This is a genomic window from Geobacter sp. SVR, assembly GCF_016865365.1.
Lineage (GTDB): Bacteria > Desulfobacterota > Desulfuromonadia > Geobacterales > Pseudopelobacteraceae > Pelotalea.
On the sequence record NZ_AP024469.1, the window covers coordinates 3389125 to 3850497 of the forward strand.

401 protein-coding genes, 1 tRNA gene, 1 other RNA gene, 10 pseudogenes and 5 riboswitches (1 of these 418 only partly in view) are annotated in these 461373 nt (G+C 58.1%); of the genes and pseudogenes, 225 read left to right on the forward strand and 188 right to left on the reverse strand.

Features of this window, described 5'->3' with window-relative positions; genetic code table 11:
* Nucleotides 1-691 precede the first annotated feature (691 nt).
* From GSVR_RS15930 to GSVR_RS15945, 4 genes are all read left to right on the forward strand, one after another.
* Nucleotides 692-1549 (forward strand): tetratricopeptide repeat protein, encoded by an 858-nt coding sequence (locus GSVR_RS15930; RefSeq protein WP_173202151.1) that lies wholly within the window; start codon nucleotides 692-694, stop codon nucleotides 1547-1549.
* 730 nt (nucleotides 1550-2279) lie between these two features.
* On the forward strand, nucleotides 2280-9650 hold the full coding sequence (locus tag GSVR_RS15935) for an MBG domain-containing protein (RefSeq protein ID WP_173202152.1): 7371 nt from the start codon (nucleotides 2280-2282) through the stop codon (nucleotides 9648-9650).
* A gap of 368 nt (nucleotides 9651-10018) precedes the next feature.
* Nucleotides 10019-10465 (forward strand): DoxX family protein, encoded by a 447-nt coding sequence (locus GSVR_RS15940; RefSeq protein WP_173202153.1) that lies wholly within the window; start codon nucleotides 10019-10021, stop codon nucleotides 10463-10465.
* A 134-nt stretch (nucleotides 10466-10599) separates the two neighbouring features.
* Nucleotides 10600-12183, forward strand: a complete 1584-nt coding sequence (locus GSVR_RS15945) for a peptide chain release factor 3 (protein ID WP_173202154.1) — start codon at nucleotides 10600-10602, stop codon at nucleotides 12181-12183.
* A 312-nt stretch (nucleotides 12184-12495) separates the two neighbouring features.
* On the opposite strand, the gene GSVR_RS15950 is transcribed toward GSVR_RS15945, so the two are convergent.
* From GSVR_RS15950 to tnpA (GSVR_RS15975), 6 genes are all read right to left on the reverse strand, one after another.
* On the reverse strand, nucleotides 12496-13566 hold the full coding sequence (locus tag GSVR_RS15950; protein WP_173202155.1) for a chemotaxis response regulator protein-glutamate methylesterase: 1071 nt from the start codon (nucleotides 13564-13566) through the stop codon (nucleotides 12496-12498).
* Nucleotides 13567-13570: 4 nt separating this feature from the next.
* Nucleotides 13571-14467, reverse strand: coding sequence for an HDOD domain-containing protein (locus tag GSVR_RS15955; protein WP_173202156.1), 897 nt, complete (start codon nucleotides 14465-14467; stop codon nucleotides 13571-13573).
* A gap of 18 nt (nucleotides 14468-14485) precedes the next feature.
* Nucleotides 14486-15313, reverse strand: a complete 828-nt coding sequence (locus GSVR_RS15960) for a protein-glutamate O-methyltransferase CheR (RefSeq protein WP_173202157.1) — start codon at nucleotides 15311-15313, stop codon at nucleotides 14486-14488.
* 40 nt (nucleotides 15314-15353) lie between these two features.
* Nucleotides 15354-17201, reverse strand: coding sequence for a chemotaxis protein CheA (locus GSVR_RS15965; protein ID WP_173202158.1), 1848 nt, complete (start codon nucleotides 17199-17201; stop codon nucleotides 15354-15356).
* Between the two features lie 39 nt (nucleotides 17202-17240).
* Complete coding sequence (locus GSVR_RS15970) at nucleotides 17241-17735, reverse strand: chemotaxis protein CheW (RefSeq protein WP_173202159.1); 495 nt, start codon at nucleotides 17733-17735, stop codon at nucleotides 17241-17243.
* A gap of 529 nt (nucleotides 17736-18264) precedes the next feature.
* A complete protein-coding gene (tnpA, locus tag GSVR_RS15975; RefSeq protein WP_173196373.1) occupies nucleotides 18265-18702 on the reverse strand; it encodes an IS200/IS605 family transposase in 438 nt (145 codons plus the stop codon).
* 384 nt (nucleotides 18703-19086) lie between these two features.
* Between tnpA (GSVR_RS15975) and GSVR_RS15980 the strand changes: the two genes are divergently transcribed.
* The 5 genes from GSVR_RS15980 (at nucleotide 19087) to cobD (ending at nucleotide 25500) form a co-directional block, all read left to right on the forward strand.
* Nucleotides 19087-20139: a sigma-54-dependent Fis family transcriptional regulator gene (locus GSVR_RS15980; protein ID WP_308936469.1), complete on the forward strand. Its 1053-nt coding sequence runs from the start codon at nucleotides 19087-19089 to the stop codon at nucleotides 20137-20139.
* Between the two features lie 5 nt (nucleotides 20140-20144).
* On the forward strand, nucleotides 20145-20957 hold the full coding sequence (locus GSVR_RS15985) for a lytic transglycosylase domain-containing protein (protein WP_173200231.1): 813 nt from the start codon (nucleotides 20145-20147) through the stop codon (nucleotides 20955-20957).
* Between the two features lie 176 nt (nucleotides 20958-21133).
* A complete protein-coding gene (locus GSVR_RS15990) occupies nucleotides 21134-23482 on the forward strand; it encodes a cobyric acid synthase (protein ID WP_173200233.1) in 2349 nt (782 codons plus the stop codon).
* Complete coding sequence (gene cbiB, locus GSVR_RS15995) at nucleotides 23469-24440, forward strand: adenosylcobinamide-phosphate synthase CbiB (protein WP_255569605.1); 972 nt, start codon at nucleotides 23469-23471, stop codon at nucleotides 24438-24440. Before GSVR_RS15990 ends, cbiB begins: the two co-directional genes overlap by 14 nt.
* On the forward strand, nucleotides 24424-25500 hold the full coding sequence (gene cobD / locus GSVR_RS16000) for a threonine-phosphate decarboxylase CobD (protein WP_173200237.1): 1077 nt from the start codon (nucleotides 24424-24426) through the stop codon (nucleotides 25498-25500). Before cbiB ends, cobD begins: the two co-directional genes overlap by 17 nt.
* A 112-nt stretch (nucleotides 25501-25612) precedes the next feature.
* Here the strand turns inward: cobD and hgcB are convergent, their stop codons facing one another.
* From hgcB to GSVR_RS16015, 3 genes are read right to left on the reverse strand one after another with little or no spacing between them, the layout of a single operon-like run.
* On the reverse strand, nucleotides 25613-25900 hold the full coding sequence (gene hgcB / locus GSVR_RS16005) for a mercury methylation ferredoxin HgcB (RefSeq protein WP_173200239.1): 288 nt from the start codon (nucleotides 25898-25900) through the stop codon (nucleotides 25613-25615).
* A gap of 30 nt (nucleotides 25901-25930) precedes the next feature.
* The gene (gene hgcA / locus GSVR_RS16010; protein ID WP_370552085.1) at nucleotides 25931-27073 is read right to left on the reverse strand and encodes a mercury methylation corrinoid protein HgcA; all 1143 of its coding nucleotides are present in this window, start codon (nucleotides 27071-27073) and stop codon (nucleotides 25931-25933) included.
* 50 nt (nucleotides 27074-27123) lie between these two features.
* A complete protein-coding gene (locus GSVR_RS16015) occupies nucleotides 27124-27564 on the reverse strand; it encodes a MarR family winged helix-turn-helix transcriptional regulator (RefSeq protein ID WP_173200241.1) in 441 nt (146 codons plus the stop codon).
* 65 nt (nucleotides 27565-27629) lie between these two features.
* On the opposite strand from GSVR_RS16015, the gene GSVR_RS16020 reads away from it, so the two are divergent.
* The 17 genes from GSVR_RS16020 to GSVR_RS16100 all read left to right on the forward strand — a co-directional run bounded on the left by GSVR_RS16020 (nucleotide 27630) and on the right by GSVR_RS16100 (nucleotide 48477).
* Nucleotides 27630-28280 (forward strand): cation transporter, encoded by a 651-nt coding sequence (locus GSVR_RS16020; protein WP_370552044.1) that lies wholly within the window; start codon nucleotides 27630-27632, stop codon nucleotides 28278-28280.
* 457 nt (nucleotides 28281-28737) lie between these two features.
* Complete coding sequence (locus tag GSVR_RS16025; RefSeq protein ID WP_173200245.1) at nucleotides 28738-30399, forward strand: methyl-accepting chemotaxis protein; 1662 nt, start codon at nucleotides 28738-28740, stop codon at nucleotides 30397-30399.
* A 157-nt stretch (nucleotides 30400-30556) separates the two neighbouring features.
* Nucleotides 30557-30907: a hypothetical protein gene (locus GSVR_RS16030; RefSeq protein ID WP_173200247.1), complete on the forward strand. Its 351-nt coding sequence runs from the start codon at nucleotides 30557-30559 to the stop codon at nucleotides 30905-30907.
* 110 nt (nucleotides 30908-31017) lie between these two features.
* Nucleotides 31018-32397, forward strand: a complete 1380-nt coding sequence (locus GSVR_RS16035; RefSeq protein ID WP_173200249.1) for a cytochrome c biogenesis protein ResB — start codon at nucleotides 31018-31020, stop codon at nucleotides 32395-32397.
* A 1-nt stretch (nucleotide 32398) separates the two neighbouring features.
* Nucleotides 32399-33250: a c-type cytochrome biogenesis protein CcsB gene (ccsB, locus tag GSVR_RS16040; RefSeq protein ID WP_173200251.1), complete on the forward strand. Its 852-nt coding sequence runs from the start codon at nucleotides 32399-32401 to the stop codon at nucleotides 33248-33250.
* 228 nt (nucleotides 33251-33478) lie between these two features.
* Nucleotides 33479-34336 carry a zinc metalloprotease HtpX gene (htpX, locus tag GSVR_RS16045; RefSeq protein WP_173200351.1) on the forward strand — a complete coding sequence of 286 codons (858 nt, stop codon included), beginning with the start codon at nucleotides 33479-33481 and terminating at the stop codon, nucleotides 34334-34336.
* Nucleotides 34337-34587: 251 nt separating this feature from the next.
* On the forward strand, nucleotides 34588-35346 hold the full coding sequence (locus tag GSVR_RS16050) for a TerC family protein (RefSeq protein WP_173200253.1): 759 nt from the start codon (nucleotides 34588-34590) through the stop codon (nucleotides 35344-35346).
* Nucleotides 35347-35426: 80 nt separating this feature from the next.
* A complete protein-coding gene (locus GSVR_RS16055) occupies nucleotides 35427-35891 on the forward strand; it encodes a hypothetical protein (protein ID WP_308936470.1) in 465 nt (154 codons plus the stop codon).
* Nucleotides 35892-36101: 210 nt separating this feature from the next.
* A complete protein-coding gene (locus GSVR_RS16060; RefSeq protein ID WP_173200353.1) occupies nucleotides 36102-38774 on the forward strand; it encodes a UPF0182 family protein in 2673 nt (890 codons plus the stop codon).
* Between the two features lie 73 nt (nucleotides 38775-38847).
* Nucleotides 38848-39774: a TerC family protein gene (locus GSVR_RS16065; RefSeq protein ID WP_173200255.1), complete on the forward strand. Its 927-nt coding sequence runs from the start codon at nucleotides 38848-38850 to the stop codon at nucleotides 39772-39774.
* A 148-nt stretch (nucleotides 39775-39922) separates the two neighbouring features.
* Nucleotides 39923-40276 carry a hypothetical protein gene (locus tag GSVR_RS16070; protein WP_173200257.1) on the forward strand — a complete coding sequence of 118 codons (354 nt, stop codon included), beginning with the start codon at nucleotides 39923-39925 and terminating at the stop codon, nucleotides 40274-40276.
* A gap of 166 nt (nucleotides 40277-40442) precedes the next feature.
* Nucleotides 40443-40934, forward strand: coding sequence for a DUF3124 domain-containing protein (locus tag GSVR_RS16075; RefSeq protein ID WP_173200259.1), 492 nt, complete (start codon nucleotides 40443-40445; stop codon nucleotides 40932-40934).
* A 156-nt stretch (nucleotides 40935-41090) separates the two neighbouring features.
* On the forward strand, nucleotides 41091-42836 hold the full coding sequence (locus tag GSVR_RS16080) for a cation:proton antiporter (RefSeq protein ID WP_173200261.1): 1746 nt from the start codon (nucleotides 41091-41093) through the stop codon (nucleotides 42834-42836).
* A gap of 18 nt (nucleotides 42837-42854) precedes the next feature.
* Entirely contained in the window at nucleotides 42855-44831 is a 1977-nt protein-coding gene (locus GSVR_RS16085) for a cation:proton antiporter (RefSeq protein WP_173200263.1), read from the forward strand.
* 67 nt (nucleotides 44832-44898) lie between these two features.
* A complete protein-coding gene (locus GSVR_RS16090) occupies nucleotides 44899-45822 on the forward strand; it encodes a DMT family transporter (protein WP_173200265.1) in 924 nt (307 codons plus the stop codon).
* A gap of 150 nt (nucleotides 45823-45972) precedes the next feature.
* Nucleotides 45973-46938, forward strand: coding sequence for a transposase (locus GSVR_RS16095; RefSeq protein ID WP_173200266.1), 966 nt, complete (start codon nucleotides 45973-45975; stop codon nucleotides 46936-46938).
* Nucleotides 46939-47307: 369 nt separating this feature from the next.
* A complete protein-coding gene (locus tag GSVR_RS16100; protein ID WP_255569606.1) occupies nucleotides 47308-48477 on the forward strand; it encodes a sensor histidine kinase in 1170 nt (389 codons plus the stop codon).
* 129 nt (nucleotides 48478-48606) lie between these two features.
* Here GSVR_RS16100 and GSVR_RS16105 read toward each other — a convergent pair whose 3' ends face one another.
* Nucleotides 48607-48771, reverse strand: a complete 165-nt coding sequence (locus GSVR_RS16105) for a hypothetical protein (protein ID WP_173200270.1) — start codon at nucleotides 48769-48771, stop codon at nucleotides 48607-48609.
* Between the two features lie 291 nt (nucleotides 48772-49062).
* Here GSVR_RS16105 and GSVR_RS16110 point away from each other — a divergent pair, with 291 nt between their 5' ends.
* From GSVR_RS16110 to prsR, 11 genes are all read left to right on the forward strand, one after another.
* Nucleotides 49063-49716 (forward strand): DUF5752 family protein, encoded by a 654-nt coding sequence (locus GSVR_RS16110; protein WP_173200272.1) that lies wholly within the window; start codon nucleotides 49063-49065, stop codon nucleotides 49714-49716.
* On the forward strand, nucleotides 49713-50951 hold the full coding sequence (locus GSVR_RS16115) for a glycosyltransferase (protein ID WP_173200274.1): 1239 nt from the start codon (nucleotides 49713-49715) through the stop codon (nucleotides 50949-50951). Before GSVR_RS16110 ends, GSVR_RS16115 begins: the two co-directional genes overlap by 4 nt.
* Before the next feature lie 147 nt (nucleotides 50952-51098).
* On the forward strand, nucleotides 51099-52889 hold the full coding sequence (locus tag GSVR_RS16120; protein WP_173200276.1) for a glycoside hydrolase family 15 protein: 1791 nt from the start codon (nucleotides 51099-51101) through the stop codon (nucleotides 52887-52889).
* A gap of 139 nt (nucleotides 52890-53028) precedes the next feature.
* A complete protein-coding gene (locus tag GSVR_RS16125) occupies nucleotides 53029-53961 on the forward strand; it encodes a cation diffusion facilitator family transporter (RefSeq protein ID WP_173200278.1) in 933 nt (310 codons plus the stop codon).
* Nucleotides 53962-54333: 372 nt separating this feature from the next.
* Entirely contained in the window at nucleotides 54334-55344 is a 1011-nt protein-coding gene (gene amrS / locus GSVR_RS16130; RefSeq protein WP_173200280.1) for an AmmeMemoRadiSam system radical SAM enzyme, read from the forward strand.
* A 468-nt stretch (nucleotides 55345-55812) separates the two neighbouring features.
* Entirely contained in the window at nucleotides 55813-57108 is a 1296-nt protein-coding gene (locus tag GSVR_RS16135; RefSeq protein ID WP_173200282.1) for an OFA family MFS transporter, read from the forward strand.
* 121 nt (nucleotides 57109-57229) lie between these two features.
* Nucleotides 57230-58441, forward strand: coding sequence for a Tad domain-containing protein (locus GSVR_RS16140; protein WP_239077353.1), 1212 nt, complete (start codon nucleotides 57230-57232; stop codon nucleotides 58439-58441).
* A gap of 642 nt (nucleotides 58442-59083) precedes the next feature.
* The gene (locus tag GSVR_RS16145; protein ID WP_173200284.1) at nucleotides 59084-59464 is read left to right on the forward strand and encodes a fibronectin type III domain-containing protein; all 381 of its coding nucleotides are present in this window, start codon (nucleotides 59084-59086) and stop codon (nucleotides 59462-59464) included.
* 85 nt (nucleotides 59465-59549) lie between these two features.
* The gene (locus tag GSVR_RS16150) at nucleotides 59550-60209 is read left to right on the forward strand and encodes a protein-L-isoaspartate(D-aspartate) O-methyltransferase (RefSeq protein WP_173200286.1); all 660 of its coding nucleotides are present in this window, start codon (nucleotides 59550-59552) and stop codon (nucleotides 60207-60209) included.
* Between the two features lie 485 nt (nucleotides 60210-60694).
* Nucleotides 60695-62818, forward strand: coding sequence for an XrtA/PEP-CTERM system histidine kinase PrsK (prsK, locus tag GSVR_RS16155; protein WP_173200288.1), 2124 nt, complete (start codon nucleotides 60695-60697; stop codon nucleotides 62816-62818).
* Between the two features lie 35 nt (nucleotides 62819-62853).
* On the forward strand, nucleotides 62854-64230 hold the full coding sequence (prsR, locus tag GSVR_RS16160; protein ID WP_173200290.1) for a PEP-CTERM-box response regulator transcription factor: 1377 nt from the start codon (nucleotides 62854-62856) through the stop codon (nucleotides 64228-64230).
* A gap of 115 nt (nucleotides 64231-64345) precedes the next feature.
* Here prsR and GSVR_RS16165 read toward each other — a convergent pair whose 3' ends face one another.
* Both GSVR_RS16165 and GSVR_RS22250 read right to left on the reverse strand, forming a co-directional pair.
* Nucleotides 64346-65344 (reverse strand): nucleotidyltransferase family protein, encoded by a 999-nt coding sequence (locus GSVR_RS16165; protein WP_173200292.1) that lies wholly within the window; start codon nucleotides 65342-65344, stop codon nucleotides 64346-64348.
* Between the two features lie 358 nt (nucleotides 65345-65702).
* Nucleotides 65703-67946: a DUF4082 domain-containing protein gene (locus GSVR_RS22250; protein ID WP_173200294.1), complete on the reverse strand. Its 2244-nt coding sequence runs from the start codon at nucleotides 67944-67946 to the stop codon at nucleotides 65703-65705.
* A gap of 117 nt (nucleotides 67947-68063) precedes the next feature.
* A riboswitch (cyclic di-GMP riboswitch) is annotated at nucleotides 68064-68153 on the reverse strand.
* Between the two features lie 432 nt (nucleotides 68154-68585).
* Between GSVR_RS22250 and GSVR_RS16175 the strand changes: the two genes are divergently transcribed.
* The 4 genes from GSVR_RS16175 (at nucleotide 68586) to GSVR_RS16190 (ending at nucleotide 73062) form a co-directional block, all read left to right on the forward strand.
* The gene (locus GSVR_RS16175; RefSeq protein ID WP_239077354.1) at nucleotides 68586-69638 is read left to right on the forward strand and encodes a glycosyltransferase family 4 protein; all 1053 of its coding nucleotides are present in this window, start codon (nucleotides 68586-68588) and stop codon (nucleotides 69636-69638) included.
* A gap of 109 nt (nucleotides 69639-69747) precedes the next feature.
* Nucleotides 69748-70878 (forward strand): glycosyltransferase family 2 protein, encoded by a 1131-nt coding sequence (locus GSVR_RS16180; protein ID WP_173200298.1) that lies wholly within the window; start codon nucleotides 69748-69750, stop codon nucleotides 70876-70878.
* A 127-nt stretch (nucleotides 70879-71005) separates the two neighbouring features.
* Nucleotides 71006-71081, forward strand: a riboswitch (cyclic di-GMP riboswitch).
* A gap of 156 nt (nucleotides 71082-71237) precedes the next feature.
* The gene (locus GSVR_RS16185; RefSeq protein WP_173200300.1) at nucleotides 71238-72182 is read left to right on the forward strand and encodes a heparin lyase I family protein; all 945 of its coding nucleotides are present in this window, start codon (nucleotides 71238-71240) and stop codon (nucleotides 72180-72182) included.
* A gap of 55 nt (nucleotides 72183-72237) precedes the next feature.
* Entirely contained in the window at nucleotides 72238-73062 is an 825-nt protein-coding gene (locus GSVR_RS16190; protein ID WP_173200302.1) for a heparin lyase I family protein, read from the forward strand.
* A 104-nt stretch (nucleotides 73063-73166) separates the two neighbouring features.
* Here GSVR_RS16190 and GSVR_RS16195 read toward each other — a convergent pair whose 3' ends face one another.
* The 37 genes and pseudogenes from GSVR_RS16195 to prsT all read right to left on the reverse strand — a co-directional run bounded on the left by GSVR_RS16195 (nucleotide 73167) and on the right by prsT (nucleotide 124840).
* A complete protein-coding gene (locus GSVR_RS16195) occupies nucleotides 73167-74132 on the reverse strand; it encodes a glycosyltransferase family 2 protein (protein WP_173200304.1) in 966 nt (321 codons plus the stop codon).
* Nucleotides 74133-74184: 52 nt separating this feature from the next.
* A complete protein-coding gene (locus GSVR_RS16200) occupies nucleotides 74185-75294 on the reverse strand; it encodes a glycosyltransferase family 4 protein (protein ID WP_173200306.1) in 1110 nt (369 codons plus the stop codon).
* A gap of 25 nt (nucleotides 75295-75319) precedes the next feature.
* Complete coding sequence (locus tag GSVR_RS16205) at nucleotides 75320-76531, reverse strand: ATP-grasp domain-containing protein (protein ID WP_173200308.1); 1212 nt, start codon at nucleotides 76529-76531, stop codon at nucleotides 75320-75322.
* An 11-nt stretch (nucleotides 76532-76542) separates the two neighbouring features.
* Complete coding sequence (locus GSVR_RS16210; protein WP_173200310.1) at nucleotides 76543-77559, reverse strand: polysaccharide deacetylase family protein; 1017 nt, start codon at nucleotides 77557-77559, stop codon at nucleotides 76543-76545.
* Nucleotides 77556-78608 (reverse strand): nucleotide-diphospho-sugar transferase, encoded by a 1053-nt coding sequence (locus GSVR_RS16215; protein WP_173200312.1) that lies wholly within the window; start codon nucleotides 78606-78608, stop codon nucleotides 77556-77558. Before GSVR_RS16215 ends, GSVR_RS16210 begins: the two co-directional genes overlap by 4 nt.
* Nucleotides 78609-78664: 56 nt before the next feature.
* Nucleotides 78665-79195: a hypothetical protein gene (locus GSVR_RS16220; protein WP_173200314.1), complete on the reverse strand. Its 531-nt coding sequence runs from the start codon at nucleotides 79193-79195 to the stop codon at nucleotides 78665-78667.
* 17 nt (nucleotides 79196-79212) lie between these two features.
* Entirely contained in the window at nucleotides 79213-80514 is a 1302-nt protein-coding gene (locus GSVR_RS16225; protein ID WP_173200316.1) for an O-antigen ligase, read from the reverse strand.
* A gap of 16 nt (nucleotides 80515-80530) precedes the next feature.
* Entirely contained in the window at nucleotides 80531-81652 is a 1122-nt protein-coding gene (locus tag GSVR_RS16230; RefSeq protein ID WP_173200318.1) for a glycosyltransferase family 4 protein, read from the reverse strand.
* 23 nt (nucleotides 81653-81675) lie between these two features.
* Nucleotides 81676-82605: a glycosyltransferase family A protein gene (locus GSVR_RS16235; RefSeq protein WP_173200320.1), complete on the reverse strand. Its 930-nt coding sequence runs from the start codon at nucleotides 82603-82605 to the stop codon at nucleotides 81676-81678.
* A 43-nt stretch (nucleotides 82606-82648) separates the two neighbouring features.
* A complete protein-coding gene (locus tag GSVR_RS16240; protein WP_173200322.1) occupies nucleotides 82649-83296 on the reverse strand; it encodes an exosortase C-terminal domain/associated protein EpsI in 648 nt (215 codons plus the stop codon).
* Nucleotides 83286-84119 carry an exosortase/archaeosortase family protein gene (locus GSVR_RS16245; RefSeq protein WP_173200324.1) on the reverse strand — a complete coding sequence of 278 codons (834 nt, stop codon included), beginning with the start codon at nucleotides 84117-84119 and terminating at the stop codon, nucleotides 83286-83288. The genes GSVR_RS16240 and GSVR_RS16245 overlap by 11 nt, the downstream gene beginning before the upstream one ends.
* Nucleotides 84120-84121: 2 nt before the next feature.
* Nucleotides 84122-85324 carry a DegT/DnrJ/EryC1/StrS aminotransferase family protein gene (locus tag GSVR_RS16250; RefSeq protein ID WP_173200326.1) on the reverse strand — a complete coding sequence of 401 codons (1203 nt, stop codon included), beginning with the start codon at nucleotides 85322-85324 and terminating at the stop codon, nucleotides 84122-84124.
* Between the two features lie 386 nt (nucleotides 85325-85710).
* Complete coding sequence (locus tag GSVR_RS16255; RefSeq protein WP_173200327.1) at nucleotides 85711-86766, reverse strand: FemAB family XrtA/PEP-CTERM system-associated protein; 1056 nt, start codon at nucleotides 86764-86766, stop codon at nucleotides 85711-85713.
* A complete protein-coding gene (locus tag GSVR_RS16260; protein ID WP_173200328.1) occupies nucleotides 86759-87814 on the reverse strand; it encodes a glycosyltransferase family A protein in 1056 nt (351 codons plus the stop codon). Before GSVR_RS16260 ends, GSVR_RS16255 begins: the two co-directional genes overlap by 8 nt.
* 98 nt (nucleotides 87815-87912) lie before the next feature.
* The gene (locus tag GSVR_RS16265) at nucleotides 87913-89190 is read right to left on the reverse strand and encodes a glycosyltransferase (RefSeq protein ID WP_173200329.1); all 1278 of its coding nucleotides are present in this window, start codon (nucleotides 89188-89190) and stop codon (nucleotides 87913-87915) included.
* Between the two features lie 38 nt (nucleotides 89191-89228).
* Nucleotides 89229-90164 carry a glycosyltransferase family 2 protein gene (locus tag GSVR_RS16270; protein WP_173200330.1) on the reverse strand — a complete coding sequence of 312 codons (936 nt, stop codon included), beginning with the start codon at nucleotides 90162-90164 and terminating at the stop codon, nucleotides 89229-89231.
* A 37-nt stretch (nucleotides 90165-90201) separates the two neighbouring features.
* Nucleotides 90202-91323 carry a glycosyltransferase gene (locus GSVR_RS16275; RefSeq protein ID WP_173200331.1) on the reverse strand — a complete coding sequence of 374 codons (1122 nt, stop codon included), beginning with the start codon at nucleotides 91321-91323 and terminating at the stop codon, nucleotides 90202-90204.
* Between the two features lie 346 nt (nucleotides 91324-91669).
* Entirely contained in the window at nucleotides 91670-95605 is a 3936-nt protein-coding gene (locus GSVR_RS16280; RefSeq protein ID WP_173200332.1) for a DUF4082 domain-containing protein, read from the reverse strand.
* Between the two features lie 125 nt (nucleotides 95606-95730).
* Nucleotides 95731-100293, reverse strand: a complete 4563-nt coding sequence (locus GSVR_RS16285; RefSeq protein ID WP_239077356.1) for a DUF4082 domain-containing protein — start codon at nucleotides 100291-100293, stop codon at nucleotides 95731-95733.
* A 480-nt stretch (nucleotides 100294-100773) separates the two neighbouring features.
* On the reverse strand, nucleotides 100774-104163 hold the full coding sequence (locus tag GSVR_RS16290; RefSeq protein ID WP_203978698.1) for a DUF4082 domain-containing protein: 3390 nt from the start codon (nucleotides 104161-104163) through the stop codon (nucleotides 100774-100776).
* A 197-nt stretch (nucleotides 104164-104360) separates the two neighbouring features.
* The gene (locus GSVR_RS16295) at nucleotides 104361-105077 is read right to left on the reverse strand and encodes an acetyltransferase (protein WP_173198528.1); all 717 of its coding nucleotides are present in this window, start codon (nucleotides 105075-105077) and stop codon (nucleotides 104361-104363) included.
* Between the two features lie 321 nt (nucleotides 105078-105398).
* Complete coding sequence (locus GSVR_RS16300) at nucleotides 105399-106517, reverse strand: DegT/DnrJ/EryC1/StrS aminotransferase family protein (RefSeq protein ID WP_173198530.1); 1119 nt, start codon at nucleotides 106515-106517, stop codon at nucleotides 105399-105401.
* A 124-nt stretch (nucleotides 106518-106641) separates the two neighbouring features.
* Nucleotides 106642-107253 carry a dTDP-4-dehydrorhamnose 3,5-epimerase gene (rfbC, locus tag GSVR_RS16305; RefSeq protein WP_173198889.1) on the reverse strand — a complete coding sequence of 204 codons (612 nt, stop codon included), beginning with the start codon at nucleotides 107251-107253 and terminating at the stop codon, nucleotides 106642-106644.
* Between the two features lie 311 nt (nucleotides 107254-107564).
* Nucleotides 107565-108542, reverse strand: a complete 978-nt coding sequence (locus tag GSVR_RS16310; protein ID WP_173198532.1) for an NAD-dependent epimerase/dehydratase family protein — start codon at nucleotides 108540-108542, stop codon at nucleotides 107565-107567.
* A gap of 110 nt (nucleotides 108543-108652) precedes the next feature.
* Nucleotides 108653-109864 (reverse strand): DegT/DnrJ/EryC1/StrS family aminotransferase, encoded by a 1212-nt coding sequence (locus GSVR_RS16315; protein ID WP_173198891.1) that lies wholly within the window; start codon nucleotides 109862-109864, stop codon nucleotides 108653-108655.
* 93 nt (nucleotides 109865-109957) lie between these two features.
* Nucleotides 109958-110305, reverse strand: a pseudogene (locus GSVR_RS22430) (acyltransferase); the annotation flags it as partial.
* A gap of 53 nt (nucleotides 110306-110358) precedes the next feature.
* Nucleotides 110359-111363, reverse strand: coding sequence for a Gfo/Idh/MocA family protein (locus tag GSVR_RS16325; protein ID WP_173198534.1), 1005 nt, complete (start codon nucleotides 111361-111363; stop codon nucleotides 110359-110361).
* A complete protein-coding gene (locus GSVR_RS16330; RefSeq protein WP_173198536.1) occupies nucleotides 111356-112636 on the reverse strand; it encodes an ABC transporter ATP-binding protein in 1281 nt (426 codons plus the stop codon). The genes GSVR_RS16325 and GSVR_RS16330 overlap by 8 nt, the downstream gene beginning before the upstream one ends.
* A 95-nt stretch (nucleotides 112637-112731) precedes the next feature.
* Nucleotides 112732-113580, reverse strand: a complete 849-nt coding sequence (locus GSVR_RS16335) for an ABC transporter permease (protein ID WP_173198538.1) — start codon at nucleotides 113578-113580, stop codon at nucleotides 112732-112734.
* A gap of 159 nt (nucleotides 113581-113739) precedes the next feature.
* A complete protein-coding gene (locus GSVR_RS16340; RefSeq protein WP_173198540.1) occupies nucleotides 113740-114615 on the reverse strand; it encodes an XrtA system polysaccharide deacetylase in 876 nt (291 codons plus the stop codon).
* A gap of 7 nt (nucleotides 114616-114622) precedes the next feature.
* On the reverse strand, nucleotides 114623-115843 hold the full coding sequence (locus GSVR_RS16345) for a TIGR03016 family PEP-CTERM system-associated outer membrane protein (protein ID WP_173198542.1): 1221 nt from the start codon (nucleotides 115841-115843) through the stop codon (nucleotides 114623-114625).
* Between the two features lie 70 nt (nucleotides 115844-115913).
* The gene (locus GSVR_RS16350; protein ID WP_173198544.1) at nucleotides 115914-117008 is read right to left on the reverse strand and encodes an XrtA/PEP-CTERM system-associated ATPase; all 1095 of its coding nucleotides are present in this window, start codon (nucleotides 117006-117008) and stop codon (nucleotides 115914-115916) included.
* A gap of 86 nt (nucleotides 117009-117094) precedes the next feature.
* Nucleotides 117095-117904: an XrtA-associated tyrosine autokinase gene (locus GSVR_RS16355; protein WP_173198546.1), complete on the reverse strand. Its 810-nt coding sequence runs from the start codon at nucleotides 117902-117904 to the stop codon at nucleotides 117095-117097.
* 119 nt (nucleotides 117905-118023) lie between these two features.
* Entirely contained in the window at nucleotides 118024-119526 is a 1503-nt protein-coding gene (locus GSVR_RS16360; protein WP_173198548.1) for an XrtA system polysaccharide chain length determinant, read from the reverse strand.
* A 181-nt stretch (nucleotides 119527-119707) separates the two neighbouring features.
* Nucleotides 119708-120505, reverse strand: a complete 798-nt coding sequence (locus GSVR_RS16365) for a polysaccharide biosynthesis/export family protein (RefSeq protein WP_370552086.1) — start codon at nucleotides 120503-120505, stop codon at nucleotides 119708-119710.
* Between the two features lie 63 nt (nucleotides 120506-120568).
* Complete coding sequence (locus tag GSVR_RS16370; RefSeq protein ID WP_173198550.1) at nucleotides 120569-121936, reverse strand: TIGR03013 family XrtA/PEP-CTERM system glycosyltransferase; 1368 nt, start codon at nucleotides 121934-121936, stop codon at nucleotides 120569-120571.
* A 261-nt stretch (nucleotides 121937-122197) separates the two neighbouring features.
* Nucleotides 122198-124840 carry an XrtA/PEP-CTERM system TPR-repeat protein PrsT gene (gene prsT / locus GSVR_RS16375; RefSeq protein ID WP_173198552.1) on the reverse strand — a complete coding sequence of 881 codons (2643 nt, stop codon included), beginning with the start codon at nucleotides 124838-124840 and terminating at the stop codon, nucleotides 122198-122200.
* A 581-nt stretch (nucleotides 124841-125421) separates the two neighbouring features.
* On the opposite strand from prsT, the gene GSVR_RS16380 reads away from it, so the two are divergent.
* The 3 genes from GSVR_RS16380 to GSVR_RS16390 all read left to right on the forward strand — a co-directional run bounded on the left by GSVR_RS16380 (nucleotide 125422) and on the right by GSVR_RS16390 (nucleotide 128457).
* Nucleotides 125422-125967 carry a PEP-CTERM sorting domain-containing protein gene (locus GSVR_RS16380; protein ID WP_173198554.1) on the forward strand — a complete coding sequence of 182 codons (546 nt, stop codon included), beginning with the start codon at nucleotides 125422-125424 and terminating at the stop codon, nucleotides 125965-125967.
* 219 nt (nucleotides 125968-126186) lie between these two features.
* Nucleotides 126187-127695, forward strand: coding sequence for a diguanylate cyclase domain-containing protein (locus GSVR_RS16385; RefSeq protein WP_173198564.1), 1509 nt, complete (start codon nucleotides 126187-126189; stop codon nucleotides 127693-127695).
* Between the two features lie 69 nt (nucleotides 127696-127764).
* Nucleotides 127765-128457 carry a Crp/Fnr family transcriptional regulator gene (locus GSVR_RS16390; RefSeq protein ID WP_173198566.1) on the forward strand — a complete coding sequence of 231 codons (693 nt, stop codon included), beginning with the start codon at nucleotides 127765-127767 and terminating at the stop codon, nucleotides 128455-128457.
* Nucleotides 128458-128573: 116 nt separating this feature from the next.
* Here GSVR_RS16390 and GSVR_RS16395 read toward each other — a convergent pair whose 3' ends face one another.
* Genes GSVR_RS16395 through GSVR_RS16405 form a run of 3 tightly spaced genes read right to left on the reverse strand, consistent with a single transcriptional unit; the run spans nucleotide 128574 to nucleotide 133728 of the window.
* Nucleotides 128574-131972, reverse strand: a complete 3399-nt coding sequence (locus GSVR_RS16395; protein ID WP_173198568.1) for a response regulator — start codon at nucleotides 131970-131972, stop codon at nucleotides 128574-128576.
* On the reverse strand, nucleotides 131973-132188 hold the full coding sequence (locus tag GSVR_RS16400; RefSeq protein WP_173198570.1) for a hypothetical protein: 216 nt from the start codon (nucleotides 132186-132188) through the stop codon (nucleotides 131973-131975).
* A 31-nt stretch (nucleotides 132189-132219) separates the two neighbouring features.
* Entirely contained in the window at nucleotides 132220-133728 is a 1509-nt protein-coding gene (locus GSVR_RS16405) for a sigma-54 dependent transcriptional regulator (protein WP_239077358.1), read from the reverse strand.
* Nucleotides 133729-134061: 333 nt separating this feature from the next.
* Between GSVR_RS16405 and GSVR_RS16410 the strand changes: the two genes are divergently transcribed.
* From GSVR_RS16410 to GSVR_RS16475, 14 genes and pseudogenes are all read left to right on the forward strand, one after another.
* Entirely contained in the window at nucleotides 134062-136782 is a 2721-nt protein-coding gene (locus tag GSVR_RS16410) for an SLBB domain-containing protein (RefSeq protein WP_239077359.1), read from the forward strand.
* A 92-nt stretch (nucleotides 136783-136874) separates the two neighbouring features.
* The gene (locus tag GSVR_RS16415) at nucleotides 136875-137897 is read left to right on the forward strand and encodes an NAD-dependent epimerase (protein ID WP_173198572.1); all 1023 of its coding nucleotides are present in this window, start codon (nucleotides 136875-136877) and stop codon (nucleotides 137895-137897) included.
* Nucleotides 137898-138066: 169 nt separating this feature from the next.
* On the forward strand, nucleotides 138067-139398 hold the full coding sequence (locus GSVR_RS16420) for a Wzz/FepE/Etk N-terminal domain-containing protein (RefSeq protein ID WP_173198574.1): 1332 nt from the start codon (nucleotides 138067-138069) through the stop codon (nucleotides 139396-139398).
* Between the two features lie 23 nt (nucleotides 139399-139421).
* Nucleotides 139422-139830 (forward strand): annotated as a pseudogene (gene tnpA / locus GSVR_RS16425) (IS200/IS605 family transposase).
* A gap of 259 nt (nucleotides 139831-140089) precedes the next feature.
* Nucleotides 140090-141775 (forward strand): HAD-IIIC family phosphatase, encoded by a 1686-nt coding sequence (locus GSVR_RS16430; RefSeq protein ID WP_173198576.1) that lies wholly within the window; start codon nucleotides 140090-140092, stop codon nucleotides 141773-141775.
* An 8-nt stretch (nucleotides 141776-141783) separates the two neighbouring features.
* Nucleotides 141784-142026: an acyl carrier protein gene (locus GSVR_RS16435; RefSeq protein WP_173198578.1), complete on the forward strand. Its 243-nt coding sequence runs from the start codon at nucleotides 141784-141786 to the stop codon at nucleotides 142024-142026.
* Nucleotides 142016-142600, forward strand: a complete 585-nt coding sequence (locus tag GSVR_RS16440) for a GNAT family N-acetyltransferase (protein WP_173198580.1) — start codon at nucleotides 142016-142018, stop codon at nucleotides 142598-142600. Before GSVR_RS16435 ends, GSVR_RS16440 begins: the two co-directional genes overlap by 11 nt.
* The gene (locus GSVR_RS16445; RefSeq protein WP_239077360.1) at nucleotides 142593-143027 is read left to right on the forward strand and encodes a VOC family protein; all 435 of its coding nucleotides are present in this window, start codon (nucleotides 142593-142595) and stop codon (nucleotides 143025-143027) included. The genes GSVR_RS16440 and GSVR_RS16445 overlap by 8 nt, the downstream gene beginning before the upstream one ends.
* Nucleotides 143024-143755: a bifunctional 2-polyprenyl-6-hydroxyphenol methylase/3-demethylubiquinol 3-O-methyltransferase UbiG gene (locus GSVR_RS16450; protein WP_173198584.1), complete on the forward strand. Its 732-nt coding sequence runs from the start codon at nucleotides 143024-143026 to the stop codon at nucleotides 143753-143755. The genes GSVR_RS16445 and GSVR_RS16450 overlap by 4 nt, the downstream gene beginning before the upstream one ends.
* 2 nt (nucleotides 143756-143757) lie before the next feature.
* Nucleotides 143758-144168, forward strand: coding sequence for an FdtA/QdtA family cupin domain-containing protein (locus tag GSVR_RS16455; RefSeq protein WP_173198586.1), 411 nt, complete (start codon nucleotides 143758-143760; stop codon nucleotides 144166-144168).
* Nucleotides 144165-145271 carry a DegT/DnrJ/EryC1/StrS aminotransferase family protein gene (locus tag GSVR_RS16460; RefSeq protein WP_173198588.1) on the forward strand — a complete coding sequence of 369 codons (1107 nt, stop codon included), beginning with the start codon at nucleotides 144165-144167 and terminating at the stop codon, nucleotides 145269-145271. Before GSVR_RS16455 ends, GSVR_RS16460 begins: the two co-directional genes overlap by 4 nt.
* On the forward strand, nucleotides 145268-146521 hold the full coding sequence (locus GSVR_RS16465; protein ID WP_173198590.1) for an O-antigen translocase: 1254 nt from the start codon (nucleotides 145268-145270) through the stop codon (nucleotides 146519-146521). The genes GSVR_RS16460 and GSVR_RS16465 overlap by 4 nt, the downstream gene beginning before the upstream one ends.
* Before the next feature lie 8 nt (nucleotides 146522-146529).
* Entirely contained in the window at nucleotides 146530-147129 is a 600-nt protein-coding gene (locus GSVR_RS16470) for a DapH/DapD/GlmU-related protein (protein WP_173198592.1), read from the forward strand.
* 31 nt (nucleotides 147130-147160) lie between these two features.
* Nucleotides 147161-148027, forward strand: coding sequence for a glycosyltransferase (locus tag GSVR_RS16475; protein WP_203978699.1), 867 nt, complete (start codon nucleotides 147161-147163; stop codon nucleotides 148025-148027).
* On the opposite strand, the gene tnpA (GSVR_RS16480) is transcribed toward GSVR_RS16475, so the two are convergent.
* Entirely contained in the window at nucleotides 148000-148437 is a 438-nt protein-coding gene (gene tnpA, locus GSVR_RS16480) for an IS200/IS605 family transposase (RefSeq protein ID WP_173196373.1), read from the reverse strand. The two genes, GSVR_RS16475 and tnpA (GSVR_RS16480), sit on opposite strands and share 28 nt — an antisense overlap.
* Before the next feature lie 600 nt (nucleotides 148438-149037).
* Here tnpA (GSVR_RS16480) and GSVR_RS22435 point away from each other — a divergent pair.
* Both GSVR_RS22435 and GSVR_RS16490 read left to right on the forward strand, forming a co-directional pair.
* Nucleotides 149038-149349 carry an acyltransferase gene (locus tag GSVR_RS22435; RefSeq protein WP_370552087.1) on the forward strand — a complete coding sequence of 104 codons (312 nt, stop codon included), beginning with the start codon at nucleotides 149038-149040 and terminating at the stop codon, nucleotides 149347-149349.
* Complete coding sequence (locus tag GSVR_RS16490) at nucleotides 149346-150575, forward strand: glycosyltransferase family 4 protein (RefSeq protein ID WP_173198598.1); 1230 nt, start codon at nucleotides 149346-149348, stop codon at nucleotides 150573-150575. Before GSVR_RS22435 ends, GSVR_RS16490 begins: the two co-directional genes overlap by 4 nt.
* A gap of 282 nt (nucleotides 150576-150857) precedes the next feature.
* Here GSVR_RS16490 and tnpA (GSVR_RS16495) read toward each other — a convergent pair whose 3' ends face one another.
* Nucleotides 150858-151295, reverse strand: a complete 438-nt coding sequence (gene tnpA, locus GSVR_RS16495; RefSeq protein WP_173196373.1) for an IS200/IS605 family transposase — start codon at nucleotides 151293-151295, stop codon at nucleotides 150858-150860.
* A gap of 134 nt (nucleotides 151296-151429) precedes the next feature.
* Between tnpA (GSVR_RS16495) and GSVR_RS16500 the strand changes: the two genes are divergently transcribed.
* The 12 genes and pseudogenes from GSVR_RS16500 (at nucleotide 151430) to GSVR_RS16555 (ending at nucleotide 167379) form a co-directional block, all read left to right on the forward strand.
* Entirely contained in the window at nucleotides 151430-152656 is a 1227-nt protein-coding gene (locus GSVR_RS16500) for a hypothetical protein (RefSeq protein WP_173198600.1), read from the forward strand.
* Between the two features lie 36 nt (nucleotides 152657-152692).
* Nucleotides 152693-153685, forward strand: a complete 993-nt coding sequence (locus GSVR_RS16505) for a glycosyltransferase family 1 protein (protein WP_173198602.1) — start codon at nucleotides 152693-152695, stop codon at nucleotides 153683-153685.
* A gap of 57 nt (nucleotides 153686-153742) precedes the next feature.
* Complete coding sequence (locus tag GSVR_RS16510) at nucleotides 153743-154720, forward strand: NAD(P)-dependent oxidoreductase (protein WP_173198604.1); 978 nt, start codon at nucleotides 153743-153745, stop codon at nucleotides 154718-154720.
* 130 nt (nucleotides 154721-154850) lie between these two features.
* Nucleotides 154851-156095, forward strand: a complete 1245-nt coding sequence (locus tag GSVR_RS16515; RefSeq protein ID WP_173198606.1) for a glycosyltransferase WbuB — start codon at nucleotides 154851-154853, stop codon at nucleotides 156093-156095.
* Between the two features lie 102 nt (nucleotides 156096-156197).
* On the forward strand, nucleotides 156198-157163 hold the full coding sequence (locus GSVR_RS16520) for a GDP-L-fucose synthase (protein ID WP_173198608.1): 966 nt from the start codon (nucleotides 156198-156200) through the stop codon (nucleotides 157161-157163).
* Nucleotides 157164-157208: 45 nt separating this feature from the next.
* On the forward strand, nucleotides 157209-158327 hold the full coding sequence (gmd, locus tag GSVR_RS16525) for a GDP-mannose 4,6-dehydratase (protein ID WP_173198610.1): 1119 nt from the start codon (nucleotides 157209-157211) through the stop codon (nucleotides 158325-158327).
* Nucleotides 158328-158383: 56 nt separating this feature from the next.
* A pseudogene (locus GSVR_RS16530) lies at nucleotides 158384-159353 on the forward strand (GDP-mannose 4,6-dehydratase).
* A 19-nt stretch (nucleotides 159354-159372) separates the two neighbouring features.
* The gene (locus GSVR_RS16535) at nucleotides 159373-160797 is read left to right on the forward strand and encodes a mannose-1-phosphate guanylyltransferase/mannose-6-phosphate isomerase (protein ID WP_173198612.1); all 1425 of its coding nucleotides are present in this window, start codon (nucleotides 159373-159375) and stop codon (nucleotides 160795-160797) included.
* Nucleotides 160798-160843: 46 nt separating this feature from the next.
* Entirely contained in the window at nucleotides 160844-162247 is a 1404-nt protein-coding gene (locus GSVR_RS16540; RefSeq protein ID WP_173198614.1) for a phosphomannomutase, read from the forward strand.
* 102 nt (nucleotides 162248-162349) lie between these two features.
* Nucleotides 162350-163756, forward strand: coding sequence for a sugar transferase (locus GSVR_RS16545; protein WP_173198616.1), 1407 nt, complete (start codon nucleotides 162350-162352; stop codon nucleotides 163754-163756).
* Nucleotides 163757-164150: 394 nt separating this feature from the next.
* The gene (locus tag GSVR_RS16550; protein WP_203978700.1) at nucleotides 164151-166460 is read left to right on the forward strand and encodes a YjbH domain-containing protein; all 2310 of its coding nucleotides are present in this window, start codon (nucleotides 164151-164153) and stop codon (nucleotides 166458-166460) included.
* 196 nt (nucleotides 166461-166656) lie between these two features.
* Nucleotides 166657-167379, forward strand: a complete 723-nt coding sequence (locus tag GSVR_RS16555) for a hypothetical protein (protein ID WP_173198621.1) — start codon at nucleotides 166657-166659, stop codon at nucleotides 167377-167379.
* Nucleotides 167380-167446: 67 nt separating this feature from the next.
* On the opposite strand, the pseudogene GSVR_RS16560 reads toward GSVR_RS16555, so the two are convergent.
* From GSVR_RS16560 to GSVR_RS16580, 5 genes and pseudogenes are all read right to left on the reverse strand, one after another.
* Nucleotides 167447-168446: pseudogene (locus tag GSVR_RS16560) on the reverse strand (IS1595 family transposase).
* A 355-nt stretch (nucleotides 168447-168801) separates the two neighbouring features.
* Nucleotides 168802-170883 carry a bacteriohemerythrin gene (locus GSVR_RS16565; RefSeq protein ID WP_173198623.1) on the reverse strand — a complete coding sequence of 694 codons (2082 nt, stop codon included), beginning with the start codon at nucleotides 170881-170883 and terminating at the stop codon, nucleotides 168802-168804.
* Nucleotides 170884-170902: 19 nt separating this feature from the next.
* Nucleotides 170903-171985: an HD-GYP domain-containing protein gene (locus tag GSVR_RS16570; protein WP_203978701.1), complete on the reverse strand. Its 1083-nt coding sequence runs from the start codon at nucleotides 171983-171985 to the stop codon at nucleotides 170903-170905.
* On the reverse strand, nucleotides 171982-174840 hold the full coding sequence (locus tag GSVR_RS16575; protein WP_173198625.1) for a PAS domain S-box protein: 2859 nt from the start codon (nucleotides 174838-174840) through the stop codon (nucleotides 171982-171984). Before GSVR_RS16575 ends, GSVR_RS16570 begins: the two co-directional genes overlap by 4 nt.
* A gap of 204 nt (nucleotides 174841-175044) precedes the next feature.
* Nucleotides 175045-178296 (reverse strand): BTAD domain-containing putative transcriptional regulator, encoded by a 3252-nt coding sequence (locus GSVR_RS16580; protein ID WP_173198627.1) that lies wholly within the window; start codon nucleotides 178294-178296, stop codon nucleotides 175045-175047.
* A 264-nt stretch (nucleotides 178297-178560) separates the two neighbouring features.
* Here GSVR_RS16580 and GSVR_RS16585 point away from each other — a divergent pair, with 264 nt between their 5' ends.
* The 5 genes from GSVR_RS16585 to GSVR_RS16605 all read left to right on the forward strand — a co-directional run bounded on the left by GSVR_RS16585 (nucleotide 178561) and on the right by GSVR_RS16605 (nucleotide 182270).
* Nucleotides 178561-179352, forward strand: a complete 792-nt coding sequence (locus tag GSVR_RS16585; protein ID WP_173198629.1) for an ATP-binding cassette domain-containing protein — start codon at nucleotides 178561-178563, stop codon at nucleotides 179350-179352.
* Nucleotides 179342-180124 carry an iron export ABC transporter permease subunit FetB gene (fetB, locus tag GSVR_RS16590; RefSeq protein WP_173198631.1) on the forward strand — a complete coding sequence of 261 codons (783 nt, stop codon included), beginning with the start codon at nucleotides 179342-179344 and terminating at the stop codon, nucleotides 180122-180124. Before GSVR_RS16585 ends, fetB begins: the two co-directional genes overlap by 11 nt.
* Before the next feature lie 258 nt (nucleotides 180125-180382).
* Nucleotides 180383-181129 (forward strand): GntR family transcriptional regulator, encoded by a 747-nt coding sequence (locus tag GSVR_RS16595; protein ID WP_173198633.1) that lies wholly within the window; start codon nucleotides 180383-180385, stop codon nucleotides 181127-181129.
* The gene (locus GSVR_RS16600; protein WP_173198635.1) at nucleotides 181126-181959 is read left to right on the forward strand and encodes a sulfite exporter TauE/SafE family protein; all 834 of its coding nucleotides are present in this window, start codon (nucleotides 181126-181128) and stop codon (nucleotides 181957-181959) included. The genes GSVR_RS16595 and GSVR_RS16600 overlap by 4 nt, the downstream gene beginning before the upstream one ends.
* Complete coding sequence (locus GSVR_RS16605; protein WP_173198637.1) at nucleotides 181959-182270, forward strand: DUF1634 domain-containing protein; 312 nt, start codon at nucleotides 181959-181961, stop codon at nucleotides 182268-182270. The genes GSVR_RS16600 and GSVR_RS16605 overlap by 1 nt, the downstream gene beginning before the upstream one ends.
* 140 nt (nucleotides 182271-182410) lie before the next feature.
* Here the strand turns inward: GSVR_RS16605 and GSVR_RS16610 are convergent, their stop codons facing one another.
* The 13 genes and pseudogenes from GSVR_RS16610 to GSVR_RS16670 form a co-directional block, all read right to left on the reverse strand.
* Nucleotides 182411-183415: a glycosyltransferase gene (locus GSVR_RS16610; RefSeq protein WP_173198639.1), complete on the reverse strand. Its 1005-nt coding sequence runs from the start codon at nucleotides 183413-183415 to the stop codon at nucleotides 182411-182413.
* A gap of 158 nt (nucleotides 183416-183573) precedes the next feature.
* Nucleotides 183574-184959 (reverse strand): mercuric reductase, encoded by a 1386-nt coding sequence (locus GSVR_RS16615; protein WP_173198641.1) that lies wholly within the window; start codon nucleotides 184957-184959, stop codon nucleotides 183574-183576.
* Nucleotides 184960-184982: 23 nt separating this feature from the next.
* Nucleotides 184983-185219: pseudogene (locus GSVR_RS22440) on the reverse strand (hypothetical protein); the annotation flags it as partial.
* Nucleotides 185202-185591 (reverse strand): annotated as a pseudogene (locus GSVR_RS22445) (nuclear transport factor 2 family protein); the annotation flags it as partial. The pseudogenes GSVR_RS22445 and GSVR_RS22440, both read right to left, overlap by 18 nt.
* Nucleotides 185592-185804: 213 nt before the next feature.
* A complete protein-coding gene (locus tag GSVR_RS16625; RefSeq protein WP_173198643.1) occupies nucleotides 185805-186554 on the reverse strand; it encodes an SDR family NAD(P)-dependent oxidoreductase in 750 nt (249 codons plus the stop codon).
* A 180-nt stretch (nucleotides 186555-186734) separates the two neighbouring features.
* Complete coding sequence (locus tag GSVR_RS22255; protein ID WP_173198645.1) at nucleotides 186735-188414, reverse strand: FAD-dependent oxidoreductase; 1680 nt, start codon at nucleotides 188412-188414, stop codon at nucleotides 186735-186737.
* A 3-nt stretch (nucleotides 188415-188417) separates the two neighbouring features.
* Entirely contained in the window at nucleotides 188418-189155 is a 738-nt protein-coding gene (pgl, locus tag GSVR_RS16635; RefSeq protein WP_173198647.1) for a 6-phosphogluconolactonase, read from the reverse strand.
* A complete protein-coding gene (gene zwf / locus GSVR_RS16640) occupies nucleotides 189152-190684 on the reverse strand; it encodes a glucose-6-phosphate dehydrogenase (protein WP_173198650.1) in 1533 nt (510 codons plus the stop codon). The genes pgl and zwf overlap by 4 nt, the downstream gene beginning before the upstream one ends.
* Before the next feature lie 48 nt (nucleotides 190685-190732).
* A complete protein-coding gene (gnd, locus tag GSVR_RS16645; RefSeq protein WP_173198652.1) occupies nucleotides 190733-191749 on the reverse strand; it encodes a phosphogluconate dehydrogenase (NAD(+)-dependent, decarboxylating) in 1017 nt (338 codons plus the stop codon).
* Entirely contained in the window at nucleotides 191749-193326 is a 1578-nt protein-coding gene (gene tal, locus GSVR_RS16650) for a transaldolase (RefSeq protein WP_239077362.1), read from the reverse strand. Before tal ends, gnd begins: the two co-directional genes overlap by 1 nt.
* Nucleotides 193326-195416 (reverse strand): transketolase, encoded by a 2091-nt coding sequence (gene tkt / locus GSVR_RS16660; RefSeq protein WP_173198654.1) that lies wholly within the window; start codon nucleotides 195414-195416, stop codon nucleotides 193326-193328. The genes tal and tkt (GSVR_RS16660) overlap by 1 nt, the downstream gene beginning before the upstream one ends.
* Nucleotides 195417-195578: 162 nt before the next feature.
* Nucleotides 195579-196109, reverse strand: a complete 531-nt coding sequence (locus GSVR_RS16665; protein ID WP_173198656.1) for a cytochrome P460 family protein — start codon at nucleotides 196107-196109, stop codon at nucleotides 195579-195581.
* 47 nt (nucleotides 196110-196156) lie between these two features.
* On the reverse strand, nucleotides 196157-196885 hold the full coding sequence (locus GSVR_RS16670; RefSeq protein ID WP_203978705.1) for an SDR family NAD(P)-dependent oxidoreductase: 729 nt from the start codon (nucleotides 196883-196885) through the stop codon (nucleotides 196157-196159).
* A 676-nt stretch (nucleotides 196886-197561) separates the two neighbouring features.
* Here GSVR_RS16670 and GSVR_RS16675 point away from each other — a divergent pair.
* Nucleotides 197562-198005, forward strand: a complete 444-nt coding sequence (locus GSVR_RS16675) for a hypothetical protein (protein ID WP_173198658.1) — start codon at nucleotides 197562-197564, stop codon at nucleotides 198003-198005.
* 41 nt (nucleotides 198006-198046) lie between these two features.
* On the opposite strand, the gene GSVR_RS16680 is transcribed toward GSVR_RS16675, so the two are convergent.
* The gene (locus GSVR_RS16680) at nucleotides 198047-198292 is read right to left on the reverse strand and encodes a hypothetical protein (protein WP_173198660.1); all 246 of its coding nucleotides are present in this window, start codon (nucleotides 198290-198292) and stop codon (nucleotides 198047-198049) included.
* Between the two features lie 46 nt (nucleotides 198293-198338).
* On the reverse strand, nucleotides 198339-198965 hold the full coding sequence (gene lexA / locus GSVR_RS16685; RefSeq protein ID WP_173198662.1) for a transcriptional repressor LexA: 627 nt from the start codon (nucleotides 198963-198965) through the stop codon (nucleotides 198339-198341).
* Nucleotides 198966-199944: 979 nt separating this feature from the next.
* Between lexA and GSVR_RS16690 the strand changes: the two genes are divergently transcribed.
* The 7 genes from GSVR_RS16690 (at nucleotide 199945) to GSVR_RS16720 (ending at nucleotide 209246) form a co-directional block, all read left to right on the forward strand.
* A complete protein-coding gene (locus tag GSVR_RS16690; RefSeq protein WP_173198664.1) occupies nucleotides 199945-200325 on the forward strand; it encodes a NifB/NifX family molybdenum-iron cluster-binding protein in 381 nt (126 codons plus the stop codon).
* A gap of 124 nt (nucleotides 200326-200449) precedes the next feature.
* Nucleotides 200450-202435, forward strand: a complete 1986-nt coding sequence (locus GSVR_RS16695; protein ID WP_173198666.1) for a TonB-dependent siderophore receptor — start codon at nucleotides 200450-200452, stop codon at nucleotides 202433-202435.
* Nucleotides 202436-202536: 101 nt separating this feature from the next.
* The gene (locus tag GSVR_RS16700) at nucleotides 202537-203910 is read left to right on the forward strand and encodes a cytochrome-c peroxidase (RefSeq protein WP_173198668.1); all 1374 of its coding nucleotides are present in this window, start codon (nucleotides 202537-202539) and stop codon (nucleotides 203908-203910) included.
* Nucleotides 203911-204009: 99 nt separating this feature from the next.
* Nucleotides 204010-206340, forward strand: coding sequence for a hypothetical protein (locus tag GSVR_RS16705; protein WP_173198670.1), 2331 nt, complete (start codon nucleotides 204010-204012; stop codon nucleotides 206338-206340).
* 94 nt (nucleotides 206341-206434) lie between these two features.
* On the forward strand, nucleotides 206435-207460 hold the full coding sequence (locus tag GSVR_RS16710; protein ID WP_173198672.1) for an ABC transporter substrate-binding protein: 1026 nt from the start codon (nucleotides 206435-206437) through the stop codon (nucleotides 207458-207460).
* Nucleotides 207457-208467: an iron ABC transporter permease gene (locus GSVR_RS16715; RefSeq protein ID WP_239077363.1), complete on the forward strand. Its 1011-nt coding sequence runs from the start codon at nucleotides 207457-207459 to the stop codon at nucleotides 208465-208467. The genes GSVR_RS16710 and GSVR_RS16715 overlap by 4 nt, the downstream gene beginning before the upstream one ends.
* The gene (locus GSVR_RS16720) at nucleotides 208467-209246 is read left to right on the forward strand and encodes an ABC transporter ATP-binding protein (RefSeq protein WP_173198674.1); all 780 of its coding nucleotides are present in this window, start codon (nucleotides 208467-208469) and stop codon (nucleotides 209244-209246) included. The genes GSVR_RS16715 and GSVR_RS16720 overlap by 1 nt, the downstream gene beginning before the upstream one ends.
* Before the next feature lie 42 nt (nucleotides 209247-209288).
* On the opposite strand, the gene cowN is transcribed toward GSVR_RS16720, so the two are convergent.
* Entirely contained in the window at nucleotides 209289-209591 is a 303-nt protein-coding gene (gene cowN / locus GSVR_RS16725; RefSeq protein ID WP_173198676.1) for a N(2)-fixation sustaining protein CowN, read from the reverse strand.
* Nucleotides 209588-210028 (reverse strand): peptidylprolyl isomerase, encoded by a 441-nt coding sequence (locus tag GSVR_RS16730; protein WP_173198678.1) that lies wholly within the window; start codon nucleotides 210026-210028, stop codon nucleotides 209588-209590. Before GSVR_RS16730 ends, cowN begins: the two co-directional genes overlap by 4 nt.
* A gap of 216 nt (nucleotides 210029-210244) precedes the next feature.
* On the opposite strand from GSVR_RS16730, the gene GSVR_RS16735 reads away from it, so the two are divergent.
* From GSVR_RS16735 to GSVR_RS16755, 5 genes are all read left to right on the forward strand, one after another.
* Nucleotides 210245-211900, forward strand: coding sequence for a sigma-54-dependent Fis family transcriptional regulator (locus tag GSVR_RS16735; RefSeq protein WP_173198680.1), 1656 nt, complete (start codon nucleotides 210245-210247; stop codon nucleotides 211898-211900).
* Between the two features lie 66 nt (nucleotides 211901-211966).
* Complete coding sequence (locus GSVR_RS16740; RefSeq protein ID WP_173198906.1) at nucleotides 211967-212755, forward strand: NAD(+)--dinitrogen-reductase ADP-D-ribosyltransferase; 789 nt, start codon at nucleotides 211967-211969, stop codon at nucleotides 212753-212755.
* A 297-nt stretch (nucleotides 212756-213052) separates the two neighbouring features.
* Nucleotides 213053-213703: a hypothetical protein gene (locus GSVR_RS16745; RefSeq protein ID WP_173198683.1), complete on the forward strand. Its 651-nt coding sequence runs from the start codon at nucleotides 213053-213055 to the stop codon at nucleotides 213701-213703.
* Nucleotides 213704-213802: 99 nt separating this feature from the next.
* Nucleotides 213803-214984: a cell wall metabolism sensor histidine kinase WalK gene (locus GSVR_RS16750; RefSeq protein ID WP_173198685.1), complete on the forward strand. Its 1182-nt coding sequence runs from the start codon at nucleotides 213803-213805 to the stop codon at nucleotides 214982-214984.
* A complete protein-coding gene (locus tag GSVR_RS16755) occupies nucleotides 214956-215642 on the forward strand; it encodes a response regulator transcription factor (protein ID WP_173198687.1) in 687 nt (228 codons plus the stop codon). Before GSVR_RS16750 ends, GSVR_RS16755 begins: the two co-directional genes overlap by 29 nt.
* Before the next feature lie 68 nt (nucleotides 215643-215710).
* Here GSVR_RS16755 and GSVR_RS16760 read toward each other — a convergent pair whose 3' ends face one another.
* The 14 genes from GSVR_RS16760 to GSVR_RS16825 form a co-directional block, all read right to left on the reverse strand.
* Nucleotides 215711-216112 (reverse strand): HD domain-containing protein, encoded by a 402-nt coding sequence (locus GSVR_RS16760; protein WP_173198689.1) that lies wholly within the window; start codon nucleotides 216110-216112, stop codon nucleotides 215711-215713.
* Nucleotides 216113-216205: 93 nt separating this feature from the next.
* Entirely contained in the window at nucleotides 216206-216694 is a 489-nt protein-coding gene (locus GSVR_RS16765; RefSeq protein WP_173198691.1) for a rubrerythrin family protein, read from the reverse strand.
* A 28-nt stretch (nucleotides 216695-216722) separates the two neighbouring features.
* A complete protein-coding gene (locus tag GSVR_RS16770; RefSeq protein ID WP_173198693.1) occupies nucleotides 216723-217217 on the reverse strand; it encodes a pyridoxamine 5'-phosphate oxidase family protein in 495 nt (164 codons plus the stop codon).
* A gap of 175 nt (nucleotides 217218-217392) precedes the next feature.
* Nucleotides 217393-217995 (reverse strand): gamma-glutamylcyclotransferase family protein, encoded by a 603-nt coding sequence (locus GSVR_RS16775; RefSeq protein ID WP_173198695.1) that lies wholly within the window; start codon nucleotides 217993-217995, stop codon nucleotides 217393-217395.
* 116 nt (nucleotides 217996-218111) lie between these two features.
* Complete coding sequence (gene anfO / locus GSVR_RS16780) at nucleotides 218112-218873, reverse strand: Fe-only nitrogenase accessory protein AnfO (RefSeq protein WP_173198697.1); 762 nt, start codon at nucleotides 218871-218873, stop codon at nucleotides 218112-218114.
* A 34-nt stretch (nucleotides 218874-218907) separates the two neighbouring features.
* Nucleotides 218908-220296, reverse strand: coding sequence for a Fe-only nitrogenase subunit beta (anfK, locus tag GSVR_RS16785; protein ID WP_173198699.1), 1389 nt, complete (start codon nucleotides 220294-220296; stop codon nucleotides 218908-218910).
* Between the two features lie 163 nt (nucleotides 220297-220459).
* Complete coding sequence (gene anfG, locus GSVR_RS16790; RefSeq protein WP_203978707.1) at nucleotides 220460-220888, reverse strand: Fe-only nitrogenase subunit delta; 429 nt, start codon at nucleotides 220886-220888, stop codon at nucleotides 220460-220462.
* A gap of 15 nt (nucleotides 220889-220903) precedes the next feature.
* Nucleotides 220904-222487, reverse strand: coding sequence for a nitrogenase iron-iron protein, alpha chain (anfD, locus tag GSVR_RS16795; RefSeq protein ID WP_173198701.1), 1584 nt, complete (start codon nucleotides 222485-222487; stop codon nucleotides 220904-220906).
* A gap of 224 nt (nucleotides 222488-222711) precedes the next feature.
* Nucleotides 222712-223539: a nitrogenase iron protein gene (gene nifH / locus GSVR_RS16800; protein WP_173198703.1), complete on the reverse strand. Its 828-nt coding sequence runs from the start codon at nucleotides 223537-223539 to the stop codon at nucleotides 222712-222714.
* A gap of 528 nt (nucleotides 223540-224067) precedes the next feature.
* Nucleotides 224068-227208, reverse strand: a complete 3141-nt coding sequence (locus tag GSVR_RS16805) for an efflux RND transporter permease subunit (protein WP_173198705.1) — start codon at nucleotides 227206-227208, stop codon at nucleotides 224068-224070.
* The gene (locus GSVR_RS16810; protein WP_173198707.1) at nucleotides 227205-228368 is read right to left on the reverse strand and encodes an efflux RND transporter periplasmic adaptor subunit; all 1164 of its coding nucleotides are present in this window, start codon (nucleotides 228366-228368) and stop codon (nucleotides 227205-227207) included. The genes GSVR_RS16805 and GSVR_RS16810 overlap by 4 nt, the downstream gene beginning before the upstream one ends.
* 51 nt (nucleotides 228369-228419) lie before the next feature.
* Nucleotides 228420-230006, reverse strand: coding sequence for an efflux transporter outer membrane subunit (locus GSVR_RS16815; RefSeq protein WP_173198709.1), 1587 nt, complete (start codon nucleotides 230004-230006; stop codon nucleotides 228420-228422).
* A 335-nt stretch (nucleotides 230007-230341) separates the two neighbouring features.
* Nucleotides 230342-230845, reverse strand: coding sequence for a putative zinc-binding protein (locus GSVR_RS16820; RefSeq protein WP_173198711.1), 504 nt, complete (start codon nucleotides 230843-230845; stop codon nucleotides 230342-230344).
* Between the two features lie 77 nt (nucleotides 230846-230922).
* Nucleotides 230923-231480, reverse strand: a complete 558-nt coding sequence (locus tag GSVR_RS16825; RefSeq protein ID WP_173198712.1) for a sigma-70 family RNA polymerase sigma factor — start codon at nucleotides 231478-231480, stop codon at nucleotides 230923-230925.
* A 196-nt stretch (nucleotides 231481-231676) separates the two neighbouring features.
* On the opposite strand from GSVR_RS16825, the gene GSVR_RS16830 reads away from it, so the two are divergent.
* The 3 genes from GSVR_RS16830 (at nucleotide 231677) to arsB (ending at nucleotide 233553) form a co-directional block, all read left to right on the forward strand.
* Entirely contained in the window at nucleotides 231677-232024 is a 348-nt protein-coding gene (locus tag GSVR_RS16830; protein WP_173198714.1) for a metalloregulator ArsR/SmtB family transcription factor, read from the forward strand.
* Nucleotides 232025-232087: 63 nt separating this feature from the next.
* Nucleotides 232088-232507 (forward strand): arsenate reductase ArsC, encoded by a 420-nt coding sequence (locus GSVR_RS16835; protein ID WP_173198716.1) that lies wholly within the window; start codon nucleotides 232088-232090, stop codon nucleotides 232505-232507.
* Nucleotides 232504-233553 (forward strand): ACR3 family arsenite efflux transporter, encoded by a 1050-nt coding sequence (gene arsB / locus GSVR_RS16840; RefSeq protein WP_173198719.1) that lies wholly within the window; start codon nucleotides 232504-232506, stop codon nucleotides 233551-233553. The genes GSVR_RS16835 and arsB overlap by 4 nt, the downstream gene beginning before the upstream one ends.
* Nucleotides 233554-233693: 140 nt before the next feature.
* Here the strand turns inward: arsB and GSVR_RS22215 are convergent, their stop codons facing one another.
* The 17 genes from GSVR_RS22215 to alr form a co-directional block, all read right to left on the reverse strand.
* Nucleotides 233694-233861 (reverse strand): DUF6290 family protein, encoded by a 168-nt coding sequence (locus GSVR_RS22215; protein ID WP_173198721.1) that lies wholly within the window; start codon nucleotides 233859-233861, stop codon nucleotides 233694-233696.
* A gap of 737 nt (nucleotides 233862-234598) precedes the next feature.
* Nucleotides 234599-235948 (reverse strand): sigma-54 dependent transcriptional regulator, encoded by a 1350-nt coding sequence (locus tag GSVR_RS16850; protein ID WP_173198723.1) that lies wholly within the window; start codon nucleotides 235946-235948, stop codon nucleotides 234599-234601.
* On the reverse strand, nucleotides 235941-237890 hold the full coding sequence (locus tag GSVR_RS16855; RefSeq protein WP_173198725.1) for an ATP-binding protein: 1950 nt from the start codon (nucleotides 237888-237890) through the stop codon (nucleotides 235941-235943). Before GSVR_RS16855 ends, GSVR_RS16850 begins: the two co-directional genes overlap by 8 nt.
* 307 nt (nucleotides 237891-238197) lie before the next feature.
* Nucleotides 238198-238272, reverse strand: a tRNA-Gly gene (locus GSVR_RS16860).
* 118 nt (nucleotides 238273-238390) lie between these two features.
* A complete protein-coding gene (locus tag GSVR_RS16865) occupies nucleotides 238391-239611 on the reverse strand; it encodes a glycosyltransferase family 4 protein (protein WP_173198727.1) in 1221 nt (406 codons plus the stop codon).
* Complete coding sequence (locus GSVR_RS16870) at nucleotides 239604-239969, reverse strand: four helix bundle protein (RefSeq protein ID WP_173198729.1); 366 nt, start codon at nucleotides 239967-239969, stop codon at nucleotides 239604-239606. Before GSVR_RS16870 ends, GSVR_RS16865 begins: the two co-directional genes overlap by 8 nt.
* Nucleotides 239970-239984: 15 nt before the next feature.
* On the reverse strand, nucleotides 239985-240938 hold the full coding sequence (locus GSVR_RS16875; RefSeq protein WP_173198731.1) for a glycosyltransferase family 2 protein: 954 nt from the start codon (nucleotides 240936-240938) through the stop codon (nucleotides 239985-239987).
* A gap of 88 nt (nucleotides 240939-241026) precedes the next feature.
* Entirely contained in the window at nucleotides 241027-242037 is a 1011-nt protein-coding gene (locus GSVR_RS16880) for a glycosyltransferase family 2 protein (RefSeq protein ID WP_239077365.1), read from the reverse strand.
* Between the two features lie 80 nt (nucleotides 242038-242117).
* Complete coding sequence (ccsB, locus tag GSVR_RS16885; protein ID WP_173198733.1) at nucleotides 242118-242975, reverse strand: c-type cytochrome biogenesis protein CcsB; 858 nt, start codon at nucleotides 242973-242975, stop codon at nucleotides 242118-242120.
* Nucleotides 242976-242991: 16 nt separating this feature from the next.
* Nucleotides 242992-244356, reverse strand: coding sequence for a cytochrome c biogenesis protein ResB (locus GSVR_RS16890; protein WP_173198735.1), 1365 nt, complete (start codon nucleotides 244354-244356; stop codon nucleotides 242992-242994).
* A 186-nt stretch (nucleotides 244357-244542) separates the two neighbouring features.
* The gene (locus GSVR_RS16895) at nucleotides 244543-244803 is read right to left on the reverse strand and encodes a cytochrome c7 (RefSeq protein WP_173198736.1); all 261 of its coding nucleotides are present in this window, start codon (nucleotides 244801-244803) and stop codon (nucleotides 244543-244545) included.
* An 84-nt stretch (nucleotides 244804-244887) separates the two neighbouring features.
* Complete coding sequence (gene purE, locus GSVR_RS16900; RefSeq protein WP_173198738.1) at nucleotides 244888-245397, reverse strand: 5-(carboxyamino)imidazole ribonucleotide mutase; 510 nt, start codon at nucleotides 245395-245397, stop codon at nucleotides 244888-244890.
* Between the two features lie 90 nt (nucleotides 245398-245487).
* Nucleotides 245488-246762 (reverse strand): phosphoribosylamine--glycine ligase, encoded by a 1275-nt coding sequence (gene purD / locus GSVR_RS16905; protein ID WP_173198740.1) that lies wholly within the window; start codon nucleotides 246760-246762, stop codon nucleotides 245488-245490.
* Between the two features lie 375 nt (nucleotides 246763-247137).
* On the reverse strand, nucleotides 247138-248691 hold the full coding sequence (gene purH / locus GSVR_RS16910) for a bifunctional phosphoribosylaminoimidazolecarboxamide formyltransferase/IMP cyclohydrolase (protein ID WP_173198742.1): 1554 nt from the start codon (nucleotides 248689-248691) through the stop codon (nucleotides 247138-247140).
* 81 nt (nucleotides 248692-248772) lie between these two features.
* Entirely contained in the window at nucleotides 248773-250053 is a 1281-nt protein-coding gene (locus GSVR_RS16915; protein WP_173198744.1) for an ASKHA domain-containing protein, read from the reverse strand.
* A 102-nt stretch (nucleotides 250054-250155) separates the two neighbouring features.
* Nucleotides 250156-251208: a selenide, water dikinase SelD gene (gene selD, locus GSVR_RS16920; RefSeq protein ID WP_239077366.1), complete on the reverse strand. Its 1053-nt coding sequence runs from the start codon at nucleotides 251206-251208 to the stop codon at nucleotides 250156-250158.
* 165 nt (nucleotides 251209-251373) lie between these two features.
* Nucleotides 251374-252507, reverse strand: a complete 1134-nt coding sequence (gene alr / locus GSVR_RS16925; protein ID WP_173198748.1) for an alanine racemase — start codon at nucleotides 252505-252507, stop codon at nucleotides 251374-251376.
* Nucleotides 252508-252834: 327 nt separating this feature from the next.
* On the opposite strand from alr, the gene GSVR_RS16930 reads away from it, so the two are divergent.
* The 6 genes from GSVR_RS16930 to thiC (GSVR_RS16955) all read left to right on the forward strand — a co-directional run bounded on the left by GSVR_RS16930 (nucleotide 252835) and on the right by thiC (GSVR_RS16955) (nucleotide 272642).
* Entirely contained in the window at nucleotides 252835-253575 is a 741-nt protein-coding gene (locus GSVR_RS16930; RefSeq protein ID WP_173198750.1) for a LuxR family transcriptional regulator, read from the forward strand.
* A 122-nt stretch (nucleotides 253576-253697) separates the two neighbouring features.
* The gene (locus tag GSVR_RS22260; protein WP_173198752.1) at nucleotides 253698-268394 is read left to right on the forward strand and encodes a DUF4347 domain-containing protein; all 14697 of its coding nucleotides are present in this window, start codon (nucleotides 253698-253700) and stop codon (nucleotides 268392-268394) included.
* A 189-nt stretch (nucleotides 268395-268583) separates the two neighbouring features.
* Entirely contained in the window at nucleotides 268584-269138 is a 555-nt protein-coding gene (locus tag GSVR_RS16940; RefSeq protein WP_173198754.1) for a hypothetical protein, read from the forward strand.
* 203 nt (nucleotides 269139-269341) lie between these two features.
* Nucleotides 269342-269674: a hypothetical protein gene (locus tag GSVR_RS16945; RefSeq protein WP_173198756.1), complete on the forward strand. Its 333-nt coding sequence runs from the start codon at nucleotides 269342-269344 to the stop codon at nucleotides 269672-269674.
* Nucleotides 269639-269744: riboswitch (TPP riboswitch) on the forward strand. It overlaps the preceding gene by 36 nt.
* Nucleotides 269745-269810: 66 nt before the next feature.
* Nucleotides 269811-271277, forward strand: coding sequence for a bifunctional hydroxymethylpyrimidine kinase/phosphomethylpyrimidine kinase (gene thiD, locus GSVR_RS16950; protein ID WP_173198758.1), 1467 nt, complete (start codon nucleotides 269811-269813; stop codon nucleotides 271275-271277).
* 36 nt (nucleotides 271278-271313) lie between these two features.
* Nucleotides 271314-272642, forward strand: a complete 1329-nt coding sequence (thiC, locus tag GSVR_RS16955) for a phosphomethylpyrimidine synthase ThiC (protein WP_173198760.1) — start codon at nucleotides 271314-271316, stop codon at nucleotides 272640-272642.
* Between the two features lie 71 nt (nucleotides 272643-272713).
* On the opposite strand, the gene ssrS is transcribed toward thiC (GSVR_RS16955), so the two are convergent.
* The 7 genes from ssrS to GSVR_RS16990 all read right to left on the reverse strand — a co-directional run bounded on the left by ssrS (nucleotide 272714) and on the right by GSVR_RS16990 (nucleotide 280782).
* A non-coding RNA gene (ssrS, locus tag GSVR_RS16960) (6S RNA) lies at nucleotides 272714-272892 on the reverse strand.
* Nucleotides 272893-272956: 64 nt separating this feature from the next.
* Nucleotides 272957-273967, reverse strand: a complete 1011-nt coding sequence (gene aroF / locus GSVR_RS16965; RefSeq protein ID WP_173198762.1) for a 3-deoxy-7-phosphoheptulonate synthase — start codon at nucleotides 273965-273967, stop codon at nucleotides 272957-272959.
* A gap of 24 nt (nucleotides 273968-273991) precedes the next feature.
* Nucleotides 273992-274681: a Crp/Fnr family transcriptional regulator gene (locus GSVR_RS16970; protein ID WP_173198764.1), complete on the reverse strand. Its 690-nt coding sequence runs from the start codon at nucleotides 274679-274681 to the stop codon at nucleotides 273992-273994.
* 150 nt (nucleotides 274682-274831) lie between these two features.
* A complete protein-coding gene (gene tkt / locus GSVR_RS16975) occupies nucleotides 274832-276841 on the reverse strand; it encodes a transketolase (RefSeq protein WP_173198765.1) in 2010 nt (669 codons plus the stop codon).
* Between the two features lie 28 nt (nucleotides 276842-276869).
* On the reverse strand, nucleotides 276870-277907 hold the full coding sequence (thiL, locus tag GSVR_RS16980; protein ID WP_173198766.1) for a thiamine-phosphate kinase: 1038 nt from the start codon (nucleotides 277905-277907) through the stop codon (nucleotides 276870-276872).
* Nucleotides 277904-280351 (reverse strand): endopeptidase La, encoded by a 2448-nt coding sequence (gene lon, locus GSVR_RS16985; protein WP_239077367.1) that lies wholly within the window; start codon nucleotides 280349-280351, stop codon nucleotides 277904-277906. Before lon ends, thiL begins: the two co-directional genes overlap by 4 nt.
* Entirely contained in the window at nucleotides 280348-280782 is a 435-nt protein-coding gene (locus GSVR_RS16990) for an Hsp20/alpha crystallin family protein (RefSeq protein ID WP_173198767.1), read from the reverse strand. The genes lon and GSVR_RS16990 overlap by 4 nt, the downstream gene beginning before the upstream one ends.
* Nucleotides 280783-281075: 293 nt before the next feature.
* On the opposite strand from GSVR_RS16990, the gene speA reads away from it, so the two are divergent.
* The 3 genes from speA to nspC all read left to right on the forward strand — a co-directional run bounded on the left by speA (nucleotide 281076) and on the right by nspC (nucleotide 285694).
* Nucleotides 281076-282983, forward strand: a complete 1908-nt coding sequence (speA, locus tag GSVR_RS16995; protein WP_173198768.1) for an arginine decarboxylase — start codon at nucleotides 281076-281078, stop codon at nucleotides 282981-282983.
* Nucleotides 282984-283153: 170 nt separating this feature from the next.
* Nucleotides 283154-284350 carry a saccharopine dehydrogenase family protein gene (locus tag GSVR_RS17000; RefSeq protein ID WP_173198769.1) on the forward strand — a complete coding sequence of 399 codons (1197 nt, stop codon included), beginning with the start codon at nucleotides 283154-283156 and terminating at the stop codon, nucleotides 284348-284350.
* Nucleotides 284351-284515: 165 nt separating this feature from the next.
* The gene (gene nspC, locus GSVR_RS17005; RefSeq protein ID WP_173198770.1) at nucleotides 284516-285694 is read left to right on the forward strand and encodes a carboxynorspermidine decarboxylase; all 1179 of its coding nucleotides are present in this window, start codon (nucleotides 284516-284518) and stop codon (nucleotides 285692-285694) included.
* A gap of 44 nt (nucleotides 285695-285738) precedes the next feature.
* Here nspC and GSVR_RS17010 read toward each other — a convergent pair whose 3' ends face one another.
* Nucleotides 285739-286350: a thermonuclease family protein gene (locus GSVR_RS17010; RefSeq protein ID WP_173198771.1), complete on the reverse strand. Its 612-nt coding sequence runs from the start codon at nucleotides 286348-286350 to the stop codon at nucleotides 285739-285741.
* A 142-nt stretch (nucleotides 286351-286492) separates the two neighbouring features.
* On the opposite strand from GSVR_RS17010, the gene GSVR_RS17015 reads away from it, so the two are divergent.
* From GSVR_RS17015 to GSVR_RS17050, 8 genes are all read left to right on the forward strand, one after another.
* Nucleotides 286493-286885 carry a helix-turn-helix domain-containing protein gene (locus GSVR_RS17015; RefSeq protein ID WP_173198772.1) on the forward strand — a complete coding sequence of 131 codons (393 nt, stop codon included), beginning with the start codon at nucleotides 286493-286495 and terminating at the stop codon, nucleotides 286883-286885.
* 192 nt (nucleotides 286886-287077) lie between these two features.
* Nucleotides 287078-287287, forward strand: a complete 210-nt coding sequence (locus tag GSVR_RS17020; RefSeq protein ID WP_173198774.1) for a hypothetical protein — start codon at nucleotides 287078-287080, stop codon at nucleotides 287285-287287.
* A gap of 23 nt (nucleotides 287288-287310) precedes the next feature.
* Nucleotides 287311-289551 carry a primosomal protein N' gene (priA, locus tag GSVR_RS17025; RefSeq protein WP_173198776.1) on the forward strand — a complete coding sequence of 747 codons (2241 nt, stop codon included), beginning with the start codon at nucleotides 287311-287313 and terminating at the stop codon, nucleotides 289549-289551.
* Nucleotides 289552-289796: 245 nt separating this feature from the next.
* Nucleotides 289797-290531 carry an amino acid ABC transporter ATP-binding protein gene (locus tag GSVR_RS17030; RefSeq protein WP_173198778.1) on the forward strand — a complete coding sequence of 245 codons (735 nt, stop codon included), beginning with the start codon at nucleotides 289797-289799 and terminating at the stop codon, nucleotides 290529-290531.
* Between the two features lie 152 nt (nucleotides 290532-290683).
* Nucleotides 290684-291505 carry an ABC transporter substrate-binding protein gene (locus GSVR_RS17035; protein ID WP_173198780.1) on the forward strand — a complete coding sequence of 274 codons (822 nt, stop codon included), beginning with the start codon at nucleotides 290684-290686 and terminating at the stop codon, nucleotides 291503-291505.
* Nucleotides 291506-291585: 80 nt separating this feature from the next.
* Nucleotides 291586-292293: an amino acid ABC transporter permease gene (locus tag GSVR_RS17040; RefSeq protein ID WP_173198782.1), complete on the forward strand. Its 708-nt coding sequence runs from the start codon at nucleotides 291586-291588 to the stop codon at nucleotides 292291-292293.
* Between the two features lies 1 nt (nucleotide 292294).
* Nucleotides 292295-292996: an amino acid ABC transporter permease gene (locus GSVR_RS17045; protein WP_173198784.1), complete on the forward strand. Its 702-nt coding sequence runs from the start codon at nucleotides 292295-292297 to the stop codon at nucleotides 292994-292996.
* A gap of 92 nt (nucleotides 292997-293088) precedes the next feature.
* Nucleotides 293089-294591: a response regulator gene (locus GSVR_RS17050; protein ID WP_173198786.1), complete on the forward strand. Its 1503-nt coding sequence runs from the start codon at nucleotides 293089-293091 to the stop codon at nucleotides 294589-294591.
* A gap of 3 nt (nucleotides 294592-294594) precedes the next feature.
* Here GSVR_RS17050 and GSVR_RS17055 read toward each other — a convergent pair whose 3' ends face one another.
* Both GSVR_RS17055 and GSVR_RS17060 read right to left on the reverse strand, forming a co-directional pair.
* A complete protein-coding gene (locus GSVR_RS17055; protein WP_173198788.1) occupies nucleotides 294595-296004 on the reverse strand; it encodes a nitrogen regulation protein NR(II) in 1410 nt (469 codons plus the stop codon).
* 27 nt (nucleotides 296005-296031) lie between these two features.
* Nucleotides 296032-297039 carry an NAD(P)-dependent alcohol dehydrogenase gene (locus GSVR_RS17060; protein WP_173198789.1) on the reverse strand — a complete coding sequence of 336 codons (1008 nt, stop codon included), beginning with the start codon at nucleotides 297037-297039 and terminating at the stop codon, nucleotides 296032-296034.
* Between the two features lie 213 nt (nucleotides 297040-297252).
* Here GSVR_RS17060 and GSVR_RS17065 point away from each other — a divergent pair, with 213 nt between their 5' ends.
* From GSVR_RS17065 to GSVR_RS17100, 8 genes are all read left to right on the forward strand, one after another.
* On the forward strand, nucleotides 297253-299130 hold the full coding sequence (locus tag GSVR_RS17065; protein ID WP_173198791.1) for an ABC transporter ATP-binding protein: 1878 nt from the start codon (nucleotides 297253-297255) through the stop codon (nucleotides 299128-299130).
* Nucleotides 299131-299245: 115 nt separating this feature from the next.
* A complete protein-coding gene (hypB, locus tag GSVR_RS17070; protein ID WP_173198793.1) occupies nucleotides 299246-300019 on the forward strand; it encodes a hydrogenase nickel incorporation protein HypB in 774 nt (257 codons plus the stop codon).
* A complete protein-coding gene (gene hypF, locus GSVR_RS17075; protein ID WP_173198795.1) occupies nucleotides 299989-302328 on the forward strand; it encodes a carbamoyltransferase HypF in 2340 nt (779 codons plus the stop codon). The genes hypB and hypF overlap by 31 nt, the downstream gene beginning before the upstream one ends.
* Nucleotide 302329: 1 nt before the next feature.
* Entirely contained in the window at nucleotides 302330-302560 is a 231-nt protein-coding gene (locus tag GSVR_RS17080) for a HypC/HybG/HupF family hydrogenase formation chaperone (protein ID WP_173198797.1), read from the forward strand.
* Nucleotides 302557-303648 carry a hydrogenase formation protein HypD gene (gene hypD / locus GSVR_RS17085; protein WP_173198799.1) on the forward strand — a complete coding sequence of 364 codons (1092 nt, stop codon included), beginning with the start codon at nucleotides 302557-302559 and terminating at the stop codon, nucleotides 303646-303648. Before GSVR_RS17080 ends, hypD begins: the two co-directional genes overlap by 4 nt.
* A 147-nt stretch (nucleotides 303649-303795) precedes the next feature.
* Nucleotides 303796-304695: a protoglobin domain-containing protein gene (locus tag GSVR_RS17090; protein WP_173198801.1), complete on the forward strand. Its 900-nt coding sequence runs from the start codon at nucleotides 303796-303798 to the stop codon at nucleotides 304693-304695.
* A gap of 28 nt (nucleotides 304696-304723) precedes the next feature.
* Entirely contained in the window at nucleotides 304724-305311 is a 588-nt protein-coding gene (locus GSVR_RS17095) for a YqeG family HAD IIIA-type phosphatase (protein WP_173198803.1), read from the forward strand.
* Nucleotides 305312-305455: 144 nt separating this feature from the next.
* Nucleotides 305456-305875: a hypothetical protein gene (locus GSVR_RS17100; protein WP_173198805.1), complete on the forward strand. Its 420-nt coding sequence runs from the start codon at nucleotides 305456-305458 to the stop codon at nucleotides 305873-305875.
* 96 nt (nucleotides 305876-305971) lie between these two features.
* On the opposite strand, the gene GSVR_RS17105 is transcribed toward GSVR_RS17100, so the two are convergent.
* The 3 genes from GSVR_RS17105 to cdaA form a co-directional block, all read right to left on the reverse strand.
* Nucleotides 305972-307519 carry a B12-binding domain-containing radical SAM protein gene (locus GSVR_RS17105; protein ID WP_173198807.1) on the reverse strand — a complete coding sequence of 516 codons (1548 nt, stop codon included), beginning with the start codon at nucleotides 307517-307519 and terminating at the stop codon, nucleotides 305972-305974.
* Between the two features lie 68 nt (nucleotides 307520-307587).
* Nucleotides 307588-308637 carry a C40 family peptidase gene (locus GSVR_RS17110; protein ID WP_173198809.1) on the reverse strand — a complete coding sequence of 350 codons (1050 nt, stop codon included), beginning with the start codon at nucleotides 308635-308637 and terminating at the stop codon, nucleotides 307588-307590.
* Between the two features lie 119 nt (nucleotides 308638-308756).
* A complete protein-coding gene (gene cdaA / locus GSVR_RS17115) occupies nucleotides 308757-310181 on the reverse strand; it encodes a diadenylate cyclase CdaA (RefSeq protein ID WP_173198811.1) in 1425 nt (474 codons plus the stop codon).
* A gap of 143 nt (nucleotides 310182-310324) precedes the next feature.
* Here cdaA and ubiE point away from each other — a divergent pair, with 143 nt between their 5' ends.
* On the forward strand, nucleotides 310325-311035 hold the full coding sequence (gene ubiE, locus GSVR_RS17120) for a bifunctional demethylmenaquinone methyltransferase/2-methoxy-6-polyprenyl-1,4-benzoquinol methylase UbiE (protein ID WP_173198812.1): 711 nt from the start codon (nucleotides 310325-310327) through the stop codon (nucleotides 311033-311035).
* Between the two features lie 100 nt (nucleotides 311036-311135).
* Here ubiE and plsY read toward each other — a convergent pair whose 3' ends face one another.
* Genes plsY through GSVR_RS17135 form a run of 3 tightly spaced genes read right to left on the reverse strand, consistent with a single transcriptional unit; the run spans nucleotide 311136 to nucleotide 313897 of the window.
* On the reverse strand, nucleotides 311136-311732 hold the full coding sequence (gene plsY, locus GSVR_RS17125; RefSeq protein ID WP_173198814.1) for a glycerol-3-phosphate 1-O-acyltransferase PlsY: 597 nt from the start codon (nucleotides 311730-311732) through the stop codon (nucleotides 311136-311138).
* 57 nt (nucleotides 311733-311789) lie between these two features.
* Nucleotides 311790-312536, reverse strand: a complete 747-nt coding sequence (locus GSVR_RS17130; RefSeq protein WP_173198816.1) for an outer membrane protein assembly factor BamD — start codon at nucleotides 312534-312536, stop codon at nucleotides 311790-311792.
* 32 nt (nucleotides 312537-312568) lie between these two features.
* Nucleotides 312569-313897, reverse strand: a complete 1329-nt coding sequence (locus tag GSVR_RS17135) for a hypothetical protein (protein WP_173198818.1) — start codon at nucleotides 313895-313897, stop codon at nucleotides 312569-312571.
* Between the two features lie 141 nt (nucleotides 313898-314038).
* On the opposite strand from GSVR_RS17135, the gene hypE reads away from it, so the two are divergent.
* From hypE to GSVR_RS17150, 3 genes are read left to right on the forward strand one after another with little or no spacing between them, the layout of a single operon-like run.
* The gene (hypE, locus tag GSVR_RS17140; RefSeq protein WP_173198820.1) at nucleotides 314039-315052 is read left to right on the forward strand and encodes a hydrogenase expression/formation protein HypE; all 1014 of its coding nucleotides are present in this window, start codon (nucleotides 314039-314041) and stop codon (nucleotides 315050-315052) included.
* A 10-nt stretch (nucleotides 315053-315062) separates the two neighbouring features.
* Complete coding sequence (ybaK, locus tag GSVR_RS17145; RefSeq protein ID WP_173198822.1) at nucleotides 315063-315545, forward strand: Cys-tRNA(Pro) deacylase; 483 nt, start codon at nucleotides 315063-315065, stop codon at nucleotides 315543-315545.
* 20 nt (nucleotides 315546-315565) lie between these two features.
* The gene (locus tag GSVR_RS17150; RefSeq protein ID WP_173198824.1) at nucleotides 315566-316015 is read left to right on the forward strand and encodes an N-acetyltransferase; all 450 of its coding nucleotides are present in this window, start codon (nucleotides 315566-315568) and stop codon (nucleotides 316013-316015) included.
* 36 nt (nucleotides 316016-316051) lie between these two features.
* On the opposite strand, the gene GSVR_RS17155 is transcribed toward GSVR_RS17150, so the two are convergent.
* The 9 genes from GSVR_RS17155 to GSVR_RS17195 form a co-directional block, all read right to left on the reverse strand.
* Nucleotides 316052-316513, reverse strand: a complete 462-nt coding sequence (locus tag GSVR_RS17155) for an Rrf2 family transcriptional regulator (RefSeq protein WP_173198826.1) — start codon at nucleotides 316511-316513, stop codon at nucleotides 316052-316054.
* Between the two features lie 122 nt (nucleotides 316514-316635).
* On the reverse strand, nucleotides 316636-317361 hold the full coding sequence (locus GSVR_RS17160; RefSeq protein WP_173198828.1) for a ComF family protein: 726 nt from the start codon (nucleotides 317359-317361) through the stop codon (nucleotides 316636-316638).
* A 75-nt stretch (nucleotides 317362-317436) separates the two neighbouring features.
* Entirely contained in the window at nucleotides 317437-318090 is a 654-nt protein-coding gene (locus tag GSVR_RS17165; RefSeq protein WP_173198830.1) for a lactate utilization protein, read from the reverse strand.
* Between the two features lie 58 nt (nucleotides 318091-318148).
* On the reverse strand, nucleotides 318149-318736 hold the full coding sequence (locus tag GSVR_RS17170) for a peptidylprolyl isomerase (protein WP_173198832.1): 588 nt from the start codon (nucleotides 318734-318736) through the stop codon (nucleotides 318149-318151).
* Between the two features lie 67 nt (nucleotides 318737-318803).
* Nucleotides 318804-319751 carry a ferrochelatase gene (gene hemH, locus GSVR_RS17175; RefSeq protein WP_173198834.1) on the reverse strand — a complete coding sequence of 316 codons (948 nt, stop codon included), beginning with the start codon at nucleotides 319749-319751 and terminating at the stop codon, nucleotides 318804-318806.
* Between the two features lie 150 nt (nucleotides 319752-319901).
* Nucleotides 319902-321041, reverse strand: a complete 1140-nt coding sequence (locus GSVR_RS17180; protein ID WP_239077368.1) for a PLP-dependent aminotransferase family protein — start codon at nucleotides 321039-321041, stop codon at nucleotides 319902-319904.
* A 486-nt stretch (nucleotides 321042-321527) separates the two neighbouring features.
* The gene (locus GSVR_RS17185; RefSeq protein ID WP_173198836.1) at nucleotides 321528-321902 is read right to left on the reverse strand and encodes a hypothetical protein; all 375 of its coding nucleotides are present in this window, start codon (nucleotides 321900-321902) and stop codon (nucleotides 321528-321530) included.
* A complete protein-coding gene (locus GSVR_RS17190) occupies nucleotides 321899-322411 on the reverse strand; it encodes a hypothetical protein (RefSeq protein WP_173198838.1) in 513 nt (170 codons plus the stop codon). Before GSVR_RS17190 ends, GSVR_RS17185 begins: the two co-directional genes overlap by 4 nt.
* A gap of 11 nt (nucleotides 322412-322422) precedes the next feature.
* Nucleotides 322423-322848, reverse strand: coding sequence for a helix-turn-helix domain-containing protein (locus GSVR_RS17195; RefSeq protein WP_173198840.1), 426 nt, complete (start codon nucleotides 322846-322848; stop codon nucleotides 322423-322425).
* Nucleotides 322849-322923: 75 nt separating this feature from the next.
* Between GSVR_RS17195 and GSVR_RS17200 the strand changes: the two genes are divergently transcribed.
* A complete protein-coding gene (locus GSVR_RS17200) occupies nucleotides 322924-323169 on the forward strand; it encodes a helix-turn-helix transcriptional regulator (protein ID WP_173198842.1) in 246 nt (81 codons plus the stop codon).
* Nucleotides 323170-323373: 204 nt separating this feature from the next.
* Here GSVR_RS17200 and GSVR_RS17205 read toward each other — a convergent pair whose 3' ends face one another.
* Entirely contained in the window at nucleotides 323374-323658 is a 285-nt protein-coding gene (locus GSVR_RS17205) for a hypothetical protein (RefSeq protein ID WP_173198844.1), read from the reverse strand.
* 68 nt (nucleotides 323659-323726) lie between these two features.
* Between GSVR_RS17205 and GSVR_RS17210 the strand changes: the two genes are divergently transcribed.
* From GSVR_RS17210 to GSVR_RS17445, 49 genes are all read left to right on the forward strand, one after another.
* Nucleotides 323727-324164, forward strand: a complete 438-nt coding sequence (locus GSVR_RS17210) for a hypothetical protein (RefSeq protein ID WP_173198847.1) — start codon at nucleotides 323727-323729, stop codon at nucleotides 324162-324164.
* Nucleotides 324165-324167: 3 nt separating this feature from the next.
* Nucleotides 324168-324464, forward strand: a complete 297-nt coding sequence (locus GSVR_RS17215; protein ID WP_173198849.1) for a helix-turn-helix domain-containing protein — start codon at nucleotides 324168-324170, stop codon at nucleotides 324462-324464.
* A 66-nt stretch (nucleotides 324465-324530) separates the two neighbouring features.
* Nucleotides 324531-325715 carry a hypothetical protein gene (locus GSVR_RS17220; RefSeq protein WP_173198851.1) on the forward strand — a complete coding sequence of 395 codons (1185 nt, stop codon included), beginning with the start codon at nucleotides 324531-324533 and terminating at the stop codon, nucleotides 325713-325715.
* A gap of 3 nt (nucleotides 325716-325718) precedes the next feature.
* On the forward strand, nucleotides 325719-327395 hold the full coding sequence (locus GSVR_RS17225; protein ID WP_173198852.1) for a hypothetical protein: 1677 nt from the start codon (nucleotides 325719-325721) through the stop codon (nucleotides 327393-327395).
* 72 nt (nucleotides 327396-327467) lie between these two features.
* Nucleotides 327468-328397, forward strand: a complete 930-nt coding sequence (locus GSVR_RS17230) for an AAA family ATPase (RefSeq protein WP_173198854.1) — start codon at nucleotides 327468-327470, stop codon at nucleotides 328395-328397.
* A complete protein-coding gene (locus GSVR_RS17235) occupies nucleotides 328391-328849 on the forward strand; it encodes a hypothetical protein (protein WP_173198856.1) in 459 nt (152 codons plus the stop codon). Before GSVR_RS17230 ends, GSVR_RS17235 begins: the two co-directional genes overlap by 7 nt.
* Nucleotides 328850-328851: 2 nt before the next feature.
* Nucleotides 328852-328995, forward strand: a complete 144-nt coding sequence (locus GSVR_RS17240; RefSeq protein ID WP_173198858.1) for a hypothetical protein — start codon at nucleotides 328852-328854, stop codon at nucleotides 328993-328995.
* A gap of 195 nt (nucleotides 328996-329190) precedes the next feature.
* Entirely contained in the window at nucleotides 329191-329727 is a 537-nt protein-coding gene (locus GSVR_RS17245) for a hypothetical protein (RefSeq protein WP_173198860.1), read from the forward strand.
* Nucleotides 329727-329897, forward strand: a complete 171-nt coding sequence (locus tag GSVR_RS17250; RefSeq protein ID WP_173198862.1) for a hypothetical protein — start codon at nucleotides 329727-329729, stop codon at nucleotides 329895-329897. Before GSVR_RS17245 ends, GSVR_RS17250 begins: the two co-directional genes overlap by 1 nt.
* A 109-nt stretch (nucleotides 329898-330006) precedes the next feature.
* Nucleotides 330007-330129, forward strand: coding sequence for a hypothetical protein (locus GSVR_RS22220; protein WP_255569613.1), 123 nt, complete (start codon nucleotides 330007-330009; stop codon nucleotides 330127-330129).
* 55 nt (nucleotides 330130-330184) lie between these two features.
* The gene (locus tag GSVR_RS17255) at nucleotides 330185-330895 is read left to right on the forward strand and encodes a DUF2786 domain-containing protein (protein ID WP_173198864.1); all 711 of its coding nucleotides are present in this window, start codon (nucleotides 330185-330187) and stop codon (nucleotides 330893-330895) included.
* A gap of 2 nt (nucleotides 330896-330897) precedes the next feature.
* A complete protein-coding gene (locus GSVR_RS17260) occupies nucleotides 330898-331131 on the forward strand; it encodes a hypothetical protein (protein ID WP_173198866.1) in 234 nt (77 codons plus the stop codon).
* Nucleotides 331128-331487 carry a hypothetical protein gene (locus GSVR_RS17265; protein ID WP_173198868.1) on the forward strand — a complete coding sequence of 120 codons (360 nt, stop codon included), beginning with the start codon at nucleotides 331128-331130 and terminating at the stop codon, nucleotides 331485-331487. Before GSVR_RS17260 ends, GSVR_RS17265 begins: the two co-directional genes overlap by 4 nt.
* Nucleotides 331488-331892: 405 nt before the next feature.
* Entirely contained in the window at nucleotides 331893-332099 is a 207-nt protein-coding gene (locus GSVR_RS17270) for a ribbon-helix-helix protein, CopG family (RefSeq protein WP_173198870.1), read from the forward strand.
* Complete coding sequence (locus GSVR_RS17275; protein ID WP_173198872.1) at nucleotides 332089-332301, forward strand: hypothetical protein; 213 nt, start codon at nucleotides 332089-332091, stop codon at nucleotides 332299-332301. Before GSVR_RS17270 ends, GSVR_RS17275 begins: the two co-directional genes overlap by 11 nt.
* A 220-nt stretch (nucleotides 332302-332521) precedes the next feature.
* On the forward strand, nucleotides 332522-333082 hold the full coding sequence (locus GSVR_RS17280) for a phage protein GemA/Gp16 family protein (RefSeq protein WP_173198874.1): 561 nt from the start codon (nucleotides 332522-332524) through the stop codon (nucleotides 333080-333082).
* A gap of 11 nt (nucleotides 333083-333093) precedes the next feature.
* The gene (locus GSVR_RS17285; RefSeq protein WP_173198876.1) at nucleotides 333094-333264 is read left to right on the forward strand and encodes a hypothetical protein; all 171 of its coding nucleotides are present in this window, start codon (nucleotides 333094-333096) and stop codon (nucleotides 333262-333264) included.
* A 3-nt stretch (nucleotides 333265-333267) separates the two neighbouring features.
* Nucleotides 333268-333597 carry a hypothetical protein gene (locus GSVR_RS17290; protein WP_173198877.1) on the forward strand — a complete coding sequence of 110 codons (330 nt, stop codon included), beginning with the start codon at nucleotides 333268-333270 and terminating at the stop codon, nucleotides 333595-333597.
* Nucleotides 333598-333607: 10 nt separating this feature from the next.
* The gene (locus GSVR_RS17295) at nucleotides 333608-333799 is read left to right on the forward strand and encodes a hypothetical protein (protein ID WP_173198878.1); all 192 of its coding nucleotides are present in this window, start codon (nucleotides 333608-333610) and stop codon (nucleotides 333797-333799) included.
* Nucleotides 333800-334016: 217 nt separating this feature from the next.
* Nucleotides 334017-334661, forward strand: coding sequence for a glycoside hydrolase family 19 protein (locus GSVR_RS17300; RefSeq protein ID WP_173198879.1), 645 nt, complete (start codon nucleotides 334017-334019; stop codon nucleotides 334659-334661).
* A 10-nt stretch (nucleotides 334662-334671) separates the two neighbouring features.
* On the forward strand, nucleotides 334672-335286 hold the full coding sequence (locus GSVR_RS17305) for a hypothetical protein (RefSeq protein WP_173198880.1): 615 nt from the start codon (nucleotides 334672-334674) through the stop codon (nucleotides 335284-335286).
* Entirely contained in the window at nucleotides 335283-335474 is a 192-nt protein-coding gene (locus GSVR_RS17310) for a hypothetical protein (RefSeq protein ID WP_173198881.1), read from the forward strand. The genes GSVR_RS17305 and GSVR_RS17310 overlap by 4 nt, the downstream gene beginning before the upstream one ends.
* Entirely contained in the window at nucleotides 335474-335683 is a 210-nt protein-coding gene (locus GSVR_RS17315) for a TraR/DksA C4-type zinc finger protein (RefSeq protein WP_173198882.1), read from the forward strand. The genes GSVR_RS17310 and GSVR_RS17315 overlap by 1 nt, the downstream gene beginning before the upstream one ends.
* On the forward strand, nucleotides 335683-336024 hold the full coding sequence (locus GSVR_RS17320; protein WP_173198883.1) for a hypothetical protein: 342 nt from the start codon (nucleotides 335683-335685) through the stop codon (nucleotides 336022-336024). Before GSVR_RS17315 ends, GSVR_RS17320 begins: the two co-directional genes overlap by 1 nt.
* Entirely contained in the window at nucleotides 336021-336329 is a 309-nt protein-coding gene (locus tag GSVR_RS17325; protein ID WP_173198884.1) for a winged-helix domain-containing protein, read from the forward strand. The genes GSVR_RS17320 and GSVR_RS17325 overlap by 4 nt, the downstream gene beginning before the upstream one ends.
* On the forward strand, nucleotides 336326-336856 hold the full coding sequence (locus GSVR_RS17330; protein ID WP_173198885.1) for a hypothetical protein: 531 nt from the start codon (nucleotides 336326-336328) through the stop codon (nucleotides 336854-336856). Before GSVR_RS17325 ends, GSVR_RS17330 begins: the two co-directional genes overlap by 4 nt.
* On the forward strand, nucleotides 336843-338366 hold the full coding sequence (locus tag GSVR_RS17335) for a hypothetical protein (RefSeq protein WP_173198886.1): 1524 nt from the start codon (nucleotides 336843-336845) through the stop codon (nucleotides 338364-338366). Before GSVR_RS17330 ends, GSVR_RS17335 begins: the two co-directional genes overlap by 14 nt.
* Nucleotides 338363-340072, forward strand: coding sequence for a hypothetical protein (locus GSVR_RS17340; protein ID WP_203978709.1), 1710 nt, complete (start codon nucleotides 338363-338365; stop codon nucleotides 340070-340072). Before GSVR_RS17335 ends, GSVR_RS17340 begins: the two co-directional genes overlap by 4 nt.
* Nucleotides 340042-340614, forward strand: a complete 573-nt coding sequence (locus GSVR_RS17345) for a hypothetical protein (protein WP_203978710.1) — start codon at nucleotides 340042-340044, stop codon at nucleotides 340612-340614. Before GSVR_RS17340 ends, GSVR_RS17345 begins: the two co-directional genes overlap by 31 nt.
* Before the next feature lie 77 nt (nucleotides 340615-340691).
* Entirely contained in the window at nucleotides 340692-341786 is a 1095-nt protein-coding gene (locus tag GSVR_RS17350) for a hypothetical protein (protein ID WP_203978711.1), read from the forward strand.
* A gap of 30 nt (nucleotides 341787-341816) precedes the next feature.
* Nucleotides 341817-342542: a hypothetical protein gene (locus GSVR_RS17355; RefSeq protein ID WP_203978712.1), complete on the forward strand. Its 726-nt coding sequence runs from the start codon at nucleotides 341817-341819 to the stop codon at nucleotides 342540-342542.
* 30 nt (nucleotides 342543-342572) lie between these two features.
* Nucleotides 342573-343583 (forward strand): hypothetical protein, encoded by a 1011-nt coding sequence (locus tag GSVR_RS17360; protein ID WP_173200041.1) that lies wholly within the window; start codon nucleotides 342573-342575, stop codon nucleotides 343581-343583.
* 3 nt (nucleotides 343584-343586) lie between these two features.
* On the forward strand, nucleotides 343587-343958 hold the full coding sequence (locus GSVR_RS17365) for a hypothetical protein (protein ID WP_173200043.1): 372 nt from the start codon (nucleotides 343587-343589) through the stop codon (nucleotides 343956-343958).
* Nucleotides 343955-344362 (forward strand): hypothetical protein, encoded by a 408-nt coding sequence (locus GSVR_RS17370; RefSeq protein WP_173200045.1) that lies wholly within the window; start codon nucleotides 343955-343957, stop codon nucleotides 344360-344362. The genes GSVR_RS17365 and GSVR_RS17370 overlap by 4 nt, the downstream gene beginning before the upstream one ends.
* Nucleotides 344362-344847, forward strand: coding sequence for a hypothetical protein (locus tag GSVR_RS17375; protein ID WP_173200047.1), 486 nt, complete (start codon nucleotides 344362-344364; stop codon nucleotides 344845-344847). The genes GSVR_RS17370 and GSVR_RS17375 overlap by 1 nt, the downstream gene beginning before the upstream one ends.
* A complete protein-coding gene (locus GSVR_RS17380) occupies nucleotides 344844-345416 on the forward strand; it encodes a hypothetical protein (RefSeq protein WP_173200049.1) in 573 nt (190 codons plus the stop codon). The genes GSVR_RS17375 and GSVR_RS17380 overlap by 4 nt, the downstream gene beginning before the upstream one ends.
* An 18-nt stretch (nucleotides 345417-345434) precedes the next feature.
* On the forward strand, nucleotides 345435-345671 hold the full coding sequence (locus tag GSVR_RS17385; protein ID WP_173200050.1) for a hypothetical protein: 237 nt from the start codon (nucleotides 345435-345437) through the stop codon (nucleotides 345669-345671).
* A 17-nt stretch (nucleotides 345672-345688) separates the two neighbouring features.
* On the forward strand, nucleotides 345689-347371 hold the full coding sequence (locus GSVR_RS17390) for a DUF2586 domain-containing protein (protein ID WP_173200052.1): 1683 nt from the start codon (nucleotides 345689-345691) through the stop codon (nucleotides 347369-347371).
* A gap of 13 nt (nucleotides 347372-347384) precedes the next feature.
* Nucleotides 347385-347840, forward strand: a complete 456-nt coding sequence (locus GSVR_RS17395; RefSeq protein WP_173200054.1) for a hypothetical protein — start codon at nucleotides 347385-347387, stop codon at nucleotides 347838-347840.
* 57 nt (nucleotides 347841-347897) lie between these two features.
* Complete coding sequence (locus GSVR_RS17400) at nucleotides 347898-348260, forward strand: hypothetical protein (protein ID WP_173200056.1); 363 nt, start codon at nucleotides 347898-347900, stop codon at nucleotides 348258-348260.
* Between the two features lie 450 nt (nucleotides 348261-348710).
* Complete coding sequence (locus GSVR_RS17405) at nucleotides 348711-350927, forward strand: phage tail tape measure protein (protein ID WP_173200058.1); 2217 nt, start codon at nucleotides 348711-348713, stop codon at nucleotides 350925-350927.
* Nucleotides 350914-351477, forward strand: a complete 564-nt coding sequence (locus GSVR_RS17410) for a hypothetical protein (protein WP_173200059.1) — start codon at nucleotides 350914-350916, stop codon at nucleotides 351475-351477. The genes GSVR_RS17405 and GSVR_RS17410 overlap by 14 nt, the downstream gene beginning before the upstream one ends.
* The gene (locus GSVR_RS17415) at nucleotides 351477-352274 is read left to right on the forward strand and encodes a hypothetical protein (RefSeq protein ID WP_173200061.1); all 798 of its coding nucleotides are present in this window, start codon (nucleotides 351477-351479) and stop codon (nucleotides 352272-352274) included. The genes GSVR_RS17410 and GSVR_RS17415 overlap by 1 nt, the downstream gene beginning before the upstream one ends.
* Complete coding sequence (locus GSVR_RS17420; RefSeq protein ID WP_173200063.1) at nucleotides 352267-352953, forward strand: baseplate assembly protein; 687 nt, start codon at nucleotides 352267-352269, stop codon at nucleotides 352951-352953. Before GSVR_RS17415 ends, GSVR_RS17420 begins: the two co-directional genes overlap by 8 nt.
* Nucleotides 352954-353391: a baseplate assembly protein gene (locus tag GSVR_RS17425; RefSeq protein ID WP_173200065.1), complete on the forward strand. Its 438-nt coding sequence runs from the start codon at nucleotides 352954-352956 to the stop codon at nucleotides 353389-353391.
* Complete coding sequence (locus GSVR_RS17430) at nucleotides 353366-354538, forward strand: baseplate J/gp47 family protein (RefSeq protein ID WP_173200067.1); 1173 nt, start codon at nucleotides 353366-353368, stop codon at nucleotides 354536-354538. The genes GSVR_RS17425 and GSVR_RS17430 overlap by 26 nt, the downstream gene beginning before the upstream one ends.
* 1 nt (nucleotide 354539) lies before the next feature.
* Nucleotides 354540-355202: a phage tail protein gene (locus GSVR_RS17435; protein WP_173200069.1), complete on the forward strand. Its 663-nt coding sequence runs from the start codon at nucleotides 354540-354542 to the stop codon at nucleotides 355200-355202.
* 12 nt (nucleotides 355203-355214) lie between these two features.
* Nucleotides 355215-356408 carry a phage tail protein gene (locus tag GSVR_RS17440; protein ID WP_173200071.1) on the forward strand — a complete coding sequence of 398 codons (1194 nt, stop codon included), beginning with the start codon at nucleotides 355215-355217 and terminating at the stop codon, nucleotides 356406-356408.
* 19 nt (nucleotides 356409-356427) lie between these two features.
* On the forward strand, nucleotides 356428-358881 hold the full coding sequence (locus GSVR_RS17445) for a hypothetical protein (protein WP_173200073.1): 2454 nt from the start codon (nucleotides 356428-356430) through the stop codon (nucleotides 358879-358881).
* A 119-nt stretch (nucleotides 358882-359000) separates the two neighbouring features.
* Here the strand turns inward: GSVR_RS17445 and GSVR_RS17450 are convergent, their stop codons facing one another.
* The gene (locus GSVR_RS17450) at nucleotides 359001-359207 is read right to left on the reverse strand and encodes a GntR family transcriptional regulator (RefSeq protein WP_239077369.1); all 207 of its coding nucleotides are present in this window, start codon (nucleotides 359205-359207) and stop codon (nucleotides 359001-359003) included.
* A 259-nt stretch (nucleotides 359208-359466) separates the two neighbouring features.
* On the opposite strand from GSVR_RS17450, the gene GSVR_RS17455 reads away from it, so the two are divergent.
* The 4 genes from GSVR_RS17455 (at nucleotide 359467) to GSVR_RS17470 (ending at nucleotide 361551) form a co-directional block, all read left to right on the forward strand.
* Complete coding sequence (locus GSVR_RS17455) at nucleotides 359467-359616, forward strand: hypothetical protein (RefSeq protein ID WP_173200074.1); 150 nt, start codon at nucleotides 359467-359469, stop codon at nucleotides 359614-359616.
* Between the two features lie 4 nt (nucleotides 359617-359620).
* Nucleotides 359621-360322 (forward strand): FadR/GntR family transcriptional regulator, encoded by a 702-nt coding sequence (locus GSVR_RS17460; protein WP_173200076.1) that lies wholly within the window; start codon nucleotides 359621-359623, stop codon nucleotides 360320-360322.
* A 67-nt stretch (nucleotides 360323-360389) separates the two neighbouring features.
* Nucleotides 360390-360767 carry an OsmC family protein gene (locus GSVR_RS17465; RefSeq protein WP_173200078.1) on the forward strand — a complete coding sequence of 126 codons (378 nt, stop codon included), beginning with the start codon at nucleotides 360390-360392 and terminating at the stop codon, nucleotides 360765-360767.
* Nucleotides 360768-360801: 34 nt separating this feature from the next.
* Nucleotides 360802-361551, forward strand: coding sequence for a hypothetical protein (locus tag GSVR_RS17470; protein ID WP_173200080.1), 750 nt, complete (start codon nucleotides 360802-360804; stop codon nucleotides 361549-361551).
* Nucleotides 361552-361559: 8 nt separating this feature from the next.
* Here GSVR_RS17470 and GSVR_RS17475 read toward each other — a convergent pair whose 3' ends face one another.
* The 6 genes and pseudogenes from GSVR_RS17475 to groES all read right to left on the reverse strand — a co-directional run bounded on the left by GSVR_RS17475 (nucleotide 361560) and on the right by groES (nucleotide 366450).
* Nucleotides 361560-361877, reverse strand: coding sequence for a cupin domain-containing protein (locus GSVR_RS17475; RefSeq protein ID WP_173200082.1), 318 nt, complete (start codon nucleotides 361875-361877; stop codon nucleotides 361560-361562).
* 238 nt (nucleotides 361878-362115) lie between these two features.
* Nucleotides 362116-363060 (reverse strand): annotated as a pseudogene (locus GSVR_RS17480) (sodium-dependent transporter); the annotation flags it as partial.
* Nucleotides 363061-363142: 82 nt separating this feature from the next.
* Nucleotides 363143-363580 (reverse strand): IS200/IS605 family transposase, encoded by a 438-nt coding sequence (gene tnpA / locus GSVR_RS17485; protein WP_173196373.1) that lies wholly within the window; start codon nucleotides 363578-363580, stop codon nucleotides 363143-363145.
* 110 nt (nucleotides 363581-363690) lie between these two features.
* Nucleotides 363691-364110: pseudogene (locus GSVR_RS17490) on the reverse strand (sodium-dependent transporter); the annotation flags it as partial.
* Nucleotides 364111-364349: 239 nt separating this feature from the next.
* The gene (gene groL / locus GSVR_RS17495; protein ID WP_173200086.1) at nucleotides 364350-365996 is read right to left on the reverse strand and encodes a chaperonin GroEL; all 1647 of its coding nucleotides are present in this window, start codon (nucleotides 365994-365996) and stop codon (nucleotides 364350-364352) included.
* Nucleotides 365997-366153: 157 nt separating this feature from the next.
* On the reverse strand, nucleotides 366154-366450 hold the full coding sequence (gene groES / locus GSVR_RS17500; protein ID WP_255569614.1) for a co-chaperone GroES: 297 nt from the start codon (nucleotides 366448-366450) through the stop codon (nucleotides 366154-366156).
* A gap of 211 nt (nucleotides 366451-366661) precedes the next feature.
* A riboswitch (cobalamin riboswitch) is annotated at nucleotides 366662-366854 on the forward strand.
* A 126-nt stretch (nucleotides 366855-366980) separates the two neighbouring features.
* Here groES and cobU point away from each other — a divergent pair.
* The 14 genes from cobU (at nucleotide 366981) to GSVR_RS17570 (ending at nucleotide 378953) form a co-directional block, all read left to right on the forward strand.
* On the forward strand, nucleotides 366981-367514 hold the full coding sequence (gene cobU, locus GSVR_RS17505) for a bifunctional adenosylcobinamide kinase/adenosylcobinamide-phosphate guanylyltransferase (protein WP_173200090.1): 534 nt from the start codon (nucleotides 366981-366983) through the stop codon (nucleotides 367512-367514).
* 113 nt (nucleotides 367515-367627) lie between these two features.
* Nucleotides 367628-368677 carry a nicotinate-nucleotide--dimethylbenzimidazole phosphoribosyltransferase gene (gene cobT, locus GSVR_RS17510; RefSeq protein ID WP_173200092.1) on the forward strand — a complete coding sequence of 350 codons (1050 nt, stop codon included), beginning with the start codon at nucleotides 367628-367630 and terminating at the stop codon, nucleotides 368675-368677.
* 78 nt (nucleotides 368678-368755) lie between these two features.
* The gene (gene cobS / locus GSVR_RS17515) at nucleotides 368756-369496 is read left to right on the forward strand and encodes an adenosylcobinamide-GDP ribazoletransferase (protein ID WP_173200333.1); all 741 of its coding nucleotides are present in this window, start codon (nucleotides 368756-368758) and stop codon (nucleotides 369494-369496) included.
* 110 nt (nucleotides 369497-369606) lie between these two features.
* Nucleotides 369607-371376, forward strand: a complete 1770-nt coding sequence (pabB, locus tag GSVR_RS17520) for an aminodeoxychorismate synthase component I (RefSeq protein WP_173200094.1) — start codon at nucleotides 369607-369609, stop codon at nucleotides 371374-371376.
* Between the two features lie 167 nt (nucleotides 371377-371543).
* On the forward strand, nucleotides 371544-372854 hold the full coding sequence (gene thiC, locus GSVR_RS17525; RefSeq protein ID WP_173200096.1) for a phosphomethylpyrimidine synthase ThiC: 1311 nt from the start codon (nucleotides 371544-371546) through the stop codon (nucleotides 372852-372854).
* Between the two features lie 22 nt (nucleotides 372855-372876).
* Nucleotides 372877-373488 (forward strand): alpha-ribazole phosphatase, encoded by a 612-nt coding sequence (gene cobC, locus GSVR_RS17530; RefSeq protein ID WP_173200098.1) that lies wholly within the window; start codon nucleotides 372877-372879, stop codon nucleotides 373486-373488.
* A gap of 2 nt (nucleotides 373489-373490) precedes the next feature.
* The gene (locus GSVR_RS17535; RefSeq protein ID WP_173200100.1) at nucleotides 373491-373802 is read left to right on the forward strand and encodes a YajD family HNH nuclease; all 312 of its coding nucleotides are present in this window, start codon (nucleotides 373491-373493) and stop codon (nucleotides 373800-373802) included.
* A gap of 375 nt (nucleotides 373803-374177) precedes the next feature.
* Complete coding sequence (locus GSVR_RS17540) at nucleotides 374178-374360, forward strand: hypothetical protein (protein ID WP_173200102.1); 183 nt, start codon at nucleotides 374178-374180, stop codon at nucleotides 374358-374360.
* 105 nt (nucleotides 374361-374465) lie between these two features.
* Nucleotides 374466-374882, forward strand: a complete 417-nt coding sequence (locus GSVR_RS17545) for a ubiquinol-cytochrome c reductase iron-sulfur subunit (RefSeq protein WP_173200104.1) — start codon at nucleotides 374466-374468, stop codon at nucleotides 374880-374882.
* Between the two features lie 37 nt (nucleotides 374883-374919).
* Entirely contained in the window at nucleotides 374920-376023 is a 1104-nt protein-coding gene (locus GSVR_RS17550; protein WP_173200106.1) for a cytochrome bc complex cytochrome b subunit, read from the forward strand.
* On the forward strand, nucleotides 376020-376814 hold the full coding sequence (locus tag GSVR_RS17555) for a cytochrome c3 family protein (protein WP_173200108.1): 795 nt from the start codon (nucleotides 376020-376022) through the stop codon (nucleotides 376812-376814). The genes GSVR_RS17550 and GSVR_RS17555 overlap by 4 nt, the downstream gene beginning before the upstream one ends.
* A gap of 154 nt (nucleotides 376815-376968) precedes the next feature.
* Complete coding sequence (locus tag GSVR_RS17560) at nucleotides 376969-377148, forward strand: DUF1059 domain-containing protein (protein WP_173200110.1); 180 nt, start codon at nucleotides 376969-376971, stop codon at nucleotides 377146-377148.
* Between the two features lie 394 nt (nucleotides 377149-377542).
* Nucleotides 377543-378460: an FAD-binding oxidoreductase gene (locus tag GSVR_RS17565; RefSeq protein WP_203978713.1), complete on the forward strand. Its 918-nt coding sequence runs from the start codon at nucleotides 377543-377545 to the stop codon at nucleotides 378458-378460.
* Between the two features lie 4 nt (nucleotides 378461-378464).
* On the forward strand, nucleotides 378465-378953 hold the full coding sequence (locus GSVR_RS17570; protein ID WP_203978714.1) for a BBE domain-containing protein: 489 nt from the start codon (nucleotides 378465-378467) through the stop codon (nucleotides 378951-378953).
* A gap of 25 nt (nucleotides 378954-378978) precedes the next feature.
* On the opposite strand, the gene GSVR_RS17575 is transcribed toward GSVR_RS17570, so the two are convergent.
* The gene (locus tag GSVR_RS17575) at nucleotides 378979-379350 is read right to left on the reverse strand and encodes a pyridoxamine 5'-phosphate oxidase family protein (protein WP_173200112.1); all 372 of its coding nucleotides are present in this window, start codon (nucleotides 379348-379350) and stop codon (nucleotides 378979-378981) included.
* 166 nt (nucleotides 379351-379516) lie between these two features.
* Here GSVR_RS17575 and GSVR_RS17580 point away from each other — a divergent pair, with 166 nt between their 5' ends.
* Both GSVR_RS17580 and GSVR_RS17585 read left to right on the forward strand, forming a co-directional pair.
* Entirely contained in the window at nucleotides 379517-380914 is a 1398-nt protein-coding gene (locus GSVR_RS17580) for a PLP-dependent aminotransferase family protein (RefSeq protein WP_173200113.1), read from the forward strand.
* A 250-nt stretch (nucleotides 380915-381164) separates the two neighbouring features.
* Nucleotides 381165-381866, forward strand: a complete 702-nt coding sequence (locus tag GSVR_RS17585) for a DUF72 domain-containing protein (protein ID WP_173200115.1) — start codon at nucleotides 381165-381167, stop codon at nucleotides 381864-381866.
* Nucleotides 381867-382001: 135 nt separating this feature from the next.
* Here the strand turns inward: GSVR_RS17585 and GSVR_RS17590 are convergent, their stop codons facing one another.
* The 4 genes from GSVR_RS17590 to GSVR_RS17605 form a co-directional block, all read right to left on the reverse strand.
* Nucleotides 382002-383699, reverse strand: a complete 1698-nt coding sequence (locus GSVR_RS17590; RefSeq protein ID WP_173200117.1) for an HAD-IIB family hydrolase — start codon at nucleotides 383697-383699, stop codon at nucleotides 382002-382004.
* A gap of 18 nt (nucleotides 383700-383717) precedes the next feature.
* Nucleotides 383718-384179 carry an intradiol ring-cleavage dioxygenase gene (locus GSVR_RS17595; protein WP_173200334.1) on the reverse strand — a complete coding sequence of 154 codons (462 nt, stop codon included), beginning with the start codon at nucleotides 384177-384179 and terminating at the stop codon, nucleotides 383718-383720.
* A gap of 233 nt (nucleotides 384180-384412) precedes the next feature.
* Nucleotides 384413-385180, reverse strand: coding sequence for a DUF3108 domain-containing protein (locus tag GSVR_RS17600; protein WP_173200119.1), 768 nt, complete (start codon nucleotides 385178-385180; stop codon nucleotides 384413-384415).
* A gap of 10 nt (nucleotides 385181-385190) precedes the next feature.
* Nucleotides 385191-385565: a hypothetical protein gene (locus tag GSVR_RS17605; RefSeq protein WP_173200121.1), complete on the reverse strand. Its 375-nt coding sequence runs from the start codon at nucleotides 385563-385565 to the stop codon at nucleotides 385191-385193.
* A 228-nt stretch (nucleotides 385566-385793) separates the two neighbouring features.
* Here GSVR_RS17605 and GSVR_RS17610 point away from each other — a divergent pair, with 228 nt between their 5' ends.
* The 6 genes from GSVR_RS17610 to proC all read left to right on the forward strand — a co-directional run bounded on the left by GSVR_RS17610 (nucleotide 385794) and on the right by proC (nucleotide 390923).
* Nucleotides 385794-386675 (forward strand): alpha/beta fold hydrolase, encoded by an 882-nt coding sequence (locus tag GSVR_RS17610; protein WP_173200123.1) that lies wholly within the window; start codon nucleotides 385794-385796, stop codon nucleotides 386673-386675.
* Nucleotides 386676-386724: 49 nt separating this feature from the next.
* Nucleotides 386725-387102: a helix-hairpin-helix domain-containing protein gene (locus GSVR_RS17615; protein WP_173200125.1), complete on the forward strand. Its 378-nt coding sequence runs from the start codon at nucleotides 386725-386727 to the stop codon at nucleotides 387100-387102.
* A 146-nt stretch (nucleotides 387103-387248) separates the two neighbouring features.
* Complete coding sequence (hpnJ, locus tag GSVR_RS17620; protein ID WP_173200127.1) at nucleotides 387249-388679, forward strand: hopanoid biosynthesis associated radical SAM protein HpnJ; 1431 nt, start codon at nucleotides 387249-387251, stop codon at nucleotides 388677-388679.
* A gap of 134 nt (nucleotides 388680-388813) precedes the next feature.
* Complete coding sequence (hpnK, locus tag GSVR_RS17625; protein ID WP_173200129.1) at nucleotides 388814-389680, forward strand: hopanoid biosynthesis-associated protein HpnK; 867 nt, start codon at nucleotides 388814-388816, stop codon at nucleotides 389678-389680.
* The gene (locus GSVR_RS17630) at nucleotides 389673-390053 is read left to right on the forward strand and encodes an EamA family transporter (RefSeq protein WP_173200131.1); all 381 of its coding nucleotides are present in this window, start codon (nucleotides 389673-389675) and stop codon (nucleotides 390051-390053) included. Before hpnK ends, GSVR_RS17630 begins: the two co-directional genes overlap by 8 nt.
* 57 nt (nucleotides 390054-390110) lie before the next feature.
* The gene (proC, locus tag GSVR_RS17635; RefSeq protein ID WP_173200133.1) at nucleotides 390111-390923 is read left to right on the forward strand and encodes a pyrroline-5-carboxylate reductase; all 813 of its coding nucleotides are present in this window, start codon (nucleotides 390111-390113) and stop codon (nucleotides 390921-390923) included.
* A gap of 66 nt (nucleotides 390924-390989) precedes the next feature.
* On the opposite strand, the gene GSVR_RS17640 is transcribed toward proC, so the two are convergent.
* From GSVR_RS17640 to GSVR_RS17655, 4 genes are all read right to left on the reverse strand, one after another.
* Complete coding sequence (locus GSVR_RS17640) at nucleotides 390990-392453, reverse strand: tetrathionate reductase family octaheme c-type cytochrome (RefSeq protein WP_239077372.1); 1464 nt, start codon at nucleotides 392451-392453, stop codon at nucleotides 390990-390992.
* Nucleotides 392454-392584: 131 nt separating this feature from the next.
* Nucleotides 392585-392908: a hypothetical protein gene (locus tag GSVR_RS17645; RefSeq protein WP_173200135.1), complete on the reverse strand. Its 324-nt coding sequence runs from the start codon at nucleotides 392906-392908 to the stop codon at nucleotides 392585-392587.
* A gap of 32 nt (nucleotides 392909-392940) precedes the next feature.
* Nucleotides 392941-394638, reverse strand: a complete 1698-nt coding sequence (locus GSVR_RS17650; RefSeq protein ID WP_239077373.1) for a DUF3373 domain-containing protein — start codon at nucleotides 394636-394638, stop codon at nucleotides 392941-392943.
* 586 nt (nucleotides 394639-395224) lie between these two features.
* On the reverse strand, nucleotides 395225-395677 hold the full coding sequence (locus GSVR_RS17655) for a universal stress protein (protein ID WP_173200137.1): 453 nt from the start codon (nucleotides 395675-395677) through the stop codon (nucleotides 395225-395227).
* A 232-nt stretch (nucleotides 395678-395909) separates the two neighbouring features.
* On the opposite strand from GSVR_RS17655, the gene GSVR_RS17660 reads away from it, so the two are divergent.
* The 6 genes from GSVR_RS17660 (at nucleotide 395910) to GSVR_RS17685 (ending at nucleotide 402048) form a co-directional block, all read left to right on the forward strand.
* Nucleotides 395910-396692, forward strand: a complete 783-nt coding sequence (locus GSVR_RS17660; protein ID WP_173200139.1) for an IclR family transcriptional regulator — start codon at nucleotides 395910-395912, stop codon at nucleotides 396690-396692.
* Nucleotides 396693-396803: 111 nt separating this feature from the next.
* Nucleotides 396804-397010: a DUF4177 domain-containing protein gene (locus GSVR_RS17665; RefSeq protein WP_173200141.1), complete on the forward strand. Its 207-nt coding sequence runs from the start codon at nucleotides 396804-396806 to the stop codon at nucleotides 397008-397010.
* A 100-nt stretch (nucleotides 397011-397110) separates the two neighbouring features.
* Nucleotides 397111-399909 (forward strand): DNA polymerase I, encoded by a 2799-nt coding sequence (gene polA / locus GSVR_RS17670; protein WP_173200143.1) that lies wholly within the window; start codon nucleotides 397111-397113, stop codon nucleotides 399907-399909.
* A 2-nt stretch (nucleotides 399910-399911) separates the two neighbouring features.
* A complete protein-coding gene (gene recO / locus GSVR_RS17675; RefSeq protein WP_173200145.1) occupies nucleotides 399912-400637 on the forward strand; it encodes a DNA repair protein RecO in 726 nt (241 codons plus the stop codon).
* A 90-nt stretch (nucleotides 400638-400727) separates the two neighbouring features.
* On the forward strand, nucleotides 400728-401648 hold the full coding sequence (locus GSVR_RS17680; protein ID WP_173200147.1) for a LysM peptidoglycan-binding domain-containing protein: 921 nt from the start codon (nucleotides 400728-400730) through the stop codon (nucleotides 401646-401648).
* 55 nt (nucleotides 401649-401703) lie between these two features.
* The gene (locus GSVR_RS17685) at nucleotides 401704-402048 is read left to right on the forward strand and encodes an RNA-binding protein (RefSeq protein ID WP_173200149.1); all 345 of its coding nucleotides are present in this window, start codon (nucleotides 401704-401706) and stop codon (nucleotides 402046-402048) included.
* Between the two features lie 25 nt (nucleotides 402049-402073).
* Here GSVR_RS17685 and GSVR_RS17690 read toward each other — a convergent pair whose 3' ends face one another.
* The 9 genes from GSVR_RS17690 to GSVR_RS17730 form a co-directional block, all read right to left on the reverse strand.
* On the reverse strand, nucleotides 402074-402343 hold the full coding sequence (locus GSVR_RS17690) for a cobalt transporter (protein ID WP_173200151.1): 270 nt from the start codon (nucleotides 402341-402343) through the stop codon (nucleotides 402074-402076).
* A complete protein-coding gene (locus GSVR_RS17695; RefSeq protein WP_173200153.1) occupies nucleotides 402340-403086 on the reverse strand; it encodes an energy-coupling factor ABC transporter permease in 747 nt (248 codons plus the stop codon). The genes GSVR_RS17690 and GSVR_RS17695 overlap by 4 nt, the downstream gene beginning before the upstream one ends.
* Nucleotides 403087-403108: 22 nt before the next feature.
* A riboswitch (cobalamin riboswitch) is annotated at nucleotides 403109-403282 on the reverse strand.
* A gap of 120 nt (nucleotides 403283-403402) precedes the next feature.
* On the reverse strand, nucleotides 403403-404830 hold the full coding sequence (locus GSVR_RS17700) for a cobyrinate a,c-diamide synthase (protein WP_173200155.1): 1428 nt from the start codon (nucleotides 404828-404830) through the stop codon (nucleotides 403403-403405).
* Between the two features lie 5 nt (nucleotides 404831-404835).
* On the reverse strand, nucleotides 404836-405714 hold the full coding sequence (locus tag GSVR_RS17705) for a TonB C-terminal domain-containing protein (RefSeq protein ID WP_173200157.1): 879 nt from the start codon (nucleotides 405712-405714) through the stop codon (nucleotides 404836-404838).
* Between the two features lies 1 nt (nucleotide 405715).
* The gene (locus tag GSVR_RS17710; protein WP_173200159.1) at nucleotides 405716-406555 is read right to left on the reverse strand and encodes a sugar phosphate isomerase/epimerase; all 840 of its coding nucleotides are present in this window, start codon (nucleotides 406553-406555) and stop codon (nucleotides 405716-405718) included.
* On the reverse strand, nucleotides 406555-407784 hold the full coding sequence (locus GSVR_RS17715; RefSeq protein WP_173200161.1) for a putative nucleotidyltransferase substrate binding domain-containing protein: 1230 nt from the start codon (nucleotides 407782-407784) through the stop codon (nucleotides 406555-406557). Before GSVR_RS17715 ends, GSVR_RS17710 begins: the two co-directional genes overlap by 1 nt.
* The gene (locus tag GSVR_RS17720) at nucleotides 407784-409307 is read right to left on the reverse strand and encodes a cation acetate symporter (RefSeq protein WP_173200163.1); all 1524 of its coding nucleotides are present in this window, start codon (nucleotides 409305-409307) and stop codon (nucleotides 407784-407786) included. Before GSVR_RS17720 ends, GSVR_RS17715 begins: the two co-directional genes overlap by 1 nt.
* Nucleotide 409308: 1 nt before the next feature.
* Entirely contained in the window at nucleotides 409309-409653 is a 345-nt protein-coding gene (locus tag GSVR_RS17725; protein ID WP_173200165.1) for a DUF4212 domain-containing protein, read from the reverse strand.
* Nucleotides 409654-409760: 107 nt separating this feature from the next.
* Complete coding sequence (locus GSVR_RS17730; protein ID WP_173200338.1) at nucleotides 409761-410318, reverse strand: tRNA (guanosine(46)-N(7))-methyltransferase TrmB; 558 nt, start codon at nucleotides 410316-410318, stop codon at nucleotides 409761-409763.
* A gap of 398 nt (nucleotides 410319-410716) precedes the next feature.
* Here GSVR_RS17730 and GSVR_RS17735 point away from each other — a divergent pair, with 398 nt between their 5' ends.
* From GSVR_RS17735 to GSVR_RS17750, 4 genes are all read left to right on the forward strand, one after another.
* Entirely contained in the window at nucleotides 410717-410980 is a 264-nt protein-coding gene (locus GSVR_RS17735; RefSeq protein WP_203978715.1) for a hypothetical protein, read from the forward strand.
* 71 nt (nucleotides 410981-411051) lie between these two features.
* The gene (locus tag GSVR_RS17740) at nucleotides 411052-411822 is read left to right on the forward strand and encodes an enoyl-ACP reductase (RefSeq protein ID WP_173200167.1); all 771 of its coding nucleotides are present in this window, start codon (nucleotides 411052-411054) and stop codon (nucleotides 411820-411822) included.
* Between the two features lie 130 nt (nucleotides 411823-411952).
* Nucleotides 411953-413599 (forward strand): GTPase HflX, encoded by a 1647-nt coding sequence (gene hflX / locus GSVR_RS17745; protein WP_173200169.1) that lies wholly within the window; start codon nucleotides 411953-411955, stop codon nucleotides 413597-413599.
* A gap of 54 nt (nucleotides 413600-413653) precedes the next feature.
* A complete protein-coding gene (locus GSVR_RS17750; protein ID WP_173200171.1) occupies nucleotides 413654-415006 on the forward strand; it encodes a penicillin-binding transpeptidase domain-containing protein in 1353 nt (450 codons plus the stop codon).
* A 2-nt stretch (nucleotides 415007-415008) separates the two neighbouring features.
* On the opposite strand, the gene GSVR_RS17755 is transcribed toward GSVR_RS17750, so the two are convergent.
* Nucleotides 415009-415737, reverse strand: a complete 729-nt coding sequence (locus tag GSVR_RS17755) for a UDP-2,3-diacylglucosamine diphosphatase (RefSeq protein ID WP_173200173.1) — start codon at nucleotides 415735-415737, stop codon at nucleotides 415009-415011.
* Nucleotides 415738-415791: 54 nt separating this feature from the next.
* On the opposite strand from GSVR_RS17755, the gene GSVR_RS17760 reads away from it, so the two are divergent.
* The 7 genes from GSVR_RS17760 to GSVR_RS17790 all read left to right on the forward strand — a co-directional run bounded on the left by GSVR_RS17760 (nucleotide 415792) and on the right by GSVR_RS17790 (nucleotide 426681).
* The gene (locus GSVR_RS17760; protein WP_173200175.1) at nucleotides 415792-416244 is read left to right on the forward strand and encodes a UPF0158 family protein; all 453 of its coding nucleotides are present in this window, start codon (nucleotides 415792-415794) and stop codon (nucleotides 416242-416244) included.
* Between the two features lie 10 nt (nucleotides 416245-416254).
* Nucleotides 416255-417307 carry an AI-2E family transporter gene (locus GSVR_RS17765; protein ID WP_173200177.1) on the forward strand — a complete coding sequence of 351 codons (1053 nt, stop codon included), beginning with the start codon at nucleotides 416255-416257 and terminating at the stop codon, nucleotides 417305-417307.
* A 90-nt stretch (nucleotides 417308-417397) separates the two neighbouring features.
* A complete protein-coding gene (locus GSVR_RS17770; protein ID WP_173200179.1) occupies nucleotides 417398-419788 on the forward strand; it encodes a heavy metal translocating P-type ATPase in 2391 nt (796 codons plus the stop codon).
* Nucleotides 419789-420070: 282 nt separating this feature from the next.
* Nucleotides 420071-420676: a TetR/AcrR family transcriptional regulator gene (locus GSVR_RS17775; protein WP_173200181.1), complete on the forward strand. Its 606-nt coding sequence runs from the start codon at nucleotides 420071-420073 to the stop codon at nucleotides 420674-420676.
* Between the two features lie 170 nt (nucleotides 420677-420846).
* On the forward strand, nucleotides 420847-422094 hold the full coding sequence (locus GSVR_RS17780; RefSeq protein WP_173200183.1) for an efflux RND transporter periplasmic adaptor subunit: 1248 nt from the start codon (nucleotides 420847-420849) through the stop codon (nucleotides 422092-422094).
* The gene (locus GSVR_RS17785; RefSeq protein WP_173200185.1) at nucleotides 422091-425276 is read left to right on the forward strand and encodes an efflux RND transporter permease subunit; all 3186 of its coding nucleotides are present in this window, start codon (nucleotides 422091-422093) and stop codon (nucleotides 425274-425276) included. Before GSVR_RS17780 ends, GSVR_RS17785 begins: the two co-directional genes overlap by 4 nt.
* Nucleotides 425269-426681 carry an efflux transporter outer membrane subunit gene (locus tag GSVR_RS17790; protein ID WP_173200187.1) on the forward strand — a complete coding sequence of 471 codons (1413 nt, stop codon included), beginning with the start codon at nucleotides 425269-425271 and terminating at the stop codon, nucleotides 426679-426681. Before GSVR_RS17785 ends, GSVR_RS17790 begins: the two co-directional genes overlap by 8 nt.
* 127 nt (nucleotides 426682-426808) lie before the next feature.
* On the opposite strand, the gene tpx is transcribed toward GSVR_RS17790, so the two are convergent.
* The 6 genes from tpx to GSVR_RS17820 form a co-directional block, all read right to left on the reverse strand.
* Nucleotides 426809-427324 carry a thiol peroxidase gene (tpx, locus tag GSVR_RS17795; RefSeq protein ID WP_173200189.1) on the reverse strand — a complete coding sequence of 172 codons (516 nt, stop codon included), beginning with the start codon at nucleotides 427322-427324 and terminating at the stop codon, nucleotides 426809-426811.
* 91 nt (nucleotides 427325-427415) lie between these two features.
* A complete protein-coding gene (gene modC / locus GSVR_RS17800; RefSeq protein ID WP_173200191.1) occupies nucleotides 427416-428465 on the reverse strand; it encodes a molybdenum ABC transporter ATP-binding protein in 1050 nt (349 codons plus the stop codon).
* 1 nt (nucleotide 428466) lies between these two features.
* Nucleotides 428467-429153: a molybdate ABC transporter permease subunit gene (modB, locus tag GSVR_RS17805; protein WP_173200340.1), complete on the reverse strand. Its 687-nt coding sequence runs from the start codon at nucleotides 429151-429153 to the stop codon at nucleotides 428467-428469.
* Nucleotides 429154-429162: 9 nt separating this feature from the next.
* The gene (gene modA / locus GSVR_RS17810) at nucleotides 429163-429915 is read right to left on the reverse strand and encodes a molybdate ABC transporter substrate-binding protein (RefSeq protein WP_173200193.1); all 753 of its coding nucleotides are present in this window, start codon (nucleotides 429913-429915) and stop codon (nucleotides 429163-429165) included.
* Between the two features lie 17 nt (nucleotides 429916-429932).
* Entirely contained in the window at nucleotides 429933-430790 is an 858-nt protein-coding gene (modD, locus tag GSVR_RS17815) for a ModD protein (RefSeq protein WP_173200195.1), read from the reverse strand.
* A gap of 98 nt (nucleotides 430791-430888) precedes the next feature.
* Nucleotides 430889-431698 carry a TOBE domain-containing protein gene (locus GSVR_RS17820; RefSeq protein ID WP_239077375.1) on the reverse strand — a complete coding sequence of 270 codons (810 nt, stop codon included), beginning with the start codon at nucleotides 431696-431698 and terminating at the stop codon, nucleotides 430889-430891.
* A gap of 197 nt (nucleotides 431699-431895) precedes the next feature.
* On the opposite strand from GSVR_RS17820, the gene GSVR_RS17825 reads away from it, so the two are divergent.
* Nucleotides 431896-432471 carry a flavodoxin family protein gene (locus GSVR_RS17825; protein ID WP_173200197.1) on the forward strand — a complete coding sequence of 192 codons (576 nt, stop codon included), beginning with the start codon at nucleotides 431896-431898 and terminating at the stop codon, nucleotides 432469-432471.
* Between the two features lie 46 nt (nucleotides 432472-432517).
* On the opposite strand, the gene GSVR_RS17830 is transcribed toward GSVR_RS17825, so the two are convergent.
* Genes GSVR_RS17830 through GSVR_RS17840 form a run of 3 tightly spaced genes read right to left on the reverse strand, consistent with a single transcriptional unit; the run spans nucleotide 432518 to nucleotide 435130 of the window.
* Nucleotides 432518-433852, reverse strand: coding sequence for a PAS domain-containing protein (locus tag GSVR_RS17830; protein WP_173200198.1), 1335 nt, complete (start codon nucleotides 433850-433852; stop codon nucleotides 432518-432520).
* A 39-nt stretch (nucleotides 433853-433891) separates the two neighbouring features.
* Nucleotides 433892-434437: a CoA pyrophosphatase gene (locus GSVR_RS17835; RefSeq protein ID WP_239077376.1), complete on the reverse strand. Its 546-nt coding sequence runs from the start codon at nucleotides 434435-434437 to the stop codon at nucleotides 433892-433894.
* A gap of 33 nt (nucleotides 434438-434470) precedes the next feature.
* Nucleotides 434471-435130 (reverse strand): YceH family protein, encoded by a 660-nt coding sequence (locus GSVR_RS17840; RefSeq protein ID WP_173200202.1) that lies wholly within the window; start codon nucleotides 435128-435130, stop codon nucleotides 434471-434473.
* Between the two features lie 334 nt (nucleotides 435131-435464).
* On the opposite strand from GSVR_RS17840, the gene GSVR_RS17845 reads away from it, so the two are divergent.
* The 6 genes and pseudogenes from GSVR_RS17845 to GSVR_RS17870 all read left to right on the forward strand — a co-directional run bounded on the left by GSVR_RS17845 (nucleotide 435465) and on the right by GSVR_RS17870 (nucleotide 440906).
* A complete protein-coding gene (locus GSVR_RS17845) occupies nucleotides 435465-436511 on the forward strand; it encodes an efflux RND transporter periplasmic adaptor subunit (RefSeq protein ID WP_173200203.1) in 1047 nt (348 codons plus the stop codon).
* A gap of 149 nt (nucleotides 436512-436660) precedes the next feature.
* On the forward strand, nucleotides 436661-438241 hold the full coding sequence (locus tag GSVR_RS17850) for an ATP-binding cassette domain-containing protein (RefSeq protein ID WP_173200205.1): 1581 nt from the start codon (nucleotides 436661-436663) through the stop codon (nucleotides 438239-438241).
* A gap of 93 nt (nucleotides 438242-438334) precedes the next feature.
* Complete coding sequence (locus tag GSVR_RS17855) at nucleotides 438335-439513, forward strand: ABC transporter permease (protein WP_173200207.1); 1179 nt, start codon at nucleotides 438335-438337, stop codon at nucleotides 439511-439513.
* A 54-nt stretch (nucleotides 439514-439567) separates the two neighbouring features.
* Nucleotides 439568-439669: pseudogene (locus GSVR_RS22450) on the forward strand (GxxExxY protein); the annotation flags it as partial.
* On the forward strand, nucleotides 439654-439791 hold the full coding sequence (locus GSVR_RS22455) for a hypothetical protein (protein ID WP_203978717.1): 138 nt from the start codon (nucleotides 439654-439656) through the stop codon (nucleotides 439789-439791). The pseudogene GSVR_RS22450 and the gene GSVR_RS22455, both read left to right, overlap by 16 nt.
* Entirely contained in the window at nucleotides 439776-440906 is a 1131-nt protein-coding gene (locus GSVR_RS17870; RefSeq protein ID WP_173200209.1) for an ABC transporter permease, read from the forward strand. The genes GSVR_RS22455 and GSVR_RS17870 overlap by 16 nt, the downstream gene beginning before the upstream one ends.
* Nucleotides 440907-440987: 81 nt before the next feature.
* On the opposite strand, the gene GSVR_RS17875 is transcribed toward GSVR_RS17870, so the two are convergent.
* The 5 genes from GSVR_RS17875 to GSVR_RS17895 all read right to left on the reverse strand — a co-directional run bounded on the left by GSVR_RS17875 (nucleotide 440988) and on the right by GSVR_RS17895 (nucleotide 447157).
* Entirely contained in the window at nucleotides 440988-442307 is a 1320-nt protein-coding gene (locus tag GSVR_RS17875) for a dicarboxylate/amino acid:cation symporter (RefSeq protein WP_173200211.1), read from the reverse strand.
* 348 nt (nucleotides 442308-442655) lie between these two features.
* A complete protein-coding gene (locus GSVR_RS17880; RefSeq protein WP_173200213.1) occupies nucleotides 442656-444065 on the reverse strand; it encodes a sigma-54 dependent transcriptional regulator in 1410 nt (469 codons plus the stop codon).
* A gap of 111 nt (nucleotides 444066-444176) precedes the next feature.
* Nucleotides 444177-445988 carry a transporter substrate-binding domain-containing protein gene (locus GSVR_RS17885; protein ID WP_173200215.1) on the reverse strand — a complete coding sequence of 604 codons (1812 nt, stop codon included), beginning with the start codon at nucleotides 445986-445988 and terminating at the stop codon, nucleotides 444177-444179.
* Between the two features lie 105 nt (nucleotides 445989-446093).
* Entirely contained in the window at nucleotides 446094-446828 is a 735-nt protein-coding gene (locus GSVR_RS17890) for a DUF72 domain-containing protein (protein WP_173200217.1), read from the reverse strand.
* A gap of 113 nt (nucleotides 446829-446941) precedes the next feature.
* Nucleotides 446942-447157, reverse strand: coding sequence for a SlyX family protein (locus GSVR_RS17895; RefSeq protein ID WP_203978719.1), 216 nt, complete (start codon nucleotides 447155-447157; stop codon nucleotides 446942-446944).
* 267 nt (nucleotides 447158-447424) lie between these two features.
* On the opposite strand from GSVR_RS17895, the gene GSVR_RS17900 reads away from it, so the two are divergent.
* The gene (locus GSVR_RS17900) at nucleotides 447425-447571 is read left to right on the forward strand and encodes a hypothetical protein (RefSeq protein WP_173200219.1); all 147 of its coding nucleotides are present in this window, start codon (nucleotides 447425-447427) and stop codon (nucleotides 447569-447571) included.
* Between the two features lie 15 nt (nucleotides 447572-447586).
* Here GSVR_RS17900 and GSVR_RS17905 read toward each other — a convergent pair whose 3' ends face one another.
* The 12 genes and pseudogenes from GSVR_RS17905 to GSVR_RS17960 all read right to left on the reverse strand — a co-directional run bounded on the left by GSVR_RS17905 (nucleotide 447587) and on the right by GSVR_RS17960 (nucleotide 457266).
* Complete coding sequence (locus tag GSVR_RS17905) at nucleotides 447587-448741, reverse strand: MalY/PatB family protein (protein WP_173200221.1); 1155 nt, start codon at nucleotides 448739-448741, stop codon at nucleotides 447587-447589.
* A gap of 111 nt (nucleotides 448742-448852) precedes the next feature.
* On the reverse strand, nucleotides 448853-449098 hold the full coding sequence (locus tag GSVR_RS17910) for a DUF2442 domain-containing protein (RefSeq protein ID WP_173200223.1): 246 nt from the start codon (nucleotides 449096-449098) through the stop codon (nucleotides 448853-448855).
* An 11-nt stretch (nucleotides 449099-449109) separates the two neighbouring features.
* A pseudogene (locus tag GSVR_RS22460) lies at nucleotides 449110-449223 on the reverse strand (DUF4160 domain-containing protein); the annotation flags it as partial.
* Nucleotides 449224-449307: 84 nt separating this feature from the next.
* Nucleotides 449308-450696: a polynucleotide adenylyltransferase PcnB gene (pcnB, locus tag GSVR_RS17920; protein WP_173200225.1), complete on the reverse strand. Its 1389-nt coding sequence runs from the start codon at nucleotides 450694-450696 to the stop codon at nucleotides 449308-449310.
* 230 nt (nucleotides 450697-450926) lie between these two features.
* Nucleotides 450927-451733: a hypothetical protein gene (locus GSVR_RS17925; RefSeq protein WP_203978721.1), complete on the reverse strand. Its 807-nt coding sequence runs from the start codon at nucleotides 451731-451733 to the stop codon at nucleotides 450927-450929.
* Nucleotides 451734-451808: 75 nt separating this feature from the next.
* Complete coding sequence (locus GSVR_RS17930; RefSeq protein WP_173200227.1) at nucleotides 451809-452141, reverse strand: hypothetical protein; 333 nt, start codon at nucleotides 452139-452141, stop codon at nucleotides 451809-451811.
* Between the two features lie 241 nt (nucleotides 452142-452382).
* Nucleotides 452383-452853: a hypothetical protein gene (locus tag GSVR_RS17935; protein WP_173200229.1), complete on the reverse strand. Its 471-nt coding sequence runs from the start codon at nucleotides 452851-452853 to the stop codon at nucleotides 452383-452385.
* A gap of 189 nt (nucleotides 452854-453042) precedes the next feature.
* Entirely contained in the window at nucleotides 453043-453480 is a 438-nt protein-coding gene (gene tnpA, locus GSVR_RS17940; RefSeq protein WP_173196373.1) for an IS200/IS605 family transposase, read from the reverse strand.
* Between the two features lie 67 nt (nucleotides 453481-453547).
* Nucleotides 453548-453811 (reverse strand): hypothetical protein, encoded by a 264-nt coding sequence (locus GSVR_RS17945; protein ID WP_173201968.1) that lies wholly within the window; start codon nucleotides 453809-453811, stop codon nucleotides 453548-453550.
* A gap of 189 nt (nucleotides 453812-454000) precedes the next feature.
* On the reverse strand, nucleotides 454001-454528 hold the full coding sequence (locus GSVR_RS17950) for a DUF4118 domain-containing protein (protein WP_173201969.1): 528 nt from the start codon (nucleotides 454526-454528) through the stop codon (nucleotides 454001-454003).
* Entirely contained in the window at nucleotides 454525-456633 is a 2109-nt protein-coding gene (gene ovoA / locus GSVR_RS17955; protein ID WP_173201970.1) for a 5-histidylcysteine sulfoxide synthase, read from the reverse strand. Before ovoA ends, GSVR_RS17950 begins: the two co-directional genes overlap by 4 nt.
* 24 nt (nucleotides 456634-456657) lie before the next feature.
* The gene (locus tag GSVR_RS17960) at nucleotides 456658-457266 is read right to left on the reverse strand and encodes a carbonic anhydrase (RefSeq protein WP_173201971.1); all 609 of its coding nucleotides are present in this window, start codon (nucleotides 457264-457266) and stop codon (nucleotides 456658-456660) included.
* A 319-nt stretch (nucleotides 457267-457585) separates the two neighbouring features.
* On the opposite strand from GSVR_RS17960, the gene GSVR_RS17965 reads away from it, so the two are divergent.
* Entirely contained in the window at nucleotides 457586-458077 is a 492-nt protein-coding gene (locus GSVR_RS17965; RefSeq protein ID WP_173201972.1) for a peptidylprolyl isomerase, read from the forward strand.
* A gap of 130 nt (nucleotides 458078-458207) precedes the next feature.
* The gene (locus GSVR_RS17970) at nucleotides 458208-458447 is read left to right on the forward strand and encodes a DUF3820 family protein (RefSeq protein WP_173201973.1); all 240 of its coding nucleotides are present in this window, start codon (nucleotides 458208-458210) and stop codon (nucleotides 458445-458447) included.
* Between the two features lie 305 nt (nucleotides 458448-458752).
* Here GSVR_RS17970 and GSVR_RS17975 read toward each other — a convergent pair whose 3' ends face one another.
* From GSVR_RS17975 to GSVR_RS17985, 3 genes are all read right to left on the reverse strand, one after another.
* Entirely contained in the window at nucleotides 458753-459583 is an 831-nt protein-coding gene (locus GSVR_RS17975) for an alpha/beta hydrolase (RefSeq protein WP_239077377.1), read from the reverse strand.
* A 37-nt stretch (nucleotides 459584-459620) separates the two neighbouring features.
* Nucleotides 459621-461123 (reverse strand): radical SAM protein, encoded by a 1503-nt coding sequence (locus GSVR_RS17980; RefSeq protein ID WP_173201974.1) that lies wholly within the window; start codon nucleotides 461121-461123, stop codon nucleotides 459621-459623.
* A 108-nt stretch (nucleotides 461124-461231) separates the two neighbouring features.
* A protein-coding gene (locus GSVR_RS17985) for a hypothetical protein (protein WP_173201975.1) crosses the window boundary here: on the reverse strand, nucleotides 461232-461373 show its final stretch. It continues 1115 nt past the right edge of the window; 142 of the gene's 1257 nt are visible here — the last part of the coding sequence; the start codon falls outside the window, past its right edge — the gene reads right to left on this strand; the stop codon is at nucleotides 461232-461234.

Consider the following 461373-nt stretch of genomic DNA (forward strand, 5'->3'; position numbering starts at 1 on the left):
AGTAAGGATTAGGCCTGATTTCCACTTTTTAGTCACACCCACAGACCTGTAAGCCCTCAAATGATCAGGCTCCCACCCCATATCGGAGTCATCCTTTTTATCCCTGCCGGCACACATTATCAGACACAATGGGTTAGCAAAGCAGACCACTGCGCCACATCCGAAGGATGACCACCACCCCCAAAAGAAGGGCTTATCAGGCCTATTACTTAGCTGGCCTACCGGCAGCTTGCTGATCAATCCATTCAGCAATTTCATCTACAAGCAACCGGTCTTTCTCGCCCCAATTTTACACGTGAGGGGAAGACCCCATCGCCTCCCAGCGGTTGATTATTCGATTAGAGGCCTTACCCATCTGGTTACACCCTGTATTACAGCCTCTGTGCCTTCAGGTAGTTAGCCTGAAACGTGCACAATAATTATTCATTTATCCACATATTTAAACACAATAATTACTACTAAACTTTGTTTTGTCAGTCACGACAGGAGCTATATTACATAAATAATATTTTATAATTGTGTTTTTTCAGATCATTGTCTCAAAAGTAGTACATATTTCAAATCTAAAATCCACTAAGTGCATGTAACACTTGTAATCTGTCCAGGCCTTGCGACGTCGAAGCAAATATAGTATATTGCCAATTAATTTAATTTATGTAAAAATAGCTAAATTTATTATTTGGGAGGAAACATGAAGAGATTTTTCATCGCTGTAGTAATGCTGTCTGTGTATCTTTGCAGTGGCTGTGCTTCCATTGTTTCAAGCAGCAACAAAGTTCTGCCTATTATGACTCAGCCTGACGAAGCGAGCTGCGAGATTCTAAATCTAAGCACCGGAAATTTGGAGGTAAAAACGAAAACTCCTTTCACTGCGACATTAGATGCATCTTCCGGCTTCTTCCAGAATGCTAGATATAAAATCAAGCTCACCAAAGAAGGTTACCTTCCCTACGAAACCCACATTGACGGAAAAATCAACGGCTGGTACTTCGGTAATGTTGTTTTCGGCGGCCTGATTGGAATCCTGCTTGTTGATCCGGCAAGCGGAGCTATGTGGAAAATTTATGACGACAATATCAACGTGAAGCTTTACAGGGACACGCCAGAGGGCCGCGTCAGCATGGCCACAGAAAAATATAATGGAGAAGAGGCACTCAAACGGCAGGATTACGATGGCGCAATAGACGATACAACATATGGTATTTCGGTCTATCCAGAGTTTTACGATGGCTTTTGCGTTCGCAGCGCGTCTTACGCTGCCAAAGGTGATATGGACAAGGCAATGGAGGACATAAACAAGGCCATATCATTGAAACCTGAGATGCACAAAGCATATAGAAACCGTGGCGAATTATTTGTCAAAACCGGAAAACCCGACAAAGCTATTGAGGATTTCAACAAGGCTCTCGCATTGAAACCAGATTATGCGGAAGCTCTTTTCAGTCGCGGCTACCTCTACAACAGCCAGAATAATATAGAACTTGCTAAAGCGGATATAACACTGGCTTGCAAAAAGGGATTCCGAAGGGCGTGCAACTTCCAATTTTAAAGCAATTGGAAGCAACCCGGCTTATTTACTGACAATGAAAACGCCTTACAAGAAGAAGGGGAGCCTTTGGCTCCCTTTTATTATGCCCCTGTAGCCGCCCTGATAAGCCGTAGGCCTACTATACCGCTGTAGTCCGCATCGGGCCGGGTTGCACGAGTGCCGTAATTTGGGAGTGCCTCACCTCAGTGGTCAGACGTCGGTACTCGTAGCCATGCAGAGACGACAACCCCTCGAACAACTCCGAACTCTCCGGGCATAAGCAGTTATCTGTGACGACCACATGGGAATCAGGAACCCCCACCCACACTCGCCGTTTTGAGCGCTAGCAGATTGTCGTAAATACGAGCGGGTGTAGGGCCATGGGGTCTTGCCTTGCTCCCTCCCCTCCACCTGACGTATCTTTCCATTTCCGCCCCTCGTTTCCGAGCCATCGCGTACCATTGTCCCTGCTTTTCCCTTTCCCGCCAAACCCTCTTTTTCCACATTAAAAATCGTTGCACATCCGACACATAACCAGATATAATCCGTGCCAATACCATGGACGCCTCCTTCGTCCGGCCGTGTCAGACCACTCCCCCCGCAACGACCTCCAGCCTAAGCCGGCACGGCTCAACCGACACTCCTGACCTATCCGGACCTACGCCAGTACATCGCTGCTGTTTCGAAAATATGGTGATTGCGGGGATGATTCCCCGTTGATGCGCATCATTCCTGTAAAGAGGATAATGCCATGTCCGTGATATGCACCTTTTCCGCACGATGCCTCGCGCTCCTGTCGGTGCTGCTGCTCCTGGCTCCGCCTCTGAGCGCGCACCAGTTCCCCCTCTCCCTGACCTCAGCCCCTGCCGTCAAATCCGAAGGGTCGTATATCGTGTACGTACAACAGGGGGATGCATGGCTGAAGGCCGGCAGCCTTTCCTGCGACAGGTTTTTCCGCGAGCAGCGGATCAGCCTCGGCAAGCTGACGACCGGCACTGATCCGGTGAGGATCCGGCTGGAACAGCAAGGAGGAGGTCCCGCCCACATCGATTCTGTCTTCCTCGGCCAGCAGGGGCCCGTCACAGTGAAGGGGACGGACGACCCTCTGGCCCTTCAAAAGCTTTCCAAAACCGACTTTGACGTTATCGATGCCCACGACAGAACCATTGACCTGGTTTTTACCGCTGCCGCCCCCGACCCCACCCTGTGTCTCACCGCGCGGATCGAGGGGGACCGAATAACGGACATCCCCTTCCACTATCCGATCCGCAATCTTTACCGGACGATGAATGCCGATTCCGCCTTCTACACCTACCGGCTCGACGATACAAAGCTCGCCGCTTCATCGGCCGATGGCAGACTAAATGCCAACGGCACTCCCTTTTTCAAGGAATGGTCCGAAACCGGCACAGGTCATCCTTCGGGATACACCTACGGCTGGGTGGCCAACGACGACCGTAATCTCTATGTCAAGCTCGACTTCACCCCCGACGACACCATGGATGGCACCAGCGACTACGCCACGGTCTACGTAAAGACAGGAGACCAGCTCAGGGAATTCAGACTCACGACAGCCGAAACCCGCTGGGGGATTGCCGACTTCACTTACACCGACAAGGTGCCCTACCAGCACAAGGTCTATGATTTCACGATCCCGCTGCGGGAGCTGGGGATTGCCGAGGCAACCAGGACACATGCTGTCGAACTGGCCTTTGCGGCCTATGGCACCGCAGCGCCGGGGCTCTCGGAGAGCGTGACGGTCAACCCCGTTACGAACAAAATATATGTGGCCAACGGCACCAGCAGCATTGTGACCGTGATCAACGGCGCCACCGGTGCTGCAACGCAGGTGGTAACCGGCGGCAGCGTCCCCATTGCCCTTGCGGTCAATCCCGCCACGAATCGGGTCTATGTGGCCAATCAGGACAGCGGCACCGTAACCGTAATCGACGGCACAACCGACACGGTCGCCGACACGGTCACGGTGGGGAGCGGTCCGACCGCCATCGCGATCAATCCCGCAACGAACCGGATCTACGTGGCCAACACCTACGACAGTACCGTCACCATGATTGACGGCTCCACCAACAGTACCACACCGGTCTCAGTGGGCAGTGGCCCGTTCGCCATTGCCGTCAATCCTGCAACAGACATGGCCTATGTCGCCAACAGCGCTGACGGCACCGTCAGCGTGATCGACGGCGCCGGCAATGCAGTCGCAACTGTCACGGCTGGTTCATATCCGCGGGCCATTGCAGTCAATCCCGCGACCAACAAGATTTATGTCGCCAATAACTACGGCAGTTCCGTGACAGTGATCGACGGTACCGCCAACACCACCACCTCCGTAACGGTGGGAAACGGTCCGTCCTCCATCGCGGTCAACCCGGCGACGAACAGCATTTATGTCGCCAATTACTACGACAACAGCGTCACCGTGATCGACGGCGTGAGCGACGCTGTCACTGCCACGGTTGCCGCGGCCGCGAACCCTATCGCGGTCGCGGTGGATTTCACGGCTGACAGGATCTATGTCGCAGGCATCAACGGCACGGTGACCGTGATCGACGCGGGCAGCAACAGTGTCTCCTCGACCATCGCCTGCGGTACGAACCTGCGGTCCATTGCGGTGAACCCTGTTACCAACAGGGCCTACGTGGCGAGTTACAACAGTAACAGCATAATTGTCATCGACAGGACTGCCAACGCCGCCGGCGCGGTGAACGTCGGCATGTATCCCGTTGCAGTGGCGATCAATCCGGTCACTAACATGACCTATGTCGCAAACAGCGACAGCGGCACCGTCTCGGTAATTGGCGGAACCACCAATGCCGCCGCTACCGTTGCCACGGGAAGCCAGCCCCTGGCTGTGGCAGTGAATCAGGTCACCAACAAAGTCTATGTGGCCAACGAAGGGGACGATACTGTCACGGTGATCGACGGAACCCATAATGACACCGCACACACGACAACCACGGCCACAGGGGTCAGCCCCCAGGCCATTGCAGTCAACCCGGTCACCAACAAGATCTATGTGGCCAACTACGGCAGCAATACCGTTACCGTAATCAACGGAGCCACCGACACGCCTCTTCCCTCCCCCATAACCGTGGGGACAAAACCGTGCGCCATTGCAATAAATTCCGTCACCAACAAGGTCTATGTCGTCAACTATGTCGGCGCCTCGAGTACCGGTAGCGTCACGGTCATCGACGGAACCACCGACACCGTCCTGACAACCGTCACGGTCGGGAAAGCCCCGCGCGCCATAGCGGTGAACTCCCTCACCGACACGATCTACGTGGCCAATTCCGGCAGCGGGACATCGGTAACCGTGATCGACGGCGCCAGCAACACCACCGGCAATGTGACAGCCGGATCAGCACCATGGGCCGTGGCGGTCAATCAGGTGACCAATCGGATCTACGTTGCCAACAAGAGCGGCAACTCCGTCACCATTATCGACGGTGCCTACAATAACGACGATCACAGGACGACCCTCAGCCTTTCCGGCACCGGTACGACTCCGTATGCCTTGGCCGTCAACCCGGCCAGCAACAGGATCTACGTGGCGAACAGCGGAAGCGACAATGTCGTGGTGATCGACGGCGTCACCAACACGTTCGGCAGTGTCCCGGCGGGAACCCAGCCGCAGAGTCTGGCCGTAAACCAGCTTACCGGCAGGGTCTACGTCGCAAATGTCGGAGAAGTCGGCTATGCCAGCACCGTGACGGTGATCGGCGAGCAGGCGGAATTGCCCATACCACTCACCGTGGCCATTTCGCCGCTTACCGGCAACGTTTCCGCCTCCCCCACCCCTGACTTCTCCTTCCTGGCTGCCAGCGCATTCGCACCCACCGCGCCACCGGTGAGAAAGGTCTACTATCAGTTCGATACACGACAGGGGGCCTGGAAGGAGGCAACCGCCTTCACCGGCAGCACCGGCACGGTGACTGATGCCACACCGCTTCCAAAGGGAAATCACGTGCTCTACCTGTTTGCCACCGACGGCCAGGACGCCACCTCCACCAACACCGGGACTCAGAGCAGCCCGCTGGTGGGCTCCATCGCGGCCTATGCCCTCACCGTAAAGCCTGATTCCCCCTCGGTCGCAACCGCTGCGGCAGACGCACTTTCCCAGACCGGCGCCACCCTGAACGGTACCGTGAACGGCAATGGTGCCGATACCATCGTCACCTTCGAGTACGGCACAACGGCGTCCTACGGCAGCAGCGCCCCGGGCGGCACCGTTTCAGGTGGCTCGGGGATTGTATCGATCTCGGCCGTCGTCAGCGGCCTTGCCTGCGGCACCACCTACCATTTCCGGGCAAGCGCCCAGAACAGTGCCGGTGCCGGAAACGGAGATGACCAGATGTTCGCTACTGCTGCCTGCAGCCATACCATCAGTACGGCTGTCACGGGCGGCAACGGCACCATTACCTGTACGACACCCATTACCCAAGGCAACAGCAGTACCTGCACCATCACGCCCGATCCGGGGTTCCGACTGGCGACACTTGCCGACAACGGCGCCGATGTACTCGCCTCCGTGTCGGGCACAACCTATACGATCGTCAACGTAATTGCCCCCCATACCGTTACCGCCGGCTTTGTCCCGCTGCTGTCCCAGAGCATAGCCGCCTTCGCACCACCGGCGACCATCGTCTATGGCGACCTTCCCGTTACCCTCTCCGCCACGGCCACCTCAGGCCTGACGGTAAACTTCAGCGTGACAGGCGGACCGGGCAGCATCAGCGGTACGACCCTGACCATCACCGGCGCCGGAACCATCAGCCTCAGGGCATCCCAGCCCGGCAACACCAGCTACGCTCCAGCCGCCGACGTCACTGCCTCCGTCACCGCCGTCGCCCGGCCGCTTACCGTCACCGCCGACAGCCTGAGCAAAGTCTACGGAACGGCCGATCCCCCCCTGACCTACCAGATCACCAGCGGCACACTGGCAGCGGGTGATGCCCTGCATGGGGCTCTGACCCGCACGGCCGGTGAAAACGCAGGCAGTTATGCCATAGCACAAGGCACACTGACAGCCGGCCCAAACTACAACCTGTCCTACGTAACAGCCAGCCTGAGCGTAACTCGCCGGCCGCTCACCATTATCGCCGGCAGCGCCAGCCGCCCGTACGGAGCTCCCAACCCGGTTCTGGACAACTTCACGGTATCCGGCCTGGCCGGTGGCGACACGATTACCGGCGTCGCCACAACCTTCCCGGCAACCGCGACCCCGACAGCCGACGTCGGCACCAGCCACGCCATCACCCCCAGCGCCGCCGTATTCGGCGTTGGCAGCGCAGACAACTACAGCATCAACTATATGCCCGGCACGCTGACCATTGACGGCCAGGCTTCCCAGTCGATTACCGGCTTTGTACCGCCGTCAACAGCTGTCTATGGTGGCGCCCCCCTTACCATCTCCGCTGCCGCCACCTCCGGCCTGCCGGTAAGCTTCAGCGTGGTGAGCGGCCCCGGCAGCATCAACGGCAACCAACTCTCCGTAACCGGTGCAGGCATCATCGTTGTCAGGGCCTCCCAGTCCGGAGACCTCAATCACCTGCCCGCAGCCGACGTCACTGCGAGCATCACCGTTACCAAGGCAACCGCAACCATCGCACTGTCGAATCTTGCACAGATCTTCAACGGAGCCGCCAAATCCGTGGTGGCGGCCACCACCCCGCCAGGACTCGCCACCCTTGTCACCTATGACGGCAGCATGGCCGCACCTGTGGCAGCCGGCAGCTACAGCATCGTCGCCGTTGTCAGCGGCGCCAATTACCAGGGCAGCGCTACCGGCACCCTGGTAATCGCCAAGGCCCTGCCGGTCATCACTTGGCCACCCCCGGCAACCGTGTATGTCGATTCGGTACTTTCATCGACGCACCTGAATGCCACGGCCAGCGTACCCGGAACCTTCAGTTATGTTCCGCCGGCCGGCACGGTCATGAACAGCGTGGGGAGCCAGTCCCTGGCCGTCACCTTTACTCCTGCCGATACCGCCAATTACAGCACTGCCACTGCCACGGTCACCCTCACGGTCAGCGACAGGCAGATCCCGGCCATAACCTGGACAGCTCCGGCCGCCCTCAGCTACGGTACGTTACTGTCAACAGCACAGCTGAATGCTTCGGCCAGCGTACCAGGCACATTCAGCTACGATCCGCCGGCAGGCACGCTGCTCAACGCCGGCACCCGAATCCTGACAGTTACCTTCACCCCCGCCGACACCGCCACCTACGCCGCCACAACCGCCTCCGTCACCCTGACGGTGAACAAGGCGCCAGCCCTGGTTACCCTGACCGGCCTGAACCAAACCTACGACGGTACTGCCAAAGCGGTAACCGCAAACACGACGCCAGTTGGACGGACGGTCGTCATCACCTACAGCGGCAGTACGGCACCACCCGCGACAGCAGGCAATTATCCAGTCATCGCCACCATCACCGATGCCAACTACCAGGGGAGCGCCACCTCCACTCTTCTGATCGCTCCGGCCCAACCGGTCATCACCTGGCCGGCCCCGGCCATGGTGTACGTCGGCACGTCCCTCTCACCGGTGCAGTTGAACGCCGCAGCCAGCATACCCGGCACCTTCACCTATACCCCGGCAGCCGGCACGGTCATGAACAGCGTGGGGAGCCAGCCCCTTGCGGTCACCTTCACCCCTGCGGACGGCGCCAATTACACCGCTGCAACGGCCACGGTCAGCCTGCTGGTCATCAGCAAGCAGGTCCCCGCCATTACCTGGCATACTCCCGCTGCCGTCGGCTATGGCACCCAACTCTCGGCCAGCCAGTTGAATGCCACGGCCGGCATACCCGGCACGTTCAGCTATGATCCGCCGCTTGGCACGGTGCTGAACGCCGGTTCCCGGACCCTGTCGGTCTCCTTCACCCCCGACGACACTGCCACCTATACAGCAGCAACCGCCTCCATCACACTGACGGTGAACAAGGCGCAGGGCACCGTCACTCTGACCAACCTCAGCCAGATCTATGACGGAATGCCGAAGACCATCACGGCCACGACCATTCCGGCGGGCTTGGCCGTTGCCATCACCTACAACGGCAGTGATGCAGTCCCGGTCAATGCCGGAAGTTACACCGTCGCCGTCACGCTCAACGACGCCAACTACTCGGGAACCGCCAGCGGATCACTGACCATCGCCAAGGCAGTTCCGGCCGTTTCCTGGCCCTCTCCTGCACCGATTGTCTACGGCACCCCTCTCTCCGCTCTGCAATTGAATGCCAGCGCCAGTATACCCGGCACCTTTGCCTATGCTCCGGCAGCCGGCACCCTGCTCCCCGCCGGAAACCGCACCCTTACCGCCACGTTTGCGCCGGGCGACAGCGCCAATTATGACAGTGTCACAGCCACCGTCCCCCTTACGATCAACACCCTGCCTCCGGTAATCATCACCGGGTCCATGGCCCAGGTTGCCACCGCAAGCGACGGCAGCGTTCCATACCCCCTGGAAATCACCTCCACAAAATCGAAGGTGACTATCCTGTCCGGCACGAGAATGTTCGACGCCGACGAAAATGTCGTCATCGGCCTGCTCAGCACATCCGCACTGCCGATCGATTCGACTGCAGCGCTGCCCCCCCTGGCGGTCGCCGCACCGAGTTCCGACGGAAGAAAATTGATCAGCCTGGGGGCGGCCATCGAGATCGTGATTTCCAATGGCACGTTCCCCGTGAAAACCATCATGCCCCCCTTGGCGGTCAGCCTTGCTATTGATCCCGCCTTTGCCGCGCCTGGAACGACTGTTGAATACTTCAGCTTCGACGGCTCGCGTTGGACCCCGGAAGGAACCGCCATCGTGAATAGCGATGGCAGGGTGGACCTGCCGGTCGGACACCTGTCCATCTGGGCTGTGGCAAAATTCGAGGTGCCCAGCGGCGATCTCAATGGCGACGGCACGGTCACTATCGTGGATGCGCTCCTGGCCCTGCAGGTTGCCGTTGGAATAAGGTCGGCCACTCCGGCACAGTCCGCTGCCGGTGATGTTGCACCATTGGTCGACGGCAGGCCCGCGCCCAACGGGGCTATCAATGTGGGGGATGCGCTGGTGATACTGCAAAAGGCGGTGGGAGTCTATGGTTGGTAGTGCTACCTTCACCGTGCCGCTTTCCGCCCATCATACAGTGCGCTGCCGGTTGCTCGTCCCTGTTGACACTCCTGACAAGAATATGGCAGAATTATTCGTTTTCGTAACCGATTGACAAAAAAAACGAAAACAGTGTTGGCGAGGCTGAGCGCGCCGTGAGGCCGCGGCTCCTGCGCCGCCATGTTTATCACCCCGGGGACATGCGTCCCCTTTTTACATGGGTGCCACCACGCCGTTTTTTTCGCCCGGCCATGACCGAACTTCCATCGGCACGGTCGGATCGTCCCCTGGTTCACCTGTCGCACCCCAGCCGTTTTTCTGGATGGTGGACGGGGTTGCACATTCACTCGGCTGTCGCGGAGGCATATATGGCAAAAGGGAGTTTTGACGCATCGAGTTTGATCGCGCCTCTGATGGTAAGGATCCCGCTGGGGCTGATCTTCATGGCTCATGGTTCGCAGAAGCTGCTGGGGCTGTTCGGCGGACAGGGCCTGACCGGCACATTCAGGATCTTTGAACAAAAACTGGGTATTCCCCCCATCTTCACCCTCCTGGCCATCATTGCCGAATTCGGGGGGGGATTCGGCGTGCTGACCGGTTTTCTGACCCGGCTCTCCGCTGCCGGTATCGCCTCGGTAATGGCAGTGGCGATCTACAAGCTTCACTGGGCGAACGGTTTTTTCCTCAACATCAATTGCGTGCCGGGGCGGGGACATGGCATTGAATATGATCTGGCGCTGCTGGGCATGGCGCTGTACCTGGTGTTTGCCGGCGGCGGCAGGTGGTGCTTGGACCGGTTGATCTTCCGAGGATAAGAACCGGAGGTGCGGAAAACAGGGCGGCATCTCGAATGGCGCACGTTTCCGACTCTTCCGATGTTCCCGGCAGCGGGTCTTTCAGAGTATCAGGAGTTCAAATCGCTCGTTCGTTTTCATAAAGGAGTCAGTACGTGGAATCATTGAATCAGCAGGAAGTCGGCAAACGCCGCACTTTCGCCATCATCAGCCATCCGGATGCCGGCAAGACCACCATTACCGAAAAGCTTTTGCTGTTCGGCGGGGCTATCCAGCAGGCAGGCGAAGTCAGGGCCCGCAAATCCGCCCGCCATGCCACCTCGGACTGGATGGAGCTGGAAAAGCAGCGCGGGATTTCGGTCACCTCGTCGGTGATGAAATTCACCTATAACGGATGCGAGATCAACCTGCTCGATACCCCCGGCCATAATGACTTCTCGGAAGACACCTATCGTGTGTTGACTGCGGTAGACTCGGTCCTGATGGTGATAGACTCGGTCAAAGGGGTCGAATCGCAGACCAGGAAGCTGCTGGAAGTCTGCCGCCTGCGCCACACACCGATCATGACCTTCATGAACAAGCTGGACCGCGAGGGACAGGAGCCGCTCGACCTGCTGGACGACATCGAAAAGAACCTCAAGATGCAGACGACTCCGGTTACCTGGCCGGTCGGCATGGGCAAACGCTTCCGTGGCACCTACCACCTCTACACCAAAGAGCTGGTCTTTTTCGATGCCGAAGCGGCCAACGGCACCGGCCGTGTCCTGTCGGTATCTGGCCTGGACGACCCGCTGCTGGACGAATTGCTGGGCAGCCAGGTGGACGAATTGCGCCACGACGTCGAACTCCTGGAAGGGGCGGCCCACCCCTTCGACCAGGAGGCCTATCTGGCCGGGCGGCAGACGCCGGTGTTCTTCGGTAGCGCCATCAACACCTTCGGCGTCCAGCAATTATTGGATGCCTTCATAGAATATGCGCCGGCACCACTGCCGCGCCCGACCGCCTCCAGGATGGTGTCACCCCTGGAAGAAGCCTTCAGCGGCTTCACCTTTAAAATCCAGGCCAACATGGATCCGGCCCACCGAGACCGGATCGCCTTTTTCCGGATCTGCTCCGGCAAGTTCACCCGTGGCATGAAGGTTCGCCACGTACGCCTCGGCCGCGACGTGCAGATCGCCAATGCCACCATCTTCATGGCCCAGGACCGCACCAATGTCGAGGAGGCCTGGCCGGGCGACATCATCGGCATTCACAATCACGGTACCATCAAGATCGGCGACACCTTTACCCTGGGAGAAGACCTGAAATTCACCGGCATCCCCAGCTTTGCTCCCGAACATTTCCGCAAGGTGCGCCTGCTCAACCCGATGAAATCCAAGGCATTGGAAAAAGGGCTGGTCCAGTTGGCCGAGGAAGGCGCCACCCAGGTCTTCAAACCGCTGATGGGCGCTGACTGGGTGATCGGCGCAGTCGGCCTGTTGCAGTTCGAGGTCGTCATGCACCGGCTGGAGCACGAGTACAGCGTCAAGGTAGCTTTCGAGCCGGTCAGCTACGTCACGGCCCGCTGGGTAACCGGTGAGAAGAAAAAGATCGAGGAATTCGAGAAAAAAGAGGCCATGCACGTCTACATCGACGGCGAGGGCAAGCTGACCTACATGGCGGGCAGCCAGTGGCGCCTCGACAACACCATCGAAAACTGGAAGGACCTGGAATTCCACGAAACCAGCGAGCATTCATGAGCCCGAAACCGGCACGGAACCGAGCGGAACGGAAATATTCCCTGAAAGCTACCTGGCAGGCTATCCGCTGTCTGCCTACCGGCCACTTTCCGCTCATTCTTCCCGACGTTCACCCGGTTGCCGCGTTTTTTGTCCTCCGCAGGCTCAAGCGTCTCGGTTTTTCCAACTGCAGGGTAACCACATCTCCGACAGGATTGGTTATTCACGCGCAGCGATAGCCGCGGACAAGATCCGAACCAGACCAATCCTCCCAGAAACGAAAAAAGGGCAGCTCACCGGCTGCCCTTCATTCATACATTTCTCAGGTGACTGCTACCCCGCAAACTTGGCGATTTCATAGCCGATCTGCCCCAAAGGCAGGACCTCGTCGGCCACCCCTCCGTCCACACAGGCCTTGGGCATGCCATAAATGGTCGAGGTGGCCTCATCCTGCGCAATGGTCACCCCGCCCTTGCTCTTCAGAAGCTGCATCCCCTTGAATCCATCGTTACCCATGCCGGTCAGGATGACACCCAGCATGGAACCGTTGGTGACCTCGGCCATGGTCGACAAGATCAAATCGACAGAGGGGATGTAGACATATTGGGGGTAAGCGCTGGTGGGAACGACTTTGACGACCAGGTTGGTGCCCTGCCGCACCAGGGTGGTGTGCATGCCACCCGGAGCGATCAGCACCAGGCCCGGTTTTACGACATCCCCATCCACAGCTTCGCGAATCGATAGCGAGCACTTGGCGTTCAGGCGCTCGGCATAGGGACCGGTAAAGGCCTTGGGCATATGGATGCCCACAACGATGCCGTAGGGAAAATTGACCGGGATACGGGAAAGCACCTCCTGGAGCGCCACAGGACCTCCGGTGGAGGCGCCGATGCCGACATAATTGATTTTCTTGTTACGCAGGGGGGTCGAAACCCGGCGAACAGGCGCTGCCATAGCCGGACGAGCAATCGGAGCCGCACCGCCGAAGCGCGAGCGTACCGAATCCTTGACCTTGCGCAGCAGTTCATCGCGGAAGATGGTTTGCGCCTGGGCGGAATCGGTGACGTTCTTGGGAATATAATCTATAGCGCCTGCATCCAGTGCTTCGAAAGTGGCCTTTGCCCCTTCGTTGGTCAAGGTCGAAACCATGATGACCTTGGTGGGAGCTTTGGCCATGATCTGCCGAAGTGCAGCGATGCCGTCCATGCGGGGCATCTCCACGTCCATGGTAATCAGGTCGGGTTTCAGCGCCAGGGCCTTTTCCACCCCTTCCACGCCATCAACGGCGGTTCCGACCACTTCGATGGAGGGGTCTTTGGAGAGGACACCGCGTATGGCCATGCGCATGAAAGATGAGTCGTCAACGATCAGTACGCGAATTTTACCGCTTGGTGAGGATAACATGCGTCTATTCCTTGGAATTGAAAATTGAGTTGACCAGTTCCTTTACATCGGGAATGGCGTCGTCAAGCTCGTAGCAAAAACGGGCCTCGTCCAGGTCCGCCAGACCAAGGGATTCCTTCTTGAGAATCTGCCAGGCCGGCTCCTCCGCCAGATTGAAACTGACCCATTCACTGTTGCTGTAATTGAGGCCCCGCACCGTGCAGAACAGGTCGGAGAGGTTGACGACGGAACACAATACCGGGTCGGTGGTTGCCTCGTCGGGATGATGATGATTCGCGATCACCTCACAGTAAGCCTCGGGGAAGTTCCACTTCCTGGCCATGCAGTACCCGATCTCGCTGTGACTCGTGCCCAGCCTTTCGATCTCGGCATCCACGAGCTTTACCGGCCTGGTCTTCATGCTTTCCAGCACCGCCTGAAATTCTCCCGGCATGAAATTGCTGAGGAATACCACCCCGAGGTCATGGATGATTCCGCTGATGTATGCCCTTTCAAGATCCTGGTACCCGATCTTGGACGCTATGATCTTGGACACCATGCCGACCCCGAAGGAGTGTTCCCAGAACGACTTGATGCCGAAAACCCGGGAGTCATCCGCAAAAGCGCTGATCAGCGAGGTTGTCAGGGCAACTTCCCTGATGTGGTGCGCGCCGAGATACACCAGGGCACGTCTGAGCGAGGTGATCTGATTGCTCGGCTTATACACCGGTGAGTTGAGCATTTTCAGCACGCGGGCTGTCATGACCTGATCGGTGAGCATCAGATCGGCCACTTCCTCGATCCTGACATCCTCCTGGTCGAGCAGTTGCAGCACCTGGGTCGCAACAACCGGTATGGTAGGGAGGTCATCTATCTTTTCGACCAGTTGTTCAGCTTTGTCCATCAACGCTTTCTTATCCATATGTGCAGGCCTCTGTAGTTATTTTTTGTAGGTGAAACCACCGGGAAAATGCACGGTTTTGAACTTGTCGTTCACGCCGTGCAGGGACTCAGACTGACCCACAAAGAAGTAACCGTAGGGTTGGAGATTGTTGTAGAAATGCTGAACTACCTTTGATTTGGAAGCGGTATCGAAATAGATCAGCACATTGGCGCAGAAGATGAAATCAAAGCTTTTCATGAATATCATCTTCGAATCGTCGTAAAGGTTGAGTTTGCTGAAGGTGACGAATTTTTTGACTTCCGGGGAGAGAATGAACCTGCCGTTATCCTCACGGAGGTATTTACGTTTGTACTGATCGGGGATATTGCGCACGGAATAGGCGTTATAGACACCTTCCTTGGCCTGGGCTATCACCGTCTCATTGATATCGGTGCCGACGATCTCGATGATCCAGTCCTTGAGCAGCGTGGCGCGTTTTTCCAGGAGAATCATCGCCATGGTGTAGGCTTCCTCGCCCGAAGAGGATGCGGCGCTCCAGATACGGAGCTTTCTGAACCCCATCTTGCTTTTTATATCGACTATTTCCGGAAGCAGCTTGTTCTCCAGGGCGTTGAGCTGGGGCACGTTCCTGAAGAAATAGGTTTCATTGGTAGTGATTTCATCCATCAGGTACTTCAGTTCGTCGGTACCTCGCGGAGATTTGAGCAACTGGTAGTAGTCGAAATGCGTCTTGACGCCGGTGGCTTCCATTCTGCGCCCGAGACGGCTCTCCAGAAAATATTTCTTCGTGGAGTGGAAGTACATCCCGCAGATGTTGTATATGAAATCCCGCAATACTTCGAAATCTTTGTCTGATATTGCCACGACCAATCCCTTCGTTGCTTTTTATGGAGCCAGAGCCGAATCAGCGTCCCGATCCGGCTTCGTTACCCTCGATCAGCCCGACCGGATCGACAATCAAGGCCACACAGCCATCGCCCAATATTGTCGAACCCGCAATTCCGGGGATGTTGGCCAGATAGTTGCCGAGCGACTTGATGGCCACCTCCTGCTGACCGACAAGCCGTGTCACAACCAGCCCCATGCGTTTGTCCGCAGCCCCGACCACGACTACATAACAGAAATCGTCCCGTTCATAGCGCCGGTTGACGTTGAAGACTTTTTCAAGTCGCACCAGAGGTAATACGATATCGCGCAGCTTGAGCACTTCCTGTCCGCCGATGATGTGGAACTGGCGCTGATCGACCCGCAGCGTTTCGAGAACCGATGAAAGCGGAATGGAGTACACCTCCCCCTCCACTTCCACCAGCAGCGACTGGATGATGGCCAGAGTCAGCGGGAGACGCAGTATGAATTCGGAACCCAGTCCCCGCTCGCTCTTGATCTCGATCAAGCCGTTGAGCTTTTTGATGTTGGTCTTGACGACATCCATGCCAACGCCGCGCCCGGACAGGTCGGAGGCCACGTCTTTGGTGGAGAAGCCGGGCAGAAAGATCAGGTCGAACATCTCGCGCTGGCTCATGGCAGCCAACTGTTCTTCGGTGACCAGCCCCTTTTCGAGGGCCTTGCGGCCGACCCGGTCGGTATCGATGCCGCGCCCGTCGTCCTTGATGCTGATGATGATCTGGTTGCCTTCGTGGACTGCCGAGAGGATCAGGCTGCCGACACGCGGCTTGCCCGCCTGCACGCGCTCGTCCGGTGTTTCCAGGCCATGATCCATGGCATTGCGGATCAGGTGAATCAACGGATCGCCGATTTCATCGACAACCGAACGGTCGAGCTCGGTTTCCTCTCCGAAGACCTGAAGATCGACCTCCTTGCCGAGATCACGGGCCATGCTGCGCACGATGCGCGGGAACTTCTTGAAGACCTTCTCTACAGGAAGCATGCGCATCTTGAGCACCTGCATCTGCAGTTCCGACGTGACAAAGTTCATCCGCTTGGTCAGCTTGGCGAACTCTTCATTGAAATCGGCCTTGTTGGCTTCGCCCTGCTGCAGATTCTGGTTGATCTGAATCATGCGGTTGCGTTCCAGCACCAGTTCGCCGACCTGGTTCATCAGATCATCGAGGCGCTTGACATCCACACGCACAGTCGAGTTGTCAGAGAGATCGTCTCCTTTGCCTTCGGCTGGCCGGGGCGGGGGGGCAGGTTTCTTTGGCGCCACCTCCTGCTTCACCGTCGGCACCGTCATATTTTGTTTCGGCGATTCGGCGGCCGGTTCGGCAGCAGACTCAACGGCAGGCGCCGATGGTGCGACCACAGGCTCGGCTGCCGGTGTGAGTCTCGGTTCAGCAACGTCCGCTAGGGGGGCAGATGCTGCCGGCGTTTCCTCAGTGGCAGCCTGAGCTGCGGCCACCTCCGTGAGCAGCGGCAACAACTTTGATATCGTGCCTCCAATCTCGCGTTCCTGTATATCGCCGGCCTTGATGTCGCTTACCAGCAGCTTTACCAGGTCCGTCGCTTCGAGCACCACGTCCATGATTTCAGGTGTCACCAACAGTTCACCCTTGCGAAGGCGGTTGAGAACATCCTCGGTCTTGTGGGTAACTTTTACCAGCAGGTCGAATCCGAGAAAGCTGGAGGCACCTTTGACAGTATGAATCGACCTGAAGATCCTGTTCAGCAGATCCGCATCGTCCGAGTTCTTTTCAAGCGCTACGAGGTCGTCATCGAGTTTTTCAAGCAATTCGGTCGTCTCGGTGAGAAACCCCTCCAGCAACTCCTGATCTTCGCAGTCAATCGGCGGCATTGCAAACTCCTTGAGGGAATCTGAGATTTCGGTTCATTGTCAGAGTGAGCCAAAGAACCGTTTTTCATCACTGGAGAACATCTTTTCCAGATCGAGCAGCACCAGCAGTCTTTCAGCCTGGTTGATCACGCCCGCGATACATTCCTGATCGATACCGGTGGCCACTACGGCGGGCGACGGCTGAATTTCGCTGCCCGAAATGCGGATGACCTCGGAAACGGCGTCCACGATGAAGCCCATCAGCTCACCGTCCACATCCATGACCATGATGCGGGTCTGCTTGTCGTTTTCGACCTCGAACAGCCCGAATTTCTTGCGCATGGAGATGATCGGGATCACCTTGCCGCGCAGATTTATCACACCCTCGACATAGGAGGGGGTATTGGGAACACGGGTCACGGTGGGCATGCGGATGATCTCACGGACCTTCAGCACATCCACGCCGTACTCCTCTTGATCCAGATTGAAACTCACCAGTTGAATCAGTTCGCCGCGGGATTCATCCGTTTTTGCGACCACCAGTGCATTGCTCATGGTTTACTCCTCCTCGTATGGATGACAACCGGAATTTTGTGAGTGTCCTGCGGGCCCTTCGACAACAAATGCCAAAACATACCACGCAAGTCCTTCATTAATCAAGTTATCCGTGAGATCTGCCTACCCCTGCCTGTGCAACAGGATTCCGCCCGGATCTTTCTTCATATGAACTGCTTCCATGACCCCATGACAAAAATCTGTCGCATCCCGGCGAGCGAACGCCACAAGCCCCATTTTTCTGACACCATCCATACAACCGTGCATACAGCTTTACAAAACAAAGTCATTTTCTTGACATTTACAACGATAATACGTAAGGTGTCCTGGCATACAGGGAATCAAAACACCTGATCACGGGAAATCATGGCCGAAACAGCTATACTCATCATCGACAATGATCGCAAATCCCGCGATCTTGTGTCAGCCTTTCTGAGTAAGCATCCCCCGGCAAAGCCGGGGGCTTTCAAAGTCGTGAACCGCTCGAAGCGGTTTTTTCAAAAGATTATCTGACCACCACGAGTGGTGGTCATTCTTCGGGCAAAAATGTCAATTGATCCAGACGTTTGTCTTCGTCTTCCTGGTTCCTGATGTAGTTGGCAATTGTTTCCTCGTCAGCACCGACAGTGGATACAAAGTAGCCACGTGCCCAAAAGCTCATACCAGCAAAGTTCTTCTTCTGACCAAGGTACATTCGCGCAATATGGATTGCACTTTTGCCCTTGATGAAACCGATCACCTGTGCAACGGAGTATTTTGGTGGGATCGATATCAATATGTGAATATGATCAGGTTGAAGGTGCCCTTCCACTATCTTGCACTCTTTCTGCCTGGCTAGACTATGAAACAAGTCGGCAAGATATTTCCGGATTCGACCAAACAGCACCTTGCGGCGACATTTTGGAATCCATACAACGTGATACTTGCAATCCCATTTCGTGTGGCATAAACTTTGTGTGTCGTCCATTGAAGCCTCCTTTTCGTGTACTTTGAGCGGTTCACGTTAGGGAGGCTTCTACATATTTCAGGAACTGTCAAACTATTGGGGTCCCCCGGCAGAGCCGGGGGTTTACCCTAAGGAAATTATCAAGGCTACACTATCATTCAGTGTCAAAACAATACATCAATTTTTGACACCCTCCGCAAACACAAGATCGGCATCGTTATCGCCGCTCTCCCCCATCTGCAGGACATTGCCGCCGATTTCAACGAACGCGCCAGAAAAATCAACCCACTGCTGGTACTGATCAGCTACGGCGCCGAAGGCGAGATCCCCACTCACCAGTCCGGCGACGAGAGCAGCTTTTTCCTGTCAAAACCGCTCAACCTCGACGAGCTCGAGAGCCTCGTCATGCGTGCCCAGGAATATCAATCGCTGAAACTGAACGAAGCGCTGGCCGATGCCGGCCAACAGCCGCACGAACTGTGCTCCGCCATCATCGGCAAAAGCGAACCGATGCGGCATCTTTTCGAGATGATCGGCAAAGTGGCGGCTTCCAGCGCCACGGTCCTCATCCAGGGAGAATCCGGGACCGGCAAGGAACTTGCAGCACGTGCGATACACGAAATCAGCAGCCGGAACGGGAAAAATTTCGTTCCCGTCAACTGCGCCGCCATACCAGACGAGCTCCTGGAAAGCGAGCTGTTCGGACATGTCAAAGGCTCCTTTACCGGTGCCTACGCCAATCGGGCCGGCCGGTTCGAGATGGCCGACAAGGGGACCCTCTTTCTGGACGAAATCGGCGACATGAAAGCCAATCTGCAGGTAAAATTGCTGCGGGTCCTGCAGAACAGGGAGTTCGAGCCGGTCGGCAGCACCAAATCGCAGAAGGTCGATGTCCGGATCATTGCCGCCACCAACAGGAACCTTGAGGAATTGGTAACGACAAAGGATTTTCGCGAGGACCTGTATTACCGTCTCTCCGTCATTCCGATCACCATCCCCCCCCTGCGCGAGCGCAGGGAAGACATTCCTCTGCTAATACACAGTTTCCTGTCACTCTTCAACGACGACAGAAAACACAATGTGAAAGGATTTTCGCGGGATGCGCTGGAAGTTCTCTGCAGCTACGACTGGCCCGGAAATGTAAGGGAACTGGAGAACCTGGTCGAGCGCATGGTAATCTTGAAAAACAGCGGCTTTATCTGTCCCGAGGACCTGCCCGAAAAATACCTGGGCGGCAGGATTCAGGTGAAGGTGCCTGCGCTGCCGGCAGGGAACAGCCTCCCCGAGGGGGGCATCTGCCTGAACTCGGCCGTGGACCAGTTCGAAAACAATCTGATCCTTCAGGCCCTGACCCGGACAAAAGGCAACAAGAAAGAGGCTGCCACCCTGCTCAACCTCAAACGCACCACGCTGATAGAAAAGCTCAAGAAGAAGAATCTGGAATACAGCGAGGATTGACTGCCATGACGATCGGCATCAGTGAAAAACCGTCACTGCTCGCCCCCCTGCTGGCGCAAGAGCTCAAAGAACAGTCGCCCCCCCTCTCCCCCGGGCAGTCCTCCGACATGTTCGCCGGCACGCTTGACACCATTCTTGCCGCGGCGCACGGCGAAAAACCGGTTACGCCGGATGCCGCCATGGCCCTGGCCGAAAGCCTCAACCTGCGGATGCTGCGCACTACCCTGTCCCTGGCGGGAGACGCTCCGGCCGAGTCTCCGCTGCAGCCTGCCATCGGCGGCCCCACCGCCTCCATGCTGGCGCTGGCCAGGACCTACGGAGCCAATCAGCAGGAGCCGCTGTCCTCCCCTGCGTCACCCGCTGTCCCCCGGCAACCGCTTCCGGATGCCGACACATCCCCGTCCCCGTCAGCTGCGTCCGTATCCACCGGCGGCCCGGGCTGGCTCGACGACGTCATCACCAAGGCATCCAGCCAGTATGGCGTCGATGCGGGCCTGATCAAAGCGGTCATCAAGGCCGAAAGCAATTTCAACCCCACTGCGGTTTCACATGCCGGAGCACGGGGTCTGATGCAGCTCATGCCGGCCACTGCCCGTTCCCTGGGGGTCAGCGACTCGTTCGATCCCGAACAGAACGTCATGGCCGGAACGCGATTCCTGCGCGACCTGCTCAAACGCTACAACGGCAATCTTGACTCCTCCCTGGCAGCCTACAACTGGGGACCGGGCAATGTGGACAAACGGCCGGACCGCCTCCCCCGGGAAACCCAGGAATACCTCGCGCGCGTGAAACAGCTCTATACCTCGTACAGCGCCTGATACGGCCCGCTGGCACATGCATTCCCGCTTGCATCCAAACCGGCGGACGTGCCATAATCCCCACCATTTTCTCCCCCCATGCCAAGGCGCCATCACAGGTGCGCCCTGACGGAGAAGCCGCACCGTACACCGACGGTCTCCACACTATCTGAGACAATCCGACACACGAGGATTACATGGCATCACTCTACATCATCGGCAGCGGCCCCGGTGCGCTCGAACACCTGACCGAGGCTGCACGGCAGGCCATTGCAGACTCAAGCACCATTATCGGATATGACAGCTACATCGAGCTGATCAGGCCGCTCTTGGAGGGAAAACAGATCGTCTCCACCGGCATGATGCGTGAAGTGGAGCGCTGTCGTGAGGCGATCCGCAGGGCATGCGCAGGAGAGACGGTCGCGCTGGTGTCGGGGGGCGATTCCGGCATCTACGGTATGGCGGGCCTGGTGTTCGAACTGCTTGAAAACGCCGCAGAGGGGAACCGGGCCGCTCCTCGCCCCGATGTCCGGGTAATACCCGGCATCTCTGCCATCCAGGCTGCGGCGTCGCTTTTGGGCGCCCCTTTGATGCATGATTTCGCCGTGATCTCCCTCTCGGACCTGCTGACCCCCTGGGAGCTGATCAGGAGCAGACTGGAAGCGGCTGCCAGGGCAGACATGGTGATCGTGATCTTCAATCCCCGCAGCAAGAGCCGGGTCACCCAGATCGAGGAGGCGCGCCGCATCGCGCTTGCCGCGCGCCCTGCCGAAACTCCCGTCGGCATCGTGCGCAACGCCAGCCGTCCCGACCAGTCGGTCACTGTCACCACCCTTGGTCAGATGCTGTCTCACGACATCGACATGTCCACCATCGTGATCATCGGCAACGCCAGCAGCTTTATCGATTGCCAGGGCCGGATGGTCACCCCGCGCGGCTATGCCCGCAAGCCGGAGTTCGGGGACCGGGGACCAGTGACCGGGGATCGGCACAAGGAGCCGGGACATGCAAAACCACGCCCTGATGCAGGCGCTCTCATGTTCTGCGGCACCGCCTCGGATGTCGGCAAATCGATCCTCACCGCCGGGTTCTGCCGTTTCCTGGTCAAGCGCGGCATTACGGTTGCCCCCTTCAAATCCCAGAACATGTCGCTCAATTCCTTCGTGACCCCCGAGGGGGGCGAGATCGGCCGGGCCCAGGCCGTTCAGGCCCAGGCCTGCTGCATCGATCCCCACACCGATATGAATCCGGTGCTGCTCAAGCCCAACTCCGACACCGGCAGCCAGGTGATCGTGCAGGGGCGTCCCGTGGGCTCCATGAGCGTCAGGGAGTATGACACCTACAAGCCGGAGGCATTCGCCCGGGTCGCGGAAAGCTTCGAACGCCTGCGCCAAGACCACCAGTTCGTTGTGATCGAAGGGGCCGGCAGCATCGCCGAGATCAACCTCAGGCACAACGACATCGCCAACATGAAGGTGGCCCTGATGGCTGGTTGCCCGGTCATCCTGATCGCCGACATCGACCGGGGGGGGGTCTTCGCCCAGATCATCGGCACCATCGAACTGCTGGAGCCCGAAGAGAGGGCGCTCATCGCCGGTGTGATCATCAACAAGTTCCGCGGCGATGCCTCCATTCTCGACGCGGGCATCGAGTTCATCCGGAACAGGACCGGTGTGCCGGTGCTGGGCGTGCTGCCCTGGCTGCCCCGCCTGGACCTGCCGGCAGAGGACAGCCTTGCGCTCGGCCGCAGTTTCGGTCCGACAGAGGGGGCCCGTGAAAAGCATATCCGCATCGGCATTCTGAAGCTGCCGCGCATCTCCAACTTCACCGATTTCGATCCCTTCCGGCACGACGACGATGTGTCGGTCGGCTACGCGGAAAGACCGGAACAGATGGAGGGGCTGGATCTATTGATCATACCCGGCACCAAATCGACCATTCCCGATCTGAACTACCTGCGCGAAAAAGGCTTCCAGAGTGCCATCACCGCGTTTAACGGCCGCATCGTCGGTATTTGCGGAGGCTACCAGATGCTGGGCCTGCGGGTGCTCGACCCCGAACGGATCGAATCCGCCGTGACGGAGGCAGCCGGCCTGGGACTGTTGCCGGTGGAGACCGAGATGCTGCCCGACAAGGAGACCCACCAGGCCCTGGCCCGCCTGGAGCCGGCCGGCCGGTCGGCAACGGGGGATCCCGGCGGGATCATCAGCGGATACGAGATCCACATGGGGCGGACAACCTGCCTGGAGGCGGCGCGCCCCTTTGCCCGCATCTTTCAGCGCGGAAAAAACGGCATCGATGTGCTGGACGGGTGTATTTCCGAGGATGGCAGGATTGTTGGCACCTACCTCCACGGACTGTTCGACAACACCCCCTTCCGTACTTCGTACCTGAACCTCATCCGGCAGGAAAAAGGGCTGCCGGTCCGTCAGCAGGAGCAACCGGATGCGGCCGATCCCTTTGATCGGCTCTGCGCTCATATGGAACAGCATCTCGACATGCAGCGGATTCTCTCCATCTGCGGGCTGGACAGTGGTCGCGCCTGATCCGGCCGTCATCGTCCCGGCACTGCTGCTGGACCTGATGCTGGGAGATCCCCGCTGGCTGCCGCATCCGGTGGTCTTGATCGGCCGAACGATCACCTTTCTGGAAGACCGACTGAGGGCCCTCATCAGTAACGAGCGGCTGGCCGGCGTACTGCTCCTGCTGCTGACCGTGACCGGCACCGTCGCGGTCACCTGGCTGGCGCTTGTGGGGGCTGCCTCGCTTTCTCCGCTGGCAGGAACAGCGGCAGCCGTGGCAATTTCCTACACCTGCCTGGCCGCACGCTCCCTGCACCGCGAATCGGCTGTGGTGGCCCGGGCCCTCTTGGCCGGGGATATCCAGGCGGCACGTCGCAATCTGTCCTACATTGTTGGCCGTGACACCGCCGACCTCGACGAGCCCGAAATCTGGCGCGCCCTGGTGGAGACGGTGGCGGAAAACACCTGCGACGGCGTCATTGCGCCGCTGTTCTGGCTATGCCTGGGAGGCCCTTTAGCCGGCATGGCCTTCAAGGCGGTCAGCACCCTCGACTCGATGGTCGGCTACCGCAACGAGCGCTATCTGCACTTCGGCTGGGCTTCGGCCCGCATGGACGATCTGGCGAACTTCATCCCGGCCCGGCTGACCGCCCTGCTGATGATCGTCGTTGCCCCGCTGACAGGCCTTTCCCTGCGCAATGCGCTGAGGGTGACGCTGCGTGACCGTTTGAAACATCCCTCCCCCAACAGCGCCCATCCCGAAGCGGCGGCAGCCGGCGCACTCGGCGTGCGGCTGGGTGGCCCCTCCCGCTACGGCGGCAAGCCATCCTGGAAGGAGTACATCGGCGACCCGCACAAGCCGTTGAACCGGGATGCCTATGCGGCCATGATCAGACTGATGTACGCCACAACGATCTTCATGACGGCCATTTTCCTGATTCCGGCCCTGTTGTTGAGAGGTTTCGATGTCACTCTCCCATGAACATGGCGGCACCATCCTTTCGCTTGCCCGGCAGCTCGGTGTCGCGCCCGGGGATATCACCGATTTCTCGGCCAGCATCAATCCCCTGGGGCTGTCCGGCATGGTCAGGGATGCCATCGGCAATGCACTGGACAGCCTGGTGCACTACCCCGACACCAGCTGTTCGGAACTGAAAGAGGCCCTGGCAGCCGCGCATGGCCTGAACAAGGCGCACATCGCCGTGGCCAACGGCTCCACGGAACTCATCTACCGACTCCCCGCCATGCTGCCCGGTCGACGCGCCCTGATCGTTTCCCCCTCCTTCAGCGAGTACAGCCATGCCCTGGAACAGCACCGCTGGGAGGTGCGCCACCTGATCCTCTCAGCACGCAACCATTTCAGCCTCGATCTGGAGCTGCTCGAAGCCTCCCTGGCCCACAGCTGCGATGCCCTGTACCTCTGCAACCCCGGCAACCCCAGCGGCATCCTGTATCCGCCGGAGACCATCGAACGTATCTACCGGCTCTGCCGGACCTCCGGCACATTCCTGGTCCTGGATGAAGCCTTCATGGACTTCTGCGAGGAGGCATCCGCAAAGGCCATCATCACGGCCGAACGACACGGCCTGATCCTGCGGTCGATGACAAAATTTTTCGGCTTCCCGGGACTGCGCCTGGGATATGCGATGGCCCATCCCGCCCTGACCGAACAACTGGGACAGCATGGCGGGCCATGGAGTGTCAATACATTGGCACAGGCAGCCGGCACAGCTGCCTTACGCGATAAGGAATACCGCAGGAGGACGCTGGAATACGTCAAGCAGGAACGCAGCCTTCTGTGCGACCGGCTCTCCCGCTTCCCGCTGTTGACGGCGTATCCCTCTGCCGCGAACTTCCTGCTGGTGGAACTTTCCGGCGGGCTGAAGGCAGACGGGCTGAAGGAGCGTCTGCTGTCGCAGCGCATACTGATCCGCAACTGCGCCACCTTCACCGGGCTGGACAACCGTTTTTTCCGGATTGCCGTGCGAACTGCCGAGGAGAACCAGAGGCTGCTGGCCGGGCTGGAGGAAATTTTTTCCTGAACGAGGCCTGGAGAAGACCTTGGAACAGAGCTGAAAAATGAAAAAGGCCGAAGAGACATCTCCGGCCTTTTTCGTATACATGGTCATGGAGGAAGCCCTCCTCTCCTCAGAATCAGCAGCCTCCGCCCCCCGTTTTTACCAGTTTTCGTTCCCGTAGCCACTCGTTAATCATGCCCGAGGCGCAGCCGACCCCTGAATCCACGCTGATGGCCTTGACCGGACAGTTGAAGGCGCAGGCCCCGCACTCCATGCAGGCGTCACGGTCGGACAGCGTGACCTTTTTCCCATCAGGAGAAAAGACCTGATGGGGACAGACCTGTAGACACCGGCCGCAACCGATGCAGAGCGAGGGATCGAAATCGAGCGTCACGACGTTTTCAAGATAGCGGAAGCCCTGCATGTCTCACCTCTTTTTTCATAAACGGCACTCTCACATCAGCCTTCCGATCAACAGCAGCCCAATGCTGATCGCAACAGCACACCCCATGGCAGGCAGGGCCATGCTCATCTCTTTTCTGACGCCGGAACGGGAGGTATAGGGGGAGCAGCCGGTGAAGTTCAGGGTATAAAAAGCACTGACTGCCGGCAGTGCCAGGAACAGGGCGGCAGTGACCGCAGCACTCCAGGCTGCTCCGCCGGCCAGGATGTAGAACAGGCAGGTCCAGAGCAGGCCGATGACGGCACCTTTGACGGCAAAGCCGGGCCCCGGCAGCCAGGGGAGCAGCAGCGGCCCCAGCACGATGCCGCTCAGCACCGCCCCCAGGTAAGCGAGAAACGCCGCCATGGCGGCAGCCGGACCACCCGCCACAAGTCCCGCCAGCAGCGTCACCCCGCCGATGGCGGCAATCGGGCGGAGAGCAAGCACCATCTCCACCGGAATCAGCACCAGCCGTTCACGGAGCGTGAAGCTCAACCGCCGCATGGCCGCGGTGGTGATCCTGCCGTTATCCAGGTACTCCGGCAGGTCCGAGGCCTTGATCGCGGCATATTCTACCGAGAATCCGCAGCGCTGCAGCACCTGGTGAGCCGCCACGCCGGGCGCCCCAAGAATCGGCAGGATCAGGCGGCGGTGGCTGACGACCCGGGCCAGCCCCGTGGCATCGATCCGACGCACCAGTTCTCCGGTGCCGAAGGTGCCTTTGCCGGCCGCGCACCAGACATTGATGCCATAGGTCTCCAGCACCAGCAGCCAGACATGCCGCCCCGCCAGAGCCCGGCGAACGATGTCGTAGCTCATCTTGTAATCTGCGGTCACCAGCACCGGCGCGTCGCTGTCCGGTTGGCCGATGGCATACAGGCCCGGCGGCACCATGAAATTCATCCGGCCGATGCCCCAACGGGCCTTGCAGGCTCCGATGCGGTCAGCCGGGTCCAGTGTCGTGGAGATTCGCGCTACCGGTCCGGCTGCAGTCGCGAGCCATTCTTGGAAGCCGGGTACCTTTTCGGTGATCACTCCGCCGCCGGCGGAGACAGGCGGGCCTCAGCAGGGCGGCTTGTCCGAGCCGCCGGGAGCCGGCGGGCATGGACCATTCAGCCCCTTCTCACTCGCTGTACGGATACCCATGATTTTCAGAGGGCCGTTTTGTCCGTTCTTTACTTGCAACATGCAACCATCCTTCCCGATCATGGACCGCTTGCGGCGCTGCTGGTGAGCGCTTCATTCAGCAATCCCAGCGACCTGGTCACCGTCTCGCGCTCAAACGGCGTCAAGGCAGCGAACAGTGCTTCGATCTTTTTTTCCAGGTAAGAGTCGATCCTGACCAATACGTCTTCACCCGCTTGCGTGAGACTGAGCAGGCTTACCCGCCGGTCACCGGACGAAACCCGGCGCACGATCAGGCCTTTTTGTTCCAGCCCCTTCACCTGGCGGCTGAAGGTCGTGATATCCAGACCCAGCTCATCCGCCACCCGCTGCATCGCAGGGCTCCCCACCCTGCGCACTTCGGACAGGATGTGGCTTTGGGCCATTGAAAGCTGCTGGCCGCAGCATTCGTCGCAGCAGGTGGCGTTCAGCAGGCCGAAACGGCGGACAAAAATCTGCAGTTGCTCTTGCATTGATTCCATTCTATCCTTTTTCTCTGAACCTACCACATTAGTTGCAATTTGCAAGTAAAAAGCATATCCTCCGAATGAATATGAGCGACCATCAACGCCATAAACTTCATGCCACAGCGCGCCTGCTGGCACTCTTCACCATCGGCTACAACCTCGTGGAGGGGCTGGTCTCCATCTGGCTGGGGCTGTCTGACGAAACCCTCTCCCTGTTCGGATTCGGCGTCGACTCCTTTATCGAAGTCGTTTCGGCCATCGGCGTCTGGCACATGCTGACCAGGATCGCCCGGAATTCCGGCGAAACCCGGGACGAATTCGAGCGGCGCGCCCTCAGGATAACCGGCGGTTCCTTCTATCTGCTGACAGTTGGCCTGATACTGACCGCGCTGACCAACATCTTTCAGCAGCATAGGCCGGAGACGACCCGGTGGGGCATCGTCATTTCGCTGGCATCGATGTCGTTCATGTGGTTGCTTATCCGCCTCAAGACCCGGGTTGGCCGGGCCCTGGGTTCCCCTGCCATTCTGGCTGATGCGGCCTGTTCTCGGGCCTGCCTGCTGTTGTCGTTGGTCCTGCTGGCTGCCAGCATCGGCTACGAGCTGACCGGCATCGGCAATCTCGATGCCTTCGGGGCGATCCTGATCGCCTGGCTGACCTGGAAAGAAGGCAGGGAAGCCTTTGCCAAGGCACAGGGGCTCTCCTGCTCGTGCACCTGCGGGCATGGATGAAACCTTCCGGCACCTGCCTGCTGTATTTTTAGGTGGTTGTTGAAAAACGGTCATCTCGCCGCCGCCCTCGAAAGCTCCTTTGTGCGGCGTAGCGCGGCTACGCCTCCGCGGAGCCTCCTGCGGGTGCGACGATCTGCCCATTTTTGAACAACCTTGGGCTTTCAACAGTCTGTTAATCTGGATTTTCCTCCGAATCGATCAATCCGTCTCTGCCTCACGACCGACACTTTCTCCCCCGTTCCTGCCCTCTTCTCATCACTGTTACAGCCCGTCCCGCGTTTTTTTTCAGCCTTCAAAATGTGTAAAGAAAATCGACGCCGGCCGCTTGACGCCCCGCTGTATCACGGTAGAATTTCCATTCGTAAGATTAATACAAAAATATTACCTGTCGCCAATGCGAGAACATGGCGGAGCGGCTACCTTTACGACACCGGTACTGCCGAAAGGAAGGTCATTCATGCGGATAAAACGATTCCGAAACTGGGGCATTTTGCCGAAAATCGCCACTTCGTCAGCCATAAGTTCACTGCTCATGGCAGCAGTGATCTTCGCCTATTTTCTACCCCGCATCGAAACCGACGCAATGAATCAAAAGAAAGTGGCAACGCAAAACGTGGTGGAAGTTGCCCATCAGATCATCGCATCCTACGGAGAACAGGAAAAAAAGGGAGCCCTGTCCAGAGATGACGCCCAGCGGAAAGCGGCCCAGGATATCCGGGCACTACGCTATATGGGCAAGGAATACTTCTGGATCAACGATCTGGCGCCCCGAATGATCATGCATCCGAGCAAACCGGAATTGGAAGGCAGTGATCTGGGGGAGACCACTGATCCGAACGGCAAGCGTCTGTTCGTGGAATTCGCCAGAATCTGCAGGGAGAAGAGAGCCGGCTTCGTCGATTACATGTGGCCCAAGCCGGGAGAGAAGGACCCCGAACCGAAAATATCATATGTAAAGCTCTACGAGCCGTGGGGCTGGGTGGTGGGCAGCGGTATCTACGTGGACGACGTAAGAAACGACATGCGGAGGCTTTTTGCCGCTATCGGCGTGGCAACATTGATTACGATCGTCATGAGCACCGTCCTTAACATACTGGTCGGAGCGGGAATCACCAGGCCGCTCCAGAAAGTGATCGCCAGTCTCAAGGATATCGCCCGCGGCAATGCCGACCTTACGATGCGGCTGCCGGTCGAACGGCAGGATGAGGCCGGAGAGCTTGCCCAGGCGTTCAACGACTTCATGGACAAACTGCACTACATCATCTCCCATGTAGGAACCACCACGGCACAACTCTCTGTCGCAGTCCGCGAACTCCACAAAGGCTCTGCCCGCGTGTCCGACGATCTTGGCCATATGACCCGCCAAACTGACGGTGTGGCCACGGCAGGCGAGGAGATGGCGGCAACCAGCATCGACATAGCCGGCAACTGCCTGGCAGCCGCCAACAGTTCGGTGCAGGCCAACACCTCGGTTGCCTACGGCACGGAGGTGGTTCAAAAGGCGGTGGAGGTGATGCACGGCATTGCTCAGCGGGTCAAAGCATCGGCAACAACAGTCGACGCCCTGGGCAAACGCTCGGACCAGATCGGCGACATCATCGGCACCATCGAGGACATCGCCGATCAGACCAATCTGCTGGCGCTGAACGCGGCCATCGAGGCGGCCCGCGCCGGTGAACAGGGACGCGGTTTCGCCGTGGTTGCCGATGAGGTGCGGGCCCTGGCCGAACGGACCACCCAGGCCACCAAGGAGATCGGCACCATGATCGCGGCGATTCAGAAGGAAACCCGAAGCGCGGTCGGCTCCATGGAGGAGGGGGTCAACGAAGTTGAAAGGGGCATTGCCGAAGCGGCCAAATCGAAGCAGGCATTGCGGGACATCCTCGAACAGGTCAATGTGGTCACCGTGCAGGTGAACCAGATAGCGACCGCCGCGGAGGAGCAGACAGCCACCACCGCCGATATCAGCCAGAGCATCCAGAACGTGAACGAGACGCTGCAGGGGATCGTCGAAGCGATCGGCGAGTCGATCACCATGGCCAGCAGCGTGGCCGAGTTGTCCAGGAAACTGGAGGATGAGGTATGCTGCTTCAAACTTGCAGGGACCTTTTCGGCATGAGCCGTTGTCCGGAACGTACGTGCAGGCCTGACAACCGCACGGACGTGAAAAAGATACAGAAAGGATCGCGAATGAGGGTACACGCGCTGCGGCACGTAACCCTGTTGACATTTTTATGAGTATTACCTAGATTATCACCACCTTTTTCGGGAGCTGCATGAACCGCGCGCCAACCCACAACCGTCTCATCGCCATCACCCTGCTGCTCCTGTACCTGCTCCTGCCGGCAGAAACGCCCCTCCATGCCGCGGTCCAAAAAGCAACTCAAGATGCGCCCATCTGCAGTCTGGCCGCTGCTTCCCCCTGCGATACCTGTCCCTGCTCCGGCAATGCGGATGCAGGCTGCTGCTATGTAGACTTTTGTCCCTGCTCGTGCCCTGCCACCCTCTTTCGGGGTGTCCGCGCCGACTATTCACCTTTGGTAGTCTTTTCGCGCCTCCTCGAACCGCCCTGGTCGTTGCCCCAGGTCTACCGCCCCATCTTTGTTCCACCTCAAAACAGTGCATGATTGCGTCGTCGGAGATGTCGCAGCCAGCCATCGACGCCTAAGCCGGCTGCATCGTCGCTCCAGCGCAGCACGCTGTGATGCGCGGCAACCACATTTCAAGGAGACAGTACGTGACAACCCCCAATCGCACTTTCATGCAGTCACTATGGGATTTTTTCTGTTCACTCAAGCTGACCATGTTCCTGCTGATCTCACTGGCGATCACCTCGATCATCGGCACCATCATACCCCAGGGCACCCCGGCTCCGGAATACCTCGCCACCATCAGCGTCACCAAGGTCAAGCTCTACAAGGCTCTGGGCTTTTTCGACATGTACCATTCGTGGTGGTACATCCTGCTTCTGTACCTGCTGACCGTCAATCTGATAGCCTGCTCCATAAAGCGGCTGCCGCATATCTGGAAGATCATCAGCCAGCCGACAACCACGCTGGATGGCACCCTGGAACGGTCGCTGACCAGCAAAGCCAGCATAACCAGCAAGGAACAGCCGGAGATGCTGAAGGAGAAGATCGCCGCCTTTCTCCGGAGCGAGTTCGCCGAACCGGTCGTAACCGAGTCCGAAGGGGGCTGGCATCTCTTTGCGGAGAAAAATTCCTGGTGCCGGCTCTCCGTCTATATCGTCCACCTCAGCATCATCATCATCTTCATAGGGGCTATCATCGGCTCCCTCTTTGGCTATAAGGGCTTCGTCAATATCGTTGAGGGACAAAGCGTCTCCAATGTCATGTCCCGCTCCGGCAAACCGGTGGATCTCGGCTTTTCCGTTCGCTGCGAGAAATTCAGCAAGACCACCTATCCCAACGGCGCACCCAAGGAGTTCAAGAGCATCCTGACCGTACTGGAAAACGGCAAGCCGGTGCCGGATTTCACCAATGTACGCGTCATCGTGAACGATCCCCTGAGCTACAAGGGCATCACCTTCTACCAATCCAGCTACGGCAACGCCGGCGACTATTTTTTTACGGTCAGCGATCCGTCAGGCTCCCGGGATATACCGGTGACGGTGAGCGGCAATGCATCGGTTACCCTGCCTGATGGCAGCAGCATGCATGTTCTGGAGGCTACCGAGGATGTCTCCCCCTTCGTTCCCGGACTTGCAGGGCCCGCCGCACAGGTGGAGCTGCATGGTGCCGCAGGAGGGGGGCAGTCATTCGTGGTGTACGCCAACTACCCCGACCTGAACGTCCAATATGCCAAGGCGAGACAGGGCACCCCCATTATCCACTACAAAGGGGCGCAGCAGAAAATGTACACCGGTCTGCAGGTGGCAAAGGATCCCGGTGTATGGGTGGTCTGGCTGGGCTGCGCGCTGATGGTGCTCGGCGTCTACGCAGCGTTCTTCATATCTCATCGCCGCATCTGGGTACGGATCCAGCACGGCACCATCACCGTCGGAGGCAATGCCAGCAAGAATCAGGGTGCTTTCCAGGGGACATTCGAAAATCTGGTCGAGCTCCTCAAGACACGTCTTACCAAGGAGAAGCCATAAAATGTCAAGCTCAGTTCTGTTCAACATCACCACCTTTGCCTATCTCATTTCCATGCTGGTGTTTTTCGTTTTTCTGGCCACCCGCAACAAGTCGATCGGAACCGCAGCCATTTCCGTCGCGTATGGCGGCCTGCTGGCCCAAACCCTTGCCATTGCGCTGCGCTGGAAGGAGTCCTACGACATCGGGGTCGGCCATGCCCCGCTCTCCAATCTGTACGAATCGGTCGTGTTCTTCTCCTGGACGATCGTGCTGATTTACGCACTCCTGGACATCAAGTACAAGTACCGGATCATCGGCGCCTTTGTCATGCCGTTCGCCATGCTGGGCATGGCCTGGGCCCAGCTCGGCATGAACAGCTCGATCGAGCCGCTCGTGCCGGCACTGCAGAGCAACTGGCTGCTCTACCACGTCGTCACCTGCTTCCTCGGCTATGCCGCCTTTGCGGTTGCCTGCGGCATTTCCATCATGTACCTGATCAAAGCCAATCATGACGAAAACACGCAGAAATCGGGAGAAGCCAGCGTCATCAGCATGTTCCCCGCAACCAGGGTCCTGGACGACCTCAACTACCGGGCCATCATGGTCGGCTTCCCCCTGCTGACGCTGGGCATCATCACCGGGGCGGCCTGGGCCAACTATGCCTGGGGCACCTACTGGAGCTGGGACCCCAAGGAGACCTGGTCGCTGATCGTCTGGTTCGTGTATGCGGCCTTTCTGCATGCCCGCATCACCAAAGGCTGGGTCGGCAGACGCGCCGCCTGGCTCTCGATCATCGGCTTCGGCGCCACCATCTTCTGCTATCTCGGGGTCAATCTGTTTCTGTCCGGTCTGCACAGCTACGGCGGGAGATGAAATGACCGCTTGACAAGTTCAGGAGAGTTCTTTATTGTCATTTAACAATAAAGGGGAGTAGCTATCAGCCGGAGACATGGCTGACCCCATGCTCGTCAACACAGTCGCAAGACTCGGGCAGGGAACGATAACCATCGCAAGCAAGACCTTTATCCATAGCGTATTTCGCCGTGGGTAAAGGTCTTTTTTATTTACCCCGCGAGAACAATTTACTCGGAGGTAATGGCAATGGTTAACACGTTCAAGACAACCCTGCTTCTCACCCTGCTCACCCTGCTGATGGTCGCCATGGGCAACCTCATCGGCGGCACCACCGGCATGGCCGTGGCCTTCCTGATGGCCGTGGCCATGAACTTCTTCTCCTATTGGTATTCCGACAGGATCGTCCTGGGCATGTATGGTGCCCGGGAAGTCACCTTCAACGACAACCCCGCCTTCCATGGGATGATCAGACGCCTGGCCGATCGGGCCGGACTGCCGATGCCCCGGGTCTACATCCTCCCTTCCGACAGCCCGAATGCCTTTGCCACGGGGCGCAATCCCGAACATGCGGCGGTTGCCGCCACGGAAGGGATTCTGCGCATTCTGTCGCCCGAGGAACTGGAAGGTGTCATGGCCCACGAACTCGCCCACGTAAAGAACCGGGATATACTCGTGTCAACCATTGCCGCCACCTTTGCCGGCGCAGTATCGATGCTGGGCAACATGCTGCAGTGGGGCGCCATGTTCGGTGCCGGGCGAAGCAGCGACGAAGACAATGGGGGACACAGCCTGATCGGTTCGCTGGCCATGGCGATCATCGCACCGCTGGCCGCCATGCTGATCCAGATGGCCATTTCCCGCTCGCGTGAGTATCTGGCCGACGAAACCGGCGCCGACATCTGCGGCAGGCCTTTGTCGCTGGCTCGCGCCCTTGCGAAACTTCAACAGGCCTCGCAGGTCGTTCCCATGCGCGAAGCCAGCCCCGCGTCGGCCCACATGTTCATCGTCAACCCGCTGACCGGCGGCGGCCTGATGACGCTCTTCTCGACCCATCCCCCCATGGAGGAGCGCATCCGACGACTCGAAGCCGCCGCTCGACGTTAAGCTTGGCGCACGATTTGTCCCGGTCCCGTGCTGCCGGACTGTCTGCGTGCCTGAAAGAAGCCGGGGCCCGAACGTCGCCGGAGTGCAGCGATAGCTTTATCTGCCTGCCCTCCGCAGAAACGCTTCACCACGTGACGCTGCAGGGGCAGAGGCCTTTCAGGCGTGCAGACAGGGAGGCAGTGCGGGACCGGGACGGTTGCCATGAATCATCACTATATCTATTACCGAAGTTTTGAGAAGGAGGATGACCAATGGATTGGGTGACTGACCCGCAGGTCTGGATGGCGCTGGTGACGCTGAGTGCGCTGGAGATCGTGCTCGGGATCGACAATATTATCTTCATCTCGATTCAGGCCGGCAAGCTGCCTGTCCATCAGCAGGAGAAAGCCAGACTGCTGGGACTCGGGCTGGCCATGTTCATCCGCGTGGCGCTCCTGTTCTCGCTGACCTGGCTGATGGGACTCACGGAGCCGCTGTTTACCGTGCTGGGCAATGATATTTCCGGTCGTGACCTGATTCTGCTGTCAGGGGGGCTGTTTCTGATCTGGAAGAGCACAATGGAGATCCACGAGAAATTGGAAGGGGTGGAAGGACATACCGTTACCCGGGCAGGAGCAACCTTTGGCGCCGTGATCGTACAGATCCTGCTGCTGGATATCGTATTCTCCCTGGACTCGATCATCACGGCACTGGGTATGGCCAACCAGTTGATGGTCATGGTCGCCGCTGTGGTCATCGCGGTTGCCTTCATGATGCTCTTCTCGGGCAGGATCAGCGCCTTTGTGGAAAAGCATCCCACCCTCAAGATGCTGGCACTCAGCTTCCTGCTGCTGATCGGGGTGGCGCTGATCGGCGACGGCCTCGACATGCACATACCCAAGGGGTACATCTACTTTGCCATGGCCTTTTCGGTGCTGGTGGAAATGCTCAATCTGCGCATGCGGCGGGGAGTTCCGGTCAAACTTCACAGCCAGTATGACGACACCAAAAGAGAAGAGGCAGTCCCGTAGCGGAAACCCACGTTGGATAACGAACATACACCACGAGACCGATCCGGCCGTGCCCGAGATCGATGAACAAGGAGAACACCATGAAGAAAAAACTGCTGAAAGTATTCACCGCCATGGCAGCTGTACTGCTGCTGAGTGTCACCGTGCTGGAACTGAATGCCGAGGCCAGGGCCGGAGGGAGCCGTTCCATGGGTGCCCGCGGTTCGCGCAGCTATTCCCGGCCGGCAACTCCCTCGTATCAGGCAGGCCCTTCCTATCAGACAAGCCAGCCGCGGCAGCCGTACGCACCGGCGCCGAATTCCTATCAACAGCCTGCCGGAGGCGGATTCATGCGGAGCATGGCCGGCGGCCTGATGGGGGGCATGCTGGGCAGCATGCTGTTCAGCGGCATGGCCGGAGCGGGGGGCATGGGAGATATGGGCACGGGTGGCGGTATCGGCCTGTTTGAGATCATCCTGCTGGCCGGCGGCGGGTACCTGATTTACCGCTTCATCAAAAGGAAACCGGCCGAAAGCCCTGTCCCCCGCGACAGAAGGCCGTTCTGAAGGGACCAGGGTCTCTGAATGTGCAATTGTTCTTAACTCCCCCTGTCCCCTTTAGGCCCTATGGGTCCTCTTATCCTAAGAGGGGGAACGCATAATCGGTACATTTCCGGAAATTCCCCGGTAGACTGCCGAAGCGTCCCTCCCCTTAACCCTAAGGGGAGGACAGGAGGGGTTATAATAGAAATTGCTGTAATGACGAAGGGGGGCATGATGTTCAGGAACAGGTTCATTCTCATTTTGATACTGATAGCGGTGGTTTTCCCGTTTATTTCGTATCTGCTGAATTTTTATACCGACTGGCTGTTCTTCATCGAAACCGGCTTCTCATCGGTATTCACGACCACCCTGTATGCCAAGGCAGGGGCCGGTCTGTTCTTCGGAGGCCTGTCATTCCTGTTCTTGCAGGCAAACCTGCACTTCGTCGATCGGGCACGCTTCCCCCTGTCCGGACCGTATGTGGTGGGGGGTAATTTTCGGGTAAACAGTGATGAGGCTGCCCGTCTCGTCAAACCCCTCGGCATGCTGATCAGTGTTATCCTGGCGCTCTTCGCGGCCAACTGGGGCGCCATGCAGTGGGAAGACCTGCTGCTGTTCATAAACAGACTGAGCGTAGGCACCGTTGACCCGGTCATCGGGAAAGACATCGGCTTCTTCCTGTTCAACCTGCCCTTCATGGAAACGCTCAAGGCCCTGGCCGGCTTCGTGGTCCTGTCAACGACGGTGGTGGCCGGTGCGGCCTACTATCTGCGGGGGGGCATCGTGCTGACGGACCGGGGAGCCGCGGTCGATGCGAAGGTCCGGCACCATCTGGCAGTGCTGGTCGCAGTTTTCTCCTGCGTTGTCGCCGCCGGATTTTACCTGGAAGGCTTCAAGCTGCTGCTCTCCGGAAACGCTACCTTCCACGGCGCCAGTTATACCGATGTACATGCCCGTCTATTGACCTTCCGCCTGCTCGCCTGTCTGGCCCCTCTGGCAGGGGCCGGGCTGGCCGTCGGCATCTGGAAGGGGAGTCTGCGCCTGACGCTGCTACCGCCGGTTGCAGTGGTTGTTCTGTATGTGGCCGGTATCCGGGTCTATCCGGCCCTGCTGCAGAAATTCAAGGTAGCGCCCAATGAACTGGCCCTGGAAACTCCGTATATCGAGAACAACATCAAATTCACCCGCTTCGGCTACGGCCTGGACAGGATCGAAACCATTCCCTTTGACGTGGATCAGGAACTGACCGCAGCCGACATAGCCCGGAACAACGCTACCATCAAGAACATCCGCCTCTGGGATCACGCCCCGCTGCTCAAGACTTACAGTCAGCTGCAGCAGATCCGGACCTATTACCGCTTTTTCGACGTGGACAACGACCGCTACCTGGTGGACGGCCACTACACCCAGGTCATGCTTTCCCCGCGCGAACTCTCCTATGCCGACCTGCCCAGCAAGAACTGGATCAACGAGCGGCTGATCTTCACCCACGGCAACGGCATCACCTTCGGACCGGTCAGCCGGATCAGCAGGGAAGGTTTGCCGGAATTCTTCGTCAAGGATATTCCGGCGGTCAGCCTGGCCGACATCAAGGTGACCAGACCGGAAATCTATTACGGCGAACTGTCCAACGACTATGTGATCGTCAAAACCAAGGTGCCGGAATTCAGCTATCCGACCGCCACCGGCAACATCAGCACCAGCTATGCCGGCAAAGGGGGAGTGCCGGTCGACTCGCTGCTCAAAAAGGCGCTCTTTGCCGCCAGGTTCAGGACGGAGAAGATCCTGCTCTCCTCGGATATCACCGACGAAAGCCGCATTCTCTATAACCGCACTATCAGCGAACGGGTCAAGGCAGTAGCCCCTTTCCTGCGCTTCGACAGTGATCCCTACCTGGTAGTGGACAAGGGGGGCAGGCTCAAATGGATCATCGACGCCTATACGTCTTCCAACCGGCTCCCCTACTCCAAGCCTCTCAAGGGGGGCATCAACTACATGAGGAATTCGGTCAAGGCGGTTGTGGATGCCTACGACGGTTCCCTCGACTTCTATATCAGCGATCCCGGGGATGTCATGGTCAAGGCCTATGCCCGGATCTTCCCGGAACTTTTCCGGCCGATGACCGCCATGCCGGAGGATCTGCGCAAGCATATCCGTTACCCGCACCAATTCCTGCAAATGCAGGCAGCCATGTTCTCGGCCTACCATATGACCGATCCCAAGGTATTCTATAACAAGGAGAACCTGTGGCAGGTCCCGGCCCTGGGGGACAAGCCGATGGAGCCCAGCTACACCGTCATGAAGCTGCCGGGAGAAAAGGCGGAGGAATACATTCTGCTGCTGCCGTTCACCCCCTCCAAGCGGGATAATCTGGCGGCCTGGCTCACGGCGCGCTGCGACGAGCCCAATTACGGCAAGATCCGGGCCTACACCTTCCCGCGTGACCGGCTGGTCTATGGGCCGAAACAGATCGATGCCCGCATCAACCAGGATTCCTTCATCTCCCAGCAATTGACGCTCTGGAGCCAACGCGGTTCCGAGGCGATCCGCGGCAGCATGCTGGTGATCCCGGTCGAGAAATCGCTGCTGTACGTGCAGCCGCTGTTCCTGGCCGCCAACAAGGCCGGCTTGCCCGAACTGAAGCGCGTGATCGTCGCTTTCGGTGACCAGGTCGTGATGGAGGAAAATCTGGAACTGGCCCTGCAGCAGCTGTTCGGCGGCAAAAAAGGCACAACAATTGCCGCTGCGGCAGTTCCGGCAGACGCGAAGGCTTTGCCTTCCGCGCTGGCCAAGGAGGCCATGGGCATCTATGAACGGGCCGTCAACCTGCAACGCCAGGGAGACTGGGCCGGCTATGGCGAGGAGTTGCGCAGACTGGAACAGGTCCTGAAGCGCATGGTACAATAATTCCCGAAACCGCGATCCTCCGGCACTCCGCTGTCAGGGGGATCGCGAACTCGGAACCGTTACGGAGCGAGGCATGTCCAACCAAACACTCATGTGGCTGGCCTTCAACATTTTGGTGGTGATCATGCTGGCCATCGATCTGGGCCTCAACCGGAAAAGCCACGAAGTTTCCTTCCGCGAGTCGCTCGTCTGGAGCGGGATCTGGATTTCGTTGGCCCTGCTCTTCAACGCCGGCATATACCACTACCTGGGACATACCAAAGGGTTGGAATTCCTGGCCGGTTACCTGATCGAAAAGTCGCTCTCGGTGGACAACCTGTTCGTCTTCATCATGATCTTCTCCTACTTCAATGTCGCTCGGCTGCACCAGCCGAAGATACTGAAATGGGGCATCATCGGCGCGCTGGTAATGCGGGCGATCTTCATCTTCGCCGGAATCGAACTGCTGGAAACCTTTCACTGGATGATCTACGTCTTTGGCGGGATACTGGTCTTTACCGGCATCAGAATGGCCTTTTCCGGCGACGGAGAGCAGGTCGATCCGGAAAAGAACCCGCTGGTGAAACTGGTCAGAAGGTTCGTATCGGTCACGAAAAAGGGGCACGGCGACCGTTTCTTCATCAAAAAATGCGGCGTGCGGGCAGTCACGCCGCTGTTCCTGACCCTGGTGATGGTGGAATCGAGCGACGTGATCTTCGCCCTGGATTCGATTCCTGCCGTTTTCGCCGTCACCAGGGACCCTTTCATCGTCTATACCTCCAACGTCTTCGCCATCATGGGGCTCAGGGCGCTCTACTTTCTCCTCTCCAACATGATCGGTATGTTCGCTCACCTGAAGCTGGGCATCTCTTTTATTCTGGCTTTTGTGGGGGTCAAGATGCTGCTGGCGGACACACGTTTCGAGATTCCGATCCACTTCTCGCTGGGGGTGATATTCGGCGTACTCACCGTTTCCATCATCTCCTCGATCATTGCCGCTCGCCTGCGCAAACAACCCTGATCCCCCTGCCCGTACCCGGCAAAAACCCGCACGTTTCTCTTCCCCCCTGCCCGTGCCCTCCCCTGCCTTGCCATACGCCTCAAAAATTTAGCCGGGTTTTAATTACTATCCTCTTGCATCCCGGGAGCGCCTGGTATAGGTTTTGCCAATGTTCCCGCCTCGTCTCAGTCTTTCGAAAACAGATCGGCGCCTCTCGCTCTGCATGTCGAGCCTGATCGTTCTCCTGCTCTGCGGAATCGTAGCGCAGGGCGTTCCGGTGCGCGGCGGCTTGAAACAGGCGGACTGCGCCGTATCCAAAACCCTGAAGGCCCCTGTTCTTACGACTGCCACCCACTATGCCCCCTTTGTCGTTCCCAGCCATCCGGCATACGAGTTCGAGCCTCCCACTCCATCTTTTGCAGCCTTCCACTATGAAACCCGTACGCCAATCTCCCCTTCCCGTTCGAAATATCCCGGCAGAGCGCCGCCGGCCCTGTTCCGGCACGATGTCATTTCTGCATAATATCGGCATGCAGGGAGAATATGCCCGAAGAGAGGCCATCCGGCACGCAAGGCTGCCATCAGGCATATAAGGGGTATAATGACTTCACCGGCAAAACACACGACCGAGCCGGCAATGCCGCCGTTCTCTCCATAATTCATTCAACAAGCGCGGAAAGGGGTTGAGCATGGGATGTCGAGGCCTTTTTAAGCCGATCGTATTTTTATCATTTCTCCTGATGGTGCTGTGGGGTACTCCTCTGCCCGGGTGGACGGCAACCGCTCCGCTCAGGCTGCCCAAGGGGCAGACCGTCTATGTGCCGGTCTACTCCAATGTCTTCACCGGTCCCAGAAAGCTCCCCTTTCAACTGGCAGCGACCCTGAGCATCCGCAATACCGACCCCTCGGCCTCCTTCCGGGTCACCACGATCGATTACTACGACACCAGCGGCAAGCTGGTCCGCAGCAATCTCGAAAAGCCGGTTACCCTGGGCCCGTTGGCATCCACCTTTGTGCACATCGAGGAAAAGGACAACAGCGGAGGATTCGGGGCCAACTTCATCGTCAGGTGGAGTGCCGACAGGGCGATCAACGCCCCGATCATCGAGTGCGTTATGATCGGAGCCACCTCAGGCCAGGGAATTTCCTTTGTCACTTCGGGCCAGGAGATAAAGGAGTAACCTGCATCAACGCAGCACGAAAACCGGCAACTGTAGAATGGCCTTGTCCCTCACTTTCCGGGCCTTTCGCAGGACTTCGACCCTATACAGAAACCAAACCGCCATCGACACGGCAGTGGACTGTGAACCGTTCGCGGCGGCTACAAGGAACCCGGTATGCACGAACTTGAACTCATCATGACAATAACGGGCGGTTTTACGGCAGCGCTGCTCTTCGGCTACCTGACCCATCGCCTCGGCATGTCCTCCATAGTCGGCTACCTGCTGGCCGGCATTGCTGTCGGAGCACATACCCCCGGTTTTGTGGCCAATCGCGCCATGGCCGAACAGTTCGCCGAAATCGGCGTCATCCTGCTCATGTTCGGCGTCGGCCTGCAGTTCCACGCCAAGGAACTGTTGGATGTGCGACGGGTGGCTGTCCCGGGGGCCGTGTGCCAGAGCGCCGTAGCCACTCTGCTGAGCTGCCTGATGGCGCACTGGCTAGGATGGAGCTGGTCAGCCGGCATCGTCTTCGGCTTTGCGGTATCGGTCGCCAGCACGGTGGTGCTGCTGCGCGTGCTGGTGGACAACAACGTGCTTCATACTCCCACCGGCCACATCGCCATTGGCTGGCTGGTGGTCGAGGACATCTTCACGGTCTTCCTGCTGGTGATCCTTCCGGTACTCTTCGGCGCGGGTGCAGCCGGCGCCGGCAACCTTCCCGCCGCCGTGGCCATCTCACTGGTCAAGATCGCCCTGCTGGTCGCGCTGACGTTCTTTGCCGGCGGCCGCCTGATCCCCTGGCTTCTGGAAAAGGTGGCCGCCACCCATTCCAAGGAACTTTTCACCCTGACGGTCCTGGTTCTGGCCCTGGGGATTGCGGTGGGGTCCGCGAAGGTATTCGGCGTGTCCATGGCTTTAGGGGCCTTTCTGGCCGGCATGGTGGTGCGGCAATCGGATTTCAGCTTCCGGGCCGCGACCGAGGCCCTGCCGATGCGGGACGCCTTTGCGGTGCTGTTCTTCGTTTCGGTGGGGATGCTGTTCAATCCGGCTCACCTGGTGAACGAACCGGTCCTCGTATCTGCCACCGTGGTAATCATCCTGGTGGGGAAACCGCTGGCAGCGCTGGCAATTGTCCTGGCACTCGGCTATGCGCCGCACGTCGCCCTCTCCATTGCGGTGGCCCTGGCCCAGATCGGAGAGTTTTCGTTCATTCTGGCCACTGTGGGAAGGGAACTGGGAGTCCTGGGTGAGACCGCAGCCAATACGCTGGTGGCTGCATCGATCATCTCCATCGGCCTCAATCCGCTGCTGTACCGCCTGATCGCCCCCCTGGAGAATCGGCTCAAACATACCGGTTTCTGGCAGATGCTGGAGAGGCGGTCTAAACAGGGAGCCTCGCCGGATCAGATCAAGGTGGGTAACATGCCGGTGTCCCAAAATCGTGCGGTGGTGGTGGGATACGGGCCCACCGGCAGGATGCTGGTGCGCCTGCTGGGCGAAAACGGGATCGAGCCGGTGGTGGTCGAATTGAATCTGGCTACCTTTCGCCAGCTCCAGGCCGAAGGAATGGCGTCCATCTACGGCGACGCCACACTTCAGGAGACTCTGCAAGCTGCCGGGGTCGGGAGTGCCGCTTTTCTGATTCTCACCTCAGCCGGGATGCAGGGGGGCGATGAGGTGATCCGCGTATCGCGGAGTCTCAACCCCAGGCTGCGCATCATCGCACGCTCGGCCTACCTGAGGGATATTCCGGCCCTGTGCCAGGCCGGAGCCGACGCGGTTTTCTCCGGCGAGGGCGAAATTGCTCTCAACATGACCGAGCACATGCTGCGCAGGCTCGGTGCCACCGACGAACAGATCGACCGGGAACGGGGGCGGGTCAGGGCAGAGCTGTCGGGGATGTCCGCAACAGGTACATAAACTCTACGAGGGATATACATGCCATACGCAGCACTGCAGGATGTCGAAATTCTTTTCGGATTGGCCCTGATAACGGTAGTCCTGTTCCGGTACCTGAAATTTCCCACCATCATCGGCTTCCTGGCCACCGGTATACTGGCCGGACCGCACTCGATGGCCTTCATCAAAGACACCCATCAGGTCGAGCAGATGGCGGAGATCGGGGTCGTCCTGCTGCTGTTCACCATCGGCATCGAACTTTCCCTGAAGGAACTGATGCGCATCAAGCACCTGGTACTGTGGGGGGGCGGGCTGCAGGTGCTGATCACGATCCTGGCGGTGGCGGCCATCGGTACGGCGTTCGGTTTTTCCGGCCCTCAGTCTACCTTTTTCGGCTTCCTGGTGGCGCTCTCCAGCACCGCCATCCTGATGAAACTGCTGATCGATGCCGGCCAGTCCGATACTCCGCACGGCAAAATGTCCATGGGGATCCTGATCTTCCAGGACCTGTGCATCGTGCCGCTGATGCTGCTGACCCCTTCGCTGGCAGGCAACGGCCAGGGGCTGCAGGGCATCCTGATCATCAGCGCCAAGGCAGGGGCTGTTGTTCTCACGGCCCACTACAGCGCCCGTTTCCTGGTGCCGTGGATCTTCAAGCAGGTCGTCAGGACCAGAAGCCGTGAACTCTTTATCCTGACCATCATCGTCATTGGTCTGGGCACGGCCTGGCTGACGGCCCTGGCAGGCCTTTCGCTGGCAATGGGCGCGTTTATCGCCGGCCTGGCGATCTCCGAATCCGAGTACAGCCATCAGGCCTTGAGCGACATAATCCCCTTCCGGGAGGCCTTTATCAGCCTCTTTTTCATCACGGTTGGGATGCTGCTGGACCCGGCCATTGTTGTCAGATATCCGCTGCTGATCCTCTCCCTGGTGGTGACCATCCTGCTGGTCAAAACGCTCATCACCACCGGGGCCGCCATGGCACTGGGTGTGCCGATGCGGATCGCCGTCATCGCAGCACTCTCCCTGGCTCAGATCGGTGAATTTTCGTTCGTATTGTCCCAGGCCGGCGTCAAGTTCGGCCTGCTGACACCGGAGCTGTACCAGATCTTCCTGGCCGCCTCCATCGCCACCATGGGACTGACGCCGGTCTGCCTCAAAATCGCCCCCCACCTGGCCAACGGATTAGTCGCCCTGCTGCCGCACCGTCTGACGCGCGGCAGAGGAGTGCTGTCCAATCACGTCAAGCCATCGATCCTGAGCGATCATGTCATCATTGTCGGTTACGGCGTAAACGGCAAAAATCTGGCGCGGGTACTGAAAAATCTCGACATCCGGCACATCATCGTCGAAACGAATCCCTTCACGGTCAAGAAAGAGGGCAGAAAAGGAAAGATGATCATCTTCGGGGATGCCTCCAAGCAGGAGGTGCTGGAACATGCCCGCATCGAAACGGCACGCGCGATGGTGATAGCGATTTCCGACGCCGCTGCCAGCAGAAGGGTCGCGGCCCTGGCGCGGCAACAGAATCCCACGCTCCACATCATCGTCAGGACCCGCTACATCCTGGAGGTGGAACCGCTGTACAAGCTGGGGGTCAACGAAGTCATCCCCGAGGAATTCGAGACGTCGATCGAGATCCTCTCCCGGGTGCTGCGGAATTATCTCGTGCCCCACGACGAGATCGAACGCTGCGTCAGCGACGTGCGCAGCGATGGGTACGAGATGCTGCGCTCCATCAGCCGGCGGCACAGCCATGCCGTGGGCATCAGCGGTTTTCTGTCGGGCGCCGAGATCGCCTCCTTCCGGTTGAAGCATGGTTCCATCCTGGAAGGTAAGCCCCTGCGGGAAGGCACCATCAGAAGCCTGTCCGGGGCAACCGTACTGGTGATCAAGCGGGATTCCGAGGTCGTGCCAAACCCCGATCCGGTCTGGGAACTGCGCAAAGACGACCTGCTCCTGCTGCTGGGAACGCCCCAGCAGCTCGCGGTGGCCAGGGGGCTGTTCGAGGCCTGAAGCCAGCTGGCGTTGCATCGGACTGTTATGTTTAAATCTAATGTAATACTATCCTTGAGGGGGTTACATGAAGTCATATCAGGCAGGAACAGTATTTGCTCTGTTAGCTGCATTGTGGAATGCTTCGGTGGGAATCCTCAGCAAGGATATTTTTCAATACGACATCCCCCCGGTCTCGGTGGCCTTCTATAAATGCTTGCTTGCCTTGCTTGTCCTCTCGGTGCTGATTGTATGTGACAGGAACAAGCTGAATCAGGTTGCCCAGCTCGCCAAAAGCTTACCCCAAATTATTGCCTGTTCTTTTTGCGGAATATTCGTCCTCTACTTCTTTGAGACAAAAGCATACGAATTCACCACTGTATCGATGGTGGTATTCGTATTGCTCGGCACCTCGGCGGTGACTTCATTCGCATTCAGTTCCTATCTCCTCAAAGAAGGCAAAAACCTGCATCAGATTGCCGGTCTCTGCATCGCACTGATGGGCCTGGGAATAATGTATTGGTCCAACCTTCAGCAGGGACATCCGCAGGGGATCGTGCTCGCAGGTATCGCAGGCGGTGGATACGGACTATTTCTCGTTCTGGTGAAAAAATTCAACTTTGATGCAACAATAGCTCTGCTCTGGTGGTTATTGGCATTCGGCTGCCTGTTCCTGCTTGGACCGTTCCTGGCGTCTGGCCCTACGCTTCCCGCGTTACGCATGTATCCGAGCCTTCTGGTTCTCGCATTGCTGCCGACCATAGGAGGGTTTTACTGCACTACAAAAGCCCTTACACTTTTGGATGCCAGTAAGGTCCAAGTGATCGAACTGTCCGAACCCCTGTTCGCCTCGTTACTTGCGTTCATTTTTCTTCGCGAGGTTTTGCAGGTGAATGAAGCAACAGGGGGAATACTGATCCTGTTCGCGATTTATATCTCTAACAGATCATTCGAGTATGTCATCGCTAGGGAGAATGGGATAGCCCCTCTCAGGGATGACTCCAACGGATGAGCTTTACTCTTCGTTCAAATCACGACTATGGCTGTGTTAGCGGTTTATTGCCAGTTCGGTGTTTGCCCCCTCCCGCCTCCTCTTACTTTAAGCGTTGCACATATCAATGGTCGGGTTTGCAGAATGTGATTTACTCGGTACCTTCTCACCATGGCTAGAAAACCCAGAATTCATTATCCCGGAGCCTGTTACCACGTGATTCTGCGTGGCAACGCCCGACAGGACATCTTCTTCGAGGACGGGGATCGCTTCCGCTTCTACCTCCTCATGCAGGAAGGAGTGGAACGTTATCAGTATCGAGTGCATGCCTTCTGTCTCATGTCCAACCACATCCATCTTCTGGTTCAAGTGTCAGATGTCCCTCTGTCACGTATCATGCAAAACCTCTCTTTCCGCTATACCCGCTGGGCCAACTGGCGACAGGGGAAATCAGGCCATCTCTTCCAGGGGCGATTCAAAGCAGTTCTGGTGGATGCGGATGCGTACCTGGCCGAGCTGGTGCGCTACCTGCACCTGAATCCCGTGCGAGTCGGGATTGCCGTCGATCCGCTTGCGTATCCCTGGAGCAGCCATCACGCTTACTGCGGAAAGGAGACGATACCGTGGCTCTGTACCGACTTCGTGCTGCACGGTTTCGACAAGCATTCCGACACGGCCCGGAAAAGATTCGGTGGATTCGTTCTCGATGGCCTGGCCGGGGGGCACCGTCCCGAGTTCCATGGTCACGGGAGTGCCGACAGCCGTCTGTTGGGTGACGAGTCATTTGCGGAACGGGTGCTGAATGACAATGATGGGATTCCACCGGGCAGGATGGGTATCAGGGAACTGGTGTCGTCGGCCTGCCGGCACTATGGCGTCGATGAGGATGCGTTGGGGGAGAGAACTCACCGTGCCTCGCGCCTGCGGGCGATGATTGCATGGCTGGCACTGGACACGGAGGGATGTACGTTGACGGAAGTTGCCAGCCTGACAGGACGTGACCTTTCCACATTGAGCAGCGCAGTGCGAAAACTCAGGGCAAAGGCGATTACGGATTCAAGTCTACTCGAAAAGCGCAGGGCGATTATGGAAACAAGGACGCACGTCTTACCCCGAAGTCCGACCTTCGAAGTGTGACTCCCGCCGTTCAAATGTTCCCCTGCCTCAATGAAAGAAATCAAGGAGCTCAGGAAACCAACCGAGGCAACCATCACTCAATCAAAATCAACGGGGTCAGGCTTGCATTATTTGATTTATCTGGTAGCTTTCACTACCATATCCACGCATCTTGGAGGATTAGCGAGTCGCCTGCATCGTCCGCTCCAGCGAAACACTTGGTACGTTGCTTCAGAAGTCAGTTTTATCACTAAAATCCTCGGGCTTCTTGTAATCCTCGTGCGTCAATCGGTTCGTCGATGGTGGCAATCGGCCCCTCCCATTCAGGTTTCAACCGTTTTGGCTATTTGAACAAGTCGATCTCAAAACTTCATATGAATTAATGGAAATATGACCACTCATCCGTTCTCCGATCTACCGTCCCATTTCCAATACATCCTCAAACATCGGCCATTCCGTTATGCCATAGCGGCGCTCCTCGTAGGGGCGGCCTATATGACAAGACTAAACTACTTTTACTGGTTCGGCCATCGTGCCCCCTTTGTCACATTCTATCCCGCCGTCTTGCTGGCCGCCTGGTACGGCGGTCTCCTCCCCGGAATTCTTGCGACAGTTCTGTCGGCCGCCATTGCCATTTATTATGTCATACCTCCCGTTCACAGCCTGTGGCTCCATGATCAGGTTGACATTGTCCTTCTGACAGTTTTCATCGTATTCTGCGGACTGGTCTCTGGATCAATGGAACTGATGAAGCGATACCGGCAGAGGGTTGACGAGCGAACGGCTGAGCTCGCCCGCGCGGTGGATTCGCTGCGGGAAGAATCAGCCGAGCGGGCTCTCGCGCTGGAGGAATTGCGGGAGAAGGACCGACTGATCATACAACAGAGCCGCCTGGCGGCGATGGGGGAGATGATCAGCTACATCGCCCATCAGTGGCGGCAGCCATTGAACAACCTTGGACTGCTGGTCCAGCAATTGAAGGTCTACAACGACATGAGCAACCTGCATGAGCTGGACATCGGTGAAAATGTGGCAAAAGCGATGCAGGTCATCCAACACATGTCAAGAACGATCCGTGACTTCAGCGACTTCTTCAAGCCCGAAAAATCCAGGACAGATTTCAATGTGAGCGAGGCGATCCGGAAAACGGTAGGTCTGTTGGAGGCCGGGCTGGCAAGCCAGAATGTAACCATCCACATACGGGAAAATGGGCAGATGCCCTACTGTAATGGATATGAAAACGAATATGCCCAGGTGATACTGGTTATTCTGCAGAATGCCAAGGACATATGCGCAGAGCGCAGGATAAAGGATCCGACCATCACAATCTCCATCGCAGCGGTGAACGGGCGCTCAGCAGTAACCATTTCGGATAATGCCGGCGGCATTCCTGCAGCTATCATTGACCATGTCTTTGAGCCTTACTTCACGACAAAGGGGCCGGCCCATGGCACAGGACTGGGCTTGTTCATGGCAAAGACGATAATCGAAAAAAACATGGGCGGGTCCCTCACAGTACATAATGTCGAGGGGGGCGCGGAATTCAGGATTGAAGTGTAGCCGCACATTCACCTTGGAGCAGGGTGTCGCCTGATTCCGGTAAAAACTTCGGGCAGGGGCGATTACGGATTCACAGGCATTGTACGGCGTAATTGGATACAAGCCGCCGTACCGCTTGCTCAGCGGACCTCAGTGCCCGATCTTCTTGGTCTTCAGGCCGCACAGAGGGCAGCGCTTCTCCGCCACAGGGCGCCGGCACGTCTCGCACCAGTATCCGCAGGACTGATCGGTTTCGCAGCACGGGCACGGCTCACCGCTTTTGTCCCTGCCGCCGGCACACGGTTTATCCGTCATAGGAAATTCCCCTTCCATCCTGTCTGCCCGGTCAGTTTCGAGCAACAGGCCTTTCTTTAAGTGTATCAAAGGGCCGGGGAGTCCGGCAATGCCCTGCGGAGCGACTGCCGCAGACTCATGCCGGATACCTCGTGCCTGCCCTTCCTCCCTTCTGTTCACAAGTTTCCATTCCTTGCTATAATCTATAACGCGTAGAGATCAGCTTCGATCTTTCCTCGTAATCCTGTTCATTCCTGTGTTTATGCTCCAGCGGCGGCGCGCCTGCTGCTTCAGGTTGAAAGGATCCTCCCCATGAAACCCTTCGAGATACGCGACTGTGCGCTGCTGACCCGTATGAGCGGCCTTTCGGCGGCTGTGAACCTGAGAGAACTGCGTGACCGGCTCGCCATCTGTAACCCGAATGTCATCTACCATCACTTTTGTGAAACGCCCATGACCCCCACCTTCGACAACCCCGATTACCGCAACGACTTTGCCGTGTGGGTGAAACTGCACCTGGGGGATCGGGTGCTGGCCGAACGCCTCGGCATCCTGGATCCCTATCGCTTTCCCGATCTGGAGGACCTGCGGGCGGTAACAATCGACCTGATCGACGAGCGCCTGAGCGAGCTGTGGTACGTGCCTACCGCCCCCAATGGAGCGGAATTCCACTTTACCGAAGCCACCACCGTGGTGTTCGACACCGGGCGCAGGATCGAGCATCCGCGCGAGCTGGCAACGGCCATCAGGGGCATGACCAACAGCAGCATCTTCTTCCACTATCTCGAGGCACAGCGCCGGGAACCGCCGGGGATGGACGACTTTTCCTCATGGCTGCTCGAGTTCGGCGCAGAGTACGAGAAAGACATCATGGCGCTCTGTTCCATCGACTTCACCTTCTTCACCCTCTCCGAACTGAAAAGCGAGCTGGTCGGCCTGCTGTCGGCACGAGGAGAAACCCCATGACCCGCTATCTCGAAGCATACGAAGGCATCGTCGGAGCGCCGGTGATCAATCGTCTCAGGCAGCTGGGCAAGGGGCTGGCCGGGAAGCGGGTGGTACATGTCAACTCCACGCGCGAGGGGGGTGGGGTAGCCGAGATTCTGGACTGGATGGTCCCGCTGATGTGCGACATGGGAATCGATGCCCGCTGGGAAGTGATTCAGGGCACGGGCGCCTTTTTCAACGTCACCAAATCGATTCACAACGGCCTCCAGGGCTATCCGGCCGCCATAACACCGGCGGGATGGGAAACCTTTCTGGGGGTCAACAGGCAGAATCATGCACTGCTGGGAGAACTCCTCGAAGAGGCCGACATCGTGGTGATCCACGATCCGCAGCCCGCCCCCCTGCTGAAACTGTGCGAAAAGCGCAAGGGAAAATGGATCTGGCGCGGCCACATCGACATCAGCCATCCCTATCGTCCGGTCTGGAAGGAATTGAAGCCTTTCCTGGAAAGCTACGATGCCAGCATCTTTTCGATGAACGATTTCGCTCATCCGCTACCCCATCCCCAGTTCATCGTCCCCCCCAGCATTGATCCGCTTAGCGACAAGAATTGCGACCTGCCGTTCAGCGAACTGGAAGAGGTCCGGGCCCGTTTCGGACTTGACCCCAACCGCCCGCTGGTCACGCAGATCTCGCGTTTCGACCGTTTCAAAGATCCCGTCGGTGTAATCGAGGCCTACAACCTGGTGCGCAAGATCATCCCCCTGCAACTGGTGCTGGCCGGCGGAGGCGCTACGGACGATCCGGAGGGAAAGGCCGTGCTGGACGAAGTAACCGAGGCAGCGGCCAACGATCCAGACATCCACATCCTGCTACTCCCTCCCGATGCCCATCGCACCATTAACGCCCTGCAGCGCCTGGCGGACATTGTCATCCAGAAATCGACCAAGGAGGGCTTCGGTCTGACTGTCACCGAAGGGCTCTGGAAGGGCAAACCGGTGATCGGGGGCGATGTGGGGGGCATCCGCCGCCAGGTGGTCAACTACCACACCGGTTTTCTGGTCAACACGCCGGAAGGGGCGGCCCATCGCATCAGGTTCCTGTTGCATCATGCCGAACTCAGAAAAGAGATCGGCGTAAAGGCCAAGGAGTTCATCCGGGAAAACTTTCTGCTGACCAGACAGTTGCAGGAGTATCTGACCCTTTTCCACGAAGCGCTGCGCGGCAGCGACGAACGCCGGTTCTACGTGTGAAAAAACCCAGGTTGAGGTTGAGAAACGTCCTTAACCTCAGCTTCGACCTTTTCCCCAAGATTCCAGAGAGTGCCAGATTGGGAAGGCTGAGGTTCTAATTTCCTTAACCTCAACCGTAACCTCAACCTGGTTCCTGAAAGGAACCATATGACCAATACATTGGATCTGGCGCTGATCGGCAACGGACAGATCGGCGCGCTGGTGGATCAGGAGGGTGAAATCGTCTGGTGCTGCCTGCCCCGCTTCGACGGCGACCCGGCCTTTTGTTCGCTTTTGCGGGATCACGCCAAAGGCGAAGGCTTCGGCTACTGTTCGATCGAGCTGGTTGATCAGGTACAGGCGGACCAGCAGTACCTGCCCAATTCAGCGGTGCTGCAGACTCGCCTGTCCGATTCTCAGGGAGGGGTGATCGAACTGACCGACTTCGCCCCCCGGTACCGGCATCACAATCGCATGTACATGCCGACAATGCTGATCAGGCAGATCCGGCGCCTGAGCGGCAATCCCCGCATCATCCTGCGCATCCGGCCTGCCCATGGCTATGGACGGGAGCGCTGCGAAACGACCTTCGGCAGCAACCATATCCGCTACGTAGCCCCGGGCCGGACCGTTCGCCTGACCACGGATGCCTCGATAACCGCGATCCTGCAGGAAATCCCTTTCTTCATCGAGGATCGCTTGAGCCTGATCTTCGGGCCGGACGAAACCACCACAGAGTCGATCACAGAAATGACCCGCCGCTCGCTGGACGAGACGCTCTCCTACTGGCACAAATGGGTGCGCGATCTCGGCATCCCCTTTGAATGGCAGGAGGCGGTCATACGCGCTGCGATCACCCTCAAACTGAACACGTACGATGACACCGGCGCCATCATCGCCGCCATGACCACGTCGATTCCCGAAGCACCGGACACGCCGCGCACCTGGGACTATCGGTACTGCTGGCTGCGGGATGCCTACTTCGTCGTGAATGCCCTGAACCGGCTCGGAACGACCCATACCATGGAGCGCTATCTCAGCTACATGGTCAATGTTGTGGCAGGGGCGCCGGAAGGCTTTATCCAGCCGGTTTACGGCATCGATGGCCGCGCCCGGCTGGAGGAGTACCTGATCGACTCGTTACCCGGATATCGCGGGATGGGCCCGGTCAGGGTCGGAAACCAGGCCTACGAGCAGATCCAGCACGATGTCTATGGCTCAGCCATCCTGGCAGTAACGCATGTGTTCTTCGACCAGCGCCTGACCCAGCGGGGGGATGTGAACCTGTTCCACCGCCTCGAGGCGCTGGGAGCGCGGGCAGTCCAGGTGCACGACCAGCCGGATGCCGGCCTGTGGGAACTGCGCGGCACGCTGCGGGTGCATACCTTCTCCAGCCTGATGTGCTGGGCGGCCTGCGACCGTCTGGCAAAAATCGCCACCCGTCTCGGCCTGCTGGAGCGTGCCGGCTATTGGAGCGCCCATGCCAAGCGGATTCATTCGGTCATCTCCGAACGGGGCTGGAATGCGGAAAGGGGCGCCTTTACCGCATCATTCGGCGGTACGACCCTGGATGCCAGCCTGCTGCTGATGAACGAATTCGGCTTTCTGGCTGCCGACGATCCCCGCTTCGCCTCCACGGTCGCTGCCATCGAAGGGGAACTCAAACACGGGGAATACATCTACCGCTATATAGAAGAGGATGATTTCGGTTTCCCGGAGAATGCCTTTGTCATCTGCACCTTCTGGTATATTTATGCCTTGGTGGCCTTGGGGCGCCATGACGAGGCACGTTCCCTGTTCGAGAACCTGCTCGCTCAACGCAACCGGCACGGGCTCCTGTCCGAAGATCTGGATGTACGGACCGGCGAACACTGGGGGAATTTCGTCCAGACCTACAGCATGGTGGGACTGATCAACGCCGCCATCCGCCTCAGCAAGCGCTGGGACGTCGCATTCTGAAAACCGGGCACCAGGGACCAGGGACCGGTAAAACCTTTAAAACGGGGAATCTGAAAACTTTGATGTTACTGGTCCCTGGTCCCCGATCACTGATTTCCGGTTCTGGAAAAGTCGGCAAGGGTTGTGGTAGAATAAGCGCATGGAAAATCACCATCACAATCCCGACAAGAGCATCTCAGGGAGACTGATCTGGGCCATTGTGCTTACTGCCGTCACCCTGATCGCCGAGATCGCCGGCGGCATCTGGACCAACTCACTGGCCCTGCTGTCCGATGCCGCGCACGTGTTTCTCGACCTGTTCGCCCTGCTGCTGTCGCTGGGGGCCATCAAGCTCTCCTCGCTCCCGGCCAGCGAAACCCGCACCTTCGGGTTTCATCGTGCCGAGGTATTCGCCTCTTTTATCAACGGCGTCACCATTTTCCTGATCGCCTGGGGCATCTTTTACGAGGCAGCCGGGCGGCTGATCCGGCCTGAACAGGTCAACAGCCTGCCGATGCTCATAATCGCCGCCCTCGGCCTGGCCATGAACCTGCTGGCGGCTTCGGCACTGCACCAGCACTCCCATCACGATCTCAACGTTCGCAGCGCCTTTCTGCACGTCATGGGTGACGCCGCAGCATCGCTGGGAGTGATCATCGGCGGTGTCATCATGTACTACACGAAATGGTACCTGGTGGACGCACTGATCTCCATCGGCATCGGCGGCGTGGTGTTCTTCGGCGCCTGGCGGGTATTGCGCGAATCGACCCACATACTGCTGGAGGGGGTCCCGCGCGGCATGACCATTGCCGCTGTCGCCGACAGTATCCGCTCCATGGAAGGGGTGCGCGATGTTCATCACCTGAATATCTGGACCATCTGCTCCCACATTGTGGCCCTGTCGGCCCATATTGACGTCGAACCGAGCTTCAAACCACGCCAGGCCAGGCTGCTGCACGAGATAGAGCATATGTTGCAGGAGCGGTTTCACATCTCCCACACTACGCTGCAGGTCGAGTGCACTGCCTGCGTATCAGGCCCGGTCATCAAGAAGCTGAGTCACGGCGCCCGGCACTTCCACTGTGCCCATTGAGGCGGAACTGATACCGCAAAAATAGCGAAGCGAAGAACCAGGACCAAAGGCAAGGGAACGCGGACCCACAAACCGGGCCTAAAAAAAGGCCGGATGTGAAAAAAATCTACGCAGATTTAAACAAAAAATAAAAATCCGCGTGGATCCGCAGCATCCACGCAAATCCGCGTTCATTGCCTTAGAATTGATCCTCGAAGAGGATAGAATTAAGAGGTTGTTGAGATGTCAGGTTGTTCAAAAATGGGGAGATCGTCGCAACCGCAGGAAGCCCCGCGGAGGCGTAGCAGCGCTACGCCGCACAAGAGGGCTGACGAGGACGGCGGCGAGATGCCCGTTTTTCAACAACCTTTTTGAGGGCAGCAGGGAGACGCGATGAAGGAAGCCATGTTCTATGAGCGCGAAAGCGATGGTCGGGTACGCTGCGGCCTCTGCCGCTTCCGCTGCCTGATCGCCGACGGCCACCGGGGAATCTGCGCTGTCAGGGAAAACAGGGGTGGCACGCTCTTCAGCCTGGTCTACGGCAAAGTCTGCGCCGAGCATGTCGATCCGATCGAGAAGAAGCCGCTGTTCCACGTCATGCCGGGCAGCCTGTCCTATTCCATTGCCACGCTCGGCTGCAACTTCCGCTGCCGCCACTGCCAGAACTACTCCATAGCGCAGGTGGATCCGGAATCTCCGGTCTACGGGGCGGAGGTGACGCCGCAGGAGATCGTCCGCCGTGCCGCAAGCCGCGACTGCCGCTCGATCTCCTATACCTACACCGAACCGACCATCTTCTTCGAGTTCGCCTACGACACCGCCCGGCTGGCCCGTGAGGCGGGGCTGGCCAATGTCTTTGTCACCAATGGCTACATCACCGCCGAGGCGCTGGCAACCATCGCCCCCTTTCTGGATGCCGCCAATATCGACCTGAAGGCGTTTTCCGATAATTTTTACCGGGACATAGTGAAGGCGCGCCTGAACGAGGTACTGGACTCCATCGTCGAGTACCGCAAACAGGGGATCTGGATCGAGCTGACCACCCTGATCATTCCCGGGCTGAACGACAGCGACAGCGAGCTGCAGGCGCTTGCCTCGTTCATCGCCAATAATCTGGGGGCAGATACCCCCTGGCATGTATCCCAGTTCTACCCTACCCACCACCTGACCGATCGGCCCCGCACTCCGGTCGAGACACTGCGCAGGGCGCGCGACATATGCATTGCCGCGGGCCTCCGCTACGTCTACGAGGGAAATGTCCCCGGCCGGGGGGGAGAACACACCTGTTGCCCCTCCTGCGGCGAAATGCTGGTCAAACGCCATGGGTACACGATCGGATCGAACATGATCCGCCACGGCACCTGTCCGCACTGCAATACCACCATTGCCGGCATCGGCATGTAACACTTCAGCCAACTCCCCTATAAACGGCCCCGCGGATCACGACAGGCCCCGTCTCTTCTGGCGGGGCTTGCTGTTTTTACCAAGAGAGACAGGAGCTCCTGGGGTGCTGTTCATGCAGGGGCCGCACGAGTGACGGCCTCCCATACTCCTCAGGCGGCGGATGCGGCTGTCGGTTTTTGCGAATCACTTTTGCATTTCTGCGAAAGGCAGTTTCGCACAATGCAAATCTTCTAAAGCTGCCGTTTTTGCGTCTGTTTTCTCTAAAAAACAAATCAGCTGCCAAAACCCATTTTTGCATAACGACGAAAACGCGCTTTCCCCGCCCCGGCCACGCCTCTGACAAACAAACTCCCAACCAACTGAATTCAATCACTATTATTTTGTCTTACCAGATTCTAGAACATTGGTATACATGTTGCTCATATAATTTGCACATACCAAACATTACCAAAACGGAGGTGGGACGAGATGTCGAATACATCTACAAACAAAGGATGGCAGGTGACGATGGCCGGTCTCGGCATCAACTTGGCGCTCGGCGTGCTGTATGCATGGAGCATCTTCAAAGGAGCCATCAAGGCCTCCATCGAAAAAGGGGGCCCTGACGCCTTCCACTGGAGCCTCTCCTCCATCAACGACCCGTACGCCTTGAGCTGCCTCGTTTTCGCATTCGCAATGATCGTGGCAGGGAAATGCCAGGACAAGATCGGTCCTGCCCGTACCGCCCTCATCGGCGGGCTGCTGGTCGGCGGCGGCTTTACCCTGATGTCCTACTCCAACAGCTACGTCGCATGGCTGGTCGGCTTCGGACTCCTGGCAGGCTCCGGTTTCGGTTTCGGTTATGCCGCAGCCACCCCTCCTGCCCTGAAATGGTTCTCCTCGTCCAAGACCGGCGTGATTGCAGGCACTGTCGTTGCCGGCTTCGGCCTCGCACCGGTCTACATCGCCCCGCTTTCCAGCTACCTGCTGGAAGCCTACGGCATTCAGAAGTCGATGCTCTTCCTCGGCTGCGGCTTCACGGTCCTGGTCTGCGGACTCTCCTTCCTGCTGGTCAATCCGCCGCAAGGTTTCGTCCCGGCCGAGCCGGCAACCAAAGGTGACGCCAAGCCGGCTGCCAAGAAAGAGGTCCACAACGCCAATGTCGGCGAAATGCTCCGTTCGCCCAAGTTCTACCTCCTCTGGGCCAACTTCTTCATCGGCGCGGGCGCCGGGCTCATGGTCATCGGCAGCGTTGCCATCCTGGCCAAAAAGAGCATGGGCCACATGGCCTTCGTAGCCGTTGCCATCATGGCTGTCGGCAACGCCGCCGGCCGCATCGTGGCCGGCATCCTTTCCGACAAGATCGGCCGCAGGGCAACCCTCAGAATCATGCTCGCCTTCCAGGCGCTCCTGATGTTCGCAGCCATCCCGGTCATCGGCTCCGGCAGCGCGGCACTGCTGGTCCTCGTGGCAACCTTCATCGGTTTCAACTACGGCTCCAACCTGGCCCTCTTCCCCTCCTTCTCCAAGGACTACTGGGGCTTCAAGAACTACGGCCTCAACTACGGCGTCCTCTTCACCGCCTGGGGGGTCGGCGGCTTCGTCATGGGGCGCATCTCCGAAATGCTCAGCGCACAGCCAGGCGGGCTGAACAAGTCCTTCATTCTGGCAGGGTCGCTCCTGGCCATGGGCACTGTTCTCACCATCTTCCTGGGTGAGAAAAAGGCTGCAGAAGTCACGGTCACCATCGGCGAGCCGGTTCCGGCCCTGGAAAAAAGCCACTGACAGACTGTTGTTGGGGTTTGACCACAATCAATCGGGGCCCATGCTCGGCATGTGCCCCGATTTTGTTTTGTGATGGAACGATTGCGGTTATAATCGGCGCATACCACGACAGGGGGGAACGATGGAGGAGGAGGAAAAGGAAGAACAGGGGATGGACACCGCCTATATAGGCATCCTGGTGGTGGTCTTTCTCGCCCTCGCGGCCCTGGCGATCGACGTAGGGTATATGTACGTCACCGATGACGATCTGAGGAGCGCTGCGGAGACATCATCGCTGGAAGGAGCCAAGGCGATCAAGCAGCGGATGCTGGCACAGATCAGGACCGACCCGCAGAAGGCGAATGATGTCGCTTCCGACCTGCTGCAGCCCGCCGCCCGGACCGCCGCCATCGAGGCCGCTTCAGGCACGCACCATGCGACCGCTCTGATAGAAGTCGCCAACAGGGGACTCAATCGCCTGGCCGAGGGGAACGACATAACCGTCGGCTTCTGGGACACTGTCTCCCGCACCTACACCCCCGGTGTCGCTCCGGCCAATGCCATGCAGATCAGAACACGCCGCACCGCCGAGAATGAAGCGGTCGGCCTGGGGACCCTCGGCAGCATTTTTTCCAAACTCACCGGCTCGGAAACCGCCAACTTCACTCCTGACGCCGTCGCCGCCCTGCCGCCGATGGCAACGGCCAACATCGCCCTCTATGTCGGCGACTGCGACCCCGCCTGCCGCTATCCCAACGTCTGTACGATCCCGGAACGGAAAATGAGCCGCGATCCCCTGGATGCCGGGCAGCAGGGCGACAATCGCTACATCTACACTTCGCTTCTCCATTCCCTGAACGACAGGAGCCTTTCCGACGTCGTCTGCATGGATCTTCCCCCGCAGGAGGTATGCAGAAAAGAGATTTTTACGACCAGTGATGCCGACAACCGCGGGCTGCGCGACATAGAATCGATGATGTACAACCCGAATACCGACGCATCCAATAAGGAGTTCGACGAAGGGGGCGCAATCAGCGGGTGGTGGGTCATCGTTCCGGTCATCGACTCCCCTCCCCAGCCGAAACGTGAAGCGGTTGAAAAGCGCACAGTCACCCGCTATGCCCTGGTCAGAATACGCAGGATCTGTGTCGGCGGCACTGCCGGCTGCCAGCAGAACGGCACGGCCTTCAAGGCCCCGCCCTCTGCCTGCCGCGGCGAAGAAGGGCTGTACATCGACCGCATCTCCTACGTCGAATGCGGCAGCAAGGACCTGCGAAACTTTCCAGGGCTCCGGCCGGTGCTGGTGGAAGAAGAAAACCGACTGCTGCCAGGGAGCGGCGCACCTCCGCAATGACCACTTGCCGCGCGTTGGCACCGCTGCACGTGATCACCTATGGCCCTGCCACAACAACAGCCCCTGAAACGATGGTTTCAGGGGCTGTTGTGTTCTCGCGGCCGGCGCTCTGATGGGATGGCTTCAACACACCCACCCGGTTTTTCTCGTGTATGCCTGAATCCGCGAACCGGAAATGCCCGAGCGCCAGAGAAAATGGTCTGCGCAGCGGACTCAGGTATGATTAGATTGCTCCGGAATTCCGTAAGGCGTTACGTCACCTGCCCTCGATGTTACCTTTTCCCTGGAAAACGCTTCAGGCTTCCTTCTCTGTGTCCTGATAAACAGGATAAGCTCGTTATCGAAGCTGTCACCAGCTTCCAACTCACCACGAGGGCTTGCTCACCACGTTTGTACCTGGAACTTTTGGCGAAATAGTATCGGCAGATTCCACAACAGCAGATTACGTAAATTCCAGAGCAATTTTCAAAGATCACTTCCGTTGTCTGTTCATAGTGTAAGCCCAACGTTCCGATAGTCAAGCCACAAAATGAATAATTATTTATATTATCAAAAAGGGATCCTCTGTTCCCTCCCGGTTCTGAGGTCATCGTCCTTGAAGGACCGGTCAAATCTGATACCCTTGATGTCAGGAGCACACCCATGACCACACGACGGTACATGCCACTGATTGCACTGTTGATCGCCTTCTGCGCCGGCCAGCCGGACAGAGGGTTGACCGACGATTCCGCACCGCCGAAACCGGTCGAAGGAGAAAAAACCCGCACGCCGGGCAAGACGGCTGTCCTGATATGGAATCCGGTGGTGGATGCCGCGGGAAAACGGCCAAAAACCCTGGCGGGTTACAAGGTCTACTACGGGAAGGCATCCAGATCATACACCACGGTGATCGATGCCGGAGCAGCCACTAAATACACCATCCACGGGCTGGCGCCCGGTACCTACTATTTTGCCGTGACCGCCTATGATCTGGAGGGAAAGGAAAGCAACTATTCCGTGGAGGTAAAAAAGCTCCTCCGGTAAACGAATATCTACGAGCCACGAATGCTCAGCCACTGTGGTGAATGTTCATCCTGCGGCAGCATCGTGACAGGCACAGGGGACTGCGATGAAGCTCCCTTTTTCAAAAACCCTGGATGGCCGGCGTGAAATCATGATCCGGGAGCATCTGGCCGGGAGAGGCATCAGCGATCCGGCCGTTCTCTCGGCCATGCGGACAGTGCCCCGCGAGGCCTTTGTGGACAGCAACCTGCAGGACCTTGCCTATGACGACAACCCTCTGCCCATCGGAGACGGACAGACCATCTCTCAGCCCTATATCGTTGCCTACATGATCGAGGCGCTGGAAGTCACCCCTGCAGACACGGTGCTGGAGATCGGCACCGGTTCCGGGTACGCGGCCGCGGTGCTGAGCAGGATGGCAGGCCACGTCCACACCGTCGAACGCCTGGAGAGTCTTGCCAGGAGTGCCGATCGCCGCCTCAGGATGCTCGGGTACGACAATGTGACGGTTCACCTGGGGGACGGCACGCTCGGGTGGCCCGAGCAGGCCCCCTATGATGCCGTCGTAGTCACTGCCGGTGCCCCCCATGTGCCGAAGCAGTTGCTCGGACAACTCACCATAGGCGGCCGGATGGTAATACCGGTCGGGTCATCCTCGCACATGCAGGTGCTGTTCCGGGTTCGGCGCACGGATGAGCACGAGTTCCGCCAGGAGGAATTGTGCGGGGTCCGCTTCGTACCGCTGATCGGCGCCGATGCTTGGTAATTCTCCTCCTCGCCATCGGATGCACCGTTCGCGGACAGAATCCCCCAGCTCCAATCTTAACAGCCAAAAATTTCTTTGCACCGCTCAGAAACTGGCTTTACAGCCCTCCTCCGCAGCAAGCATCCGTAGTCTCGGCACAGCCATGCAAAAGAGCTGAAAACCCGCTTCACCCCCATACAACGCAAACACTTGATATCACTCGGCTTATAGCATGGCATGATTTGTGATACCGGAACAGGTATTGTCCGATGCCGATCCGGCTCCAACCGAACGCACGGCTCCGGACCGCCGCTCTGACAATCACGGCCTGCTCCGGCCAAAACAAGCCGTTGAGATCAGCCGGGTCAGGGTAGACAATCGCCACTGATCCAGACAACAAGGGCGCCCTGCGGTCGACCGGACTGCAAGGCCTCCGGGTTCGGAACTCGAGAGTCCAGCCCAGGAAGCGTGAACCATATCCCACACTGCCTGAAAGTGGATTCAAGATGACAAGTGCCATCTCCATCACAGCCATCGTGACTGCGATGATATTCTCGGTATATTCGGTCGTGCGAAGGGACAGGCTCAACTCTCTCCCAACGCTGCCGTGCGCCCTGTGTCTGGCTGCCGCCCTCGAACTGTTCGATCTGCTGGCACTGTCGGACCCCGAGCAGGTTTACTTCTGGAAACGATTTTCCCTGGTAACGGAGGCTCTCCTGCCGCCGGTGCTGCTCTGGTTCTCCCTCAGCTACATACGGCAGACCGAATTCCGCTCGATCTCGCTGCCTCTCAGGCTGCTGCTGACCTTTTCCCCGTTTTTTGCGGGGCTGATGCTTCTGATCCCGATCGACTCGCTGTTCTACTCTCCCGACTTTGCCAGTGAGCGCACGCTCTTTCTCGGCAGTGCGGGAATGCTCTTTTATACCCTGATCATGCTCTACCTGGTCATCCCGCTGATCAATCTCGAAATGACTCTGGTGCACACCAATGTGAGCAACCGGTGGAAGATAAAACTCGAATTACTGGCAGCCGGGGCCTACATCTCCGTTCTGATCATTTACTACAGCCAGGCCCTGCTCTTTCGCACCATCAATATGGATCTGACCACGGCCCGGGCACTGGTACTGATCGTAGCCGTGGCCCTGATGGCATATTCGCGGCTCCGACGCGGAACCGGCGCCAGAGTGTACGTTGCCCGCCAGATGGTATACAAGTCGGTCGTGCTCCTGGCTGTGGGCCTGTACCTGATCGCTCTCGGACTGGCGGGAGAAGGGGTGAAACATTTCGGCGATGCTGTCCAGCGTGCCCTGGCCATTGCGGCAGGGCTCCTGGGGGGACTGGCCCTGCTTATCGTTCTGTTTTCCGAAACCGTCAAGCGCCGGATCAAAATCTTCATCAACAAGAATTTCTACACGCACAAGTACGACTACCGCAATCAGTGGCTCCAGTTCACCGACCGTCTCTCTTCCTCGCAATCCGGCGACGACCTGCTGCGTTCCATGGTGATGGGGTTCTGTGAAACCTTCGGCATGGGAAGCGGCGGGCTGTTCATAGCCAGCCAGGAAGGGGACAGCTATCACCTGGCAGTCGGAATATCGATGGAAGCACCCCAGGTTGCCTTCAGCGGCAGCAATCCCGGCATAGAGGCCATGTTCGGCAGCAGTTGGATTGTCGACCTGAGAGGCGGAGGGACTACGGGATTCGAGCGGCACAGAGACTTTCTGGCGCGGCAGGATGCCTGCTTCATCATTCCCTTTTTCATGCGCGAGGGGCTGGATGGCTTCATCATACTGGGCCGGCCCTTGAACAGTAACGAGATCTATAATTACGAAGACTTCGACCTGATGAGGGCCCTCGCCGGACAGGCCTCGCTGGCCCTGTTGAATCTCCGCCTCTCGGACCAGTTGGCACGTTCCCGGGAAATGGCCGCCATTGGCAAGGTTTCCGCCTTTGTGATGCACGATCTGAAGAACCTGGTTTCCGCCACCTCGATGATGCTCGACAATGCGCAGGACCACATCGCCGTACCAGCATTCCAGCGCGACCTGCTGGCATCGCTCGGATCCACGGTGGCCAAAATGAAGGCGATGATCACCCGCCTGAAGCATCTGCCGGAAAAGAGGGCACTGCAACGGGCACCGGTCGATCTGCTGCAATTGGCGCGGGAGACAGCCGGCCTGGTCAAGGGTAGGCGGCTGCACGTGACCGGCATGCCGGTCATAGCGGAAGTCGATCGCGAGGAGTTGCAGAAAGTGGCGCTCAACCTGATGCTGAATGCTGTCGAAGCCACCGACGGCCAGGCCCCGGTAACGGTTGAAGTGGGTGAAAGCGATGCCATATTTTTCACGGTAAAGGACAGGGGATGCGGCATACCGGTCGAATTCATCCGGCATGCCATGTTCGTTCCCTTCATGAGCACCAAAAAAAAAGGGCTGGGGATAGGCCTGTACCAAAGCAAGCAGATCGTGGAAGCACATGGCGGTAGGATCGAAGTATCGAGCACGCTGAACAAGGGCTCCGAATTCACCATCTGGCTGCCCAAACCTCCTGCTGCGCTTCCGGAGACACACGTACGGCCGCTGCCCGCCGTCGGCAGATGTCCGGCCGGAGCCATCAGGGTAGAGGGGTAGCATTACCTGTCCGGAAGTTCCCAAGGAAGGCTCTCATGGAAAAACTCCTGATCGTTGAAGACAACGAAGATATTCGCCGACAGTTGCGCTGGGGACTCGACAAGGAATACGAGACCTTTGATGCCGGAGACAGAACAGAAGCTCTGGCACTCTTCAGGAGGCACTCTCCCCGGGTGGTGACCCTGGACCTGGGGCTGCCACCTGACGAAAGCGGCATCGAGGAGGGCTTTCGCTGCCTGGAGCAGATCCTTCATCTGGCACCCGCCACCAAGGTCATCATGATCACCGGCAACGATGACCGCGAAAATGCACTGAGGGCGGTCCAGAGCGGGGCCTACGACTATTATTGCAAGCCGGTGGACATTGCCGAGCTGAAGGTCATTCTCAAGCGCGCCTTTCACCTGGCCGCCATTGAAAAAGAAAACTCCCGCCTGCACCACAGTCTCGATCATCAGGGATTCAGCCCGGCGGGCATCATCGGGCAATCGCCCCGCATGCTGGAAGTCTTTTCGTCCATCCGCAAGGTGGCTTCATCGGATGTGGCGGTGCTCATCACCGGCGAGAGCGGCACCGGCAAGGAGCTGGTCGCCAAGGCGATCCACGGGCTGAGCCAGAGGAAGTCGGGCGCGTTCATGGCGATCAACTGCGGTGCAATCCCTGAAAATCTGCTGGAATCGGAGCTGTTCGGCTATGAGAAGGGGGCTTTCAGCGGTGCACATACCCGTGTGCAGGGCAAGGTCGAGTATGCCCACAAGGGGAGTCTGTTTCTGGACGAAATCGGCGAACTGCCCCTCAACCTGCAGGTCAAGCTGCTGCGCTTTCTGCAGGAGAAAACCATTCAACGGGTCGGTGGACGGGAGGACATCCCGGTCGACGCCAGGATCATTGCCGCCACAAACCGTGATATCGCCAAAGAAACCGAATCAGGGAACTTCCGCGAGGACCTCTATTACCGCGTCTCCGTCATCCATATCAGTCTGCCCCCCCTGCGCGACCGGGGGGAGGACATCATGCTCCTGGCCAACCTCTTTCTCCGCAGGGCCAGCGAGGAGTTCAGGAAGAAGGTGCGCCGCTTCAGTTCCGAGGCGGTGAAGCTGCTGGAAAGCTATGACTGGCCGGGAAATGTGCGCGAATTGGAAAACAAGGTGCAGCGTGCGGTGATCATGTCCGATTCGACCATCCTCGAACCCGAGGTGCTGGCCTTTTCGCAGAAGTCGCTGAAGGAGCGGATGTTCAAATCGCAGCGCCTGACGCTCAAGGACGCCCGCGAGATGATCGAGCGGGAAATGGTGATCTCGGCCATCGAGAACCAGAGAAACAACATGGCCAAGGCGGCCGAGGTATTGGGGATCAGCAGACCGACACTGTACGACCTGGTGAAGAAGCACAGTATTTTTAAGGCGGCAGACTAGGAATCAGGGACCGGGGATCAGGGATCGGTAAAACCTTTAAAACTGGGATCCAAAGAGACTTTGACGTTCCCGGTCCCTGGTTCCCGGTCCCTGATCACTGCCTTTAGTCCCTGCCTTACTTCCCCTGCATCTCGATCAGGGAATGATCCCCGATGTTCATGCGGCGGGCGGAGCTGATCAGATGTACCGCTTCTCCCAGGATCGAATCCTGGATAATCATGTTTTTAACGCGGCTCTCGCTGTTGATGATCGAGTTGCGCACGATGCTGGCCTCTATTACGCTCCCGGCCGCCACTGAAACATTCGGCCCCAGTATGCAGCCGATCACCTGGGCCCCCTTCTCGATATGCACCGGCTCTATCAGCACCGAATCCGTGGCAGAGCCATGGACATGGTGGCGCCCCAGAAGCAGGTAGCTGTTGGTCTCCAGCAGGGTCTCCGGCTTGCCGCAGTCCAGCCAGGCATCGATTTCCGGTGCCCTGAACCTGCACCCTCCCTTGATCATCCGCATGAAGACCGCCGGCAGGTAGAACTCCCCCTTGACCATTTCCATGGCCCGGATTGTTTCGCCAAGATAGCGCATGAAGCCAGCGCCGTCCTTCAGGTAGTACAGTCCGACCTGGGCCAGTTTCGACACCGGCTTGTCCGGTTTTTCCACCATGTCGGCAATGAAACCGTCCCTGATCACATTGACGCCGAAGCGGCGGTAATCGTCGACCTCCTTGGAATAGATCAGTCCGTCGCAGTCGGCGCAGAGTTGCTCCATCCGACTCAGATCCGCCTCGAAAATGGTGTCGTTGAAGACGATCAGCAGCCCCTCGCCCGGCTCGATGTGCTCTTCAGCCAGGGACACCGCATGGGCGGGCCCCTGCTGTTCCTTCTGAATAATATACCGGCAGGGGAGATCCGGAAATTTTCTTTCCATGAATTCGCTGATCTGAGTGCCATTTTCGTCGGTGATAAAGATGAATTCCGTGGCATTCAGGCTGGTCAGCCGGCTGATGATATGCTCCAGGACCGTTTTTCCGGCCACATGTACCAGCGATTTGGCCTTGGTATGGGTATGGGGGCGCAGTCGTGTTCCTTTTCCGGCAACCGGCAGCATGATTTTCATCCGCAACGCTCCTTCGGGAAGATTGGGCGCGGCACCGAACTCAGGGTGCCATCGAAGAACCCGTATTCAGCTTTCGGGCCAACCACAAACTACCGATTTAACAACCACTTATCGTGACGAGACAGGCAAAACTATTGACACCGCCCAGGCGACGGGATGGTAAGAAGAATGATGAAGTATCCAACTGTCGGCAGATACGGGGGAAGGCAAAGAAATGGGAGGTTTGTTAGATTTTTGGCAGGCTGTCTTCCCCGCACATGCGGCCGCAGGTGTCAAAGACCGCTCCATCCCCAAAAAAAGGCCGCCCCGAAAGAGGCGGCCTTTTTTGATGGCCCTGCGGCCGTTGTTACCGAGAATCCTACTGCTTGAAGACCACATCCACCCAGTAGTTGGTGTCCACGTAGCTGTATTTGGGGAAATTGCTGCCGGAACCGTACGCGTACACGCCGTTGGAACCGGAGACGCCGCTTGCCAGGGCGTGCAGCGGAGGGCTGTCAACTCCCTTTCCGGTGAAATAGTTCTTGTCGTAACTGTAGTGGCCGGTATTGGAGTGGTAGGAGGCCACGTACACGGTGTTGGCGGCAATTGCCACCGGGGTGGCGAAATTCACCTGCTGCCAGCCGGAAGCGGTTTCCCCTTTGAAAGTTGCCGAAGCAAGCAGCTTACCGCTGGCATTCCACAGGTTGGCGACATGGGTACCGGTGTTGGTAGCAGCCTTGTAGAAACGAATGCCGGTGATGTATCCCTTCACATCGGAGCGGAATTTGACCCCCAGTTCAACCGGGCTGTCCGCGCCTGCATCCACGAGGCTCGGCATCGCTCCGTTCCAGATGGAGGTATTGGAAGAGGAGGTGGACTGGCTAACAACCGTGGAAGCGCTTCTGCTGGCCGACACGTTACCGGCCGCGTCCTTGGCCCAGGCGTAGAGGGTCTTACTCCCTGTGGTGCCGAAGGTATAGGAGCCCGGAGCCGCGGCCGACCAACCGCTGGCGGTGGCTGCGGGACGTGTGGATGATTCGGTGAGCAGGTAACCGGTCACCCCGGTGTTATCGCTGGCGGTAAAGCTGCTGACCGCCACTGTCAGGGAGGAAGAGCTGGCCGGAATGCTGAAGGCAGTTACGGTCGGAGCGGTGGTGTCGGCAACAACCGTGCTGACGGTCACCGTTGCGCTTTTGCCGGCGGAAACGTTGCCGGCGGCGTCCTTGGCCCAGGCGTAGAGGGTCTTGCTCCCCGTGGTGCCGAAGGTGTAGGAGGTCGGGGCTGCGGTCGTCCAGCCGCTGGCGGAGGCTGCGGGGCGGGTGGATGATTCGGTGAGCAGATAACCGGTCACCCCGGTGTTGTCGCTGGCAGTAAAGCTGCTGACCGCCACCGTCAGGGAGGAAGAGCTGGCCGGAATGCTGAAGGCCGTTACGGTCGGAGCAGTGGTGTCGGCAGCACCGATATTCACCGTGGCGCTCTTGCTGGCGGAGACATTGCCGGCGGCATCCCGGACCCAGCCATAGGCTGTCTTGGTACCGGAACCGCTGAAGGAGAACGAGGTATTGGGGGTGGTCAGCCAGTCGCAGTAGGTGGTGGAGTTGGTAGAGGTAATGCAGTATCCGGTCACGCCGACGTTATCGCTTCCCGTGAAGGCCGTGATCGGTACGTTGGTGGTTGTCGAGGTTGCAGGCATTGAAAAGGCGGTAACGCTTGGCGCCGTGGTATCCTTGGCCGTATTGCTGACTGTCACGGAAACCGCTGTGGACTGGGTCGAATTGCCGGCGGCGTCATATGCCTTGGCTGTCAGATTGTACACGCCGTTGGCAACCGAAGTGGTATTCCAACTGAAGGCATAGGGGGCCGAACCGTAGGTGGCGTACAGGGTACCATTCAGGTAAAGCTCCACCTTGGCAACGCCGATGTTGTCGGCTGCCGCGGCCTGTACCGACGCGGTCCCGGAGAGTACCGCATTGGCAGCGGGTGATGTGATCGAGACGGTTGGGGGGGTGGTATCGGTGGCGACCGTCACCGTCACCGACGACGACTGACCGACATTTCCGGCTGCGTCATAGGCTTTGGCGAGGAGGGTGTGCTGCCCCACTGCCATCTGCAGCGTATTCAGGCTGAAGAGATAGGGCGTTGCGGTATCCGTGCCGTTCAGGACTCCGTCCACATACAGCTCGACCTTGCTTACGCCGACATTGTCGCTGGCATTCAGGGTAACGCTGGTTGTGCCGGCAATGACCGCACTGTTTGCCGGTGCGGTAATGCTCACGCTAGGCGCCGTCGCTTCCGCTACGCTTACTATGTTGGAATAGGCGCTCTCGGTTCCTGAGGCATCATAGGCGGTAACGGCAAAATAATAGGTCCGGGCCGGGTCGAGGCCGCTCAAGGTTGCACTGGTCTGCTTCTGCACGTTCACCGGCGAGGCCCCCTGGCTGCTTCCGGTCCCGTTAAGGGGGGCAGCGGACGAATCGGCCTTGTAATAGACCTTATAGCCGGTGACGGTGGTTTCCGTATTGGCATTCCACTGCAAGGTTACGTCACGGGCATGGCTGGCGGTCACGGTTGTCATGCCGATCAGACACGAGAAGAAAAAAATCCTCAGCTTGGATACTTCCATACATTCTCCCTTTTTGCATGCGGCTCTCCCCTTTTTTCCGTCACGGAAACTTCCCTGAACGAAAAAAAGGAACAGATCGCCGCAGTCAACAATAGTGACTACCGATGAACCTGTTCCTTCGTCGACCCGGCTATCCTGAAGCGTCTAGAATCTTCAGGATCCGCAGTTTTGTGTCCCCGGGTTACCCTGGGTTTACCTCTTCGGAAACAGCACGTTGTGAATGCACTATCCAGAAATCCGCATTTTTTTTATGTGACCGGCATCACAAAAAAGCACCCTCTGCCCCTGGCCATTCCCCGGCAGCCCCGGACAAGATGCCGCAGCTTCCGCCCTTACAGCCCAAAAGACGACACTGGTAAATTTTTCGTTTTTCCTCTGCTCCCGCACAATAAACGGCCTTCCGGCCGGATCCTGCCATTCTGTAGCGAGAGATTTGACGCAGCCCCCTCTCTATCCGAAACTAACGTACTGAAATTACACAACCGACAAAATGGCACCGAATATGAAAATGGTTGTCGGATTACCTCGATTGCCCTGGCCCGCGCCGGCAAAGAAAGGATTCCCATGGCTCCGGATCGGCGGAGAGCATTCAACATACTGCATCTTGTGTCGGGGGATCTCTGGGCAGGGGCGGAAGCAATGACCTTCAGCCTGCTGAAAGAGCTGAAAAACTATCAGGACCTGTCCCTCTCGGTCGTGCTCCTCAACGAGGGGACGCTGGCCAACAAACTGAGGGAGCAGGGGTTGAAAGTGCATGTCATCGACGAAAAACATCATCGTTTCTGGGATATCGCGCGGAAGGCACGCAGGATACTGGGGGCATCCCCCCCTGACATCATCCACTCGCATCGCTACAAGGAAAACATGCTGGCGGCCCTGACAAGCCTTTCACAAGGGGGAGCGGAGCTGCTGGCGACACAGCACGGGCTGCCGGAATGCCTGCAGGAAGCCTCCCTTGCCACGCGCCTGATCACGAGCGCCAATTTTCACCTGCTGTCGCACCGATTTGCGAAAACGGTGGCGGTATCCCACGACATCCGCAAGGTCCTGATACAACGACAGTCATTCAGTGCGGACAAGGTGGAGGTGATCCACAACGGCATAGACATACCGGCCCCGCGGATGCCGGCGAGCGGCTCGGGCCCCATGGTGATCGGATCTTCAGGGCGCCTGGCACCGGTCAAGGATTACCCCCTGATGATCGAGATTGCCGGAGCACTCACCTCCATCAACCGAAACGGGTTCCGCTTCGAACTGGCCGGCGAAGGACCGGAGCGGCCGGTACTCGAAGCCCTGATAGAGCGGCACGGGCTGCAGGAAAGATTTTTTCTGAAAGGGCATCTGGACGATATGGAAGGTTTCCATCATGGGATAGACCTGTACATCGTGACCTCCCTCCACGAGGGGATACCGATGTCGGTCCTGGAAGCCATGGCGCAGGGGCTGCCGGTGGTGGCCCCCGCTGTCGGGGGACTTCTCGAAATCATCGACGACGGCAGGGAAGGTTTTCTGATCGAAGGGCGCAATCCTGCCGATTACGCGCAGAAATGCCTGCTACTGCGCGACAACCACGAACTGCGGCGCAGAATGTCGCAAGCCGCCAGAGAAAAAGCCGAGCGGGCATTTTCCGCCCGCATCATGGCTGAACGGTACTACCGGCTCTACCGCCGGATCGCATCGTGTCCGATATAATGGAGCCGATCCGGTGCAATCGTTCCGAAAGCCTGTCCCACCGGTTGCACCTATTCTCGATCCCCAGGGCCGTCTCGCAGACAGCCCTTCCGAAAACAAGGAGCCTTCCATGGAGCTGGTTTTTGCCGTATCCCTGCTGCTGATCGTCCACGCTTACTTCGGCTATCCTCTCAGCCTGAAAGTGCTGGGGCGCGTACGTCCCAAACCGGTAATCAGGCGCTACTGCCAGCCTCCGGTTACCCTGATCATCGCCGCCTGCAACGAAGAGCGCAGGATCGGAGAAAAGCTTGAAAACACGCTTGCGCTGGACTATCCCCGCGAAAAGCTGCAGGTGATCGTCACCTCCGACGGTTCGAGCGACGGCACCAATGCCATCGTGCGGGGATATGCCGCACAAGGCATTGGGCTGCATGTCTGTCCGGAACGCAAGGGGAAGGAAAACGCACAGAAGGAGGCGCTCGAAAAGGCGACAGGGGAGATCGTCGTCTTCTCTGATGTTTCTACGATGCTGGATCCGCAGGGCATCAGCGAAATCGTGGCCAATTTCGCCGACCCCAGCGTGGGATGCGTGAGCAGTGTCGACCGGGTGATCGGCCGCGATGGCAAGCCCTGCGGAGAAGGCTTTTACGTCAGATACGAAATGTGGCTGCGGAAGCTCGAATCCCGGGCAAATTCCCTGGTCGGATTGAGCGGCTCGTTCTTTGCCGCGCGCAGGGAGGTCTGCCGCGGGTTTTCCGGCGATATGCAGAGCGATTTCAGGATGGTGCTGGCCAGCAACCGGATGGGACTGAGGGGGGTCAGCGATCCCGCAGCCGTGGGCTATTACCGCGACATTTCCGACGGGCGGCGCGAATTCGACCGCAAGGTGCGCACCGTGTTGAGGGGCTTGACCGTCATGTTCCACAACCTGGAATTCCTGAACCTGTTCCGCTACGGCCTGTTCTCCTACCAGTATTTCTGCCATAAGCTGCTGCGCTGGCTGGTGCCGCTGTTTCTTGCGACGGCACTGACAGCCAATGCCGCCCTGAGCCTGAAATCGACCGGGTATGCGGCGCTTCTGGCGGTTCACTGCGGATTTTACGGCATAGCCGCTGTCGGATGGTGGGCGAACTCACTGCCCCGGGGAGTCGTACTGAAGGTCCCGCTGTATTTCGTTACGGTCAACGCCGCCATTGCCGTGGCATGGTGGCGCTTCATCTCCGGGAAGCGGATGGTGATGTGGTCCCCCTCGCAGCGGTAGGCATCGCCGCGTCGAGATATTTTCTGCCGCTTCGGTCGTGAGCCGGGAGAAGCGTCAAAGTGTGACGGCAGTCACAGGGTTGGGTCATGTCGCGTGGTATAAAGGGTTCCACATTGACATGAGCAGGTAACGATACTACTAAACCATCCGCAAGGATGGGGCGGAAAGCCTAAGGGTCTCCCTGAGACAGCCGGGTTGCCGAACTACCAGAGACACACGGGTTCGGTCCCGGCTTTTTGATTTTTTGAGATATGGATCACATAACTGAAAACATCGGCATGCTAGGATCGGAACAATTGAATCCATGAATTCAGGATGCGGCCGGACGCGGCTGGAGCGGAAGACGAAAGGAGCAGGCAATGAAGGTCAGAACCAAGTTGTTATTTTCGATTTCAACGCTGATGCTGGGGTGGGCAAGCATCGGTAATGCGGGCACACTGTTTCAGGAGAATTTCGAGGATGGCAGCTTCAGTGCCAGGGGCTGGTACGACAATACAGCTCCGAAGCTCTCCAGCGTCGAACATGCCGCCAACAGCACCAAGTCCCTGGAATTCCATTTTGCAAAGGGCGCAGTGACCCCTGATAACGCCGCAGCGACCATGCGGAAAAAGTTTACTGAAAGCGATTCGGTGTATGTCAGCTATTACATCAAGCACAGTGCAGGCTGGGTCGGTTCCGGGGTTGCCTACCACCCCCATCAGTTTTACCTGCTGACAAATCTCGAAGGGGACTGGTCGGGTCTTATTCCTTCACACATGACCGCTTACATTGAGGAGAACGGCGGGAATTCAGTGCTGGCGATTCAAGATAGTGTCAACGTCAACCTCTCGAATGTAGGTAAAGATCTGACCGCAACCACAGAAAATCGGGCCGTGGCCGGATGCAATGGGGACAGCGACGGGTACGGAAACGGCGATTGCTACGCCAGCGGTAGCGGTTACGCCAACGGCAAACAGTGGAAGTCAGGAACAGCACTTTTTTCCAACACCACCGGCACGTATTACAAAGGCGACTGGCATCTGGTGGAAACCTACTTCAAGCTGAACAGCATCGTCAACGGCAAAGGTGTCAAGGATGGTATTCTGCAGCAATGGTATGATGGACGGCTGGTTATGAATTATACCGATGTCGTTTTCCGTACCGCACAGAATCCTAACATGAAGTTCAACCAGTTTCTGATCGGACCCTATATCGGCGTTGGATCTCCAGTTGATCAGACCTTCTGGATAGACAACCTCGTGGTGGCGACAGCCCCTCCGGTCAAGATTTCTGCTCCGCAGAATTTGAGAGTCATCAGTCAGTAGTGTCTGACGCACCGCTTCTGGCAACAATTCAAACAACAAGCTGTAAGGAGAACGTATGAAAGCTGTAAGCAAAAAGTTGATAATTACCTTTCAAATTGCATCGATGCTCGGCATTTGTGCCGCAAACCAGGCCTTTGCTTGGACCAAGACGGTAAATTTCGATAACGGAACAGTGGGGGCTGTCGCCAATGGCAGTGGCAACTTTGACTACGCCGGTACCAAGACCACCATTTCCACCGACCAGGCGGCCAACGGCACAAAATCCGCCAAGCTGAGCTGGAATAAAGGAGATTCGGGCTGGAACACGGCGCATGGCGAGATTCAGTTTCCGTCACCGGTAAAAAACGGTGGAGAGGTGTGGATCAGAGGCTATTACTACTTCGCCCAGCCCTGGAGCTTCGTTTCCAACGTCGGCGATTACAGCTGTGTGAAGATCATGCGACTGGCCACTGATGTTGGGGGATGGCATTCCATTTTTTCAGTGTACAGCCCTAATATCTCAGCTTCCAACGAAATGGAACAGGTTCAGGTCGATACTGGCGTGCCCTTTATCATCGGCGCATGGCAGAGCCTGGAGATATATCTGAAGTTGTCTCCCACCAATGGGATCTTTAGAATCTGGCAAAACGGAAAACTGGTTTTCGAGGACCTCAACCACAAGACTATCACCAGCACAAACGGCTACGTATCAATGGCATCGGTCATGTCCGTATGGAACAATAACGTGGGACAATCGCAAACCCAGTATGTGGACGATTTCGTCATCACGACCGACCGTCCGTCCCAAGTGGACAGCAAAGGTAACCCGATGATCGGCCCGAACACCGCCACCAAGGCACCGCTGCAGGCCCCTACCGGCCTGCGCGTTATCGCGCAGTAAGCGGGACTGAAGATCTTCTGACTATTGTGCCCGAACCGGATGGTACGAATACGACTTTCAAAGTTCAATCGTACGCTCGGTTCGGGCACTGTCGTTCAGAGCTTTCAATTGATGGAGGCCACGTACTTCTGTCGCAGTGACTGCAATGCAATATCCGCCAACGAGACGGAACGGGCGGTAAAATAAACCATGTACAGAAAAATGGTGGCCACGAATCCCGAAGTGCCGGGCGCGCGAAGTCGATGCACCGAGGCTGCCAGTGAAACCCCCGCCAGAAACACCACATATGCCGATGGAAAAATGAACCACGGCAACAGCCGAGTGATCGGACCAACCAAACAAGCCACGACCATGCATAAATTGGCGAGACTCACCAGCGCCGGTTTTGAAGAGGCGAGCCTGGCAAATGATCGACAATCCCCACGCCCATGCCATCGTTCCCGTGCAAAAAATCCCCGAAGAGTTTTGGGATAGCCGGCGTGCACAACCTGCAGTTCCGGATCGTTCAGTATCCGCGCCCCCTGGCGCCGTAACCGGGCACAAAACTCGCAGTCTTCTCCCGTCTCCCAGGCCGTGTCGAATCCCCCGCTTTGCAGGAACAGTTGTCGGTGGAGAATGAGGTGGCCTCCGTTTATGTAACCTACCTCAGTGCGGGTAGTACGGGGCGCGAACCAGATCCGCTCGATCCAATTATTCTCTTCACTAATCCCGTACAACGAGCCGGTGACGATCTCCGGGGCGTTCTGGAGTCGCGCCAGCACCTCCACGATTCGCTCCCCCCACCCCTTGCCCAGATATACGTCCGCATCCAGGAATACCAGAATATCCGCTTCAGCCCGAGCCGCCCCCAGATTCCTCAAAGCCGAAATGGTGCATCCCGGCGCAGCCAGGCACAACGCTCCCTTGCTGCGGGCGATTGGCATGGTCTGGTCGCAGGAACCGTTGTCTACCACGACGACCTCATACCGTAAGCGTTGCCCGACCTGTGTACGTATGGCATCAAGAACCCCGCCAATATGCACCTCTTCATTGAGCGTAGGGATGATGAAGCTGAGTTCAGGCCGGCCCATGGCGCCCCCTCTGGCGTTATTAGATATACCAACAGCGTGCAGTGACCAGGCATCAGCCGAACATTACCGCATCAATCGCCCCAACCACCCGAGGCCAGGTAAATCGGTCCAGCACGCGCTCTCTGGCGCGCCTTCCCATTTCCATCCTCGTCTCGGGTCGACGATAGAAGTCGAGAATCGCTTCTGCTATTCCCTCATGGTCTCCCGGCTCGACCAGGTAGCCGGCTTCTCCATCGCCGATGATCTCGGGCATGGCATTAAGCCTGGTGCCGATACAGGCCAATCCCTGCGTCATCGCCTCCAGGAATACGAAACCGAAGGAGTCGCAACGTGATGGCAGGAGGAAAAGGTCGGCACTCCGGTACTGCTCCAGCAAAGCCTTACGGTCTGTCACCGCCCCCATATAGCGGACCCCCTCCATTTCCATCTCAGGGGTATGGTTGGGCCCCACGATAATCAGTTCGAGTTCCGGCATCTGTTTCCGGGCGATTGCAAAGCCCTTCAGCGCATCCGGTCCCCCCTTCAGTTCAAAGGTGTACCCGACAAACAGACATCTTTTAGTGGGTGCAGCGGGAAGTTGCTGTCGCATGTTGTTGATGAAGAAGTCGTCCAGCCCCATTCCCACCACGGTGATGCGCCCGGCTGGAATGCCGTAGTCGGCAATCAGATGTCGGCGCACGAAGTCCGCTGAGACGAAGATATGGGCTGCCTCGGCATAAAGTCGTTGCTCGAGTTCCACGAACCCCTTACGCTGCCCATGTTCCGGAACCCAGCGGGAGTAACCGTCCTGAAAGGCGAGTTTCATTGTATAGGTGAAGAAAAGATAGTACTCCATCCGTTCAGCCCGGGGATGCGGTGCATAGAGCCCCCCGATCTGAAGGATCTTGTCTTCAGACGTGCAGACACGATCGAGAAGACGACCATTCAGCCGGGTGGTGCGGTGCCAGCCGGCGACCGAGTATGTTCCCAACATGGAGCGCCGGTGTGACCAAGTTTTACGATCGGGATGAAACGATTCGAGTAGAAGACGCACTTTCGGCCAGATTTTTTTCTTGGCATCAATAATCTCCATGCGGTAACCACGATCCGCCAGAGCATCGCGCAGATAGATCGGCAGGCCGGATGAGGAATCCTCCTGGCACACCAGGTGTATTGTAGCCATACTCGACTCCGTTCTTCCCAAGATGTTACCTGTGTGCCAACCCCAGCAACGCTGCGACGTACGCCCGGGCTTCTGCGGCAAATGGACGTGGGTCCTGCGGGTCGTAGACGTCGAGCGATGTGTCGGATGTCCCTGCCCTGAACAGTTCCCGTGCCACCTCAATAATGCCGGGGGATCCGGGGGGCAATAAAGCCTTCAGACGGCGGCCTGATTTCAGGCGTATGAGCAGGTGATCCAGCAGCCCGAAGGTCCATTTCAAGCGGTGTCCGATCCGGTATCCATGGCAGGGGGCGGGGGGCATGATACCCCGGTAATAATCAAGACAGAGAGCGGGGAAATCGATGCCTGAGGAAACCGCCAACTGCAAGGACCCCCAGAATCTGCCGTTGATTTCCATAAGTTTTGCCGTCCCATCTCTGACATCACGTTTGAACTCAACCATGGCCACTCCCGGCCAGGCGACCTCCGCAAGAAGCCTGCGAGCCGCCTCAATCATCTCACCATCCAGCGGTATGCTTTCCGAGAGGACGCTGACCCCACCTGTGGGAGGTTTTTCCAACAGACGGCGATGGGAAAAGAGGGCAAGATGACGATCAACGTCGAAAAGCGTAAACAGCCCGGTACCTTCACCGGTGATCACTTCCTGAATCAGGGAAGGATACCTGAGAATGGGTCTGCTCTCGTACAGCCGCGCCAGCTGTTGCTGATCAGCGGCATACATTACCCCGGAGGAGATGATGTTCTCCCCTTCCACCACTTTTGAATAGGCCGGCTTCACCACAACTGGAAAATCGGCGATCCGTCGCCTCTGGCGGTGGAAATCCTCACGCCCTTCCACATAAAGAGTGGTCGGCATGGCAACTCCCAGGCGCTCTGCCGTCTGAAACAGGGTGTACTTGTTCGATACCGCCGCCATCTTTTCGGGTGGAGCACAGGCAAGTTTCGCGGTATTTCCAAGAGCGCTCCTCGTCCGGTTGAGTATATATACCGATTGTTCTGTCACCGGAAATACCAGTTCGATCCGCTCCCTTCGTACAATATCGGCAATCGCTGCAGCATAGGCGGCACCATTTTCCATCGGGTCAGGGACCCGATAGGCTGCCCGACAGAATCTCGAACAGGCGGAGATACAGGTCCCCTCCTGTCCTGACACGAAGATTGTGTGTCCCTTTCTGCCGAGGGAGCGGGTTACGGCGAGAGCGGATCTGGCTTCGCCATCGGTAACAAGAACATTCATGGATTCCCTTTTCAGAACGCCTGAAGTAAAACTCGCGATCTCAGCATCGGGATAGTGGCACAGGTATCCTCGTGCAAGCCGATCCTCGGCGCATCCAGAGGGGAAATACCTGATTCCAGATACCCTCTTCGTGTAGTCACCGCTGCATCGAACCCATATTCCTTCACAATTTGCCGGACCGATTCGCTGCAATTGCCATTGGGATAGGCGAAGGTAGTAACCTTCTGCCTCAGACGGTTCTCGATCTCCATGCGGGAAAACTGCACTTCTTCGCGCACCCTCTGCAGTGGCAGCTGATCCAGAAGCTCGTGGTGAACCGTGTGTGCGCCGAACCGGACCAGACCGCTCTCAGCCATCTCTCCAGCCTCCTCCCAGTTCAGCATCAGCCGTTCTGTGGTCGCGACCGACAGATCACCCAGCAGATGAGCCAGTATTTCCTCCCGGTCGTGCGGAGACTTCTTTTTCAGCAACTCGATCAGTTCTTCGCGAAAAAGCTCGGCTTTTTTCTGCAAGCCCTCAAGTTCACCAGAAAACCGTCTGACGGAGTCCGGAGCCTGAACCTCGGCCATGGCGCCGATATTGAGGCGATCGATACAGGAACTGACCTCGTCCGTCCAGAAGGTCTTCCGGGTCCCCACATATCCGGTAGCTAAAAAGATGGTTGCCGGTACGGCGTACTTTTTCAAAATCGGAAAAGCCTCGCTGTAGTTGTCCCGCCATCCGTCATCGAACGTCAAGGCACAACACCGTCCTATTGATTCTCCTTTCCGGACTTTTGCCATCAGTTCGTCCAGAAAGACTATTTTGAACCTGCCACGAAGGAAGGACACGTGCTTCTCAAAGGTTGTGGCACTCACGACCATTCCCGGTTGCACGTGCGGCGGCAGGCGCTCCGACATCGGGACGATGCGGTGGTACATCAGTATGAACGCCTTGTCCGAAAGATACAGCCGTTCCAGCAAGGCATGGATGCCGGTGGAAGACAGCAGGGCGGACAGAACCCGTCGGATGAATATCTTCGGCGTCATGAGGACTGTTGCCTCCACAGGCTATAGGCATACAACGGACTTCGCAGAAATCCTTTCAGCGTTCTTTTCAGAAAGCTGGCTATTTCGACACACGCTGCCAATGGCAATCCTACAAGCGGTATCCACCCCAGGCCGACAACGCGCAATATCCGGCCAAGGAGCAGCCGCGGCTTGATCCAGGAACAGTCCTCATCCATTTCCGACCTGAACTTGCGAGCTTCGAGGGTATAAGGCGACAAATCCAGGTACAGGCGGTTGAAGTACTGGCGTATCCCTTTCTCCTCGTCAGGCAGACTCTTCAGCCACGGTTTGTAAACTTGGGAGTGCAGGAAGGGAGGAATGCCGCTGGCCATGTGCAACATGCGTTCTTTGACGGTATATCCGCTGAGTCCGAAGTACTGGACGATATCCCGCCCTCGCCTCAGGAAAACACATGGCACACCCGCGAATTCCCGGCTACTCAACAGGGCAGTCAGAACGTCCTGATCTCCGTACATATGTGCCGGCCTCGCCGACCACGTCAGTTTCTGGGCCTCCTGGTATGCGGAGCTTTCCAGCAGATGTCGCCAATGTTCCAGCAGGGTTCGGTGAGACTGGGTAACGCGAACAACACAGGAGTTGATCGCATGATCAAAGACCCGCCCGACGTGAAATCCCCAAGCGCGAGCCCGCATGCCCTCAGTGTCCTCATAGGCGCCGTTCAGTGCCTCCTCGGCCGCCATCAGAGTATCCGTCGGCAGATTCGAGAAACAGTGGCGGAAATCCCGGGCTACGATGATGTCTGAATCCACCCAGATCACTTCATCGCAGCCCGCCTCCAAAAGAGACAGCAATGCCAAGGGTTTCACATTGTATCCGCTGACACCGGCAAAGGGGCGCACATTCAGGCCGACCTGCGGATAACGTTGCAGCCAGGCGTAAAAGGAAGCGTCGGCAGGGGGATAAAAAAGCTCGATCCGCACCTGGGGACAATGACGCACCAAGCTCAATACCAACAATTTTACCGAGGTTTCACATGATTTCCTGTCCTCTGAGATACAAATAACCATTGTGCCTCCTATAATCATTCGAGGTGAACTTCATCCGGAATCCGAATGGGTTCTCATCATATCAGAGCCATTATCGTGGCAAGCGCACGTCGTATCTGGGCGAAACACTTTTCGAAGTGCTTCGCAGGCAGACCAAAGGGATCATTAATGTTGCACAACAGGTTCTCCGGAAACGGTGAGAATTCCCTGAGAAGCCTGATCTGGTGTCGCTTATGCGGCAGCCGCCTGATCAGCTTCAGGTACTGCCCGAACTCCATTGCCAGGATAAGATCTGCGGTTTCCATGTCACAATATTCGATGCTTCTGGAAATATGATCCGTAAGGTCCAGGCCGATTCTCCCCGCCGCATCGACGGCTGCATGGGGAGGTGGCGATGGCACCTCAACGACTAGGCCGCATGACTCTATGATTGGAACCTCTGTGCGGATTCCAGCCTTTACATACTTTTCCGCAAAAGCGCTTCTGCATATATTCCCTGTGCAGACGAAAATCACTTTACCCACTGCTCCGATCGGACCGCGGTGTCTCATGAAATGATAGCGTACCGATTCGGAAGCGTTTCTTCCCAATAAGAAAATCTGCAGCACTATTCGTTTGCATTTCCTCAACACGTTCCTACCCGGTCGTTAAATTCTTCAGGCGCTGGCGGAACCTGTTGTCTGAACACACGGGAAGAGATCATGAAAAGAGTGACGGCCAGCGCTGAGAGATTCCAGAACGGCGGATAATAAAGCACGGACAGGAATATCCCGGTGATCAGAAAGGCGAGCACGCTAACCATCAGGGCATTGTTCATATTGAGGATCGTTTCGGAATCCTCGCCGATTTTGGTGCAGAACCAGTTGATACGCTTTTTCCTGGCGTACAGGTCCTTGAGCATGGCCACGAAAATGGCCACCCCGATCAGCCCCAGTTCGGGCAACAGCGTAAAATAGACAGAATGGGTCATCCTGCCCCACATGTCCTGTTTCCAGAAACTTTCTCCCCGTTCGTCGAAGCGGTACTTGTTCATCGCCACGGGTATGTTTCCCTGCCCGATGCCGGTCACCGGGTTATGAATGAACATTTTCCAGCCGACCTTCCACAATTCGACCCGGTCCTTGCCGGTATCCTTCTGGGCGCTATCCAGGCCGACGGCCATGATTCTTTCCTTGCCATAGGGGGAAACGAAACTCCAGGCCAGGATCGCCAATATCGCGATCACCGGGATGGTTCTCATCCTGTGTTTCACATAAAGCCAGCAGATGAATCCCACTGCCACCATTCCGACAAATCCACCGCGGGAAGAAGTGACCATATTCCCTAATATCAGGGCGACCCCCGCCAGCCAGAGCAGCCACCGTTTCCAACCCTTTTTAATCCGCCCCAGAAAGAAACTGAACGGTAAAGCTATGTTCATGGCTAACGCAAAATCGTTTTCGTCGGCAAAAACCTTCCCTCCCGTAATCCCCAGCATGTTTATCCCGGAAACGCGGCTGACCGCACTGGTGGCAAGTACCAGCACGAGGGTCACCAGAACTAGGTTCAGCTTGGCGAGGTTGTCGAGAAAAATACAGCAGGCAAGCCCGATGACCAGGTAGGAAACCATCGCCTTCAGGCATATCAGGGCGTAAAAATAATTGGCAGCCACAAATACCTGAAAGGACATAAAAACCAGCAGCAGCAGGTACAACCGGAAATACTTTTCCTTCAACACCTGCCGCACTTTTGTCGAATTCGAAAACAGACAGAGGACCAGCAGCCCCTGAACCAGCAGGCCGGGCCTGAGAGGAGCAAGAAAACCGGGCCGCCCGTATTCTACGATGATGTAAAAAAGCAGCAGCAACACCGGGAATGTCAAACTCTTCCTTTTTCCATGCTCAACAGTCAACACAGCGCCGGCAAACGGCATCGTCTCAGATCTCATCGGTCCCCCTCATGCCCTAGCTCCTGCGACAGCGATGCTGTCGCCCTGCCAAGGCCTTCTCATACACCTCGATGTATCTGCGAGTCATTTTCTCGATTGAAAACTGTTCACGTACATGACATTGGGCTGCATGAGCCCTTTCCCGGTAAGGCTCGGGTTCCCGCATGAATCCCAGCATGCGCGCATGGAGCTCCTCACTGGAAGCAGGCGGGACCAGTGCGCCATAACGCCCGTAATCGAGAAGCTCGGGAAGCCCTCCCACTGCGGACGTTATTACCGGGATGCCGATCGACATCGCCTCCAGCACGGCCAGGGGATGCCCCTCGGAAAGACTGGGCTGGACATACAGATCCAGGCTGTTGACGATATCCTCCACATCGTTTCGAAAACCGGTGAACAGTATCTTCCCCTCTATGTTCAACTCCCGGGCCAGGTGCCGGAGATTGGGCTCTTCGGCACCACGTCCGACCAGCACCAGGCGCGCGTCGGGGTGCGAGGCAAGCAATTGGGCGAATGCCTCGATCAGAAATTTCTGTCCCTTGATCGGATACAGGTTACCGACATTGCCGATCAAAACTGCCGTGGAGGGGATGCCGCAGTGTTCCCGGAAGCAGGAAGAAGCCGGCCTGAAAAAATTGATGCCATTGGGAATGGTAGCAAGCTTGCCGGCTCTGACGATACCGGCGGCCTTGTTCCTGACCGCTTCAGAGACGCAGATTACCCGGCTGCTGCAGAATGAAATGGCGGAATACTTGATGCCGGCGGTGGCCGAACGAATGAAAAGAAGATCGCCATGCTCGGTACTGACATGGGGGATGCCCATTCGTCTGCTGACCAACGAAGCATAAAAATTTGAATCCAGCAGGTGGGAATGCACCACATCCGGCCGGACCCGACCGACAACCGAGGCGATGTTTTGCAAGAGCCGCACGGGAGTGCCGCGTTTATCGAACGTCAGGTAAGGCACCCCCGCCTCATCCAAGGCAGAGGCAATCCAACTGGTGCGACGCGTAGCATCGGGTTCCGGGATAGCGGCCAGCACATCCACCCCTTCGCGGCACAATCCCCATGCCAGCCATCGGAAGGCATTCTCCGCGCCGCCGTGTCCCTGAGTATGTATGATCTTCAATACCTTCATTCCTGCTCCTGACAAGAAACCGTTCAGGCCAGATGCCTGGCAGCGCTCCTTCTGATGCATCTGAAAAATTGTATCGCCTGCTGGGGTAAATAGGTGGAAAGTAGATACAGAAGCGATCTGACCTGCAGCGGATAGGTTCTGCAACTATCGAAAAAACTCGCGCGCGATGATTTATAATCGCACTGATTGAAGTTCCGGTAGCCCACATTGAAATAGATCTCGGAGTACTTCTTCCGGATTGCGAGCGGCCCCAGCTCGGTATACAAAGCCTGGTAGCGTGTTTTCATCAACTCTATCTGCCGCTCCACTCCGCTTATGACGGCGGTGAAATCGCTGCTCAGGCTGCCGACGGTCATGCGGTACATGACCAGCTTTTCGTCCACGAGAGCGATGCCGTAGTTCATTCCGATCCGCATCCACATGTTGTCGTCCTCAGCCACCGAGAGACCCTCTTCGAACAACCCGACCCGCTCGAAGACGCTCTTTCGTACCATCACCGTCGAGGTAACGACATAGCTGTTCAGAAATATGTTCCTGACAACATTTCCCCGCATCAACCGGTTCTTTTTGTTGACCGTGAAAGGGGATATTCCTCTTTCGTCGAAAAAGAAATTGTCGGTGAAAACCAGGCCCAGTGACGGGTCCTTCTTGAAAAGAGCCTCCTGTTTTTCCAGCTTCTCAGGGAGCCAGTGGTCATCGGCATCAAGAAAAGCTATCAAGGATCCGCGTGCCTGAGCGATCCCGTAGTTTCTGGCATGCGAAACCCCTTTATTGACGGTTCGGAAACAGGACACCGCAGGATAGCGGGACTGCACGAGCAGATGGGTGTTGTCGCTGGACCCGTCGTCGATGACGATGATTTCGAAGTCGGTCCAGGTCTGTGCCAGCACGCTGTCAATCGCTTTACAAATGTATCGGGCCGCATTGTACGCGGGAATGATTACGCTGATCACTGTCCGGTTTGCCTTTCAGAAAAAATGTATGTAACGGCTTCCCTTATCTCTCAACGGGCCAATGCTCCGGCAGGTGCCGCAAAACGAGTACGGCAAAATTCCGGGCCCTTTCCGTTGCCTGAGCTATCCGGTCATCTTCCGCCTGAAGGGTGACCTGAACAAAGGCCCCATCGTTTCTGTTTCTCAGCAGTTTGCTGATGAAACGCTCCATATTCTGATACACGCCGTTCGACATCACCGTGCCCCCTGCTGTCTGATACCAGTGCAGCATGATGGTATTGACTCCGTCTCGGCGGGCCCGGACATAGTTGACCATTTCCGGTGTTCCGGAGACAGTGCCGACCGGCACTCGCCGGGCCTCTACGATCGCCCATCCTGCGCCCGGCAGACAGCCATAGGGGTTATGGCCGGTGCGCCCTCCCTTGGCGGTACCGTAGTAACCTATGTACAGGTCCACATTTCTGCCGTCTCCCGACCGATAATGGCGGTAGAGACTGGCATCGGCGTTCAGTTCGCGGTTTACCGCTTCAGGAAAGCTGTCATCCGTCCCCCGATAGCCCCCCATTGCGTACGGCAGTTCCTGAAGACTGCTGCTGACAACTTTAGGCTCAGGCCGCAGGGAAAGGCAGCCCATCAGCGCAATGGTGGCCAGCAGCCCTGCCGCGGACAACAGAAAGGTCCTAGCTTCCATGGCGTACCCTTTCGCTGTTCACCATGAAAAACAGCGCGCACAACAGGGCCAGGCCAAAGCCGAACACGACCATTCCCGAGAATTGATGCAGAAACCCCCGCGCAACGGTATCGCCGAAAAAATGCGCCAGTATTCCGGTTCCTGTCACCCGCACGATGTTTGCGACAATGGCGATCGGTATTGCGGCCGCGATCAGCGACGCCTTTCTCAACCATCCCCGGCGGGAGAAGCTGCAGAGAACCAGGGCGATCATCGTCAGGGAGACGATGGAGCGGATGCCGCTGCAGGCTTCGGCCACTTCCAGCTGGGTCTGGACGAAATACAGCATGTTGCCTTCCTGATATACCGGAATCGAACACCTGCTGATCAGGGCCGCCGAGATGTGGGTGGCCATCAGCTGCAGGCGCACCGAAACGAGACTGATCAGGGAGTACGGCACCGGGATCATGAAGAACAGGAAGCTGAGCGGAAAAACGAGCTGGCGCAGGTATCCGCTCCCCAGACAGAACCAGAGCATGCCGAACAGGCATGCCACCATGGCCACCCGGGCAGGAAATGCCAGCCCCCCCGCCCAACTGACCACATAGATCAGCAGACCGGCGGCGAACAGGATTCCACCCCAGGCGGAACTGGCGATGGGGACTGTCTGCAGGATCTCTTTCTTCTGCCGGATGAAGAACAGGGCGATGAACGGCACGAGAAAGGCATGGGAGTTATCGGAATTTTCCAGCCACTCCTGCACCAGCTCCGGATACAACGGTGCGAAGGCTCCTCCCCACAATGCCAGCAGTACCCCCAGTTTTACCGCATCCCTTTTCTGCATCGTCAGTGCCGGCCTCCCTGGTCCTTGATCAACTGCGCGACGGCGTCGATGTCCTGCTGCCTGACAAAGGGATGCACCGGCAGCGATACGATCCGGCCGGCAATGTCCTGCGCTGCGGGGAAGTCGCCAGCCAGCGGGGGTCCCCCCATGTCGGCTATGCCCACCACCGTGTCCGGGTACCCGGCCGATATGCCAAGTCCCCTGCGCTCGCTGTATTCGAGGAGCCGCTCCTTGCTCCCCCTGTCGGGCATCAACAGGGGAAAGCGGATCAGGTCTGGCAGCGCTTCGAGGCCGCCTGGCAGGGCAAATCCGCGGCTGACGATCGCACTGGCGTTTTCGCGCCGAAGCCGCCGGAACAGCTCGATCCTCCCCGGCCAGCGGCATGCCAGCCCGGCCTGAAAAGGAGAGAGGCGCCTGATCGGAAAGGACGGGTCGTAGTCGGTGGTTCCCAGTTTCAAAAAGGGGAGTGATTTCGGTAACCAGTACAGCCAGGGATGAACGAGCAGGGACAATGCAATGGCATGGGCGATCAATTTGAGACAGTCGCCGGTGTCATATCCGGTAATACTGACCATGATATTCGAAAGGGCGGTGCCGATCCGCTCATTATCGGTGAGGATGACTCCCCCCTCCACGGTCGAAAAAGCCTTGCCCCTGCCCATGCTGAACAGCCCCACATCACCCACTGTGCCCAGTTTTCTGCCGTTCCACTGTGCGCCCATGGCCTGGGCCGCATCCTCGACAACCGGAACCTGCCGCCTGGCCGCCACGTTTCTGATGCGCTCCACGTCGGCCGGAACACCGAACAGATGGGTCGCAATCACGCACAAGGGGGGCTGGCCCGCCAGATGCTCAGCCAGCCTGTCGAAGTCGTAATCCAGCGAGCCGCGGGCCAGGTCGCACGGCACAGCCTGCAAACCGGCCCGGGCAATGGCGGCCGGCACGGAATAGCAGGTATAGGCCGGTATCAGCACCTGATCCCGCCCGGGAAACAGTTCCTTCAACGCCCTCAGTATCAGGACCAGGGCGGCTTTTCCTGATGAAACGGCAAAGCAGTACCGTGTCCGGTATGCCGTTCTGAGCTGCTCCTCGAAACGGGATACCGCCTGCCCCCCCTCGAACAGCCCCCTGATTCCCCCGACAATGTCGGTCAACCCCAGAGGAGCCGCAGCCGGAGGCTGGGTTTTGCCGATGCGGATCTGCATGCCCGCTGCTAGCAGTATTGGTGCCATCGCGTCAAGCCGGCGTATTTGCGCGACTTTCCTCGAAACAAAGCAGGACTGGTGGAACAAATTTTCCCCTTGCCCGGAGCCGAACCACCCTCAGATGACGGTGCGTCGCGACCCAGCCGAATGTGTAAAGAAAATTGACAGGTGTTACTTTTGTTTACCCACGACGAGCCTTTCAGGCAAATAGACATGCGAACAGTAAGAATTTCCACAGCCTGCTCAGCAGGCTGCGGAAATTCTCAGGTTGTTCAAAAATGGGCAGATCGTCGCCCCCACAGGAGGCCCCCGGAGGCGTAGCAGCGCTACGCCGCACAAGGTGGCTGACGAGGACGGCGGCGAGATGACCGTTTTTCAACAACCTGTCAGGGAATGTTCCTGACGATGGCGGGTCCCAGCATGCGAGTGACTGCCAGCGGCAGTTGCTGCCAGACCCTGATGGCGAGCCGGAATTTCGGATTCGCCGGATTCAGCTCAGGCAACGGCACCCCCTCCTCCAGCAGATATTGCCAATGGAGCTCGACCGGTCGTGCCCCCCATTGCTTTTTGAAGCGGAAGGTGCCCTCCCCCGGCGTTGAACGGCCGAAATCGAAGGTGGTCGCCCCGGTACCGATGGCGAACCTGATCGCCTCCCAGTACATCAGATTGTTGGGGCACATCTCCCGATAATCGCTGATCGAGGAGGCCCAGGGCACCTCGAGGTTACCCTTGAACCAGGTCAGCAGGGCCGAGGCCACGGTCGTTTCCCCTTTCATGACCGACAGAATCCGGGTCGAACGGGGAAAGGCCTCGAGGATGTTGTGGAAGAAGTTTTTGCCGTACACCGGCGTGCCGAGATCCCGCATGTTCCTGCTGAACACCTCGTAAAAGCCGTCCAGGAGATCGAGATGTCCCTGGCGCGTCGTCAGGCCGCATTTCTCCGACTTGCGCACCTGGTTGCGCACCTTGGGGTCGAATGCCCGCCACTGCTCCTCCTCGTTGTTCCTGAGATCGAGCAGCATGGTCACCTTGTGCTGGCGGGTTTCCAGCCCTTCCAGGCCGGTACCGAGATGTCGCAGCTCCGCATGCCGTGCGCATAGATCCCTGCGGATCGCGGCCGATTTTTCCAGCAGCAGGGCTGCCGTTTCCTGATCGTTGCAGAGAACGCCGCCATAATTGAAAAAGGGGAGCGACACCAGGAACCGCCCGAACAGGCGGCTCTGCATGTATGCCAGCGGCAGCAGCCCCCGGATGGCACCGTTGCGGTCACGGACGGCCAGGTAAAAGGTCCGGTGGCCAAAGCTCCGCTCGATAACCTGCCGCCATCCGTAGCGGTGATAGTTGCTGCCCTTTGGATGGGAGGCAACAAAGGCATCCCATACGGCTCCGTTAGTTCCCTCGAACAGTTGAACATCCACGCTTCCCGTCTCCCCTTCAGGCATTGTCCGCGCTCCTACCGCCGACACCGCTCAAAAGAGCGGCCAGCCTGCGTTTTGCGTTCCTGAGCAGTTGAAAGGCCGCTCCCGGCATGAAAAACACCATCAGATACAGAACATCCTTGAAATAGTAGGGGCGGCGCAGGGCAAACGCCACGGCCGGGTTCCTTTGGGCGGCCCGGTCTTTCGGATCGGTGTAGTAGGCGGACCGGTTAAATGCCGCCAGCATCAACTTCCGGGCCATATCCCTGTTTTCGTAGCTGAAATAGTACCAATAGGCGAACCGCCGGAAGGTGTGATACAGGTTGCAGTCAAAGGCGGGATAGAACTCGCGGTCCGAAACCTTGGGATGGCGCCGGTGCCGGGAGATCAGCTTGTCGAGCGTGTACAGGTCGCCTTTCAGGGCATTGTCGGTATTGTGCGATATGCCCGAGGTCCGGACGCGGTACGACACCAGAATGCCGGGGCAGAATCTGATCTCGTAGTGCCTCGCGATGCGCAGCCAGAGATCGTAATCCTCACCACAGAAATACTCCCTGTTCTCGTCGAAGTAGCCCGCCTTTTCAAAAACCTCCCTGCGTATAAGGGTAACGGAGGGTGTCGAGATCCTGTTTCTCTTCACGAAATCGAGGTACACCGATCCGCTGGGGTGCTCGGAGGGGAGCTGGTACGGTGAGGTCTTCCTGCCAGTTTCATCGATCAGTTCGGGTAATGAATAGACCAGGGCGCAGTCCGGATACGCCTCCAGCACCTTCACCTGCTCGGCCGTCTTGGTCGGATGCCATACGTCGTCATCGTCCAGAAAGGCTATCACCTCCCCTTGGGCGAGAGAAACGCCGCGATTGCGCGCCGCAGCGGGCCCGGCATTCTGCTGGCGGACGTACCTGACCTTCGGGTAGAAAGGGGATACAATCTTCTCGATATCTTCCTGGGAGCCGTCATCGACCACGATGATTTCCAGCAGCTCGTACGTTTGTGCCAGCGCCGATCGCAGCGCTTCGGTAAGATAGGCGATTCCGTTGTAGGTCGGTATCACGGCGGATATGCTGATCATGTCCCTCCTTACTGCCTGACCGGCTGTCGAAAAATCACCGCAGGCCCTGCTGTGCCGGGATCTTGCGGCGAATGGTCGTCGTTGCTGCGTGCAAGCCCTCAACTGTTGATGATCGGATTCGCCGCAACAGGGATCATGCCGAGCAGACAGGTATCCAGGATCTCGTGTTTGATCCTTCTGATGGTGTTGCACTTGCCGTACAACGCGGAGCATTTCTCACGCGCGGCACGGCCGATTTGGTTGCAATGGGAGCTGTCGGCAACCAGATCGATGCATGCCCGGGCAAAACCGTCAGGGTCGTCCCTGATCAACAACTCGCGGCCATCCAGAAAATCCAGACCCTCGGCGCCGATGGAGGTGGAAACCACCGCTTTACCGTAGGCGGCAGCCTCGATGATCTTGATCCTGGTCCCGCTCCCTGCCCGGATCGGGCAGCACACCACCCTGACCTCGCGGTACAGTGCATCCAGGTCATCCACGAACCCGCGGAACTCCACCCCGGCATGCCGGCCATGGAAGGATCTGATCTTCTCCGGGTGCGCCCCGGCAATGATCAGCTTCGCTGCCGGGATCCTGTCCCGGATGAGGGGCCAGATATCGCATACAAGATGATCGGCGGCCTGCGCATTGGGCTGGTACAGATACGTGCCGATGAAGAGAAAGGTCGCTGCCGGCTGGAGCTCCACTCCCACCGGAATTTCGATGGCATTGGGGATGGCGATCACCCCGGAGGCCCGCAGCCGTGTCGTCAGGTATTTCCGGTCGGTTTCAGAGCAGACGAATGTTCTTTGCGACCGGGCCGCCGCACGACGCTCCAGCCACATTAGGGAAAGGGCCTTCAAGTACTGCAAAGGCTTGGAGCGCCGGGAGGGGGCCTGCATCAGGCCGCGTGCGAAAGACTTGTGCTCGATATCGTCCAAGTCGAAAAAGACGGGCTGTTCGACCTTCCGGTTCGCCAGTACCGGATAGAACGAATTAAGCCGATGGACGAATATGGCGTCCGGTTTGCGCTCCAGGCATCTGTCGAAGGCCAGCAGCTGTTCCGGACCTGAGAGCCAGTAGAAAAACGGGTGCAGAAACCACCATTCCCTAATGTAATCGCCGAAAGGAAAACGGGAGGGGAGATCGACCGTATAGTGCGGTGAGCGGTGCGCCAGATTGACGCTGGCCGTGCATCCCCAATGCTCGGCCAGGGCCCGCTCCATGCGGCCGGCCGCCTCGGGTGAAATATCCGTCGACTGGCTGGCATAGAAAAGGATCTCCAGGTCAGCAAACATGGAAAGCGCCTCCAGGAACATCCGCATGCGCTGGAAAATGCCATGGGTGCACACCTGGATATTTTCGGGACAGGTCGAGGTGACAAAGAGGATTTTCATGATGCGCCAACCCTTCTCACGGAAGATGTGTCGCCATTTCATCGGGAACCGCGGGGATGTGCAGCGAACGGCACGGCCCCAACCGGCATGCTGATCACAAAAAAGAGGGCGCCCACAAACAGCCCCCACAGGTGGGCCGTTGCTCGCCGCCCCGCCTCACCGCCCCCCAGGTTCCTGCCGGCCGTCTTTATCATGGCCAGCACTTCCCAATAGGTGATTTTCAGGATGTCCCTGTCGCGGCAGAGGACATGTTTGCAGTAAAACGCTCCCCGGCCGATGAGATACCCTTTGAGCAGACGGTCGATCTCCGCGTCCAGTCGCCGGCCGTGATTGTGGTAGACGCACACTTCCGGGCAGTAGACCAGCTTCATTCCCCCCCTGTGAACGCGGTAGATGAAGTCCGAATCTTCGGCGGACGCTATCCGGGTGCCGGCCCCGAATCTGCCGTCAAACATGCCGATCTTTCGAAAAACCGCACGGCGGAAGGCCATGTTGCAGCCATGGATAAAGGAGAAGATCTGCCCGGCGTGTAAAAACACGCGCCGCTCCCGGGAGGTCATGATGGTGATCGGCTTGTCGCGGGGGTTGTACAGTTCCACACGCCCCCCTATCCCATGAAGGTCAGGGTCCGCAGCAAACTCGTTCACGATGCCGTGCAGCCATTCCGGGTCCACGAAGCAGTCGTCGTCGGTGAAGGCCACGATCTCGCCGACCGAGAACTCGATGCCGGCGTTTCTGGCATATCCGAGCCCCTTTTTGCGCTGATACACATAACGGACCGGAAAGGGGGACGATCTGCCGAAATCTTCGACAACCTCCTCGGAGTCGTCGGTCGAACCGTTATCCACGACAATCACTTCCAGAAAAACGTCAGGGGCAATGTCCATTTTCCGGAGTTCGGCCAGACCGGCCCTGAGACTGCCGGCCCTGTTCCGCGTACAGATCACTACCGATACCGAATGTATGTGTCCCATGTTTGAATGCACCGTCCGGAAAACCGCCGGAGCACTCTCACTTTATCGCAGCCACCTTTGTATGCCGGACATTGCTGCGAATACCGGACATGAGTGCTCTCATCTTCCTGCCGATACTGCCGAGGCACAGAAAGGCGAACTTCAGCCAGACCTCGGGCAATAACCATTTTTTCCTGAGGGCGTTCAGGTAGAACCCGCGCGCTTCGCGGGTATAGAAGGCCGTGTAGCAATGATCGGCCAACTCCACATAGATCCTGATGCCCAGCCTTTCCCTGTCATAAGGGTTCAGTTCCTCATGGTTCAGCACCTCTTCTATTTCCGAGCATTTCACCTCATGGAACTTTCCTTCCTTGCCCCAGAAGCGGTGCATGCACTTCGCCAGCAGAACCTGGCCGCACTGTGCGACGATATCGTTGTTCCCCATCTGCCGCGCCATCGAGCTGATGCGGGAAAGCACGGCAAGGTCGTTGTAAAACAGCAAATCCAGATCCCGTTCCTTGAATATGTTGGTCAACGACAGGCTGTGATGCCGGTAGTTCACCATCGGTTCCGCGAAATAGCCCACATCGTAATGCAGGGCAAAGGCGCACCACATGAACCAGTCCCCCGCGTACGGCAGATCCGACGGAAACAGGCTGACCCCGGTATAGCACTCCTTGCGCGCCATGGCCGCCGGCGCCGCAATGGGATTCCAGTGCAGGAGCCTCTTCAGGAGCTGCTTCCCTTCGAACACGATATCGTGCGACGCCAGCACGGAATACTGCAGCAGCTCTTTTTCCACTCCATCCTCGAGTTTTATCACCGGGCAGCAGACAAAGCCGACTTCGGGATGCCCTTCCAGCAGCTCTACATACCGTTCAAGCACAAAGGGGCTGCGAATGCGGTCATCAGCCGAGATGAGCCAGATGTATTTTCCGCGGGCCAGATGAATGCCTTTGTTGAAATTGGCGATGTTCCCGAGATTGGTCTGGTTGCGGATATGCCTGACCCGCGGATCGCTGAAGCCGGCCGCCACCTTTGGCGTGGCATCGGGCGAACAGTCGTCCATTATCAGCACCTCAAAGGAGGGGTACGTCTGCAACAGGATGGAATCGACGCACTCCGCCAACAGATGTGCCAGGTTGTAACAGGGGACGATGAAGGTGACCGTTGGTTCCATTTTTGAAGCCCCGCTTCCGGTAAAAGATAGGTTGAATCGTGAAGCATTCCGGCTTTCACGCGCTCCGCGCGCATGACGCTCATGTTTCGCGGTCCACGACAGTGTTAAAACATATTTAATTCACCTTTCATGCCAAACCAAAACCACTTAGAAAACAACGGCTTTTCAAGAAGAGCACAAAAAGAATATTGTAACGGTTTCAACGGCAAAACGACCTCAAGGCAAGGCTGCTGCCTCTTTGGCAGCAATGCCCGCGGATGGGCAAAAAACTACGCCACGTTAATTTATTTGCGCCGGGCTGCCCAAGCGGCCCGGCGCTGAAAACGAGATTATCCGGAAAAGTCCGCTACTGCGCCACGAACACCACATCCCTGAAGTAGTTGGTGTTTTGCCAGACCGAGGTCGGCATTGCTCCCGAAACCGTCGAATAGACCCCGCCACCGACCGGGACCTGCAAATGACCGGTGGTCACCGCGGCGTTCAGGGCGTTCGGCGCCTCGGCATAGTACCGGTCGCTGCTGTTGGATACCGCCACGATGTAATCGCTATTGGCGGTTATGTTCAGCGGTGTCGGAAGCGTGAATGCTTTCCATCCCAGCGTTCCGGAAGCGATGCTCCAGCTATAGGGGCCTGCCACCACCGCGGCGTCGCTCACCCGCCAGATGCGCACCGTGTGGCTGCCCCCCTCCGCTTGGTTGGTATAGACACGGACCTGGGTAATCTGGCCGTTTACGTCGGACCGGAACCGGGTGCCAAGTTCGTAGGCGGCATCGTTTTCATAGAGGGTCGGGGTCTGGCTGGTAAAGATGCTTCCGCTGGAAGGTAGCGGACCTGCTTCAACAGCTATCTGCTGATAGAGTGTCCGGGCTGCCTGGTAGCGGGCCTGCGCCTTGGAGAGATCACTGGAGAAATAGGAGTTCCAGGCACCCCCTGGAGAGGTTTTTGCCAGCAGGTTATCCATCCACTGCACATAAAAGTCGGCATCCGAGGCACTGGCGCGCACCGGCAGATTATCCACCGTCACGAAGATCGCGCCGGTATGAACCTGGTGTCCGTCGCTCCCCATCCTGCGTGCTGCCAGCCAGCCGCTGCCGGTGAAATTTATGGTTGCGGTGAGGCTGGCGCCCGTGCCGGACGAGACAGAGGCCTGCTTGCTGGCCACGACCACGCCATTTTGCACCAGTTCGATCGTGCCGGACAGGTTCTGGCCTGCGCTCCACTGAATCGTAACCTGCACGCTGCCGCCGCCGGTCAGTTTGATCTCGTCACCGGGAGCGGCGGTTGAATTGACCTTGAGATCGAGGAACTCGTTGTGTCCGTTGCGGGAAACGACGGTACGCCCCTTGGCAATGCCTTCGATCCAGGAACGGTAGGTCATGGGGCTATCCCCTACCTGCACGTAGGTCAATAACGACCCCAGGGGAGATCCGCTGTTGCAGGGATAATCGGTTCCGGCAGCCAGCCCCGGCCTGAAACCGCAGTTCAGCAGGCGGTAATAGGCCTGGATGGCACAGTCGGGGCACATGTTGTCGTAGCTGACACCCGACTGGGCAACATCCAGCGATATGAAGTCGCTGCTTCCCAGGGCCACCTCCACTGGGTATTCAAGCGGCGTACAGCAGTTCAGGTTTTGGGGAATATTGTTATCCAAGTACTGCATGTGGGCGAACCCGGCGATGCCGTTTTGCTGGCGGGCCCACTCGAAGATCGGCAAGGTGTATTCCTCCTGCATCTGATGCGCTTCCTGCAGCCCGAGGGCCACCACATGTCCCCCCAGGGCCTGGAACGGGTATTGGAAATAGGTGGGATCCCAGTGCCACTCCGCATCCCAATGCACAATGCGGCCGGCAGTCGAGACGGGATCGTCCTGGCCGTTCACGCGCGGCAGATCCTGGGCCTGATCCTGCACTTCGCCGTTGCCGCTGTCGGCCAGAAGCGATATCACCGACAGATTGTTCGCAGCCATTTTCAGAGGGAAGCTCGACAGCGGGTCAGGAGTGCCGCCGCAGCTGCGATGCACATGCATGTCTCCGGCATACCAGCCTGCAGGTTCAGGGCCGGATGAGGACAGCGTGATGGTGACGGCCGCGCTTTTGGCGGCAGAGACGTTGCCGGCGGCATCCCTGGCCCAGGCGTAGAGCGTCTTGGATCCGGCGCTCGCACAGGTATAGCTGGAGGGGGCCGTGGCAGACCAGCCGGTCGAGGTCGGCGATGGAGCGGTCGAGGTTTCCGTGACCAGATAACCGGTCACCGCAATGTTATCCGTGGCGGTGAAGCTGGTGATGCTTACGATCAGGGTGGAGGAACTGGACGGAACGCTGAAGGCCGTTACCGTGGGGGCAGTGGCATCACTGAGCGTAACCGTGACAGCTGCACTTTTGGCTGCGGAGACGTTGCCCGCGGCGTCCTTGGCCCAGGCATAGAGCGTCTTGGACCCGGCTGATGCGACGGTATAGGAGGCAGGAGGAGTGGACGACCAGCCTGAGGCGGAAGCCGAGGGGGTGCCGGACGACTCCGTCACAAGGAAGCCGGTCACCCCCACATTGTCCGTGGCAACGAAAGCCGTGATCGGCACCGTCAGACTGGAGGTGCCGGACGGGACCGTGAAGGCGGTCACCACCGGCGGCGTCGTGTCGCCCGATGCCGCCGGGCTGAAGACCACATCCACCCAGTAATTGTTACCACTGTAAGTCTGGTTCGGGAAGCCGCTGGTACCGTACTTGTAGACCCCGTTGCCGCCGTCCACGCCGTTGGCAAGGGCATGCAGCGGCGCGTTGTCCACGCCACCGGAGAGGAAATAGGAGAGATCGACCGCAAAGTAGCCGGTGGGGGAATAGTAGGAGGCCACGTAGGTGGTGTTGGCCGTAATGGCAGCCGGGGTAGTGAACGTTACTTCCTGCCAACCGGAAGCGCTCTCGCCGCTGAAGGTGGCCGTGGTAAGCCGGGTGCCGGCGCTCGTCCACAGGTTGGCAACGTGGGTGCCAGTGTTCGCGGTGCCTTTGTAAAAGCGCAGCCCGGTGATGGTGCCGTTGACATCGGAACGGAACTTCACTCCGACCTCCAGCGGTTGCCCGTCGTAGTCTGCCACGACTTTGGGAACCGCCGTGGCAGGCCAGATCGTGGAGCGGGCTGAAGCAATGGTGATGGTGACGGCCGCGCTTTTGGCTGCAGAGACATTGCCGGCCGCATCCTTGGCCCAGGCGTAGAGCGTCTTTGACCCGGCACTCGCACAGGTATAGCTCGCGGGTGCCGCAGCGGACCAGCCGGTCGCCGTTGGCGACGGAACGGTAGACGTTTCCGTGACCAGGAAACCGCTCACGGCAATGTTGTCCGTGGCGGTGAAGCTGGTAATTGCTACCGTCAGGCTGGAGGCGCTGGACGGAATCGTGAAGGCGGTTACCACCGGCGGCGTCGTATCTGCCAGCGTGATGGTGACGGCCGCGCTTTTGGCGGCAGAGACATTACCGGCGGCATCCTTGGCCCAGGCATACAGCGTCTTTGACCCGGCACTCGCAAAGGTGTAGCTGGAGGGTGCCGCGGCGGTCCAGCCCGAAGCGGTCGGCGACGGAGCCGTCGATGTTTCCGTGACCAGATAACCGGTGACAGCGGTGTTGTCCGTGGCAGTGAAGCTGGTAATCGCTACCGTCAGGCTGGAAGCGCTGGATGGAACCGTGAAGGCGGTCACCACCGACGGCGTCGTGTCGCCCGATGCCGCCGGGTTGAAGACCACATCCACCCAGTAATTGTTCCCACTGTAGGTCTGGTTTGGGAAGCCGCTGGAGCCATACCGGTAGACCCCGTTGCCGCCGTCCACGCCGTTGGCAAGGGCGTGCAGCGGCGCATTGTCCATGCCACCGGAGAGGAAATAGGAGAAATCGACCGCAAAGTAGCCGGTGGAAGAATAGTAGGAGGCCACATAGGTCGTGTTGGCCGTAATGGCGACCGGGGTGGCGAACGTTACCTCCTGCCAGCCGGAGGCGCTTTCGCTGCTGAAGGTGGCCGTGGCCAGCCGCGTGCCGGCGCTCGTCCACAGGCTGGCCACGTGGGTGCCGGTGTTGGCGGCGCCTTTGTAAAAGCGCAGGCCGGTGATGGTACCGTTGACATCGGAACGGAACTTCACCCCGACCTCCAGCGGCTGCCCGTCGTAGTCTGCCACGACCTTGGGAACCGCGGTGACGGGCCAGATCGTGGCACCGAAGGCAATGCCGGAGCAGAAGAGCGACAGGATCAGGATCGATGCCTGGAACAGGCCGTGCAGCGTGCTGGATCGAAGAAGGTGCATGCTGTTCTCCTCGTCTTTCTGGTGCCTGCTGCACCGCGGCTCGTCACGTATGTTTCGGCGGTTGGAACCGCAGCCGGCCGGCCTGCGCCTTCGCAGTTCGTTACACGACGTTTTCCGATGTGTTCCTAAAAGAAGATCTGGTAGGTACCTCCTGAAACGGGGAAACGGACGTAACGCACTCCCTTGATGGTCACCGTCTCAAAGGTGAGCGAGCTGCCGTTACCGGTTACCCGCGTCACGGCCTGTCCACTGCTCAGCGGCACCATGGCCACCAGGCCATTGGCCCCTTGACCGGCGCTGACCGAAAAAGCGAGGGTGCTGCCGTTCCACGAAAAACCGCTGAAGCTCGATCCATTGCGGCCATCCAGCCATCTCAGCATCTGACGTGCGGAAACCACCGGAATGCTGTGTGCCATGGCTGAGTTTACAATCGCATCGGCGCCCTGCGAATATCCGTCATCGTCGTGCATGTTGGCCACAAAGGCGCCGTAATAGCCCTCATCGCCCAGGGCGCGGTCAAGCAGTGCGTCGATTGTAGCGGGATAGCTCTGCCCCGATTCGTCGGTCATCTGGGTGGTTGCCTGATAGACGTCGATCAGGGTGCCGTCGGCCTGGGCAAAGCGCATCGGCATACCGGAACCGGTGAACAGGCCGGGACGATTCGCTGCCCAATCGGGGGGCCAGTAATAATAGGAGGTGTCCAGGCGGATGCTGTGGTTCAGCTCCACCGAAGCGGCAGAGGTATAATCGCTCCAGGTGACACAGTGGTTGCGGTTGCTTACCGGGGCAACCAGGCTGGGAAACTTCTGCTGAAAAGCGACCAACTGGGTGGCAACCGTAGTTTCGAACGATGAGGGGGTAAAGTTGTCGCAACTGACATTGGGATCCCACGACAGATAATTGCCGGAATTGACATGCAGCGCCACCTCGAAACCGGCGGCGTTATAGGCGACCGCCTGGGCATCGCTCAGTTGGACGGCATCGACCGGAAAGACGTACGATGTTCCGCGGATGCATTCCCAGTTGTCGACCGAACAGCCGGAAGGGCTGATCGTGTTGAAACGGTCGAAACGCCCGGCCGTACCGGCTGTGCCCCAGCCGTGGTCGTCACCGGTCATCACCACCACTGCCTTCAGGTTGCGCGGGAAGTACCAGAAGCGCGGCAGCGGCTTTTTGTCCTGGTTCATCTGGATGATCAGGTTGGCCAGCAGGCGCTGCTGCTCGTCAGCCTGAGGAATTGCCACCTTGTTCAGATCGATCCAGTCGGGCTGCGGATCGAAGCTGGCATTGCCGTAGAACAGGTCATTGGTGCGGATCGGGAAGGAGCCGTCCCGCTCCTGGCCGGACCAGGCAGGATTACCCTGGCGGGTGTAAGCTACCGAACGTGCCAGGTCGTAGGCAAAGGCGGCGGCCTTGCCCCCATTCGCGCCCACGCTGCGCAGGGTGACGGCCGGGTTGGTGGTGGCGGTGCCGGCGTCGGAGTAGAGGGTTGCCAGGCTGGTAGCGCCGTTCAGGCCGTAGAGATTGGCGTTGCCGTGGTACTGGATGGTCTGCCCCACGATTCCCGTTCCGGGTCCGGAGGAGGTGTTGACCAGCAGGTAGCGGTCGGCCAGTGTCGATCCGAGATCGGTGAGCCCCAGCAGCCCCGCCAGTTTGCTGTCGGGCCGCATGGCTACCAGGCGCCCGCCGGCATTGACCCAGTCGCTCAACATGGTGGCCTGGGAGGCGCTCAGCGGAAACTCGCCGAGCAGCACGATGTCATAGTTCGCCAGCAGTCCGGAGGAGACCGCACCGATGTCCCTGCGGTCAAAGGCATTGAGCCCTTCCGTGCGCAGGACCTCTTCATAGTATCTGCTGAAGGGGTTGGACGCGGAGGAAACGAGCAGGATCGGACTGTTGGCAGCAAGGGTAATCGTAACTGCGGCACTTTTGGCGGCGGAAACGTTGCCGGCGGCATCTCTGGCCCAGGCGTAGAGCGTTTTTGAGCCGGCGCTTGCACAGGTATAGCTCGCGGGCGCCGCGGCGGACCAGCCCGAGGCCGTCGGCGACGGCGCGGCAGAGGTTTCCGTGACCAGGTAACCGGTCACCGCAATGTTGTCCGTGGCAGTGAAGCTGGTGATCGGCACCGTCAGGCTGGAGGCGCTGGACGGGACCGTGAAGACGGTCACCACCGGTGCCGTCGTATCAGCCAGTGTGATGGTGACGGACGCGCTCCTGGCAGCGGAGACGTTGCCGGCCGCATCCTTGGCCCAGGCGTAGAGCGTCTTGGACCCGGCACTCGCAAAGGTGTAGCTGGAGGGTGCCGCGGCGGTCCAGCCTGAAGCGGTCGGCGACGGCGCCGACGATGTTTCCGTGACCAGGTAACCGGTCACGGCGATGTTGTCTGTGGCGGTGAAGCTGGTGATATTTACCGTCAGACTGGAGGCGCTGGACGGAACCGTGAAGGCGGTCACCACCGGTGGCGTCGTGTCGCCCGATGCCGCCGGGCTGAAGACCACATCCACCCAATAATTGTTCCCGCTGTAGGTCTGGGTCGGGAAGCCGCTGGTACCGTACTTGTAGACCCCGTTGCCGCCGTCCACGCCGTTGGCAAGGGCGTGCAGCGGCGCGTTGTCCACGCCACCGGAGAGGAAATAGGAAAGATCGACCGCAAAGTAGCCGGTGGGGGAATAGTAGGAGGCCACATAGGTGGTGTTGGCCGAAATGGCCACCGGAGTAGTGAACGTTACCTCCTGCCAGCCGGAAGCGCTCTCGCCGCTAAAGGTGGCCGTGGTAAGCCGGGTGCCGGCGCTCGTCCATAGGTTGGCAACGTGGGTGCCGGTATTGGCGGCACCTTTGTAGAAGCGCAGGCCGGTGACGATGCCGTTGACATCGGAGCGGAACTTCACCCCGATTTCCAGCGGTTGTCCGTCGGAGTCGGCCGCGACCTTAGGGACCACTGTAGCCGGCCAGATCGTGGAGCGAGCTGAAGCAATGGTGATGGTGACTGTCGCGCTTTTTGCAGCGGAGACGTTGCCGGCGGCATCCTTGGCCCAGGCGTAGAGGGTTTTGGACCCGGCACTCGCAACGGTGTAGCTGGCGGGGGCTGTGGCAGACCAGCCGGTCGCCGTTGGCGATGGCGCGGTAGACGTTTCCGTGACCAGGAAACCGGTCACGGCGATGTTGTCCGTGGCGGTGAAGCTGGTAATCGCTACCGTCAGGCTTGAGGCGCTGGACGGAATCGTAAAGGCGGTTACCACCGGTAGGGTCGTGTCGGCCAGCGTGATGGTGACGGCCGCGCTCCTGGCAGCGGAGACATTACCGGCGGCATCTCTGGCCCAGGCGTAGAGCGTTTTTGAGCCGGCGCTTGCACAGGTATAGCTGGCAGGGGCTGTAGCAGACCAGCCTGATGCTGTTGGCGACGGCGCGGCAGAGGTTTCCGTGACCAGGTAACCGGTCACGGCGGTGTTGTCCGTGGCAGTGAAGCTGGTAATCGCTACCGTCAGACTGGAGGCGCTGGACGGAACCGTGAAGGCGGTTACCACCGGTGGCGTCGTGTCGGACAGCGTGATGGTGACGGCCGCGCTCCTGGCAGCGGAAACGTTACCCGCCGCATCCTTGGCCCAGGCGTAGAGCGTTTTGGACCCGGCGCTCGCAAAGGTGTAGCTGGAGGGTGCCGCGGCGGTCCAGCCTGAAGCGGTCGGCGACGGCGCCGACGATGTTTCCGTGACCAGGTAACCGGTCACGGCGATGTTGTCTGTGGCGGTGAAGCTGGTGATATTTACCGTCAGACTGGAGGCGCTGGACGGAACCGTGAAGGCGGTTACCACCGGTGGCGTCGTGTCGGCCAGCGTGATGGTGACGGCCGCGCTCCTGGCAGCGGAAACGTTACCCGCCGCATCCTTGGCCCAGGCATAAAGGGTCTTGGACCCGGCGCTTGTAACGGTGTAGCTGGAGGGGGCTGTGGCAGACCAGCCCGATGCCGTCGGTGACGGCGCGGCAGACGTCTCCGTGACCAGGTAACCGGTCACAGCGGTGTTGTCGGTTGCAGTAAAGCTCGTGATCGGTACCGTCAGGCTGGAGGCGCTGGACGGAACCGTGAAGGCGGTCACCACCGGCGGCGTCGTGTCGCCCGATCCCGCCGGGTTGAAGACCACATCCACCCAGTAATTGTTACCGCTGTAGGTCTGATTCGGAAAGCCGCTGGCCCCGTACCGGTACACCCCGTTGCCTCCGTCCACGCCGTTGGCAAGGGCGTGCAGCGGCGCGTTGTCCATGCCACCGGAGAGGAAATAGGAGAAATCGACCGCAAAGTAGCCGGTGGGAGAATAGTAGGATGCCACATAGGTGGTGTTGGCCGAAATGGCAACCGGGGTGGTGAAGGATACCTGCTGCCAGCCGGAGGCGCTCTCACCACTGAAGGTGGCCGTGGCCAGACGGGTGCCGGTGCTCGTCCACAGGTTGGCAACGTGGGTGCCGGTGTTCGCGGCGCCTTTGTAAAAGCGCAGCCCGGTGATGGTGCCGTTGACATCGGAACGGAACTTCACTCCGACCTCCAGCGGTTGCCCGTCGTAGTCTGCCACGACCTTGGGAACCGCCGTGGCGGGCCAGATCGTGGCACCGAAGGCAATGCCGGAGCAGAAGAGCGACAGGACCATGATCAACGAAAGGATGAGGCACAGCGGTTCAGTGCGGGTTTGTCGTTGCATGCGGGTATCCTCGAAGGTAAGTGTGTCCCTCTTTTTTGCAGACTTGTGAGCGGCAAACCTGAGTTGCCACCTCCCAGGCCTGGGACGATTGGAGAGAACAAAAGGGGTGGACATTGAAGTCACTGAAGCATTGGCGCATGCAGGTGATGGCATGCCGGACCATTGAGAAACGACTCCGTGGGAGACGTCGAAAGGCGGGAATGAGCCGGGGGACGTCTGCCACAGAGCCACGGGCATCGAGATAAAGATCGAAAAAAGTACCAGCCCTGATCTGCACAGGAGGCTTTACTCTTCAGATGCTAACAACCTGGATTCATGGCACCGCCCGGAAAGCTCCGAAGAGGCGGGCTATCATGCCGCCGCTGGGACAGCTTCCTGTAAGCGGACGCTCGAAGGCTTCACGAATTCAAGGATTTGTCTGACATTGCGACTTTTTCTCGGTACCTCGTGGCTCTGTGGCCAGACTGCCTGGTGTGTGTCCTACTGGAATACGACCTGATAATTTCCGCTGGAGACCGGAAAGCGCGCATAGCGCATTCCCTTGATGGTCACCGTCTCAAAAGAGAGCGAGCTGCTGTTGCCGGTCACCCCCGTCACGGTTTGTCCGCTGCCCAGCGGCACCATGGCCACCAGACCGTTGGTCCCCTGGCCGGCGCTGACCGAAAAAGCGAGAGTGCTGCCGTTCCACGAGAAACCGCTGAAGCTCGATCCATTGCGGCCATCCAGCCATTTCAGCATCTGACGTGCCGAAACCACTGCAACGCCGCGTGATTTGGCAGATTTTACGATTTCATCCGATTCGCTCCATACCGGCACATCGGTATGCATATTCGCTACAAAGGCGCCGTAGTAGCCCTCGGAGCCGATGGCACGGTCGAGCAGGGCATTGACCGTGGCAGGATACGCCTGCCCCGATTCGTCGGTCATCTGGGTGGGGGCCTGATAGACGTCCATCAGGGTACCATCGGCCTGGGTGAAGCGCATCGGCATGCCGGAACCGGTAAAGAAACCCGAATCGCCGATCCAGCCGGGGGGCCAGTAATAATAGGAGGTATCCAGGCGAATGCCGTGGTTCAGTTCCACCGTAGGAACAGTGGAGTAATCGCTCCAGGTGACGCAGTGGTTGCGGTTGGTCACCGGGGCCGCCAGGTCGGGATACTTCTGCCGGAAGACACTCAACTGGGAAGCGACCGTGGCTTCGAAGGAGAGCGGGGTAAAGTTGTCGCAGCTGACACTGGCATCCCAGGACAGATAATTGCCGGAATTGACATGCAGCGCCACCTCGAAACCGGCGGCGTTATAGGCGACCGCCTGGGCGTTACTCAGCTGCACCGCATCGACCGGAAAGACGTACGACGTTCCGCGGATGCACTCCCAGTTGTCGACCGAACAGCCGGGGGGGCTGTAGGCGCTGAACCCATCGAAACGTCCGGCCGTGCCGGCCGTGCCCCAGCCGTGGTCGTCACCGGTCATCACCACCACTGCCTTCAGGTTGCGCGGGAAGTACCAGAAGCGCGGCAGCGGCTTTTTGTCCTGGTTCATCTGGATGATCAGGTTGGCCAGCAGGCGCTGCTGCTCGTCAGCCTGGGGAATTGCCACTTTATTCAGGTCAATCCAGTCGGGCTGCGGATCGAAGCTGGCATTGCCGTAGAACAGGTCGTCGGTGCGGATCGGGAAGTAACCGTCCCGCTCCTGGCCGGACCAGGCCGGATTACCCTGGCGGGTATAGACCACTGAACGGGCCAGGTCGTAGGCAAAGGCGGCGGCTTTGCCCCCGTTGGTGCCCACGTTGCGCAGGGTGACGGCTGGGTTCGTGGTGGCGGTGCCGGCGTCGGAGTAGAGGGTTGCCAGGCTGGCCGCACCGTTCAGGCCGTAGAGATTGGCGCTGCCGTGGTACTGGATGGTCTGCCCCACGATTCCTGTTCCGGGTCCGGAGGAGGTGTTGACCAGCAAGTAGCGGTCGGCCAGTGTCGATCCCAGATCGGTGAGCCCCAGCAGCCCCGCCAGTTTGCTGTCGGGCCGCATGGCCACCAGGCGTCCCCCGGCATTGACCCAGTCGCTCAGCATGGTGGCCTGGGAGGCGCTCAGCGGAAACTCGCCGAGCAGTACGATGTCATAGTTCGACAGCAAACTGGAGGTAACGTCGCCGATGTCCTTGCGGTCAAAGGCATTGAGCCCTTCCGTACGCAGGACCTCTTCGTAGTACTTGCTGAAGGGGTTGGACGTGGATGAAACGAGCAGGATCGGGCCCGCCGATGCGACAGGGGGCTTGTCAACCGGCTTTTGAGTACTGTAGACCACATCCACCCAATAATTGCTGCTCATCCAGCTCAGAGTGGGGAACTGGCTCGCCTCGCCGTAGGCAAAGACGCCATTGCCTCCCATGACGCCGTCGGCCAGTGCGTGCAGGGGGTTCCTGTCCACCCCCTTGCCGGCGAAATAGTTGTAGTCGTAACTGTAGTGTCCGCTGCCGGTGTGATAGGAAGCGACATAGATTGTATTGGCGCTGATGGCAACCGGGGTGGCGAACGCGACCTGCTGCCAGCCGGAGGCGGTTTCGCTGGTGAAAATGGCGCTGGCGAGCAGCGTTCCGCTCTCGCTCCACAGATTGCCGACATGGGTGCCGGTGTTGGCGGCCGATTTGTAGAAGCGAATGCCGGTGATAAATCCGGCGCTGTCGGATTTGAAGCGCACCCCCAGCTCAACCGCCCGGTCCGGGCCTGAGTCATCGGTGCCGGGCAGCGCGGCAGCATCCCACAAGGTCGGGGAGGGAGTAGGGCTGGTCGTCGGGATGTCGCTGCTGTAGACCACGTCCACCCAGTAGTTGCTGCTCTTCCAGGTCTGGGTGGGGAACTGGCTCGCCGCGCCGTAGGCATAGATGCCGTTGCTGCCGGAAACGCCGTCGGCCGGGGCATGCAGGGGGTTGCTATCCACCCCTTTGCCGGCAAAGTAGTTGTAGTCGTAGCTGTAATGTCCGCTGCCGGCGTGATAAGAGGCGACATAGACCGTATTGGCGCTGATGGCGACCGGAGTGGCGAAATTGGCCTGTTGCCAGCCTGAAGCGGTTTCGTTGGTGAAGACGACGCTGGCCAGCAGCGCTCCGCTCTCGCTCCACAGGTTGCCGATATGGGTGCCGGTGTTGGCGGTCGACTTGTAGAAGCGGATACCGGTAATGGAGCCGGCCTTGTCCGACGTGAAGCGCACCCCCAGTTCGACCGGTCCGTCTTCACCGGCATCGGTGACGCCGGGCAGTGCGGTGGCGTCCCACAGGGTCGGGGAGGCGGAGGGAGTGACCACGGTATCGCTGCTGAAAACCACGTCTACCCAATAGTTGTTGGCATTGTAGCTCTGGCCGGGGAAGCCGCTGTCGCCGTAGCGGTAGACCCCGTTGCCGCCATCGGCGCCGTTGGCAAGGGCATGCAGCGGGGGTGCGTCAACCCCGGCGACAAAGTCGGCGTGACTTACCGCAAACACTCCGGAGGGTGAATAACAGGAGGCAATATAGGTTGTGTTGGCGGCGATTGCCACGGGGGTTGCAAAGGAGACTTCCTGCCAGCCGGAAGGGGTTTCGGCGGTGAAAGGGATGCTGGCCAACAGGACGCCGTCGCCGCTCCAGAGATTGGCGACGTGACTGCCGGTGTTGGCAGCCCCTTTGTAAAAACGCAGGCCGGTGATGGTGCCGCTCACATCGGAACGGAATTTGACCCCAACCTCGATCGGCTGCCCGTCGGAAACAGCATCCAGGGCGGGTACCGAACTGGCAGGCCAGATGGTGTAGCGACTTGCGGCACCGGCGCCGGCCGGGCAGAGTCCCGATATCACCGTGAAGAGGACGAGGAAGCGCACAAAGAGAGTTCTTAGTCCGACCACGATATACCTCCACTGGTTTGTCCTATCGCAAATCCGACATAGCGGGATAGGCAAGATGAGTACCAAGTTATAAGCGCTTTATTTACCAGTAAAATTTTCCGGCGGTTGTCAGCCGGATGTCAAAAAGACCGACAAAGGGATTCGCAGCTTTACAGGTGAAGGTGATCGAGAGTTGAAGGGATGTGGTGCGACAGGGGTCAGCCTGCCGCAAAAGGGGTCTGCGCTGGCTGTCCGGAAACCTCTTCAGCCATATGGCTCAGGGAATGTCTGAGGAAACGGGCCGGATTTCCCACCACGATTGAATTGTCGGCTACGGAACCGAGAACTACGCTGCCCATGCCCACCATCGAATAATCGCCGATAGTGATACCGCCGATAATCGAGCAGTTGGTGCCGAGGTAGCAAAGTTTTCCGACATGGGTTCCGCCCGATATGCAGACTCCCCCGGTGATGCAGGTATAGTCGCCGATGACCACATCGTGGCTGATGACCGAATTGGGCAGGATGATCACATGCATGCCGATAGTGACATTGGAGGTCACGGCCACGTTCTCGAAGATCACGGTGCCGGGCCCGATCTGCGCGGTGCGGGAAATCCTTGCGGAGGGATGGATCAGGGTGATGAAGCGTTGCAGCGGGATGGCGGCCTTGGCGATGATGGCATCTTTCCTGGTGAAGGTGGCGGTACTGCCGATGCCGTTGACAAACCAGCAGTCCTGCAGTTCCGGGGCCAGGGACAAGGGCCCCAGCACCGGGACGCCGTGCCGCGTCGTACCGTGGGTGGCAGTATTGTCATCAAGAAAGCCGACACATTCATGGAGTGTCTCTTGTGCCTCGTCATTGATGCAGGCAATGGTGTCCAGCATGTCGATGCAATTGCCCGAGGTTCCCAATATCACGATTTTCTTTGTCATGTTCCCCTCCTTGGGACTGGATATCAGTAAAAAGTGACGATTCAGGCTCTAAACAGCTGTTGCAACTCCCGGGGTGTTCAAAAACGGGCAGAGCCTCGCACCCGCAGGAAGCCCGGCGGAGGCTGGCCCTCTCCCTATCTCCCCCCGCAGGGGGAGAGTATTCATTGCCCTCTCCCTTTGGGAGAGGGATAGAGTGAGGGCTACTACACCGCATAATTCACTGGCGAAATTGGACCGCGGTGGACCGCGGAGGCGTCCGAAGGGTGAGGCCACAGGCCGGAATCACAAGGTGGCTGGCTTAACAACCTTCTAAACTCGCCGTTAATCGAGGGCGCGCTTCAATGCCAGCACCACTTCATCCTGCTCCGCATCGCTCAGCCCGACAAACATCGGCAGCAGCAGCGTCTCTTTGGTGGCGCGCTCCGTTTCGGGCAGCGGCCGTCCCGTTGTCCGCTCGCGGTACAGCGGCTCCTGATGTATGGCAATGATGCGGCGCGCTGCGATATCCTGACGGGCCAGCCGTTCCATCACCTCCACCTGGGTCCTGTCGCCGAGCAGGCGTATGCAGTAGGACTGGTACACGTGGAAGTAGCCGGGGGGCTCGTAGGGGAGCTGTATCCGCTGCTCGTCCGCCAGGAGCGAGGCAAAGCGGTCCGCCAGCCGGCGGCGTTCCGCGATGATCTGTTCGATTCTGCCCATCTGGACGACCCCGATTGCCCCCTGGATATCGGTCAGCTTGTAGTTGTAGCCGATCTCGGGATAGCTCTCCAGAATGGCACTGGTGGAAGTGTGGCGGGCAATGGCGGATACCGAGGCGGAATGGGCCCGCATGGAGCGCAGGCGCTCTGCTGCCTCGTCGTCGTTGGTGGTGATCACCCCCCCCTCTCCGGTGGTGAGGATCTTGCGCGGGTCGAAACTGAAACAGGTGAAATCGCTGAGACTGCCGAGGCAGACCGTGCCGACGCGGGCGCCCAGTGAGGGTGCCGCATCCTCCACCACTTTCAGCCCATGCTGGCGGGCGATGGCCATGATGGCCGGTATGTCGGCGGCCAGTCCGATCTGGCTGACCGGCATGATGGCGGTGGTGCGGGGGGTGATGGCCGCCTCGATCAGCCCGGGGTCGATGTTGTAGGTGCGGGGATCGATGTCCACGAAGACCGGGACGGCACCGGCGTACAGAATTGCATTGGCCGTGGCGATGAAACTGAACGAAGGACAGATGACCTCGTCGCCCGGCTTGACTCCGGCTGCGATCAGCGCCAGTTGCAGCGCCGTGGTGCAGCTGTTGGTGGCCACGGCGTGCCTGGCGCCGACATAGTCAGCCACCATGGTTTCGAACTCCTGCACGCGCTTGCCGCTGGACAGCCAGCCCGAGCGCACCGCTTCGGCGGCTGCAGTCGCCTCGGCATCGCCGACGCTTAAACGGGTAATGGGAATCATTGCTCGTCTCCTTTGATCTTTGATTGATTGGACTTTAAAGCCGCTGCCGCCGGCAACGGCTCTCACGTTTGAAAGAGGCCACGAATTGCAGAAAGGCCTGGCAGTTTTCCCGCAGGTCTCCCCCCTATGCCTGCGCAAAGGTGCCGAACCGGGCTTCCGTCCGTTTCCGGCTTGGGGGAGTGTATGTGAAGGCGGGATTCTTCAGGTATTCCTTGAGACTCGTACCGGTATTTCGGTCGCGATCCGACAGGATGGGGTTGCTGATCGGCCACGGAATCCGCACGTCGGGATCGTCCCAGGCAAGGGAGGCTTCGGCCGACGGCTCATGGTGGCCGGTGCATTTGTACTGGACCTCGGCGAACTCGGACAGCACCACGAACCCGTGGGCGAATTCCGGCGGCAGCAGTACCTGGCGCTTGTTCTCCGCCGAGAGTTCCACGCCGAACCATTTCCCGAAGGTGGGGGAACCCACCCGCAGATCCACGGCCACGTCCCAGATCTCCCCCAGCGTGCAGCGAATCAGCCGGAACTGGGGGGCTGCCGCGTTCTGGTAATGGAGGCCCCGCAGGACGCCCCCCGGCGAGCGGGAGTGGTTGTCCTGGACAAAGGCATGCTCCAGGCCATGTTCGGCAAAGCGCCTTTTGCTGTAGCTTTCGAAGAAGAAACCGCGATGATCCTGGAAATACTCGGGTTCGATGATCAGGATCCCCTCGAATTCGGTCAGTACGACGCGCATATCCATCGGCATGGAGCCTTCCTCCTTTTCTGAAATAAACCTGAAAAGTCTGTCAGCCATAGAGGTCACAGAGAACACAGAGGGATACCACTAAAAATCCGTTCCCCTGAAGAGAACCGAAAACGCTACCAGTCTGATTTTTCCCTTGACCAAAGACAATGGAACGCGGAAAAGGCGGAAAAAGCGGGAAAGACAGATTGGTTTTCAACCCGGATTCGTTTTTAAGATCTGAATTTATCAGCCTTTTCCGCAGATTCCGCGTTCCATTGCCGTTCGATTTCCTCCGTGCCTCTGTGGCACATGTTTTTGCTTCAGGCGGCCAGCCTGTTCTGGGCCTGTACCTGCCTGCGCCATTCGATCAGGCGCCGCAGTCCCTCTTCCGGATTTACCTGGGCCTTGAATCCCAGCATGCGTTCTGCCTTGCGGGTGTCGGCCAGACGCCGCGGGACCGGATTGACGGAACGCTCCGGCAGGAACTCCGGCTCCAGGTCCGAGCCGGTCACTTTCAAGAGGGCCTGCAAAAGGCCAAGCAGGCTTGTTTCGGTGCCGCTGGCAACGTTGAAGACCTCATCGGTCACATCGGACTCCATTGCCCGAATATTGGCGTCGGTGACGTCGTCGATGAAGACCATGTCCATGGTCTGGCGGCCATCCCCGAAGATGGCGGGCCGCTCCCCCGCCTCCAACCGGTCGAGCCAGCGGACCAGTACCTCGGTGTATTTGCCGTCGATGTCCATGCGGGGGCCGTAGACGTTGAAATAACGCAGGGCCACATAGTTCAGCCCGTACATTTCGGCAAAGGAGCGGACCATTCCCTCCCCAGCCACCTTGGCGGCGCCGTAATAGGTCCTGTTGTTGAAGGGATGGTGGCTTTCATCGGTGGGAAAGGTGTCGGCCAGGCCGTATACCGATGCCGACGAGGCGTACATCACCTTGCCCACGCTCTTTTCCACGGCTGCCTGGAGCACGTTGTGGGTTCCGTTCAGCATCACCTCCATGGCGTCCCGCGGCTTATCGGCGCAGGCGGTGATCCTGATGGCTGCCATGTGAAAAATGCCGTCCATGTCCGTGGCCAGCTCCCTGAGCAGATCCAGGTCGCGGATGTCCCCTTTCACGAGCCTGACCCGCGGGTCCTGCAGGGCAAACTCGATATTGTGCATGCTGCCGCGCACGAAATTGTCCAGAAGAACGATCTTCGACGCCCCTCCCGCCAGCAGCCGGTCGGCGATATGCGAACCCATCAGCCCGGCGCCGCCGGTGATCAGGAATTTGTTTCCGGATAGTTGCATGAATGCCTCCTTTAAAGTCGGGCGCCCGGAGACCAGGGATCGGGGACCGTTAGAGTCAAAAGCTCTTACTCATCCCTGCTCTCTGGTAACCGGCCCATGGTTGTGCCACATCAGGGAACGGTAAAATCGAAATCTTTTACCGGTTCCTGGTCCCCGGACCCTGATACCTGTTTCACCGGTTCCTGGTCCCCGGTCCCTGGTCCCTGCTTCACCAGCCCCTGCACTTCCGCCACCTCACGCACTGCGCTGACCACGAGATCCTGCTGGGCAGGGGTCAGTTCGGCGAACATCGGCAAAGAGAGCACTTCGGCGGCAGCCGCTTCGGCATGGGGGAAGTCTCCGGCCTTGTAGCCGAGATCGGCGTGAGCAGGCTGAAGATGAACCGGAATCGGGTAATGGATGCCGGTCTGGATGCCCTGTGCCGTCATCGCCTTCTGGAATGCATCCCGCTGGGGGACGCGTACGGCGTAGATATGGTACACATGACGGTTGAACGGCATCTGGCGGGGAATGGCCACACCGGAACCCTCCAGAAGCTCGTCGTAGCGCCTGGCGATGGTGCGCCGCGCGTTCGTCCAGTTTTCCAGGTGGCGCAGCTTCACGCGCAGGATGGCTCCCTGCAGCCCCTCCATGCGATAGTTGTACCCCCTGAGGGTGTGGAGGTACTTGTTCTCGGCCCCCCAGTCCCGCAGCATGCGAATGGTGGCGGCATGTTTCCGGTCATTGGTGATCACCATGCCCCCTTCGCCGTAGGCGCCGAGGTTCTTGCCGGGATAGAAGCTGAAACATCCCAGGCTGCCGATACTCCCGACCCTGCGCCCCTTGTATTCGGCACCATGGGCCTGGCAGGCGTCCTCGATCACCGTCAGCTCGTAAAAGCGGGCCACCTCCATGATGGCATCCATGTCCGCGGCCTGGCCGTGGATGTGAACCGGCACGATGGCCTTGGTGTTCGGGGTGATGGCAGCCTCTATCCTGGAGGGATCGATGGTCAGCGTGACCGGGTCGATGTCGACGAAAACCGGGCGCGCACCGGTGTAGACGATAGCCGCTACGGTGGCCACAAAGGTGAAGGGGGTGGTGATGACCTCGTCGCCGGGGCCGATGCCGGCCGACAGCAGCGCCAGGTGCAGGGCGCTGGTCCCGGTGTTGACGGCGATGCCGTGATCCGCCTGCTGATACGCCGCAAACTCCCGCTCAAAGGCGGCCACCTCCTCCCCCAGCACGAACGAGCAGCTCTCCAGCACTTTGGTGACCACCGGCTGGATCTCCGATTTGATCGACCGGTACTGGGCCTTCAAATCGAGAAAGGGGACCGGCAAGGGACCGGTGGCGGCAGGCTGCGGCTCCACGGAACGTATGAAGCGGGCCGGCACGCCGGCCACGACCGCATTGTCCGGAACATCCCTGGTCACCACGCTGCCTGCCCCGACAATGGCGTTGGCGCCGATTGTCACGCCGCACAGGACGGTGGAGCTGGTGCCGATGGAGGCCCCCTTCTTCACCAGGGTCGGTATGCATTCCCAGTCCGCTTCGGTCTGCAGGGCGCCATTGGCCGTTGCCCGGGGATACTTGTCGTTGATGAACGAGACGTTGTGGCCGACGAAAACGTCGTCCTCGATGGTCACCCCTTCGCAGATGAAGGTATGGCTCGATACTTTCACGTTTTTCCCGATTTTGGCGTTCTTCTGAACTTCCACGAATGCGCCGATGCGGGAATTGTCGCCTACTTCGCACTCGTACAGGTTGACGAAATCGGCCATCCTGGTGTTTTCCCCCAGTTTCACGTTCCTGAGGCTCTGCTTGGTGTAGTCGCTCACAGCCTGATCTCCTTTCCGCGGTGTTTGATGGACATCTCTGAAGCCTCCAGTATCCTCACGACATTCAGGCCGCTGATCCCATCGGTGATGGAGCGCCTTCCCGTCCGTATGCAATCGGCGAATTCCGCGGCCATCAGGCGCAGCGCCTCGGTCGGATCCAGCCTGGGGGCCCACATGTCCCCCAGCCTGTAGGAAACCCGCGCCTCGTGAACCCCTTCGCTGCTCACGATATCTACCCCGCGATCGTAGATCTTGATCTTCTCGCTGACCTCCATGTCGTCGTAATGAATCGTCTTTTTGCTGCCCCCCACCAGCATGGTGCGGACCTTGACCGGTGAAAGCCAGTTGTTGTGAAAGTGGGCGATCAGGCCGCTGTCGTAATAGACCGTCAGGTAGGCCACGTTTTCATGGCCATTGCCCACGTGGCAGGCGCCGGTGGCGCATACACTGACCGGCTTTTCCTTGACGAGATGTTCGAGGATGGCGATGTCGTGGGGAGCCAGGTCCCAGAGCACGTTGACATCGCGCTGGAACAGCCCCAGGTTGATGCGGACCGAATCGAGGTAGTACAGCTCCCCCAGATCCCCCTGCTCCACCACCTCCTTCATCTTGCGCACGGCGCCGGTATAGATGAAGGTGTGGTCCACCATGAAGGTCAGCTTGTGCTTTTCGGCCAGGTCCACCAGCTTTTCCGCCTCGGCAGTGGAGGAGGTGGCAGGTTTTTCCAGCAGCACATGCTTGCCGTTTTCCAGCGCCTTGCGGGCAAACTGGTAGTGGGTCGCCACCGGTGTCGCGATGGCGATGGCATCAATGGCGGGATTCTTGAGCAGATCCTCGTAACGGGTGGTAGTGGTGACCGAGGGATATTTGGCGGAAACCTGTTTGAGACGGTCCTGGCTCGCATCGCAGCACGCCACGACGCAGGCTTCGCCCGTGTCCTGGATATTGCGGACAAGATTGGGACCCCAGTAACCGTAACCGGCAACAGCGACGTTAATCATGGCAGCAGACCTCCTGAACTGGTGATTGTTTGAAATTGAGCAGCCGTTTCGGCACGGACCATTGCCCCTCTTCGTGGAAGACCCCGAAATGGGTATCGAGCAGGTCATGCCGGATGTGAAAGGTTTTGCCGATCTGGGCGCAATACAGCTCCTCGAAATTTGCGTCCCTGACCAGCACGTTGATCTTGTACGATTCCGACACCAGTTTCAGGGGGGGCGTCAACAGCTCGATGGTGCCGTCGCCGCAGCTCGCGGGTACGCAGAACCCGTCCATGGAGGTGTTGTAATTGCAGCAGGCCACATCGTCGGAACGGATGAATGAAACAAGAAAATTGGGATTCAGGACCGGCCGGCGGAACTCGTAATGGAGCCGCACCCGCATGCGTTCGCCGTAGTTGAACAGGTTGCGCGGCTGTCCGCTCTCGTCACGGGTTTCCATGTCGGAGATGTACACCGCCCACTGGGACGAATCGCTGCCGATGGCGCCGCGGGCCCAGGCCAGTTCGCTGACCTTGTGCTCCTCTTCGTAGAGCTGGATGGCCTCTTCCGGGGCTCCGTCATAGCGGACCTGCCCCTTGACCAGAAAAATGACCCGGTTGCACATGGCCTTTACCGAGAACATGTTGTGGGATACGAACAGAATGGTCGCGTTGCTCTTGCGCAACTCCTCCGCATATGCCATGCATTTGCGCTGGAACTGCAGGTCCCCGACCGAAAGCACTTCGTCGATCATCAGTATTTCGGGCCGCAAATGAGCGGAAACGGCAAAGGCCAGGCGCACGTACATACCGCTGGAATAGCGTTTCACCGGCATGTCGATGAATTTTTCAACTTCGGCGAACTCCACGATGGCATCAAAATGACGGCGGATTTCCGTTTTTTTCATGCCGATGATGGCACCGTTCAGATAGATATTTTCTCGTCCGGTCAGTTCCGGGTGAAAACCGGTGCCCACCTCCAGCAGCGAACCGACCCTGCCGTAGATCTCGGCCCGTCCCCGGGTGGGCTCGGTGATCTGTGAAAGGAGCTTCAGCAGGGTGCTTTTCCCTGCTCCGTTCTGACCGATGATGCCGACGATCTGCCCCTTGCCGATCTCGAAGGACACATCCTGCAGCGCCCAGAAGGTGTTGGGGCCTGCCCGTGAGCCTTCCTTGCGGCGCATGATCGACCGGAAGCTGTCCGCCAGCTGGTCGCGTAGCGTGTCGTGGCGCTTGCCCGAGGAGATCTGGTACTGCTTGGATATGTTTTCAACCCTGATGGCGCAATTACTCATGAATGAACTCCTCACAACGGTTCGTTGGAAAAACGGAAAAGCGGGGCCGGCCTCCGCGCAATCGGGAGAAGGAAAAACCGCGGCTGACGGCCCGGCTAGATGATGTCGGCGAAGGTCTGCTCCATGCGCTTGAAGTACACCAGACCGCTCACCAGCAGGACGCTCACCATCAGCAGACTGACCGTCATTACCCCCCAGTCCGGCCGGACCGTACCCAGGATCGACCACCTGAATCCCTCGATCACTCCGACCATTGGGTTCAGGCTGTAGAGCAGGCGCCACTTGGCCGGAACGATGCTGACCGGATAGGCGACCGGAGAGGCATACATCCAGACCTGAATCAGAAAGGGAATAATGTGTCCCACGTCGCGATACTTGACGTTGAGCGTGGTCAGCCAGAGCCCCACGGCCAGGGCCGACAGCAGCGAAAGGGTTACGAAAAGGGGCAGCGTCAGCAGCGCCCAGGTGGGGGTGATGCCATACCACAGCATCAGGACAAGCAGCAGGATGAAGGAAAAGAACAGGTCCACCACCGGTGCCACCGAAGCGGCCAAGGGAATCAGCAGGCGGGGGAAGTAGATCTTCGTAATCAGGTTTGAACTCCCGACCAGGCTGCCCCCGCTGCGCTGGAGCGCCTGCGAGAAGTAGTTCCAGGGCAGCAGTGCGGCAAAGGCGAAGACCGGATAGGGTTTGCCGTCCGAGGGAACCTTGGCCATATTGCTGAAAATAGCGGTAAAGAGGGCCATGGTGATCAGCGGCTGCAGGATGGCCCAGGCAGCTCCGATGACCGTCTGTTTGTAACGGACCAGGACATCTCTCCACACGAGGAAATACAACAGTTCGCGGTACTTCCAGACCGCCCTGAGATCGAGCTGGAAGAGCCCTCGGCGGGGCTGGATCAGAACCGTCGGAATATTCAGGTCGTTCTCTGCGGCAAATGCCATGGTGTCAGCCCCTTGTTTGTGTCTGATTTAGAAGGTTGTTGAAAAACGGGTATCTCACCGCCGTCCTCGTCAGTCCTCTTGTGCGGCGTAGCGGGCCTACGCCTCCGCGGGGCTTCCTGCGGGTGCGACGATCTACCCATTTTTGAACAACCAGGGAATTCAACAGCCTGTTTTTAGTGTGGTGCGGCCCTCGGAACTCACCTGCAGCACCTCGCGGGCAGGTGCGAAACGGAAGCGCTTCAACAGGTGCCGGATCTTGAATTCCATGCGCCCGAGGTTGAGATAATGCCTGAAACTGGACCGCCATCCGGCCCGGATGCGCGGCTGCTGCGGATCGATCTCCCAGGGATGGAAATAGACGATCACCGGCTGCCGCTCCCGGCTGTTGATGGCGCCGATCGCCCTGCTCACCAGGGAGACCGGAAACAGCCTCAGATACCCCCCTCCTGCCACCGGCAGCTGCGTCCGCCATCCCCCGATCCCCAGGGGATAGGTGGACAAGGGGAACTCGCGCAGGGTTCCGGAACCGGCCGCAATGTCGTAGGGGAACCGCTCCCCCCCCGGGATGCCGTAGACGTCGTGGCGGATCGGAAAGATGCTCGAATCGTAGCTGAATCCTTCCTCCGCCAGGACATCCAGCGCCCAGAGCGATTGGTTGGTGATGGAGTAGCTCGGAGCGCGATAGCCCAGCACCCGCTCGCCGCAGATATCCTCCAGGATGCCTTTTGCAGCGGCGATGTCGGCCCGGAACTGCTCCGCGGTGAGCCGGTACACCAGCTGATGCCGGTATCCGTGACAGGCGATCTCGTGTCCCCGGCGGTGGATCTCCCGCACCAGGAGCGGACAACGCTCTGCGATCCATCCCAGAATGAAGAAGGTCGCCTTCTGCGCGCATTCGTCGAACATGTCCAGGATGCGCCGGGTGTTGTTCTCCACCCTGAGTGGAAACAGATCCCACTCTTCGTACCTGATCCGCCCGGCAAACGCGTTCACCTGGAAGTAGTCCTCGACGTCGACGGACAGGGCATTCAGCATGAGCACCTCAAAAGACTTTCCTGAGCATGAGCGACACGCGGTTGATCTGCTTGTTGTCCAGATCGGGGTTGGGCGAGTAGTAATCGACGTAGATGTATGTCAGCGTCGCGGTCAATTCGTCCGCCAGCTTGTAGCCCAGCCCCGTCTCCAGGATGAGGCGCCTGGTGTTGCCGGCACTCTCCTCGAACCTTTCGCCCGTAAAGGCCAGGGTAGCGCTCAGGGAGGAGGTCAGATCGCGCGAGCCTTTTATCAGCAGCCCGTATTTCCTGGTATCCAGCGTATCGGTCACGACATCGACATATTTCGAGAAAGAGAGGGTCAGCTTGAGCGCTCCCCGGTCGAAACGCTTTTCCACGCTGCCGCTGACATAGGTCTCCTCGGTGATGTTGCGCAGCGGGTCCTCGTCGTACTTCACTCCGGTGGCAGCCTCAACGGTCAGAATATCGAAAACGTGAATGGCGCCTGCCTTCCAGTTGACGTTGTCGAAAGTCTGGCCGCTGTCGTACCCGATCCAGCTGTAGCCCACCTGTGCAAACAGGAAGGATTTGTCCGCGTATTCGTAGCGGAAGCCCCCCAGGACCTGGTGCTGGTTGAAGTTGTCCACATCGGCCAGCTCCCGGATGAAGATGTAGTCCCCCGTGAGGCTGAGTTTGGGGGTCAGCTCGTAGGTGGCGCTCAGAAAACCGGAATGATCGTTTTTGCTGATGCCGTCGGAACTGAAATAATGGGTGTTGATGTAACTGTAGCCGCTTTTCAGGGTCGTCCTCGGAGTGGGATGAAACACCGCGAAGGGAGAGACGGTTACGACATTGCGGTCGGTCTGGTCGAAAAACAGGCTCTCCTGCCTGACATCCTTGGTTACATCCAGCGGAACCCGCTGATAATCGCTGGTTGCATCCACAAACAGGAAATTGTCGATTGCCGTGAGATGGCCGACAGCCTGCAGCAGGTGGGTATAATCGTTCGTACGGCTGTTCCGGGCGTAATAGTGGTAATCGAACTGGTAATTCAGATCGCCGCTGAATACCGGCCCCTTGGCGCCGATGGCCAGGCCGGGCATTATGCGGGTGATGTAGTCGCCGATCTTGTTATCCCGCGTCTCGAAGACGTTGTCAGTGTACTCCTCGCCAACGGCAATGGAAGGATGCACGGTCAGGTCCTCCGCCCGGGCGGCACCTGCCAGTGCAAGTGCGCATAAGATTGCCGAAATGCGAGAAACGCTCGACATGAAAATCCCTCCATCGACGACAAGTCCTCAACCAATTTCAAGAGATCCGTACGCCCCGCCCGGCTGCGGATTACCAGCCCCCCAGCATCGGAATATACTTGCGCAGCTTCTGCATGATCGTACCGGTCTTTTCCTGCTGGGATTTCAGCGATTGCTCCAGATCCGAAATTTTTGCCGTCATCTCCAGGTACATCTTCTGGTTGAACATTTCCGGCTCCGCTTCCGGGCTGTCCCCGCCGATCAGCTTCCAGAGCCCGGAAACGTCCGATTTCTCGGGAATGCTGGACAGGTGCGGAGCAGCATATTCCGGCACCAGGGCCTCCCCTGCCCCTTCCGGCCGCGCCTCGCCCCAGAAGTGGTGGTTGAAATCGAGATCCCCGATCACATCCTTGACCAGAGCGACGTCGATGGTGCTGGTTTCCTCGGCGAACGCCGCCAGCAGAATGAAGTCGCAGATGATATTGATCAAACGCGGGATGCCCCTGCTGTAGCCGAAGATGATGTTGATCGTCTCCTCGGAAAAAGTAGCGGAATTCCGCCCCCCCGCCTTTTCCATGCGATGCAGGATGTACTCCTCCGTCTCGGACAGGGTCAGAGGATGGATGTGGCAGTTGATGCTGATACGCTGACGCAGCTGTATCAGGGAGGGAGACGCCAGTGTATCCCTCAGTTCCGGCTGACCCACCAGGATGATCTGCAGCAGCTTGGCATTGTCCGTTTCAAGATTGGACAGCATCCTGATCTCTTCCAGAAGATCCGTACAAAGGTTCTGGGCCTCGTCGATGATCAGCACCGGCCGGTTTCCCTTGATGAACTGCTCGATCAGGAAGGTGTTCAGGTCGCGCAGCAGCGTGATCTTGTCCTTGTGCTGCACTGCCAGGCCGAAGTCGTCGTTGATCATCGCGATCAACTGCTCCGAATCCACCTTGGTATTGAAAATCTTCGAGAGCACGACATTGTCGAGATGTTTCTTGATCAGGTTGCGAATAATGGTGGTCTTACCGGACCCCACTTCGCCGGTCAGCAGGATGAAACCTGCCCGCTCCCTGATGCCGTAGTCGAGGTAGGACAGCGCCCGCTTGTGGGATCTGCTCATGTACAGAAAGTCAGGGTCCGGCAGCAGATCAAAGGGCTTGCGGGTCAGATTGAAGAAGATTTCATACATGAATCCACCCTTTCAGAGAGATCACCTGTGCTCAGTCCCCGCCCCGCCCGGCGCGCATGCCGGAAACGGTCGAGGAGCGGTCCGCGTCAGGCCGCATCCTGCCGGTAGTATTGCTGAAGGTCGGCATGCGGCGCCTTGGCAGCCTCGTTGTAGACCACCCCCAGCAGATTGCTTCCCTTGAGGCACTCGATGGTCTCGTTGATATTGTCCAGCGTCACCCTGCCCTCCTTGACCACCAGCACCACACCATCGACAATGGCGCTCAAGGAGCGGGTTTCGGCAAACGGCAGCACCGGGGGCGTATCGATGATCACATAGCGGTCGCGGTAGCGGTTCTTCATCTCCAGTAAAAACTCCCTGAAGCGACGAGAGGAGAATACTTCGGCCGGATTGCTCACCTGGCGGCCGGCCGGCAGCACCGAAAGCCTTCCGATGCCGGTCCGGACAAGCGCCTTTTTGGGGTCGAGCCCGTCCAGAACGCATTCGGCCAGCCCGACCCGGTTCTCGATGCCGAGATAGTTGTGGATGGAGGACCTCCTGATATCCGCGTCCACCAGCAGTACGGTATGGTCGAATTCCTGCGCCAGACTCATGGCAAGATTGAGCGAGGTGATGCTCTTCCCCTCGCTGGCGATCGAGCTGGTCACCATCAGCATGTTGCGGAACTCCTCCCCTTTGGTGAGCTTCACGATGATCGATTTCAATTTGCGGTATTCTTCCGCCGCCGGGGCAAGGGCATCGGTGACGGAGACCATCAGCATGTTGTCCACCTGCAGGCTTTCCGTAGCGGGAGGAGGCAGATGGGTACGCTGGTCGGCCTTCTCCGGCACGGCAACCAGGGTCACTCCGTTTCGTAGTTTAGCCGCTTTTTCAAGGGCTTCTTCGATTCTGCTCATGATTGAGTCCTTTCTAGAGGCAGAGATCAGGGACCGGGGATCAGGAACCGGTAACGTCAGAATCTTTTAGAGTCCCCGCTTTCAAAGGTTTTACCGGTCCCCGGTTCCTGGTCCCCGCTTCACCGAAACGTCATATCCCTGAGGTTCGCCAGATTCTGCCTGATACCGGCACCGCTCAGGATGTCGTAGGAGTTTTCCCGCATGTACTCGATCGGGATCGTCGCCAGAATCAGCAGGAAATAGATGCCGGCCAGGCTGAAAAACCACCAGTCGCGCCTTCGTACCGCCAGCGCTTCGCTTGGATTTTCGATCTTCGGTACGACCGCCAGTACCTGGACCCCCAGCGACCTGAGGGAATCGATGTGGCGCACCGAAACGTCCAGGTGGTCCAGGAGCAGCAGGATGGCGAAGCTGCCGGCCAGCCCCCCCAGGATACCGAGCAGGATCATTCTGACCCGTTGCGGTCCCGTCGGTTTGGCCGGTACCACCGCCGGATCGACCACCCTGAAGGTGGTGGTCTTGTCCTGCACCTCCATCTGCTTGGAAACCTCGGACTGCCCGTAGCGCGCCACAAGCTGCTCATACAGGGTCTTCTGGCTGGCCCGCTCCCGCTCCAGCTCCTCCAGACCGGCCTTGGCAGCCGGAATGCTCTTCAGCAGAGCCAGTTTGGACGCTATCAGCCGCCGCTGGTTCTGTTCGCTTTCGCGCAGGGATTTCAGTTCCAGAGTGATCCTATCCTGTTCCGGCGAAGAAACGGCAGCCCCGTGGCTTACGCCCTGTCCGGATTTTATCTGTTCCTGGAGGGAAGCTATTTCGTTGCCTATGGCTATGATTTCGGGATGGTTATCGGTGTAGACCAGGCTCAGTTCCTGCTGCCGCTTCTTCAGCTCCGCCAGCCTTATCTGCTGCGGGCCGTTCTTCACGGCCAGCCCCAGCAGGCTTTCGAGCTGACGCCGGCGCAGGGCGTACTCTTCGATCCTCTGCTGGGCATTGCCAATCTCGGTCGATATCATCTCCTCGCTCTGCGCCAGCAGACTTCCCTTTTCCTGTCTGTAGCTGCTCGTGGCTGCATCCGATCGTGCCAGCTTTTCCTTCATCGCCGCGATCTGCTCTCCCAGGAATCTGGTGGCCCCGTAGGAATCTTCCCGCGTGGAAGAGCTGTTCTCCTCGATGTAGCGGCGAATCAGCGCATTGACGTAGTCACGGGCCAGGCGCGGGTTTTCGTGTGAAAAAGCGATGGTGAAGAGTCCTTCCTTGTCTTTCAGCCTGATATCGGTCTTGGCCTGGAAGGCCTTGACCATCTCTTCCAGCTGAGAATCGTTCTGCTTGTTCACGTTGAGGTCGAGGTCGTCGAAGACCTTGAGCAGGAGGCTCCTGCTTTTAATGGCATATTCCAGCACCCGGATCTTGTCCTCGAAAGAAGCGGTGACCGCAATGCCCTTCACCAGATCGCCGATAACGCTCCTCTCGATGAATACGGTGCTTTTGGCCTCGTACACGGCCGGCTTCATGTAGCTGGCGATAACGGTGCCGGTCATGATCAGGAGGGCCAGAACGACAAACAGGTACCTCCTCTTGACGATCAGCTGCAGATATTTTTTGTAATCGAAATCCGATTCCATAGGTCACTCCATTCTCCAATGTCCGCGCTGTTGCAATAGCGCGCTCAAGACCTGAATCCGTGGCGCCGGGATGCCGTCACCGTTTGTATCGGCCGGCCTCCGTCGAACCATTCCGAACCGCCGAAAAGCAGAGGCAGAGGCACTTCAAGGCACCGAGGCAGTGAAGCGCCGCAGATTCAGGTCAGAACATGCCTTCCTTGACGATGATGTAGTCACTCGGCTTGAGCCTCGGGTTCTGGGACAGGTCCCGCTCGTTCCAGAGATCCTTGGCCTTGACCGGAATTGTCACTTCCTTGCCCCCTTCCCTGCGCAGGATGGTCGTGTCGTTCTGTTTGGCGAACTTGCTGAACCCGCCGGCCTCCAGCACCGCATCCATCACGGTCATGCCTTCCCGGTATTCGATCAGCCGCGGCGTGTTGACGGCCCCCAGCACATAGATGTTCTTGTCCGCAAGCACCGGGAAATAGATCGCATCGTTGGATTCGATCACGATGTCTTCTTTGGTGTCTCCGCCGATGAAGAGCTTCTCGAAATCGGTCTTGATGGTTTTGCCGTTCCGCTGCACGTACGATCGTTTGAGATCAGCCCCTTTGACATCGCCGATTGTGCATAAAAGCTGCAGCAGGGTGGTACGGCGGCTCAGGTCGAACACCCCCGACTTCACACCGGCGCCGAAGATATACACCCTGCTGTTGGTGATCTCCTTGACGCTCACGGTGACGATCGGGGTCTTGACAAGCTGCTTGAGCTTTTCGGACAGGGATTTCTGCAGCTCCTGCGGTGTGAACCCGTTGGCCGTGACATCCCCCAGGCCGGGAATGGTGATCTTGCCGTCGGGCCTCACCCTGACGGTGACGTTCAGCTCCTTTACCCCCCACACGGCGACATCGAGAACATCCCCGTCACCGATGACGTAATCCCCTGCGAAAACCGGGAGGGGAAACAGCATCAGAAAGAACAACATCGCTGCCAGCCTTATTGCCATGTGCATCTCCTTTGTGATCCGGTTGGTTGTGTTGACTGTGACCGCCATGCCATGCCTCTATCTCGCCCCCCGCCGGAAAAGGACCACCTGTACGGTTTCAAGAATGATCATCAGATCGAATGTCAGAGAGATGTGCTTGATGTAGTAGAGATCGTAACGGAGTTTCTCCAGGGCATCCTCGACCGACGCCCCGTAGGGGTAACGCACCTGCGCCCAGCCCGTAACGCCGGGCTTTACGAAGTGCCGTTCCGAATAATACGGAATGACCTCCTTCAGCTTGCCGACGAACTCGGGTCTTTCGGGGCGCGGTCCCACCATGCTCATGTCCCCCCTGAGCACGTTGATGAACTGGGGCAGCTCGTCGATGCGGCTTTTACGCAGGATCGATCCCACCCGCGTGATGCGGGAATCGTTTTCCTGCGCCCAGACGGCGCCTGTTTCGCTTTCGGCGTCTGCCCGCATGGTCCTGAACTTGTACAGAACGAAATTCTTTTCCTTTTCGCCGACCCGTTCCTGGCCGTAGAAGAAGGGTCCCGGAGAGTCGAGCCGTATGGCCAGCAGGATGAACGGGAGCAGCGGGAGCGTTGCGAGAATGCCGATCAGGGCGCAGAGGATGTCGGTGATCCTTTTGGCGATCCGATGCCAGGTCCTGACCTTGAAACCGTCCGAAAAGATTATCCAGCTGGGGTTGATTCCCTCCAGCAGCAGCTTGCCGGTCACTTGCTCGTAAAACGACGGGGCATCGATCACCTCCACCCCGTTCAGCTTGCACGCCATGACCTCCCGGAACGGGAAAGTGCCCCTGCGTTCCGACAGCGACACAACGATCTTGTCCGCCCTCTCCCGCCTGACAGTCTCGTACAGCCCCCCTTCATTGCGAAGGATCGAGTTCTGCGGTACCTGGCAGCATTCGTTGGAGCAGTTGACATAGCCGGAAAGCACATAGTTGTCGTCCGTCATCGGAATGATTTTGCCCATATGCCCTGCAATCGGCCCCACACCGAGGATCAGCACCCTCCTTGCAAAACCGGGGAAGTTGACCCAGACCCGGTACAGGACATGGCAGAGAAACTGCAGCAGCCCGAAAATGAGGATGGCATACGGCAGTATCCCGTTTCCCTGGCCGTAGGCCGGAGAGGTAAAAGAGACCATGGAAAGGAAGATCGATGACATCCCCAGGGAAACACCGGTTTTGACTGCGATCTCCCGTGCGAAAAGCTCTCGATGGTTTCCATAAAATTGGGCCAGAAACGACAGGAAGACCAGGATCAGGACGAACCCGACGATCATTACGTTGCCGAGGCCATGCACCTCTCCCAGGGTGGGTATTCGTCCGTTCTTGACGAACAGTGCCGCCGGCAGCGACAGCAGTGCTGCAAGCGCATCGCCCAGTACCAGAAGGATGATTCTATATCTAGATTCCATAGCGCACTTTCCTGTAATTACAACTGCCAGGCAGTCTTTTTTTAGATACTTTTCATCTTCCAACAGTCCCGCTACCGCCGGCTATACCTTTCTTCACCTCCTGGCAGCAGGCAGGTGGACGCTCGTTTTTCTTCCCCCGAGGTTCGACCGTACTTCCCGTGCATGGACCTCGGTCAGGTACCGGGGCCGCATGCTTGTCAACGGAATCCTGCCGGTTGAGGTGCTGTGTCCCCCCTTCCGGAGATGCCGCTGCACATGACCTTACGGATTCAGCCTGGCCAGGAGGCTCCTGGCCTGCTGCGCCTCGGCGAAATCCTGCTTCACCAGCGCCTTCCGCAACCTGACCACTGCCTGCCGGTTCTCGCCCGAAGCCTGATGAGCCAGCGCCAGATGGTAATTGATGGTAGAGTTCCCCGGCAGTAAGGCCTCGGCCTTCTCCAGAATGCGGATTGCTTCGTTGTTGCGGTTGTTTCTGAAAAGCGCGTACCCCAGCGTGTCCATGACAGCAGCATTGGCCGGTTCCAGCGCCATGGCACTCTCCGCCAGACGCAGGGCATCCTCCCGGCTGCCGTATCCGTCGGCACACAGCATGGCCAGGTTGTTGAGCGCCGGGGTAAAGGTGTCCTGGATTGCCAGTGCGGCGCGATATTTGGCAACCGCCTCGTTCTTTCTACCCCGGGCCTCCAGGAAAATGCCCTGGGCGTGGTAGGCGGGTGCAAAGCCGGGCAGCTTGCGCACGATGTCGCTGCAGGTTTCCATGGCCCGATCAAAGCTCCCCTTCCCGGCATACAGGTTGGCCAGCATCAGGGCTGCCATGGGGTTGTTGTCCAGCGCCACCCCTTTTTTGAGGGCCGCGATGGCTTCCTCGAGGTTGTTCTGCTCCCGGTGGACCGAAGCCAGCAGCATGTATCCCTGGGATGATCCCGGTTTCCGGTCTATGGCTCGCTGGGCATGCTTGAGCGCCTCCGGCAGTTTCTGCATTGCCACATAGGTGCCCACCCGCAGGGAGATGCCGCGTTCCGGTGCGAAGGCCTCGATATCCTCAATGACTGCCAGGGCCTGTTTGTACTGTTTGTCCCTGAGATACAGGAGAGCCTTCTGCTCCATGATCGGGGCCGAGCGCGGCACGGCCCGGGCAGCCTCTTCCAGGGTGGCAAGCGCCCTGGAGTTGTCTCCCTTCCGTTCGTAATGGCTTGCCAGGGCCTGATACGCCGTCGGATTGCGGGTCTCCGCCGCCTTGAGGTAATGATTGAGCGCTTCCCCGTCATTGCCGGAAAGCTCCAAAAGGGCGGCCATGCGCACGTTGGCCCCCACGTTGGCCGGGTCTTTCCGTAGGATCTCGGAGTATTCCCCCAGCGCGGCGGAGGCATCGCCACGGGCTGAGTAATAGGCGGCCAGGGAAAAGGAGGCATCGAAGGAGCCGGGGTTGATCTCCTTTGCCTTGCGCAGGTAGCGGACAGCTTCAGCCGTCTTGTTGTCCGTCAGCATGATTTTGGCCATGCCGGTATAGAGCACGGCATCTTCCGGCTTGCCGGAGAGCCCCTCCTTGAGGACTGACAACGCTTTGGCGTGGTTTTTCCGATGCATGTAGAACGAGCACAGGATCAGCCGGGTGTTGAGCAGCTCCGGGGCCACCCGCACCGCTGTCAGCAGATCCGCCTCCACTTCGGCCGTCCGTCCCTGGCTCAGATGAAACAGCCCCTTCTTGAGGTGGCTTTCCACAAGCTTGGGGTCAAGCTGCGTTGCCGCATCGAGCTCCCTCATGCCATCGGAATACATCCCCTTTGCCATGTAGGCGCTGCCCAGCAGGTTGCGGGCAAAGGCATTTTTGCCGTCCGCCTCCACAACCCGCGACAGTTCCGTAACGGCGTCGTCGAGGCGCTTCTGCTTCAGCAGAATCATGCCGGTCATAAGCCGTGCCTGGATGAAGGTGGGTACTCTGTCGAGAATCAGCCGGAATTGGCTGAGGGCGTTTTCCAGTTCTCCCTGGTGGTAGTGGCTGAGCCCCAGGAAGTAATATCCGCTGACGCTCGGGCGCAGCTTATTGGCGGTCTGCAGGGCCGCAATCGCATCCGGGAAGTTATTGCGGCGATAGAGAACCATGCCTTTCAGGCGGTTCCCTTCGGGACTTTTGGGGAATCGCTTGAGCAGGTCCGCGGCTGCCGCCTCCGCAGCTGCGACATTTCCCATCTCGAGCTTCAGAAGGCCCGCCTTGTAGTATGGCAGTGGATCGGCGGTATTGATCTCCGCCAGTTTGGCATAGAGCGCCAGGGCCTGCTCATTGCGGCCGGCGGAGCGTTCCAGGTCGGCCAGCAGGTGATAGGCTCTGACGTTGCGCGGTTCGGCCCTGACGACCTCTTCCAGAAGCTTCCTGGCCCTGGCTGCCTCCCCCCGTGTGGCGTAGTGCGCCGCAAGCTCCAGCGTGGTGCTGGTTTTTCCCGGCTCTTTCCGCAGCGCACGCAGGAAGGACTCCTCCGCCTCACGAGGCATGGATCTGATGTCATAGGCGACTCCCATGATCTCCAGGGCCGCGGCTGATTCGGGCTCGATGGACAGGTATTCCCTGGCCTGGGCGATCGCCAATTCCGGCTTGCGGAGAGCATTGTAGAGCCGCCCCATATCCAGCGGTATTTCACGCTGACTGGGGTTCAACCGCTTTACCTTCTGGAACTCCTTCTCGGCGAGTTCGTACTTCCCGGCCAGCACATAGGCCCTGGCCAACTGCAGCCGGGCATTCAGAAAGTTCTGATCCTTTTCCAGCGCATTCCTGAAGAGCACGATGGCACCACTGGCATTGCCGTCATGCAGTTTCCTGACCCCTTCGGCATACAGCTCGTCACTGGTTTCACCGCTGCATCCGGCAATGCCGACGATGATGGCCAGCGCCAGTATTTTTTTATGCACAGACTCAACCTCCTCCGTCATGTACCGTTTTTATCCATCCAGATAACACAGGCGATACCACGAACCATGCCATGCCGGTCGCAGGCGTAATTCAACGAAAAAACAGCGCGTTGCAGTCAGGCTATAAAAAGGGGCACTCAACGAAATTTGCCGGTGAAGGGCTGGCGCTGCTCCGGAACGCCGAAAAAACGCAGGTATGGCTCGGGTAAAAAATGTGACCGATGTTAATGGAGTTGCACACTGAAGGGCCAATTGCGGATGCGCTGCAGCAAAATGTAAGAAATTGTGTGTGTTTTGTCGGTTTTCTTTACGGTTTTGCTCCCCTCTTTCGATTGCCCCTCAAAATACCCCTTCTAAATCGGTCGGATGCGGATTGGCATATCAGTTGCTGGATCTATCTGAAAAGCGGAGGGAGCAGTTTTTCCTGGGACCGCGGTTGCGAAAAACCAATGAAAACCCAAAACTGCTGCCGCTTCGGCGGCCATTACACGGTGAAAGGTGGTGATGCAGGGAGAGCTGGCGATCCGGTCGGATCGCACGAACAAATTTCTTGTGAAGGATGACAAGAAAGGAGGCGCATCATGAGGAAAATTCTGCCACTGCTGGCCTGCCTGGGGTTGTTGGCCCTGGGGTCAGCGGGTAGCGCCGTCGCTTTCAGCGACCACATAGTGCTGAATCAGCAATTGAACGGAAACAGCACCTTCAGCTGGCAACACAATCTGCCCGGCGATTTCAACCCCTCCGTTGACACCATCACCTCCGCAACCTTGAGCATCAACGCCCTGGCCAATGGTGTGGACGTACTGCTGGCGGAAAACTCGGTGCTGATAGGGACCCTGCTGGGGCCTCCGACGCAGCGCTGGGATTATTCATCCATGGATTTCACCAAGGATGGGTTCAACATCAAGAACATCTTTGCCAGCACCAACGTGGGGGACAAGCTGGACATATCGGTCCTGGCCTTCGGACAATCGCTGGCACTGACCGATTCGACCTTCACCATGGAGTTTACTCAGGGGGGTCAGGGGGGCGGTGGTGCACCGGTTCCGGAACCAGCAACGCTCCTGTTGCTTGGCTCCGGTCTGAGCGGTTTGGCCCTCTGGGGCAAGAGGCGCAAAACAGCCTGATGTCAGGCAGCTGAATCCCAAAACGGCGGGACGCGAGCCCCGCCGTTTTTTTTCGAAAAGGTGCGCTGCATGCACGCAGCCCCTGTCGGTTTTTCTTACGTTTTTGGAAAGCGGGAATCCACCCACGTAAAAGCGGGCCATACGGCAGATCAACAGGCTTCTCCCCCTTTCCCTGATTCAACCTTTCAATTCGGGATGCCATCGCCACGAGGAGGCCCCATGTCGACCACCGCAAAGATCCTGGTAGCCGAGGACGATGTAAACGGAGCCCATTATCTGAGCCAGTCGCTCAACAGGCTGGGATACAGCGTTACCGATGTGGTCCACGCCGGAGAGGATGTCATCGGCAACGTGGCCAGGGAACAGCCCGACCTGATCCTGATGGATGTGACTCTCAACGGCGAGATCGACGGAATCAGGGCAGCGGAGATTCTGCACGTTGATTACGATATCCCCATCATCTACCTCACCGCCCACACGGACAACGAGGTGTTCCAGCGCGCCCAGATAACGGTTCCTCACGGTTATCTCGTCAAGCCCTTTGACATAACCCACCTCCAGCATGCCATCGAGATCGCGCTGAGCAAACATGGCTACGAGAAGTGGCTGAAAGAGAGCGAAAGCAGGTACCGCACCATCTTCGAGGTGAGCGGCAGCGCCATGATGATCATCAACGAGCTGGGCGCGACGACCATGGTCAATGGCGAGTTCCAGCGACTGACGGGCTATTCCCGGGAGGATGCGGAAAGCGGAAAGAACTGGAGCGAGTTTTTCCAGGATGAGGACCGCGCGGCAATCGCCGACCTCCAGCAGCAGGCGTGCCAGCAGGGCGGCACGGGAGACCATCGCCCGGAGCTCAGGCTCAGGGTCAGGGATGGCGGTACCAGGATCGTCACCATCGATATACGGCCGGTTCCGGCCAGTTCGACCATGATCGTCTCCATGAACGACATCACCGGACTCAAGCGGGCCGAAAAGGAAATCGGTCAGCTCAACGACGAACTCTCGAAGATCAATGCAGATTTAATGCAGGAAATCGCCGAACGCAAAAAGGTCGAAAAACAGCTCAAACACCAGGCCGACCACGATCCATTGACCGGCCTTCCCAACCGGGTGCTTCTCTTCGATCGCCTGAAGCAGGCTTTTGCCTTCGATGACCGGCACAATTCGCTGCTGGCACTGATGATGCTCGATCTGGACAATTTCAAATCGATCAACGACACCATGGGACATCTCTCCGGCGACATCCTGCTGAAAAAGGTAGCCAAACGGCTGCAGCAATGCATGCGCCAGTACGACACCGTTGGCCGGATCGGCGGAGACGAGTTCGTGATCGTGGCCAACGATATCCAGAACATCCACGACATCATCAAGTTTGCCGAAAAGGTCAAGGGCCTGTTCGAACAGCCTTTCGAGATCATCGGCCAGCAGGTCTACGCCACCACCAGCATCGGCGTGGCGGTCTATCCGATCCATGGAACCAGCGTCAAGATGCTGATGTCAAAGGCCGATGCCGCCATGTATACCGCCAAGAATTCGGGTAAAAACGCCTATTGCTTCTACTCGAGCGCAATGGACATGAAAGAGCCGGAACACAGCCAGATGAGGGCACGCCGCCGCACGGTGAACCAGGGACCGGAGACCGGGGATCAGGGACCGGGAAAACCTTTAGAATCAGGGGCCGGAGACCAGGGACCAGGGACCGGGAAAACCTATGGGGATCTTTGACCAGAGGGTATTTGAAAGATTTTGATGTTACCGGTCCCTGGTCCCTGATCACAGCCTTTCGAGGTATCCATGAAAAACTCCACTGCCCTTGACCATCGACACACGCTGGAAAAAATTCCGCTGTTTTCCTGTCTGTTGGCCGACAAGCGGGCCAAACTGCAACAGATCATCTCGGAGAAACACTATAAGAAGAATTCGATCATCCTGATGGAGGATGACTCCAAGAACTACATGTACGTGATTTTTTCGGGAAAGATCAAAGTCGTGCGGGTCAACCCGGACGGCAAGGAGCAGATCCTGGTCATCCGCAAACGGGGGGATTTTTTCGGAGAAATGACGCTGCTGGACGGGAAGGCGCAGCCGGCGACGATTGTGGCCATGGAAGACGCCACCGTGGGCCTGATCTCCAAAAGTGACTTCGAGCAGTTTTTCATGAAAGATGAAAACGTGCTGAAGCAGATCATCGCGCTCCTCTGCGAACGGCTGAGGGAGTCATGGATGCTGCTGAGGGTCCTGAGCCTCAGTGATGCCGAAACCAGGGTCCGGGCCGTGCTGGCGCACATCAGTTCGGTCTATGGCGTCAAAGACCTGCGGGGCATCATCATTCCTTTCAAGCTGACCCACAAGGAAATCGCGGATCATGCGGCCCTCACCAGGGAAACAGTCAGCAGGCTGCTCTCCCGCCTGAGCCAGTCGGGGGAGATCGAAATCATCGACAACAAGAACATCGTGCTGAAGTCGAATTTCGAGAAACCGTATTAGAGGCAGGGACCGGTAATCGGGGACTGGGGACTGGGGACTGGGGACTGGTAACGTCAAAACCTCTTTCAGTCTCACAGTCAAAGGTTTTGCCAGTCCCCAATCCCCAGTCCCCGTCTTCAGATCAATCCCTGCTCCCTCATCTGGTAGACCTGCCTTCTTACCAGCGGCACCTCCTTTTCCAGTGAATGGACCAGGCGCCTGACTGACTCGTGGTTATGCAGGCCGGAACTGTTCTGAATGCCGGCGCAGATGGCGGTCACCCTGCGCAGGCCGAGATTCCTGCTGCCCCCCTGAAGCTGGTGGGCAGTGGCATACACCCCTGAAAAATTGCCCTCCGACACTGCCAGATGCAAGAGAGGCATGTTTTTTTCGATATTCTCCAGAAACGGCTCCACAACCGTGGACACCAGGTCCTTGCCGCTCTTCTTGAATATCACCAACAGCTTCTGCAACCGTTCCGCATCGAATATCCCCCCTGCCCCGACGTCGGTTTCAGGTTCGCATTCCGCGAATGCAGCCTCTTTCAGCAAACCGGGAGATACCCACCGCGTCAGCGTTTCCAGCAGCTCCTGCGACCGGACCGGTTTGCTGAGATAGTCGTCCATGCCCGCCAGGAGGCACTTTTCCCGGTAGCCCCTGATGGCGTTGGCAGTAAGAGCTATGATAACGGTGTGCCTGGATGTGCCCTCGCGGCTCCGGATCTCCGCCGTAGCCTCGAATCCGTCCATATGCGGCATGTTGCAGTCCATGAAGACGATATCGTAGGGATGCCGGCAGGCCATTTCAACCGCCTCGCTGCCGCTGGTGGCCACGTCGGCGGTGCAGCCGAGAAACTGGAGCATGGCGGCCGCCACCTCTTCGCTGGCAGGATTGTCCTCCACCAGGAGCACACGCAGGCTTGCGAAGGGAGCCGCCGGCCGCGCGGTAACCGGGGCGTCCTTCCCGGCTCCGTCGTCATGCTGCGGAAACGGGGATACGGCCTGCAGGGCTTTCACGAGGCCGTGCATGCGGATCGGCTTGTCAAGGAACGCCGCAAACATATCGTGGGTAGAGTCGACCGTCTTCCGGCAGCGGTGGATGTCCGCCGACAGCAGGATCAGCCTTGTGGAGGCGAGATCCCTGTGCTCCTTGATGATCCTTCCGAGGGTGGCACCATCCATGTCGGGCATGTTCTGGTCGATCAGAACGATCCGGAAGGGGTCGTTGCCGGCCAGTGCGCCATTCAGCAATTCCAGCGCAGCTTCGCCCGACAGAGAGGAACTGCAGCGCATCCCCCGAAACGCCAGGTGCTTGGCGAGCATCTGGCAGTTCTGGTATTCGTCGTCCACGACCAGTACCCGTGTGCCGGACAAACCGGAGAGGGAATCACTGACAACGGGGTACGAGGTGTCCAGCGCCAGTGCCAGCTCGAACCAGAAAAGCGAACCGCTGCCCGCAGTGCTGTGCGCACCGATCGTGCCCCCCATCCGCTCCACCAGGCTCTTGCTGATGGCCAGCCCCAACCCGGTACCGGCGAACTTGCGATGGGTAACCGACTCCACCCGATAGAACTTCTGAAACAGCAGCGGGATCTTGTCATCCGGGATTCCGACACCGGTATCCCTGACCCGGATCATGAAGAGCGGGTCAGCTCCCTCCCCTGCCGAACATTCGACCTCGATGGTCACATGACCCTTTTCGGTGAATTTGACTGCATTGCCCGCCAGGTTCACCAGCACCTGCCTGATGCGCCCAGCATCGCCGATCAGATGGGTCGGGATCTCAGGCGGACAGTTGACGATGATTTCAACCTGCTTGCCGGCAGTTTTCGGAGAGAGCAGATCAGCCACCTCTTCACAGAGCGAACGCAAATCGAAGGGCGCCGGCTTGATTTCCACTTTTCCCGATTCGACCTTCGAAAAATCGAGGATATCGTTGATAATCTCGAGCAGCGTATCGGCTGAATTGAGTATGCCGCCGGCGAGTATGCGCTGCTGCTCGGTGAGTTCGGTCTTCATGAGCAGGTCGGCCATGCCGATCACGCTGGTCATGGGTGTGCGGATCTCATGGCTCATGGTGGCGAGAAAATCGCTTTTGGCGCGGTTGGCGGTTTCAGCCATCCTGTGCGCCACCATCAGCTCATGGGACTGCTGCACGATCCGGTCTCGCGATTTCTCCAGTTCATGCATGTAGCTGGTGATCTTCTCATCGGCCTGCCTGTGCGACAGGGCCAGGGCCAGGTGATCCCCGATCCGTTCGAGCATGGCAATCAGCCGCGGCGTGAAGCGTTCCCTGGCCTGATCCGCGAAATGCATCACCCCGAGTATCTTGCCCCCTGTGCGAAGCGGGATGACGGCTATCGATTCATAGCCGCAGCAGTCGCGCTGCCCCCGGATCCGGTGGATCCCGCCAAAATCGCATTTTTGCAGCACGTCGGAGGATGAATTGGTCCAGAATGAACCGTTGTCGGTAAAGAAGGGGCGGGAGGGATCGGTACAGCCGGTCAGCACTGCGCCGCATAGGCTTTCGAGAAAAGGGGGATCGCAGGTGGCCGTTTCGTCGGGGCACACGGCCAGCAAATCGAGGGTTCCGGTCTCAAACTCGTGGAGGCGTCCTGCCGCGGCCTCATGCAGGGGGTCGTCATTGGCCGTACACATCCTGATGCCTGTCCTGACCCCCCCCAGCAAGCCGGCCAGGAAGGTCGTCGCCCGCTGCCGGAGATCATCGATACCGGTGCTGCTGTTGATGTGGTGCAGCAGCTCTATGGTTGCATCGTGTTCCCTTTCAACATGCCTCCAGTCGCTGGTGTCGATGATCGAGACCATGCTGCCGGGAGCTCCGGGCACCCTTTTGATGCTGAAAATGATCTCCCGGGCATTCCCCCGCCGATCGTAGAAGGATGCCTCGCAATGTATGGGAGCAAGGGCAGGCACCATTCTCATTAGATTGACGTAGCCGCTGACCGCTTCGAGGTCCTGGCCGAGGAAGAAATCGGTCAGACGCTTTCTGTGCTCCAGCTCGCTGCGGGAGTAGCCCGACAGCCGCTCGAACTCCTCGTTCACCTGAGCGATTACGGTATGCTCCTCAACGATCAATATTGCGCTTCCGGCCGTATCGAAGAAGGTGTGATAACGGGCTTCATCCTTCCTGAGGGAGCGTTCCAGATTGCACTTGTGCAGCGCCAGCTCGATACAGTGGCGCAGAGGCCCTGGCCGGAACGGCTTGACCAGATAGGCGAAGCCATTGGCTGCTTTGGCACGGGAAAAGGTGTCGTCATCGCCACGGGGGGTAAGATACACGACCGGAGTATCCTGCTCCGCGTGGATGCGGCCGGCGGCGGAGATGCCGTCGAGCCCTTTCGGGGCTACATCCATCAGGATCAGGTCCGGCCGCAGAACGATCGCCGTATCGACCGCTTCTTCGCCGCTGTCAACGATTGCAACCACGTCATATCCGAGGCTGGTCAGAGACTTGCCCAGCCGTTTGGCAGCCGCGGCATCATCCTCGACCACCAGGATTCTGGCGCGATATTTCACTCAGGTCTCCTTTTTCCACGCCTCATGGTTCGAACAGTACCGTTTGAAGACGCTGCACTCTCCTCCGGTTTTGGCGCATCTCCAGACCTGCATCGACGTGCAGTAGTAGCACGGGGGAAGCTGGTCGCCGCTCAGCCCGCTGACCATGCGCTGCAATTGGCGATATTCGCCGGTAAATGTCTTTTCGTGATTCTTGTGCACCGCCGTTATCTTCAAAGATTGCCTCCTGGAAAGCAGGGACCGGGGATCAGGGACCGGGAAAATCTTTAAAAGAAGGGTAAAAGACTTTGATGTTACTGGTCCCCGGTCCCTGGTCCCTGGTCCCTGATTCTCGGTCCCCGGGCCCTGAAAGGCGCTTGCTGAGGGTTTGCCGGGCAATTCCCAGCAGCGTCGAGGCCGAGCGTTGGTTGCCGCCGGTCAGGTTCATGGCCGATGAGATCAGGTAGTCCTCAACCTCCCTGATGGTGGGAAAGCGCCCGAAGAAACTGTACAGGGCCTCGTCCACCTCCTTGTTGGCCGGCAGCAGCTTCACGAGCTCATTGGTGCAACAATCGCCGCGCGATAATCCGGCAAAACAGTCCAGGGTCAGCAGCCCGGCGCTGTACCGGGCAACCGCGTCGAACACCATCGCGTGCAGTTCCCGGACATTGCCCTGGAAGTGGTAGGTCGACAGCAGGGCCGCCACCTCGCGCGAGGGCTGCGGTTTCGGCTTGTTGAGCGCCTTGCAGGCCTTGTCGAGGAAATGGTCCAGCAGCACCGGGATATCCTCCCTGCGCTCGCTCAGCGGCGGCAGGTGGATATGATGGGCGCAGAGCCGGTAATAGAGATCCTTGCGAAAGGTGCCGGCAGTGATCAGCTGGGTCAAGTCCTTGTTAGTGGCCACTATCAGCCGGGCATCGGTTTTCTTCAGCAGGTCGGAGCCGACGGGATAAAATTCCTGTTCCTGGATCAACCGCAACAGTTTCACCTGGGACGTTTCGTTCAGATCCCCGATTTCGTCGAGAAACAGGGTCCCCTTTTCGGCTGCACTGACCAGTCCGTCCCGGGACTGGTCGGCACCGGTAAAGGCCCCTTTCTTGTGGCCGAAAAGGGTATCGGAAAACATGTTGTCGTCCAGGCCGGCGGCATTGACCGTAACGAATGCACCGCTTCTCTGGCTCAATGTTGCGATAACTCTGGCGATCAACTCCTTGCCGACACCGGTTTCGCCGGTGATCAGCACCGGCTGGTCCGATTTTGCGATCACCTCGATGTACTGGAAAATGGCGCGCATCTTCTTGCTGACCGTGACGATGCTCCCGAAGGCCTCCGGATGCTGCAGGCAGTCATTGAGCAGATACGTGCGCAGATTGCGGTTCTCGGTGGACAGCTCACTGACCTGCAGGGCCTTCTCTACGCTCAGCAGCAGACGTTCGATATCCATCGGCTTGGTGAGATAATCGGTTGCTCCGGCTTTGATGCAGCTGACAGCGGTGTCGATGTCGTCTGACGAGGTCATGACGATGACAGGAATGTGGGGATAATCGCGGATAAGTACCGGCAAGATCTCCATGCCCGAGACGTGCGGCATCAAAAGGTCGAGGACGATCATGGACACCGGGTTGTTTTCCAGGAATTTGATGATGTTTCTGCTGTCGGAGAGCGTCAGGACGTTGGTGACGCCCTCGCTTTCCAGGGCTGTCACGCTGACTTCGAGTACAATGGGATCATCGTCGATTAACAGAATCGGCAATTGCGCATTTATCTTCGCGTTCACAGGTACTCTCTCCAGGGGGGATTGAATCGCTAGATGGCTTGATCCGTCAGGTATGATTTCTTGAGTATAGATCCCTTTTGGAACATTTCAATCACGGCAGCCAATATTCCTGCCGCTAGAAAAACTCCGATGACGCCCCTGTACGAGCCAGCCGCATGCAGATGCAGGAGTCGGTACCTGAAGCTGAACCGTCTTGATTTGGAGAAACACCTGGATGCTCCATTACATCGAAATGGCAGGATATTATTGAAGATATGCCTATACATTTCCTGTACGAATTGGTATGGTAACGGCCCTAATTTAGGCATTGCAATCGGATGACGGAGAATAAAGATGAGATGGAATCAAAAACTGGCGGCGATGATGCTGATTCTACTGCCGGCGCTTGCCGTTCACGCGGAAGCGCCCTTCCCGGCGGATGACGTCCCCCCGCAATACAACGCTCAACAGTACAACCCCCAGCAGTATGGCTCCCAGCAATATGTGACCGAAATCGGCAATGACACGGCCCCTTCTCTGTCAGAGCCTGCACCATTTGCCGTAAAAGATGCCGGCACCATGCCGACAGCGCCCGCCCAGCCGTCGTCTTCTGCCGGGCAGCAGCCCGCCTCTCAGATGATTGGCCCCCGTACCGTTCCGGGCTCCGTCCCGAGAAACGGGGTCCAGTCGGCACACTCGAAACCCGGTGTGCAAACTGCCTCGAAACCGTCACCTGGTACCGCCGAAGCAGAAGCGCTTTCCGGCGCTGAGTCAGTCGTCCCCACGTCACCTGTTGACGCCAAAAATGTCAAAGTCCTCGAGCTATCACCGATCGAACGTGCCATGACGGAACCCGATATTGGCACCTATAAATTTTCCCCGCAACGTTTCCGGGTCCAGAACCTGCGTCAGTTCGGCTACTCCTTTTTTCGTTCCGAAGCCCGGGGATTCGCCCCTCTGACCGATATCCCGGTTGGTCCGGACTATGTGCTCGGGGCCGGTGACCACATCGCCCTCACCGTATGGGGCAGCATCGAAGGTCACTATGACCTGGAGGTCAGCCGCAGCGGCGAAATCGTGCTCCCCAAGGTGGGGGCGGTTAAGGTTGCCGGCGTTACCTACGGTCAGTTGCCCAAATTCCTCAACGGCCAGCTGGCCAAAGTCTTTCGCGACTTTCAGCTCAACGTCACCATGGGCAAATTGCGTCTGATCAAGGTATATCTGGTGGGTGAGGTCAACGCTCCCGGTGATTACAACGTTTCTTCCCTCTCCACCCTTATCAATGCGCTTTCCGCGGCCGGCGGCCCCACCCGCAACGGCAGCCTGCGCGCCATCGCCATCAAGCGCGAAGGCAAATTGGTAGATACGATCGACCTGTATGATTTTTTCCTCAAGGGGGACAAGAGCCGTGACATCCGTCTCCAGCCGGGAGACACCGTCTTTGTACCCAGCATCGGTCCGGTGGCCGGCATTGCAGGGAACGTCCGGAGACCGGCGATCTACGAACTGAAAAACGAAAAAACCCTCAAGGAACTGCTCGATCTGGCCGACGGCATCGTTCCGACCGGCTACCTCCAGCGGCTCCAGATCTCGCGGGTCGAGGCCCACGACAAGAAGGTGGTCACGGACGTCAACCTGGACACCAAAGAAGGCAAGACTCTGGAAGACAGGGCAGCCTCGATTCCGATCAAGGACCAGGATCTGGTCAAGATCTTTCCTATCGACAGGAAACTGCGGGATTACGTACGCTTGGAAGGCTATGTACTGCGCCCGGGAGATTACGCCCTCCAACCCGGCATGCGCATCCACCAGCTCCTGCCGCATGACAACATCCTGCCTGAAACGAGCATGGAAGTGGGCGAGATCACCCGCCTGTACCCGCCCGACCTGCATCCGGAAAAAATCGTATTCCACCCCGGCAGGGCGCTGACCGGCGCACCTGCCGACGACCTGGAATTGCAGGAGTTCGACCAGGTGAGGATCTTCTCGCGCTGGGAACTAGAGGAGATGCCGACAGTCCGCGTATTGGGCGAAGTCCAGAAACCGGGTGAATATCGGCTGATGAAGAATATGCGCGTGACCGACCTGCTGATCAGCGGCGGCTATCCCAAGAACAACGCCTATCTGAAGAGCGCCGAGATCACGCGCCTTAAGCAGACCGCCAACAATGTCACCAGCTTTCCTATCCTGATCGACCTGGAGGAGGCCATCAAGGGCAATTCGCAGCACAACATTCCCCTGGAGCCTTTCGACGAGCTCACCGTACGCAAGATACCCAACTGGTCGGAGGTGGCTGAGCGATACGTCACGCTCAAAGGAGAATTCCGTTTTCCGGGCGTGTACCCGATCTTCAAGGGCGAAAAACTCAGCTCCGTCATTCGCCGGGCCGGAGGGTACTCCGAGCGCGCCTACTTGCGGGCAGCCAAGTTCACCCGTGAATCCGTGCGCGAGATCCAGCAGAAACGGATGGACGAATTCATCGCCACCACCGAACAGGACATGAACCGCAGGATGACCGAAGTGGCCAGCGCCGCCTCCAGTCCGGAAGAACTGGCTTCTGCCAAGGCGGTCCTGGAGGGAGTGAAAAGCAATCTGCAGTTGCTCAAGGCAGCCAAGGCCGAAGGGCGCTTGGTGATCAAGCTGGCACCCCTGGATAAGTTCACCAACTCGACCTATGATATCGCGGCCATGGGTGGTGACGTCCTGGAAGTGCCGCAGCGCAGTTATTCCGTCTCAGTGCTCGGAAAGGTCGTCAATCCCACCAACTTTGTTGCTAACTTCGGGCGGCCGGTCGGCTACTATCTTCAAAACGCCGGTGGCACGACCAGTGACAGCGATGAGGACGAAATCTACGTCATACGGGCCGACGGTTCGGTCTTCAGCCGTCAGCAGTACTCGTCCTTTTCCTCCGTTTTTGGGGGAGGCTTTATGAGCGAGCCGGTCGAATCGGGGGACGCCATTGTGGTACCCCAGAAATTTGAGAAAACCGCTTGGCTTCGCACCATCAAGGACATCACCACCATCATGAGCCAGATCGCCATCACGGCCGGCACGGTCTTTCTTGGTCTGCGTTAGTATAGCTCTGCTTGAGCTCTCTCACTTCCGGTCCTCTTCCTGGACACGGCAAGCGAGAGAGCTCCCCTTATACAATTTGGAGATTTAGATTCATGTCAAAAATCCTGGTAACCGGCGCTGCCGGTTTCATAGGTTTTCATCTCTCGAAGCGGCTGCTCGAACGCGGGGATACGGTTGTCGGCTACGACAACATGAACGACTACTATGATGTCACCCTCAAGGAGGCGCGGCTGGAACAGCTGGTGTCTATGCCGGGCTTTCGCATGGTGAGGGCAGGCCTCGAGGATCGCACTACGCTGGAACAGCTGTTCGCTGAAGAGGGTTTCGACGTGGTAATTAACCTGGCCACCCAGGCCGGCGTACGCTACTCCATCAGCAACCCTCACGCCTACATTCAGAGCAACCTTGTCGGCTTTATCAACATCCTCGAAGCCTGCCGCCATAACAAGGTGGAGCACCTTGTCTACGCCTCGTCCAGTTCCGTGTACGGCGCCAATACCACTATGCCATTTTCCACCCATCACAACGTGGATCACCCGGTGTCACTGTACGCCGCAACCAAGAAATCCAATGAACTGATGGCTCACACCTATTCGAGCCTCTACGGTCTGCCAACCACCGGGCTGCGCTTCTTCACAACCTACGGCCCCTGGGGACGTCCCGACATGGCGCTGTTTCTTTTCACTAAAGCCATTCTGGAAGGCAAGCCGATCGACGTTTATGATTATGGCAAAATGCGACGGGACTTCACCTATATCGACGACGTCATCGAGGGTATCGTCAGGGTGGCAGACAACGTGCCTGTACCCAATCCATTATGGAGCGGCGCTGCTCCCGATCCCGCCACCAGCTACGCCCCCTATCGCATCTACAACATCGGCAACAATAATCCGGTCATGCTGCTGGATTTCATCGAGACACTGGAAAAACACCTGGGGAGACCGGCGCAGAAGAACATGATGCCTATCCAGGATGGGGATGTGCCTGAAACCTGTGCCGATGTAGATGACTTGATGCGTGATGTGGGCTTCAGACCGGCAACTACCGTTGAAGAGGGTATCGGACGTTTTGTCGCGTGGTATCAGAGTTATTATAAAGTAGAGATCTCTTCTTGACCTCAAGGCTCTAGAATTGGTAGCTTTAGCCTGCCAATTAGGCAGCGAAATGAGAACAACGTCGAGATAAACCTCTGTTTTGAGTGTTTAAGATTTTTTCTTGCTTTTTTCATCTTATCCATGGCTTACTGCTTTTTGATTACTTGCTAATGTCGTCGGAGCACTATTAATGCATCAGAATACCCCCGGTACTAGCCCTCATTCCTCACCTGGCAATCCGATCACGAGGCACCAACAAACACCTTTAATCCATGAGTCTAGCGGCTCTTGTCCTAGCCCCGAACCTCGTACTTTGAATTTTGAAGCTGACGTTGAAATTCTGCCAACTACTCCAGGTATTTCGCCGCGACCAGTGACTCCCGCCGTGTCTCTCGTAGATTTGCTACTCGTCATTGCCCAGCACAAGAAGATGATTCTGCTCACTTCCTTAGGTGCGGCGCTCCTGACCGCGTTGATTACTCTCTTCATGCCTAACATCTACACCGCCACGACCTTGATTCTGGCCTCGGAAGATGACAAAGCCGGTATGAGTGCAATGATGGCTCAATTGGGGGGATTGGCCGGCCTCGCAGGCGGATCGCTCGGCGGTCCCACCAAGACGGATCTGTATGTATCCATGCTCAGGAGTGAAGCTGTCAAAGACCCGATTATCGACCGTTACAAGCTTTTGGATGTGTATAAGGCGAAATTCAGGGTTGATGCCTATAAAACGCTGGATACCAAGGCCATGATCAGCGCAGGGAAAAAAGACGGCATCATAACCATCGCCGTGAATGACAAGGACCCCAAACGGGCCGCCGATATGGCCAACGGATATGTTGAAGAGTTGGGCAAGCTTGCCGTAAGGCTCAGCATGAGCGGAGCCGGCAAGAACCGCCTGTTTCTGGAGGAGCGCTTAACAACCGCCAAGGCGGATTTGACCCGCGCCGAAGACGAATTGAAGGCGTTCCAGTCAAGAAACAAGATGGTGAACGTCACGGAGCAGGCAAAGGCGTCCATCGAGGGGGTCGCTCAACTCAGGGCGCAGCTTGCCGTACAGGAGGTCCAGCTTGCCGCCTTGCAGCGCCAGTTTACCGATTCCAGCCAGGAAGTGAAGCGGGCCCGGACCTCGGTCGAAAACATGAAGAGGCAGATCGCCCGACTGGAGGGGAGCGGTGGCAACAGTTCCATCCCTTCCGTCGGATCAGTGCCCCAACTGGGCCAGGATTATCTGCGCCTCATGCGCGAGTTCAAGATCCAGGAGACCATGGTCGAGTTGCTGACCAAACAGTATGAGATGGCCAGGCTCTCCGAATCGAAAGACCTCTCCCCCTTCCAGGTCCTGCAAAAAGCCAAAGTGCCGGAAAAAAAGAGCAAACCTGCCCGCTCAAAACTGGTCATTGTTGCAACCTTTGTAACCTTTTTCTTCTCCGTGCTGTTCGCATTCGCCAGGGAAGGCTTTGCCCGGATGCCGGAGAAAGAACTGGAGCGATGGAAGTCGTTGCGCTCTCCGAGACGTTGAAATTGTTTACAAACTACGATTTCATTGGGGTCACAGAATGTGAAGTGAACACCCAGTCTTCCGTTGTCAAGTGTGTACCGAAGTGTCGGCAGAAAGTGTTGTATGACAGGCTGTGTCAGCATTTGGGAGAGTTGCTGAAAGATCCTGCCAAGCAACAAGGGTGTCAAATATTAGAGAGGCATCTGAGACCCAACCATGTTCACATCCTGATATCCATTTCGCCGAAGGTTTCGGTATCGCAGGTGATCGGTTTCATCAAGGGCAAAAGCGCGATAGCGATTGCCCGTACATATGTTGGCCGCCGCAAGAACTTTGCTGGGCAGAGTTTTTGGGCCAGAGGATATTATGTCAGCAGATGAGGAAAGCATCTGCGCCTACATTCAGAATCAGAGCGAAGAAGATAAACGTCTTGACCAGCTAAACTTACTTTAAGAGGAGCCACCTTCTAGGTGGCAACGTTTTACAAACCCGCTTTGAGCGGTTAACGATTTTCAAGCTCCCGGCTGTGCCGGAGGTATCTGACTCAATCCTGAATACAACGGGTTATAATAATTCTTTTATTTTTGGCGGTGATAGTTCCTATCGTAAAACAACAGGTATTTACAGCACTGTGAAATACGGCAAACCTCTTGATAGGTGGGAACAGTTGCCATTCCGAGCGTAAAATAAAGACAAGTTCAAGGATGGTCTGATGGATTTAATTCAAAGCCACATAAAAACGAGTTTCTGGCGCTATGAAGTGCAATCTACTCTATTTGCGAACCGTCCTAGTCGACTTGCGTTGCAAAGTATTGTTCAGGATGTGGCAGGAACGAAAAAGATCTACGTTAATGTATGGCGCAACCACGCTTTTGAACCAGTTGCTAGCTTGATACACCCGTATGTTGCTTATGGTTGCTGGCAGGCCGAGTTCCAGTTCAGTGACTACGATGATACACTGATGTTTGCAAATCACGCTCCGGCGGATGTTGAACTAATCTGGCTCGACAGCAGTCGTTATCTTTCTAATACGAGTTTCGCGGCATGGACCGAGTGGTTGATCGCCAGAATAAAAGCATTGCGGATCGCCACCAGCTCATCGATTATTGTTGCCACCTGGCTGGAAAATGATGCTCAGCGGATTGAACTACAAACATCCTTCACGTCAATGCCAGCAGTTTATTTTGCAGATGTCGGTGCTGTCTGTAGTGAAGCTGGTGTTAATCTGATCGATTCACGCAGTACCGTAATGGCCGGTACGCCTGTAAGTAATGCTGCACAGCCGCTAATAGCACGGAAACTAGCTTGTCACTGGTTACCCGCGGTAGTGTTCCCCCCAGTGAAAGCAGTGGCACTTGACCTTGACAATACGCTGCATATCGGGGTTTTGGGCGAAGACGGAATTCAAGGAGTCCAGCTTTCGCAACAACACCGTGATTTTCAGTTCTTTTTGAAATCACTGCTGCAACGCGGAATTTTTATCACACTAGTGTCCCGTAATGAGCGTCCAGATGTTGAAACACTATTTAACAATCGTGACGATTATCCACTGAAATGGGGTGATTTCTCGGTCACAGAAGTGTCATGGGGGGAGAAGGCCACCGCCATCAAACGTATTGCCGACACATTACGTATATCACCAGACGCAGTGCTTTTTGTCGATGACAATCCTGGCGAGTTAGCTTCAGTTGCGGCACAAATACCACAAGTACATACTGTGTTTGCTAATTCGGATGCCAGCCTGACACAACGGGCTGTGGAACATTACCCTGGTTTATGGCGTTGGAAAATCGAAGACGAAGACACAAAGCGGGTTCAGGATCTGAGGGCCAATGCTGAGCGCGAAAAAATACAGGTTGCAGCGTTTGATACTGTAGACTATTTCCGTAGCCTGGAAGTTTCGCTGTCTTACCGCTACAATCCTGTTGACCAACTGTCCAGACTAGCCGATTTGTGCAATAAAACCAACCAGTTTAATCTTGCGCTACGTCGTTTCAATCAAGCCGAATTAGCAGACCGCCTCAAGTGCGTTAATGCTTGCGTGGCCAGTGTGCATATGAAGGACCGCCTATCTGATAGCGGCGTGATTGCTGTGCTCGTATGCGAGCGTGAAAATGATCAGCTAATTGTTGAAGAATTATGTGTTAGTTGTCGCGCCTTAGGACGTCAGTTGGAAGATTCGATTATAATTGGTGCAATTCGAAATATGCCGCTATTTAGAGGGGGTAGTAACGTTAGCTTCCGGGTACAACATGGACCTCGTAATCAACCAGCGCTTAAATGGTTGTCGCTTTTGCTAGCTATGGTAGAGGTACCGGAACCAGGATGTTACACTCTGCAGTCTGAACTGATAGAAAACTTTGTTTTGACCGATGGTATCGCCTTAATCAAGGAGTAATAACATCTATGCAGCGCAATCAGATTGAACAAGCAGTGTTGAACGTACTTGAAGCGTTTCTCAAGTGCCAGCTAAAGTTAGGTGACGAAATTTCTCGCCAGAATACTGCCGATTGGGACTCGCTGAAGCACATGGAAATTATGTTTGCTCTCGAAGAAGAATTGGGTGTTGAATTTTCAGAAGAAGAATTGGCCAAGCTTGACAGTGCGGTCAAGATTGTTGACGCGGTGCTGGCCAAACATGCGGCATAACATATTTGTTGAGGGTTTTGCCTTCCGCCTGCGACCAATTACTGATGAGGATGCAAACTTTGTCATTGAGTTACGTACCGATCCTGCACTAAATCGCTATCTGCATGCGAGTTCAAACCGCATTGAGGATCAGTTGGCATGGTTTAGCCGTTATTATGACCGCGCCAACGATTATTACTTTGTTTTGGAGCGTAGGGATAATGGCGCAGCCGAAGGGGTTGTCTCAATTTACGATATCGATCAAAAGGCCAAGACAGGAGAGTGGGGGCGCTGGATACTCAAAACAGGTTCGCTCGGGGCGGTAGAATGTTCATGGTTGATATATCGTGTGGCTTTCGAGAGTCTGAAGCTTGACGCAGTGTATTGCCGCACCGTTGCCGACAATGTAAACGTAATGTCATTTCACGATTCATGCGGCATTTTAAAACGCAGGCTATTACCCCAGCATCTTGAGCTAAATGGCTTGTGCTTGGATGCTGTTGAGCATTATGTGGACCATCCAGGTTGGGACTGTATTGAGCACCGACTTGAACAATTGGCAAAGCTTACTTCAAAGAGGATATTACGTGGTTGATTTGCAGAAATTACCGGAAGGGTACGAGTTCCATCACGTAGGTTATGCCACCGGATCGATTGAACGCGAACGACAGTTTTTCGAGTACATGGGATATCATCAGGAAGGTGAATTGTTTGTCGATCCCGTGCAGGGCATATCCGGCTGCTTTCTTGTTGGCCCTGGACCAAGGGTCGAGTTGCTGGAAAATTTGCCTGGGTCTGTAACGCTGACACCATGGATCGATGCGGGAATAAAGATGTATCACTTTGCGTACTTGGTCGAAGATATTGACTCTGCCATTAACTGGGCTCGTGCAAAGCGTGCAAAGATGATTGTTGAGCCGGTTCCAGCAGTCGCTTTTGGCTTGTGCCGCATCAGTTTTGTCATGTTTCCCAACCGAATGATGCTGGAATTTATTGAAATAAGGAACAAGGTAAACATATGAATTCTGCCATTGCTGAAAAGAAAAGATTACAAACCATATCTGAAATATCTTTGTATTCATCTGGCGTGATGCCCGCAGCGATCTCATATTGCTTTAAGATTGTATCTCGATTTATAAATGGTGAATCTATATTAGAATTGGGGCCGGCCGAAGGAGTGATGACTGAGCTGTTAGCAACCCTCAATAAGAAGATAACTATAGTGGAAGGATCTAGCACCTTTTGTGATGATCTAAGAAAACGCTTCCCTCAGGCAGAAATTGTGAATGCGCTTTTTGAGGAATTTAATCCTACCGTGAAATTTGATACTATCATCCTCGGTCATGTACTTGAACATGTAAATGATCCTGTTGATATACTTTCGCGCGCAAAAAACTGGCTCAAACCTGATGTCGGTCACATTTTTGCTGCGGTCCCCAACGCTCACTCATTGCACCGTCAGGCTGCAGTAGTAATGGGTATTCTGACAGCGGAAGATACTTTAAATGAAATGGATGTTCATCATGGTCATCGTAGAGTGTTCAATCCAGAATCCTTTCAAGAGGCTTTTCATGTAGCAGGATTGAACATCGAAGTCTTTGGTGGTTACTGGTTAAAACCGGTTGCCAACAAGCAAATAGAAGACACTTGGACACCGCAGATGGTTGAAGCCTTCATGCAACTTGGGGAACGTTTTCCAGATATCGCTGGCGAAATATATATTGTAGCTTCACATAATACGGGAGGATAAAGATGCCATTGTCAGACTGCAAAATCATTGATTTGCCAAAAATCGCTGACCCACGTGGAAATTTAACTTTTGTCGAGGGTACAAACCATATTCCTTTCGACATAAAGAGGGTTTTTTATCTTTACGATGTACCCGGTGGCGAGATGCGAGCTGGACATAGCAATATCTATTCTGAACAATTTATTATTGCCATGAGTGGCAGTTTTGACGTTATTGTCGACGATGGTTTCGATAAAAAGACGTTTCATCTCAATAGAGCCTACTATGGGTTATACCTGCCAACTAATGTCTGGAGAGAGATAGATAATTTTTCTTCGGGCGCTGTATGTCTCGTGCTGACATCGACCACATATTCTGCAGACGACTATATCCGTGAATATGAGACATTTCTTGAGGCGGCAAAGAAGAAATGAACATTCCCTTTCTCGACCTTAAATCGCCTTATATTGAATTAAAAGATGAGCTGGACGCTGCCTATCGACGTGTGATGGAGTCGGGTTGGTACATTCTTGGCAGAGAAGTGCAGTCGTTCGAAACTGAGTTTGCAGCCTATTGTGAAACAAAGTATTGCATCGGTGTTGCCAACGGACTCGATGCCCTTCACCTGATTGTTCGGGCATACGGAATAGGTCCTGGCGATGAAGTGATCGTCCCATCCAATACATATATTGCCACGTGGCTAGCAGTGACCCATGCTGGTGCAACCCCCGTTCCCGTTGAACCGGATGAGCGCACCTACAACCTCGATCCAGCGAGAATTGAACAAGCTATTACACCAATGACGAAGGCAATACTGGTGGTGCATCTTTACGGACAAACCGCGGATATGGATCCGATCAATGCCATTGCCCAAAAATACGGCCTCAAAATTATTGAAGATTGTGCCCAAGCACATGGCGCACGTTACAAGGGTCGTAGAGCTGGAAGTCTTGGAGATGCTGCCGGGTTCAGCTTTTATCCCGGTAAAAATCTCGGGGCCATCGGTGATGGCGGAGCAGTTACAACTAATGATAATGAATTATCGGAACGTATCAAAGTGCTTCGCAACTATGGCTCACAGATCAAGTATCATAACGAGGTCGTCGGGTTCAACTCTCGACTGGATGAATTGCAGGCAGCATTACTTCGGGTGAAGCTGACCAAGCTTGATGAATGTAATGAACGACGAAGGATTGTTGCCAGTTCCTACATTCAAGATCTTACTACTATCACCCCCCTGACCATACCATTTATCCCGGAATGGGCCGAGCCGGTCTGGCATCTGTTTGTGGTGCGGCAAGATCGCCGTGATGAGTTACAAAAGATGCTGGCTGAGGCTGGCATTGGAACCATGATCCATTATCCTATCCCACCGCATTTGCAGCCTGCATATTCAGACCTTGGCTATAAAAGGGGTGACTTTCCAATTTCAGAAGCAATTCATAATTCTGTAATCAGTCTTCCGATGTGGCCGGGTATAACAGAAGATAGCATTGTGTCTGTTTGCGCCTCATTGCATAAAGTCCATTCAGCATGAGTCTGGTAAAAACCAGTTTGTGGAATGCAGTTGCTGTTGCTGTTAAGTTATCCAGCGCACTTGTGCTTAACAAACTACTGGCTGTCATGTTGGGACCGGCCGGATATACACTGATTGGACAGTTTCAAAACGCGGTTGGACTCGTTTCCGGCCTTGTCAGCGGAACCGTAACAACAGGTGTTACCAAATACACCGCAGAGTATTTTGACGACGAACCACGGCAGCATGCAATTTGGCAAACCGCCTGCCGCTTAATGCTCTTCACGACATTGGGTGCTGCAGTCGGCATAATCTTGTTTCGCGAGCAGCTTTCTGTATGGCTATTCAAACTGCCTCATTTTTCCGATGTCTTCGTTTGGTTTGCGATTGCGTTGCCGGGGTTAGCACTTAATTCAACCCTACTTGCAATTATCAACGGTAAAAAAGAGTTTCGTACATTCATATTTGCGAACATTTCAGGTAATTTGGTCTCGTTTTGTGTTGTCGCCATATTGGCATGGAAGCTTGGACTGCGTGGTGCTTTAATTGCCTTTGGCGTGAGTCAGTCAGTAGCGGTACTAACCACGCTGGGCCTAGCGCTAAAAGCAGAATGGTTTAGCCTGCGTACTCTATGGGGCAAGATTGACCCGAAGACTCTGCAAAATTTATTGAAGTTTGTTGCTATGGCTATAACTAGTTCTATTTGTGTCCCACTCTCACAGATTCTTGTGCGGGATCACCTGTCAGCAAAATTTGGACTTGAGGCTACTGGCTATTGGCAGGCAGTTACAAAAATTAGTGATATCTACCTTATGATGGTGACTCTTACCCTTTCTGCGTATTATTTGCCTCGGATTTCCGAGATTAGAACGGCAAAAGAACTAAAATCAGAAATTCTTAAAACATACCGGATTGTATTACCTCTTGCAGTCTTTGGTGCTCTGTCAATTTATTTGCTGCGTGACTTCATTGTATCGGTACTTTTTACTCCAGATTTTCGTCCGATGATCAAGCTGTTTACTTGGCAGTTGACTGGCGACGTGATTAAGATTGGAAGTTGGATATTGGGCTACGTCCTGTTTGCGAGAGCGTCCACGCAATTCGTTATTGTTACAGAAGTTTTCTTTTCAGTCTCTTTGGTATTAGGTACAATATTACTTACTCCTCGCTTTGGCTTGCAAGGGGCGGTTATAGCATTCGCGCTTAACTATCTGCTACACTGGTACGTTATGTACTTTTTAACGAGTAAAGAGTTTAAGAAAATGTCTTAGGAGGCATCTTGAATCCATCTAAACTGTTAAAAATAAGAGCAAGACATATTTATTTAGCAACGGGACTAGCTTATCAGTATTTGAGAATTGTATTTTATCGTTTAGTCTCCAATGCTACCGTTGTGTCAAATGGAGTTAAATATATTCAACCGGTGTTGACGACAGGACAAGGGGAAATAATACTCGGAAAATGTAACCTGGGTGTCTGGCCTTCTCCGTATTTTTTTAATGGATACACTCATATCGAAGCGAGGTCGACTGAATCTAAAATTATAATTGGCGATGGGGTTTATATCAATAATAATGCAGTTATCGTAGCAGACCGCACTTGCATTAGTATAGGTGCTAATACTCTTATTGGCACGGAATTTACAGTCTATGATTCTGATTTTCATGACTTACATCCTGATAGACGAAATTCTGGAACATACAAATGTCTGCCTGTCACTATAGGTGATAATGTTTTTATTGGGTCACGAGTTACTGTGTTAAAAGGTGTCACTATTGGTAAGAATTCTGTTGTAGCGGCAGGATCTGTTTTAGGAATAAGTGTTCCAGAAAACACTATAGCAGGCGGTGTACCTGCTAAAATTATTGGGCATGTTTAGCTATGTCTTTTTGTGAATCGAGGCATTACATATGAATGACTATCCCTCACCAATTGAATCTTTTGATAATCCGCTCGTGTCGGTCATTATACCTGCTTTTAATCATGAGAAATATGTCCAGAAAGCTATAAAAAGCGTTATTGATCAAACATATAATAATATTGAACTAATTGTGTTGAACGATGGATCAAAGGATGATACCCATCAGCAAATTATTTCAATGGAGGTATATTGCAAAAATCGTTTTACTAGTTTTGCGTACATCAATAAAAACAATGAAGGCTTAACTATAACATTAAATAAAGGCATTACACTTGCTAAGGGTGACTTTATTTCATTATTAGCATCTGACGACATGTTCTTACCTGATAAAATAGAGTTTTTGGTAAAGGAGTTTAATGCACTTGATAATAATTATGCTTTAGTTTCCGGGGATACAGATTTTATTGATGCTGATGATAATTGTGTGGAGGTTGATTTAAATGGAAATATAGCCAACGACAAGACACGGTTGTCTTTTAATAGTTCGATAAGGTTTTTAACGTATAGGCGCATTAATTATGATTTACAACGCAACTTTGGTACATATGAGAGCTTTTTTGAGGGTAATTATTTTTCGGGTTTGGCTGCATTGATTCGTAAAAGTTCAATTATTGAGATGGGATTATATGACATCAATACTAAACTTGAAGATATCGATATGTGGTTTCGCCTTTCAAAAAAATATAAATTCAAGTATGTAGATAAAGTATTAGCTCATTACAGGTGGCACGAAAATAGTAAGCATCCCCGGCAAAGCCGGGGCTTTCAAAGTCGTGAACCGCTCGAAGCGGTTTTTTCAAAAGATTATCTGACCACCACGAGTGGTGGTCATTCTTCGGGCAAAAATGTCAATTGATCCAGACGTTTGTCTTCGTCTTCCTGGTTCCTGATGTAGTTGGCAATTGTTTCCTCGTCAGCACCGACAGTGGATACAAAGTAGCCACGTGCCCAAAAGCTCATACCAGCAAAGTTCTTCTTCTGACCAAGGTACATTCGCGCAATATGGATTGCACTTTTGCCCTTGATGAAACCGATCACCTGTGCAACGGAGTATTTTGGTGGGATCGATATCAATATGTGAATATGATCAGGTTGAAGGTGCCCTTCCACTATCTTGCACTCTTTCTGCCTGGCTAGACTATGAAACAAGTCGGCAAGATATTTCCGGATTCGACCAAACAGCACCTTGCGGCGACATTTTGGAATCCATACAACGTGATACTTGCAATCCCATTTCGTGTGGCATAAACTTTGTGTGTCGTCCATTGAAGCCTCCTTTTCGTGTACTTTGAGCGGTTCACGTTAGGGAGGCTTCTACATATTTCAGGAACTGTCAAACTATTGGGGTCCCCCGGCAGAGCCGGGGTTTACCCTAAGGAAATTATATCAAAACGAGTTCTATAACAGTTCTCGATGAATTCCTTAAGCTGCTATGTAGAGAGAAGACTTTTGCGAACGAAAGTGGCCTTAAAAAATTGTGGATTAAATCTTTCAATTTCCATGTCTTGTTATTGTTATTACGGTCACCACTTATGTCATCTAAATATTTCAGGCATGCTAATTTGATTTATATTGTTAGTATAATCGCACAAAAAGCTGCCATTAAATTAAAGAAGCTGGTGAAGCATGCTTAGAAAAATTTACTGTTGGTTGATTATTCAATTCATGCTTTTAAAATACAAGAATGTTTATTTTGGCCAGAATAGTTCCATATGTTACGGTTTTAAACTCGTAAATAGTAATAATGGTAGCATCCATATCGGAAATAATTTCAGTACTAGGAGTTATGTAAAATTACTAGCAGATGGCGGAAACATTAAGATTGGCAGCAATGTCTTTATGAATAACAATTGCTCGATAAATTGCATGGGCAATATTTCTATTGGTGATGATTGTTTGTTTGGTGAGAGTGTCAAATTGTACGATCATAACCACAATTTTGCTGATCTTAATAAGCGGATATCAGAACAAGGATTTGATATTGGATTTATAACTATCGGAAACAATTGTTGGTTTGGTAGTAATGTTACTGTCTTAAATAACGTTACGATAGGTGACAATGTAGTAATAGGTGCTAATTCACTAATATATAAATCCGTACCTTCAAACACAATCGTTATGATGAGATCTGAACTAATTTATAAAAACCGAGGCTTAAGGCTTGGAGAGGGCAATTGAAGATACTTTTTATAAATTCTTTATACGCTCCAAATGCATCCGGTGGTGCTGAAATTATCCTTCAAAACCATGTTGAGGCAATGGGTAAAAGGGGGCATTCTGTTTCAGTTCTTTCGCTTGATAATACTAATACAGTCCAGAATGATGTAATCAATGGTGTTAAAGTTTGGCGCATCGGAATTAAGAATATATGTTGGCCATTTGGAGGTGAGAAAGCTTCTGCATGGAAAAGAGCAATATGGCATATTCTTGACATTAATAATCCATTTGTCAAACGAATCATTGCCAACTTTGTAAAAAGTGAACAACCTGATATAGTATGCATCCACAATCTTGCTGGTTGGTCTGTGTCTGTCTGGTCTGTGCTATCAAATCTAAACATCCCCATTGTTCAAGTATTGCATGACCCCTACCTCATCTGTCCCCGTAGCAACATGTTTAGTCGAGACAGGCCATGCCAACGGCAATGCTTGAAATGTCGTGTGATGCGTTTATTTCACCCGAGGTTGAGTAACAAGGTAACTGCCGTAGTTGGGGTCAGCCAGTTCATCCTAGAAAAAATGGTCCGCTATGGATATTTTAGTAATGTCCCAATTCGCGAGGTAATTCACAATGCGCGACAGATGAACATTGGCGCGGAAGTTCGAAGACCCGGCACTCGAGCTTTGGATTCACGTGTCACTTTTGGGTTTATAGGCCGATTAATGCCTAGCAAAGGCATAGAACTTCTTCTTGATACTTTCATTAATCATTCTCCTGAATCATGGAGCCTCGTAATAGCCGGTTCTGGGAAGATAGAGTACGAAACGTATCTAAAAAACAAGTTCAGTCATGAACGAGTCGATTTTATTGGACGTGTACAACCTGAAATATTTTTTGAAAAAATTGATTTTACGGTAGTCCCCTCTCTATGGGAAGATACTTATCCAGGTGTTGTTTTTGAGTCGTTCTTTTTTGGCGTTCCAGTACTTGGTTCCAATCGCGGGGGAATTCCTGAGATGATCCAAGAAGGAGTGAACGGAGTTCTGTTTGATCCTGATGATTGTTGCAGTCTGTATGCTCTGATGGGTGATGTCGCAGCAAATAGAGAATACTGGCAAACATCGTCCCATGCAATAATGGGAATGTCACATGCTTTCTTCGACGTAGACGCCTGGACAGAAAGATGGGAAGAACTTTATTTTAATGTACTTAAAAAACATACAGGTGAAAATAGCGTAGTGTAGAAATAGAGCACTATCAATCATTAATGTATCTGAGTTTTATATTGAACGTCCTCCTTCGCAAATGATAGTCGGATTTGAGGCTGTAACAGCTGCTACTAAGACGTTGAAACGCTTCTGAAATTATTTTCAAAATGTTGCATCGCGATTATGCGATTTCAAAGGTCTTATTTGATATATGATTGATACTGAGTAAGCATCCCCCGGCAAAGCCGGGGGCTTTCAAAGTCGTGAACCGCTCGAAGCGGTTTTTTCAAAAGATTATCTGACCACCACGAGTGGTGGTCATTCTTCGGGCAAAAATGTCAATTGATCCAGACGTTTGTCTTCGTCTTCCTGGTTCCTGATGTAGTTGGCAATTGTTTCCTCGTCAGCACCGACAGTGGATACAAAGTAGCCACGTGCCCAAAAGCTCATACCAGCAAAGTTCTTCTTCTGACCAAGGTACATTCGCGCAATATGGATTGCACTTTTGCCCTTGATGAAACCGATCACCTGTGCAACGGAGTATTTTGGTGGGATCGATATCAATATGTGAATATGATCAGGTTGAAGGTGCCCTTCCACTATCTTGCACTCTTTCTGCCTGGCTAGACTATGAAACAAGTCGGCAAGATATTTCCGGATTCGACCAAACAGCACCTTGCGGCGACATTTTGGAATCCATACAACGTGATACTTGCAATCCCATTTCGTGTGGCATAAACTTTGTGTGTCGTCCATTGAAGCCTCCTTTTCGTGTACTTTGAGCGGTTCACGTTAGGGAGGCTTCTACATATTTCAGGAACTGTCAAACTATTGGGGTCCCCCGGCAGAGCCGGGGGTTTACCCTAAGGAAATTAAGAATTGCACTTTTAGTGATAAGTGGTTTAATTATACTTTTAGCATATGCAAAAGTTTCTCAGCAAATTGGAAGTTACTTTAATTTACTTACTCCTTGGTTTGTTGGTGCGTTTACAAAAAATATTGTAGTTGAATTGCTTTACACTTTTAGAATAGGAGGCGATGGCACCGACTATTCTTTTTTCTTAATTACTTTAGGCAATACGGTTGAAGTATTATCATTCCTCATTACTTATTACTATTGCAAGGGTATTTCAGTTTCATTGTTTCGGCGCGTCACTCCGTTGTATTGGCGTGAATCGATGATACTGATTTTAGCTACCATTTTTCTTTTTCTGCCAATTTATCTTGAATTTGGACTCGATGTTATACTAGATCCAAGGAGTGTTTATTTACAAACTCGCACTGGATATGGGCTAAGTTATTTTCTATCAGCTTTTCTGTTGAGGGTATCATTTGTTCTTGTGATGTTTTCATTGAATAATAACTGGTCAAAAATTGTTACTGCCGGCCTGATATTTTCTATAATAGGCTATTGCACTGGTTCTAAAACTGTCCTTTTTTCCTTTATAGTTATTGTGTTTATTTATTGGATAAAAAGCACTCAATTTTCTCTTGGTCTTAAATCATTTGTTTTATTGCTTGTTACTGCATTTTTCTTGCTCACAACAGCTATTGCTTTATTGCGTCCTAGCACTGATACTACCGAAATTAGTAAAGAGATGTTTTTTGATATATTGCTTACTTACTCCGATTATAATCGAAATGGACAAGTCCTTATCGATAAAGAGCATAAACCTCAGCTTGGAAGAATATTTTTAGAAGACTATTTTGTCTCAAAAATACCACGAGTTCTCTATCCTGAAAAACCTCGTAATTTTGGTTCTATTGCTTTAGCGGAAATCTATTTTCCAGAGTGGTTTGAGACGGATACCGGAGCTCCGTCGTTTGGTTCTGGCGTTGCTTACGCAGATTTTGGTGAAATATTTCCTTTGTGGCTAATACTTTGCGGATTTATTCAAGGATATTTTCTCAAAACTATCGAAAGATCTTACAATGATTTTTCAAATCCATACACTTTTGTACTTCTATTGCATTTTTGTGGGATTAGCCTATTGTCTGCTGGAGTTGGGTCATTTTTATTTGAAATGGTGATATTTATGTTGTTACTAAGTAATTTAAATAATTTTAATTTATGTAGTTTTATTTTTGGTAAAAAAACCGCGCCCCCTGCAAAATAGTTATATGAAATACAAGTGCAGACAGGTGTCTATTTTATGGAATTAATTATCGACGATAGATGGTTCGGTGAGACAGGAATTGGTCGGTACGTCAATGAAATTATCAAACGAAAACCTGATAATTGTCACATTTTACATCTTAACCAGAACTGGAAGATCAAAAACCCTCTTTCTCCATGGCTGCTCGCTTCAACTATCAAGAAAAGCCACGCTGACCTGTTCTGGAGCCCCGGTTTTATGCCTCCTGCCGGTTGCAAAACTCCTTTTGTTGTTAGTGTCCATGACTTGATGCATCTTCATTATGGCAATTCACTTCAACGGCTATATTATAATCAGGTTATTCGAAGATTATTGCATAATGCTGCAACGGTTCTGACCGTTTCAGAATATTCTCGTAACGAGCTACTTTCATGGTCTGGTATTTCTGCTGAAAAAGTGGTTGTAACCCATAATGCTGTTGGTGCTGATTTCAGTTGTGAAGGCACTCAATATAATCCAGGTTTTCCTTATGTCTTATATGTCGGTAATAGAAGAATATACAAAAACGTTAACCGATTAATTGAGGCGTTTAGCTTGGGGTGTAAAAGATCAGATGTAAAACTTGTACTTTCCGGTACAGCAGATCCAGAGTTGTTAGCAATAGCTAGACAGGCCGGGATTGCCGATCGGATTATTTTTATTGGTAGAATCAAGGAAGAGGATTTATCAGCCGTTTATCGCGGTGCGCTTGCGGTAGCCTATGTTTCACTCTATGAAGGTTTTGGGCTGCCTCCTTTAGAGGCAATGGCGTGTGGAACTCCAGTACTTACGTCAAATGTCACATCCTTGCCTGAAGTTGTTGGTGATGCTGCCTTGATGGTTGATCCATTTGATGTTGAAGCAATAGCTGACGGATTGAGAAGAATAACTGAAGACAGCGGCCTGCAGTTGGATCTACAAACAAAAGGTTTAAAGAGAGTAGAATTATTTAGCTGGGATATATCTGCTAAAAAAATATGGGAAGTCCTAAATAGGGCTGCACAAATTTAGCGTTAACGACCTAACAGATCGACCGTCAAGGTTAATAAGCTAACAGGAGGTGAGGTTTTGCGAGTTATTGTTACAGGCGGTTCAGGCTTTATAGGCACTAATTTAGTAGAGCATTTTGTTACTAATGGCGATGAAATTATAAATATTGATATTGTTTCACCACGCAATAAAGCACACACCCCATACTGGATTAATGTTGACCTATGCGATGCTGCCAAATTACGAGAGGTAATTCAAAAATTATTACCGGATGTAATTCTACACATGGGAGCAAGGACCGACCTTGACGGTCTCTCCATTTCAGATTATTCCGCTAACACCGTCGGTGTTCAGAATATAATAGCAGCTATTACAGGCTTAAAATCTTTACGGCGAATAATTTTTGCCTCATCTCGACTCGTCTGTCGTATTGGATATCAGCCAGATAATGAGTTTGATTATTGCCCATCGACTCCATATGGGGAGAGCAAGGTGTTGGGTGAAAAAATAGTCAGAGAAAATTCTACGCAAATACCTTGTCCTTGGCTTATTGTACGGCCGACTTCCATTTGGGGACCATGGTTTGATATCCCTTATAAAACGTTTTTTTTAACTATTGTCAAAGGAAAATATTTCCATCCAGGTCCAGAAAAAATTTTAAAGTCGTTTGGTTTTATTGGTAATACCGTATATCAATTACAACGTCTGCTCGATGTGCCCTTATATACATTCTCTGCCAAGACCATATACTTAGGAGATTATCCTCCTATTGATGTAGAAGAGATGGCTAATAAGATACAGAACACATTGGGTACTCCAAAGATCAAGCGAATGAACTTACGATATCTTCACGTTGCAGCAAAATTTGGAGACATGCTTAAAAGATTCGGCTGGAAAAACCCGCCATTAACCTCTTTTAGGCTAAATAACCTAGTCACACCGATGATATATGATTTAGAACCCCTGAAATTATTAGTGGGTGATTTGCCCTTCACAATGTCACAAGGAGTTGAGAATACAGTTGTTTGGTTGAGGAAGAATGGAGAAGTTACTTAACATGTTGATTTCTCTGTGTATCAAAAACCAAATACTTTTAATATTCTTAAGCTTATTCACATTTCTTCGACAATTTAATCAACGGAAAAGCGTTAACTGTTTTGTTGTCGCTACAAGAAATATCTGAAATATGCGCATCCTTATTTACGGCCTTAATTTTTCCCCCGAACTTGCCGGCATCGGTAAATACACCGGTGAGATGGCACAATGGCTGGCAGAGCGTGATCATGAAGTGCGGGTAATTACTACAGTCCCCTACTATCCAGAATGGCAAATAGGACCTGGTTATTCTGGTTGGCGCTATCTGCGTGAATGCATCGGCACGATTTCGGTATTTCGCACCCCACTCTGGGTCCCTGAAAAACCGAAAACGATCACAAGACTATTGCATCTGGCCAGCTTTGCCTTAAGCAGTTTACCTCAACTGTTGCGCCAGCTAGCTTGGCAACCGGATGTAATTATTTGTATTGCTCCTTCCTTCTTCTGCGCACCTACGACCATCCTCTTCAGCAAATTGTCAAATACCTGCAGTTGGCTGCATATCCAAGATTTCGAGATTGACGCCATGTTCGGCCTCGGGATGCTGGGAGACGGTGGAGTGCTTGCGCGCTTCGCTCTGGGCGCTGAACGCCTTCTGATGCGGCGTTTTGACCGTGTATCGTCGATCTCCCGTAGCATGTGCGCCCGCTTGAAGGCCAAAGGCGTTGCAGAACAGGCCATAGTTCATTTTCCTAACTGGGTTGACACGGATTTTATCACCCCACAAGCGGACAGAAACAGATACCGACAGCAGTGGGGTTTCAATGTCAGTGATAATATCATTCTTTACTCTGGTAACCTTGGCAAAAAACAGGGTCTTGAAATTATCCTGGAAGCTGCAATGGCATTACGAGAAAAAACCGATCTGCATTTTGTTATTGTCGGAGAGGGTGCGCATAAAACGGTTCTTGTCGATGCGGCAAAATCGAGTGCGTTGCATAACGTCCATTTCTACCCTCTGCAATCATATCAATCGTTACCGGATTTACTGCAGATGGCGGATGTTCATCTGGTGATACAGAAACGAGGTGCTGCTGATGCAGTCATGCCGTCCAAGTTGACGGGAATTCTGTCCGCTGGGGGTGATGCTATAATAACTGCTGATGCAGATACCGAACTTGGCAAACTTGTGCAGGAAAATCCAGGAGTTGCCACTTTAATAGAACCGGAAAATGCTGATGTGCTGGTTGCGGCAATTGTGGAACTTGTTCAAAGATGCCAGACTTCCACTGGTGGGCATAATCAGATTGCCAGGCGGTATGCTGTGGAAAATCTTGGGATGGATAGTGTACTTGGGCGTTTTGAAGAGACGTTGCGGGAAGTCGTGAACATGTAATTTGTTATCTCGGCTGTTGGAATTAAAGAACCAGCTTTGAGAGTTCTGTAAATATGATGATGGATGGAATTTTAAAGATAACAGCACAGGAGACAAGATCAAATGGATAAGCGGTCTAAAATTTTCGTTGCTGGTTCGAATGGGCTTGTAGGATCTGCACTTGCGAGACGTCTTCAGGTTGGTGGGTATGAAAACCTGCTTTTGCCAGAAATCAATGAATTGGACCTTACCTGCCAACAGGCTGTTGCTGACTTTTTTTGTCAAGAGAATCCTGAATATGTCTTTTTGGCCGCTGCCAAGGTCGGTGGTATTCATGCTAACAACACCTACCCTGCTGAATTCATTCAAATAAATTCAACAATTCAGAACAATGTAATCCATCAAGCCTGGAAACATGAGGTCAAACGCCTGCTGTTCCTCGGGTCATCTTGTATTTATCCACAATTGGCACCACAACCAATGAAGGAAGAACACCTACTGACCGGTCTTCTTGAACCGACCAACGAACCTTACGCCATAGCAAAAATCACTGGCATCAAGATGTGCGAGGCCTACAACCGCCAGTACGGCACAAAGTTTATCGCCGTTATGCCGACCAATCTCTATGGACCGGGAGACAACTTCCATCCCGAAAACAGCCATGTTTTACCTGCTCTGATCAGGCGTTTTCACGAAGCCAAAGTACAGAAGGCGTCCGAGGTGGTAGTGTGGGGAAGCGGTACACCTCGCCGGGAACTGTTGTATGTCGATGATATGGCCAGTGGCTGTTTGCACTTGATGGAGTTGTCTGATGAGAAAATCGCCCCTGAGCTTTTGAGTTATCCCAAACCTTGTTTTGTCAATCTTGGGACAGGTGAAGATGTCACCATTCGTGAGCTTGCAGAAACAGTCAAGAGTATTGTGGGTTTTGAAGGCGCACTGGTGTTTGACTCCACAAAGCCGGACGGTACGCCAAGAAAAATGCAAGATGTGAGCCGGATGCATGACCTTGGGTGGAGGCATTCAATTAGCTTGGTGCAAGGAATTGCTACCACTTATGCATGGTATTTGGAAAGTATTGGATCATAAGATAACCAACCTTCAGAATCGTTTTTAAGAAAGGTTATGCTACCAATGAAAAAAGCACTTATAACCGGTATTACCGGTCAGGATGGCTCATATCTGGCGGAATTTCTCCTTGAAAAAGGGTACGAAGTCCATGGCATCAAGCGTCGTGCTTCATCTTTCAACACTCAACGCGTGGATCACATATATCAAGACCCGCATATTAAAAACGCGCACTTCAGACTGCACTATGGCGACCTGACCGATTCTTCAAATCTGACCCGTATTCTGCAGGAAGTGCAGCCGGACGAGGTGTACAATCTGGGCGCACAATCCCATGTTGCCGTCAGTTTTGAGTCGCCGGAGTACACGGTTGATGTAGATGGTGTAGGAACGTTGCGTATTCTTGAGGCGGTACGGTTGCTCGGCTTGCAACACAAGACCCATTACTATCAAGCATCAACATCCGAATTATACGGGCTTGTGCAGGAGATTCCGCAGAAAGAGACAACTCCTTTCTATCCCCGCTCCCCTTATGCTGTTGCAAAACTATACGCCTACTGGATTACCGTTAACTATCGTGAGGCGTATGGTATGTATGCCTGCAACGGTATCTTGTTCAATCATGAATCCCCCCGTCGTGGCGAAACTTTTGTTACGCGAAAGATAACCAGGGGACTTGCCAATATTGCTCAAGGTCTCGAAGAATTCCTGTATATGGGCAACATCGATTCATTGCGCGACTGGGGACATGCCAAAGATTACGTAAAAATGCAGTGGCTTATGTTGCAGCAGGAAACCCCGGAGGATTTTGTCATCGCCACCGGTGTTCAATATACTGTCAGACAGTTTATTACCTGGGCGGCCAAAGAGTTGGGGATTACCCTGAAGTTTGAGGGTGAAGGAGTTGAGGAGACAGGCAGCGTTGTTTCTGTACACGGTGACAAGGCTCCTGCGGTAAAAGTGGGCGATATTCTGGTGCGTATTGATCCCCGCTATTTCAGGCCATCGGAGGTTGAAACGCTCCTAGGCGACCCGACAAAGGCAAAGGAAAAACTTGGTTGGATACCGGAAATTACCGTTCAGGAGATGTGCGCAGAAATGGTTGCGGAAGACCTCAAAACAGCCCAACGACATGCGTTGCTGAAAAAACATGGCTATGAACTGCCGATCGCCGTTGAAAGTTGACTGGAGCCCCACGGCCAGCCACCTTAATCCCAAACACAGTAAACAGAGGGAATATTGTGGAACAAAATAAAGCCTTGATAAGTGGCGTGTCAGGCCAGGATGGTGCATATCTCGCACGCCTGCTGCTTGAAAAAGGGTATGAAGTTCACGGAACAGTACGTGACGCCCAGATGTCTTCCTTCTCAAGTCTTCAGCAACTCGGCATCAAAGATCAGATCACGTTCCATTCCATGGCGCTCAACGACTTCCGCAGCGTTCTACAGGTGCTGTCCAAGATCCAGCCCGATGAGATCTACAACTTGGCTGGCCAGAGTTCGGTGGGGCTTTTCCTTTGACCAGCCGGTTGAAACCCTGGAGAGCATCAGCGTCGGCACACTCAACCTTCTTGAAGCGATCCGTTTTACCCGCAGGGAGATTAAACTGTACAACGCCGGCTCCAGCGAATGTTTCGGCAATACCGGTGGCTGCCCGGCGGATGAAGAGACTCCCTTTCGCCCGCGTAGCCCCTATGCCGTGGCCAAGGCGACTGCCTTCTGGGAGGTGGCCAACTACCGTGAGGCATACAATCTTTTTGCCTGCACCGGTATTCTCTTCAACCACGAATCGCCCTTGCGGCCTGAGCGCTTTGTCACCAAAAAGATCGTCAAGGCGGCCCGCCGCATAGCTTCCGGTAGCAGCGAGAAGCTGCATCTTGGCAACATATTCATCGCCCGCGACTGGGGCAGCGCCGAAGAGTACGTTGAAGCCACGTGGCTGATGCTGCAGCAGGACCGGCCTGAAGACTTTGTCATCGCCACCTGTGAGACCAACACGTTGGAAGATTTCGTTGCGGCAGTGTTCCAGGCTGTTGGACTGGATTGGCGGGAACATGTTATCAGTGATCCGGCACTCTTGCGCCCCTCCGAAATCATGGTCAGTAAAGGCAATCCTGCCAAGGCATTTCAAAAGCTGGGCTGGCGGGCAAGCCGAAAGATGCGTGATGTGATTGCCTTGATCATCGATTCAGAGCAGAATTCAACATATTAAGAGCGGAGATTTTTATTCCATGATCATCCCCGTAATCCTATCCGGCGGCACCGGCAGCCGTCTATGGCCGCTATCCCGAGAACTGTATCCGAAACAGCTGCTGCCTCTTGTCAATGATCAGACAATGCTCCAAAACACTGTGCTTCGCACCAAAGGTCAGGAAGATGTGGCCGAGCCGATCATTGTCTGCAATGAAGAGCACCGTTTCATGGTAGCCGAACAACTCCGCTCCATTTCAGCCACACCCAAAGCCATACTGCTGGAGCCGGTGGGGCGGAATACGGCACCCGCTGTTGCTGTGGCGGCGCTGCACGCTCTCGTCGATGCCAATGACCCTCTCCTGCTGATTCTGCCATCCGACCATGTCATTCAGAACTTCGCCTGTTTTCACAAGGCGGTTGCTGAAGGCGCAGAGCTTGCCAGAAATGGCATGCTGGTCACATTCGGTATCGTGCCGAATGCCCCGGAATCCGGTTATGGGTATATAAAGGCGGGGGAAGCGCTAAGAGTCAAGGGTGTGGCGGCGGGGGCTTTCAAGGTCGAGCAGTTTGTGGAAAAACCGGACCAGGCCACGGCCGAGCAGTATCTGGCTTCGGGCGACTATTATTGGAACAGCGGGATGTTCCTTTTCAGTGCGAACTCCTATCTGCAGGAACTGGAGCAATGCGCCCCAGAGATGGTGCGGGCATGCCGCATGTCTATCGAGCTTGCCAAATCGGATCAGGATTTTGTCAGGCTGGATAAATCGGCCTTTGCTTCATGCCTTTCCGATTCGATCGACTACGCTGTAATGGAAAAAACGGACAAAGCCGTTGTTATTCCCCTTGATACCGGTTGGAACGATGTCGGTGCGTGGTCGGCATTGTGGGAGATTGGCGAGAAAGACAAGGATGGGAATGTGGTGCGGGGAGATGTTATTGCCCACGACAGCCATGGCTGTTACTTCCAGTCAAATAACAGGCTGGTAACCGCCGTCGGCCTTGAAGATCATGTAATCGTAGAAACCGCCGACGCCGTGCTGGTAGCTCCTAAAAATCGGGTACAGGATGTAAAATCCATCGTTAATCAATTGAATGCGCAGGGCCGTTCTGAGTCGGTGATCCATCGCAAGGTATACCGTCCCTGGGGTGCCTATCAATCGGTAGACAACGCTGAACGTTTCCAGGTGAAGCGGATCACGGTGAATCCGGGGGCAACACTTTCGCTCCAGATGCATCATCACCGGGCTGAACACTGGATCGTGGTGAAGGGAACGGCGTGCATTACAAAAGGTGCTGAAACCATCATGCTGTCGGAAAACCAGTCGGTATACATCCCCCTCGGCGTGACACATCGCCTTGAAAATCCCGGGGTCATTCCGCTGGAATTGATAGAGGTACAGTCGGGGAGTTATCTCGGGGAGGATGATATTGTCAGGTTTGAAGACCACTACGGTCGAACCTGATTTCACCGCAGAGAACGCGCCCTCTGCGGTAATTAAGGAGATCTGCATGAATTTAAACTGCTTCAAGGCCTACGACATCCGCGGTCGAGTACCCGATGAACTGAATGAGGATATCGCCTACCGCATCGGCAGGGCCTACGCCGAACTTCTGAAACCAGCCAGGGTTATCATCGGCCGTGATATCCGCCTGTCAAGCGCATCCCTGGCCGACGCCCTGACGGGTGGTCTGACCGATGGCGGCAGCGATGTGTTCGACATCGGCATCTGCGGGACCGAGCAGGTCTATTTTGCCACATTCCATGAAGGGATGGACGGCGGCATCATGGTGACCGCCAGCCACAACCCTATGGACTATAATGGCATGAAGCTGGTGCGCGAGGGGTCGCGGCCGATCAGCGGCGACAGCGGCCTGAACGAGATCAGGGAACTGGTACGGACCAACCGCTTCGTCCCGCAAGGAAAGACTGGCACTGTTACCCCCCTGGACATCGATGCGGCGTATGTCTCTCACCTGCTTGGCTACGTGGATGGTGCTGCCCTGCGTCCCCTGAAGGTGGTGGTGAATGCCGGCAATGGCTGCGCCGGCCATACCATCGACCTGCTGGAACGGCATCTCCCCTTTTCGTTCATCAAGGTGCACCACGAGGCGGACGGGAACTTCCCCAACGGCATCCCCAATCCGCTCCTGCCGGAGAATCGTGCCGCGACAATTGCCGCGGTGAAGGAGCACAACGCGGACGTCGGCATCGCCTGGGACGGGGACTTCGACCGCTGTTTCCTGTTCGATGGGCAGGGCAACTTCATCGAAGGGTATTATATCGTGGGCCTTTTAGCCTCCGCCATACTGGTGAAGCATCCCGGTGCCAGGATCATCCACGACCCGCGCCTGACCTGGAATACGGTGGATATCGTCCAGAGCGCCGGAGGGACACCTGTCATGAGTAAGACCGGGCACGCTTTCATCAAAGAGCGGATGCGGGCTGAGGATGCTGTGTACGGCGGTGAGATGAGCGCCCACCATTATTTCAGAAATTTCGCTTACTGCGACAGCGGCATGATCCCCTGGCTGCTGGTGCTGGAGATCATGTGCAAGACGGGGAAGAAACTTTCGGAACTGGTCGGGGAAAGAATGCGCATGTTCCCGGCCAGTGGCGAGATCAATCGGACAATAGCTGATCCCGGTGCTTCCATTGCGAGAGTGAAGGAACGGTACCACCCTTTGGCGCTGGTCGTTGACAATACCGATGGTGTGAGTATGGAGTTTGCCCATTGGCGTTTCAACCTCCGCTGCTCAAATACCGAGCCTGTCCTCAGGCTCAACGTGGAATCGAGGGGGGATGAGGGAATCATGTCTGACAAGACCGCGGAGCTGTTACAGCTTGTGGATACCGCTGAGATGCGAGGCCGCGAGGCCCTAATCGTCAACTTCATCTCGACGGCCTGTAAGTAGTACAAAATTTCATGAGGAAATTATTAAGTTTATCTTTACTGTCCTTCATGATATAGAATTTTTCCCTTATCATCACCCTTGATCAATATACGGACCTTTCCGATGCTCAAACAACAGGCGCGATTATTTACCAGGCTGGCAGTTGCGGTGGATGCGGCCTGTATCGTTGCGGCCCTCCCTCTCTCGTATGCCTTTATCCAGTCTTTTGACCAACGGCTTGCCCATTTTCAAACTTACAGCTGGGTTCTGTTGATCATCCTCCCGGTCTGGCTGTTTCTGCTTGCCCATTGTGGCCTGTATGCATCGTTGCGTACCAGAACATTTCCACAAATTATCGGCTCACTACTCAAGGTCCATCTATTCGGCGGCATTTTAGTTGCTTCCGCCATATATTTGGTCGATCCGAAAGGATTCAGCCGACTGCTCCTGATCACGAATATCGTTACCTGTCTTTTTTTGCTTACTGCGGCCAAGGGCGGCATAAAACTGCTGCTGAGTCACTTTCGCCGCAAAGGTTATAACATCAGACACATCCTCATAGTCGGAACCGGAGAGAAATTACAACACTTTGTCGATCTCATCCGGCGGCATGCCGACTGGGGACTTGTGATCTCTGGTATTGTGGATTTTTGTGAAGATCCCAAACAGTTCCCCGGTTGCATCGATCTGGGGCACATGGATGATCTTATAGACACCTGCAAACTAAACCCCATTGACGAGGTTGTTTTCTCTGTCCCACCAGAGAAGCTGACGGCAATGGATCATTACATTAGTACACTACAGGAAATGGGCATTACCGTGCGGATGGTAATAGATCTCTATGATTTTCCCACATCCCGCAAGGAACTCTCGCTCTTCCACGGTGATATCCCGATGCTTACCTTTCATAGCAAGGCGTTCGATGCCGAGCAGCTTTTTCTCAAGCGTTGCCTGGATATCATCGGCGCCATTGCCGGTCTTGCCATCAATGTGGTGTTGTTCCCTTTGATCGCTCTGGCCATAAAGCTCGATTCGCCCGGGCCGATTTTTTTCGGACAGCCGCGTGTGCGGGAAAACGGTCGTCGTTTCATCTGCTGGAAATTCAGAACGATGCATGTTGATGCCGAAGCGCAGAAACAGAAGTTGATGGCCTTGAACGAGATGAAAGGGGCTATGTTCAAAATAAAGAACGATCCACGGGTGACGAGAGTAGGCCGATTTCTGCGCAAAACTAGTCTGGATGAATTTCCACAATTCTGGAATGTGCTACATGGGGAAATGAGTCTGGTAGGTACCCGCCCTCCAACTCCTGACGAAGTAGCCAACTATCAGAACTGGCATCGTAAAAGGATAAGCATCAAACCGGGCATCACTGGACTTTGGCAGGTAAGTGGCAGAAGTCAGGTGCAGGATTTCGACGATGTCGTTAAGCTGGATCTGATTTACATCGAGACATGGACCATTTGGATGGATATCAGAATTCTACTAAAAACTCCATTGGTGATGCTGGCTCGACGAGGAGCAAGCTGAGATTCTGAAAAAGTGGTGGGTCTTTCATGCTTCGAAATTGAACCATTTCCGTCGCTTCTTGGTGTTCATGTTTTCGCGAATGAGAAGGTCATCATCGATACCGCAGCAGACGTTGTTTGCCTCTGAGCATGCGGCAATGCAGCACCAGGATTTGGGACAGGTGGAACATAACATTTTCACCCCCATATGCGGGCCTGCCTGTTTTTTCTAATCTTATAATAGAAGCCAAACCTGTCAAGGTGGCACGTTAAAAAAAACCAGAATTATCTATTCGCCCTGTCCCCCAGAGGTGGGGTAAAAACTGGAAAATCAAGAACTTGAGCATTCATTGACTGTTAGTGGGTCGGCTGTATTCCAGTATCTCTGCAGCCTGTGTGTGAAATAAACGGTGAACATGTTTCTGAAGGTTCTGAAAAGCGAGGAGTTTGTGAGATATTGGCTTTGCCTCTTCTTAATAGGGAGTGTTTGTATTTCAAGCGGAATAGCTTCAGCGGAACCAGCAACCTTCCACAACGGCCTCTCACTGCAGGGATATACTGGTATCCTCAACACCCCCAGCGCCCATGTGACTGAAGAAGGGTGGTTCTACGGGCTCTATACGAATCAAAAAGACTTAGAATTTAGAAATGACGGGAAAATTCAGGAAAATTATCTATTCTCGGTAGGCCTTTTTAACTTTGTAGAATTGGGCGGAAGGTTCACCGAACTGACATCTCAGCAAGGCGGTTTTATAATCCGAGACCTCTCTGCAAGTATAAAGGTAACTAGTGAACCGCTTTTCAGAAGATACTCTTACATCCCGGTATTAGCTGCCGGTATTGAAGACATCGGAGGCGGAGCAACCTTTTTTAGGACAAAATACATTGTCGGTTCGCAGGACATCTGGCGCCTCCGCCTCTCAGTCGGCTACGGCGACGGCCCCGACCGCATGAAAGGTGTCTTTGCCGGTGGCGAATTCAAGGCCCACGACTGGGTATACCTGCTGGGAGAGTACGATACCAGGGAGACGAACGTAGGAGCCAGAATTGTATTGCCCCAGTTCTGGAAAGTACCGATCCAGTTCACTGCTACCGCCAAAACTTCTCTTGATTACAAGCCGGGCAACTTCGATGTTGCGGTAGGTTTCAGCCTGCCGTTGGATTTCAAAGTCAGGAAGCAGGGACCGGGGACCGGGAACCGGGGACCGGCAGAACCTTCTGAGAACCAGATCCCGGAGACTGAGCCTTCTTCTGAAAGCAGGGGAGTGGTATCCTCTTCTGAAAAGCAGGATTCGATGCACCCTGTCCAAAAACAGGGTACAACCTCAATCTCGCCCAATCACCAGTCACCAGCATCCGATTCTCCGGTTTCACCGATCCCCAATACCCAATCCCCAGCCTCTGATTTTTCTGCCTCGGGTTCTGGCCCCTTGGTCCCTGTCGCCCCGCCAATCCCCAATCTCCAGTCACCAGTAACCACTATAACCGCGCTGCGCGACCGGCTGGTACAGGAAGGCTTTATCAATGTACGCGTGGGAACGACCAGTTCTTCCGCACTTGTGATCGAGTACGAGAACGCGCGATTCAATCACAATGAATTGGACGGCGTGGGAATGGTAGCCGGCATTGCCTCACAAATGGCCCCGGAGGGTACCGAATCGCTTCGTATGGTACTGAAACGCCATGATATCCCGATGGTGCGGTTGACCATGCCGCTGCGCACGGTTCAGGGATTCCTGGAAGGTAGCGTCACGAGGGGCGAACTCAATGACGCACTTGCAGTCAGCTTCGACACTGCCACGGATGACGCGGATTTTCTGTCCGGCACCGCCAACAAGGGATTCCTGAAAAGTTCTTTGATGATTTACCCCGGCCTGACTACGTTCATAGGCACCGAATTCGGCGTATTCGACTATGTGTTGTCCATCAAACCGGACCTGCTGGTCAATGCCTGGAAAGGCGCGGTAATCAACGCGCGTTGGGACATCCCGATTGCATGGAGCGACAACCTGAACGATGGCGGGGTCTACAGCAGCAGCCGCAATCCGGCGCGTATGGAACGGCTGATGTTGTTCCAGGCCTTCAAGCCGTTCCCCGATCTCATGGTCAACCTGGGGGCGGGACTGATACAGCCCCACATCTATGGCACCCTCAATGAAGCGATGTGGAGCCCGGGCAACGGAACGCACCGTTTCCGCGTACTCCAAGCCTACGGCGAAAACGATCGGACCCATCAGGACGTGACCTCCTACCTGGGTTCATACCGCTATTATCTGAGTCCGCTCGACCTGTATCTGGAAGGGACCGGTGGTAGGTTCTGGGCTCAGGACACCGGTTTTTCCGTGGAAATGAAGCGTTTCTTCGGAGACTCTGCTGTTTCCGTTTATTACAAAAACACCGCAGGCACGGATGACAAACGCTGGCAGGCGGCCGGCATCCAGTTCAGCTTTCCGCTGACCTTCGGCAGGGACATGAAGCACTACTACTCCATGCAGGTGCGCGGCACGGATGAATGGTCATATGCGCAAGAGACTACCCTCAAGAATCATAACGTGAATGATCCCAGGGGCAGCCTCAACTACCTTGCCCCGTATCCCTTGGCCATCAATCCTCAACCGGTCACCGCCCTCTATCGGGCCTATTATAACCGTGACCGCCTGAGCGAGGCCTACATCAGAGGACACCTGGACAGGCTGCGGGAATCCTGGCTCAGATATAAGGACTAAACAGCCTGAAAAATCGATTCCTCAACGTAAAGTATTATAGATTTACTGGAAAAAGCGATCAGCAGGCGAAACGCTCTGACCTCACATTTTAAAACATTGACATGCTTCCTTTAATCCCTTATATAATGCTAGCCTAATATTCAATATGTTTTGACTAGTTGACTTGGCAATACACACTAACAGGAGGGAACAACACATGAAAAAGTTCTTGAAGATGTTCGGTTTCGTCGGATTGCTGGCCGGGATGTTGATGGTAGCAGGTTGCGGGGATGATGCCGCCAAGGCCCCCACAGGTAAGGTTGTCAAGGGGCCGGTAAACGGCGCCACTGTTTCATTTGCAAATTCAGCACTCACCGCGACTACCGATGCCAACGGTAATTACACGATTCTGGTGCCTGGCGCGGCTGTGACCTCGACCGGTGGAACATATTTCGACCTGGCTACCAACACCTCCAAAACAGCGCCTACACTCACCGCTGCGGCTGGCGCAACGGCTATCACCCCGATCACCACCGTTCTGAACCAACTGTCCGGTCAGGCAAAAATCGACTTCACTGCAGCTCTGACTAAACTGGGCATTACCAATCCCCTCACTGATTCGCTTGCAACGGTTACCAGCTCCAACAGAGTTGCTATCACCCTGAATGAAATTCTGGGGGATGCAATTGCGTCGGGGGCTTCCAACACCGATGTGAATACCTTTGCGGCCAACATTGCAACTTCTGTCAATACCACCGTACCTGCATCGGAAAGCGCACTGGCAACTGCAGCTTCGGGGGCAGCAGCTGGTACGAGTATTTCGACAACCTCGTTCAACACGATCGCCGATGCTGTAAACGAGCTCCCCAATAACGGCACCCTGCCGACCGGTTCGACCGGCGGTACCGGTGGTACCGGCGGCACGGGACCAAACTTCTAATCCAGTCTGAACTGAATGTGTCCGATAAAAAGCCCCGCGTTTACACGCGGGGCTTTTTTTTACGGACCTATAACCGAAAAGCAGGTTTTGGTATTAAGATCCCGCCAACAGTGGATCTTCTGAGTTGAGTTCCAACCGCATGCATCAGCAGTGATTGAAGTTGTTCAAGTATCGGCTTTGCCTTGTAGATGATCTTTTTCACGCCGTTCTTTGATATTTCCTTTGCCGGGTAGCGATGGTTCCAGCGGAAGACCACTTCGCTGATATATCGTTGAAGGTGCAGTTTGCTCAGGAAATGGAACACACCCTGTTTGACCCGTTCAAGAATGGCATTGAACGACTCAGCCGTGTTGTTATGAACGTCGCCGTTCACGAACTCCTTGGCGCCGTGATTCACTGACGCGTGGCTGGCATAATCTTCTGCGACCTTCTGGTAAACAGGAAGCTGGTCGCTCATAAGGCCGGCTGTTGTGTCAATAAACCGGTTAACCCGTGGAGCAAGTTCTGCGTAGCTGTCGTTTGCCACAACGCTTGCCCGCACCTGACCATCACGGTTTGCGGCTACAAAAACGCATGATTTGGCGGTGCCTCTGCCGCGCTTATGTTTGATATCTTTCTGATAGCGTGGTTTACCGCCAAGGTACTTCTCGTCAAGCTCAACGATTCCGGCAAGGCCAGGCATGGCGTCTGCCTGGGAAGCCATGATCGCCCGAACGGCATGGCCGACTTTCCAGGCTGTCTTCTGGGATGTGCCGATCCACTTCGCAAGGTAAACCGAAGAAATACCTTTGCTGGAGTTGATCATGAAGTACATGGCCATCAGCCATGTCCTCAGCGGTAACTTGGTACTATGCAGCGGCGTCTTAGTGGTGACGGTGAATTGCTTGCCACAGGCAGCACATTCATACAGTCCCAGACGCTTGCCGCTTGCCGCTTGCCGATATGTCCCAAGACTTCACGCCCCTACAATGGGAGCAGATACGGCCTGAAGGCCAAATCATCTGTTCCAGATAGCGCCGGCAGGTTTCCTCGTCGGGAAACTGGTTACGAAACTCTTGAATATTCATGGCATGCCCTCCTTGGGAGAGCATGCTACAACAACCATATGACAGCTTATGTCATCATGGCCTGATTATTGGTTATAGATCCGTTTCTTTATGCTTTGTCTCCTTCCACCTCCAGCACCCCACTTCATCCAGGCGGACGTCAACCTGCTACCAATGCGAATGCGACACATTGTTCAAAATGAATGGCCTCAGATCTGTCGTCCTTGAACGGAAGCCTGGAACGAGACAGAGGGCATTGACGTGTTATCAGTACTCTACTTTCCGTAATCTCATACTCGTGGCATGATAGCTCATGAAGCGTGTGATACTGCAGCGCTCCTGCTAGCGGTCGAAATCCGATCCGTTCTCGCTGCCTTCAGATAGCGGGGAAGGCAGCTCTGGACGTACGGGCGCTCTTCCTTAGATGCGGGCCGTAACGCCTGTCAGATCCCTGGATATGGTTCACCAGCCACTCCTTGACAAAGCTCATCACTTCCAAACTCAATACGCTGTCCGAACGATATTTTTCCTGGATTGCCCGAACTTGTGCCGACAGATTGTCGTGCTCACGTTTATGCTCTTCGTAGGCGGCATAGCCGGTCTCCTTCATCAGCCTTTCTTCGTGTGCGAAATGGGTTCTGGTGTACTCCACCAGGGCGTCGAGCGTGGAACCGATTCGCTCGTTGCCCTTGCCCTGCCGCATGGCGCCATAGAGCTGATTGATGATCTCCACCAGTTTCCTGTGTTCCTGGTCCATCGGGTCAAAACCGACGCTGTAACTGCTGTTCCAGGCAAAGAAGGTATTCGATTCGGAGAAGGTGAATTTTCCGACAACTTCCTGTATCGCCGTGGAAAGGGTGGCGAGCTGCTGCGAGAGCACAACGCACTGCCGGGCATTGTCCGACGTGCTTTTGACGACGTCGGTGATCTGGTGGATGTTGCCGCTGATCTCGCAGGTCGTGGCGGTCTGCTCTTCGGCGGCGACCGCCATCTGCTGCACCTGCATATTGAGATTGTTGATCTCCTCCTGAATGCTCCGCAAGGCCTCACCTGAACGCCCGGCTTCATGGGTGCCCTGTTTGACTTCGGCAACCCCTTTCTCCATGGCGGCAACGGCAGATTTGGTGTCGTTCTGGATGGACTTGATCATCGTCCCGATTTCACGGGTGGCATTGGTGGTCCGCTCCGCAAGCGCCCTGACCTCGTCCGCTACCACGGCGAAGCCGCGCCCCTGCTCCCCTGCCCTGGCAGCTTCGATGGCCGCATTGAGCGCCAGCAGGTTGGTCTGGTCGGCAATATCCTCGATGGTGATTATGATCGAGCCGATCTGGTCGCTCTGCCTGCCAAGCTCCTCCACGGTCCGCGCGGACGCATGCACACGCTCGGCGATCCTCTGCATGACGGCAATGGTGTTTTCCACGACTTCAGCGCCATGACCCGCCACGTCATTGGCCCGTCGGGCGCTCTCAGCGGCCAGGTTGCAGTTTTGCGAGATGTCGCCGGATGTGGCCGACATTTCTTCGGTGGCAACTGCGACGGCGGTGGTCTGCACGACCGCGTGATCCGCTGCATTCGCCATACTGTCGGCACTTGCCTGCATGACCCCGGACGAAGCCGAAATCTGGGAGGATGAATCAGCCAGGGTGCTGATCATTTCCTTCAGGCAATTCACGATCAGTGTGAATGACTCGGCCAGTTGGCCTATCTCATCACGCAGATTGTTCTTGATCTCCACCCTGAGATCACCTTCCGCCATCAGGCGGGCGTTATGGGACAGCGACAAAATTGGCCTGGTGATGTTGCGGGTCAACAGCCAGCTGAAAAAAGCGGCCAGAAGGATCGAAAAAATGGCCAATCCCCCGCTCAGCCATTCGAAGAGCTTGGCCTGGGCCAGGTCTTTCTTGTACATCTCGCTGTTCAGGCTTTGGTAGTGTTTGGTAAAACCGGTTATGGCCGAATCCAGATCCTTGTATAACGGAGCGACGTTGTCCACGGCAAAGGCAACGGCCGACGAGCGGTCGCCGGGAAACAGGCTCTTTTCGAGTGCCATCAGCTTCATGGCCTGATCGCGGTAGCGCGTCCAGGCATTGTCGAGTGCGGCAGCCTGTTTCGCTTCATCATCCCGAATCGATCGGTTTTGCCGGGAAGCAGCGAGCATCTGGTCGATACGCTTGATCCGGGCATCCGCATCGATCATTGTTCCGTCGAATTTGTCCCTGGTGGTATGGATCAACCCGTACACCAGGTTCAGCCGTAGCGATACGCATTCGTTGCTCAACTCCTCCAGGTGCACGATATCGTTGATGGTTTTATTTGCCTCTACAACTCCGGCAGTAACCCCATGGGTATTGTAAACCCCCAATACCGCGATAACGACCAGCCAGAACGAAAAGCACCCCGAAAAAATATACAGTTTGGTTCTTACTGACAGGTTCATGTAGAAATTGATCAGGTTCATAATGTTCTCCGGGTTGTTGTCATAGGGATTGCAAAGTGGGCGTCGCTCGGTCAGTGATGTCCGGTTCATTCGGATCGGCAAATTGTTCCTTTATCTCAACCAGTTCCGGAATGCGCCGTAAAAAGGCCTGTACCATCTCCGGTTCGAAGTGCGTGCCGCTGCACCTCCTGATCTCCTCGACCGCTTCGTCGACCTGCCAGGCCTTTTTGTAGGGGCGCACGCTGGTAAGGGCGTCAAAGACGTCGGCAATGGCGAGAACCCTGCTGAAAACCGGGATGTCGTACCCTTTCAGTCCGGCCGGATAGCCACTGCCGTCCCATCGCTCGTGATGGGTCAGAGCCAGCACGGCAGCACACTTCAGCAGATCGGAGGCATGGGAGCCGATGATCTTGTAGCCGATTTCACAATGGCTCCTGATGATGCGCCACTCCTCCTCGTCAAGCCTGCCCGTCTTGAGCAGAATGCTGTCGGGAATGCCGATCTTTCCCACGTCATGCATGGGGGCCGCGTTGTAAAGCAGTTCCGCCTCCTCCTCGGGAAGCCCGTATTCCAGGGCAATGATCCGGGAATAGCGGCACACCCTGCTGACATGCATGCCGGTTTCGTTATCCCGGTATTCCGCCGCCCGGCCGAGACGATTGAGAATCTCCCTGCGGGTTTCCGTCAACTCGGCCGTGCGCTCCCGCACGATGCTCTCCAGGGCCCGTTTCTGATCGTAGAGTGCCAGGTGGGTCTTTATCCGTGCCCGCACAACGGGGTAACGGATCGGCTTGGTGATGTAGTCGACCCCGCCGCAGGAGAATCCCACCGATTCGTCCTCCACCTCGTCGCGGGCCGTTACGAAAATGACCGGGATCCTCCTGGTCAGTGGGTCCGCCTTCAGACGGCGGCAGGTTTCGAAGCCATCCATCTCCGGCATCATCACGTCGAGCAGGATTATATCCACCCGCGTGGATCGGGCCACCTCGATAGCCTTCATCCCCCTGGTCGCCACCTTGACGATGTAATCGTCCATCAGGGCGCCGTTGAGAAGCCGTATGTTTTCCGGTGCATCATCGACGATGAGGACCGTAGCGCGCTGCTCATCCATGTTCCTCATCATGGCAACTGATCCTCCCCCGGCACGGGGAGCGGGATCCCCATTCTTTCCGAAAGCGCGGCCAGAATCACCAGGGCCGCATCGTAGTCGTAGCCGGCCAGGGCGGACCTGAGCCGCTCGACCTCTTGCCGTGGCAATCCTGCCAGCTCTTTCCGGCATTCGTCCAGATAAAATTCGGCCCGGCTGTCGTTTTCACGAATGTAGCGATACAGGTGAAGCAGTGTCACTCCGGCCCTGCTCATGTCGATCCCGGTGTCCGTATCATCCGGTTGGCTGTCTGCGGCAGGCAGGGCCTCTTTCAGAATCCGTACGAGACGGTGCATCTCGGCCTCGAAGCGTTGCAGGATCCCATCGAGCGAATGCCGGTGTTCGCCATGTCTGATGGCCTGTTCCAGGGCTGCCGCGATTTCCTGGAGATGCGATGCACCGATGCTTCCGGCTATTCCCCTGGTGGTGTGAGCGATCCGCTCCGCGAGTTCCCGATTACCCTCGGCCAGTGCTGCGGCGATGGCTGCCGGCGAGTCAGCATGCCCGAGCACGAACATTTCAACTATCTGCAGGTACAGCCTCCTGTCTCCTTCAACGCGTTTCAGGGCGTGGTCCGAATCCAGCCCCTCGATGGGAGGGATGACAACTCCCTCCTCCTGCCCCACCCCTCCCGGAGCGGGAGATGGCGGCACCGGAAGCGGCCGGCGCAGATGGGTCTGAATGGTCCTGAACAGGGTCTGCACGTCGATCGGCTTGGTAATGTGGTCGTCCATTCCTGCATCCCGGCTTTTCTGTACCTCTTCGGCCAGGGCGTGGGCTGTCATGGCAATGATGGGGAGCCGCCCAAAGCGGCCATCAGCCCTGATCCGGCGGGTTGCTTCGTAGCCGTCCATCTCCGGCATCTGCGCATCCATCAGCACCAGGTCGTACCCCCGGGCTTCCCCGGCGACCCTGTCCACCGCCTCCCTGCCGCTGGCGACCAGATCGATCGTGGCCCCGGTCTTTTTCAGGAACTCCCAAGCCAGCTGCCGGTTGATTTCGTTGTCGTCCACGACCAACAGCCGCACCCCCGTCAACCAGCCGGCTGCTGCGCGGGCATCCATGCCCCGTCTTTCGCCGGGCATAAGGGGGACATTCGGTGAATGACCCTCACCTGCCAGATCGAACCGGGCCGTAAAACTGAACTTGCTGCCCTGCCCCGGCTCGCTCTCGCCCCAGATCTCGCCCTCCATCATCTCCACCAACTGTTTCGAGATGGAAAGCCCCAGGCCGGTGCCACCGAATCGCCTGGTCGTGGAGCCGTCGGCTTGGGTAAAGGGACGGAACAGCTTGGCCAGGGATTCGGGCGTGAGCCCCACCCCGGTGTCCCGTACCGAAAAGCGCAACGTTACGCTGTCGCCCTTTTGCTCGTGAAGCGCAACGCTCAATGCCACCTCTCCGGTTTCCGTGAACTTTACGGCATTGCCCAGCAGGTTGATGATGACTTGGGTGAGCCGGAACGGATCGCCCATCAGATGACCGGGCACCTGGGGGGAAACGTCGAGCAGCAGTTCCAGCCCCTTCTCGGCAGCCTTTTGCTGGACAACGGCCATGACATGGGCAAGGGTTTCGTCAAGCCTGAACTCGGTGCTCTCCATGTCCAGCTTGCCCGCCTCTATCTTGGAAAAGTCCAGCAGGTCGTTGATGATCCTCAGCAGCGAAGCGGCGGAGGTACTGATCTTGCCGACGAAATCAAGAAGCTGCGGCGAAAGTTCGTGTTCCAGCGCCAGGGCCGAAAAACCGATAATGGCATTCAAGGGGGTACGGATTTCATGACTCATGTTGGCCAAAAACTGCGATTTGGCCCTGTTGGCCGCATCGGCCTCATCCTTTGCCCTTTGCAGCTCGTCCGCGATGCGTTTCCGTTCGGTGATGTCCTCTTTGACCGCCACATAATGGGTAATGGCTCCGCTCTCATCACGCAGGGGAGAGATGGAGGCATATTCCCAGTAAATTTCCCCGTTCTTTTTCTTGTTGCAGAATTCACCGCGCCATTCCTTGCCCTCCGAGATGGTAGCCCACAGCTCCCGGTAAAACTCGTCCGACTGTACCGCAGCCTTGAGAATCCTCGGGTTCTTGCCGATGGCTTCATCGGGCAGGTATCCGGTGGTTTGGGTGAATTTGGGATTTACATACTCGATGATGCCCTGGCTGTCGGTTATGGCCACGGTGGCCGGACTGTTCTCCACGGCGCGGGAGAGCTTGAGCACGTTCTCCTCGGCCATGATCCGCTCCGATATATCCAGAAACGTCACCACAGCGCCGACGATTTCGCCGTTGCGGAATTGGGGATATGACCAGAACTCCACCGGAAAACAGGTGCCGTCGGCACGCCAGAACACTTGGTCGTGAACATGGATACCCCCCTCTTTCCAGAGGGAGAGATGAATGGGACATTCCGCCTCCGGAAAGGGCGAACCATCCTTGTGGGAGTGATGAATCTGGGAATGCATGTTTTTCCCCACCAGTTCGTCCGGGCTGGAATAACCGAGCAGGCAGACGCAGGCAGTATTGCAGAAGGTGCAGTTTCCCTCCAGGTCGGTGCCGTAGATCGCCTCGGCAGCCGAGTCCAGAATGAGGCGCAGTTGGTCTTCGCTGCGACGCAGGGCTTCAAGGGCAGCCTCGGTTTCGCTGCCGCGCCACCTCGATGCGATCCAGGTCAGGCCGACGATGGTGACGACAGCTGCCAGCAGGACGCCGATGGTGGCGACAATGTCCGAGGCGTCGCTCATTCCTTGTGCAACGGCGCGATGAACAACAAGACAGGCGATGATGGTGAGCATTACGGCAATTATGGCGATAGAGCGCAGTTTCATATCATCGAATTTCATGGAGGTATTCTCTGTGGCCGGCCGATGCCCGGCTTGTGCCGCAGTCTTGACATCATCGGTTCCCCGGCTCGGGAAATCATGCAACATATGTACCCGGTGGGGGCCGGCTCTGCAATTGGGAGAACAAGCAGGCGCTGCTGAACGGCAGCAGAAAACCATGGACCGGGTAACGGATGGGGTAACACATACAAGTTAAATTGGATTTTATTTATCTTGTATGAACGAGTGGTAAATTTTCCTGGTCTGGCTGGAAGGGGTGATGCCGAGGGCTGCCTGAAGCGTCGTGCGGCACAGGTGGTAGATACCCACCGCCTCTGCCTTCTGGCCAAGACGGTTATGGCAGACCATGAGCCGCTGGTATATCTCTTCTGCGAGCGGATCCGCCTCATGGGCCCGGCGGTAGTAGGTGAGAGCGGTGTCCCAGCATTGGGCGCGTTCCAGTCCGGCACAAAACGCTTTCATTGCGCCCAAAAACGCATACTGCAGGCGGCTGCGGAAATTGATTTCCCAGTATTCGGTTTTCTCGCCGCTCAGGAACTCTCCCGCATACATCCGTATCATCTCGTCCACCAGACCGGCCAGGCTGTTGTCACGCGCGGCGGTTATCCCGTCTTCTTCCCGGCGCAGCCGGGCATCGATCCTGCCGGCCGACCCGGTTACGGCCCAGGCATCGACCCAGCACATGCTGCGATTCAGCGACAGCTTCCCCTCGCGCATCTCGACCAGATGATCGTCCCCCAGGAGACGCCGCAGGCGCGACAGGGCCATCTTGAGCGAACTGTAAGCGGCGTCCCCCATGGCGGACGGCCACAGCGCCTCGCAGAGCCAGTCGGCCGGCACCTCCCGGCCGCCATGAACGATGAGCGCCTTGAGCAGGGAAAGAGGCTTCTCCTGTTTCTTGCCGCTGAATACCAGGCGTTCCCCATGCCGTACGATTTCGAAACGCCCCAGGGTGTGGATCCGCAACGGCCAGGGCCAATCCCGGCTTTCCGCATGGCTGGCTTGGGGAGCCAGCCGGTGCCGTTTGATCAGCGCCCGGACATACTCCGGTTCGATATCGGCTTCCAATGCCCTGGAGCAAAGCGCGGCCATGATACGGGGGTTCCAGAAATGGTGCATCATGATCCGGTGCTGGCTGCCGAGCTGCATAGCCTGCTGCAGATGCTGCATCCCCCCGGCCCGGTCCTTCTCCCTGAATTCCATCCAGGCCATGATGCACCAGTACATGTACTGGACATAGGCGCAATGGATGGCATTTCCCGTACCTACAGCGTCCAGGCTCCGCCCGGCTTCCTCCTGCCGCCCCAGCTCGGAGAGCAGCTGCGCCCTGGCAATGACATTGATGGCAATCTCGACAGGGGCTCCCAGGCTCCTGGTCAATACCAGGGCGGTTTCCACATGCTCCAGTGCTGCCTGGCTGTTCCCTGCCAGAATGTGCTTCCACCCCATGATCTGGTTGTTGACGATAGGATAGATGAGGCCTTCCGCCCCCTGAAGCGCAGCTATCCGTTCGAGGAAACCATCGACCACCTTGCGTTCGAAATCGATGAAACCGGCCAGGGCCCCATAGAAGAGCATGTAGATATCGTACACATGCATGCCGGTGGAATCGGCACAGTCCAATGCCAGGGCGACTCCCTCGAGGCATTCCTTTTTGCTTGCCGTAAGACCATGGTATGAAGCGCTCAGCAGGCGCCACAGCACCAGCTCCAGGCCTGCGGTATCTCCGCGTTTCCTTGTCGGGGGATCGATTATATCCAGCAGGACCTTTGCCTTGACCAGCTGTCCGGTCTTGGTGTAGTGCAGCAGCAGAAAATTGCCGATCGTCAGGAGGCTCTCAAACTTCAGGGCACCATGCCGGAGCAATGCTTCGGCCCGCTCCTCGTAAAAAACGACGTTCCGGTGCCATGGCTGCCTGAAGCTGAAACTGAGCAGGATCACGCCGGTTATGCGCGCCTGCATGTCCTGGGGCAGCGCGTCCACCTGCTGTTCCATGTCGGCTGTCAGCCACACAATCTGCTGGTCCAGCCGGGAGAAATCCTTCCATTCGGTGATGATGCTCAGACCGATGCCCGACCAGGCCAGCAGCGCCCCGGTCGTGTCGCAGGTATGGATAAAGGCGTGGAAGGCCCGGCTGTAGCTTTGTTCTCCGGCACGAAGATCAAAGGGGTGAACAGCCACCCCCTGCCAGTAAAGCACGTGCGGATCACGCTCCAGCGTTTCCTGGGGCAGATGGGACAGCCACTGCAGCAGGGTCCTGTTTCTCCCCTGCTCGATCAGGGACTGGGCAGAGACGAGGATGACTTCGACGATACCGTCGAAATCCCGTGATTCGGCCAGAAGCTCGACCGCTTCAGCTACGGAATTCATCTCCAGCAAAAGAGCGGAGCTGGACTGCAGGATCCCGGACAGCTCGCTCGCGGTGAACAATCCCCGGGCCCTGGCGCGCAGAAAATCGCGAAAAAGGGGGTGATACTGGTAGACCGGCGTGTTCCCGGGGATCCAGTACGTAAAATAATGATTGCGGCTCAACTCGGTCAGGATGCTGGCGGCCCCGGACATGCCGGTAAGCCGTTCAGCCATGCCTGCAGTCAGGGAGGGGCAAAAGGAGGTCATAAGCAGAAAACGCTGTGTATCAGCAGGGGTCCTGCCGAATATCTCGCTGGCGAAATAATCGAACATCTCCTGCTGGGCATGGCTGTCGGAGATACTGCTGCCATGGTACTGCTGCAGGATGCTCTCCTTCATCAGGACGAGTCCGGCGGCCCAGCCGTCGGTCAGATGGTGCAGGTTTTCGGCGGCCTCCCCCAACTCCATGCCGGATCCGTCCCGGTGCAGCATCTCCAGAGACTCATCCAGGGTAAAACGCAGATCGTTCCACCCCAACAGGGCCATCCGCCTGTTGGCGCGCAAACGGGCGAACGGCGGGGGAAAACCATACCGGCTGATGGCGATGACCGTGCATCCCTTCGAGAGGGCGTCGATCCCGTGCTGCAGCATGCTATGGAACGACGCATCCTGAGGCAGCTCCTGGTAGTTATCCAGCACGAGGACGGGACATTGTTCTGAACCGTCCGGCACCTGGAGGGACATCCGCAGGCACAGTTCTTCAAAGAAGCGACGGGTGAACGTTTCGGTTTTGGGGCGGTATTCGGGCGTGAAGAGCGGCAGGCGCTTCTTCCGCCGGTTCATTCTGGCTTCCGCCTGTCCGAGGTAATAAAAGAACGTGGCCAGGTCAGCGTCACCGCTGTCGATCTGGTACCAGATGCAGGGAATCTCGCGGGATTCGAGCCAGCTGGCGATGAGGGAGGTCTTGCCGGAGCCGGCCGGAGCGGACAGCCAGAGCAGCGATGTGTCCCTGCCTTTGTCCAGCAGGCTGAACAAGCGCTCACGCTGAACGATATCCGCGACACCCGGAGGGGTGATTTTCGCTATGGATGCAGATTCACGGTTCATGTTCAGCAATCACAGTGGCAGCAGACGCTTGTAATCGGATGCAGGGAAGGTGCTTTTGTATCACTTCAATGTGACATATAAAAGCTTTTTTATCTTGTATTCAGCCATGTCACCAAACAGAATCGGGTCCGTAACATCGGGACATTTCATGCCATCCAAAGCACTTCCCTATGGTAGTATGTCGTCAAACTTAATGAATATCATCTTTCGTCGGTATGTATCGGGTATAGTATCAGCATGGCTGGGCAGCAGAGGAATGGATCAATGGGATATGGCGACAAGACTCAAAGCGGGACAAGAGTCACACTCGAAAGGGTGGGCGTTGTCAGGAAGAGCAAGGGGCAGGATACCACTATCCTCCATGACATATCATTCGACGCCCTTGCCGGGGAAATAACCACGATAGTAGGCCCGTCGGGGAGTGGGAAAAGTACCCTGATCCGGCTGATCAACCGCCTTGATGAGCCTTCTTCCGGCACCATTTCATTGAACGGAGAAAGTATCACGGCCATGGATCCGCTCTCTCTGCGTCGACGGGTCGCCATGGTACTGCAAAAGCCGTTCATGTTCGAAGGGACCGTTCTGGACAATCTGCAGCGCCCCTTTCTCTATCGCAGGGAGATTCCCCCGCATGGTACGAGCGAGAAAGTCGAGCGCGTCCTCAGCCTTGCCAAGCTCTCGCCAAAATTGCTGGAGCGGGATGCCCGTTCCCTTTCCGGCGGCGAGCAACAGCGGGTCAACCTGGCTCGGGCACTGATCGGCTATCCGGAGGTATTGCTGCTGGACGAACCCACAAGCGCCCTGGACCGCCCCACTGCCGATCATTTGGCGGCGACCCTGCATGACGTCTGCCGTTCCGAAGAGCTGGCCATTATCATGGTAACCCATGACCTCCGCCTGGCCGAACATACCGCATACCACCTGATATACCTCGAACAGGGGCGGATTGTCGAAGCGGGCAACGCTGCCGAGCTGTGGAGGCAGCCTAAGACGGAAGCATTCCGCCGCTTTCTGGCCGAACCGGTATGGAAGGAGAACCCCCAGCATGGAAAATAATCACGTTGTCCCCATGGACCTGCTGCAGCTCTCCTGCGCCTACGGACTGATCCTGTTATCGATAGCCTTGACTCGCCTGCGCAAGATTGGTCAGGAAAAACAACTCCTTTGGGCATCAATCCGCATGGTCCTCCAGTTGCTGGCGGTGGGGTATCTGCTTCATGTGGTATTTACCGTACGTTCTCCCCTGCCAGTCGTTCTGATGCTTCTGGCCATGACCGGCTTCTCACTTCAGGTTGCCGGCACCCGCATAAAGAAGCGGATGCCGCATTTCTACCGGGTGGCGGGCTCCTCCATCATCATCGGATGTGGCGGGGTGACCTTCTATTTCTGCTCGCTGGTCGTCGGGTACACCCCCTGGTTCGATCCGCGCTACCTGATCCCGCTGGCCGGCATGATCATTGGCAATGCCATGAACGGCGCCAGCCTGGCGGCCGAGCGGCTGACATCGGAAATGTATGAGCGCCGGGAGGAGATTGAAACGGCCCTCTGCCTGGGAGCGACCACGCGGCAGGCTGCCGAACCGGCAGTACGCGCTGCGTACGCCGCCTCCCTGATCCCGACCATGAACACCATGGCTGCCACCGGTATCGTGGCCCTGCCGGGCATGATGACCGGCCAGATCCTCTCGGGAACGGAGCCGATTGTCGCGGTCCGCTATCAGATCGCCATCATGTGTGCCATCACCGGTGCGGTGGCCATCACTTCGTTTATGCTTCTCCTGCAGGGATACCGGCACTACTTTACCGAGGCTCACCAGTTGAAGGGATAGATCCGGCAGGATCCATCATCCCTGCTGTGCGCACTCTGCATTCACCTGACACACATGCCCTCATCCATATCGCACTCCCTGGCATCGCCTCCGTTCTTGCCATACTGAACCGAAGCTGCTCAATGTAGCAGCATCAGCCCTGAAAACAGTACATTCAAACCAGGATGCTGGCGTCCGTATTTAGGACTTGTCCTCATTAGACGTCGATGCTATGTTGTTATGACATCATAACCTTTAGCCCTAAGAGGAAATAAGCCTGTGCTGGATCCAGAAAGCCGAATGCCGCTTTACCACCAGATCGAGAATCACCTCAGGGAGATCATCGAGAACGGCACATGGAAGGCCGGAGAAGCGATCCCCCCCGAGAGGCTGCTGATCGAGCAGTATGGGGTCAGCAGGATCACGATCCGCCAAGCCCTGGCAAATCTCGTGGCTGCCGGGCTGCTTTACCGGAAACATGGCCGGGGGACCTTTGTGGCTGGTTTGCAGGATCGGCCCATAACCGAATCGCTTGCCAATCTGACGGGACATCTGGAAGAGCTGCAATTGCGCGGACTCGATCTCCAGGTCGAGGTGCTGGCGCTGGAGATCCGCCCGATGACCGCCGAGGTGGCGGAGGCTCTTCAGCGTGATCCGGGTGCTGACGGGTGGTATCTGTACCGGATCGTTACCGTCGAACAGCAACCGCTCATGCTCTCGACCATCTGGCTGCCCTGTGACCTGGAAATAGAGCTGAACGAGAACGTCCTGAAACAGCACGGTATGGCGCTGTTGCTGACCAACCACGGTATATTCCCCCTGCGAGGCAGCCAGCGGATCGGCGCCACGAGCGCCGGCCCGGAGGAGGCCCGCCTGCTGGGCATCCGGGCAGGAGAGGCGGTATTGCGTGTCAGCAGGGTGATCCTTGGCGCCGCAGACCGCCCGCTCGTATGGTTCAGGACACTATATCGCTCCGATCGTTACGAATACGAAGTGGAGCTGAAGAGAGGCAGATCGCAAGCATGATTACGACCACACTGGAGATATTTTTAATCGCCATATCGGCCGGCATTGTCGGCTCGATCCTGGGACTGGGGGGTGGGATCATCATCGTGCCAGCCCTGACCCTGCTGTTCGGCGTACCGATGCGCACGGCCGTGGCGGCCTCGACAGTTTCCATCATTGCCACTTCGACCGGCGCGGCAGTGGCCTACCTGCACGACCGGCTGTCCAACGTACGGGTAGCCATGTGGCTGGAAATGGGGACAGCCACCGGGGCGCTGAGCGGGGCTCTGGTAGCCGGCTACCTCAACCAGCGCCTGCTGTTCATGATGTTTGGCCTGCTGCTGGCCTATTCCGGCTACAACATGTTCAAAACCCGCAAGGCGGAACTGCCGGGCGATGTACAGCCCGACAGGGTATCGAAACGACTGCGCCTCGGCGGTTCCTACCACGACCAGGCGCTCAACACCCGGGTGGGCTATCAGGTGACCAGGTGCATTCCCGGCCTGATCATCATGTATTTTTCAGGAGCCGCGGCAGGCATTCTCGGTATCGGTGCCGGCATTTTCAAGGTACCTGCAATGGATCAGGTGATGCGCATGCCCTTCAAGGTTTCGACCGCCACCTCAAACTTCATGATCGGGGTAACCGCTGCTTCCGGCGCGGTGGTCTATTTCGCCCGGGGCGATGTGAAACCGCTGATTGCAGGACCGGTGGTGTTGGGGGTATTGCTGGGCGCGCTGGTGGGGGCACGGCTGATGGTCAGGATGAACACGACCACCATCCGCAAGCTCTTCATCCCGTTGATAATTTACACAGCCATTCTCATGATGTACAAGGGGATCAGCCACTGATGAACGTCGAACACCAGGAAAATAATGGAGTTATGCCGATAGAAATGATTCTGGCCCGCCTGCTGCGCACCGGCTCCATCATCGCCGCCGTGCTGCTGGCCACCGGGATTGCAGCCATGCTGCTGACAGGCGCGGACTTTGCGCCGCGGCTCATCACCGCCGGCCTGGTCGTGCTCCTGGGGACACCGATCATGCGGGTACTGGTTTCCGGGCTGGTCTTCTACCGGGAAAAGGATTGGCTTTTCACCCTGTTCTGCCTGATCGTGCTCTGTTCCCTCGCTGCCGGCGTGATGCTGGGCCGGGTTGAATAACGGGCTCACGGTCCGGCCGAGCGCTGCCGTGCTCGCCCTCCGTTCCCGACCATCCTGTCCCCGGCTCTCATACGCCGGCCCTCCTCCAAGCACAAGAACCGATCCTTCGCATTGCCGCCGTCAGTCGGCGGCGCCCCCGATCATGCCAGCGAACGGTACAGATTCAGGTAGGCTTCGGCCTCTCGTACCGGATCGTGATTCTCGCGGATGTATCGCTCGGCATTGGTTCCAATTACGATCCGAAGGGCGCGGTCGCCGAGAATCTCGACCAATCTGTCGCGTAACCCCTCTTCGCCAGCATACAGCCAGCCGGTTTCGCCGTGGCGTATCAGCGAACGGTTGCCGGGTATGTCTACAGCCAGCACCGGTCTTCCCAGAGCCATGGCCTCCATCAGGCAGTTCGGCATTCCTTCGTAGAGCGACGTGTTGAGGACAACTCCGGCCTCCCGGTATAGAGCTCCCATCTCATGGTATGGCACTTCCCCCAGCCAGCGCACCCAGCTGGACCGGGAGATCAGATCGAAGATCGTCGCGGCATATGCGCGGTCGATCACTCCGCCGGCTATGAGGAGCCGCAGGGGCGAACCGTTCATTCGTATTCCCTCTGTGGCGCGGATAGCACTTTCGATGTTCTTGACCGGCCGCAGCGCAGCCGGAAGCAGTACAAACGGTTTGTCGTCCGGACGGCACGCGCTGCAGATGGACTCGGCCCGGCATTCAACACCCTGGGGAATAATTGCACAGCGTCGCGCAACGCCGGGAAAATGCGCTGCAACCTGCTCCGCCTCCGTCACGCTGAAGCAGACAATCGAATCTGCCCGCGCCAGTGCCCGGGTGGTCGACAGATGGCCACGCAGCGCATCATCGTATATGTCGCTTCCGGTGACCGTGATTACCAGTGGCCTTTTCAGCCGTTCTGCCAGGTCTGCCGCCCGTTCACCGCAATAGCGGATGTGAAAGGCATGTACGATGTCCGGCATGAACGAGAGCGCCTGCGCTTCAATTTCCTCTGGCGACACCGCATCCAGAGGAAGAATCGCAATCTCGGCGCCGGCCCGTTGAAGGTGGTGCCCGATTCGGTTGACCGTAGTGATGTTGCCGCGGACAGGTCCGCGAGAATAGGGGGAGATGAGGATGGCACGCATGACGGGAATATGAATCAAAAGGAATTTAGGTTCAAGACCATTCAGTCTCGAGGATAGAAACCTGGGTCGATTTAACTTTTAAATCTTAAATGGACCCCATACTTGCATAGCAAAACAGAAGAGGGCGTTCACCTATTCCTGTTTTCCTCCTGCAGCCGTCATGACTCCTTGAGGTAATCGAACAGGGTATTCAGCGCTTCGGCCAGGTTCGGATGGGTGAACACGGCGTCGCGCAGCGCGGTGTACGGCAGCCGGCCCATCATGGCTATCTGCAGCTGGGCGATGAGTTCTCCCCCTTCGATCCCAAGAACCGCTGCACCGAGAATCTGGCCGTTCTCCGCGTCAATCACCGCCTTTAAAAATCCTCTGGTTTCATCCGTTTCCAATGCGCGGGCCACCTGCGCCATCGGCATCTTGGCCACACTGATCCGGCGCCCCTGGGCCCGTGCCTCCGCTTCGCTGAGACCGACGCGGCCGAGCTGCGGATCGATGAACACGGTGTAGGGCACCAGTCGCCCGGAAATGGTGGCTTTCCCCTCCTCCAGGAGAAGCCGGCGAATCACGCGGAAATCGTCATAGGAAATGTGGGTGAAGGCCGGCCCCCCTTTGATGTCGCCAAGGGCGTAAATCCCCTGTACGCTGGTCTCCAGCGTCTCGTTGACGCGGATGAAGCCGTGCGGGTCCGTGGCAATACCGGCTGCGGAGAGGTTCAGCCGGTCGCTGTTCGGCACCCGTCCGGTAGCCACCAACAGATGTGACCCCTCCAGGTGTTCTCCTGAGCGGAGCGTCAGAGCGATCCGCGGGGGATGGGATTCGATGTCCGTCACCTCGGCGTTCAGGACTATCGTGACTCCGTCTTCCTGCAGGATTGCCTGCACCTCTTCGGCCACATCCGGATCTTCGCGTGCCAGCAGTTGTTTTCCGGAATGGATGATGGTGACTTCGCTGCCGAGGCGCCGGAAAAGCTGCCCGAACTCCAGCCCCACGTATCCGCCCCCCAAGACCAGCAGGTGCTGCGGAGTGGCATCGAGTTCCATGATGGAGGTGCTGTCCAGAAAGGGGACCTCCCGCAACCCCGGGATATTGGGAACTGAAGGGCGGCACCCGGCGTTGATGAATATCCGCGGCGCCGCAAGGGTCACTGTCTGCCCCGCTCCGGTGGAGACCAGGATCTCCCTCGGCCCGGCAAAGGCGGCCTCCCCCTCGATCAGGTCCAGGCCGGGAGTGTTCTCGATGCGCTTTTGGTTCCCGCTTCGGAAACTGTCGACGATGTCCCGCTTGCGCTCCCGCACACGGGCCATGTCGACCTCCACAGCCCCGGTCTTGACGCCGTAATCTCCGGCACGGCGCGCCAGATAGGCGACACGGCCGCTGGCGATCATGGTCTTGCTCGGCGTACACCCTTCATTGACGCAGGTTCCGCCGATGTGCTCCCGCTCCACCAGGGCCGTTCGCAGCCCCGCGTTGGCTAGCGCCTGGCAGAGCGGCGTCCCCGCCTGGCCGGAACCGATGACAATGGCGTCATACTGTCTGGAATCATTCATCCGGCACCTCCGAGTCGTTCGCGGTGAGTAGCCCTGATCGCGCCCGCGACGCGATCGATCTCGCCGCGGCCTCGGTAAACGCCTCCCATGGGATCGCAGAACATGCAATCGTCGGTGAAGATCTCGTCAATGGCCGCGCGCCGACGCACGGGGTCGTTTTCACCGAAGACGTCGTGAAGATTGCGGGGCAGCAAGGTCGATATGTTTCTTGTTTTCAATCTTGATTCCTCAACCGGTTCAGCGAACGAAGTGCCAAACATCGGCAGACCGCTTTTTGATTCGTCCTTGGTGGCTTCGTCCTGCAGTACATCCCAATGCTCTGCCAAGCGTCCGCCTTCCAGCCTCACGATGTCGGCAGCAATCCATGCCCGGGGCCGGCCGTGCCCACTAAACCGCCCGTGCAGCATCACATAGTCCCCCTCTGCCAGGATGCGTGCGTTCTCATAACGCAGCGTGTCCGGCAGGCTGCGGATGAGGTTGAACAAACCGTCTCGTCCAGGCTCTATGTGGGCACTGTGTTGAATATACGTTTCTGACCAGAACTCCGCCGCTTTCACGTAATTACGCTTGTTGAAGAGCGTATCGAATGCCTTCAGAACAAATGCTTTGCTTTCTTCAGACTTCATGTCCATGCATACCTCCCGTGTCTAGCGGCCATGCTCGAAATAGCCAAGCCCTTCATGGCCGCTGTCGCGAGCGCCGCGGCGGCGAGCGGTCTCTTGAGTACATGTCCGGTACCGGCAGCGTGGTGGCGCTCTCGCAGAGCGCGCCGTAAAGGCAGACGATGCCCTGGGGGCCAGCGCCGAGAAGCGGCACGCCCGTTTCCTGCATCTTGTCATCCACCATCAAACGGCAGTCATTCCGCCGTCGACCAGATAAGACCCACCAGTGATGAACGATGCCTTGTCGGATGAGAGGAACACAATGATCTGGGCGACCTCTTCGGGCCTCCCGGTACGTCCGAGCGGTACGGTCTCGGTCAAGGCGGCCTTCCTCTCTTGTGTGCCGGTGAACCGGTCCAGCATCCCTGTCTCGATTGGACCAGGAGCGACAGCGTTAACGCGTACCCCTGATGCGGCGGCCTCGAGTGCGGCCGACTTTGTCAATCCTTCGACCGCATGCTTGCTCGCCGTGTATACGGATGCGCCAGCAGCACCAATATGGCCGACAACGGACGACACGTTGACGATGCTGCCGTTTCCCTGGGCAAGCATCAAGCGCATTTCGTGCTTCATGCAGAGCAGTGTACCCAGGACGTTTGTGTCGAAGGTCGCGGCGTAACTTTCTGCGGTCTGTTCCGTCACCGGGCCAGGTGTGCCTTCGGTTCCAGCACAATTGACAGCAGTATCCAGACGGCCAAAGCGCGCGACAACCTGATCGACCAGGGCGCGTACCTCATCCTCCTTCCGCACATCGCAACGCAGGAATATAGCCTCAACATCCGACTTGCGAATCTCAGCAACCAGTCTGTCGCCTTCTTCTTCTCTTCGGCCGGAAATAACGATGCGCCGTCTGCCTTCGTTCGCGAACGCGAGCGCTGTGGCACGTCCGATACCTGACAGTGCGCCAGTAATTAAAACAACGGGTGTAGTCATGTAAGTCCTCCTTGAAGTCCTTTTCTTTACCTTGCTCATTGGCTATCTAGTCGCTTACGTACGGTGAACAATGAATGGCACGTTCACCCCTATGGGAACCTCCCGCTCGCGGCCCGGCGGTGGTGAGGGTACTTAATGTTGTTCCCCTTCTTGTCGAACACCAGCTCGAATCGAGTCTCCTTACTCGCTCAATACCCGATGGACGAACAGGACGGCGTTGGCCCCCTCCCCCACTGCCGATGCTACCCGCTTGGGATTGCCGGCCCTGACGTCGCCGGTCGCGAACACGGCCGGTATGCTCGTCTCCAGGAAATACGGAGCCCTGGTAAAGGGCCACTGCGCACCGGTCAAGTCGCCGTGCGACAGATCAGGCCCGGTCTTTATGAACGCCTTGTCGTCGAGAGCGATGCATCCCTCTAGCCACGCGGTGTTCGGATCGGCGCCGGTCATCACGAAGACATGGCGGATATCGTGGACCTCGGTCTCCCCCGATTGATTGTCGCGCCAGCGAACGCGCTCAAGATGATCCTCTCCCTCAAGCGCGGCGATCTCCGTGTGCGTCCGCAGTACGATCGAGGGACTTTCTTCGATGCGCCGTATGAGATAGCGCGACATCGTCTCTGCCAAGCCACCCGACCGGATCAAAACGTGCACGTTCTTGACGAACCGCGAAAGGAATACCGCCGCCTGCCCCGCGGAATTGCCACCCCCCACCACGACAACGTTCTCACCGTTGCATATCCGCGCCTCGATGAACGTCGCGCCATAATAAATGCCTGCCCCTTCGAACCGTGACAGGTACTCAAGGGCCAGCCGCCGGTATTGGGCACCGGACGCGATGATCACGGCGCGCGCCTGTATCCGCGAACCATCGTCTATTTCTATGGAGTACGGCTTTTTGTCACAGTTGAGCCGTATCGCTGATCTGGCGATGAGCACCTCGGCGCCGAACTTCTGTGCCTGCGTGTAGGCACGCCCCGCCAGTTCCTGACCGGAGATGCCGTTGGGAAAGCCGAGATAGTTCTCGATTCTCGAGCTTGAGCCCGCCTGCCCTCCCGGTGCATCGGTTTCCAGCACCAGCACATCGAGTCCTTCCGATGCCGCGTACACAGCCGCGGCCAACCCGGCCGGCCCGGCACCCACAATAACCACGTCACGAATTTGCGTCCGGCCGATGGCATCGTTGAAGCCCAGGCAGTCCGCCAGTTGCTGATTCGTCGGATTTCGCAGGACGTGCCGCCCGTAACAGATCACGACCGGCACCTCCTCAACGATGACCTGAAACCGGTCGAGCAACGCCTGGACATCCGGGTCACGCTCCACATCGACCGATGCATAGGGATGACCATTACGCGTGAGGAACTCCCGGAGCCGCAGCGTTCCGGCAGAATGGCTCGATCCGACCAGTACGACGTCTCCGAAACCTCGCGCAATCAGCTCCACCCGGCGCAGGATAAAGGCCCTCATCACTATTTCGCTCAACTCGCTGTCAGCCTGCACAAGTGCCAGCAGGTGAGTGCGGTCCAGCTGAATGATTTCGGAAGGCTCGCTTGCACGAAGCCGCAAAAATGCGCGACGTCCCGCAAGCAGGCCCAATTCCCCCGTAAACTGCCCGGCCCGGCAGATGGCCACCACTTCCTGGACCTCGCCCGATACCCGCACGATGTCGATCTGACCGGTCTTGACGACAAAAAAGCGCGTGTATTCCTCGCCCGGTTCCAGCAGCACCTTCCCGGCTGGAACGCGCAGCGTCTGCCCATGCAAAGCGATACGCGCCACCTGCTCCACTGTCAGCTGGGGAAACATCCGGTCCGGCTGCTCACCGGGAAGCGCCACTGTTGATGGTCTCGGATCGGTCATGGACTATTTCGCCTCTCTCTGCAGTGCCTGCAGCCCTTTCGCCGCCTCGCGATCCACCAGCCACAGGAGCCGGCCGCTCGGTCGAATCAGGCGGGCAGGAATCCGGTCAGGCTGGGGTGTTTCCTCCAGCACTTCCCGCAGTGCCCGGGCCTTGCTGCTGCCCGACACCAGGAAAATGACCAGATCGGCTTGATTGATGACCTGAGCGGTAAGAGTCAGCCGGTGCAGCCCCTGCTCTGCCGCAGGGACCTCGGCCACCCAGCGCTGCCGTTCGCCCAGGACAGGGCTTCCCGGAAAGAGGGAAGCGGTATGTCCGTCTTCTCCCAACCCCAGCAGGATCAGGTCGAATCGAGGCGGACCGCCCTCAAAAAACTCCCGCAGAAGTGCTTCGTATTTGCGGGCGGAATCTGCTGGAGACTGGTCGCAGACCATGGCATGGACGTGATCCGGGGGAATGGGAACATGATCCAGCAGCGCTTCGCGGGCCATGCGGGCATTGTTGCGCGGGTCGATTGCAGCTACGCAGCGTTCGTCTCCCCAGAAAATGTGCGTCTGGTTCCAGGGAAACGCGTCCCGGAACGGCGGTTGGGCGAGCAGTTCATAGGTACGGCGCGGCGTGCCTCCTCCTGCAAGGGCAACAGTGAATCGCCCCTTTTCCCGCACCGCCCGGCGCGCCTCTTCCGCCACAAGTCCGGCGGCCACGGCGCTCAAGGATTCCAGGTCGGCGCATACCCTGATCAAGACGCTTCCTCTTCCGGCTCTTCCGGCCTGACATCGGGCTTAAGCCAGCTGTGCCCATCCTGGGCAATCAGCATATCAGCGGTTTCAGGCCCCCATTCCCCGGCCGGATAATTGGGAAAATCAGCCGGAGGCACCGAGTCCCAGACATCGAGAATCGGAGTAAGCACGGACCAGGCGCTTTCGACCTGGTCGGCCCGCATGAACAGCGTCGCGTCGCCGCGCATGATGTCGAGCAGGAGCGTTTCGTACGCTTCGGGAGGTGATGCCTTGAACGCATCCCGGTAGAGAAACTGCATATCCACCGGGCCTAGCAGCATGCGCGTGCCCGGTTGCTTGGCCTGTATCCGCGAGACAATGCCCTCTTCGGGCTGAATGCGGATTACCAGCCGGTTGGGTTGCCAGCTTTCCGCTGCTGTCGACGGAAAAGGATGGTGAGGGGCCGGGCGGAAGAGGATCACGACTTCGGATACCTTGGCACGCAGGCATTTTCCCGTCCGGAGATAAAACGGGACCCCCTGCCAACGCCAGTTGTCCACATACAGCTTGAGAGCGGCAAAGGTTTCGGTAGGGGAATCAGGGGCAACATTCGGCTCATCGCGATAGGCCGATGCCGGCTTGCCGCAAATCGAGCCGGCGCCGTACTGGCCGCGCACTGCCACATGGTGGACCTTCTCCGGCAGTATCGGGCTGATGGCGCGCAGCACATCGACCTTCTTGTTACGCACCTCGTTGGCATCGAAGGAGACCGGCGGTTCCATGGCAATCAGACACAAGATCTGGAGGAGATGGTTCTGCATCATGTCCCGCAAGGCGCCGGCACGGTCGTAGTAGCCGCCACGATGTTCCACACCCACCGTTTCCGCCACCGTAATCTGGACATGGTCGATATAGCGCCGGTTCCAGATGGGCTCGAACAGCGCGTTGGCAAAGCGGAAGGCCAGGATATTCTGCACCGTCTCTTTTCCCAGGTAATGGTCGATCCGGTAGATCTGCGACTCCGCGAACATGCCGGTGAGCAGGCGATCGAGCTCGCGGGCCGTTTTCAGGTCGCGGCCAAAGGGTTTTTCCACCACCAGCCGTTCACGTTCACAATCCGTGCACAGCCCGAGTTGCTCCAACTGGCGGGCAACGGCATCTATCTGAGACGGCGGAATGGCAAGGTAGAAAATCCTGTGGGAAGCGGCCCGTCCCCCCCGGTCAATCTCCTCCAGCCGCCTCTTGAGCACTGCGCCCATTTCAGGGTCGCTGAATTCTCCGCTGATGAAAGAAATATGGGAGACGAATTCCTGCCAGATCCGCTCATCCGGTTTACCGCGCCGGGAGGAGCTGTCGACACCTTCTTTCAGGTGCCGGTGATAGTCCTCCTCGTTGAAACGGTGGTGACCAATGCCGATAACGGTGAACTGCCGCGGAAGACGCTGATCGAGAAAGAGATTGTAGAGCGCGGGAATCAGCTTCCGCCAGGTCAGATCCCCTCCTGCGCCGAAAATGACCATCACGATCGATTCGGATTTGATATCCATGAGCATGGCACCTTTCAACGGAGCTATGGAGCTGACAGGTTACCGCTCCGCCCGTTATGCCCCTTTCTCCCGATGGCCGCCGAAGCCGAATCGCATGGCCGACAGAAGCCGGTCGGCAAAATCGGCCGCGCCACGGGAGCTGAAGCGTTCATAAAGTGCTGCCGTCAGTACGTGCGCCGGCACCCCTTCGTCAATGGAGGCGATCGCTGTCCAGCGCCCTTCCCCGGAATCGGATACCCGCCCCTGGAAATCCCCCAGGTCGGGATCACCCGCCAGCGCCGTTGCCGTAAGGTCGAGCAGCCACGAGGCAACGACGCTTCCCCGGCGCCACAGCTCGGTTATCCCGGCCAGATCGAAATCATACCGATACTGTTCCGGATTGCGCAGCGGCGCGGTCTCCGCGTCCGCCTCCCCTGTATGTTTCCCCGTGTTGGCATGGCGGAGGATGTTCAGCCCTTCGGCATAGGCAGCCATCAGGCCGTATTCGATCCCGTTATGGATCATTTTTACAAAATGGCCCGCCCCGCTGGGTCCGCAGTGCAGGTAGCCCTGTTCGGCCGTTCCTCCGTCCTTGTTCTCACGGCCCGGCGTGCGTGGCGCGGCAGCGACACCCGGGGCAAGGGCGGCGAAGATCGGGTCCAGCCGCTCCACGGCCTCTTTCTCTCCGCCGATCATCAGACAGTAGCCCCGTTCTGCTCCCCACACTCCGCCGCTGGTCCCGACGTCCAGGTAGCGGATGCCTTTGTCCTTCAGTTCGGCTGCCCGGCGGATATCGTCATGGTAGTATGAGTTGCCGCCGTCGATGACGATGTCTTCCCGGTCCAGCAACGGCACGAGCGTTCCGATCATCGCATCCGTCGCCGCCGCCGGCACCATGAGCCAGATGGCACGCGGCCTGGCAAGCCGGGCAACGATATCCTCGATGGATCGCGCCCCTACAGCCCCTTCGCGTTCCAGTGCCTGCACAGCCTCTGGCGTGCGATTGAAAACGATGCATTCATGCCCCTTTTGAAGCAGGCGGCGCACCATGTTGCCCCCCATGCGCCCGAGTCCTATCATGCCCAGTTGCATCAGCCACCTCCTGACAGTTTCTGCTCCAGCGTCCGTATCAGCGTATCGAATGGTGTGACGAATTTTTCCACCCCTTCCTGCTCCAGGTGCCGGGTGGCCGCATCCAGTTCGATCCCCGTCTCCGGCAGGCGCTGCAACACCTTGTGGGCCTCCTCCAGCCCTTCTTCCAGACGCGATGCGGGGTTTCCGTGATCGCGATATGCACGCAGGGTTTCCATGGGGACGGTATTCACCGTATCCGCGCCGATCAGCGCTTCGACATACTTGATATCGCTGTAATTCGGATTCTTGGTGCCGGTGCTGGCCCACAGGACCCGCTGGGAGCGTGCCCCCCGGGCGGCTAGGCTGCGGAACCGTTCGCTGCCGTGGAGCTCCCGGTAGATCTGATAGGCGCTCTTGGCGCTCGCTATAGCGACCTTTCCGATCAGCAGGGCGGCCAGGTCGCCCGCCCCTCCCCCCTCCTGTTGTTTCTTTTCCAGCACCGGGTCGAGCAGCACATCGATACGGCTCAGAAAGAAGCTCGCCACCGAGGTGATGCCATCCAGGGGGAGCTTGTCGGCTGCCCGTTCTTCGAGCCCCGTCATATAGGCTTCGGCTACCGCCCGGTAACGGGGAAGACCGAAAAGCAGGGTCACGTTGACGTTGATACCGTCACGGATGAGCTGGCGTATGGCGGGGAGCCCCTCTGCCGTGCCGGGCACCTTGATCAGGACATTCGGCCGTTCCACTGTGCGCCACAGGTGCCGCGCCTCCGCAATGGTGCCGGCGGAGTCGAAGGCCAGGTGGGGCGACACCTCCAGGCTGACAAAGCCATCTCCCCCTTCCGACCGGTCGTAGAGGGAACGGAACAGGTCGGCGGTGCGGCGGATATCCTCGACGGCAAGCTCTTCGTAGATCTCGCCGGCACGTCTCCCCTGCCGTGCAAGGGAACGGATCGCATCGTCGTAGTCGTCGCTTCCGGCAATGGCCTTTTCGAAGATGGCCGGATTGGAGGTCACCCCGCCGAGCCCATCCTCCTCAATCAGCCGGACGAGTTCTCCCGAAACGAGCATGCCGCGGCTGATGTAATCCAGCCAGATGCTCTGGCCCAGACCTCTCAGCTTCAGGAGGGGGTTTTCTTTCATGACGTTTACCTCGCTTTCCAGAGCCGCGATCTTTGCCAGGCGGCGGCGATGACGCTCCTCGCCGCTGAAACGGGCCGCCAGAAACGCCTGAACCAGCTCCCAGGCCTGGGCATACCCGACCACCAGGCTCCCCAGGCAGATCACGTTCATGTCGTCGTGTTCAACGCCCTGATGGGCGGAATAATCATCGTGGATCAAAGCGGCACGCACGCCGGGAACCTTGTTGGCAGCGATGGCTGCCCCGACACCGCTGCCGCACAGGGCGATGCCGCGCTCCACTTCGCCTCCGGCCACGACCCGGGCCAGCGGTATGACGAAATCGGGAAAGTCGTCCGCAGGATCCGGAACGAATGCGCCGAAATCACGCACCTCGTGCCCCTCGCTCCTGAGTGCTGCCGCCATACGCTCTTTCATGGCAAACCCGGCGTGATCCGCGGCGATTCCGATACGCATCACGCTTGCTCCATGCCACGGCCCAGCAGTTTCAGCGCTCTCCGGCAGACGTTATCCACCGTAAAACCCAGTTCACGGAGCACCACTTCACCGGGAGCCGAAGCGCCGAACCGTTCCACCCCGAGCACATCACCGCCGCATCCCACATAGCGCTGCCAGCCGAGCGGGAAACCGGCCTCGATGGCCAGCCGTTTGGTCACCTGCGGCGGGAGAACAGTGTCGCGGTACTCCTGCGGCTGCCGGTCGAAGAGCTGCCAGCTCGGCATGGAAACCACGCCGACTCTGACATCCCGCTGGGCGAGCTGTTCCTGCGCAGCCACTGCCAGGTGGAGCTCCGAGCCGGTGGCGATCAGTAACAGATCTGCCTTATCTCCCGGCGCACCGGATATGACATATGCCCCCCGCCTCACCCCCTCGGCAGAAGCATAGCGGCTCCGGTCAAGGGTCGGCATGTTCTGGCGCGAAAGGATGAGCGCCACCGGGCCATCCTTATGTTCCAGCGCAATCTGCCAAGCCACGGAGGTCTCGTTGGCATCGCCTGGGCGCAGAACGAGCAGGTTGGGCACAGCCCGGAGCGCTGCCAGCTGCTCCACCGGCTGATGCGTCGGGCCGTCTTCTCCCAGGCCGATGCTGTCGTGGGTGAAGGCGTAGATGACATGCAGCCCCATGAGTGCCGCCAGCCGCAGCGAAGGGCGCAGGTAATCGGAAAAGATCAGGAAGGTGGCGCCATAGGGTATCAGTCCACCGTGAGCCGCCATGCCGTTCAGGGCCGCTCCCATGGCATGTTCGCGCACGCCGAAATGGAAATTGCGTCCTGCATAACTCCACTCTCCCCCTGCAGAGCCCTGCCGGTCCACGGGCTGAATTCCGGGGGATTCAAAATCTCCCCTGTCCTTGAGAGCCGTGTAGGTGGAGGGGTTGAGATCTGCCGAACCACCCACGAACAGGGGCAGCCGGGAAGCAACGGCGTTCATTACTTTCCCGGAGGCGATCCGGCTTGCCATGCCCTTCGCGTCGGGCGGGAAAACGGGAATATCGTCGTTCCACCCGATAGGAAGGACCCCTTCCATTGCACGATGAAGTTCCCGCCCGAGTTCGGGATACTCCCTGGTATAGGCGGAAAAGGTCGCGTTCCAGACAGACTCGGCCCCCTTTCCCCTTTCCAGCGCCTGGCGAAAGTGGCGCAGCGCCTCTTCCGGAATCAGAAATGGCGGTTCAATTGGCCAGCCGAGTTTTTTCTTGGTGAGAAGCACCTCCTCATCCCCCAGCGGGGCACCGTGCACCTCGAAGGTGTCCTGTTTATGGGGCGATCCGAAACCGATGTGGGTGCGAACGATGATGAGGGAGGGTTGGCGGGTCTCGGCATGGGCATTGCCAAGTGCCTCGTTGATCGCTGCCAGGTCGTTGCCGTCCGTCACCGTCTGCACATGCCACCCGTAGGCGACAAAACGCCGGGCGCAGTCCTCGCTGAAGGCCAGGTCGGTGGCTGCGGCAAGGGTGATGCGATTGTCGTCATAGAAGTAGATCAGCTTGCCGAGCCCCAGATGACCGGCCAGTGAGGCAGCTTCGGCCGCCACCCCCTCCATCAGATCTCCGTCGCTGACGATTCCATAGGTGAAGTGATCGATCACATCGTAGCCGGGACGGTTGTACCGTGCGGCGAGATGCGCCTCGGCAATCGCCATCCCCACCCCGTTGCCGAATCCCTGGCCCAGGGGGCCGGTACTGACCTCCACTCCCGGCGTTGTGCCCCGCTCGGGATGGCCCGGGGTCCGGCTTTCCCACTGCCGGAATCGCTTGATCTCCTCCAGCGGCAGGTCGTAGCCGGTGAGGTGGAGCAGACTGTAGAGCAGCATTGAGCCGTGACCAGCCGAAAGGACGAACCGGTCGCGATTGAACCACTCGGGGTTGGCGGGATTGTGCCGCAGGAAGCGGTTCCAGAGGATGTAGGCCATGGGGGCCGCCCCCATCGGCATGCCGGGGTGACCGCTGTTGGCCTTCTGGACCGCATCGATCGACAGACAGCGGATGGTGTTGATGCAGAGGTAATCAATCTCCGAAGGAGTGTAGTTTCCGGGTTCAGGCTTCATACTTCCCCCTTTGCGAGAAACTGAGGAGGGCTGCACGCTGCTTACATAAAATGCTATCTCAGATTCCGGTAGCCGCAATGGATAGAATCCGGCCAGCATTCGGGCACTCCATAGTCGGGCCAGCTATACTGACCCAGTTCAGATCTCCGCAATGCCCTGTAATCACGGTGCGTAACGGGTGAAGACGAAGTCGCGAGTCCTGACAGCTTCGTGGCAGGGAAAGCAGGTTTTGTGCACGGCCTCATCGGCAGGTATGCCATCCTTGTTGAACTGAGCGTACCCCCAGCCCCCCGTCGATGCGTATCTTTTGGAGTCCTTGACCATAAACTGAAGCGCCCATTCCGTGGCGGGACCGGCAACGAACGATTGGGGGCGGCCAAAGACCTTGTTGTTTTCCTCCGACGGAACGTAACTCCAGGCCAGCCGGGCGATGATTGTGCCGTCAGGGAACGGAAACTGCCCTTCCCGATAGGCAGCGATCGCACTATCGTTGCCGACAATGGCGCGCAAATCGTTGAGGTTGCCTGCTTCGTGGGCCACTGAGATCAACCTCCAATCGCGGTATCCAAGGGGAATTGTGACTCCGAAGACCGGGGCAGCCTTCTTCTCGGCGTATCCGGATGCGTGGACCGTGAAGGCTGCAACGCCGGACACCGCTGCAACTGCAACCGGCAGGAAAGCGATCCATTTCATACGATGTCTCCTTCCACTATGCGTAATCGTCCGAGAGCTCCCGCCGGCTACCATTTGCCAACGTGCGCACCGCCATCCACGTGAAGCACAACCCCGGTCACTTGACCGGCCTCGCTCAGGTATACGACCGCATCTACGACGTCTTTAACATCGGAGATCTGTCCCATCGGTTGCAGCGTTTTGAGAAAATCCTTCGGGTCATCCTTATGCATAGGCGTATCGACAACGCCCGGCGCAACGGCGTTCACGCGTATAGCCTGTTTCGCGTATTCCATTGCCAGGCTCCGCGTGACAGCCTCGAGCCCCCCTTTCGTAATCATTGGGACCGATGCGTGTATGCCGGCGATCGGGTGGTTCACCATCGTCGATGTGATATTAACGATGCTTCCGCCGGTTCCCTGTGCCACCATCTGCTTGATCGAGAGCTGGCTGATGAAGAGAAAACTTTCGATGTTGACGGAGACGAGAGACCGCAGATCCTCTACGGTGTAATCCGTGAAGCGCTTCGAGAAAAAAATACCGGCATTGTTAATGAGCGCGTCGATTGATCCGAATTTGCTCGTGGCGGCTTCGGCGATCTTCGCCGCAGTTGCTGCCTCTGCGATATTGCCATCGACCAGCGCGAGTCTATCTGACTCCTTGAAGGCACCCGACCGGGAGATGTTCCGCGAATTAGCCACCACGTTATAACCTCGCTCCATAAATGCCTTCACAAGGCCTGCTCCGATACCTTGCGATCCGCCGGTCACGATTGCTGTTTTCCCTGTATCTGCCATTTCCGACTCCATTATGTGAGCCATGCAATCCAGCTGAACCTATAACGTGCTTCGATTTAGCGCTCAGCTTCATTGTCCCTCCCATTTCACTGCTGGTCAAAATTATAAAGGTGACATTGCCGTCATGAAAACATGTCAGTCGTAGTATTTTCGAGGCAACACGCAGCAATTGAAAATTGGTATGATCGGCAGGAGGAGACTTTATAGGAATATTTCGATGGCTGGGAGCAGGGTTGTCCATTCCGGTACTTTGGGGGTTTTACGTGGTACGGTAAAAAAATAGCCCGGTCGCATGCGAAGGCCGGGGCTATTTAGTTTAACTGCTTCATTCTGTCCGTTTATAACCCCTTACACCTCCTGAAACTGAATAAGGCTGATCCTTCCTTACCGACACTAAAATCAGCGGACCGAGTATTGTTTGACAATGCCATCAGGAACATGACATCAATGGACAGAAGATGCCGCTTTGTTGGTGCTGCTGATTGCCGTCATGGGTCGGTTGCAGAGTTTGTACGAGCCCCCAGGGGGCTTCAATCCAAAGGTATTCTCAGCGACAGAATGAAAAGGTGTGCATAAAGGGCGGAAGATTGCGGAAGGCGTCCCCAAGGCAACCTTGCGCGGGAATATAAGAGACCCGCGACAGGATTAACAAATACTAGGAAACAAGGAGTTACAGATGAAAGTCACAGAGAAGTCTCTGAAGCTTCGATGCACTGAATTGAACTTGGGGGTTCTGAAGGATACCACCTTCGGTATCCGTTTTGATCGGACCTCGAAGGGATACATGGTCGAATTGCAATATCGCGACGGCACCCCATCCAAGGTCCTGATCCAGGAGGCCAGCGCATCGGAAGCAGCAGCAGCTGTCGAGGGGGCCGCTCTTGGTGCGGCGGCTGTGAAAGATGCCGGGACCGGCAAACCTGAATTTGTAACCCGCGAGACGTTTGTACGGCAGGGTGGCGAGCGCTGCCCGAAATGTCAGTCCAAGGACATCAACCTTGGGCACCTGGTGACCGGCAAAGGAAGTATTACGCAGCTTTGCTCATGCGTACGGTGCAGCTTGGTCTGGAACAGCATCTTCCGGTTGGATGACTATGATTGTGGCGCTGCGGTACAATGATCTCAAATGTCGAGGAGGGGGCCTGACAGCCCCCTGTTTTTTTAGATCCCGTTGCGCAGATACGTTCTCGTGGCCCTGGATAAAGGCATGTCACGGTTGATCAATCCAATGGTCAAGCTGTAATCTCTGTTCGCATGAACAGGTTGAGCAGGAGTTAACCACGCTGGTATTCCTTTTAGTATCTTGCTTTGAGAGACCTTGCGGGCCAGCAGTTTTACGGTTGGTTCGAACTCGACCCACAATCCGAACATCACAATCACCAATCCACACACCGTTATCGGTTCCATATCCATCCTCCTGAACTCGTTCGTTTCATCAAAAAATCCACCGATCTCATAATTGCCGGTAAACGCCGATGACCTTGCCGACGATGTTTACTTCGCCGTCTTCCGGGCGAACGACGATCGGCTCCATGTCCGGGTTTTCCGGCTGCAGCCGTATGTACCCGTCTTCACGAAAAAATCGTTTCACGGTAGCTTCGCCATCGACCATGGCAACCACGATCTCACGGTTGTCGGCATTTTGCTGCGGACGCACCAGGACCAAGTCCCCCTCGAAGATGCCGGCCGAGATCATGGAATCGCCACGGACCCTCAGAAAGAAACACCCGTCCCCCTTCACTGCCACCTGATCAACGGAAAAGTACCCCTGAATATCCTCGATAGCGGTGGAGAGCTGACCGGCACGTACGGTGCCCACAACCGGCAGAGAGATGTTTCGGCTCTGATGCGTTGTCAGGGTAATCCCCCGGTTCACGCTTTCCCGCCTGATGTAGCCCTTACGCTCCAATGCATCCAGATGCCTCATGACGGGCAATGTCCCTGAAACATTCAGATGCTTGGCAATATCCCTTTGGCTGGGCGGGAAGCCCTTGTTGTCGGAATACGAAATGATGAATTGGAGCACCTGGCGTTGACGCTGGGTAATTTCTTTTTGGGCCTGACAAGCATAGGTAGTCATATGACTACGTATACCTGATTTGATGAGCGCCGTCAAGGAATTAGATGTGATTCCAGCCTTGTCGGCTCCACTGGTACGGATCGCTGACGGGACTTTTCCGGCGCCCGGGAACTGCCTCCGCCGTCACCCCTTCCATCAGATCGCCGTTGTTTGCCGCCGGCCACAAGCCAAACCGGAAGAATGAGGATCGAAAGGGGGGTAAGCAGGAGTTTCTGCCAGATGAGAGGAGATGTACTCTTGTGAAGAGGGGAATGACCAGGGAGTGGGAAGCATGAACATCGGCAGCAGGTTCGATGTCCTCGTCATCCCGACCACCCTTGCCCGGATGCCGCTTTTTAATGCAGGTGCTTCGACTTTGGACAATCGCTATATTTTTAAGTATACAACGACATGCATAAGTTAATGAAATTGCATATGTGACCCACTTTGGCATGCGTTATGTATTTAAATATATAACCATGCTTTGAAATGCAGACAATGACGTCATCGGCGCTGAGATTGCGCAATGAAAGCCGGCAGCGCCGCCTTCCTTTTACTCCCCATCAAAGAAGCTGGACATCCGGATCGAGCCGCGGGACCGCGAAGGTACCCGCCGGACCACAGGCAGGCTTTGAAGCACCTCAGCCTGGTCTGAGAATCATCGACAACCAGATGCCGTCATACCCGCCCCGCCGGGACCCGCCAATGGAGCTCATGTCGACAGGGAAACCGGTGCCGGAATGGCGGTTGATAGCCGAGAAAGCTCGACGGCGCAGCGTGACAGACTATACCTACAGGAGGAAAAAGGCCATGTGCACCGGCAAACAGGGGGAAGCACCGCGTCAGACATGCCGCGGTGCCTGCGCGGGTCCCGGACGGGAACCGCTGCGAGACGAGGAACTTCGCAGACAGCAGGAGCAGTGCCATGGAACCGATGCCGGTTCCACAGAACAGGAATCCCCTCAATCGGACTCATAGGGCATCTACGGGAGAAAAACTCATGAAAGTCGCCTTCACAACTTCCACGGGTACAACCATAGACGGGAACTTTCGCACCTCCAACAGCTTCTCGGTCTGGGATATCGGTAGCGACGAGTCGTATTACGTCACCAGTGTGAATATCCGGGCAGAGGCCGGCAGCGAGGACGACCGTATCGCAACGCGGGTCGAGGCGCTCCGGGAATGCGCCGTGGTTTTTGCCGCGCAGATCAATGGTCCTGCAGCGGCAAAGCTGATCGCCCGCAATATCCACCCTGTCAGGACCAAGGGGCCCATGGGGGTAGAGGAGGTCATCGGCAGGCTGCAGGAGGTGCTGAGGGAGAAGCCGGCCCCCTGGATGCGCAAGGCCCAGGCTGCGGACCTCCTGGCAGCGGCGGTCTGAGCGGGGTTTCCGGCGTTATTTCTTCCGTACTGCCGTCATGAAAGATTTGCCATGCAATCGGGGAGAGCAATCCCGCTTTGGGGTATCTGACGGGAACAGGTACCCGAGACGAAAAGAGACCATCATGAGAACAGTGCTGATGCTGGGAATGATCCTGGGTGTGCTCGGCGCCCTCCCCCGGGAGGGGGTGACGGCGGAACGGGAATTCGATGTGGAGGGGATACGGGTGACCGGCAAACGGCCTGACATGGAACCGGTCTACAGCCCGATTACGGTGCCAACGAGCGCCGCCGCCATGGTGGAGGAGTTCGATCGCGAAGAGATCCGTGCCACGGCAGCGGCCAACGTGTACGACATCGCCGCCCTCTCCCCCGGCGTCCGGCTGGAGTTCCAGGGGCGCCGGGGGATGAACACCCTGATGATGCGCGGCGGCGATACGGTGGGGGTGATCCTGGACGGGGTCTACCTTCCCTGGTCCCAGGCCTCCCGCATGCTGGCCCAGTTCCCGGTGGATGCCATCGAATCGGTGCGCATGGTGCGGGACAGCTCAGCCGTGACCCTTGGCCCCTTTGTGGCCATCTCCCCGGCCATGAGCCACGACAATGTACCCTCCGCCGGGCTGGGCAGTTCCAACCAGGGCTTCATGGTCATCACCACCAGGCGGGGTAAAGGCTTCGAGCTGGGCGGCAGCGCCGAATACGGCAGCCTGGATACCCGTTCGTTCCAGCTCTACCACGGCTATCGCCTGGGGGACTTCTCCTACCGCATGGCCGGCACCGCTTCCGGCACCAGCGGCCGCAGCGGCTGGAACAACGCCGCCAGCACCCTTTCCCTGCTGGTAAACGGCAATTACGACGGCCCGGCCCTGAAAGGGGACTTCATGGTCTACTACGCCGACGGCCGGCGCGAGATCCAGCGCGGCACCAGTGACAGCTACGCCTACACCTCCCGCTGGTACTACGACCCGCTGCAATCGCTGGACCTCTCACTCAACCTGCACAAGCAATGGAACGCGGTCCACACCACCTCCCTCTCCTACTCCCGGGGGCAGGTCACGGACCACGAGGTGCTGCAGGACGCCGCCAGCCCCACTGTCCCACCGGCCAGCTCCCAGCGGGACCAGTTGGACAGCCTGCACCTCTGGCATGTGGCGGCTACGGAGAAAAACCGCCTGGTCACGGGCTTCCAGGGGTTTGTCTGGAACAGCCCCACCGGCCAGTTCTTCTATCCGGGGGTGGCCCGCAAGGAAGATATCTTTTCCGGCTACATCCATGACGAGTACCGCCCCACCGGCCGCCTGACCATCGACGGCGGGGTCCGTGTGGACGCCAAGCTGATCGAAAAGGGCTCGGACAAATACGCCCCCACCTTGGCCTACAACAGGACGATCAGCAACCAATGGCAGGACCCGGCCATCAGCGTCTCCGTCGGCAGCTCCTTCAAACTGGACGAGGTGTACCGCCTGATGGGGCGGGTGGGATATTCGCGCCAGAACGCCGACACCTTCCTGGCCACTGTGGACAACAAGGACCCCGGCACGGAGCAGCGCTTCAAGTACGAGCTGGGGGCCGAGGCCGCCTGGCATCCCGGCTTCAACCCCGGCCTCACCCTGTTTCTGTACGACATCCGTAATTTCTCCTATGCCGCAACCACCGGGGGGGGCGTCAACAACGCCTACTACATCTACGACACCGCCGACGTCATCCGCGGAGGGATGGAGGCCACCGCCAGGGGGGAACTCCCCGGGGGCTTCGGCTACCATGCCGGCTATTCCTACATCACCACCAACCGCAGCGACACCAACCGGGCCATGCCTCACCACACCTTCTCCCTGCGGCTCTCGCACCAGGCCGGAGGGGTGGAGAGCAACCTGATCCTGAGCTACCTCGGCCCCTACGAGAACAATTTCCTGTCAGTGGGGGGCATATACCGACCGGTGGGCAACTACACCCGTCTGGACCTGAACGTCAGCTACCCCTTCACGGTACGCGCCGCCCGGCTCCGGGCCACCCTGTACGGCCGCAACATCCTGGACGAACGGTACGTCACCATTGCCGGCTGGCAGGATCAGGGCGCGGTCTGCGGCGGCAAGCTGGACGTGTCGTTCTAGGTGGCGTACCGCACCGTTCCCTCGGTCGCGGCGCGGCTGGTGATGCCGATTGATTACGTTCCGGAATAGCGACTCATCTGACCAATCCGAAAGGAGTTTTCATGAAGATCAGCCACATCATCGGCATCCTGGCAGTGGTGGCCCTGGGCCTTGCGGCATGCGGCGGCGGCGCGAGCAATTCCGGCGGCACTCCTCCGGCCAGCACACCGGTGGAACTGACGCCGGCCCAGGCCTGTTCCGGGGAAGCTACCCTGGATGATCAGTTGCGCTGCATGCTGCAGGTGGCGAAGATAGCCCCCATCGAGTCCGCCCCCAGTATACCGGACCCGCTCTACAACGCCGGCAACCTCCTGTTCAACAGCACCCTGCTGTCCGGTACCGGCACCGTCTCCTGCGCCTCCTGCCATCCCACCAACAACGCCGGCATGGACAAGCTCGCCCTGCACGCCAGCCTGCGCGGTTCTCCCAATCCCATCCACCGCAACACTCCGGACCTGGTGAACAAGCTGCTGGGGGGGAGAAAATTCCTCATGTGGGACGGCCGTATCGGCGTCAATGAAGACGGCAGTTTCTTTTCCCCGGCCGGCGACAAGCTCCCTGGCGGCCTGGACAATATGCTGGCGGTACAGGCCCTGTTCCCGCTGCTCTCCCGCAATGAGATGCTCGGTTATATCCCCGGCAGCGGCACCGGCACCGGTGAGAACGCCATTGCCGCCCTGGTGGGGGACCCGGTGGAGGCCAACCCCCAGCCGGTCTGGGATGCCATCATGGTCAAGGTGCGCGCCAACGCCACCATCTGGAACGCGCTCACCGCGGCATATCCGGCGGTGCCCCCGGCGCAGGTCGGCATCCAGCACGTGGCCAACGCCATTGCCGCTTTCGAAACCCGGCGCTGGAACGCATCGTCCCCTACGGCCAATTTTCACGGCTACCTGAAGAACACCCGGGACATGACCGACTCGGCCAAACGCGGCGGCATCCTGTTCCTCGGCAAGGCGGGCTGCTACCAGTGCCACAACGGACCGCTCTTTTCCGACCAGAAATCCCACAACCTGGCCGTGCCCCAGGTGGGACCCGGCTTCGGCTCCGGCTCAGGCGCAACTCCTCCCCAGGACAAGGGGCGCTTCGAAATTACCGGCAAGGACGCCGACACCTACGCCTTCATCACTCCATCCCTGTGGGAGGTCAAGGTAACGGGCCCATACCTGCACAACGGCGTGTACGCCACGCTGGAGCAGGCGGTACGCCATCACCTGGATGCCGCCGGCGCGGCCCGGGCATTCAGGTGCGCCAGCGATGCGCCGCTCCTGGGCACTACGCCGGTGCCGTGCAGTGACAGCACCACAGCACCGGCCCTGTACGACGACATGATCGCCCGTCTGGCGCCGGAGCTGCAGTCCCCCGTCACCCTCACCAACAACGAGGTGACGGACCTGCTGGCCTTCCTCAACCAGTTGAACAACGGGACCAACTGACGGCTCGCGCCGAACCAGCCCATACACGTCCAGGAGATCCACTTCCCAGCGCCGTGGCCGGAGGATCCTGAACCAATTGCCATTGTGAAAGGAGTTCACATGAAATCGGTACCCTTCCTCCGGTCGGCGCCCCGCCACCACCGCCACCCACTCTGCGGGCCGGCGACAGCCCTGCTGCTGATCGCCCTCGCAGCCATCCTGGCCGCCTGCAGCGGCGGCGATTCCTTCCCCGCCACCAAGGTCAGCGGCTCGGTGGTCGACGGCCCGATCAAGGGGGCCACCATCAAGGCCTTTGAGATCAAGAGCGGCAACACCCCGGATACAACGCCGCTGGCCACCGCAACCACGGCGGCCGACGGCAGCTACTCCCTCAACCTTGCAAACAACTACAGCGGCACCCTGGTCATCACCGCCACGGGGGGCTCCTACTGCGCCGGCAGCGACACGGCCCAGGTGGGGGGCGACAACACCTGCCCGGCCGGCACCACCCTGACCACGCTCGGCATACCGCTCATGACCATGGCCCAGGTCACCAACGGGAGCGCCGTGGCCACCGCCCACGTTACCCCGGTCTCCACCGCCGCCATGCCGCTGACCGCCACGGTCAACGCGGACGGCACGGTAAGCGGCACCCTGGTGAAGAGCGCCTTTGACAGCAACTTCGGCCTGATGTCGGGCGGCATGAGCCCCACGGACAGCCCGTCAAAGCTGAAGCCCATGATGGAACAGATCAACATGATGCAGTCCGTTGCCGGCGACAGGCATTCCCTGGCAACGGTGATCGGCACCATCAGGTCCGGCGCCATGGCCACGGTCATGACAAACTCAACGGCGACCAGCCCCTGCGCCAGCTTTTCCGTCAAGGCCGGGGGGAGCAACAGCCTGATGCCGGCCGACACCAGCACGGCCAAGGACCCGACCCTGCTGTACAACGGTACGGGGGGCGCCAAGACCAGCCAGGCCGGAACCACGAACAGTCCTTATTTCCAGGAGCGTACCGGCATCGACGTGGACACTCTCAAGGCGATCATGAATGACACAACGGTCCAGGACGTCAATGACGAGACCGTCAGCTATTACTCCGAGGTCTACGCCCCGGTCACCGTCACCGTGGGAACCGACTCCTACAAAGGGTACCGCCTGGCCGACGTGGTGGTACGCGCCACCAAGTTCCGCCCTCAGGACTACAACACCGGGGCCTTCGGCGTGACCACCGCCATCGTGGCCTTCGGAGCCAAGCCGGACGGCACCACCGCCGCCAGGACCGCGGCCTTCTCCTTCACCGAGCTGATCCGCACGGAAAACGGCGACAAGACCATCGTGGCCTATGAGAAGAACGGTGCGCCCCTGCCGGCCAGCGAAGGGGCCATGGCCATCATCGCCGGCAACGACGACGACAAGCTGCTGCGCAAGGTGCCGCGCCTGATGCAGATCCACGTGCGCAACGACTACGCAGCCACCTCCTATACGGTCAACAACACCGACCCAGCCCAGGCTGCCTTTCAGGTCACCGGTCAGGTGATGAACCCGGTCACCGTCACCGCCGGCACCCTGTCCGCCGCTTCCAGCCAGGGCTATTACGCGGTGGACAAGGTCGGCGACAAAGCGGCCGGCGCCTTTGACACCTATTATTTCCAGCAGTACGGCCCGCGCCATACGAACTACTGGTACGGCCAGGGCATTCGCCTGACCGACGTGCTCGACACCGCCGGGCTCCAGTATCCGGACGACAAGGGGGCCTGCTTCGTGGTGGTCACCAGCGCCAACAATCAGCCGGCCCTGTTCTCCTGCGGCGAGCTGTACAACTCCCCCGTGGGCCGGGGCGACGGCCTGGCCGGCACCGGCAACCGCAGTCGCCACAAGGGGGTGCTGATGGTCACCGACGACTTCCGTGCCGGCACCGGCGGTCCGGTGATGATGCAGTGCTGGGATTATGAGTCCTGCACCCTGCTCAATGCCGATGTGCCCACCAGCTACACCTCGGCCATGAATACCGGCGGGTCGCAGGTGAACACGCAGTTGATCGCCCTGGTTTCCACCGAGGACGACAAGCCGTTCCAGCCCCAGGGACGCTGGTTCCCCTACTCCAAGAAGGCCGACGGCAGCAACAGCTGCACCGGTCCGACCAACTGCATCCCCTGGGTGGACGTGGGTGAACGCTTGCAGCAGAACATCAAGTCCATGAAGGTCTCTTTTGCCGCCGGAACCGGCAACGGCACGGTTTCCGCCGGATCCTCCGACTCGGGCGGTTCAGGCGGCTCGGGCACGGGGGGCGGCACCGCCTCCAGCACGGTCTGCACCCACGACCAGGTCATGGCCGGCACCTGCGTCAAGAGCGATGGCAGCGCCTGCTCGCACCTTGACCTCATGGCCGGCACCACCTGCTATGTGCCGACTTCACCCACGGCCCGCCTGCTCTCCTGGCCGTGATAGGGTGACGTCAGGCTGATTCATCGGCGCCTGTCCGGTCCGGGTACCCGTCCGGACCGGGCAGGTTCATCTGTTCTTTGAGGAGAATCATCACATGATACGGATTTTCGTGCTGCTCGCTGCATTCCTGGTCGCTGCTGTTCTTCCGGCACATGCCCGGCAGATCATTGACATGACCGGCAGAAAGGTCACGGTACCGGACCGCATCACCAGGGTCTACAGCTCTTCCCCGCCGGGCACCTGGCTGCTCTATGCCGTAGACCCGTCGCTGCTGGCGGGCCTCAATTTCGCGCCCGGGGAACGGGAACAACGCTTCCTGCGCCCGGAGTTCGGGCGTCTGCCGGTCGTAGGAGGTGTGGTGGGACACGGGCGGGGGCTCAACATGGAGACCCTGCTGAAGATCAAACCGGACATCGTACTGGTGTGGGACTGGCAGCAGCAGGGGATTAACGGGCGATTCGAGGAGACTTTCCAGAAACTGGGCATTCCCACGGTCTACGTGCGGCTGGACTCCCTGGGCGACTATCCGGCCGCCTTCCGCTTCCTGGGGGAACTGCTGGACCGCCGGGAGCGGACCGACCGGCTGGAGCGCTACGCAGAGCAGGCCCTGAAGGATGTGGCAACGGCCGTGGGGCGCATCCCGGCCAATCAGCGGGTCAGCGTCTATTACGCCGAAGGTGACGAAGGCCTGGCCACCGAGCGGGAGGCCTCTTTTCACGCCGAACTGATTCCCCTGGCCGGCGGCCGCAACGTGCATCGGGGCGAGGCCCTGGACCACGTCGGCATGGAAACCGTCAGCCTGGAGCAGGTCATGCATTACAATCCCCAGGCCATTCTGGTGCAGGAGCGGGAGTTCTTTGCCCGGGTGCTGGCCGACCCCCGTTGGCAAGGAGTCAAGGGGGTGCGGGACAAACGGGTGTACCTGATACCCCGGCTGCCGTTCAACTGGTTCGACCGTCCCCCTTCGTTCATGCGCCTGCTGGGGCTCAAGTGGCTGGCCAATGCCCTCTATCCCCGGCAGTTTCCCCTGGACCTGGCCCGGGAAACCCGGGAGTTCTACCGGCTGTTCCTGGGCGTTTCTCTGGCCGACGCCGACCTGAAAGAGGTTCTGTCCCGGTGAGGCCGTTCCCGGTCGTTGTAGCGGGGATGGCCCTGGCCGTCATCATGCTGGTCTCTCTGGTAGTGGGCCGCTATGCCCTGCCCTTGGGCGACATCCTGGCCTATGTCTCCCATGCCCTTTCCGGCGGGGGCAGCTTGGGCCCCGAGCGTCTGGAGACCATCGGCAACCTGCTGCTGGAGATACGCCTGCCGCGCATTCTCACGGCAGCCCTGATCGGCGCGGCCCTGTCGGTGTCGGGGGCTGCCTTTCAGGCCATGTTCATCAACCCCCTGGTGTCCCCCTCGCTGCTGGGGGTTCTGGCTGGGGCCTCCTTTGGCGCGGCCCTGGGCATGGTGTTCTGCACCAACTGGTACGCGGTCCAGCTCGCCACCTTCCTGGGGGGCATCGCCGCCGTCGGCATCGCGGTAAGCATCGCCCGGGCCTACCGGAGCGGCGGTACCCTCATGCTGGTGCTGGGGGGCATCATCAGCGGCGCCCTGTTCTCAGCGCTGCTCTCCCTGGTCAAATACGTCTCAGACCCCTACAACCAGCTCCCGGCCATTGTCTACTGGCTGATGGGCAATATGGCCCTGGCGGACCGGGCTACGGTGACCAGGGCCGGCCTGCCGATCCTGGCCGGCATCGCTTGTCTGATATTCATGGGCCGGCATCTGGACGTACTCAGCATGGGGGACGAGGAGGCTCGCGCCCTGGGGGTCAATACCGGACTGGTCCGCACGGTGGTGATCGTCTGTGCCACCCTGGTCAGCACCCTGACAGTCGTGCTGGCCGGCATCATCGGTTGGGTGGGGCTGGTCATCCCGCACCTGGTCCGCATGGCAGCCGGCCCGGACAACCGGACCCTGCTGCCGGTCAGTGCCCTGGCCGGAGCTGCCTACCTGGTGCTGGCGGACGACGTGTCGCGGCTGGCCTTTGCCTTTGAGATCCCGATCGGCATTGTCACCGCCCTGATGGGCATTCCTTTTTTCGTACTGGTGCTGAAGAACGCCCGGAAAGGGTGGCAGTGATGGCGCTCTTCAGCCTGGAGCGGCTGTCCTTCGCCTATGGCAGCCATGCGGTGCTCGGCGAGGTGACGTTCGACCTCGACGCGGGCGGCATCGTGGCCCTGCTGGGGCCGAACGGCAGCGGCAAGACCACCCTGCTCAAGCTGATGCTGGGGCTGCTCAGGCCGTCCCACGGCACCATCCGCCTCGACGGCCGGGACATCCGGGACATTCCCCAGCGGGAGCTGGCTTGCTCGGTGGCCTATGTGCCGCAGGTGCACAAGGAATCCTTTGCCTACCTGGTGTCGGACGTGGTGCTGATGGGGCGCATGCCGCACACCCGGTTGTTCTCCGCCTACGGCGCCCACGACCGCCGCATCGCCCGCGAAGCCATGGAAAAGCTGGGGATCGAACACCTGGCAGGACGCCCCTACACCGAGGTGAGCGGCGGCGAGCGGCAGCTGACCCTCATTGCCAGGGCCATGGCCCAAGGGGCCCGCACCTTTGTCATGGACGAACCGACCAACGGTCTGGACTACGGCAACCAGGTCTGCCTGCTGGAGCGCCTTTCCTCGCTCTCGCAAGAGGGCTGCACCTTTATCTTCTCAACCCACCATCCCGATCATGCTCTGGCCGTGGCAAGCCGGGTGATCATGCTCCACCGGGGAACGGTCCTGCGCGACGGACCGGCGGAAAGGGCCATTTGCGGGGAAAGCCTGCAAGAGCTGTACGGTATCGAGGTCCGCATGGCAGCGGTCGGGGGAGGGGTCACGGTCTGCGTGCCTGCCATCCGCAGGACATGAACCGGCATCAACCGGCTCCATGAATCCCTGCCCTGCACAGTCTCAGCAGGACTCCGTCTCCACCTGTTCCAGCAGCGCCAGCGCCTCGTGGTCGTCATGTTCTTCGAACAGTTCGCGGATGTTGTTGATGTAGGAATGCACCAGGAACAATTCATCCAGGTGTCGGCCGCTGTTCAGGTCCGGATTGGCCGCCAGGGCCAGTTTTTCCTTGTAGCGCTCCCAGAAGGCGTTGGTCAGGTCAGGGTCGTCGATGTAACGCCGCAGCATGGCCACTATCCTTCGGGCGTTACCGTCGCCGTCGATCCCCTTGAAGGTCACGTAGCGGTCGATTGTGGTGTCTTTCATCCCATGTTCTCCTCAATGCGCTCCAGTTTCAGCGCAAAGGTCAGATCCAGTCCGGCCAGGGGATGGTTGCCGTCCAGAGTTACCGTGGTCGCATCCACATCGCAGACCACCATCGTGCGTTCCTGCCCATTTTTGAACCCGATGCTGAGTTTTTGACCGGCCCTGATCTCTCTTTCGGCAGGGAACAGAGTCCGATCGACCCGGATGATGTTCTCTTCCCGCCGGGGACCATAGGCGTCGGCCGCCGGGATGGTGATGTTCCTCGTCTCACCGGCGGCCATGCCGAGCACGGCCTGTTCCAGGGCCGGGAACACCGCGTTCTGCCCGATGGTGAAGACCAGCGGTTCGTCCTCGCCGGTAGCGTAGAAGATCCGTCCATTGTCCAGGGTCCCGATGTAGCGGAGGGTTACGGTGCTGCCGTGTCGTGCCGTGTTCATGCCATTCCTCCCGAGGGGGTCTCACGGCTTCCATGCAACTATTCAGCCGTAAACGGCATGCCGGAAGAGAAGGAGCTCTTTTCCCGCCACATCAGGCAAGGCTGGCAAGCGTTATGCATCAAAATATATAACGAAACGGAATTCGCGGTGCAGCGCCCATACCTGTGCAGGCCTCGCGCAGACAGAGTAAACATTAACGGCCCACGAGGTTGACGTATGTCGGCAGCCAAAAAGATCGAGACAGCCACCGAAAAGCCCGGATTGACAGTGGTATTCAGTAGTGACGTCCACAGTGCATCCAAAGCACTGCGCCTCAATCTGGCCACGGTCGGCAAGTGCCGCAACCGGGAGTGCCGGGCCAAGGTATTTCCGCTGCTTTACCAGATGAGCCGGGTCATTGCCGAAAGTGCAGATCTCCCCCCTACCCTGATCATCCTGCAGAAGATCATGGAAAAGGAGATGAACATCGTCTGCGGCATGATCAGCCTCTATCATCAGAAATCGGGCAGAATACTGATCCATGAGAGCTTCGGTCTGACCGAGGAGGAAGAGGCACGCGGCATTTATGCCCTGGGCGAGGGTATTACCGGCAAGGTGGTGGAGACCGGCAAGGCCATCATGCTGCCGCGCATCAGCGAAGAGCCCGCTTTTCTCCACCGCACCCGCAGCCTCAAGTACGGTCTCGACCAGGAGCTGTCCTTCATCTGCGTGCCGATCATGCGCGGCCGCAAAGTGCTGGGCGCCATCAGCGCGGAACGGATCTACGACAGCATCAGGCTGTTGGAACAGGATGTGGAACTGCTGTCCACCTTTGCCGCCATGATCGCCCCGGCAGTCGAGCTCTATCTGATGGAGCACGTGGACAAGGCCATGCTGGAACGGGAAAACCGGCGGCTCAACGATGCGCTGAAACAGCGCTTCAAGCCGTCCAACATCATCGGCAGCTCCAAAGCCATGACCGAGATCTACGAACTGATCCGGAAGATCACGGCAGCCAGGACAACGGTGCTGGTACTGGGCGAAAGCGGGGTCGGCAAGGAACTGGTAGCAGGGGCCATCCACTACAACAGCCCCCTGGCGGACGGCCCGTTCGTCAAGTTCAACTGTGCGGCTCTGCCGGAAAGCATTATCGAAAGCGAACTGTTCGGCCATGAGAAGGGAGCATACACCGGGGCAACCGCGCATCGGACCGGACGCTTCGAGGATGCCGACGGCGGCACTATCTTTCTGGACGAGGTGGGAGAGCTCTCCCTGGCCATGCAGACCAAGCTGCTGCGGGTGCTTCAGGAAAAGACATTCGAGCGGGTCGGCAGTAACCGCCCCATCAAGGTCGATATCCGCATCATCGCTGCCACCAACCGGGACCTGGCCGAGATGGTGTCCCGGGGGCTTTTCCGCGAGGACCTGTACTACCGCCTGAACGTATTCCCCATCACCATCCCGCCGCTGCGCGACCGGGGCAGCGACATCATCACCCTGGCCGACCACTTTGTGGCCCGCTTCGCCGGCGAGGCCGGCAAGGAGGTCAAACGCATCTCCACCCCGGCCCTGAACATGCTGATGAGCTATCATTGGCCCGGCAATGTGCGGGAACTGGAAAACGTCATCGAGCGGGCGGTCATCCTGTGCGAGGACGAGGTGGTGCACGGCTACAATCTTCCGCCTTCGCTGCAGACGTCGGTGCTGACCGGCACGGTCGGCAAGGGGGGGCTGGAGGCAAAGCTGGCGTCGGTGGAATACGAAATGCTGGTGGAGGCGCTCAAGACCCACAACGGCAACATGACCGAGGCGGCCCGGGAGCTGGGTATGACCAGGCGGGTACTGGGGCTGCGCATGGCAAAGTTCGATCTTGAATATAAGACATTCCGATAAGAAACGCGGAATTGACCGGAGGGTTTCGGGATTCAGTGTCCAGTCCCGAATAGGGGGAGGTGGCGGCTGAGATACGGCTCATTCAATAACTGCAACCTGCCCCCCTGGGTCATCGCCTCGCGTCATTTCAACGACAACCCGCACCCCCTGGAGATCCAGGGGGTCAAGGAGAGCAACCGCTTCCTGTTCGAAAAGCTGGCGGGAATCCCGGACCAGTGTGAACGGGCTCTGTTTTTCAACGACTTCATGTCGGTGAAATTCCACCTGCACCATTGGCAGGAACAATCCACCGATCGAGCCAGAAACAGCATCAGAAACAACTATCTCCACTTCCTGAAGTGCTGGATGATCGATTCCAACTCCCTCTCGGGGGCGGTACTCAAGCGGTGGGTCGAAAGCCGCATGGGCATCACCCCCACCTTTCACAAGCAGCCGATCAGGGACGCCAACGGCGAGGCCTATTTCAACTATTCCGTGGATGTCATGAACGGGAGCGCCTGCACCAGCGCCATTCAGTCCCAGTTGGACCTCCTGTTCGAGTACGGCCAGTTCGAGCTGCCGCGCACCTACCCCGGCCTGAAGGCCATTCCCCTGTTCCGCGGCACCCACGATGCCGAGGAATACGAAATCATCGAGGACCTGGGCAACCGGGAGCAGATCGTACGGATGAACAACCTGGTGTCGTTCACCTGCGAAGAAGAGCGGGCCTGGGAGTTCGGCCGCACGGTCTGGGCGACCTCTGTGCCGCTGTCCAAGATCTTTTTCTACAGTGGCCTGCTGCCGGGCAGCATCCTGAGGGGGGAGAGCGAATACATGATCATCGGCGGCGAGTATCGGGTGCGGCGGCTCAGGTAAAAGCATCCGGGAGTAGTGTCCCGGGGCAGCCGCCGGATGCCATGCTCCTGCCGACAGCCCGCGAGAAATACCAGACTCGTCTTGCAAACAGCGAAATATCCCGCCAAGGCATAGTAGCTGCACTCCTCCAGCCCCACGATCCTCCTGCCCTGCCCGGCTGTACAGCATGACCGAAAGACCGCGGGATTGGTGGTAATAAAATCTTTAAAATTATTTTCGAAAATTTTATGCACTTTTTAGCGGCAGGTTAGACTCCTTGTGTAGGGTGGCCTCCATCACAAACAAGGAGGCTGTATCATGAACAAGATCAAACTGCTGTATGACGTCACGCGGGCCATGAGGAACCAGAAGAAAATAAGCGGTGTTCTCCAGGCGCAGATACGAAAGGACCAGGAAGAAATCGTCTCTCTGCGGAACACGTTCGAAACCGGTGAGGCGGGAAAAACCAGAATAACGGCTTCCTCCGAGCTGAACCTGGACAACGGGCATGTGACGCGGGAAAGCACCACCGAATTCGATTTCCCCGGCCATGACCGCCCCGGTTGCGGTATGCTGCACCGGTTGTTTCAACGGCATCACGGTTCCCATGGCTGCTGCGGGATACGGGGCCTGTTCGGCAAGCTCTCCCTCGTCTTCGGCATTCTGAGCAGCCTGAAGGTAGAGGAGAAGGGAGACGGAGCAGCCGTCATTTCCCTTGACCTGGATGAACTTCCTGATGAATTATCGAAGATGTTTCTGGATAAGATGCAGTACAAGAACGACTGCCTCGCCCATCACGGTTTCCTCAAGGAGCATCTCAAGGCGGAAAGCCTGAACGGCACACTGGTAGTGACGGTCAACAGGGACCGCATCATCGAGACCATAACCATCAATGCAACGAGCGCGGCACGGGACGAAAATGACGCCCGCCACACCATGGCAGCGGACGCGGAAGTGCGGTTTGCCTGAACCGTTCGAGCCGCAGGCACGGATGAAGCAACCGGCATCACAGGACAGGGGCGCGGGAAATCCCACGCTCCTGCCCTATTTCAATGCCAGGAGTACGTAATGAGATTGTTCCGACGCAACCGACCCATACCCTGCGAAGAGGGGCAATGCGCTTCTCTCCGGAGTTTGCACGACCATTTCCACCAGCACCGGCGGGAGTTCATCGCCTATCATCGCTACTTCCGCTATGCCCGGCCGTTTGTGCTCCTTTTCAATATCGTCATCCTCTACCTGCTGTTCCGCTGGGCCGGCATCAAGGCCATCGGGGTATTCTTCGCCGTTCTGATCGTCTTCAAGGAACTGTTCATGTTCGTGTTTCTGAGACGACTGGAAAAGCGGATCATCACCCCCATCCAGGAGCTGAGGCGGGGAGTGGACCAGATCGCCGACGGCAAGTACGACGTGCGGGTGGCATGCCAGGTGCCCAACGACCTGGGGCTGCTGATCGTCTCATTCAACGAGATGGCCCATAAGCTTCAGAAGGCCGAGCAGTTGAAGAGCGAGTACGAGGAAAACAGAAAAAGCCTGATCACCAACATCTCCCACGACCTGAAGACCCCCATCGCGGCGATTCAGGGGTATATCGAAGCGGTACTGGAAGGGGAGGAACTGCCGCCCGAAAAGCGGGACAAATACCTGAGAACCATCTACCATAACGTGTCGTATCTGAATCACCTCATCGACGACCTGTTTCTGTTCTCCAAGCTCGACATGCAGAAACTGGAGTTCAATTTCGTCACGGTCCCGATCCGCAGCTACATCGCCGACCTGATGGAGGAGTATCAACTGGAACTGGAGGGGCTGAACATACCGCTCCTGATCTCCGATACCCTGACGGACAACCCGCAGGTCTGCATGGACTGCAAACGGATGTACCAGGCCATCAACAACATCGTCAGAAACGCGGTCGGGCACGGACCGGACCAGGGGTTATCGCTCCGGGTGACGCTGTACCGGAAGGACGCCATGATCGCCCTGGATATCCGGGACAACGGGCCGGGCATCCCCCAGGACAAGTTGCCGCATATCTTTGCCCGGTTTTACCGGATCGACACGGAGCGGACCAAAAACTTCGAAAGCACCGGGCTCGGGCTGGCCATCACCAAGGAGTTGGTCCAGGCCCATGGGGGGAAGGTCGCTGTGTGGAGCCGGGAGGGAGAAGGGACCTGCTTTACCATCATGCTGCCGGAGTACTCCGGGTGGGGGAATGAGGATGAAAAACGTCCTGATCATCGAGGATGATCTCAATATCGCCGAGCTGGAGCGGGACTATCTGCAACTGAACGGCTATCGTACCGAAATCGCCCAGGATGGAGCGGCCGGCCTCAAGCGGGCCCTCTCGGGCCAGTTCGACATTGTCGTCGTTGATTTGATGCTGCCCGGGAGAAACGGTTACGAGATCATTGCCGAGGTGCGTAAATCCCTTGAGATCCCGATCATTGTTGTTTCGGCGAAAAGCGAGGATATCGACAAGATCAGGGGGTTGGATATCGGCGCCGACGATTATATGACCAAGCCGTTCAGCCCGACCGAATTCGTGGCCCGGATCAAGTCCCATGTGAAGCGCTACGAGCGGCTCACGGGGAACGGCGATAACCAGGGGATGATCCTGCACAAGGGGCTGGAGATCAACACCGCTTCGCACCAGGTCTTCGTCAACGGCAAAGAGGTTCAGCTGACTACGAAGGAGTACGAGATCCTGGTCTTTCTCGCCTCCCACCCGAACATCGTTTTTACCAAGGAACGCCTGCTGGATGCCATCTGGGGGAACGAATATTTCGGCGACACTGCCACCATTGCCGTGCATACCCATAAGATCCGCAAAAAGATCGAGACCGATCCGGCGAATCCGGAATACATCGAAACCATTTGGGGCACCGGCTACCGTTTCAAGCTGTAGCCGGCAGCCAAAGGAAAGCTTGGCCATCCGTCATCGCCCCCCCGGGCTGAGCGCACGTATCTCCCGACTCAGTCCCCCTCCCGCCTGTTGACGATCCGGTCCGCCTCCTTGAGGATACGCAACTCAACGTAATCGTAGCGCGAGGGTGAATGGTGGTTGCCGATGATCTCGCATACCCTGGCCGTCTTATCAGGGGGAAAGTCGATGCCTGACAGCAGCTCCCGCGCAATGGGAGGGCCGTATTCCTCCTGGGTTTTACCGTTGTTGTAGCCGTGCAATTCTTCGGAACGTTTGATGCCGATATCGTGCAGCAGGGCCGAGGCCACGAGCACTTCGTAATCCCAGCCGTCCGCGTCTTCCGCAATATTCTCGCAGTGCCGCAGCACCTCCAGGGCGTGATTGATCCTCCGGACATCATCTCCGAAGTGATCCACCAGCAGTTTTGCTACTCTCCCCTTGAAGTAATCCATGCTGACATCCTCCGGTTGAATTGGGTCTGATGTATGTGCACCATACCCTATACCGGAAAGGTATCTTTGACGCGCATCAAATCCGCAAGGTTTTCAGATGCGCTCCGCAGCCTCCGGCCCTTCTCCGCAGACGGGACAATCCTCCGGCTCATGTCCCTGATACAGATAGCCACATACCATGCAGAGGCAAAACTCCGCCGACGCGCCCTCCTCCCATTCCGCACGCGCGGTCTCGTACAGGCCGATGTTCTTCATCATCGCCGACCTGGCGCGCAGAAAGGCATGCCGTATGTCCGCCTGCTGTTCCTTCCGTGCGGTTTCGATCAGAACGGGATACAGCTCATCGGCTTCGTGGACTTCCCCGGCAATGACCGCTGCCAGGTTTTCCGCCGGCGACCGCACTACAGCCAGCGCTTCCAGGCAGATATCGGCACGAACTTTCCGGGACTGTGCCGCGGCCCGAAAGAGGCAGGCTGCCGGCTTATGCCCGTCGATTTCGGCCTGCCGGGCAAAGGCCAGCAGCGTCACATAGGCCCGGGCATTTCGCGCAAGAGCCTCATCCAGATGTGCCGTCGATTTCACTGTTTGCCGCTCCCATGCCCCTGCTTCATCACACGCCGTGCTTCTTGCCCTGCAATGAAACGATATCGATGCGGATCACCGCGGTGCGGTCAAGGTTGGTCTGAGGGTATTCGAATTTCTGTTCGGAAAAATGCGCCACAATCAGGTCCAGGGCCTTGATCTTTTCCGCCGCATCCTCCACGAACACCGCCTTGCCCATGCCGATCACGGTGCGGTGCCGCGCCTCGAAATCGCAGGCCTCGTCGCTTTCGATGAAGCCGTGATCCACGCTGATCTCGAAGCAGACGTTGTTGTTGCGCATGATGATCTCTATCTTCCTTCCCGCCTGGGCCGAGTGAAAATAGAGCGCCGTGCCGTCGAAGGCATAAAAGACCGGCACCAGAAATGGCAGCTCGCCATCCACCAGGGCGATATGCATCAGTTTTTCCGAGCGGATGATGGCATCGATTTCGGTGCGGTCGGTGATCTCCCGGTCCTTGCGCCGCAGCGGACCGTGGGGATGGTGGTGTGCAGGTTCCTGCATGGTAATTCCTCCTTTAGAAGGTTGTTGAAAAACGGGCATCTCGCCGCCGTCCTCATCAGCCACCTTGTGCGGCGTAGCGCTGTTTACACCTTTGGGTGCTTACGCCTCCGCGGGGTTTCCTGCGGGTGCGACGATCTACCCATTTTTGAACAACCTGAGAATTTCAACAGCCTGTTTAGTCAACGTGGAAACAGTTCTCTGTGTCTCCATGTCTCAGCGCCGAATTCAGATTTAACGCGCCACAGTCGCAGGACATCGTGCCGAAGGTGGAGGACTGCTCGCGTTCGAAGATGCGCGGCACGGGAAAGGTTGCCTGTTTGGTTCTGATCCGCCGCACGGTTTCAATATAGGGGACCGGCAGGCCGTGGGCAACGGCGCCGGCCAGGATGGTCTCAAGATAGTCTTCACTGGGCGGCTGCTGCGGTCCGCCGTGATAAAATTTTCTGTACAGCAGCACAGGATAGGTCGTGCCGTCAACTCCAATAACTTCGGTCGGAAGCAGAAAATAATCGCCGGTGCCGTCCAAACGCACATCCAGCCAGGAATCAAGGCGTTCGGTGTCCCAGAACGAGAGTTTGTACACCACCCCCCAGAGATCCTCGCCGGGGTGGTCGATCAGAGTTGCCGCCCCACCATCCCAGCGTTTGGAGTAGCCGAAAAAGGCAAGGCTGTGGTCGGGCAAGCGGGCAACCGTCACCGGCTCCGGTTTAGAGCAGCGCGAAGCGATCAAGCGTGGATTCATGTTGGCAGCATAGGAGAAAATAAGGTGGTCACTCATCTGATGTACCTCTTTTGTTAATCAAAAACGGCAGTCAGACACAGAGAACACAGGGAAATTACTACGACAACAGATTGAATTTCCTCTGTGATCTCTACGGCAAATACTTTTACAGGTTAATCCGGCTGGACCGCTTCGTCCTTGTTCGGAACAACCAGCACCTTGAACCCCTTCCCGGTGCTGTCAGGCACCTCAGATGCAACGGCCAGGTTCAGTTTGTACAACTCCCGGGCAAACCAGCGCGGCGGGTGATCGCAGAGTATTTCCAGTTGCTTGAAGGCGACCCCGGCCATGAACGGGACCAGCACCTCTTTCGAGTTGAGGCTGGCATCGTTGTTGAGAATCTCCGCCAGGTCAATCCGATAGTATCCGTTGCCCAGCGGCTGCGGCATGGGCAACGGTCTGCCGGATTCCGGTTTCCCGCCATCCGCTTGGTGGGGTGTGCTGCCGGAGCGGTGCGGGGAGCAGCCTCCGCCGCAGCCCGCATGGCGTACCGGCGTGCCGCAGGTAGAGCCGGCCGCGGCACGGGCTGTCTGTGCCGCCACAAAATCCCGGTCATGCCGGGCAACGGAATCCAGTTGTTCCAGCAGCGATCCTGCCGACTTCCAGGTGCGGAAGCCGTGCTCTTCCTTGAGCACGGCATGGAGCAGTCCCCTGAGCTCGCGGACCACAAACACCTTGCAATCATCGAGGTGGGCCACGGCATGCCTGATGCCGGCCTTGATCTCCGACAGCGACAGATCCGGGTTCATATCAAGAGGCACCTCTTTTGTTTTCAGCCAGCCCCCTTCCGGGTCCTCTTCATAGAGACATATCCGCCCCTTTTCATGGAAGCCGGCCACGCTACCGTGGGTATTGACATAGCTTGCGATCTTCATGGGATCACCTCATCAGGCGGGCACGGACAGCGCGCTACCAGACATTCAGAATCCACTCTTTGTTCTTCTTGTATTCCATGTCGGTAAACAGGGCGTTTGCCATCTGTTCGCCAAGCCAGGTCGCACCGGCATACCCCACCACCGGATAGCGGTACATGCCGGCACGGTCATAGGTGGGGAACCCGACCCGCACCATGGGGATGGCGTTGTCGATGGCGACGAAGCGTCCCTTGGAGTGGCCGAGGATCAGGTCCAGTTCCAGCCCCTTGTTCTTGATGCGGTCCTCCAGGTCCCAGAAATCGGCGTTGGTGACCACTTCCATGTGCCAGTCGACATTTTCCTGCATTGCCAGCAGGCGCGGATCTTCCTTGTAGCGCACGTTGTCGTCGCCGAGCAACAGCAAGACCGGCTTCATTTCCAGGTCGATACAGAACTCGGCCAGTCCGATCACCAGATCCGGGTTGCCGTAAATGGCCACCTTTTTCTCGGCCAGGAACAGGTGGGTGAGATCGGTCAGGGCGTCGATGGCCATGCCGCGTTCCTTTACCAGTGACTGGGGGATCGGCTTGCCGGTCAGTTGTTTCAGATTGTGCAGGAAGGTATCGGTGTTGCGGATGCCGATCGGCGTCGGGCCGATGATGGTCGGCAGGTCGAATTCCTGCTGAAGCCATTCGGCGGCCCTGCTCCCCTCGTAGCGGTTAAGGGCGATGGTGCCGACCGCATTGGCGGTGCTGCGCAGGTCATCCATGGTCGTGCTGCCGTGGGAGATGGCGCTGCCATCCGGCATCAGGGGTGAATCGAAACTTTCGATCTCGAACAGCACGGTGGCATCGATATCCATTTCTTCCAGCAGATGTTTGAGCGCCGTGACATCTCCCGGATTGACCCAGCCGGTCAGCACGTTCAGCTTGCCGTTCGGCTCCCCCTTGGTGGCAAAGTGCTTGACAAAGTCCCGCACCGCCACGTCGTACCCGCCGATCATGCTGCCCACGAAGCTGGGGGTATGAATGGCGATCAGATGCACCTCGCGGTCCGGATATTTTTCCTTGAGCAGCCCTTCGTTGAGCTTTTTGATCACACCGTCGATATCGTCGCCGATTACCTCGGTCGAGCAGGTGGTGATGATCGGGATCACCTTGACGTGCGGATAGCGCGCCAGCAGCACGTCGACCCCTTCCTCGACCCGGTTGCAGGCACCGAATACGGCGCCATCCTCATGCACGGACGAGGAGGCTATCTCGAAGCTCTCCTTGAAGTGCTGCGAGAAGATCAGGCGCACGAACATCACGCAGCCCTGGCCGCCATGGACCAGGCCGATGCAGTCCTTGATGCCGATGCTGGCGAACTGGGCCCCGGCCGGCTGACAGGTGAAGATGGGATTGATCGTGCCGATGCGGTCTTTTACCTTTATTTCGCAGTTCATGGCAGGTTCCTTTTCTTGGTTTCTGTTTCGAAAAGCGGGGATTTTTTCTTCTGGCAAGAAAATCGAGGGATTGCGCGGAGGCGTACTAGTAGTACGCCGCACAAGCAAGACCGATGATTGACGCCGCCAGGGGGAAAAAGCACCCTTTCCGGACGGAAACTTCTTAGTAATTCACTACAGTCAGCTCAAGGTTGAGCGACCCGTCGATGGTCAGCCAGTCCAGGCGCGCATTCAGCGTGCGCATGAGGGCTTTGATGTCGTCCTTGGCCATCTCCTTGATCCAGGGAAAACGCTCCCGGTAGGCCCGGTCCAGCAGGACCGCATCCACCCAGTAGCACTTCTCCAGCCCGGTCGGGTTTTCCACCGGCTCGTCGCAGAGCAGTTGGGCTGTCTTGGCGAGAATGTTGGCGTTCTGTTTGCGCCGGTCCCAGCCCCGGGAATTGAACTGCCAGAGACAGTTTTTCATGATGTAATTTTCCAGGGGGGCGATCTTGTCCCTGGTATCCTGATCGACCTCGGCCAAGGGGTCGCTGGTATAGACCCGCTGGTACTTCCGTTCGGCCATGTTTTTCGGTTTGTGGTTGGCACTCATGTCAAACTCCTTTTATCAGGCCGCGGCTTTGACAGCGTCGGCGGTGTCGGCCGAGGTACGCGGAAATTCGGGATAGGTCTTCGTGCGCAGGTTGCTGACGCTGTCGTACGTGCCGGTGTATTCCGAAAGCTCCGTCGAGGAGGTGATCTCCTCCGGCAGATCCTTGTCGGAGAGCATGCGGCGGGTAACAAAGCCCTGGGCAGCGGGAATCTCGTCCTTGCTGATGTCGCTCAGGGCGAGCTGGTGGATCGGCGAATAGATGGCGTTGTAGATGTCCCGGGCAAAGCGCACCCAGCCTTCGAAACCCTTGTAGGGGCCGTTGTGGTAGGCATGGGCGTTGAGGTAGGGGACGCCGACCTTCTTCGCCATTTCCCCCGGCCGCTTGCCGGTGAAGATCACATCCGGCTTCAGCATATCGAGTGCTTCCAGCCCTTCCAGTTCGTTCGGATCATCGATGGCCAGGGCACCCTCGCCGCAACGGGAAACACCCTTTTCCATATCCCCCTGGTGGCCGAACTTGGTGTAGACCGACACCACCTTGACCCCCATCTCTTCCTGGATGCAGTGAGCCCAGTGCCAGAGCTTGGAGCCGCCGGGCCACAGGCAGACCTTCTTACCCTGCAGGCGGGCCTTGTACCACTCGAGCTGCGGCTTCCACTTGGCAACCTCTTCCTCGATGATCTTCTCGGCACGGTCCTCGATGCCGAAGAACAGGCCGATCTTGCGCAGGGAGTCGGCCAGAGGCTTGAAGCCGAAACCGTCGATATCGAGCCGGGGGATGCCGTAGCGTTCGCGCAGTTCGTCGCAGATGTACTCCGCGGAACGGGCGCATTCGAGCACGTTGAGGTGGGCGCGGTGCATGCCGCGCAGATCGTCATAGGAACCGTTGCCGGTGAAGGTGGACAGCACCTGGATGCCCATGCGCTTGAAGTAGTCGAGCATCACCTCCTGATCGCCCTGGATGTTGTATTCGCCGACGTAATTGATCACGTAATCGCTGGTGATCTCGGGCTCCAGGGTGCCGACTTTCTGGTTGATCCAGGCGATGTTGATCTTGTGGTGCCCGCCGGACTGGCTGGGGCCGGCAAAACCGGGGGAGTTGCAGACGAAGATGTCCACGTCCGGCAGCTCTTCCATCACCTCCTGGGCAATGGCGTCGATGTCGTCGCCGATCAGGGCCGTGGCGCAGGTCTGGTAGATGGTCATGCGCTTGATCTTGGGAAAGGCCTTGAATGCTTCTATGATGTTCTGCTTGAGGAGCTTCTCGGCGCCGAAGACGATGTGCTTTTCCTTTACGTCGGTGGCAAAGGTGTACTTCAGCTGGAAGTTGTCGTTATCGCTGATATAGCGCTTGGTCTGCCAGGTGTCGTAGGTACAGCCGACCGGGCCGTGGCTGATGTGGATCACGTCCTTCATGGGCGTGCCGATGACATGCTTGGCGCCGCAGTAGGCGCAGCCGCGTTCGGATATGGAACCGGGGATGGTGTTGAGGTAGCCCTTGGGCAGGCAGGAGGTCAGATCCTCCCCTTTGCCCTTGATGACGGCATGTTCCTTGCGTTCCGGAATGACTTTGCTGCATTCGAACTCATGATAAGGCATGGCTCAGTCTCCTTGTGAGTCTTTACATGGTGTGAGCAAACTTCACCTGCAATGGAACACGGATTTCGCGGATGCGATGGATTTTCACGGATTTCACCCAAACCGCATTGTTTTTTAAAAATTCGCGCTAATCCGCCCAAATCCTGCTTTTTCTTCAGGCCCGTTTTGTGGGTCCGCGTTCCATTGCCTTGCGTTTTTTTTGTGCGAGATGCTTCCGACGGGGCTCAGTCGGCCAAACCGTACTTGACGACCATGTTTTCCAGTTGATCCATGGTCAGCGGCTTGGGAATCACGAAATCCTGGTTCTCGATGATCTTGCGGGCCAGTTCGCTATATTCGTTCGCCTGGTTCTCGGTCGGATCGAACTCGGTGACGGTCTTCTTGTTGAACTCGGCCTTTTGCACGATGTTGTCGCGCGGCACGAAGTGGATCATCTTGGTGCCGATGGCGGCGGTGAACTCTTCCAGAAACTCCCGTTCGCCGTCCACCTTGCGGCTGTTGCAGATGATGCCACCCAGACGCACGCCGCTCTGCTTGGCATACTTCACCAAGCCCTTGCAGATGTTGTTGGCGGCGTAGATGGCCATCATTTCGCCGGATGCAACGATATAGACCTCCTGGGCCTTGCCGTCGCGGATCGGCATGGCAAAACCGCCGCAGACAACGTCGCCGAGCACGTCGAAGAAGATGAAGTCAAGGTCGTCGGTATAGGCGCCGTTTTCCTCCATCAGGTCGATGGCGGTGATGACACCCCGTCCGGCACAGCCGACCCCCGGCTCCGGCCCCCCCGATTCCACGCAGCGGATATCCTTGAATCCGACCTTGATCACCATGTCGTTGGTGACCTTCTCGGCGCCGTGATCCCGCAGCACGTCCATCAACGTCTCCTGCGGCTTGCCGCCCAGGATCAGACGGGTGGAGTCGGCCTTGGGGTCGCAGCCATGGATGAAAACCTTCTTGTCGTGAAAGTGGGCCAGTGCCGCAGCCGTGTTCTGGGTCGTGGTGGATTTGCCTATGCCGCCTTTGCCGTAGATTGCGATTTTCCTGGTCATGATGAGGTCTCCTTTGCGTATGGGTAAATGATGGTTTTTGGAACCGGTTCATCAGCGCTTACAATCCTATTGAGCAGAGAGCGTGCCAGAACATGACGTGAGAGATGACGAGGAAGAATTCAGGTGGTAGAGACACGGAGGCGCCCAGCAGTTTCCGCACGATTGCAACAGGTTAGACACGGCAGGCCAATACTTCATTCACAGGATGCTGATCCGTTTTTGTCGGCATGGTTCCCGGACCGGACGTCGGTTCCTGTACCGCGGCGTACGATTGGAATGGAAATGTACCGAAATGTACGGAAGGCTCGCGGCCGCAGTCGAGCCTCGAACGGGGTGAAATGGGAGGGACAGGAAGACAGACGTTTCGGCCTGTTCAGGAGGAATATCGGGAACCGGGTCACAAGCCTGGGGAAAGTATGGGCGACACCATGAAAGGGAGCCGGCGGCCACGGCAGCCACCGGTGCTCTCCCTGTTCACGATGACAACATCAGCGCAGAGTTGTTCAGAGGTGGGTCTGGATGAAAAGGCTACGGCTCTTTCGGGGACTGTGCCGCTCCTGTGCCTTTACTACAGCGTTCACTCAACCTCTCCAGGAGCACGTAGAATACCGACACGAACGGAATGGCCAAAAGTGTCGATGAGAGCATACCGCCGAAAACTACCGTGCCGATGGCCCGTTGACTGGCGGAGCCCGCCCCGAAAGCGACCACGAGCGGCGCCACCCCGAGGATGAAGGCAAACGAGGTCATGATGATGGGGCGGAACCGGCGGTGGGTCGCCTCGATGGCGGCCTCGGCGATGTCCAGGCCGCTTTTGCGCAGGTCGCGGGCGAATTCGACGATCAGGATGGCGTTTTTGCTCGAAAGGGCGATCATGAGCACGAGCCCCACCTGGGTATAGAGGTTGTTGTCATAGCCACGTACTATGAGGGCAAGCAGGACACCGACAAGGGCAATGGGAACGACCAGTACGACCGCCGCGGGAGAGGTCCAGCTCTCGTACAGGGCTGCCAGCACCAGGTACACCAGAATGATGGAGACGGCATACACGAAGTAAGCCTGTTTCCCGACCTTTTTTTCCTGGTAGCTGGAGGAGGTCCAGTCGAATCCCATCCCTTCGGGCAATTGCCGTTCGGCTATCTGCTCCATGAAAGCGAGTGCCTGGCCGGAGCTGTAGCCGGGCGCTGCGGAGCCATAGATGGAGGCAGCCGGATAGAGGTTGTAGCGTGTGATCAGCTCAGAGCCGTTCGTCGGTTTGACATCGAGCAAGGCGCCCAGAGGGACCATGTCGCCGTTTGCATTGCGTACATGCAGGTTTTTTATGTCCTGCGGCTGGAGGCGGAACTGGTCGTTGGCCTGGACATATACCTGGAATACCTGATTGTATTTGTTGAACAGGTTTACGAACGAAGACCCCAGATAGGACTGGATAGTGGCGAACAGGTCGGCATTGGACACCTGGAAAGCCTGTGTCTTGGTCCTGTCGATGTCCAGATAAAGCTGCGGATTGCCAACGGTGAAGGTGCTTTGCAGACCGCGCAGACCCGCTTGGGCATTCGCTGCCTGGACAATTTCGTCCGCGGATTGCTTGAGCTGGTCCAATCCCAGGCTGGCCCGGTCCTCCAGCATCATCTGAAACCCGCCCGTCTGCCCCAGTCCACGGATCGGCGGGGGGATTGCCACGAAGGCCAGGGCGTCCTGGATGCCTGCGAGCTCCCGGTTGATATTCGAGATGATGACATCCTGGCTCAAAGCCGAACCGCGTTCCCCCCAATCCTGGTAGACGAAGAACGTGGACGAAACATTGGAGACGTTGGCGAAGTCCAGGACCGAGAAACCGCCTATGGTTACCCAGGAGGCAATTCCGCGGGTCTTTTTCAAGATGGCATTGACCTGATCGGCTGCTCGTTGCAGTCGCGGCTGCGATGCGCCGGGAGGCAGCACGGTCACAAGAATGGCATACCCCTGGTCCTCGGTCGGAAGAAATCCGGTCGGCCTGCTCAAAAAAAACAGGGTGGAGATGGTAACGATGATCGCAAAAATTATCGCCGACAGAACGGGAACCTTCACCATCCGGGTGACGATCCCCATATAGGAATCGGACACCTTCTGAAAGGCCCTGTTAAACCCTCGGAAAAACCGGTTGGGCGGTTTTTCTCCCCGCGGCTTCAACCATAGGGCGCACTGGGCCGGTTTCAGCGTCAGGGCGTTCAGGGCACTGAGGACGGTTGTGGCGGCTATCACCAGAGCGAATTGACGGAAGATCTGCCCGGTCAGCCCCGGAAGGAATGAAGCTGGCAGGAAGACGGCAACAAGGGCCAGTGTAATCCCCATGATCGGCCCGGTGAGCTCCTGCATCGCCTTGATCGTGGCCTCCTTCGGCGGCATGCCCTGCTCGATGTAGTAGGAGCTGTTCTCGACGATGATGATGGCGTCGTCCACGACGATGCCGATGACCAGGACCAAGGCAAACAAGGTCATGAGGTTGATGGTGAAACCGAGTGCAGCTATGGCGATGAAGGCGCCAAGAATGGTGACCGGAACGGTAGTGGCCGGAACCAGCATGCCTCTGAAGCTCTGCAGGAACACGACGATCACGATGAGTACCAGGATGCCGGCGATGACCAGTGTCTCATAGACCTTTGATATGGCTTCTCTGACAAAGGTGGTGGTGTCGTACCGGATGCCGTATTTCAAACCCGCGGGAAACGTTTTGCTCAAGTCCGCCATGGCCGTATAGATGCTGTCGGCCACCGCAATGGCATTGGCATCCGGCAGAGAGAACATGACGATCTGCGCGGAATGGAGGCCCGATACTCGGGAAAAATTGCTGTAATTCTGCCGGCTCAACTCCACCTTGGCTATGTCGCGCAGGCGTACGATCTGTGGCGATGTACCGGTAACGGATTTGATGATGATGTTCTCGAATTCTTTTTCACTGGACAGCCGGCCAAGGGCAGTTATGGTGAGCTGATAAGGATGATGCTCAGGCACCGGTGGAACACCCAACTGACCGGTGGCCACCTCCACGTTCTGGCCCTGGATGGCCGCCACCACATCGGAGGTCTTGAGCCCGAAAGTCTGCAATCTGTTGGGGTCCAGCCATACCCGCATACTGTAAGGGCCGGCGCCGAAGATCCTGACCTGGCCGACACCGGGTATTCGCGCAAGCGGGTTCTGCAGGTTTATCAGACCGTAGTTGGAGAGAAACGTTTCGTCGAAACGGTCGTCATCGGAATACAGGCTAACCACGAGCAGGATATTCGGGGATACCTTCTTGACCGTGATTCCCTGTCTCTGTGCGGCATCGGGAAGCTGGGCCAGGGAGCTGTTGACCAGGTTCTGCACCAGCGCTATTGAAGCATTCAGGTCGGTACCGATATCGAACGTGACCGTCAAGGTATAAGAGCCGTCGCTGCCGCTGGTGGAAGACATGTAGATGGCCTTCTCCACACCGTTCACCGCTTGCTCGATGGGGGTCGCGATAGTGGCTGCCACTACTTCGGCGCTTGCTCCCGGATACCGGACGCTGATCTGCACGGTGGGCGGGACAATCTGCGGATACTGGGCCACCGGGAGAAGTTTGAGAAAGATGAGCCCGATCAGTATGGTGATTATCGCTATGACGTTGGCAAAAATCGGCCGTTCTATGAAATATTTGGAGATCATCGGACCCCTTTCGGCGCCGGATTCTCCTGTTCCGGAGTGACCCGGCTGCCCGGATGGGCTTTCAACAAGGCGCTGACGACGATCCGTTCATTTCCTGACAGACCTTCTTCAATGACGCGCAGACTGTCTTCTTCCAGAGGACCCGTTTTAACCGTGCGGCGTTCGACGGTATTCTGGGCGTTGACCACGAGTACATACGAGCCTTGCTGGTCGCTGCCGACCGCCGTGGCCGGCACGAGCTGTGCCATCCTGGTTTCAACGGGCACGCGCACCCGTGCGTACAAGCCCGGCATGATTTTCCCGGCAGCGTTCGGGAAGGTGCCTCTCATCAGCAGAGTCCCCGTTGTGGGAGTAACGCTGATCGACGCAAAGTCCAGCCGGCCGCTGTGTGGATAACCTTCTTCGCCGGTCATGCCGGCAGATACCGGCCACTTGCCGACGTCCCCTTTCCCCGGCTTCCAGTCGGCGCTTTTCGTCAGACGGGCAAGGTCGCTATCGCTCACGTTGAAGTACACGTAGATAGGGTCCACCTGGCTGATCTGGGCGAGATTCGTGTTGGATGACGAAGAACCCACCACATTCCCGGGGTCCTGAAGTCTTCGGTCTATCCTGCCGGTAAAGGGGGAAACGACCCGCGTGTAGCCCAGGTTGAGCTTTGCCGTCGCCGCGTTCGCTGATGCGGTCTTCAGATTGGCCTCGGCGGAATCACGCTGGTACTGCCAGTTATCCACGTCGGATTGCGCGGCAGCGTTGGCAGTCAAGAGATTCGAGTAGCGGAGGAATTGACTTTGGGCATATTTAAGCTGGGCCTGCTGCGTTAAAACCTGCCCCTCCGCCTGCCGCAGAGCGTCCTGGTACGTATTCTGCTGGATCAGAAAAAGGAGCTGTCCTTTTTTCACCATTTGACCATCGTGGAAAAAGACCTTGTCCAGATATCCCTGGACCCTGGCCACCAGTTGTACCGTGTTGATGGCCTGGGTGTTTCCCGTCAGTTCCAGATAGTACGTAACCTTACGCTGCAGCGGCTGGCTGACTGACACTTTCGGGGGAAGAGGAGGCTGGGGCTTTTCCCGCTTGCAGCCGGCACAGCAAAAGAATGAGAGGAGGAAAACGGCAACGGCTGCGGCTTCCTTCACTATTGTTTTCTTCCTGCAATGCATCCGTGTGCCTCCGCGGCTTGATTGGTTTCCGGATCGACTCACATTCTGCTGTTACCAGTCGGGTGATGTGGGGGAGGATTCGGGTTTCTTCCCGGCAGCCGGATTATACGATGCCGGAGCAAGCAGGCTGCCCCAATCGGTACGCTTTTCCATTTCCACTGTTACGGCGGGTGCAACCAATTCTTTCCCTTCCCGGAACTCCCATCCGCCGCCAAGCGCCCGGTAAACCCCCACCAGGTTGATGGATATGTTCCCCAGGGTGGCGGCCAAGCGGTCCTGCTCATTCAAGAGAGACTGCTGGGCAATAAGAACGGCGGTGAAATCCCTGACCCCTGCCACATATTGCTTCACCGCCAGGTTCATCGAGTTCTTGGCCGCTTCGGCACTTTGAGCCAGAAAGGCGGCCTGTTCCTGAGCCCTGAGGAACGCGGCCAGATTGTCCTCCACGTCCTGCTGTGCCTTCAGTACCGTATTTTGATAGACAAGGAGCAGCTCTTGCAGCCTTGCATCCTGCAACCGCACATTGTTTCTGATCTGGCCGTAATTGAAGATGTTCCATTGGAGCGAGGGACCGATCTGATAGGTGCGGCTGCTCCACCGAAAGATATCGCCCAGGCTTGACTCTCCGATAGTGCTGGCAGAAAATCCGAAATTTCCGACCAAAGACAGGGCGGGATAAAGATCCGCTTTGGCGACGCCGATCTGAGCCGATTGCGCAACTGCCTGATATTCTGCGCTGCGGATATCGGGACGGCGGCGGAGCAGGTCGGCGGGAATCCCGACACTCACCTCACGGGGGGAAACCGGTATCCCTTGGTTCCCCTTGATCATATCCGCCAGATCGTTCGGCGCCATGCCCAGCAATACGCACAGGGCATTTCTCTGCTGCTTTAACTGGGCATCAAGCGCAGGAATGGTGGCCATGGTATCGCTGAGTGCCGCTTTGGCCTGCTCCACATCCAGTTGCGAAACAACACCGAAGCGAAATCGTGTTTCAGCGATCTTCAGACTTTCCCGACCGGTTTCTACATTCTGGCGTGCAATCTCGATCCGCTTTTCCAGGGTCCTGACATTGATGTAGGAAGTGGCTACATCAGCGGTGAGGCTGACCAGGGCGTTGTCGTAATCAGCAGCCGTTGCAAGCCAGGCGGCGCTGGCCGACTCGATGCCGCGTCTGAACTTCCCCCAGAAATCCAGTTCCCAACTGGCGCTTGCCGCAATTTGGGCGAGAGAGAATTCGAAGGGGGGAAAGGCTTGCACTCCGGATTGACTCGTTCTGATATGCTGCAGAGAACCGTTGATCTGCTGGGTCTGGGGGTAAAAATTACCGGCAGCGATCCCAAGCTGGGCTCGCGCTTCGATCACTCTCACGCCGGCAACCTTGAGGGACAGGTTTCCGTCGTAAGCCCGACCAATGAGTTGATTCAGGACCGGGTCATTGAAGGCCTGCCACCAGGTGCGGTACTCCCCGGTCTCGCTCTTGACCCTTGTATCTCCCGCTTCCGTCCAGGTCGGAGAGACCTCGACATCGGGGCGTCGATAGTCGGGACCGACCATACAGCCGGACAGCGTCAAGGTAAGGACCGCCATAAGAACAGAAAGGAACGAGTGCGGTGCGGTAATAGGGCGAAGGTGCATGGACCCCGGCCTCCTGAACTGCCTCTGAGCCTGGAAAATAATTAAATTAAAATAATCTTCTGAAAATAATATCATGATCCCGGAAGGAGTCCACGGGCGGGGAAGATAAAAATTCCGATGTGCTGAGGCGGATAAGATGAGTAACGAGTGAAGAGGTAATTGCTGGAGCGACTCAACACGGTTTGGGAACCACAAAAAGAGAAAGGGGTCAGGCTGATCAGCCTAACCCCTTGTTTTCTTTGGGGCGGGAAACGGGATTCGAAAGGGCTGGCTTCGCCGATAGTTTACGATACATCCGGCCAGGGAGGAAAAAAGATACTAACGTTGCCCTTTCGTTAAAGCGTTGCCGCAATCGTGCGGGCTACGGTCATGGCATGCGCCCGGATCTTCTCCGGCGGCATATCATCGATGCCGAACAGGCTCCGGTCAAAGTCGAACAACCTGTCGGTAATCACCAGCTCCGGTTCCAGCCCTTCAATGACTCCCGCCATCATCCGCGAGGCGCAGTTGACGTGACAGCCCTCCAACGACAGGAGCCGCCCCGCCTTGCGGACCAGGTCGCGCTGGCCGGAGTCTTTGGTAAACGCTCCCCCCAGGCAGACTCTGACGGTCTTTTCCGGCACCAGCGAATGGCACAGGATATTTGCTGTTTGCCGCGCAATCTCTCCGCGAAGACACGCCCCTTCGCAACACATCACTGCCACCGGCTTCTCTTTTTGGCGATCGGCATAATCGTCACAGAGATGGCAATTGTTTTTTGCCTTGGCTATACGGATTTCTTCGTACTCGCCGTTCTCTTCTGCTGTAGTTCTGGGTTTGCAACAGTCTTTGAAATTCATGTGTTCCTCCCACGGTGGATTTGACTGCTCTGTCACCGTAGACGGGAACGCGCGAAAAAAGATACGCTGGGCGGGATTTATTCTGATTTGCGATCGCACATCAGGTTGCTGCGCTCATCATGGTAGAAGGTGCACTGGCACTCCAAGGCTTTCTTCAGAGCGGTACGTCCTCGATGAAGTCTGATCTTGACGGTGTCGATGCTGATCTGCAGAACTGAAGCTATCTCAGCGTTGGAAAGCTCTTCAAAATCACTAAGGAGCAATACCGTCCGGTAATTCTCGGGCAGTTGCTCCACAACACCGCGGATGCAGGCATTCATCTCCCTGCGAATATACTCGTGATCCGTGCCTGCAGAATCCAAATCCGGGTGTTCATCTACCGATGCATCATCAGCCATTTTTTCGAGCCGGTTCTGTTTCACGGTTGATGAAGCGGCATGGTCATGGGCGGTGTTGGTTGCGATTCGGTAGATCCAGGTGGAAAGGGACGCCTCACCCCGGAAGTCGCCGAACGCCTGACTGACCTTCAGGAAGACCGTCTGGGTCAGGTCGGCAGCATCTGCCTCGCTGGTGAGGTTGGTGAGGTACCGATATATTTTGGGCTGGAACATGCAGTAAATCTCATCAAAAGTCACTGGACACTCCCGCAATGATCGTTGATTTCGGAAGCAATCATATTCGCTTTAGCGGATAAATCAATATCGCAATTTTATCATGACAGGCTATAAAGGGATGTGGTCATAGCTGGAATTACGGAGTCTCTGATCTCTCACCCTCTGTAATCTTCACGTAACTTGACCCCGGGCTCAAACAGTTCTATAAGTCTATGCCATGAAACGCCACGCCCAGATATTCAAGGCCCTGGCAGATCCGATTCGACTGCGCATTATCCTTCTTCTGGAAGCCGAAGGAGAGTTGTGCGTCTGCGACCTGATGGCCGTCTTGAAACTTCCACAGTCCACTGTGTCGAGGCATTTGGCCTACCTCAAACGCAGCTGCTGGGTCGACACCCGCCGCCAGGGAGTCTGGATGTATTACCAGTTGAGCCATGAGAGCTGCGAGGTGTGCCGTGAAGTACTCGACATTCTCCGCAGACACGCGTCCGGCCTTCCTGAGTCAGCCGCTGATCGTACCGCCTTGACCGCCATCCTGAAGAACAAGCCGAGCACTTGCCCCTAACCCATCCTCTGTAACACAATTGTCGCTTGAAATATATCCGCAAAAGCGGATATATTTACTTTCATGAAATCACGCGTACTCTTTCTCTGTACCCACAACTCATGCCGCTCCCAGATGGCCGAAGGACTCGTGAACCATTACCTCGGCGACCGCTTCGAGGCTTTTTCAGCCGGCACGGAAGCCACCAGGGTCAATCCTCTGGCCATTCAGGTTCTGGCCGAGCTCGGCATTGACATCTCCGGACATAGCTCCAAGACCATTGATGAATTTGCCGGCCAAAGCTTTGACCACGTCATCACGCTCTGCGGCTCGGCCAACGAGCAATGCCCACTTTTCTTCGGGGGTACGCAACGGGTCCATATCGGATTTGATGATCCCTCACGGCTGCCAGGCAGTGCTGAAGAGGTCCTGCCCGAGTTTCGCCGGGTACGGGACCAAATTCTTCACAGAATCAGCACCTGTCTGACAGGAGCACAAATATGAGCGAGCACATTGGCCGCAAACTCTCATTTCTCGACCGGTGGTTGACCCTGTGGATATTCGCCGCCATGGCCTTTGGCATCGGCCTCGGCTATTTCATCCCCGGCACACAGACCTTCATCAACTCTTTCCAGGTCGGTACTACCAACATTCCGATAGCCATTGGCCTGATCGTGATGATGTACCCTCCTTTCGCCAAGGTGAAATACGAGGAAATGCCGGAAGTGTTTCACAACAAGAAGGTGCTGGGGTTGTCACTGGTGCAGAACTGGCTGATCGGCCCGGTGCTGATGTTCGTGCTGGCCGCATTACTGCTGCCGGATAAGCCGGATTACCTGGTGGGACTGATCATGATCGGTCTGGCGCGCTGCATCGCCATGGTCATCGTCTGGAACGAACTGGCCAATGGCAATACCGAGTACGCCGCTGGGCTGGTGGCATTCAACAGCGTCTTTCAGGTGCTGTTTTACAGCGTCTACGCCTGGTTCTTCATCACCGTACTGCCGCCGTTGGTGGGGCTGAAGGGGATGGTGGTGGATGTCAGCATCAGGCAGATTGCCGAGAGTGTGTTCATCTACCTGGGAGTCCCCTGCATCGCCGGCGCCCTGACCCGCTTCGTGGGGGTGAAGGCGGTGGGTAAAGAGCGCTATCACGCCGAGGTGGTGCCCATGATCAGTCCGCTGACCCTGATTGCCCTGCTCTTCACCATCGTGGTCATGTTCAGCCTGAAGGGCAATCTGATCGTGCAACTCCCCATGGACGTGCTCCGCATCGCCATTCCGCTGTTGATCTATTTTGTAGTCATGTTCCTGGTGTCGTTCTGGATGGGCAAGCGCCTGGGAGCTGACTATTCCAAAACCACGACGCTGGCCTTCACCGCTGCCAGCAATAATTTCGAGCTGGCCATTGCCGTGGCTGTCGCGGTGTTCGGTCTGAATTCCGGAGCTGCCTTTGCCGCCGTGATTGGGCCGCTGGTGGAGGTGCCGGTCATGATTGGTCTGGTAAATGTGGCATTCTGGTTTCAGCGGCGCTGGTTAACGGCTTGTTAGGGGAGGAGCTGATGAAATCTGTCAACGGCAAGGCCGCCATCACACTCCTGTTGTAGCGAAATCAACCGTCTGGGTCAGCCGGTGGCATCGGCATCGTTTTCTTCAACAGCGCGACGCTAGTCTAGTGCCCGAAACGGGTTTCAATTCGAAAGTGTCTTGTTGAGCAGTAAAAACAGTAAGGCTTCACGCATGATGTCCGAAATGCTTTTGTGATGTTTCTCCATGAAATGGTTCAGGTGCGCTCGTTCCTCTTCACTGATCCTAATGGAAATAACATTGTACCTGGGACTCGCTGTCGTTCTGCCCATGCAGCTCTTCCTCGCAATCGATTGGATTCCTCTAGAGGTTTGTCCCTACCAGCGGCTGTATGGCGGCGGTGTCCAGGGGACAGCGCCGCTCGTTCTGCGGTAACGTCACAGGGTGTTACAGGGCCACAGGGAGTGGTATTGCGACCGCTTCACTTGCTCTCTGTTTGTCGGGAAAGATAGCATTTGTACTGATACCCGAAGACAGCTACGACTACGACCAGCAGTATAAACAGACCTACATACATCATGATGTTACTCCTCTCTCTACAGTATGGTGAGGCAGATGCCTTTGCCGGGCGCGGATATCAAGCCGTGACAGCTTTCGCCCTTCAATCCGTGCCGGCAAAAAACCAATTACTTCTTTGTCTCGTTTCTCGTGCGGTAAATGTGGCAGGATTCATAATCACTGGCACAGTACGACAGTATCTTGGCTATTTTGATACTTGATATATTCATGCAGTAGCATTCAGGAAAAGGCTTTTTCAGGTGTTTGCAGTTATGGTACCGCGCGTTTTCCGCAGTATCGGCAGCGTTCGTATGTTCAGCAACGCTCTTCATTGCCGCCCCTTTCTCCGTGATGGCAGTCCCCGCCCAAGCGGTACGCAGGAATACTCTAGCAACAGCGATGCCATTTATTTAACTACTTACAATTGCTAAATTTTATTGATATGAGGATTAGGCGTGGGTGGGCAAAATGAAGAGTTGTAAACGGATAGGGGTAGGCAAAATGAACAGTATTACAGATTGTATCTGGCAAGCATGCGTTTGAAGCTGCTGTAATCGACTTCAAGCAGGCGAGCCGCTTCCATCTTTTTGCCGCCAGTGGCCGCCAGGGCCTCCCTGACGGCATGACGCTTCAGTTCCTCGAGGGGCTGCACTCCGGCACTGTTGTCGCCGGGCGCTACTTGTTGGGGGGATGACATGACATTGATCATGTCCTGGCCTGTGACGGTTTCCCCCGCAAAGAGGGCGGCGCGTTTCATCGCGCTTTTCAGTTCCCTGACATTGCCGGGCCATGAGTGGCGATGCAGTTGCAGGATCGCGTCGGGCGACATGCGAGGTGCAATCCTGTTCAGTTCCAGCGACACCTCATTGAGAAATTTCTGCGCCAGCACCGCAATGTCATTACCCCTTTCACGCAACGGCGGCAAGGTAATCATGAGGTCGCCGAGCCGATAGTAGAGATCCTCACGAAAGCTGCCACTGCTCACTTCGCTTCGAAGATCACGGTTGCTTGCCGCAATAATACGGGTATCCACCGCCACCTGCCTGGTCCCCCCCACGGGGAAAAAAAGCTTCTCTTCAACGGCATGGAGTATCTTGGCCTGGATGGAAGGAGAGGCACAATCGATGTCGTCAAAAAAGAGCGTACCGCCGTGGGCCTCCTCGAAAAGTCCCCTTTTGGCTGAGGTTGCCCCGGTAAAGGCACCCTTGACGTGCCCGAAGAGCTGGCTCTCCACCAGTGGCTCCGGCATGGAACCGACAGTCACCGTCACAAAGGGGTGGTGTCTGCGCCGGCTCAGCCCATGGATCAAGGCGGCCAGGTGAGACTTGCCGCCCCCTGTTTCACCCTGGATGATCACCGAAAAGTCGGTCTCCGCAATACGCTGCGCCTGCCGAATGACATCGAGCATTGCCGGGCTCTCTCCGAGGAGCAGTTCCAGCGAGGCCTGTTCGTGCCTCCTCGCCTTTTCCAGTTCGACCCGCTGCAGGTGCGGCGTTGCCGCCCGCATCACGGTGTCGACAAGCTGCCTGCAGTCAAGCGGCTTGCGCACGTATGCGGACACCCCCAGCTCGATGGCCTTGAGCAGATAGCCGGTCTCCGTAAAAGCGGTCGTGAGAATGACGGGGGTTTCAGGGGCAATCTCCCGGATGCTTCTCGCCATGTCGAGGCCGTCCATGATCGGCATCATGATGTCGCTGACAACAACATCGGGGAGTTCCCGGGAGAACAGGTCCAGCCCCTCTTTCCCGTTGGCCGCGACGACGACCCGTGCAAAGTGCATCTCAAGCACGATCCGGATACGGGCCCGCAGGGCCGGCTCATCCTCCACGTAGAGAATGGTGACAGGTGCTTTCTCATCCATTGTGTTCTACCTCCCCTGATTCATCCCGCGGCAGCTCTATTCTGAACACCGTACCGTCCGGGCCGCTCGTGAAGCTGAGCCGCCCCCCCATGCTCTCCTCGATGATCAGCCTTGACATGTAAAGCCCGATGCCGGTCCCTTTTCCTTCGGATTTGCTGGTAAAGTACGGTTCAAACACCTTGTCTCCATACTCCTTCGGGATCCCGCAGCCGTTGTCCTTGACCTCGACAACAACGCTCTGCGCCCCTTCGGACAGGCCAATAACCACCAGACCGCTGCCGCCCTGGCGGTGCCCGTTTATAGCGTCAAGGGCATTGCTGACAAGGTTGAGAACGGACTGTTTGAACTCATTCCGGTACCCCCTTACCTTTGTCCGTCCGCCCGACAGATTATTCACCACTCTGAGACCGACGTTTGAAGCGTTGAATTGAGCGCCGACAAGTTGAACCACGTCCTGAATATTCTCATCGAGATCGAACACCTCTATCACCTTCTCCGGATTGAAAAAATTCCTGAAATCCTCGATGGTGTCGGACATGTAATAGAGCTGTTGCTGCGCCTCGGCCTCCGCGTTCTCCAGAAACGCGTCGTCGATACAGCGCCGCTCCCACGCCATTCTGATACTCTGGATTGTGGCGCCGAGCGTGGCCAACGGTTGCCGCCACTGATGGGCGATGGCTCCGATCATCTCTCCGATCGCCACAAGGCGGGCATGGCGGGCAAGCAGCCGCTCATGCTTGAGCCGACGCTCTGTTTCCTCCTCGACCCTTCTCATCAGGCTACGATTCAGTTCGTTCAGTTCCTCCTGATTCCTTACGAGTTCAAGCTCCCTGATGGTAAGCTTTCGAGCCATCTCATCGAAGGCAAGGGCCAAATTCCCCAGTTCCCCCCCCTCGACAACGGTCGAAACGCTGACCTGCAGCCCCTCTTCTGCAAGAGTTTGTGCTGCCTCCTGAAGCTTGTTGATACGCCTGACAAAGCAGTAATTGCCGATAAGCATGACCAGTATGACGGTGGCCAGCAGAAAGGGAGTGAGAATGGCTATGTTGTATATCAGGGCCTTTTTGGCCTTCAGTTGCGCTACCTGCAGCGGTATGCTCGCCCTGATGTACAGGTACGGTGCCTTTTCGGTCTGCAAATACAACTTGCGATAGATGTTAATGTGCCGCTCTTCGACAGAATCGGAATCAGTATCACTCCCCTCCTCCGGTCCGTTTTTCATTTTCAAAAAGGCCGACTCTTCCACCCTCGTTCCCGCAAAAATCTCCGGACTCGGGTTCCGGTCGATGATGACCCCCTTATAGTCAATGATGCTGAACGAGGAATTCGGAGGTAAGCCCCCATGGTTTATAAGTTCATTGACGTAATGGAAATTGATGTTAACCGCGATGACGCCTCCGACTGTCCCTTCCTCACTGAGCAGGGGAAAGCCGAAACCGATGGTAGGTCGTGCCGAGATCCGGCCAACGATATATTCGCCGGATGAGAACCGCCCCGTTGTGAGGGCGTTCTGAAAGGTACGCGAGTCTTTGAGGGAGAAGGAGACATTCCTGGGCAGGCCGGACGCCCATACTTCCCCGGTTCGGTCAGTGATAACGACATTTCCGTACTGGGGGCTCTTCCTGAGTATGTCGGCCAGGATGGTATTGGTTGCCGCAACGTTGTGGCTCTTTATCTCGGGCAATTGGGCGAGAATGGTCAGGAGCTGTTCCGCATCACCTGCCAGATTGTACTGTTCCGTCGCGATGTTATAGACCAGCTTCTTTCCATCGACGATGGCTTCGTTGATGGAATCCCTGCTCTGCCTTACCGCTGAATGGATTATCAGCGCGAACGCCGGCATGGCAAGAAGGATGGCCATAAGAAACAGGTGTGTACGAAATGACAGTGCGGAGAGACGATGGAGCAGTCTTTTACCTATATCGTTACACTTCCGTTTCATACGTTGTGTCCGGAAAGAAGGTCTACGAGTCATTTGCAAGAGAACACCTTGCAAGTCGTGCAGAGGTAACGTGAATCGCTGCATAGTATCAGAATTGAACCTAAAATGGCACAAAGTTCTACCCCGGGCGATCGGCTAAGAAAGCCCTCCCCTGTCCGGCACTATATGTGAAACCCTGACAAGTTTTATAGAGAGATCCGGCAGGAGGCAGCGATTCAGCAGAGGGCAAGAAAATCAGAGGGGGCACAGAAAGGCGTACAAAAGAAAAAGGGTTTAAGCATTTTCTGCTTAAACCCTTGGTTTCTTATGGAGCGGGAAACGGGATTCGAACCCGCGACTTCAACCTTGGCAAGGTTGCACTCTACCACTGAGTTATTCCCGCTTGGGAGCTTTGTTATTTACCAAATTGCCTCGGCCCTGTCAACCAATTTGTTTCATTTTTTTGCATCCGATATTTTACTCACCTCCGGCACTGCTTATCCGGACACCGGCAAACCGCCTCAGGCCTTGAGGGAGAGGAGCTTGCGGTAGCTGGCAACCAGCTGCAGGGCGCGCACATCCCATGAGTGCGTGCCGACCGCCCGCTCCCGGGCACGACGTCCCAGTTCCGTGCACAAACCGCGATCCTTCAGCACGCTGACGATGCAGGCGGCAAGCGCCGAGGCACTGCCGTATTCGGCGTAGACAGCATCCTCGCCGAGGATTTCGCGGTTGATCTCACTTTCGAAAGCCACCACCGGCAGGCCGCAGGCCATGTAGTTGAAAAGCTTGCCATTGGCCTCGGTACGCGCCAGTTTCGGCGAGACTGCCAGATCCCCCGCACTCAGCATGAGAGGGGCACGATCATAGGGGACGCGGCCGGTGAAGATGATGCAGTCATCGATTCCCATCCGGGCGGCCTTGCGGCGGTATTCCTCGTCCGGAAACCCCATCAGGAGGAATCGCGCATCTGCCATCCCGGCCCTGACCAGGGGTATTGCCTCCAGGAGCAGATCAACTCCCTGGTAACGGTTGAACAGCCCCAGATAGACCACCAGGGGAACGCCGTCCGGAATGCCTAGGTAGCGGCGAGCCTCTGCGCGCGGGTAAGGTCTGAACTCTTCCGTGTCCACGCCATCCATGAGGGTGTCGACGCTGCCGGAAGCCATGCCCCAGCCGCTGACGAGTTCGTTCGTCCCCTCCCCGGAGCTGGTAATGATGGCGTCGGCGCTTCTGTTTATGGCCCCTTCCAGGAACGTAAAAAGACGGTGGCGCTTTGATCCCTGCCGAAAGAAGGCATGGTTGAGCACCTCACCGGTAAGGCTTCCCTGATAATCGAACAGGAGGGGAATACGGAGCATCCGTTTGAGGATACTGCCGACAAATGCTCCTTCATGGAGATGGGCGTGGATCAGATCGGGCCGGAATGAACGAGCAACCGAACGGGCTTTCTGCAGTAGCAGCAGATCGAGGTAGGGCTTGTGCCAAGAGGGACCCGCTTCCAGCTTTTTGTACCAGGGGACCGGCGGAATCCTGAACACCGGGATATCCGGCATGTCACGTCCCAGATGGTACGTGACGATGCACACCTCATGGCCGAGCTTCTTCAGCGCCCTGGCCTCTTCGTAGATCCTGACATGGCAACCCCGGTCGGAAAAATACGGCGTGGGGGCCAGCATAAGGATGCGCAGGGGCTTGGGGCTTGGGGACTGGGGACTGGGGACTGGGGGAAAGCTACTCATGTGTGACCATTTTGCTTCGATAATACCGGATCAGGCCGTTTAATAACTTTTTTAACGAAGATAACCGCATCAGGAGTTGATCGGAGTTTTGCAGATAGTTCAATTTTTCCGAGATGATTATCTGGGTTTCCAGCTCTGATGCCGATCCTAAAGCAATAAAGAGAAATTGGATAAATTCCTTGCCTGTCTGTCGTGCAGCGCCTTCTGATATGTTTGATGGTATGGAAACCGCTGCCCGGCGCATTTGCGCAGTTAATCCAAAAAGTTCTTCCTTGGGAAATCGCCGCGTCAGCTCGTATACCTCTTTTACCAAGTCAATTGAGAGCTGCCAGACTTCAAGATCCTTGTGATCTCTCACGCCAGTCCCCAGTCCCTAATTCCCAGTCCCCACATTGATTCGTTCACGCACAACGTAAATCGGCTTGCTCTGGGATTCGAAATAGGTGCGGGCGTTGAGTTCGCCCAAAAGCCCCATCACGATGAACTGGATTCCCATGAACAGCAAAAAGGCGGTCAGGATCAACAGTGGATTGCGATTCATGCTGACATGCTCGAACAGCTTCATATAGACGGTGGCGGTTCCGCTGGCAAGTCCCGCCAGAAAGGTGTAGACCCCCCAGCGGCCAAAGAGCTGGATCGGCTTGGTGGAATACGCCAGAAGAAACTTGACGGTCATCAGGTCCAGGATGACGCGCAGCGTCCGGGAGATTCCGTATTTACTGCTCCCGTGGCGGCGGGGATGATGGCTGACCTGCAGCTCGGCTACCCTGGCCCCCACCTGGGATGCCAGCGCCGGTACGAAGCGGTGCATTTCGCCGTACAGATTGATGCCCTCGAGCACCTCGCGGCGGTACGCCTTCAGCGTGCAGCCGTAATCGTGGAGATGCACGCCGGTAAAGGACGAGATGAGGGCATTGGCCAACAGTGAGGGGATTTTCCGGGTGATGAAGGTGTCCTTGCGATCGTGCCTCCAGCCGGAAACGACGTCGTACCCTTCCTCCAGCTTGGCGACCAGACGGGGGATGTCCGCAGGGTCGTTCTGGAGATCACCGTCCATCGGGATGATGATGCCGCCGGTTGCAGCATCGAAGCCGGCCGACATGGCTGCCGTCTGGCCGAAGTTCCTGCGCAGCCTGATCACCTTGAGCCGGGCATCCTTGCCGGCCAGGCGCTGCAGGGCACCAAAGGAACCATCCGTGGAGCCGTCGTCCACCATGATGATCTCGTAATTCGGATCGAAACCGTCCAAGGCACCGACAATCGCCTGGTACAGCTCGTCGATGTTATCCTGCTCATTGTAAATGGGGACAACGACACTGAAATTCACACGATACTCCAAAATCTGCTCTGAATCCGGGATTTCCCTGCTCCAGCCTGGGATTATAGTTCAAAAAAGGGAAACCGTCTGCGCTTTTTTACCAGGTTTGATCCTCAAACGACTTGAGTTTCCGGATGACGACAACAGTGTCATCAGTGGCAACGACCGGCTTGCCGCAGACAAAACCCTTCAAGAGACCCAAACCGTTGCAGATATGCATGATCGGAAATATCAGCAGCACGGCTGCGGCCCCGGGCTTGCCAGAGCCGAATGCGGCCGCCACCGCCGAAAACAGCGCTGCGAGGCCATAGAGAGCCAGAGGGAAGCGCCATACCCAGAAATCCGAAAGAAACGGGACCACAACCAGGTAGAACACAAAGAGGAGCGGCAAAAAGCTCATCAGCGAACGCGGCCCGGCCAGCAGCGTCTGCTGGGCGCGCCCCCGGCCGTAGGAAAACATCTGCCGCATGAAAGCCCTCAATGTGCTCCGCTGGCTTCTCCAGACCGCCATACCGGGATCATGGACCAGCCGATGAGCGCTGTTAATGCGGTCAAGCAGCTCGTTCTCCTCATTCGGGTACAGACGCTCGTCAAAGCCTCCGGCTTCCAGAAAGATGTCGCGCCTGACCGCCAGATTGCACAGAATCAGTTCCTGCTCGGTCGTCTCACGTGCGGTGCCGACGGCCCGGTAGCGGTTGCGCATGGCACCGGCCCCGAATGGCGAGGACAAGGCAAAACCGAAAAGCCGCTGCAGAAAAGAATCCGAAGGGGGGGTCAAGGATGGTCCTCCGGCAACGGCAACCGAAGAATCCCGCACTACAGCAGCGCAGCGGGGGAGATTGGCATCCGTCACCAGCGAGTCGTCATCCAGAAAATAGATGATCTCACCGTGGGCCTGCCGGGCAGCGAGATTCCGCTGGCGGCTCGGCATGGTCCCCTCGGCCACGAAAACCTCGAAGGGATACTCGTCGGTCGGAAGCCTGCGCAGCGCTTCCAGCGCTTTGATCGCTCCGGACGGCTTGACCGGGATGATGATGGAAAAAGTGGGCATGAACGGGCGCCATAAAAAAACCGGGGCACGCCCCGGTTCGGCTGTCGATCGAATCATGAGAGAGCCGTCCCCCTTCTTCCCTTTCGCCGGATGTGCGCAGTTTCAGGGGCAAAGGTTTCCGGCTCTCTCACCGTGTTCTACATCTTGGAATTGCCGTAGCTGTGCAGACCGGAAAGGAAGAGATTCACACCCAGGTAACAGAATATGGTCGCACCGAAGCCGATGATGGACAGCCATGCCGCCCTTTTCCCGACCCAGCCCCTGGTGAAGCGTGCATGAAGAAAGGCCGCATACACGAACCAGACGATCAGCGACCAGGTTTCCTTGGGATCCCAGCTCCAGTAAGTGCCCCAGGCGTAGTTGGCCCAGGCGGCGCCGGTGATGATGCCGAGGGTGAGCAGCGGAAAGCCGATCATGATGGCCCGGTAATTGAGGTCGTCCAGCACCCGTGTCGGGGGAAACATCGACATCAGCCCGCCGGCGGCGACAACCGTGCTCCCCTCCTCGTGTCGGGCCCTGAGAATGTACATGATCGAGATGCCGCACGCCACGGCAAAGGCGGCATACCCGAGGAAGCAGGTAACAACGTGATACAGAAGCCAGTTGCTCTGCAGTGCGGGAACGAGCGGCTCGATGCCGGTATTCAGCCCGAGCTGCGCCCAGGCCATGCCGAGCATGGCAAACGGCACCACGAATGCGCCGACGACCCGATATTTGTATTTCAGGTCAATGAACAGATAGAGCAGGACAATGGTCCAGGAGAAGAAAACCACCGACTCGTACAGGTTGGAAAGGGGCGCATGGCCTACCCCCATGTCGTACGATTCTTTCCAGCGCAGGGCAATGGCGACCGTCTGGAGGACAAGGCCGACAAACGCGGTGCAGGTCCCGGCCAGACCGACGGTCTTGTGCTTGCCGGCCAGAAAGGCGAAGAAAATAATCATCGAAGCCAGGTAGGCAAGCGTGGTGAGATTGAAAAGCATGGAGCTGGTCATACGGTGGTAACCTCCGCTAGATTTTCAGGTCGTTCAGTTTACCGGTCAAATCGTCGAACTGCATCTGGAATGCCGCCTGATTCTTGCTGGCATTGCCATACATACGAACCTGCCCCTTGGATACGATGATCCAGACCCGCTTGTGGGACATGAAAAATGCAATGAACAGGCCCACTACCATCAGCAGGCAGCCCAGCCACACGACCCATACGCCGGGGTCCTTGGCAACCTGCAGGCCGGTGTACATCTTGGCGTCGGTGCCCTCATAGTGAACTATCAGCTCGTCACCGCGCTGAGCGCTCAGATCGGGGAAATTTTTCATGACGATGAAGGTCTGGGGCGCTTTTCCGCGCGGAGTGAGTTCGATACGCGCGGCAGGTCCCGAATACTCAGGCATGAACTGGCGCACTTCCTGGGTGCTTTCCAGAAGTTTGAGCGTGCTGCCGTCCTTCAGGGGCACCTGCTCACCCTCGTGCATGGTGATATGCTGTTCATTGCCGCCGCTGCGTGCGGTCACGGTCAGGGAATGTTCGCTGCCTTCGTTCGACTGCCCATAGCTCGACTGGTAAAACGTGATCCCCTTGTAGCTAAGAGGCTTGTTCACGATGACCTTGACATCCTTGTATCCCGGCACCGGCTTGCCGTTCTCGAGAACGGTCAGAATGCTGCGAAACTCCTTGGGTGCGCCGGTCGGATAAAAATCGACGTTGAATTTTTCGCACCGCAGCTCAAAGCCGAGGGGCATCGGCATGCCGCTGCGCGTTTGAATTGTGGAGGCGCCGGTCCCCTCTACGATCGCCACGAAGCCTTTGTATCCGAACAGGGATCCGATAATGGCGCCCACAAAGATCACGAGTATGCTGAGGTGGACTACATAAACGCCGAGCCGGCACCAGGCATTTTTCTGTGCGAAGAGGTGATATTCACCGTTGTGCTCCGTCACTACCGGTGCAGCCACTTCCGACTTCAAAAAAGCCGCCAGCGCGTCCCTGCCGCTCTCCAGAGATCCTGAAAAGGTGACATGGTGTTTGAGGGGAAAGGAGTTGCGCAGGGAATCGCCCAGCACGAGCATCGGCTCGCTGATGAACTTGAACACGTGCGGCAGACGCTTGATCGAACAGGCGGTCAGATTGAGGCTGAACACGTACAACAGCGCTATGAACCACCAGGAGTGGTACATGTCGAAGAAACCGAGCTTGGAATAGATCTGCAGTTTCAGGGCGCTGATAGACGCCACGTATTCGGGAGCCAGCTGTCCCTGGGGTAACACGGTTCCTATGATGGAAGTCAGCGCGAGTGAGATAAGCAGAAAGATCGTGAGTTTGAGCGAACAGAAAAAGTCCCAGACCGATTGGGCGAAACTGCGATGGGTTGTTGCCAATGAAATGTCTCCCGGTATCTGAATCTTGTGTGATTGTCCTGGCTGGCCAGGTTCGTTGACGGTAGGATACTAAATCAAATCGCCGCAAAGGCATAGATTTTTTTGCGGCCTGCATCATGCATGAGAAAAGGGGTAACAGTTTTGAATTGTTACCCCTTCAAGCACATCATTCCTTTGTAATGCCGATTACTGCTTGTGGCATTCCTTGCAGGAGGTGGGCCCTTTTTTCATGTCGGCGTGGCAGCCTTTGCAGTTTTTGTGTGCCCAATCCTTGCCGAAGCCCTCGATCTTGCCCGGGCCTTTTTCATGGCACTTCTTGCAGTCCTTCAGCAGTTCCTGGTGGGCCTTGTGGTTGAACTTCACCCCTTTTTTCAGCTCGATCACATCGGCGGCGAAAGCGGACCCTGCAAACGCAACAAGAGCAAACATAACGATGACCTTCTTCATAATTCCCTCCTTCATAAGAAAATTTTGCTTTATTTACTATAACCTGTCCGCGGGTGTCAAGGAAAAGCGAATACGAAAACCAGGTCAATTACCGAGCGAAGCCTGCAGTTCTGCGTCTTTAAGCTCTACCTCCCGCTCCATTTCGTGGCGGTATTCCGTGAGCGCCCCGGCCAGGCCAGCATCGTTCAGCGCGAGAACCTGAACGGCGAAAAGACCGGCATTCTTGGCTCCCGCCTTACCGATGGCCATGGTGGCGACCGGAATGCCCCCCGGCATCTGCACTGTGGCATAGAGGGCATCCACCCCGTTCAGGGCGCCTCCCGGCATGGGAACGCCAATGACCGGCAGCGTCGTCTCCGAAGCGACAACCCCTGCCAGATGGGCCGCCATGCCTGCCCCGGCAATAATGATCCTGACCCCCCGGCCGGCAGCCTCGGATGCCAGTTTCGCCGTTTTGACCGGGGAACGGTGGGCCGAGGAAACGTGCATCTCCCAGGCAATATTGAATGTATCCAGGATGCCGGCCGCCTCCCGCATTACCGGAAGGTCGGAGTCACTGCCCATCAGAATGAGAACCTGCGGTGCATTTTTCATTGCAATACCTCTTTTGGTGTAAATGATGAAGATTGGAATCCGCGGTCCTCGTTACGGAAACCGTGAGCCAGCGGATGTCGCAGGCCCTGGTCAGATCCTGCCGATCGCCTTTTTGCCAATGTCCCTTCGGTACTGCACGCCGGGCCACGTGATACAGGAAACCGCCTTGTAAGCCCTGTCAATGGCTGCCTGAACGTTTTCTCCCGAAGCGGTGACCCCCAGTACCCGCCCGCCGTTGGTGACGCAGCGCTGGTCCTTCATGGTCGTGCCGGCATGGAAGACATAGACGCCGTCCAGCACTGCAGCGGCCTCCAGTCCCTCGATGGCGTCACCGGAGCGGATCTCGCCCGGGTACCCCTCGGCAGCCATGACCACACAGACCGTTGCCTGCTGATGCCATTCCAGCGAAAGCCCCGACAGGTCGCCGTTGGCAACCGCCAGGAGCACCGGCACGATGTCCGACTTCATGCGCATCAGCAGCGGCTGGCATTCGGGATCCCCAAAGCGGGCGTTGAACTCCAGCGTCTTGACCTGGCCGTCCCTGACCATCAGCCCCGCATACAGCACCCCCTGGTAAGGGCGCCCTTCGGCCGCCATGCCGTCCACGGTCCTGCGCAGCACTTCACGCATGGCGATTTCATGGACCTCGGCCGTAACGACCGGTGCGGGGGAATAGGCACCCATGCCGCCAGTATTGGGGCCCTGATCACCGTCGTAGATGGCCTTGTGATCCTGCGCGCTTGCCAGCGGCAGAATGACCGTGCCGTCGGTAATGGCCAGAAAGGAGGCTTCCTCTCCGGTCAGAAATTCCTCTATGACCACTCGCGAACCAGCCGCACCAAAGGCATTGCCGCTGAGCATGTCGGTAACGGCCTCCATGGCCTCTGCGCGGGTCTGGGCGATAATGACCCCCTTGCCTGCCGCCAGGCCGTCGGCCTTGACCACGATCGGCACACCGGTACGGTCGATGAATTCTTCGGCAGCGGCGATTTCCGTGAAAACGCCGTACGCGGCGGTCGGCACGCCGTATTTCTGCATCAGGTCCTTGGAAAAGGCCTTGCTGGCCTCGATGATGGCCGCATCCTTGCGCGGTCCGAAGATCTTCAGCCCGTGCTCCTTGAACAGATCGACGATTCCGAGAGAAAGCGGCTGCTCCGGTCCCACCACCGTCAGATCGATGCCATTTTCCAGAGCAAATGCCAGCAGTTTTTCGAGCTGGTCCACCTTGATGGGGACATTCTCAGCCAGATCCGCAATGCCGGGGTTGCCCGGTGCGCAGTAAACTTTTTCAACCAGCGGTGACTGGGCGATCTTCCAGACCAGCGCATGCTCGCGGCCACCGCCGCCGATAACCAGGACCTTCATGTATACCCCCTGAACTTCTGCCACAGAGGCACAGAGACACAGAGAACTGCAAAGACAAAACAAAGGAAGAACAAAACCCGGGGCTTAAACAGAGCTTTGCTCTCTTGTTTTTCCTTTGCGCCTCTGTATCTTTTGGCAGATTTTTTAAAAATTAACAGCCTGGTGAAATTTTCAGGTTGTTCAAAAATGGGTAGATCGTCGCACCCGCAGGAAGCCCCGCGGAGGCGTAGTACCCAAGGGCATAAACAGCGCTACGCCGCACAATTTCACTTGTGAAATTGGACCGCGGAGGCGCCCGAAGGGTGAGGCCGCAGGCCGAAGTCACAAGAGGGCTGACGAGGACGGCGGCGAGATGCCCGTTTTTCAACAACCTTCTTAGTGCCGGAAATGCCGCATGCCGGTGAAGACCATGGCTATACCGTGCTCATTGGCCGCCTTGATGACCTCTTCGTCGCGCACGCTGCCACCCGGCTGTATGATGGCGGTCACCCCCGCTTCGGCGGCGGCGTCCACCCCGTCCCGGAACGGGAAAAAGGCATCCGAAGCCAGCACCGTGCCGCGGGTCGGCAGCAGCGCTTTCTGAACGGCGATGCGGGAGGAATCGACCCGCGACATCTGGCCGGCACCGATCCCCACGGTCTGGTCGCGGCTGGTGAAGACGATGGCATTGGACTTGACGTGCTTGCAGACCCTCCAGGCGAAATCCAGTGCCTCGTATTCCGAAGCGGTGGGAGTGCGTTCGGTAACAACCCGGCATTCGGCCGCCCGCACCATGCCCAGGTCGCGCCCCTGCACCAGCAATCCGCCAACCACCTTCTTCAGATCGTAGCCGCCGGGGCAGTACTCGCCCAGGAGGGGTACCTGCATGACGCGCACATTCTTCTTGGCCGTAAAGATATCCAGGGCTTCCTGGCTGTAGCCGGGGGCAATCACCGCCTCCAGGAAGGTGGAGGTCAGTTCTTTGGCCGTGTCGGCATCCACCTCGCGGTTGAATCCGACGATGCCGCCAAAGGCCGAGACCGGATCGCATTCCCGCGCCTTCAGATAGGCGCTGAGCGGCGACTCGGCCAGGGCGGCGCCGCAGGGATTGGTATGCTTGATGATAACCGCGGCCGAGGCTTCGAATTCCTTGACCGTCTCGATGGCGGCATCCAGGTCGATGATGTTGTTGAAGGAAAGTTCCTTGCCCTGCAGTTGGACGGCATTGGACACGCACGGTTCGCTGATGTCCCGATCGACATAGAAAGCGGCGCTCTGCTGGGGGTTTTCGCCGTAGCGCAGGTCCTGGGCCTTTTTGACCTGAATGGTGAAGGTGGCCGGATAGCTCTCGACCGCCTCCCCAAGGCGTGCCCCCAGATAGTTCGAGATGGCCCCGTCATAGGCGGCCGTATGCTGGAAAACCTTCACTGCCAGGCCGAAATTGGTCTTGGACGACACCGCGCCCCCGGCTGCCTTCATCTCGTCCAGCACCAGGGCATAATCGGCGCAGTCCACCAGCACGGTCACATCCGGATAGTTCTTGGCAGCCGACCTGAGCATGGTCGGCCCGCCGATATCAATGTTCTCGATGGCGTCCTCAAGCTCGCAGCCTTTGGCAACCGTGGCTTCGAAGGGATAGAGGTTGACCACCACCATGTCGATGTTCTCGATGCCGTGTTCCTTCATCTTGGCCACATGCTCCGGATTGGAGCGCATTCCCAGCAGACCGCCGTGCACCTTGGGGTGCAGGGTCTTGACGCGTCCATCCAGCATCTCCGGGAATCCGGTGAACTCGGAAACATCCTTGACGGTCAGCCCCGCCTCGCGCAGCAGCTTGGCCGTTCCGCCGGTGGAAAGGATCTCGACGCCGTAGCCGGCCAGTTCCTTCGAAAATTCGACAACGCCGGTCTTGTCGGAGACGCTGATGAGCGCCCTGGTTATTTTTGCCATTGGTGCCTGCTCCTTCTGGTGATGTAGTGGGGTATTGAAACGACAAAATCTGCCACGGAACCGTGGAGGAATTGTTTTCGATTACGGATGCGGGAAGTCGATATTCTCCATGAACTTCGTTTCAAACAGCGGCGTTCCGGAAAGAGGTACCACCCGGAAGCGTTCGGCTAGGCGTTCCACGACGGAAAAGCCATCCTTCTCCGTCAGGGCCCGTTCCACGCCGGCCAGCGCCCCCTCGGGGGCAAAGCGGGTAATATGTACCATGGCTGAATCGAAAATTCCAACGCTTTTAAGCCATTCGGGGCGTAAAACCGTACCGAATGATCCGGTCAGAACCACTTCCTGCATGCTCTGACACTGTATACGCGCCCGTTCCGCAAGCACATCCAGGCCGGCCCGGATGGCACTTTTGGCCAGCTGGATCTGGCGGATGTCCCCCTGGGTCAGCAACAGCAGGTGCCGGGCATCACGGTGAAGTACAAAGGCGTTCTCATCATTGTGCCGGACAATCCGGGCAGCCAGGTTGGAAGGGATCTCGCCGCCGTCCCGCAGGCGTCCGCTCGATTCGAGCAGCCCCTTCTCGAGCAGTTCCGAGACCACCTCAATGGCTGCGGACCCGCAGATGCCGATCGGCGGCACATTGCCGATCACCGTGCAATGAACCCGTTCACCTGCGATGGTTACGGAGTTGATCGCACCGGGCAAGGCGGCCATGCCGCACGAGAGGTTGCCCCCTTCGAAGGCGGGACCGGCAGCAGCCGCGGTGGCCCAGATGTCATCCCCAGCCACCAGGGCCATTTCGCCGTTGGTGCCCAGATCGAGAAACAGGGCCTGGGAACTGGGGACTGGTGATTGGGAAAAGCCGTTACCAGTCCCCAATCCCCGGTCCCCAGTCCCAAATAAAAACGCCACCGTATCCCCCCCCACAAAACCGCCCGGCATGGGAAACAGGTAGACCGCCGCGGCGGGGTCCCAGCCGAGGTCGGAACCGTTGAGCCGCACGCCCTGCGTGTAAAGGGGCCGGAACGGGGGAAAGGCCAGGGAGCGTACCGGCAGTCCCAACAGAATGTGCTGCATGGCGGGATTGCCGGCGATTGCAATCTGCTCGACATCGCTGCGCACAAGCCCGGAGTCCCGCAGAAGCCCGTCCGACAACCTCCACAGCTCCGCCCGCGCCAGGCCCGACATCTCCCGCAGGGCTTCCTCGGATCTGACGGCAGCATCCAGTCGCGACACGACATCGGCCCCGAACCGGCGCTGCGGATTCAGGGAGCCTGCCACGGCCAGCCGCCGGCCGCTGCGGAGATCAACCAGGGAAACGGCCAGAGTGGTGGTGCCCAGGTCGATGGCAAGTGCGTACATGAAGAATCAACCTTTTCGGGAAGTATGGAACGTGCCGTACAGAATCCCTCCCCCGCTGGGGGAGGTCGGCGCTGCCGGTGTGCAGAGCTTGAAGCGGAGAAGTTACACTATCTCGATCACATGCTGCTGTGCCGGGAGCACCGTGCCGATCTCCCGGGCAAAGATTCCCCGTTCAGCCGCCTGCCGCATAAAGTGCCCCGCCTGCTCCGGCGCCAGTGCGATCAGCATGCCGCCGGAGGTCTGGGGATCGAACAGCGGCAGCAGCTCCTCCAGCCCGGATTCAACGTTGACCGACGGACCGTAGTGGTCGCGGTTGCGGTAACAGCCGGCAGGCACCATACCGTCCATCATCAGTTCGGCAACGGAATGCATCAGTGGAACAGCGGCCAGCTCCAGCCGGAACGTCACCCCTGCCCCGCTGGCCATCTCCACGGCATGGCCGATCAGGCCGAAGCCGGTCACATCGGTGGCGGCACTGGCACGACACTCGCGCATCAGCTCCGTTGCCTGGCGGTTGAGAGTCGTCATCCAGCCTGCCGCTTCGGCAACAGCCGCCTCAGGTGCCAGCTCTGCCTTGATGGCAGTGGCGATGATCCCGGTGCCGAGCGGTTTGGTCAGTACCAGCACATCACCCGGCCGGGCGGTGGAGTTGCGGATAATCTCCTCAGGGTCGATCAGGCCGGTCACGGACAGGCCGTATTTCAGTTCGTCATCTTCAACCGTGTGTCCCCCCACCAGGCAGACACCGGCCTCCTGCAGCACGCTCTGCCCTCCGGCCAGTATCTCCCGCAGGACATCCCCCGGCAGCGAACAGGCGGGGAAAAAGACCAGGTTCATGGCGGTGACGGGCCGCCCCCCCATGGCATAGACATCGGATATGGCATTGGCCGCGGCAATCCGCCCAAAGGTGAAAGGATCGTCCACCAGCGGGGTGATGATGTCGGCTGTCTCCACCAGGGCGCACGACGGCCCTATCCGGTAGACCCCGGCATCGTCCGATGTCTCCGGTCCCACCAGCAAATCTGCATCGCGGTATGCCCAAAGCCCGTCCAGGGCTTTCGCCAGGCCCGCCGGGCCCAGTTTCGCGGCTCAACCGGCGGCTTTTACCAGCTGCGTCAGTTTGATCATGCGGTCAATATCTCCTGTAACACTCATACCACCACTACAACTCGAATCAACAAAATCCCGAAAGCGTTCACCCACGGAGGGCATGGAGGGACACAGAGGAAACCCGAAGAACGAGGCGCTGGATGTACAAGCAAAGACCTTTTAAGGACCTTGTTTTCCTCCGTGTCCTCGTTGTCTTTTTTTATCTTGGCGCTATTTCAGGTACACCCGCGGGACCCGCTTGCTGATCCCGCAGAAGATCTCGTAGGGGATCGTGCCGGCCGCCTGGGCCAGCTCTTCGGCAGGGATGCAGTTTCCAGCCGCATCGTTACCGATCAGTACCACTTCGTCCCCTACAGCAACATCCCTGATACCGGTCACATCCAGCATGATCCAGTCCATGCAGACCGTGCCGGCCACCCGTGCCCGCTCCCCCCTGACAAGCGCCTCTCCGCGGTTGGTCAGAGAACGGGGATACCCGTCGGCATAGCCGACCGGAACGCTTGCGATCAGGCATCTGTCGCCGGCAGTGAAGCGCCGGGCATAACTGATGGTAGTGCCCGGTTCGACCCATTTCAGCATCGCGATGCGGCTCTTCAGGCGCATGACCGGACGCAGATCCAGCTTGCCCTTGAAATCGGGCGAAGGGACAGCTCCATACAGGGCAATGCCCGGCCGCACCAGGTTGCAGTCCGGGATATCTCTGAGCAGTGCCGCAGCACTGTTGGCGATATGGACATAGCGGGGGGCGAAGCCGGCCTTGCGGGTCTCGGCCAGCGCCCAGGCAAAGCGCTCAGCCTGAAGCCTGGTGTAGTACTGACCCGATTCGTCGAGTTCATCGGCGCTGGCGAAGTGGGAGACAAGTCCCTCCATGGTGATGCTGGACAACTTTTTCAGCTCCATCAGAAAGGCGGGCACGTCGGCATGGGGAATGCCGAGACGTCCCATGCCGGTATCGACCTTGAGATGGATCCGGGCCTTGCGGAAAAGTTTGTGGGCAGCCTGATTGAGCGCCTGGGCCTGTTCAAGAGAGAAAATGGTGGTCGAAATGTTGTAGCCGACGCATTTGCGCTCCTGCCCCGGATAGATGCCCCCCAGAAGCAGGATCGGCCTGTCGATGCCCGCCTTCCTGAGCTGGATCCCTTCGGCCAGAAAGGCCACCCCAAAGGCATCCACGTCCAGGTTCTCGAGCTCGCGGCAGATGTCCATGAATCCGTGCCCATAGGCGTCGGCCTTGACCACCGCCAGGATCTCCGTCCGGGGCGGAATGGAGCTCCTGATGGTCCGAAAATTATGGTGAAGTGCGCTCAGATCGATCTCGGCGAATGTGGGGCGGCTGTCGTACAAACTGTGGTGCTCCTCGTGGTATGCGGATGGCGGGCGTGCGGTCAGGTTCGATTAGTACCACAGTCCGGTTGCGGGTGTAAAGACGGTGCAATAAATGGAGCCGCCGGTCCCGGGAAGCGGGAAGTCCTGATAATTCGGGCAGATGGGGCTGAATATGCATGCACCGGATAACCAGCTTGCATGACAAAAAAACAGCAAATCCTCAGCTTTTCTGTCAGCGTTTTCAGCCAATTCTCAGTTTTTCTGTCAGTGCTCTTTTTGCGTTGAAATCGGGGGGACGAGTCCCTAAAATGCCGCACATTGAAGGCTGTCAACCGGAGATTCTTCATGAAAGCCTACACCGAGACAACGCAACGTTTGCTGCAGGCAAGCAGCAAAGAGGAAATTGTCGCAGTCATTAAGGACATATGCGATAGATTTGGTCTTGATAATTACCTGTATTACCGGCTGGTTTCCATCGACTCCTGCCAGCCCCCCCATTGTGCGGTCCTGAACGGGTATCCCCCTGATTGGGCCGAAAGGTACCTGCAACAGAACTATATTGCCATAGACCCGGTAGCGGCTTTTTGCTTCAACAATGCCGTTCCCCTGTTGTGGCACGACCTCCAACTCTCCGATCCGCAGCATGCCCAAGCCCGCAGATTCATGGCCGAAAGCCGTGAATTCGGACTGAGCGTCGGGGCCACGATTCCTTTTCACGGCGCTTCCGGCGATCTGTCCGGATTAAGTTTCACCAGCACGAGAAACCTCTCCCAGGCTCTACCCAGGATAAAGCGGGCGATCCCTTTCCTGCAGGCGCTCGTTCCCTATATTCACGAGGCCGTGAACCGTGTCGAAGCCTTCTATCAGGTCGAGCCGCTGGTACTCGAATTGAGCATCCGGGAGACGGAATGCCTGAAGTGGGCGGCCGAAGGGAAAACAGCGTGGGAAACCTCCATGATCCTCGGAATCTCCGAGCGGACGGTCATCTTCCATCTGCAAAATGCCGTGAAAAAACTCAAATGCGCCAATCGGACCCAGGCCGTGGCGCGTGCCATATCTCTCAAGCTGCTCCTCCCCGTATTCTGACTCCCCGGGGCGTCTCGTTACACGGCACTGCTCTCCTGCAATTTCTTACAGGTTGTTCGGTGCCGGCGAATTGCAGTAGTTGTTTGATTAGTAATTTACGAACTAGTTAGAAGGAGCCACCCATGACATCCCTTCGAAAACGTCTGGACATACTCTTTGCCCTTGTCGCCGTACTTTGCCTTCTCCTCGGCGCATTGCCCGCAGGGGCTGCCGTGGGTCGGCACGAGGTCGTCTTCATTGATGCAGCGGTGCAGGACGCCCAGGCACTGGCGGATGGGATCAGGCCGGGGGTGGAGGTGGTCCGGCTTGACGCCGGACGGGACGGATCGGAACAGATGAGTGAGGTATTGGCCCACAGGCGGAATTTACAGGCAATTCATGTGATTTCTCACGGTGGGGATGGCGAAATACAGCTGGGTACTCTGAAACTTTCCAATACCACTATCAATGATAAAAAAGCTGCGCTTGCTGCCATTGGTCAAGCATTGGTACCGGGAGGAGACCTGCTCATTTATGGTTGTAATGTGGCCAAAAGTGCTTCGGGCAAGGAATTGATCAGCTCGCTGGCCAAAATAACAAAGGCGAATGTGGCTGCATCCAGTAACAACACCGGGGGGCTTGCAGGCGCGGATTGGGTTCTGGAGTATGCAACCGCTCCGGTTTCCTCGCCGGTCGCCATCGCCAGCACGGTAACCGATGCTTACAGATATAACCTGACGGCGCCGTACAGCGGAACCATCGATTTCGACAACAATGGAACCATAATAAATGCAGGCGGGGGGATTCCTGCGACCTTGGCGTCCTATAGTATCGGCGGGTATCTACTGACCGCAACGGACAACGGCGATATTGATATTTTTGACGCTGGCAGCGGCTCCGGCAACGAGCTTTTATTTGGTACGAGCACTAGCGACGCTACAAATGTCGTCGTCAAGTTTTCCAACGACGAAGTCTTCAACATCGCCTCGCTCCGTATAAATGTTTTTCCTGGCGTGGATGTAGCTCATGGTCAGACTCCATATAATGCGGTATACACCATTTCGGGCTACAACGGGAGCACTCTGGTAAGTTCGGTCAATACGAACACTCTTTACGACCCCGGATACACTGTTAATTATGCAAACAGTATCCAAGTCGTAACCCTGAATTTCACCAATATCACCAAATTTACCATATCCAGATATTCCAGTAACGCGCCGGGAACAGGTATCGGTTGCACCATCGACAATCTGGTCGTGAGCAACGTCCACGCCGCCGCCACCCACACCGTCACCTTCGACGCCAACGGCGGCAGCGGCAGCATGACCGTACAGACCTCCGGCAGCGCCACCGCCCTTACGTCCAACAGCTTTACGCGCACAGGTTACGCCTTTGCGGGCTGGAATACCGTTTCCGGCGGTGGTGGCACTGCCTACGCCAACGGCGCCAGCTATGGATTCGGCGCAGACGTAACGCTGTACGCACAGTGGACGGCTGTTGCCGCTGCTCCTACCGTTACCACCCAGGCGGTATCGTCAATAGCCGCGACCACGGCTACCGCTAACGGCAACATAACCAGTCTCGGTTCACCCAACCCTACCCAGTATGGCGTGGTGTGGAATACCTCCACCGGCCCGACCACGGCTAACTCTAAAACCACCCAGGGGGCCATAGCCGCCACCGGCGCATTCACCAGCAGCATGACCGGACTCTCTCCCAATACCACCTATTATGTCAGGGCATATGCCACCAATACGGCAGGTACCTCGTATGGTACTGAGGTTTCATTCACCACCAGCGGCGCTGCTCCAACTATCACCTCCGCCACCTACGACGCCAGCACCAACGCCCTGACCGTCACCGCCACCGGCATGACCACCAGCGATACCATCAATACAACCAAGCTGACCCTGACCGGCGAAGGCGGCAACACCTACACGTTGGCCGGCAGCTATACAGTCACGGCCAGCAACGCCACCTCCTTCTCCGTTACTCTCGATGCTACCGACCAACTCAACATCAGGGGCCTGCTGAATAAAAACGGCGCGACCGCGGCCGGCGGCACCACGTACAACCTGGCCGGCGCGGCCGGTTGGGACTCGACCCAAAGCGCCCCAGCCGACCTGACCGGCAACGGGGTAACGGTCAGCAACGTACAGACCCCCACCATCACCTCCGCCACCTACGATGCCGGCACCGGGGTGCTCGTGGTCACCGGCGCCAACCTAGTCAAACAACCGGGCGCAACCAACGACATCGACGTGACAAAACTGGCCCTGACCGGACAAGGGGGCAGCGTCACCCTGACCGGCAATACCGCCAATGTGGAAATCACCTCCGCCACCTCGTTCTCCGTGACCCTGGGCAGCACCGACAAGGCGGCGGTCAACGCCAAACTGGACAAGAACGGCACTTCTTCCACCGGTAGTGTGACCTATAACCTGGCCGCCGCCGACGACTGGAACGGGCCGATTACCGGGGGCAGCATTGCCGATACGACCGGCAACGGGGTGACGGTGAGCGGGGTAGTGACAACCCCGAATGTGCAGGTCTATTACATCAGCAGCGATGGCAACGGATCTACCTTGGGCGCCACCGATGCTTTGAACCGTATCAACTCAGACGGTAGCGGCGATACCGTTATTGCAAGTTCGATCAATCCAACACCGGGAGATTTGGCGTTGGATGTTGCTAATAACCGTGCCTTTTTCATCGGTGCGACCACGACCAGCGCAAGCCAAGGTGTCTATCGTGTTGATCTGACCACCGGGGTAGTTTCCACCATCAAATCACTGACGACTGCCCCTAGTTATGGGGGAATCGCTTACGATTCGATAAACGACTATGTCTATTACATCGGCAGCGATGGTTCGACATCTACGCTCGGCGCAACCGATGCCCTGAATCGCATCAAGCCGGATGGCAGCGATGATACCGTCATTGCAAGTTCGATCAATCCGGCGCCAGGCGACCTGGCATTAGACATTGCGAACAATCGCGCTTTTTTCATCGGCGCGACCGGCTCAACACCAGGAGTTTATGGTATCGACCTGTCCTCCGGGACGGTTTCTACCATCAAAACGCTGACGACTGCTCCTGTTTATGGCGGCATTGCTTATGATTCGATAAACGACTATGTCTATTACATCAGCAGCGATGGGGTATCTACGCTCGGCGCTACCGACGCCCTGAATCGCATCAAGCCGGATGGCAGTGGCGATACCGTCATTGCAAGTTCGATCAATCCGGGGCCCGGCGACCTGGCATTGGACCTTCCGAATAATCGCGCCTTTTTTCTCGGTGCGGCCGGCTCGGCGCCAGGTGTCTATAGTATCAATCTGTCCTCCGGGGCGGTTTCAACCATCAAAACGCTGGCGGCGGTTCCAGCGTATGGCGGCATTGCTGTTACGGATGGCACTACTCCGACTTTCGATCCGGCAAATTCGTCACCTGTCGGCAACGCGACCGGCGTCAGCGGAACCGCCAATCTGTCCTTGCGTTTTAGTGAGGCCGTTATCAAAGGAACCTCGGGCAATTTCGTGATCCGCGACGTCACGGCCAATACGACGCTTGAAACCATTGCCTATAACGATGCCCGCGTGACCGGCTGGGGCACGAATACGTTGACCATAGACCCCACGTCTACGTTGCCGTCGGGGCATGCGGTTTCCGTCCAATGGAGTGCGGGCGTAATCCAGGATTATTACGCTAACTTCGTCGCAGCCAACGCCACGGATACGCTTTACGACCTTACGATTGGCGGTTCTGCCGGTCCTGCCATTACCTCCGCCACTTACGACGCCAGCACCAACGTCCTGACTGTCACCGCAACCGGAATGAGCGCCGGCGACGTAATTGACACAACGAAACTGACCCTGACCGGAGAAGGCGGCAACACCTACACGTTGGCCGGTAGCTATACGGTCACTGCCAGCAGCGCCACCTCCTTCTCCGTTACTCTCAATGCTACCGACCAACTTAATGTCAGGGGCCTGCTGAACAAGAACGGCACGACCGCGGCCGGCGGCACCACGTACAACCTGGCCGGTGCGGCCGGTTGGGACTCGACCCAGAGTGCCCCAGCCGACCTGACCGGCAACGGAGTGACGGTCAGCACCGTACAGACCCCCACCATCACCTCCGCCACCTACGATGCCGGCACCGGGGTGTTGGTGGTCACGGGCGCCAACCTGGTCAAGCAACCGGGCGCAAGCAACGACATCGACGTGACCAAATTGACCCTGACCGGACAAGGGGGCAGCGTCACCTTGACCGGCAACACCACCAATGTGGAAATCACCTCCGCCACCTTGTTCACCGTGACCCTGGGCAGCACCGACAAGACGGCGGTCAACGCCAAGCTGGACAAGAACGGCACTTCTTCCACCGGCAGCGTGACCTATAACCTGGCCGCCGCCGACGACTGGAATGGGCCGATCACGGGTGGCAGCATTGCCGATACGACCGGCAACGGCATCACGGTGAGCGGGGTGGCGACGCCCAACACCGCCCCTGTCATAACCAGCTTAAACGGCGATGCGATGGCGTACACAGCGGGAACCGGGGCGCGGGTGATCGATCAGGGGACGGCGGTTGCCGTCACCGACAGCGACAGTGCCAATTTTGATACCGGCACGTTAACCGTATCGGTCAGTGGCGCAACGGCGGCTGACGTGCTGGGCATCCGCAACCAGGGAAACGGTAGCGGGCTGATCGGCGTCAGCAGCGGCAACGTGACCTATGGCGGCACGACCATCGGCAGCTTCTCCGGCGGCAGCGGCTCCAATCTGGTGGTGACATTTAACAGCAACGCTACACCGACAGCAGCTTCCGTGCTGCTTGCCAACATCACCTACAGCAATGCCAGTGCGGTCAGCGCCACAACGCGCTCAGTCAGTTTCACGATCACCGACGGCGACGGCGGCACCTCGACCGCCAGCACCGTTACCATCAGCGTCACACCCGCCAGTGTCGGCACGATTTACACCGTAACCAACCTCAACGACAGCGGCGCCGGTTCTCTGCGTCAGGCCATTATTGATTCCAATGGTCACACCGGTGCGGACACGATTGTCTTTACCCCCGGTTTGTCCGGCACGATTCATCTGCTTAGCAGGCTTGACATCACAGACAGCGTCACGATCCAAGGCCCTGGTGCCGATGTCGTGACTATTGACGGCGCCAGTGCCACGCAGTTTCTGAAAACTGAAAATGGGGATGTTACTACCAATATAAAAGTCACTATCACTGGTTTGGCCTTCGATCATGGCCGGATGGTTGATAACGACCCTGACCTCGGCTATGTCGGTGCGATTGATAACCGTGAAGACCTGACGCTTTCAAATGTTATCGTGAAAAATACTGCGGTAGGCACCCAATATCACGATGCCGCTTTTGCTGTTTCGACAATAGCTTCTGATTACGCCACGTATGTGCCTAAACTGACCATACGTAACAGTGTAATTACCGGCAACGCGGGAACAGCGATTTTCTCTATTGCCGCAGCGTTGGTGGATATTGAAAACTCGACCATATCGAACACCAGCTTTATCGAAGGATCAGCGGGAGGAGGACTGAGTATCAATGGAGTGAGTTCAACGGTTATCAAGGGCAGTTATATTGCCGGCAATTCAGCCAAGTCTGGATCGGCACTATATTTCAGCCCGAGCAATAACTCCAGTGAAACGCTCTGGATCGAAAATTCCACCATTACCGGAAATATCTCCGACCCAACAGGCTCGGGAGCTGGCGATGTCGATGGTGCGCTGGGGATTAACGCTTCCCTTGTCACCGCAGGCATGATCACAATCAAAAACTCCACAATAGCAGGTAATCCCGGATACAACGGTGCTGCCAAACAAATTACCACCCCCTTGGGTAACGGCACCGATATTCCGATGCAGATAACCAACTCGATCGTGTATTACGATGGCACTGGTGATGTGAAGTTTTCTACGGATCAGAACATCACTGCCAGCTACAACGTGATCGAAAACGTCGCGACCATTGACACGGCCATAGGCAATGTGACCGCGAACCCCAACCTTGTGGCGGCGGCGGCCAATGGCGGTCCTACTGAAACTTTGGCACTCAATTCAAGCAGTAACGCGATTAATTTGGGAGCTGCTTCCGCACCCACGACTGACCAACGCGGCTTCGTCCGCAACCCGGCGTCTGGAGTGGATGCTGGCGCTTACGAATACGGTGCTACGCAGTTTCAGTTCATCGGCCAGTCCAGACCGCTTGATGGAGCGGTAAATGTGGCGGTAAACTCAGGCATTACTCTGGATTTCGGAAGTACAATATCTGCCGGCACTGGAAGCATGCGTATCTACAATGCCGACACAAACGCACTGATTGAAACCATTTCGGTCGCAAGTGCCACCGTTTCCGGCAGCAGGGCGACATTCACACCTTCGTCCTCTCTCCCTGGCAGTACTAATATCTATGTTGAGGTGGATGCCGGAACTTTCACCGCCAGTGTTGACGGCGGCACCAACAACGCCGGCTCGGTTGCCATGCGTGATGCAACGGGCATCAGCTTCAAAACCGCATCCGCATCATCCACCTACACCGTCACCTACAACGGCAACGGCAACACCGGCGGCAGCGTGCCGACGGACAGCAACAGCTACGCTAACGGCGCCACGGTCACCGTGCAAAGCAACAGCTTCGGCCTCACCCGGAGCGGTTATGTCTTTGCCGGCTGGAACAGCCTGGCCGACGGCACCGGCACGGACTATGCCGCCACCGGCAGCGCCACCTTCACCATGGGCAGCGCCAATAGGACGCTGTATGCCAAGTGGACGGCCGTCACCGGTCCCGGCGCCACCACCAGCGCCGCCACCGGTGTGGGACCCGACAGCGCCACCCTGAACGGCACCGTGACCGGCAGCGGTTCGTGGACCAGTGTCGGCTTCGAATACGGCACAACCACCAGCTACGGCAGCTTCTCCAATGCAAGCCCCCGCATCCTCACCACCGGAGGAGCTACGGCGGTGACCGCCACGGTTACCGGACTCAGTTGCAGCACCACCTATCATTTCCGCGTTAACGGACAAAACAACGGGGGCGATCTGACGAACGGCTCCGACCTGACCTTCACCACAAGCGCCTGCACCGTCCCCGGTGCCCCCACCATCGGCACCGCTACGGCAGGCGACACCAAGGCAGTCGTTTCTTTCACCCCCCCGGCCGGCACCGGCGGCTCCGTCATTACCGGCTATACCGTTACTTCATCCCCCGGAAACATCACTGCCACCGGCACTGCCAGCCCCATCGTGGTGTCCGGCCTGACCAACGGCACCCCCTACACCTTTACGGTGACCGCCACAAATGCGCCGGCAGTGGCAGGCCAGAGCGCAGCTTCCGCAGTTTCCAATGCGGTCACCCCCTCGGCCTCCAGCCTGGGCATTGGAAGTGTAAAGATCATCAAGTTCGCCCTTAACGGCAGCAACCAGCCCACCGATGCCACGATCCAGGTAGCCGCCACCAACGCGGTACTCGGCGCCGGCGCCTTTACCGTCACCAACAATGCGAATCCCTCCGCCACCATAACCGTGACCGGCGCTTCCTATGCCAATGGGGTGTATACCCTTACCGTCAGCGGCATGAACGTGATTGACACCTACACCCTCGCCGTCGCAGCCAACGGATACACGACCTACACCAATACCGGCGTCATCTATGGCCGGCCGTCGGAAGCCGGTGATCTCGACCTGGTGAATGAACCGAATATTTTCACCACCTACACCCGCACCCTCACCTCCGACGGAGTAGTGACCATCGGTAATGCCACCTACGCAGCCGGCGCGGTGCTCTACTCCGGCGCAGCCTACGATGCCATCGACGGCAACAACGGCAATCCGGACAATGGAACCGTAACGCGCCTGATCGGCATCTTCGGCAAGGCGCCCAGCGGGGCAGCCTGCGTCAAAACCCTGCGGACCGACGGCACGATCCTGCAGGTGGCGAACGACTCCCTCATAGACGCCAACCCCAATTTCATGGAAACCATCCAGGGGGGCAAGGCGGCCTACGACGCAAACGCCAGCAACACCATCTATTGGCAGACCCTGGCCCTGCTTCCCATGTACAGTCAGATCGCTACGGCCCGCCAGCCGGACAACTCCCGTATTCTGGTGGACCCGGCCGACCGGTTCCGCATCATCGAGTGGTACGACACTGTGGACGTCAACGGTAACTGCACCGGCACACCCATGGATGTTCAGCGGCTGACAGTCAAGGTGGAATACACCGGCACTGCCGTTGGCCAGACCTCGGGATCAACGACCAGCATCGCCACCCAGCCGGCCGATGCCTCGGTCAGCGTCAACGGGACCGCCACCCTCACGGTGGGCGCAAGCACCACCAGCGGTTCGCTCTCCTACCAGTGGTACAGCAGTGCCACCAACAGCACCAGCGGCGGTTCCGCCATTAATGGCGCCACCTCCGGCAGCTACTCCCCGCCGACCGCATCGGCAGGCACCACCTACTATTACTGCATGGTGACCAACTCCGCCGGCAGCACGGGTACAAGCCGCGCCGCCCAGGTGGTGGTCTTGGCCCCCCAGACCATCGGCACGGTTTCCTTTACTCCCGCCTCCCTGCTGCCGAACGGCACGGCTACGGTCAGCGCCACAGCCACTTCCGGCGGTGCGGTGACGTTCACATCCCTGACTCCGTCGGTATGTAGCGTCAGCGGAACTACTGTAACCGCCCTCACGGCCGGGGTCTGCAGCATTGCCGCCAACCAGGCGGGGAACACCACCTACGACACCGCACCCCAGGTGATCGGCACCATCACCGTCGCTGCTGCCGCCAACCGGGTGCACCTGACCCACAATTCGGCAACGACCGCGTACAACACCATCCAGGAGGCGGTCAACGCCTCGGCGGATGGCGATGTCATTGCCCTTGATTCCGGCACGTTCATCGAGCAGGTGACCATCACCACCAATGTCACCATTCAAGGGGCCGGAATCGGCCAGACCATCATTCAGTCCCCCTCTGCCGCAAGCCTGCTGCAAAACGGCGGCACCTGGAGAAACCTGAGAAACAAGAGCGTGTACGCGATCGTTGGCATCAAAACCGTGACCCCGGGCACCGTTACCATCACCGGCCTCACCGTGGACGGCCAAGTCCAGGGCAACATAAACCAGCCGGCCAACACCTACGGGTTCATGGGCATTGCCGCCATCAACTCGAACCTCACCGTGGACGGCGTGCGCATAACCGGCGTCAGGGATCTCAACCTGAACGCCGCCAGCATGGACCCCATCCCTGATTCGAGCTACGGCGCCACCCACACCTCGGGAGCGGACAGCGGCGAGAGTATCTTCGCGGAAAGCGCCGCCGGCGCCGGCGAACATACCCTGGTGGTGAGAAACAGCACCATGGACGACATCCAGAAAGATGGCATCCTGGCCTGGGGCCCGACCCTGACGGTCGATATCCACGACAATACCATCCAGGGGCGCAAGACCTTCTACCAGTCGATAAACGGGATACAGATCGGCAGCTCGGACTACACCTCTTCCGGCGGCGGCGACCGGCGGGGCACCAAGGGGAGCGTCTCCAACAACACCATCCTCGATCTGGGCATGGTCATCCCGGTGGGACACACCACCAGCGGGCTCTGGTTCAACGGCTGGGTCGGCGGCTCCACCGGCATCCTGGTATGGGAGGCCGGCAACGGGGTGACAGTTACGGGCAACACGATTACCCGCACCGGCGACAAATCGTGGAAACTGGAATGGTACGCCAACCAGGGGATCGACTTCTACCTTTCACCGAACCCCACCGTAAGTAACAACACGGTTTCCGGGTTCGATTACGGCATCCTCGAAGAGGGCGCATCAAACGGCTCGGTCCTGACCGCGAGTGGAAATATCCTGTCAGCCAATACCGTTGACCTGTGGGCTTCTTCCGGCAATGACCAGATCACCCTGAACAATGCCAATAGTGAAGTGATCGGTTATCTGCTTTCCGGAAACGGCACCGATACGCTGACCAATTTCGGCACGGGTGATGCCATCTACGTCAACAGCCTGGATGGCAGCAGCAGTTGGAACTTCACCGGCGGCACGGTAACGAGCGGCAACGGAAGCAACGTGGCCGCGCATTCGGTACAAGTATCGGTTTCAGGTAACACCACGACTCTGTACATCGATACGGACGGCAATGCCGGTCCGGCCGAACTGCAAATCAACCTTGTCGGAACGTATCTTCCGGCCAACTTTGTGCTGAGCGGCGCCTACATCCAATTCACCAAGGCCGGTCAGACCATCACCTTTGCCAATCCGGGCAGCCAGACCTACGGTACGACGCCGACGCTGAGTGCCAGCGCCAGTTCCGGCCTTGCTCCCATATTCACTTCGTCCACCTCCGGCGTCTGCACCATCACCCCGGAAGGTGCCCTGACTCTTGTCAGCGGCGGCACGTGCACCATCAACGCCAACCAGGCGGGCAACGCCTACTACAATGCGGCACCTCAGGTGACGCAGAGTTTCACTGTGAATCAGGCGGGCCAGACCATCGGCTCCATTTCCTTCACCTCCTCTTCCCTGACCGTATCGGGCACCACCACGGCCAGCGCCACCGCCACCTCCGGCGGTGCAATAACCTTCAGCTCTCTGACGCCGTCGGTATGCACCGTGAGCGGCAGCACTGTTACCGGTATCGCGGCCGGTGTCTGCACCATTGCCGCGGATCAGACGGGCAATGGTGGCTATGGCGCTGCACCGCAGGTAACAAAGAGCATTACGGTCGCTGCAGCGGCCAACAAAATACACCTGATCCACAACACCACCACGACCGATTACACCACCGTTCAGGGGGCCGTGGATGCGGCTGCGGACAATGACGTCATCATGCTTGATGCAGGCACCTTCATCGAGCAGGTGACCATCACCAAGCCGCTCACCCTGCAGGGGGCCGGCGTCGATCAGACCATCATCCGCTCCCCTGCCCGGGACAGCCTGATACAGAGCGGCGGAAACTGGAAAAACCTCAAGGATCAGGACGTCATCGCCGTGGTGGGCATCAAGACCGCTTCGCCCGGAACCGTCATCCTCAGGAACCTGACCGTGGACGGCAATGATCAGGGCTATCTTGCCGACCTGCGGTATCCGGACAAGGGCACCTATACCTTCCAGGGAATCGGGGCATACCACACTACCGTCACCATCGACACGGTGAAGGTGACCGGTGTGCGCGAACTGAACACGGACTACGGCAATGACCCGGCCCACATCGTGCCCGCCGATTACCTCCCGGCAGACCAGCCTGCGGGCATGAACCACAACGAGGGCATCTTTGCCGAGAGCGCCGCTGGAGCCGGTGCACATACCCTGACAGTGAAAAACTCCACCGTCACCAAGTTCCAGAAGACCGCTATCCTGGCCTGGGGGCCGACCCTGACGGTGGACATCGACAACAACACCATCCAGGGTTACGGCAAGAGCCTCTGGAGCACCGGCAACGCCATCCAGGTCGGATCTTCCGACAGAAGCGCCATGGGAGGCGCCAACGGAGACCGCCGCGGTACGGCGGGAACGGTCACCAACAACCGGATTCTGGACATCGGTATCGTCATACCGGAACCGGGACAGGACGGCTCCTACCTGAATCTGGGACTGGCCGGCCCCTCCGGCGTCCTGCTGTGGGAGGTCGCCGACAGCTTCCGGATCACCGGCAACACCATCACCGGCCCCGGCATTTTCTCCTGGCACAGCAACATTTCTTCCAACGACGGCGGGTTCGGCAACATGGGGATCAATGTCTATAAAGGCCCCAATGTCACCATATCCGGCAACACGATTTCCGGGTTCGACGTCGGCATTATCGAAGAGAGCGCTGCCGTTGCCTCCAGTCTGGCCATTTCGGGCAACACCATGTCGAACAACACCGACGACATCTGGACCTCAGCGGGCAATGACCACGTTTCGCTGGGCAGCGGCAGCGAAACCATCGCATTCAACCAGAGCGGCAACGGCATCGATACCATCACCAACTTCGGCACCGGCGACAAAATTCATGTCATCGGCTTTACCACCGTCGGCGGAGTGGACTCGGTCAATGGCCTGATCAACGGTCAACCGGTGGTGGATTTCACCGGCGGTTCCGTGACAGCCGGGGACGGCAGCACTGTGGCAGCCAGATCGGTGCATGTCTCGGCGAGTGGGAACACCACCACGCTGTATGTGAATACCGACGGTGTTTCCGGCTCGCAATTGCAGATCACCCTTGACGGGACCTACACGCCCGCCAACTTCGTCCTGAACGGCGGGTACATCCAATTTACCAGGATTAACCAGACCATCACCTTCGGCAACCCCGGCAACCAGATCTACGGATCAGGGGGAACACTGGCCGCAACCACTTCGTCCAATCTGGCTGTCACCTTCACATCCGCCACCCCCGGCGTCTGCACGGTGAGCAGCGACGGGACAATTACCTTCGTCGGTACCGGCACCTGCACCATCGTGGCCGACCAGACCGGTAATACTTTCTACAATCCCGCGTCTCACATGACACAGTCCTTCATCGTGGGCAAAGCCACTGCTTCCGTAACCCTCGGCGGTCTCAGCCAGACCTACGACGGCACGGCAAAATCGGCCACCGCCACCACCACTCCCGCCGGCAGGACCGTCACCTTCACGTACGACGGCAGTTCCACTCCTCCGGTCAATGCCGGCAGCTACAACGTCGCGGCCGCGATCAACGACCCCAATTACAGCGGCAGTGCCAGCGGCACGTTGGTGATCGCCAAGGCGGGTCAAACCATCACGTTCGGCGCCGCTCCGTCGATCGTGGTGGGGAGCACCGGTACGATGAGCGCCACAGGCGGCGCATCCACCAGTGCCGTCAGCTTCAGCTCCACCACCCCGTTAGTCTGCACCATCAACGGCACTACCGTCACCGGTATCGCAGCCGGCACCTGCATCGTCGCAGCGGACCAGGCAGGCAATGCCAACTATAACGCCGCACCCCGGGTGACGCAGACCATTACCGTCGGCAAGGGCAGCCAGACCATCACCTTCGGGGCGGCACCCAGCGTAGTGGTGAACGGCATCGGCACGCTCAGCGCTGTGGTCTCGTCCGGGCTCACGGTTTCCTATACTTCCGTGACTCCCACGGTCTGCACCGTTAGCGGCGCCACTGTAACCGGCGTTGCGGCCGGTACCTGCACCATCGCCGCTGACCAGGCGGGGGACAATAATTATAATGCCGCGCCCCGGGTGACGCAGAACATCACCGTTGGCAAGGGAAGCCAGACCATCGGTGCCATTGGCTTCACCTCCTCTACCCTCACCGTGGGGGCCACTGTCACGGCCAGCGCCACCGCCTCTTCCGGCCTGGGGGTCACTTTCAGTTCCCTGACGCCTGGTGTGTGCAGCGTAAGCGGAAGCACGGTTACCGGCATCACGGCCGGCATCTGCACCATCGCCGCCAGCCAGGCCGGTGATGCCAATTACAACGCCCCCACCCAGGTGACGCAGAACATCACCGTCGGCAAGGGAAGCCAGACCATCGGTGCCATCGGCTTCACACCCTCTACCCTCACCGTGGGGAGCACTGTCACGGCCAGCGCCACCGTCTCCTCCGGTCTGACCGTCGCCTTTGCCTCCACCACCCCCGCGGTCTGCACCGTCAGCGGCACCACGGTCACCGGGGTGAGCCCGGGCACCTGTACCATCACTGCCACCCAAACCGGCAACAGCGACTACACCTCCGCCACCATCAGCCAGACCCTGACCGTGGCCTACGGCACCAATCCGCCGCTGCTGACCGTATCCGCCCTCTCCGATGGGGCGACCACCACCGACACCACCCAGAACATCAGCGGTGTGGCCACGGACCCGGCCGGCATCAGGTCCCTCACCATCAACGGCACGACCGTCCAGGTCAATGCGGACGGCAGCTTCAGCTTCCCGGTGCAACTGCTGGCCGGCGCCAACACCGTCACCGTAGTGGTCACCAACAAGGCCGGCATAACCACCACCGACACCCGCACCATCACCCTGGACAGCACCGCACCACGCCTGTCGGTCACCTACCCGCCCGACAACGCCGTGGCTGTCCAGCAGAGCGTTACCGTAACCGGTACCATTGAATCCCTGTTCAGCGGGGGGTCGTCCAAGACCGCAGCCAAAACTGCTGCCGCTACGGTCGACCCCACCCTGGTGGTCACCTGGTCGGCCAACGGTTCGGCCCCCCAGACCGCCAGCCTGACCGACACCACCTACTCCTTCACCACCAGCCTGGGCACCGGCATGAACACCATCAAGGTCTTCGCAGCCAATGCCGCCGGCCAGAAGGTGGAGGCCAAGCGCACCGTCAGCTACCAGCCGGCCTTCTACCTGGCAGTCACCGACCCGGCCGCTGACATCCGCACGGCACTGGGCTCCTACACCCTGACCGGGAACGTAACCGACAACACCACCCCGGTCAGCGTCACCATCACCATGGACGGCCAGACCTACACCCCCGCGGTGACCAACGGTGTCTTCAGCCAGACCTTGAACTTCAGCGAAGCCCAGGTCTACCAGGTGGCGGTCACCGGCACGGACCAGAACAGCAACAGCCTGACCGTACAGCGCAACATCATCTACACCGTGCCCAAGGCAGCCTCCGGATCTGCCGACAGCACCCCCTTCACCATCGTGGATGCCCTGCAGGCCCTTCAGATGTCCGTTGGCATCATCACTCCCGATGCCGGGCAGATTACTCGCATGGATGTGGCCCCCATGGTGAACGGCGTCTCCGTGGGAGACGGCAAAGTGGACATCGAGGATGCCGTGGTGATCCTGCGCATGGTCGTGGGATTGATACGGTGAGACGAAGACGGCTTGAAGGATGAGGAATGATTTTTCGTAACCCCACCTGTCCCCTTAACCTAAGGGGAGAAACGCTCCGGAACGGTGGCAGTGGAGCTTTCGACTAAACAGCCGGCAGCACGTTCCCCCCTCTTAGAATAAGAGGGGGACAGGGGGAGTTATTACCCTGACTTTCACAAGGAGGAACATATGATGAGGTACCTGAAGACGACAATTCTGGCAGCGGTAGTGACGGCAGCCCTTTCCGGTTGCGGCGATGGCGGCGACGGTGGCGGCGGCTCCGTGCCGGACACCTATCGATTTCCGCCCGGCAAGGCGACCGTGACCTTTAGTGCCATAAGCTCGGCCCACCTGCCAGCTCCGATCAGCGGAATCGTCCTGTCCGTCATCTTGCCGCAAGGAATGAGCGTAACCACGGACCAAGGTTCATCTGGCACAATTGCGACACAATCGATAACACCCGGCTCGGCACTGCTGCCGGGAACCAGCATAGCTTACGGCACCTATTCGGCATCAAATGGCAAAACGCGGTTAACCACGAATACCCCCAGCGACACCTTTCGTTCGGGCGAATTCCTGCGCCTGACCTGCGTGGTTGCCTCCAACACGAACATCACTCTGGGAAGTCTCAAGGCCCAGAACTCACCGGTGACCGTGCTGAAGGCCGTGGGATATGATTCAACCACCAACAGCACCGTGGACCTGACCGGCAAACTCACCGCAACCCTGGGGGCGATCAGGTAAACCGAACGAAAGTGGATACTGGGTTAACCCTATGGCAGTATCAATACAACAGGCAGGCGGGCGCCGACGCAGGGCAGTCCGCCTGCCTGTTGTCATGACCATTGACAGGAAGGAACAAGTTCCAGTACCGTGCAGCCCATACGATTCCGGGTAAGTCTACGAACCGCCCGTGCAGCGATGCCGGAACGGGTAAGAGAACGGTCATGCACTGGATACCCCGCAGCACGCCATTCCTTTTTATCATCTGCATCCTTACCGCTATCTGTCGGCCCTGCCTGGCCGCGACCCCTCTCGTCATAGGCGCCGCCGACAGCTATCCCCTCGTCGGCGCCACGGTGGAGGTACTGGAAGATCCTGGCCGGCGCCTCACCATCGAGGATGTCGTTTCTCCCCGGTATCATTACAAGAAGGAGCAGAAGGGCGGACGCCGCAGAGGTGTCCGCCTTTTCGCGGTCATAGACATTGACAGAGGGGAGGAATTCCAGTACCGTAGACACGATACAAGGCCCTGGGGGAGTTCTGACGAACTGAGATGATTCCGCGGAATCAGACCCTTTGAACCTGAACCGGGTAATGCCGGCGGAGGAAAGCGGCTCATGTGGTATTGCCCCTTGCGGCCGCCTGAGATCCGTCTTCATCAGTGCGGCTGTTTATTTTTTCGGGACCATGTCAATGAGTGATCGCAACAGATCGTTTCGTCTTGTCGTCAACAAGGGAGCCCAGCCCCTCTCTATAGCAGGCCTCTACCTGGTGACCGACCAGGGTGAAAACCTGGTGGAGCGCGTCAGGTCCGCACTGAGAGGAGGCGTGTCGGTGCTGCAGTATCGGGCCAAGCACAAGCCGCCCGAACTGTGCCGCTCCGAGGGGAGCGAACTGAAGCAGCTGTGCCGCAGTTTCGGCGTGTCCTTCATCGTCAATGACGATGTGTCTCTGGCCAGGGACCTGGACGCCGACGGCGTACACCTGGGCCAGGACGACGAAAGTGTCGGCAGAGCCCGGGAACAGCTGGGGCCGGGGAAGTTCATCGGCAAGTCGACCCATAACCTGGATGAGGCGCTGCAAGCTGAACAGGAGGGTGCAGATTACATCGGCTTCGGCGCCATGTATCCCACCGGCAGCAAGAACGTCACCCATATCCCCGGCACCGCCGGCCTTTCGGCCATTCGCGACCGGGTACGGCTTCCGGTGGTGGCCATCGGCGGAATCACGACCAGCAATGCCTGCCGGGTCATCGATGCCGGTGCCGACGCGCTGGCCGTTATCTCTTCGGTGCTCTCCAGTCCCCGTCCCGATCTGTCGGCCTGCGAACTCAGGCTGCTGTTCAATCGGCAGCGTCCCTTTCCCCGCGGCACCGTCCTGACTGTGGCAGGCAGCGATTCCGGCGGTGGTGCCGGCATCCAGGCTGACATCAAGACAATTACGCTGCTGGGGAGCTATGCCGCCAGCGTGCTGACCGCCCTGACCGCCCAGAACACCCGCGGAGTCTCGTCAATCCACGGCCTGCCACCGTCGTTCGTGATGGACCAGTTGGATGCGGTACTGGAAGACATTCCGGTCGATGTGATCAAAACCGGCATGCTGCATACTCCGGCCATCATTGCCGCACTGGCGGAACGCCTGACGGAACGCCAGACCATGACCGCCCTGGTGATCGACCCGGTCATGGTTGCCAAGGGGGGAGCGGCGCTGATGGAGTGCGATGCCACCCAGATTTTCCTCAAGCAGCTCCTGCCGCTGGCCTACCTGCTGACACCGAACATCCCCGAAGCGGAGCGGCTGCTGGGGACGCGGATCAGCTCGGAAGCTCACATGGAACAGGCTGCCCGAGACCTGCACCGGCTGGGGGCAGCCAACGTCCTCATCAAAGGGGGGCATCTTGCCGGGCAGCATTCCACCGACATCCTCTTTGACGGAACGGAATGCCGGAGCTTTACGGCTGAGCGGATATTTACCAACAACACCCACGGGACCGGCTGTTCCTACGCCTCGGCCATTGCCGCTTTTCTGGCCCAGGGGGAACCGCTGGGCTGTGCCGTGAAAAAAGCCAAGGATTTCATCACCGCCGCCATCCGCATGGCCCGCCCTTTGGGCAAAGGGCACAGTCCGATCAATCACTTTGCCGCTGTTCGGCAACGTTGACTCAACCTTAATCTCAACCTTATCTGGAGTTCGCGCATGACCCAACTGGAATATGCCCGCAGGGGCGTTGTCACCGAAAAAATGCAAATCGCCGCCAACGCGGAGCAGGTATCTCCCGAACTGATCCGCGAAGGGATTGCGGCCGGCACGATCGTCATCTGTCATAACGTCAAGCATGCCAACGGCACTCCGCTGCCGGTCGGCACCGGGCTGCGCACCAAGATCAATGCCAACATCGGTTCGTCCTCCGACGACACGGACATGCAGAAGGAGCTCGAAAAGGCACGCGTGGCGGTGAAATATGGCGCTGACGCCATCATGGATCTTTCCACCGGCGGTCCGGTGGATGAGATCCGCCGGGCGGTGATTGCAGAAACCTCCGCCTGCATCGGCAGCGTTCCGCTCTACCAGGCCGCCCTGGACGCGGTGCGGGTCAAGAAGAAGGCCATTGTCGACATGACCGTGGACGACATCTTTGCCGGCATCATCAAGCATGCCGAGGATGGGGTCGACTTCATCACCGTTCATTGCGGGGTGACGCGCAGCACCGTCGAACGCATGAAAAACGAGGGGCGGCTGATGGATGTGGTCTCCCGCGGCGGCGCCTTCACCATCGAGTGGATGGCCTACAACAACAAGGAAAACCCGCTCTACGAACACTTTGACAAGCTGCTGGAGATAACCAAGGAATACGATATGACCCTGTCGCTAGGGGATGGCTTCCGCCCCGGCTGCCTGGCCGATGCCACCGACCGCGCCCAGATCCACGAGCTGATCCTGCTGGGGGAGCTGACTCAGCGCGCCCAGAGTGCCGGCGTTCAGGTAATGATCGAAGGCCCCGGCCACGTGCCGCTCAATCAGATCCAGGCCAACATCCTGCTGCAGAAACGCCTCTGCCACGGCGCCCCTTTCTACGTGCTGGGGCCGCTGGTAACCGACATCGCACCCGGCTATGACCACATCACCTGCGCCATCGGCGGTGCCATTGCCGCAGCGGCCGGTGCCGACTTCCTCTGCTACGTGACCCCCAGCGAGCATCTGCGTCTGCCTGACGTCCAGGATGTACGGGACGGGGTAATCGCTTCACGCATCGCAGCCCATGCGGCCGACATCGCCAAGGGAGTCAAGGGGGCCATGGAAAAGGACATTGCCATGGCAAAATGCAGAAAAAAATTGGATTGGGAAGGACAATTCGCCCTGGCCATGGATCCCGAACGCGCCCGCTCGCTGCGTGAAAGCTCAGGGGTTGCGGACCACGGCGCCTGCACCATGTGCGGAGAGTTCTGCGCCTACAAGGTCATGGATGACGCCATGGCCAGGGATAATCAGGGACCGGGGGCTGGGGATCGGGGACTGGTGGGTTAAACCGTACGTTCGGACCTTCCTGCACGAAAAAGAAAAACGGGTAGAAGCCTTGCGGCTCCTACCCGTTTTTTTATCTCTCCGTCCTGCCGCCTGCTATAAGGACCTCCGGCGAGTTCCTTAACAGGTGGGCGACCATATACTGCTTCAGGCAATTCCCGCGCAATGGGGCAGCACACCACAGTAGAGAAGGTCCCCCGTTCTTATGTTTATTCCGCCCGGGTACTGCAGCCGACAAACAGGACAGAGAGAATGTTTGTTGTATTATCACATCCGGCCATGGCCTTTACAAGCGATTTAAGATTAATATCCAGCCATCAATATCCCAGAAAGCCGCTCAGGCTGCGGACATCCTTCATCAGCGCCTCGAAGCCCGGGAAATTCAGCGATTGGGGGCCGTCGGACAGTGCTTTCTCCGGTTCGGGATGGACCTCCACCAACACGCCGTGGGCGCCGGCAATCAGTGCCGCCAGGGTCATGGGGGGCACCAGGCTGCGTTTGCCGGTGGCATGGGACGGATCGACCATGATCGGCAGGTGGGACATCTCCTTGATCAGCGGCACGACCGCCAGGTCGAGCGTGTTGCGGGTAGCGGTTTCATAGGTGCGGATCCCGCGCTCGCACAGTATGACCTGCTCATTCCCCTCGGCCAGGATGTACTCCGCCGCTGCCAGGAATTCCTCGATGGTAGCGCTCATGCCGCGTTTGAGCAGAACCGGCTTGCGGATTCGCCCCAACTCGCGCAGCAGATCGAAATTCTGCATGTTGCGCGCCCCTACCTGCAGCAGGTCGGCATGTTCGGCCACCAGTCCGACATTGTCGGGGCTCATGACTTCGGTCACGATCGGCAGGCCGCTTTCTTTGCCGGCCAGGGCCAGCAGGCGCAAGCCCTCTTCCCGCATACCCTGAAAGGTATGGGGACCGGTGCGGGGCTTGAAAGCCCCCCCACGCAGCATATCGGCGCCCGCCTGCTTGACGAACAGGGCGGTCTTCACAATCTGCTGCTCGCTCTCCACGGCGCACGGACCGGCCACCACCACCGGCCGGCATCCCTGGCCCACCTGCACGCCGGCCACGTTCACGACAGTGTTTTCAGGATGAAAATCGCGGGAAACCAGCTTGTAAGGCTTGGACACGTGGATTACCCTCTGTACGCCGGGCATTTCCAGAATTTTACTGTCATCAACGTACCCCTGATTCCCCAGCACCCCAATGGCTGTACGTTCCCTGCCCGGTATGGGCGCTGCGGTGTAACCCATCTCCCGGACGATCCGGGTGATGGCGTCAATCTCAGTCTGGCCGGCGTTATGATTCATGACGATCAACATGGTGGTTTCCGTTCCGATCCCGGTTCATTCGTGACGTTCGCACAGTTTCTGCAGCTTTTCCATCTGGTGAATTACCACGCGGTTTCCCTGCACCTCGATTATGCCCTCGTCCTTCAACTTGCGCAAGGTGCGGGAGACCGTTTCGCTGGCGGTGCCGAGCCGTGAAGCCAGTTCACCCTTCTTGATTCCCAGGTCGATATAGGTGATGCCGCCGTAGCTGGTGGACTTTTCATCCGCCCGCCGGACCAGGAACGATGCCAGCCGGGAGGTGACATCGGCAAAGGACAGCTCTTCGATCTGCCGGGCGAATTGACGCAGCATCAGCGAGAGAGAGATCACCAGGTTGAGCGAGAAGTTGGGATTCCTGGCCATCAGCTCCATGAATCCCTGCTTGGGGAGGTACAGCACCTCGCCCGCCTCCAGGGCGCGCGCTTCGGCCGGATATTTACCGTCACCGAAGAAGGCCGCCTCGGCAAAAGTCTCTCCCGCTCGGACGAAGTGCAGTACCTTCTCTCGCCCATCCGGCGCAATGCGACAGAGCTTGATGCTGCCCACCACCAGCAGGTAGAAACCGGTGGCAACGTCCCCTTCGCTGAAGAGCGCCTCACCCTTTTTGAATTTGCGGCGCACCGTGATGGTCGCCAGCTCGGCCAAGTCTCCATCGGCCAGACCAGAGAAAAGCAGGGATTTTTTTAGCAGTTCGATCAGTTCCATACAGTACACCTTACATCTGCCACAGAGACACGGGTACACAGAGAACGGCAAAAGAGAGAAACCAGATACTCACCAAAACTTTTGATTTACGGTCCTGTCCGGCTTCTGCTTTTCCTCCGCGTCTCTGTGTCTCCGTGGCGGATGTTGACGTTAGGCCTTTCCCAGGAACGCCGCGATCTTCTCGGCCACCTGCGGGGCAGTGAAGCCGAACTTCTCCGCCAGCACCTCGCCCGGAGCCGAAGCGCCGAAATGTTCGATGCCAATGAACAGCCCCTCGCAGCCGAGCACCCGTCCCCAAGACTCGCCACGCCCCGCCTCGAAGGCGATGCGCGGTACTCCGGCCGGCAGGATTTCGTCACGGTAGGACTGGGGCTGTGCCATGAACTGCTCCAGGCAGGGGACCGAAATCACGCTCAGCTTGATGCCCCGTGCTGTCAGTGTGGTCGCCGCCTCCACCGCCACGTGCACCTCGGAACCGCTGGCCATGATGACTGCATCCGGTGTGCCGTCTGTTGTGACAACCGGGTAGCCCCCCTTCAGTACGTCGGCCTTGTCGAAACCGGCCGGACGCGCAATCACCGGCAGCTTCTGGCGGGTCAGGATCAGAGTGGTCGGCCCTTGGGCATATCGCAGGGCAGCCACCCAGGCCATGGCGGTTTCGAGACCGTCAGCAGGCCGGATCACCTGCAGGCCGGGGATCATGCGCAACGAGGCGACATGCTCGATCGGCTGGTGGGTCGGCCCGTCTTCTCCCACGAAAAAGGAATCATGGGTGAAGATATAGATGGCCTGCTGCTTCATCAGGGCCGAGAGACGAATGGTAGGACGGCAGTAGTCGGAAAAGACCAGGAAGGTGGCACCATACGGGATGAAGCAGCCGTACAGCGCCATGCCGTTCATGACCGCACCCATGGCGTGCTCACGGATGCCGAAATGCAGGTTGCGTCCGGCAAAGGCGCCTGCTTGCACCGAAGGTGAACCTTTGATATCGCTGTTGTTGGAAGGAGCCAGGTCGGCCGAGCCGCCTGCCAGAGCCGGCACCAGGGCAGCAACCTTCTGCTGGACGGCGCCGGACAGCACGCGGGTGGCACCATCCTTGCCGGCCACGGCTGCCACCAGTTCGTCCGCCAGTTCGGGCCCCAACGGCTTGTTCCACATCTGATCCCATAGTACCGCACGTTCCGGGTTGGTGGTGTACCACACCTCAAAACCATCCTGCCAGGCCTTGTGACGCAGTTTCAGGTCCTCCACGCGCTGGGCGCAGACATCCTTCACCTCCTGCGGGACCTCGAACGGGGCATGCTGCCAGCCCAGATTGGCCCTGGTGGCGGCCACCTCATCCTTGCCCAGCGGGGCGCCATGGGCGCCGGACGACCCCTGGCACTTGGGGCTGCCATAGGCGATATGGGTAGTGGCGATGATCAGCGACGGCCTGCCGGTCTCGGCCTTGGCTGCTGCGATGGCTGCGGTGATCTGACCATAGTCGTGGCCGTCGATGCTCTGCACATGCCAGCCGCAGGCGTTGAAACGGCCGGTCACATCTTCGGACCAGGCCAGATCGGTCTTGCCTTCGATGGTAATGCTGTTGCTGTCGTAAATGTAGACGATGTTGCCGAGCTTGAGGTGACCTGCCAGGGCGGTAGCTTCGTAGCTGATCCCCTCCTGAAGGCAACCGTCCCCCACCAGGCCGTAAATCGTGTGGGTGATGGGGCTGAATTCGGCCGTATTGAAACGCTCGGCCGCCATTTTGGAGGCAATGGCCATGCCGACGCCATTGGCAAAGCCCTGGCCGAGCGGACCGGTGGTCACCTCGACCCCGACGGTGTGCCCGAATTCGGGGTGTCCGGGCGTTTTGCTGTCCCACTGACGGAAATTTTTCAGTTCGTCGAGCGGCAGATCATAGCCGAACAGGTGCAGGAGCGAATAGAGCAGCATCGAACCGTGGCCTGCCGAGAGTACGAAACGGTCCCGGTTCGCCCAGCGGGGCTCGGACGGGTTGAAATTGAGAAAATTGCCCCACAGCGCAAAGGCACAATCGGCCGCTCCCATGGGGAGGCCGGGATGACCGGAATTGGCCTTTTCAACTGCATCAACGGCGAGAAAACGGAGGGCATCGGCGCAAAGCCGTGCCTGGGGCGCTGCAATTACTGGCTGCTGCATTACGTACTGCTCCTTTCAAGACACATCCTCAGGGAATGAAATGATTGAAACCGGAGGTCGGGAGATGATAATGGGTGCCGTCGGCGGTGAAAGCGGTTATATCCGGCTGGGTCGTTACTATACCAACAGGTGCGGCATCAATGCCACAAGTTTTCATGAGGTCGGCTATTTTTTTACGATCGGCAGGCAGTGCCGTAAAGGCCAGTTCGTAGTCTTCGCCGCCGGCCAATGCCAGGTGATAGGGGAAGTCGGGGAGATGCTGCACAGCATCGCGAAACGGAGGGGAAAGCGGCAGCGCATCCAGAAAAATGCTGCCGCCGACAGCGGACAATTCTGCAATGTGGCCGAAATCGGCCAGCAAGCCGTCGCTGATGTCGATCATGGCGGAGACGAGCCCCGACTCGGCCAGCATACGACCAGCTCTAGTGCGGGGAACCGGATCGAGCAGGCGGGAAAGAAGAGGATCGTTCTCCTCACGATTTTCCGGGTAATTGCTTGGCGTTCCGGCGGAACGTGGAACCGTCAGGCGGCCTTCCAGCAGTTCGAGCGCCAGGGCGGCGTCACCCAGCGTGCCGCTGACCCAGATCTCGTCTCCCGGTCTGGCGCCGCTGCGCCGGACAATCAGCCCGGGGGCCTGTTCCCCCATGATCGTGACCGAAACGATCAGGCCGTTGCGTGAGGCGCAGGTGTCGCCGCCGATCAGGGCAACGCCATGTTCTTCTGCCAGGGAGAGAAATCCGCGGGTGAAGGTATCGACAAAGGCAAGGGGGAGATCATTGGGCAGTGCCAGCGAGAGCAGGGCCCAGCGGGGGATGCCGCCCATGGCGGCGATATCGGAAACGCTGACCGCCAGGGACTTGCGTCCCAGGCGGTACGGGTCATGCCAGTCGCGGCGGAAATGCACCCCTTCCAACAGCATATCAGTGGAGGTCAACAGCTGCATGCCGGGTGCAGGGGCAGTCACCGCGGCATCGTCACCGATACCGGTAACGACCCCTTCGGAGGGGGCCACCCTTGCGGCAATGCGGGAGATCAGACCGAACTCGCCGACCTCGCCAAGATTCACGCCTCGGCACCCCGGCGGGAACGGGCCGTGCCCCGGGCAGCGGATGGCCGCGACTGCGTCTTGGCCGGGTGGGACGTTGACGGCGGGTATTTCTCGAGGGCCAGCTTGAGCACCTCGTCGATCATCTGCACCGGAACAATCTTGACCTTCTTGAGGATCTCGGCAGGGATATCCTCCAGGTCCTTCTTGTTCTGGAAGGGGATAATGACGGTCTTTATCTCGGAACGGACCGCAGCCAGGATCTTCTCCTTGAGTCCACCGATCGGAAGCACCTTGCCCCGCAGCGTGATCTCGCCGGTCATGGCCACATCCTTCCTGACCGGGATCCTGGTGATAACGGAAACCAGTGCCGTGGCCATGGCAACGCCGGCCGAGGGGCCATCCTTGGGTATGGCACCGGCCGGGACATGCACGTGAATCTCGTGATCCTGGAAAAACTCCGGCTTGATCTGCAGTTCGGACGCATGAGCACGGATATAGGAGTGGGCGGCCTGGGCCGATTCCTTCATGACATCACCCAGTTGGCCGGTCAGGGTCAGTCCGGACTTACCCTGCATCAGGGTGGCTTCGATGTGCAGAATTTCGCCTCCGACCGGGGTCCAGGCCAGTCCGTTGACAACACCGATCTCGTTCTTGACCAGATCCTCTTCCCGCAGGTGCTTGGCGCCTCCCAGGAAGGTGGGCAGGTTCTTGGCGGTCACCTTGACCGTACGCTTGGAACCTTCGGCCACCTTGCGTGCCACCTTGCGGCAGACCGTGCCGATCTGGCGCTCCAGGTTGCGCAGACCCGCCTCGCGGGTGTACTTGGCGATGATCTCGCGGATCGCATCGTCCTCGAAAGCGATGAAGCTGGGCTTGAGCCCGTTTTCGGCCACCTGGCGCGGCACCAGGTAACGCTTGGCAATCTCCAGTTTTTCCTCTTCGGTATAGCCGGAGAGATTGATCACCTCCATACGGTCGCGCAGCGCCGACGGAATCGGATCGATCTGGTTGGCCGTGGCGATGAACATGACGTTGGAAAGGTTGAAGGGTTGGCTGATGTAATGATCGGAGAAGGAGTGGTTCTGCTCCGGATCCAGCACCTCCAGCAGGGCCGACGAGGGATCTCCCTTGTAGTCGTAGCCGAGCTTGTCCAGTTCGTCCAGCATCATGACCGGGTTGTTGGTGCCGGCCTGCTTCATACCCTGGATGATACGACCGGGCAGCGCGCCGATATAGGTGCGGCGATGGCCGCGGATCTCGGCCTCGTCCCGCACGCCCCCCAGCGACATGCGTACGAACTTGCGCCCCATGGCGCGGGCAATGGACTTGCCCAACGATGTCTTGCCGACCCCCGGAGGGCCGACGAAGCAGAGGATGGGACCCTTCATCTTTTTCTTCAGCTTGCGCACTGCCAGGAATTCGAGGATGCGCTCCTTGATCTTGTCCAGGTAGAAGTGGTCGTCGTTGAGGATCTCTTCGGCCCTGGCGATGTTCAGACTGTCGCGTGAAGCCTTGCTCCAGGGCAGTTCCACCAGCCAGTCCAGATAGGTACGGATGATCCCGGCTTCCCCTGCATCGGGATGCATGTTTTCCAGCCGGCCGAGCTGCTTGAGCGCCTCCTTCTGAACATTCTCCGGCATCTTGGCCGATTCGATCGCCTTGCGGATCTCGACCAGTTCCTCCTTGCCCTCGCCGTCCCCCAGCTCCTGCTGGATGGCCCGCATCTGCTCGCGCAGGTAATACTCACGCTGATTCTTGCCCATTTCCTCGCGGGCAGCGCTCTGGATCTTGGCCTGTACGCTGAGCAGTTCGACCTCGCGGTTGAGCAGCTCGTTGACCTTGGTCAGCCTGACGATCGGGTCGACCGTCTCCAGCAGCTGCTGGGCGTCGGCCACCTTGAGCCCCAGGTTGCTGGCGATCAGGTCGGCCATGCTGCCCGCATCCTGGATGTTTTCCAGTATGACCACCACCTCGGGCGAGATCTGCTTGCCCAGCTCCACCACCTTGGTCAACTGCTCGCGGACCGTACGGATCAGCGCCTCGGTCTCCAGCGAGATATCCAGAAGCGGCGTGTCGTTCAGGCGTTCGATGCCCACGGTATAGAAGGGCTTTTCGGTGACATATTCGGTGATGCGCGCCTTGGCCAATCCCTGCACCAGGATTTTCACCCTGCCGTCCGGCAGCTTGAGCATGCGCATGATCATGGCAACGGTGCCGACGTTATAGATCTTGTCCGGCTGCGGATCTTCCTCGCTGATCTCGTGCTGGGTGGCCAGCAGGATCATCCGGTCCCCGGCCAGGGCGCTGTCCACCGCTTTGACCGACATCTCCCTCCCGACGAACAGGGGGATGATCATGAAGGGATAGACCACCACGTCGCGCACCGGCAACAGCGGAAGCACGTCCGGTATCTTAAGCTCTTCGGCTTCCTGTTTCTCTATATCCTTGTCAGATTCACTCAAAGCGTAATCTCCTTTATAGGTACCTTCAGATCAGCGGCTTTCGGGCAAACCACCCTCAAGACGCCCAACCGGTATTCGGCCACAACCAGACGCGGATCGAAAATGCCGGGAAGCTGGATGACATAATTGAAGTGACCGAAACTGCGCTCCATGCAAATGAAGCATCCCTCGATCTGCTCCCGGGGTTTATGCGCTTCCAGCACCAGAGTGACGCCGTTAACCCTGATGGCGATATCCTCCAGCCGGAACCCCGGTAAATCGAATTCGAGAACGACCTCGTCGGACGATTCGTACATGTCCATTCGCGGGCGATTCTCCGCCTCATCCAACCCTTCCCTCATCTCAAGGGCATGCAGCAAGGCTCTGATCTCTCCGACCTGGCGACTGATAAGCTCCTGGTGGTAAGGCTTCTTGCCCGAAAAACGTGGCATGGCTGGTATCCGTTTTGAATAGATGGAGGCTGGGAGTTTGCCGGTTTAAAAAAGATGTAACCATTCCTGCCGCACTTGTCAAGTTTGACTGCCCAAAACAAATCCTGTATACCAAAAAAGCATTGACATGGGGATGGTATTGCAGGATATTTTTAAACCTTTGTGCAGTTGATGGCAGTAAGAAACCGGGCTCTTTCCGGGTAGTTGTTCCGCCTCCCGGAAGGCAGCTTTACACAAACGCAGCAACCACACCCGCCTGGTGGCGCATAAACCGAAAGCTGGGGAACCGACCTATGGAGCGCTGGTCAAGCAACGATTCCGCCAAAATATATAATCTCGATAACTGGGGTGCAGATCTTTTCTCCATCAACAAGAAGGGCAATATCTGCGTTCATCCCTCCTCGAATTCCAAGCATTCCATCGATCTGCGGGTGCTGGTGGACGACCTGATCAAACGCAAAATCAAGCCGCCGATTCTGCTGAGGTTCATGGATGTCCTTCAGGGGCGCATCGCCAGCATCAATCGCGTCTTCAGGAACGCCATCCAGGAAAACGATTATCCGGCCAAATACCAGACCTTCTATCCCATCAAGGTCAACCAGCAGCGCCAGGTGGTCGAAGCGATCGCCAGCTACGGCAAACGCTACAACATCGGATTGGAAGTCGGCTCGAAACCCGAGCTGGTGGCAGCCATCTCCATCTCCACCGGCAACGGCCTGCCGATCATCTGCAACGGCTACAAGGATGCCGAATATATTGAAACCGTCCTGTATGCCACCAAGATCGGCTACGATATCACCATTGTGATCGAAAAGCTGTTCGAGCTTGAAAAGATCGTCGAGATCGCCAAGAGAACCGGGATCCAGCCGAAACTGGGCATCCGGGTCAAACTCTCCTCCAAAGGAACCGGCAAGTGGGCCACCTCAGGCGGTGAAGACGCCAAATTCGGTCTGCGCATGACCGAGATCATCGCCGCCATCCGCATCCTTGAGGAAAAGGGTATGCTGGAGTGCGTCAAACTGCTGCACTCCCACATCGGCAGCCAGATCACCAAGATCGACAAGATCAAGTCGGCCCTGATCGAAGGGGCACGCATCTATACCGAAATGCGCAAGATGGGGGTGGGGATCGAGTACCTTGACATCGGCGGCGGTCTGGGTGTCGACTACGACGGTTCCAAGTCGAGCTATTTCTCCAGCGTCAACTATACGGTCGAGGAATACGCCAATGACGTGATCTACCAGATCAAGAACATCTGCGACGAAGCCGGCGTGGAATGTCCCAATATCATCTCCGAGTCGGGCCGGGCCACGGTTGCCCATTACTCGCTGATGGTCACCAACGTACTCAATACCAATACCCAAAACCTGATGCCGGACTTCGAAGAGATCCTGGCCCAGTCGGAAAAGCTGGCACCCACGGTCAAGAAGCTGATGGACATCTACAAAAGCATCGACCGTTATTCTCTACGAGAGGATTACCACGACACCCTGCAGCTGATCAACGAGGCGGTCAGCCTGTTCAACCTGGGCTATCTGACCCTGCACGACCGGGCCGTCGCGGAATGGCTCTACTCCAAGATTATCAAGAAGATCAACAGCATCGTCGAAAAGATCAAACCGATCCCGGAAGAGCTGCAGAACTTCCAGCTTTCGCTGCGCCAGACCTATTTTGCCAATTTCTCGCTGTTCCAATCCATTCCCGACTCCTGGGCCATTGATCAGCTGTTCCCGATCATGCCGATCCAGCGGCTGAACCAGAAGCCGGACGTAATGGCCTCCATCGCCGACATCACCTGCGATTCGGACGGCGAGATCACCAGCTTCGTGGGTGAACAGGGACGCACCAAGTCGCTGCCGCTGCACAAGATCAGGAAGGACGAGGATTACTACATCGGCTTTTTCCTGATCGGGGCCTACCAGGAGATCCTGGGTGACCTGCACAACCTGTTCGGCGACACCAACGCGGTCCATATCACCTTCAACAAGAAGACCGGCTACATGATCGACACGGTCATCAACGGCGACGCCACCTGGGAAACCTTGAAATACGTGCAGTACAAAGGCCCCGAGATCCTGAAGAACGTGCGCGACAACCTGGAGAAGAGCGTGGCCATGAAGAAGATCTCCATCGAAGAGAGCAGTCACTTCATCGAGCTTCTGGACCGGACGCTGCTGGGATACACCTATTTCGGGGAATAGCTGATTTCGTATTCCGAGAGCCGTTCAGATAGCATTCAAGTTTATCCAGTACACAAAAAACGTTTCCTTTGTAAAATTCATGTTACGGGTATTGTGCTGCAAAGCGAATACCCGTAATATGTTTGGGCTCTGATACGATCCGATCAAATATTAAGGAAGGAACCATACACATGAGCAAGGTCCTTATCATCGGCGCCGGCGGCGTCGGCCAGGTCGTCACCCATAAATGCGCCCAGCGCCGCGACATCTTCAGCGAGATCACCCTGGCCTCGCGCACCAAATCCAAGTGCGATACCATTGCCGCCCAGTTGAACAACAGCATCAAGACCGCCCAGGTCGATGCCGACAATGTTCCCGAACTGGTAGCCCTGATCAAACAGGTGCAGCCCAAGCTGGTGATCAACGTGGCCCTGCCCTACCAGGACCTGACCATCATGGACGCCTGCCTTGAAACCGGCGTCGATTACCTCGACACCGCCAATTACGAGCCGCTGGACACCGCCAAGTTCGAGTATTCCTGGCAGTGGGCCTACCAGGACCGCTTCAAGCAAGCCGGCCTGATGGCGCTCTTGGGCTCGGGCTTCGATCCGGGGGTGACCAACGTCTACACCGCCCTGGCGGCGAAAAAATACCTCGACGTGGTAGAAGAGATCGACATCATCGACGCCAATGCCGGCAGCCACGGTCAGCCCTTTGCCACCAACTTCAATCCCGAGATCAACATCCGCGAAGTGACCGCCACCTGTCGCCATTGGGAGAATGGTGCCTTCCAGGAGTCCCCGCCGCTCTCCACCAAGCGGGTCTTCGACTTTCCCGAAGGAATCGGGCCGATGAACATCTACCGTCTCTACCACGAGGAGATGGAATCCATCGTCAAGCACATCCCCACCATAAAAAAGGCCCAGTTCTGGATGACCTTCTCGGACAACTACCTCAAGCACCTGGAGGTGCTGCAGAATGTCGGCATGACCCGCATCGACGAGGTGGAGTTCAACGGCCAGAAGATCGTGCCGATCCAGTTCCTGAAGGCGCTGCTTCCCGATCCCGGCTCGCTGGGACCGCTGACCAAGGGCAAGACCTGCATCGGTGTCATCGCCCGCGGACTCAAGGACGGCCAGCGCAAACAGGTCTACATCTACAACATCTGCGACCACGAGGCCTGCTACAAAGAAGTCCAGTCCCAGGCCATCAGCTACACTACCGGCGTACCGGCCGTGGTGGGGGCGATCATGATGCTGACCGGTAAGTGGCATGCGCCGGGAGTCTGGAACATGGAGCAGTTCGATCCGGAGGTATTCCTGGATGAGCTGGGTCCGATGGGACTGCCGACAGTGGTGGTCGACGGCGGTGAGTGGCCTGAACTTTAACAATCAAAAGCTTTACCACAGAGGACACAGAGGAAAGGCCTCATGGGATTTGTTCTCGAACTCTAAATTATGGGTAAATTGGGGATTAATTATATCCCCATAGATTTTTTGTTTACTCTGCGTTCTCTGCGCCCTCTGCGGTGAATACTCCTAATAGGTTGAAACGTGCCCGGTATCGATATCGAAAAAATTCTTGAGCTGGCCCCCTCCCCCGCCTATGTGGTGGATCTGGGGCGGCTGCGCCATAACCTGGCAATCCTGGATCATGTCCAGCAGAAGAGTGGCGCCAAGATCCTTTTGGCACTGAAAGCCTTTGCCATGTGGGGTGTCTTCCCGATCATCCGGGAAACGCTGCACGGCGTCTGCGCCAGTTCCCCCTGGGAAGCGCGCCTGGGGCGCGAAGAATTCGGCCGCGAGGTGCACAGCTTCTCGGCCGCGTTCAAGGAAAGCGACATCGTCGAGCTGCTGCAGCTATCCAATCACCTGGTGTTCAACTCTTTCAACCAGTTTGAGCGTTTCCGTCCGCTGTGGGAAAAGGAGGCAAGCCGCGTCTCGATCGGCCTGCGGGTCAACCCCGAGCACACCGAGGGGCACACCGCCATCTACGATCCCTGTGCCCCCAAGTCCCGCCTCGGCATTCCTCTGGCGGAATTCGAACGGCGCATCTCAGAGGTGGGAACCGAGGCGGCCCTGCGGGGAGTCGAGGGGTTGCACTTCCACACACTCTGCGAGCAGCTGTTCGAGCCGCTGGAGCGCACGGCACGGGTGTTCGAGGAAAAATTCGGGCGGTTTCTGCCCAAGATGAAATGGCTCAACCTGGGTGGCGGACACCACATTACCCGGGAAGGCTACGACATTGATGCACTGGTGGAGTTGGTGACGTATTTCAGGGAAAAGTACGGGGTGGAGGTCTACCTGGAGCCGGGGGAGGCCATTGCGATCGGCACCGGCATCCTGGTCAGCGAGGTGCTGGACGTGGTGCACAACCAGATGGATATCGCCATTCTGGACGTCTCGGCCACCTGCCACATGCCGGACATTCTGGAAATGCCCTACCGCCCCGGCCTCAAAGATGGCTTTGATCCCGATCAAAAGCCCCACACCTATCGCCTGGGGGGCCCCTCCTGCCTGGCAGGGGACATCATCGGCGACTGGTCCTTTGAGCGACCGCTCGCAGCAGGGGACCGCCTGGCCTTCCTGGACATGTCCCACTACACCATGGTTAAAACCACTACCTTCAACGGCATCCAGCATCCGGCCATCTGCACCTTCGAACCGCAGACAGGAGAATTGAGGGTGGTGCGTCGTTTTGGTTATGAAGACTTCAAAGTGCGGCTTTCGTGAGAGAGGGTACTCCTGCCCTTACCGCCCGCCTGTCTCAGCCTTTCTCAGTTTTTCTTTGATGTTTTTCTTTCCTGTTGTGAGAGCCTCTTCCGGCATTCCCCCGGAGGTTCGGGATTCTGCTGCTTCCACATCCCCCGATGCGCCTTGCGGGCCTCACCTTCGGCATCCGCCAACTCGGTATCGATTCCGGCATCGAGACCGGTCTTCACTGCCCACGCCCATCCTTCTGCAACCATGTCCCGGTTGATGCTCCGGCCATTATAACGGACAATGGAAATCATCTGCTTTGACGATGTCTTTTCGTGAATATCCACTGTCACGTTTTTCCCCAGGATCTTTCTTTTCAGCATCGCGAAAGCTTTAGCGCCACATGGCTGGCTCATGTGCGGCGGTTCAACCCCATAAAGCCGCAGGGTCATTTTCATGGAACGGGTCGGGAGATCGACGAGGACCGTGCTGGCATCGATGACCTTTTCAACCTTTCCGGAAACGATGAATTTCGGCCCTCCCGCCAAGGCGGGAGCAACCAGCAGGAACAAAACCAGCACTATAACCGCTATGATTCTATACATGACATCTCCAGAGCAGAAGCCATTCGTACATGAGATTGGTCCAGGCACTTCTGGATACGCACATTGTCCGGCGATTTTACCCAACGATCGCCTCCAGGCCGGATCACACCGGTTCGGCACTATTTTCCACTCTTCCTGGTCCGGCGCAGCGCGTTGAATTATATGCCATTAATACACATTTATCGATCAAAAATCAACAGGCAACACATATCATCCAATGCGGTAGTTGACGATCAATACGGTCTGCTATAGTTCCTCCATGCCAGCGGACATCATTACAAGCGGTGAGATGGGGGCTGCAATCAGGGCACGCCGAAAAGAACTCGGCCTTTCCCAGGAGCAGTTGGCCGAGAAGGTCGGAGTTTCCTATCAGCAGATACAACGTTATGAGAGCGGATACAGCATGCTCAACGTCGAAAATATCCAGCGGATCGCCAGAAGCCTCCAAATACCGGTGACAGCCTTTTTCGTGCCCGACCGGCCCCCTACCGTGGCCGAGCCTCCCCTTCCCTACGACTCCCCGGAAGAAAAGATTCTGCTCAGGCACTTCAGGGACCTGGCTACCAAGACCGACAGAAACCTGGCCATCAGCATCGTGCGCAAAATGGTGCGGAAATAGTCACCCAGTCATCCGCTGTCGCGGACATCGTGGTAAATTCCTGTCTGGCCAATCCGCTGCTCTCCCGTCTCTGACCTGAGCGTCCCTATTGCCCCGGCCGCGCCCCCTGAACACACTCGATCAACTTTAGATTTTGCATACTCCCCTGGAACATGGTAAGTAACCATGAAGCCAGAGAACAAGGAAAACAGCATGGAACTTAAAACCAGGATTTGGATGACCGGCAACCTGGACTGGTTTGCTTATATCGGTGATGAGGAAGTGTTTCTCGGAAGGCGCGAAGTGCCCATGCCGCTGGACGAAGGCGATGCCTGGACGAACGAGATCGGTGATATGTTCAAGGTGATAGACGGTGAAATACGGCTGGTAGGAAAGACCGAACCGCCCAAAAAATTCTGGTGACCATTCCGGACGAGATTCGACGAGTGCCGTCCCTTGCCCAAGTGATCGAAGTCGCAGTACCCCTTCCCCTGGAGAAGACCTACCACTACCTGGTTCCGGCCGGCCTGGTGCACCGCATTGCAACCGGCAGGCGCGTTTTCGTCCCCTTTGGCGGCAGACGCCTGAGCGCCTATATCCTCGGCACCGTCGAATGCGATGAAACCGGCGGCCTGAAAGAGATCATCGACGTCATCGATGATGAGCCGCTCTGGACCGAGAACGAACTCGATTTTTTCCGCTGGATCGCCTCCTACTATCTGCATCCCCTGGGAGAGGTGCTCAAGACCGCCCTGCCGTCCGGCATCAACCTCAGCTCCCGCAAAGGATCCGCGCGCGAGCCGGAGACCATAACCGGCGGGCACACGATCCGCTTCGAAACGCTCTACCGCCCCGCTCCGTCCCCCCCCGTGCAGGATACGCTCGGCCCCAAGGCGGCCGAAGTGCTGGAACTGATCCGCCGCGAACAGGAAGTACCGGCAGCCGAATTGCGGAGCCGTTTCGGACAGTGTTCAACCCAGCTCAAACGTCTGGCGGAGCTGGGGCTGATCCAACAGGAGCAGCGCGAGATCTACCGCGATCCCTTCCGTGAGCAGGTCACCCGGCGAGACTCCCCGCGGGAACTCAACCTCCATCAGCAAGCTGCCCTGGACATTCTGAATCAGGCGGCCGACCGGCAGGCATTCGCTCCGTACCTGCTGCACGGTGTTACCGGCAGCGGCAAGACCGAGGTGTACCTGCAGGCCATCGCCCATGTCCTGGAAAAGGGGCGCACCGCCCTGGTGCTGGTTCCCGAGATTTCCCTGACCCCCCAGCTGGTGCAGCGCTTCCGGGCCCGCTTCGACAGCGGCGACATCGCCATCCTGCACAGCGGGCTTTCAGACGGCGAGCGCTTCGACGAATGGCGCCGCATCCGGCGCGGCCTGGCGCGAATCGTGATCGGCGCACGCTCCGCTGTTTTCGCACCCCTGGAGCGGATCGGGATCATCGTGGTTGACGAGGAACACGAGGCCTCCTTCAAACAGGGGGAGGGGCTGCGCTATAATGCCCGCGACCTGGCGCTGGTCAGGGGCCGAATGGAAGGGGCAACGGTCGTGCTCGGTTCTGCCACGCCGCTCATCACCAGCCTGCATGCAGCGGATCAGGGGCGCCTGGGTTTGATCAGACTGCCGGAACGGGTGCGGGGAAACCCCATGCCGATGGTTGACACGGTAGCCATGCAGGGAGTCAACGCCGCCATCTCGCCCCAGCTTCACCAGGCGCTGCAGGAAACCGTGGCCGGCGGCGGCCAGGCCATCGTCTTTCTCAACCGCCGCGGCTTCGCCACCTTCCTGGTATGCGGCGAATGCAACCAGCCCCTGGCCTGCCCCAACTGCTCGGTCACCCTCACCTACCACAAAAGCCGCGGCCGCAGCGTCTGCCATTATTGCGATTACGCCGTCCCGGCACCCGGCACCTGCCCCGCCTGCGGATGCCTGGAGCTGAAAGAACTGGGCGCCGGCACCGAACGGATCGAGCACAGCCTGCAGGACCTGCTGCCCGGAGCCAGGGTGCTGCGCATGGACAGCGACACCACCTCCGGCAAGGGCAGTCATGGCCGTCTGCTGTCCCGCATGGCTGATGGATCGGCGGATATCCTGATCGGCACCCAGATGATCACCAAGGGACATGACTTTCCCGGTGTGACTCTGGTAGGGGTGATCAATGCGGAAGCCAGCCTGAACATACCGGACTTCAGGAGTGCGGAACGCACCTTTCAGGTACTTTCCCAGGTAATCGGCCGGGCCGGCCGGGGCGATGCACCCGGACGGGTGCTGCTGCAGGCGCTCAATCCGGGCCACTACGCCATTCAATGCGCCATTGCCCACGATGGAGAAAGCTTCTATCGCCAGGAGCTGGAGTTCCGCCGGGAAGCCGGCTATCCCCCCTTTGCCTTTCTGGCCCGAATCGGCTTTTCCGGCACGGCCGAACGGGCAGTGGAGGAGCGCGCAGAAGCAGGCGCCCATGTGCTGCAGCAGCTCAGGCGCGAACTGAAACTGCGCCTGGAGGTGCTGGGCCCCGCACCTGCCCCGCTCTACCGTCTGCGGGGGCGCTACCGCCGCCAGATCCTGCTCAAGTCCCCTATCCGGGGCGACCTGCGGCGTTTGCTCGCCGCCTGGTTCACCCGCCGCACCTCCGTTGCCACTGTCCGTGAATTTGTCGATATCGATCCGGTCGATATGACCTGACCGTCTCTCCCTCCTGCACCCGCCTCGATACTGCCGGAAAAGGCGGGGGGCCGGCAGGAATACCCGAAGTTGCCCCGTCATACCCCGCTGCCCCGACCGCAGCCGCTATGCAAGCACCACCCGATTCCCCCATAGGGCCTCCATCATGCCCGAAAACCTGTTATATTTTTTTTGCTCAGCGCCATACTTCATGGTATATACACATACCTTTAATGACAGATGATCCACAGGCTGGAGAGTCTCCCATGATCACATTTTCGGGCGTGCATAAATGGTTCAAGGCTCTGCACGTCCTCAACGACATCAACCTGCATGTGGTGCCGGGCGAGGTGCTGGTGGTCTGCGGCCCCTCCGGCTCGGGCAAATCGACCCTGATACGCACCATCAACCAGTTGGAACCGATCGATCACGGCACGCTGATCGTGGACGGCATGGACCTTTCCGACAAAAAGACCGACATCAACAGGCTACGGGCCGAAATCGGTTTCGTCTTCCAGCAGTTCAACCTCTATCCCCACCTTTCAGTGATCGGCAACATCACCCTGGCACCGATCAAAATCCGCAAAACACCCCGCAAAGAGGCGGAGGAGCAGGCCATGCAACTCCTGGCCCGGGTGGGTTTGAGTGAAAAACGGGATGTCTACCCGGCCCAGCTCTCCGGAGGCCAGCAACAGAGGGTGGCAATAGCCCGCGCCCTGGCCATGAAACCGAAGATCATGCTGTTCGACGAACCGACCTCAGCCCTGGATCCCGAAATGATCGGGGAGGTTCTGAGCGTCATGCAGGATCTGGCAAAGTCCGGCATGACCATGGTGACCGTCACCCACGAGATGGGCTTTGCCCGTGAAGTGGCCGACCGGGTGGTGTTCATGGATGCCGGCACCATCCTGGAAGAGGCACCGCCCGAGGAATTCTTCCTCAATCCGCAGCACGACCGTGCCAAACAGTTCCTGAAACAACTGCTGTCCCCCATGCATTGAGCGGAGGAGGCGCAGCTTTTCCGGGATGCCGTCGCTGTCCCCGGAATTCCTTATGCGACGCCGCCTGGCTGCGCTCCATCGTGTAGGCGACGCAGCTTCACGAAAAACCACGCTCCATTGTTCTGCACAACCCATCAAAAAGGAGGATGTACATGAAGAAACTGGTAACGATGTTCATGCTGGCCGCCTTGGCTGCGGTCTCCACCAAGGCCCTGGCTGCCGCCCCGGCCGACACCCTGGCAGAAATCAAGAAAAAGAAGGTCCTGGTAGCCGGCGTCAAGGATTCGCTGCCCCCCTTCGGCTACATTGACGAAAAGACCCGTACCATCGTCGGCTACGACATCGATTTCGTCAACGCCATTGCGGCCCGGTTGGGCGCCAGGGTCGAGTTGAAGCCGGTCACCTCCGCCAGCCGCATGCCGCAACTGCAGGAGGGCAATATCGACATCATCGCCGCCACCATGACCAAGAACCCCGAGCGGGCCAAACAGATCGACTTCAGCCACACCTACTTCTTCACCGGCCAGAAGTTCATCACCAAGAAGGGCACCGTCAAGAGCCTGAAGGACCTGGAAGGCAAGAAGATCGGTACCGCCAAGGGTTCCACCTCGGAGCAGAACGTGAAGAAGGCCATCCCCAGCGCTACCGTGCTCTCCTTCGACGACTATCCCCAGGCCTTCCTGGCCCTGCAGCAGGGTAAAGTACAGGCCGTGACCACCGACGAGGCCATCCTGGCCGGCATCCTGTCCAAGGCCCCCAACAAGGAGCAGTTCGAGATCCCCAGCCTTCAGATCTCCGATGAGCCCTACGGCCTCGGCATGCGCAAAGGCGACAAGAACTTCGTCGATTTCGTGAATAAGACCATCCTGGAGATGGAGAAATCCGGCGAAGCCAAGAAGATCTTCGAGAAGTGGTTCGGGCCGGGCACTCCGTTCCATCTGCAGCGGACCTTCAAGATCACGGCTGACAAGTAGGAAAACAGGGTGAGGTTAAGGTTGAGATTAAGGTAGCAATCCTTTTCTCAACCTTAACCTTGACCTGTAAAGGGTTTCGTGTGCTTAACTACCACTTCGACTGGTCCGTAGTACTCTCCGGGCAATATCACGAATGGCTCGTCTCGGGGCTGAAGGTCACCCTGCAGCTTTCGGCGGCCGGCATCGTCCTCTCCTTCATTCTCGGGCTGATCGTTGCGGTCATGCGCATGAGCCACTTTGCCCCGCTGCGCTGGCTGGCCTGCGCTTTTCTGGAATTCACCCGCAATACGCCGCTGCTGGTGCAGATTTTCTTCTGGTATTTCGGCTCGTACAAGCTGCTGCCGATGGCGGTCAACGAATGGCTCAACAGCTGGAATTTCGAGTTCGCCGCCGGCCTGATCGCACTGACCATCTATACCTCGGCCTTTATTGCCGAAGATATCCGCTCCGGCGTGCTGTCGATACCCAAGGAACAGATGGAAGCGGCACGCAGCGCAGGCTTCTCCTACCTGCGCTCGATGCAGTACATCATTCTTCCCCAGGCGGTGCGCCTGACCGTCCCCCCCCTGATCAACCAGTTCCTCAACCTGGCTAAAAACTCATCCCTGGCCATGACGATCGGCGTGATGGAATTGACATACCAGGCCCGCCAGGTGGAAAGCTACACATTCAAAGGCTTCGAGGCCTTTACTGCCGCTACCGTGGTCTACCTGGCCCTTTCGACCGTCATCACCTTCCTGGTGGATCAGTACAACGAGCGGGTCCTCAAGATCCACAAGGCTGCCTGATATGAGCATTTTTTCCGATTTCAAGGTCATTGCCGACAACTTCACCTACTTCATGATCGGCCGCTACCCGGACGGTCCCCTGGGAGGAGTGGGACTGACCATCTACCTGGCAGTGGCTTCGTGCGTCCTGTCGTTCTTCGGCGGCCTGATCCTGGGGCTGGTGAGCGTTTCGCGCCGCGCATGGATCAGCCGGCCGGCAATGCTGGTGATCAATACCATCCGCGGGGTGCCGCTGCTGATGGTCATCTTCTGGATGTACTTCCTGCTGCCGGCATTATTCGGCAAAGGTTTTTCCGAAACCCGCACCGTCATCCTGGGTTTGACCTTCTTCACCTCTGCCTATATGTCGCAGATCGTGCGTGCCGGCATCGAGGGCATTCCCAAGGGGCAGATGGAAGCCGCCCTCTCCACCGGGCTCAAGCACTGGCAGGCCATGGCCTTCATCATTCTGCCCCAGGGGCTTCGCAACATGATTCCGTCGTTCGTCAACCAGTTCGTGTCGCTTATCAAGGACACCTCGCTGGCCTTCATCGTGGGCGTCTCGGAACTGACCCACGTCGGAACCCAGATCAACAACCGCACCATGGCCTACCCTACCGAGATTTTCTTCTTTATCGCCGCTGTCTACTTCATCCTCTGCTACGCCTTTACCTCCCTTTCCCGCTGGCTGGAGCGGCGCCTGTCCTGGCGCAAGGCAATCTGACATTTCTCCCGATACCAGTTGCGCCTCCCCGAACACGTGGTACAATAAATTATTTGACCGTATGGCCGTCAAAACCGGAGCAAGGAGATGCCATGCAAGACCCTCTGGCGCCGAAAGACTTTACCGTGCTGCTGGTGGAGGATGAGGCAACAACACGAGAGCAACTGGCCCGCATGATCGCCACCCGGGGCTATCGGCTCATCATTGCTGAAAACGGACAGCAGGGGCTGGATATCTTCCGCAACAATCCGGTCGATCTCGTCCTGTCCGACGTGATGATGCCCTTCATGAACGGCTTGAGCATGGCCCGGGAAATACGGAGGGAAGCGCCAACCGCCCAGATCATTATCCTGACTGCCTTCAATGACACGGAACATCTGCTGGATGCCATCGAGATCGGAATCAACCAGTTCCTCTTCAAACCGCTGCAGACGGAGAAACTTTTCGCCGTGCTCGAACGTTGCTGTGAAACGGTTCAGATGCATCGGCTGCTGGACAGGCAACACGAGCAGATACGTATGCTTTCCAACGCACTGGAACAGAGTCCGAGCATTTCGATCATAACCGGAACGGACGGCACCATTGAATACGTAAACCGCAAGTTCTGCGAGATAACCGGTTATGCCGCCGAAGAGGTCATCGGCTGCACCCCGCGGATCATCCAGTCGGGCCAGACTGCGGACACGACATACGAAATGCTGTGGGATTCGATCCTGAATGGGGAGGAATGGCGCGGTACCCTGCGGAATCGCAGGAAAAACGGGGAGTTTTACTGGGAGAACTGCAGCATTTCACCGCTCTTTACACCAGACGGAACCATTGCAAAGTTCATCAAGACTGCGGAAGACATTACCGAACGCCGCAAGTTGGAAAGCGCGGCACAACGGACCAGACACCTGGAGGCGCTCAGCATTCTGGCTGGAGGCATGGCCCACGACTTCAACAACCTGCTCCAGGTCATCCTGGGCAGTATTGCTCTGGCCAAATCAAGAACCGAGCAGGGGAGCGGCCTTCATGACCTGCTCGATATGGCGGAGCGGAGTTCCGGCGAGGCGCGGACACTCAGCCGGCGGCTTCTGGAGCTGGTCAGGGAAAGTGAACCGGTCTCTTACCCGGTTGCGGTAGCCCCCCTGATCCTGTCGGGCATAGAGTCAGTGCTCAACGGTACGGGTATTACCTGCGAGCTGGATCTGCCGGCGAATCTTCCCATGGTGAACGGGGATGAACACCAACTGCGGCAGGTGATATGCCAATTGGTCCGAAATGCGATGGAAGCCATGCCGGGCGGCGGGACGATCCGCATTGCAGCGCACAGGCAGGTTCTCGAACAGTTCGGTCATCCGCCGATGAAAGCCGGCAACTACATCCATATCATCTTCAGCGACACCGGCACAGGCATCGCGCCGGACAAGCTGGAACGGATCTTCGAACCGTATTTCAGCACCAAGGAAATGGGTAGCCGCAAAGGGCAGGGACTGGGCCTGGCCATCTGCCACTCGGTCATCGACAAGCACGGAGGCAGCATAACGGCTGAGTCGGAGAAAGGGCACGGCGCCACGTTCCACATCTGGCTGCCGATTGTCGCAGCACAGTGACTGTCAAAGCGGGGATCGCCACCTCCGGGCCTGCTCCGGCTCTTCCCGCTCCTCCCCTTCCGCTTCCCTCCCCTGCTCCACCAACGGCAGATATATCTGAAAGGTGCTGCCCCTGCCGGTTTCGCTCTCCACGGCAATCCAGCCATTGTGTTGTTTGATGATGCCATACGCCATCGACAGCCCCAGGCCGGTACCCTTGCCCACCTCCTTGGTGGTGAAAAAGGGCTCGAAGATACGCTTGCGATCCTTCAAGGCGATACCTTCACCCGTATCGGTTATCTCCAGCCGGGCATACTTCCCCGAAACCACGTTACCATCTTCCAGCGCCTGTCCGTTCAACTGAACGATGCTGGTCCGGATCGTCAGAACTCCGCCATGAGGCATGGCATCGCGGGCATTTCCCACCATGTTCATCACCACCTGCTCGACCTGGCCGCGATCGGCCATTACGCTCACGCCGGCCCCGGACAACTCGGTGGCAAGCACCACATCCTCTCCGATGATCCTTTCCAGAAAAGCCTGCAGGGTGATTACAATCTGGTTGAGATCGATACTGCGTGTGACGATCTGCTGCTTGCGGCTGAAAGCCAGCAGGCTGCTGGTCAGATTGGCCGCCCGCCGGGACGCCCCCTCGATCTGATCGATCAGCTGTTTTGAGCGCTCCGCATCTCCGGCTCGCACCCTCAGAAGCGAAACGCAACTCAGGATGACCGTCAGAATATTGTTGAAGTCATGGGCCACACCGCCGGCCAGCGTGCCGATCGACTCCATCTTCTGCGCCTGGAGCAGGTGTTCCTCCAGGCGGCGATGGTCCGTCACATCGATGCCGAGGCCGGCAATTCCGGTTACCGATCCGGCACCATCTCTCAGCACGGTATTGTTCCAGACAATCAGCCGCTCTGTGCCTGTTCGCGTGAGGATGGCGTTTTCATAGTGAGTCACGATTTCGCCGGCCGCAAGCCCCTGATTGAAGGTGGTCCGGAGATCGTTTCGGATCGGCTCGGGAACAAAGGTGTCGAACCAGTTACTGCCCATGATCTCCTCACGGGACCAGCCGCTCAACTGCAGCAGAAAATCGTTGCAAAACACGATCTGTCCCTGCCTGTCCAGCATCACCGCAATCATGCGCACCTGTTCCATCAACTCCCTGAAGCGCCGCTCGGATTCCTGGAATTTTGAGTTGAAGTCCCGCAGCTGTTTCACGGTGCGCCGGATCAGGAAAAATAGCAGGGTCGAAGTGACCAGGACAAACACCCAGCCTTTTACCATGCCGATCCGTGCCATGGTCCTGGGATCATCGACCAGCAGATCAAGCAGGGAGTCGGAGAAAAATATCCATACGCCGCTGACTATGGCATAGATCGCAACGATCCTGGTCGGGATTGAATATGCGTCAGGTCTGCCTGATTCCATGTTCTGGCTGCTCCTCGGTTTCCTTGATTACGGTATGGAAATGACCACTTTGCCCATATGGCTGCCGCTCTGCAGATGTCGCAGAGCATCCCTGGCCTCATCGAAGGGGAAGACCCGATCGATAACCGGATGGAGACGGTGCAACACAATCGAACGGTTCATGGCTTGAAACATTTCACGCGAACCGACGTAAATGCCGGCGATCAGGATGCCCTTCATAACTGCCGGCAACGGATTGACCTCCCCCTGTTGACCAGCCAGCACACCGATCAGGCTGATATGCCCCCCAATGCGGGTGGCCCGGATGGACCGGGCCAGAGTCCCGGCCCCTCCAACCTCAACCACGATGTCGACCCCTTCGCCTGCGGTCAGAGCCGTTACCTGTTTCTCCCAATCCGGATCATGGTAATTGATTACGTCACTGGCACCCAGCGCCTTCAATCGCTCTGCCTTGGCATCGCTGCCGCTGGTGGCGATTACCCGGGCCCCGGCCGACCTGGCGAACTGCAGAGCAAAGCAGGAGACCCCTCCACTGCCCATTACCAGTACCGTATTGCCGCAGGTTAAATTTCCGCTGTAGAGGCAATTCCAGGCGGTCAACGCCGCGCAGGGGAGCGTCGCCCCCTCTTCGAACGAGAGATGGGTCGGCAATTCGACCAGCCCCTCTTCCTCGAACAGGGCATACTCGGCCAGCACACCGTCCCGGGCACCTCCCAGCGCAGAGGCGGGTGCTTCCCTTGTAATACCGCCCGCCAGCCAGTTCTGGAAAAAGGTAGGGATCACGCGGTCGCCACGTTTCCAGCGAGTCACCCCCTCCCCTACGCCGACTATTTCGCCGGCGCCGTCAGAGAAAGGGATCAGGGGCTGCGGGATATTTCTGGAGTACGCGCCGGTCACCATCAGCACATCACGGTAGTTGAGCGAGGCTGCCCGCACGCGCACCAGCACCTGCCGGCAGCCCGGACGGGGAATGTCCGCTTCTTCCTGCACCAGCCCATCGATGGAAAAGACACCGTTTATGACGTAGCGTTTCATGATGAACCTCCGTCCCCGTTTTGAATTTTAATTATACACAATACACACTGTTAAAACAGAAAGAATCGCAAGAACTATGCGTTCCGCGGGAGCGACCATGTCCCCGTGCCGTGCTTTTGCGCCGAAAACGAAAGAATCACCTGACGCTGTTTCACTTCCACTCTGGTTCTGGTATTCTTGATCGTTACAGTAATGGCCTCACCGGGAGCGAACATGCAGCATGGTGGCAGCATCTACGCAGAAGAAATCATGGGAAAAGCCTATGACAGGCGCATCCTGGCCCGTTTCTCACAGTACCTTAAGCCCTATCGCCTCCCGATCGCCGTCGTGGTCCTGATCCTGCCGCTGGTTGCGGCCTGCCGGCTGGCGCAGCCGTGGCTTATCAAGCAGGCCATCGACAACCATATCACCACCGGCAGGCTCCAGGGGCTGGAAACGATTGCCGCCCTTTTCACGGTAATGCTTCTGGCCGAATCCCTGCTATCCTATCTGGAGATCTACCTGCTGCAGTCGGTCGGACAGCGTGTCATGGCCGACATGCGGGGCACCCTGTACCGATACGTCATGGGGCTGCCCGCCTCATGGTTCGACCATACCCCGGTCGGCAGCGTCGTTACCCGCCTTACCAGCGATGTAGAGGTTCTGGGCGAGATGTTCGCCGCGGGGATCATCATGATTATCGGGGACATCCTGCTGCTGATCGGGATCGTCTCGGTCATGTTGTACATGAACCTGAAACTGTCGCTGGTCACCTTCTCGGTCCTGCCCCTGCTCTTTTACATCGCCTGGGCCTTCCGCCGCAAGATGCGCCAGTCATTCCGCGAGGTGCGGGCCCGCCTGGGGCAACTCAATGCATATCTGGCAGAGAGTATTGGCGGCATGTCGATCATCCAGAGCTTCAACCGGCAACGTTCCGAGGAGCGGAAGTTCAGCGACCTGAACGCCTCCTACCGGGATGCGAACATGCCGGTGATCTTCTGGGATGCCTCGCTCTATGCCCTGGTAGAAGCCATCTCGTCGGTGGCGGTGGCGCTGATCATCTGGTACGGGGGTGGGGAAATCACCCGCGGTCTGCTGACCTTCGGGGTGCTGGTGGCCTTTGTACAGTATATCGAAAAGTTCTTTGGACCGATCCGCGATCTGTCCGCCAAATACTCGGTCATGCAGGGCGCCATGGCCGCTCTGGAGCGCATCTTCGCGCTGCTGGACGTGAAAACCGGGGACCAGGGACCATGGACCGGGGACCGGGAAACCGAAGGTGCGGACATGGTAGCTGGCGGTCAGGGTCCGGATGCCAAAGAAGCGGAGATGGAGCATCTCTCAGCGTTGCCCTTCCGGTCCCCGGTCCCTGGTACCTGGTCCCCGCCTCTGATCGAGTTCAGGGATGTCTCCTTTGCCTACCGCGGCAGCGAAAAAGCGCTGGAGCATTTCAGCCTGTCGGTCCGGCGGGGCGAACGGGTGGCCCTGGTCGGCGAAAGCGGTGGTGGCAAGACCACCATCACACGGCTGTTGACCCGTCTATACGAGATCGACGGGGGAAGCATCCTCATCGATGGCAGTGATGCGCGTAACATGCCGGCATCCGACCTGCGCCGACGCATAGGCATCGTGCTGCAGGATCCCTGCCTTTTCGCCGGCAGCGTTGCCTTCAACATCTGTCTTGGCGATCCCCGGGCCAGTTCCCGGGTGAAGTTCGCAGCCGATGCAGTAGGGGCCGGCAATTTCATCGAACGGCTGCCGGCCGGCTATGACGAACAGATCAGGGAGCGTGGCAGCAATTTATCGGTCGGAGAGAAACAGCTGATCTCATTTGCCAGGGCAGTGGCATTCGACCCCGAGATACTGGTACTGGACGAGGCCACCGCCAGCATCGACACCGCCTCGGAGCAGATGATCAGGAGCGGCCTGGCCGGATTGATGCAAGGACGCACCTCGCTGATCATCGCACACCGGCTCTCTACGATCCGGGACGCCGATCGGATCGTGGTCGTGAAAAACGGCCGCAAGCAGGAGGAAGGCACCCACCAGGAGCTGATGCAGAAAAAAGGGATCTACTACCGGCTCCACCAATTCCAGTTCAACGGCATCTGAGCCCTGGCCTGCGTTCCCGGACTCCTGCCTGCTTGCATAACTATCGTCAACCTGCTAGTTTAACGGCCATCCACGCTGTGATGCCGGAAGCATCCAGTATTCCAAAGGAGGACGCATGTGTACCACCTGCGGTTGCAGCCCCCATCACCATCATGACCATGATCATGGACATACCCATGACCATTCCCATACCCATGACGGCCATGGCCGGCATGAGCATCCCGCGCCGGCCCAGCGGACGACCATTGCCATAGAAGAGGACATCCTGGCGAAGAACAACCGTCTGGCCGCTTTCAACCGCGCCCTCTTCAGGGAGAAAGGGATCTTTGTCCTCAACCTGGTAAGCTCCCCCGGTTCCGGTAAAACGTCCCTGCTGGAACGGACGCTGCGCGATCTTTCCGGGACCCGCCGTTTCGCCGTCATCGAGGGCGACCAGCAGACCGACAACGATGCGCAGCGCATCGCCGCCACCGGTGTACCGGTCCGGCAGATCAATACCGGCGCTGGCTGTCATCTGGATGCCCACATGATCATGCATGCCACCGAAGAATTCGATCTCGACAACCTGGACCTGCTGATGGTCGAAAATGTCGGCAATTTGGTCTGTCCGGCCGCCTTTGACCTGGGAGAGCACCACAAGGTAGTGGTCCTGAGCGTTACCGAGGGAGAGGACAAGCCCCTCAAGTATCCCCAGATGTTTCACAATTCCACGGTCCTGCTGCTCAACAAGACCGACCTGCTGCCGCACCTGGACTTCGATCTGGAAGCCTGCCGGGAATTCGCCCGCCGCGTCAGCCCCGGCATCACGATCTTCGAAGTCTCGGCCAGAACCGGCGAAGGCATGGAACAGTGGTACAATTGGCTGGCCGCCCAGACAGCGGCGTTGTAACGCGCCGGCGGTTCGCCATCGGCGGCATCGTTCAGGGGGTCGGTTTTCGCCCTTTTGTCTATCGTCTTGCCCGCGATCTGTCCCTGACCGGCTGGGTGCGCAACACCACGGCGGGGGTGGAGTTGGAGGTACAGGGCAAAGATGCCGCGCTGGCCGCATTTGAACGGTCACTGCGGGAGGAGACGCCCCCCCTGGCGGTAATCGCTTCCCTGGCTGCCGAAGAGGTGGCTCCCTGCGAAGAAACCGGCTTCAGGATCCTGGGCAGCGCAGGGGGGGCCAGCACAATTCAGGTGGCGCCCGATTCGAACCTGTGCAGCGACTGCCTGAGGGAGCTGTTCGATCCGGCAGACCGGCGCTACCGCTATCCCTTCATCACCTGCACCAATTGCGGCCCGCGCTACAGCATCATCACCGGTATTCCCTACGACCGGCCCAAGACCACCATGGCCGGCTTTCCGATGTGTCCCGCCTGCCTGGAGGAATACCACGACCCGGACAATCGCCGTTTCCATGCCCAACCGGTGGCCTGCCCGGCCTGCGGACCACAGGTGCGTCTTCAGGGTTCCCCCCATGCTTCCGCTTCGCAGCCGGGGCAATCCGGAAGGGGTGAAAACGCCGTCGGCAGTGCCGTGGAGCTGCTTGAGAACGGCCTGATACTGGCGATCAAGGGTATCGGCGGCTACCATCTGGCAGTGAATGCCTGCGACCATTCGGCGGTACAGCGCCTGCGGGAACGGAAAAAACGGGACGAAAAACCGTTCGCCGTCATGGCGGCCGATCTTGCTGCGGCCCAGCGGCTGGCTTTGCTGAACGAGACGGAGAGACGGTTGCTGACTGCGCCGGAGAGCCCGATCGTCATCGCCCGCAAAACCCGCGACTGTCCGGTTTCACCGCTGGTAGCACCGAACAACGGCTGGCTGGGGCTGATGCTCCCCTATACCCCCCTGCACCACCTGCTGATGCGGGGAAACTTCGAAGCGCTGGTGATGACCAGTGCCAACGTGTCAGACGAGCCGATTGCCTTCGAAGACGATGATGCCCTTGAACGCCTGGGAGGCATTGCCGACTGCTTTCTCGTCCACGACCGCCCCATCCACATACGCAGTGACGACTCCGTCATCCGCGTTTTTCAAGGCAGCCCGCTTTTCTACCGCCGCGCCCGGGGCTATGCACCGCGAACCGTACGACTCCCTTTCGAGACGCCGCCGCTCCTGGGAGTAGGCGCGGAGCTGAAAAATGCCATCTGCCTGTCCAACGGACGCGAGGCATTTCTGAGCCAGCATATCGGTGATCTGCAGAACAGCTCCACCTATGACTCGTTTCGCCGAATCATCGGCCACCTGGCGGGTCTGCTCGAAATCACACCCCGAGCAATAGCCTGCGACCAACATCCGGACTATCTCTCGTCCCTGTACGCAACGGAATCGGGACTGCCCGTGACCGCAGTGCAGCATCACCACGCCCATATGGCAGCCTGCATGGCAGAAAACGGCCTGAAGGGGGAGGCGATCGGAGTCGTCTTCGACGGCACCGGCTACGGCAGCGACGGCACCATCTGGGGTGGGGAATTTCTGGTGGGGGGATATGACGGTTTCCGTCGGGCCGGGCATTTCCGCACGGTTCCCCTGCCCGGAGGCGATGCTGCAGTACGCGAACCGTGGCGTATGGCAGCAGCCTATCTGCACCAGATCATGGGTACGGATGCATTTGCCCTCGATCTTCCAGCCATTGCCCGTCAGGGAGAGTTGGAGAAGGAAATGCTGGCAGCCATGCTGGAAAAAGGCATCAACAGTCCTCCCAGCTCCAGTTGCGGGCGACTGTTCGATGCAGTGGCAGCGTTGCTGGGCCTGAGGCATACCGTGTCCTATGACGGCCAGGCGGCCATCGAGTTGGAGGCGCTGGCCGAAGCGGCCGAAGATGACGGAGTCTACCCCTACAGGATTGGAGAGGCACCATCCGGCAGTTCCGCAGGAGCCGTCATCGCTTCAGGGATCGAACTGGATTTCAGCCCCATGTTCCTCAAAATCCTGTCCGATCTCGCCGACACGGTCCCCGCTGCAGTCATCGCCCGCCGCTTTCACGGGACGGTTGCCCACGCGGGTACCGAAACATGCCTCCGTATCGCGGCCAGCACCGGCCTGGAACGTATCGTACTTTCGGGTGGCGTTTTTCAGAATCGTATTTTGAGCGACTTGATGTATAGTGGCTTGGTTGCACGAGGTATGCAGGTATACACCCATCGCCTGGTCCCCCCCAATGATGGCGGCATCGCCCTGGGGCAGGTCGCGATAGCAGGAAGGAGAAATTGACATGTGTCTCGGTGTTCCCATGAAGGTGCTCACCATAAACGGCGACGACATCATCGCAGAAATCGACGGTGTCCGGAAGGAGGCCAGCCTGGCGCTGCTGGAAGAGAAGGTGGCGGTGGGGGACTATGTCATCGTCCATGCCGGTTTTGCCATCTCGCGCCTGAACGAGGAGTATGCCCTGGAAACCCTCAGGCTGATGAGAGAGGTCTTTTCCCCTGAGGATATGCAATGAACTATCAGGACGATTTTCGTGACAGCCGCCTGGTCGCCATCATGGCGGAAAACATCGCAGGCATGGCTGCCCAGTTGCCCGGGCCGGTCAGTTTCATGGAGGTGTGCGGCACGCACACCATGTCCATCTACCAGTACGGCATCCGCTCGCTCCTGCCGGACAATGTGCGGCTCATATCGGGCCCCGGCTGCCCGGTGTGCGTCACTCCCATCGGATATGTCGACAAGGCCGTGGCCTGCGCATCTGACAGCAACAACATCGTGGCGACTTTCGGCGACATGCTGCGGGTGCCCGGCAGCCGTTCGTCCCTGATGGAGGCCCGCGCCCAAGGAGCCGACGTGCGGGTGGTCTACTCCCCCCTGGATGCGGTTGCCCTGGCCAAGGCCCATCTCGACCGACGGGTCGTCTTTCTGGGAGTCGGATTCGAAACAACAGCACCGGCCATCGCTGCCAGCATTCTGGATGCGGCCCGGCAGGGATTATCCAATTATTGCGTACTGGCTTCCCACAAAACCGTTCCGCTGCCGATGGAACTGCTCTCCTGCGATCCGGAGCTGGGACTTTCCGGTTACCTTTGTCCCGCCCATGTCAGTACCGTGATCGGCGGCAACGCCTACAGGAAATTGGCGGATACCTTCGGCGTCCCCTGCGTGGTAACCGGTTTCGAGCCGGCCGATGTGATGCAGGGTATCGAGATGCTGCTGGCCCAGGTACTGGCAGGCAAGAGCCTGGTCGAAATCCAGTACAACCGCGCGGTGAGCTGGGAGGGAAATGCGAAGGCGCAACGTATTCTCGATCTGGTTTTCGAGCCGTGCGATGCCGTCTGGAGGGGGCTGGGGCTGCTGCCGGGCAGCGGGCTGGCGATCCGGCCGGAGCTGTCGGCCTTTGATGCCGAAAAGGTGCTGACGATTGTGGCCGGCGAAGAGGTGGAAAACTCCGCCTGCCGTTGCGGCGAGGTACTGAAAGGCAAGCTGGCTCCCTTCGACTGCCCGCTGTTTGCCACCGCCTGCACTCCCGAATCCCCGGTCGGTGCCTGCATGGTTTCCAGTGAGGGGACCTGCGCCGCAGCATACAAGTACGGGCGGTAACGACTTACCATGTCACACCTGCCACAGCGACACAGAGAACGTGAGAGCGGCTCAAGCCGCTTTTGAATTTTACCGGTTTCCAGTCTCCGGTTTTCTCTGCGTCTTCGTGGCAGATTTTTATGATTTTGCAATGTTCTGGAGAGCCTTATGATCACAATGCAGGAGCTGAAGGACCACTACCGGTTCAGCGATGATGACGCCGAACTGCTCAGGTCGCTTCAACCGCTGGCTGCACAGCACCAGGATCGCTTTACCGAGGAGTTTTACGACTATCTGTACGGCCTGCCCGAAACCGCAGCCATCCTGAATGTCAGCAATCGCACGCGCCTGCGCGAGATGCACACGCGCTGGTTCATGTCGCTTTTCTGCGGCACCTACGACAATCATTACCTGAACCACCTGACCCGTATCGGTTATGCCCATGTCAAGATCGGGCTCAACGCGCATTTCGTGAATGCCGCCATGAACCAGATACGTCACTTCCTGCTCAACCTGATCGACAGCAACTATTCGGACCGGGAGCAGCGCCGGATTCTACGTGAAGCCACCGAGCGGATGCTCGACATGAATCTGGACGTCATGACCGCCTCCTACCGCGAGGAGGAGCTGAAGAAGGTCTTCGTGTCACGCAAGGTCGAATCGGTCCTGATCAAGCTGACCGAGCGGTTTACCTACGGCCTGAACCTGGTGCTGGTGCTGGCCCTGGCCGGCGTTTCGATTTCGGTGGTCTGCCTGTTCGTCTGGGACATCGTGCACATCTTCCGTGGGGATATCGAAAAAGCCATTCTCAGTGCCCTGGGCGAGTTGCTGATCCTGTGGATGATGATCGAGCTGATGGACAACGAGATCAAGAATCTCAAGGGGGGCAAGTTCAATATTCTGGTCTTCATCGGCGTGATCATCGTGGCCATGATCCGTGAAATTCTCATTTCCACGCTGCGCCATGATGACCTGACCACCCAGGCCTTCCTGGCCGGCACGCTTTTGATCCTGGGGGTCGTCTATTACCTGGTATCGCGCTCACAGAAGGAGCTGGGCAAGACGTGAGAGGCGGAACCGGAGCACGGCGTCGTTCATGATGCCGGGAGCGCACATACTGGCGGGATTTTCCCTCGGTCTCCGTCATCGCCGCGAGTTGAGCCGCCTGCTACGGACTACGCCGCGCAACAGCGCGGTCCTGACATTGGATCCCGCAACCCTGAAAGCCAACGGCATCACCACGCTCGCGCTGGATTTCGACGGCGTTCTGTCGCCGCACGGCTGCGCCGAGCCGCTTCCCGCAGTCTGTGAGTGGCTGTCGCGCTGTATTGCCGCTTTCGGTGAAGAGCGCATCTTCATTCTCTCCAATAAGCCGACGGAAGAGCGGCGCCGCTGGTTTGCGGAACACTTCCCCCTGATGCGGTTCATCAGCGGCGTGCGCAAGAAGCCTTTTCCGGATGGGCTGCTGAAGATCGGAGAGGCAGCAGGGGTTTCCCTGGCCGAGGTGCTGATGGTCGACGACCGGCTCCTGACCGGCTGCCTGGGCGCCATCCATGCCGGCGCACAGCCGGGCTACATCCGCAGCCCGTACATTTCCCTCGGAGAACGCCCGTTCGTAGAATCGTTCTTCATGCTGCTGCGGTTCGGGGAGCGGTGCATTGTAAGGCTCCTCAGACCCTTCTGAAACGTCTCCACTCACTCCGAATCCGCGCCCCGCTCATCGCTCGGCCTCAACTGGCGGACCGCCGACAGAGGAGTATTTTTTTGCTTGGAATAACCCGACCAAACGTGGTAAAAAAAGAAGTTATCAAAAAATCAGGAGGTTGAGATGAAAAAAACTGCACTAATTCTTCTCTCCATCGCAGCACTGGCTGCTGCCGGCTGTAAAGACAAACCCAAGACGGAAGCTCCCCAGCAGCCGGTAGCCGCCGCCCCCGCAGGCCAGATGCCTGGTGGCGCGCCGGGCGCTGATCCCCACGCAGGCATGAAGTCCCAGGAAATCCCCGCAGGGGTCGGCAAAAAAGCCAAGGTGACCCAGACTATGAACTCCGGCGGTTACACCTATGTGGAAGCTGCCGACGAGAAGGGTGAAAAGACCTGGCTGGCCCTGCCCGAAACCAAGGTGAAGGTGGGCGATGCAATCGAGTACCCGGAAACTCCGCCGATGGTCAACTTCCAGAGCAAGACCCTGAACAAGACCTTCGAAAAGATCCTGTTCATCCCCGGCATCCGCATCGCCAAGCAGTAAGTAATCCGACGGTAAATTCCGACGGGGCCCCAAAAAGGCCCCGTTTTTTTGTGTGTAACATGCAGCCAACGGTGCGCTGCAAACCTCTCCGCCGACCTACCGTTTTCCGTCGACTGCCGCGCGCGAGGGTGCATGCTTGGGCACAAGGGCCAGCACACGCTGGAAACACTCCCGTGAAGGATTCCCCTTTCCCCGCTCGGCATACAGCTCCCCCAGCAGATACCATCCCCAGGGATTGTCCGGCTCACGGTCGCAGATTTCCCTGAACTCGCGCTCGGCTGCCGCGGCATCCCCACTCTGACGATACCATTCCCCTGCCAACACGTTGGTCGCATGGCAATAGCCCAGCAGGCGTTTCTGGCGGGCAAAGCGCCCCGGACTACCACCGTGTCCGGCACCGGCAATCGCCTTGAGAAGCCGGCGAGAGCTCAGGCCCGTTTTCGCAGCAGCATATATGGCCGGTTCCGGGCTGTTCTCGAATATGTCGTCCGGCACCCGTCGCGCCGCGACCGCGTCGTCGAACAGACGCGTACCGGGATAATAGGCCAGGGGCGAGACATACCCGTCGTCAGGACGAATGCGGCGCATCAGGGCAATGGTGGCGGTCAGGTCTTCCTCGGCCTCCTCCGGGATATCGCCGATCAGATAGACCGACAGATTGATGCCGGCAGCCTTGATCGCCGCCGCAGCCCGTTCCACCTGAGCGGTGGTGATCGATTTTCCGAGCAGTTCGAGCATCAGCGGCGAGCCTGACTCGATGCCCAACTGGATGCACTCGCACCCGGCCCGCTTCATCCAGCCCACCAGTTCTTCGTCCAGCGAATTGACCCGAGACTGGCAATTCCATACGACATACGCTTTGCGCTCGATCAGCAATTGGCAGATGGCGATGGCCCGCCTGCGATCCGCAGTGAAGGTGTCATCGCGCAGGGAAAAATAGATCAGACCATATTTGTCGCGCAAATACATGATTTCGTCGACGACGCTTTCAGGCGAGCGGAAGGCTACCCGACGCCCCCAGAATCCGGGCGAACTGCAGAAACGGCACGCCGACGGGCATCCCCTGGCGGTAACGATAAATTCCGCCTGCAGCTCCTGATCGACCCCAACGGAATCTTCCAGGTGCAAGGCCGCAAAGGGAATGTGGTCCAGATCGGCGGCTACGGGCTGCGGCGGGTTGACCGCAAGACGGCCGCCTTTGCGGAAGGCGATTCCCGCAAGATCCTCCCATCCCTTTCCGGCTGCCATCCGGCCGGCAAGATCGAGCAGCGTCGCCTCCCCTTCCCCGAGAACGACGATGTCCACCGGGGTCTCCCCCTCCAGTATCCGGTCATGGCGAAACGTAGCATGGGCTCCGCCCAGCACGATCGTGCAGTCCGGGCAGAGCTGCCGGACAAGCCGTGCCAGATCGAGCGAGGCATGCCGGTTATGGGTCCATTGCGAGATGCCGACGATATCCGGCTGGAGTGCGGTCAGTTGCTCGGCAACGGCGGCCTCGCTCCACCCGGAAAAATTGGCGAGAAGGGATTGGTATCCCGCTTCCCGCAGCGTGGAGTGCAGATAGCAGAGTCCGGTCGGCAGCAGCGAGATGAATTGATCGTTGCGATCGGAATTGCCGGAGATGTAGGTGAACAGTATTTTCATGGGGATGACCAAAAAAAATCCGGGTCGTTTGACCCGGATTCGTAGGTGCGGTTACAACAAGAGAACTATCAGTCGCTCAGGTTCAGGGAGACGCCGAGGGTGTCGTTGGCAAGCACGTCATCGTCACGCTCTTCCTCGACCCCCAGCAGCAACTCGTTGAAATTGAAACCGGATTCCGCCTTGCCGATGCGTCGGGCTCCCAGATATCGGGAAAGGTAGTAGGGGGTATCCATCGACGAGATGACAACGCGGTGGTCACGCGAGGATGCATGGATCATCTTGCGGTCGCCGAGATAGATGCCCACATGCGACGGGAAACGGGCATAGGTCTGAAAGAAAACCAGATCACCTTTCCGCAGGTCGCCGCGCTGCACTTCACTGCCGACGGAGAATTGTTCGCGAGCAGTGCGGGGAAGCGATACCGCCAGTTCCCGGAACACCTGCTGGGTGAAGCTGGAACAGTCAAGGGCGGCGCGGCTGTTTCCGCCAAAGCGGTAACGAGCCCCCAGAAAGGTATAGGCGGTTTTCTTGAGCTTGTTGATACCGGCAGAGGTAGTGCTCTCTTCCAGCTTCTTTGCCAAATCGACCGGCACGTCAGCGTCGAGATCAGTCAATTCTGCCAAGGTAGTGTTGAACTCCTGCTCGTTGAGCAGGTCACGGTTGACCAGTTGGAGTCGATTGGCAGCTACACTCGGGCGGGGATTTTCCTTGGCGGCCGGTGCCTCCTCGCTCAATGCCAGCACTTGGCCAACCTTCACTTTGTTTCTCTTGATTCCGTTGAGACGGCGCAGGTCGGCCATCTTTACGCCGGTTTTTTTGGCGATTCCGGGAAGCGTGTCACCTTTGAGGACCTTGTAGCTCTGCTCCCTTTCAGTCACTTTATCTTTGCGACCTTGAGCGGCGGCGTGGGAGGGAATGATCAGGCGCGTACCCGCGGGAACTCTGGTACCGGCAAGATTGTTGACCGATTTGAGTTCATCGATGGAAACATGATATTTGCGGGCTATGGAGTGGAGGGATTCGCTCTTGCGGGTGACATGTGTCTTGGAGGCCAGGGCCAGGGGGGGGAAGGCAAGAACCATGAGGCATAGCAGTAGAATATATCTCGTATGCGTCATTTTCCCTCCTCATTGTTTTAAATTTCAACTTGCGGCCACCGACTTATATAACATACGTTTTCAAAAGTCAACCTTTCTGTAACAAAAACTGCCGCACGGCCTCACAATCAACAATACAACTATTTGTTTTTAATCGACTTTTGACGCACAGCCAGGCGTATCGAAACCGGCGCGTCTCTCAGGATGCTGACCTGCTTCAACGGCGGCAACAGGCTTTTGCGGTAGACCTGCCCCTTGATCAACTGACTGGCATCCAGCTCCTCGGTAAGGACCGCATCGACCCGCGCGATCTGTTCCGAAGGTCCCTCCACCTCGACCACGGCGGGATCGGCTAAGACATCCAGACCACGCAGCGGCCGTGTCAGTGCTCCCCGCAACCGCACTTTGACCGGCACCGTCTTACGCTGCTTGCTTTCGGCGACGATCCTGATCGACGGCGGATTGATGCTGTTGATGACCATGCCGGAGGGAAGGCTGAAATCGGAGTGTTTTATCCTGATGACGTTCTGCCCGTCGTGAACACCTGAAAGATCGAGATCGGCTGCAATATCGAGTTTGGAAGGGAGCGGTGTCAGACTGGAGAGAGATTTGATCTGGACATCGATTTCTTCGGGAACCGACCGCACCAAGGCCAGGTTGTTCGGAATGCCATGCATCCTGACCGGTACGGTTACAGTCGTAATCTGCCCCTGCCGGGAGGTGATCAGTATCCAGAAGGTTATCACGATGAGCAGGATGGCCGTTTTGGGGATCAGGTTCCGGAACATCTGTTTCGGCAGGCTGTTGCGGGCGACTTCGCGGACAGGATTGATCAATTCGTCCAGGAGCGCCGCCAGCTCTCCGGAAGAGGCCACCCGGCGCAGCTCCCCTCCCACGGCCAGCGACACCTCTCCGCGCTCCTCCGACACCACGGCCACTATGGCGTCCGTCCGTTCGGAAAGCCCGAGTGCGGCCCGGTGACGGGTGCCCAGGTACTGAGGGAGATCAGGGTTGGCGGAGAGCGGCAGATGGCAGGAAGCCACGGCAATGCGCCCGCTGCTGATCAGTGCGGCCCCATCGTGCAGCGGCGTGCCGTCCACGAAAATCGCTTCCAGGATCTGAGGGGAGATTTCGCAGTCGAGTCGCACGCCGTTCAACATCAGGTCTGCCAGGGACTCGCTGCGCTGAAAAACGACAAGTGCTCCGGTCCGCTTGCCAGCAAGGATAAACAGGGTTTCGGCAAGCTCCTGGAACCGGGCCTGCGGGGTTTCCTCACGGCTTTCGAACAGATGCCGCAAAAGGCTGAAGCGATACAGGGCCTGGCGGATCTCGGCCTGAAATACGACGATGATCAGGACGATCAGCACGGTCCCCAGTTCCTGCAGAATCCAACTGGTCATGTACAGCCCGAGGAAGCGGGTGACGAAGTAGATCAGCGTGACCACTCCCAACCCGAGCAGCACCTGCATGGCGCGGGTACGGCGAAACCACGAGTAAAGCTGGTACAAAAGAAATGTCATGATCAGGATGTCAGCCACATCCTGCAGGCGTACAAACGATGGCAACGCGGTTTCTGCCCCTTTCTGGAAATGAGAACCACGCCTCCGCGAAACCGGGAGGATTTTTGCTGGTCTTGCCGCACAGAATCATGCTACAAGAATCAGCTCGTAAAAATAGCATCAAATTCGGACAAAAGGTAGCAAATCCTATGTTCAGGCTTTCCGACAAAGGCGAAAAGATTCAGCAGATGTTCGGCGCCATCGCCCCCCGTTACGATTTCCTCAACCGTCTCCTGAGCTTCGGCATCGACCGCCGCTGGCGCACCAAGGCGGTACGACTGCTCAAGTATCAACAGGGATCGCGCATTCTGGATGTCGCCACCGGCACCGGCGACGTTGCCCTTGAAATCGCCCGCTCGACCCCCTCTTCGGTACAGATCACTGGCGCCGATTTCTGCCGGGAAATGGTGGAGTTGGGGCAGGTCAAGGTGGCCGCCTCACCCTATGCGGACCGGATCGAATTCAGGGTGGCCCCCTGCGAGGACCTCCCCTTCCCGGACAACACCTTCGATTCGATTACGATCGCCTTCGGGATCAGGAACGTGGTCGACCGCCGGCTGGGACTGGCCGAGATGTGGCGGGTACTCAGGCCGGGAGGCAGAATGATCATCCTGGAATTCTCGACTCCGCGTTCGCAGCTGTTCCGCCAGATCTACCACTTCTATTTCCGCCGTGTACTGCCGGTAATCGGTGGATTGTTCTCGCGCTACAACGCCTACAAATACCTGCCGGATTCGGTGCTGGAATTTCCCAGCCAGAACGAATTCTCCACCATGATGGCGGACACCGGATTCCGCCATATCCACATCCGTGATCTCACCTTCGGCATCGCCAGCATCTATACCGGCGAAAAAGAATAGCAACAGCTGCCCGATACAATAAAAGGCCTGCCGGAGAACTTCGGCAGGCCTTTTCTGTTCAGGGATCAGGAACGGGCTCAATGATTCGGGGCACGCCCTCTCATGACTTGAAGCGATTTTCCGTCCCCGCCAGCAGGCGTTTTATATTTTCGTGGTGCCGCATGATCACGATCATCGCGATCACCAGCGTAACCGCAACCAGCGGCTGATCCCCCCCCAGAAAGGCCACCACCAGCGGCATGACCGCCGCCGCGCTGACCGAGCCGAGCGAGACGTAGCGCCATTTCAGCATCAGTCCCACAAACACGCCCAGCGCAATCGCCACTGCCAGGGGGGCAAGCCCCAGGAACACTCCCAGGGCCGTAGCAACCCCTTTTCCCCCCTTGAAGCGCAGAAAAACCGAAAAGACATGCCCGCAGAAAGCCGCCAGACCGACCCAGGCCACCTGCTCAGCGGAAAGCCCGAACTGACGAGCGGCCAGCACCGGGATCAGCCCCTTGAGGCAGTCGCCGATCAGGGTCATGACCCCGACCTTGCGTCCCACGGTGCGATAGAGGTTGGTGGCGCCGATATTGCCGCTCCCCTCTTTGCGCACATCGATGCCGTAAAGCTTGCCCAGCAGGAGCCCGGTCGGGATCGACCCCAGCATATAGCTGGCTGCTATCCAGATGATCGCTTGTGCTCCGTTATCGTACATATGCGTTCATAATCCGTTTCTGTTACGGCCGCCCTTTCCCGGGCCGGCCCCGGCGTCTCACCGGAGGTACTTGTTGATCAGTTCCTTGGCATCAGCGGCATGCGCGCTGTTCGGAAAATCCTTGAGCAGCTGGTCCAGGGCTTCCTTCCCTTTCGGCTTCTGGTCCGCTTTGATATAGCCTTTACCGAGCCACAGCAGCACCTCGTCACGGCGCGGAAGATCCCCGAACACCTTGAGCGCCTGCTCGAAACGGGCGATAGCGGCCGGATACTTTTCGTCGTTCATATAGAACTTGCCCACGTAGAGCTCATACTGCAGTTGTTTGTCCCGGCATTCGCCGTATTTGGCTTCCGCATCGCCCCTGAACTCACCCCCGGGATACAGCTTCATATAGGACTCGAAGAGGCCGATGGCATTCTTGACCGGCGTCTGGTCGGTATCGATGCCGTGAATCTGGTGATAATGACTCATGGCTTGGCGGTAAAGCGCGTAGCCGGCCCGCTCGTGCCGAGGATGAAGTTTGCGGAAATCTTCGTAGGCCGCGGCAGCCTCGATGTAATCCTTATGCACAAAGTAGGCATCGGCAATGCTCAATTCGGCCCTGGTCGTCAGCTCGGGCGACTGGAAAGTCTCCTTGACCTTCTTCCATTGGGCGATGGCTTCCTCGTAATCCCCCTTCTGGAAGAGTCGCTCGCCCTCCTTGAACATCTCATCAGGGGTACTGGCGATCCGGTGAGCAGCGCAGCCCTGCAGCAGGGCAACGACAATCATGGAAACCATTGCTGTTTTGACAGTGTTTTTCATACCGTTCCTTATGGTGGATTCAGATCTGCTCCTTACAGAATTCCGGCACCCATCGGGCCGGACAGCAATTGGCCGATGGTATCGTGATTGAGCCACACCACCGGTCCGGCCGGCTGCCAGGCGGCCTGCACCATCAGGCGCCCGGTGGCGAGGAACACAACCCGCGACAGTTCGGCGCACACGAGCTGCTTCTGGTCGGCATGCATCCCCATCAGCTCAGCGGAGGCGGCCAGCATAAATTCGGCCTGCGCACCGGTATTGTGCTGCGGCCAGGCGGCGAAATCGAGCAATTCGGACAGAAGCGGGGACGACAGATACGCATCTGCCCGCTCCAGCAGCCGCTCCAGGGTCTCTCCCTCTTTCAGCATCTGCCGGCAGCGCTCATACAACGGCGCTGCCAGGGCTTCGCCAGCCTCACGCCTGATGGCGGTCAGGAGCGGATAAAGAGAAATTTCCACACCCAAAAACAGGGCGCTCGAATTGGTCTGGATCTCAGGGCAATTGAAAACGGTGGCTACAATACCCTGATCGAAAGCCTCGGCTGCTATCTGCTCCAGGCGCATTTTTGCCCAACCCTGAACATAGGGGGTGTACGACTGCCAACGGTATTCGCCGCCGACCAGCACGCCGGTGCCGTGATAGCCGTAAGCGGTATAGCTTACCCGTCCGCCGGCCGTGGTGTTGCGGGTACGTATGGCAGCGGTTTCCTCCAACAGATAGCGGAAGGTGTCGGCGGTAACCTCGTTGAAGCTGGCGTCGCACAGACGCCCCAGATTGCTCTGCCAAAAATCGGCCGAAGCCAGGAATTTGTCCCCGGTCCCCTTGAACACCCGGTTGAGCAGCGGCATGAATACCCGCGCCCGCGGGATGCCGCCTGCCATTGCATGCGCGAAGACGACGCTGGCCCCTTCCGGGATCTGCCTGCCAAGTTCCGCGGCAACCATGGACAGGGCACTGCGGAAACGGGCCGTGCCGGCGGCACGGGCCTGCTCGATGAAGCCCTCGGGGAACGTAATGGTATTCCAGTCGTCGGGCCGGGCCTTTTTGAGCTGCTCCGCCACCGAAGGCTGCCCATTCACCGCTTCCATGTCGAAACCGGCTTCAAGGGGTACATTGATGATCTTTCCCCCCAGAATGGCTTCCGCAGCGCGCAATTCTTCGGCATTGAGGGGGCGCAGGCTGCCGTCGGCATCGCGCCTGCCCACCGTGGTGCCGATCACGGTCATTCCGAGACGCCTGGCCTCGTCCACCATGCCGTTGGCATAGCCGCGCCCGAACAACTCACCCACCAGCACCAGCACATCCCCTGTCTTATAGCCCGCTTTACCGGGCAATTCCTGCATCGGTCTGTAGTCCGTCATTATATCCTCCTCTGCTCGACAATCATCGTTTCATATCATGAACGTCGCTGGAATGGGAACAGAAAAAGCACTGCCGCTGCGCGTGACAATGCGGGAAAAGCGTGCTATGTTCCGCGAAAAACGAAGGAGCGACCGAACTCCGTGAATACCGACCTGATCCTGCTTGGACACGGCAGCGGTGGAAGGCTCTCTCACCAACTGCTCGACGAACTGATCATTCCCGCCCTGAGCGGGACCGCCCCATCCGCACAGAATGATGCCGCCCTGCTGGATGGACTCTGCGGCCGCCTGGCCTACACCACCGACTCGTTCGTGGTCGATCCGATCTTCTTTCCCGGGGGCACGATCGGCAGCCTGGCCGTGCACGGCACCGTCAACGACCTAGCCATGATGGGGGCCAGACCGCGCTTCCTCAGCATCGGGCTGATCATCGAGGAGGGCTTCAGCAGGGCAGACCTGGCGACGATCCTGCACGACATGCGCCGTGCCGCGGATGATGCGGGGGTCAGCATCGTCACCGGCGACACCAAGGTCGTGCCGCGCGGCAAGGCTGACAAGATCTTCATTACCTCCTCCGGTATCGGTATAATAGAGCACGAGCTGCAGATCCACGGTGCCAATGCCCGGCCCGGCGACCGCATCATCATCAACGGCACGGTCGGAGACCACGGCATCGCCGTCATGGCCGGCCGCGAAGGCCTCAAAGTCGGCACGGACATCAGCAGCGATTCCGCCGCACTGAACGGGCTGGTGACAGAGATCATCGACGAGGCAGGCCAGCACCTGCACGTTCTGCGCGACCCGACGCGCGGCGGGGTAGCCACCACCATCAAAGAGATCGCCCTGCAGTCGGCCGTCTCGGTTACGCTCAGCGAAAAAGACCTGCCGGTCAAGCCGGGGGTGCGGGGGGTCTGCGCGATCCTCGGCCTCGACCCGCTGTTCGTGGCGAACGAGGGCAAACTGCTGGCCTTTGTGGCGCCCGAAGCGGCCGACCGTGTCCTGGCCCGTATGCGGCAGCATCCGCTGGGCACCGAAGCCGCCATCATCGGCAGCGTGTCGGCCGGAGAGGCCGGACGGGTACGTATGGAGACCTCCGTAGGAGGTCTGCGGGGGGTCGAGATGCTGGCAGGCGAGCAACTGCCGCGGATATGCTGAGGTTGGAATCATGGCCAAAGAAAAAACGCCCATAACCCCTGCCGTTCGCCAGTTGCGCAGCGAAAAGGTCGCCTTTACCGACCACCTCTATGCTTACGAGGAAAAGGGGGGCACTGCCACCTCGGCCCGGGAACTGGGAGTGGACGAGCACAGCGTGATCAAGACACTGATCATGGAAGATGAACGGAAAAATCCGCTGGTTGTGCTGATGCACGGCGACCGGCAGGTTTCCACCAAGGAACTGGCGCGCCTGATCGGCACGAAACAGGTTTCCCCCTGCTCGCCGGACACGGCCCAGAAACATACCGGTTACCTGGTAGGGGGCACCTCACCCTTTGGGACCCGCCGCGCCATGCCGGTCTACATGGAAGAGGGCATCGCAGCACTCGCCAAAATCTATATCAATGGCGGCAAACGGGGCTATCTGGTCAGCCTCGACCCGGCCGAACTGGTCCGGGTATTGAAACCGGTGCCGGTCAAGGTCGGTATTTAGAAGCAAAGGAGCAACCCATCATGATCCGCAAGGGCCAAATCAGCGACGTTAAAGAGATCCAGAAACTGCTGATCACCTATGCCAGCCGGGGGGATATGCTCTCCCGATCGCTGTCCGAGATATACGAATCGCTGCGGGATTTTTACGTATTCGAACAGGATGGAGTGCTGCTGGGAACTGCTGCGCTGCACATCGTCTGGGAGGATCTGGCCGAAGTCCGTTCGGTCGCCGTGGCCGAGGACGCAGGACGCAGAGGTATTGGCAGTCAACTGGTGCAGGCCTGCATCGCCGAGGCCCGCGAGATCGGGCTCAAACGCATCTTCTGCCTGACATACAAACCGGAATTCTTCGGCAAGCACGGCTTCCGTCTGGTCGACAAATCCGAGCTGCCTCACAAGGTGTGGGGAGACTGTATCAAATGCGTCAAATTCCCCGATTGCGACGAGAATGCCATGATTCTCGACCTGTAAACCTGATGCGCCGGCTCTGCAGCCAGATCCCGCAGATCAGCCGGCCGTCAGCTCTCTCTCGATCCCCATCGCCTGACCACGCTCACACAGGGTCTGGAGCGTCATACCAGCAAACAGGTTGTTGATCAGGGTACTGGCCTCTTCCCACACCGTCTGGGTCACGCAGTTTCCCTCAAAAGGGCATTCTGTCTGCCGCCTCGGCTTCCTGAGGGGTGTTCCCCCGCAGTTGACCAACAGCACATCCTGTTCGGTAGCGTTCAGTATCTCCAGCACGGTGATTTCATCCGGTTTCCTGGCAAGGCAGTATCCCCCCTGGGGACCGCGCTTGCTCCGGAGAATGCCGGCCCTCTTCAGGGTCTGGAAAATCTGCTCCAGGTACCGGGGAGAAATCTGCTGGCGGCGCGAAATATCCTGAATCTGCGCAGGCGCTCCCCCGGAGTTGTAAGCGATATCGAACAAAGCCCGCAGGCCGTAACGGCTCTTGGTGGAAAGTCGCATCCCGATCCCTCGTTTCTTTGAACCCGCATTTATCCAGATCAGCCATTGTGCTTACAATGGTCCTCCGGCATTGTCAAGAAAATAGCCAGTTATTCCATAGCAGTAGGCGCAGGGGAAGAGCGTCACACCACGGCCCGCGCCATTGTGATCACCGTCACGTGGCAGGCCCCGGCTTTCTTGAGTACCCTGGCGCACTCGTCTACGGTGCTGCCGGTTGTGAAGACATCATCCACCAGCAGAATCCGTTTGCCCGTCACCTGGGACGGATTGTCCACCGCAAAGGCTCCCCGGACATTGGCACGCCGCTCCCCGGCATCCAGCTCGATCTGCGGCCGTGTCCAGCGGACCCTCCGCATGAGCCGCCGCTTCAGAGGCAGTCCCCATTCACGCGCCAGCGGCTCCGCCAGCAGTACTGCCTGATTGAAACCTCTGCTCCGCAGCCTCCTGACGTGCAACGGCACCGGTACGATCAGGTCAGGGGTTTGAAGGGCAACGAATTCTGACAATTGCTCCACAGCCAGCAATGCCAAGGGGCGTCTCAGATGGGTTCTGTAGTGGTACTTGAAGGCATGGATGAGCTCGCGGCCACCCCCTTCGTACAGGAGTGCCGAGCGGGCTGCATCGAAACCGGGGGCATGGGTCAGGCAGTCTGAGCAGGGATGATCATCGCCAAAACCATGGAAGGGAATGCCGCAGATCGAACAGCAGGGATGGCAGACGGGTGGCATCCTTTCCCGGCAGGCCGGGCAGATGTGCAGCGGCCCGGCCTGGGGAATGAATGTCCGGCACAGATGGCAGCGCGGGGGAAATAAAAAATCGAGCAAAGTATCCCGGAAAGTTCCGAACATGAGGGCTTACCGAGGAAGCGCGGTTTTTTGAGGATGGACCGGGAGCAGGCTTCCGGTCCATCGATTGGTCGGAGGCTAAAAACCGAGATCAGCATTGACCACCAGCACCCTCACATCGCTGAAGCGGGGACGGCGGTCGATGATGGTCGTCACCCGGCACAGCCGCTCGGGAGAATTGCAGTTGCTGCAGAAACCGGTGCGGGCACAGGGAGTGTTGAAACTGAGACGTTTGGCATTGGGAGGAGTGGCCCGGTCCTTGATGCGGTCAATGGCCTCCTGCGACGTGCCGGCCACCAGCTTGTTGCGGCCCGCCACCACGATCACCTTGCGCGGACCGAAGAACATGGCAGCCGCACGGTTGCCGGTGGCGTCGATATTGACCAGTTCGCCGGAAAGCGTCAGGGCGTTGCACCCCGAGAGGAACAGGTCGCAGGTGAGCTGGCGGCGATTGATCTCCAGCCGCTGCTCCGGCGTTAAACCGGGAGTCCCATGGTTGAGGATCTCCTTGCCCTGCTCCCTGAGATGCGCCTCGACTCCCAGGCCGGCCACGGTCATGGAGCCGCCGAAGCCAATGCTGTGCGCATCAGCAGCTTCACGCATGATATACTCGAAGGCCTCCTGCGGCGAAGAGCAGAACAAGGCCTCAAAGCCGTTCTTGCCCAGTGATTCGACCGCCTTCTGGCATTTCTGCTCGTGCGTCCAATTTACCAGCTCTTCGGTCATTCCCATCAGCTTTCTCCTGTGCACCCGAAAGAAGCGGCGGCCACCGCCCTTCTCTTCCGGTTCTTTATTTCAAAACCTTGACGGACTTTATCACTACCTGTTCGACCGGCACATCCCCCATGCCCCGGGAAAAACCGGTCTTGACGGCAGCGATTTTATCGACGACGTCCATCCCCTCCAGCACCTTGCCGAACACGGCATAGCCGTAGCCCTGCATGGTGGTATCGCGGTGGTTGAGAAAATCGTTGTCGGCAACATTGATGAAAAACTGGGCCGTGGCCGAATCGACGATGCCGGTACGGGCCATGGCCAGGGTGCCGCGCTGATTCTTCAGGCCATTGGTTGCTTCGTTCTTGATGGGGGCTTTGGTCGGTTTCTGTTTGAAGTCACCGGTGAATCCGCCCCCCTGGATCATGAAACCGGCGATCACGCGGTGGAAAATGGTACCGCCGTAAAAGCCGCTGTTGACGTAGTCGAGGAAGTTCTTGACGCTTATGGGCGCCTCTTTCTCGAACAGTTCCAGCTTCACATTGCCCTGCGAAGTTTCCATCAGCACCACCGGGTTTTTAGTTGCCTTGGTCGCGCCGGCGGCCAGGGCGACACCGGTTGAAAGCAGCAGGGCAGCGACAACCACAAGCATCTTTCTGAACATGATATTCCTCCTGTCGATCGGATAGTGGTAAAGCAGATTTTTTTGCGACAGTATCAGTTTTTTCAGGCTACCTGGCCGAACGCACCAGCTCGGCCAGACAGGCAATGAAGGCCGGGGAGCTGTTGAGCGACTCGCTGCGGCGGAAATCGGTGATTCCCAGGGCAGCGGCCTCCTCCCGGTACTGGATATCAATCTCGTAGAGGGTCTCGATGTGATCGGACACGAAGGAAAGCGGCACCATCAGAAGTTTTGTGCATCCCTCCCCTGCCAGCTTTGCCATGGTTTCTTCGGTCGACGGCTCTAGCCATTTGACCGGCCCTGCCCGCGACTGAAAGGCCAGGTGGTGCGATACATCGCCGAAGCGTTCCATTGCCAGCCGCACCGTGGCCTGGATGTGGTCCAGGTACGGATCGCCGGAATCGATGAACGACTGCGGCAGGCCGTGGGCCGAGAACACCAGTTGCACCCCGGAGCGGTCCCCGAAACCGGCCAGCCCCTGTTCGATCTTTTCGACCAACGCGGAGATGTACAGGGGATGGTCATAGAACTGGCGCACATAGCTCAACTCCATGCCCTTGCCGGAAGTTCGCAGCTCCCGTTCCAGTTCGTTCAGGCTGGAACCGGTGGTGGCTCGCGAAAAGTGCGGATAGAGCGATAAGACGATGACGCGGCTGATCCCTTCGCGTCGGATGGCGGCCAGGGCCTCCCGCGTATCCGGTTTGCTGTAGCGCATGGCCACGAAGCAGCGATACCCCTCCCCCAACGTCTTTTCCAGCTCCAGCGCCTGCTGTTCGGTCAGCTTGCGGATCGGGGAGCCATTGCCGATCTGCTTGTAATACTCTGAAACCTTCCTGGTACGTTTGCGGGAGATGAAACGGGCAATCAGCGGCTGCAGAAAACCGGGACCAATGCGGATGATGTCCCGGTCGGAAAAGAGGCTGTACAGAAAGGGCTCGATCAAATCCAGCGAATCAGGTCCCCCCATTTGAAGCAGCAGTACGGCAGTCTTGTTCATGTTGTTTCCACCCGGCGAGATGTGCAAAGGACTGATGACCCCTGCTGATATGGCATTCAATAAAAATTAACTTATGAAATCCTAAAGCTTTTAGCAACATAATTTACTGAAGGCATGGCCGCCCGGGGCAAAGTTCCCTTGGAAGATGCGTCAAATCGCCGCCGCTATCCCCCCCAGAGTCTCCAATGCCAGCTCGATCCGTTCGGACCAGCAGGCGGCATTGAGCCGGAAGCAGTTTTTGTACTGGTCACCCAGAGTGAAGATCGTGCCGGGCGCGATGCCGATTCCCTCCTGCAAGCCGGCCTGGTAGAGCCTGAAGGAGTCCAAATCCTCCGGCAACTCTACCCACAGAATATAGCCCCCTTCGGGACGGCTGACCCGCGTTCCCAGTGGGAAATAACGGCCGACGGCCTCCCGCACCTGGCCTGTCTGGCGGGCATAGACCCGACGAATCTTTCTCAGATGGTGATCATAGCCTCCATTGGTAAGAAACTCAGCAACGGCCAACTGGGTGGGTGAGGAACTGGCGACGTTCAAGAGCGCCTTCAACTGGGCCACCTTTTCCCGAAACCGGCCGGGCGCGATCCAACCAATCCGGTAGCCAGGAGCCAGGGTCTTGGAGAAGGAGGAGCAGTAAAGGACCAGCCCCTTCTCGTCAAAGGCCTTGGCAGAGGCGGGACGGCTTGGGCCATATGCCAGATCGCCATAGACATCGTCCTCAATCAAGGGGATATCATGTTTTGCCAGGAGCATCACCAGTTCCCGTTTCTTTTCGTCCGGCATGAGGCTGCCCAATGGGTTGTTGAAATTGGTTATGGTGATGCAGGCGCTGACCTGGTTGTGCCGGATAGCATAGTTGAGGACCTCCAGGTTCAGTCCCTCGCCGTTGGAGGGGATCTCCAGCACCTTCAGCCCCATCCATTGGATGGATTTGAGAAAAGTTGGGTAGACCGGAGAGCCGACGGCCACGGTGTCGCCGGGGCGGTATACCGCCTGGAGCGCCAGGTTCATCGCCTCGACGCATCCAGAAGTGATGACAACGTCATCCGGCGCCAAGGAGCAGCCTGAATTGAGCGAGCGCCTGGCAATCAGCGTACGCAGCCGTTTGTGCCCCTGTGCCGGTGGATAGGAAATGCTTTGCAGCGGAAAACGCTTGGATTCGGAAGCAAGCATGCGGTTCAGTTTGTCGATCGGCAACAGGTCGGCATTCGGTATCCCACCACCAAGCGGGACGAGCGAGGGATCGGCGATATTGCGCATGACCTCCAGGGCGATATCCCCCAAGATCACCGGGTTAGGAGCGATATCCCCGGTTCTTCCCCCAAAAGCCGAACGTCCAGTCGGTTCCACAAGCCGGGAACAGACGTAATAGCCCGACACAAGGGGGGTGGGATAACTAACACATGAGAAACACGATAAACGTCCGCGACGATGCTTGACGGATGCTTTACATTGAGGGGAAAACGACTGGGCATCAAGATTGTTTTGATGGAAACCGACCGCCGCCCAAATCGATCGTCGATCGTTCGATCTGATCATCAACCCCACCGGAAGAGATCGGTTTGTTTCGCGTCAGCGAAATGGGGCGTGAGCCCCTTATCCATCACTCGCCCCAGGCTACCACTTGGCCGTTTTTGATATACAGGTATGAATCGCCGCGTGTGTAATAGTCGACCACATTGCCCTTCCAACTCGCTTGGCCGTGAATGAAGAACTCGCCCACACATTTCTACACGCGTGACAGCTCCATCCCCACCCTAATCTGGCCGTTCCCGTTCACTCCTCTGGCCTGGTCGTCCACACTTGGATGCCATACTGATCCGCGACACTCTGTAGACGTTTAAGGTATCGGCCGTCATCATCGCCCCGCTCCATGATTAACACCACCCCCGGCCGCTTGCCGGTCATGCCCGCGTAGTACAATGCCTGCCCAATACTTTCAGCCCACTTCGTTGCGAAATCAAACTCCACCGCATACTCGTCTGTCAGACAATCGACCCGTGCGCCATCCTGCAGGCGGAACTCCAGCACGCCCTTGTGATCATCGCACCATAGTTTTTGGTAATGTTTCTCAGGGTACAGGTGGGCAGCCTGGCTAGCACCCGTGCCGATCATCAACAACGCCATCAAGATCAGGAGTGGAAGCTTCATTTGAATGGATTTTTTGAGATTTTCTTGGCTCCCCTTAAATCGACGTCGCCCGGTAGGCCCATAACAACAAAGCCGTTTACAACTTGGTCGCCATCAAAGTGCAGGAATGCCGTGAACGTGCCGATCGGACTATCTATGACAGCATCTTTGATATTGGGTAGCTTTGCCAGGGCCGCTGACTTGAATGAATATATTTCGACCTTACCATTCGGCCAGGGCGCCGGCTTCCTGCGTGCGGCCGTCAGCTTAGCGTCGGATGGAAGTAGAGGCTTGATACTTTTAACGAACTCAGCAACGGTGGGTACTGCCCCGATAAATTTCCGCGACTCAATGTCGATCCGTGATACCCGAGGCGGCTTACCGAATACGTAATATGTCTCATCCAACGATACTTTTGCGCCGTACTGAGCGCGGACATCTTTAACCGTATCTCCCAGACCAGCTGCAAACACGAGTGCAGTCGGCTGGACAATAAATACACACATTAGAATTGCCATCAGTTTATTCATTGAGCCCTCCATTATCCTGCCTTTTTCCGTTCTTCCATCAGCTCCGAGAGGAGTTTCTTCTCTTCAGCGTATTTTAAAACATCTCTCTGTTGCTCTTCGGACATCTGTGCGAGCAGTTGATTGATCTTCAAGACCACATCAGGATGAATACTTATTTCAGGTTCAGCGACCAGCAGAACACGCGGATCTTTTATCGGAAATATTATTTTTGCCTCGCCTATTCCCGAAAATACCCACTCCCGCTTCAGTCTCTCCTTGTTACACAAAAGTTCAACATCAGCCATGCTGTTGACTCCACGGCTCTCCCTGTTTTTCAGCGTCTGTATCGATATAGCTAAACGCTTCGCCAGCTCGGTCTTGCTGGACAAATCTAGCGCCAACATCAACCTTGCATGAATTTCAGCCACCTGAACATTTGTGAACTTTTTCGTTGACATGTTTTACACTTTTGTTTAATTTTGTATTGTCTTGGTTTACATTACTAAACCTTACTAATGAAAAAAAGAGACCATATGAAACAGGAATCTACTGAAGTTACCGCCTGCAACATCCGGGCTTGGATGGCGCTCCGCAAGGTCACCAATGGCAAGATTGCCACGTCGGCAAAAGTCTCCCTCGTCATGGTTTCCTACGTCATCAACGGTCACCGCGTCAGCGCCCCTGTCATCAAAACCATCGCCCGTCTGTGCCGTGTCTCAGTCGCCGATCTGCTGGCCGGGCCGGAAGCTGCAGAACAAAACTCAAGGAGAGCAGCATGAACAGCTTATATGCCCGTAGAGTTATGTCCGGCGGAATAATCAGCATCAAAGATGTGCTTTACCAGGTGCCCCTCAATTTGGAGGGGCAAGAGATTATTGTCGATCCGGAACGTCTTGAATACCGCCCGACATCGATTGTCCGGCATGAAGATCCGATCCCGGAATTCATCACATTACAACCAGGTCTGTTGACCGCTCGTGAGATCAATGATCGTCGTGCGGCTCGTGAAGTTTTAGAAGCTGCAACTGTGCCGCCCGCAGATCACAAAGCTCCGGATCGAGATCCGGAATAATCTTGCCCTGCTCCGAGGGGGTCTTTTCCAGCTCTCTTGCGAGAGCGTACCGGATAGCGTTGTACGAAACTTCGCCATGAATCTGGATCTGGGAGAGCACCACACGGCCGATGGTCTTTTCGATATTGCTGCCGGCCTCGCGACGGAATCGCTGATTAAGTTTCTTGATTACAGCTGCATCGATTTCGATTTCCACATGCCACCTCCGCAACGGGAATATACATCAAAAGTGTCTTGACGGTAACAGCAAAAATGAGGGGCGTCATGTCCAATCCGCGCGAAAGAAAAGATAAAAGTGTATCCGGCCAGCTCGTGCTGCTGGATAGGGAGATAGAAACGGGCTCCCTGGAACACCTCAGCCTCGGTATCAAACAGCGCCTGAGCAAGATGCTCTCCCCGCGTGACCGTTTCATGGTGGCTGCCTGGATCAGCCGTGTAACCGGCATTGAGGTGAAAGGATCGGTGTTCGAGAAGATCCTGGGCAGCGACCCGGCCTACCAGCCCACCATGGTGCAGATCCTCGCCGCCTGTAAGCTGGCAGGGAGTTACGACCCGGTGGAGTATGGCCTTGGAGAGATCGGCGCCGGAGTGCTCACAGCCAACGAGAAGCCTTATGTGCAGTTGGCCAAGAAGATCCAGGAGCGCAAGCAGTTGGAGCAGGAAATAGCGATGTTGGAAAATCAATGCGGAGTGAGGAGGTAAGCGATGGCCCCCAAAACCTACAACCCGGTCATGAGCGACCACAAGCTGATTGACATCATTGAGCTGCTCCACCAGCAGACAACTCCCGTATCGGCGGCGCAGATCTCCAGGGAGCTGAACATGCCCCATGCCACGGTGATGAGCCACATGGTTGTGCTGCTGGAGCGCAAATGGGTGCGGCAGGCTGGCGAAATGTACGAGCCGGGCCCGCGCATCAGCGGCATGTATGCCGTGTATCTGCAGGGGCTGAAGGATAGGCGCGGCGATCTCGATCGCGAGATCCGCCAGTTGGAGGTGTGAGGATGAAAGGGATTCGCTTTCGGTGCGTTTTTTGTGGACGTGAATGGCCGACCATAGAGGAATGCAATGCTTGTGAAGAAAGCCATTAAATTCGGGGCTCAGGCCCTGGGTGTCGAACTTACCGAACCGGAGGAAAAAGGCATGAACAACGGCATAAACAACGATGTGAATGACGAGGTACTGGGCTGGCTGCTCAACGTGCCGGTTAGCGATGTGAACTTTCAGAACAACATCAAAATCGCCAATGAGGCCACGATCCGGGCGGCCTTGAGTGGCATTGAAGGCTTCGATCATGTCAAGACGAAAGAAGCAGCACTCAATCGGCGTCTTAAACAGGTGCTGGAGGCCCAGGCCGAGCAGGTGACCGCCACCGAAACCCGCCAGACCCGCACCACCGCCATGAATGTGGGCGAGTTGGAGGCCGAAAGCGAGCGGGAGCAGCAGTTGCAGGCCCAGGAAGAACAGAAAGATCGGGAGCGGAGGATTGCCGAGGCTCATGAGGTTGCGGGTCGAATTCAGGCCCTGACGTTCGTGGAGAAAGTGCTAACGGTTAGCACTTTAATACAGCTCAAAAACATCAAGGAATCCAAGGCTTATCGCAACCTCCCCAATATAGGGACATGGGATAACTATTGTGAATACTTGGGTTTTTCTCGCCAGAAAGTAGATATGGATCTTCAAAATCTTGCCGAGTTTGGAGAGCAATTTCTGCTAACGGTTGGCAGTTTTGGCCTTGGCTACCGTGAACTCCGCCAGCTCCGTCAGATCAAATATGACGGCGAATCCTTCCAGGTTTCCGAGGACGGCAAAACGATCGTGATTGAGGGTGAGGCCATCTCGCTCAACGACGATGCGGCGCCGGAGATCGAAGCGGCCCTGGAGAAGTTGCTGGAGAAAAACAAGACCCTCAGAGAGCGGAATACCCGCCTGGAAAAGGATCTGAAAGGGGTGGTCAAGGAGGAAATGGCCGGCCTGCAGGCGGAGAAAAAGGCCCTGGTGGAGCGGGTGAAGGTGTTGGAAGTGTTTGAGCCGAAAGAAGCCGATCGCGAATGGTCGGTCAAACAGATGGCCAAGATTGAAGAAGCCGCCGCCGGGCTGCAGCTGGCGATTGCCGGTTTCATCGCGGACCCGCGACTGAAGGATGACCGCCATCTGCAGGCAAAGGTCAATGCCCACCTCCAGGAGGCGGAGCTGGCTCTGAACGATGTCCGCACCCGGCTGGATGATGTTGTCGACATGTACAGGGACTAGGCCATGGCGACCAGGATCGATCAACACATAAAAGATCAGATCGTAGCCGCCTGGAAAGAGGCTCCCCGCGGCCACAAGACCGCCGTGGTCGGCAAATGGGCTGACATGCTCGACGTGGATTACGGGACCATCTACCGCCTGCTCCCCACCAACCGCCAGCGGAAAAAAGGGGCACGGAAACATGTCGACATTGAGGAGGTGGCCCGCACCATCGCCATCATCAAGAACAGCCCGCCCGACCACCGCGGCGTGATTTCCACGAAAGATGCCATGGATATCGCCCTGATCAACAACCAGATTCCCCAGGGCTACGCTGACGTCTGCTACAGCAGTATCGACCGGGTAATCCGCGACCTGGGGCTGAACACCAAGCGCCGCCGCGTGGAGCGCTTCCAGGCCGAATTCCCGAACGAAATGCATCACGTCGACGCCTCCACCAGTAACTGTTTCTATATCGCCAAGGCCCTGCCCGATGGTGATTTCCTCCTCCGGCTCCACCGCGGCAACAAGGATTACAAGAACAAGCCGATCCCGGTGGACGGCCTGCGCCCCTGGATCTACGGCATGACCGACGACCACAGCGGCTGCCACTGCTGCCGCTATGTGGCAGCCAAGGGGGAGAATGCGCGGCACAATATGGAATTCCTCTGCTGGGCCTGGTGGGAACAGCCGGAGAAATGCTTTTGGGGAGTGCCGTCCCATCCATCCGGTAAACGGGGCAAGATTAAAGGGGACCACGGCCCCATGATGGAATCACCCGAGGCTAAGGACTTCTTTGAGCGCTGCGGCGTGGATATCGATCCCTCAACCCCGCTCAACAAGGACGCCCACGGGAAGATCGAACGCCCCTGGCGCACCCTCTGGCAGAAATTTGAGCTGCCGTTCTTCGCCATGACCGACTGGCGGCACTACGAGATCACCATGATGGAGCTGAACAACCAGCTCATGAACTACTCCGCCGCCTACAACGAAATGAAGCACCGCTTCGAGCGCAAGCTTTCCCGCCGCCAGGCGTGGGAGCGGATCAGCCGGCACGGCGGCGTGGTGATCCTGCCGAACGATGCCCTGGAGACGATCGCCAAGAGCAATATTAAGCGCACCGTGGGCCAGGACGGCGTGTTTTGGATGGACAACGAGCCCTACGAGGTCAAGGGGCTGCATGATGCGCGGGTCAAGGTCTACGTGGGGATCTATGACAAGAAGGTGGTGGTGCAGGATCTCCGGGACGGCCAGCGGTACGAGGTAGAGGCATTCGCGCCCAACAGGCTGGGAGAGTACCGCACCAACCCGGAGACCGGCCAGCAGCAGATGCGCAAGGAAGCGGCAAAAATGGAAGGTGTGACCATTCCGCTTTACTCGGCCGAGGGGCGGGCGGCCCTCGGTTCGACTTCGCTCACCGAACGCCCCCTGAGCGGAGCCGAAGGGCGCAAGGTGATCAAGATGAAGACCAGGGTGAAAGAAACCCTTGTGCTGGAGAATCCTCTCGACCTCGACCGTTACAACAGCATTGAGGAGGCATGGGCGGCTTTTTGTCAGGCTGCTGGGAATTACTTCTTGGATGAGCCTCCAGAGTTCAGGATTTCAGTGCGGTCGCTGATCCAGGAAAACGGCATGTCGCGGCGGTTTGTGGCCGAACTGGCCGGGGATATCCAGGCAGAGCAGATGCAGGTGGCGATGTAGGCGAGAGTCAAAACACAACAGCCCCCGGCGCTGCAACGCCGAGGGCCACTACTGAAAGGGGGTAAATCAATTATGAGTATGACCAGACTGGAAACGTTTGTCAACCTCGGCTACACCAAGGATCCGCTCAAGGGCAAGCTGCACGAGACGGGAGACATGGTGCGGTGCCGGCGCATCCTCACCATGGCGGTCGAGAGCCGGGCCATGGTCAGCATCGTGGGGGACCGTGGCTGTGGGAAAACTGAGGCGGTCAAAGCGGCGATGGAACGGATGGATGTGAAAACCATCTGGCCCAAGCGGGTGGATCAGGAAAACATGACCATCGCCGATATCAAGACGGCCATGATCCTGGAGTTGTCCGACGAGAACGTCAAGCGCGGCGGCATCGTCAGCAGCGCCCAGTTGCGGCGGATCGTGGGCACGGCCAGCGGCAAACGGACCGCTCACGGCGCCGAAACTCAAATCGTCGTGATTATCGAAGAGGCCCAACGGCTGCACAAGAACACCCTGCGCTCTCTCAAAACACTGCGCGAGATGGATTGGGCGGGAAAGAGCGAACTCTTCACCATTATCCTTGTCGCCCAGTCAGACCCCATGAACCACCCCGGAGTCTCAGAGGTCCGGCTGCGCTCCGACATCGTCCGCATGCAGGGGCTCTCTGCCAACGAGGCCGCTCACTATGTGCGGGAAACCATCGGCAAGCACTTCGATCCCCGTGCCATTGAGCTGTTGGCCGAACTTCCTGCAGCCAGGAATTATCTGGAGCTGCAGGAGCTGTGTGTGACTCTGCTCAACATTGCCCTGGCAGCCGGTCGCGAGTTGGTGAGCGTGGAGGATGTGCGCTCCGTACAGCCCCCCGAGGCCGAGCCGGTGCCCAGGGGGCAGGCCCGCGGCAAGCAGCCTGCTGCCCCGGTCAGCGGCGCCACGGCCCTGCAGTCGGTGCTCAATCGCCGTAACGGCGATGCCGGCGGGGTACCGGCAGACGGGAGGGCCTCATGCTGAGACTGAAACAGGCCATGGACGAACTGAAGATCCCGCAGCAGGAATTCGTCAAGTACTCCGGGTGGAGCAAGACCCAGGTCAGTCTGACGCTGAAATCCGGCAAGCTTCCAGCCAATTCGGCCAAGTTCGCCGCCGATGTGCAGAACTTCGCGGAGCACCATCCGGAAATCATCCATTGGCTCGGTGAGCGTGACTTGGACGTGCCGGCACTGCTGGAGTGCCTAGACACACCAGCCGCCGAGTCCGCTCCCGACCTGGAGCGCGTCCTGTGTGAGATCGCCGGGCGGCAGGTGCTGGCCATTCCAAACGAGGACAACGGCCTCGTAGTCAGACTGATCCGGACCAATCACTACCTGTACAGCCATCTGTGCGAGCTGATGGGCAAGGATGCCCCCTATATGACGCGGCTGACAGCCGAGGCGGTAGGCATGCTTGAAAACGAAAGGAGCTGACCATGTGGAAAATGTTCAAAGCGCTGACATCAGGACGTGTAGCCCGCCGCAAATACAACCGCATGCGCCGCTGGATGCGGGATCGCGCCGAGGCCCGGCTGATCGTAGGGCTGTACGCCTCGGGCATGGTGAGGCGCTGGGTATGAGCCCCCGTGATACCTGCTCATCGCTGTATGAGGCCCTGGCATCCAGGCCGAGGGTCCAGACGCTCCCCAACCCGAACGAAATAGCGGAGCTGGGACCGGTGTGGGCCTGCTGGAAGTTCGGGACAGGCGGTCACGATTACGGCACCTGCGGGCTGTGCCGCAGTAATTACGACAGATACATGAAACGAGGGGACCATGGGAACACTGGCAGAGATTGAACAGGCAACAAAGGCTTTCGCGGACCGCAGGGAATTGCTGGCCCTGCGGATTGAAGATCTGCACACCGATATTGAGAGCATGAAACGAGAGCGGCTTCCGGCGATCAAAGAGGCCGCAGCCGATGCGGCCAACGCCAAGGCTGCGCTGGAGGCGATTATTGACGATAGCCGGGCGCAGTTCGTCAAGCCCCGCTCCATCATCATCAGCGGTATCCGGGTGGGCCTGCAGAAGGGTAAGGGGGGGCTGGATTACGAGGACGAGGCCACGGTGATCCGGCTGATCCGGAAGCACCTCCCCGCCGAGCAGCATGAACTTTTGATCAAGACAATTGAGAAGGTCATCAAGAAAGCACTTTCCGAGCTTGATGTGACCACCCTCAAGAAGATCGGCGTTACGGTTCAGGGTACCGGCGACGTGGTGCTGATCAAGCCGGTGGACAGCGACGTCGACAAGATCGTCAACGCCATGCTGAAAGAGGCCGCGGGTGATGCGGAAGGGGTGGAGGTGGAGTGATGGCCATACACCCGATGTTTGCCAGCAACATCAACGTCGGATCGACCTGCAGCAACTGCATCCACCGGCATCAGCCCAGTACGTTCAAGCGCTGCACGGTGTGCCTGGATAAAGGAATCGTCGACAAGCCGTATCCGATGCACCAGGAAGACTCTGTGGAGGGCGGATGAGACCGGTCGATAACCCTTGCGAAATGTGTTTCTGGCGGTTTGTCTGTCTTGTGGCCTGCGGCGAGGTGAACCGGATTCTGGTTGAGGAATACGAGGCGGAGGTGAAGACATGCTCCTGATTGCGATCGTATGGACCCTGCTCCAAGCGGCCCCGGACTGCATTCCGGTTGAAGAAGAAACCCAGGTGCTGCTGTTCCCCGACCGACCAGTGTGCCCGGTGCTTGACCGCTGAACCTGGGGCCGGAGCAGATCCGGCCCCACATTGAGCGATTAACCTGGAGGAAAGTATGAAAAACCGTGAAGCGATTATAGACAAAATCCGTAAGCTGCTCCGGCTGGCCAACAGCAGCAACGAACACGAGGCGGCCCTGGCTGCAGCCCGCGCTCAGGAACTGCTGGCAAAGCACAATCTGGACGAGGCGGAACTTACGGAGCGGGAAATCCCCAAAGAGGCCGGCGTCGCCTCTGTAGATAACGTGGTGAAGAAACCTGCCTCGTGGGTGTATTTGCTGGCCTCCGCCGTGGCCGGAGCCTTCGACTGCAAGTACTTCCACAGCCCGTACCATGGCCGGGTGAGCTTCGTCGGTGTCGACTTGGATCACGAAGTAGCCTCATTCACCTTTGGCTATCTCTACCGGACAATTAATCGCCTGGCAGCAGAATTCATGGGAAAAAGCCAGCAGCGGCGCCTCACGGCCAAAGGCAAGAAGAAAGTGCGCCTGTCGTATTGCCTGGGTTGTACCCATATCGTCAGCCAGAAACTGCGCGAACAGCACGAGCGGACGCCGATCACCACCACCGCCCTGGTCCCGATCAAGGAAGCCTTGATCAAGCAGCGGATGGCCGACTTTGGGATTGTGGAGACCGACCTGGACGAAGACAACCTGAGCGATCGCGCTTACTGGGCCGGCCGTCGCGACGGGGCCGGGATCGATCACGGCCGCCGTGCTGTCCGCGACAAAAAGGCCTGGCCATTACGGATTGAGCACAGGAGCTGACCATGGAGTCGAGCAACCTTACTTACAAAGAGTATGTACGGCTCGGCCGCGACTATGCGTCGCACTTGGCGCCGAACTGCACGTTTGAGGAGATCGCGGCCGCAATGAACATAGCGAGTAAACAGGCTGCAGAAATGCTGTGCTGCGTGGCACTGGGCAAACTGGTCTATGGCCTCCAGACGTCTTTGGCCAGCGATATTGAAGCGTACCATAGCGTTAAAAGGATGGCCCTATGACCCCCGAAACCCGCGAAAAACTGGACCGCAAACTCCGCGAACACGGCCTGACCGTGCTCCTCAGCCGTGACTACGACCAGATCCTGCACCAGCTCGCCCGGCTGTCCGAGTTCAAATGCCTGATAGAGTGTTGCGAAACTGCGCCGGTGTTGGCGGCAGTCAAATGCGTGGACCGCATACAGGCGCAGCGTGATGGTCATGGTGATGCCCCGGCGGCGCTGGCCGTGCTTGATATCCCCGCCATCCAGTCTGCACTTAACCGGGCGCTGTATGGCCTGCACGCCAAGGGCCGGCGCGTTAATCTGGAGCGGCTGCCGGCAGCGATCACGGCGTTCCTGGGGATATTGGGGGATTAGCGATGGAGATCCTGCTCGGTACCTGCGCCCGCCTGCGCTCCCGGATCAGTCAACGCCAATGCGACATCAACCGCAAAGGTCTGCCCTGGACGCCAGGCCGGACGGCGCAGTTCCGCCCTGCTTTGCCTGCGAGGGATGCGCCGGGCTGGTGGATCTCGCTCCGGCCGATTACCGCCCTGCAGCAGTACCGGCGATTTTCCCCGATCCCCGGCCGCAACAGGCGGCGCCTGTGTCCGCACAGCGCCCCAAACCTGCCCGGCCAGCGCTACCCCCCCCCTCGACCGCAAAACCGCGCCAGCGGCGGAATACGCGGCCGCAGCGGGTGGTCTACGGCGTGCCGCCTGAGATTACCGCGCAGATCCTGGCGCGGGTGCAGCAATTGATAACGAAACGGAGAACGGCGCCATGGGAGCGAAAAAGAAGAGCCCGCGCTATAACGTGCTGAGCTTCAGAGTTTCCGACGAAGAACTCCGGCTGATTGAGTCGGAGACATCCGGCAGCCGTCAGGATTTTCTTCATGCTGTGGTGATGGAGACCGTCCAGATCCGGCGCGAGGCAAGGCAGACCCGGAGAGAAGAGCGTCACCTGAAGTGGCTGCAGAATGCCGCTTGATTACGACTATGAGGAACGCGCTGCCATCATGCAGTACTGCGGTGGCTGGTCCAAGGCGGATGCGGAAAAGCTGGCCAGGGAGCGCCCTTGGAAAACGGATAAATGGTGGGGTGTCCCGAAGCCGCAGCAGACGACGTTCAGTGATGACCCATTGGCCAACGAGTGCTTTTCCGAGGTGAGCAAGCTGGTAGGGGGTTGGTGATGACGGGTGACCGGATAGACGGCAGTAGTTGGCTGCAGCAGCGGTTGCCGCTGGAAATTGAGGGGGGGGTACCTATGAAACCTCCACCGCAGGAAACGCTTCACGAAGGGCCAGTAATGGACAAAATCGAAGGCATGCCGCGCCACTGCGAGACACTGAAACCCAACCGCCTGTGCCCATACATCCCCCTGGGCTGCACAGGCTGTAAGTTGAGGAAACCATGAAAACAGAATCCCCAACACGCCGCACCTCCGGCCCGATCACCAAAGCGCAAATCAACACCATCATGCTCATCTGCAGCCAGTTCGGGATTACGAAGGCAGAGCGCGGGGAACTGCTCGAGGATCGCTACGGCAAAAGCTCCACCGCGGATCTCAGCAGCGATCAGGCCGGGCACTTCATTGCGGAGTACGAGCGAAAGGGGTTTGTGATCAAGGGTGGTAAAGGCTATCGCCCCACTGCCAGGCGCGCGCCTGTTCCAAGGTCGGGAAAGGTCGTTGCCCTGGTTAATCAGGACGAGCTGGATAAAATCACCGCCCTGGCCGGGCTGGTCCTGTGGCGGGCGGATAATGGCCTGCAGCTGTTCCTGGAAAAACGCATGGGCCTGAAAGAGGGCAAGGTGCGCACCTCGGCTGATGCGTACCTTGCGATTGAGGGGCTGAAGAAGATGTTCGAGGGCCAGATGAAGCGCACTCACGGCCCTGGCTGGTGGCGCCTTCGTTTCACGAATGCCGCGATCATGGAATACATCGAATTGCACTGTCCCAAGGAATACAGATAGCCGGAGGAGCTATGACACTGAAAGACTTCATGGAGACGATCCAGGGCAAGCTCGACAACAAAGAGCTGCATGGCGACGAAATGCTGTATGTCGAAGGCTTCGGTGGCCTTGTCTGGTCCGTGGTGGATGTGGGGGCATTCTCCAGGGATGTTGTGCTGATTGAAATCGATGACGAGGGCTAGGCCATGACTGCCCCGCAGGAAAATAAAGCCTCTTGGCTGGACTACATCCACATTGAGCAACTGCCGGAGGATTACCAGCTCCTTGTACGGATCATCGGCCTGGATCTGACGATCAAGGTAGCCTTCCAACTCCCCAAGGTGCATCTCTACTTCAAGAGCCCGGAAAAGCTTTTCCTGCCGGCCAAGGAAAAGTACATCCGGGATACGATCGCCAAATATCCCGGCACCGATCGCCGCCGGCTGGCCCTGGAGACAGGGCTGTCCGAGAGGCATGTCTATACCGTGGTCAGCGAATCTCAGGAACGGGAAAAGCAGCAGGGTTTCGAGTTTTAGGAGGGGTGCCATGAACCAACACCGCCGCGGAGAATTGGTAACAGACCCACGGGACGCCGTAGCCGAGATCCAGGGCGGACACCCCCTGATGCACAATACCTGTGTCCTGTCCGCAGCCCAGATAAAGACATGGCCCGTTGCAAAGCTCCTGCAGGCGGTGCAGTTCAAGCGTTTATACACGGTCATGCGCCTGCCGACTTGACACCGAATCGTTCCCGCGATATAAGCCCCTCATCACCAAGCCCCCTCCCTCCCCGGGAGAGGGCTTTACTTTTTTTGAACCGCGCAATCAACCTTCCCCGCCGCATCCGCTAGTATCCCCACCCAACAGCAGCACCACTCTGACCGGCGGCATCTGCCCCATGCCGACCCCAGGCGGGAGGTCTCCTCCCGCCCCGGTCCATACTTCGAGACCACAAATGCTGATCACGGTGGAACAATTCCGGCGCCTGTTTCCTCGCTCCACCGAACCCGAGGCCTGGGCGGCTGCGCTGAACGGCATCCTGCCGCGGTACGCTATCTACAACAACCCTCTGCGCCTAGCCATGTTCCTGGCCCAGACGGGGCACGAGTCCGACGGTTTCACCGACCTGACCGAAAACCTCAATTACAGCGCGGAGGGGCTGGCCAGGACGTGGCCCACCCGGTACGCCGTCGATCCCAAGGCCGCGACCAAGGTCCCTAACGACCTGGCCCGGCGCCTCCACCGCCAGCCCGAGGCGATCGCCAACAACTGCTACGCCAACCGCATGGGCAACGGTCCCGAGTCCAGCGGCGACGGCTGGCGCTTCCGTGGTTATGGCCTGATCCAGCTTACCGGCCGGGCTAACCGCGAGGCGTTCGCCAAGGCCATCGGCCAGCCCCTGGATGCGGCCGAGGCATACCTGTTGACCTACGAAGGCGCGATCGAATCGGCCTGCTGGTACTGGTCGACACGCAATATCAATCCGCTGGCCGACGCCGGCAATGTCCTGGCAGTTACCAAAAGCATCAACGCCGGCGTCAACGGTCTGGCCGATCGGCAGGCTCGCTACGCCGAGGCTTTGAAAATACTGGCAGTGTAAAGGAGCCCCCATGAACAGCAAGCCCATCTGGCAATCGAAAACCCTCTGGATCAACGTGGTCGCCATCATCGCCATGACCGCCCAGGCCCTTAACAGCGCCTGGATCATCAGCCCGGAACTCCAGGGCAGCATACTGGCCGTCATCAACCTGGCGCTGCGGATCGTTACCGGTACATCCCTTGACTGGTCTGTCACAGGCACCACCCCGACCAACCAGGACAACGGGCAGGCCGGATTTGTCTCGCTGCCGCTGCTCGTCGTCATGCTGGCCCTGGGCGGATTGATGCTGTTGGCCGGCTGCGCCACTACCGGTGCCGTTTCAACACCAGCGGCATCCGACAGTCCGCAGGTATTGGCCGGCAAATCGTTGCTGGCAGTCAAGAGCACTATTGTCACCGCGGCCCCGGCCGTTGATGGGCTCTGTCGATCAGGAGCCATGGCTGCCGACAAATGCGCCGCCGCCCGGGTTGCCTACGAGCAGGCCAAACCGGCCTACGACACCGCCGTGGATGCGTACCTGCTGATGACGTCCGGGGGAGGTGATCCGGCGGCATTTGCCGCCACCTTACAACGGGTGCAGTCGCTGGCTGCCAACATGAAAACTCTGGCGGGAGGTGGCAAATGAACCCCGCCGCCATCGCTCAACTGATTATCGTCCTTGCACCGCTCCTTCAGAGCGCCGTGATTGAAGGCGAGAAGCTGATCACCACATTCCGTTCCGATCTGACCGCTGAAGAGCTGCGCAGTGCTCTGCAGGCGTCCCTCTCTGCTACCTGGCCCGAGCTGACTTTCGGGCAAGACTCGCCATCCTGATGGACGACGTCGACCGCGCCCAGGTGGTGAATGAAGACTTCCAGGCGTTTGTTCTGCAGCAGCAACAAGCCGGGCGGGAACCGGGAAATTACACCGGTTCCGCCTGTCTGGACTGCGGAGACGAAATCCCCACAGCGCGCCGGCTGGCAGTACCCGGCTGCCGCAGATGCATAAACTGCCAGACACTACACGAGCACTGGAGGATTTGATGGTCAACAAGTTGATCGAATCGCTGATTAACTGGGGACCGGGCGGAGTGCTGGCCGGCCTGATGATGCTCGGGCTTTACAAGCTGCTCGATAAGTTTGCCGGCAAGGCCATTGATGCCCAACAGGCCCAGGCGGTGGCCCTCGCCTCCCAGGCCAAGGCTATGGAGGGATTGCAGACGTCGTTGAAGGAGTTCGTCTCCCGAGACAACGGCGAGCACCGAGAGATGCTGGTGCTCATGAAGTATACCGCACAGCACATCCAGGGGCTCCTGGAGGCTCGGAACGAGTTTATCGACTTGAAAGAAGAGTGCGAAAAGCACCGATGCATGGGGGATCAATGACACCGCCCGGACTGAGCAGCGAAAAAAACAAGCGGATTCGCGTGACGCTCCTGGAGCTGTTGCGCACCGAGTATCCCGGCAGTCTCGACCTGCGGGTCTTGCAGTTTTCCCTGGACAACCTCGGCTATCCGATCCCCGAGGAAGCCTTGTCAGCCCATCTCCGCTACCTGGAGGAGAAGGGCTATGTGACCCTGACGAAAAAGAAGGGCTATGGCTTCCAAATCGAATTCGCCTGTCTGACCGCCTCCGGCTGGGATCTGCTCGACGGCCACACCTGCGAAAAGGGTATCGACGAGGCGTTATGAAGGGGAAATCGTACAAGGTCGAGAACCGAGAGACTGCCTTCACTGTCTGGCGAGAGTGCAGTGGCAACATTGAATTGACCCTGCGGACCCTGCGCGATCAGCACGGCCTCTCTCTCACCAAACCGACGCTCTACGATTGGAAGGAAAAATTCGGCTGGGAGAATCGGGCGGCGCGGGCCGATGCGGTAAGTCAGGAAGTAGCCGACAATGCCGCCGATAACCTGATGCTCAAGGCGTTGCTTGATCAGAAGAAGAAGTATGAGCAGTACTTTGAGACGTTGGGCCCCACCGGCATTGATACCCAGGCCACCTACGCCTTCAACTCCCTGATCAAGACTATCTGTGACATCCAGAATCGTCAGGCCGCCGGCGTCGGTTTCGACCGACCCAAGTTCTTTCTGGAAAACCTGCAGTGGCTGGTCGGATGGATGAAGAAAAACGATCCCGAGGGTCTCCCGCTCCTGGCTCGCCACATCGACAAGCTGACTGCGGATTACAAGATGGAGTTGATGAATGGCAATGCGTAAGACCCAGAACATAACGGAGCGCCAGTACGACGATTACGTCGCCGGCCTCCGTAAGCTCATTGCCGACAGCGTTTCGCCGTTCGAGAACGATACTCCGGCAAAGAAGCGGGAGCGCATCGAACGCTGCAACGATCCCCTGGAGTTCATCAAGACCTACATGCCGCACTACGCCCGGACCGACTTTGCACCGTGTCATGCCGAATGGTGCGAGATTGCCGACCAGCCAGGTCTCAATTTCATCGGTGCGCCACGCGACCACGCAAAGACAACTATCGTCACGGTAGGGCTGCGCATCTACCGCATCTGCAAGCAGCTCCGCAAGTACATCATGCTGGGCTCCAACATCCACGACCAGGCCAAGCGCTTCACGGTCAAGATCAAGGTCGAACTGGAGGACAACCCCCGGCTGCGCCATGACTATGGCGACGTGATCGCCAAGACCCGCACCTGGGGCGATGATTTTTTCCTTACCAAGGGGGGCACCCTGGTTGAGGCCCTGGGCCGGGGTGATCAGTGGCGCGGCAAGTCGCATGGTCCCTACCGGCCCGACGATATCGGCCTGGATGACCTGGAAGACAACAGCACGGTCAAGAGCCCCACGGTCACCAAGTCCATCGTGGAATTCATCCAGGGCGAGGTGCTCGGCTGTCTTGAAGGAGACTGCTCGGCCACCATGGTGGGCAATGTGTTCCACGGCAAGAGTGCCATCTCTCAGATGATCGCCATGGAAGACGAGGAAACCGGCCTGCCGCTCTACACCTCCAAGGTCTACGACGCCATTGTGGACGAGGAGAACAAGATCACCCTGTGGCCGGCCCGTTGGCCCTGGGACAAGCTGATGCGCAAGATGAAGCTGGTCACCAAGCGCATCTTCAACAGAGAGTTCCGCAACAAGAGCACGGAAGAAGACAGTCCCTTCCCGGAGGATACGGCCACCTACTTCGACCGCATCCAGGTGGTTGAACGCCAGCTGATCTTTGCCACCGCCGTCGACCCGTCAGCCACGGCCACCGAGAAAAGCGACTTCCGGGCCGTGGTCACCTGGGGGTTCGACCGCGAATCAATGATCTTCAGGTGCATGCACGCGTGGATAAAGCGCCGCTCGATCGGGGAAATGTTTGCCGCGGCCTACGCACAGAACGAGCAGTATCCCGGGCGCTGTCCGATTGAGGAGAACATGCTCAAGGACTTTCTCCACGAGGCGATTCAGAACTACGCCAGAGAGGTTGGCCACTACCTCCCTTGGGCTCCCCTCCATCATGGTTCGCAGGCCAACAAGATCGCCCGGATCGTCGGTACCTGCGAATATCTGTGGGAGCACAAGAAAATGCAGTTCGAGCGCCGTCATTCGGACCAGAAGACCCTGGTGGATCAGTTCGTGTACATCAACAACAACACGGTCAACGATGACGGGCCTGACGCCTCGGAAATGGCCATCAGTTTCCTGCAGAAGGGCTCGGGTATCCGTGTTGCCGACTGCTACCCCGAATTCGCGGAGGCCCGCGCATGAGCTGGTGGCGATTTGCCCGCAAAACTCCGGCCGTGGACGTCGGGCAGATCTCGGTACCCGAGGACCAGATCACCGGTGTGCTCGGCAAGCTCGCTGGATTCTATTCGTTCGTCGGTGCGCCGTTTCCTCTGGAGTTCCTGGATGTACTGGAGCCGCTCTCCATTTTCAATCCGGACATCTCCCAGGCCCTGCAGATCTGGGTCAACCTGGGCAACACCGGCCACGAGCTGACCGTGGAGGCTCGCAACCCCCAGGCCGCTCTGGACCGGCTCAATGCCCTGGCCGCTTCGGTCTATCTGACCGGCGGCGGGGTGGACGGCCTGGTCAACCATTTTCTTCGCCAGATCCCGCTCATGGGGGCGCTCTCGGCCGAGTGGGTGATCAGCGACAACCTGCGCGACGGCGTCGCTGACTGTGCTGTTGTACCGGTGAAGCGCATCCGCTTCCGTCGGGTGGACGGGGTCATGACTCCCCACCAGATGACCAATCAGATCAGCGGAGGCAACAACGGCTACGTGCAGCTCAACCCGTTCACCTACAGCTATATGCCGCTCCAGACCGTGGACGGATCTCCCTATGCCATCCCGCTGTTCTACGCGACTCTGAAGAACATTGAGGTGCAGCTGGACGCCACGGACAACATCGGCGCCATCATCCGCAAGATGGGCCTGCTCGGCTTCATGGACGTGAGCATGGAGGTCCCGCAGCAGCGTGCGGGAGAGAACGACGAGGCCTACAAGAACCGCCTGACGCAACGGCTGAAGGACTATGCCAAGGCGTACAAACAGAACATCAGCAAGGGAGTGGCGGTCCACTACAAGGATCAGGAGATCAAGCACAACGCCACCAACGCCGGTGCCGCTGCCGGCGCGAAATCGGTGTGGGAGATGAACGAGGAGCAGATTTTTTCAGCCCTGGATATTCCCCCCAGCATGGCGGGCCGCTCCTACAGCACGACCGAGACCTACGCCCAGGTGGATTACGACCGTTTCACCGCAAAGCTCGGCGTTGCCCGGCGGATGATCAAGCGATTCCTGGAGAAGGGCTATGCCCTCGACCTGCTGCTGCACGGGATTGATGCCCAGGTGTCGGTAACCTGGAACAACAACGACACGCTCAAGGCCAAGGACAAAGCCGAGACGGAAGGCCAGCGGATTGAGAATGTGCTCAAGAAGCGGGATGGCGGGATCATTACCAGCGATGAAGCGGCGCAGGAACTGGGATACGAGAAGGCCACCGGCTTTCGTGCCGGCAACCAGACTCCGGCCGGTTTTTCTGCCGTGCAGTTCCGTTTCAACCGGCAGACCGGGCGCTATACGTTCCGGCCGGAGGTGATCCGCCTGGAACAGCCGGCCGACGATCGCCAGGACCAGAACTATATCGCGGCCCTGCAGGCGGTTCTGGAGGGGCCGGAGGAGAAGGCGATCAAGGCGGGGATAGCCGCGGGTGCAGATTACATCGACAACGGCAATCACCGCCGGAGTCTGAAAGGGTTTGCACTGGCAGTATATACGGCGTTCGAAATCACGCTCCGCAGCGAGATCAGCAAAACGATCGTGATGGAGGTCTGCAACCAGTTCGTCAGCTCCCAATGGCGCCGCTGGCGGTACGAGGACAAGAACCACCTGCGGGGCCGCCGGGGCAGCGCCTTGCCGGCGATACCATCGACATTGCCGTGGTCGACCAGAATGCCCTGCGCTACCTGACCAATGTGGAGCAGTTCTACTTCGGCCGCGGCAACTACCTGGCCAACAACGAGACCGTGGGCAAGCAGTTCATCTCCTGGCTGCAGGATGAATATATCTCCAAGGGGCTCAACATCCGCGACCCGGAGACGTGGGCAGAGTTCACACGGACGTTCACCGGGTTGGTCAATGAGACCAGCTTCTACAAGATCGAGCAGCTCGTTTCCACCACCATGGGGCGCGTGCAGAACATGGGGCAGACCCTCTCTCTCTACGAGGCCGGGATCAAGCGCTATCAGATCGTGGGGCCGAGTACGTTTCCCATCTGCGCCCACTGCAAGTCGATGCTGGGGCGGAAGTTTGATGTCCAGGTAGCCGCAACGCGGCTGGCTCGGACCCTGGAAAAGGGATTCGAGAAGCCCGACGACCTGCCGCCATTTCTGTCCAACAAATACACGGCCGACCAGGTCACGGAAATGAGCGACGCCGAGCTGCAAGCGGCAGGTTTCGAGACCCCCCCGTATCACCCGAAATGCCGCCACCGGAAAGCGGCAGTCGACTGACGGGTCGGGCAGGCATCGTTTAGGCGGTTTATAAACTAAATTTGAGCGTTCCAGGGCTATGTCGCGAGGAGGTTGTGATGGCTGAAAAACAGAAAAACGAAAGTTTCCAGGTGCTGAGAGATGGATTTGCAAAAGCCAGGTTCGGGGGAACGATCTCCGGGTGCCCCCTGCCGGGCACGGATACACCCTTCAGTTTTGCGTCGGCCGAGGGAGAGGAAAACGGCGGGCTTAATCCCGAAGAGTATGTGGGCCGCATCTTCAGAATACTGTCAGCCACCGTCACCCCCTACCGGTTTTTCGACTTTCGCCAGCCGGGAGTGCTCAAGGCTGCGGTGCCGCTGTTTGAGAAGCTGACCCTCTACGCCAACCACTCCATCGACGTGACCAGGTGGAAAGGTTTTACCCAGGGTCCGCTCTGGGATGATCAGAACGATCCGCAAGGAATCAACTGCCTGCTGGCCGTCGACAAGATCATTGACCCCTCGTTGGCCAGGGGGGTGGAGACCGGGGCACTGCGGGCCTGCAGCGTGACCATCTGGTTCGAGTTTGAAAAATCGCATCCCAACCTGGATTACTACTGGTCCCGGCTGGGCGAGGTAGTCGACGGCGAAGTGGTGCGGCTGATCGTCACCAAGATCACCAATGCCGGCGAGGTTTCCATCGTCTGGGAGGGTGAGGACCCGTATGCCAAAGCATTAGAGGCGGGCGCCAGCGGCGCCCCTGACCATAACAACACTGAGGAGGAAAAGGACATGAAGCTGACCGCAGCAACCATGGCCCTCCTGGGGATCGCCGCCGGCACCGAGTTGTCCGCGGAGCTCCTGGAGGGGAAGATCAACGAGACCGTTACCGGCCTCAAAACCAAGATTGCCGGCCTGGAGCCGGAGGCCCAGCTCGGTAAGCAGCTCCTGGAGGAAACCCGTACCAGGGCCGAGACGCTCTACAAGGTGCTCAAGGGCGAAGGGGCGCTGGAGCGCTTTATCACCGGCGTGATCCGCACCGCAGATCTGGCCACGGCCCGCGCCCTGTGCGAGGAGTACGAGCAGGCGGTGGAGAGCAAGGTGCCGCTGGCCTGCCCGAAATGTGGTGAAAAGCTGAAGCGCCAGTCGTCGCGGCCCGCGCCGGAAGGCCATGCCGCCGGCGGGAAGCGGGCCGCTGATTACAAGCTGTAACCGTTCATCAACCAATCACGGAGGTATCTCATGAGCTGGAAAGATATGTTGGGCGTGAGCTTCAACGAGTTGGAAGTCAATGATATGACTTTTCTGTTGGCGGAGGGAATCATCCGCTCCGACGAAGGAAAGGTAGTCAAGGTCTCTGCCAATGGCACGGTTGATCTGTGCGCCGCCGAGGACGTTTTCTTCGGCAAGCTGATCAAGATCGACACCTCGCCCGAGGTGGGCGCCGTGCGCTGCTGCGACTGCTGTGTGGAGGTTTCTTATACCGGCAACCCCGGCCTCAACTATCAGCACCTGGTTGCCGACGGCCTGGGAGGTGTCAAGCCACCTGCTGCAGCCGTGGCCGCGTCATTGGCAACTGGCGTGGTGGCCAACAACAACGCCTTGACGTTCACCGCCAAAAAGGCCGGCGCGGACGGTAACGACATCACAATCACGCTGATCGACCCGCCCGGCAATAACGTGACCCTTTCGGTCGACGTGGTCGGCCGGGACATCAACGTCACCCTGGCCACCGACGGCGCCAGCGCCATCACCTCTACCGCCGCCCTGGTCAAAGCAGCCATCGAGGCGAGTTCCGCGGCGGATCTGGTCACGGTGGCACATACCGGCGCCAGCACCGGCGCAGCCGCGGTCGTCGCGGTTGCCGCCACCAATCTGGCCGGCGGTACCGACGCCAGTGTCGGCCGGCCCATGTTCGTGCTCACCAAGGATACCACGGCCCATACCCTGGTCATGTGCTGCCCGTAGACCATCACCCATCAATAAGGAGATCCGCAAATGGCAATGAAACTCTGTCGTGAAATGTACGGCCAAGCCCGTACCCTGGGCATAACGGTGTCCGAACTGCTGGCTCAGGAGAATCCCTCGGAGGAGGCCAACCTCGATGCGTTCGAGTTTGCGCTGATGAAGCAGGACATCAACCTGCGGAAGCATACCGTCGAGCGCTTCTACCGTACTCAGGATGACATCTATCTCTTTCCCGAGTTCATCAACCGTAACGTCCGCATCGGTCTGGCCGGTCTGACCGCCATCGACCTGACCCTGGAAGACGTCGTCGCCACCGAGACCACCATCGACTCGGGCGTCTACGATACGTTCAAGGCGGTGTACGACGAGAAGAAGCTGGACTTCTCCCGGATTGCCGAGGGGGGCATGTTCCCCAGCGTCAGCATCACCAGCGCTAAAAATTCGGTGCGCCTGGCCAAGATTGGACTCAAGCTCAACGCCTCGTATGAGGTGCTGCGCCGGATGAAGCTGCCGCTGTTCGCCGCACACCTGCAGCTGATCGGGCAGCGGATCGCCAAGCGCAACGTGGCGTTTGCCATGTACAACATCAACAACGGCGACGGAAACGACAACGCGGCCCCGGCCACAGAGGCCACTCCACTCAGTTACAGCAAACTCCTGGAGTTCTACCTGAACATGGACCGATTTGCCGGGACCGTGTTTGCGGCCAAGAAAACGGAGATGAGCGCCATCCTTAACCTGCCCGAGTTCCAGACGCCGTACATCTTCAAGACCGCGGCCACGGGCGAGTTCGCCACTCCGTTCGGCCTGCCGCTGAAACGGTTCAACTGGACTGAATCAGCCCTGGGTAACAACCAGATCACCATCGTCTCCAAGTCCGCGGCCCTGGAACTGGTGAAGGAAAGCGGTGCCGAGCTGATCGAGACCGAAAAGGTCATCGACAAGCAGCTCCAGGATACGGTGATCTCCAACGTGATCGGCTTCTCCAGGATCTTCCCGGACGGCGCCAAGGTCTTCACGATCGGCGAAGACGAAGAATAATAGATGGCCACCATCATCGACATGGTGAAAAACCGACTGCCGGACGAGGCGACGCTGTTCAACGCCTCGCTTCCGGTTGTCGTTGAAGAGGCGCAGGCCCTGGCCGGCTACGAGGGGATCCCCGAGGCGGAGCTTTCCACCACCCGCAAGAGCCTGATAGCGGATCTGGCCGCCAAGGCCCTGCTGCTGCCGGCCAGAAGTCACTACAAAAAGGAAATGTCCAAGGTCGAAGGCGACGGCGCCGGCAGGGCGGAGTTCGTCGACAAGCTCAAGTTTCTGGACACCATGGAAACGGCCCTGACCAGATCCATTGCCGAGCGCCGGCAGGGTATTCAACCCGCCGACACCGGCGTGGCCATGATCGTGATGGAATGATGGACCTGCTCTCTCAAGACAATGTTGACCAGTTCCGGGCTGCAATACGCAACGTGACCGACACGTTTCACAAATCCCCGGTCATCCTCCGGAGGGAGACGGGCGAGGAGTTTCCCCTTTTGGCCGGGCTCACTCCGGACGACCAGGAAGACTATTCGGTAGTCCAGGGCGAGCGATATGTCCGGGACGACCAGGACGATGTGACCGAGCGGTGGGTGGTGGCCTTCCACCGCGACTATCTGGCCGAGCAGGGGCTGATAGATCCGGAGACCGACACGGTACTGATCGCCCTGGAAAACGACTGGATCGTCATAAAGGGCAAGCGGCATGCGATCGTCAAATTATCCGACCGGGCGATCTTTCGTGGCCAGGCGATCCTGGTGCGGTTGTCGGTGCAGCGCTGATGGCTGGCCGGAGCGTGCAATTGACCGGCGACTGGAGCCGGCTGCAGCAGGTTTTGAAGCAGGCGGGTCCCAATCTGGCAAAAGAAAGCCGCCGCACGATCGGCCGTCAATTGAAGAAGATCGAGGCGAAGGTGCTCGGCCACGTGGACCAGCAGGACCTGGAGTGGCCGGAGCTCTCCGAAGCATACGCGAAGACAAAGGAGCGGAAAGGCCTCTCACCCGACATCCTGCGGGCCAGCAACCAGATGTATTCCAACATCACCACCGCCCAGTCCGACGATTATACCGGCATGGTGGGTGTCCGGCGCGGAGTGAAGACCAAGCAGGGCAACGATGTCACGGACATTGCCCTGATCCATGAGCAGCCCAAGGACGACGGCACGAAGATCCCGCCCCGCAAGCTTTGGAAGCCGACCTTTGAAGAGATGAAGCCGGGGATCGAGCGCGAGCTGAAGGGCATCGCCATTGAGGTGTTCAAGAAATGATGATCGCGTGCCAGATATTCCTTACCGAGCGCCTTGAAGAACTTACTCTTCGGGATGGCAGCACCCGGCCGTACCGATCGGCGACCCCTGAGAATATCTTTTTCACCGAGATGCCGCTTGATTTCCTGAAGGACAACGATTTCGCCGTCTGTTGTCTGCCGCTGCAGGACCGTGACAGAAAGCACGGCCGCCTGATTGCCCGGACGCGCAACGCCGGCAAGACGGCGTATGACCTCACCCGGCGCCGCTATCAGCGGGAAATCATGTTCCGCTGTCTGCTCTACGGCAGCGCGGATGCCCTGTGGGGAGATACCTCGTTCGTCGGCATGGCCGAGCAGTTCCGGCAGGCGGTGGCAAACTACCGGGTTATTGCCGACACCGACAACAGCGCCATCCGCGTCAATCCCCAGGATGGAGAGCGCCCATCCGACAGCGAAACCGAGCGCGATCGGAAATTACGCCGGCCGCGGCTGGCAATTGTCCGGATAGTGTTCACCGGTGGCCTGCAGACCACAACCAACATACCGATCATTCCCAGCGTGACGATCACCCCGCATGTCGGGGCCTGACAAGGAAAGGAGATCCAGATGGACAACAGGGAGAAGGAAAAAAACCGGCCGCGCTTGATGGTGGCGCCGGAGTCTGGCGACAGCCGGCTCCAACCGATTGAGGCATTGGCCGCCGAGCGCGGCATGCCGGCATATGCCGTGGCCGGTATGTGCCGGGCAAACGGCTGGGCACCTGGCAAACATCTGACGGCGGCCGACTTTGAGGCGGCCATGGAAGCATATCGCAACCGGCCCATGAGCGCCGGCCGGCGTTAATCAACGGAGGTTGGCACATGAACGATGTTTTTGAGTTCCTGATTGACGGCACCAGCGGGATATCCCCGGGTGGGGTTGAGGGTGCCTGTATCATGGTCGGCGTCTGTTCCCTGGGGGAAGTGGGCAAAGGCTACCTGCTCGGCAAGTCGTCCGATCTGGATACGCTGCTGGGAGTCGGACCGCTGGTGGACCGGCTGCGCGATGCCTTCGCCCCCGGCGGACAAGCTCCGGTGATAATTGCCGTCCCTGTGGCCGGGTTGCCCGGTGGCTATATCACCCCGGTGGAGCATACCGGCACCGGTCCTACGGCGACCGTCAGCGGAGCACCTGCAGGCAACAGCACGGCGGTAGTGCAGATCGTCGTCGGTGGCGCTCTCGCCACCGCCACCTACAAGCTTTCTGAAAACGGTGGCGCCACCTGGGGAGAGACAACGGCAACGCCGGCAAACGGACAGATCGCGATCGGCACGTCCGGCGCCACGCTGGTCCTGGCGGCCGGTGTGCACGTTGCCGGCGACACCTACGCGACCACCGTCCGCGTACCGATCGGCCCGGTCACACGGGTGGGCACCGGCCCGGTCATCACCGCCGCCGGCACCGTGAAGGCAGCCGCGGAGGTACAGCTCCGGATTATCTCGGCCGGCGGCCGCAATACCGGCACCTATCAGTTGTCCCTGGACGGCGGCGACTCCTGGGGCGGACTGCGCACCATTCCGGTAGACGGGCTGATCGCCGTGGGATCAACCGGGGTGACCATTACCTTCCCGGACAACGATGCCGTGGCCGGGGATACCTATTCGTTCCGGATCGAGGAGCCTGTGCCGTCGGTCGCGGCGGTCATTGAAGCCCTGGAAACTCCGCTCTCGCTCTATGACATGGAGTTCGTGCATGTGGTCGGCCCCTCCGACTCCTCGGACTGGGCCGCCCTGGGGGTGCGGGCGGACGAGCTGTGGAACGCGCACCGTCCGACGTTCTTTCTTGCCGAAACCCGCCTCCCGTACGACGGCGAATCGATCGACGACTGGACCGCGGCGCTGGTATCCGAGCGGCAGGGTTTTGCCCACCGCTTCGTATCGGTCTGCTCGGCATACGGCGAGATCTCCGATTCGACCGGTAAGCGGATCACGCGCAATGCCGCGGGACTGGCCACCGGCCGGCTGCTGGCCATACCGGTCATGCGGGCGCTCGGCCGGGTGCTGGACGGCCCGGTTTCGCAACTGACCCTGAGCGACCTATACACCTCGGCGCACCAGTCGACCCTGGAGACCGCCGGATACATCACCGCGCGGCGCTATGCCGGCCTCTCCGGAGTCTACTGGGGCGACGAGCGGACCATGGCCGACGTCACCAGTGATTTCCAGTTTCTGACCGTGCTGAGGGTGGTCTTCAAGGCGACACGCTTGAGCCGGATCGCCGCGCTGCGCTCGATGTACGACGAAGCTGGCGACCCGACCCTGGGCGCCAATGCCGCCGGCCTGGCGTATCTCAAAACCGGCATTGAGGCAGCCCTGAACACCATGGTACGGGCGATACCGCGCGAACTGGCCGCGCACCAGATTACGATTCCGCCCAACCAGGACATCGTCAATAACGGCGTGGCAGTGGAAATGACCCTGATCGGCATCCCGATCATCCGCAAAATCAAACTGTATGCCAACTATGTATATGCCGGCGGGGCATTTGACCCGCGGCTGCAGTAAGGGAGGAGAAACCATGATCAACGGCAACCTGTATGACTGGGAATCTATTGAGGTGCAGCTGCCCGGTGGCATCGCCATCGGTATCTCCAGTATCGATTACGATGATGAGCGGCCCATTGAGGAACGCTACGGCAAGGGTTCCACGCCCCGCGGCTATGGGCGGAAGAACTACAAGGCTTCTGCAAAAATGTCGCTGGACCTGGACGAGGCGCAGCGCCTCCAGGATAAGCTGGGCGGGTCGGTGTACGACAGCCAGCCGTTCGACATCGTCGTTTCCTACGCGACCGAAGGGCAGCCGACCATTACCGATGTGCTGCCGTCGTGCAAGATCGTCAAGACCAGCACGGCCAACAAACAGGGCGATGAGAACGCCGGTCAGCGGCAATACGACCTGAAGGTCCTGTCGCCGATCGGCTGGGGTGAGCGTCCGGCCATGGGGTTGACGGTCGGAGTTTCCGTGTCGTTTTAACCATTCTCAGCGGGGTGGCACAGGCCGCCCTGCAACAACCATCAAAGGAGTTTTGACATGGAAAAACTGGATGAACAGGCTGACAAGGGCAAGGGTAAAAGCACTAGTACGAGTGTGCCGCAGGTAGTCAATGAGGCGATCCAGGCGGGAAAGAAGATCCTGGAGCTGACCGGAGAGGACGGCAAAATCTACTATTTCCTCAAGCCGACGGTCCTGGATATGAAGCGGTTCATCGGGACCGTGACAAAAGGAAAGACGTTCCAGGCGGTCAACGATCTGTTGTTCGAAAAAGCAATCAGCCCCACAAAGGCCGAGCTGGAGGCCGAATTTGAAGACATGCCGGGGCGTATGGTGGCGCTGAATAACGAGCTGCAGAGCGCCATCGGCATGAACGAGAGTCTTTCTACAAAAAAGCTCTAGAGCTCCGGGAGGAGCTGAAAAACAACCATATTATGCAGATGCGGCTCCTGGTTCGGCACTACCTCCATACTGAGCCGGCCCAGGAGCTGGAAGAATTGATGGAGCAATACGTAGAAGCGTTATGGATAGAGGACCGGCAGGCAACGTTACTGACAAACGCGGTGGCCAAGGCGTTCGGGGGGAAATGAACTATGCACAATTATTCAAAACGCTATTGGCTGAATGCAGAAGGCCATTCCTCTACCGGATCTGCAGTCGCATTCCATGGGGATTCACCTTGGGACCGTGATGGGAAAAGAGAGAAAATCACATTTCTGGAAATTTCCGATTGTCACAACAAGGTCAGACTGCATCGGTCTGATTTCGATGATATGGCGGAGTTTATCGTCAAAATGGAAAAACTACGTGATGCAATAACCGAGTTCGTTTCACACTTGCGGAACGCATAACATGGAATCACTCTTCCAACTCGGCATACTCCTCAGGGTGATGGACATGGTCTCCGGACCGGTGCAGGCCATCTCCAACAGCATCGACGGCCTGGCAGCCAAGGCGGAGAAGCTTCAGCCGGTTTTCGACCGGTTCAAGGATTACGGCCGCTGGATTGCCGGCGCCGGGATTGCCGGAGCGCTCGGCCTGGGCGTGGCCGTGACCCAGTTTGCCAACCTGGAGGAGGCGCAGCTCCGGCTACGCACCACCCTGATGGATTCCGCCGGCGCAGTCGGCCCGGAATACGAACGGCTCAACACCCTGGCGGACAAACTCGGTTCCTCTCTGCCGGGCTCTACCAAGGATATGATCGGCATGTTCATCGCCCTGCGCAACCAGGGGGTGCAGACCAACCGCATCCTTGACGGCATGGGGGAAGCTACCGCCAATTTCGCGGCCCTGATGGAGCTCAGCTTTACCGAGTCGGCAACCCATGTGGCCAAGTTCTCCGAGAGCATGGGGGTGGCCGACGAGGATATGGTCCGGTTCATGGATCTGCTGCAACGGCTCAAGTATGCCTCCGGTGTGGAGGTGGGCGATCTGGCCTACACGTTCAAATATGCCGGTGGGTCGCTGAAGCTGCTCGGTTTGCAGGGGCTGGAGTCGGCCCGTGATTTTTCCGCCATCATAGGCGTGCTCGCGGCCGCCGGCATTGAGGGGTCGACCGCCGGCACCAACATGAGCCAGGCATTTTCCCGCATGGCCGAGATCGGCCACAAGCTGGACAAGGGCCAGATCGCGAAGCTGGTCGGCCCGATCCTGGACAAGTACAACGTCCGGCTCAACTTCTTCAATGGAGCGGGGGAATTCAAGGGTCTGCGGCCGATGGTCGCTGAGTTGGAGAAGCTGAAGGCGCTCAATCCCCAGGAGCAGATAATCACCCTGAAAAAGCTGTTCGGAGATGAGGCAGCCCGGCCCCTGGCCGTGCTGCTGAAGAGCGGCGTCGAGGGTTACGATCAGATGCTCGATCGCATCCGGCAGCAGGCGGACATGCAGACCAAGATCACCGAGATCATGTCCGGGGCAAAGATGCAATGGGAAACGCTGACCGGCACTATTGCCAACGTGGTGGCCCATGTCGGCGGGGTAGTTGCCAAGGTGGCCGGGCTGATCGGTGTAATGCAGGTAGTGAACGACCTGGCTGGACGGCTCGATAGCTGGATTGTAGCGAATCCGCGCACGGCCGGGGTGATTGCCGGCGTAGCCATAGCGCTGACCGCCACCGCCCTGGCTGCCGGTGGGTTGCTGTTGGCCATCGGCATCGGCGGCACGCTGGTCACCAAGATGATTGTCGGATTCGGGCTGCTGGCCAAGGCGTTTGCTTTGATCCGCCTGACGGCCCTGAGTGCCGTCCCTGCCCTGTGGAGCATGACCACGGCGCTGCTGGCCAATCCCGTGACCTGGATCGTGGCTGCGATCGTCGCCGCGGTTGCTCTGCTGGGTGGGATATTCGTGTGGATGTACCGCCGCGTGGAGTGGTTCAAGACCGGCATCGACGTATCGTTGTTCGCTATCGGGTTCAGTGTCGGCCGAGTCGTCAAGTACTTGATCGGCCTGGCACAAATAATATTCTTCCCGTTCTCGTTGATCTGGGATGTGCTTCAGCGGCTCTGGTCCGCCATTCCGGCCATCTCCACCGCCATATCGGATGCCCTGGCCGGGATGCTCAACTCCATCCCGTCACTGCTCGGCGGCATGTTCAGTGCCCTGTTCACGGTCGGCCAAGCATTCATACAGCCCATTGTAGCCGGCATCAAGTCGGTTGCGGACCAGCCGTACGAGACGGTCAAGGGTGTATTCCAGCGGGTGCGCAACCTGCTCCCTTTCAGCGACGCCAAGGAGGGGCCGCTCTCTACCCTGACGCTCTCCGGGTCGCGGATCATGTCCACCCTGGGGGCAGGGATCACCGGGGCAGCTCCCAGCCTGCAGCGGACCATGGCCACGGCCCTGGCCGGTGCCGCGCTTTCCACCAGCATCGCCGTTGCCCCGCCGCCGGCAGCGGTTGCGGTTCCGTCACAGGCGGTTATGGCACAACGGGACGGCAGCGGCAGCTCTTCCGGCTCCAGCGGTCGCACGATCATCATCCAAAATCTTACCGTACAACTGAACGATGTCAACAACGCCCAGGATTTTATTCGCCAGCTGCAGGCGTTGGTGGAGGCCCATGATGGCGACTGACGGATATCTCTCATTTGAAGATGGTGCTGTGCGGCTGGGGAAGGACCTGCTGCCGGGCATCCTGGTGGGAATATCGGTCAACGCCGGGGTACGGTTCGACCGGGCCACTCGCGACCATATGAGTGGGAAAAATCGCATCCCCCAGGGCTGGGAAGATGCCGACATCAAGCTGACCGTTGATTTGATCTGCGACAATGAGAGCGATTGCTATACCAAGTTGGCCATCATCAACACGTACTTCAAAGATAGCGATAAGGGCGCCAATCCGCAAATCTACAACGTCACCAACCGTCACTTGCGTTCCCGTGGAGTTAGCCGGGTAGTTTTTTCAGGGCTGCAATCGGACGAGGATGATCAGTGCGATGTGATTCGGGCAGTACTCTCTTTCTCCGAGCATTTGCCAGCGGTGGTTAAGCGCGAACAGCAGGCCAATGCGAGCAAAGCGGCCCTCGGAGCGCCCCCGCCGGCAAAGGCCAAGCCGGTACCCGCACCATCCATCGTCAAGGACGATAATCCATTGATAGCGGGCTACAAAGCAGGACTGAAATAATGGAAATCTCCGGCATCCGCCTCGACATAACGATCGGCGACCTGCAGGTCTACCGCGCACCGGGCTGGTGGATCGATTCACAGCGCCATTACCCGCTGGGCCGGGCCGGCATCACCCTGCCCGATCCGGAGGGTGATCTGTACCGGACGATCGCGATCGGCGACGCGGTGACCATCCGCCTGGGCTACCGCAACCAGGTGCCGGCGGAGTGGACCGGCACCGTGACCGGGCGTTATCCCGGCGCGACCGCCGATCAGCTGGAAGTCGTGGCAACCGACCGCTCTCTGCCGCTGGCCACGACCCGTATCATGCAGAGCTGGGAAAACGAGAGTCCGGAAGCAATTGTGGCCTGGGCGATCCGTCAGGCGGGCCTGGCTTTCGGCACGATCTCATCACCCGGCGTACAGTTGCCTCGTGTTTCCGCCGCCAACATTCCGGTCTGGCAGCTGGTTCAGCAGCTGCAGCACAGCTGCAGTCAGGCATTCGGTCTCGATATGTCCGGATGGGCGTTGTGGATGGGTAAAGCCGGCGTCAACTGGGGCAATCACGACGAACCGGGCGACGTGGTGACGATCGCCACCACCGATAATCTGATCGATCACCGGCCGCAGGATTGGCCGCGGGGCTTGTCCCTGATAGAGGCGTTCCTTTTGCCGGACCTGAGCCATTCGCGTCGATTCCGTCTGCAGGATGACCGGCGCGGCATCGATGCATTGCACCGCGCCGTGCGGGTACGCCATGAGGGCACGCCCGACCGGTGCCGGACGTATGTCTGGTATGGGGCTGAGCATGGGTAGCCCGGTCGATTTGAAATCCCTGCTGCAGCGGGTGGTGGAGCTGGTGATGCCGAACCTGCGCCACTATTACCGCATGCCGCGCAAGGGGCGGGTGGTCAAGACCTATGCATCCAACGGGGCGTACTGGGCGGACGTGCAGCCGCTGCGGAACGATGACAGCGATGATCCCAAAGAGCCGGTCATTACCCGGGTGGAGATCCCGATCCTGTGGGGTGGGCCGGAGCGTGGCGTGGTATGCCCGCCGGCGGTCGGTACGCTGTGCGATGTCACCTATTACGACGGAGATCCGGACTATCCGCGCATCAGCAATTTCCGGTGGGCGAAGAATCAGGCGCCGGCGTGTGAAGCCGGGGCATTCGTCATCCAGCAGAAGCCGGGCGTGTTCATCAAGATCACGCCGGCCGGGAACATTGTGGAAGCGACGGACGTGGACTGGATCATCGAGGCGGGGGAAAAGGCGTTTATCACGGCACCCGAGGTGACGGTGACCGCTTCCAGTTTGGTCGCAATGGACACGCCGGAGCTGAGGGTGTCGGGCAATATCGTGGCTGGTGGCGATATTTCTGATGCCGGTGGATCCAAGAGCATGGCCGGCATGCGGTCTGTATTCAATAGCCATACACACCAGGAAAACGGCGATGGTGGCGGTGTTACCGATTCGCCGGGCGAGGAGATGTAGGTGGACGATCTGTTTGGGCGCGATATAGCTCTGGATGATCTCGGCAGCCCCCTGGTCGCCGGCAATGGTGAGCTGATTCTGACGGATGGAGCCGCCACCGGTGTCCAGGATATCCGTCTACGCCTGGGGACTCCCCTGGGCTCGCTGTTCTACGATACCGAGTTTGGCAGTCTGATCCACGAGTGGTACCGCGACGAAAACGACCGTGCCCGGCGGGATGCGTTCGAGGCCGAGGTGGAGCAGCGCGTTGAGGAAGATCCCCGAGTCGTCCTCGGTACCGCTAACTGCACGGTGATTTCTTCCGACGACCGGGGATTCACTGCCAATGTATCCTTCGAGTTCATTGGCGAGGATCATCCGTTTAACCTGGTGCTGACGCTCAACAGCGATAAACAGGAGATGGTGATAAAAGATGTCAATCCAAGATCTGGTCTCTAAGAGCCTCGACACCATCCGTCAGGAGATGTTTGACCGCATCGCGGCCGTGCAGGAGGAGTACGCGGCAAAGGGCTGGCTTCCGATACGGCTCAATCTCAATAAGGGGATCGTGCGCGGCTTGATTGAGCTGTGGTGCTGGGGCCTGTGGCAGCTGTATCAGTTCCTGGCCCTGGTGCTGATACAGGCGTTTCCTGATACTGCTACCGGTAGTTGGCTGGACCTGCACTGCAAGCAGGTGGGCATTACCCGCAAGCCCGCCACCAAGGCCCGCGGCATCGTCTATTTCACTCGTGCGGCGGCCGCCGGCAACGTGCCTATCCCGACCGGGCGGGTGGTGCGCACCAAGCCCGACGGCAGCGGCACGGTGTACCGGTATGTGACGACCGCCGCCGTGATCATCCCGGACGGTGCCACCGAAGTGGCGGTGGTGGTAGAGGCCGAGGAATACGGCGCCGGTGCCAACGTTACGGCCGGCCAGATCTCCGAGATCTCCACGGTGATCCCCGGCGTCGATGTCTGCGAAAACCGGGCAGGCTGGTTGACGGCGGAAGGGGTGGATGAAGAGCAGGACGAACCGCTGCGCTTCCGCTATGTGCTGGCCTGGCAGGGGCTTTCCGGATGCACGAAGCAGGCATATCAGGCGTGGGCGCTCTCGGTGACCGGCGTTGTTTCGGCGCGGATTCTGGACCAGCACCCGCGCGGCCAGGGCACCATCGACGTTGTTATTCAGGGCAGTGCCGGATTGCCGACCGAGGGACTGGTGGCGGCAGTCGACGCCAAAATCAACGGCACCGGCGCGGACGACGAGCTGACGCCGATCAACGATGATGTGTTGGTAAAGGGACCGACGGCGGTGGATGTTGCCATTGTGGCCGAACTGGTGATTTCCTCCGGAGATCCGGCGGCCATCCTGGCCCAGGCGGAGAATAGGGAGCGCAGTCTGTTCGGCACCACCGCGGTGGCCGGCGTCAATCCATTCGGAGTGGGTGCTGATGCTACACTGGATCGCCTGAAGTGGCCGCTGATGATCGCGGGGGTAAAGAAGGTTAATCTGACGAGCCCGGCCGATGATGTGCCGGTCGACGCGGACGGCCTGGCAGTACTGGAGAGCCTGGAACTCAGCTACGTCTGGGCGGACGAGGAGTAGCATGCGACTCTTCTGGGCATATTTCAGGGATACCCTGCGGCTGCCCTTCATTCAGCAGCACGGTGCTCTGGCCATGCTGGCGGAGGGTGGCGCGGAGTTGCTCGATGCGGCCCGCGATCTGATCGGTACCCTGCGTGATCAGTTTTTGCCCGAACGTTGCGAAGCGGCAGTGTTGGCCCATTTTGCGCGGTCGCGGGGGATCGTGCGTGCCCAACAGGAACCTGAGGCGCACTGGATTGGCCGGGTACGGCTGGCGTACCTCTGGCACTCCCGCGGGGGACGCGCCGGTGCACTGCGCCAAGTCCTGATTGCCTATTACGGTTTCGCCGATGTCCGGGTCATCAATCTGCGCGGCGAGGACCCGGAGCGGTGGGCGGAATTCTGGGTGGAATGCGAGTTGGTCGGCACCGAGTCGTTATTTTCACAGGCTCAGGTGGAATGGGCCATTAACGAGATCAAGCCAGCTCGATCCAAACTGTCCGAGGTCCTTTTCATACAGTCGATAATCGGCACCGTGCCGAGCTACTCGTTTGCGATGGTTTCCACTGAGGTTGTGACGGTTTTCCCCGAGCCGGAATCCGTGACCGGCGAACGGCTGTTTGATGAGCTCGACGGCGTGTTGCTGATTGATGAGCTTGATGACGAGCAATTGATCGCAGAGTAAAGGAGCGTTTTGATGCCCGCAGAATTCCGATGGATAATGACGGCAACGGGGCTTGCCAAACGGGCCACAGCCGAAGCTGGGGGCGCCCTGGTCGCTCCGGCTCAATTTGCCGTGGGTGATGGTGATGGGGAATACCACGAGCCGGAAGATTTGGTTGATGGGCTGATCAACGAGAGATGGCGCGGCGCGGTAAACAAAATTTACCTCCACCAGACCCAGCCCGATCTGGTCGTGATTGAAACAGTCATCCCCGCTGACGTAGGGGGGTGGGATATCCGCGAGGCTGCCATCTATGATGCTGCCGGCGATCTGATCCTGGTCGGCAAATACCCGATGACCGAAAAACCTGCTCCGGGCTCAGGAGGCGAGAAGCAGATCGTGGTACGCGGCGGGTTGCGCATTTCCAACGGTGGCGACGTGGTAGTGCAGATCGACAGTGACATTGTGATGGCCAGTCAGGAATACGTTGATGCCCATGCTCTGCTGACCAATCCCCACGGATCAACTCCGGCGGCGACCGCCAATCGTCTGATTCTGCGCGATAGTGCGGGCCGGGCCAAGGTTGCAGCACCTTCAGCTGGCGATGACATCGCCCGCAAGGATACGGTGGCGGTACATATTCATAATCTTGCTCTTGCGGTCGGGGACTTTCTGGTTGGGAGTGGACCAGGTGCTTTTGTGAGAAAAACACTGGCAGAGGTGAAAGCCATACTGGGCCTGGGTGATGCCGCCTACAAGAATACGGGCACGGCGGGGACCCAGGTGGCTGCCGGCAACCACACCCATTCGTATGCTCCAGCCAATATACTGCAGGCCGCCTTTTCCGTCGGGTCGCTGTACTTTAATGCGAGCATCGCGACCAATCCGGCTGAACTGTTAGGATTCGGCACATGGGTGGCGTTTGGAGCTGGGCGTATGCTGTTGAGTGCAGGGGGAGGCTATACCGCCGGTGATACAGGTGGTGAGGCAACCCACACATTAACGACAGGCGAAATGCCGGCCCATCACCATACCGGCCCAACTTTCAAAAACCTGCTCAAACCACCATACGGCGGGTCTCTTACAGGCAATGACACTACCGGAAGTGGTGCTGAGCAGGCTGTGGGTGCGCCTGACGGGGGCGAAATGCTCTCGGTTGGCGGTGGTGCAGCTCACAACAATATGCCGCCGTATGTTGTCGTTTATGTCTGGCGCCGCACGGCTTGAGGCAGGAAAGGAGCAATTCGTGAAATCATGGCTGCAATATATTAATTCCCGGCCCCTCGCGGAAACCGTTAACCCCGAAGATATGCTTCTGGTCGTTCAGGCCGGGGCAGTGAAACAAATCTCGAAGGAAGTGCTTGAATCATTATTGATACCATCTCGTGAGCCGCGCTTATCCTGGGGAATTGATATTCCCGAGGTAATTGACGGGCAAACTGAAGGTGATTCATATATCCGCTTGAGTGATGGTGCCGTTTGGCAGATGATTGATGGGGCCTGGGCGTCCGTGGGAAATTTGCGTGGTCCGGAAGGTCCGGCCGGCGGAATTTGGGCGGGCGTTATTACGGTAACAACAACGGAATACGCCATTGCTGACTACGATTATATATACATGGTTGATACAGATTCGACGGCCGTTGACTGTGTCGTCAATCTACCTGTTGCGGCGGGTAAAACAGGCCATAGAATATTTGTCCAGAATACCGGCCGCGATGGTTACAAAACGATATTGGTCGCGGAAGATTCAGAGACGATCGCGGGGCACATACGTTTCGAACTTGCTTCCGGCCAGGGCGCCGGATTTTTCTCCGATGGCGCTGACTGGTACCCTTCGGTATCTGATCCTCAAGAGCAGAAGTTTGTCCATAATGTCAATGCTGCAGTGTTTTCCGTCACCCATAATGCCAATGTCACCGCTCAAAATTATGACAAGCAGATTCTGTTGTTTGGGGATAGCCACGCGTGGGGTCAGGGTGCCACGGAATGGGATTGGCCGTTTGGTACTAACTATTCTTCGCACAGCTCCTCATTGTTTAACCAAGGATTTATGGCGCGCATTGAGCAGCACATCCGGTCTACACGGGGCTTTGATGAAATGGTTTACACCATACACGGTCGGCCCGATCAACGCATACTTCCTTATGAGTTTGCGGCACCTGACGCCCAGGTAGATGATTTTCTTTCTCGACCAGTAAAGCCTTCTACGGGGGCTATTTTGGGTTTGGATGAATATGAAATTGTCCCCACCATCTCGTCTTACCCCGCTTGGTTTACTCCTTGGGCGCGCGGGGCAAACGACCTGATCGATGTTCATCGTGATAAGCTGTTTCGGGGTCGATTTAACGCTGGCATGTTTTTGATGGCCCCGGAGGATGAGAATTCTTTTCTGGAAGCGGGAAAACTTGAGTACATCACGTTACTCCCGTGTCCTGGCATCAGCGGTAGCGGCGGCTCCTGGAGTGCTATAACGGATAGTAACGGTACTATTTTGGGGGAATACGATGGATCGGCATTTTACCTACGCATAAGCCCTAAGATGGCCGCGAGTACTCTTGGGTTTTTTACGGAAGAGGGCCAAAAGTTATTCATCCCTGGTTTTGGTACGATCACTGTAGGTGCGATGCTCGATTCGAGTGGGATTAAGGTTGTTCAGATATTGAGCGCCTCCGGGTCGTACCCTGCCGGGCTGGAAAAATGGATTCATTCAGGCATGCGAATATATCATAACGATTACGTTAAAGTGACTACCGCGCATATCGACCCCACGCAACCCTTCCGCCGAATGTATGTTTGCTTTCGACGGGGTGCTTCGGGCTCAAAACTTCGTTTTTTCATGTCCGACGGAGCCGCAGGAGGGGCAGAAGTTGTTGCGTACAGCCATAACAGGTACGAGGCTGATACCCCAAATCTCAAGCCTATTTGGTGTTTCGGACGTACTGGGTATCCCAAAGTTTACGGTGTCACTAATACTGGCGCGCTGGTATTGGCGGGTGCGGAAGCTACTATCCACGACAACTACATTGAAATAGATGCATATAATTCGGTACTTCAAGATGTAGTTTACTGTCTTGACTTCGGCTCGAAAGTTTGGGGCAGAGTGCACATGGAACTCAATGCAGCCACCGGGTTGGGAGTTTCGGTCAGGGGAGTGCTGTTCGACAACAACAACGTGGTCAACTTTGCTATGGGAGGACATACCATCGGCCAATGGATGGGGGATAGCGACAGTTATAATGATGCCGCACACGATCACTTGTCGGATATCATATCGTACATCAAAACGACGCCCCATCTGGTTATAACGGAGTTGCCCATTGTGAACGAGTACCTGCGGCAGACCCCGCTGGCAGTATTTAAATCAAACATCGCCACATTTATGTCAAGACTGAATGCGGTGTTGAATAGCGGGGGCGGGAAGGCAACTGATTTTCTGTTTTTCACCACTCTCGGCGGGAAGGATGTTGATTATGAGGGTGCTGGATCGTCGGCAGTGACATACGACCAGTATGTTCAGGCAGCGCTAACCCAGTGTCTGGCGAGTGGCGCCGGGCTTGTTGATTGCCGGGCCAAGTTCAGGGATTTTGTACGCCGTGGAGGGGACTACAATCGTTTATATGCGGATAACAACCACCCCAGTTCATTCGCGAATGAGTTCATTGCAAAATGGCTTATAGAGGTGATTGATCAAATTTTGTAGGACATGGTAGGTGTGTAACTTTCGAGGGGGTCAGCAGACCCCCTCGGTGCTTGCGGCATCAAAGTTGTTTTGATATGGTCAAGAGTATCGGCGCGGTTATTTATCGCGTTTCTGGGCCGCTAATTATCGCGCCGCGCTTGTGACTGGGGACGCGCCTCGATCAGCCCCAGATTCTCCAATTGCGCATACGACTCCATCACCGTATTGACGCTGACCCTCATCTGCCGGCTCATTGCCCGTATGGACGGTATCCGCTCGCCGGCCCGATAGGTGCCGTTCCCGATCATCCCGCAGACCCTGTCGGCTAACTCTTCATACAGCAGCATGGAGCCCGGCCCTCCCTGTCTCGTCCGCTCGTTTTAATGGCGGATAAGGTACCCTCATCTCGCTCGTGAAGCAAATACAGTTTTATCGAAATAGCACGGTAACAGTCGCATTTGTCACACAACTGTCACCACGATAAAACTGCGCCATTACATCTGCACATTTCTTCCGGGTGCCCCTATAGTCAAGGCACCTCGATCCAGGAGGTGGCTGTATGGGAATTAGGCGGGATCGAGGTACCAATTGCAGGGAGGTGTTGCCATGATTGCTGGACTGCTGACAGTTATGCTGCCGGTATTCGGCTGCATCATCACAGGGTATCTGCTTGCCCGCAGAAAGATCATAGACATTGAGATGCTGATCCTTAATAGTTTCGTGCCTTTCCGAATTACCTGCAGCCCGCATTGGTGACATCATGCAATTTCAGCCTGTAAAACCGATAAAAGTTTCTGCACAGATTGCGAAGCGGATAAGAACCGCAATTCTTGCCGGGGAGTTCAGCCCTAATGACAAACTTCCACCGGAGAGAGAACTGGCCAAGGCATTTGGAGTCTCACGGCCATCGGTACGAGAAGCGCTGCAGACTCTGGTGTGTGCCGGGCTGGTTGTATCTCACCCAGAAGGGGGAACAGTCGTCAGGTCCTTGGTTGAAACGACTACAGGCAGTCCTTTGGCAGAACTGGTTCGGCTGGAGCGGGAACGCCTTCTGGACGTGGTGGAGGTGCGCAAAGGACTTGAATCGTGGACTGCCTTTTACGCAGCTGAACGAGCTTTGCCGGAAGATCTCAGAAAGATGGAATGGGTGATCACTGGCATGGAGAACAACCTCGAAAACGGCGAAACTTCCGAGAGCTTCGATGTCAGCTTCCACGTACTCGTAGCGAAGGCGAGCCACAATGTGGTCTGGCTGCATACGATACAAAGCCTTTTCAACTCCATGAAACAATTTCAGCAAACAGTCTGTCGAGCCATCTCTATGACACCGGAGAACAAGGTGCTCTACTCCCAGCATCGCAGAATTTTCGAATCAATTTTAAAACGCGATGCTGTGGGTGCCCGAGAGGCGATGTTGGAGCATCTGACCTTTACCGGACAGCGCAGTAGTGCATATGTGTGACAGCCCGTGAAGCTGAACTGGTGCCATACAGGTTTGTACACCCATCTCATGAAAGACGGAGGACTTTATGTTCAAAGCATCAATTGAAAACAGAGGGAATTCAAAGTACTACGCAACCACCCGGCACTCAGCTTTCGTGCTGGACACGGAAGGAGACGGTGCGAATCCGGTTGATACGCTGCTCGCCAGTCTGTGCGGCTGCCTGAGCCATTACATCAGGGACTTCCTGGTCGAACAGCGGATTTCGCACAACGGGTTTACTGTCGATTCGGAAGCGAACATTACGCCTGACAAGGCTCGGCTGGGCGAGATCAGCGTCCGGATCGACCTGAAAGGTGCCGTGCTGACCGATCGGCAATCCGCAGACTTACTGGAGTTTGTGGAAAACTGCAAAGTAAACAAAATTCTGAAGGTCAATCCCGGTGTTGTCATGAAATTAGTCTGATCCTGACAAACCATCTGGGCTATCGGAGGACATTATGGGCAGACGCATGACAGAAGCCACCACTACCGATTATCAAGAGCTACTGGCGATGATACGGGAAATTCACGGTGGGTTGAATGTGCAGGAGATGGCCCAACAATTCGTGGACGTACTCTACGGACGGTTCAGCGATACACTGGTACTGCTGCGGCTTTTTGTCACATTACCCTACAGCCAGTTGCCTTTGGAGGACCAACAGTTCGTTGACCGCAAGGGGTGGGACACGAATACTTTTCACCAGATAAATGCAGCCACACCTATCTTCACGCTGCTTGGCACCCAGGGAGCACGGCCGGAATGGAACAACCGCATGTCTTCGACATTTTTTCGATGCATACCGTTGGTTTCCACCGCTTTTATCAGCTCCCTTTCCATGCTCTCGCAGCAGTTCAAAAGCGTCGGGTTGGATCTCGGCTTAATCGACGCTTGGAACACCCGGTTCACCGCTGAGGGGCGTGCGGACCAATACCGCGGCATGCTCTACATAAGGGAGGCTGGAGTCGATAGGGATACATTGGGACGCTTGATCGTACCGAAACAGGAATTTGTCAATGCCAACCACGTTAAGACCACCCTCGGATTCGGCTGCGGCTACACCGGTCACGCATCACTACTTACATTATTTGCCTTCACAAACGAAATACTCGAACGTCCCGTTGTGGAACCAATTGCCAGTTTGCTGGAGACGTTTCGGGACCTGACCGAAGAGTCCATCAGAAAAGGCAGGTTATTCCCCGTCCGTTAGACAACTTTTCAGGCCCGGATCATCACCAGCAGCATCTTGAACGGCTTGAGCGCCTTGAGCTCGTGGGGCACATTGGCGGGCATGATGATCATCTGTCCCGTTGCAACGGTGTGAGGTTCCCCGGCGATGGTTACCTCGGCCTCACCGTCCACCACCTGCACGAAGGCGTCATAGGGGGCGGTGTGCTCGGACAGCCCCTGCCCGGCATCGAAGGAGAACAGCGTCAGCGTGCCGACCTTCTTGTCGATCAGGGTCTTGCTGACCACCGAACCGTCGCTGTAGGCCACCAAATCGCTCATCGTCAGTGCTTTTCCGATCAGATCCATAGGGGTCTCCTTGTTCATGTAATGGGCGGGGATAGTACCACAGCCGTCGATCACAATCCAGCGGGCTTTTCGGCCCTTTCACTGGTCTAAGCGTATGCCATATTTTAAGGATGTAGAATGAGCCTTGAAAGGCATTTGATCGTGGGGCCAAGAGCGAAGTCAGAGATCAACGAGCGGCACACCTAAACTGCCTCCAGTTGCCTCGCGTGCCTGACTGGCAAAGCTGTCTACAGCGAAATCAGATCAACTTCAAACCGCGCAGCAAAATGACGATAATGATCACCGGTGCAACATACTTGACCTGAAACAGGAAAAAGCTGACCACGGTGCGGTTGGCGAGCGTCCCTTCGTTGGAGAGCGCAGACCGCACCTTTTTCTCTCCCCAGACCCATCCCGCGAAAAGACTCAGGAAGAATCCCCCCAGCGGCAACAGCAAATTCGAAGTGAGGAAATCATAGAGATCGAACATGGTCATGCCGAACAGCTTGAACCCGGCCAGGGTGCTGTTGGAAAGCGCTGCCGTGGAGCCGACCAGGGCGAGCAGAACGACGGTCATGGCGGTCGCCTTGAAGCGGGATAGCCCGAAGCGCTGATGCAGGTAGGCGACCGGCACCTCCATGATGGAGAGCATGGCGCCGGTCGAGGCTATGGCGCCGAGAACAAAGAACAGCACCACGAAGATAGTGCCGAAAGGCATCTGGGAAAAGACCGCGGGTATGGTGATGAAGAGCAGCGCCGGACCTGCCTCGGGCTTGAAACCGTAGGTGAATACCGCCGGAAAGATGGCGATCCCCGCCAGAAGGGACACGGTCAGGTCGGCAACCATGACGCGCAGGGCGGTCATCGGGATGTCCTGATCCTCCGTGAAATAGCTTCCGTAGGTGATCATGGTGCCCATTCCGACCGAGAGCTTGAAAAAGGCGAGCCCCATGGCGGTCAGGACGACCGCGCCTGTCACCTTAGAGAAATCGGGGCGAAAGAGAAAAGTGAGCCCTTCTGCTGCGCCGGGCAGCATCAGGCTGCGGATGCCGATCATGACGAGGATCAGGAACAGCATAGGCATGAGCCGCTTGGTCGTTTTTTCGATCCCCTTGGAAACCCCCGCGACGATGATGCAGCCGACAAAAATGATCACCAGGAACTGCCAGAAGATGGACTGGACCGGATCGGCAGTAAGCATCCCCCGGCAAAGCCGGGGGCTTTCAAAGTCGTGAACCGCTCGAAGCGGTTTTTTCAAAAGATTATCTGACCACCACGAGTGGTGGTCATTCTTCGGGCAAAAATGTCAATTGATCCAGACGTTTGTCTTCGTCTTCCTGGTTCCTGATGTAGTTGGCAATTGTTTCCTCGTCAGCACCGACAGTGGATACAAAGTAGCCACGTGCCCAAAAGCTCATACCAGCAAAGTTCTTCTTCTGACCAAGGTACATTCGCGCAATATGGATTGCACTTTTGCCCTTGATGAAACCGATCACCTGTGCAACGGAGTATTTTGGTGGGATCGATATCAATATGTGAATATGATCAGGTTGAAGGTGCCCTTCCACTATCTTGCACTCTTTCTGCCTGGCTAGACTATGAAACAAGTCGGCAAGATATTTCCGGATTCGACCAAACAGCACCTTGCGGCGACATTTTGGAATCCATACAACGTGATACTTGCAATCCCATTTCGTGTGGCATAAACTTTGTGTGTCGTCCATTGAAGCCTCCTTTTCGTGTACTTTGAGCGGTTCACGTTAGGGAGGCTTCTACATATTTCAGGAACTGTCAAACTATTGGGGTCCCCCGGCAGAGCCGGGGTTTACCCTAAGGAAATCAATTTCGCGAAGGCGGCTGAGGTGACCGTGGGATCGGTGGAGAGTATGCTTCCTGTCACGGACTTGAACACGTAGGCGAATACCCAGCCGGCCACCTCGGTGTAGAAGGCGAGGATCAGGAAGGCCGACAGGACGCCGACCGCACCGATCAGCCCCCAGCTCTCCCGTTGCGGATGCAGCACGCGGAACGTGGTCAGCGCGTCGGACCGGGAGCGGCGTCCGAGCATGAGTTCGGCGATCATCACCGGCAGCCCTGCCATGAGTGTCGAGAGGAGATAGATAACCAGAAAAGCCGCTCCGCCGTTGAGACCGGTCAGAGCGGGAAACTTCCAGATATTGCCCAGACCGACCGCTGAGCCGAGGGTGGCGGCCAGCACGCCGAAACCGGAGGTAAAAATGTCGCGCTTCATCATCGCTCCGCCGTCTCTTTTCGAACAGATTGCTGCAGCCCGTTTTCAGGGTACAGGCTGCCGAAAGAATGTCAACTGATAGTGTATATGCAGGGGAAGTAGCGGGAAAGCTGCAGTTACCACGATCGCCAGAAGGGACGGCAGGGACGCCGCCGTAATGCTCGAGAAACGTAAAATGAAAAAAGGCAGGGGATCGAAATCCCCTGCCTTTCTTTCCTGAACAATGAGCTGTGGCGGACTTCTTAGTACATACCGCCCATGCCGCCCATGCCGCCCATGCCGCCGCCCGGCATAGCGGGCATTGCAGCTTCTTCCTTCGGCTTCTCGGCAATCAGCGCCTCGGTGGTCAGCATCAGACCGGCGATGGAGGAAGCGTTCTGCAGCGCGGTGCGGGAAACTTTGGTCGGATCGATGATGCCGGCCTGCAGCATGTCGACATACTCGTCTTCAGCGGCGTTGTAACCGAAGGCATCCTTGCCGTTTTTGACTTTGTCGACAACGATCGAGGCGTCGATGCCGGCGTTCTCGGCGATCTGGCGGATCGGTGCTTCCAGGGAGGCCTTGATCACGTTGACACCGAACTGCTGCTCGGTAGCCAGCGCGGTACCGTCCAGAGCGGACAGGGCACGGATGTAAGCCACGCCGCCGCCGGGGACGATACCCTCGTCAACGGCTGCGCGGGTTGCGTGCAGAGCATCTTCCACGCGGGCCTTTTTCTCTTTCATTTCGACTTCGGTGGCAGCACCGACTTTGATCACGGCAACGCCGCCAACCAGCTTGGCCAGACGCTCCTGGAGCTTCTCGCGGTCGTAATCGCTGGTGGTTTCTTCGATCTGGGCGCGGATCTGCTTGACGCGGCCCTGGATGGCCTCTTCCTTACCGTCGCCGTCGATGATGGTGGTGTTGTCCTTGTCAACGGTGATGCGCTTGGCGCGGCCCAGCATGTCCATGGTGGTCTGGTCGAGTTTGAAACCGACTTCTTCGGAGATCACCTGGCCGCCGGTCAGAACAGCGATGTCTTCCAGCATGGCTTTGCGGCGGTCGCCGAAGCCGGGGGCCTTGACGGCGCAAACGTTCAGCACGCCGCGCAGTTTGTTGACTACCAGAGTAGCCAGGGCCTCACCCTCGATGTCCTCGGCAATGATCAGCAGCGGACGGCCGGACTTGGCGGTCTGCTCCAGCACCGGGAGCAGGTCCTTCATGTTGGAGATCTTCTTGTCGTGGATCAGGATCAGGGCGTTCTCCAGGGCAGCTTCCATGCGCTCCGGATCGGACACGAAGTAGGGGGAGAGGTAGCCGCGGTCGAACTGCATACCTTCCACGGTCTCCAGGGTGGTGTCCATGGATTTGGCTTCCTCGACGGTGATGACGCCTTCTTTGCCGACCTTTTCCATGGCCTCGGCAATGATGTCGCCGATGGTTTTGTCGTTGTTGGCGGAGATGGTGCCAACCTGGGCGATTTCCTTGTGGTCCTTGATCGGCTTGGAGATCTTCTGCAGTTCGGCCACGATGGTCTCAACGGCCTTGTCGATGCCGCGCTTGATTTCCATCGGGTTGTGACCGGCGGCAACCAGCTTGGAACCCTGGCGGTAGATGGCCTGGGCCAGAACGGTGGCGGTGGTGGTACCGTCGCCGGCAACGTCGGAGGTCTTGGAAGCGACTTCCTTCACCAGCTGTGCGCCCATGTTCTCGAACTTGTCATCCAGCTCGATTTCCTTGGCCACAGTCACGCCGTCCTTGGTGATCAGCGGAGCGCCGAAGGACTTGTCGATAACGACATTGCGGCCCTTGGGACCGAGAGTTACCTTCACGGCGTCAGCCAGGGTGTTGACACCTTTCAGGATGGCATTGCGACCGTCCTGGTCGAATTTGATGATCTTTGCAGCCATGTTATTCCTCCATGTTGTATTGTTTTGATTTTCATGCGGCACAGCAAAAGGCTCCAGATGCAAGGCGCGCGATGAGCGGGGCGCGAGGCGTACTCACTGTACGTTGAGCGTTCCGCGAAGAGCGCAACGCCGCAGATGGACCTTTGGCGAAGCCGCTCTATTCGATAACTGCGAGGATGTCGTCTTCACGCATCATCAGATAGTCATTCCCATCAACCTTGACTTCGGTTCCGGCATACTTGCCGAACAGCACTTTGTCGCCCACTTTGACATCCAGCGGCAGCACTTTGCCGTCCTCGGTCTTCTTGCCGTTGCCGACAGCCACGATCTCGCCGCGCTGCGGCTTTTCCTTGGCGGTTTCGGGGATAAAAATCCCACCGGCGGTCTTGGTCTCTTCCTCGACTCTCTTGACGATGATGCGGTCCTGCAGCGGTCTCAAATTCATCTTGCCCATCTCCTTTCTATGCTGTGGTTGTTTTGTATGCTGTCACTGACAGAATTAGCACTCATATGACCCGAGTGCTAACAGCGGTAAATATAACAACAGAATTTCAAAAATCAAGGGGGATCTGTAAAAAATTCCCGATGAAGATTTGCTTTTGACTTTTCGGCGCTTAGCTGCTAAAGAACGCCAACCCGTAATGTGTGCGACATGAAAAAAAGATGTCGTTGTTACGTGGTCTGGTGCCGTGCTTCGATGAGCACGGGTAAAAGGGAAGAGGGTGCAAATCCCTCGCTGACCCGCAACTGTAAGGGGGGACCGACTCCGCACGATGTCACTGTCCGATAGAGGATGGGAAGGCGCGGAGAAGGGACGATCCCCGAGCCAGGAAACCTGCCAGTCCGATGGTTTTTGGGACCTCCGTGGAACGAGGGGCCGAGGCCGGATAGTATCACGTTCAGATCCTGCGTTCGAGCCCCTGCCCTGTAATGGTGTCCGGGGCTTTTTTATTGCGCACGCAGGCCGGAACAACAGGAGGAGACATGGCACGCATCATCTACATTTCCGGCGGGACCCGCAGCGGCAAGAGCACTTTTGCCGAAAAGCTGGCCCTTGAGTTCGGGGCGCCGCTGTGTTACCTGGCAACGGCCCAGTCCCTGGACAGCGAGATGGACGAGCGCATCGGCAAACACCAACAACGCCGCGGCCCGGAATGGCAGACCGTCGAGGAGCCGTTGCACCTGAGCCGGGCCCTGACCTGCTGCGATGGTGCCTATCACGGTATCCTGGTAGATTGCCTGACCTTGTGGCTTTCCAACCTGCTCCTGCTGGACGAGAATCCGGGCTGGGAGACGGAAGAACGGATCCTGGAGGAGGTGCGCCGTCTGGCCGACACCCTGCGGGACATGACCACGCCGGTGATCATCGTCTCCAACGAGGTCGGCATGGGCATCGTGCCGGAACACCGCCTGGGGCGCCTCTTCCGCGACCTGGCTGGACAGGCCAATCAAATGGTGGCCGCAGCGGCCGACGAGGCCTGGCTGGTGGCCAGCGGTATCCCATTGCGACTCAAATAACACACAGACAAAAAAACAATGGCACGCGGATTTGCGCGGATGGACCCAAAGGGGCCTAAACGGCGGATTGACGCGGATCTTTTCTGAGACAATGCAGACGGAAGGAGCAGCACATGGATTTCATACAACAGACCCTGCAGCGCATTCAGCCGGTTGACGCTACCCTGATGGACAAGGCCCAGAAAAGGCTCGACAACAAGACAAAACCCCCCGGCTCACTGGGCAGGCTGGAGGAGTTCTCGCGCCGCATGGCCGCCATCGGCGGCACCGAGGAGCCCGATCTGTCGAAGAAGGTGATCTTCACCTTTGCCGGCGACCACGGCATCGTCGAGGAGGGAGTATCTCTCTATCCCAGCGAGGTCACCGCTCAAATGGTCTTCAACTTCCTTGGCGGCGGCGCCGGGGTGAACGTGCTGGCCCGTCACAGCGGGGCTGAGGTGCGGGTGGTGGATGTGGGGGTCAACTACGACTTCGGCGATACGCCCGGGCTGATTCACCGCAAGGTCGCCCGCGGCACCCGCAATTTCGCTAAGGGACCGGCCATGACTGGTGATGAAATGCAGGCTGCGGTGCGAGTCGGCATTGAACTGGCCGATCAGTGCAAAGCCGAAGGAGTCGCCCTGGTCGGCACCGGCGAGATGGGGATCGGCAACACCACCCCCTCCTCGGCCATCATCGCCGCCATTGCGGGAAAGAGTGTGGCTGAGGTCACCCACCGCGGCACCGGGATAAACGATGCGGCCCTGGCCAACAAGATCCGGGTCATCGAGCAGGGACTGACACTGAACCGGCCAGATCCGCAGGACCCACTGGACGTCCTGACCAAGGTAGGGGGGCTGGAGATCGCCGCCATTGCCGGACTGGTACTGGGCTGTGCCGCAAATTCCATCCCGGTGGTGATCGACGGTTTCATCTCTACTGCCGGTGCACTGATCGCCTCGGAATTGCACCCACACGTTCGTGACTACATCTTCGCCGCCCACCAGTCGGTAGAAATCGGCCACCGACTCATGCTGGAGCGCATCGGCGTCCGGCCGGTCCTGGACCTGGACCTGCGGTTAGGTGAGGGAACCGGAGCGGCCCTGGCCATGGGGCTTATCGAGGCCGGGGTCAAGATCATGAAGGAAATGGCCACCTTCGAAGAAGCCGGCGTGACGAAATAATCGGTGACCAGGGACCAGGAACCGGGGACCAGTAAAATCTGCTTCCCGATCTCTGGTCCCTGGCCCCTGGTCCCTACTATGCGCCTCTACCTGATCGCCATGCAGTTTCTGACCATCATCCCCCTCCCCTTTGACACACGCTGTCAGAAAGAGGACCTGGGGCGGGCCACGGCTCTGTTTCCCCTGGCCGGGCTGACCATCGGCGTCCTGCTGGCCGGACTGAACTGGCTGATAGCTGCCAGGCTGCCGCGCCCCCTGGCGGATGCCCTGCTGATCACGGCCCTGACTGTCATCACCGGCGCCCTGCACCTGGACGGGCTGGCCGATGTCTGCGACGGGCTGGCGGCACGCGGCAGCAGGGAGCGTTTCCTGACGATCATGAAGGATTCCCATGTTGGCGCAGCCGGTGCGGTGGCCGTTGCGCTGGGGCTGCTGCTCAAGTGGCAAGCCCTGCTGGCAGTGCCGGCTGAGCTCAAATGGCAGGCGCTGCTGTTTTTCCCCATACTGAGCCGCTTCTGCCAGGTACAGACGATTGTCCGTGCCCGCGCCGCGCGCAGCGATGGCCTCGGTTCAGCCTTTGCCGACACTGCGGATATGGGCAGGATCGTGATCGCAGCCGGGATAACCCTGGCGGCGGCCTGGCTGCTGATGGGTCCCAAGGGGCTGGCCACGCTGGCCTTGTTGGCACTGTTGACCTGGCTGCTCAGAATCTGGTCCCACCGCAGGCTGGGTGGCATCACCGGCGATGTGATCGGCTGCATCAACGAGCTGAACGAGATTGTGGCATTGATCCTGATCGCGGCACTGCCGCAGTTCTAAAGGCTAAAGGAAAATTTACAGGAATGAACAGGATGGACAGGATGTTTGAACACCCCGGCTTTTATTATGCCATGTATCCTGCCTGTCCCTGGGAATTAGGTTTCTGATATATGCCTGCCGTCTCGCCCCGTCATCCGATCGCCCTGCTAGAGTCCTTCTCTCCTGATCCTTCCGCCCGTTCTTTCCGCTTCGAGGGTCTGCTGTCAACCATTGTCGCCTTCACCCCCGACGAGGTGTCTCCGGCGCTAGCCCGGGTGGAGCGGGAGGTGGCAGATGGGAGACATGCGGCCGGTTATGTCGCCTACGAGGCTGCGCCGGGACTGAACCCGCACCTGGCTGTCGGCCAACCGGCCGGGCTGCCGCTGGTCTGGTTCGGCATCTTTGCCGAACGGCACAGCATCTCATCCGGAGAGTATTCGGGCGAGAGCGGTCCCTGCCAGGTCTCCTCACCGGAACTCGACATCGACCACGACCGCTACACCGCCGACGTGGCTGCCATCCGTGAGGCCATTGCAGCGGGCGACACCTACCAGGTCAACTTCACTACCCGGCAGCGCTTCACCGTCAGCGGCGATGCCTTCACGCTCTACCGCCGCATGTGCCGCAACCAGCGGGCCCCTTTCTGTGCCTGGCTCGATATCGGAAGCCACCGCATCCTGTCCGCCTCGCCGGAACTGTTCTTCTCGCTCAGGGACAACCTTTTGACCATGAAACCGATGAAGGGGACCGCACCGCGCGGGCCCGGTTTCGATGAAGACCGGCGTCGGCGCGAACAGTTGGCCGCCAGTCAGAAGGACCGGGCCGAGAACCTGATGATCGTGGACCTGGTGCGCAACGATCTGGCCATGATCGCCGAGACCGGCAGCGTTGCGGTGCCGGCGTTGTTCGAGGTGGAGACCTACCCCACCGTGCACCAGATGACCTCCACCGTCACGGCCCGCATTCGGCCCGAAGCGGGACTGATCGACATCCTGCGGGCGCTGTTCCCGTGCGGCTCGGTCACCGGCGCCCCCAAGCGCCGCACCATGGAGATCATCCGGGATCTGGAGGAGACATCGCGGGGTGTCTACTGCGGGGCCATCGGCTATCTCTCCCCCGGACGCGAGGCGGTCTTCAGCGTCGCCATCCGGACCGCGGTGGTGGAAGCAGCCACCGGTACAGGCGAGATCGGCATCGGCAGCGGCATCACCTGGGATTCCGATGCGGAAGCCGAATGGCGGGAATGCCTGACAAAATCGGCCTTCATGTTCCGGGACAGCGGTGAGTTTCAGTTGATCGAATCGCTGCGCCACGATGATGATGGCTACCTGCTGCTCGACCGTCACCTGCAGCGTCTGGCGCAGTCAGCGGCCTATTTGGGATACCGTTTCGAGGAGGAGCCTCTGCGCCGGCGACTTTCGGAACTGGGGCTGGAACTGTCGGGAGTTAACAAGGTACGCATCCTGCTGGATCAGAATGGGAACACGACCGTGGAGTCGCAGGCGATCGACGATCTCGGTCAGGCCGCCCCACCCGCCCCCATCGCACTGGCCGGGCAGCGGGTGAATGCCCGCGATCCGTTCCTGTACCACAAGACCACCCGCCGGGCCATCTTCGACAGTGCCAGGCAGGAACATCCCGATTGCTACGACGTGATCCTGCTCAATCAGCAGGATCAGCTGACCGAGGGTTCCTTCAATACGCTGGTGATCTCACAGGGTGGCGAACTGCTGACTCCGGCGCTCGAATGCGGGCTGCTGCCGGGGGTGCTGCGTGCGGAGCTGCTGGCTGTCGGCGCCATCCGGGAGGCGGTGCTGACCGCCGAGGACCTGAAGCGGGCCGAGCGGATCTGGCTGCTGAACTCGGTGCGTGGCTGGCGGGAATGTAAACTGAAAGACTGACAACAAACTGCTATAGAACACGGATCACATCTGAAAAAGCGGATCAAGTCGGATCACCCATGCATCACGGTCGTTATCCGCCTTTATCCGTTACATACGACTTTTCCGCGTTCCATCGTTTTTATTCATTTCATACTCTGAACAAATTTCTACAACAAGGAGAACACATGCTGACCCAGATCGAATCCGCCCGCCAGGGCATTCTGACCCCCCAGATGGCCGCCGTGGCACAGGTCGAACAACTTTCCCCCGACTACATCCTGCAGATGGTAGCCACAGGTAAGATCGTCATTCCCTGGAACCATGTCCGCAAGCCGGCCCGCATCGCCGGCATCGGCAAGGGGCTTTCCACCAAGGTCAACGCCTCCATCGGCACCTCTTCGGATATCGTCGATTATGCTGCCGAGGTAGCCAAGGCACGGGCCGCCCAGCAGGCAGGGGCCGATACGCTGATGGAGCTGTCGGTGGGGGGGGACCTGGACCGGGTTCGGCGCGAAGTGATCGCCGCAGTGGAACTGCCGGTGGGCAACGTGCCGCTCTACCAGGCCTTCTGCGAGGCGGCCCGGAAATACGGCGATCCCAACAAACTGGACGAAGAGCTGCTGTTCGACCTGATCGAGCGCCAGTGCGCCGACGGCATGGCCTTCATGGCCGTGCACTGCGGCATCAACCTCTACACCATCGAGCGGCTCAGAAAGCAGGGCTACCGCTATGGCGGGCTGGTCAGCAAGGGGGGGGTCAGCATGGTGGCCTGGATGCTGGCCAATAACCGCGAGAATCCGCTGTACGAGAAGTTCGACCGGGTGGTGGCGATCCTCAAGAAATACGACACGGTGCTCTCCCTGGGCAACGGCCTCAGGGCCGGCGCGATCCACGACTCATCCGACCGGGCCCAGATCCAGGAGCTCTTGATCAACTGCGAGCTGGCCGAGATCGGCCGCGACATGGGTTGCCAGATGCTGGTGGAGGGGCCGGGGCATGTACCGCTGGACGAGGTCGAGGGTAACATCCAGTTGCAGAAGCGCATGAGCGGCGGCGCCCCCTACTACATGCTGGGACCGATCGCCACCGACGTGGCCCCCGGCTTCGACCACATCACCGCCGCCATCGGGGCGGCCCAGTCCAGCCGCTACGGCGCCGATCTGATCTGCTACATCACCCCGGCCGAACACCTGGCCCTGCCGACCGAACAGGACGTGCGCGATGGTGTCAAGGCGGCCAAGGTGGCGGCCTACATCGGCGACATGAACAAGTACCCCGAGAAGGGCCGGCAGAGGGACAAGGAGATGTCCAAGGCGCGCCGCGACCTGGACTGGGAGAAACAGTTCCAGCTGGCGCTCTACCCCGAGGATGCCCGTGCCATCCGTGCCAGCCGCACACCGGAGGACGAGGCCACCTGCACCATGTGCGGCGACTTCTGTGCCTCGCGCGGGGCGGGAAAACTGTTTGCCGGTGATCTGAAGGGTGATAAGATCTGATCATTCGCACAAGGAGAACATCATGACACCCGCCACGCGCATCCACCTGCTCCGCCACGGCCAGGTGGCGGGGTACGACCAGCCGCGTTACAACGGCCAGACGGACGTAGCCCTGACAGATCTCGGCATCGAACAGTACCATCGCCTGAAGGACCATCTGGCCGAGCGGCCGATCTCCGCCTGCTACACCAGCGATCTCACCCGCTGCCGCACCGGCGCCGACATCATCTGCAGCCGGCTCGGCATCGAACCGGTCCCGCGCCACGAATTGCGCGAACTGAACATCGGCATCTGGGAGGGGCTCTCCTGGCAGGAGATCACCGAGCGTTGGCCGGACGAATGGCAGGCCCGCCTGGCCGATCTGGTCAATTATCGTGTACCGAACGGCGAGAACCTGCTGGATGTGGAGGCGCGGGTCATGCCGGTGATTACCGAGATCCTCGACCGGCACCGCGGTCAGGAGGTCCTGGTGGTGGGACATGGCGGCGTCAACCGCATCATCCTGCTGAACGCCATCGGAGCGCCCTTGAAAAGCGCGTTCAACATCGAGCAGAACTACGGCTGCCACAACATCATCGACTACTACGTCGACGACCGGACCACGGTCAAGCTGCTCAACTATCAGGTGACCTGACCATGGCGCGCGGCCCGAAAACGGTCAAGCTGCCCAGTGCCGAGGATGCCGCCCTGCTGGTGAAGAAAATGCGGGGCGAAGTGGACAGCAACACCAACTACCGCAGCAAATCCCTCAGGATTCACGGCCCGGTCTGCGCCCGCTGCGGCCGTGAATTCGATGCCGCCAACCTGCACCAGTTGACCGTCCACCACAGGGACGGCAATCACGACAACAATCCCCCCGACGGCAGCAACTGGGAAAACCTCTGCAACCATTGCCATGACGACGTCCATGCCCGCGAGTTGCTGGGGGAGTACCTCAGCAAACCGTAACAACGCCTCCCTTGTCCGCATCCCGCCGAAAAGCGACCCATCAATGCAAAATGAGGCTGAAACTGCCCCGGCTGTACCCCCTTTCGGCGGCTGAAACAGTACCTGAAAAACCCGTTGTGAGGAGCTCGATTACACCCTTTTCCGGAGCCCCGGTTTGTCTGTTATGCTTCACGCACAGGAATTCATCAATCGGATCAGTTTCGTTGACCTTGAGGCTGCAAAAGCAGTTTTAGCACAATGTAACGCCTTTAAGGATCCCTCCCGACGAGGAGAAGCTATTGATGCCAACAACGCCAGTTCAACCTCAGTAGGATAGAAAAACAAAAGGACGAGATTGTGCAAGAATGCTGAACTACGTATTTGAGGAGGAAGGAAATGTCGAAAAAGAACGACACGTGCAGCAACAGTGCCGAGCACAGCGGTCACTTCTGCGAGTTGGAGAGCAGCCAGGAATGGGAGGTTATCAGACAGATCACACTCGAACCCCGCTTCAGGTGTCAGAACTGCGGGACCGAGGTGCATTCCGCCAGGAATGTCTGTATGCCGGAAGAGATATGAATGCCCTGCCGCAGCACCCGCCACAAGCACAATATTTTTTAATGGCCGTGGCACCGGGATTTGGTGTAGGATGTGCCCGATTCTTTCCTCCACAGGAGAATAGCGATGGATACAAGCAGACGCAACGTGCTGTTGGCAGCCCTCGGCGCCCTGATGACCGCTGCCGCCGGGTCGGTCTTCTACCCGCTCTTCCGCTACCTGGCTCCCGCCAGTACTGCCGTGACCAAGAAAAAGGTGACACTGCAGCTGAAGGAGATTCCCGAGGGGGGAGCCAAGTTTTTCGAATTCGAGGGGCTGGCAGCCGTGCTGGTAAAACAGAAAGGGGGAGGCGTGGCCGCCTTCTCGGCCGTCTGCACCCACCTGGGCTGCATCGTGCAGTGGCAGCAAGGCCAAAATCAGTTCCTGTGCCCCTGCCATGGGGGACAGTTCTCGAGTGAAGGAGCCGTGCTGGGTGGACCGCCCCCCAAGCCGCTGGCTAAACTGCCATTCACGGTCAACGGCGATAGCGTAACCATCGGATAAGCTGTCCAGTTCCGTCATCATGCGACCAGGAGGATCGATGTCGATACCGGAAAAAATCTATCGCTGGCTGGATGTACGCATCGGCGTCGGCGAACTCGCCGAAAAGGAACTGACCGGTTACCACCTGCCGGTCACGATCAATGTCTGGTACTCGCTCGGAAGCGTATTGCTGTTCTCCCTGGCGCTCCAGGTAGTAACCGGCATCCTGCTTCTGGTCTACTATGTGCCGGACGCGGACAAGGCCTTTGCCAGCGTCACGGCCATCATGAACGACGTGCCCTTTGGCTGGCTGATCCGCATGTGCCATGCGGTCGGTTCGAACATGATGGTGGCGGTACTGCTGCTGCACATGTTCTCGGTACTCTTCATGGGCAGCTACAAGCGGCCGCGCGAGCTTTCCTGGCTCTCCGGCTTCATACTGCTCAACATGGTGATGGGCATCTCCCTGACCGGCTATCTGCTCCCCTGGAGCCAGCTCTCCTTCTGGGCCACCACCGTTGCCACCAACAGCGCCGGCGCCATCCCCCTGATCGGCGACGAGCTGGTGCAATTCCTGCGCGGGGGACGGCTGGTCGGTCCTTACACGCTCGGCCGCTTCTTTGCACTGCACGTGGCAGTGATCCCGCTGGGCATTGCCCTGCTGGTGGGGGTGCACCTGTTCCTGCTCAAGCGCATCGGCATCTCCGCTCCCCCGTCCGGACAGAAGGACTCGCGCGTCCGCTGGAAAGGGGACAGCTACCGCTACGAGGAGCATCCCGGAGGAATCCCCTTCTACCCCAACTACGTGGTCCAGGACATGAGTTCGATCTGTTTCTACCTGGCCCTGTTCCTGCTGGTGGTGTTCTTCGATCCGTATATCTTTTTCCCCAAAGACGCCTTCATTCCCGCCAACCCGTTCCAGACCCCGGCCCACATTAAGCCGGAATGGTACTTCCTGCCCAACTACCAGACCCTGAAGATATTCCCCAGCGAATTCATGGGTCTCATGGCGCAGGGGCTCGCCATGACGTTCCTGGCGTTGCTGCCGTTCGTCGACCGCAATCCGGAACGGCATCCGCTCAAGCGGCCGCTCTTTCTGGCCTGTGCCATCGGCGGGATACTTCTCTGGATCGGTCTGATGATATGGGGGCACTACTCATGAGCACTGCACGGAGCATGATGTACGGTCTGACCCTCCTGGTGCTGACACTGTTCCCGATCCCGCGTAATGCTGCGGCGGAAACGGTCTGCATCCAATGCCACACCGCCCAGACCGGGCGGGGACTCAAGCCGGTCAAGCCTTGGCAGGAAAGCATTCATGCCGAAAACGGCATCTCCTGTCACCACTGTCACGGTGGCGATGCCGCCGATGCCGCCAATGCCATGGATCCTGCCCGAGGTTTCCTGGGGGCTCCCAAGGAAACCGCCATCCCCGACTTCTGCGGACGCTGCCATATCGGCATCAAGTCCGATTACCTGAAAAGCGCCCACGGCCACGCCCTGGGCAAGGGGGGACCGACCTGCGTCACCTGCCACGGCAGCCACGGCATCAAAAAGGCGGCATTGGAGTTGATCAACGAAAAGACCTGCACGCAATGCCACAGTTTTGAGCGCGCCCGCGTCATCCGTACCGCCATGGAACAGACCGAGCATTCATTGACTACGCTTACCAAACGTCTGGATGCCTTCAAAGCCAAAGGTGTCGATACCGACGCCCTGGAAAAGCGGCTTTTTGCCGAACGCAACCGCTACCATACCCTCTTCCACGAGGTGAATACCGCCAAGGTCAAGGCAGAATCGGGCCTGATCGCCGGAGAGCTGGACAAGCTCAAGACGGCCCTGGACAAAATCGACGAGAAGTTCAAAAAGCGCAAAATGGCCGGCGCAGCGGCGGTGGGGGCGGCCCTGCTGGCGGCGGTGCTGTTTCACCTGCTGCGTAAAACCTACTCGTAGCTATTTCCGCGGCGCCTAATCATCCAGCCCCCTTTTCAATCGACAAGGGGGCTGTTTTTTTTGGAGCTTCTGCTGCAAATATGGCGTTGAAACGGTTTCTGTCGGGGAGTTACAATAAAAGCAGGAAGTCGTGTCACACAGGGGAGGTGAGCCCATGTCAAAGGTTCTTGAATGTTCAAAGGTTGACCCGACCAGCGGCTGCAACTATATCGTCCGTGGCGACACGGAAGAAGATATCCTCCGGAATGCTGCGGTTCATGCCAAGGAACACGGCATACACGAGGTGACGCCGGAATTGATGGAACGGGTCAAAGCGAATATCCACGAGGAGTAACCAAGGTCGTCAGCGAGCAAGCACGGACGGGGTCTTCCCGGACCTGTCCGTTTTACTTTCCCCCCGGTCTCCGCAGGTGGTGATGAATCAAGGATCGAGCCTTGGGGCCGGGTGATGTGCTTCATATTTATTACGGTCGATGTACGAGCGATTTTCAGTATCTTCGCAGCCTCCTTGCCTGATTGCAACGGGGCTGTCCTTTTATCTGCACCAACTCTCCATTCCTTCTTACCCAGGCTGCACACCTTCAGAAATCCGGGATGAGTGGTATATAGGTTACGGAGCCTTGCCCCCCCTCCGGACAGGTATCTTGAAAAGGGGAATATTTGCTCTAAGGTAAAAGGAGAGATCAGGCTTCGCAGTTGTTGCGTGTCCAGACAAAGGGAGGTGGGTCATGACTTCCGTGGAGATCAAGAGGCGGGATGGTGACAGGATCACTCTGGATGCCGGCACCCTCGAGTCCTTTGCCGGACGCTTGCGCGGAAAGCTTCTGGGGCCGGCCGACCCGGACTATGACGAAGCGCGCGCGGTCTGGAATGCAATGATCGACAGGAAACCGGCGCTGATAGCCGTGTGCCGGGGTGTGGCCGATGTGATGGCTGCGGTCGGTTTCGCCCGCGAACACGGCCTGCTGCTGTCGATTCGCGGCGGCGGGCACAATGTCTCGGGCTCGGCCATTGCCGAAGGGGGATTGGTGATCGATCTCTCCCGCATGCGCAGTGTACAGGTGTCACCGGAGCAGCGGCTGGCCCGCGTGGAAGGGGGGGCGCGGCTGGGCGATCTCGATCACGAAACGTCCGCTTTCGGGCTCGCCACGCCGGTCGGTTTGGTTTCGGAAACCGGCGTGGCCGGGCTGACGCTGCATGGCGGCGCTGGCTGGCTGTTGCGCAAGCACGGCCTTTCCATCGACAATCTGCATGCCTTCGAGATCGTGACGGCCGACGGGCAGCTCTTGCGGGCCACCAGGGACCAGCATCCCGACCTGTTCTGGGCCTTGCGGGGGGGCGGCGGCAATTTTGGCGTGGTAACCGCCTTCGAATTCCATCTGCATCCGGTCGGCCCGCAGGTCTGGATGAGCGTGCCGATCTATCCGCTGGAACAGGCCCAGGAGGTGGTGGCAGCCTGCCACGACTACATGGCCGAGGCCCCGGAGGAGCTGATGGTGCTGGGGGTGTTCTGGAACGCCCCGGTGCCGCAGTACCGCGGCAAACCGGTGATCATTCTGCTGGGATGCTACACCGGTCCCGGCGAGCAGGGAACGGATCATTGCCCCTCTGCGCACCATCGGACAGCCGATTGCGGACCTGAGTGAACGGATGAGTTGGACCGAGGCCCAGACGTTCCTCGACCGGGACTACCCGGCGGGACTCTTCTATTACTGGAAGTCCATCTACCTGAACCGTCTCGACCAGGAGGTGATCGGCATCCTGGCAGACCATGCCGCCAGGCGTCCGTCGTCCGAATCGTCCCTCGACATCTGGTTCCTGGGAGGTGCCACTGCCCGGGTGCCGACGACGGAAACCGCTTTCGCGCAGCGACACCCCCCTTACATGATCGGCATCGAGGCCAACTGGCACGACCGGGAAACCAGCAAAGTCAATATCGAGTGGGCACGGGCCGTGTACCGGGACCTGCTCCCCTTCTCAGACGGCGGCAGCTATCTCAACTTTCCCGGATTCGTGGAGGACAGGCAGGCCCTGCTGCGGGGTGCCTACGGCGAAAACCTGCACCGGCTGGAACGGGTCAAGGCGCAGTACGACCCGCACAACCTCTTTCCAGGCCTGTTGAGTATCTCCGCACGATGAAGTATCCTCTGATGCCGGAAACAGCCTACAGGGTTTGCTCGGCCGAAGCGACGGTAACGCCCAGAACTGCCCTGGCCCAGGGGAATCTGGCCTTGAGCCCATCGAAATCCGGGCCGGAGGTGATAAAGGCTGCCGTTCCCTTGATCAGGAAACCGGTGCCAGGGCCGAGCTTGCCGGCCACCTTACTGCTCCCCGCAGTGATCAGCACGTTGTTGTTGTAGGCAATATTCGCCTCGGTCCGGTGCATGTAACCGACCGGAATCAGCAGACGCCCATCGTCAGTGACCTTTATGTAACTGTTCCAGGTATTGACCATGTGCGGTCCATCCTGTCCCAGGGTTGCAATGGCCACCACCCCGTCGTGTTTCAGCACCTCCAGCAGTTTCTCCGGAATCATCGTTACTACCTCCTGTTTTTTATATGGTTGTGCCGGATTACCTAACGGCACCTTGTCGAAATCCATGTACGTCCGGCCCGGCGGGATTTTCTTTTTGACGCCCGCCTGACTCTTGCCCTAGACTGGCTTTCTGCCTGCTCAAGAATACCACCGATCGGACGCGCGTATGTTCATTCTGAACAACAACGACCCTGCCCCTTTATACAAACAACTCTACCATCAGATCAGGGCACAGGTATTGTCCGGAGAACTGCCGGCAGACTCACGGCTCCCTTCTGTCAGAGACCTGGCAACCGAGCTGTCGACCAGCCGCAACACAGTGGAAGGCGCCTACCAGGAACTGTACGCGGAGGGGTACATCTACAGCAGGCCGCGCAGCGGGTACTTTGTGTCGGCGCTCGATCACGATGCGGCGCCGCTGCCATTGCCGCGCGCATCCCGCAAAGAGGACCGGGTCGAAGAGGCCTCTCCCGCCTACCGGTATGATTTTCATCCTGCCCGCCTTGACCGGCAGAGTTTTCCCGCTCAGCTCTGGCGCAAACTCTTTGTCGAGAGTCTGCGCAACAACTCCCGGCAGTTGGTCCAGTATGGGGAACTCCAGGGAGAGTGGAACCTGCGCTGCGCCATTCGTCGCTACCTGGAACGGTCGCGCGGGGTGCTGTGCGACCAGGAGCAGATTATCGTCTGTGCCGGGCTTCAGCAGGGGCTCGACCTGGTGGCCCTCATGCTGAAGGAGAACCATTCCGCACTGGCGGCCGAAGATCCCGGCTACCACCTCCCGCGCGCGGTGTTCCGCAACCACGGCTATGAAATCGTACCTGTCCCGGTCGGAGCGAATGGGCTCGATCTGGATCTCCTCATTGCCGGCCGGAGCACGATCGCCTATGTCACCCCCTCGCACCAGTTGCCGATGGGATACGTCATGCCGGTCGCCAACCGGCTGAAACTGATCGAGTGGGCCGAATCGGGCAATACATTCATCATCGAGGACGACTACGACAGCGAGCTGCGCTACCACGGCAAACCGATTCCCTCCCTGCAGGGGCTGCGGCCGCAGGGGAACATCATCTACTCGGGAACGTTCTCGAAGGTTCTGTCCCCGGCCCTGCGCATGAGCTACCTGGTGCTGCCCCGCTCGCTGCTTCCAGTGTACCGCCGACTCTTCCGGGACTACTTCTCGACAGTGCCGTTTCTGGAGCAGCACACCCTTGCCAGATTCATGGAAGAGGGGCACTGGGACCGTCATATCCGGCGCATGCGCATCATCTACAAGAAAAAGCACGACACTCTGCTGCGGGCTGTTGAACGACATTTCGGACCCCGGGCCACTGTTATCGGACAGGGGGCCGGGCTCCATGTGGTCCTGCAGCTCGATGGTGCCGGCCGATGCGAAGCGGAAATCATCCGCCGCGCCCAGGACCAGGGGATACGGCTCCTTCCCTTTTCCGACACCTGCGTCTCCGATGCATCCGCCGGCCACACCAGACTGCTGCTCGGCTTCGGAGGAATGACCGCCGGAGACATCGAACCGGGCATTGCACTCCTCTCCCAGGCCTGCTTCTGAAGGGGCTTTCAGGGTCATCCGAGTTAAACAAGCATAGACCGCATCTGCCCCCGTTGGTAGTGCCAGTTGCGAACATAATTATGGGGTCAGAACTCCCCTTGGCATACCGAAAGGGGTGCCGCAGGGACCGGACGTTCCAGCCGCGACTGCATCCCGCAGGTTACGCATCCCCCCTTTTGGGCTACACTTGCAACAAGGGGACGAATGCGCAAGGCCGGCAGAAGTGCTTCGTGAGCCCCGGGGGAGACACATGAACCTGTACGTCGGCACCAGCGGATACTCGTACGCGGAGTGGAAAGGCACATTCTACCCGGAGGAACTGGCTGCCAAGCGGATGCTCCATTATTACGGCCAGCAGTTCCGGACGGTGGAGATCAACAACACCTTCTATCGCATGCCCAGCGTCCGGCTGTTGGAAGCGTGGGCCAACGAGGTGCCTGAGCATTTCAGGTTCGTACTCAAGGCGCCGCAGCGGATCACCCATCTCCAGCGGCTCAGGGACAGCGGCGATTCGGTCGCCTATCTGCTGGAGGCAGTGGGCTCGCTGAAGCAGCGCCTGGGAGCGCTGCTGTTCCAACTGCCTCCGGGCCTGAGGAGGGATCTGCCCCTGCTGCGCGAGTTTCTGGCACCGCTGCCGCGCGGGCAGCGCGTGGCCTTCGAGTTCCGGCACCAGTCGTGGTTCGGGGACGAGCTCTTCGGACTGCTGCGCGATCACGGGGCAGGGCTCTGTATCGCCGAAGCGGAGGGCACGCTTGAGGTGCCGTTGGTGGCGACCGCCGACTGGGGCTATCTACGCCTGCGCAGGTCCGACTACGGCGAGGCGGAGCAGAGGCGGTGGGTCGAGTGGATACGGCAACAGGCCTGGGAAGATGTCTTCGTGTTCTTCAAACACGAGGATGGAGGCAATGCGCCGCGCTTGGCGAAACAGTTCCTGGAACTGGCCGGCGCCTGAGCCACCTGGCCCGTCTTAACAGGCTGTCGAAATTTCCAGGTTGTTCAAAAATGGGTAGATCGTCGCCCTCACAGGAACAAGGAGGCTGACGAGGACGGCGGCGATCTACCCATTTTTGAACAACCTTCTATTGCTTCATGCCGTGCCGGTGTAGTGTTCCTCGATGATCCTGCGCAGCAGGCGGCGTCCTTCCGCGGGGCTGTGCTCCTGCCGCTCCAGGCAGGCCACCTCTTCGGCCAGCTTGAGGTCCTTGATCGCTTCGCGCATCCAGCGGGAATAATCTCCGCTGCGGAGATGGTACGTCCAGGTTTCGTCGTCGACTCCATCGGCAATCTGCAGGAAGATCCGCAGATTCTGCGCCCTGATGTTCAAGCGCCCCTCCGGGCCGCGAAACCGGAAATTGCGGTCCTCCGGCAGTTCGCCCTCAGCGTATTTACGCAGGTGGCGGCGCAGTTCGGCCCGCGGCTGCAGGGGGCGGAAGCGGACGGCCGGTCTCTGCGTTTGCCAGAGCAATGCCTCCCCCTGCCCCAGGTGCATGTCAGAAATGACCGGAGGGGCATGCTCACCGGCGTGGGCAAAGGCTGCAATGGTTTCGGACGGATTCTCGCCGAGTGCGATAATGGTGTGCATCCGGGTCAGCAATTGCGGGGAGACAAGCTCGGGATGCACCGTTATCAACAGCAGCCCCTGCAGGAGTGTCGGCACCGGAAGCGGCGGCGAGGCCCAGGAGGCTGGCAGCAGATGATGCGCCTCATCGACGATCAGCCAGTGTGGTCTCCCGGTACGGCTGCGGAAATCCAGGAGCGCCGCGAAGAACCGTTCGAAAAACGCCGGTCGATCGTCCAGCGGCAGGCCGATCAGGTTGGCGCTGAAGTTCCCCTCCCCCCGTTCCAGCAACCCCATCAGCTCGGTGATGGTGGGGGGGCGGTCGCGGTCACCGACAGCCACTGCGTCAGCGAAATCGGCGTAATCCCCTTCGGGATCGATGATGCAGTACTGGTACTCCTGCTCGGCAAGCTGCTCCATGAAAGCGGTGGCAACGGTCGATTTGCCGCTGCCGGAGGTTCCGGCCAGCAGCAGGTTATCGCCGTAGCCCGGAACAGCCAGCCCCCCTCCGGCTTCATCCTGTCCGATCATCAGTTCGTGACGCTCCAGGGACAATTCGGCCAGGTCCGAGGCGAGCAGCCGCTCGGCGAGTTCGACCACCCCGCTGCCATGATCCGCAACAGTCACCAGGTCGGCATGGTCCTTCAGCACAGGCAGGGCGTTGGCAACCGCCACGGCGCACTCGCAGACCGACAGGAAGGCATGATCGTTTTCCGCGTCCCCGACGCCGACCGTATTATGGGGCGACAGTCCCAGCTCGCGCAGAGCCCGGCGCAGACCCACCGCCTTGTTGAGGCCGGTGGGGAGGACCATCACGGCCCCTTTATTGAAAATCACCTGGTATTCGATCCCCATCTCCCGGATCAAATCGAGGACCACATGGTCATGGGGCTCCCAAGTGGCCACGATCACCCTGCCACAGGCCAGGTCGTCCACGCCGCGCCGGCGCAGCTCAGCCGTGAATTCGGGCGGAGGAGGATCGCCGAGCGGGGTTTCCTCCTGGGTCTCCGGCCGATAGATCAGGGCGCCGTCCTCCGCCACGACCCGGTCGAACAGTTCCAGCCGGGGACAGACCTGTTTCAGCTCTTCCAGACGCCGCCCGGAGACGAGCAGCAGCCGGCGGCCGCTCTCCCTGAGGCGTTCCAGCGCAGCCAACGTCGCATCATCGACCCTGCCATTCAGGGCAAGCGTACCGTCATAATCGCAGGCAAGGGCGTGATAACGCATGTTTTTTCTCCGAGGCGGTTATTCCGGCTCGAGCACCAGATCGAATGTCGCGCTTTTCGCACCGCTCTGAGGGTAGTGCTGAGTGATCAGTCCGGCAAAGCCGCGCATATCCACCAGGATGTGGATATGGGGCGGCCGGCGGGCATAACCCGTCGGAAAATCGGTTTCGAGGCGGTAGCGCCCCTGTTTGTCGGCAATGATCGCCCCCCGGTGGGCATCGTCGTATTCTCCGTTCCTTCCGGTCTGCCAGAACTCGATCCTGGCACCGGGCAGGGGTTTGCAATCGGCCGCCGAGCGGACCGTTCCGGACAGGACATAACCGCTGCCGAGCTTGGAGCGCACGGGCGCGTTGGGCCGATAGAAGGGTCCGATCTCATCCCACTGTGTCGGCCGGCATTTCTGGGCCCCGCTGGCCGGTGCCGCTGAAGCCAGCAACAGGGCGGCAACACAGAATATGGACAAACTCGCCACATGGATCATACGCAATTTTACCTCCTCCCGATGTGCGGAGCAAACGTGCTGGCGCGATGTCCGGATACATAAACGTGAATCCCACTCGCTACCCATGCCGCCTATTCCTGCGTTCCGGTACAAGAGGTTGTCCAGACGGAGGTGATGCGGCACTGCCGGCATGACGCTCGGCTTCCAGGCCTCGCGGATTCAGGATAAACCAAAGCCCGCAAAAGCGGGCTTTGGGAGTCGTCACGATGCAATCACTTTCCGGCGGGCCAGTAACTTCCCCCCACCAGCGTAGCGGTGATGCTGCCGATCTTTACCTTGGACTTCATCAGGACCGGTATGCGGCGGTCGTCATCGGTGAGCCAGATGTACATGTCGCCGGTACGGGCAAAGATCCCCTCCGACTGCAGGATCGGCTTGATCACGATGGTCTTGAAACGCCCCAGCGGAGTGGAGATCTCCTCGCGCCGCAGAACCTGCACCTCCGTATTCCAGAGTCTCTTGCAGTCGAAGATGTCGATGTGGGTGGAGCTCCCCACCTGCAGCGGCACCGTGCGGAAATAGAAGAAGCTGGACAGGGTGTCGTAGGTACGTTCGGTGATCTTCTGGGTCTTGTCGGTCTTTTTAAGCAGATCCTTGGTGTTGACCTCCAGTTTTTCACGATCGAATGCGGCATCCTTCTCAAAGCGGGTCCACCCCTCGCGGATGCGCTCCCGGTACAGACGCGGCACTCCGATGGAGTGCGGCTGTTCGCCTTTGACCAGAATCGATTCGATCCGGTCGTCCACCGGAAACATGACCTTCAACCAGGCAGCCGAACGGGCGGTGGAAACGATTTTGATCTCATCCCCGTCCTGACTGACCTCCTGCACCGCCCGCCCCGCCGGAATACCGCTGTAGGAGATTTCAAACTCCAGCCGTTCCGGAATCGTAAAGGCCCGAACCGGTGAGGCTATCAGCAATGCAGCGGCCAGGGCCGTCATCAGCCCTGTCCGTACTGCGATGAATCTGAAACAGCTCATGGCAAATGTCCTAAGCCTGCCCGCCCACCTCCGCGTTTTCGAAAGCGGACCGCACCTTGTGCATTTCTTCCATCTCGCGCAGCTTTTCGCCCATCCAGGCATGGAAAACCTTGGCGTTTTCGTAACTCATCACAACGCCGGTGTCGATGAACCGGACCATGCTGTTCGTCAGATCCTCCGGCTCGACAGCGGTTTCACGACCGATGGAGCCTGCGGAGGTGATCTCGTGGCTGATCGACTCCGGCAGCGGTTGGCGTTCCAGGTAAAAATTGATGATCATTTCGCCCCTGGGCGAGAAACCGCCCTGGGCGCCGTTGACGTAGGTCGGATTGTAGCTGTAATTGAAGATGTACTTGAAGGTTAGCTCCGGTTTCTTCTGACTCATGTTGATCTCCTTGACGGGTAAAGTGGGACGCGCACGGCGTCGGAAAATTTCTCGCACTATTGCATTCCATGACCTCGAAGAAAAGAAAAACTTGCGTAAAGGGCCGTCCGGAGCTACATAAAAATTGATCTCCCGCCATTACCGGAAGATTCCCTGCCTGTCCGGCAGGTGTCTCGCATCCAGGTGTTTCTGCAATTATAGCATACCCCGTCGCCAGGAGTTGACAACGTGCCAGAACAACCACCGATGCATGACAGGGGCTTCGCGACCTTCACCCACTCTGCCGGCGATGTCATCCGTTACCGCACCGTCGGCTGCGGACCGCAGACGCTGCTGTTCCTGCATGGCTTCGCCGCCTCGATGCACACCTGGTACGACCTGCTGCCGTTCTTTCCGCCCGAGCGATTCACGCTATATCTGCTCGATCTGAAGGGGCACGGCGGCTCCTCCCGCCCGTTCAGCGGGGACTACTCCCCCCTTCACAATGCCGAACTCGTCAGGGCCTTCATCCGGTCAGCGCCTTTAAAGAAGATCACCCTTGTCGGCCATTCCCTGGGGGGAGGTGTGGCGCTCCTGGCAGCTCTGTCCTCCCCGGACGTGGAGCGCCTGATCTTGATCGGAGCGCCGGCTTATCCGCAGCAGATCCCGCACTTCATGGTGCGTTTGAGCTGGCCGGTGATCGGTCCGCTGGCAATGACGCTGCTGCCGTCGCAGATGATTGCCAGACTGGGGTTGCAGGCCGCCTTCTACCGGCACGAGCGCATCACCCGGCAGCTGATGGCCCGTTATGCCGCCTGCTATACAGGCTTCAAGTCCGCCTGCGCACTGGCACGCACCGTGCGGCACATCGTTCCGGCCAATTTTACGGAACTGATCGCACGCTACCGGGAGATCACCATGCCGGTGCTCTTGCTATGGGGTGAACATGACCGGGTGGTTCCCCTCTGGCAGGGGGAGCGGCTCCAGCGGGAACTGCCGGATGCGCGGCTGGACGTCATCCCGGATTGCGGTCACAATCCCCACGAGGAGCGGCCGGAGGCCACCTTTGCATGCATAGCGGCCTTCTTCGATTCCACGGACGTTGACAAGGTACAGGAGCGTGATAGATAGGGTTTATGATGGCTGAATCGATTCAGAAACGATGTGAAGGAGGTACGAAATGAAGAACGGACTCATAAAAACTGCATTGGCAGCTGTCGCAGCCCTCTTCTTGTCCAGCGGCCTCACCATTGCCGCCGATGTCACCGGTAATGATATCAAAGGGGCTGCCAAATCCACCGCAACTGACGTCAAGGATACGACGAAAGGCGCCGCCTCCGAAGCCACGTCGGCCGCCAAGGGCAAACTGGTCGACATCAACACCGCCAGCGAGGCCGAGCTGAAAGCCATTCCGGGCATTGGCGACGCCTATGCCAAAAAGATTATCGCCGGACGCCCCTATGCCAACAAGACCCAGCTCAAGTCCCGCAAAGTTCTGCCCGATCCGGTCTACGACAAAGTCAAGGATATGATCATCGCCAAGCAGCCCAAGAAGTAAGTTGAAGTAGGTTCACCGCCATCACGGCAGACGGGGCATCCGGCCATGGATGCCCCTTTTTTATGGCCGCCACAGCCGCAATAGCTTGACTTTATGACGTAAAATCACTATCCTGTCAGCTTTTTAGCCGCAGACAAGGAGCAGTGATGAAACCGTTATTTTTGAATCCCCCTACCTTCGAAGACTTCGACGGCGGCGCCGGTGCGCGCTATCAGGCCTCCCGCGAGGTAACCTCCTTCTGGTATCCCACCTGGCTCTGCTATCCCGCCGGCATGATCGAAGGAAGCCGCGTGGTGGACGCCCCGGTGCAGCGACTGACCCTGGAAGACTGCCTGAAGATTGCCAGGGATTACGATCTGGTGGTGATGTACACCTCTACCCCCACCCTCAAGATCGACATCGAAACCGCCCGCCGTATCAAGGCCCAGAAGCCGGAAACCGTAACGGTCCTGACCGGACCGCATGTGACCATCCTGCCCGAAGAATCGCTCGAGGCCGGCAACGGCATCATCGACATCGTCTGCCGCGGCGAGTTCGACTACGCCGTCAAGGAACTCTGCGAAGGGCGTGCCTGGGAACAGGTGGAGGGAATCAGCTTCCAGCGTAACGGCAACGTAACCCATACCCCTGACCGGCCGATCCTGACCGATCTGGATTCCCTGCCGTTCGTGGCGCCGATCTACAAACGCGACCTCGCCATCAGCGAATATGTCATTCCGCACTTCAAAAGCCCCTATGTGGCGATCTACACCAGCCGCGGCTGTCCTGCCAAGTGCACCTTCTGCCTCTGGCCCCAGACCTATTCCGGCCAGAAGATGCGCACCCGTTCTCCTCAGAGCGTCTACGAAGAGGTCAAGTGGATCAAAGAGAACCTCCCGGAGGTGAAGGATATCTCTTTTGACGACGACACCTTCTCGGCCGATAGAAAGCATGCCCGTGCCGTGGCGGAACTGATCAAGCCGCTGAACGTCTCCTGGGTCATCAATGCTCGCGCCAATTGCGACTACGAAACCCTCAAGATCATGCGCGACGCTGGGCTGCATCATGTCATCGTCGGCTTCGAGAGCGGCAACGCCCAGATCCTCAAGAACATCAAAAAAGGGGTCACCAAAGAGCAGGCCATCCAGTTTGTCAAGGACTGCAAGAAACTGGGCATCACCATCCACGGCGCCTTCATCATGGGACTGCCGGGCGAGACGCGGGAGACCATCAAGGAAACCATCGCCTACGCCAAGATGCTGGATCTGGATTCCATCCAGGTTTCGCTGGCCTCTCCCTACCCCGGCACGGAGTTTTACGAGCAGTGCAAGCGCGAGGGGTGGATCGCCTCGGATGCCTACATCGACGACACCGGCCACCAGATGTGCGTCATCAACTACCCGCACCTCTCCAACGCAGAGATCTTCAAGGCTGTGGAGGAGTTTTACAACAAGTTCTACTTCCGCCCGAAATACATCCTGCGCAGCATCGGCAAAATGATCGTGGACGGCGAAGAGCGCCGCAAGCTGCTCAAGGAAGGCAAACAGTATCTGGACTATATGCGCAAGCGCAAGCAAACCTGCGCCGAGTGCAAGTAGAAGATCAAAATCTTTGATAGACGCGGAAAGATCGGAAAAAGCGGAAGAGGACGGATTTAAGCAGAACATGCAGAAATGATCCGCCTTTATCCGCTTCTTCCGCCGTTTCCGTGTTCCATCGCTTTGAACTTCATATGAAACAACTGATCATCACATCCGACGATTTCGGCCTCTCCAGCGGCGTCAACCGCGCGGTGGAGGAGGCCTGGCAGACCGGACTCCTGACCTGCGCCTCGATCATGCCGGGTGGAGACGCTTTCGATGAGGCGGTCGCCATTGCCCGGCGCAATCCGGGACTCCAGGTGGGACTGCACCTGACCCTGGTGCAGGGACGCGCGGTCCTGCCGCGCAGCGATGTGCGCGAACTGGTGGATGCAGGGGGCCGCTTCACCGACAATCCGGTGGCAGCCGGCATGCGCTACTTTTTCGACCGGGGCCTGTACTGCCAGCTCAAACGTGAAATCGAGGCCCAGATCCTGCGGGTGCTGGAGGCAGGCATCCCGCTGACGCACATCGACGGACACCTCAACATCCATATGCACCCCACGGTCTTCCGCATCCTGAACGAGCTGATGCCGCGCCACGGGATCACCAGTTTCCGGCTCTCACGGGAACGCCTTTCCCACAACCTGACCTTCGACCGGGAACGGCGCCTGGGCAAGACGGTGGAGAGCATCGTCTTCGGTTCGCTGGCCAACCACTGCCTCCCCCGCCTGGAGCGGCTGGGCATCCGCCATGCCGGTGAGGTCAAAGGAGTCCTCAACTCGGGCAGGATGACCGAGGACTATATCATGAACATTCTGGAGGGTCTGGACGCCGACCTGACGGAGATTTACTTTCATCCCGGACGGCTACCGGACGCCGAGATCACGCGCCGCATGCCTGACTACCGGCACGAGGAAGAACTGGCCGCCATAACCAGTCCGCGCATCAGGCGCACACTGAAAGAGCTGGGCATCAGCCTGGTGAATTATCGAGGAGATGTAAAAGCGTATGTTTAAGACAATGATGGTGATGCTGCTGGCGGTAAGCGCCGGAACCGTTGGAGACATTTTGCTGGCCAAGGGTATGAAGGAGATGGGGGATCTCTCGGCCATGAACCTGCGGGGCATACTGGATGCCGCCTTCCGCGCCCTGACCACTCCCAAGCTGATTTGCGGGACCGCCATGCTGGCGCTGTTCTTTTTCCTCTGGCTGGCGGTGCTGTCCTGGGAGGACCTGTCGGTGGCCCTGCCGATGCAGGCGCTCAACTACGTGCTGGTAGCCTTCCTTTCGCAGTACTACCTGGGAGAGACGGTTTCGCCGTTGCGCTGGGCCGGCACGGTGCTGGTCTGCGTGGGAGTGATGATGATCACCAAGAGCAGTACGAACTAGTTCCGATACGCTGCGTTACATTTGCAAAAGCGGTGATTCTCTAAAAGGGGGCAGACCATGCTGGAGGGGAAAAGATTCGGATTCATCGGCGGCGGTAACATGACGGAAGCCATCGTCAAAGGACTTCTGGCCGGCGGCGTGCCGGCGGACACTGTCATGGTGGCGGAACCGCTGCCGCAACGCAGGGATTTCCTCTCATCGCACCACGCCGTTACGCTCAGCGATGACAATCACCAGATTGCACGGCAGGCCGATGTCATCATCCTGGCCGTCAAACCGCAGGTGGCAGCCAGTGTCCTGACTGATCTGGAAGCGACCGTTTCGGCGGACAAACTGGTCATCTCCATCATGGCCGGCATTTCCACCACCTTTATCGAGGACGCTCTTGCCAACGGCGTCAGGGTGGTGCGTGCCATGCCCAACACGCCTGCCCTGATCCAGGCGGCCGCCACTGCCATTTCGCCCGGCAGAAAGGCCAATGCTGCCGATCTGGAAACGGCCGATGCGATCTTCTCCCGGATCGGTACGGTGGTCACTCTTTCCGAAAAACAGATGGATGCAGTCACCGGACTTTCGGGCAGCGGGCCGGCCTATGTGTACAGCTTTATCGAGGCGCTTTCCGATGCCGGGGTGAAGAATGGATTGGCGCGGGATGTGGCACGGGAGCTGGCGATCCAGACTGTGCTCGGGGCGGCGCGGATGGTGGCTGAAACCGGAGAGCACCCGGCTCTCTTGCGGGAAAAGGTCACCTCTCCCGGCGGTACGACCATTGCCGGACTGCATGCCCTGGAACAGCGGGGCTTCCACGGCATTGTCATGGATGCCGTTGATGCCGCCTGCAGACGTTCGAAAGAGCTGGCCAGCAAGTAGAGACATCACCGCACGTTGCCTGAAAGGCCACCGCCATGAGGTGGCCTTTCAGGCCGGTTCATACGCCTATTCTCCGTTCCGCTTGGTGGCCGGTTTCTGAAGTCTGCCGCCGGTGCGCATCGGGTCCCCCGGGTATCCCAGGGCCTTCCAATCCAGCCGCGTCCCCCCCAGATGACATTCGCCGCATTGCAACGCTTCTTCCTTGGGCGCCACCTCGTGCGGCACACTCAGATATGACACGGTATTGACAAACCGGTACCTGCCACTGTAGGGCAGGCCCGCCCCTTTGGCCCCTTCTGCCAGGGCCTTGTTCCAGTCGAAATCGGTCCACAGTGATTTATACTGCTGGAATACGCTCAGGTACTTGAATTCCGCATCCATGGGCTGATCGCCGGTATAGTACTTGTACGGGTAGATCTTTGCCGTGGCATCGGCGATGCTGCCCACCGGCGCGGTCATTATCACTGGTACGGCCGGATCTTTGATGACCTGTCCTTTCATGTAGCGCTCGATGGTCCCGTTATACCACCGGTACACCGGCTTGACGTTCATGCCCCAGCTGAAGGTGCCCTTGCGCTTGTCAAAGGTCTCTTTGTCGTACTCCTCCTCCCCTTTCATATCTTTTCCCGCATCGGACCACTTCCAGGACATTTTGGTGGCCTGCGCCTTGGCAAACAGGGGGATATGGCAGGTCTGGCACGCCACCGATTGCAGATGACGCGCCAGAATCGCGCTGTTCTTCGACTTCCGGTGCGGCGCCTTGTCGCCGCTGTGACAATCCTCGCAGGCCACGCGCGACTCGAAATGTGCCATCATGCTCGAAGCGCCGGCGATCTTGTGGTCTTTTGTCCTGTGACAATCCTGACAGTTCATATCCTGTCCGCCGCTGGCCTTGGTGCCCATGTGGACATCCTGTGTCCTGGGCGCCTTTTCGAGGGTAGAATCGAGCCCCGGAGATTTGACCGCATCCGCTCCCCCCCCGAAGAAGTGGCAATAACCGCAATTTTTCCGTGTCGGAGCACCGACGCTCTGGGCGGCCAGTTCCAGGTTCATGGCCCCCTTTTCCATTGACTTCATGTCGACCGTACAGCCGCTGGCGGACCGCTGATAGTTGCCTTTGCGGGCATGGCACACCAGGCAGTCGATCCGCCCCTTGTCACTGAAGTCGAAATTCGTGCGGGTCCAACCGTAACCGGCATGGCATTTTCCGCAGGCTTCATGCACCAGACCATCGGCACCCCCTTCAATCGAGGTGCAGAAGGCGTTGAGCATGTTGGCCTTGCCGTACTCGGCCGTACTTTTTTCCATTCCCTGGACATGGTTCGGTGTCCCTTTCCACTTCCAGTGGGCCGTCTTCATGAAATCCGCGGCCTGCTTTTCGTGGCATTCCAGGCATACCGCGGTAACCTGTTCACCAGTCTTGAACGGTCCTTTCACGAATTCGGCATGATCCTGCCCGGCAACGGTAAGTCCCCTTCCCAAAAAAATTCCCACCAGTGCCAGCAGCACCAGCTTTCTCATGATAGACATCGTGTTTCTCCTTTACGGCGATAGTGTCTCCTCGAATCGCACACACTGAAGGCTGCATCAGGGTACGGGCACGTTGCCGGGGCACCGGCGTTCCAAGCCGCAGTGCCCCGGCAGGTGTTCGTTACCGGTTCCTAGCAGCCGGCTGTTTTGCGGAACAGTTTGCTGCTGTTCCTGTTGTCCTCTTTTTCGAACTTGCAGCGGATCTCGTCCCCCTCCACGATGCGCTTGTCCTTGAATTTATCGAGGGTCAATTCGTCAGTGACCATGATGGTGACTGTTTCACCGGTCTTGCTGTCCTTGAGAGTCGCCGTGGCGCTCTGCCCATTGGCTGCCAGCTCGATTTTGGTGATCGTGCCCACCATCTTGATCTCTTCGGCACTGACGCTCCCGACATGGAGTAATGTAGCCAACACCAGCGCGGCATAAAGTTTCGCAATAAACCTGATCCTTTTCATACGTTGATCCTTTCCGGCAGATTGCCGCGAGATTAGAAGTGCACTTCAAAGGTGGCGTATACGTCGTGAGCTTCCTTCAGGGGCGCCAGCAACAGCATGTCGCTCCCCTGGATCGAAGAGATCTTCTGCGGCGCGCCAACCCAGTTGTTGCTCCCGGTGTATTCGAAATCGTAATACTGGTAGCCGAGCTTGAAAAAAGCCTTGGCAAAGTAGGAAGAGATCGGCTTCAGGTTAAGCTCCTGAATGATGTACGGTTCATAGACATTGCCGCGCGTGCCGACTTTGGCGGTCCAGATGTCGTCTGCCGCGGGGGCGAAGGTGATCCAGTTCTTGGAGCCGTGGTTGAACTCGAAGCCGATCTTGGTCCGGGAGGGGAGGTCATAGCGCACGCCGGCATAGACGGCCCAGCCGGTCTTGCTGGTCGGCGCCTCGGGCGCCAGAAATGCTCCGGTTCCCAGCCCCTGGAAGCCCGCATTGGCCGAGACATTGCCATTGGGATGGGTGACGCTCATGCCGAAGTCGCTGAAGAACGTCAGAGTGCCCGGGCCTACCTTCTTGAGGGTGCTCATCACGCCGGCGCCGTACCAGTCGATATCCCCCAATGAGACAGAAGGTGAGGTGCTGCCGAAGGCAGAGGTGTTGCTCATCACCGGGAAATCGAAGATATTGAAGCCTCGATTCCACTGCAGCCAGATACGAAGGGGATCGGTATCCACCGGAATAACCGCGACTCCCAGCATGTCGGTATCCTTGATGCTGTTGGTCGGCGTTTTGAAGCCGCTGTCGAAACCACGGCCGTAGCAGACCTTGGCATAGGCGCCGGGCAGGGCCTCGATATCGGGGGCATAGCCCAGGGTCATACCATCAAAGGCATAATCGACCAGCAGTGCCGGCGTGCCGCCATTGCCGGGACGCTCCCGGTTGAGCCTGAGGTTTTCCGGGGCACCGTCGGTTGAGGGGCGGCGGCCTACCGAGAACCAGACCGGCTGATCGGCGATATTGCTCCAGGTAGCGTAGGCCCGGTCGACATTCAGGAGGCTGCTGGAAGGGATATGACTGATCGTGCCGTCGAACACGCCAATCCGATCGGCAAAGAAGTTGCCCGTGACCTGGGAGTCGTCCTCCGAGCCGAACGATTTGTACATCGCCAGTTTCACCGTAACGCTGACATCCTGGGTAGCTTTGGCGTGCAGATCAAGACCCAGCTTATTGGTGTAGAGGGTTTCGTTCTTCGGTTTGTAAGCGGGAACGGCGGCTCCGGCTCCAAGTTGCTGCAGATAGGCGGCAGCCGCCGCGGGATTACCGGCAAAAGCTCCGCCCGGTGCGGTCAGATAGTTGACCATATTGCCCATCAAGGCCTGGGGAGTCAGCCCCTGGACCGCGGCATAGGATCGGGAGCCGAGCAGCCCCTGGGCCTGGGGAGTGGCGAAAAATCCCTTGGTGTTGCTATCCTGCTGCACGCTGTTCATAAAGGCCGGGGCGCTGGTATAGGCAACGGTCTGGCCATGCAGGCTGTCCACGCGGAAGCGGAAGTCGCCGCCGATGGTCAGCCATTTGCCGATCGATTTATCCTCGGTACGCTTGACCTGCCCTTTGAGTATTTCCATCTCCCGTGTCAATGAGTCGATCCGCTTCTGCAGATCTTCGTCGAGAGCGTGGGACTCCAGCGGGAAAGCTGTACATGCTGCGAGGGCCACGACAATCTTCAGTACACTCTTCTTCATCTTCATTCGAATCCTCCTTATGGTGATGTGCTGCTCCTCCATTTTCATCGCACCGGCCGGCCGAGCCTGTTCATGTGCCCGAAGAATGACACATAAATCAATATAACTATATATAACGTTTTAACGATTAATTAAGCAACAAAAGTGCCAGCCTTCTAAGGGAAGGAAAACGGAACAGGGCATGGGCGTTGCCGATCTACTTGGTTTTATTGGACGTAAAGACGGGAATTGGAGGGTGAAGAAAAGAAGAGAGGATAGGCGATAAAACGCCCAAGGCCGGATGAATGAAGACGAATCTACAACATCTTGCCGAGGCTTTTCTCCGCTTAATGGCTAGGACACCTGGCGGAAATACGCGAAACAACGGACTGGTAATTTTAGTGCGGATCACCTGCTTTATCCTGCCCATTCAGACGCTCGTACAGCTCGATCTGTTCGGCCTGCGAGAGTTTGCGGCGGCAGCAGGAGGTACGATTCAGGCAGAGCCTGCAACGGTCGTCGGAACACCACTGACAGAAACTGCAGTCGGGGCAGGGATGTTTTTTGGCGGTTTCCTCACTCATTGTAGATGCAGTAGTGGAGCACATTCGCGTTACCTGACGATATAGACCGAGCAGTGAGCACTGCTGGCAACCTTGTGGGAGATGCTTCCCTTGATGCGACGCTGCAGGAATCCTTTACCGGAACTGCCGATCACGATCACGTCCACCTGCTCCCTTTTGGCAAATTCGAGCAGCTTCTCCACCGGTTCGCCGTATTCGACGATCATGTCCAACGGTATGTCGTTTTCGAGAGCACTTTTCTCGACGACATAGAAGATACGCCGCCTGAGATCTTCCCACTTTGCGGTTTCGGTGACCGGCGCGGCGGGTACGAAATCGGAATAGGTGGCTGTGGGGGCATTCGGCAACACCAGCATGGCATAGACCCGGCTGGTAAACTGGCTGCTGCTCCCGGCCGCCATCCGCACCGCCTCTTCGGCGGCCTTATCGGACTGGGGCGATCCATCGATGGCGACCAGAATTTTTTTCCTGAGATTCAGCATGCCCCCTCCCTTCTGATTTCAGTAGCTTGCGCCCAAACAGGGGTGCAAAATCACCATGAATATATAAGAATTTTTCATGCTTGACAATTATAAAACATTATTCTAGGATTTTGAGAAACACAAGTTTCTTGACCCGCTTTTACTTAATGTGCTAGTTTTAGTAGATCTTTCCATACCTTGCATCACCACAATCCGCGTCGTTTTACGACAATTTCTTACACAGGATACCACCATGGCAAAAAAAGAAAAATCGGAATATCTCATCCAGGCTGTTTCCCACGCCCTGGATCTTTTGGAACAATTTCACGGTGAAGTTGACGAATTGGGGGTCACCGAGCTCAGCAAACGGCTCAAGCTCCACAAGAACAATGTGTTCAGACTGCTGGCCACCCTGGAATCGCGCGGATACATCGAGCAGAATCGTGTAACGGAAAACTACCGGCTGGGATTGAAAACGCTGGAGCTGGGACAGACCTTCATCCGTCAGATGGGTCTGCTGCGCCAGTCGAAGCCGGTATTGGAAGCGCTGGTAAAGGAATGCAACGAGACCACCTATGTTGCCATTCTCAAGGAGTTCAGCATCGTGTACCTGGATGCCGTTGAAACCGACCTGACAGTGCGCGTCGTGCCCCGTGTCGGCTCGCGTCTGCCCGCTTACTGCACTGCCGCCGGGAAAATACAGATCGCACACATGAGCGACGAGGAGTTGGAGAACTATCTTCCCACCAAGGAGCTGAAACGCTTCACCCACAACACTATTACCGACCGCGACGAACTCAAGAAACAGCTCAAGACCATCGTCGAGCAGGGCTTCGCCGTGGACGACGAGGAACTGGATGTGGGTGTCAAGTGCGTTGGCGCGCCGATCCGCGATTATACCCGCCGCATCATCGGAGCGGTCAGCATCTCCGGTCCGTCGATGCGTTTCAGCGACGAGCGCATGGAAAAAGAGCTGATTCCGCTTGCCATCAAGGCTTCCGAAGAGATTTCAGCCAAGCTCGGTTTCCAGAAATAGGCGTGTTCATCCTTCATCACCAGAGGCGGCTTTCGGGCCGCCTTTTTTGTTTTCTTGATGCTTAACGAACATTTGGCTACTATGACTGGAATTCGTAAAGAAGGACTCCCCATGCTGACCTACAAAGTTATCGAGCTGGGAAACGTAACCGAGGAAACGATAGAAGAGGCCCTCAACACCTGGACTGCCAAGGGCTGGCGCTTCGATGGCATGCAGTTCGCCATGCGCGAATCCAGCCGACGCCCTTCCATGGCCTTCATGCTCTTCACGCGTGACGATGTCCGGGAAGAGTGCCCGCCCGTTTCCACCGACATCTGAATCTAAAGGCACCGCACACATACGACCCCGCTCGGAGCCCTTTCCGAAGACAATAGCTGCGGATGTCGCACGTTCCAAACCGCACAGCAAGGACATACCCATGTCTCACGACAATACCCTGTATCTGGTGGACGGCTCTTCCTACATCTACCGCGCCTACTACGCCATCCGCCATCTTTCGTCCCCCAGCGGCCATCCCACCAATGCCATCTATGGCTTCGTGCAGATGCTGCTCAAGCTGCTCAAGGATTATGACCCCCGGCACGTGGCCGTGGTTTTCGACGCAGGAAGAGCCACCTTTCGCCATGACATCTATGCCCAATACAAGGCCAACCGCATCGCCATGCCCGATGACCTGCGTGCCCAGGTGGGGCCGATCCGCGAAGTGGTGCGGGCCTTCGATATTCCGACCCTGGAGCTGGAGGGATTCGAGGCCGATGACATCATCGGTGCGCTGGCCGCGCGTTTTGCCCACAACGGCGGCCGCGTGGTAGTGGTTACCGGCGACAAGGACCTGATGCAGATCGTGACCGAAAAAGTGACCCTGCTGGACACGATGAAAGGCACCGAATCGGGTATTGCCGAGGTGATCCAGCGCTTCGGAGTGGAACCCGCACGGGTGATCGACATCCTGGGGCTGGCAGGAGACACCTCGGACAATATCCCCGGCGTGCCGGGCATCGGCGAGAAGACCGCCATCAAACTGATCCAGGAATACGGGTCACTTGACGGACTGCTGGAACGCAGCCACGAGGTCAAGGGCAAATGCGGCGAAAAACTGCGCGAGTTCCGCGAACAGGCACTGCTCTCCCGCCGGCTGGCCACCATCGAATGCTCCGTTCCAGTCGAAATCGCCCTTGATGATCTTGGCGCGCGCGAACCGGACCAGGAAACCTTGAACGCGCTCTTCAAACTCTACGGCTTCACCTCGCTGATCAAGGAGCTCACCGGCCGTTCCACCCTGAGCAGCGACAACTACCGCACCATTACGACCCCGGACGAGTTGGAAGAGCTGGTCACAGCGCTGGAGCAGTGCGGAGAGTTCGCACTGGACCTGGAAACCACGGCCCTTGATCCGCGTCTGGCGGAAATCGTCGGCTTTTCGTTTTCCTGGCAAGAGCACGAGGCCTGCTACCTGCCGGTAGGCCATGTGACCGGACCGTGCCCGACCCCTTCCGGTCCGCTGCAGGACCCGCATACCGTCCGCAGGGCACAGGCGCCCCTGTTCGCAGCCCTCGATCATGCCTCCGACAGTGTGACCTCCCCCACGGAGCACTGCACCATGCAGCCCGGGCAACTGCCCCGCGCCATGGTCCTGGAGCGCCTGAGGCCGCTGCTGGAGAACCCGGCCCTGCGCAAGGTCGGGCAGAACATCAAGTTCGACCTGCAGGTACTGGCAACGCACGGCATCAGCTTGGCCGGGACATGGTTCGATACCATGCTGGCATCCTATCTTCTCAATCCCGCGCGTCAGACGCACGGCATGGATGCGCTTTCCATCGAGCATCTCGGCCACAAGATGATCAGCTACAGTGAGGTAACCGGCAGCGGCAAGGAACAGAAGAACTTTTCCCAGGTGGAGATCGAGGCCGCCAGCCGCTACGCCTGCGAGGATGCCGACGTTACCTGGCTCCTGCGGCGCAAGTTCGAGCCGTTGCTGAACCAGGGGGGCCTGGAGACCCTGTTCCACACCGTGGAGATGCCGCTGGTGACGATCCTGGGTGAGATGGAGCAGCACGGCGTCCTGCTGGACACACGGATGCTGGCGTCTCTCTCGACCACCTTTGAAACACGCCTGTGCGAGCTGGAAAAACACATTTTCGAGCTGGCCGGCAGCCCCTTCAACATCAATTCGCCGAAGCAGTTGGGCGAGGTTTTGTTCGAGCGGCTGGGGCTCAAGACCGGCAAAAAGACCAAGGGTAAAACCGGCTGGTCCACCGACAACGAGGTGTTGACCGCCCTGGCCGAGGAGGCGGAGATCGCCCGGCTGATCCTAGACTACCGCGGCGTTGCCAAGCTCAAGTCCACCTACAGCGATGCGCTGCCCCGCATGGTCAATCCCCGCACGGGACGGGTACATACCTCCTACAACCAGACCATCACCAACACCGGCCGGCTCTCGTCCTCCGATCCGAACCTGCAGAACATACCGATCCGCAGCGAGGAGGGGCGCATGATCCGTCACGCCTTCATCGCCCCCCCGGGACACGTGATCCTGGCTGCCGACTATTCGCAGATCGAGCTGCGCGTGCTGGCCCACCTGTCCGAGGACCAGGTCTTCTGCCATGCCTTTGCCCACGACGAGGACATCCACACCCGCACCGCAGCCGAGGTCTTCGGCCTGTTTCCGGAGATGGTCACCTCCGAGATGCGGCGCCAGGCCAAAACCATCAACTTCGGCATCATCTACGGCCAGGGGGCCTTCAGTCTTGCCAAACAACTGGGAGTTGCCCGCAAGACCGCGGAGGAATTCATCGCTGCCTACAAGGAGCGCCACCACGGTGCCATCGACTTCCTGGAATCCTGCATCCGCCAGGCCCAGGAAACCGGCTGCGTCCATACCATTCTCGGCCGGAGACTGCCGATCCCCGAAATCTCCAGCTCCAACGGCAACATACGCGCCTTTGCCCAGCGCAACGCCATCAACTACCCGATCCAGGGATCGGCTGCGGATATCATCAAGGCGGCCATGATCCGGGTGGCTGCCCGCATTCGCGCCGAAGAGCTGAAAAGCCGGCTGATCATGCAGGTCCACGACGAACTGGTGTTCGAGGTACCGCAAGAGGAACTGGTGCAGATGGAACTGCTGGTGGAGGAGGAGATGTCCCGGGCCGTGACCCTGCGGGTGCCGCTCAAGGTCGATATCAGCCACGGCTCCAATTGGAGCGAGGCCCACTAGCGATGCACCCCGAGAGGCTGCAGGCCTTTGTGCTTGGCACCCGTGATTACGGCGACACCGACCGGATCGTGTCGCTCTTTACGCTGGAGCATGGCCGCATCCGATCCTTTGCCCGCGGCGCCCGCAAGAGCCGCAAACGCTTCGGCGCGGCACTGGAGGCCTTTGCCCGCATCGAGGTCCAGGTCAGGCTCAAGGAGGGATTGTGCGGTCTCACCCAGGCGGAGATCCACAGCATCTATCCCCGCATCCGCGGTGACCTGAACGGCATCGCCCATGCCCTGTACGCCTGCGAACTGGTAGAGGCGATCAGCCCCGAGGGGCACCCCCTGCCGCGCCTCTACCGCCTGCTGTCAGCCTACCTGGACCGGCTGGAAGCGACTGCGGCCGACACGGCGGAGCGGCGATTTTTCGAGATCAACCTGCTCAATATCCTCGGGTACCGCCCTTCCCTGGAGACCTGTTCCCGCTGCGACACCCCTTTCGGCGGCACAGGGGCGCTCCTGTCGGAGGGGGGAGAGCTGAACTGCCGCTTCTGCGCCGGCAGCGGCCGTCCCGTATCGGCAGCCACCCTCTCCCTGTTGCTGTCCTGCCTGGCTACCGGCACCTTCGGATCGATCCCCTTTTCAGCCGAAACGACCGCCCAGGCCGGAGCGCTGCTCGATCAGGCCATTGCCGCCCAGGTGGGACGCCGCCTGAAAAGCGTCGATTTTCTGCAACAGGTTTCCTGAAGCATTCTCGCAAATCGGCATATGACAATGCCTGAAGCTGTGGTAGAGTGTGGCGCAAATTCCGATACATTGCGATGCGTGGTGGTTCCCATGAAAATCATTGTTCCAGTCGCGGCGATTCTCGGCCTTGCCCTGTGCGGGGCTGCCCTCGGCTCACCCTCGGAGTTCGACATCAACCCGAAGGATCTTCCTCCCAGCCGGGCCTCGGAGTTCGAACTCGATCTAAAAGAGCTGCCCCCGGCACGACCGGGCAAGCCGTCCCAGCCGCCACGCATCCAGCACCGGAAGCACCGGACGGAACACCGCGAGTCTGCCTCCGGCGAGATCGTCAGGTACACCGTCCGCCCGGGAGACCATCTCTACCTGATCCTGGTGCGGCACTTCGGGCTGTCCGACGAGGCGGCGGAGCGGCTGATCCCCCAGGCGATGCAGCTCAACGGCATTCATAATCCCCGCGCCCTGCAGGTTGGGCAGGAGCTGAAGATACCGCTGACTGCACGGGCATCCAAACATGCCGGGAAAGGGAGCGCGAAACCGGCGGCTGCGGATCGCCACGCGGCCACTGCGGCGGCAACTGCCCAGGATTCTCTCCCCGTCAGCATCGCCGCTGCCCCGAGCTGCGTCATGGCCCGCAAAATGACCGAAGGCCTGGGGCTGCTGGCTCCCCAGCCGGGCATCATGCAGGGGATTCTGGGCTTTACTGCCAGCAACGCCGGCCTGTCGGTGGTCGTTGCCTGCGAATTGCCGGCATCCGAAGCCTACACCTATGAGCGGCTGTTGATGCCGTACAATACACAGCTGCTCGTGTTCAGGGAGGATGAGTCCCCCCGACGGATCATCGAGAAATTGGCCAACAGGCTGGGACTCCGCTATACCATCGAGGATCGGAATGCCCCGGAATCATCGGCATTGAGCTATGTTTTCGAGGAGGTTGGCCCTGAGCGGCGCACGGTCAGACTGACGCTGCTCCCCTCCACGGATGAGAGAAAAGTGGGCAACAAGAAGAAATGAACGGTCGCCGACAATAGGCCGTGCCGTCTAATTCGAAGGAATCAAGGAAAACGAGATGAGAAACGAGCTGTACCTGGGAAGCATATCGGCCAAGGCCACTGAAGAGGACATCAGGAAACTGTTCGCGGTGGTGGGAACCGTCACATCGATCCACCTGATCCGGGACCCGCAGACGGGAGAATTCAAGGAGTGCGGCTACGTCAGGATGGCGACCGTGCAACAGACCAAAGAGGCGATCGAGGTGCTGGACGGCGCCTTTTTCATCGATCGCGTGCTGTCGGTCAGCGAGGCGCGCCCGCAGCCCCCCCAGGGCAAGAAACGCCCCTTTGGCGGAAACCGCCGTAACACGGGCCCGGCCCAACGGCCGCCGAAAGGCAGCACCAGCCGCGGACGAAAGTAAGCATTCCGGATCAAAGGCCCCAACCTCAGTTGGGGCCTTTCCTTCCCTCCAGCAGCATCCGCCAGTAGTATCCGGCCACAAACCCACCGATACTTCCCGCCGCCAGAAAGGCGAACAACTGCAGATCCCCTTCGCCGGTGTCGATCAACGGTTCCCGGGCAGGGCGCCCCTGTTCCCGGGCGATCCTGTTGACCACCGCCTCGTCGATCCCGGGCCACTTCTCCCCGGCACACGCAGGACCACCGCAGCAGCAGACAAACAGCAGTACGGAAAACAGTACGGTCCGTATCTTCATCGCCCCTCCCCCTTCGTGACAGCCAAAGCGGTGCGGGCCAACAGGTCGGGACGTTTCCTGACCAGCAGCGACACCATGCCGGCGGTGATGGCCCCCTCGATCACCCCCAGCGGGAGCTGGGTGGGAACAAAAGCCAGAGCGATCTTACCCGCCAGCGGCCAAAAGGGGCTGGTCCCTTTGATGCCTGCCGCCATGATCAGGGCAGTACCGGCATAGGTCGCCCAATCCGACAGAAGACCGGCAGCAAAGGCGGCGGGCACGACTCCGGCCCCGCAGGCGCGCAACCCGCGGAAAGCAAAGTACCCGGCAAAGGAGCCTATGATCCCCATGGTGAAGAGATTGGCACCCCAGGTGGTCAGCCCGCCGTGGGCCAAGAACAGCGCCTGGATCAGGAGCGCGACCGCCGCGGTGACCACTCCCAGTGCCGGACCCAGCAAAACCGCAGCCAGACCGGTGCCGCAGGGGTGAGAGCAGGTTCCGGCCATGGGCACCGGTATCGGCATGCAGGAGATCACGAACACCACGGCCGCCACCATGCCGACCAGAGGCTTACTGGAAAGGTCGCTGGCGGCACGCCTGGTCAGGGTGCGGAGTCCGATTGCCAGAAACGGGGCAGAGGCGGCAAACCAGAAAGCAGCCCAATTAAAGGGCAGAATGCCCTCAGAAATGTGCATGGCGAATGACGTTGACGGCAGCAGGAAAACAGGCAGGGCCAACAATGGAACAATGCTGTGGCGGTTCATAAGCTCTCTCCCCCTCGGTCGGAGTCTGATAAGTCTTCCAGCCAGGTCTCCTGGCTCGGGGATCATCCCCATGCCGCGCCTTCCCACCCTGACGGGCAGTGGCTTTCTGCGACACGAGTCCCCCCTCACAGTTGCGGGGCAGCGCCGGATTTCAACCGGCTTCCCTACAGCTGGAAGTTGAATGGTGTGGTTTCGTAGCACAGTCCGGTACGGCACGCAAGGCCAAAACTCTCAAGCCTGGCCGGGCTCCGCCTGAATATTCTCGCATCATGAGACGCTACAACCCGGCCATCCCACCCTTTCCGACGCTACGGCATTACCGGTTCAGGTCACGGGCGAACCACTGTCGACAGGCGTCCACAAAAGCGGGCGCGATCCGGGCGTTGCTGCCGAAGTGCAGATGAACGTAGGAGGCCAGGCAGTTGTTGATACGGTAACCCTCCGGCCCCAGCTCGTGCCCTTGGCGGCTCATGCGGTAGCAACGCCCCACCTGTTGCGGCATGGGACCGATTTCGGAGTAGTGAAATTCATGCCCGCGCACCGCTGTCCCGGCAGCGGCAATGACTGCATCGGCAGTAAATTCCACCTGCCGGTAGCCCAGCGCCTTGCGTTTCGGCAACATGCGTGCCCTGGTGGGGTAGATGCCGACGAAATCGGCTGAATCTCCCCCTGCCCCGGCTGCCATCCCTTCGGTCAGATAGATGAAGCCTCCGCATTCGGCGTACACAGGCATGCCGGCCGCCCCGGCCCGGCTGATGGCCTCCAGCATGCTCCCATTGCCGGCCAGCCGTTCGGCATACAGTTCGGGATAGCCCCCCGGCAGATAGAGGCCGGCCGTCCCCTCGGGGAGACCGGCATCGTCCAGGGGGGAGAAAAAAGCCAGTTCCGCCCCGGCCTGGCGCAAAAGCCGCAGGTTATCCTCGTACATGAAGCAGAAGGCCGGGTCGCGGGCGACGGCGATACGGACGGGGGAAATCCCCCCTAGCCCCCCTTTCTCAAAGGGGGGTACATGGCTGGATGCCAATGCAGACTTTTCTCCCCCCTTTACAAAAGGGGGGTCGGGGGGGATTTCCAGTGCTGCTAGCCGTTCCAGATCCAGGTTTTCCTCAGCCAGATCCGCCAGAGCCGCCAGCCAATCCTGCGGCAACGGGTTATCCTCCGCCGTCACCAGGCCCAGGTGCCGCGACGGGATCTCCAGCGCCTCCCTGCGGGGCAGGCAGCCGAAGATCGCGATATCGGGCAGGGCTTCGGTCAGACTGTGGCGCAGCAGCTCGGTGTGGGAGGCGCTGCCGACGTTGTTGAAGATCACCCCCGCCAGTCGGATACGCGGGTCGAAATCCCGGAAACCCTTCACCAGTGCCGCGGCGCTGGCGGCCATGCCGCGCGCGTTGACCACCAATACCACCGGAGCGCCGGTTATGGCCGCCACCTGGGCGCTGCTTCCCTCGAACGACGCCCCCAGCCCGTCGAACAACCCCATCACCCCTTCGATAATGGCAAGATCGGCCTCGGCCGTATGATGCCCGAAGGTGTCACGGACAAAGGACTCCGGGCACATCCAGGCATCCAGGTTGATGGATGGGCGGCCGGTGACCAGGCGATGGTACCCGGGATCGATGAAGTCCGGCCCGCACTTGAAAGGTGCCACCGCTACCCCGCGGCGCGCCAAGGCCGCCATGACGGCCAGCGTGACGGTGGTCTTGCCGCTGCCGCTCTGGGGGGCAGCTATCAGAAATCCTCTCATGGCGCTCACCGGATGATCCTCACAAAGCTCCCCCCGTACCTGAATATCATGAACAGATCGTGCTCAGGCTTATCGTATCCTTTGGGAAGAGGCCCGACCGGGCCAATGGTGTGCAGCACGCGAAAAACTTCGTCGTCCAGCACCCGATGTCCGGAGCCTTCTATGGATTTGATGGCAACAATCTCGCCTGTCCTGGAATTGAACGTAGCCATGACGACGACTTCGCCGGTCAGTGTTTCCCCGCCGGGGGGTATCCGCCACACACCGTAGACCGCATTTTCCAGCCGCTTGAAAAATGATACCAGACCCGGATCGCTGGTATTCAGGAGGCGACTTTCGCCCTCCGCGCCATTGCCCTCGAACGTGCGGCGATATTCCTGCTCCAGCTTGGCGATCCTGCCGGCACTGGGGAAAAGCTGAGGCGTCCCCTGCGGTTTCGCCGACTGGCGCGGTTTCAGCAGGCTGCTGGCTGAAGAACCGGGCGGTATCTGACTTTCCCGGCGCTCTCCGGTCGATGGTGCGTTTGGTCGTTTCTCGGGCTGCGATTCGCGGGGTGCTGGCTGACTTGGTTGCACCGGCCGCCGGGGGAGCTCGCGGTCAGGTTCGGGAGTCCTGTTCCGCAAACCGGCAACAGGCGGAGATGTCTTCGGAGAGACCGGTGCACGCCGCTCGGGCAGGCGCGGTGTTTCTGGCTGCCGGGGCGGTTCCTGGCGCTTGAGCTCAGGCACCGTCTGCAGATCGATGAAGACCGGCTCTTTGGCGAGCTGCTTTCCCGATTGCGGCAGGTACAGCAGCAGGGCCAGCGCCCCCAGGTGCAGCAGCAGCGACAGGACCAGCAGATAAAGAAACGATTTTTCGACGTAACGATCGGAAATACGGCGCATATCAGCTGGCGGTTGAGACGTGGAGGCTCTGGTCGTATTCAGGGAGATCAGCCTGGCTGAATGTCTCCTTGCGCAAATAGGCCAGGATCTCCAGCAGGCTCTCGAAGATGATCCGCTCCTCTTTGGGGAATTCGGACGGGCTGAGTTCCAGGGTTACGGTGCTGCGGTAGTCGGTGTTGCGCAGGTGGTGCAGGAAGCGGGTCAGCGGCAGGACGCCGTGTCCCGGCAGCAGATGCTCGCGGCCGTAGCCGTAATCGGAAAAATGGATGTTCCTGATACGGTCGCTTTCGTAACAGAGATAAAAATCGTTGATGAAGTTGGTCTTGCCCGACCCCATGTGGGTGCAGTCGAAGGTCATGTACAAATTGTGCTCCTGGACGAAGTCGATCAGGCGCTGGGTGTTCGAAAGAATGTGGGGATTGATGCGCATCCTGCCCACCCACGGCATGTTTTCCATGGTTACCGCCACCTGGCCGTTCAGGCCGATCTCCTTCTGGAAGTCGTTGATGCTGTAAAGCCAGCGCCAGAAGGCGATCTCCATCCCCATCCAGGAGGGTGGATGGAAGTTTACCAGAGGGATGCCGCACTCTGCCGCCAATTGAACCGACCGCTTCAGCGACCCCACCGGCCCGCCCCACCCATCCAGCGGCATGAAAGGGGCGTGGATGGAATATATCGTGGCGATCTCCTGCAGCGATCGTATCAGCCTGGCCGGGTTGTCCCTCTGAAAGTCGTGATTGATGATCAGTTCGACACCGTCGAAACCGGCCAGGGCCGACAGCTCGAAAACCTTCTGCAACGGCAGCGTGAAAAGCGAACCGGTGGAAAGGGTGATCAACATCAGACCTGCTCCATCAAACCGCTGAAAGCTATGCCGACATGGCGCTGCAGAGTGGCAACCGTTTCCAGGAAATCCTTGAAACGTTCCTGGACCTCCGCCGGACTCGCCTGTACATCGAAATACCCGGCAGCCTCATAGGCCCGGTCGGCCAGACAGGCCGTTTCGCGCTGCAGCCGCAGCTCGTTGAAAAAGTGCCAGGCCTCCAGCAGACGTTCGGCCATTTCAACATCGATCTCACTGCGGGCCAGCAGTTTCCGGACCCGCTGGGTCGTTTCCACCTCGCGCACCCCCTTGAGCAGCGCCAGGGAGCCGATGGCCGAGGAGAGCGGCAGCAGGGCGTGTTCGAGCAGCCCGAACATACCCCGCTGCGCCCCTCGCCTCGCAAGCCTGATACCCCCCATCATGCCGATCCCGGTGGAAAGCCCCATCATCTGCGACACCAGAAAGGCGTGAGCAGAGCGGCTTCCCTCCAAGGCCTGCACGCAACTGGAGTAAAATTCATCGGCCAGCCCCTGGTCGGAAAAGAGCGCATCCTGATCCGCCAGCCGGGTGAGATCATTCAGGTATCGCGATCTGTTGCGCTCCAGCAACTCCGCAACCCGCTGCTTCCAGACCCTCATGCTGCCGCGCCATTCGAGCCTTCCCGGCGTGACCTGGCCGTCGAGCGACAGCCCCGCGGCCTGAAAAGCCTCCTCCAGTACCCGGCCGAAGCGTTCCATGACGGCCGGTTCCGGCGCATCGCCGCCATGGACCAGCAGCAGCTGCAAACGGTGGAGCGGCGAAAACTCGCGGCGTCCCCCGCTGTTCAGGGCAATCAGCGCCACCGGCAGGTCAGCGCAGCCGGTCTGCTGCCTGGCATACCCCACGATGGTGGTGCTCGCCGCGCGCAGGAATTCTGCGCTCAGATGAAAAAAGGCGATAGCTGAACGGTTCCGGCCGAAGAAATCGTAGCAGGCGGTGTAGAATCGATCGACCAGGGGGTGCAGCAGATCAGGTCCACCGGCTGTGGCGGCCTCGGCAATCATAAGCCGCAGATGGGCCAGTTCGTCCGCATGCAGCGCCTCGCGCCCCGCCAGCTCACGCTCGACCTCGGCAAACAGTTCTTCAGCCTGTTCCGACGACATGCAGGCAGCACTCTCCAGCAGGGTTTGGCGGCAGGTGAGCACGAAATCTCTGGCTGCCAGCCAGGTGTTGAAATCTTTTCCCTTTGAAGAGGCGACCAGTGCCATCACTCCTCCGCGCCGTCATGCACGTGACGGTTCAAAAAGGTGCGTATCTCGACCGAAGGGGGTGAGGTCATCAGCGAAACCGCAATCATGATCGCAATCACCAGCGGTGCCCCCAGAAAAGCGGAGGAGGTATACGGCAGCAGGCTTGCGATCAATGGAATGCTCCCCCCTGCAACCAGCGGGGCAACGGTGATTATCACTCCGGCCAGCATGCCGGCAATGGCGCCGGCGGCATTGGCCCGCCCCCACCAGATACCGAGCAGGAACACCGGGAAAATGGTGTTGCCGGCCAGGGCGAATGCCAGAGCCGCGATCTCGGCGATCATCATTCCTCCGGGACGGAAGGCCAGCGCCAGAGAAACGGCGGACAGGACCAGAAAAAACCCTTTTGCCGCATAGACCTTGTCGTTCTCTGAGGCATTCGGGCGGATCAGGCGCGGATAGATGTCATAGGAAAAAGAGGCGGCCCCGGTCAGCATCAGGCCGGTCACGGTGGAGAAGGCGGCGCTCATGCCGCCCGCCACCAGGAGGCCGGTCACCCATACCGGCAAACCGCCGTGCAGGGCGGCGGAAAGCACCACCGTGTCGGCGGAGGCCGGATCGAACGGAACCGAGCCACGGGCCTCGAACAGCCGTGCCAGCACGGCGTAGGCAGGCGCAGACCAGTATATCAGGGCGATGAAGAACAGTCCCCAGGCCACTCCCCAGCGGGCATCGCGGATGCCCGGCACCATGTAGAAGCGCGAGAGCACATGCGGCAGGCCGGCTGTGCCGAACATCAGCGTAAAGCAGAGCGCGAACCAGGCAAAGGGGGATTCGCCGGCAAAGGGCTGCGGCCAGACAAATCCGAACTGCTGCTTCAGTTCACTGATGGCGGTACCATAGCCGAACTGCGGCAGCAGCCAGAAATATCCCAGCTTGCGGGTCAAAAGCATCAGCGGCAGGATGAAGGCGATGATCAGTACGAAATACTGCAGTTTCTGGTTGCGGGCCACCCCCAGCGTACCGGATATGACCACAAAACCCACCACCAGCGATGCGCCTATGATCAGTGCGGGGGTATAGGCAATGCCGAACAGCCACGACACCAGCAGAGCTATGCCGCGAAACTGCGCCACACTGTAGATTGCGGCAATCGCGATGGCGATGATCGCCGCCAGGGTGCGGGCCGCTTCGGATTCGTAGCGGAAGGCCACGAAATCGGGGGCAGTGTATTTGCCGAAACGGCGTATCTGGGTCGCCATCAGCACCAGCAGCAGGACATAGCCCCCTGTCCACCCCACGACGAACGCCATGGCCAGATAGCCTTTGAGGTAAAACATCCCGGCCAGACCGAGAAAACTGGCGGCGCTCATCCAGTTGCTGGCTATGGCCGCTCCTATCCCGATCCGTCCGCTGTAGCTGCCGCCGAAACCATATTCCGAAGCCTGACGTGTCCTGGCCCCCAACCCGGAAAAGAACAGAAAGGCGAACAGGGCGGCCACGATCGACAAGGGGAGGTACTGTACGCTACCCGGTTCCATCTCACTCCTCCCGGCCGTCGTTGGAGCGGGTCCGGAATCTGAGCGCAGCCCCCCGGCCATGCGTGTCGTGACGGTCCATCCAGATATTGAAAATCACGCAGAGAATTATGAACCACAGAGGCAAAAACTGGCCGGTCAGCCAGAAAGGGATCGGCAGGTTGAAGAAGGTCCACTGGGAGATGGATTCCCCCTGGCGGGAATGTCCGAGCAGATACACCAGCCCCTGTGATCCCGCTATGGCTGCCAGCCATCCGGCCAGAACCATGCCGATCACCAGGATCTGCCTCTTCATGGTCGCACCGCTGGGTTTGAAGATGTTTGTCTCGGATGATCCGGATGTAGCCATGATCCCCCTCCTCCAGCCTCTGGAACGTGCAATTCACTCAGCCTGCTCCGATGGGCCTTCCATTGTTCGACCCCAGACGGAAGCGCTTGATAAACTTCGATTTCAGATCATACTTTGCGGTAATGGATAAAGTAGATCTTTTTCCCTTCCGCCATGAATTTTAACATGTATTTGGACAGGGGGTATCCCTGCAATTCGTGCTGGTAAGGTTCGGGAAGCACATTGGTAAAAGCGGGGACGCCGCCCATCATGTGCGCCACATCCAGTCCGTAATCATCGAAATCGGTGGCAAAATGGAAATCGGCCGACTGCTGCAGGTAACCGGACAAAAACTGCATGAAATCGGCATTCACCAGGCGGCGTTTGCGGTGTCGCATTTTGGGCCAGGGATCGGGACAATTGATGATCGTCGCGCACAGCGAACCCTGCGGAATGCAGCGCACCATGAAGCTGCGCGCCTCGTCCCGCACTACCCGCACATTGTCCAGCCCCATCGTGTCGATGCGCTTGCAGGTCCTGAGACAGCCCTTGTTGTAATAGTCGAGGGCGATGAAGTTCCGGTCAGGGTGCAGCACCGCCATCTGGGCCACAAAATCGCCCATGCCGCTGCCGATTTCGAGCGCCAGAGGCTTGTCGTTACCGAAAATCCGCCCCCAGTCGGGCATGCTGGTCAAAAGTTCAGGTTCTACGAAGGATGGGGAATTTATGGGAATCAGGTTCACTGTGGCTACCTCGATCTCTGTTGATTCTCGAATCCGTGATGCCTCGCCGACTGCCCGCAGGCCGCACCTCCTCCGGGGGCGTCGGCACGTATGCCGTCATGGATTCGGATGACGGCAACAGTTGAAAGTATCATAAATCAGCGCCGCGTTCACCGGTTTTTCCAATCCGGCACAAAATGAAATGAGCGGAAAGGGAATTTCGGCCTACGAAACGACCGGAGCAGCCGTTTCAACGGAACCAATTGAGAGCCGTGGCATTTCGCCTTAACTTTCGGAGGGCGGTGTGCTATAGACGGTGGAAAAGGTCAGGCGATCAAGGTCATAGGGACAGGTGAAAGAGTATGGAAATAGTCGGCGGTTTCATGGTGATGATGAGTATCCTGGGCTTCTTCCTGGCGGTGATCTGGCTGATCATGCCGTTCGTCGTATTCGCGACCAAGGGAAAGCTGGACCGGACCCTGGAAGTGCTGGACGGACTGGACAAGCGCCTGGCCGGCATCGAAACGCAGCTGGCCGCGCTGCGGCAGATGGGAGACAAACCGGCAACCGGACCTGCCGCTACGGATCTGCCCCCGGAGGAGGAGCAGCAACAGTCGTTATTATGATTGCCGCTTGCCTGATGACAGTTTTCTGATATGATAAGTGCTCCAATAATTTTAACCGGAGGTTGTACAAGATGTCGCTGTTGCAGGGCAAAAAAGCACTGATTTTCGGTGTTGCAAACGACAAGAGCATTGCCTGGGCCATAGCCCGCACGTTGCACGAGCAGGGAGCGGAACTTGCCGTTACCTATGCGGGAGAGGCATTCGAAAAGCGGGTCCGGCCACTGGCGGAATCCCTGAATGCAGCAGCGATCCTGCCCTGCAACGTCACCAGCGACCAGGAAATCAAGGCGGTATTCAGCGAGCTTTCAAAGGTGTGGGACGGGGTGGATATCATTATCCATGCGGTCGCCTTTGCCAATAAGGAAGAACTGAAGGGCACCGTCCTCAATACGACCCGCGAGGGCTTTGCAATGGCCATGGACATCAGTGTCTATTCCTTCCTGGCCGTCCTGAAGGAAGGCCACGCAATGATGCAGGGGCGCAACGCCTCGGCATTGACGCTCAGCTACTATGGCGCCGTCAAGGTCTTCCCCAGCTACAATGTCATGGGAGTCGCCAAAGCCGCGTTGGAAGCCTCCGTGCGCTACCTGGCCGAGGCCTTCGGCCCCGAGGGCATCCGCGTCAACGGCATCTCGGCCGGCCCCATCCGTACCCTGGCCGCTGCCGGTGTGAACGGCTTCCACAACATTCTCAACATCGTCGAGTCCAAGGCGCCCCTGCGCCGCACCATCACCCAGGACGATGTAGCCCGTTCGGCGCTCTACCTTTGCAGCGACCTGGCCTCCGGTGTAACCGGCGAGATCCACTACGTCGACGGCGGCTACAATGTGATCGGACTTTGAAACAGGTCAAGGTCAAGGCTGAGGTCAAGAACCCCGGTTTTTCCTCAGCCTTAACCTTAACCTCAGCCTCAACCTGATTCTCCCCTCCCGGAGCACTCCCATCAAAGAACCATACGGCAACCTTGCAGGTTTGAAGACCAGTCAGATCCAGGCCTTGGAACGTCTGTACCGCAGACGCGTGCCGCAGGCCGAATTCTGTACCCACGAACTGGCTTCACGCCTGGTGGAGGTTTCCGGAGATATCCGGCGGCAGGTCGGCATTCTCATCAATCGCTACGGCATGGTAGAGTACGTCATCGTCGGGGATGAGCGGGGCCTGGTCATTCCGGAACTGCGCGACTATCCCCTGGGAAAACGCACCCTGCGCGGGCTGCGCCTGATCCATACCCACTTGAAAAACGAGCCGGTCAGCGAAGACGACATTACCGACCTGGCCCTGCTGCGGCTCGATCTTGTGGCTGTGTTGCTTTTCACACCCGGCAGACCTCACATCAGCGTTCAACTGGCTCACCTCTCCCCGGCCCACGGCGGTCCGTCGGCCGTCACCGGTCAGATCACCCCCCTGGAGCGGGTGGAGATGGACTGCGTCCATTTCATTCCGGAGCTGGAGGCCGACCTGGAGCGCACCGCCCGTGGCGCGGCCCGGGGGGGCGAGGCGGTGGAGCGGGCCATCCTGATTTCCGTTACCGTCGGCGGCGAACGCCAGGAAGCGGAAGACTCCATTGCAGAACTCAGGGAACTCGCCCGTACGGCGCAGGTGGAGGCGCTGGATGCCTTCATCCAGCGGCCGCGGCAGATGAATCCCCGTTTCCTGATGGGCGAGGGCAAGATGCGCGACGTGGTCATCCGCGCTCTGCAGCAGGGTGCCAGCATGCTGATCTTCGATCAGGAACTGACGCCGGCCCAGATCCGTTCGATTTCCGCCATGACCGAACTGAAGGTCATCGACCGCAGTCAGTTGATTCTGGACATCTTTGCCCGCCGCGCCAGAACTCTGGACGGCAAGGTGCAGGTGGAACTGGCCCAGCTCAAGTATCTGCTGCCCCGCCTCACCGGCCGGGGAGTGCAGATGTCCCGCCTGATGGGGGGCATCGGCGGCCGGGGTCCCGGCGAAACGAAACTGGAGATCGACCGGCGGCGCATCCGCGACCGCATCGCCAGCCTCGAACGTGAACTGAAAGAGCTCTCCAGCGGACGGGAACAGCGCCGGCGGCGGCGCACCAAGGCAGGGGTCCCGATCATTTCCATCGTCGGCTATACCAATGCCGGCAAATCCACCCTGCTGAACGCCCTGACCAAAAGCGAGGTATTCACCGAAGATCTGCTCTTCGCGACCCTGGATACCTCCACCCGGCGACTGCGCTTTCCCCGCGAGCGGGAGGTGATCATCACCGACACGGTCGGCTTCATCCGCTCTCTTCCCAAGTCGCTGCTGGGCGCCTTCAAAGCTACCCTGGAGGAACTGCGCGACGCCGATCTGCTGCTGCATGTGGTGGATGCCGCAAATTCCCGCTTCGAAGCGCAGATAGAGCAGGTCCAGGCCATCCTGGAAGAGCTTGAGCTGGGGGACAAGCAGCAGCTCCTGGTTTTCAACAAGATGGACCTGCTGGCCGATCTGAAGAAAAAGGACACCATTGCTTTTCTGAGGGTACGGCAGGCGGCCCGCTCCCGCGGTGGCATCACGCTCTCGGCCCGCGATCGCGGAACGCTCGCTGCGCTGATGGACGAGCTGCAACGGCGCTTCTGGCCGGATGAAGTCCCCCCCCTCGCGGATTGACAATCACCGCAGCTTGCCTGTATAGTCGCAGGTATCCCACGAATACGGAACGCCATGCAGGATCTCAAACATTTAACCAGAAAAAAAGGCATATCGCTATTCAGGTCTTCCCAGGAGGGAAGCATCTCACAAACCCTTCGTCCCCCCACCGGCAAACGCCGCCAAAAGCTCAAGCATCTGCTGTTGTTTCTGGCCATTGTTCTGGCACTGACGCCGGTCTGCATGCTGATCTATCACCAGGCCCCCAAAGGAGCCAAGGCAATCTCCGACCTGATCCGTTCGCGCCTGAGTCCGGCGCCTCAGTCGGCTGAAGCGGCCAAACCACCCACCGCCAGCAACTTCGAGATCGCCAGCCGGCTGCTCGATTCCGCCACCGTCGCGGGAGAGCAGTTCACTGCACGAACCGCTGCCGGCGACACGCTGCACTACACCATCCGGGGAGACCTGCAGAAACGGGTCCATGATTTCATGGCAAGCAACCAGGTTCCCTATGGCGTATTTGTTGCCATAGAGCCCTCCACCGGCCGCATCCTGGCCATGACCTCCTACTCGGCGGTCGATCCGAACTGGTCGCGGAGCGCCTTTTACGATCTCTACCCGATGGCATCGCTTTTCAAAATAGTGACGGCATCGGCCGCACTGGAACAAAAACGGATCACCCCGGAAACGGTGATCGAGTTCCGTGGCAAATACACCTCCGAAAACCCCCGCTACTGGGAGGCCAGTCCGCGCGGCAAGAACACTCGCCTGGATCTGACCTATGCCATGGGCAAGTCCATCAACCCCGTTTATGGCAGGGTTGCGGCCGATATTGCCGGGAAAGGTTTGTTGCTGGAGTCGGTCCGCAAATTCGGCTTCAACCAGTCCCTGCTGCCGGGCACGCCGGTCAAGGAGAGCAGGGCGGCCGAACCTCGGGATACGCATGGCCTGATGCTGATGGGGGCCGGATTGGATCATGAAGTCAAGATTTCGCCGCTGCATGCCGCCGTCATGATGGCCGCCATTGCCAATGGCGGCAAGATGATGTCCCCCGGTTTAACCGAAAAGGTGACCGATGTGGCCGGAACAGCCAGGGACTCTCATACCCCCCGTGAGATCCGCCAGCTTGTCTCCCCCGAAACAGCGGCATCCCTGACGCGGATGCTCTCCAGCACCGTCACCAGCGGCACCTCCCGCAAGGCTTTTCACGACCGGCGCGGCCGTCCCCGCTTGGACGTGGATGTAGCCGCCAAAACCGGGTCGATCAACGGCAGCGATCCGCGTGGCCATTATTCGTGGTTTGCCGCCTTTGCGCCGGCTCGCAATCCGCGCATCGCGCTGGTGTCACTGGTCATCAATCAGGATAAATGGAAAATAAAGTCGTCGCAGGTGGGTGAACAGGCTTTGCAGGAATTCTTCGGGAAGTAGGACTACGGAGCCTGACTGTAGGATTTCAGCAGCAGTTCGCCGTTCTCGATCTCGCCATAGGTGAAGCGTTCCATCCAGTCTCCCAGCGAGAGAATGGTAAAACGGGGAGACGCAAGTTCCTCGTGGAACGCCAGGTGGAAATGACCGGTGACCAACCCGTCGCAGCCCTGTTCCCGCAGAGAACGGGCAAAGTCACAGATGATATCGCGGTAGTCCCAGCGAGCCGACTTCTGGTGGTATCCGGCCTTGCTGGTCCGTTGAAGGCGTTCCTTGATCTGCAATGCCAGGGAGGGGGGGAAATGATTGACCCCCCAGGCGACCAAGGCATTGTGCAACACCAGGCGCAGCAAACGGTATCCCCGGTCGGCCCGGTTGATCTGATCGCCGTGGCATAGATACAGCCGCCGTCCCTGTACCGTCCGCACGATTGGGCCGGTATGGATCTCGGCAGCCAGCGACTCGCGAAACAGGGGGCCCAGATGAAAATCGTGGTTACCCTCGAAATAAATCAGCCGGCATCCGCTCCGCTTGAGCGCCATCAGCGCATCCAACAGCGGATCGTGCTGCCGGAAGGGGTGAGAAGGGAAGCCCAGCCAGAAATCGAACAGATCCCCCATGATGAACAGGGTTTCGGTGGTGCCTTCAAGCTCGTGCAGAAAGCGCAGCAGCAAACGGTAATTCGGTTCGGTCGGCTCTGTCAGGTGGGCATCGGCCAGAAAAATGGTGCGCATGGGTGGCGATTTTGCTGTCACTCATTGCAGAAGTCAACATAATAGAGGTCATACATGGCACATGTGCACAACATAGAGATAATCTGGGATGAACTGATGGATGCCTTCACGTCGGTCCAGAGCGATCGGGTATATTTTCTGGACCGTCATACCGGCGAGGTATTCTTTGTGCCCTCGAATCTGGAGGACGAGGAATTCTGGCGTCAAATCGAGACGAATCGCGATCGCTTCCTGGAAATTCCGAGCTTCGACTACGGCATGGAACGTCAGCTGATGAAAGGCTTCATCGGAGCCATCGAGGATACCGGACTCAAGGAGCTGTTGGGCGGATCGATCACCGGCATGAAACCGTACGGCAAGATCAGCGATATCCTTTCCTTCTTTCCCGAGGAACGGGACCGCCTGGTGGAAATGAAGGACGAGTTCCTGGCCAGCCGCGTCAAGACCTGGCTGACAGCAAACAACCTCTTTGCCGAGACGGAAGCGATGCGGATCCTGCGCATCTGAGGAGAGCAGGATGAGTCACACCCATACCATCTCCCGCAGCGATTACGGCAGATTGATCGCCATCATCCTGGTGCTCTGCCTGCTGGCGGCCGTGGGCTACGCCTTGCAGCATACCGTATCGTGCTTTCTGCTCTCCTGGGTGATCGCCTACCTGCTGGATCCGATCGTGGTGAAAGCCGGGGAGCACGGCGTCAAGCGCATCTACGCTCTGGCCCTGCTGTACGTGCTGCTCGGCGTTCTGACGGTCTTTTTCCTGACCTTCATGGTCCCGATGATCACCATCAGTTGGGACAGGTTCATCAACGACCTGCCGCTCTATATCCAGAAGATCAAGCAGATTGCCCTGGAGTGGAAAGAACGCGTCCCTGCCCGCCAGGGGGCGGAGGAACTCGACTGGCTGATCGACACGCTCTCGGGCAATATTGCCAAGGCCGCCGACAAGGCCGGACTGATGGCCTATTCCTTCGGAACCCGCATCTTCTTCAACCTCTTCAACATCGTCCTGTCTCCGATCCTCGTGTTCTTCATGCTCTACTACAAGCAGACCATCCTGGAGACGTTCGCCTCGTGCATTCCCGGTCATCGCCGGGAAATGGTGATCGACATCGGCCGGGAGGTCAATGGCAGTATCGGCGGCTATCTGCGGGGACAGGTGATCGTTTCCATCATCGTCAGCGTGTTGGCCTCGGCCGCGCTCTTCATCCTGGACATTCCCCACCCGTTCTTCTGCGGCATCTTTGCCGGTGCCGCCTCGATACTCCCTTTCATCGGTGTGTTCATCGCCATCGTGCCTGCTCTGTTCTTTGCCTGGTTCAAATACCAGGCCATGGCCGGACTCGTGAAAATCGGCATTGTCTTCGGCGTGATATACTTTTTGGAGGGGTATATCATCAAGCCCTTGGTCTTCAAGGAGTCCATGAACCTGAACCCCCTGGTGACAATTATCATGGTCATGGCGCTGGGGGAAATGCTTGGTTTCTGGGGCATTCTGCTGGCCCTGCCCATTGCCGCCGCCATCAAGATCGCCTGGGAGCACGTTCTCAGGGGCGATTTCCGGCACTGAGCCTCCCCTTCTCCCTCCGGAAGCACTCACCCCATATCGAGAAGCCCGGCCAGCCCCAGACTCTCGACACTACCAAACCGGCAGGTGACAATGACCACCACCATCATCAGCATTACCGGCATGTCGTGCGCCAGCTGCGCTGCCCGGATCGAGGCCCGGCTGGCCACCCTCAAGGGGATCGGATCGGCAGCCGTCAATCTGGCTACCGGAGAATTGACCGTCTGCCACGACGAGACCATGGCATCCGCCGAGGATATCGCTGCATCGATCAGGGAACTCGGCTACGGGGCAAGCCTGCCCGCTCCCGCCGGTGAACTGACCTTCGGAGTCAGCGGTCTGCACTGCGCTTCCTGTGTCGACCGGCTGGAAACCGCTCTTCTGGAAAATTCCGCCGTCACCACCGCCATCGTCAACCTGGCCGCCGAAACCGGCTTTGTCCGCTACGATCCGGCCCGTCTGAACCGCGCCGACATCTTCGCCATCGTCCATGCAACCGGATACACCCCCCTGGAACTGGGCGAGGCCGAGGCAGCCGGACGCGATGAACTCCGCAGCCAGCGCAACTGGTTCATCTTCTCACTGGCAGCCTCGCTGCCGATCATGCTGACCATGGGCATGCACCACAACCGGGCCGTAATGCAGCTCAACCTGCTCCTGGCCACGGCGGTGCAGTTCTCGGCCGGCCTGGCTTTCTACCGCGGCGCCTGGTCGGCCCTGAAGACCCGCAGTGCAAACATGGACGTGCTGATCGCACTGGGCACCTCGGCAGCCTATTTCTATTCGCTGGCGGCCTATGCCGGGCTGCTCGGCCCCGGGCGGGAGGTCTTCTTCGAGACGTCAGCCATGCTGATCGCCTTTATCCGGCTCGGCAAGTACCTGGAGGCCCGGGCCCGCGGCAAGGCGGGCGAAGCGCTCAAGAAGCTCCTGCACCTGCAGGCCGACAAGGCCCGCCTGGTAACTCCCGAGGGGGAAAAAGAGGTGCCCGCCTCGGTCATCCGGGTCGGCGATGTCGTGCTGGTGCGGCCGGGGGAGACGATACCGGTGGACGGAGAGGTGATCGAAGGTAGCGGCGCGGTGGACGAAGCCATGGTCACCGGCGAGTCCATGCCGGTGCTGAAGCAGGCCGGCGACAGCGTCACCGGCGCCACGATCAGCAAAGGCGGCGTGCTGAAGATACGCGCCACGCGGGTCGGCGAGGCGACCCTGCTCTCCCAGATCGTCCGGATGGTGCGCGAAGCACAGGGGGACAAGGCCCCCATCCAGCGTTTTGCCGACGCGGTATCCGGCAAATTCGTGCCGGCCGTGATCGTCCTGGCGCTGGCAACCTTTCTGGTCTGGTTCTTTGTACTGCAGTCCGATTTTCTGACGGCTTTCAAGTTTGCCATTGCGGTGGTGGTGATCGCCTGTCCCTGCGCCATGGGACTGGCCACCCCCACTGCCATCATGGTGGGCAGCGGCGTTGCACTGGCACGCGGCATCCTGGTCAAGAAGGGGTCGGCCCTGGAGATCATCTCCGGTCTGCAGGTGCTGTTGCTGGACAAGACCGGTACCCTGACCAGCGGTGCGCCGGTCATGACCGACCTGATCCCGGTATCCCGCAGCGTTGACCCGAATCGGCTGATGGAGTGCCTGGCAACCGCCGAGGCCCATTCCAGCCACCCCCTGGCGCAGGCTGCGGTCGCTGCGGCCGAAGCGGCGGGGGTCAGGCCGGGAGAGGCAACCGCCTACGAGGAACGCGGCGGCTACGGCATCACCTGCCTGTACGGCGACGTGCGCCTGGCAGTGGGCAACGAGCGGCTGATGCAGGAGGAAAATGTCTCCATGGCCTCGCTGGCCGACAAGGCCGGAGAACTGGCCGCTGCCGGCAAGTCCCTGATCTATGTGTCGGCCGATTCCACCCTGGTGGGTGTGGCCGCCTTTGCCGACATGCTCAAGCCCAGCTCGAAACAGGCTGTGGCCGAGCTGAGAGAGCTGGGGATCAGGACCTGCATGATCACCGGAGATCACGCCGCCGTGGCCAGAGCGGTCGCCGCCCAGGTCGGCGTCGATCAGTTCGAGGCAGAGGTGCTGCCGGACCGCAAGCAGGAGGTGGTCAGGGAATACCAGCAGCAGGGGCATCTCACCGGCATGGTGGGGGACGGCATCAATGACGCACCGGCACTGGCCCGGGCCGACATAGGCATTGCCATTGGCGGCGGTACGGACGTTGCCAAGGAGACCGGCGACATCGTGCTGATGCGGGACGACCTGCTGGATGTGGTGCGCGCCATCAGGATCGGGCGGGCCACGCTTTCCAAGGTCAAGCAGAACCTGTTCTGGGCGCTGTTTTACAACATTCTGGGCATTCCCGTAGCCGCCGGTCTGCTCTCGAGCTATGGTATCACCCTCAAGCCCGAATACGCCGGACTGGCTATGGCCTTTTCGTCGGTTTCGGTAGTACTGAATTCGATCCTGCTGAAACGGGTGGAGCGGCACTTGTAGGCGGGCAGAGCTGGGGCTGTTGTCGGTAGCGGAACGAGCGCATTGAACGGGCATACGAACTACCCTCGTCTGGTCCTCACCTGTCCTTCCTGAAAACCTGGGATTCTTCGGCCCGGCCCACCTTCGGGAACAGCATGATCGCCCTGAAGTGCCATCCAGTCGTCATGGTTTAATATGGGTTCACTACAATCTAGTCGCTGGCAAAAACGAAACCAGAAACAACTTGACTGATTAGTCAAGAGCCACTATCATTTAGTAACAGGCAACGAAGAGGGGTCTGACATGAGTACGACTACACCGGACACGAAGACCAAACTGATCGATGCAGCCCTTGACCTGATCTGGAAAGGGAGTTACGGCTCCGTCAGCGTTGACGACATCTGTCGTGCCGCAGATGTACGAAAAGGGAGTTTCTACCACTACTTTCCTTCCAAAGTCGACTTGGCACTCGCCGTCATGGAAGAGTCACACCGGCTTATGGAGCCGGAATTCGACGTTATCTTTTCACCGAGAATCCCCGCGCTGCAGCGTTTCGAGAGGTTTGCCGACTTTGTCTACCGCTCCCAATCGGAGGCCGCCGCCAAGTACCACCAAGTATGCGGCTGTCCGTGTACCTCCCTGGGCTCCGAGATGGCCGGGCAGGAGGCCTGCATCCGCGACAAGTACGAAGAAATCACTCGACGTAAAGAGCGTTATTATCAGAATGCGCTGCGGGACATGATCGCCGAGGGGCTGTTACCGCCACAGACGGACGTCAATGCGGTGGCCGAGGAAATCAATACCTACATCATCGGCCAGTTAGTCATCGCCCGTATCCAGAACAACTTGGAGCATCTCAAGCGGGATTTGAAAATAGGGCTGTTGAAGATATTGGGAGTGGAGCGCTGAACGGGTCACTCTAAGCATGGCCCGTTGCTCCACCGATAAGAGTCACGCCGCGTTTTGCGGTTTTTTTTGACCCTTTCATATGACTGACCGGTCAACTACTTAAGGTATTACAATAGTAATCATTGACGGACGCAGCTCGCATAACCGCGTCTAAAGTAAAGGAGAGGGACATGAGACATCTGAAACATGTGGTCAAAAATCGTGTGGTCCGACTGGGTGTCGGTCTGGCAGTCACCCTGACGGTAGGTTACCTTGCCATCAACTACATCGCTACAAACGTAAAGGCCCAATCCCCGGCCGCAACGGCTGCTGCGGAACAGCCCTCCCACGTCGGCACCGTGACGGTCAAACCGCAGCAGGTGCGCACGTGGTCCGAGTTTTCCGGCAGGCTTCAAGCCGTTGATTTCGCGGAGGTACGACCCGAGGTAAGCGGACGTATCACGGGGATCCGTTTTAAGGAAGGGCAGACCGTTAGTGCCGGCACCGTGTTGTTTGTCATCGATCCACGCCCCTTCGAGGCGGCGGTGGCCAAAGCCGAGGCCACCCTGGCTACCGCGAGGACAAACGCCGAATTCGCCCAAACTGAACTGGAACGGGCCTCCAAGATGATCCAGACCCAGGCCATTGCCCAGCGCCTCTACGACGAGCGGGCCAACGCCGACCGGGTCGCCCGGGCCGCCATCTCTATGGCCGAAGCCGAATTGAAACAGGCACGCATCGACTTGGATCACGCCTACGTAAAGGCTCCTATCAGCGGGCGGATCAGTCGCGCCGAGATCACCCTGGGCAACCGGGTTCAGGCGGGAGCGGGTGCGCCGGTGTTAAGCTCTATCGTCTCCGACAAGGGGATCTACGCTGACTTCGAGGTGGATGAGCAGACCTACCTGACCAGCATCCGCAGCCATGCCGACACCTCGGTCAAGGAACGCCGGATTCCGGTCGAGTTGACGGTACAGGGAGACGATGTCCACCCCTATCGCGGCACCATCCAGAGCTTCGACAACCGGATCGACCCCGGTTCGGGCACCATCCGGGCGCGTGCGCGTTTCGAAAACGAGAACGGAGCTCTGATACCCGGCATGTTCGTAGCGGTCCGGCTTGCCAGCAGCGGGGACAACTCGGTCCTTCTGGTGCCGGAGCGCGCCGTCGGCAACGATCAGAGCAAGAAGTTCGTCTATGTGGTCGGCAATGGCGACAAGGTGGTCTACCGTGAAGTCAAGCTCGGCCAGCAGGCCCAGGGCGGGCGTATTGTGCTCTCCGGGGTGCAGCCTGGCGACCGCGTGATCACGGACGGCCTGCAACATGTCAAACCCGAGATGATTGTGCGTGCCACCGAAGTTGCCGGTCCTCAGGCAACGGAGCGCCTGGCAGCCAACGACCGGCATGCCCTCGACCGTTCGGGAAAGGACACGCCATGAATCTGTCCAAATTCTTCATCGACCGCCCCATTTTCGCCGGCGTAATCTCTGTCATCATCCTGTTGGCCGGCCTGATCTCGATGTTTCTTTTGCCTATCTCCGAATACCCTGAGGTGGTGCCTCCCTCGGTCGTCGTCAAGGCCCGCTATCCGGGTGCCAACCCCAAGGTCATCGCTGAGACCGTAGCAACCCCTTTGGAAGAGCAGGTCAACGGCGTGGAGAACATGCTCTACATGTTCTCCCAGGCGGCCAGCGACGGAACCCTCACCCTCACCGTCAGCTTTAAGTTGGGCACCGATCCCGACTTGGCGACGCAACTCGTGCAGAACAGGGTGAACCAGGCTCTGCCGCGGTTGCCGGAGGTGACCCGCCAGCTCGGCGTCACCACGGTGAAAAGCTCGCCTGATCTCACCATGGTGGTGCACCTCAACTCGCCCAACGAGCGCTACGACATGCTCTACCTGCGCAACTACGCCCTTTTGAACGTGAAGGACCAGTTGGCGAAGATCCCCGGCATCGGAAGCGTACAGATGTTCGGTTCGGGCGACTATGCCATGCGCATATGGCTCGATCCCCAAAAGGTAGCGGAGCGCGGCATGACCGCGGACGAGGTAGTGCTCGCCCTGCGTCGGCAAAACGTTCAGGTGGCGGCGGGAGTGATCGGCGGCCCTCCCTATGCAAAGGGGGTCGAGATGCAGTTGCCGGTTAATGCCCAAGGGCGCCTGACCGACCCGGGGCAGTTCGCCGAAGTCATCATCAAGCGCAACAACGGCGTTGTGACCCGGCTTAAGGACGTGGCGCGCATTGAAGTGGACGCCGCCGAGTATGGGCTGCGCTCGCTTCTCAACAACAAACCGGCGGTCGCCATCCCGATCTTCCAATCCCCCGGCTCTAACGCCATAGAGATCTCGGACCAGGTACGCAGCACCATGGAAAGGCTCAAGAAGAACTTTCCGGCCGGGCTCGATTACAGCATCGTCTACGACCCGACCATCTTCGTGCGCGGCTCGATCGAAGCCGTGGTACATACCCTCTTGGAGGCGGTCGCCCTGGTAGTCTTGGTGGTGATCCTCTTCCTGCAGACCTGGAGAGCCTCCATCATCCCGCTCCTGGCGGTGCCGATCTCCATCGTCGGCACCTTCGGGGTGATGCACGTTTTCGGCTTCTCCGTCAACGCCCTCTCGCTGTTCGGCCTGGTGCTGGCCATCGGGATCGTGGTGGACGACGCCATCGTGGTGGTGGAGAACGTGGAACGCAACATAGAGAACGGGCTCTCGCCGCGCGAGGCAACCATCAAAGCCATGGGCGAGGTCACCGGTCCGATCATCGCCATCGCCCTGGTGCTGAGTGCCGTTTTCATCCCCATCGCCTTCATAAGCGGGCTAACCGGTCAGTTCTACCGGCAGTTCGCCCTGACCATCGCCTTTTCGACGATCATTTCCGCCTTCAACTCCCTCACCTTGTCGCCGGCGCTCTCAGCGGTCCTCCTGAAGGCGCACGACGCCCCCAAGGATGGGCTTACCCGGCTGATGGACCGGTTGTTCGGCCCGGTGTTCCGGGGCTTCAACCGCCTGTTTCACAAAAGCTCGGAGCGGTACGGCAGCGGCGTAGGCGGCATTTTGGGCCGCAAGTCGGCCGCCCTGGTCGTCTACGCACTGCTTCTGGGTGCCACCTACCTGAGCTTCAAGGCGGTACCACCCGGCTTCGTGCCGACCCAAGACAAGCAGTACCTGGTGAGCTTCGCCCAACTGCCCGACGGCGCAACCCTGGAGCGCACCGAAAAGGTGATCCGCACCATGTCCGACCTGGCGCTCAAGGAACCGGGGGTGGAAAGTGCGGTCGCCTTCCCTGGTCTTTCCATCAACGGGTTCATCAACAGCCCCTCGGCGGGAATCGTCTTCGTGACCTTGAAGCCCTTCGAGGAGCGCAAGTCCAAGGATCTCTCAGGCCTGGCAATCTCGCAAAAGCTGCAGCAGAAGTTCAACGGGGTGAACGATGCCTTCATTGCCATCTTTCCGCCCCCTCCGGTGCAGGGGCTCGGCACCATCGGCGGCTTCAAGCTGCAGGTGGAGGACCGCACGGACCAGGGCTACGAGGCCCTCAACCAGGCAATGAAGGCGGTACAGGCCAAGGCGGCCAAGACGCCGGAACTGGCAGGAGTGTTTTCCAGCTACAACATCGGCACCCCCCAGATCTACGCCGATCTGGACCGCACTAAGGCGGCGCAGTTGGGCGTAGACGTGCAGGACGTCTTCGATACCATGCAGATCTACCTGGGCTCGCTCTACGTCAACGACTTCAACAAGTTCGGACGCACCTACCAGGTCATCGCGCAAGCCGATCAACAGTTCCGCTCCAAGCCGAGCGACATACTGAAGCTGCAGACCAAGAACTTCGAGGGGCGCATGGTGCAATTGGGCTCCATCGTCCGCATATCCGAAACGACCGGGCCGGACAGCGCCATGCGCTACAACGCCTTCCGGTCGGCCGATCTCAACGGCGCACCGGCACCGGGATACTCCACCGGTCAGGCCCAGTCGGCCATTACCCGAATACTCAACGAGACCCTGCCCAAGGGGATGGGCTTTGAATGGACTGATCTCACCTACCAGCAGATCCTCTCCGGCAACACGGCCATTCTGGTGTTCCCGATCTGCGTGCTCCTGGTCTTTCTGGTCCTCGCCGCACAGTATGAGAGTCTCTTTCTCCCCATAGCCGTCATTCTGATCGTGCCGATGTGTGTCTTTTCCGCCATCGTCGGCGTTTGGCTCACACACGGTGACAACAACCTGTTCACCCAGATAGGGTTGTTCGTCCTGATCGGCCTTGCATGCAAGAACGCGATTCTGATCGTCGAATACGCCCGCGAACTGGAGTTGGGTGGCAGGGCTACGGTTGCCGCTGCTATCGAGGCTGCCCGGCTGCGGCTCAGGCCGATCCTGATGACCTCGTTCGCCTTCATCATGGGCGTGGTGCCCCTGGTGCTTTCCTCGGGAGCCGGGGCCGAAATGCGGCATGCCATGGGGATCGCCGTTTTCTCGGGCATGCTGGGAGTCACCTTCTTCGGGCTGTTCCTGACGCCGGTCTTCTACGTCGTGATGCGCGTGCTGGAAAAGCGCGTCACCAAAACGGAGGAGGTGCACCACCATGTAACCGAGGAGGAGGTCCGTCACAATGTATAAAAGAAAACAGACATCCGTCGTACTTTTGCTGTTTGCCGGGCTGCTTGCGGCCTGCAGCGGACCACTGGGACCACAATCATCAGGGATCGTCACCCCTTCATTCTGGCATCGCCTGACCGGTACGGCCCCGGCCACCGAGAATGCCATACCCCTCACGGCAAGCCCCGAAGCAGAGGTTGACCATACATGGTGGACCAGCTTCGGCGATCAGACCCTCGACACCCTGGTGGCGGAAGCACTCGCCAACAACAAGACCCTGCAGATCGCCACGGCGCGCGTAGAGCAGGCACGGGCCGGACGTGGCGCCGCCCGTGCGCAGCTCTTTCCCCAGGTGAACGGGGTCGCCGGCGCCCAACGCGGCAACCAGGGCTTTGCCACTGCCAACCAGTCGATCGGAATCGCCGGAGCCGATATCGAGGCCAGTTGGGAAATCGACCTGTTCGGCCGCAACAGGTCCCGTGCCGCCGCTGCAGCGGCCATCCTGGAATCGAGCGAGGCAAACCGGCAGGCCGTCCGGGTAGCCCTCTTGGCGGAGGTAGCGCGCAACTACTTTGACCTGCGCAATTACGAGCGCCAACTCCTGTTGACCAAGCAGAATCTGGAAACCCAGAAAAAGACCCTGGAACTAGTCCAGGTGCAGTTTCAGGGAGCACTCGCCAGCGACTTCGACGTACAGCGTGCCGGCGCTCAGGTTTCCTCCACCGAGGCGCTGATCCCTTCGCTACAAACGGCCTACGACGCGGCGCTCAACCGGCTGAACGTTCTCTTGGGTCAGCCTCCGGGGAGCAGGGATGAGATCATCAAGCGCGCGGAAGCGCTCAAGCCTTTGGACCACCGCATTCTGATCGCAGCACCGGCCAAGGTCCTGGCGGCCCGTCCGGATGTGCTCGCCGCCGAACGGCGGTTTGCCGCCGCCATCTCGACCAAGGCCGCGGTACGGGCGGAACTCCTCCCCAACATCTCGCTGACCGCACTGTTCGGTGCCCAAGCTTCGACTCCATTTTCCGCCACGCCTTGGGGAGTCGGCATCAGCCTGGTGCAGCCGATCCTCAACTTCGGACGCATCGAGGCGCAGATCGACATGGCGGAAGCCCTCCAGCGCGAAGCCTTTCTGAACTACCAACAGACTGTGCTGGAGGCTCTGGAAAACATGGAGAACTCCCTTTCCGGTTATCTGCACGAAACCGCACGCAACGCCTCACTCTCCTCCGAGGTCGCACAGAACCGCAAGGCGGTCGAACTGGCCAGACAGCAGTACACCAACGGTTATACGGGCTTGCTGGACGTGCTGGTTGCGGTACGCAACCAGCTCGAATCGGAATCGAATCTGGCCGCGTCGGATGCCAACCTCAGAAAGGACCTGGTCAACATCTACGCCGCGGCCGGAGGAGGTTGGGGTATCTGAGGACGAAACCGGTTTGGCGGCGGGAGCAAGGGCATAGGATTGTTATGGGGAGCGGCAAAAGGGGAAGCTATGGCGGACGGACAGCGGAAGGCAGCCCCCCTCCCGGGCAGGGAGGGGGAGCGGTTTTTCAGAGCAGGTTCTTTACCGCCACGATGACGGCGGCGTAATCGGGCTCGCTGGTAACCTCAGGTACGATCTGAATGTAGCGGATCACGTCATTGGCGTCGATTACGAACACCGCCCGGCTCATCAGCACCAGTTCCTTGATGACGACACCGTAGGCAGTGCCCAATGAGCGTTCACGGTAGTCGGAAAGCGTGGTCACCCGGTCTATGCCGGCAGCACCGCACCATCGTTTCTGGGCAAAGGGGAGATCGAGGCTGACGGTCAGCACAACCACGTTTTCCGGCAGGGCTGCCGCCTCCTGGTTGAAGCGCCTGGTCTCGGTATCGCAGACCGGCGTGTCCAACGAAGGAACTGTGCTGATGATCCTGATCTTGCCGGCCGAGCCGGCCAGCGTTACCGGGGCTAGCGAATTGTCCACCACGGTGAAATCGGGGGCCTTGTCCCCCACTTTCAATGCGGGCCCCAGCAGCGTCATCGGATTTCCCTTGAATGTTATGATGCCTGTTCGTTCTGACATATCTCTTCCCCCTTTGATTTTTTACGAGATTTTAAGGTAAAAAAACGAAAAAGCAATACCATCTTTTGGCAGCGGTATTCGCCGCACCCGGTCAGTTCAACCTTCGGAAAGCGGAAGCCTTGACCGCTGCATACAATTCGCACCCGATCACGATACCCAACTCTTCAGCCGCCTGATCCACAACCTCGGCAATCAGCCTTTCGCCCCCACAGAGCAGTTCCACACCGACCCTGCCGTCTGAATTGAAAATATCGACAACAGTGCCGGCCAACAGATTGCGGGCGCTTATGGCCTCCGGATGCCGTTTGAAGAGGATGATATCTTTGGATGAAAGCTCGAACATCGCTTCCTGCCGGTCATTGCCCGCTGAGATAAACAGTTCGTTGTGTCCCCATTGATAGGAGTATAACCCCTCGCTCCGGCAGAGGAGGCTCACCGTGAGAATGTTTATGTAGCCGACCGGACTCTGCCCCATGCGGGTGCGGGCCAGCTGTTCTCCGCTCGCCTGCGTAACCAGTGCCCCGCGCTCGAATACCAGGACAGAGTCCGACATCAGCCGCATTTCAAGCAGGGAGTGGGAGATGAACAGGTAGGGAATGCGGAAGGCTTCACACACGGTTTTCAAATGGCGAATGATCTGGAATCGCAGGCTGTCGTCCAGCGCCGAGAGCGGTTCGTCCATCAGCAGCAGACGCGGATTGGACAGGACTGCCCGGCCGATGGCAACCCGCTGTTTTTCGCCTCCGGACAGCCGGTTCACCCCCCGCTCCAGCAGGTGCCCGATCTGCAGGACCTCCACCAGGCTGTCGAAATCGATCCGTCGGTTATCGGCAGCGCAGCGTCTGTGGCCATACAGCAGGTTGCCCCTGACGCTCAGGTGAGGAAACAGATGGGGATGCTGGAATATGATGCCGATGCGACGCTGTTCCGGTGCTTTGTTGCACCCTGCCCCGTACAGCGTCTCACCGTCGAGCCGGATGGTCCCCTCGTCCGGTTGCTGCAATCCGGCTATCAGGGCAACTAGAGTGGACTTGCCGCTGCCTGACGGGCCAAAGACACCCACCCTGTCCTGAGAGACGGCAAAGTCGACCTGCAGGTCAAAGGGACCGAACCTTTTCGCAACCGATACCCGCAGGTCCATGTCAGTCCCCCCTGATCATGCGGCGGCTGAGATATTCGTGAAACAGCAGGACCGCAACCGAGATGATGACGGAAATGACGCAGAGCGCCATGGCCATGCTGTCGCCGCTGGGCGAACTGGCATACTCATAGATCGCCAGCGGGATGGTCTGGGTCACCCCCGGCATGTTGCCGGCCACGATGATGGTAGCGCCGAACTCCCCCAAGCCCCGGGCGAACATCAGGGCCGAGCCTGCAATGATGCCCCGCAGTGAAAGCGGCAGGATGACCGTCAGCATGCTGTCGAACCAGCCGGCGCCCAAGGTGCGCGATGCCTGGATCAGGCCCTGGTCGACGGTTTCCATGCCAATGCGGATCGAGCGCACCAGCAGGGGAAACCCGACCACGGCGGTGGCAATCACCGCCGCCTTCCAGGTGAAGATCAGCTTGATGCCGAGCGGCTGCAGGATATACTGCCCGATAAACCCTTTCTGCCCCAGGACGATCAGCAGGAGGTAGCCGACGACCACCGGCGGCAGGGTCAGGGGCAGGTTGACGATCACGTCCAGAGCGACCTTCCCGCGGAACTGCCGGTAGGTCATGGCATAGGCCAATGCAAATCCGAACGGCAGCGACAGCAGGGTCGCCACGACCGAGACCTTGAGTGACAGCAGGATGGCGGCGTAGTCGGCAGAGGTGAATTCAGGCATCATAAGCTACTACTGAACGATGAATCCGTGTTTCCTGAGCACGCTCTTCGCCTCGGCCGACTGCAGCGCGGCATGGAAAGCCGCTGCCTCGGTTTTTTTGACCCCGGCGACCGTCAGGGACATCGGGTAGGTGACACGCGGGTAGTACTCCTGGGGCACGACAAAAAGAATCTTGGCGTTCTTGGCTACTTGCAGGGCATCGGTCTTGTAGACAAAGGCGCCGTCAACCTCGCCACGGTCCGCATACATCAGGCATTCACGCACATCCTTTGCCATGACCAGTTTCTTTTCCAACTGCTTGTCGATTCCGGCCTTCTTGAAGGCTTCCATGGCATATTCGCCGGCCGGCACGCTCTTCGGACTGCCGATGGCAATCTTCTCCAGCTTCACGACCTCTTGCAGGCTGCCGGTTTTCAGGTCCGGCTTGCCGGCAAATACCAGCACGTTATAGGCAAAGGTTGCGATGCTCTTCTCGTCAGCCAGTTTCCTGGCCTTCAGATAATCCATCCACTCCGTATTGGCGGAAATGAAGATATCGGCCGGTGCACCGTTTTCGATCTGCTTGGCAAGGGCGCCGGACGCGCCGTAATTCTTTTTGAAGGTGATGCCGGGATGGGCTTTGGTATAACTGTCCGAAATTTCATTTATCACTTCCTTCATGCTGGCAGCCACGAACAGGTTGATCTCGCCGGCCAAGAGCGATGACGAAAAACAGAGCACGGACGCAACAGCTGCCAACATCGTAACGAACTTTCTTTTCATGTGTCTCTCCTTGGTGATCAGTTTGTCCCGCAGGGGGTAATGGTTACCGAGATGTCCGCCGGTTTGCCGAAATAGACCGATGACAGGACCAGCATATCGACGCCGGTGGCGGCATAGTCCGACGCATTTGCTTCGTGGATGCCGCCGGCAGCCGATATTTTCACCGTTCTGTCGATGCCGCGTATCGTCTCGACCAGAACCTTCAATTCCTGGGACGGCAATTTGTCCACCTGCACGATATCGGCGCCGGCCCGGGCAATCATGAGAGCCTCATCGGCGGTGTCCGCCTCGACGATAATCTTGTGTTCCGGCGCCCGTACCCGGAGATCGGGCAGCGTACGCAGAAAGACATCCAGGCCGCCGGCAAAGGCGGTATGCTGCCTGAACACCAGGATCGACTCCGATAATCCGAGGCGGTGCGGCAATGCGCCTCCGGCGCTTATGGCCTTGATGGCCGTTTTTTTGGTTCCGGGAAACGATTTGCGTGTCGTCAAAACGGTGATGGCCGGATTGACCGTTCTGGCCGCGTCGACGATTTTTCTGGTTCGCGTGGCTATTCCGGAAGCATATTCCAGAAGGTTCAATGCCACTTTCCAGCCGGCGTGAAGCGCGTGTGTCGGTCCTGTGGCTGTCAGAAACTCCATGCCCTGGCTCAGCAGCGTGCCGCTTGGCATGCAGGAGGTCAGCCTGGCGCCACAGCGGGAAAGCACCTGGGCGGCTTCTTCGGTACAGCAGAGGGTGGTTTCATGGCGGGTAGCAAACGTGATGCACCCCTCCCGGCTGCCAATATTCAGCAGGTGGGTGGTCAGGTCGCCGTAGGGGAGATCTTCTTCGATAAAACGTTCAATGTCTGATGCAGGCAGTGTAACGAGCATATCCCATTCCTTGTGATCGTTCGCTATATTAGCAGGAATATAACGTATATCAAAAGAAAAGAGACAGCATCTTTGGTGCCTCTTCTATGTGTCGGCGATCAGCTTACGCCGAGAATGACGCTGGATGCCTTGAACAGGGCACAGGCGTGGCCACCGGTTTTCAGGTCCAGCCGCGTTGAGCTTTCATGGGTGATGACGGCACTTATCGTATTGCCGCCGCCGATCTCCACATCCACCTCCGTGCTCACCGGACCCTCGATGATCTTGGAAACGGTGCCGCAGAAAATATTGCGAGCGCTGACCGTGGCATCGTGCAGATCGGTGCCGATGATTACGGAACTTGCCTTGATGATGGCATAGGCATCCATCCCTTCCTTGAGACCGAGATTGTCGACGGCGCCGTTGGTGACAGTGGCGACCACTATCGCTCCCCCTCCTATGGTGAGCGAAACCTCGGCATTGACCGCCCCTTTGGTGATTTTGCTGACCGTACCGGCGAAAACGTTGCGAGCACTGACTTTCATGGCTATCCTCCTCAAGAATTTGTCGAGACCGCTTATGTCTCCCAACCTCTCTTCCAAGTTTACCAAATATTTTCGATGCTCTTCCTGAACTACTCGGAATTGATCGACAATTCTCTTTCCTTCCTGTGTCAGTCTGGCTCCTCCACCCCCTTTCCCACCTGTCTGCCGTTCGACCAGAGGCTTTCCGGACAGGTTGTTAATCGCATTCACGGCATCCCAAGCGGTTTTGTAGCTGATACCGACAGAGCGGGCCGCCTTGGTGATCGAGCCCAGTTCGTCGATTTTCTCAAGCAGATAGATGCGTTCCCCACCGAGATACCGGCGGTCCGACTTCTGAAACCAGAGGTTCGCTCCAAGCTCGATATCGTTCTTCCGGCATCCCACGGAATATTACCTCTCACTGTCGTTCTTCAAGCGCATAGTGCCTTTACTAGGCGTGTGTATATCATGATACATCACCGGAGTAAAGAATCGCGGAAAATTCGGGCCCTTCAGATGGTGGTCGGGAGAGGCCTTGACGCACCGGGCATGATTTGTTACCACTTTCGGTAACGCACGATTCAATTTTTATGGAGGTCCGCATGAAAGTTACCGCATTCAACGGCAGTCCCCGGCCTGACGGCAACACTGCCCTGCTGATCGGCCATGTGCTTCAGTCCCTGAAAGAGGAAGGCATTGAAACGGAAGTGGTACAGGTGGGAGGGGGCCGGATCCACGGCTGCATCGCCTGCTACAAATGCTTCGGAGCCAAGGATGGGCGTTGTGCCGTGGATGACGACCCGGTCAACAACTACATCGAGAAAATGCGGGCCTCCGACGGCATCATCATCGGTTCGCCGACCTATTTCGCTGCCATGACCCCCGAAACCAAGGCCCTGATCGACCGTTGCGGCATGGTATCGCGGGCAAACGGCGACATGTTCAAACGCAAGGCCGGCGCAGCGGTTGTGGCGGTCAGACGGGCCGGAGCCATTCACGTCTTCGACGGCATCAACCACTTCTTCACCATCGGCCAGATGATCATTCCCGGCTCGAACTATTGGAACATCGGCGTGGGCCGCAATATCGGGGATGTGGAACAGGATGAGGAAGGAATCAAAACGATGCGGGAGCTGGGGGTGAATATGGCCTGGCTGCTGAAGCGGATCAAGGACTGATTTCGGGAATCCGCGACAAAAACGGCATCATATCGGGAGGCGGGCCTCAGAGTTCTATTCTGAACTCTGCCCCGCCATCCCTGTTTCTGGCAGTCAGCCTGCCCCCCATGTTCTTTTCGATGATGGTCTTGGACATGAACAGGCCGACGCCGGTGCCATACTGGGGTCCTTTGGTGGTGAAATAGGGGTCGAAAATCTTGCCGATGATGTTCTCGGGGATGCCGCCGGCATTATCGGTTATGGTCACAACGGAATTGTCGTTTTCGCGGCACAGCACGACCGCCACCTTGGGATTTCTGACCTTCCTCTCGCTGACAACATCCTTGGCATTGTTGAGGATGTTGAGCAGTACCTGCGAAAATTCGTTCGGAAATCCGTGCAGGACCAGATCATCCTGCACGACCGTCTCAACCGCGATCTGATGGCTTTTGAAGCTTCCCTCCATCATCGACAGGGTGCTGGTTATCACATCGTGCACCTTGAACTCGACCCGTGCCTTGTCCGGCTGAAAATAGTTCCGGAAATCATCGATCGTCTTGGACATGTGCTGGATGATCTCCATCGACTTTTGGGTGTTCTCCGCCAGGAACTCCCGGTCGAGCTCGCCGAGATCAAAAAAGAGAGGCGCCTGCTGAATCAGGAGCCCCAAGGTGTTCAGTGGCTGACGCCATTGGTGGGCTATATTCCCGATCATTTCCCCCATGGCGGCCTGGCGGCTCTGGTGCAGCAGCATCTGCTCCTTTTCACGCAATGCTTCCAGTGCCCGGATCGTCCTGGCGCTTTCCTGGGCCAGGGCCTGTTCCGCCAATTTGCGTCTGCTGATATCGGTATGGGACCCGGCCATGCGATAGGGCTTGCCTTCGCTGTCGCGGCAGCAGGCGCCGCGGGTCAGAATCCATCGATAGCTGCCATCCTTCTGCCGTAGTCGGTATTCCAGCTCATATTCCGGAATCCGCCCTTCCAGGTAATCGTTGAACGCATCCATGGTTCTCTGGTAATCGGCCGGATGGATCAGGCCTTTCCAGAATTCTTTCGAGGTGTCTTGAATATCGTCGTCTCCATAACCGAGCATGCTCTTCCAACGTGGTGAGAGAAAGACCTTTCCGGTCTGCAGATCACAGTCCCAGATGCCGTCGTTGGAAGCTTCCACTGCCAGCGCATAGCGTTCCTTGGCCTTCTCCAGGGCCAGCACCGCCTGCACCATGCTCTCGGTGCGTTCCCCCACCCTGCGCTCCAGCTCCTTATGGGAGCGGCGCACCTCCTCCTTGCTGCTCTCCAGTTCTGCCTCGCGCTGCTGGAGAACGCGCTTGATGCCCGTGAACCTCACCGTTAAAACAACCAACATCAACAGAAGGACGGCGGCGATGGAAGCAGTCAGCACACGATCACCTCGCAAGAATCAAAAATGAACCGAATCGCTTCAGCCAAACCTGCAGATGTCGATGAATTGCATCACCAGTCTGTAGGTCAACCCCCACAGCACCGGCGTATCGGCGTACGGGAGCCGGATGGCCGGCACCTGGTGGGCCTCGCCGTCGAAAAAGACCGGTGCGGAAACGTGGCGATCCGGCGACATCAGGGTATCGAGGGGGACCCAGAACGAGGCAAAGACCTCTTCGTTCAACACCGGAACGCCCTCGGTCCGGAGGAAATAAACGTATCCCGATACCCGCACCGGCAACGTCAGACCGGTTATCTCCCCCAGAGGCCCGAGATACATGGCCTGCTGCAGATCGATGCCGACCTCCTCCAGCGTTTCCCGTTCGGCGGCGGTGCGTGGTTTCTCCCCGCTCTCCACCTTGCCTCCCGGAAAGGCCAGATGCCCTGACCAGGGATCGAGTTCATGGGCGGCACGCTGGATCAGCAATACCTCCAGGCCCTGGTCGCTGTTCCTCAGAATCATGGCAACCGCGGCCCGGGTGCGCCGATCCGCAGACGATGCCCCAGGCGTCTGCCCGTTCAGCAAGAGTGCTATCCTGTCGGGATCAAGCCACATGACCTACTCGAACTGCCCCTTGAATTCCTCGACCATCTGCCGCAGGGAAGCGACTTCCTCGCGCAGGGAGGCAACCTCCGTTTCCAGGCGGGTGATACGTTCGTTTTCCGCCATCACCCGCAGACGGGCCGCTTCCGGGGCCGGGGACTGTTCTTCCGCCGCAATCTCAGGCTGGCCGCAAAACAGATGGGCATAGCGTGCTTCCTTGCGCCCTGTTTGACGGGGAAGCCGGGCAACCAGGGGGGATTCCCGCTCCATCAGCTCCCGCAGTACATCCTCCACGGCCGCCGTGTCTGCAAAGGGATGCATGCGTTCCGCGCGCCCCCGCAATTCACCGAGGGTCTGGGGGCCTCGTACCAGCAGTTCGCAGACCAGGGCCAACTCCCCCGGAAGCAGCTGCAGCTTCTCGGCTGCAAGATGGCGGTACTTCGGCACCCGTCCCCCATCGGCCGAAACCACGGCCAATTGCTTGAAACGCAAACTCTCCAGGGCACGTACCACTGAATCATCGTCGAGCATCATGAGCGGATCGCGGTTGGATTTTTGGTTGCAGGCATTGGTGAGCGAATTCAGCGAAAGGGGATAATATTCCGGCGTGGTTAATTCTTTCTCGATCAGGCAGCCGAGCACCCGTACCTCAACAGGGCCAAGCATCATTTCCATCGGCAACTCCTCTTCAGCGGATCATCCGGTCTGGTACTATAGCAGCTTATCGATAGAAATGCAGCAGCAAGTTGCTCCCGAGTATGCCAGATCGCTTGACAGACGAGAAAAGAGCAGGCATTACGTAGTGTAGTTTCTAATCTTGCCGGAGCCGACACACTCCCGGCACCGCCCGAAGCGGCAGCCGGGCTGCAGCCTCCCGGACACGTCGGGCCGTGAACCGGCGACGCGCAGGACACACACGACAGCTTAATGATATACATCTAAAATTCTTCATTGCCGGGGCACCCTTGCCCTCATGTCGAATGCATAATTCAGAATCAAAAGGCCAGGCATGAATAAAAAAATCCTCATCACGCTGCTGATCCTACTGATCGCTGGCGCGGCAGTCTTTTTCACCAGACGTATCGGCCGGGAAGAGCCCCACGGCCTGAAAGTGTCGGGAGCCATCGAAGCCACCACGGTGGAACTCTCCTTCAAGGTACCGGGACGTTTGACCCAGCGATTGGTTGACGAAGGGGACGTGGTGAGGGCCGGCCAGCTTGTGGCCCGTCTGGAAGCGGACGAACTGCAGGAAGAGCGCAATACCCGCTCGGCCGAGCTGCGTGCGGCCGAAGCCGGCCTGGCCGATCTGGAGGCGGGCAGCAGACAGGAGGAGATCGCTCAGGGCGCGGCCGCTCTGGCACGGTTCAAGGCCGAGGCGGAACGGCTGGCACGGGATGCCGACAGGGCCGAAGGTCTGTACCGTCGCGAGGTGATCCCGCTCAAGGAGCTGGAAGCGGCCCGGGCCGGACGGGACTCGTCGGCTGCTGCCGTACGCGAGGCGGAACAGCACCTGAAGCTGCTCCAGGCCGGTGCGCGGCCGGACGCCGTACGCCAGGCCCGGGCGCGGGTGGCGGCCTCGACAGCTGCCCTGACGTTGTCGGAAACGCGTCTCGCACAGAGCATGCTGTTCTCCCCTCTTGCCGGGCAGGTGCTGGTCAAGCAGGCCGAACCGGGCGAACAATTGGCCCCCGGAAGCGCGGTGGTGACCGTCGGCAAACTGGACCAGCCCTGGCTGCGGGCCTACATCCCCGAGGACCAGTTGGGCCGGGTCAAAGTGGGGCAAAAGGCCCGTGTGACGGTGGACAGCTGGCCGGGGCGGTTTTTTGAAGGGCGGGTCAGCTTCATATCGGCCCAGGCCGAATTCACCCCCAAAAACGTTCAAACCGAAAAAGAGCGTGTCAAGCTGGTCTACCGCATCAAGATCATCCTGGCCAATCCTGCCATGGAGCTCAAGCCGGGCATGCCGGCCGATGCGGTCATCGAAACCGGCGACGAGGGCAAAAACCATGAAGGCGCACGGCATCAAAAGGCCGTTCAGCAGGGATACGCAGGATAAGCGGGTTGCAGGCGCACTCGCCAGGAAATGCGGAAATACTTCCCTACCGTACGTGCCTTGTCCGTATCGCGTGTTCATCTCCGCCTGAATAGCCGTTCCGACGTTCCTCCGGCTCCCCCCGATTTCTGTGACACATTTCAAGGTATGTCATGACAGTGATTGCCGAAAATCTCACCCGCCGTTTCGGTGACAGGACCGCCGTGAGCGGCCTGACACTGGAGGTACCTGCCGGCGAACTGTTCGGACTGATCGGCTCGGACGGGGCCGGCAAGACCACCACCCTGCGGATGCTGGCCGGGATCCTCGATCCCGATGACGGCCGCTTGACCGTCCTGGGACACCCCCTGCCGTCGCAGGCCGAGCGGATCAAGTCGGAAATCGGCTACATGAGCCAGCGTTTCGGGCTGTATCCCGATCTGAGCGTTTCCGAAAACATCGCCTTCTATGCCGATCTCTTCGACGTGACCGGGGCCGAGCGCCGGGAGCGCACGGAGCGGCTGCTCGACTTCAGCGGTCTGGCCCCGTTTGCCGGACGCCAGGCCGGCCGCCTGTCCGACGGCATGAAACAGAAACTGGGGCTGTGCTGCGCATTGATCCACAAACCCAGGCTGCTGCTTCTGGACGAACCGACCAACGGCGTCGATCCTGTCTCACGGCGCGACTTCTGGCGCGTCTTACGCGATCTGCACATGGAAGGGGTCACCATTGTCGTGACCACCGCCTATCTGGATGAAGCGGGGCGCTGCGACCGGGTGGGACTGATCCATGACGGCCGTCTGATCGCCTGCGGCACCCCGGCCGAGCTGACCGGACAGGGTGCGCAATCGCTGGAAGAGGTGGTTATCGCAGCGATCGGGGGCAAACCTTCACCCCCCTTTACAAAAGGGGGGCCGGGGGGGATTTCACCCCTGTCGCAACAGGCACATCCCTCTCAATCCCCTTCAGGCCCTTTTGGGTCCTTTGTCAAAGGGGGAGGCATGGAACCCGCCGTTGCTCTGGACCATCTCACCAAACGGTTCGGCGACTTCACTGCCGTGGACGGCGTCAGTCTTACCGTTGACAGGGGCGAGATCTTCGGGTTCCTGGGCCCCAACGGCGCCGGGAAATCCACCACCATCCGCATGCTGTGCGGCATCCTCACCCCCACCTCGGGCAAAGGAACCGTGGCCGGGTTCGACATCGTCTCCCAACCGGAACGGATCAAGGAAAACATCGGTTACATGAGCCAGCGTTTCTCGCTTTACGAAGATCTGACCGTGGAGGAGAACATCGCCTTCTATGCCGGTGTCTACCGCTTGCCGCAGGCCAGGTGGCGGGAGCGCACCGAATGGGTGGTGGAGATGGCCGGACTGACCGAGCGGCGCACCTCCAAGGCGGGGGAGCTGTCCGGCGGCTGGCGTCAGCGCCTGGCCCTGGGCTGCGCCATCCTGCACGAGCCCGCGATCGTGTTCCTGGACGAACCGACCTCAGGGGTGGATCCTCTGTCCCGCCGGAAGTTCTGGGAATTGATCCGCTCTCTGGCAGCCGGAGGGGTCACGGTTTTCGTTACCACCCACTATATGGAAGAGGCCGAGTACTGCGACAGGTTGGCCATGATCTATCGAGGCGAGTTGGTTGCGGTCGGATCGCCGCAGGAATTGAAACGTGCCCAGGCAACTGGAGAGGAACTGCCCAGCCTGGAAGATGTGTTCATCGAGTTGATCGAGGAGAGAGACAAAAAAGGCGATTAGCCGCAGAGGACACAGAGAGCACAGAGGAAATCGAACAACAAGAGAAACAAGGCTCTCTGTGTCCTCTGGACCCTCTGTAGCAGAAATGACTTCATGAACCTTCGACGCCTTAAAACCGTAGCCCGAAAAGAATTCCTGCATGTGCTGCGCGACCCCCGCAGCCTGATGATGGGGATCGGCATTCCGATGCTGCTGCTGTTTCTCTTCGGTTATGCTCTGACCCTCGACGTGGACCGGGTGGCGCTGGCGGTCTGGGATCAGGCCGGGACAGCCGGGAGCCGCGAGCTGATCAGCCGCTTCGCCGGTTCGCGCTATTTCGACCTGCGCCTGAGCGTCGACAACTACCGGGAGATAGAGCGGGCCATCGACCGCCGCGAGGCGCTGATCGCCCTGATAATACCCGTGGATTTCGACCGCCGGCTGTCACAGGGAGGAACGGCGGCCGTACAGGCCATCGTGGACGGCAGCGATCCCAACACTGCCACCATTGCCCTTGGCTATGCCGAGGCCACGACAGCCACCTATTCCCGGGACGTGGTCCTGAAGCGGATCGGGAGGTCAGGCGGCATCACGCCTCTCTCCGAAGCGGGATCGTCCGAGGCCGACGGAGGTGGCAAAGTCCTGCCCGCCTTGGAGCTGCGGCCCCGTTTCTGGTTCAACGCCGACATGGCCTCCCGCAATTTCATCTTTCCCGGCCTGATCGCCGTGGTGATGATGATCATGGCCGCCATTCTGACATCGCTCTCCATGTCCCGCGAATGGGAGACCGGCACCATGGAGCAGTTGGTGGCGACCCCGCTTTCGGGCAGCGAACTGATCCTGGGAAAGCTGGCCCCCTATTTCTGCATCGGCATGCTTGACCTGGTGCTCTGCATGGTGGTGGGCAGGTTCGTGTTCGACATACCGCTGCGCGGCAGCCTGGTACTGCTGGTCCCGCTGGCAGTGCTGTTCCTGTTCGGGGCGCTCTCCTTCGGCATGCTGATCAGCATCATTGCCAAAAATCAACTGCTGGCCAGCCAACTTGCCATCGTCACCACCGTGCTGCCGGCTTTCCTGCTGTCGGGATTCATCTTTCCGATCGAAAACATGCCGCTGCCGATTCAGACCGTGACCCGCATCATCACGGCCCGCTACTTCGTCTATATTCTCAGAGGGGTCTATCTCAAGGATGTGGGGCTGGAGATTCTCTGGCCCGAGGCGCTGTTTCTGGCCGCCTTCGGGATAATCGTAATGACTGTGGCGGTGAGGAAGTTCAAAAAGAAAATCGGTTAGACACAGGGGACACAGAGACACAGAGAAAAGCATGAGCGACAAGCTGACCGAACAGAGATTATAGCCGCAGCCATTGAGGTCAACAGACTCCTTGGCACGGGGCTGCTTGAAGCGATTTACGAGAGTGCGTTTCGGCTCAGGTGCTCTCATATCTGAAATGTGCCGGGCTAAAGCGGGCATTGCTGCTGAACTTTGGAGAAATGAGGTTGCAGACGGTATTAAGAGATTCTCTCTGTGTCCTCTGCGGCGAAAAGGTTTTGACATGTTCGAACGGCTGAAAGCCATGTTGATCAAGGAGTTCATCCAGGTCCTGCGCGACCCGCGCATGCGGATCGTGCTGTTCGTGCTGCCGGCACTGCAGACAGTGATCTTCGGCTATGCGGTAAACATGGACATCAGGAACATCTCCACTGCGGTCCTGGATCGGGACAACAGCGTAGAAAGCCGGGAGCTCGTCACCAGCATGGCCTCGTCCGGCCACTTCCGGATTAAAGAACGCATTGCCCACGACCGGCAGATACGTACACTGCTCGACCGGGGTACGGTGCGTGTGGTGCTGGTGATCGAGCACGGCTTCGGCGAGCAGCTGGGCAGGGGGGAAACCGCGCCGGTACAGGTGCTGCTGGATGCCAGCGATTCCAATACGGCAGGGGTGGTGGCCGGTTACTTGGCGCGCCTGACCACCGATTTCAACAACCGCATTCAATCCTCTTACGCTGCCCGCCATCCGGATCGTGCCCTGAATGCGGGGCGGGTGGAACTCTCCAGCCGCGCGTGGTTCAATCCCAACCTTGCCAGCCCCCCCTTTTACGTGCCGGCGGTAATCACCAACATCCTGTTCGTGATCACGATGCTGCTCTCCTCCATGGCGATCGTGCGCGAAAAGGAGATCGGTACTATCGAGCAGGTGATCGTCACCCCGATCCGCAAAGGTGAATTCATCCTCGGCAAGACGCTCCCCTTCGTGCTGATCGGCTATATCGACGTGGCCCTGATCAGCCTCGTCGGACGACTGGTATTCGACGTGCCGATGCAGGGCAGTCCGGTCCTGCTGTTTGTTGCCACCACCCTGTTCCTGATGAGCTCGCTGGGGATCGGACTGCTGATCTCCACCGTCAGCCAGACCCAGCAGCAGGCCATGATGACCTCCTTCTTCATCATCTTTCCCGCCATGCTGCTGTCAGGCTTCGCCTTTCCGATCGAAAACATGCCCATGCCGGTGCAGTGGTTGACCATGATCAATCCCCTGCGCTTCTACATGGTGGTAATCCGGGGCATCTTTCTCAAAGGGACCGGGACAGCCGTCCTGTGGCCGCAACTGGCGGCCCTGGCCACCATCGGCCTGGCGGTGCTGGCGGTGGCAGTGGCCCGCTTCAGAAAGACGGTCGGGTAGCGCAAAGAAAAAGGGCCGGGAATCATCCCGGCCCTGAAAGGAGCGCACGTGGCAGTATGCGCCCGACTGCACTGCAACCGACTATTCGGCCTCGGCCGCCATGACAGGTTCCATAATGGCTTCCGGCTCCTCGGCCTCTGTTTCCGATTCGTTCTCCAGCACTCGCGTCATCCGCTTCAGGTCGAGTTCGTTCTCCCAGCGGGAAACCACCACGGTGGCTACACCGTTACCGACCAGATTGGTGAGAGCACGCGCCTCGGACATGAAGCGGTCGATCCCCAGAATCAGCGCCAGTCCGGCCACCGGTATGGTGGGAATGGCTGCGAAGGTGGCTGCCAGGGTCACGAAACCGCTTCCGGTTACCCCGGCTGCTCCCTTGGAAGTCAGAAGCAGGACCCCCAGGATGGTCAGGGTCTGGGTCAGGGTCAGGGGGGTATTGGTTGCCTGGGCCACGAAAACCGCCGCCATGGTCAGATAGATCGATGTGCCGTCCAGGTTGAAGGAGTAACCGGTGGGAATCACCAGGCCCACCACCGATTTCGTGCAGCCCAGGTTTTCCATCTTGGCCATCATGCGCGGCAGGACCGACTCGGAGGAGGAGGTTCCCAGCACGATCAGCAGCTCCTCCTTGATGTACTTGATGAACTTTACGATGCTGAAGCCGCACAGCTTGGCGATGCTTCCCAGCACGATGAAGATGAACAGCAGGCAGGTCAGGTAGAAGCTGCCCATCAGCATGGCCAGCTTGGTCAGGGAGCCCAGCCCGAACTTGCCGATGGTGAACGCCATGGCACCGAAGGCTCCGATGGGAGCGGCCTTCATGATAATGCCCACGATGCCGAACAAGGTATGGGAGATCTCGTCGATCAGCCTGAAAACGGCTTTACCGCGTTCACCCAGCATCGACAACGCGAATCCGAACAGGATCGCAAACACCAGCACCTGGAGTATGTCCCCTTTGGCAAAGGCATCCACCACGCTGGAGGGGATGATGTTGAGGACAAAGTCTGCAACACCCTGGGATTTGGCCTGTGCAGTGATGCTTGTCAACGCCTTGGTGTCCAGCTTGGTGACATCGGCATTCATGCCGACTCCCGGCTGGATGATGCTGACCACCAGCAGTCCGATGGCCAGCGCCAGAGTAGTGACCACCTCGAAGTAGAACAGGGCCTTTGCCCCCACCCGTCCGACCTTCTTCATGTCCTCCATGCCGGCGATACCGGTTACGACCGTGCAGAAGATCACCGGCGCAATGATCATCTTGATCAGCTTTATGAACCCGTCCCCCAGCGGCTTCATGGCCGCTCCCGTCTCGGGCGCGAAATGCCCCAGCAGCACCCCGATGGAGATTGCCGTCAAAACCTGGAAGTACAGATGCTGATAAAACCGTTTCCCCTTCATAACTCTCCTCTCACTCTAAATAGTATAAAACCGGCACTGTTCCGATTCATTTCATTCGCTCGAATTATAAAATCATATCAGCAAATAGAATACCAATTGAGTCACACACACCCAAGTTACTGAAATAACGTATAGAAACATGGTTTTGCTGCTTTAGAGAGGAATATGAATGGGTATAACGAAGGTTCTGGGGATTGGAAAGGCGGGGACAATCCGCTTATAAATCGGAGGGATCAACGGTTATAACCGGAGTTATATTCATAACCGCGGTTATAACCATTCAAACGGTCAATCGAGAAACGAAGGAGTTGGGCACAACGTGCCGGGTGATCCCGCCCGACGGATGTATCACGGATCGAGATTCCTGGCCATCTTCAGACGCTTGCTGAGGGCCGGCTGGGAGATGCCCAGCAAGCGCGCGGCAATGGTCTGGCTGCCCTTGGAACGTGCCATGGCCTCTGCCACCAGCATTTCGGCCGCCTCGGCAAAAGTCGGCAGGCGTTCCAGGTCGGCGAAGCGGTTCCGTTCCGGGACAGGGGCAACCTGGCGTCCGGTGCCGATGGCCTTGATAAAGGTGTCCATGGCAAGTATCCGCTCCTTGTGCAGACTGACCGCATCATAAACCATGGCCTTGAGCTCGCGGATGTTGCCGGGAAAGGGATAGGTGGCCAGCAATTGCGGCAGTTCCTTGGGGGGAGTCGGCTTCTTCTTGCCCAGCGAACGTGCGGCTTCTGCCAGGAAGTGCTCCAGCAGGAGCGGCAAATCAGCGCTGCGTTCCCTGAGGGGGGGCACGTGCACGCAATGGGTACGCAACCGGTAGTACAGGTCCCGGCGGAAGGAGCCGGCCGCCTCCCGGGCGGCGAGGTCGCAATGGGTGGCGACGATTATGCGCGCCTTGAGCCGCTTGGGACGGTCGCTGCCCAGCGGGAAATACTCCCCTTCCTGCAGCAGGCGCAGCAGCTTGACCTGCGAGGCGATGCTGAGGTCGCCGATCTCATCCAGGAACAGGGTACCGTCGGCCGCCTCCTCGATCAAGCCGGACCGGGCATGATCCGCGCCGGTATACGCTCCGCGCACATGTCCGAACAGGGTATCGGCAAAAACGGTGTCATCCAGACCGGCCACGTTCACCGCCACCAGCGGACCGGAGCAGCCGCTCAGGGCATGGGCTGCACGGGCGACCAGCTCTTTGCCCACGCCGCTTTCACCGGTGATCAGCAACGGCTGGGGGCTCTGGGCCACCGCCTCGATATAGGCGAAGATCGTGTGCATGGCGCGATCGCAGGTCACGATCCGGCCGAAGGCTTCCGGGTGCTGCAGCTCTCCCGAGAGAAATCGGCTCGACATCTGGCGGTTTTCGCGCTCAAGACTGAGAAAACGGATGGCGCGCAGGACACCGCTCACCAGTCGATCCTCCTCCACGGTTTTGACGAAATAGTCGAACGCTCCCAGCCGCATGCAACTGACCGCCGTTTCGACCTGATTCATGCCGCTCACCACGATGGTGGCGATCTCCGGATGCAGTTCGCCGATCTGTGCCAGCAGGTCGGCCCCGCTGAGATGGGGCATGGTCAGATCCAGCAGGATCAGCCCGATCTCATGCCGGGCAAGTACATCCATTACCTGGCGGCTGTCCTGGCAGGTAACGACGTTGGTGATGCCGGCCGAACGCGCCAGGGTGAGGCTCACCGACCTGAGCCAGGCCGGTTCGTCGTCCACCAGCAGCACGCCGAAAGATGGATAGGGGGTTGTGCTCATGATGATGTTTCCTCTGACAGGTTGTTGAAAAACAGCCATCTCGCTGCCGTCCTCGAAAGCCCCCCTTGTGCGGATGCGACGATCTGACTATTTTTGAACAACCGGAGTTTTTCAACAGTCTGCTAACGGACTGGGAAGTACAAGTGTCACGATCGTGCCGCCACCGGGAGGGCACTCGAAGGTCAACGTACCGCCATGTTCCTTGACGATGCCGGCCGAAATCGACAGCCCGAGTCCGGTTCCCCCGGTTTCCCGCTTGGTGGTGAAAAAGGGGTCGGTCAGGTGCGGCAGATGCTCCGGTGAGATGCCGGTCCCCTCATCACGGACCGTCAGGGAGGCGCTGAGGGTCAGGGGATCGCAGGCCGTGCGCAGGGAGATACTCCGGCCGGTATCGGGCAGGGCCTGACAGGCGTTGATGATCAGGTTCACCACCACCTGCTCGATCCTCTGCGCATTTCCGCACATCGTGGAGAGGTGCTCGTCGTACTCTGCGTTGAAACGGGTGGTGGCCCGCCGGATGGAGGGCTCCACCAGGCGGACGGCGGCCTGCACAACGGCATTGAGATCAAAAGGCTCCCTGCGGACGGCATCGTCGCGCCGGGCAAAATCCTTCAGGTCCTCCACAATGCGCTTGATGCGCTTGGCCCCTTCCGACATTTCCTCCAGCATCAGGGGGACCTCCTGGCGCATGCGGGCATAGCTCAGCCCACCCAGCAGAAAGTCCCCCTGTTCGCGATAGCGGGCCTCCAGCAGCTCTCCCGCATCGGCATACACTTCCCTGAGGATCGGCAGGTTGAGCAGAATCAACCCGTTGGGATTGTTGATCTCGTGGGCCACGCCGGAAACCAGAATCCCCAGGGATGCCATCTTGTCGGCCTGGACCAGTCTGTCCTGATGGCTGCGCAACTCTTCCAGGGCACGCTTGCGTTCCTGCACCTCCCGGGCCAGTTCCTCGGTGCGCAGCGCCACCCGCCGCTGCAGGGCCCGCGACCAGACCACCGTACCGATCAGGATCAGGAACAGCGGTACCAGAACTATCAGTCCGTACCTGACAACCCGGTCCCAGGATACCCGCTGCGGTTCCTGCACCCCCAGCCATTTGTCGTAAATGGCCTGATACTGGCCGGTCTTCATCAGGATCGCCAGCCCTTCGCTGAAGCGTGCCAGGAGCTCGGCATTGCCTTTTCTGACGCCGTAACAGTAGCGCTGCGAAACCACCCCTTTGGCCACCGGCACCAGGTTGGTCAGATGCAACTCGCGGATCAGGTACATGCCCGGCAGGATGGCTACCACGGCATACTCCCGCTGTCCCGAAGCCAGCATGCGCAGGGCATCGGCCGGGGTTGCGGTCAGGGTGAGGTTGGGGCCGTATCCCATCTTGACCAGCAGGTCGTGCATGATCCCACCCTTGAAGACGATCACCTGCTTGCCGCGCAGTTCCTCCAGCGAACGGACCGGAGGGGTGTCGCGGCGGGCGAAAACGGCATGGTAGACGATGTTGTGCGGCGGGGAGAAATCGATGGAATGGGAACGGTCGTCGGAATAGGAGATGCCCTGCAGGATATCGAGACTGCCGTCCTGGAGGGCGGCACGCATCTCCGACCAGCCCCCGAAGCGGAATTCCACCTTCATGCCCATCACGTCGGCAATCGCGCGGGTCAAATCCACATTGTAGCCGGCAGGCTGGCCGTTCTTGTCCAGAAATTCATAGGGGGGATAATCGGGATCGCCGCCGACGACGATCGTCCTTTTGGCGGACGGAGCCTCGCCATCCTCGGCGCGGAGGGAGAGCGGCGCCAGGCAGGACAAGCATGCCAGCAGCACCAGCAGCGCTTTGAACAAGATACGTGTCGCCCGGAGCGGGTGTTCGCCCTTCCGCCCCTCCGTTTTGCCGTGCCGTGCTGTTCCGCCCAAATGCCCCATACGCCTGCCCTGTAAAAATGCCTGACGTACTAGCATATACGCTGCGAAATAAAATGCCAAACGAGAAAAAAGGGAAAGTGACCGGGAAGGACGTTATGGAGGGAATCAGCCGACCGACAGCAGCGCCGTCAGTTCCTGGGCGTTTTGGGGGGCGTAGCCCATGTAGTCGTTGTTGAAGTAGATCTGCACATCGCGCCCGCCAGTCAAAAAAGACCGGATCTGTCGGGCATCGGCGGCCAGTTCCTCACGGGTATAGCAACTGTTGTAGCGCCCTTCCAGTCCATGGCGGCGGATATAGACGAAGTCGGCGGTAAGTGGGGCGTGGACCAGGAATCCGGGCGCATCGGCCAGGCACATGGCTGCATTGTGACGGCGGCACAGGTCGACCACCTCGTCCGTTGCCCAGCTTTCGTGCCTGAATTCGAGAACATGGCGTACCGGGTAGTTCCTGCAGCAGCGGAGAAAATTGTCCAGGCGTTCGAGGTTCAGGGAAAAATGGGGTGGGAGTTGCCAGAGCACTGCAGCGAGCTTTTCGCGCAGCGCCAGAGCGCCGTCGAAGAACCGCCTGAGCGGTTCCTCCGGATCGACCAGCCATTTTACGTGGGTGATATACCGGCTGCCCTTGACTGCAAAGACGAAATTCTCGGGTGTTTCATCATGCCACTTTTCAAAGGTCCGCGCCGGTAGGAGTCGATAGAAGGTAACATTCAGCTCGACACAGGAAAAAACCGAAAAATAATGGCTGAACCAGCGCCGTTGGGAAAGATGTTCGGGGTAGAAAGGTCCGCGCCAATGGGGATAATTGAATCCGCTGCAGCCGATGCGCAGATCTGGGGACATGAGGGGCAGCCTCGCAAGAAATAATGACGCCGTCCTAATTTTGTATCATAGAGCGTTTTCTTGGCAAGGGATGAGCGCGAAGAAAAGCTGACCGAGCATTCGCGCCTTTCCGCTCAGTAATGCGGGGGCGGCTGTTCCTCGTCCGGATCACAGATCGCCGAGGGGTTCATGGTGCGGAGCTGTTCACTGATCAGGGTGTAACTCCGCTCCAGACGGACAATGATCTGCTCCTGTCGGTAAACCGTTTCGTTCAGTTCCTGAATCGTGCGTTCCTGATGCATGAAACGCAGCTCCAATTCGGTGATGCGTTCTTCCAAACTCTCCGACATGTTTATCTCCCGTAAGTCCAACCCACGTTCCCGCGGATTGGAATAGTAAAATTATTTACCGTGCAAATTTTTTAACACACGCTGCAAATGCAGCATCACCGCACACAGATGAGTCTCCGGTACCGGTCGGTTGCTAAAATCGTCATCGTCATCTCAGGTGGCGCCCCTCCGTAACCACCTGTAATTGCTGCAACTCAAAAATGGCATGCCCTATGAATAATCTGGCGGCACATGGCAGGTGCACCCTCCGGAACAGGAGACGACACTATGAAAAAGCGCGCCCACATTCACGGTATACTGCTGCTGATCCTGGTCGAGGCCATCCTGTTGTTCGCCTGCGTCAATGATAACAGCCGCCTTGCCCCCGACAGGTCATTCCGCTACGACATCGCCACGGCCTATCCCCGCTACTGAACGACAACCCGGGACTCACCTGCTTGTCCAGGCGATCTGCATGCGCCGCAATGCCTCCGCCAGCAGCTCCCGGGGGCAGCCGAAGTTCAGCCTGACAAAGCCGGGCAGGCCGAAATCGGCCCCATCGGACAACCCAACCCCAGCCTCCTCGAAAAAGCGCCCCGGCTCCGCGATCCCACTCTGTCGGGCATCGATCCAGGCCAGGTAGGTCGCCTCCACCGGCGCCATCGACAGCCCCGCCATTTTCGCCACCGCGTCCTGCACCAGTTCCCGATTGCCCCGCAGAGATTCGATCAGCGCCTGACGCCATGGCTCGCCGTGGCGGTACGCAGCCAGGGCGGCGGTATAGCCCAACAGGTTGACGTGCGGCACGATCCCGGCCATGGCGCGCTTGAAAGCACGACGTAATTCCGGGTCGGAGATGACGGCAAAGGAGCAGCCCAGGCCGGGAATGTTGTAGGTCTTGCTGGGGGCATTGAGCGTGATCGTGCGGCGGGCGATCTCCGGTCTGAGGCTGGCAAAGGGGAGATGGCGCTTGTCGCTGTCAAGCACCAGCCCGGCATGGATCTCGTCTGAACAGACGATCAGGTCATGCCGTTCAACTAGCTCCGCCAGGCCTTCCAGTTCCTCCCGCGACCAGACCCGGCCGACCGGATTGTGGGGGCTGCACAACAGCAGCAGCCACGTGCGGGGGGTGATGGCCCGCTCCAGCCCGGCCAGGTCCAGCTCCCATCTTCCTTCCCGCAATTGCAGCGGCACCTTGACCGGCGTACGGCCGGAGAGTGCCGGCGCGGACATGAAAGGCGGATAGATGGGGGTGAAGGTAATCACCTCGTCATTCTGCGCGCCCACCGCTCGGCAGGCCACGTTCAGGCCGCACACCAGCCCCGGCAGCCACACCAGCCAACTGGGATCCACCTGCCAACCGTACTCCTGATGCAGCCGGTCCAGCACCGCTGATACCAGTTCATGGGGAGCATGGGTATAACCGAAGATGCGGTGATCGACCCGTTCCCGCAGTGCCTCGATCACCTCCGGCGGAGACGGGAAGTCCATGTCCGCCACCCACAGCGGCAGGATATCGCGGCCGGCATACTTGTCCCACTTCTCACTGGCCGAGTCACGGCGGTCGATGATGGTATCAAAATCAAAGGTCTGGGAGATTGTCATGGCAAGGATATGCTCCATAGGGAAAAATTACAGCCGCCTGAAGAGATCGATAGGATAAACAGAATAGTTAAAAAGCAAGGGAGGGTGCAAAAAGAGAATTACGGCCGATGATTATACTACCTTACTCGCCATACATCTCGCATAGACATATTCCGGATCCAAATCCACTCCACACTCCCATTCAATGGTGTCGAAAGATACGCGAACCCGTCGGAAGGCATCGTAATCCTTGATGCGATGAAAAACACCGAATTCCAGTACCGGTTTCATGTCCAGTTGCCCGGCTTCTCCATTCTCGAAGACAACTGAAAGAACATAATTATCGCCGGGAATAACTTCTTTCACTGCAGGACACATAGTCTCATCCTTTATTGAAGCGGTTGAATCTTGAATGGCTCCTCGCCGTTCATCACAAGATGCCAGTCAGCCATCAGCTCATCCTTGTGCAGTTCAGCCCATGCCAGCACAAGCTTCGTCTGCCTGCCCCTCCGCAGGGGGTGGCACAGAAGACAAGCCACGATGAATATAGGCAAAATAGCATCTTCTGAAAATATGATTTCTTCGATTTACCCGAGCTTTTTATCCGCCTTCGGCCTTCGTCGGCGGCGTCTCCGTCTCTTCCGCTGTGGCGCCTCGGTTTCCTCGGAGGAGTCGGCCGGCGGCGGCAGCGGCTCCTGCTGCTGCGCACGGGCTTCCCACCAGTCGAGCTGCCTGGCAACTTCCTTTTGGTCGCCGCGGGTGATCCGGCAGTATGCGATGATATCGTTGAAATCGTGGCGGGCGATGAACGCCTCCGGCCGGCGACCCGGTACCTTTTTCAGGCGCGTCTGCTGGGCAATGATGTCGCGCAGGGCAAACCCGACACGATTCGTGATCAGTACAATGGGACACACTTCACCCATGAACTCTCCGAGAGCGGCATACACGCTCTGCTGCCAGGGCGCGCCTTGGCGGCGAAAGTTCTCCGCCTTCTCATCCAGGTACTCGCCGAACAGCAGTGCCAGGAGCAACGGTTGGGAGATCTTGTCCCCCTGCTGGATGCGGGAATCGACGTAGGCCAGCATTTCGCCGAACCGGGTGTGGGGGAAGCCCTCGCTCTCGGCATCGAGCCAGGCCGAGAAATGGGGGAAGAGTGCCGCAAAGAGCCCGGTGTGGCGCAGCAGGTCGTAGCACTTGTCCCCCTCCCCCGAGAGCAGGAGCTTGAGCATCTCGTCGTAAAGGCGCGGTGGTGCCGCCCTGACGATGGTGTCGGCCGCGGCCACCAGCGCCTTCAGGGTCCCCTCCTCGATGGTAAAGCCGAGCTGGGCGGCAAACCGCACCGCACGCAACATCCGCACCGGGTCTTCCTGGAAACGGACAACCGGATCGCCGATGATGCGGATGATGCCGGCATTGAGATCGGCCAAGCCGCCGACGTAGTCGATGATCGAGAAATCGGCGATGTTGTAGGACAGCGCATTGACGGTGAAGTCCCGGCGCAGGGCATCCTCTTCGGGTGTGCCGTAGACGTTGTCCCGCAGGATCATGCCCTCCTCATCCTTCAGCATGCGCGGGTGCCGCTGCCGCTGTTCCGTCCCATTTCCCTCCTCCGGTTCGGGTTCCGGCTCGTTGGAAGCCTGGGAGCGGAAGGTCGCCACTTCGATGATCTCGTCCAGGAAATGGATGTGCGCCAGACGGAAGCGCCGCCCGATCAGGCGGCAGTTGCGGAAGATCCGCTTTATCTCGCCGGGGGTGGCGTTGGTTACCACGTCGAAATCCTTCGGCTCCCGGCCGAGCAGCAGGTCGCGCACGCAGCCGCCCACGAGATAGCCGACAAAGCCGTTATCCTTCAAGCGGTAGAGGACCCGCAGGGCGTTCGGGCTCATGAGTTTGCGGGAAATGCCGTGGTCCTGCCGGGCAATGATTACTGAACTGCCCTCTTCCCTTTTCGACCTGATACTGCCACTTTTTTTCATATATTCACACCTTAGAGGCTTATTCTTAATCGTAGTCCGACAATCGATAAAGGCATCATCACGAAAAAGGACAGCAATGGCAACACTAAATCGCTTCTTTCCTCTTCAAGCAATTGAATTAGCCTGGACGGCGGCGGTTTTATACTAGGCAAACGTTTTGCATCCTGCCTGCTATTTCTTTATTTACGCCACATTAATCCTAATTCAGCCGATGCGCGTTGCAACTTCGTTCATAGTGTAATGGACAAATTGTCTACCAAGTCAGTAAGAACATACGGTTTAGAATCCTCAAAGGCCGATTCCATCGTTGCCGGAGCTGCACCCTTGCGAGTCCTAATAGGCTTTTTGCGCACAAACTGGCCTAGATGGTTAATATCTCGTTCCTGCCTAATTACACCACCTGTGCTTAAATCTCTGATGAGATATTTGTACAAGTCGGCTTCAGCTGAGTCTTCTCGTGGAACATCGCCATAGATTTCTGAGCATATTTCGAAGCGTGTAGAGGCGGGATTGCTGTAAATTTCTCGAATTATAGCAAAATGACTTTCGTGATAAAGCTCTAGCCAGTCAAGAAAAAGCCTAACTACGTCATCCGAACAGACCCTTGTGCCTGCAGAGTTAGTAACTATATTTACTGCGTAGCGTCGTTTTTCTGATATGTCAGCATCATTCCAGATGCGGAAAGCTTTCCTAACAAGACCGAGATACTCCTCGCTCTGAATCCTTTCGTCTACTGATTCTCCTAACATCTCAAATCTACGCTGTATTTCCTCCAGGGCTTCTCGAAGATCATTTAGTTTTCCTTGGTGCTCTTCAAGCCATTGGGTCTGTAAATTATTCTGCTTTATCGAGCTGCCCTCTGCCTTATAACTTGCTGCGGCACTCAAAAAGCCACCGACCCAGGGTATGCTGCCTAAATCTGCTAGAACAAACTTCTCAATGATTCGCTTTTTACGAGTAGGCTCAGATTTGGCTAACTCTTCGCGAAGCCGTTCCACAATGGTGTTTTCGTCAGAATGCAATTGTATATCCGGCATTTTCACCTCATGATCTTCGATAAGAGCAGAGCAATTCGCGCTGAATTCCCATTTCTCTCGCCCACGGGCCGGAGATCACCGGACGGTTTTTCGACCCGGAGCATTTTCCTGGTTGAATGCTCCTCTTTTTCTCTTGTATGCAAACCACAGCCCTAAACATCCGATTGCAACCCCTCCCCCGATACCCCTTCCAGTTTGATATCCTGCTGGCATAGCTCTGAATACATATGCCACTACAGCAATTACGGCAGACATTGCAATGAAACAGACGCTTGCAAAGGTTAAAATTGGTGCTGAAATATGTTGTCCGCCGACCTTCCCGGTGAAAAATTGATATGCAAGCAATAAAAGGATTATTCCTATTATTCCAATGAATACTGTGATGAAAGCAAAGAGACCATCAGGCAATTCATTTCGCAATAGTCTCAAAATGATAGACTTTGCGAAATACACTCCAGGGATAAAAAACAATAAGGCCAACTACCAGTGACATGATACCGGGAATAATGAGCCCAACTTTGCCTGTTGTATCCACTGGTTTGTCATCCACTTGATTTTCCTTTTCACATCCAACGGTATGGGAGATCACCTGACGGCTTTTGGGTTAGGTGTTGGACATACTTTCTAACTACACAATTCCAGTTAATATTCATATGCCAGAAGAGAAATATAGTTTGCATATATTCCAAAAAATATGATCTGATAGACATAGTTTTGCTTTTAAAAATAAATCGTTTGCGTTTTTACCACGTCCCCCATATTCTTTGTCAAATTTTAATTCCAAATTGTTTGGGTTAAGTTTTTTAATCATTTGAGATCTTGTCTCAAGTTCAGGTTCAATTAGTTTAATCCAGTTTGGTAGTGACTTGTTTGAAATATATATCGGCTTAATCCATCCGTGTAATTCAATATTATTTCCTGGTATTAAATCTCCTTTAATATTTAACCAATAGTATTTTGCAATAACTTTATCAGTTGGCACGATATTAAACTCTTCTACAATGTAATTAACTAGATTATCAGTAGACTTAAGGAAATACCAAGTTAACTCTGCAAACTCTAAGATTCTTTCCCTAGTTGGGGGCGCTTTATCTTCATGTTCAAGTTCATTTCTAATCAAAATAAGCTTCTCTAGCATCATAGGCTTGACAATGTCTAGTAATGCTAGCTGTTCCAGCAATCTATTAGGAGTTCTGCTTTTAAAAATTATGTTAAAGTAAGCATCCCCCGGCAAAGCCGGGGGCTTTCAAAGTCGTGAACCGCTCGAAGCGGTTTTTTCAAAAGATTATCTGACCACCACGAGTGGTGGTCATTCTTCGGGCAAAAATGTCAATTGATCCAGACGTTTGTCTTCGTCTTCCTGGTTCCTGATGTAGTTGGCAATTGTTTCCTCGTCAGCACCGACAGTGGATACAAAGTAGCCACGTGCCCAAAAGCTCATACCAGCAAAGTTCTTCTTCTGACCAAGGTACATTCGCGCAATATGGATTGCACTTTTGCCCTTGATGAAACCGATCACCTGTGCAACGGAGTATTTTGGTGGGATCGATATCAATATGTGAATATGATCAGGTTGAAGGTGCCCTTCCACTATCTTGCACTCTTTCTGCCTGGCTAGACTATGAAACAAGTCGGCAAGATATTTCCGGATTCGACCAAACAGCACCTTGCGGCGACATTTTGGAATCCATACAACGTGATACTTGCAATCCCATTTCGTGTGGCATAAACTTTGTGTGTCGTCCATTGAAGCCTCCTTTTCGTGTACTTTGAGCGGTTCACGTTAGGGAGGCTTCTACATATTTCAGGAACTGTCAAACTATTGGGGTCCCCCGGCAGAGCCGGGGGTTTACCCTAAGGAAATTATAAATTTCATTTAGTGTTTTTAGCCGGCTGTTAATTGCTCTTTTCAAATTAGCTATACAGTCGATCAGATGGAGATCATTGGCTGCACTGTCAAGGATTGTTTCAGCATGAACTAAAATTTCATAGGCTCTTTTATTTCTAATGGCGTTTCCAGAACTGAAAGAGCCACTCATTGTTGGCTTCCATAAAAGCACATCACTAGTTAAGTACATTTTTATCTCCATCCTAATGTTACATAAACAACAGCGCTATGTGTTTGTGTAGGCACTATGTCTCATTTATTGTCCAACTCGTTATTGACCAGTTCACGCACACGCACGTGAACTGGCGATCCACCCGAATGGAACATTTCTTCCAGACAAGTACCGAACTTCTCCTCAAGGCCCTTGGCTTTGCCTTCATCATTTACTCTTGCTCAAATCCCCACCACCATCGCGTTGCCTCAGCAGATTGAGTTCCTGCCGGACCTGCAGCAGTTCCGAGAGCATCCGCTCCTCGTTCAGCACCAGCTCCCTGATGCGGGCCACCGTCAGGGCGGTGGTCAGAAACGACAGCAGGCGCATGAACATCTCCCAGTAGATGAAGTAAGCCCGCGAATAGGGATGGAAGGTGTACCTGTCCGACAGGTACCAGACGATGGCGGAGCCGACGGCTATCTGAATTCCGGCCCGCCGGCCGCAATACCACGCGGAGATGGCGACCGGGATGAAGTAAAAGATGAAGAATCCGAACTCGTAGCCCGTGATGTAGTCCAGCCAGCCGATCAGGGCCAGTACCGCCAGGCTGATCAGCCTGACACCGGTGCACTGCCTGTAGAAGACCGTCGGGTGGGCGTACCGCCATCGTTTGGTAGAACTCAGCGTCGCGTCCGCCGGCCGTTGCGCCAGTCCCTGGCAGACACCGCTCAGGGTTTGACTATCCGCTTTCACACCAACTCCCATACCGTCACCTCGGCCACCGAATGCTGAAACTTCCTGCGGGTCTCGCGGATCACGAACGGCACGTCGCGCGGCTCGCCCTTCATGCGGAAGTGCGGCGCCAGCGCTTCCTTGAGCCCATCCAGGGTCCAGACCGGCTCCCCGGCATCGCGGTAGCCCCCCAGCCACTCATCCCTCCTGGTGTACTCCTCGGACCAACTGTAGGGGGAGGCTATCACCAGCAGCCCTCCCGGATTGATGCGCTCGTGAATCGTGGTCAGAAACCTGCGCGGCGAGTAAAGCCGGTCGATCAGATTGGCCGCCATCACCAGGTCGTAGCCGGTGAATTTCTCCGGCAAGTTGCAGGCGTCGGCCTGAGAGAACCGCACCCGCTCACGCGCACTCTCCAGCCCAAGCTCGGTGAGACCGATCTCGTGGAAGGAGACGACCTCCCCCTCCTCCGGGAAGGCGTAGCGCAGGTAGCCCACCTCCTGCATGCGGGCCGCCAGGCGGAAGAAGCGGGTCGAGAAATCCAGCCCGGTTACCTGCTCGAAACCTCCCCTGGCCAGCTCGAAGGCGGCCCGGCCAACGGCACAGCCCAGATCCAGGGCATGGCCGAATGTCCGCCCTTGCATCTGTTCGAGGCAAATACCGGCCATCGTGACGGAGAAATTGGGAACACCGAAATGCCGGGGGCCGTAGTGGGCGTCGCAATACTGGGCTGCCAGGGCGTCGCTCTCGTATTGATCGTCGTGGATGACGACCGCCGCGGCGCTCTCCACATAGCGGAAACCGGCATGCTGGAAGAAGTGGCGCCGGAAGGCGTAGCGCGAATCGCGCGTGGCCTCGTTCCCGGTTGAAATCCAGGAGCCCCCCTTGATCAGGTTGTGCTTGGTGTCGAAGGTGGGGGTCGAGAAGTCGTCATACCAGGGGTGAATCTCGAAACCGTGGAAGGGATAGATCGGGGTTTCGGTCCACTGCCAGACATTGCCGATCACGTCGAAGAACTCGCCGGTTTTGAATCTGTCTACCGGGCAGGACGAGCACCAATGCTCCAGGTTGACGTTGCCGGGGGCCTTGTCCCAGTAAGGCTGGTCCGGGATCTCGCAGACATCCCGCAGCCGGTTCCACTCGTCCTCGGTCGGCAAACGGATCGCCTTGCCGGTCCGGGCCGCTTTCCAGGTGCAGAAGGCCTTGGCCTCCAGGTAGTTGACCTCCACCGGCCAGTTCCAGGACAGCGGGATCTCGGAGGCCATGGTCCGCAGGCGCCAGCCGTCCTCGCCCTTGATCCAGAACAGCGGATGCCCGGCCTGCTTGAACTCGCGCCAGCTCCAGCCCTCCTCGGTCCACCACTGCCGGTCGTGGTAGCAGCCGGCCTCCACGAACTCCAGAAACTCACGGTTGGAGACCAAAAAGCGGGCTGCATTGTATTCGGCCACTTCGGCCTTGTGCGAGCCGTATTCGTTGTCCCAGCCGTACAGGGCATGATCGCGCGGTTTGCCCAGCACTACCGTGCCCCCCGGCACCGTCACCAGCTCGTTGGCAGGTGGCTCGCCCACCTCGCAGCAGATGTCCCAGAACGGGAGCTGCACCACTTGGTCGATCGGCAGCTGGCGAATCAGCACCGAGGAGGTTTCCAGATGGATGCGTTCGTGCTCGATGCCCATCATGATGGCCCACCAGGGGGATTCCCAGGTGATCGGCAGGGTCAGCGGCAGGGTGCGGATCAGTTGATCCACCACCTCGCGGACCTGGTCGCGGTAGGCCTTGACCTGCTGGCGAGAGGGCCAGTCGTAGTGCCGTTCGTCCAGGTCATCCCAGGACATCTCGTCCACTCCCACGGCGAACATCGATTCGTATTTCGGGTTGATGCGCCGGTCGATCACCCGGGCGATGGTCAGCTTGTTGATGAAAAAGGTGGCTGTATGGCCGAAATAGAAAATCAGCGGGTGCCGCAGCCGGTCGGCCCGCAGGTAGAAAGTCTGGTCGTACCTGAGGGTATCGTACAGTTTTTCGTCAATGTCGAACGTCTTGTGGAAGTATTCCAGGATCTCGGCCCGCTTCGTTTCGGGATCACCCTGGTCGAGAATCGTGGTGCGGGTGGCGTGCAGATTCATGGTGAACCTCCTCTGATCTGTCTGTCAGTAACGGCAAGCGATTGTGTTGCGCTGCACAACCTTGATGTCACCGCTGGACATGTCGTACACCCATCCGTGCAGTGCCATGATGCCGGCCTCCATTGCCGTCCGGACAAAGGGGTACTCCTGAAGATGTTCCAGTTGCAGGCGGACATTCTCCTCGACAATCAAGTTCATGCGCTGTCCCGGCGGGAGTTCGATATGCAGTTCCCTGAGCTTGTCGTCCACCCTGTCGCGCGCCTTGCAGGCATTGTTCAGCCAGATGGGGATATAGCGGTCCTCCTTGCTGTCTCCGTCCAGCGCCGCTATGCCGCCGCAGCCGTAATGTCCGCAGACAACGATGTCCGGAATCCGCAGGTGATTGATCGAGAACTCCAGCACGGCCGACAGGTTCCAATCGTTGGTGGCCACGATGTTGGCGACATTGCGGTGCACGAAGACCTCACCCGGCCTGGTCTGCGTGATGGTATTGACCGGTACGCGCGAATCGGAACAGCCGATCCAGAGCACGGTCGGACGCTGCTGCTTGGCCAGGTCCTCGAAATAGTCCCGCTCCCGGTCGAAGACCTCCGATACGAAACGTCTGTTCCCTTCCAGAAGTGCGGTAATCATGCCTCAACCTCCAGACCGTATGGCTCAAGAAAAGCACCTGTACACTAAGTATTTTTAAATATAGAGTCAAGTGATGAACATGCCGGCAACCTTCCTGAACCCGTGACCGCAACTCCCAAAGATATCTGCTCGATCGGAGAAGCTGTAAAATTCCGTGCGCGCAAAAAGTAGGTTGAATCCGGGGATAAATCGGGTATGATGAAATCGGTTCAGGCTGGAAACAATTGCGGGCATGCCCTTGAGCAGTGCTCGCTTCCTTTTTCCTGCAGTCCGTCCCATACCGGCTCACAAGCCGTACAACACTTTGAAAGGCATGACAATGGCCCAGGCAAAAAAAGGCGACAAAGTACGTATCAATTATACTGGCACACTGGAAGACGGCACGGTATTCGATTCGACTCTTGAAGATCAGGAGTGCGAAACTGAAGAATGCGAATCCGAAGATTGCGGCTGCGGTTGCGGTGAAGAAACCGGACCGATGGAACTGACCATCGGTGGAGGAGAGTTTTTCACCCAGATCGAGGAGGCCCTGGTGGGTATGGCCCCGGGCGAGAAGAAAAGCGTGACCATTCCGGCCAAGGACGCCTTTGGCGAGTATGACACCGAGAAGGTCTTCAATGTGCCCCGCAGCGACATGCCGGAAGACCTGAAACCGGAAGTGGGGGATGAACTGACCATCTCCAACGAAGACGACGAAGAGTTCGAAGTGACTGTTGTTGAAGTACAGGAGGACAGCGTCACTTTCGACACCAACCATCCTCTCGCAGGTGAAGACCTGACCTTCGAAATCGAGCTGCTGGAAATCATCTAGTAGCCGAATTGCGACGTTGCTGCAGCGACCCCGGAGAATCCTTTCCGGGGTCGCTGCCGTTTCGGGCGGAAATGCTCCGAATCCCGCGCCCCCCACTCTTACCCTCACACGAACATTACCGAGACCAACCATGGTGACCCTGGAATACGATCCGCAGTTTTTGATGGAACTGGCACGCACCCGCATGCCCTTCGGCAAGTACCGAGGACGCCTGCTGATCGATCTGCCGGAACCCTATGTCGTCTGGTTCAGCCGTCAGGGATTTCCCAAAGGCAAGTTGGGGGAGATGTTGGGAACGGTCTACGAGATCAAGGTCAATGGAATGGAGTCGCTCTTCGATCCGCTACGCGGAAATGACGAAAAATCGTGAAAAAACGCCAAGATTGCGTCTCAGACACAGTTGTTCATTATAGCGGCAAAAATTTTAAAAGAATAGGCTGTTATTTTTGGTTTTCGGGGATATAGTTGAATCAGGTAGCGCTACCAAGCAACTGACTGCCGACGCAAAGGAGGGTTAGACTATAGAGGAAGCTGCTCCCGAATGCCATAGTCAGAAGCAGTATCCGTCCGGAGGCGTCAGCGTACCGGAATGACCCTTGAACAGGGTGCACGGAAACAGACAAAAGGGGCCCGCGAAACAGTGCGGGCCTTTCATTTTTGTTTTTCAACAACCTTCTAGTCCACCGCTCCTACCCCCGCATCTTTCAGAAAGCCTGCAATCTGCCGATAGAATTGATCCCAGTCCGGCGGGAAGTCGTTGTGACCGCAGGGATACTCGATCAGCCTGGCGTGCGGCGCCAGTTGTGCCAGCCGGCGGCTGTGCCAGGGGGGTACGGTTGTGTCGCGGCTGCCGTGCATCAGCAGGACCGGCTGCCGATACTGCGCCAGTACGGCGGCGTTATCGAAGGTGTCCCTGACGAGAAAACCGGGGACCAGAAACCTGCGGGCAAAGGGTCTGGTAGAGGTAAAGGTCGACTGCAGTATCAGCGCACGGCTGGGACGGCGGGCCGCCAGCGCACAGGCCGGGCCGCCCCCCAGCGAGCGCCCGAAGATCACGATCCAAGCGGGATCTACCTCCGGTCGTGCGGCAACGGCGTCATAGGCAGCCAGAGCAGTCCCGGTCAGGATCTCCTCGCTGGGGCTCCCCGGCGAGCCGCCGTAGCCTGGATACTCCACCAGCAGCACCCCCATACCCATCCGCCGGAAACCCTCCATCTGCTCCGGCAGAACATCGATCACCTCACCATTGCCGTGAAAGAAAATCAGCAGCGGGCGGCGCTCGCCCGGTTTCAGCCTGAGGGGCGGCATCAGCCATGCCTTGCCGCGGCCGGCAGCGCCGGCCAATTCCAGCGCTTCGACGCCGGCCGGAGGCTGATGGCCGGGTGGCACCTGAATAAAGCGGCCGGGATACAGGATCTGGCGCTGCAGCAGAAAGACCAGCAGCACATAGCCGAGATAGGCCGGGATTGTCACTATGATGCAGCGCTGTACGATGTGCAGGATCATGGGTCGTCCGGAATAAGGGCCTGGGTTCATTGGCTTCTCAGCCTGCCAGGCAATCCTGCACTTGGCGTATGAAGTTCCTCTCCAATACCGCAAATTCCCCGGGAGTGCACCTGCCGGCATGCTTCACGAACGCCAGGAAGCCCTCCTTCAGAAGGCGGTTGAGTGCGTCGTCATCGATGGTAAATCCTTTTGGGCAACCGGGATCGTGCCGCTCTCCGGCTGTGGCGCCTGCCTGCCGGTGAAGCGCATCGACTCCGGTGAAATAGGCGGTTGCAAGCCCTCTCATGGCGGAGCAGACCTTTGCTACCTGGGCATCCTTGAATCGATAGCTGGCTTCAAAGGGACGGCTGGGATCGGCCACCAACCGGCCGGCGCTTTCGAAGCGGGACCAGCCCCTGGAGCCGAACAGCACGATCTGGCTGTGATACAGCATGTTGATGGTCTGGTCGTGATCGGACAACAGTCCCAGGCGATCGAGGAAGCCGTAGTTCCGCAGCAACTCCTCCCGGGTCGTATCCGGTTCGAACATGATAAATCCGGCCGAGAGGCGCAGGCCGTGGTTGCGAACGCAGGCAACCGCAGCAGCGATCTGCTCCGGTGTGATGCGCTTGTTCATGCGCTGCAGGGCCGCTTCGCAGCCGGATTCAATGCCCAGAAAAATACTGGAGGCGCCATTTCTGACCAGAGGAGCCACCAGATCGTCAGTGATAGTATCGACCCGCGCTTCGAATCCGAATGGCACATGATGGGCCTGCACAACCTCTCCGATGGCGGCGATACGCTCCTTCTGCTCCGCACTATGACCGATGAAGGTTGGGTCCACAAAATAGACCTGCCGCACCTCCCGGCGTGCCAGACGCGTTTCCAACTCGTGCGCCAGAGATTCCACGCTTCTCTCGCGGCGTTTCCGGCAGCCGTAGTAGACGTTGATGAAGCAGAAACCGCAGTCGCCGAAGCAGCCCCGGCTGGCGGCAATGTTCAAGGCGCCATGAGCAAGATTGGCTCCCATATCGTCCGGGACCGGCAGCCGGGACAGGTCGGCCAAGGCTGCCCTGCGAACCATCTCCTGCCCTGCCCGGTAGAGCCCTGCGCAGGGGCCGGGTACCTGACCGGGGCGGACCTGCTGCAACAGGTCGTGCAGCGTCTGCTCGAACTCCCCCACCAGGATGAAGTCGAGCTGGGGGGCAAAGCCCGACAGACGCCGGCAAGCCAGGGTGGGAAAGAGTCCAAAGGCGCCGATCAGGGGCGTTTCGGCCCGCTTCAGCAGGTCCAGCACAGCCACGACGACGGGTTCGTGGCCCCAGGCATAGACCCAGTGAAACAGCACGATATCAGCCTGCTCCGCCAAGATCAGGCAACTAATAGCTACTTCGTCCGCCTGACTGCCGCTGAAGTCCAGATAGACCGTGTCCCAGCCGCAGGCACGGGCTACGGCCAGGGCGTAACCGCTGTTGAGGCTGGCCGAGAGCGGCGCATTGGCGACGTCATTGTAGTGCTCGATCGAGAGTGGGCGCGGGTTTTCGACGATGGCAATCTTCATGCGGTTCCGATTCGGGATGGGGGCAAAAAAATGTTGAACCGTTTTTAACGCGAGGACTCAGCAAGCTTGTCCATTATTCATCCTCTCTACGCCCTTTTTCTCTTTTTTTCACCCTGATGCCCGAGGCGAATCCAGGCGCCTGACGAGATATCGGTAGCATAGAAGGCACACAAAAAACAGGAGAATCAGCCCGGCAGCCAGAAAAAAGATATGATTCAAGACAGACTCGCTCCGAGTATTGATCTCGCTT

Coding starts and splice junctions, on each gene's coding strand:
- GSVR_RS15930 (WP_173202151.1), top strand. CDS start 692: ATGAAGAGATTTTTCATCGCTGTAGTAATGCTGTCTGTGTATCTTTGC.
- GSVR_RS15935 (WP_173202152.1), top strand. CDS start 2,280: ATGTCCGTGATATGCACCTTTTCCGCACGATGCCTCGCGCTCCTGTCG.
- GSVR_RS15940 (WP_173202153.1), top strand. CDS start 10,019: ATGGCAAAAGGGAGTTTTGACGCATCGAGTTTGATCGCGCCTCTGATG.
- GSVR_RS15950 (WP_173202155.1), bottom strand. CDS start 13,566: ATGTTATCCTCACCAAGCGGTAAAATTCGCGTACTGATCGTTGACGAC.
- GSVR_RS15955 (WP_173202156.1), bottom strand. CDS start 14,467: ATGGATAAGAAAGCGTTGATGGACAAAGCTGAACAACTGGTCGAAAAG.
- GSVR_RS15965 (WP_173202158.1), bottom strand. CDS start 17,201: ATGCCGCCGATTGACTGCGAAGATCAGGAGTTGCTGGAGGGGTTTCTC.
- GSVR_RS15970 (WP_173202159.1), bottom strand. CDS start 17,735: ATGAGCAATGCACTGGTGGTCGCAAAAACGGATGAATCCCGCGGCGAA.
- tnpA (WP_173196373.1), bottom strand. CDS start 18,702: ATGGACGACACACAAAGTTTATGCCACACGAAATGGGATTGCAAGTAT.
- GSVR_RS15980 (WP_308936469.1), top strand. CDS start 19,087: ATGCGTGCCCAGGAATATCAATCGCTGAAACTGAACGAAGCGCTGGCC.
- GSVR_RS15985 (WP_173200231.1), top strand. CDS start 20,145: ATGACGATCGGCATCAGTGAAAAACCGTCACTGCTCGCCCCCCTGCTG.
- GSVR_RS15990 (WP_173200233.1), top strand. CDS start 21,134: ATGGCATCACTCTACATCATCGGCAGCGGCCCCGGTGCGCTCGAACAC.
- cobD (WP_173200237.1), top strand. CDS start 24,424: ATGTCACTCTCCCATGAACATGGCGGCACCATCCTTTCGCTTGCCCGG.
- hgcB (WP_173200239.1), bottom strand. CDS start 25,900: ATGCAGGGCTTCCGCTATCTTGAAAACGTCGTGACGCTCGATTTCGAT.
- GSVR_RS16015 (WP_173200241.1), bottom strand. CDS start 27,564: ATGGAATCAATGCAAGAGCAACTGCAGATTTTTGTCCGCCGTTTCGGC.
- GSVR_RS16020 (WP_370552044.1), top strand. CDS start 27,630: ATGAATATGAGCGACCATCAACGCCATAAACTTCATGCCACAGCGCGC.
- GSVR_RS16025 (WP_173200245.1), top strand. CDS start 28,738: ATGCGGATAAAACGATTCCGAAACTGGGGCATTTTGCCGAAAATCGCC.
- GSVR_RS16030 (WP_173200247.1), top strand. CDS start 30,557: ATGAACCGCGCGCCAACCCACAACCGTCTCATCGCCATCACCCTGCTG.
- ccsB (WP_173200251.1), top strand. CDS start 32,399: ATGTCAAGCTCAGTTCTGTTCAACATCACCACCTTTGCCTATCTCATT.
- htpX (WP_173200351.1), top strand. CDS start 33,479: ATGGTTAACACGTTCAAGACAACCCTGCTTCTCACCCTGCTCACCCTG.
- GSVR_RS16050 (WP_173200253.1), top strand. CDS start 34,588: ATGGATTGGGTGACTGACCCGCAGGTCTGGATGGCGCTGGTGACGCTG.
- GSVR_RS16055 (WP_308936470.1), top strand. CDS start 35,427: ATGAAGAAAAAACTGCTGAAAGTATTCACCGCCATGGCAGCTGTACTG.
- GSVR_RS16060 (WP_173200353.1), top strand. CDS start 36,102: ATGTTCAGGAACAGGTTCATTCTCATTTTGATACTGATAGCGGTGGTT.
- GSVR_RS16065 (WP_173200255.1), top strand. CDS start 38,848: ATGTCCAACCAAACACTCATGTGGCTGGCCTTCAACATTTTGGTGGTG.
- GSVR_RS16070 (WP_173200257.1), top strand. CDS start 39,923: ATGTTCCCGCCTCGTCTCAGTCTTTCGAAAACAGATCGGCGCCTCTCG.
- GSVR_RS16075 (WP_173200259.1), top strand. CDS start 40,443: ATGGGATGTCGAGGCCTTTTTAAGCCGATCGTATTTTTATCATTTCTC.
- GSVR_RS16080 (WP_173200261.1), top strand. CDS start 41,091: ATGCACGAACTTGAACTCATCATGACAATAACGGGCGGTTTTACGGCA.
- GSVR_RS16085 (WP_173200263.1), top strand. CDS start 42,855: ATGCCATACGCAGCACTGCAGGATGTCGAAATTCTTTTCGGATTGGCC.
- GSVR_RS16090 (WP_173200265.1), top strand. CDS start 44,899: ATGAAGTCATATCAGGCAGGAACAGTATTTGCTCTGTTAGCTGCATTG.
- GSVR_RS16095 (WP_173200266.1), top strand. CDS start 45,973: ATGGCTAGAAAACCCAGAATTCATTATCCCGGAGCCTGTTACCACGTG.
- GSVR_RS16100 (WP_255569606.1), top strand. CDS start 47,308: ATGACCACTCATCCGTTCTCCGATCTACCGTCCCATTTCCAATACATC.
- GSVR_RS16105 (WP_173200270.1), bottom strand. CDS start 48,771: ATGACGGATAAACCGTGTGCCGGCGGCAGGGACAAAAGCGGTGAGCCG.
- GSVR_RS16110 (WP_173200272.1), top strand. CDS start 49,063: ATGAAACCCTTCGAGATACGCGACTGTGCGCTGCTGACCCGTATGAGC.
- GSVR_RS16115 (WP_173200274.1), top strand. CDS start 49,713: ATGACCCGCTATCTCGAAGCATACGAAGGCATCGTCGGAGCGCCGGTG.
- GSVR_RS16120 (WP_173200276.1), top strand. CDS start 51,099: ATGACCAATACATTGGATCTGGCGCTGATCGGCAACGGACAGATCGGC.
- GSVR_RS16125 (WP_173200278.1), top strand. CDS start 53,029: ATGGAAAATCACCATCACAATCCCGACAAGAGCATCTCAGGGAGACTG.
- amrS (WP_173200280.1), top strand. CDS start 54,334: ATGAAGGAAGCCATGTTCTATGAGCGCGAAAGCGATGGTCGGGTACGC.
- GSVR_RS16135 (WP_173200282.1), top strand. CDS start 55,813: ATGTCGAATACATCTACAAACAAAGGATGGCAGGTGACGATGGCCGGT.
- GSVR_RS16140 (WP_239077353.1), top strand. CDS start 57,230: ATGGAGGAGGAGGAAAAGGAAGAACAGGGGATGGACACCGCCTATATA.
- GSVR_RS16145 (WP_173200284.1), top strand. CDS start 59,084: ATGACCACACGACGGTACATGCCACTGATTGCACTGTTGATCGCCTTC.
- GSVR_RS16150 (WP_173200286.1), top strand. CDS start 59,550: ATGAAGCTCCCTTTTTCAAAAACCCTGGATGGCCGGCGTGAAATCATG.
- prsK (WP_173200288.1), top strand. CDS start 60,695: ATGACAAGTGCCATCTCCATCACAGCCATCGTGACTGCGATGATATTC.
- prsR (WP_173200290.1), top strand. CDS start 62,854: ATGGAAAAACTCCTGATCGTTGAAGACAACGAAGATATTCGCCGACAG.
- GSVR_RS16165 (WP_173200292.1), bottom strand. CDS start 65,344: ATGAAAATCATGCTGCCGGTTGCCGGAAAAGGAACACGACTGCGCCCC.
- GSVR_RS22250 (WP_173200294.1), bottom strand. CDS start 67,946: ATGGAAGTATCCAAGCTGAGGATTTTTTTCTTCTCGTGTCTGATCGGC.
- GSVR_RS16175 (WP_239077354.1), top strand. CDS start 68,586: ATGACCTTCAGCCTGCTGAAAGAGCTGAAAAACTATCAGGACCTGTCC.
- GSVR_RS16180 (WP_173200298.1), top strand. CDS start 69,748: ATGGAGCTGGTTTTTGCCGTATCCCTGCTGCTGATCGTCCACGCTTAC.
- GSVR_RS16185 (WP_173200300.1), top strand. CDS start 71,238: ATGAAGGTCAGAACCAAGTTGTTATTTTCGATTTCAACGCTGATGCTG.
- GSVR_RS16190 (WP_173200302.1), top strand. CDS start 72,238: ATGAAAGCTGTAAGCAAAAAGTTGATAATTACCTTTCAAATTGCATCG.
- GSVR_RS16195 (WP_173200304.1), bottom strand. CDS start 74,132: ATGGGCCGGCCTGAACTCAGCTTCATCATCCCTACGCTCAATGAAGAG.
- GSVR_RS16200 (WP_173200306.1), bottom strand. CDS start 75,294: ATGGCTACAATACACCTGGTGTGCCAGGAGGATTCCTCATCCGGCCTG.
- GSVR_RS16205 (WP_173200308.1), bottom strand. CDS start 76,531: ATGAATGTTCTTGTTACCGATGGCGAAGCCAGATCCGCTCTCGCCGTA.
- GSVR_RS16210 (WP_173200310.1), bottom strand. CDS start 77,559: ATGACGCCGAAGATATTCATCCGACGGGTTCTGTCCGCCCTGCTGTCT.
- GSVR_RS16215 (WP_173200312.1), bottom strand. CDS start 78,608: ATGGTTATTTGTATCTCAGAGGACAGGAAATCATGTGAAACCTCGGTA.
- GSVR_RS16225 (WP_173200316.1), bottom strand. CDS start 80,514: ATGAGATCTGAGACGATGCCGTTTGCCGGCGCTGTGTTGACTGTTGAG.
- GSVR_RS16230 (WP_173200318.1), bottom strand. CDS start 81,652: ATGAAGGTATTGAAGATCATACATACTCAGGGACACGGCGGCGCGGAG.
- GSVR_RS16240 (WP_173200322.1), bottom strand. CDS start 83,296: ATGGAAGCTAGGACCTTTCTGTTGTCCGCGGCAGGGCTGCTGGCCACC.
- GSVR_RS16245 (WP_173200324.1), bottom strand. CDS start 84,119: ATGCAGAAAAGGGATGCGGTAAAACTGGGGGTACTGCTGGCATTGTGG.
- GSVR_RS16250 (WP_173200326.1), bottom strand. CDS start 85,324: ATGCAGATCCGCATCGGCAAAACCCAGCCTCCGGCTGCGGCTCCTCTG.
- GSVR_RS16255 (WP_173200327.1), bottom strand. CDS start 86,766: ATGCCTGAAGGGGAGACGGGAAGCGTGGATGTTCAACTGTTCGAGGGA.
- GSVR_RS16260 (WP_173200328.1), bottom strand. CDS start 87,814: ATGATCAGCATATCCGCCGTGATACCGACCTACAACGGAATCGCCTAT.
- GSVR_RS16265 (WP_173200329.1), bottom strand. CDS start 89,190: ATGAAAATCCTCTTTGTCACCTCGACCTGTCCCGAAAATATCCAGGTG.
- GSVR_RS16270 (WP_173200330.1), bottom strand. CDS start 90,164: ATGGGACACATACATTCGGTATCGGTAGTGATCTGTACGCGGAACAGG.
- GSVR_RS16275 (WP_173200331.1), bottom strand. CDS start 91,323: ATGGAACCAACGGTCACCTTCATCGTCCCCTGTTACAACCTGGCACAT.
- GSVR_RS16280 (WP_173200332.1), bottom strand. CDS start 95,605: ATGCACCTTCTTCGATCCAGCACGCTGCACGGCCTGTTCCAGGCATCG.
- GSVR_RS16285 (WP_239077356.1), bottom strand. CDS start 100,293: ATGCAACGACAAACCCGCACTGAACCGCTGTGCCTCATCCTTTCGTTG.
- GSVR_RS16295 (WP_173198528.1), bottom strand. CDS start 105,077: ATGACAAAGAAAATCGTGATATTGGGAACCTCGGGCAATTGCATCGAC.
- GSVR_RS16300 (WP_173198530.1), bottom strand. CDS start 106,517: ATGATTCCCATTACCCGTTTAAGCGTCGGCGATGCCGAGGCGACTGCA.
- rfbC (WP_173198889.1), bottom strand. CDS start 107,253: ATGCGCGTCGTACTGACCGAATTCGAGGGGATCCTGATCATCGAACCC.
- GSVR_RS16310 (WP_173198532.1), bottom strand. CDS start 108,542: ATGCAACTATCCGGAAACAAATTCCTGATCACCGGCGGCGCCGGGCTG.
- GSVR_RS16325 (WP_173198534.1), bottom strand. CDS start 111,363: ATGATTAACGTCGCTGTTGCCGGTTACGGTTACTGGGGTCCCAATCTT.
- GSVR_RS16330 (WP_173198536.1), bottom strand. CDS start 112,636: ATGAGTAATTGCGCCATCAGGGTTGAAAACATATCCAAGCAGTACCAG.
- GSVR_RS16335 (WP_173198538.1), bottom strand. CDS start 113,580: ATGGCATTTGCCGCAGAGAACGACCTGAATATTCCGACGGTTCTGATC.
- GSVR_RS16340 (WP_173198540.1), bottom strand. CDS start 114,615: ATGCTGAATGCCCTGTCCGTCGACGTCGAGGACTACTTCCAGGTGAAC.
- GSVR_RS16345 (WP_173198542.1), bottom strand. CDS start 115,843: ATGTCGAGCGTTTCTCGCATTTCGGCAATCTTATGCGCACTTGCACTG.
- GSVR_RS16350 (WP_173198544.1), bottom strand. CDS start 117,008: ATGTATGAAATCTTCTTCAATCTGACCCGCAAGCCCTTTGATCTGCTG.
- GSVR_RS16355 (WP_173198546.1), bottom strand. CDS start 117,904: ATGAGCAGAATCGAAGAAGCCCTTGAAAAAGCGGCTAAACTACGAAAC.
- GSVR_RS16360 (WP_173198548.1), bottom strand. CDS start 119,526: ATGGAATCGGATTTCGATTACAAAAAATATCTGCAGCTGATCGTCAAG.
- GSVR_RS16370 (WP_173198550.1), bottom strand. CDS start 121,936: ATGGAATCTAGATATAGAATCATCCTTCTGGTACTGGGCGATGCGCTT.
- GSVR_RS16380 (WP_173198554.1), top strand. CDS start 125,422: ATGAGGAAAATTCTGCCACTGCTGGCCTGCCTGGGGTTGTTGGCCCTG.
- GSVR_RS16385 (WP_173198564.1), top strand. CDS start 126,187: ATGTCGACCACCGCAAAGATCCTGGTAGCCGAGGACGATGTAAACGGA.
- GSVR_RS16390 (WP_173198566.1), top strand. CDS start 127,765: ATGAAAAACTCCACTGCCCTTGACCATCGACACACGCTGGAAAAAATT.
- GSVR_RS16410 (WP_239077359.1), top strand. CDS start 134,062: ATGAGATGGAATCAAAAACTGGCGGCGATGATGCTGATTCTACTGCCG.
- GSVR_RS16415 (WP_173198572.1), top strand. CDS start 136,875: ATGTCAAAAATCCTGGTAACCGGCGCTGCCGGTTTCATAGGTTTTCAT.
- GSVR_RS16420 (WP_173198574.1), top strand. CDS start 138,067: ATGCATCAGAATACCCCCGGTACTAGCCCTCATTCCTCACCTGGCAAT.
- GSVR_RS16430 (WP_173198576.1), top strand. CDS start 140,090: ATGGATTTAATTCAAAGCCACATAAAAACGAGTTTCTGGCGCTATGAA.
- GSVR_RS16435 (WP_173198578.1), top strand. CDS start 141,784: ATGCAGCGCAATCAGATTGAACAAGCAGTGTTGAACGTACTTGAAGCG.
- GSVR_RS16440 (WP_173198580.1), top strand. CDS start 142,016: ATGCGGCATAACATATTTGTTGAGGGTTTTGCCTTCCGCCTGCGACCA.
- GSVR_RS16450 (WP_173198584.1), top strand. CDS start 143,024: ATGAATTCTGCCATTGCTGAAAAGAAAAGATTACAAACCATATCTGAA.
- GSVR_RS16455 (WP_173198586.1), top strand. CDS start 143,758: ATGCCATTGTCAGACTGCAAAATCATTGATTTGCCAAAAATCGCTGAC.
- GSVR_RS16460 (WP_173198588.1), top strand. CDS start 144,165: ATGAACATTCCCTTTCTCGACCTTAAATCGCCTTATATTGAATTAAAA.
- GSVR_RS16465 (WP_173198590.1), top strand. CDS start 145,268: ATGAGTCTGGTAAAAACCAGTTTGTGGAATGCAGTTGCTGTTGCTGTT.
- GSVR_RS16475 (WP_203978699.1), top strand. CDS start 147,161: ATGAATGACTATCCCTCACCAATTGAATCTTTTGATAATCCGCTCGTG.
- tnpA (WP_173196373.1), bottom strand. CDS start 148,437: ATGGACGACACACAAAGTTTATGCCACACGAAATGGGATTGCAAGTAT.
- GSVR_RS22435 (WP_370552087.1), top strand. CDS start 149,038: ATGGGCAATATTTCTATTGGTGATGATTGTTTGTTTGGTGAGAGTGTC.
- tnpA (WP_173196373.1), bottom strand. CDS start 151,295: ATGGACGACACACAAAGTTTATGCCACACGAAATGGGATTGCAAGTAT.
- GSVR_RS16505 (WP_173198602.1), top strand. CDS start 152,693: ATGGAATTAATTATCGACGATAGATGGTTCGGTGAGACAGGAATTGGT.
- GSVR_RS16515 (WP_173198606.1), top strand. CDS start 154,851: ATGCGCATCCTTATTTACGGCCTTAATTTTTCCCCCGAACTTGCCGGC.
- GSVR_RS16520 (WP_173198608.1), top strand. CDS start 156,198: ATGGATAAGCGGTCTAAAATTTTCGTTGCTGGTTCGAATGGGCTTGTA.
- gmd (WP_173198610.1), top strand. CDS start 157,209: ATGAAAAAAGCACTTATAACCGGTATTACCGGTCAGGATGGCTCATAT.
- GSVR_RS16535 (WP_173198612.1), top strand. CDS start 159,373: ATGATCATCCCCGTAATCCTATCCGGCGGCACCGGCAGCCGTCTATGG.
- GSVR_RS16540 (WP_173198614.1), top strand. CDS start 160,844: ATGAATTTAAACTGCTTCAAGGCCTACGACATCCGCGGTCGAGTACCC.
- GSVR_RS16545 (WP_173198616.1), top strand. CDS start 162,350: ATGCTCAAACAACAGGCGCGATTATTTACCAGGCTGGCAGTTGCGGTG.
- GSVR_RS16550 (WP_203978700.1), top strand. CDS start 164,151: ATGTTTCTGAAGGTTCTGAAAAGCGAGGAGTTTGTGAGATATTGGCTT.
- GSVR_RS16555 (WP_173198621.1), top strand. CDS start 166,657: ATGAAAAAGTTCTTGAAGATGTTCGGTTTCGTCGGATTGCTGGCCGGG.
- GSVR_RS16565 (WP_173198623.1), bottom strand. CDS start 170,883: ATGAACCTGATCAATTTCTACATGAACCTGTCAGTAAGAACCAAACTG.
- GSVR_RS16570 (WP_203978701.1), bottom strand. CDS start 171,985: ATGATGAGGAACATGGATGAGCAGCGCGCTACGGTCCTCATCGTCGAT.
- GSVR_RS16575 (WP_173198625.1), bottom strand. CDS start 174,840: ATGAAATTCGATGATATGAAACTGCGCTCTATCGCCATAATTGCCGTA.
- GSVR_RS16580 (WP_173198627.1), bottom strand. CDS start 178,296: ATGAACCGTGAATCTGCATCCATAGCGAAAATCACCCCTCCGGGTGTC.
- GSVR_RS16585 (WP_173198629.1), top strand. CDS start 178,561: ATGGGATATGGCGACAAGACTCAAAGCGGGACAAGAGTCACACTCGAA.
- fetB (WP_173198631.1), top strand. CDS start 179,342: ATGGAAAATAATCACGTTGTCCCCATGGACCTGCTGCAGCTCTCCTGC.
- GSVR_RS16600 (WP_173198635.1), top strand. CDS start 181,126: ATGATTACGACCACACTGGAGATATTTTTAATCGCCATATCGGCCGGC.
- GSVR_RS16605 (WP_173198637.1), top strand. CDS start 181,959: ATGAACGTCGAACACCAGGAAAATAATGGAGTTATGCCGATAGAAATG.
- GSVR_RS16610 (WP_173198639.1), bottom strand. CDS start 183,415: ATGCGTGCCATCCTCATCTCCCCCTATTCTCGCGGACCTGTCCGCGGC.
- GSVR_RS16615 (WP_173198641.1), bottom strand. CDS start 184,959: ATGAATGATTCCAGACAGTATGACGCCATTGTCATCGGTTCCGGCCAG.
- GSVR_RS16625 (WP_173198643.1), bottom strand. CDS start 186,554: ATGACTACACCCGTTGTTTTAATTACTGGCGCACTGTCAGGTATCGGA.
- GSVR_RS22255 (WP_173198645.1), bottom strand. CDS start 188,414: ATGACCGATCCGAGACCATCAACAGTGGCGCTTCCCGGTGAGCAGCCG.
- zwf (WP_173198650.1), bottom strand. CDS start 190,684: ATGCTCATGGATATCAAATCCGAATCGATCGTGATGGTCATTTTCGGC.
- gnd (WP_173198652.1), bottom strand. CDS start 191,749: ATGCAACTGGGCATGATAGGACTCGGGCGCATGGGGGGCAACATGGTG.
- tal (WP_239077362.1), bottom strand. CDS start 193,326: ATGCGTATCGGAATCGCCGCGGATCACGCCGGGTTTGCCATGAAAGAG.
- tkt (WP_173198654.1), bottom strand. CDS start 195,416: ATGAAGCCTGAACCCGGAAACTACACTCCTTCGGAGATTGATTACCTC.
- GSVR_RS16665 (WP_173198656.1), bottom strand. CDS start 196,109: ATGAAATGGATCGCTTTCCTGCCGGTTGCAGTTGCAGCGGTGTCCGGC.
- GSVR_RS16670 (WP_203978705.1), bottom strand. CDS start 196,885: ATGGCAGATACAGGGAAAACAGCAATCGTGACCGGCGGATCGCAAGGT.
- GSVR_RS16675 (WP_173198658.1), top strand. CDS start 197,562: ATGAAAGTCACAGAGAAGTCTCTGAAGCTTCGATGCACTGAATTGAAC.
- GSVR_RS16680 (WP_173198660.1), bottom strand. CDS start 198,292: ATGGAACCGATAACGGTGTGTGGATTGGTGATTGTGATGTTCGGATTG.
- lexA (WP_173198662.1), bottom strand. CDS start 198,965: ATGACTACCTATGCTTGTCAGGCCCAAAAAGAAATTACCCAGCGTCAA.
- GSVR_RS16690 (WP_173198664.1), top strand. CDS start 199,945: ATGAAAGTCGCCTTCACAACTTCCACGGGTACAACCATAGACGGGAAC.
- GSVR_RS16695 (WP_173198666.1), top strand. CDS start 200,450: ATGAGAACAGTGCTGATGCTGGGAATGATCCTGGGTGTGCTCGGCGCC.
- GSVR_RS16700 (WP_173198668.1), top strand. CDS start 202,537: ATGAAGATCAGCCACATCATCGGCATCCTGGCAGTGGTGGCCCTGGGC.
- GSVR_RS16705 (WP_173198670.1), top strand. CDS start 204,010: ATGAAATCGGTACCCTTCCTCCGGTCGGCGCCCCGCCACCACCGCCAC.
- GSVR_RS16710 (WP_173198672.1), top strand. CDS start 206,435: ATGATACGGATTTTCGTGCTGCTCGCTGCATTCCTGGTCGCTGCTGTT.
- GSVR_RS16720 (WP_173198674.1), top strand. CDS start 208,467: ATGGCGCTCTTCAGCCTGGAGCGGCTGTCCTTCGCCTATGGCAGCCAT.
- cowN (WP_173198676.1), bottom strand. CDS start 209,591: ATGAAAGACACCACAATCGACCGCTACGTGACCTTCAAGGGGATCGAC.
- GSVR_RS16730 (WP_173198678.1), bottom strand. CDS start 210,028: ATGAACACGGCACGACACGGCAGCACCGTAACCCTCCGCTACATCGGG.
- GSVR_RS16735 (WP_173198680.1), top strand. CDS start 210,245: ATGTCGGCAGCCAAAAAGATCGAGACAGCCACCGAAAAGCCCGGATTG.
- GSVR_RS16745 (WP_173198683.1), top strand. CDS start 213,053: ATGAACAAGATCAAACTGCTGTATGACGTCACGCGGGCCATGAGGAAC.
- GSVR_RS16750 (WP_173198685.1), top strand. CDS start 213,803: ATGAGATTGTTCCGACGCAACCGACCCATACCCTGCGAAGAGGGGCAA.
- GSVR_RS16755 (WP_173198687.1), top strand. CDS start 214,956: ATGAAAAACGTCCTGATCATCGAGGATGATCTCAATATCGCCGAGCTG.
- GSVR_RS16760 (WP_173198689.1), bottom strand. CDS start 216,112: ATGGATTACTTCAAGGGGAGAGTAGCAAAACTGCTGGTGGATCACTTC.
- GSVR_RS16770 (WP_173198693.1), bottom strand. CDS start 217,217: ATGCAGGAACCTGCACACCACCATCCCCACGGTCCGCTGCGGCGCAAG.
- GSVR_RS16775 (WP_173198695.1), bottom strand. CDS start 217,995: ATGAGTGACCACCTTATTTTCTCCTATGCTGCCAACATGAATCCACGC.
- anfO (WP_173198697.1), bottom strand. CDS start 218,873: ATGAAGATCGCAAGCTATGTCAATACCCACGGTAGCGTGGCCGGCTTC.
- anfK (WP_173198699.1), bottom strand. CDS start 220,296: ATGAACTGCGAAATAAAGGTAAAAGACCGCATCGGCACGATCAATCCC.
- anfG (WP_203978707.1), bottom strand. CDS start 220,888: ATGAGTGCCAACCACAAACCGAAAAACATGGCCGAACGGAAGTACCAG.
- anfD (WP_173198701.1), bottom strand. CDS start 222,487: ATGCCTTATCATGAGTTCGAATGCAGCAAAGTCATTCCGGAACGCAAG.
- nifH (WP_173198703.1), bottom strand. CDS start 223,539: ATGACCAGGAAAATCGCAATCTACGGCAAAGGCGGCATAGGCAAATCC.
- GSVR_RS16805 (WP_173198705.1), bottom strand. CDS start 227,208: ATGATCTCCAAATATTTCATAGAACGGCCGATTTTTGCCAACGTCATA.
- GSVR_RS16810 (WP_173198707.1), bottom strand. CDS start 228,368: ATGCATTGCAGGAAGAAAACAATAGTGAAGGAAGCCGCAGCCGTTGCC.
- GSVR_RS16815 (WP_173198709.1), bottom strand. CDS start 230,006: ATGCACCTTCGCCCTATTACCGCACCGCACTCGTTCCTTTCTGTTCTT.
- GSVR_RS16820 (WP_173198711.1), bottom strand. CDS start 230,845: ATGAATTTCAAAGACTGTTGCAAACCCAGAACTACAGCAGAAGAGAAC.
- GSVR_RS16830 (WP_173198714.1), top strand. CDS start 231,677: ATGAAACGCCACGCCCAGATATTCAAGGCCCTGGCAGATCCGATTCGA.
- GSVR_RS16835 (WP_173198716.1), top strand. CDS start 232,088: ATGAAATCACGCGTACTCTTTCTCTGTACCCACAACTCATGCCGCTCC.
- arsB (WP_173198719.1), top strand. CDS start 232,504: ATGAGCGAGCACATTGGCCGCAAACTCTCATTTCTCGACCGGTGGTTG.
- GSVR_RS22215 (WP_173198721.1), bottom strand. CDS start 233,861: ATGGGCAGAACGACAGCGAGTCCCAGGTACAATGTTATTTCCATTAGG.
- GSVR_RS16850 (WP_173198723.1), bottom strand. CDS start 235,948: ATGGATGAGAAAGCACCTGTCACCATTCTCTACGTGGAGGATGAGCCG.
- GSVR_RS16855 (WP_173198725.1), bottom strand. CDS start 237,890: ATGAAACGGAAGTGTAACGATATAGGTAAAAGACTGCTCCATCGTCTC.
- GSVR_RS16865 (WP_173198727.1), bottom strand. CDS start 239,611: ATGAGTAGCTTTCCCCCAGTCCCCAGTCCCCAGTCCCCAAGCCCCAAG.
- GSVR_RS16880 (WP_239077365.1), bottom strand. CDS start 242,037: ATGATTCGATCGACAGCCGAACCGGGGCGTGCCCCGGTTTTTTTATGG.
- ccsB (WP_173198733.1), bottom strand. CDS start 242,975: ATGACCAGCTCCATGCTTTTCAATCTCACCACGCTTGCCTACCTGGCT.
- GSVR_RS16895 (WP_173198736.1), bottom strand. CDS start 244,803: ATGAAGAAGGTCATCGTTATGTTTGCTCTTGTTGCGTTTGCAGGGTCC.
- purE (WP_173198738.1), bottom strand. CDS start 245,397: ATGAAAAATGCACCGCAGGTTCTCATTCTGATGGGCAGTGACTCCGAC.
- purD (WP_173198740.1), bottom strand. CDS start 246,762: ATGAAGGTCCTGGTTATCGGCGGCGGTGGCCGCGAGCATGCGCTGGTC.
- purH (WP_173198742.1), bottom strand. CDS start 248,691: ATGGCAAAAATAACCAGGGCGCTCATCAGCGTCTCCGACAAGACCGGC.
- GSVR_RS16915 (WP_173198744.1), bottom strand. CDS start 250,053: ATGTACGCACTTGCCATCGACCTGGGCACCACCACTCTGGCCGTTTCC.
- GSVR_RS16930 (WP_173198750.1), top strand. CDS start 252,835: ATGAAAGCCTACACCGAGACAACGCAACGTTTGCTGCAGGCAAGCAGC.
- GSVR_RS22260 (WP_173198752.1), top strand. CDS start 253,698: ATGACATCCCTTCGAAAACGTCTGGACATACTCTTTGCCCTTGTCGCC.
- GSVR_RS16940 (WP_173198754.1), top strand. CDS start 268,584: ATGATGAGGTACCTGAAGACGACAATTCTGGCAGCGGTAGTGACGGCA.
- GSVR_RS16945 (WP_173198756.1), top strand. CDS start 269,342: ATGCACTGGATACCCCGCAGCACGCCATTCCTTTTTATCATCTGCATC.
- thiD (WP_173198758.1), top strand. CDS start 269,811: ATGAGTGATCGCAACAGATCGTTTCGTCTTGTCGTCAACAAGGGAGCC.
- thiC (WP_173198760.1), top strand. CDS start 271,314: ATGACCCAACTGGAATATGCCCGCAGGGGCGTTGTCACCGAAAAAATG.
- aroF (WP_173198762.1), bottom strand. CDS start 273,967: ATGTTGATCGTCATGAATCATAACGCCGGCCAGACTGAGATTGACGCC.
- GSVR_RS16970 (WP_173198764.1), bottom strand. CDS start 274,681: ATGGAACTGATCGAACTGCTAAAAAAATCCCTGCTTTTCTCTGGTCTG.
- tkt (WP_173198765.1), bottom strand. CDS start 276,841: ATGCAGCAGCCAGTAATTGCAGCGCCCCAGGCACGGCTTTGCGCCGAT.
- GSVR_RS16990 (WP_173198767.1), bottom strand. CDS start 280,782: ATGCCACGTTTTTCGGGCAAGAAGCCTTACCACCAGGAGCTTATCAGT.
- speA (WP_173198768.1), top strand. CDS start 281,076: ATGGAGCGCTGGTCAAGCAACGATTCCGCCAAAATATATAATCTCGAT.
- GSVR_RS17000 (WP_173198769.1), top strand. CDS start 283,154: ATGAGCAAGGTCCTTATCATCGGCGCCGGCGGCGTCGGCCAGGTCGTC.
- GSVR_RS17020 (WP_173198774.1), top strand. CDS start 287,078: ATGGAACTTAAAACCAGGATTTGGATGACCGGCAACCTGGACTGGTTT.
- GSVR_RS17030 (WP_173198778.1), top strand. CDS start 289,797: ATGATCACATTTTCGGGCGTGCATAAATGGTTCAAGGCTCTGCACGTC.
- GSVR_RS17035 (WP_173198780.1), top strand. CDS start 290,684: ATGAAGAAACTGGTAACGATGTTCATGCTGGCCGCCTTGGCTGCGGTC.
- GSVR_RS17045 (WP_173198784.1), top strand. CDS start 292,295: ATGAGCATTTTTTCCGATTTCAAGGTCATTGCCGACAACTTCACCTAC.
- GSVR_RS17050 (WP_173198786.1), top strand. CDS start 293,089: ATGCAAGACCCTCTGGCGCCGAAAGACTTTACCGTGCTGCTGGTGGAG.
- GSVR_RS17055 (WP_173198788.1), bottom strand. CDS start 296,004: ATGGAATCAGGCAGACCTGACGCATATTCAATCCCGACCAGGATCGTT.
- GSVR_RS17060 (WP_173198789.1), bottom strand. CDS start 297,039: ATGAAACGCTACGTCATAAACGGTGTCTTTTCCATCGATGGGCTGGTG.
- GSVR_RS17065 (WP_173198791.1), top strand. CDS start 297,253: ATGCAGCATGGTGGCAGCATCTACGCAGAAGAAATCATGGGAAAAGCC.
- hypB (WP_173198793.1), top strand. CDS start 299,246: ATGTGTACCACCTGCGGTTGCAGCCCCCATCACCATCATGACCATGAT.
- GSVR_RS17080 (WP_173198797.1), top strand. CDS start 302,330: ATGTGTCTCGGTGTTCCCATGAAGGTGCTCACCATAAACGGCGACGAC.
- hypD (WP_173198799.1), top strand. CDS start 302,557: ATGAACTATCAGGACGATTTTCGTGACAGCCGCCTGGTCGCCATCATG.
- GSVR_RS17090 (WP_173198801.1), top strand. CDS start 303,796: ATGATCACAATGCAGGAGCTGAAGGACCACTACCGGTTCAGCGATGAT.
- GSVR_RS17095 (WP_173198803.1), top strand. CDS start 304,724: ATGATGCCGGGAGCGCACATACTGGCGGGATTTTCCCTCGGTCTCCGT.
- GSVR_RS17100 (WP_173198805.1), top strand. CDS start 305,456: ATGAAAAAAACTGCACTAATTCTTCTCTCCATCGCAGCACTGGCTGCT.
- GSVR_RS17105 (WP_173198807.1), bottom strand. CDS start 307,519: ATGAAAATACTGTTCACCTACATCTCCGGCAATTCCGATCGCAACGAT.
- GSVR_RS17110 (WP_173198809.1), bottom strand. CDS start 308,637: ATGACGCATACGAGATATATTCTACTGCTATGCCTCATGGTTCTTGCC.
- ubiE (WP_173198812.1), top strand. CDS start 310,325: ATGTTCAGGCTTTCCGACAAAGGCGAAAAGATTCAGCAGATGTTCGGC.
- plsY (WP_173198814.1), bottom strand. CDS start 311,732: ATGTACGATAACGGAGCACAAGCGATCATCTGGATAGCAGCCAGCTAT.
- GSVR_RS17130 (WP_173198816.1), bottom strand. CDS start 312,536: ATGAAAAACACTGTCAAAACAGCAATGGTTTCCATGATTGTCGTTGCC.
- GSVR_RS17135 (WP_173198818.1), bottom strand. CDS start 313,897: ATGACGGACTACAGACCGATGCAGGAATTGCCCGGTAAAGCGGGCTAT.
- ybaK (WP_173198822.1), top strand. CDS start 315,063: ATGGCCAAAGAAAAAACGCCCATAACCCCTGCCGTTCGCCAGTTGCGC.
- GSVR_RS17150 (WP_173198824.1), top strand. CDS start 315,566: ATGATCCGCAAGGGCCAAATCAGCGACGTTAAAGAGATCCAGAAACTG.
- GSVR_RS17155 (WP_173198826.1), bottom strand. CDS start 316,513: ATGCGACTTTCCACCAAGAGCCGTTACGGCCTGCGGGCTTTGTTCGAT.
- GSVR_RS17160 (WP_173198828.1), bottom strand. CDS start 317,361: ATGTTCGGAACTTTCCGGGATACTTTGCTCGATTTTTTATTTCCCCCG.
- GSVR_RS17165 (WP_173198830.1), bottom strand. CDS start 318,090: ATGGGAATGACCGAAGAGCTGGTAAATTGGACGCACGAGCAGAAATGC.
- GSVR_RS17170 (WP_173198832.1), bottom strand. CDS start 318,736: ATGTTCAGAAAGATGCTTGTGGTTGTCGCTGCCCTGCTGCTTTCAACC.
- hemH (WP_173198834.1), bottom strand. CDS start 319,751: ATGAACAAGACTGCCGTACTGCTGCTTCAAATGGGGGGACCTGATTCG.
- GSVR_RS17185 (WP_173198836.1), bottom strand. CDS start 321,902: ATGAAGCTTCCACTCCTGATCTTGATGGCGTTGTTGATGATCGGCACG.
- GSVR_RS17190 (WP_173198838.1), bottom strand. CDS start 322,411: ATGAATAAACTGATGGCAATTCTAATGTGTGTATTTATTGTCCAGCCG.
- GSVR_RS17195 (WP_173198840.1), bottom strand. CDS start 322,848: ATGTCAACGAAAAAGTTCACAAATGTTCAGGTGGCTGAAATTCATGCA.
- GSVR_RS17200 (WP_173198842.1), top strand. CDS start 322,924: ATGAAACAGGAATCTACTGAAGTTACCGCCTGCAACATCCGGGCTTGG.
- GSVR_RS17210 (WP_173198847.1), top strand. CDS start 323,727: ATGTCCAATCCGCGCGAAAGAAAAGATAAAAGTGTATCCGGCCAGCTC.
- GSVR_RS17215 (WP_173198849.1), top strand. CDS start 324,168: ATGGCCCCCAAAACCTACAACCCGGTCATGAGCGACCACAAGCTGATT.
- GSVR_RS17220 (WP_173198851.1), top strand. CDS start 324,531: ATGCTTGTGAAGAAAGCCATTAAATTCGGGGCTCAGGCCCTGGGTGTC.
- GSVR_RS17225 (WP_173198852.1), top strand. CDS start 325,719: ATGGCGACCAGGATCGATCAACACATAAAAGATCAGATCGTAGCCGCC.
- GSVR_RS17230 (WP_173198854.1), top strand. CDS start 327,468: ATGAGTATGACCAGACTGGAAACGTTTGTCAACCTCGGCTACACCAAG.
- GSVR_RS17235 (WP_173198856.1), top strand. CDS start 328,391: ATGCTGAGACTGAAACAGGCCATGGACGAACTGAAGATCCCGCAGCAG.
- GSVR_RS17240 (WP_173198858.1), top strand. CDS start 328,852: ATGTGGAAAATGTTCAAAGCGCTGACATCAGGACGTGTAGCCCGCCGC.
- GSVR_RS17245 (WP_173198860.1), top strand. CDS start 329,191: ATGGGAACACTGGCAGAGATTGAACAGGCAACAAAGGCTTTCGCGGAC.
- GSVR_RS17250 (WP_173198862.1), top strand. CDS start 329,727: ATGGCCATACACCCGATGTTTGCCAGCAACATCAACGTCGGATCGACC.
- GSVR_RS22220 (WP_255569613.1), top strand. CDS start 330,007: ATGCTCCTGATTGCGATCGTATGGACCCTGCTCCAAGCGGCCCCGGAC.
- GSVR_RS17255 (WP_173198864.1), top strand. CDS start 330,185: ATGAAAAACCGTGAAGCGATTATAGACAAAATCCGTAAGCTGCTCCGG.
- GSVR_RS17260 (WP_173198866.1), top strand. CDS start 330,898: ATGGAGTCGAGCAACCTTACTTACAAAGAGTATGTACGGCTCGGCCGC.
- GSVR_RS17265 (WP_173198868.1), top strand. CDS start 331,128: ATGACCCCCGAAACCCGCGAAAAACTGGACCGCAAACTCCGCGAACAC.
- GSVR_RS17270 (WP_173198870.1), top strand. CDS start 331,893: ATGGGAGCGAAAAAGAAGAGCCCGCGCTATAACGTGCTGAGCTTCAGA.
- GSVR_RS17275 (WP_173198872.1), top strand. CDS start 332,089: ATGCCGCTTGATTACGACTATGAGGAACGCGCTGCCATCATGCAGTAC.
- GSVR_RS17280 (WP_173198874.1), top strand. CDS start 332,522: ATGAAAACAGAATCCCCAACACGCCGCACCTCCGGCCCGATCACCAAA.
- GSVR_RS17285 (WP_173198876.1), top strand. CDS start 333,094: ATGACACTGAAAGACTTCATGGAGACGATCCAGGGCAAGCTCGACAAC.
- GSVR_RS17290 (WP_173198877.1), top strand. CDS start 333,268: ATGACTGCCCCGCAGGAAAATAAAGCCTCTTGGCTGGACTACATCCAC.
- GSVR_RS17295 (WP_173198878.1), top strand. CDS start 333,608: ATGAACCAACACCGCCGCGGAGAATTGGTAACAGACCCACGGGACGCC.
- GSVR_RS17300 (WP_173198879.1), top strand. CDS start 334,017: ATGCTGATCACGGTGGAACAATTCCGGCGCCTGTTTCCTCGCTCCACC.
- GSVR_RS17305 (WP_173198880.1), top strand. CDS start 334,672: ATGAACAGCAAGCCCATCTGGCAATCGAAAACCCTCTGGATCAACGTG.
- GSVR_RS17310 (WP_173198881.1), top strand. CDS start 335,283: ATGAACCCCGCCGCCATCGCTCAACTGATTATCGTCCTTGCACCGCTC.
- GSVR_RS17315 (WP_173198882.1), top strand. CDS start 335,474: ATGGACGACGTCGACCGCGCCCAGGTGGTGAATGAAGACTTCCAGGCG.
- GSVR_RS17320 (WP_173198883.1), top strand. CDS start 335,683: ATGGTCAACAAGTTGATCGAATCGCTGATTAACTGGGGACCGGGCGGA.
- GSVR_RS17325 (WP_173198884.1), top strand. CDS start 336,021: ATGACACCGCCCGGACTGAGCAGCGAAAAAAACAAGCGGATTCGCGTG.
- GSVR_RS17330 (WP_173198885.1), top strand. CDS start 336,326: ATGAAGGGGAAATCGTACAAGGTCGAGAACCGAGAGACTGCCTTCACT.
- GSVR_RS17335 (WP_173198886.1), top strand. CDS start 336,843: ATGGCAATGCGTAAGACCCAGAACATAACGGAGCGCCAGTACGACGAT.
- GSVR_RS17340 (WP_203978709.1), top strand. CDS start 338,363: ATGAGCTGGTGGCGATTTGCCCGCAAAACTCCGGCCGTGGACGTCGGG.
- GSVR_RS17350 (WP_203978711.1), top strand. CDS start 340,692: ATGGCTGAAAAACAGAAAAACGAAAGTTTCCAGGTGCTGAGAGATGGA.
- GSVR_RS17355 (WP_203978712.1), top strand. CDS start 341,817: ATGAGCTGGAAAGATATGTTGGGCGTGAGCTTCAACGAGTTGGAAGTC.
- GSVR_RS17360 (WP_173200041.1), top strand. CDS start 342,573: ATGGCAATGAAACTCTGTCGTGAAATGTACGGCCAAGCCCGTACCCTG.
- GSVR_RS17365 (WP_173200043.1), top strand. CDS start 343,587: ATGGCCACCATCATCGACATGGTGAAAAACCGACTGCCGGACGAGGCG.
- GSVR_RS17370 (WP_173200045.1), top strand. CDS start 343,955: ATGATGGACCTGCTCTCTCAAGACAATGTTGACCAGTTCCGGGCTGCA.
- GSVR_RS17375 (WP_173200047.1), top strand. CDS start 344,362: ATGGCTGGCCGGAGCGTGCAATTGACCGGCGACTGGAGCCGGCTGCAG.
- GSVR_RS17380 (WP_173200049.1), top strand. CDS start 344,844: ATGATGATCGCGTGCCAGATATTCCTTACCGAGCGCCTTGAAGAACTT.
- GSVR_RS17385 (WP_173200050.1), top strand. CDS start 345,435: ATGGACAACAGGGAGAAGGAAAAAAACCGGCCGCGCTTGATGGTGGCG.
- GSVR_RS17390 (WP_173200052.1), top strand. CDS start 345,689: ATGAACGATGTTTTTGAGTTCCTGATTGACGGCACCAGCGGGATATCC.
- GSVR_RS17395 (WP_173200054.1), top strand. CDS start 347,385: ATGATCAACGGCAACCTGTATGACTGGGAATCTATTGAGGTGCAGCTG.
- GSVR_RS17400 (WP_173200056.1), top strand. CDS start 347,898: ATGGAAAAACTGGATGAACAGGCTGACAAGGGCAAGGGTAAAAGCACT.
- GSVR_RS17405 (WP_173200058.1), top strand. CDS start 348,711: ATGGAATCACTCTTCCAACTCGGCATACTCCTCAGGGTGATGGACATG.
- GSVR_RS17410 (WP_173200059.1), top strand. CDS start 350,914: ATGATGGCGACTGACGGATATCTCTCATTTGAAGATGGTGCTGTGCGG.
- GSVR_RS17415 (WP_173200061.1), top strand. CDS start 351,477: ATGGAAATCTCCGGCATCCGCCTCGACATAACGATCGGCGACCTGCAG.
- GSVR_RS17420 (WP_173200063.1), top strand. CDS start 352,267: ATGGGTAGCCCGGTCGATTTGAAATCCCTGCTGCAGCGGGTGGTGGAG.
- GSVR_RS17430 (WP_173200067.1), top strand. CDS start 353,366: ATGTCAATCCAAGATCTGGTCTCTAAGAGCCTCGACACCATCCGTCAG.
- GSVR_RS17435 (WP_173200069.1), top strand. CDS start 354,540: ATGCGACTCTTCTGGGCATATTTCAGGGATACCCTGCGGCTGCCCTTC.
- GSVR_RS17440 (WP_173200071.1), top strand. CDS start 355,215: ATGCCCGCAGAATTCCGATGGATAATGACGGCAACGGGGCTTGCCAAA.
- GSVR_RS17450 (WP_239077369.1), bottom strand. CDS start 359,207: ATGCTGCTGTATGAAGAGTTAGCCGACAGGGTCTGCGGGATGATCGGG.
- GSVR_RS17455 (WP_173200074.1), top strand. CDS start 359,467: ATGATTGCTGGACTGCTGACAGTTATGCTGCCGGTATTCGGCTGCATC.
- GSVR_RS17460 (WP_173200076.1), top strand. CDS start 359,621: ATGCAATTTCAGCCTGTAAAACCGATAAAAGTTTCTGCACAGATTGCG.
- GSVR_RS17465 (WP_173200078.1), top strand. CDS start 360,390: ATGTTCAAAGCATCAATTGAAAACAGAGGGAATTCAAAGTACTACGCA.
- GSVR_RS17470 (WP_173200080.1), top strand. CDS start 360,802: ATGGGCAGACGCATGACAGAAGCCACCACTACCGATTATCAAGAGCTA.
- GSVR_RS17475 (WP_173200082.1), bottom strand. CDS start 361,877: ATGGATCTGATCGGAAAAGCACTGACGATGAGCGATTTGGTGGCCTAC.
- tnpA (WP_173196373.1), bottom strand. CDS start 363,580: ATGGACGACACACAAAGTTTATGCCACACGAAATGGGATTGCAAGTAT.
- groL (WP_173200086.1), bottom strand. CDS start 365,996: ATGGCTGCAAAGATCATCAAATTCGACCAGGACGGTCGCAATGCCATC.
- groES (WP_255569614.1), bottom strand. CDS start 366,450: ATGGGCAAGATGAATTTGAGACCGCTGCAGGACCGCATCATCGTCAAG.
- cobU (WP_173200090.1), top strand. CDS start 366,981: ATGGCACGCATCATCTACATTTCCGGCGGGACCCGCAGCGGCAAGAGC.
- cobT (WP_173200092.1), top strand. CDS start 367,628: ATGGATTTCATACAACAGACCCTGCAGCGCATTCAGCCGGTTGACGCT.
- cobS (WP_173200333.1), top strand. CDS start 368,756: ATGCGCCTCTACCTGATCGCCATGCAGTTTCTGACCATCATCCCCCTC.
- pabB (WP_173200094.1), top strand. CDS start 369,607: ATGCCTGCCGTCTCGCCCCGTCATCCGATCGCCCTGCTAGAGTCCTTC.
- thiC (WP_173200096.1), top strand. CDS start 371,544: ATGCTGACCCAGATCGAATCCGCCCGCCAGGGCATTCTGACCCCCCAG.
- cobC (WP_173200098.1), top strand. CDS start 372,877: ATGACACCCGCCACGCGCATCCACCTGCTCCGCCACGGCCAGGTGGCG.
- GSVR_RS17535 (WP_173200100.1), top strand. CDS start 373,491: ATGGCGCGCGGCCCGAAAACGGTCAAGCTGCCCAGTGCCGAGGATGCC.
- GSVR_RS17540 (WP_173200102.1), top strand. CDS start 374,178: ATGTCGAAAAAGAACGACACGTGCAGCAACAGTGCCGAGCACAGCGGT.
- GSVR_RS17545 (WP_173200104.1), top strand. CDS start 374,466: ATGGATACAAGCAGACGCAACGTGCTGTTGGCAGCCCTCGGCGCCCTG.
- GSVR_RS17550 (WP_173200106.1), top strand. CDS start 374,920: ATGTCGATACCGGAAAAAATCTATCGCTGGCTGGATGTACGCATCGGC.
- GSVR_RS17555 (WP_173200108.1), top strand. CDS start 376,020: ATGAGCACTGCACGGAGCATGATGTACGGTCTGACCCTCCTGGTGCTG.
- GSVR_RS17560 (WP_173200110.1), top strand. CDS start 376,969: ATGTCAAAGGTTCTTGAATGTTCAAAGGTTGACCCGACCAGCGGCTGC.
- GSVR_RS17565 (WP_203978713.1), top strand. CDS start 377,543: ATGACTTCCGTGGAGATCAAGAGGCGGGATGGTGACAGGATCACTCTG.
- GSVR_RS17570 (WP_203978714.1), top strand. CDS start 378,465: ATGAGTTGGACCGAGGCCCAGACGTTCCTCGACCGGGACTACCCGGCG.
- GSVR_RS17575 (WP_173200112.1), bottom strand. CDS start 379,350: ATGATTCCGGAGAAACTGCTGGAGGTGCTGAAACACGACGGGGTGGTG.
- GSVR_RS17580 (WP_173200113.1), top strand. CDS start 379,517: ATGTTCATTCTGAACAACAACGACCCTGCCCCTTTATACAAACAACTC.
- GSVR_RS17585 (WP_173200115.1), top strand. CDS start 381,165: ATGAACCTGTACGTCGGCACCAGCGGATACTCGTACGCGGAGTGGAAA.
- GSVR_RS17590 (WP_173200117.1), bottom strand. CDS start 383,699: ATGCGTTATCACGCCCTTGCCTGCGATTATGACGGTACGCTTGCCCTG.
- GSVR_RS17595 (WP_173200334.1), bottom strand. CDS start 384,179: ATGATCCATGTGGCGAGTTTGTCCATATTCTGTGTTGCCGCCCTGTTG.
- GSVR_RS17600 (WP_173200119.1), bottom strand. CDS start 385,180: ATGAGCTGTTTCAGATTCATCGCAGTACGGACAGGGCTGATGACGGCC.
- GSVR_RS17605 (WP_173200121.1), bottom strand. CDS start 385,565: ATGAGTCAGAAGAAACCGGAGCTAACCTTCAAGTACATCTTCAATTAC.
- GSVR_RS17615 (WP_173200125.1), top strand. CDS start 386,725: ATGAAGAACGGACTCATAAAAACTGCATTGGCAGCTGTCGCAGCCCTC.
- hpnJ (WP_173200127.1), top strand. CDS start 387,249: ATGAAACCGTTATTTTTGAATCCCCCTACCTTCGAAGACTTCGACGGC.
- hpnK (WP_173200129.1), top strand. CDS start 388,814: ATGAAACAACTGATCATCACATCCGACGATTTCGGCCTCTCCAGCGGC.
- GSVR_RS17630 (WP_173200131.1), top strand. CDS start 389,673: ATGTTTAAGACAATGATGGTGATGCTGCTGGCGGTAAGCGCCGGAACC.
- proC (WP_173200133.1), top strand. CDS start 390,111: ATGCTGGAGGGGAAAAGATTCGGATTCATCGGCGGCGGTAACATGACG.
- GSVR_RS17640 (WP_239077372.1), bottom strand. CDS start 392,453: ATGTCTATCATGAGAAAGCTGGTGCTGCTGGCACTGGTGGGAATTTTT.
- GSVR_RS17645 (WP_173200135.1), bottom strand. CDS start 392,908: ATGAAAAGGATCAGGTTTATTGCGAAACTTTATGCCGCGCTGGTGTTG.
- GSVR_RS17650 (WP_239077373.1), bottom strand. CDS start 394,638: ATGAAGATGAAGAAGAGTGTACTGAAGATTGTCGTGGCCCTCGCAGCA.
- GSVR_RS17655 (WP_173200137.1), bottom strand. CDS start 395,677: ATGCTGAATCTCAGGAAAAAAATTCTGGTCGCCATCGATGGATCGCCC.
- GSVR_RS17660 (WP_173200139.1), top strand. CDS start 395,910: ATGGCAAAAAAAGAAAAATCGGAATATCTCATCCAGGCTGTTTCCCAC.
- GSVR_RS17665 (WP_173200141.1), top strand. CDS start 396,804: ATGCTGACCTACAAAGTTATCGAGCTGGGAAACGTAACCGAGGAAACG.
- polA (WP_173200143.1), top strand. CDS start 397,111: ATGTCTCACGACAATACCCTGTATCTGGTGGACGGCTCTTCCTACATC.
- recO (WP_173200145.1), top strand. CDS start 399,912: ATGCACCCCGAGAGGCTGCAGGCCTTTGTGCTTGGCACCCGTGATTAC.
- GSVR_RS17680 (WP_173200147.1), top strand. CDS start 400,728: ATGAAAATCATTGTTCCAGTCGCGGCGATTCTCGGCCTTGCCCTGTGC.
- GSVR_RS17685 (WP_173200149.1), top strand. CDS start 401,704: ATGAGAAACGAGCTGTACCTGGGAAGCATATCGGCCAAGGCCACTGAA.
- GSVR_RS17690 (WP_173200151.1), bottom strand. CDS start 402,343: ATGAAGATACGGACCGTACTGTTTTCCGTACTGCTGTTTGTCTGCTGC.
- GSVR_RS17695 (WP_173200153.1), bottom strand. CDS start 403,086: ATGAACCGCCACAGCATTGTTCCATTGTTGGCCCTGCCTGTTTTCCTG.
- GSVR_RS17700 (WP_173200155.1), bottom strand. CDS start 404,830: ATGAGAGGATTTCTGATAGCTGCCCCCCAGAGCGGCAGCGGCAAGACC.
- GSVR_RS17705 (WP_173200157.1), bottom strand. CDS start 405,714: ATGCGCCGTATTTCCGATCGTTACGTCGAAAAATCGTTTCTTTATCTG.
- GSVR_RS17710 (WP_173200159.1), bottom strand. CDS start 406,555: ATGTTGATCACCCTTTCCACCGGTTCGCTTTTCACGCTGCCGTTGCAG.
- GSVR_RS17715 (WP_173200161.1), bottom strand. CDS start 407,784: ATGGCACTGGTCGCCTCTTCAAAGGGAAAAGATTTCAACACCTGGCTG.
- GSVR_RS17720 (WP_173200163.1), bottom strand. CDS start 409,307: ATGGAACCGGGTAGCGTACAGTACCTCCCCTTGTCGATCGTGGCCGCC.
- GSVR_RS17725 (WP_173200165.1), bottom strand. CDS start 409,653: ATGGCTACATCCGGATCATCCGAGACAAACATCTTCAAACCCAGCGGT.
- GSVR_RS17730 (WP_173200338.1), bottom strand. CDS start 410,318: ATGCCCGACTGGGGGCGGATTTTCGGTAACGACAAGCCTCTGGCGCTC.
- GSVR_RS17735 (WP_203978715.1), top strand. CDS start 410,717: ATGGAAATAGTCGGCGGTTTCATGGTGATGATGAGTATCCTGGGCTTC.
- GSVR_RS17740 (WP_173200167.1), top strand. CDS start 411,052: ATGTCGCTGTTGCAGGGCAAAAAAGCACTGATTTTCGGTGTTGCAAAC.
- GSVR_RS17750 (WP_173200171.1), top strand. CDS start 413,654: ATGCAGGATCTCAAACATTTAACCAGAAAAAAAGGCATATCGCTATTC.
- GSVR_RS17755 (WP_173200173.1), bottom strand. CDS start 415,737: ATGCGCACCATTTTTCTGGCCGATGCCCACCTGACAGAGCCGACCGAA.
- GSVR_RS17760 (WP_173200175.1), top strand. CDS start 415,792: ATGGCACATGTGCACAACATAGAGATAATCTGGGATGAACTGATGGAT.
- GSVR_RS17765 (WP_173200177.1), top strand. CDS start 416,255: ATGAGTCACACCCATACCATCTCCCGCAGCGATTACGGCAGATTGATC.
- GSVR_RS17770 (WP_173200179.1), top strand. CDS start 417,398: ATGACCACCACCATCATCAGCATTACCGGCATGTCGTGCGCCAGCTGC.
- GSVR_RS17775 (WP_173200181.1), top strand. CDS start 420,071: ATGAGTACGACTACACCGGACACGAAGACCAAACTGATCGATGCAGCC.
- GSVR_RS17780 (WP_173200183.1), top strand. CDS start 420,847: ATGAGACATCTGAAACATGTGGTCAAAAATCGTGTGGTCCGACTGGGT.
- GSVR_RS17785 (WP_173200185.1), top strand. CDS start 422,091: ATGAATCTGTCCAAATTCTTCATCGACCGCCCCATTTTCGCCGGCGTA.
- GSVR_RS17790 (WP_173200187.1), top strand. CDS start 425,269: ATGTATAAAAGAAAACAGACATCCGTCGTACTTTTGCTGTTTGCCGGG.
- tpx (WP_173200189.1), bottom strand. CDS start 427,324: ATGTCAGAACGAACAGGCATCATAACATTCAAGGGAAATCCGATGACG.
- modC (WP_173200191.1), bottom strand. CDS start 428,465: ATGGACCTGCGGGTATCGGTTGCGAAAAGGTTCGGTCCCTTTGACCTG.
- modB (WP_173200340.1), bottom strand. CDS start 429,153: ATGCCTGAATTCACCTCTGCCGACTACGCCGCCATCCTGCTGTCACTC.
- modA (WP_173200193.1), bottom strand. CDS start 429,915: ATGAAAAGAAAGTTCGTTACGATGTTGGCAGCTGTTGCGTCCGTGCTC.
- modD (WP_173200195.1), bottom strand. CDS start 430,790: ATGCTCGTTACACTGCCTGCATCAGACATTGAACGTTTTATCGAAGAA.
- GSVR_RS17825 (WP_173200197.1), top strand. CDS start 431,896: ATGAAAGTTACCGCATTCAACGGCAGTCCCCGGCCTGACGGCAACACT.
- GSVR_RS17840 (WP_173200202.1), bottom strand. CDS start 435,130: ATGGAAATGATGCTTGGCCCTGTTGAGGTACGGGTGCTCGGCTGCCTG.
- GSVR_RS17845 (WP_173200203.1), top strand. CDS start 435,465: ATGAATAAAAAAATCCTCATCACGCTGCTGATCCTACTGATCGCTGGC.
- GSVR_RS17850 (WP_173200205.1), top strand. CDS start 436,661: ATGACAGTGATTGCCGAAAATCTCACCCGCCGTTTCGGTGACAGGACC.
- GSVR_RS17855 (WP_173200207.1), top strand. CDS start 438,335: ATGAACCTTCGACGCCTTAAAACCGTAGCCCGAAAAGAATTCCTGCAT.
- GSVR_RS17870 (WP_173200209.1), top strand. CDS start 439,776: ATGTTCGAACGGCTGAAAGCCATGTTGATCAAGGAGTTCATCCAGGTC.
- GSVR_RS17875 (WP_173200211.1), bottom strand. CDS start 442,307: ATGAAGGGGAAACGGTTTTATCAGCATCTGTACTTCCAGGTTTTGACG.
- GSVR_RS17880 (WP_173200213.1), bottom strand. CDS start 444,065: ATGAGCACAACCCCCTATCCATCTTTCGGCGTGCTGCTGGTGGACGAC.
- GSVR_RS17885 (WP_173200215.1), bottom strand. CDS start 445,988: ATGGGGCATTTGGGCGGAACAGCACGGCACGGCAAAACGGAGGGGCGG.
- GSVR_RS17890 (WP_173200217.1), bottom strand. CDS start 446,828: ATGTCCCCAGATCTGCGCATCGGCTGCAGCGGATTCAATTATCCCCAT.
- GSVR_RS17895 (WP_203978719.1), bottom strand. CDS start 447,157: ATGTCGGAGAGTTTGGAAGAACGCATCACCGAATTGGAGCTGCGTTTC.
- GSVR_RS17900 (WP_173200219.1), top strand. CDS start 447,425: ATGAAAAAGCGCGCCCACATTCACGGTATACTGCTGCTGATCCTGGTC.
- GSVR_RS17905 (WP_173200221.1), bottom strand. CDS start 448,741: ATGACAATCTCCCAGACCTTTGATTTTGATACCATCATCGACCGCCGT.
- GSVR_RS17910 (WP_173200223.1), bottom strand. CDS start 449,098: ATGTGTCCTGCAGTGAAAGAAGTTATTCCCGGCGATAATTATGTTCTT.
- pcnB (WP_173200225.1), bottom strand. CDS start 450,696: ATGAAAAAAAGTGGCAGTATCAGGTCGAAAAGGGAAGAGGGCAGTTCA.
- GSVR_RS17925 (WP_203978721.1), bottom strand. CDS start 451,733: ATGCCGGATATACAATTGCATTCTGACGAAAACACCATTGTGGAACGG.
- tnpA (WP_173196373.1), bottom strand. CDS start 453,480: ATGGACGACACACAAAGTTTATGCCACACGAAATGGGATTGCAAGTAT.
- GSVR_RS17945 (WP_173201968.1), bottom strand. CDS start 453,811: ATGTACTTAACTAGTGATGTGCTTTTATGGAAGCCAACAATGAGTGGC.
- ovoA (WP_173201970.1), bottom strand. CDS start 456,633: ATGAATCTGCACGCCACCCGCACCACGATTCTCGACCAGGGTGATCCC.
- GSVR_RS17960 (WP_173201971.1), bottom strand. CDS start 457,266: ATGATTACCGCACTTCTGGAAGGGAACAGACGTTTCGTATCGGAGGTC.
- GSVR_RS17965 (WP_173201972.1), top strand. CDS start 457,586: ATGGCCCAGGCAAAAAAAGGCGACAAAGTACGTATCAATTATACTGGC.
- GSVR_RS17970 (WP_173201973.1), top strand. CDS start 458,208: ATGGTGACCCTGGAATACGATCCGCAGTTTTTGATGGAACTGGCACGC.
- GSVR_RS17975 (WP_239077377.1), bottom strand. CDS start 459,583: ATGATCCTGCACATCGTACAGCGCTGCATCATAGTGACAATCCCGGCC.
- GSVR_RS17980 (WP_173201974.1), bottom strand. CDS start 461,123: ATGAAGATTGCCATCGTCGAAAACCCGCGCCCACTCTCGATCGAGCAC.